Here is a 461,373-nt window from a genome sequence, read left to right as displayed (position 1 = left end):
GGACATCTTTAGTGATGGAAGCATCTTGCGGTTGGACGAAGTTACGACGGACGATGGAATTGAACAATACGGGGATACCGCCTTTCGCACGGGTTTCGTTTACATAACGACGGAGATTGTCGTCGAAAGTAGTTCCCGGCTCGGTGTGACGGGTAGAGTCCGCTTTTTCATCGTTATGTCCGAACTGGATAAAGACATAATCGCCTTTTTTCACTTTGGAGATGACTTTTGCCCAACGTCCTTCGGTAATAAAACTCTTGGAACTGCGTCCGTTGGCGGCATGATTGTCTATTTTTATGTCTTCGGAGAAGAATCCGGGAAGTACCATTCCCCAGCCACGCTCAGGATTTCCGCCGTCCAACTTCTTATTTGCCATAGTCGAATCCCCTATCATAAAGATAGTTACGACATGTTTGTCCGCACGAAATGCAGAACAAAGAACAAAGGCAACCGCCAGTAATCCTAGCATTTTAGCCCTGAGTGTTTTCATATTCTTCATACCTTCTATGAGTTTTTATTTTTCATTTTTATCTGCCATCTGCAACATTTTGCTTGTATCTCACTTGCTATCAACCCATTGCAGTGTTGCAGATACCTGTTGCAGATACCGTTGCAGATGTTTATCTGCAACACTGCACGTCCGCCTGTTTTGCACGCATCCAATTCAGTTTCCACGTAGAGAAATTCCGGTTTCCACGTAGGGAAACGCAAGTATCCACGTAGAGAAACGCGAGTATCCACGTAGGGAAACTACAGTTCCCAGCCTGGAAACGGGAGTTCTGTGCCTGGAAACAGGAGTTTCGTACTTAGCTACTGGAAAGTTCAAGCTACATAAGCAGTCGGTAACCTTATTTATTTCTACTTATAAGGATACCAGTTACTGTTTTCTTTAAAGATATTCTCCGGTGTGTACCTCAATGCTTCCTTTTTTGTGAGTTGTTTTCCCCATCCGACACGTCCCGATGTACCTGCACCTTCGCCAGTATTTCCAAATTCGGCATAACGGGCTGTCTTTTCATTCTCCGGATTCTTCCAGTTATGCCATCCTTCGGGGCGGATATGACTGCCAAACTCACAATTAATAAACACCGTAGCGGCGTAAGGACGCCAGGGGCGACCTAAATACACCTTTTTCACTCCCGGAGCAGCGGTCAGTTTACAGTTTTTGAAGACATAGCCGAACTCTTCATTTTGAGGAGTCGAAGCGGCGGTAATATACGAATCACGTTTGCTATGCAGTTCGCAATATTCAAAAAGTGCCGTAGAAGGACCGAATATAAAGTCGGTAGTACCTTCTATATAGCAGTTGGTGAATAAAAGACGGGCTCCTTCCGAACCGGTATAGACAGTATCCTGATTGCCGAGGAAACGGCAATTGACGAACATCAGCCGGTCGCCTTCGGTATGAAGGGCCACTGCCTGCCCCAAAGGAGCCGCATTATTCTCAACCGTCAAGTTCTTGAAAGTGATGTCATTGCCTTCCACCTTGACGGTATAAGTGCGGAATGTTCCCATTTTGTTGATATTGGCATGGTCATCGTACGTGATAATCGTCTTTTCTTCACTCTCGCCTACCAATTGCACGTTTTCCACCCAAGAGGGAATCACCAGTTTTTCTTTGTACGTGCCATTCTTGATATAAATAGTCACCGTGTAGTCCATAAAAGCGCGGACGGCTTCCACTGCTTCCTGAACAGTACGGTAATCTCCTGTGCCGTCACGTGTCACGACCAACGTATCTTTGCGTTGCTGTTGCTGCGAATAGACCGATGTCCCCCCTGCACTCAACAGTAGAAACAACATCATTCCTTTAAAAAATGCCCTTTTCATCGGTAGAAATTATTTTTGTAAACGTTCATACTCCAAGCTCGCCATGATAAAAGGCCCCACTGCTTTGGGGTCGTTATTGCGGATAGTTTCGTTGATATAATACTCATAATCTCCGGAACGGTAGACCTTTCCACCCAGTCCGGCTACGGCACAGGCCTTGGTGATGGTCACCAATCCATCCTTATCCACTTCGATAAAGTTTTTCAGGAAACCTTTGTACCCTTTCAGCGCCACATCAAGGTAAGACTTATCAATATATCCCAGACGGACTGCCTTGAATAAGGAATAAACAAACATGGCGGAACAGGATGACTCAAGATAATTTCCCTTCTCACCACTCTTGTCGAGCACTTGATACCATGCTCCGGTCTTCGGGTCTTGCAGTTTCTTCACCTGAACGGCAATGTTATCCAGAATAGCGAGCAGGGAATCCCTTCCGGCTTCATGCTTCGGAATAAACTCCAAGGCATCTACCAATGCCATGGCATACCATCCCATAGCACGTCCCCAACTGTGTTTGGACTGTCCGGTCACCGGATCTGCCCAACGCTCGGTGCGGCTTACATCGGCAGCATGACGGTACAGACCGTTTTTCGGATCGTACGTATGACGGGCACAGGTGACAAATTGGTTGATTACGTCTGCATAATCCTGCGGAAGATTGTTGCGGAACGCATATTCCGCATAGAAAGGAGCCCCCATGTAAAGTCCGTCCAGCCACATCTGATACGGATAAATCTTCTTGTGCCAGAAGCCGCCGTCCTCATTGCGCGGCTGTCCTTCGAACTGGCTGTAAAGCAAATCGAGCGCTTTCTTATATTTGGGATTCTTCGTCTGCTCATAGATACGGAAAAGAATCTTTCCGGAGTTGATACGGTCGAGACTGTAATCGGTTAATTTATAAGCGGTAATCGTTCCGTCTTCATGAACCATTGTATCTGCGTAGGCGATGGCGTAATCGCGAATTTTCTTGTCGCCGTAAGTGTCGTAAACGTCGAGCATAGCTCCCAGTTCCAGTCCGTGGCAATAATCCCACTTCAACTTCGGCTGGAAGTCGAGCTGCCAGGATTCGGGATAACGGATTATCTCCGATTCAGTCATCCGTACAGACCAGGGCAGCTTGCTGTCTACCTGCTGAGAGGATGCCGGAAGGGCGATTGCGACCAGTAGAGCCAATATAAAAAAATTATAAAAAGAGGTTCGTCTCATGGTTTGTCATTTTAAGGATTAAACATACGAGTCTTTCACGGTACGAAAGTAGTGTTTTTCCGTTAAAGCCAGTGGGATTTTTTAATCAAGTAGGTGCATTTTTTGTTTTTCGTGCACGGAAACGACTAATTTTGTGCACGTAAACGTCAAAAATGTCCATTTTTGACGTAATATCTGATAAATTAATTGTTTCGTCTTGGAAGAAAGCGGAAAAGGTCGTACTTTTGGCACGGTTTACAACTAATACCCTCTGGGGGAAACACAGTAATTTATCATTTAAAACAGAGAAAAAATAGAACAGAATGGAAGAAGTATTCAAGTACATTATCGGTCTTGGAGCGGCAGTGATGATGCCGGTCATTTTCACAATTTTAGGAGTATGTATCGGTATTAAATTAGCCAAAGCGCTGAAAAGCGGTTTATTAGTCGGTGTCGGTTTCGTCGGTTTGTCGGTAGTCACAGCATTGCTTACCAGCAGCTTGGGCCCTGCACTGAGTAAAATGGTAGAAATCTACGGATTGGAGCTGGGTATTTTCGACATGGGTTGGCCGTCTGCGGCAGCAGTAGCCTACAACACATCTGTCGGTGCCTTTATCATCCCGGTTTGTCTGGGTGTCAACTTGATTATGCTGCTTACTAAAACAACACGCACTGTCAACATCGACCTTTGGAACTACTGGCACTTCGCATTTATCGGAGCGATTGTCTACTTTGCTTCCGACAGTATCCTTTGGGGATTCTTCGCTGCTATCATCTGCTATATCATCACGCTGGTAATGGCTGACATGACTGCTCCCGCTTTCCAGAAGTTCTATGATAAAATGGACGGTATCTCCATTCCACAACCGTTCTGCCAAAGTTTTGTTCCGTTTGCTATCGTTATCAACAAACTGCTCGATATGATTCCCGGATTCGACAAGCTGAATATTGACTCGGAAGGTATGAAGAAGAAATTCGGTCTGATGGGTGAGCCGCTGTTCCTGGGTATCGTAATCGGTTGCGGTATCGGAATATTGGGCTGCGGAAGTTGGCAGGAAGTGGTAGACAATATCCCCAGTATCCTGGGACTGGGCATCAAGATGGGTGCGGTAATGGAATTGATTCCCCGTATCACAAGCCTTTTCATCGAAGGTCTGAAACCTATCTCTGACGCTACCCGCGAGCTTATCGCTAAAAAATATAAGAGCAACACAGGTCTGAGCATCGGTATGAGCCCTGCATTGGTAATCGGTCATCCGACTACGCTGGTGGTTTCACTGCTTTTGATTCCTGTCACTATCTTCCTCGCGGTAATCCTTCCGGGCAACCGTTTCTTACCGCTGGCCTCTCTGGCAGGTATGTTCTACTTGTTCCCGATGATTCTGCCCATTACGAAAGGTAACGTAGTGAAATCATTCATTATCGGTCTGGTAGCCTTGACGGTCGGTCTGTATTTCGTGACGGGACTTGCAGGTTACTTCACACTGGCTGCGAAAGACGTGTTTGCCGCTACGGGCGACCCGACAGTGAATATTCCCGCAGGTTTTGAAGGCGGCGCGCTCGACTTTGCTTCCAGCCTTTTCTGCTGGGGTATCTTCCACCTGACTTACAGCCTGAAGATTATCGGCCCTGCCATCCTCGTGGCACTCGCACTCGGAATGGCAATCTACAACCGTATCCGCATGACCAGAAACGATGCTAAAAATGCATTGGACAGTAATAAGGAATAAGTCGAAAAAAACAGAACTGATAATAAGTAGTAGTATATAATATATAATCCAAATAAAAATTCGAAAGATGAAAAAATTAGCAATTGCAATGATGTTGGGTATCGCAGCCATGTCTGCTTCTGCCCAGGTGAATTACAAGATGCAAGTGGCTTGCAGTCCGCAAGACGTGAAAACGTATGATACAAACCGCCTGCGTAGTAGCTTTCTGATGGAAAAAGTAATGGCTCCGAACGAAATCAACCTTACTTATTCCATGTATGACCGCCTTATCTTCGGTGGCGCTGTTCCTACCACTAAGGAACTGGTATTGGAAACTATCGACCCGCTGAAAGCTAAATTCTTCCTGGAACGCCGCGAGCTGGGTGTCATCAACATTGGTGGCGAAGGTATCGTAACCGTTGACGGCAAAGAATATACGCTGAAATTCAAGGATGCCCTGTACGTAGGTAGAGGCAAGCAGAAAGTGACTTTCAAGAGCAAGGATTCAAGCAATCCTGCCAAGTTCTATATCAACTCCGCTACTGCTCACAAGGAATACAAGACTCAGTTGATTACTATCGACGGACGCAAAGGTTCTTTGAAAGCCAACTCTTTCGCAGCAGGAAAGATGGAAGAAAGCAACGACCGCGTTATCAACCAGTTGATTGTGAACAACGTACTTGAAGAAGGTCCTTGCCAGTTGCAGATGGGATTGACAGAACTGAAACCGGGTAGCGTATGGAACACAATGCCGGCTCATACTCACAGCCGTCGCGTAGAAGCCTACTTCTATTTCAACGTGCCTGCCGACAACGCCATCTGTCATTTCATGGGCGAACCTCAGGAAGAACGCATCGTATGGATGCAGAACGAACAGGCTATCATGTCACCGGAATGGTCTATCCACGCTGCTGCCGGAACAAGCAACTACATGTTCATCTGGGGTATGGCTGGTGAAAACCTCGACTACGGAGACATGGACAAGCTCAAATATACAGAAATGCGCTAATCGTTGCGCGGCTCTGCATTACATATATAAAATCCGAGAAACTTCATCCTTTCCTCCCGCCGGAGAGAAGGGATGAAGTTTTCCGGGTTTTATGCATTCCGACACACCCCCCGAAATCACATACTATTTGTGTCATGAGGCGATGAATATGCCCTTTGAAACAAATAGCATATATAATGTAACGAATAATACATGAATTCGACCAATTTTTACAAATAAAATCCAGTCGAAATCCCGACCTTTGTCAACGAATCAAAATCTATTTAAATCCATTATCATGAATGCATTTCAAAAAACAGGCGAGAAAATGACAAACTACAGATGGACTATCTGTGCTATGCTATTCTTTGCTACTACAGTTAACTATCTCGACCGCCAGGTGCTTTCCCTTACCTGGGATGAGTTTATTAAACCGGAATTTCATTGGAACGAAGTTCACTACGGTACGATTACTTCCGTTTTTTCTATTGTATATGCAATATGTATGTTGTTTGCCGGCCGATTTATCGACTGGATGGGTACGAAGAAAGGGTATCTCTGGGCAATCGGCGTATGGTCGGCAGGTGCTTGTATGCACGCACTTTGCGGAATCGTGACCGAACAGTATGTAGGTATGCACAGCGCAGCCGAACTGATGGCTGCTACGGGTGACGTAGTGGTGGTGCTGGCTACCGTAAGTATGTACTGCTTCCTTGCCGCACGCTGTATCCTGGCTCTCGGTGAAGCGGGTAACTTCCCGGCTGCCATCAAAGTAACGGCGGAATACTTCCCCAAGAAAGACCGCGCTTACGCTACTTCCATCTTCAACGCCGGCGCTTCTATCGGTGCCTTGATTGCCCCGGTTTCTATCCCGCTGATTGCGAAAGCATGGGGATGGGAAATGGCGTTTATCGTTATCGGTGCCCTCGGCTTCGTCTGGATGGGTATGTGGATATTCATGTATGATGCTCCGTCGAAGAGCAAGCACGTCAACAAAGCCGAATTGGATTATATCGAACAGGATAAATACGAGGCAGGTGCCGCTCCTGTAGCTGTTGAAGAGAAAGATGAGAAGAAGATGAGCTTCCTTCAATGCTTCACTTACAAGCAGACATGGGCTTTCGCTGCCGGTAAGTTCATGACGGACGGTGTATGGTGGTTCTTCCTGTTCTGGACTCCGTCTTACCTGAACACCCAGTTTGACATCAAGACTTCCGACGGACTGGGGATGGCACTGATTTTCACGCTTTATGCCGTGACTATGTTGTCCATCTATGGTGGTAAACTTCCGACTATCTTTATCAATAAGACAGGTATGAATCCGTATGCCGCACGTATGAAGGCGATGTTGATTTTCGCGTTTTTCCCGTTGGTAGTATTGTTGGCACAACCGTTGGGTACGTTCTCTCCGTGGTTCCCTGTTATCCTAATCGGTATCGGTGGTGCTGCCCACCAGTCATGGTCGGCTAACATTTTCTCTACCGTAGGTGATATGTTCCCGAAAACGGCGATTGCAAGTATTACAGGTATCGGCGGTATGGCGGGTGGCGTAGGTTCTATGCTGATGCAGTTCGGCGCTGGTCTGCTGTTTGTTCACGCTGACGAAACGCACATGACATTTATGGGATTTGAAGGCAAACCTGCCGGATATTTCATCATGTTCTGTATCTGTGCCGTAGCTTATCTGGTGGGCTGGGTAATCATGAAGGCATTAGTACCGAAGTACAAACCTATCGTATTGGACTAAGCAATCCAATCTCAATATTATATTATAACAATGCAAGAGGGCGACTCATCACGAGCCGCCCTCTATTAATTACAAATAATTCTTTCAATGAAAAAAAACAAAAAAGCCTCTTCTCACGAAGAAGGCTTTTTAGGTTTACTTACTCTGCATCATCATCCTGCAACTATTAAATGAAATTGACATACTAAAAAAGCAGTGTCTTTGCATTCCAATAATGAAGAATAGTAAACGTTAAGATGAAAAAAAGGGAAGTCTCACGACTTCCACAATTCTTCTAACCTTAAATCTAAATCTCTATGAAAAAAACGTGCTGCAAATATAGGCGTTTGTTCATTATAGAGGTGTTAATGAATCGCATAAAGAGAGAATAAAAACTAACATCTGCAAAAATTAGCGAATTACCCCCTATTCTCTATTAATTTTAATAAACTTTGGTAAAGCGGACTAGATTCCAAGAACTTTGGTACACCCGTTATAAACATCTGTTTTCGTGCACGGGTAAGGGCTACGTTCAGTTTCCGGTCTATCAGTACCCCATCCTCTTCTGTTAAATTAGAGACTAATTTTAACTGATAATAACTATTAATGCAGCAGGAATAGATAATAACATCCCGTTCGCTGCCTTGAAAACGCTCGACAGTATCTACCAATATCCGGTTGAGTGCCGGAATACCCAATGTTTCTATTTCTTTTTTAATAAGAGCAATCTGACTCCGGTAGGGAGTTATGATTCCTAACGTGCGGGATTCGTCAAAACTCTTCTGATTACTTTCGTAAATACGGACAGCCAGACCGGCAACAATCCGGGCTTCCGAAGAGTTTATCTTGACAGACGTTCCTGCCTGTTCCGGCACGGAAGGATAAAAAGCGACACGGGAAATATGTTCGGAATCCTCCAGTTGGTGAGGTAATCCGACGGGAATCAGACGCCCGCCATAGAAAGCACGGTTGGCAAACAAGGCTACTTCGGGATGCATACGCCCTTGACGGCAAAGCATATCGAATGAACGACCAGTAGCCGACGATGCGTTACCGGCAATAACGGATGACGCGCTGCCGGCAATAACGGGCGACACGCTGCCGTTGCCAGAAGAACAATTCCGGTAAAGACGTTCGAACAGCGAGTCTTTCAGGTTTGCCAGCCCAATCGACAGTAACGCTTCATCATAGATAGCAGATTGCTCCGTATTTTGCAGCACAACGGCAGGAAGCTGTTTATGGTCGCCAATCAGGATAAACTTATCAATAGCGTTCCGGTCATCTTCGCCACGGGCACAAAGAATACCTAATAATTGCGGTTCGAGTATCTGGGTAGCCTCATCTATGATGGATACATTGAAATGTTTCAGACGGAATAGTTCCGGTTTGCCGGAAATAGCAGCGACTGTTCCCACAATAATGCGGCAATTCCGGATACGTTCGTAAACTTCCGAACGACGGTTGCAGGACGACAGTTCGTTTTCTATCAGATGGTCGCGGTAGTTCTCGTCACACGATAATTCGCTTCCGACACGGATAAAATCGACAACCGGGCGGATAGAAGCCAATGACTTGCATATCTCATCAACGGCACGGTTGGTATATGAAAGCAACAGAATCTGAGTATCCTTGTCGGCGTGGAACGTCTCTACCATTTTCTTTAGTGCGCAGGAAGTCTTGCCCGTTCCCGGCGGACCGACGAGAAGGAAATAATCCTGTGCGGCTTTGGCCTTCAGCGCAACACGGGTGAAATCGTCTTCTGCCCGGGAGATAAGGGTATCCAACGATTCATCAAACTTCGGCGGACGTTGCGAAAGTAATAAGTCACGGCGGTCCTGTGTAGCAGAGAGATAAGCATATAATCCCTGATACATGGAACGAAAGGTAGTGTCCATCGTATCGTGCTCTATGGCATAAAGACTTTCTGCAGGAAGCACGGAAGGGTTCTGCTGCGTAGAGCGCAGGCGGATACCGATTTCATTATCTGCCAGGGACTCGATATTTCCCTTGAATACCATTTTATTGGTTACGTTATCCGTCGGATGGTTGCGTTCATAGAGGATGATGGCATCGCCCTGACGGAAATTGGGAAGTACGTTTTGTATTCCGTCGTCTATACTTTCTTTTTGCGAAAGCTCTTGTGGCAATTCTTGCGAAGATTCACAATTTCGTGAGCGTGTCAGCAGCAAATGAGCTTTATACTCATCAGCAGCATGATTTTCCTTTATTCTCAAATCATAGATAATCTCCCCTGCCTCACACTTCTCGGCCAATGTGGAAAGCCATAAAGAAGCGGCTCCCGTGCGTCCTTCATAGTCTACATCTCCGGACTTGGAAGTATAAAGTTCTTTGGTAAGGAAGTTATATACGGCATAGAAATATTTTTTCTCCAGTGGCGAAAGAGCTTTCAATTTCTCTTGGAAGCTGTCGATAGACGGGCGCAGCCAGATTTCCCAAAAGCGTCCTTTCAGCCCCCGTTCATTCAAGGTGGCGGCGTTGATTTCTTCCAGTTTCTGTTCCGTATATTCCAGGCTGTTCCGTAATTGAATACCATATTCATTGGCAACAATCCGGTTGCGCAAGTCAATCACCCGGCGCACCATTGCCCAAGAAGGACGGGACGGATAGAGAAGCGGGTAACGGGTATAGAGCAGATAGGCTTTTACCTTCCGGTGATCCATCCCCATAGAGTATTGAAGAACAGCCTGATAGAGAAGCATCTGCACTTTATTGTTCTCCTTGGGTTCTACTTTGCCACGGATGGCGTACTCGTCGGCTTTGCCCGACTTCATTTCTATGAAGGAAGACATATCCCGTTGCATATAGTCGAGACGCCCTTGCAGGCCGAGTGCCTCGCAGATATAAGAGGGTTCGAGCACTGCGTCTGTCTTATCGAGTTCGTATCCGGCGGCATGAAAAGTATCATTCACCGTTTCGCGAATATGCTCAAAGTGCAGTTTGCAGTCGTCAAAGAATTGGCGTTCCTTCTCCCTGTCCCGCAAATCGGGACAGGCTGCCAACTCGATAGGATAGCGCCGGAAGGCTTTTTGCATACAAGTCCGGTAGTCAATGTCTTCGTCCTGCGCGTGAATCCATTCATCGAGAAAAAGATTGGCTATATTTCCCAGCAACAGGGGACGCGCATTCTCAATCGGCTGAAGACGGGAAAGGTAATAATTTGCCGGATGATGCCCGTAGTCGCGGAAACACTCGGCAAGGGAACTGATGTCAATCAGGTAATCCGGTTCGAGAACAATAAACGAGGGGGTCAGTATTCCTGCTTCATCAATTGCGGTATCCAGCAAGTTGAGTTGGGCATGACGCCAAAGCAGTTTGCACGTTTCTGCAAATTCTTCGTTAATTTGAGGTATATTATAGCGGACAAGATAAGGTTTCTCCGACACTTCATCCAACGGGGTCACATACAAATACTGTTCATCCGCATACTGAAAGCATACGCGCATCCGTTGCACCCGTTCACGGGCGGGGGGAGCAACCAAATAAGTAGCATCCGCTTTCGGAAACAACCGGTACAGTTCTTCCGGTATGTCTTCTCCGGAAAGTTTGCGGATAAAGAAAGCTATTGTTTTTGCATCCCGCAAAAGATGCTCCCTCACCGGTTCCTGTTTACGGTTCAGAATGGCATTCGAAGTCAACCGGAAAGTATGCAGCCTGTTCTGTTCCACAACAGAAAGCCCCACTTTGGCAGCTACAAAACTAATCCGCGCAGAAAGGTCGGTCATCTGCAGGCTTTCATTGTGCATATAAAAGCGGCAGAACCTTTCCAACAAATCCCGCATCTGCTTGTACCCGACCGCCAGATACGAATCATCCGCCCGACAGACAGCTAAAAGTAACTCATAAGATTCTATCGCTTCACTCTTCCGGCAGGGCAACTTCATCTTCAATCTCTTCTTCTGTGTTTTTCTTGTCCTTTATCATCAGAATGCTCATTTCGTAGAGCAAATAAAGCGGAATAGCAACGACGCTCAACGTGAACGGGTCGCCCGTCGGAGTGATTATGGCGGCTGCTATCACAATGACAACAACGGCATGGCGACGGTATTTCCGCAAAAAGGACTTATTGACTATTCCCAGCAATGAAAGCAGCCACGTCACCAATGGCAGTTCAAAGGCCAGCCCCATGCAGAGAATCAGCATCATGAAATTGTCGATATAGGAATTGAGTGACAGGATGTTCTCCACTTCCGAACTTAGCTGATAAGTGGAGAGGAAACGGAGAGTTAACGGATAAACCATAAAATACCCCAGCAAGACACCGATGAAGAACATCACTGTTCCGATGGTTAATGCCTTGCGCACTCCTTTCTTTTCGTTGGGATAAAGAGCGGGGCCGATAAATCGCCACACTTCAAAGAAAAGATAAGGCATAGCCGTCACAACCGACATCCAAAAAGCTGTCGACATATGTATAAAGAAAGGAGCGGCCAAATTTATATTGACCAGCTTCACCTGAAATTCTTGTGTGAAAAAGTCATCGGTCAGGTCGAATGTCTGTCCGATATGACGTAATAAATCGTAGAATATGAAATCATTATGGCATGGCGCCAAAATCACATGATCAAAGAGATAGGGCATAGCAATAAAATAACCTACTGCCAATACAAACCAGACTCCGATCACCCGAAAAAGTACCTTGCGCAGTTCATCCAAATGATCCCAAAAGGTCATTTCTGCCATTCGTACTTACTTTTACTTACTTGAGTCCGCCGGTTTGTCCAAGTCTTCTTTCGCCTTGTTTATTTCTTCTTTGGCATCGTTCACCCCATCCTTGAAGCTCTTCACGCCTTTGCCCAAACCACGCATCAGTTCAGGAATTTTCTTTCCGCCAAAAAGCAGGAGAATAACCAAAGCAATAATAATCCACTCGGAACCACTAGGCAAGAAACCTAATAATAATAAGTTTGTCATACGTTTATCTGATAAAGAGGTTTTTATTAGTTGGTGCAAATATAAAGAAAAACGGCAAACTGTAAACGGTAAACGATGAATTATTTATGTTAGTTCACTTTCATTCATCATTTACCGTTTGCTGTCCACCGTTTATCATTAACGGATTATCGTTTGCCGGTCTTTCTGTTTTCGCTTATCGCCAGACCTTATTCCTGGTAATAGACCCGTTTCACCCGCGTCGAAATGCTGGTAAGGACTTCGTAAGGAATCGTATCCAACTTGTCGGAGAGAACCGTTATCGGCAGGTCGTCACCGAAAATAATCGCCTGGTCACCTTCGCGGCAGTCGATGTCGGTCACGTCTATCATACAGACGTCCATACAGATATTGCCCACATAAGGCGCTTTCTTTCCGTTCACCAAGCAATAGGCATTTCCCCGTCCCAAGTGGCGGTTCAGTCCGTCGGCATAACCGATAGGAATGGCGGCGATACGTGAAGGACGCACCAGATGCCCCATCCGGCTATACCCTACCGTATCTTCTTCGGGCACATCACGTATCTGAAGTATCGTTGTCTTGAGGGTACTTACATTATGTATAATCGAATTGTCTATCGGGCTGACTCCATAAAGCCCGATTCCCAAGCGCACCATATCAAACTGCGCACCGGGAAAACGTTCAATTCCCGCCGTATTGCAGATATGACGGAGAATCTTATGAGAGAAAGCGGCCTGCAATTCCTGCGAACCTTTTTCAAACAGCTCTATCTGCTGGCGGGTAAAGGCATCGAACTGAGGAGAATCGCTTCCTACAAAATGAGAGAATACCGAACGGGGAATCACCGCGTTCTGATTCTTCAGACGGCGGATAAGCAAAGGTATATCTTCGATGGCAAAACCAAGACGGTGCATCCCCGTATCCAGTTTTACATGAATCGGGAAATTGGTGATTCCTTCTTTTTCGGCAGCTTTGATAAGTGCATCGAGCAGATGGAAATTATAAACTTCCGGTTCCAGTTTATAGTCGAACATGGTCTTGAATGCCGTAAGTTCCGGATCCATAATCATGATAGAGGAAGTGATGCCCGCTTTGCGAAGTTCGGAACCTTCGTCGGCAACGGCCACTGCCAGATAATCGACATGATGCTCCTGCAAAGTCTTGGCAATTTCATACGAACCGGCTCCGTAAGCAGAGGCTTTCACCATACATATCATCTTCGTCTCGGGATGGCGGAGCATGGCACGGTAGTGGTTCAGATTTTCAACCATCGCATGCAGGTTTACTTCAAGGATGGTTTCATGCACTTTCAATTCCAGTGCTTCGGATACTCTGTCGAAGTTGAATATACGCGAACCTTTTATCAGAATGACTTCCGAATGAAGGGATTTAAGTATGTCTGACGCCAGAAGGGCTTCGGTATTGGGGAAGAAATAGCGTTCGATATCATCATTAAACCGGGCGGCACACGAAGAAATCTCCGGTCCTACACCAATCAGTTTATTGATTCCACGACTTTGAACCAGTTGGGCTACACGCCGGTAGAGCGTTGCCGTGCTTTGTCCGGTTTCCAGTATATCCGACAGGATAAGCGTCCGGTTCAATCCTTTCTTTTCAGAACGGCGGACAAGAAAGTCAAGAGCGATATCCAGAGATGCCAGATCTGAATTATAACTATCGTTTATCAAGACACAGTTATTCTTTCCTTCTTTTACTTCCAGGCGCATGGCAATCGGTTCGAGACGTGCCATTCGTTCTGTAATCTGGTCGGCAGGAGTCATCAGATAGAGACAGGCTGCCAGGCAGTTCAGCGCATTTTCTATGGAAGCATCGTCGATAAAAGGAATACAGAAAGTATTATCCATATCCAGATAACGGTAGGAAATAACAGTGTGGTCTTCCTTCTTTGTCACGCGACTGATATGTAGCGGACGTTCGATGTCGGTACGGCTCCAGGCAATTTCACGGGCTGTCAGCATTGATTTTGCAACGCAATTGCTGATTAGCTCATTATCACCGTTGTAGATTACGACATCACAGTCTTTGAAAAGTGTCAGTTTCTCCATGCACTTTTCCTGCAATGAGAAGAAATTCTCCTGATGGGCACCGCCGATATTTGTCAGAATACCGATAGTGGGCTTTATCATTCGCTTCAAGGCTCCCATCTCTCCCATTTCGGAGATGCCTGCTTCGAAGATTCCCAATTCCGCTTCCTCATCCAGTTGCCATACAGAGAGCGGAACACCAATCTGAGAATTATAGCTGCGCGGAGAACGGACGATACAACGATCCGGACTGAGCAACTGATGCAGCCATTCTTTCACAATCGTCTTTCCATTGCTGCCGGTAATACCTATTACGGGTATTTTGAAATTCTCACGATGCACTTCGGCCAGCTTCTGCAAAGCTTTCAAGGGATTGGGGACAATGAGGAAGTTGAGAGTGGAGAATTGAGAATTGAGGATTGGCTGCGCACCATCATGCTGCACAGATTTCTCCACTCTCCATTTTCCATTCTCAATTTGTTTAAAGTCTTCTTCGGAGACAACAAAATTACGGACTCCCCTGTCATACAAATCAGGGATATAGCGTGCGCCACTATTTCGTTTGGTAGCTAAAGCAAAAAAAAGAGTTTCTTCAGGAAAACTCAGAGAACGGCTGTCTGTTAACAGCCAATCAATAGTCGCCTCATAGTCGCCCACACGGCGGGCACCGATACTTTGGGCTATGGATTTAATCGCATATGACATAGTTCTGTTTCTTTTTGAAAATCTAAGTACGGGTATTTTCCGATAAGTCGTTCTATTTTTAACACTATTTGTCCTAAAAAGCGTTGATACGCCACTGAACCGGGATGAAAGGGTTTATGAGCCAGATCGCGCCGGATGTCTTCGACTTCTTTCATAATCTGCTTTGTCTCAGCAGAAAAGAATGTTTCGGAGAAGCGTTCCCACAAGTAACGGATTGCCAATGGAGACGGATGCAGCATATCGTCCGCATAAAAACGGTAATCACGCAATTCGTCCAATACTATTTCATAGGAAGGGAAATAGAAGACGTGTTGCGGGAAGAGTTGCTGCAAGCGGTCGATGGCGAGTAATAAAGTGGATTTACTTAGTTGGTTGGCGTGCATCCCGTCGCGGATATGACGGATAGGACTTACCGTAAACAGAATCTTCATATTCGGATTACGGGCTGCCAGGCCGGTAATCAATGAAGTATATTCGTCTACTATTTCATCTACAAGAAGAAGCCTGCGGTTAAAGTTATTTTCGGGCAGTTTATGGCAATTGGCAACAACCTTTCCCGTTTCTTTTTGTTCATAGACGTAAGCCGTACCGAAAGTCAGCATCAGCCAATCAAGTTTCTGCATAGTCCGGTGGGCTTGCTGCAGGCGGCTGTTGATATTCTGTAATGTATCTTCCGGAGCAGATGCGGAAAAAGAACCGTGATGCATCGGGCTGTGCCACAGTCCTCTATAAACAAACAGGTCTTCTTCTGTATATTTCTTTTTCGTTGCAATCTCCCGCAAAGCGGATAAGATAGATAAAGGATTATAAAGAATACCGAAAGGATTCAGGTCCAGCCGGAATTTGGCATCCATCAGCAAGGCACCTATATTCTCGGCAAAACAAGACCCCATCAAAAGGATATGGTCTGCATGGCTGACAGACGGAAGTCCGCCGGGCAATTCCACAGATGTTTGAAAGTTCATACGATTTTCCATCACTTTATTACATTTCGTATGCAAAAGTATACTTTCTTTTCGTACTTTTGCACTAAATTTTCTCGAATCATGAATAGTGAACCGATATATAACTTGCTAAACGCTATTAATTACCCCGAAGACCTACGAAAACTAAACGTAGAGCAACTGCCGGAAGTATGCGATGAACTGCGGCAAGACATTATTAAAGAACTCTGCTGCAATCCGGGACATTTTGCCGCCAGTTTGGGGACAGTGGAACTGACGGTAGCCTTGCACTACATCTACAATACGCCCTATGACCGTATTGTATGGGATGTGGGACATCAGGCATACGGCCATAAGATTCTGACGGGACGTCGTGAAGCCTTTTCCACCAACCGGAAGTTTGGCGGAATCCGCCCTTTTCCATCACCGGAAGAGAGCGAATACGACACTTTCACGTGCGGACACGCCTCAAATTCTATCTCCGCCGCTCTCGGTATGGCTGTCGCCGCCGCCCAGAAAGGAGACTCCCAACGTCATGTAGTAGCTATCATCGGTGACGGTTCCATGAGTGGCGGGCTGGCTTTCGAAGGGCTGAACAATGCATCTGCTACACCAAACAACCTGCTTATTATCCTGAATGACAACGATATGGCTATCGACCGCAGTGTCGGCGGCATGAAACAGTATCTTTTCAACCTGACGACTTCCAACCGTTACAACCAGTTACGCTTCAGAATGTCACGGGTGTTGTTCAAACTCGGCATCCTGAATGAGGAACGCCGTAAGGCACTGATACGTTTCGGCAACAGCCTGAAATCGATGGCTGCACAGCAACAGAATATTTTCGAGGGAATGAATATCCGTTACTTCGGTCCGATAGACGGGCACGATGTAAAGAATCTTGCCCGCGTCCTGCATGATATTAAAGATTTGCAAGGACCGAAAATCCTGCATTTGCACACTGTAAAGGGAAAAGGGTTCGCCCCGGCAGAAAAACATGCTACCGAATGGCACGCTCCGGGCAAGTTCGACCCTGTCACCGGCAAACGTTTCATTGTCAACACGGAAGGAATGCCGCCTCTCTTTCAAGATGTATTCGGAAATACATTGGTAGAACTTGCCGAAGCCAATCCGAACATTGTCGGCGTGACTCCTGCCATGCCCAGCGGCTGTTCGATGAATATCCTTATGGAGAAAATGCCGAAACGTGCATTTGATGTCGGCATCGCCGAAGGACATGCCGTTACTTTCTCCGGTGGTATGGCGAAAGACGGATTGCTGCCGTTCTGCAATATCTATTCTTCTTTTCTGCAACGGGCACATGATAATATCATCCATGACGTAGCGATACAGAATCTTCCTGTGGTATTGTGTCTCGACCGTGCCGGACTTGTCGGCGAGGACGGGCCTACGCATCACGGAGCTTTCGATATGGCTTGCCTGCGTCCGATACCCAATCTGACCATTTCCTCGCCAATGGACGAACATGAGTTACGCCGGTTGATGTACACGGCGCAACTGCCGGACAAAGGCCCGTTCGTAATCCGTTATCCACGGGGACGCGGCGTGCTGGTGGACTGGAAATGTCCGTTGGAAGAAATCCCGGTAGGGAAAGGAAGGAAGTTGAAAGACGGTGACGACCTTGCGGTTATCACTATCGGACCGATAGGAAACACGGCTGCCCGCGCCATCACCCAGGCAGAAGCCGAGCTTGGCAAATCCATCGCTCATTACGATTTGCGTTTCCTGAAACCGCTGGACGAGGAGTTATTACATGAAATAGGCCGCAAATTCGAGCGTATCCTGACTATTGAAGACGGTATCGTCAAAGGTGGTATGGGTAGTGCCGTCCTTGAATTTATGGCGGACAACGAATACAAGCCGACAGTGAAGCGTATCGGTATCCCCAATATATTTGTGGAACATGGTTCAGTAGCTGAACTTTACCATATCTGCGGCATGGACGAGGAAGGTATTCTGACTAAAATAAAAGAATTTATCTATTGACATGAAGATTATTATTGCCGGTGCCGGCAACGTAGGCACCCATCTGGCCAAACTGTTATCGCGCGAAAAGCAAGATATTATCTTGATGGATGATGACGAGGAGAAACTAAGTGCTCTCAGCGCCAACTTCGACTTACTGACAGTAGCCGCCTCTCCTTCTTCCATCTCCGGTCTGAAAGAGGTGGGTGTCAAAGAAGCCGACCTGTTTATCGCAGTCACCCCGGACGAAAGCCGCAACATGACTGCCTGTATGCTGGCTACCAACCTGGGAGCCAAGAAGACAGTGGCACGTATCGACAACTATGAATATCTTCTGCCCAAAAATAAAGAGTTCTTCCAAAAGCTGGGAGTGGATTCGTTAATCTATCCCGAGATGTTGGCTGCCAAAGAAATCGTATCCTCCATGCGTATGAGCTGGGTACGCCAATGGTGGGAATTCTGTGGCGGAGCTCTCGTACTGATAGGTACAAAGATGCGCGAGAAAGCGGAAATACTGAATATTCCTCTTTATGAACTGGGCGCGCCGGATATCCCTTATCACATAGTAGCCATCAAACGCGGAACGGAAACCATTATCCCGCGTGGAGACGATGTAATAAAACTGCATGATATCGTTTACTTCACCACCACCCGCAAATATATTCCTTATATACGCAAGATAGCCGGCAAGGAAGATTATGCCGACGTACGCAACGTGATGATTATGGGCGGAAGCCGCATCGCAGTCCGTACCGCGCAATATGTGCCGGACTATATGCAAGTAAAAATCGTAGATAACGACATCAACCGTTGCAACCGATTGACAGAACTGTTGGATGACAAAACAATGATTATCAATGGCGACGGCCGTGACATGGATCTTCTTATCGAAGAAGGACTGAAAAATACCGAAGCCTTTGTTGCCCTGACCGGAAATTCCGAAACCAATATACTGGCCTGCCTTGCCGCCAAACGCATGGGCGTGAAAAAGACTGTGGCGGAAGTGGAGAATATCGACTATATCGGCATGGCGGAAAGTCTTGACATCGGTACGGTCATCAACAAGAAGATGATTGCCGCCAGCCATATTTATCAAATGATGCTGGATGCCGACGTGTCCAATGTGAAATGCCTGACGTTTGCCAATGCGGATGTCGCAGAATTTACCGTACCTGCCGGAGCAAAAATAACAAAGCATCTGATCAAGGACCTGGGACTTCCGAAAGGAACAACTATCGGTGGTATGATTCGTAACGGAGAAGGAGTACTGGTTACCGGTGATACGCTGATTCAACCGGGCGACCATGTGGTCGTATTCTGCCTGAGCATGATGATAAAAAAAATAGAGAAATTCTTTAATTAGACAGTAAGTAGCAGGAATTTATTTATGATTAACTCTAAGATGATATACCGGATTCTGGGTTTTCTGCTGCTCATAGAAACAGCAATGTTACTATGTTGTGGCGGTGTCTCTCTTTTCTACAAAGAGGGTGACTTTCAAAGTTTCCTGATTTCATCGGCTATTGCAGCCAGCGTGGGCATCCTATTGCTCGCCATCGGCAAAGGAGCGGAAAAATCACTCAACCGTCGTGACGGATATGTCATTGTCAGTGTGGCATGGGTCACGTTCTCTCTTTTCGGAATGTTACCTTATTATATAGGGGGATATATTCCAAGCGTCACCGATGCATTCTTCGAAACCATGTCGGGGTTCAGCAGTACGGGCGCTACTATCTTAAATAATATTGAATCAATGCCGCACGGAATACTTTTCTGGCGTGCCATGACACAATGGATTGGCGGTTTGGGAATTGTATTCTTTACCATTGCCGTCCTGCCTATTTTCGGTGTCGGTGGCATTCAGGTATTTGCGGCAGAAGCCAGCGGCCCGACTCACGACAAGGTACATCCCCGCATTGGCATTACCGCCAAATGGATTTGGGGTATTTATGCCGGAATGACGGGAACTCTCATCGTGTTGTTAGTATTTGGCGGTATGAGTGTTTTCGACAGTATATGCCATGCTTTCACAACGACCAGTACCGGTGGTTTCTCTACCAAGCAGACTAGTATTGAATACTATCACTCTCCTTATATAGATTATGTAATCTCTATTTTCATGTTTATGTCAGGGATCAACTTCACGCTGTTACTGTTAATGTTCAATGGTAAGATAAAGAAGTTTATCCATGACGCGGAACTGAAGTTCTATTTTATATGCGTTTCCTTCTTCACTCTATTTATCGCTGCCTGGCTCTACCAGACATCTTCGATGGGAGCAGAAGAAGCATTCCGCAAATCACTTTTCCAAGTGATTTCATTGCAGACTTCCACGGGATTCGCCACAGCCGACTATATGCTCTGGCCTTCCATTCTTTGGGGCTGTCTTCTCATCGTGATGATTATCGGAGCCTGTGCCGGCAGTACGACAGGTGGTATCAAGTGTATCCGCATGGTTATCCTGTTTAAGGTAGTGAAAAATGAATTCAAACATATCCTGCACCCCAATGCCGTGCTTCCGGTACGTGTAAACAAGCAGGTTATCTCCCCTTCCATCCAGTCCACAGTACTGGCTTTCACCTTTTTGTATGCAGTGATTGCTCTTATCAGCATACTTATTATGATGGGCTTGGGAGTCGGTTTTCTGGAATCGGTCGGAACTGTTATCTCAAGCATGGGTAATATGGGGCCGGGACTCGGCACATGTGGTCCAGCTTTCTCATGGAGCGCATTACCTGTTCCCGCCAAATGGCTGGTTTCTTTCTTAATGCTTCTGGGACGTCTGGAATTATTTACGGTACTGTTGCTTTTCACTTCCGATTTTTGGAAGAAAAACTAAGTAAGGAGTTGATATAAATCAAGTCGAGTGCTAAAAAAACCTTTTTTGCCACCCGGACTTTGCAAAAAGTATAAATATTAGTCCTATATTTGCAGCCGTTAAAAGAGAAAGATGAAACAAAGCTTAAAATTCGGACTACTTTTAGTACTGACTTTGCTTATTCATTGCACTACAAATGGAGCAATAGAAAATATCTGCAAGGTTTCTTCCCCGACTTATCGTCAGGAGAGGTGCTATGTGTCCCAAGACCGTCCGGTGCACAACGCTTTGGAACGTCTCTATAACTTTTATTCTACCCAATCCTGCGATATGAGCCATACGGACGTTACACATGTTCCGGCAGATAAAAGTATGCTATTGCTGATTGCTTATTTCTGCGAGCATTACAAACTTCAAAGTCCGCCCGATTCCGCATCGCTTCACACTCCTACTTATTACCACGATCCTATCTCCTATTATATATATAGGTTAAGAAAGATTGTGGTTTAGACGACAGTACAGTCGGCCTTTTTGCCCGTCACTTATATTACAGTTGGTTTCATCCCCCGGAGGGTGGATAAGCCGGTTGTTGATTTCTATAATATTCAATCTAAACAGCTATTGAATTATGAATTTTACATTTTTAGTTGTTGTTTTACTGACAGCGCTTGCTTTTGTCGGTGTAGTGATAGCCCTCTCACGAGCTATTTCACCCCGTTCGTACAATGTACAGAAGTTTGAAGCTTACGAATGTGGTATACCGACACGTGGTAAATCATGGATGCAGTTCCGTGTAGGTTACTACCTGTTTGCTATTCTGTTCCTGATGTTCGACGTTGAAACAGCTTTTCTGTTTCCGTGGGCGGTGGTCATGCGTGAAATGGGACCGCAGGGACTTATCAGTGTTCTCTTCTTCTTTATTATTCTAGTTCTGGGTCTTGCTTATGCCTGGAGGAAAGGAGCTTTGGAATGGAAATAACCAAAAAGCCAAAAATAAAATCAATTCCGTATGAGGAGTTCGTCGACAATGAATCATTGGAAAAGTTGGTCAGGGAACTTAATGCCGGAGGGGCAAACGTCGCTCTCGGAGTTCTCGATGACTTTATCAACTGGGGACGCAGCAACTCGCTGTGGCCGCTTACCTTCGCTACCAGTTGTTGCGGTATCGAATTCATGGCACTGGGTGCCGCGCGTTATGACATGGCCCGCTTCGGGTTTGAAGTAGCCCGTGCCAGTCCGCGCCAGGCCGACATGATTATGGTATGCGGAACAATCACGAACAAGATGGCTCCTGTATTGAAACGACTCTACGACCAGATGCCCGACCCGAAATATGTGATTGCCGTAGGTGGATGCGCTGTCAGTGGCGGTCCTTTCAAAAAGTCCTACCACGTAGTGAACGGAGTGGACAAGATTCTTCCGGTAGATGTATATATCCCCGGATGCCCACCGCGTCCCGAGGCTTTCTATTATGGCATGATGCAGTTGCAACGCAAAGTGAAAATAGAAAAGTTCTTTGGTGGAGTGAACAGGAAAGAGAAGAAACCGGAAATTAATGATTAATGTAATAGTGATTAACGATTAACTGTTGATTGATACACTGTTGTATTCAAAAGACGTTCATCACTAATCGTTCATCACTAAACACTATATAAACATGCAAGAAATACAATTTATAGCCCCTGCAGCATTACACGACGAGATGTTGCGCTTGCGAAATGAAAAGCAGATGGACTTTCTTGAAAGCCTCACCGGTATGGACTGGGGAGTAGCGGATGAGAAAGACGCTCCGGAGAAACTCCGCGGTTTAGGCGTAGTCTATCATCTGGAATCTACCGTCACAGGCGAACGGCTAGCACTGAAAACTGCGACAACCAACCGTGACCTGCCGGAAATACCATCTGTCAGTGATATTTGGAAGATAGCCGATTTCTACGAACGCGAAGTTTTCGATTATTACGGCATCACCTTTGTCGGTCATCCCGATATGCGCCGCCTTTATCTGCGTAACGACTGGATAGGTTATCCGATGCGCAAAGACAACGACCCGGAGAAAGACAATCCGCTCTGCATGACCAATGAAGAAACGTTCGACACGACTCAGGAAATTGAGTTGAACCCGGACGGAACAATCAAAAGCAAAGAGACGAAACTCTTCGGAGAAGAAGAATACGTAGTCAATATCGGTCCGCAACACCCTGCGACTCATGGTGTAATGCGTTTCCGTGTTTCCCTTGAAGGTGAAATCATCCGTAAGATTGACGCAAACTGCGGATATATCCACCGGGGTATCGAAAAGATGAATGAAAGTCTTACTTATCCTCAGACGCTGGCTCTGACAGACCGTCTCGATTATTTGGGCGCACATCAGAATCGTCACGCATTGTGTATGTGTATCGAGAAAGCGATGGGTATCGAAGTAAGCGAACGTGTGCAATATATCCGTACGATTATGGATGAGTTGCAACGTATCGACTCCCACTTGTTATTCTACTCCTGCCTCGCTATGGACTTGGGAGCACTGACCGCTTTCTTCTACGGCTTCCGCGACCGTGAAAAGATTCTGGACATATTTGAAGAAACGTGCGGTGGACGTTTGATTATGAACTACAATACAATTGGCGGCGTACAGGCTGACCTCCACCCGAACTTCGTCAAACGGGTGAAAGAATTTATCCCGTATATGAGAGGTATCATTCACGAATATCACGATATATTCACAGGCAATATCATCGCTCAAAGCCGTATGAAAGGCGTGGGTGTATTGAGTCGCGAAGATGCTATTTCTTTCGGCTGCACCGGTGGTACCGGTCGTGCCTCGGGTTGGGCTTGCGACGTACGTAAGCGAATGCCTTACGGTGTATACGACAAAGTAGATTTCAAAGAAATCATTTATACCGAAGGTGACTGCTTCGCCCGTTACCTGGTACGTATGGATGAGATAATGGAAAGTCTGAACATCATCGAGCAATTAATAGACAATATCCCCGAAGGGCCGTATCAGGAAAAGATGAAGCCAATCATCCGTGTTCCCGAAGGCAGTTACTATGCTGCCGTGGAAGGAAGCCGTGGTGAATTCGGTGTCTTCCTCGAAAGCCAGGGCGACAAGATGCCTTACCGCCTGCACTATCGCTCTACCGGTTTGCCACTTGTTGCGGCAATTGACACTATTTGCCGGGGAGCCAAGATAGCCGACTTGATTGCCATTGGCGGAACAATAGATTATGTGGTTCCGGATATTGACCGATAAGTTAACGATTAACGTTTAGTGATGAACGATTAACGGAAAAGAATGCATCAATATGTTAATCACTAATCATTAAACACTAAACACTAATTAAATATGTTCGACTTTAGTATAGTAACAAATTGGATACATGAGCTGCTTCTCTCCATTATGCCTGAGGGAGTGGCTGTATTTATAGAATGTGTGGCTGTCGGCGTGTGCATTGTTGCACTGTATGCCATTCTCGCTATCATATTGATTTACATGGAGCGCAAGGTCTGCGGGTTCTTCCAGTGCCGTCTCGGCCCGAACCGTGTGGGCAAATGGGGTTCTATCCAAGTGGTATGCGACGTGCTCAAAATGATGACTAAGGAAATCTTCATGCCGAAAGGCGCCGACCATTTCCTCTACAACCTGGCCCCGTTCATGGTGATTATCGCCTCGTTCCTTACTTTCGCTTGTATTCCTTTTAATAAGGGAGCGGAAATTCTGAATTTCAACGTCGGAGTATTCTTCCTGTTAGCTGCTTCCAGCATCGGAGTTGTCGGCATTCTGCTTGCCGGCTGGGGTAGTAACAACAAGTTCTCCCTGATTGGTGCCATGAGAAGCGGCGCGCAGATAATCAGTTATGAACTTTCCGTTGGCATGAGTATCATGACGATGGTCGTGTTGATGGGAACCATGCAGTTTTCTGAAATCGTGGAAGGGCAAGCCAACGGCTGGTTCATCTTCAAGGGACATATCCCGGCTGTAATTGCTTTCATCATCTACCTGATTGCCGGAAACGCCGAATGTAACCGCGGCCCGTTCGACCTTCCCGAAGCGGAAAGTGAATTGACTGCCGGATACCACACCGAATATTCCGGTATGGGTTTCGGATTCTTCTATCTGGCAGAATATTTGAACCTGTTTATCGTAGCCAGTGTTGCCGCCACTATCTTCCTGGGAGGATGGATGCCGTTGCACATTGTCGGCCTGGACGGATTTAATGCCGTAATGGACTATATCCCCGGATTCATCTGGTTCTTCGGCAAGGCATTTTTTGTGGTATTCCTGCTGATGTGGATTAAATGGACTTTCCCACGTCTGCGTATCGATCAGATTCTGAATCTGGAATGGAAATACCTGGTTCCTATTTCTATGGTGAATTTATTAATCATGGCTTGTTGCGTAGCCTTCGGCTTTCATTTCTGATAAATGAGAATTATGGAATATAAAGATAAGAAATATACGTACTTAGGTGGTCTGGTGCACGGCATCAGCACACTGGCAACGGGTATGAAAACCAGCATCAAGGTGTACTTCCGCAAGAAAGTGACCGAGCAATATCCCGAGAACCGGAAGGAACTGAAGATGTTCGACCGGTTCCGCGGAACACTGAACATGCCCCACAATGAGAATAATGAACATCGCTGCGTAGCCTGCGGATTGTGTCAGATGGCTTGTCCGAACGATACGATCAAAGTGACCAGCGAAACGATCGAAACCGAAGACGGCAAGAAGAAGAAAATCCTGGCGACCTATGAATATGACTTGGGAGCCTGTATGTTCTGCCAACTTTGTGTAAATGCTTGTCCGCACGATGCTATCACGTTCGACCAGAATTTCGAACATGCAGTATTCGACCGCTCCAAGCTCGTCCTGAAACTGAATCATGACGGTAGTAAAGTAATAGAAAAGAAAAAAGAAGTTTAGATATGGGATCAACACTTGAAACAGTAGTATTCTACTTTTTGGCAGCATTTATTATTGCTATGTCCATCATGACGGTGACTACCCAACGGATTGTCCGCTCGGCTACTTACCTGCTCTTCGTGCTCTTCGGCACGGCCGGCATCTACTTCTTGCTGGGCTACACCTTTTTGGGCTCCGTCCAGATTATGGTTTACGCCGGTGGTATCGTCGTGCTTTATGTATTCTCCATCCTGCTAACCAGTGGCGAGGGAGACCGCGTCGAGAAACTAAAACGGAGCCGGTTCCTGGCAGGGCTCTTTACGATGGTTGCCGGACTGGCAATTATCCTGTTTATCACACTGAAGCATAATTTCCTGCAAACCAAGAATCTTGCCCCACTGGAGATAAACATCCACACCATCGGACACGCCTTGCTGAGTAGTGACAAATATGGTTATGTATTGCCTTTCGAAGCTGTCAGTATCCTGTTGCTGGCCTGCATCATCGGTGGTATCATGATTGCCCGCAAGAGATGAAAATAACGGGGTAGTGGTGAGTAATAAGTGATTAACACTTTGCATTACCCCCTTTCAGTTATTAATCATTAATCATTAAACACTAAAGCACTATATATGATACACATGGAATATTATCTGGTAGTCTCTACCATCATGATGTTTGCAGGAATCTATGGATTCTTTACCCGCCGTAACACGCTGGCTATCCTGATTTCAGTAGAGTTAATGCTGAACGCCACGGACATCAACTTTGCCGTGTTCAACCGTTTTCTCTTCCCGGAAGGAATGGAGGGCTATTTCTTCGCACTGTTCTCCATCGCCATTTCGGCCGCGGAAACTGCAATAGCTATCGCCATCATGATCAATATCTACCGTAATCTCCGAAGCATCCAAGTCCGCAACCTCGACGACCTGAAATGGTAAAGGCGAAGCGGTGCCAAGGTGCCACTTCCAGGTTTCCATTCGGATAAACAGATGAGTTTATGATAAATATAAGTAATAATAAAACAAGTAATTAAATAAAACTGTATGGAACTAACAATTCTAATACTCCTTCTTCCTTTCTTCTCCTTTCTTATACTGGGAATCGGGGGAAAATGGATGTCACATCGGACGGCGGGTATCATCGGTACTCTGGTACTGGGAACGGTAACGGTACTGTCTTATGTGACTGCTTTCCAATATTTCTCCGCCCCGCGGCTGGAAGACGGAACATTTGCCACATTGATACCTTATAATTTCACGTGGCTTCCTTTTACAGAGACATTACACTTCGATCTGGGCATCCTGCTCGATCCCATATCTGTAATGATGTTGATTGTCATCTCTACCGTGTCGCTGATGGTACATATCTACTCCTTCGGCTACATGAAAGGCGAGACCGGCTTTCAACGTTATTACGCTTTCCTTTCCCTGTTTACTATGTCAATGCTGGGATTGGTAGTAGCGACAAATATCTTCCAAATGTATCTCTTTTGGGAATTGGTGGGTGTAAGTTCGTATTTATTAATCGGATTCTACTATACAAAACCTGCAGCAATCTCCGCTTCCAAGAAAGCATTTATTGTCACTCGTTTTGCCGATTTAGGCTTCCTGATTGGTATCCTGATTTACGGATATTATGGTGGAACATTCGGTTTCACTCTGGATACGGTATCACTGGTCAGCGGTGGAGCTGCCATGCTTCCGTTAGCCCTCGGCCTGATGTTCGTGGGTGGTGCCGGTAAGAGTGCGATGTTCCCATTGCATATATGGTTGCCCGATGCAATGGAAGGGCCTACTCCGGTCAGTGCCCTGATCCATGCGGCAACGATGGTAGTTGCCGGAGTTTATCTCGTGGCACGTATGTTCCCGCTCTTCATCGCATATGCTCCGAACACTTTGCATATGGTAGCCTGGGTAGGTGCATTCACTGCCTTCTATGCTGCAAGTGTAGCTTGCGTGCAATCGGATATCAAGCGTGTACTCGCTTTCTCTACTATCTCACAGATTGGTTTTATGATGGTAGCTTTGGGCGTTTGCACTTCCATGAACCCGCACGAAGGCGGATTGGGATACATGGCATCCATGTTCCATCTCTTCACACATGCCATGTTCAAAGCACTGCTCTTCCTTGGTGCAGGTAGCATTATTCATGCGGTACACTCCAATGAAATGTCCGCAATGGGCGGATTACGCAAATATATGCCTGTCACTCACTGGACATTCCTGATTGCCTGCCTTGCCATTGCGGGTATTCCCCCGTTCTCCGGCTTCTTCTCGAAAGACGAGATTCTGGCAGCCTGCTTCCAATACAGCCCTGTAATGGGTTGGGTGATGACGGTAATTGCCGCGATGACTGCTTTCTATATGTTCCGTTTGTACTATGGGATCTTTTGGGGCAAGGAAAACAAAGAATTGCACGCTCACCACACGCCGCACGAAAGTCCGTTAGCGATGACATTCCCCTTGATGTTCCTGGCAGCGATAACCTGTGGAGCCGGCTTTATTCCTTTCGGACATTTCATCAGTTCGAACGGAGAGTCTTACTCTATCCATCTCGACCTGTCGGTAGCTGTCACAAGTGTGGTTATTGCCATTATTTCTATTGCCATCGCTACCTGGATGTATAAGAATGCCAAACAGCCCGTTGCCGATTCGTTGGCAAAACAGTTCAAGGGATTGCACAAGGCTGCTTACAATCGTTTCTATATTGATGACATATACCAGTTCATTACGCACAAGATTATCTTCCGCTGCATCTCTACTCCTATCGCATGGTGGGATCGTCATGTAGTGGACGGATTCTTCAACTTCCTGGCATGGGCTACCAATACTACAAGCGATGAAATCCGTGGTTTACAGAGCGGTCAAGTACAGCAATATGCATATGTGTTCCTTTGCGGTGCACTGGCACTTATCCTACTGTTGATTCTCTAAATAGTAAATAGTAAATCTTTAAATAGTAAATTATAAAGATGAATTTCTTATCAATATTCGTACTTATCCCCCTCCTGATGCTGGCCGGACTCTGGGCAGCAAGAGGAATAAAAGCGATCCGCGGGGTTATGGTTATTGGCGCATCGGCACTTCTGATTGCATCTGTCGTACTTACATTCATGTATCTGGGAGAGCGTAGTGCCGGAAATACGGCGGAAATGCTTTTCCGTGCAGACACCCTTTGGTATGCACCGCTTCATATCTCCTATTCGGTCGGCGTCGACGGAATCTCGGTAGCCATGCTGTTACTGTCCGCCATCATCGTCTTCACCGGAACATTCGCTTCCTGGCGTCTGCAACCTCTGACAAAAGAATATTTCCTTTGGTTCACCCTATTGTCAATGGGAGTATTCGGATTCTTTATATCCGTAGAGTTATTCACCATGTTTATGTTCTACGAAATAGCCCTGATACCTATGTACCTGCTGATCGGCGTATGGGGTTCGGGACGCAAGGAATATGCAGCCATGAAGCTGACACTGATGCTGATGGGCGGTTCCGCCTTCCTGCTGATCGGAATCCTCGGAATCTACTTCGGCTCGGGAGCAACGACAATGAACCTGCTCGAAATCGCACAGTTACACAATATACCGTTTGCACAACAATGCATCTGGTTTCCGCTGACTTTCCTCGGCTTTGGTGTACTGGGTGCCCTCTTCCCATTCCATACCTGGAGTCCCGACGGTCATGCTTCCGCCCCGACAGCAGTATCCATGCTCCATGCCGGAGTATTGATGAAGCTGGGTGGTTACGGATGTTTCCGCATCGCCATGTACCTGATGCCGGAAGCCGCTAACGAACTTTCATGGATATTCCTGATACTGACAGGTATCTCTGTGGTCTACGGAGCCTTCTCCGCTTGCGTACAGACTGACTTGAAATATATCAACGCCTACTCTTCCGTATCTCACTGCGGACTGGTTCTCTTCGCCATCCTGATGCTGAATCAGACGGCTGCAACGGGAGCTATCCTCCAAATGCTGTCCCACGGATTGATGACAGCCTTGTTCTTCGCCCTTATCGGTATGATTTACGGACGTACACACACCCGTGACGTTCGCGAGCTTGCCGGTCTGATGAAGATTATGCCGTTCCTCAGTGTATGTTACGTGATTGCCGGTCTTGCCAACCTCGGTCTTCCGGGGCTGAGTGGTTTCATTGCCGAAATGACCATCTTCGTCGGTTCTTTCCAGAACAACGATGTATTCCACCGCACACTGACTATCATCGCCTGCTCTTCGATCGTGATTACAGCAGTCTATATCCTGCGCCTGGTAGGTAAGATTCTGTATGGAACCTGTACCAACAAGCACCACCTCGAACTGACCGACGCAACGTGGGACGAACGTGTAGCCGTTATCTGCCTCATCGTTTGTGTAGCCGGACTGGGTATGGCTCCTTTTTGGATCAGCCACATGATTGGTGAAAGTGTATTGCCGGTTGTCTCACAACTGATACCCTAAATAGTAAATTGTAAATCGTTAAATAGTAAATTACAATATGGATTATTCACAATTTCTACATATGCGAGAAGAGCTGTCGCTCGTAGTTGTTCTGCTACTACTGTTCTTGGCCGACCTCTTCATGAGTCCGGACGCACACAAAAATGACGGAAAAGCACGACTGAACACCATGTTACCCGTCATTCTGATGGCGATTCATACAGCTATCAATCTCGTTCCGGGAACTGCTGCCGACGTATTCGGCGGTATGTACCACTACGTACCCATGCATACGGTTGTCAAGTCAATTCTGAACGTAGGTACACTGATTGTCTTCCTGATGGCACACGAATGGATGAAACGTGAAGATACCTCTTTCAAACAAGGAGAATTTTATGTATTGACACTCTCCACTCTGTTTGGTATGTATCTCATGATTTCCGCCGGACACTTCCTGATGTTCTTCATCGGGCTGGAAACGGCATCCATCCCGATGGCTGCCCTGATTGCCTTCGACAAATACCGTCACAACTCTGCCGAAGCAGGAGCCAAGTATATTCTTACCGCCCTCTTCTCCAGCGCCCTGTTGTTGTTCGGCTTGTCCATGATTTACGGTTCCACCGGAACGTTGTATTTTGAAGACCTTCCCGCCCATATCGACGGAAATCCGTTGCAAATCATGGCATTCGTATTCTTCTTCACAGGGATGGCATTCAAGTTATCACTCGTTCCGTTCCACCTTTGGACAGCAGACGTATACGAAGGTGCACCAAGTACGGTCACCGCTTATCTGAGCGTTGTTTCAAAAGGTTCGGCCGCTTTCGTGCTAATGGCTATTCTTATCAAAGTATTCGCTCCGATGATAAACGACTGGCAGGAAGTGCTTTACTGGGTGATTATCGCCTCTATCACCATTGCCAACATATTCGCTATCCGCCAGCAGAACCTGAAACGCCTGATGGCATTCTCCAGTATCTCACAAGCCGGATATATCATGCTGGGCGTTATCGGCGGCACCGCACAGGGAATGACAGCGTTAGTATATTACGTACTTGTATATGCTGCCGCCAACCTCGGCGTATTTGCCGTAATCACTATCGTGGCACTACGCAGCCAGAAGTTCACACTCGAAGATTATGCGGGACTTTACAAGACGAATCCGAAGATAGCGCTCCTTATGACCCTATCTTTATTCTCATTGGCAGGTATCCCTCCTTTTGCCGGATTCTTCTCGAAGTTCTTTATCTTCATGGCGGCTTTCGATGCAGGTTTCCATCTGCTGGTATTCATCGCATTGGTCAATACAGTGATTTCACTGTACTACTATCTGCTGATTGTGAAGGCAATGTATATCACCCCTTCCGACGATCCGATTCCCACGTTCCGCAGCGACCGCTGTACAAAATGGGGACTGGCGCTTTGTACGCTGGGCATTATCGGACTGGGTATCGCAAGTATCGTATATCAGTCTATTGATAAACTCTCGTTCGGTATATAATAAAAAACAATCGACCGGAACTGTATAACAGAAAAAGGCAGTAGCCTCCCATCAACGGGAGCAGCTACTGCCTTTTCTCTTATTATCGTTACAGTCTGAATGCCTGAAAAGCCGTACATTCCCAATATACTCATTCCGTCACAATCACCCCCGGCAACCTGAACCAGAACCGTGAACCCCTGCCCGGTTCGGAGTCAACACCTATCCGTCCGCCCAGTTGCTCTACGATACTCTGACAGATGGAAAGTCCCAGTCCTGTGCCGGGCACGAAAGAGTTGAGCTTGACAAAACGCTCGAAGATATGCGACTGATGTTCCTCGTCAATCCCCACTCCCGTATCCTGTACATAAAATTCCAGTTCTTCGCCCTTTATCTGATACCCCACACGGATACTTCCGTGCGAAGTAAACTTAATCGCGTTGTTCACAAAGTTGGAGATAACCTGATGCAGACGGTTGCGGTCGCTGATTATATGGCATTGCGAAAGACACGAGTCAAACAGAAGTTCCACTCCTTCCTTCGTTTTCATCTGCATGGAGCGGACAATATCTTCGCACAGTGCGTTCACATCGACATCTCCGATAGAAAATTCGAACGTGCCGGCTTCAATCTTCGAAAGGTCAAGTATATCCGTAATCAGTTGCAGCAGCAAGTCATTATTGTCACGGACTATTTTAACGTATTCTCTCCGTTCCTCAAGATTATCCGCTTCAACCAGCAAGTCAGAGAAACCGACAATGGCATTCAACGGAGTGCGGATCTCATGGCTCATATTGGCAAGGAAAGCACTCTTCAGACGGTCGGCCATTTCCGCCTTGTCACGTGCCAGAATCAGTTCCGCCTCCGTCTCCTTCAACTCCGTGATATCGTAATTGATACCTATGATTTCTATCTCATCCTCTTCCGGCTTGTAGGTAGTCACTACGATATTGGAGCGTACCCAGTTCCACCGGTCTGTCGTCCCCACACGGCGGACACGCATTTCCTTCTGGAAATGACGTCTGTTACCCTTCTTCACTTCTTCGAAGAAATCAAGAATACTTTGCCGGTCGTCCGGATGCACATAGCGGTAAACGCCTACGACTTCACTCAACGGAGTATCTTCGTCCTCTCCCATATTCTTATACCATTGCTTGATGGCATATCCCTTCCGGTTCATGAGGTTCAACTTGGCATAACCCACTTTGGCATAGTCTGATATCAACAGGAAGAAGTTCTCGAAATCACGGACACGGTTCAGCGTGTCAAGACGTTCGGTGTTATCAATGCTAATAAGAATATATCCGTTAAAGTTGCCCTCGTTGTCGTAGAGTTTGCTGACCTTGGTATAGATATCTATCGACTTTGAAAGACTGGAAGTATAATAACCTTCAGCCCGTTCGAAAGAATAGTTGAGACGGAAATCTACCATATCTTCATTCTTCACGCGGTCACGGATAACCTGTGAGACATTCGGGTTTTCAAAGAAATTCACCCCTATCACTGCCGATTTGTCCAGCACTCCGAATATCTCCAAATCCATATTGTTCATATCGACCAGATAACCGTCCTTGTCGTAAATTTCCACTCCCGCCGGAATATTGGCAAAGATATTCTGGAATAGTTTTTCGCTGCGGTCCATTGCCCGGTTGGCTTTCACCGCCTGCGTAGTATCGAGGAACAGGGCAACCACTTCATCTTTCTCCGGTGAATAAACAATCCAATGGGTATAAGTCCCGGTTTTGGCGAAGTACTCATTCCCTTCCTTATAAGTATTATCACGCATCACACTTATCAAAAGGTCGAGTTTAGAAACATAGTCGGGATGTATATCCGAAGCCAGACATCCCTTGTATTCTTCTATCGGCCTGCCGAAAAACTTAACGACCAAGCTATTCCCATCCGTTATCTTATAATCACAAGGCTCATTCCTCTCGTCCCGGACTATCGACAACCGAATATACCCCATCGGCATAAAGCGGAACAAGTTGTTCAGGAAGACCTGTTCACGGATTACATCATCCTTGGCCTTACGCAGTTCGATACAGATGCCGATAATATTGGCTAATGAAGAAAACCACTGATAATCTTCATTGCTCCATTCGTGATAGGACTTGACTAAATCAATGCCCATATATCCCCAGATACGGTCGTTTGCCATCAAAGGAGTCACCATCATCGACAGGATGCCTTGCGCATCAAGGAAATGAAATTCCTCGTCCGCCTCTGCGGGCAACTGATTCAAGGAATTCAGCACAATAGGCTTGCCGGAAAGAATCTGCCGGCTCCACCATCTCCCCTGATCGATAGGAATATCTTGCAGACTGCCTTTCTCGGACGATACGCCTTCGGAGACGACTTCGTAGGTACAACTCTGATGAGTGTGATTTTCATCATATTCGAAGATATAGACACGCCCTTCACCGTAATAGAGATTCAGGATATCATTCAAAATTTCCATGACACAAGAGTTTACTTCTTCATCGCGAAGGAAACGGAGTAAAGACTGGGAGATAAAATTCTGACGGCGAAGCAGACTGTTCACCCTTCTCAATGCGTCTCTTTGTTCGGTTTCTTTAGGAGCTTCCACCCGCTGGATGACTCCGAAAGATTTATCACCATCATTGGTTCCCGTGCCTTTCTCACGGTGAGCCAGACGAGTATGCAACCAGATTTCACCATACTTGGAATGAACAGGAAAAGTCTGTTCATAAAAGTTCCGGTGTATATTCGCATTTGCACGAAACTCTTGAATAATTTGCTCACGGTAATCCTCGCGTATCAAATTCTGAAAATCCTGAAAAGAAATGGTATCCCCCTCCAATCCGAGAAGGTCACAAAGGAAATCAGAGCACAAATAATGTCCTGCGGCAAAATCGGCTTCCCACCACCCTATCTGGGCTAGAGAAGCCATCTTGATATACCGCTCGTAGTCTGTTTGCATATTTTATTTCATTAAATGAAAATGAATAGCAAAGATACGAAAAAGGAATAAAGAGATACTATAAAGCCACTAATAATTATATAGCGGAAAGTACGTGACAGAGATGACAATACCCTGTATCTTATTCCACCGCTATTCAGCTTAAAGTGCCGGAAAAGTATAACCTGTCCACCCCATAACCGAAGTATCCGCACCGGTATTGGAAGCTCCTTCTGTAAGCGTGATGCTTCCCTGGTTCTCTACATTCTTGCCCGGGTCACTGCTGTCTTCATAATCTACTCTTTCCTTTTTGCTGTATGAGAAAGAAGAAAGGTTGCAAGTCACGTTGATTGTCACCGTACCACCTCCTTTGGAGTCGGTTGCGTCCACCAAGTCCTTGGCTTTCAATCCCGTCAGATTCAATGTCGATGTCACCAGAGCGTTCTTGATAGTGGCAGTTGCTCCACGGCGTATTTTAATCACATCGTCCATAGCATTCTTCTGTCCGGTGGTAGTGTTGCCGCCTACGGTATTGTTGATGATAGTCATGCCATCTACGATAAAGTTCGACTGATTCTTATGCTCCGGCCCTTTTCCGTCCAGGTTACCGTCGGCTTCGATGCCGCGCGGGTCTTCTTCCGTACTGGTATATCCTTCTTCCCAAATACCGTAGCAGTTTTTCAAAGTACCTGTATATCCTTGTGTGAAGTCGAACATATCATCATCCGGGTTCACAGCCAGAAGATTGGTTACGTTGACCGTACCGCCAAAAAACTCGATGGCATCATCCGCACTCTCAAGGATATAGATGTTCTCAACTTTCGTTCCGTTTCCCACACCGTTCAGTGTCAATCCGTTGTGCTCGATGTCGGCAGTGTTGCGCGCACCTGCATAGAAGATATTGACGTAAGTAAGCGCCCCAGAATTGTCCGACGCGTTGTCACCACCATATTTATAGGCATTGTTCACTTCGGCATTGGCAGTATTGCCGCTTTCGTTCGCACCGGAGATAGGTGCTTTTCCGTTCAGGATGATTCCGCCCCAGTCGCCGGACTTCGGAGTAGTTTCTCCGGAAGTGAAGGTTACAGGAGCGGCAGATGTACCGTTCGCATAAAGCTTTCCACCCTGTGCCACGAGGATATAGCTGCTGAATCCTTTTGCTGCCTTGATGGTGGTTCCGGCAGGAATAGTCAGTTCGCCGCCGTTTTCGATAATGACAGTTCCGCCCAGCACATAGTCGCCGGCTTCCAGTGTCTGCTTGCCGATAAGATTTCCTTTCAGAGTTTTTCCGTCTGCTGCCAATATGGACGAGTCGCCCGGAATGTTATCTCCATCATTATCACTTCCGCAAGAAGTCAGGGTCAAGGTTGTTGCCATGGCTGCCATAGCCATCATGCTTAAAAATAGTCTTTTCATTTCCTTTAAATATTTAAATAGTTTATATGTAAGAGCCTAAAATGTGCACGACACTCCCAAGCTCACGTTTATTCCTTTCTTATAATCGCCCAACACTACTTTCCGGTTGTTGCTGCTGGCTTCCCGCCTCAACCGGTAGGCCGGATTGAGCAGGTTGCGTGCCTTGAGACTGAACAAGAAATGCTTGCCGAACTTGGCCTGCGATACAAAATCAAGTGTGGTTACTCCTTCTTCCATGATGTTCCGGTATCCTTGCGTGCCGAGGGTATATACTTTCTCGCCCACATATCCCAAAACAAGAGTGTTGGTAAATGAGTGCCTACCGGTAGAATAGGTATGCGACAAATCAAAGTTTGCAATCCACGGCGCTGCCCCTTCGAGCTGGGAGCCTTCCTTGTCGGTAGCCGCGATGTCGGGGTCATCTATTATGGCGTTAGTGTAGATGTATGAGCCGTTGAGCCCTGCCGAAAGCCTGTTCGTGCCGTTTTTCCCTGCCGGACGTACGAGAAGATTCTTACGTATTTCCAGCTCGATACCTGCTACGGTAGCCTGGCCGGATATGTTCTCATAAGAGAGGAATCCGCCTGCGCTCGGAGTTTCGATACGTGAAATAGGGTTCTTTATCATTTTGTAGAAGGCGGTAAGCGAGATAAGTTCCGTAGGTGTGGGGGTAAAGTCCCATTTCAAATCCAGGTTGTAGTTGTCCGACGGTTTCAGATTCGCGTTACCCTGGCTCTTGAAGTTGACTCCTACATAGCGGTAAGGTGAAATCTCTTTTGATTGCGGCAATGTGTATGTCTTACTCGCCCCCAGTCGCAATGTATGTTTGTCCGTCAGGTTATATCTCAGATTCAGGCTCGGAAGAAAATAGTTTTCCCTGATGCTGTTCTTTCCTTTGGAGTTGCCTTTGTCTACGTTGTAATCCACGGTCATATCTACGTTATCATACTTCACTCCCAGGTTTGCCACCCAGCGGGATGAAAACTGGTAGACGGCTTCCGCATAAACGGAGTGTATATTCTTTTTCACTGTATATTTGTCTACGGCATTGTCTACGTTAAAGCGGGTTCCGAAATTGGCGGATGTATAAAAGTCATCCAGTGCAATATCATTCAATGAAGTGAACGACGGCCCGTTAAGAGTTATCAGGTTGTATTCCGTCTGTTCAAAATCATCATTTACGATGCGTCCCGTATAGCCTATGCGAAGCTGCGATATTTCTTCCTGACTGTCCTTTAGCCGATATACCAGTCCACCGCGAAGATTCAGGTCGTTCTCCGTCAATGCGGCAAAAGTGCGGAACTGCGTATTTCCTCCTACCAGCCCGTAACCTGTATCATTCTTCGTTATCTCGTTGATGCGGCGATCCGGTTCGTATCCGCGCACCATATTATAAGAGACTCCCGCGTCGAAGCTCAACACGTCTGTCAGTCCCCAGTTACTCGTCAGTTGGTTGACAATAAGCAGGTTGTCATTCACTTGTTGGCGGCGGGTCATCCCTTGATTACCGTAATCATCGCTGAAGGTATCATTTTTACCTTCATAATTTCCAACAGACTGGGTGCTGTTGTGCACCAGCATAAGATTGTATGCCAGGTGGTGACGGTTCTGCATATCAAAATCCACGTTGGCCAGTGCCAGTTGACTGATATTGACGGCGGACTTATGCCCTGTCATGTCTTTGTAGACGGTTCCGTCGGTTGTGGTATTACGTATGGTTTCATCTGTGTAGCGATAATCCGTGGTATGCCCTGCAGTGGCGAAAAAAGAGAGAACGTTACGTTCTCCGCCTACGTAGAATCTCTTTCCGCCGGATATATTGTAACTGCGGTCTATCTGGAAATTCTGTGCTGCCGGATCCAGCTTGTTTTCAAATCCCCATGCGTTACCCGACGGTTGTGTACGGTTGGCAAATCCGAAGGGGTTCGTTCCGTCCGGTTTCAGGAAGTCGGCGGTCATAGTCTGTGTATTCACTCCTGCAGAAACGCCTGCGCTGACATATCCGCTGCCGACCAGTTCTTTGGAAGCAATATCAATATTGGCCCCTCCCACATCACCGCTTCCACCGGCAGTAAAGGCTTTGTTTACTCCGACAGACTGTATGATGTCTGTCCCGAAGAAATCAAGTGAGATATTCTTGTATTCCGGATCTTCCGACGGTACGGGAAACCCATTGAAGGTGGTGGTATTATAACGGTCGCCCAGTCCACGGACAAAGACGTTTTTTACTCCGTCCTGCTTGGAGATTCCGGAAACTTTGGTGACAGCGCCTTCGGCATCGGAAACGCCTTTACGGGAGAGTTCCTTCACACCTACAGACTGCACGGCGATAACGGCTTTCTGCTGTTCGAGCAAAAGCATATTCTCGTTTTCACGATTCTTCTTTGCTACAACTACTACATCAGAAAGTTCCTGGGCGTCGGTTTCCAGTTCCAGATTCAGTATCACCAGTTTACCATTCTCTACACGAACCTTGCGGCGTACTTCGGTCTTGTAGCCTACATATTTAATCTCAATATCATACATACCTTCCAAAACACCGGCGGCATTCAATTCGAAATTACCGTCCATATCGGTAACTGCTCCGGCTGGTGTGCCTATCAGGCGAATAGTCGCTCCTATCAGAGGTTCCTTTGAAAGTTTGTCTTTCACAGCTCCTTTTACCTTGATATTTGCAGCCAATGCGGGAAGTACACACAACAAGCAGAAGAAGGCCGCAACAGAAAATCTTAAAAGAAATAGTTTTTTCATCGAACTTTGCTCTACGTTTTTAAATCTGTGGGCAAAGGTAGAGGGTAGGTATTACAATGATAAGACGAAGAAAATACAATCAATTGAAAGATAGGTTGCAAGCATGTTACATACCTATCTCCTATCTGTCTAATCCCATCCCACCGGTTTAAAGATTTGTTTCCTCCGGTTCCAATATTTGTTTCATTGGTTGAAACACTTTGTTTCTCGGCGTGAAACACTTCGTTTCTCGGTGTGAAACACTTTGTTTCCCGGTGTGAAACTTTTAGTTTCAAAGCTTGGAAAACTCTTAGTTTCAAGGTTAGAAAAACTTTTAGTTTCAGCATGGCAGAAACCGGTCAATACATGGTTTTAGTTTTATGAATAGGAATTTAATTTAGACATAAGAGCAAAAGAACATAAAGGCCGCACTTGGAAAATTATTTCTGTAGTTTATTAAACTACTATTTTATCTTTTGTTCTTTTGTTCTTATGTTCTTCTGTCTAAAAATAAATTATCATTCTATTATGATACAACACTTATCTATTAAACCAGCTTCTTCTTTTTCCGGTAATTCTCACGGAACTCTTTAGGCGAGCAAGCCTTTTTCTTCTTGAAGATACGGTTGAAATTGGAAAGATTGTTGAATCCGCACTCATAGCAGATTTCGGCTATCGACATGGTAGAATCCACCAACAGACGGGAAGCGAAACCGAGACGGATATCAATAATATAATCGGAAAGATTCTTTCCCGTACGTAATTTAAAGAACCGGCTGAATGACACATCCGTCATTCCGACCATAGCCGCCAACTGTCCCAAACGAATCTCTTCCTGATAATGGGCATTGATATACTCCTGCACTTTCTGCACACGACGGCTGTCCGAATGAATATCTATCTTGGCAAATGACGAACTGGACAACGTGCGGGACTCTTCCTCGAAGAGGGAGAGTTCGTAAAGAATCGTCATAAACTTGATGACCGCATAAAATCCCTGTTTCTCGGAAGCCAGCGTATCCAGCAACGGATATATTTTAAGAATCGCGGACATCGGGAAACAAAGTCCTTTCTGTGCCTTATCCAGCATCCTGCGGATAGAATCGAACTGATTCTTATTGATGAAACTCTTGAAGAAGAGGTCGGAAGAGAACTGAATCGTTATCTCCCTTATCTCTTTCGAACGGCACTCGTTCTGTTCCCATACGTGCTCCAAGTCTTTACCTGTTATCAAGACCAAATCATAGTCGCCTATCACTTCGGAAGAATCTCCGACTACCCTTCTCACTCCTGTCGCTTTCTCCGTAAAGTTCAATTCGAACTCGGAATGATTGTGAATAGGATAAGTGAACTCTGTCTTGTAACGTTCTGCAATATAAAAGCAGTCCTTGTCTGACAAAGGGGTAATCTCACGAATAATCTGGCTAGGTAACGGTGTGTTCATAATATAAGTAGTTTATTGTAATATTATTTGTTTTGTTGTATTGCGCCCATCAGTTTTCTATCTTCACTCCTATCCGGCGCAAGTCCGCCCCCGAAGGATTCTGGAACACCTGTAAGTCAAATTCGGGTATGATGGCAAGCACATGATCGAAAACGTCTGCCTGTATGCCTTCATAAGCAACCCAGACCTTGTTGGCGGAAAAGAAGTAAAGTTCCATCGGAATACCGGTTTCCGTAGGCTGGAGCTGGCGCACCATGCAAGTCATCTCCTGATTGACAGTGGGCAGACTTTTCAGATAGTTGGTCAGGTAAGCGCGGAAGACTCCCAAATTGGTCTGCCGGCGTCCGTTCACCAGTATTGAATTGTCTATATCATGTTCCTTGTTATATTGTTCCACGACTTTTTCCGTTTGATCCACGTAGTCTTTCAACAATTGTATCTTACGATATTTCGCCAACATTTCCGGGGTGCAGAAGCGCACGCTAGTCATATCTATATTGATGGAACGCTTCACACGACGGCCGCCGGATTCCTGCATACCCTGCCAGTTTTGGAATGAGTCGCTAACCAGCAGGTAAGGCGGAATGGTGGTGATGGTATTGTCGAAGTTACGTACTTTTACAGTGTTCAAGGTCACTTCTATCACTGTGCCGTCCGCGCCATATTTGGGCATGGTAATCCAGTCGCCCACTTTCAGCATATTGTTGGCAGAAAGCTGGATGCCGGAGACAAAGCCCATAATACTGTCTTTGAAAACCAACATCAGAACAGCGGCAGAAGCTCCGAGCCCGGTCAGCAATACCACCGGACTTTGCTTGATCAGGATACTGATGATGATAATGGCTCCTATAAAGAAAAGAACCACTTGCGCTGTCTGCAGGAGACCTTTCAATGGTTTGTCTTTGTATTGTTCGCGTGCGCTGTATACTAGATAAACGGCAGTAAAAAGCGCACTTACGAAACGTAGGAAGACTGCGAGTATATAAATCATGCAAAGCCTGCGAAGGAAGTCAAGCAGAGCGGAATCCGCATGTTCGGGAAATGCGATAGGAATGGCTATGTAAATCAATATCGGCGCCACCATCCTGCTAAGGTTCACCATCACCTTGTCATTGAATACAATGTCGTCCCAAGTGGCTTTCGTCTGTTTCACCAGTTTGGATACCGTACGCAAAATTATCTTGCGGCAAATCAGATTAGCCAGCAAGGCTACTCCTATGATAAGCAGCAATATGATAAAGTTGTCAATCTTATCCGCCCAGACTTCATCCACTCCCATCGACAGCAAAGCATCATTCACGCCTTGCATCATTGCATTACCGGCGTCTTGAGTATCTCCATCCGCCAATGCAACAGTCACTGTATCAATCACCTCTTTTACTTCTTCCATAAACAATTTTCTCTCTTCTTCTTTTAGTTTGTTATTTCCCTTTTTCTAAATATTCACTTATATCCTGCCTCAGCCAGTCATAGTGGAAAAGCCGCTTGTAGGCTACGTTTTTCTTCAACATTATTTCCACATTCACCTGACTGTTCTGATAGCAAGTCAGTTCGTTCTTGAATTGTTCATTATGTTCGGCCAGTCGTTTAATCTCCTGTTCACGCTCCCGGCGCAACACCGTGCAAACAGGGGTGAGAAGTTTCATTACCACATTGTCCATCACATGATGTCCCTGCATATACAGATAAGTATTATCCGGCATCAAGCCCAATTCTCTCAGTTCAGCCCGTAGTGCATTCACCTGGCTGATGCTACGGGAGAAACGCTTCTTCAGTTCCGACAACTTTTGGTTGACACGCTGCTGTAATGCTTCCAGGCTCTTTTCCGGATGCTTGAGACTTATCTCACGCAAGGCAGTATAGGTGTGGAAGTCGTACATCGGAAAGGTATAGGTATCCCGTTGGCGATAGAACCATATATTCCACAGGAAAAGAGGATATACGATTTCGGAATACTTCTTCAGGTAGGCATTGAAATCAAAGATGAAGCGATCGTTCAATGTGGCTTGCACGCACACTTCATGCAGGCTTTCGGCAAAGCAGTGGTAGTTCTCAATGGCATACGTATAAGTCTGGAAGATATATTTGTTCCGGTTGATTTTACGGGAAGTATTGGTGGTGCCTTGCAGCAGGAAATCATAATCGCTGTCTACGCAGGCTATCAGGCTTCTTCCCAGTTCGGCGGTATTCAGCGTGTTCATGAGCACCATCTTCTTCCCCTTTGCGAGGGAGTTGGCCGAAGGAAGCATCACCTGAAAATAATGCTCGTCATCTTCAAACTCTTCAAGCAGTGTACGCCAGAAAGCGACATCGTCATAGCTTTCCACATAAGCTATGATACGCCGACGGGCCTTCTTCGGATAAAGCTTGTGGGCTGCGTTGAAGTATGAAGAAGTCAGGTTATCTCGTAGTGAAGTTGCCATGCTGATTATTACAAGTTACTAATTACAAGTTATGGTTTCGTCGGGGAACATTCTTTTCCAAACGCATGCTCCAACGAAGTGGATATATCGCTCACTTCCGTCACGGCATCCAGCCAGCCTTCCATGATGACGGCGGGCGAATGAGTAGTCAGGATGATTTGTACATTCGGGTTCAGTTCACGTATCATGGCTATCAACTTTTGTTGCCATTCGATGTGGAGCGAGGCTTCCGGTTCGTCCATAAAGAGTACGCAGTGACTATTGTCCTGCACGAGCACGGTCAGCAGAATGACGAGCATCTGCTTCTCACCGGAAGAGAGTTTGTAGGGGAATAGCAGTTCACCGTCCTGATAGAAGGCAATGTCGTTCCGTTTGCGGTCTATCTTCTTGCGTGTATAACTGAAAAGCTCGTCAATCATATCCTGGAAACGGCGTTTGACAATGGACAAGGTGGCTGCTTTACAGCGTTCTTCTTCATCGTCACTGGAAAGCATTTCAATCATTTTATTGCCTATATTGACTTGGTAGTCAAGATAGCGGCGTTGCAGGAGATAGAGTTGCCAGTCCAGCTCGGACTTTACATTCTTATCTGCCATGCGGGCTGTGAAGTCGCCCATTATCAGAGGACGGTCGTAGCTCCGGATTACATCATAGGGGATATAGGTCGCTTCGGGATTGTCGAAGAACAGGCGCACTCCGTTCTTCTCATCACTTTTCATTTCGCCGGAGAGTTCTTCGAGATAACCGACGGAACGGTTCAGAATGGTGGTCTTCCCCACTCCGTTGATACCGGAAAGGATATTTACATCGGGACGCAAATCCCATCCTATATTAAAGCGTTCCCATAGCCCGTGGATTTCAATACGACGTATATAATTAGCCTGCTGTTCCATAATATTCTATTTTAATCAAGGCAAATATAAATAAATCATCCGACAAAGCTGCTAGTAAACTCATCAAATTCAGAAAATACAAGAATAAAAAACTACCTTTGCAACCGTTTTCTCCTTTCGTGTGTTATTCTTATTAAAAAATATATCGCAAATCTTATCAGCATGGACAAAAGTAAAAATCTACACGGCCATCTGTTCGCATTGACAGCAAACGTTATGTGGGGATTGATGGCTCCTATCGGTAAATCAGCCCTTCAGGAATTTTCCGCTCTTTCCGTTACGACTTTTCGTATGGTAGGAGCAGCAGCCGCTTTTTGGCTGCTTTCTATTTTTTGCAAGCAGGAACATGTCAACCATCGGGATATGCTGAAAATATTCTTCGCTTCTCTGTTTGCCTTAGTGTTCAATCAGGGAGTGTTTATTTTCGGGCTGTCTATGACTTCACCTATCGATGCTTCGATTGTGACAACGACTTTACCGATTGTGACTATGATTGTGGCGGCTATTTATCTGAAAGAGCCGATTACGAACAAGAAAGTACTGGGGATTTTCGTAGGTGCCATGGGGGCACTTATTCTAATTCTGAGCAGCCAGGCGGGAAGTAATGGTAACGGAAGCCTGATTGGCGACTTACTTTGTCTGGTTGCACAAATCAGTTTCTCTATTTATTTAACCGTATTCAAGGGACTGTCCCAGCAATATTCGGCTGTGACTATCAATAAGTGGATGTTCGTTTATGCTTCCATGTGTTATATACCGTTCTCTTATTACGATATTTCCACTATCCAGTGGACTTCTATCTCTACGATTGCTATTGTACAAGTACTATATGTGGTATTGGGTGGCAGCTTCCTTGCCTACCTTTGCATTATGACTGCACAGAAACTACTTCGGCCTACGGTTGTCAGCATGTATAATTATATGCAGCCGATTGTGGCTACTATTGCTGCCATTATCATGGGAATCGGAAGTTTCGGATGGCAGAAAGGACTTGCCATTGCACTGGTATTCTTAGGAGTATATATCGTGACGCAAAGTAAGTCGAGAGCAGATTTCGAGAAAGCGGGAAGGGAGTTGTGATAGCCTGCAATCATTATTTCAGGTACGAATTACGCGGTTCTTATTCAATCAGAACCGCGTAATCCTTGCCTGGAAAATACCTTTATTCTAATTTGCCAGGATTGTCATTTCCGCACCGGACGCAAAATCCTGCCCGTTCTGCGAACTCAAAGCAGTGAAACGAATATAACGCGCCTTTACAGGCTTGTCAAACATCACTCTCTTCTCCTTTGAATTATTGGCAAAACTACCCTTCTTCACCGGTTCTCCCCATTCTTTACCATCCATGCTGACTTGAATAGAGTAATCCTTGATATTACCGTTACTTCCATTCTGACGCGGCAAATATGTAAAGCCTTTGATTTCCTTCACTTCACCTGCATCAAGGTCTACCCAATGTGGATATTTGGCAACGGTCACCGAATACATCGTATGCCATATCGTGCCGGGGTCACCGTCAACCAAGTTAGCAGCGTCTCCGTCACCAGATTCCTGACTGCTCGCATACACCACCTGCATCTGGATACTTTCTATCTTTTCAAACTTCATTACAGCACTAATCTCCTGATTGTCCTTATACCATGCTTTCACAGTACCACCATTACGTAGAGGAATAGGTTCCTTATACTCCTGCACCTTTTTACTACCATCAATCGTATAGCAGAATACGGCATCTTTTCTCGCCGATGTCAACTCTACCATTCCGGCAGGGGTACGTGTAATGGACAAAGGAATATCTCCGGCAGGTGCAACATTAGCAATAGTCGCCAAGTCCTTACCACCGGCAGGCCGGATAATAAAGCCCATATTATGCTGCCCGGCAAACACCCTGTCTTGAACAAGAGGACCACCCTGACCACAACTATTACCACCCAAACCGGTAACCGCGCAATCCAAATGCAAATAAGTATCACCCGCTTCGGGTAACTGATAAGGATGAGAAGCCAAAATCAAATCAAGAGCAGAATACTGAAGTGCTGAAACAGAAAGACGGTCAGTCGCAATAAACACAGCTCCCTGTCCCTCCTGATTGGTCAGCGCACACCAACGGACATCTTCATGATTGCCCATATCCTGCGGTTTCGGGAAATTCACGAACTCACCCGCCACCGTATTAGTATGTTGCTCGATAAACTGACCGCTCTTACGGTCTGCATAGTTATCAACCGGACCACGGCCATAATAAGTAAAGTTAGCATATTGTTGAGGAACTTTCATCACATAGCCAAGACGGGGCAGAGTCAGACTGGGACGATTGGAAGTGATGCCGGACTGTAATTCAACAGAACCATCCGGATATACCGTCCACACCTGATTGGTGATAAATTTAAAGTCACTGTTACCAAACACCCTGTCTGTCAGTTCCACAATGCTGTTCTTACCAGAACTTGTTCCACCTTTGATGCTTGCGGCATTCGGTGCCTGAGATTCTACGGTAAAGCTCAACACCATTTTATCACCCTTTTCGCGAGCAGTAAACTCTATCAACTTATGCCTCAGGTTATGCAAGCCATGTTCAAACCAAGGAGCATAGAACCAGTTATCATTGTTAGTGAAGGCGCGAAGCGCATCCAGTTTCGGGCCGTTTCCATCCGCTATAACCGTCTCATCGCCATATTTCAGACAATAAAGACTTCCGGTCTGCAAATCGAACTTCATGTCAAAGCCCTCTCCCTTTATCTCGATTTTCTTCGCATCCGGGGTCATGTGAGTTTTCAGAGTTCCGGCAGCGTTAGCCACTTCGCTGATTAACGGACGTTCTGCGGCTTCCTTAACCAACAGTTGTTCTTCTGCCATCACGAAGTCCTTACCTGCCCAAGGTCTTTGGTCTTTCAATACGAACTGTACCTTTACAAAATATTCCGCATCCTTTTTAAACGCAGTACGGTCATAGGGAAGAGAGATTTGCATCCGCTGGCGGGGAGCCAGGTTTATGTCTTTTTTCAGAGTTGTCCGAATAGCTTTGCCATCCTCATAAACCGACCACATCAAATAATAGTCGTCCGCCAGATTCTTGAAATAATACTTATTGAAGATTTCGAACACGCCTTTTTCAAGGTCTACCGCTTTTACTTCAATATTCTGATAGACCTTCTTCACTTCGTAATACTGCGGTTTCGGTTCCAAATCACCGAATACGATTCCGTTCATCACAAACTGTCCGTCATTGGGAGTATCACTGAAGTCACCGCCATAAGCCAGATAACGCGTACCTGTCTTCGGGTCGTAATTGTACATAGACTGGTCTACCCAATCCCATATGGCACCGCCACAGAAGAAGTTGGTAGACTCCATAGCTTCCCAATAATCAATCAAATTACCGCAAGCGTTACCCATCGAATGGGCATACTCCGAAATATGGAAAGGATATTTGATGTCATATTTCCCTTTGACCGCACCACGTACCCAGCCGATGGACGGATACTGGTTAGAGCCCATATCTACAATATCATTGTTACGCTCATACTGTACAGGACGTGACAAGTCGAACTTCTTCAATGCATCATAAGCAGCCACAAAATTCTTGCCCGGCCCGGCCTCGTTGCCCAATGACCAGATAACGATAGACGGATTATTGACATTAGCATGCACCATTTCCATCACGCGCGCCACGTGCGCATTTTTCCATTCAACCGGATGAGAGAGGGAGGCAGCACCATAATAATATTCATGCGATTCAATATTCGCCTCATCTTCCAAATAAATACCGTACTTATTGCACAGGAAATACCAATAAGGATCATCCGGATAATGTGAATTACGCACATGATTGATATTGGCACGTTTCATCAACATGATTTCCTTTTCCATCATCTCACGGGTGATGGCATGTCCCACCGCCGGATTGGACTCGTGACGGTTTACTCCTTTCAGCTTGACAGTTTTTCCGTTAATATAGTAGTAACGTCCTGCAAGCCCGAATTCATCCGCTGATGCAGGCGTATCTTTGATTTCCACCTTACGGAACCCTACAATAGTAGAAACCGTTTCAATCGTCTTATTCTTCTTATCCTTCAATTCGGCTACAAGCGTATAACGATAAGGGAACTCCGCCGACCATTTATTCGGAGCTTTTACATGAAAGACAGTCTGAATCCTGCCCGTTCCGTTCGGTTCAATCTTTTCGATTACGGGAGACAAAACAGCATCCACCAGCGTATTCTCATCAGAGTAAAGTTTGTTGGCATACAATGAATAATATACTTTATAGTTTTTCACCGCTTTCTTATCCAAATTACGGATATCGGCATTGATAGTCAAAACACCGTCCGTATAAGCCGCATCCAAATCAGGAGTAGCAACCAAGTCACGGAAGTGAACTTTGGGAACCGAATACAGAGCTACCGTACGGAAAATGCCCGGCAAACGGAACATATCCTGAGCTTCCAGAAACGACGCGTCCGAACTGCGATACACTTCGGCAGCTACCGTGTTCCTGCCCTTTTGGAGATACGGTGTAACATTAAAGTTGGCAGTGTTGCGTGAATTTTTGGAGAAACCGACATACTTACCATTAATCCACAGATAGAAGAAAGAATCCACCCCATCAAAACTGATGAAGACTTCCCGTCCGTCCCAATCCTGCGGTACATCAAAATCGCGGCGGAACGACCCCACTTCATTACGGGCTTTATACGTAGTCCAGTTAGCAGGCGGAGTGCGCATCACTCCCCCACGCCAGTCGTCCACCTTCACACGATGCTGAAAGATAACCGGCTGATTGACATAAATAGGTGTTCCATACTTCTGACTCCCATCCTTCTGAATACCGTAAATATTCCAACTGGACGGCACCGGGATTACATCCCATGAAGTGACATCAAAATCTGTCTGATAAAAATCCTTCGGACGGGAATCCGGGCCAGGAGCCCAATGGAATTTCCAGTCACCATCAAGCGATTGCCAGAATTTACTGTTCTCAGGCAACACTTTACGTGCGTTTTCCACATCCTGGAATGAAAAGAAATAAGCATGGGGCTGTTCCTTATTCAATGCCAGATTTTCGGGAGATTCCCACTCATTTCCTGCCGGGGCACTCACCGAAGCATACATGAAGCCCTCTAATGGTTGGCCCGCAAAACTTTGCGCTGTGAGGGTGCAGCACAAAAGACCGGTTAACAAGGTTTTGTTCATAAGGTATTTTAGTCGATAAAAATTATTCTTGTCATATGTCTATACTTTTCGCTTTATAATAAATACACACGAAAAGCATATTGTCCCGTATGAACAATGATTTTTTTAACGTATTTTCTCTAGATTAAAGATAAATCATCGAAATAAGTATCAAGCAAGCTCTTGGCAGCAACAAATGAAGTCAGATTACCGCTCAGCACCTGACGTTCCTTTTCCTGAAGTATCGCTTCAATCTTCGGATTATGATAGAAACTGTCACGCAACTGCTCGTTGATGCTTTCATACATCCAATATTTGCTCTGTTCGTTACGGCGATATTCAAAATAACCGTTCTCCTTTACGAAGTCAATGTATGCGTAAACCATGTCCCACACTTCCTTCACACCTATATTATAGAAACCTGAATAGGTCAACACCTGCGGTGTCCAGCCCGATTCGGGGGCAGGAAACAAATGCAGTGCATTACGGAATTGAGAAGCAGCCAACTTGGCGCGTTCCAAATTATCCCCATCGGCCTTGTTTATCACAATACCGTCCGCCATTTCCATGATGCCGCGTTTGATACCTTGCAATTCATCGCCTGTCCCGGCCAATTGAATCAGCAGGAAAAAGTCCACCATCGAATGAACAGCCGTTTCACTCTGTCCCACTCCGACCGTCTCCACAAAAATCTTATCAAATCCGGCAGCTTCACAAAGCACAATCGATTCGCGTGTCTTGCGTGCCACACCACCCAACGAACCTGCCGAGGGGCTGGGACGGATAAATGATTTAGGATGTACAGAAAGCTGTTCCATGCGGGTCTTGTCTCCCAGGATACTCCCTTTACTGCGCTCACTGCTCGGGTCGATAGCCAATACAGCCAACTTTCCCCCTTTTTCGAGTACGTGCAAGCCGAATACGTCTATCGAGGTACTCTTTCCCGCACCGGGAACGCCGCTGATACCTATCCGGATAGAATTGCCGGAATAAGGCAGACACTTCTCTATCACTTCCTGAGCGACAGCCTGATGTTCGGGTTTCACACTTTCCACCAGCGTCACGGCCTGACTCAATATAGTGACATCACCTTTTGTAATACCTTCCACAAACTCAGCTACCGAAAGCTGGCGTTTTTTAGGTTTCCGTTTCAAGTAAGGATTCACAGACGAAGGTTGCTCGATGCCTTTGTTGACAACAAGTCCTTTGTATTCTTCACCGTTTTCAGGATGTTCCATGACAATAAGATTTAGCGTTTGATATTGATTTCGACTTTCGGGCGCATCGGGTCGTTTGTTATCATCAAAATACGTAAATGATGTTTCTTATTACCTACATCACGCTTGCGAATCGTCACTTTCAGCTTCGTCATTCCATCCGGAGGAAGTACCGTTTTCTTCAAGCTCACTCCCACCGATGAATTGAACACCTGCAATTTACTAATAATCAGCGGAGTTTTACCCGCATTGGCAATCAATAAGTCATAGCTTGCCTTTTTCTTCTTAATCAACGGTACACTAAGGTCAATATCCGTTTCCGAGATACGTATGGCAGGAGCGTTCAGAGAATCAGCAGCCGTCATACGTGAAAAGTCGGGAAGAAGAATGGCTGAAACAGGAATTTCGTTATCTTCGCTCACCTTGTCGCCGGAGAAACGGGAAAGGTAGACAGAAGTCTGTGTCAATCCGTAATCTTTCAACTGGCTGGCGTCCAACGTCAACTTGACCGTTCCTTTCTTTCCTTTCAGCAGGACTTTCGGTTCCGCTTCCATCTTCAGATAAGGGGGCAAATGCATCAATACCGGTTCGTACGGACGGTCGGACAAATTGGCTATGCTGAAAGTCAACGAAGGCTGCTGCCCATGATAAACATCAGGGAAAGCAAACTCGTCACGATCCAAACGGATATTTCCGATAGCGTAAGGAAGAGTCTTTGCATAATCCTTCACTTCCTGCACCACCTCTCCGGTAAACTTCAGGTAGACCAGATTCGGAGTGGCATTGCTGTATATCCCGACCGACTTTTCAAAACGTCCCAGCGCCTTCGCATCAAAAGAAGCCTTTACCGTTCCTTTCGCTCCCGGAGCAATCGGCTCCTTCGTCCAGTCGGCTACGGAGCAGGCACAGGAAGTGGTGACATTGGTAAGTACCAACGGCTGGTTACCGGTATTAGTGATTGTATATTCCACCGTCACCGGACGTTTCCACTCTATTTGTCCGAAGTTGTGCGTCTCTTTATTTGAAGAGATACGGGGTTGGGCAACGGCTGCCAGAACGACAGTTAGTAGAAAAAATATAGATAGTAAACTACGTTTCATGCGATACATTTTATTTTGGTGCACAAATGTAGGTGTTTTAGATGAGATATTGGTCGGATTGAAAGGATTATTAACGGTGAACGCCAAACGTTCACCGTTAATAAATAATTATTTCACTTCTACCGTCATCGAAGCGGAATGTGAAGCATATTCCGGTGCATAGGCACACTGCATCGTTGCCAGTCCCGTTTCGTAAGTTCCTGCACGACTGACACGATAACTATATTCAAGTACATACACTCCCTTTCCAAGATGGTCAAAGAAGAAGTAGGTGGCGGCATCCTTGATGTCCACATAGTAGCCGATTCCGTTATTCCAGCGATAACCGGACACGCTGCCGATGGGTTCGAAACAAGCACCACGCTGGTCTTTCAACTGTACGAAGTCCATTGCACGGTCTGCACGGATACTCAATCGGGAGACAACCTTATCGCCCACTTGAAGCACTGTCTTTGACGTGATCGGTTGCAGTTGCGGCATACCATTCACCATACGTTCCACATATAGTTGTTTCTGTACATTCAACTCACCTCCTTGTTGCTTCACATCCTTGACCGGTGATTCGTATTCCGCATAAACGGCTCCCCAGGCAATCCCCGGATTTCTCTTTTCCACTTCAATCTTGCGGGCATCCACTACATTCTTCTGTGTGAACGAACGTTTGATATATCCCAGTCCCGGAACGGTAGTCTTACTCGGACTAACCGTCTCCAACACTTCATCGGCAATCACAATCCGCACATCTCCCTGATTGTCAAGCAAATCAGTGCCTTTCATCAACAATACATATACCGCGTCCGCTGTAGCTACCGGAGAGTTCCACTGCTGTGTCTGCTTCTGCTTCAACAGCCAGAGTTTCATTTCTTCTACCGTCTCCGCATTGCCGCCAATCAATTCCAGTGCTTCCATCACATCCACATGAGCCTGCATTTTCATTCCGCCCCATGTGTAAGGATTCTCGTTGAAAGCGAAGAACATACCCTGCTCATCAGTCTTTGTCAGATGCTCTTTCAGGGATGCGGCAAACGCCTGCGCCTCTTTCTTATATCCGGCCTTGTCAAGTACGATAGCAGCGACAGCCTTAGTATTCATCGAAGCTGACGGAAGCAGTTCTTTTACCTTGGAGAGATAATAAGCATAAGCTGCTTTATTCGTTGCAGGAACCTGCTCACCGGAAATTGCGATGATATACAGATATTGCAGGATACCACTTGAGACTCCCGTGAACTTCACTCCTTCTTTCTGTGCTTTCAGAATGTTCTTGTATTCTTCCAAAGCCGACTGGTGGAGATATGTCAAGGCATTAGTCTGCAAGGTTAGTGCGGTTCCGTTCAACTTCTCGCCAGTCAACAAAGCAAGACGGGCATTCAGTTCCGCAATATAAGCAGTGACATAATTACTGCCGTTCATCCCTTTATACCATGACCACGCACCGTCAGAACTCTGTAATTCCTGTAATCTTGTCAAGGCAGCGATATTGTTGCTGCGGATATTGTTCAAATCGAACAGTGTAGCGATACGTTCTTTCTGCTGCTCTTCGGTCTGTGCTTCGAGCACCCACGGTGATTCGGACAACAGGATGTTCTTCACTTCCTGATTCTTTTGCAGATTGCTGAGGAACGTTTCTTTCGTACCACCTTGAAGTTTCCAGCTATCGAACACAGCCTTGATACGCGGCTGGCTATTCATTATATATGAAGCCAATGTATTCGCATAATAAGCAGTAGCCCACGAAATAGCATTATTATTGACCGGAAGGCTCAATGAAGGCAATGCTTGAATAGCATACCAGGCAGGATTTCCGGTAAACTCAATCGTCAGCTTACGGTCGGTTGCCGTTTTACTATGTTGATTGAACAGGCTGTCGAGAGAGAAAGTACGGGTTTCTTCTCCACGTACAGGCATCGGCAGGGTTTCTACCAGATGCTCTTTGTTGCCGAGTACCGGAAGCAGTTGTTGTTCTCCATCACTGAATGTGCCACTATCGGCTATCATCCGGCATCCCAGTATCCCGTATTTGTCACTTACGGCAAACATGAAGTTCACCCCGATCGTCTTTCCCGCTTCAACAGAGAATTTCTGTTTCTGTGTGCTGACTACCTTTTCCGTCATCGGGTCGAAAAGAATCATGCTTACTGTTCCCGCTTGCGGCTTGCCTGTCATGTTGGAGATAGAAGCAGCAATGGAGGTCTTATCCCCTACACGCACAAAACGCGGCAGATTAGGAGTCAGCATAAATTCCTTACTGGTGATGGCTTCACCGTCCAGTGTTCCTGTCAACATTCCCTTCGTATGGGAATATCCGCGGAAATTCCAGCGTGTCAGACTTTCGGGCATGGTGAATGAGAAGGAAATCTCTCCTTGCTCGTTGGTACGGAGTTGCGGATAGAAGAACGCTGTTTCAGCAAGATTCGTACGCAGGTCGGCAGGAGCTTCGGGGAGAGATTCTCCCTCGAAGGATGTACCCGATTTACCCACTATTCCTGTTTGTCCCCAACCAGCCGCAAATTCCACATCATCAGGAGCTTCGGAAACTAAAGCCGGCACATATTTCAGTTCTACCGCATTGCTCCGGCTTGTCACACTTCCTGTCATCATCCCCCTCTTATATGTAGCCATTCCTCTAATCACCACTCCATCAGCTATCGACTCGGATATTGCATATACATTTCCTATACCTGACTGTATCACAAAATAGTCATATGCCATCGCAGGCACTTTCAGATACTTATTATTCCACCAATAATTGAACGAATTATTTCCGGAATACCCGCTCATCCAACTAGAATAAGGTAATACCTGATTATAGTAAACTTGGAAATCCTGCCGGCGGTTCCATATCTTATCCAACGAGGCATCATACATTGTTGCCAGCATTTCCGCATCGGCTGCTCGTCCTTGCGGTGTCTTAATCGTCAGTTTCCATTCTTCCTTTTGTCCGGGACGCAACTTGTCACGGAACACCTCCCACTTCATCGTCAATGTCTTGTCCGGCAAACGCTTCTTCACCTGAACTTGTTCCTGATATACCTGTCCGTCTCTTACCATGCAGAAATTCACGAAGATACCGTCGCCATAACTGTCCCGATACGGATACTGAAAACGTACAATCGTATCGGATAAGTTCAGCGCCTTGCTTTCCAACAGCTTATCACCGCAGAATACATTCATCATCACATAAGCATCCTTTTCCGAAGTTCCGAAACAGAACACTGCCGGATGTGTTGCATCAAATTGCGTATTTGGTGCATAGAACCATACGGTGGACTGAACAGGCGGACGTTTATCTGCTTCGGAGAAAAGAACGGTATTATCATCTGCCGTCACTTCCTTTCCCCGGTTATCTTTCACCGATGCTTTCAGTACATATGCTCCCGACGGAATCTTCTCCCAGTTGAGCGTCATCTCCTCATTGGAAGTAAATGTTCCCGTCGCAACCGGACTCTCGCCCAAATCTTTAAAATCTTTATCTTTCGCAGAATACAGGGCATAGTTTCCTTTCACTTCCACAGGCTGCCCGTTCAGATTCTGTGCTTTAAACACGATGCTGAACGGCTTGTCCTTGCAAGTCTTTTCCTGCAACTCCATCTGCAAAACCAACGAACGGCTACCCGCTGAAATCACGTCTGTAGACGATTGCGTTTCACCCGCCACATTGGTAGCGGTAGCTTCAACGGAATAACGATAGTAGATCTTATCATTATTCTTATAAACGTCACTTTCCTCCAGACGAACCGGTATCGTAAATTCCCCATTCCCGTCGGCAGTCACCTCGCCGGAAGCAATCTGCGCAGATTCCGAGATTCTCCAGAAACTGTAAACAGAACGTTTCACCGTATATTTCACCGGAAGGTCTTGGAGCAACACGCCGCTATAAGATTGAACCTTACCTTTCACCTTTACCTCATCGCCAAGTTTGTAACTTCCCGTTTGCTTTTCAAAAGTTATGTCGAATGTCGGACGTTTATAATCTTCCACACGGATATTCGTCCTGCCGTCTCCTGCCGTCAAAGAAAACATTCCGTTCAGACAGGCCGAAGGCAATGCAAAATCAGTAGTAAAGGAACCGAATTCATTGGTACGTACCGATTTCTGTCCCACTTCCTGATTATTTGCGTCCAATAAAACGACTGTGTAGTTCTTGTTCGGAAGCACGTTTGCCGTATCCGAATTCTGTGTATAGGCAATACCTTTCACATACACTGTCTGACCGGGACGGTACAGAGAACGGTCGGTCAACAACGTCATACTTTCAACCACCTTGTTTTCATCACCATAATATCCGAAACTTCCGCCGTAGATGCCTTGCAGCTTCATGGCTGTATCCATGCCTTTCGAGGCTTTCAGATACCGGTATTCGGACTTCCAGGGGAATACGACTTTGCCGTCTTCTCCTGCCGTAAATTCCTGCAACGCTTTCTCTGCATTATTATACAGGGTGATTTTCACATTGGGTACAGGATACCCGGTCTGTCCGTCCAATACCGCCACTTCATATTGCTTTCCGGGCAGACGGCACGTCAGCACTTTGAAACGTGTTACGTTGAAGTTACTTTCGCTATCCCTCTTCGCACGAATATCCGGTACGATACGCATCACATAAGAGCCGAGGTCGGGAGCCTTGAACGTGAACACGGTATCTTGTGTACGGTAATCTTTCGGACGAAGAACGGAATAATGCTGCTCTTTCACCAGTTTTTTCGCCTGATACAGCCGTACGGTAAAACCGTCCAGATTCTTATGGGAGACATTCAGCTTTATGTCTTCATCCGGGAAAGCCTGACTCGCTGCCCTGACGTTCAACGAAGGCGCTAAAACCTCTTCCCGAAGATTCTTCAGGGCATTGATCCTGTGGTAATCCGGATAAAGGCGAATTGCCTCATCACAGAGTTGCAGGGCATTGATTTGCTGTTCTTTCTCAATGGCGTAGCGTGCTTGCGCCAAATAGACTTCCGCACTTACAGGCTTCGAAGCGAACTTACTTTTCAATGTATTCAACGCTGTCAGGAACGTATCTTCAGTCAATCCCGGAAGCCCTTCCTGAATTTTGGATGGAACCGCGTATCTATCCGCATTACGTCTCCATTCCAAATAGTTGAGTGTAGTCAAGATATACCCTTCTTTCAGCCCGGCAGCCTTATAGGCGGCTATCATGTCTCCATAGATTTTTATAATATCCTGTTTCACAGGAGAAGGCATGATATCATTGAAGCCGCTGCGTTCCAATCCCTCTATCCGATTCAAAGATTCTATGCCACGGGAAGCCAGCAGATGATACATATCATGGTGATAATATTCGCTAGTCTCACCCAATTCAACAAAAGGAATGTAACTACGTGAGGAGGTTTTGAGTAACAATACCGAGTCTGCCAACGCTTCCTTTACATTTGTCCGCACTTTTTCCACGAACATATTTGCCGTCCATTCGCGCATATCCGTGGAAGGGGCTTCACCTACGATTTCTGTCCTTTGCCGAAGTTGCCATTGGTTATTGGAAGCATAATCCGCATAGATTCCTGCTATCAAAGAATGTAATATAGCACGATCCATAGGTTGGTCTGTCCGCTTCGCCCATTGTTCCAGCCCTTTCAGACCGACATAAAAACTGTCGGGAGTCAAAACCTCCTGAGTTTTCATCCGCCACATATAGGCTTTCAGCATTTGAGCGGAGTTTTTTTCTTTCTCTCCTTTCTGATAAATTCCGTCAATCAATTTGATTACCGTTTTAGGCAAGCTCTTCTTTTGTGCCTGCTCTACTTCTTTCCATAATTTGTCGAAAGTTTGTGCCTGCACCGCCGGAATCACTCCCAGCCAAAACAGCACCATCATACAAATCTGCTTTATTTTCATAATCTTTCCAGTTTAAATTCGCTATAAGTCTCACTGTATAAATAACAAAGTAAAGAAATAAAGTTTAAAGAATCATCTTTTTTTGAATAAATATAATAGATTTGTGCTATCACGACAGTGATTATGACAACTGTGATTGCGAGAATTAAAAACAAGACTTTAGGATGTTCCTTCCAGACAATGAAGCATTATTATCACAATAATATATGTACGTGACATCTCTCTCTACAATAAAAAAAATAAAAACAAAACTGTCACCTGTCACCATTTCCTATTTAACAAATTGATTTTTAAGCATTAACAGTGTGACAGCATCCGGTGACAGCACTGCGATGGCACTGTGACGGCAATCATGCTGTCACAAAGACAAAGTCGCATATTCATCGTAGTGCCTTGGCATCATATAGTCAGTATCAAGGCACGAAACAAATGGTTCCCCTACGTGACACTTTTGTTCCCATTACCCGAAACTTTAGTTTCAAGCGTTTGAAACTAAAGTTTCCATTGCTTGGAACCATTAGTTTCTCACCGATGAAACAATAGTTTCACACCGTTGGAACTACAGTTTCATAGAAAGGAAACTAATTGGGCTGTAAGCATCCTGAAGACATCGTGCCTATATCTAAAAGAAGTGGGGATAGCGTTTTCAAACGTATCCCCACTCTAAACTTAGTTAATGTACCTTTTCTCATTTTTCAATTCTGTATCCCCATGCAAGCATTTCGTTACGACCTATTTCACTGAGGATTTTTCTTACTAAAGAACTCATTTTCTTTGCCATAATCTTTAAACCTTTTAAATTACTAATTCCTGAAAACTAAAAATCACTTCTCTTCGTTCGGGAGAGTATTAATTGTTGAATATCCCCAAACATGTACGTCGGCTTCGCCGAACTTTCTAAACAATCTTTTTAACCTTTTCATTTTGTTATCCTCCTATTTACATGTTTTATAACACAAAAATACGGCCTTTGTTTATACGTTGTACCTAAAAAACGAATAATTCCATGTTTTATAGCATATTAATTGATTTGCATCAATTAATTTAATTATTAAGGAGAGAATTTATATCACGAGTGGCAGCAAATAAGACAAAAAGGGCACGGAAGAAATGTCATCCGTGCCCTTTTCTATACAATACCTATTATATAATAGGAAAGAATATGCCTGTTTATTTCATTGGAGTCTGTTCCAAAGTAGCCACGAGAAAGTCATAGAACTTCTGTACGGTAGGAATCAGCGCTCTTTCGTCCGGTGAGTGCGGCGAGCGTAATGTAGGACCAAAGGAAATCATATCCAATCCCGGAATAATAGCACCGATAATACCACACTCCAAGCCTGCATGGATAACTTTCACTGCGGGTTCTACTCCAAACTGTTGTTTATAAGATGATTTCATCGCCTGCAGAATCGGAGAATTAACGTCGGGCTGCCAACCGGAATAGCCGCCTGTCATCTCGACCTTCATTCCTGCCATAGAGAAACAAGACTCAAGACTGGTAGTCAAATATTCCTTCATGCTGTCACAAGAACTGCGAGCCAGAATCTTAATAGCCGCTTTACCTCCACCAATCGTAATAATGGCAAGATTAGAAGAAGTTTCCACTGTATCGGGAACAGTCGGAATCATACGTGTCACACCATTCTGACAAGCAAAAATCGCATCAATCAAGTTGTCCTGAATTTCTTCGGGCACCTGACCTGCCGGAAGTTCCACACGTTCTGCCGTGAAACTAATCGGAGTTTCGATAGCCGAATATTCTTCATTAAACAGGTCTTCGCAGTATTTCACCAAACCCAGCAATTCTTCTTCATTCTCGGCAGGGATGGTTACGACTGCATGTGCTTCACGCGGAATGGCATTTCGCATGTTGCCGCCTTCCCAACTGGCCAGACGAGCTTCGTAACTGGCAACGGCTTCACGGATGAAGCGAACCAGTAATTTATTGGCATTGGCACGTCCTTCGTTGATTTCCAAGCCCGAGTGCCCCCCACGCAAACCTTTCAATGTAACTTTAACTGCGATGTCTCCTTCTTCCGGAGCCACTTCTTTATATTCCAAAGTAGCAGTGACATCCATGCCACCGGCACAGCCTATATACAATTCACCTTCATCTTCAGAATCAAGATTCAAAAGAATCTCCCCATTCAACGTACCCGGTTTCAGACCGAATGCACCGTACATTCCCGTTTCTTCGTCTTTGGTAATAAGAGCTTCCAAAGGACCGTGTTTCAAGTCTTTGGCTTCGAGCACAGCCATGATGGCAGCTACACCAAGTCCGTTGTCCGCACCAAGGGTAGTACCTTTTGCTTTTACCCAGTCGCCGTCTATATAAGTTTCAATCGGGTCTTTTTCAAAATCATGCACTGTATCATTGTTCTTCTGAGGAACCATATCCATATGCGCCTGAAGAATAACACCTTTCCGGTTTTCCATACCCGGAGTCGCAGGCTTGCGGATGATCACGTTACCTGCTTCGTCTACAAAAGATTCCAAACCTAAGCCTTTTCCGAAATCAATCAGAAAGCCAGTCACTTTTTCCATATGTCCTGACGGACGAGGAATCTGAGTCAACGAATAAAAATGCTTCCACACGTTCTGTGGAGCCAAAGAAAGAATTGTACTCATAACAAATATTTTAAAACTGTTTTTAATCTAATAATTAAACAGTGGCAAGTTATGGAAAAGTTTTCAGATAGCAAAGGACGTTAGCAAAAACATTCATTCCAAAGACAACATTCGCATCTCATCCAATGATTTTCTTCCGGAAAAAACATCATTCCCGATGTCTATAGGTAAATGGCAGGGCAGCCAAACCATAAACGCCCAGCAAAACAACCAGAAAGGTTTGAATACCGTGCACAATAAGGGCGAATATTCCGGCATCCATCTCATTTACTCCATAAAACATCATCATGGAAATGACAGCAAAGTGCCACGGACCTGCTCCATTAGGCGTAGGTACAATTACCGCAAATGTGCCGCTTACAAACATGACTAAAGCTGCCATCACGCCCAAATGGGCAGTAAAAACAAAGCAATAGAAGGTAAAATAGAAATGAAAAAAGTAACATGCCCAAATGGCTAATGTATAAAATATAAAGAGAGGGATATTACGCACACTTTTCAATGACATGATTCCTTCCCAAATATTGAGTACAAAACCTTTCACTCTTTCATAGAAAAACAGCGTCTTCCTTAAACTATAAAGAAGTATCACTACTCCAATGAAACAAAACAGGACAATATAGAACCAGACAGATGTCAGGAGATGCAAAAGAGAAGGTATCTTCGTCCCTGTCTGTTGAAGGAAAGTGACAAATACCGGCATTTGCAGCAATACGGTAACCCCTGTAATGAGAAGAATTGTCAGCGTATCGACCAACCGTTCGGTGACTACCGTCCCCAATGATTTGGCAAATGACACATTATCGTATTTGGCCAATATGCCACAGCGGCTCACCTCACCGACTCTGGGAATAATCAGACTGGCAGCATAAGAGACAAAAATGGCATTCACACAATCGCTTTTCCTCGGAAAAGCATCCAGCGGCTCCAACGTCTGCCGCCACCGCCAGCCACGAAACACTTGGGCAAGTACTCCGAACAACAGTGAAAAAAGCATCCACCACCAGTTTGTGCCGTGCAGCAATACATCGCCCGCTTTTGTAAAATCAAAGCCACGATATACCCAAAACAAAATAAAGCCACCTAAAACAACCGGTAATATAAGTTGCAGCGTCTTTTTTAACAGTTTCTTCATCCTTAATTCTTCATTAGCTTCGCCGACACATCATTTATTTTTTAAATAGTGGCACGTTCTTCATTTAAAAGAATTACCTTTGTCGACTGCAAAAGTAATTATTTAGTTGGTAAATGAAATTAGTAAAGCCTAAAAAGTTTCTCGGACAACACTTTCTGAAAGATTTGAAAGTTGCGCAGGATATTGCCGATACAGTCGACACTTTTCCCGAATTACCCGTTCTCGAAGTGGGACCGGGCATGGGAGTACTGACGCAGTTTTTAGTAAAAAAAGACCGGTTGGTGAAAGTCGTGGAAGTTGATTATGAATCGGTCGCCTATCTCCGCGAAGCCTATCCGTCACTGGAAGACCACATCATCGAAGATGACTTTCTGAAGATGAATCTGAACCGGTTGTTTGACGGCAAGCCTTTCGTACTGACCGGTAATTATCCGTATAATATCTCCAGCCAGATATTTTTCAAGATGCTGGATAATAAGGATATCATACCTTGTTGCACAGGAATGATTCAGAAGGAAGTGGCGGAGCGTATCGCTGCCGGACCGGGCAGCAAGACATACGGCATCCTCAGCGTATTGATACAGGCATGGTATAAGGTGGAGTACCTGTTTACTGTGAGCGAACATGTATTCAACCCGCCCCCGAAAGTAAAAAGCGCCGTCATCCGCATGACCCGCAACGAGACCAAGGAATTGGGATGCGACGAAAAGCTGTTCAAGCAGGTAGTGAAAACAACTTTCAACCAACGCCGCAAGACATTGCGCAACTCCATCAAGCCGATTTTAGGCAAGGATTGTCCGCTGACAGAGGACGTATTATTCAATAAACGCCCGGAACAACTATCGGTAGAAGAATTTATCGACCTGACCAATAAAGTGGAACAAGCATTAAAAACGGTCGGCAACAACGAATAGTTGACAGGCCAAAGCAAGCAGAGAACTGGATTTTGTAATTCATAATTTGTAATAGACAACAATGAACGAGGAATACATTGACAACGTAAAGCATCTTATCGAACAGAAAGATGCCGATAAGGTAAAAGAACTTCTCATCGACCTTCATCCGGCCGACATCGCTGAATTATGCAATGACCTGAACCCGGAAGAAGCCAAGTTAATCTACCGGTTGCTCGATAACGAGGTAGCTGCCGATGTACTTGTCGAAATGGACGAGGATGCCCGTAAAGAGCTTCTCGAAATGCTTCCTTCGGAGACTATCGCCAAGCGTTTCGTCGACTATATGGATACGGACGATGCCGTAGACCTGATGCGCGAGCTTGACGAAGACAAACAGGAAGAGGTTCTTTCGCATATTGAGGACATCGAACAGGCGGGCGACATTGTAGACTTGTTGAAGTATGACGAGAATACCGCCGGCGGTTTGATGGGTACAGAAATGGTGCTTGTCAATGAGAACTGGAGTATGCCCGAATGTCTGAAAGAGATGCGGCAGCAAGCGGAAGAACTGGATGAAATCTATTATGTATATGTCATCGACGACGACGAACGCTTGCGGGGTATTTTCCCGCTCAAGAAAATGATAACTTCCCCTTCTGTATCAAAAGTAAAACACGTGATGCAGAAAGATCCGATTTCAGTGCATGTGGACACGCCAATTGACGAAGTAGTACAGGCGATTGAAAAGTATGACTTGGTGGCTATCCCCGTGGTCGACAGTATCGGCCGGCTCGTCGGACAAATTACCGTCGATGACGTCATGGACGAAGTCCGTGAACAATCGGAACGTGACTATCAGTTGGCATCCGGTCTTTCACAGGACGTGGAAACGGACGACAATGTGCTCAAACAGACAACGGCGCGCCTTCCGTGGCTGCTTATCGGTATGATTGGCGGAATCGGAAACTCTATGATATTAGGTAATTTCGATTCTACATTCGCCGCCCATCCTGAAATGGCACTGTATATCCCACTGATCGGCGGTACGGGTGGAAATGTCGGAACACAGTCCTCGGCTATCATCGTGCAGGGATTGGCAAACAGCTCGCTGGACGCTAAAGATACATTCAAGCAAATCACGAAGGAAGCGGTAGTGGCCTTAATCAATGCCACTATTATTTCGCTGTTGGTATATACCTACAACTTTATCCGGTTCGGCGCAACAGCTACGGTTACTTATTCCGTATCCATCAGTTTGTTTGCCGTAGTGATGTTTGCTTCCATTTTCGGAACACTGGTGCCGATGACACTCGAAAAGCTTAAAATTGATCCTGCCATCGCGACAGGTCCGTTTATAGCCATTACAAATGACATCATCGGTATGATGCTGTACATGGGAATTACGGTTTTATTATCATAAAAACGGGAAAAACAAAAAAAATAAGCAAAATAGTATGAAGTAATCGTTTTATTTCATTAATTTGTGACCCAAAACTAATATACAATGATGGACGCTCATGACACTAATCAACCCTTGAACCAAGGGGAATTAGAAGAAGAAAAGAAAACAGTCGAGGTTTCTGAAGCCATTACAGAGACTCCGATTGAAGAAGTTACTGCCGAAGTTCAACCTGAAGCAGCTCCTAAACCTGCCACAAAGGAAGATGTACTCAACCAGTTGAAAGAGCTTGCGCAGGATGCCGAGAATGCGAACAAGCAGGAAATTGATAATCTGAAACAATCATTCTACAAGTTACATAATGCCGAACTGGAAGCTGCCAAGAAGCAGTTTACAGACAATGGTGGTGCCATTGAAGACTTTGTTTCTCCGGAAGATTCGATAGAAGAAGAGTTCAAGCGTCTGATGGGAGTAATCAAAGACAAACGAAGCAAACTGATTGCCGAACAGGAACGACAGAAAGAAGAAAATCTGCAAGTCAAACTTTCCATTATCGAGGAACTGAAGGAACTGGTGGAATCCGGTGATGACGCCAACAAATCCTATACGGAATTCAAGAAACTGCAACAGCAGTGGAATGAAACGAAGCTGGTTCCGCAAGGCAAGGTGAACGAACTTTGGAAGAACTATCAATTATATGTAGAGAAGTTCTACGATTTATTGAAACTGAATAACGAGTTCCGCGAATATGATTTCAAGAAAAACCTGGAAATAAAAACGCATCTTTGCGAAGCTGCTGAAAAGTTGGCTGACGAGGAAGATGTGGTTTCTGCTTTCCACCAACTTCAGAAGTTGCATCAGGAATTTCGTGATACGGGTCCGGTAGCGAAAGAGTTGCGCGATGAAATCTGGAATCGTTTTAAAGCTGCATCCACTGCTGTCAACCGCCGTCATCAGCAACATTTTGAATCCTTGAAGGAAGCGGAACAGCATAATCTGGACCAGAAGACCGTTATCTGCGAAATCGTGGAAGCGATAGAGTACAACGAACTGAAAACATTCTCGGCTTGGGAAAACAAGACTCAGGAAGTTATTGCCTTACAGAACAAATGGAAGACCATCGGTTTTACTCCGCAAAAAATGAATGTGAAAATCTTCGAGCGTTTCCGCCATGCCTGCGATGATTTCTTCAAGAAAAAAGGAGAATTCTTCAAGAGCCTGAAAGAAGGAATGAACGAAAATCTGGAAAAGAAGAAAGCACTCTGCGAAAAAGCGGAAGCTCTGAAAGACAGCACTGACTGGAAAGCAACCGCCGATGCACTGACCAAACTCCAAAAAGAATGGAAAACCATCGGTCCGGTATCCAAGAAACATTCGGATGCTGTCTGGAAACGTTTCATCTCGGCTTGCGACTATTTCTTTGAACAAAAGAACAAAGCTACTTCTTCCCAACGCTCTGTTGAAATAGAGAATATGGAGAAAAAGAAGGTATTGATTGAAAAATTATCCGCTATTGATGAAAATATGGATACCGAAGAAGCCAGCACACTCGTACGTGATTTAATGAAAGAGTGGAACTCTATCGGTCATGTACCATTCAAAGAGAAAGATAAACTGTACAAGCAATATCATGGCATAATCGACCAACTCTTTGACCGTTTCAATATCAGCGCTTCCAACAAGAAGTTGAGTAGCTTCCGCTCGAATATCAGCAATATACAAGGCAGCGGTTCTCAATCTCTGTACAGAGAGCGTGAAAAACTGATGCGTGCTTATGAGAATATGAAGAATGAACTTCAGACTTATGAAAACAATCTGGGCTTCCTTACTTCTACTTCCAAGAAAGGAAGCAGCCTGCTTACAGAATTGAACCGCAAGGTGGATAAGTTGAAAGCGGATCTGGAACTGGTATTGCAGAAAATCAAGGTGATTGATGAGTCTATAAAGGCAGAAGAGTAATCTTTCTGTTCACTTCAATAACAAAGACAGGTTTTATCGTCTCTACATGAGTGATAAAACCTGTCTTTGTTATTTGTACCATTAATACTTCAATTCAATTATACATCCTTAAATGCGGTTTAAAATAATAAAACCCGCTAAAATTGCATTTTTAGCGGGTTTTTGTCAGTAAAAAGCTGGTGATTTGTTGGGCTACCTGCCCTCAAACTTTAATTCCTTTATAGTCTCATTCATAATGAATTAACAGCTTCCTATTTTCGTGATGTCACCGAATTAGACACCGACTTTGGCAAAAACCCTCTTTTAATATCCCATTGAGGATTCAAGTTTTGTAATACAAAGGTATCGTTTTTAATCGGATAAACCTAATTAAAGTGACAAATAGTGATAAATATCGCATTTAATTTATTAACTTCACAGCGTAAAAAATATAAATTATGCAAAATTACAAGTATCAAAATTCTTATATGAGAGGCTTGAAAAGAAATGTTACCAATAACATCATAGCGGGAATCGTTATAGCAGGAATAATCTTCATTATACAACTGATAGGAAGCTGCGAACAACCGGAAATAACTCATCAAAAAACTCTCATTGACAGCCTGCAAATAAATACGAATAATGAAATTAATGACTGGGACACAGACACCACCATCTACCATACAACCACTAAACCAACTAAATAAAACATTTTTCTTGCTAAATAATTAACCTATAAGTTTATTATCTCATTACTTTTACGTATCTTTGTCTTACTATAAAACAAGGAGATATGACATTTGACGACATTACTGGAGACAGAAAATTATGGGCTGTACACTTTGAAGGTGAGGATGATAACGAATTTTATAAGGTGTTCAACAACTGGGCCGACGTGGTTTGGCTACGCACTTTCTTCAAGGAGAACATTGACGACTTGAACGCCTACTTTAAAATAACGGATATAAAAGAAGCTATCAGCGATACTATTGAAGATAGTGAACGCCTTCGATACATCATAATGGACATCTCCCCGGAAACTGACTTAAGCAAGATTTTCCGTCCGCTGGACAATAACCAAGCTTCGGATGTGATGCTGCAAAAAGAAAAAGCCCGGTTAAAACGTAAATACGGTCACTCGTCATGGCTTCGACTGTACGCTATCAAATTGATTCAAGGCAACTACATCATCACCGGAGGCGCCATCAAGCTGACGGCTACGATGCAGGAAAGAGAGCACACCAGGCAGGAACTTGTGAAAATTGACAAGGTTCGACGATACTTGCTTGAAGAAGGAATCATTGACGACGAAGGGTTTATAGAATATATTAGTGAATTATAATTTGGGAGGAATAGTATGGAAAATCGTATGAAATCTGTCGCACAAAGGCTTGAAGAACATTCTTCTCCAACGCCTTCGAAATGGCGTGAGCTGTTTGACTTCCTTGAAACAAACAAGTCATGGCTCCGACATTCACAAAATATTGCCATGCTAATGCTGGACAGGATGGAGGAATTAGGAATGAGCCAAAAGCAATTGGCTGAAAAAATGAATTGCAGCCCGCAATACATTTCAAAGGTGTTGAGAGGACGGGAGAACCTTTCACTCGAAACTCTGGCCAAAATTGAAAACGCACTGGAAATCTCGATTATCAAAGAGGAACCAATGGCTGTATAACTCACACCGGGTGCAGTATAAAAGTTGATAGCGGATTCTTCCGGACAAACTGTTGCAGCTCGGGCAAAGTGATAGCAAATGTTTCGCCCTGGAAGAAGCCGGCTGCCATAATCTGCTAGCACATCATAGGAGATATCAGGTTGATGAAGCCGGAAACCCACCAGGTGTGTGATAGCAGTTACCGGGAATCCGTGCGGAATGACTAACAGCTTGGAAACACATCTGATAACCGCCCACACACTGCACAGGAACACATTTTTTTTCCTTTTTTCATCTACATCTCCCAGGACGCGGACGGATGGCAGGCAAGAAATTTCAGATAAAAATACCGCACGAGGTACGAGCGCAGGATATTTTTATCTGAAATAGCGTAGCGGTTCTTGACTGACAGGCGGCTGTGGCCTATCTTTGTAGAAGAAAAGAGGAAAAATACGCTGTAAAAACGGAATTTTCCCATAAAACACCATCCATCTGAAAGTACTTGCGCTGATAGTGGTTGGGATGCCGATTCCTATTGATTCCGACAGATACTCTTGTTGCGGGCTTATCGTCTGATTGCTCACCGCAGCGCAGCCGCATCAGGGCGCAGCCTTTCAGGACTGCACCCCCATGCGTCCGCCCTGCTCCGGCAGTGTTTAATCGGAACATTCCTTCACGTCTCCTGTTTTTATCGAAGTGCAGTGTTTTGTTCACCGTGCCGCTTGGTAGGTGAAGCGCGGCTCGCCGCACAATCCCCCACCAAGCCGCCCTCTGACAGTGATTTTAAGAAACATTCCTAGGGGAAGTCTCCCCGAAAGTTACTCCAGTGCATGACAGTCGAAGCTTGCAAAGTGGGTAATAACAGAAGTTACTACCGCCTGATATATCCAGCTCCGGCTGTCGCTCCCTCACTTGCTGAATACAGCAAAGGAAGCACCAGCCTATGCAGTGGACACCCTTTCGGATGATATCCTTTGCGGAACGGGTGACAGCTACGATGCCCGGTGCGGTTTCGCTCCGCCCGGCACTAACGCCGGGACTAAGGCGAGAATCCGCTACCTCTTTTCGTCTGACTATAGGAACGGAAGTGTTAGCCAGGAGTGCAGCCATGCGGTGCGGGGTTCCCGTGTTTATGATTGAGCGGGTTTGTCCGTTTGAACTAGAGGCGGCGCAAGCTTCCGCCGCCGTGCTGACGTGATGTCGCCTGCGCCGTGGTCTTCCGGTTTTTCTAGTGAAGTGCAGCTTTTGCGCAGGAAATCCGGAATAGCAATTATGTTTAATTAGTCCCAAAACCGTTCCGGATTTTGTGCTTTAATTCAACATAACAGCCTATTCCAGATATTCCTGCTGTTTTGCGGGCTTTCCGTTGTTTCAGGAACGGGCTTAAAGTTACCCCTTGCGGATGATAGCCCCTGCGGAATAGAAACGCCACCACTATGGCGGCAAGCCGCCACCCCGACCACCACCCCTTAGTTACTCCTGCCAGTCCCAAGCCTTGTGGGTTTCCGGCCTATTACGGGTTTCTGTATTCCCTGCGGGTTTCTGTATTCCCTGCGGGTTTCTGTATTCCCTGCGGGTTTCTTGCGAACTGCGCCTGGCGGCGTGCCCGGCTGACTGTTTGCGCCTTGCGGACAGTCTTTGCAGAATAGCGGAAATTCCCAGCGGTCGGCTTCGCCGTCCGCTCCATGAAGCGGGGCGAAACGCCCCGCCGAAAAGTCACAGACAGAAGAAATTTGTGACAATTGCTCAAATGTCACAAATTTCTTCTCCACCAAGCATATATAACTATATCTACCAAGTATACGGGTAACAACCATGCATTAAAACCCCTACCTTTACATCTATAAACCAATATCATAACCATGTATACCAACATACACCTACAAAACAACTGTCAAAGCCTGACCAACCGGAGTTACGGTTTTAAAGAATTAGCCGTACTCTATTTCCCGAACATCGCACCTGCTTCCGCTTCTATCCGCCTCAAACAGTGGATAAAGGACGACACCGAACTACTCGAAGCATTGGAAGAAACAAACTATCAGCTAAGCAACCGTATCCTTACCCCAAAACAAAAGGAACTGATAACCACCTCTTTCGGCTCGCCCTTTTAAGCCACAGCGCAGCAACTCCCACGGCTACAGCCCGAACCCTCTTCGCTCGGGGAGCGCCCTGCGGCAAGGGGCGGGAGCACCCGTCCCGACAAGCGTTTCCCCCAACGGGGGACGGAAGGGGGGTAGACAACCATACACAACTAAAAAAAGCACCCACATAATCACCCCAAAAAACAATGATTAAACAAAGAAACATCACCCTAATTGTAGTACACTGCACCGCATCCCGCTGCACAAGTAACCTCACCCCGGAAGCCCTCGACGCCATGCACAAACGCCAAGGCTTTGCCGAATGCGGCTATCACTATTACATCACCAAAGACGGAACGATACACCACATGCGCGACATCACCCACATCGGCGCCCACGCCAAAGGCTACAACACCTCGTCGATAGGAGTCGCCTACGAAGGCGGTCTGAACGCTGCCGGACGTGCCGCCGACACCCGTACCGACGCCCAAAAACAAAGTCTTGAAATCCTTCTCCGTTTCCTGCTGCTTACCTATCCGGGAGCAAAGATTTGCGGTCACCGTGACCTCTCGCCCGACCTCAACCACAACGGAACCATAGAACCCTGCGAATATATCAAGCAGTGTCCCTGTTTCGATGCGGCTACCGAATACGGGGACTTAACGGTCAACGGGTAAGTGATTAGTGATTGACACGCAGATACACGCATGAAAGCGTAGCCACTAATCACTAACCGTTAACCGTTCATCGCTCTCTCCTACCTTTGCCGGCAACAATTAAAAAGGAGGTCATTATGAAACCATTTTGGAGAAACACGTTGCGAGTACTGAAAGTTATCGGTAAAATTTTCGTCTGGTTGACAGGTGCAGACAGCCCTGTGGGCGACAACGAAAAGAAAAACGATTAACGGAATAGTGATAAATCATTAACGCTATGCAGCAACTGGCACAACCGTCAATCACTAATCATTTTCCCGTTAATCACTCGAATCTCCCCTGTTTTGAGGGCTGCGGAATACAAACCGCAGCCCTTTTTTCATGTACGTAGGTTAGTGATTAACGGAGTAGTGATTAGTGATTAACGTGCAGATACATGTATGAAAGTGCAGCTATTAATCGCTAATCACTAACCGTTAAACACTACTTTGTAGATTTGCAACATTATTAATCACTAACCCGTTAAACACTAAATTAACATGGCTATTACAATCAAACCCGCATTACGCAAGAATCCGCAAGACAAAGACGCAGCAGCAAAATACTACGCACAAGTAGTACTTGCCCCGGAGATGACACAGAGACAAATCGTTGAACAAATCGCAGACCGTTGTACGCTGACCGGCTCTGACATCAAGGCGGTGCTTGACGCATTGATGGTCGTCATCAAGCGCAACCTCGCAAACGGTTCTCCCGTTCGCCTGGGCGACCTCGGTTCTTTCCGTCCGTCCGTTTCCGGCGTCGGTATCACAACCGCCGACAAGTGCGGCGCAAACAGCGTAAAGAAAGCGCGTGTTATCTACGTACCTTCTACCGAAATCAAAGAAGCCGTTTCTATGTATGCTTTTTCCAAGGCAGGAGCAGGCAGCACGAGCGGAGAAGGCGGCAATGAAGGCGGAGAAACTCCGAACCCTGACGACGGTGGGGAAACTCCCGACCCGGACCCGGCAGCCTAAGCCGACAGACAGTTTGACGGTCTGACCGCTAAACACTGCAAACAAATTTGATGAAAGCCCGGTGAATGAAAAATTATTCGCCGGGCTTTTTTGATGTCATTTTCAGAAAATACGCTTATCAGGGGCTCTTAGAAAACATCAGGAGTTTTTCAAAAAACGTCTGACGAAATAAAAAAAACGTCTGATGGATTTTTCAAAACATCTTGAAGGGTTTCAGGTACGTTTTTACTTCCTTTCCGGCTGTTTTCGGGCGTTTCACGTTTCATTCCCGTATGATTCTATCCGTAAATAAACATAGTGACATAGACAGAAACGCAATTATCTATAAAGTGATGGGAGCGGATAAATGATAAGTTTGCTGTTTTACATCGTATTTTTCCTCTTTTCTTCTACAAAGATAGGTCACGGCCGCCCGTCAGTCAAGAACCGCTACGCTATTTCAGATAAAAATATCCTGCGCTCCTGCGTCGTGCGGTATTTTTATCTGAAATTTCTTGCCTGCCGTTCATCCATGCCCTGTGAGATGTAGATGAAAAAAGGAAAAAAATGGGGTGGGCGGTGCGTGGAGGCGGTTAGCGAGCAGCTTTTTATGTTTACGCCCAATACCCGCCGAAACGGTTGTGCTTGATTACTTTGTCCAACTTCAATTGCTTGCGTCGAAACTTGCTGATTGCCCGTTTGAGCGATTTACGTCCCGATGTACTGCAGTTCTTTTTTTCATTCGGCATTGGTAGCAACGGCAGATGCCAATACCTGTATGTGATTCTTTCATTTCTTACTAGGATTTGATTAAAACGGAAGGTCATCTCCAAGTGCCGGGCGGCAATCTCTTACCGTAAACTTGTTTACTTCAAAGGATTTTATAGAGCAAAGGACATAAGCCTTTCTATTCAAAGATTCTGCTAATCGTTTCGCTTCTGTCTCTGCACTTGTTAAATCACTGTGTCTATATGCCGGGGAGTGCTCCCCTTCTACATATACCATAAAGAAAAAATCTTCTTTCTCGTTCATTCTTGGGTTGTTTAATATAAGTTTTGAGAACTTACGTTTTTTACTATTTTATTTTGTGACATTTGCCCGATTGTCACGGATTTGTTATTTGCACTTTTCGGCGGGGCGCTTCGCCCCGCTTCGTGGAGCGGACGGCGAAGCCGACCGCCGGGAATTTCCAATGTTCTGCAAGGCACAAACTGTCAGCCGGGCACGCCGCCAGGCGCAACCCGCAGGAAGCACAAACACCCGCAACAGGCCGGAAACCCGCAAGGCTCGGGACTGGCAGGAGTAACTAAGGGGTGGTGGTCGGGGGCGGCTGCGCCTTTTGCGCCCGCCACCCCGAACGCTACGGAAAGGGCGGTAAAGGCGCTGACCGCTGCGGTGGCGTTAACCGCCCGCATGGCTTTTTTCGCCCGGGGGCGGAAAAATAAGACAATCCATATTAAACATAACCACGCATTATGCACCCGCCTTGCCTGAACGGCAAGGCGTGCGGGCATAATGACCCGTTATGTTTAATATCGCTACTCCTTTGTTTTTCTTCCGGTCTCTTTTTGGGTGTCCCCCAAAAAGGAAGGCGGAAGGAAAACAATTGCTGTCACGGCGCACGCAGCATCACGTCTGCACGCGCCCGAAGGACGGCGAAGGGCGCTTACTTCCACTATACAAACCCGCTCAACCGTAAACACGGGAACCCTGCACCGCACGGCTGCACTTCATGGTAAATGCCCCGTTTCTGTTATCAACCGAAAAGAGGTAGGGGATTCTCGCCTTAGTCCCGGCGTTAGTGCCGGGCGGAGCGAAACCGCACCGGGCTTCTCAACTGTCACCCACTCCGCAGGGGATACCATTTCCGCAAGGGATACCATTCCGCAGGGGATACCATTCCGCAGGGGATACCACTCCGCAGGGGCTTACATTGCATAGGATACTGCTCCCCTTTGCTGTATTCGGCAAGTGAGGAAGCGGCAGCCGGAGCCGGGTATAAGACGAGAGTAGCTTTCGTTATCATCCGCAAGGGATACCACCGCATAGGCTGTCGCTTGTAGTCCGGCTGTGCCGGGGTGTGAGCGGGAGCCGAAGCCGAATACATCAGGCGGTAGTAACTTCTGTAATCACCCACTTTGCCAGCCTCGACTGTTATACACAGGAGTAACTTTTTGGGAGACTTCCCCCCCAAGAATGTTCCGTAGAAACACTGTCAGAGGGCGGCTTTCTTTGCGCCCATTGGGTAGCTACGGGAAAGCAAGGAAAGCGGCACGGTGCACAGAAACACTGCCTGTCCGAGAAACGCTGCCGGTGAAGGTATGTTCCGGTTAAACACTGACGGAGTGCTGCTGCGGGGGACGGGGCTGTGTGGGCGGCGGTATTCCCGCTGCACGCATTGCCACGAACCACACGGCGGCACGGTGAGCAATCAGACGAACAATGCAATCCCGGCTTTCTTCCGGCAATTGCTAGCACATACCTGGTGGGTTCCCGGCTTCATCAACCCGATAACCCCTGTTAACTGCTAGCAGAATCCGGCAGCCGGCTTCTTCCAGGATGAAACATTTGCTAGCAACCTATTGCAGCTCGAGCACGAGATCCGGAAAAATCTGATAGCAAATCTTTCATTGGCCAAGATCTTCCGGAGCGCATTTTGCTAGCAATCATTTCCCTTGCTCTTTTCCCTCTGCTCTTTTCCCTCTACTCTTTTCCCCTGCCCGCTTTCTCCAACCTGTCAAGTGCCGACAAAAATCCCTGCACGGCTTCGCCCTGCTCCCGATACCTTCGTTTCAGTTCCCCGTGCTCCTTTGCCTCCTGCTTGTAGTGGGTACAGAAACGGGGATACTCCCGCACGATGTGTTTGATAGCTTCGCTGGCCGTTCGTTTTCCAGTAAGATTCTTCAAAATCTCAAGTTGCGTGACTTCTTCGGCTGTCAGTCGTAGCGTGATGGTGCTTACTTTCTCGCTCATAATCGCCCACCCCCTTTCTCTCCAGAGACGGACGGTTGCGGCGAACCGGTGGTTTCTCCGGCTTGTGGACCGGTGCGCTTCGTTTCCGCCTGCTGTTGCTGGTTCATGACTTCCGCCCGTCGATATGCTTCCGCATACGTCCGGCAGCGTATTCCGTATCTCTCGATGGTGACGCCTGCGGCTGTCACCTCGTGTGCCACGCACCACCCTGTACGCATTTTGCGAGGGTAATACTGTGGTATCTTGTTTTTATCATCACTCATAACCGTGTGGCTTACGCCGTTTTTTGCAATTCATTTTTCTTCGCTTTTTTCAGCCGTGACCTGATGAAGCAGCTCACCGAAAGAATCCTGCCTTTCGACCGCCGGATTTCCCGTATTACTTCCTGCAGGACGTCTTCTTTGCCTTTCGCTTCTTCGCACAGTTCGTCCATATCGTAGCTCGGCACTCCAACGCCCGCCAACATCTGCCTTACGTTGTGGACGTCCCCTTTCACCTCACCCGTACGCTCTTCCATCATCCGCAGGCGTCCCGTCTTCACCAGTCCCCACAGGGCGGGCAGCACGTCTCCGGTGAACGAATAATGTCCGCCGCTCGCCTTCAACTCTTCAATCAGTTGCCATATCGGGCTGTCGTCCATGGCTATGTTTTCTATCATCAGAACCTTACGGACATCTCCTTTCGAGCATCCCAGGTTGTAGCAAGTTTCACCCAGCCGCCGCAACTTCAAACGGTATTCATCGGAATGTTCCGGACGTTTCCCGCAGAGTCCTGCAGGGATATTCCCGGCATTCCCCCCCGGAGAGAGTGAAACTTTGTCCTCATCATCCCTTGCCTGCGGAATGGCTTGGGGGATAGAGGGGGAGTTTTCTTTACTTTCTTTTTCTTTGTACCGTTTTTCCGCAGAATCCCGCGGAGTTTCCGGAATTTCCGCGGAACTCTGCGGAATAATGGCATCGGAAGATATTCCGGCAGTGGTCACGGTCTCTTTTCCGGTAGCGGTAGCGGTCGCAGTCTCTCTCCGGACATCCATTTTGGGAGAACCATAAACAGCTTTTCCCGTTTTCGTCTCGATTTCCTGACCGGAGAAAAGAGGTAGCGACGCACCTGTCATACCGGAAGCCGCGTCTTGTATCTCGACAAGCCGTATATCCTCGGGTATCACAATCTTCTTCTTGATTCTCCGGCAGATTTCAAGGTAGCGCAGTTGGATATCTACAGAAGTAAGTACATGATTCGTATGCCAGGTGATGGCGTCGAATATTTCCACTTCCGTACAATATTCAATAATCGTTTCTATCCGCTCTTCGTCGATGCACCAATATTCGGAAACGTCAAAGAGTTGGTCGTCCGTGAAACGGACATAGCAGCCCTCAACCCGGTATATCTCATTCAGAATGTACTGGTATATGGCGTATCCCTCACAGCCGTACCGCTTCTTCAGGCGTTTCACCTTGATATCCTGGAAGCGGTCGGTTTCCGCCTGGTAATATGATAATCCTGTTTTTGCCATGATCGTTTAGATTCTTCTACTGTAATTGGAAGCGAGATAGTTCATTATTTCTTCTTTGCTATAAAGAAACGTTCCGCCCAGTTTGTAGAACGGGATGGCGTGCTCCGCACGCAGGTTTCTCAATGTCGAATTACTGATGTTGAGCAATTTGCATACATCGGTGGAGCGGATGAACGCAACGTCTTCCGGCATGGCGTCGAGCATGACGGGGTCAACGGACTTGTATTTCGGTTCTTCCTGTGCCTGCTTGCCGGCTGTTTTTGCAGGTTCTATGATTCTCATGTTCTTGTTTTCTGTTTTCATAACTCTGTTTTTTTATATTGTTAGTAATCAATTCTTTCGGCAATGTAATTCCCCGTTTCATCGTATATCCATTCGCCGGGACGAACGTTTTCGGAATGGATAGCGTAAAGGTGTGCCCCGCCGTCACCGGGCGCAGGTGCTATATGTTCCGTCACGACTTCCCAGTTTCCGGATTTGTAGGCGGCGCTTCCGACCATTTCCCGGAAAGTGCGTATTACATATACTCTGTCTCTGTTTTCCCTGTCGGTATTGTCACTGTACTTCGTCACAGCACACTGTTTTTCTTCACCGGCTTCCATTATTGGTTCATTCAGATATATGAAGGCTACCCGGTCAAGGTCTTTCAGTTGGCTGCTGTCGAGGGCGTAGATGGTTGCTATAATCCAGCCTTTCAAGACTATTTCCCGGTGTCCTTCTTTGTTGCCGTAATGATGGAGCGCGCGGGTGATTGCTTCTCCCATTTCTTGTTCGGGAATGAGGTTCTTCTCATACGCTATCATGCTGTCGATAGCTTTTTGTTCCAGTTCTGCCTGGCTGATGGTTGCGGTTGATTTCATTCGTTTGCGGCTTTGTTGTTGGGTGATTTTTGCGTTTCCTTCCTGGTGTACAATTCTTTGAGAGCTGCCATGTCGTCCATGACTTTCGTATCTAGAATCTTAGCGTAGATTTGTGTCGTCTTGATGCTGGTATGCCCCAACATTTTCGACACGGTTTCAATCGGTATGCCGTGAGACAGGGTGATAGTAGTGGCGAAAGTATGGCGCGCCATGTGGAAAGTAATGTTCTTGTCTACCCCCGCTTCCCTGGCTACTTTTTTCAGATATCGGTTTATCACCTGGTTGGGCGGTACCGGGAATATATGATTTGTCCGTTTCCCTTCGTGGTATGCTTCATACCTCTTTAATATATTGACGGCAGGTTGCAACAAAGGCAGCATGGCGTGTATGTCGGTTTTCTGACGGTAATAGTTGAGCCAGAGACTTTTGTCGATACCGACATTTATATTTTCATTGGTCAGGTTGCTGATGTCGACGAATGACAGTCCGGTGTAGACAGCAAATACGAATACGTCCCTCACGATGGAGAGGTTGGCGGGCAAAGGGACTTCCTCGATGCTCTTCAGTTCCTTTTCGGAAAGGAATCCTCTTTCGACTTTCGTTTTCTTGGCGTTGAGCAGGCAGACAGGGTTCCGGCTTATCCATTCATTTTGCAAGGCGACATTCATCACCTTCTTGAAACGTTGGATATGCTTTAATGCTCCATTGACAGCACATACGGTATCCCCTTCCCTCTTATACCCTTGCAGATAGGCGTAAAACTCATACACGAACGCTTTGTCAATGGCTGCCAAGTCATAATCGGAGACATGGTATTTGATACGTATAAAGTTGAGCAGGTGTTTCTTCGTTACGTGATAGCCGGTAAATGTACTGGCACGAAGATTTTTCTTCTCCATGATTTCGTGGTAATCGAATAGTGTGCTGATAGTAGAGAACTCATTATCCTGTGTCTGAAACATGAGTTTGAAGTTCTCAATGTTGAGAGGGTAGTTTTTCTGTCTGATTTTGGTCACGGTATCTTCAATCGTGATTTTCAAATCTTCGATATACCGATTGGCTTCTTTGTCATTGGCTGTTTTGCCGAGTGACTTTTGTGCTACCGGTGACCATGATTCAGACCGCAGGTGTAGTTTCGTGGGAATTTCGTATCTTTGTCCCGAAATCGTAACCCGACATGAAAGAGGTGACATTTTTTCATTCGTTCTTCCTTTCCTTATCCAGAAAAGAACATTGAAAGTTTGCTTTTTTTGGCTCATCGTTGTTTTTTTTGAGAACCACTCAAAAAAATATCAAAAAAGAGCATTCGTGTCACCGAATTAGCCACCGAATTAGCGTCAACTTTTTTCGGATGGTATTTGTCAAAGCATGAAAAAACCCGCTAAAATTGCATTTTTAGCGGGTTTTTGTCAGTAAAAAGCTGGTGATTTGTTGGGCTACCTGGATTCGAACCAGGAATGACAGGACCAGAATCTGTAGTGTTACCATTACACCATAGCCCAATGCTTTTCGTTTGCGGGTGCAAAGATACAAATAATTTGGGAAATCAAAACATTTCTGCTATTTTTTTTGCTAAAATCCTAAAATTAGCTTTTTATTGGCAAGTATCTCCACTAAAAAACACAAAAATTGGGGTATAACTTTCTTGTATCCAATAAATCAGCGTATATTTGTCAAAAATATCACGTTTATAACCAGAAACAAAGGGTAGTCTTTTTTTGTTATAAACTAAAAAGAACATGAATTATTAATTTCAATTGCAAGGATGAACGATACTAAAGTATTAATTGAAAAAATAAAAGAAGGAATTCAAGAGAAAAAAGGTAAAAACATAATTATTGCCGATTTAACCAGTATAGAAGATACCATCTGTAAATATTTCGTTATCTGCCAGGGAAACTCTCCCAGCCAAGTAAGCGCCATTGTAGATTCAATCAGAGAATTTACACGCAAAGGTGCTGACAGCAAACCTTTTGCGGTTGACGGACTTCGGAATGCAGAATGGGTAGCGATGGACTATTCTGATGTATTGGTACATGTCTTTTTACCGGAAACAAGAAGTTTCTACAACCTTGAGCATCTTTGGGCAGATGCCAAACTTACTCAAATCCCCGATCTAGACTAATTTATGACTATGGACAATAATAGTAATAATAACAATAGCAACAAACCTAACAATAAGGTTAATTTGCCGAAGTTCAATCTGAACTGGATGTATATGATTATTGCCCTGATGCTTCTCGGCCTCTGGTGGGGCAGTGATTCAAAGGGTGCTGGAAGCAAATCTGTTACTTACAGCGAGTTTCAGGATTACGTTAAAAAAGGGTATATCAGCAAAGTATTGGGTTATGAAGATAAGTCAATCGAAGCATACCTGAAGCCAACTGCCGTAGGTGCTGTGTTTGGCGCAGACTCTACGAAGGTAGGACGCAACCCTATCATTACAAGTAGAACTCCGTCCACCGATAAACTGGAAGAATTTTTGCAGGCAGAAAAAGAAGCCGGCAATTTTGACGGTACATCGGATTATCCACCTAAATCGGATCTATTCCCTGCTATCTTGATTCAGATACTTCCGCTTGTTCTGCTGGTTGCTTTATGGATATTCTTTATGCGACGCATGAGCGGTGGTGGCAGCGGCGGTCCCGGTGGTGTTTTCAATGTAGGAAAATCCAAAGCGCAGCTTTTTGAAAAAGGCGGCTCTATCAAAATTACTTTCAAGGATGTAGCAGGCCTGGCAGAAGCCAAACAAGAAGTGGAAGAAATTGTAGAATTCTTGAAAGAACCTCAAAAATATACAGACTTGGGTGGTAAAATACCTAAGGGCGCATTATTGGTAGGCCCTCCGGGAACCGGTAAGACACTGCTTGCCAAGGCTGTTGCCGGCGAAGCGAATGTGCCATTCTTCTCTTTGGCAGGTTCCGATTTTGTGGAAATGTTTGTAGGCGTAGGTGCATCCCGCGTCCGCGACTTGTTCAAGCAAGCAAAGGAAAAAGCTCCTTGCATTGTCTTTATTGACGAAATTGATGCTGTAGGACGTGCACGTGGCAAAAACCCTGCAATGGGTGGAAATGACGAACGCGAAAACACATTGAACCAACTGCTGACAGAAATGGACGGTTTCGGTTCTAATAGTGGCGTTATCATTCTTGCCGCTACCAACCGTGTGGATGTATTGGATAAGGCATTGCTCCGTGCCGGACGTTTCGACCGTCAGATACACGTAGACTTACCCGACCTGAACGAACGTAAAGAAGTATTCGGCGTACATTTACGCCCGATTAAGATAGACGATACCGTAGACGTGGATTTACTGGCACGTCAGACTCCGGGATTCTCCGGTGCGGATATTGCCAATGTCTGCAACGAAGCGGCATTGATTGCAGCCCGTCACGGCAAGAAGTTCGTAGGCAAACAGGATTTTCTGGATGCTGTAGACCGTATCATTGGTGGTTTGGAAAAGAAAACCAAGATTACGACCGAGGCCGAAAGACGTTCTATCGCTTTGCATGAAGCAGGCCACGCCTCTATCTCATGGCTATTGGAATATGCTAATCCATTAATAAAAGTAACAATCGTTCCTCGCGGACGTGCATTGGGTGCTGCCTGGTATCTGCCGGAAGAGCGTCAGATTACTACTAAAGAGCAAATGCTTGACGAAATGTGCGCAACTCTTGGTGGACGTGCAGCCGAAGATTTATTCATAGGCCGTATCTCAACAGGAGCTATGAATGACTTGGAAAGAGTTACCAAACAGGCCTATGGCATGATTGCTTATTTAGGCATGAGCGACAAGTTGCCGAACTTGTGTTACTATAATAATGAAGAATATTCTTTCAACCGTCCATACAGCGAAAAGACTGCCGAACTAATTGACGAAGAGGTCAAGAAGATGATAAACGAACAGTATGAACGTGCCAAGAAAATTCTATCCGAACATAAAGAAGGACACAACGAACTGACGCAGTTACTGATTGACAAAGAAGTAATCTTTGCGGAAGACGTCGAACGTATCTTCGGAAAACGTCCATGGGCATCTCGTTCGGAAGAAATCATGGCTGCTAAAGAAAGCCAGGATGCAGCAAAAGCAGAAAGACAACTTGCTGAAAAGCTGAAAAAAGAAGAACAAGAAATAAAAGAAGAGGAAGCTGAAAATACCGCTGAAGAAAAAGCTGTTACGGGAACGAAGGTGACTGCAGAAGGAACGAAAGTGACCGTAGAAAGAAATACGGCTACGAAAACAGAAACCAACGAGGAAAAGTAAGCTATCCAAAATCCAACTAATTTAAACACGCTGATTTTGATTAACAATTTTATAAAACGAGCTATTACGGGTGTACTCTTCGTTGCCATCTTGGTGGGGTGCATCCTTTACGATTCATTCAGCTTTGGTATTCTATTCACTATTATCAGTGCGCTGACTATTTATGAGTTCGGGCAGTTGGTGAATATGCGGGCGGAAGGAGTCAAGATAAACAAGACGATTACAATGCTGGGCGGAGCCTATTTATTCCTTGCAATAATGGGCTTCTGCATTGACGCAGCCGATTCGAAGATTTTTATCCCGTATGTACTTTTGCTACTCTATATGATGATCAGCGAATTGTACTTAAAAAAGGAGAATCCGGTACTCAACTGGGCTTATTCCATGCTCAGTCAACTTTATATCGGTTTACCTTTTGCTATGCTGAATGTATTGGCATTTCATAACGATCCGGAGTATAGCAGCGTGAGCTATAATCCGATTTTACCATTGTCCATCTTTATATTCCTTTGGTTGAATGACACAGGCGCATATTGCATCGGGTCACTTATCGGCAAACACCGGTTGTTTGAACGTATTTCACCTAAGAAATCCTGGGAAGGTTCTATTGGCGGCGGAGTAGTAGCTATTGGAGTTTCTTTTATACTCGCCCACTATTTTCCGTTTATGTCCATATCGGAATGGGCCGGACTCGCATTAGTAGTCGTTATATTCGGTACATGGGGAGACTTGACGGAATCATTGTTCAAGCGTCAACTGCACGTTAAGGATTCAGGGAATATCCTTCCGGGACACGGCGGAATGCTTGATCGGTTCGACAGTGCTCTAATGGCTATCCCGGCAGCAGTAGTTTACTTGTATGCCTTGACTTGGTTTTAAACCGGTTTACTTCCAGAAAAACAGAGTCGCCACAAAATAGTAAAGGTCGGGATGCTTCCGGAGAAGCTCCCGACCTTTTTTACACACAGTAAATCATAGTTAGAGGTTATCGGATTGAAGAAGTAGAATGTACATCCTTCGCTTTCTCCGGTACACCCACCGGATGGTCAAAGTCAAGTACGATAACTCTTCCTTCTCCATTTTCTTTTGAGTTTATTGCAACCTTAAAACCTTTCATCGGAGTTTCCCCCTCTTTCTCTGTCGGATAGAAATCAGCCAGATTATAAGAAACTCGTCCCCATCCCCAATAACCGGTCTTGTCATCATACGTATTATAACGCAGTTCCAAATGCACATAACCGTCTTCTGCTACCTTGAATGGTGTCGGTTCTTCTGTATCTATCAAGTTTTGCACAAGACTGATACGGTGTTTTTCCGAACGAGGTATATCCTGACGGAAGATAATATTCAAGAACTTTCCTCCCAACCACATATCACCCTCATAAATCACGATAGGATCGTTTCCAAATTCTTCGGATTCTTCTATCGTTTTCATCTCTTCCACTTCTTTCGTCAGCACATCCTGAATCCCCTCCATTTTCACCTGGACACCATTTTTCACATCATATAAAGGATTGAAGAATGCCACTACACGTTCGCCGTCTACCGGCCTGTACCAAGGAATAGAAGTACTGACCGGATCAATAATCCCCCAACGGTCACCCTCCAGATAATAACTACCGCCACCAGTTGTACGAACCGTTGCCCAGTCCCAGCTAAAATCTCCGATAGAATAGCCGTCATTATCATCACACGACTGCAACATTGGCACTAACGCCAATAATAAAACACCTAAAAGCCACTTAATTTTTTTCATATCTGTTCCTTTCTTATTTTAACCTTCTGTACTATAAATAAAAAAGCCGTGCATTTACTGCATCGGCTTTACGTTTATTCAGAAAAAGAAAGCTATTTTTTCAACAGGCGCAACATTTCACGTGCCGCATGACGGGGAGCACCGGCAGGTCCCAACCGTTCTGCCATATACTCGTATTCTTTGAGCATTTGACTTCTATACTTCTCATTTTCAAGTATATTCTTCAATTCATATTGCATATTCCTCACGGTCATCGTATCGGCCACCAACTCTTTCACAACTTCGCGGTCGGCAATCAGATTGACCAACGAAATAAACCTCACCGTCAGAATATGACGTCTCAAAAACGAAATAACCTTTCCGATTGGCGTATGATAACAAACCACTTGTGGAACACGGAACAAAGCCGTCTCAAGAGTAGCTGTACCCGAAGTAACCAAAGCAGCATCCGCATGCTGCAAAAGGCGATATGTCTGTCCGAAAATGATTTTCACTTTCGCATCACCCATGTATTGCTTGTAATATTCGGGAGCAATGGAAGGAGCACCCGCCAGGACAAGCTGATAGTCAGGAAAAGCGGAAGCAGCTTTTAACATATCCGGCAGATTATCCTTTATTTCCTGTTTACGGCTTCCCGCCAAAAGAGCAATTATCGGTTTATCCTCCAGTTGGTTTTCTCCAACAAACGTTGCAAAGTTTTTCGGATGTGCTTCCTGATAGGCAGTGACCTCATCTACCGTAGGGTTTCCCACATAATGAATAGGAAACTGATGCTTCCCTTCGAAAAACTCCACTTCAAAGGGAAGAATGGAGAAAAGCTCGTTCACATCACGTTTTATATTCTTAATGCGATATTCTTTCCAAGCCCATATTTTGGGAGAAATATAATAATAAACCGGAATGTGAGTCTTGGCGTGCACAAACTTGGCAATATCGAGGTTGAATCCCGGATAATCCACCAAGATGACCACATCAGGATTCCAGGAAACAATATCCTCCTTACAACGCTTCATGTTTGCAAAGATGGTACGCAGATGAAGCAGTACAGGAATAAATCCCATATAGGCTAATTCCTTATAATGTTTCACCATTGTTCCACCGACAGCAGCCATCAATCCCCCCCCGAAGAAGCGGAAATCGGCTTGAGGGTCTTCCTCTTTCAAAGCAGACATCAGATGTGAAGCGTGTAAATCGCCGGATGCTTCGCCAACAATCAGATAATACTTCATTTATTAAACCATTTATTAAGTTCGTCCATAAAGCCATAAGCCGTCAAATCAACGGTAGTTGGAGTGATAGCGACATAACCGTTAGCCAGTGCCCAATGATCATTCTTCTCATTTTCGGGTTCATGGTCGGTAAATTCACCTGTCAGCCAAAAATAATTAGAATCAGTCAAACGGGGGCAAGCAGCCCATTCGTTGATCCAACGCCCCTTTGCCTGTTCGCAGACTTTCACTCCTTTTATATCGGCAGTATCCGGAAAATTCACATTAAGACAAGTCAAAGGAGGAAGCCCTTTTTCCAATACCATCGCAGCGATATTGCGGATATAAGGACCGGCAGCATCAAAGTCAGCATCCGGTTCATGGTTGCACAAAGAGAAGCCGATGGAAGGGATTCCATTCACACAACCTTCAATTACCACCCCCATCGTACCGGAATAATGCACATTTGTAGCCGAATTATCTCCGTGATTAATCCCACCGACCACCAAATCCGGCGTCCGGTCAAGCACAGTATTTCGTGCCAACTTGATACAATCGGTCGGTGTTCCCGAACATTTATACACAGTCAGCCCTACTTCTTTCTTGACAAGTTGATAATGAACAGGCTGAGTCACCGTCAGCGCGCAGCCACTTCCCGAACGCGGAGAATCGGGAGCCATTACAACGATTTCCCCCAAGGGGCGAAGAAACTTCACCAGTTCATTTATACCTTTAGCCATTACGCCATCGTCATTCGAAACGAGTATCAACGGCTTTTCATTTTCCATACATTCAATCCTTTCCTTTTAATATTTGCACAAAAGTAACAAAAAGAAGCCGTACCGCCAAACCCTCTTTCCTTCAGATGAAAAAGTATCTTTCCGTCCCCATTCTCACCCGTTTACAAATCTTAATCTTCTGCAAGCGAGCAAAAAAAAGAAATAGATATCCAATATAAATATGTATATTTGCAAGCTCAGAAAGAGAATAGTAGATGAAGAACCCGGCAGAGTTTGATAACCGTTTTGTCCGACAGTTATTAACAAAACAGGTGACTTATCAACAGAAATTGCAAAGTTTCTCTTTTTTCGTAGGCGCTCTAAGGATTTATCACTTATTTCGCTGCCAATAAATTTAGAGAATATGGGAAAAATTATTGCTTTGGCCAATCAAAAAGGCGGTGTAGGAAAGACAACGACTACGATTAACCTCGCAGCTTCGCTCGCTACACTCGAAAAAAAGGTACTCGTGATAGATGCCGACCCGCAAGCTAATGCCTCTTCCGGACTGGGAGTAGACATCAAGCAGTCGGAGTGCACTATCTATGAATGTATTATTGATAGAGCCAACGTACAGGACGCTATCCTCGACACGGAAATTGATTCTTTAAAAGTAATCTCTTCGCACATCAATCTTGTAGGAGCAGAGATTGAAATGCTGAACCTCCCAAACCGCGAAAAGATTCTGAAAGAAGTACTCACCCCTTTGAAGAAAGAATATGACTATATATTGATAGACTGTTCGCCTTCATTGGGACTTATCACTATTAATGCCCTGACAGCAGCCGACTCTGTGATTATCCCCGTACAAGCCGAGTATTTTGCTCTTGAGGGTATCAGCAAACTGCTGAACACCATCAAAATCATCAAATCAAAACTGAATCCGGCCTTAGAAATCGAAGGTTTCCTGCTCACGATGTACGATTCACGTCTGCGTCAGGCGAACCAAATCTATGATGAAGTGAAACGTCATTTCCAGGAATTGGTGTTCAACACTGTTGTGCAACGGAATGTCAAACTGAGCGAGGCTCCCAGCTACGGTATCCCAACCATCCTTTACGATGCGGACTCTACCGGCGCCAAGAATCACCTGGCTCTTGCTAAAGAGATTATCAACCGAAATAAATAAAAGAAGAAGATATGGCAACACAAAGAAGAAATGCATTAGGACGCGGACTTGACGCCTTGCTCTCGATGGATGATGTGAAAACCGAAGGGTCTTCTTCCATTAATGAAATAGAGTTGGCAAAGATTGCCGTCAATCCCAACCAGCCCCGCCGTGAGTTTGACGAAACTGCATTGCAGGAACTGGCTGATTCAATTGCTGAAATAGGAATTATCCAACCTATTACTTTACGCAAGGTGTCGGACGACGAATATCAAATTATCGCCGGAGAACGTCGCTACCGTGCTTCGCAAAAAGCAGGATTGAAAACAATCCCCGCTTATATCCGCACCGCCGACGACGAAAACATGATGGAAATGGCGCTGATTGAGAATATCCAGCGCGAAGACCTGAATGCCGTAGAAATCGCACTTGCCTACCAGCATCTGCTCGACCAGTACGAACTGACCCAGGAACGCCTGAGCGAACGCATCGGCAAAAACCGGACAACAATCGCCAACTACCTCCGCCTGCTGAAATTGCCGGCTCCCATACAGATGGCTCTACAAAACAAGCAGTTGGATATGGGGCATGCGCGTGCACTCATTTCACTGGGCGATCCCAAACTACAAGTTAAAATATTCGAAGAAATACAAGAGCACGGATATTCAGTCCGTAAAGTAGAAGAAATTGTTAAATCATTAAGCGAAGGAGAAGCAGTGAAAAGCGGTACGCGGAAAATAACTCCGAAGCGTGCCAAACTTCCGGAAGAGTTCAACTTACTGAAGCAGCAACTCTCAGGCTTTTTCAACACCAAGGTACAACTCACCTGCTCCGAAAAGGGGAAAGGGAAAATCAGCATTCCTTTCGGAAACGAAGAGGAACTGGAACGCATCATGGAAATCTTCGACACGCTAAAGAAGTAAATGACTAGAAAAAGTAAAAAATATCAATTACTCGTCATCACCCTGCTTCTCTGTTTCTTACAGGTGGCAGGGATTGATGTGTATGCACAATCTAGTGTAACTCCAGTACAAAAAGATACAACCATCATGCAACGGGAAGCGCCGAAAGCCCGTGCACGAAGGCATCGTGAACCGGTTGCGCAGGATTCGTTAAAGAAAGATTCTATCCGGCTCATACCATCCAAAGCACTTCCGTCCGTTGACAGTTTATCTGTCGCCAAGATACAGATAGCGGACAGCTTGGATGCAGCCAACAAAAAGGAACTGAAAAAGATAGAGCAACCGGCATCTATCGTTGTCAAGACAGACAGCGTTCCGCCTGTGCAGGATATCAACAAGAAGATTTTCATCCCGAATCCGACCAAAGCGACCTGGCTGGCAGTCGTATTCCCCGGTGGCGGACAGATTTACAACCGTAAATACTGGAAGTTACCTATTATATACGGTGGATTTGCTGGTTGCGCCTATGCCTTGAGTTGGAACGGAAAGATGTATAAAGACTATTCACAAGCTTATCTGGACATCATGGACAGCAACCCGAACACCAAGAGTTATGAAGATTTGCTACCACCCAACGCAACTTACAACGAGGAGCAGTTGAAAAATACATTAAAACGAAGAAAAGATATGTTCCGGCGTTACCGGGATCTCAGTATATTTGCATTTATCGGAGTTTATCTCATCTCTATCATCGACGCTTATGTAGATGCAGAGTTATCCAACTTCGATATAACTCCCGACTTGAGTATGAAAGTAGAACCTGCTGTTATCGACAACAACAATCAGTTCCGCTCCAGTAGTTTAAAAAGCAAGTCGGTTGGTTTGCAATGCGTATTACGATTTTAGAAAACACAATTTAGATTGATCTTATTATTGAAGCATGAAGAAATTAGTAAACTATTGTTCGATTATTTTCCTTTTACTGGTAGCAACGTCTCAGGTAAGAGCGCAAAGTGTAGATGTAGTGATTCGTGAAAATGGAACTGAACGCAAAGAAAGCATCGACCTGCCTAAGAGTATGACATACCCTCTCGACAGTCTGCTGAATGACTGGAAAGCTAAAAATTACATTGACTTAGGCAAGGATTGCAGTACAGCGGAAATCAATCCCCTGTTCAGTGATTCTGTTTACATCGACCGTTTGTCACGTATTCCGGCCATAATGGAAATGCCTTACAATGATATTGTACGCAAATTCATTGATATGTATGCGGGACGCTTGCGCAATCAGGTTTCTTTCATGCTGAGCGCCTGTAACTTCTATATGCCGATTTTCGAAGAAGCACTGGATGCATACGGACTTCCGCTGGAATTGAGATATCTTCCGATTATCGAATCCGCGTTGAATCCTTCGGCAGTATCCCGTGCAGGAGCCTCCGGTCTATGGCAGTTTATGATTGGTACCGGAAAAATCTATGGTCTGGAATCCAACAGTCTGGTAGACGACCGTCGCGACCCGATAAAAGCGACATGGGCTGCTGCCCGTTACCTCAAGGAGATGTATGCCATCTACGGAGACTGGAATCTTGTGATTGCTGCTTATAACTGCGGTCCCGGCACTATCAACAAAGCCATCCGCCGTGCCAATGGCGAAACGGATTATTGGAAAATCTACAACTACCTGCCCAAAGAAACACGCGGATATGTACCTGCCTTTATCGCTGCCAACTACGTGATGACTTATTATTGCGACCACAATATCTGCCCGATGGAAACTAATATTCCGGCCAGCACAGATACAGTGCAAGTCAACAAGAACCTGCACTTCGAACAGATTGCCGATCTTTGCAATGTTCCATTAGACCAGGTTAAAAGTTTGAATCCGCAATATAAGAAATCTATAATTCCGGGTGATAACAAGCCTTACACACTTCGACTACCCATCGAAGCTATCAGCAGCTTTATCGACAAACAAGATACCATCTACGCACACCGCGCTGACGAATTGTTCCGCAACCGTAGAACAGTGGCTGTGAAAGATGTCACGCCTGCAACACGCAAAACGACAACAGCCGTAGCCGGTAAAGGAAAACTGACCTACCACACAATAAAAAGTGGAGACACTTTGTCCTCCATCGCCGGAAGATATGGTGTCAAAGTTAAGGATATACAGCGGTGGAACGGACTGTCCAGCACAAAGATTGCGGCAGGAAAACGATTGAAAATATACAAATAAACGGCTTCCCGCTTGCACCGTTCGGAAATTTGCTTATTTTTGCAAAACTAAGCAAGTGAAAGGATAACAATTATGGATAATCTGACCCCCAAAGAAATAGCTGATGAAGAGATGATCAATCAGGCGTTCCACGAACTACTGAATGATTACCTCAGCACCAAACATCGCAAAAAAGTTGAAATCATCACGAAGGCTTTCAACTTCGCCAACCAAGCGCATAAAGGCATCAAACGCCGTTCGGGCGAACCTTATATTATGCACCCGATTGCTGTGGCAAGTATCGTATGCAATGAAATAGGGCTTGGTTCCACTTCTATCTGTGCCGCTTTGCTGCATGACGTAGTCGAAGATACGGATTATACGGTGGAAGACATCGAGAATATCTTTGGTCCCAAGATTGCTCAAATTGTAGACGGGCTGACCAAGATATCCGGTGGAATCTTCGGTGACCGTGCTTCGGCACAGGCAGAGAACTTCAAGAAGTTACTGCTCACGATGTCAAACGATATCCGAGTTATCCTTATCAAAATAGCCGACCGCCTGCACAATATGCGAACCCTCGGTTCCATGTTGCCCAACAAGCAATACAAGATTGCGGGAGAGACTCTTTATATCTATGCCCCATTAGCCAATCGACTGGGACTTTACAAGATAAAGACCGAACTCGAAAATCTGAGTTTCAAATACGAACATCCCGAAGAATATGCGGAAATAGAAGAGAAGCTGAACGCCACAGCCGCCGAACGCGACAAGGTTTTCAATGACTTCACAGCTCCTATCCGCACCCAACTGGACAAGATGGGATTGAAATACCGGATACTTGCCCGTGTGAAATCAATCTACTCTATATGGAACAAGATGCAGACCAAGCATGTGCCCTTTGAAGAAATCTATGACTTGCTGGCTGTCCGAATCATCTTTGAACCACGCAATATAGAAGAAGAGCTCAACGATTGTTTCGATATTTACGTTTCTATCTCCAAGATATACAAGCCTCATCCCGACCGCCTGCGCGACTGGGTGAGCCATCCCAAAGCGAATGGTTATCAAGCCTTGCACGTTACTTTGATGGGCAACAACGGACAGTGGATCGAAGTTCAGATTCGTAGTGAACGAATGAACGACGTTGCCGAACAAGGCTTTGCGGCCCACTGGAAATACAAAGAAGGGGGCGGCAGCGAAGATGAAGGCGAGCTGGAGAAATGGCTGAAGACTATCAAGGAAATATTAGATGATCCGCAGCCGGATGCCATCGATTTTCTGGATACTATCAAGCTGAACTTATTTGCTTCTGAAATATTTGTATTCACACCAAAAGGGGAACTGAAGACTATGCCGCAGAACTCAACGGCACTTGACTTCGCTTTTTCCCTGCACACGGATATCGGCAGCCATTGTATCGGCGCCAAAGTGAATCATAAATTAGTGCCGTTAAGCCACAAGTTACAAAGCGGTGACCAGGTGGAAATACTGACGTCCAAATCACAGCGTGTACAACCGCAATGGGAAGTATTTGCAACCACTGCACGCGCCCGTGCCAAGATAGCGGCAATTCTCCGTAAAGAGCGCAAGGCAAACCAGAAAATCGGTGAAGAAATTCTCAGTGAATTTCTGAAGAAAGAAGAAATCCGTCCGGAAGAAGCCGTTATCGAGAAGTTACGCAAGTTGCATAATGCCAAGAATGAAGAAGAATTACTGGCTGCTATCGGCAGTAAAGCAATCATCCTGGGAGAAGCGGACAAAAATGAACTGAAAGAGAAGCAAACCAGCAACTGGAAGAAATATCTTACTTTCTCTTTCGGCAACAGTAAAGATAAACAGCAGGAAGAAAAAGAACCGCAGGAAAAAGAAAAAATCAATCCGAAACAAATACTCAAACTGACGGAAGAAAGCCTGCAAAAGAAATATATCATGGCAGAATGTTGTCATCCCATTCCGGGTGATGACGTGCTAGGTTATGTGGACGAGAACGACCGGATTATTATTCATAAACGCCAATGCCCCGTTGCCGCCAAACTGAAAAGCAGTTATGGCAATCGTATCCTGGCAACAGAATGGGATACACATAAAGAGCTTTCTTTCCTTGTCTATATATATATAAAAGGAATAGACAGTATGGGACTTCTGAATGAAGTGACTCAAGTCATCTCTAGACAGCTCAATGTAAACATCCGCAAGCTGACCATAGAGACCGAGGATGGTATCTTTGAAGGTAAAATACAATTATGGGTACACGATGTGGAAGATGTGAAAACAATCTGCAACAACCTGAAAAAGATTCAGAATATCAAGCAGGTAAGCCGTGTGGAAGAATAATAAAATCAGTATGAACATATAAATAAATGGCGGACAATTATGCAACAGTATGTGTAATTTATCTGCCATTTATCGTTTTTAACACTCATAATATTACAAAATATTCACACTGACAGGGATGGATAAGCCATTGGAAAATCGAACAAAAAAGACTCCTCGATAACTTTTTCCTTCTTCGGCTTTTGTTTTAAAAGATATAGTGAAAGAAGAGTCCGACATCACCTCACCCTGTTGAGCCGTATCAAAAATAAACCAATCCATATCTTTATTTTTAGTCAACGTATAGCTCAAACCTGCCAGTAAGTCTCCAACTTTAATATTAACTTTCCCTGTATCCTGGAATGACATTGTCAACAGGTATTTGTCAGCCTGCACATCTATCGGACGTTGTGGAATCAAAGAAGCCCCCCCATAGGACAATGCACCCAAATCTACGGTTCTCCCTCCATTTTCCGAAATATTCATTTGTATCTGCCCCTTTCCAATGGCAGGACTTTCCGGTAGAAGAGTAAAAACACCCGTCTCCGGACTGACAAATAATGGATCTCCATATACAGCATGCCGTTCACAATCCACGCTTTTTAAGCGGGCTTCCCCTTTCTTATCTTTCTTGTTCGCATCGAAAAACAAATCATAATCAAAGTGATTGTTGGAATGTGAATGAGATTCATAAATACCGCATCCCCTGGCTTTTGGATTATCCTCTTTGCGATTAAAGAATATATTATTTCTGCTATACCCTTGAAACATTCCCCTATCCACATCACTGCCATACCCTACGCTTGATATGCAATTTCCGGAAATATGAAAAGTATTATTTATAAAGTAATGTAAACCATGTGAATGCATCGTCCCACCACCATTTTTAATTCCATAACTATACTCCCTGTTACTATCCCCCAAATTAAAGATTACATTCCTTACCAAATAGGAAGGTCCCCGCTTATTCGGAGCTGTACTGATTCCAACCCGCGCCTGCTCAATACGGTTATTATAAAGCCGGACATTACACTGTCCACCATCCATTTCCAAGCCGTCATCTTGTGAAAAAGCTAAATAGTTTCCATAAACATCGGCATCCATATTCATACCACCGTCTATTTTTCCGTTATTAAACCCACCCAGCAAATCATGCAAACGATAATGGTCTGCACCAACTACATCATTATACCGGATTACCAAACCTCCCCTGCTTCTCATATATATTCCCTGCGGCCCCTGTGGATGCCAAAAACGATAAGGTATCCCTTTCGCTCTTCCGATCTCACGAACTCCATGCCAAGCATTAGAATGCCCATTAGGATCATGAATATAACACCGCTCGATTACAATATTCTTAGGACCGGGAACTTTTCCTACCGTCCCCAAATAAATGCCAGCATCATTGCGGATAACAATCCCCTCATCATCAATGAAACAGGCATTATCCCTTTTATATTTAGATGCAGGATAATTTACAGAGTCCTCCAAATGTACCTGATCAACGGCAATACGGCCCCAAGCAGAGATATCAGCACCAACAATCCTGACATCCTCGCAATTTTCACGTATTGCCACTGCATCTATCCGCCCACCTTTCACTACAAATTTCTCCAATATCAAATATTTACAGTCATCTATCTCCAATGCCTGGCGGTAAGCAGAAGAAACCTCAATAGGGACATCTCCTATAATCTTAACCCAACCGTCTGCACGCCCCTTTATACCTTTTAGCACCACTCCCGTACTTGCCTTAAATTGCTTCATCTCACTTAACTTCAACACCTTCTTTACGGGTGGGCAACTACTCCAAGTAACAAACTTATCCTTCTTTACAGTAACCCATTTGTTTCTACGCATTTTCTCCAACCGAATCTCATACTCTGTATTCTCTTTCAGATTCATAATGGACCCCCTCAACTGAAAACGTCGGATATCATAATAAGGAGAAAAAGTTTCTTTCCATTCCAATTCATCTTTAGACTTATACAAAAGCCTGAAAGTAGCGGCTGTATTCCATGCTTTATCAAACGTAACATCAAAGACCGAATCACAGTAGTAACTGCAATTCTCAAATGTTGGAACCAACTGCATTTTCTTTTGTGCCGATACACTCACCCAACAGCATATCAACACCAGAGCAATCAAGAAAGTACGATGTAAACAATTCATAACAATCATCTTTAATCACTTATTTTTCAACACAAGATCCGCATCATGCAATTCTATCCCAGCCAAAATAAAAGGAGCAACACCTTTCGGATCATTCTCTACAATCTTTTCTGTCACATAGTAATGATAGTCACCTTCCCTATAAGGATTCCCACCCAATCCACAACCACCACATATTTGAGTCAATACCCAAGTACCCGCTTCATCGGGTTTCATCAAGCGGACTATTAAATTATCAAAAGCCTCATGAGCCACATCTAAATAAGAAATATCCAAATATCCTTTACGGGCTCCTTTAGCAAAACTATATATAAACATAGAAGAACCTGACGCTTCAAGATAATTATCCTCTTTACCACCACAATCAAGTATTTGAAACCAAAGTTTACTATCCGGATCCTGCACACTTAATAAAGCAGAAGCCACCTTGCCATAAATAGAGATTAATAAATCGCGTCCGGAATGATTCTCCGGTAAATAATCGAGTACATCCGCAATTGCCATCATATACCAGCCAGTAGCCCGGCTCCAAAAATGACGGGACTGTCCATTCTCCGGGTTCGCCCAACGCTGAGTTTTACTCTCATCCCAAGCATGATAAAGCAAACCGGTCTGAACATCCACAGTTCTATCGTAAATCAACGTAATTTGCCGGACAGCCTCATCAAACCAGCAGGGTTCTTTAAACATCTTAGCATATCCTGCCATAAAAGGTGAGGCCATGAAGATGCCATCCAACCACATTTGATGAGGATATATCTTTTTATGCCAATATCCACCTTCTTTAGTACGCGGATGCGTCTCCAATTGTTTTATTTCCTGATGTAAAGCTCTTATATAACAAGAATCGCCTGTTTTTTCATAAAGTGAGAACAAAGGAACTGCCGGACGTATCTTATCTAGATTATATTCCTCCAACTTATAGTAACGAATATTCCCGATACTATCCACATAATAATCAAAGAACTCCTTCATATATTTTCCATAAACCGGATTACCAGTATATTTCTCCAGTTTTCCTATAGCTTCTGCTAAAAGAGCATAATCATACTGCCAGGAAGCTCTTTTATCAAGATGATCCATATGATGAACAATAGAATCATAACGAACCATCATAGCATCCGCCATTCCTATAGAATATTCCAATGGAGCTTTTACAGCCGGAGTAGTAGAGCACCCTGTCAAGACAGCCGAACAGATCAACGCTACAGAACAAATTATATTTTTTATTATCATCTTACTTATTCCATTATAGTTATTGGTATAGAAAAGCCATTATCCAAACGGAACAAAATCATTCCGTTCTTCTTGTATCTTACATCTCCTGTAACTTTCAAGGTCAACGTTACAACATCACCGGAGTTTATTTTACCGGCTGACGGAAATACATCCAGCCATGGCTTCATATCTTCACTCATACGGACAAAAAAACTACATGATTCTATATTACCGATCTTCACAGTTATCGTTTCAGTCTTTTTTCCCGATAATCTCACCAAATATCTATCAGCCGTCATATCAACAGGACGACGAGGAAAAAGTCTTTCCGGACTTCCGTACTCAAACGCTCCCATATCAGGTGCCTTACCTTTATATCCATCTGTAAAATTAAAAACTTTACTCCCTTTATCAATTCCCTTATCACCTTTTTTAAGAGTTAACAGCCCCCGATCCATATCGACAAATTCCGGTGCTCCATATACAGCGTGTCTTTCACTGCCTTTCACCGCAACAATCTTACCTTTTTGCCGAGGTTCATGCATATTTCCCAAAAAGTCATAATCAAAATCGCATAAAGGATTGAGATGTGGATCATAGATATTATATCCCTTACGAACCGGATTATTAACCTCTATCAATGAGTAAATAATATTATTACGCAAATAGGCATTAAACAGTTCCCGGTTAGCATCTTTCCCGTATCCGACACCTGCCATTCCACCACCAGCATGAATAATGGTATTATTAATCAAATATTGCATACCTTGAGTAAATGTATCTCCACCTCCATTTTTAATAGCGTTACCAACAAATCCCATTGAATTTCCCTGATTCCAGATTACATTATTAAAAATGTAAGAAGGACCTTTACGATTCGGAGCCGTACTTATCCCACAATAAGTCTGTTCCATGCGGTTGTCAAAAATACGAATATTGCATTGTCCGCCGTCCAGTTCAATGGCATCATCCTGTCCGAAAGCCATCACATTACCATATACATCCGCATCTTTGGCAATCCCTCCTATTTCACTCCGGTTCTCCCAGCCTTCGACAGGATCGTTATAGCGATGAGTCTGGCTGCCGATAAAATCATTGTGCCGAAGCACCAGCCCCCCTCCTGCCTGCATGACATACACTGCATTAGGCCCCTGAGGATGTGTAAACGTATATTTCCGTCCCTTGAATTCTCCCAATTCAATCACTCCATTCCACGGATTTGTATAACCGACAGGATCATGAATATAACAACGTTCTATTACAACATTCTTTGAACGATAGACGGTAATTCCCCCATCATTATTTATCATTTTGCCATCCCTGTCCAAATAATGCCCGTCTTTATTCTGTCGGACAGACTCACGTCCCCACTGCGTCACCTCACAATTTATAAAACGAACGTTTTCCACGCGTTCATTCGTTTTGATGCCATGACGGAAACCTCCACTGACCAATAAATTCTCGAATATCAGATATTGACAATCATTCAAATTAAGAGCAGCCTCCTTAGTATCTCCCCCACGCACCGGAACATCACCTATTATCTTTATCCAACCATCAGCCGTTCCTTTCAATCCCGTAATAGAAAGTGTTCCATCCGTATCCGTCTTAAACTGGCTGATTGGTATCGTTCTCTTAATCAAAGGTGTAGAAGTCCAAGTTGTAAAAGTTTTATTCAATGTATACGTTTTTCCTCCCTTCTCCGACAATTGAATTTTAATATCATAGGAAGTGTTTTCCGAAAGTCGAACCAAACTTCCCCGGCATTCCTGCAAACTGTCATCATAGTAAGGCGCAAAGGCCTCATTCCAATCCAATGTCCCACTCTTCTTATAACTCACCTTACACTCCGTATCCCGGCTACAAGATACGTAATAACTACAAGATTCAAATGTGGGTTCAACCACACAGTCCGGTCTATCTCCTCCCCGTTCAATGTGGTATAGTTCTGTCATTCCAGCTTGCAATGTTACCGATAGACATAATAAAAGAAGTAACGTACAACCTGTTTGTAAAATATACTGTTTCATCATCTATTATTTTATTTAGAAAGCATCACTTTAAAAAGATATACTTAGAAATAAAATCGCAAGTCCCAAAAAATCACTTCAAATTTTGAACCAGTTCTTTCAAATTCAATTCACGCATTCCCTCAAGTACTAACGATGCCATTTTCATGGCTCCCTCCTCAGAGAAATGCGTATCATCACTCTTTCCATCCGGAACAATCGGATTTGTACCTGCCGGAACATAATTAAACCATTTCTTAGATTTTTCATCTCCCTGTTCCGCAATAACAGTAGCACTCTTAGCCTGCAAATCTATCAGAAGGACATTTTCTGTCCGGGCAACTTCTTTTACTATATCCGGATATACTCCATGAGAATCACTGAAAACACCCTTTTTAAATTTACGACGGCTGACAGGAGTTACTAATACCGGAGTAGCTCCTTTATTCTTCGCCTCATTTACGAACTTCGTCAGATACTTTCTATAATCCTCGGGAGACGTATATCGATCCGGCTTCTTCTGACTGGCATCATTATGTCCGAACTGGATAAAAATATAAGAACCTTTATCTGCTTTAGCCATCAGTTTATCCCAACGCCCTTCTTCTATAAATGTCCGGGAACTGCGCCCACCTTTAGCGAAATTGAAAATCTCCACCTTTTCATTTAAAAAACGAGGTAATACCTGCCCCCATCCCCAATCTGTATTCTTCTCATGATTTACATCCTGTATAGTCGAATCACCGGCAAGAAGAACTCTGACTTTCTTTCCGCTCTGTTCACCACTGTACAAATAACCATGCCCTAACAGGAGAAAAACCTGTAAAAGCAACAAAAACTTAAATGATACATCTTTCATAACAATAAGTATTTTATCCTATCAAAAACTGTTTATTTATTCATATTAGAAATTACCAGTAAGCCTTACAGCCTCTTTTCCTGCTCCCCGCTCAAACACCACCGGTTTCTTATACACCGACAAATCATTGTTGTAAAGCAGGATATGACTACTATCCGTTCCCTCAACCTGTAGCATGTTATCGTTATGCCCTATCGGAAGATTACCGCTAATCTGTATATTCCTGCATTGATTCAAAATAATAAGAGGAGTCTCATCAGCCGGATTCCCGAATGTAAAACAATGCAAGCTCATATTAGCTACATTTTCACAGTAAAGGGCACTTCGAGGATCTTTATTCTGAACTTCCAAAAACATATTCTGCATCCTAAGTCCTTCCACATTACGGACAAAAAGTCCATAAGCCGGCACATCAGCAAAAATCAATGTTTCAGGATACTCTTTATTACGGTCACCGATATTCCGGCGAAAAGCATCTTCTTCGGAGCCCCCACCTTCACAAATAATGTGAATATTCTCCAAACTCACATTCTGTACCGGATGGTCTGCCAAGCCTGAAATAGAACTGGTCACAAGACCATGCATCCTTGCAGTCATATTTGAAATACTCACATTCCGCAGTATTCCGGCTGGCTGGGAAGGACCGCCGTCATAATAATTACGTCCCCGATCCGCCAAACGAATGAAAATAGGAGTCATGAACCCATTAGAAACAATATTATCTATATGTATTCCATCAACCAAAGCTCCATCAACCGTTTCTAAAGCAATGGCTCCCAAAGTTCGTTCATTCCGAGGATAAATGGTAGAATAGTCCGACCGCCACAAAGAACAGTTATTAACCGTAAAGTTTAAAAACGCCCCATTCGTTTCTGTCCCCCATTTCAAGGCATTGCAATTAGAAGCAATCACACAATTCGCCACCACTACATTTTCACATTTACCGGTAGCATTCGTTGTTTTAAAGCAGATTGCATCATCATCCGTATCAAAACAGCTATTAACTATACGGACGTTCTTACAATTATCGATATCGATACCGTCATTATTATAATTTCCATGATTAAATACAGTAATGCCATCCACCAAAAGATTGCTACAATCCAGGTAATGCTGCATCCAGGCGGGTGAGTTCCGTAAAGTAACCCCATTTATATTTACCCGGTCACAACTGATGACGCGAATAATATAAGGACGCCTGAGTATCGATTTAAGTTCATCCTTTTCATCCGCTTTAAAATTAGGATGAGTCCCTTGTCCGTCAATAATTCCCTCACCGATTATTGATATATTCTTCACTCCTTCCGCATAAATAAGACTGGAATGCGTATATCTATTAATATGGGAAATATAACGGGAAGGTGTGGGCGGATAGTCTTCCAAACGGGTACTGGCCAGCAAGACAGCCCCCCGTTCAAGGTACAATGTAACATTATCCTTCAAGACTAATGTTCCCGTCAGATAGGTTCCGGTAGAGAAACGAACCTCTCCACCCCGTTCAGCCGCTTTATCAATAGCCTTTTGAATAGCAGCGGTATCCAATGTTTTTCCATCGCCTTTCGCCCCAAAGGACAAAACATCCACAGCGCCCATTGATAAAGAAGCCACGCATGAGAAACATCCTGCTATCAATATTTTTATTATCTTCATATAGTCAAAATTACCAAGGTTTCTTAATGTCCATAACTTTTCAAAAAATGCATATTAGGCAAGACTTCCGAATAAGGAGAGAACAGTGGAGTCAATAGCATATTCCCCTCTTTACCTACCAGCATCAAACTAAATTTTCCTTTTATGTTTTTCACTTTATCAGCTTTATTGTTTACAACAGGCTGCGAAAGCTTCGTTCCATAAGAAGAAACAATAGCATTATCTGTAATATAAATAGCTTCCCCTATCTTCTCGACAGCCAAATCCGAAGAGGAACCTATATAACCAATCCCCGTATTTTCATTATCCAATAATACTGCCGCATCCACTAAACCACGATTCCCCATAAAATGCATATCATCTTTATGTAAAGCCCAAACATCCCTTTCGTTATAAGCGGTCTTACCAGGAGTGGAAGTATAAGGCCCGTTCCCCAACCAACGGAATGTCTCTATTGAAGGATGAAGAGCGAATGTAGGGCCACACTCCCATAAGATTCCTGTTGCATGGTATGGAACAAGATCATAATTGACCGTCATCACTCCATTCTTAGTTACAGAAAGTGTCACATCCCCTTCTATATATTCACCTGTCTTGTCAGTTCTGGACCATTGGCAACGTAACTTGGCAGACACTTTTCCTTTCTCTTCCACGCATACGAACTCTTTCACCTCTGGTGTCAGAAGATACGGTTCCCAGCCAAATGCCTTTTTACGCATTAGAAAGTTCACTATATTAATGCTCTGTTTACGTCCTACTCTCAGATACAGATAAGTATCCATCACTTTCCTCTTATCAACATCCAGAATAGTGACCTTTCCATTTTTATCAACTACAAACTGGTAATCCTCTCCCTGGACAGAAAGTGCTACTGATGATTTCTTTACCTTAAAACGCTTCTGTTCAGGAATACGATTCAATAAATTCGGGTAGTCAGGCCTCTGATTATCAACCCAAAGAGGTATCGACTTCTCGTACACAGGTGCTCCCGTATTATCCGTCACTGCCAGATAAAGCATGCAATCATTATTTTCAATATCAGCAGGAAATATACACTGCAAGGAAATAGTCTCCTGTTGTCTGGCCGGAGCAGACAGTTCGACAGAACCATTACACAGTTCTCTTGATAGATTCCGTATCTGCCAGTTACAACGATAACCAGCAAGAGAAATAAAATCAAACCTGTTTTCAACTGTCAACTTAATATTCTGCTTCCCTTTACGGATGCCGATCTCTTTATCCAATACTACTATCGGAGAATAAACCTTACGCAATTGCCAATAGTCTTCCTGAGGATACCCATCAGCATAGACAATTCCATCCGTCCCTTTATCATTATAGCTATCAAGATATCGAAGAGAATCAAGCCATATACCCATAGGTACTGAATCACGCATAAAATCCTCTTTCGTCCGATTCCTCAATAACGCCTGGTCGCTCCAACACCATACTGAGCCTCCGGCTATATTTTTCCTACTCAGAATTGTATCAAACTGACTTTCCAAAGCATCAAAAGCAAGTCCTAAAGCATGGCTATATTCGGTTGTAATCACCGGTTTTTGTTTTAAATCAGCAATCTTCGCCACAGTCTGAGCAGACTGATAATGAAACGCATAAATATCAAGATTATCACTCAGACGTTCCCGGTTCTCCAGAAAATAATTTCCTGCCATCGGAAGAGCACGCGGACGCGTCGGATCCTTCTGTTTAACATACTGCACAACTTTCTCCACTACATCCGTATAGGGATTCTCATTCCCGATTGTCCACATGATAATAGAAGGATGATTCTTGTCCCTGGTCAATGTAGCTTCTGCCCTTGTGCAGAGTTCTGTTGTAAATTCCTCTTTATACAAGTTAGAATCACCATAGCCGAATGGCACCTCGCAACAGACATAAAATCCCATTTCATCACACATCTTATGAAAATCAGGATGGAACGGATAATGTGCAGTACGGATAAAGTTCACATTAGCTGCCTTCATCATTTTCAACTGGTTCAACCGATCGGTGGTAGTCAATGCCCGCCCGTGAACCGGATCTATTTCATTATGACAAGTACCACGCAGAAGCACCGGGGTGTTATTTACTAACAGGATACCATCTTTCACCATAACTTCCCGTACACCTACATTCTCACTTATTTGTTGAATAACCTCATTCTTACTGTTCACAATCCGCACCTCCATCCTATAAAGATAAGGTGTTTCCGCAGTCCACAAGTGAGGATTCGGCAAATTCCAATCAAACTGCAACAACTGACTATCCCCTTTCAACTCTATTGATTGTGAAGAAGAAAATAAATGTCTCCCAGTCTTATCATAAAACAACACTTGTGCACGATACTGCTCACTATTGTCCAATGTCTTAAAAGTAGCCACATCAATCTTGAAAGTAAGAGAAGCCTGTTCATTATCCTCCAGTTTGCTCACAAACGTGACATCTTTCAGATGCAGATTCGGAACTGAAAATAATTCGACATCCCTAAAGATTCCGGCAAGCGCCCAACAGTCGTTTAGGTCAAACCGCCAGCCCTTAGATCGGGTACTCACTTTTACAGCAAGTACATTCGGACGATCAAAATGCAAAAATGATGTTATATCAAACTGACACGGATTGAAAGAGCTTCCCCATCTTCCGGCGTAATGCCCATTTACAAACACTTCATAACCGAATTGTACACCATCAAAACGAAGAATTACATGTCTGTTTTTCCACACCGGATTTGCTTTGAATGTAGTCCGGTACAGCCCCCACGACTCAACAATATCCGCACCATATTGCGGAGTTTTAAAACCCTCAGTCTCCCAATTGGACGGAACAGTTATATAGTCCCACGACGAATCATCGAAGTTCGTTTCCACAAAGCCCGACAAAGATGACGGGATATTTTTATTCGCAACATATTTGAACTTCCATTTTCCGTTCAAAGTCTGAATCTCCATCTTATCCCGCACCTGATAGACTGATTGCTTAGGCACGTCCAAATTCTGAGCCATACTTAATACCGGAAATATCAACAAAAGAAGTTGGACAATATACTGTTTCATTGAATTTTGCTTATACATATATTTAATTAGGTTATTTCAAAAATGATTAATACCATCTCGGATCACCGATATTACCGATCCCCGCATCCGGTGAGATTCTATAATTATATCCATCCCTGTCGGGGAAAATACTATCAGCAGTTCCTCCAAGATCCAACAAGGCTTTAACTGTGGAATCCCCCGAAAACTTACCTTTAGAAACAGTAAGCATATATGAATTATCAACGACCAAAGTTACTCCCTGAACAAATTTATTCGCTATTTTCCGTGCATACATTTCTCCGAATAAACATCCGTCTATTTCCGGCTTAATAGATGCCGTTACGCCAGACACCTTAAAATCCAGGAAAGGCTTTGTCATATCATTATTAGTACCCAACCAACTTCCTTCCATCATCGGCTGATTATTCCCGATTTCATCAAATGTACAATTCTCTATTGTTACTGTCGGATTATTATAACCATCAATTGTATCAAAGACACGCGCCTCAATAAGTCCTCTCATCAAATGATGGAATGTACTGTTACGAATCATGTACTTCTGACAGAAGGCATTGCAGTCCTTTTTACTGGTAATGCTTATAAAGGACGCATACCCTGTCTTATTACGTCCCAAATCATAAGCTTGTATATTATCAACCTCAAGTGCCTGAATTCTAACCTTCCTGGAAGAAGAAGTAACACCGGAAATCAATTCAATAAATGAATTTGCAAAGTTCCTCACCACACAGTCTTTCACCCTTAGGTTAGTTACAAGAAGTTCTGATATATTCTTCAAATCAACACCTATCAGTTGGGCAGCAGGCTCATCTGTTATGTTCTCATTCTGTCCGTCCCATGCCATTCCTGAAAATTCAATACGCTGTAAAGTAACCTCCTCAATGGAAGTAGAAGGAGCATCACCTGACAACAAGATACCTTTTGTATAAAGTACGGGGCGTGTTACCCCCGGTTCACCCGTTAAGACAATATTCTTTCTGATATAAATATGCTCCTGACTATAATCATACACCGCTTCACCGGTAAACATGATTGTTGTACCAGCCGGCGCATCATCTATAAGTGTCTGCAACGAAGCGGCATTTGAAGCGTCTATTGTGATTGTCCCCTCCGGTTTGACAGGCATGGTAAAACACATCACTCCGAAAGATTCTTCTCCGCCATACAAAGTCACCTTATAACTCTGCCCTTCACTCAATCCGGTAATCAACACACTTTGAGAAACAAGGTCATCCTCGGTTAACATCTGTTCCCTTTCTGGGGAAATGCCGGAAGTATGCTCAATCTTTATTTTATCAGCCTCTACAAATTCCCGCCATTCCAATTTAGCAGTCCTAAAAGACAGATTTTCTTCTTCTACGGGCAAGAAAATGGAATAAGCAATGCCAGTAGTCACTTCTGCATAGATATATTTGGAATTCAAAGATTCATCTTCCATGATACCGCATAATCTAAGATAATAAAGATGATTCTCCGCTAAATTAGTCAGTGTTGCCGTCCGGGTCTTTCCGTCAGTATCAATCACCCTGTCAATTGTCGTGAAGTTCTCATCGGAAGCTATTTCCAGTCTGTATCCTTGAGCGCCTTCCGTCCCTACCCAAGTAGCAATAAGACCATCATAATAAGCCTCAGCCTTCAAGCTTTTCGGTTTAAAAAGACGAGGAGTAGCCAGCTCATCTTCATCACAGCCTGCCATAATAAACGGAAATACAATCAAACAGGTTGCTACCAATACCAAATATATAAAATAGTTCTTCTTCATCTTACTTCATCATTAATGTCCGTAATAATTCTTCAAAACTCCCCGGCTGTCCGTTATCACATCCTTATGCAACGGAAGAATATACACCATTGGAGTAGCATTAATATATTCATCCTTATAGCTCTTCACAAAAGTTGTGTTCGGCACTCCGTTATTATCAGCGGTAGCACTTGCCCATGCTTTCTTGGTATACCCGGAAGGAGCACTCGCTAGAGAATTGTCGAAATTCAGTATCTCTAGAGTACCATCGTTATTAGTCTTTACATAAACCGATTGGGGATAATCACCATTACCTTTCATTTCTACTAATTTTGCTTTCATATCCTGTATCTTCTTCTGAAGAAGATTCCATCGGATCAAATCATATTTCCGGATACTCTCACCGCCAAATTCCCAAGCACGTTCATCAACCAAGGCATCAAAGAAAGCATCATGGTCATCCAAAGCATCCACATAAGCATCTACTTTCCGTGCATGGTCTTCTGCCTTAAATGCCCGGCGACGTACCTCTTTCAGTGCATCACGCGCATCGTCCGTCGGTCCGTCATGTAATTCATTTTCCGTTTCAGCCAACATCAAAAGTACATCGGCATACCGTATTACAGGCCAATTGATTCCCGAACTATACTGCACATTCGGTCCTTGAGGAGTTTTCATCCACATCTTAGACCATTTGCCAATATAAATCGACCTCCACTCGGTAAAGACCTGTTCTATATATCCCTTTTCATCATTCCATGCCCATTTGTATGGAGCACAAGTCACATCCCGCCGTGTATCCTTATAGTCAAACGAAGCGTGATAAGGTAAAGTAGCATAATACCAACCATCCGATTTTCCATAAGCGATATGAGAGCTGCCTTCTATCTTATGACCGATAATCACCCCTACACTACCGCTATAAGTTGTCGCATAAGGAATTTCAAATAACATATCTTCGTTTGATGGATATACTTCCTCACATTGGTTCTTAAATACTTGCAGAAAGTCAGTATTAGCCAAAGTATGTTTTCCGGAATCACGGAGTTTACGGCAATATGTATTCGCTATCTCGTAATAATCCAGATAATTATCCTCTTTCATCCGCCTGATTTCTCCCGGAGAAGCCGGATTAGTATAGTCCGGCATCAATGTATACCCTCCCAGCGTCAATGCCATACGGGCAATCAGCCCTTGCACAGCACCACGGTTCATCCGCTCCACACTTTGAGATATTTCAGAAGCATACAGCATGGCAGGTTCTACCATAATCAAATCATTAATCAACGTTTCAAGTATTTCGGTACGTGGTGTCACTTTCTGATAAAAATTATCATCCGGCATAGTTGGTGTCAGTTTGAAAGGGACATCCCCCCAAGCACGTACCAAATCAAGATAAAGCATGGCACGGAGCCCTTTTGCTTCTCCATAAAGTTGTCGCAAAGTTGACGGGACATCAGCCGGATTCTGTTCTAAAAGCGGTCCATTCTCTATTCCGGCAATACATTCATTCGCCGTATTGATAGCCTTATAAATATAGTCCCAGCTTACTAATTCTTCATTATTATCCGTGGTAGAATAGTCCCAAATTCCGCGTCGCGTATTATCGGTCGTCGCGTTACAAGTACCAAACTCTATATCTGTATTAAAAGCAAATACCAAAGGAATAGTACGTCCATATAACTTCTCTTCAGAGATTTGAGCATAAATATTCAGAATAGCCCGATAAATATCCCCTTCATTCTGATATATATCCTGTTCTGTCAATTGTGAACCGGATCTCGTATCCAAAAAATCACTGCATGAGAAAGCAGTAATTCCCAATATTCCTACAAACAGTAAAATGCTATATTTTCTAATCGTTTTCATGCCTTCAGGATTTAAAATGTAATATTAGCTCCAAGGGTAAATGTTCTGGCCTTGGGATAAGAAGAGAAATCAACTCCGGGAGTCAGCGGAGTATCCAAACGAGTACTTACTTCCGGATCAAAGCCGGAATACTTAGTCCACACAAAGACATTGTTTACCGTACAATAAATGCGGCATCTGCTGATTAACGCAGCTTTCGTCCATTGAGCCGGCAAAGTATAACCAACAGTAACATTATTCAGGCGAAGGAAAGAGCCATCTTCGATAGCCCATGAATGCAGAACCGGTATTTTCATGGCCGGACTCCAGATTTTCGCATGAGCATTAAGCGCACGAAGCTGTTCCATATCAGTTATTTTATTGCCCGCATCATCCATATATCTGAAACGATTCGCACTGCTCATATCAGACAGCATATTATAATAGTCTTTCTTCCATTGAGTAGTGAATTGTATTTTATTTGCGTTATAGACATCATTACCATACACCCAGTTAAAGAACAGCGAAACATCCAGATTCTTATACACAGCCGAGAGGTTTAATCCACCGGTATGTTTGGGATTCGTATTACCAATCACCTGACGGTCATTCGGAGTAATCATATAGGTATCCGGATTATTCGGGTCTACCGGAGTAGTCTTTTTCAATTTAAGAGACCCCGGAGAGGGAACACCTGCTCCCTGATTAATCGTATTATATGCCTGAGTGATACTTTGTGAATTGGCAATACCTTCTTTCAAATACCACTTGCCATCGTCTCCTTGCCTATAATCATCTATCTGATAAAAACCATCGGTTACATAACCGTAAATCAGCCCCGTAGGTTGTCCCACACGCAATATAAAATCATCACTTTCACGGAGTCCTTCCGCCCAGTTGCTACGATAGAAGGTTTCATTGACGCCCGCCAATTTATCCACCTTATTTCTATTTAGAGAGAAATTCAATGTTGCAGTTAAAGAAAAGTCCCTCCTACGGATTAGCTGCCCCGTGATAGAAAACTCAAATCCCCGGTTAGAAGTCTGGCCAATATTCTTCAGTTGGTCATTATATCCCGAAGAAGCAGGCACCACAGATTTGAGCAGCAAGTCTTTCGTCGTATTCCAATAGACGTCAATAGTACCGGACAACCGGTTGTCGAAGAACGAATAATCAATACCAAAGTTTCTTGTAATGGTAGTCTCCCATTTCAAGCTGGGATTAATCAATGTTGAAGACGTATTTTCGTAATACAGATTCGGGACATTACCAATCCCCGCAACCGGAGAAGTGATAGCCCCCACATATGTGCGTCGCCACATATCATTATCAATACGGTTGTTTCCTGCCTCACCATAACTGAGACGTATCTTGATATCATCAATCCGGCTCACATTTTTCAAGAACGGTTCACTTGAAATGCGCCAGGCAAAAGCTGCCGAAGGAAATATTCCCCACTGATTACCCGGTGCAAACTTCGTAGAGCCGTCAGCCCTCACGGTCGCAGTAAACAGATACTTATCCCGCAACGTATAGTTTGCCCGTCCGAAGAAAGATGCCAGACGGGTATCCGCCCCATTATTGGTTATTGTATACTCTGTAGAACCAGACTGCATTCTGTCAAATGCCATTTGTGGTGTAAAGTCTTCGGGAAACATTCGGGAAGAGCTTATAATCGAACGATTCTGTTCGGACATGGCCTCGAATCCGGCTACCGCACTTAATGTATGTATATTTTTCAGATTACGTAACTTAAAACTCAAGGTATGTGCCGTACGCCAACGGGGTCTTTCCTGGCTTTGAATTTCCGCAACCGGCTTCCCGGCATTCTTTCGCCCGTTATACGTAATCGGCCCATAGTAACGTTCGGTTTTCCGGTCACTTGTTTGGATTCCAAACTCGCTTTTCCAGGTAAACATTTTATTGATATTCCAGGAAACAGCCGTATTCACATTCAGTTCCTCCCTTTTCTGCTTCTTATAATCCTGATTAATAAGGAGAATCGGATCGTAAAGTTCACTCAGTGCTTCAATATCATCATCTGCCGCTTCTTCAATATTGATATCGCCCCGAGTGTCACGTCCTGTGACCGGACGGAAACTAACCGCATTTTTTATTTGTGTGGAAGAAGTTGCGGATGTACCGGCTCCCATCGTAATAGCATTGCTATAATAAGCAGAGAGGTCAAACTTCAGTGCACGGCTAATCTGATGATTCAGTTTAAAGTTAGCATTAAACCGTTCAAAAGAAGAATTCAGCAAAATAGCATCTTCATTCAGATAAGTAAAACTGGCAGCAAATTTTGTCTTATCCGAACCGCCGCTAATACTTATATTATGAGACTGCCCCCAAGCATCCCGTCCATACATTTCATCCTGCGTATCTCTTGCCGCAATATTCTTATAAATATCAAAGTCATCCACATCACCATAAATATTCAGGAAGTTACTAATATCATCCCCGTATTTAAGACTTAACAGTTCATGTTGCAGTTTGACAAATTCATACGAACCCAACACGTCATATTTCTTCGCCACCTTCTTATACTGAGCATAGCCATTATAGCTGATAGCCGTTTTACCAGCCTGGGCGGATTTTGTCGTAATGATAACCACTCCGTTCGCCCCCCTGGCTCCATAAATAGCGGTAGAAGCAGCATCTTTCAAAATATCTATCGTTTCTATATCATTGGGAGAGATATCAGAAATCCTGTCCATCGGAAATCCGTCAACAATATACAGCGGGCTGTTATCCTGTGTAATAGAACCTCCACCACGGACTCTAATCTGAACTTCCGCATCGGGTGCACCATCAGTCGTTGTGATATTAACTCCGGCCATACGTCCGGTAAGGGCGGAAACCGTATTCGACATTGGAATATTCGCAATAGATTTTCCGGATAAGGTAGCGACCGAACCGGTCAAATCCTTTCTTGCCACGGTTCCATATCCGATTACCACCACCTCATCCATATCAATAGCGGCTTCTTTCATCACAACTTTATAAACAAGATTCTTACGATTAAAAGGAATCTCCACAGTCTCCATTCCGAGAAAAGAAAATACTAATGTCTCTCCTCCCTTAGGTACTTTCAGACTGAAAGTACCATTTGCCGTAGTCAGTGTTCCACTAGCCGTACCTTTCACAGTAACAGTGGCACCTACAACCGGCTCACCATACGAATCAATAACACTTCCGGTAATATCCCGCTGAGCAAAAGCCACCATCGGCAGACATAATACAGCGACCAGAATCAGATAGTGTCTGAACATCTTTTTTTCTTGCCTTGTTTTCATTACATATTAATTTATTATAGGTTAATTTTCATCTTTCACATACACGCTGCTGTATTTTTTGGGAGTTACTCCAAACTGCTTCTTGAATGCTACGCTAAAATATTTCACGTCAGGGAAGCCTGTAAGATAAGCCACCTCACTAACGTAATAACGCTGTTCCCTCAATAATGCAGCCGCCTTTTTCAACCGGATAATCTTAATAAAATCATTCGGTGAAAGTCCGGTCAACGCTTTCAATTTATTGTAAACAGATGTACGGCTCATGCCTAATTCAGAACAGAACACATTAATCGAAAACATAGCATCCGACAAATACCGTTCAATAATCTGTTCCGACTTCTGCATAAATTCATTATCCATATTATTGGCATATTTCACCATCTCCTCTTCGCCCGTACTAGCAGCAAAGGCTTCCTGCAAGTGGAATCTATTCTTCAATATGCTTTCAATCTTCACTTTCAATATGCCAATATCAAACGGTTTCAGGATATAGTCCTCAGCACCGGCTTCATATCCCGCTATAATATTTGACTTCTCATCCAACGCTGTGATAAGAATAACAGGAATGTGGCAATAAGACATATCAGATTTCATCCGCTTGCATAATTCGTCTCCACGCATCAATGGCATCATTATATCCGAAAGGACAATTTGAGGAGAATGTTCCCCCAACAATTCCATAGCTTCTACACCGTTGTGCGCAACAAGAATATGGTATTGAGAAGAAAGACTAGCCGACAAATATTCACACATTTCGACATTATCTTCCACTAATAGCAATACCGGTAATACATCCGTTGCTATTTCCTCATTATCCGAATCAATACCATCCGAATCATTTACTTTCTCATCTACCATATCTTCCGGAAGAAAATGCCCGTTGCCATTTTTAAACCTTAGAGTAAAGGCACTTCCCTTCCCCTCTTCACTTTTAAGGCTGATTTTACCTTGCATCAAAGAAACCAGACTACGAGTTATGAGCAATCCCAAACCACTTCCTGTTTCTGAAGTATTAACCGCATTATCAGCCCGGTAATAACGTTTGAAAAGGTGTTTCTGTGCCTTTACCGGTATTCCTATCCCATTATCGGCAACTGTGAAGCCCCATGAAGTTTCATCTGCATGAGAAATGACCTGTATAGTACTCCCATTCGGACTATATTTTATCGCATTAGACATCAGATTATCAAATATCGTATCCATCTTTGCCGTATCAAACCATGCCTCCACCCTTCTTCCTGTCTCTTCGAAAGACAACACTATATTTTTCTGGTCTGCCAACGGCTTGAAATTCTCCGTCTTACGTCTTAACCACCTATCCAGTTCACATTGGGTAATTGTCAGTTTCAAGGCATTTGACTCGGCACGTTGCAAGTCAATCAATTGGTTTATCAGTGAATTCAGTTTCTCTACATTTCTCAACGCCAAATCAAGGAAATGCCGCCCTTGAGGAGTCAGGTCTTGTTCCTGCTCCAACTCATTCAACGGTGCCTTGATTAAAGTTATCGGTGTACGGATATTATGTGCCGTATCAATAAAGAAACGGGTACGTTCGCGAGAAGATCTTTCTGCCATCCTATTAGTGAAATAACGATAGAGCATATAAACAACCCATAAAGACAGTAATGCATAAAAGACATAAGCATAAATACTACTCCAAAATGGTGGCTGCACAATTATGCCGATAGAACGCATTTCACTGACAGACGAATCATTTTCATTGAATACACGAACCTGTAAATTATAACTCCCAGGCTCCAGATTACTATATGATGCAACAGACAGACTGGAAGGAAGACTCCATTCCCTGTCAAACCCTTCCAGTTTCCAGCTAAACATCCATTTATCAGGATTACTAAAATTGATATTTACAAATGAGACAGAGAAGGTGTTCTGGTCATGCTTCAATACAACTTGTTCTGTCTCATCAATAGTGTTCTGTAAAGGCGTCCCTTTTATCCCCGGATAAACAATCTGATTAAACAGCGAGAACTGGTCAAAATAAAGTTTCGGCTGTGTCACTTTTGTAATCGCCGTCTCCGGAGAAAATTCAACAGCGCCAACAGGAGAACCGAAAACCAAATTACCATTTGCCCGCCTGGTATACGCACCAGTATTAAAGTCCTCACTTAAAAAGCCATCTGCTATGCCAAACTTATAAGTCTGCCCCGTTTGAGGATTCATCCGGATAAGTCCCATATGCGTACTAATCCACAGTTGTGAAAAGCGGTCTGCCAAAATTCCGCAGATAGTATAATTCTCAAAGCCTTTTATATTGACAATACGGTTAGCCAGTATATCATAACAACTAAGTCCTCCCTCTGTCCCCAGCCACAACTTTCCGTTATGGTCAAGATACATTGTATTGATATAAGGGTTATCCAAACTCCCTTCTACTTGCGATCCGGCGGATATCTTCTCTACCTTATTATTGCTTCTGTTTATCAGATAAAGTCCGGAACGAGTACCGGCAAACAAGGTCTGTGCATCCTTTTCTATAAACGTATTGACAAATTGCAGATTAACCTGAACATAAGAATCCGCCCGGGGATTGTAACGCAAAAGATTTCCCTTGAACTGTGAAATCCAAATATCGTTATCCCTGTCGGCATAGATAGCAGTAATATCATTCGTCACCATCTTTTTCCCAGTAGATTCTACTGTAAAATGCCGCATACTTCCGGTACGCTTATTCAAAGAATATACACCGGCCGAAAAACCTGCCCCCCAGACATTCCCATTACGGTCTTCACACAAAGACATTATACTGTTGTCCTGCGTGAAAAAGTGTTTCCATTTACAGGCAGAAGTAATAAACACACTTACTCCTTTATTATTAGCATACCACATATCTCCATCTTTGTCTTCAAGCAAAGCATTGACATAACTATGCGCCAATGAGTTCGGATTCATTTTTTCATGCAGTGTCATAGTCACATCAAACGTATGCGGATTATATACACAAATGCCTCTGTTATAGGTTCCAATCCATATCTTCCCATCTTTATCACAATAAATGTCATAGACGTTCTTGCTAATCAAGTCATTCGACTGATCTTCGCTTTCAGTCATTGTCGCTACAACCTGACGTGTATTCTTATCTATAAACATAATTCCTCCACCGTCAGTCCCGACAATAATATTATCATGGTCGTCTGCCGTCATAGAACGGACAGCATAATGATTGCCCCCAAGAGAAACCGGTATGAATTTCCGGTCTTCAAACTTATATACATAAAGTTCACCGGTAAAATTCCCCAGCCATATTTCTTTATTTGAAACATCGTAGTAAGAGGTGCGCACCTGTGAAACGGCGACTCCCCGGTCGGGTACACTCTGCAAATTCACCTCAAAAGGTTTATCCACCACTTTCAAAAGATAAAATCCTTCTCCGGTAAACAACGCATACCTACCGGTTTCCAACTCATTTATTTCATAAACGGTTTTCCCATTCAAGTCTGTGACCGCAGATAACTTCTTCTCTTGTGGAAAATAACAGTAAAGCCCTTGAGAGGAGCAAATCCAAATAGAGTTGCGAGTATCCACATAGATCTTAAAAATGAACGGTTCATCCGTTTGCAAAAGCGAATCAAGGCTCAACTGTAAACTATAACTGTCTTTATCCTTATCATAATGATACAGATTACCATGACTGCTAAATCCCCATATATCACCGTCAGATGAAGTCGCTAAACCAAAAATACGTGAGCCTTTGGTCTGAGGCAAGGTATAATGACGGATATTCTTACCATCATACCGATCAAATCCTGCCCGCGTTGCAAACCACATAAAATGAGACTTGTCTTTCACAATCTGAAAGACTCTCCGATTACTTAGCCCGTTATCACAATTAATCGTTTGCATATACTGAGCATGCAACGGAGTAAAAATTGATAGAAATAATATGTATATAAATGAGTATTTCATAGCCTTTTTTCTTTGAATGAAAACAAATAAACCACATCACAAATATAGGAGTAGAAACGAATTTACCATAGTTTTAGAAGAGCTTTTTCGGGCATTTGACAGGTAACAAACCATTTATGATAAAGAACACACTTTTTATCTGATGCCGATACCTATATTATCGCATAACCAACTGTTAAATAGACTGTATAAGAGTATTATGAAAGTATAAAGAAAAAAGCTGCTGCAACACAATCAAGTGTTACAACAGCCCTATATTTTTTACTCAACAAAGTAGATTTTGGAAAAAAGGCTATCGTCTACCTTTGGTCTAATTCCGCCTTGATAGCCAACAGTTCGTCTTTTATCGCCTTCAGCCGGTTCACAATCTCATAATTACGAATCGCAGCTTCTTTATTATCTTTCAGACGTTGCCGGGCTCCCGGAAGAGTCATCCCTTTCTCTTTCACCAGATGATAGATAAGCCCGATCGTCTCCACATCCTCTTTGCGGTACTGGCGTATTCCTCTTCCTATTGTCCTGGGCGAGATCTGAGGAAACTCCTTTTCCCAAAAACGGAGCAGGGATTGATTGACTCCGAACATATCGGCCACCTCTCCTATTGAATAATATAGTTTCAGTTCTTTATCCGTATGAAGCATAACATTCCTTTTTTAGAAGATTAATCGAACACCTTACCGTGGTTGGCAGCCAACTGAATCATCTTCTCGTAATCATCCGCACTCAAATCCATGAAATAGTAATTCACCGGATTCACGACCTGCCCTTTCACGTGCACTTCGTAATGGAGATGCGGGCCAGTGCTCTTTCCCGTACTGCCCACTTTCCCGATAATCTCACCACGCACCACTTTCTTTCCTACTTTCGTATTGAATCCCTGCAAGTGTGCATAACGGGTCATATAACCGAAGCCGTGATCGATTTCAATCGTATTTCCATACCCGGTTTCCCATCCTACCTTTACCACAGTTCCGTTTCCGGTAGCATACACGTCCGTTCCCGGATGTGCGGAGAAGTCCATCCCCGCATGAAATTTCGTCGTACCATAAATAGGGTCGATGCGCGTGCCGTAACCGGAAGCCGTCTGCCGAAGATCCTTGTTTGAAATAGGCTGGATGGCCGGAATACATTTCAACATCTCATCGTGATTCTTGCACATATCTATCACGTCGTCAAAAGACTTTGACTGAATATACAACCGCTTAGAGAGCACGTCCAGTTTCTGAGTCGTATTCACAACCAACTTGGAGTTCGCCAAATCCATCAATTCCTCATAACGGTTCGTGCCACCATACCCCGCCTGACGGATAGCAGGAGAAACCGGATCTGCCTGAAGAATAACCCGATAGAGGTTATCGTCACGTTGCTGAATATCCTGAAGCACTCCCATTGCATCGTCCAAGCGACGGGAAAGCACGTTATACTGTGCCAGAAGGCGGCTGTTTTCGATTCTTAATTCTTTCTCCGACGGAGAGCCGAAGATAAGGAGCAACACGATGAAACACCCTGCGCCCAACCCCATTCCATAGAAAAGCCGGCGTAAAATGCTAAGTGCACGCTGCCGGACGGTAGGGTAAATTCGGTCATAAGTCTGGGTCTGTGGATTATAGATGTAGTATACTTTGCGCATCTTTTTGGAAATATTTCGCTTGTTAATACGGCAAAAGTAATAAAAACACGCTATCTTTGCACAGTTTTTTGAGAATATTAACCTCAACGATAGATATATAGAAGATATGTTGACTGCAAAAGAAATCAGAGATTCATTCAAGAATTTCTTCGAGTCGAAAGGACACCACATCGTTCCGTCGGCTCCTATGGTGATAAAAGACGACCCTACCCTGATGTTTACCAACGCGGGTATGAACCAGTTTAAAGATATTATTTTGGGAAACCACCCGGCGAAATACCAGAGAGTCGCGGACTCTCAGAAATGTCTGCGCGTAAGCGGAAAGCACAACGATCTGGAAGAAGTAGGACACGATACGTACCACCACACCATGTTCGAGATGCTCGGCAACTGGTCGTTCGGCGATTACTTCAAAAAAGAAGCTATCGGCTGGGCGTGGGAATATCTGGTAGACGTGCTGAAACTGAATCCGGAACACCTCTATGCCACCGTATTCGAAGGAAGCCCCGAAGAAGGACTGGGCCGCGACGACGAAGCCGCTTCTTACTGGGAACAATTCCTGCCGAAAGACCATATCATCAACGGTAACAAGCACGATAACTTCTGGGAAATGGGTGATACAGGCCCCTGCGGACCATGTTCCGAAATCCATATCGACCTTCGCCCGGCAGAAGAACGTGCCAAAATCTCCGGTCGCGACCTCGTAAACCACGACCATCCGCAAGTGATTGAAATCTGGAACCTCGTGTTCATGCAATATAACCGTAAGGCAGACGGCAGTCTCGAACCGCTTCCGGCTAAAGTTATCGACACCGGCATGGGATTCGAACGTCTCTGCATGGCATTGCAAGGCAAGACTTCCAACTACGATACAGATGTATTCCAGCCGATGCTGAAAGCTATCGCAGCCATGTCGAATACAGAATACGGAAAAGACAAACAGCAAGACATCGCCATGCGCGTGATTGCCGACCATATCCGTACGATTGCTTTCTCTATCACAGACGGTCAGTTGCCGTCCAATGCCAAGGCCGGTTATGTAATCCGCCGTATCCTTCGCCGTGCTGTCCGTTACGGATACACGTTCCTCGGACAGAAGCAGGCATTCATGTACAAGTTGCTGCCCGTACTCATCGACAACATGGGAGACGCTTATCCTGAATTGATTGCACAAAAGACACTGATCGAAAAGGTAATCAAGGAAGAAGAAGAATCATTCCTGCGTACACTGGAGACAGGTATCCGCTTGCTCGACAAGACCATGGAAGATACGAAAGCGGCAGGAAAAACAGAAATCAGCGGTAAAGACGCCTTTACCTTATATGATACGTTCGGCTTCCCGCTCGACCTGACAGAGTTGATTCTCCGCGAAAACGGAATGACCGTCAACATCGAAGAGTTCAACGAAGAGATGCAGCAACAGAAACAACGCGCCCGCAACGCTGCCGCCATCGAAACCGGTGACTGGATTACGCTGAAAGAAGGAACGACTGAATTTGTCGGTTACGACTATACCGAATACGAAGCTTCCATCCTTCGCTATCGCCAAATCAGACAGAAGAACCAGACATTGTATCAGATTGTACTTGACTACACTCCGTTCTATGCGGAAAGTGGCGGCCAGGTAGGTGATACCGGTGTATTGGTAAGCGAGTTCGAGACGATTGAAGTAGTCGACACCAAGAAAGAAAACAACCTTCCGATACATATTACCAAAAAGTTGCCCGAACATCCGGAAGCTCCGATGATGGCTTGTGTAGACACTGACAAACGTGCTGCCTGCGCAGCCAATCACTCGGCCACCCACTTGCTGGACGCTGCCCTGCGCGAAGTCTTGGGTGAGCATATCGAACAGAAAGGTTCGCTGGTGACTCCGGATTCATTACGTTTCGACTTCTCCCACTTCCAGAAAGTGACCGATGAAGAAATCCGTAAAGTGGAACATATCGTTAACGCAAGAATCCGTGCCAACATACCTTTGAAGGAGTACCGCAATATTCCTATCGAAGAAGCCAAGGAGCTGGGAGCTATCGCCCTCTTCGGTGAAAAGTATGGCGACAAGGTACGTGTTATCCAGTTCGGTTCTTCCATCGAATTCTGTGGTGGTACGCACGTAGCTGCAACCGGAAACATCGGTATGGTGAAAATCATGTCGGAAAGCTCCGTTGCTGCCGGTGTCCGCCGTATCGAAGCTTACACAGGAGCACGTGTAGAGGAACTCCTGGACACCGTTCAGGACACACTCAGCGATTTGAAGGCACTCTTCAACAATGCTCCTGATTTAGGTATCGCCATCCGCAAGTACATTGATGAAAACGCAGGATTGAAGAAACAGGTGGAAGACTTCATGAAAGAAAAAGAAGCTGCCCTGAAAGAAAGACTGCTGAAGAATGTACAAGAAGTTCACGGCATCAAAGTTATCAAATTCTGCGCTCCGCTACCGGCAGAAGTAGTGAAAAACATTGCTTTCCAGCTTCGTGGCGAGATTACGGAGAATTTATTCTTCGTAGCCGGAAGTATAGACCACGGCAAGCCGATGCTGACAGTAATGCTGAGCGACAATCTGGTAGCGACAGGTCTGAAAGCCGGCAATCTGGTGAAAGAAGCTGCCAAACTGATTCAAGGCGGTGGCGGCGGTCAGCCACACTTCGCAACTGCCGGTGGCAAGAATGTTGACGGATTGAATGCGGCAGTCGAAAAGGTACTGGAACTTGCAGGAATCTAAGACTAAAACAAGAAGATAAAGATTAATAAAGATAGGAGCTGTTCTTCCCAACAGCTCCTATTTTTTTAGGCACGGATTCCGCCACCGGGGAACACACCGTCCGGCACCGGGGAAGGCCCCCTTCGGCACCGAGGAAGGACGTGTCCGGCACCGGGGAACAAAAACACAACAACAGCGCCCCATCTTCCTCATTAAAAAAATATTAAGTCCATACAGTAGGCTTGTCACAGTTTTTTTCTACCTTTGCAAGCAGATTAATTATTTTTCTTATCCTTCAAATAAATAAAATAAGTAATCACTAATACCGGAAGAATGATGAAAACATCCACTTATCTATGCCTGCTGTTAACCTGCATGCTAATTTCTTGTACTCCTACACAAGATAAACACGAAACAGATTACACATCTTATGTAAATCCATTTATCGGAACCGACTTCACCGGAAACACCTACCCGGGCGCCCAAGCTCCTTTCGGCATGGTACAACTCAGTCCCGACAACGGACTCCCCGGATGGGACCGTATCTCCGGCTATTTCTATCCGGACAGCACGATTGCCGGATTCAGCCACACGCACCTCTCCGGCACCGGAGCAGGAGACTTATACGACATCTCCTTTATGCCCGTCACCCTGCCTTATAAAGAAGCCGAAGCTCCGCTGGGCATCCACTCCAAATTCTCCCATGAGGACGAGAGTGCCTATGCAGGCTACTATCAAGTGCGCCTGAAAGACTACAACATCAACGTCGAACTGACCGCAACCGAACGCTGCGGCATCCAGCGTTACACCTTCCCCGAAGCCCAATCAGCCATCTTCTTAAACCTGAAGAAAGCCATGAACTGGGATTTCACCAACGACTCACATATCGAAGTGATAGACTCCGTCACCATCCAGGGATACCGCTTCTCCGACGGTTGGGCACGCGACCAGCACATCTATTTCCGCACCCGCTTCTCCCGTCCTTTTGAGAAAATGGAACTGGACACGACAGCCATCATCAAGGAAAACAAGCGCATCGGCACGGCCGTCATCGCCCGCTTCGACTTCAACACCAAGGAAGGCGAACAGATTCTCGTGAACACAGCTATTTCCGGCACAAGCATGGAAGGCGCAGCCAAAAACCTGCAAGCTGAAGTGCCCGAAAACGACTTCGACAAATACCTCGCCGAAACGAAAGCAAACTGGAACCGGCAACTCGGAAAGATTGAAATAAAAGGCGACAACAAGAATGACAAAGTAAACTTCTACACCGCCCTCTATCATTCAATGATTGCCCCCACCATTTACAGTGATGTAGACGGAGCCTACTACGGCCCCGACAAAAAGCTACACCAATCCGACGGGTGGGTAAATTACAGCACTTTCTCCCTGTGGGATACCTACCGTGCCGCCCATCCCCTCTTCACCTACACCGAACCGGAACGTGTCAACGACATGGTGAAATCCTTCATCGCCTTCTACGAACAGAACGGACGCCTGCCCGTGTGGAACTTCTACGGAAGCGAGACAGACATGATGATTGGTTACCATGCCGTCCCTGTCATCGTAGACGCCTACCTGAAAGGCATCGGCGACTTTGACGCGGAAAAAGCATTGAACGCCTGTGTAGCAACCGCCAACCTCGACAACTACCGCGGCATCGGGCTCTACAAAGAACTGGGATACATCCCCTACAACGTGACCGACAACTACAACGCCGAAAACTGGTCGTTATCCAAGACATTGGAATATGCCTTCGACGATTACTGCATCGCCGAAATGGCAAAGAAGATGGGCAAGCAGGACATCGCCGACACGTTCTACAAACGTTCGCAGAACTACAAGAACGTCTACAATCCCGCCACCTCCTTCATGCAGCCACGCGATGACAAGGGAGCCTTTATCAAAGACTTCAAAGCCGACGACTACACCCCGCACATCTGCGAAAGCAACGGATGGCAATATTTCTGGTCGGTACAACACGACGTTGACGGACTGATAGACCTTGTAGGCGGTAAAAATAGATTTGCCGAAAAACTGGACAGCATGTTCACCTACCATCCGGCAGCAGATGCCGAACTTCCCCTCTTCAGCACGGGAATGATAGGCCAGTACGCGCATGGCAACGAACCGAGCCATCACGTCATCTACCTGTTCAACTCGATAGGCTTCAGTGACCGCACTCAATACTACGTATCCAAAGTAATGAACGAACTCTACAAGAACGAGCCTGCCGGTCTTTGCGGCAACGAAGACTGCGGACAAATGTCGGCATGGTACGTTTTCAGCGCTATGGGATTCTACCCCGTAAACCCCGTCAGCGGAAAGTATGAAATAGGTACTCCCCTCTTCCCGGAAATGCAGTTGCACCTGGCAAACGGCAAGACTTTCACCGTACTTGCCCCCAATGTGAGCAAGAAGAATATTTACATACAATCTATCAAAGTAAACGGACAACCCTACGACAAAACGTACCTCACTCATGAGCAAATCATGAGCGGAGCCACCGTCGAGTTCGAAATGGGCGCGGCTCCCAAAGCAATCGGAGTCATCTTCGAAGAAAAGAATCCTTAAAATAACCCAAACAAAACTATTGAAAGAATGAATGAAAACTTCGATGTAACCTATCAGACGTTATTCCGCAGGTACTACCCCAGCCTCATCTTCTATTCCACCCGCCTGGTGGGAGACGAAGAAGCTGAAGATGTGGTGCAGGATGTGTTTGTAGAACTATGGAGACGGAAAGACTACATAGAGATAGGCGACCAGATTCAGGCTTTCCTCTATCGTGCCGTCTATACCCGTGCCCTCAATGTATTGAAGCACCGGAACGTGGAAGACGGTTACTGTGCCGCCATGGAGGAAATCAACCAAAGGCGTGCCGAGTTTTACCAGCCGGACAACAACGAAGTGATCCGCCGGATTGAAGACAGAGAGCTCCGTAAAGAAATCCACGATGCGATTAACGAACTGCCGGACAAATGCAGGGAAGTTTTCAAGCTCAGCTATCTGCACGACATGAAAAACAAGGAGATAGCCGATGCTCTCGGAGTTTCGCTCCGCACAGTAGAGGCACATATGTACAAGGCTTTGAAGTACTTGCGCGGTCGTCTCAATCCGCTTTGGATGATTCTTTTCTTATTTTTATGTCGACAATGATAAGTGTTTTTGCGTTCTGAATTGTATTATTAATATGAAGGAAAAGAAAATGAGTAATCTGAGTGAAGATATAATCAACAAATATCTGACAGGACAATGTTCGGAAGAGGAGCTCGTCGAAGTAAATACTTGGATGAAAGAATCGGAAGAAAATGCCCGTCAGTTATTCCGCATGGAAGAGGTTTATCATTTGGGTAAATTCAACCAATATGCCGACGGGCAACGGATGGCACGTGCGGAAAAACAGCTTTACAAGAAGCTGGACGAAGAGAAAGGAAAACAAAAAAAGATACTGCGTATGCATCGCTGGATGAGATACGCGGCTGCTGTTGCCGTGATGCTGGTCATCGGTGGCGGAGCCGGATACTGGTTCTATCAGAACGGAACCGACCAGCAGGTGATGGTTGCCGTCGCCAACGAAGGTATCGTGAAAGAAGTTGTCCTGCCGGACGGCACCAAAGTATGGCTGAACAACTCGGCAACATTAAAATATCCGCGTGAGTTTTCCGAGAAGGAACGTAACGTATACTTGGAAGGGGAAGCCTACTTCGAAGTCACCAAAAACCGCCACAAGCCGTTCACCGTACAGAGTGATGCCATGCGTGTGCGTGTATTGGGAACAACGTTCAACTTCAAATGCGACAAACGTTGCCGGATAGCGGAAGCGACACTGATTGAAGGCGAAATCGAAGTGAAGGGCAACAAGGAAGAAGGGCAAATCATCCTCGCCCCCGGACAGCGTGCGGAACTGAACAAGAACAACGGACGGCTGACTGTGAAACAAGTGGACGCCAAGATGGACGCCGTATGGCACGACAACCTGATTCCATTCCAGAAAGCCGATATCTTCACCATCACCAAAGCATTGGAACGCTTCTACGAAGTGAAGATTATCCTGTCTCCCGACATCCGGCCGGACAAGACCTACTCCGGTGTACTGAAACGGAAATCGAATATCGAATCCGTACTGAAATCATTGCAGAACTCTATACCTATTGATTACAAAATTGTCGGAAACAACATCTTTATTTCTCCCAAATAAGAGAGACGGTTCCGATGAAACTAAAAGCTATTAATACCATGAAATTGAAAACATTCCTAATAGTAGGATGTTTAGGAGGATTATTCACACTTAGCTCCTGCACAGCCCCCACTAGCGTAAAAGACTACAGTGCTTATGTCAATCCCTTTATCGGGACAGGCGGACATGGACACACGTTTCCCGGAGCAGTAGTTCCCCACGGCATGATTCAGCCCAGTCCGGACACACGGATTGACGGATGGGATGCTTGTTCGGGGTATTATTATGCAGACTCCACCATCAATGGTTTCTCTCATACACACGTCAGCGGTACAGGCTGCTGCGACTACGGAGATGTGCTGCTCATGCCCACCGTCGGCAAACAGAACTATCTGACCACCGACCCTCAAAGCCAGACACTGACCTATGCCTCTGCCTTCTCACACGAGAATGAAACGGCAGAACCGGGTTATTATTCCGTATTTCTGGACACTTATCAGGTAAAAGCTGAAATATCAGCCACCAGCCGCGGTGCTATCCACCGCTACACTTTCCCCGAAAGCACCGAATCCGGTTTTATCATCGATCTGGATTACAGCCTGCAACGTCAGACTAATTCGGAAATGGAAATCGAAGTGATTAGCGACACGGAAATCTGCGGACACAAGAAAACTACTTATTGGGCGTTCGACCAGTACATTAACTTCTACGCCAAGTTCTCCAAACCGTTCTCTTACACACTCGTCACCGATTCCGTCACTATGGACAACGGCAAGCGGCTTCCCGTCTGCAAAGCGTTATTGCATTTCAACACGAAGAAAGACGAACAGGTGTTTGTGAAAGTCGGTGTTTCCGCTGTCGACGTAGCAGGCGCACGCAAGAATGTGGAATCAGAAATCCCCGCATGGGACTTCGATAAGGTACGCGAAGATGCACGTACTGCCTGGAACCAATATTTGTCGAAGATAGACATTACTACTTCCGATAAGGAAGATAAGACCATCTTCTACTCCGCCCTCTATCATACGGGTATCAGTCCGAACCTGTTCACCGATGCCGACGGACGTTATTTAGGGATGGATCTCGAAGTGCATCAGGGAGACACTGTCAACCCTATATATACTGTATTCTCACTGTGGGACACTTTTCGCGCATTGCACCCGTTGATGACAATCATCGATCCCGATTTGAACAATCAATTCATCAACTCGCTGATAAAGAAGCATCAAGAAGGCGGAATATATCCGATGTGGGATTTAGCCTCCAACTATACCGGCACGATGATTGGTTATCATGCTGTCCCCGTCATTGTGGATGCTTATATGAAAGGTTACCGTAATTTTGACGCGAAAGAAGCGTACAAAGCCTGCCTGCGTGCAGCCGAATATGATACTACCGGCATCAAATGCCCGGATTTGGTATTGCCGCATCTCATGCCGAAAGCCAAGTATTACAAGAATGCCATCGGCTATATTCCCTGTGACCGTGAAAACGAATCGGTAGCCAAGGCGCTGGAATATGCGTACGATGACTGGTGTATCTCCATCTTTGCGGAAGCAATGAACGACTTTGAATCCAAAGCCAAATACGAGCGTTTTGCCAAAGCATACGAATTCTACTTCGACAAGTCGACCCGCTTCATGCGCGGACTTGATTCGAAAGGCGAATGGCGCACACCGTTCAACCCGCGTGCATCAACTCACCGCAACGATGATTATTGCGAAGGAACAGCGTGGCAGTGGACTTGGTTTGTGCCGCATGATGTAGAGGGATTAGTCAATCTGATGGGTGGCGAGGACGCATTTGTACAGAAACTCGATTCTCTGTTCACTGTCGATTCATCGCTCGAAGGCGAAACGACCTCATCGGACATCAGCGGTCTTATCGGACAATATGCGCATGGCAACGAGCCCAGCCATCATGTTATTCATTTGTATAACTACGTAAACCGCCCGTGGAGAACTCAGGAATTGGTGGACAGTGTTTACCGGAGCCAATACGCCAACAGCGTAGACGGGTTGTCGGGTAACGAGGACTGCGGTCAGATGTCTGCATGGTACGTCCTCAATTCTATGGGATTCTATCAGGTATGTCCGGGCAAACCGGTGTATTCCATTGGCCGCCCCGCTTTCGATAAAGCGGTAATCAACCTACCCGGTGGTAAGAAATTCAGTATTATCGTAAAGAACAATACGAAAAAGAATAAATATATCGAAAGCATGACGCTGAACGGTAAACCGCTGAATACTCCATTCTTCAACCATCAGGATATCGTGAACGGCGGAACGATGGAAATCAAGATGACTAACAAGCCTAATTATCAAAACACATAATGCCATGAAAAGACTATTACTAATAGCTTGTGTACTCAGTTGCACAGTCTTTGCCAAAGCCAAAGACTGGACACAGTATGTCAACCCGCTGATGGGTTCCCAGTCTACTTTCGAGTTATCAACAGGGAATACGTATCCCGCCATCGCCCGTCCCTGGGGAATGAACTTCTGGACTCCGCAGACCGGAAAAATGGGAGACGGATGGCAATACACCTATACCGCCAATAAGATTCGCGGTTTCAAGCAGACTCATCAACCCAGTCCGTGGATTAACGATTACGGACAGTTCTCTATCATGCCGATAGTAGGCAAGCCTGTGTTTGACGAGGAAAAGCGTGCCAGTTGGTTTGCGCATAAAGGCGAGACTGCCACTCCTTATTATTATAAAGTATATCTTGCGGAGCATGATGTAGTGACAGAAATGGTTCCGACGGAACGTGCCGTTCTTTTCCGCTTCACTTTCCCCGAAAACGACCATTCTTATGTCGTGGTGGATGCTTTCGACAAAGGTTCGTATATCAAAGTGATTCCGGAAGAAAATAAGATTATCGGCTATACCACCCGCAACAGCGGCGGAGTTCCCGAAAACTTCAAGAATTACTTCATCATTGAGTTCGACAAGCCTTTCACTTACAAAGCTACGGTAGCCAACGGTAATCTGCAAGAGAACGTTGCCGAACAGACAACCGACCATGCCGGAGCTATCATCGGCTTCCGGACACACAAAGGCGAACAGGTACATGCCCGAATCGCTTCTTCTTTCATCAGCTTCGAGCAAGCGGCTGTCAATATGAAAGAACTGGGTAAAGATAATATCGAGCAACTGGCTAAGAAAGGAAAAGAAGCCTGGAATCAGGAATTAGGCAAGATAGAAGTAGAAGGTGGCAATCTCGACCAATACCGTACATTCTATTCCTGTCTGTATCGTTCGTTGCTTTTCCCACGCAAGTTCTACGAACTGGATGCTGCGGGACAACCGATTCATTATAGTCCTTACAACGGCCAGGTTCTGCCGGGATATATGTACACCGACACCGGTTTCTGGGACACTTTCCGTTGCCTGTTCCCATTGTTGAACCTGATGTACCCATCGGTCAACAAGGAAATGCAGGAAGGGCTCATCAATACGTATAAAGAAAGCGGATTCTTCCCCGAATGGGCAAGTCCGGGTCACAGAGGTTGCATGGTCGGCAATAATTCCGCTTCTATCCTCGTAGATGCCTACATGAAAGGCGTAAAAGTGGATGACGTAAAAACACTATATGAAGGATTGCTTCACGGAACGGAAAATGTACACCCCGAAGTTTCTTCCACAGGACGTCTGGGATACGAATACTACAACAAACTGGGTTATGTCCCTTACGATGTGAAAATCAACGAGAATGCAGCCCGTACACTGGAATATGCATACAACGACTGGTGTATCTACAAACTCGCCAAAGAACTGAAACGTCCGAAGAAAGAGATTAACCTCTTCGCCAAACGTGCCATGAACTACAAAAATCTTTTCGACAAAGAGTCCAAACTTATGCGCGGACGCAATGAGGACGGTACATTCCAGTCTCCATTCTCTCCATTGAAATGGGGAGATGCCTTCACGGAAGGAAATAGCTGGCACTACACTTGGTCTGTATTCCACGATCCTCAGGGCCTTATCGACCTGATGGGCGGAAAAGAGATGTTTATCACCATGATGGACTCCGTATTTGCCGTGCCGCCTGTCTTTGACGACAGTTACTACGGACAGGTGATTCACGAAATACGTGAAATGACTGTTATGAACATGGGGAACTATGCACATGGCAACCAGCCTATCCAGCACATGATTTACTTGTATGACTATGCCGGTCAGCCCTGGAAAGCCCAATATTGGCTGCGCCAGGTTATGGACAGAATGTACACTCCGGGACCGGATGGTTATTGCGGCGACGAGGACAACGGGCAGACTTCCGCCTGGTATGTATTCTCGGCACTGGGATTCTACCCTGTTTGCCCGGGAACGGACGAATATATCATAGGTGCTCCGCTATTCAAGAAAGCTACGCTTCATTTTGAGAATGGCAACAGCTTGGTAATTGATGCTCCGAACAACAGCAAGAAGAATTTCTATGTCAACTCGCTGAATGTTAATGGTACTGATTACACCAAGAATTATCTCCGTCACGAAGACTTATTCAAAGGTGGCACTATCAAAGTGGATATGGGTAACCAACCGAATAAGAACAGAGGAACGAAAGAAGAGGATATGCCTTATTCTTTCTCTAAAGAGCAATAATCCTTACTCGAATATTTTCTCATCGTGATAAGAACATTTTCTCACGGTGATAAGAATTAATACTCATCCCTATGAGAATATTTTCTCATCGCGATGAGTATTTTTTCTCATTACAGTGAGAATTGTTTGAGAATATAATAAGGTATATTATACTATGTATTAACTAAATAGCTATACGGTTTAGTTCATTTCGCGTACGGGAATGAAATTATTTTTTGTTGCAGTTCCCCTGATATCTTCCTGTCAGCATCTTTTTCCTCTATAATTTGTTTATATTTGCAGAGCTAATCTATAACAATATGTCCATACAACCATTACTAGAGCAATTTAATGAATTGAAACTGAAAGAGGCTGTGAATTTCGAGCTAATGAATGAAATATTCATTTCCCACCACTCCACAGCAATAGAAGGCTCTTCACTCACCGAAGAAGAAAGCCGCCTATTGATTGTAGACGGTATCACCGCCAAGGGAAAACCGCTGTATGATCATAATATGGTAAAGGACCATTTCGAAGCTTTGCGTTTTATAGTGGAAGAAGCTAGAAAGAAACGTGAAATTACTCCTGTTTTTATACAGGAAATTTCAGCTCACGTGATGCGTACTACAGGAACTATAATTCATTCCAGTGCAGGAGATTATGATTCTTCCAAAGGAGATTGGCGCAAATCTTCCGTGCATGTAGGTGACCGTTATTTCGTAAACTATCAGAAAATAGAGCGTGAAGTAACCCGTCTATGTGAAATACTAAATCAGCGTATCAAACAAGTTCAGACACCCGACTCTATCTATCAGTTAGCTTTCGACGCCCATTTTTATCTAGTCAGCATCCATCCGTTTGCCGATGGAAACGGGAGAACTTCACGCTTATTGATGAACTACATTCTCTCTTATCATCAACTCCCTCTAGCTACTATATTCAAAGAGGATAAACTGGAATATTATCAGGCATTGGAAGCATCCCGTCCTCAAGATGATGAAGAACCAGACTTACGTCCTATCCACGATTTTATGTTTGCTCAACAAATGAAGTATCTTTCAATGGAGATTAAGAAATATAAGCAGGCGGAGAAGAGAGGGGGAATGAGATTTATATTCTAAGCAGATATAATGAAGGTCCTCTCCAGATCTGTCCAGCCCTCACATGAAAAACATATCATCCCCCATGTCAGCAATATTACTGCAAACCAACTGTTTTTTACTGTTCTTCTCATATTTGTTATCGTTTAAAGATTTTAATCACATTATTTTGCATAAGTTCCCTAAAGACTTGGTAACTAAAATTATCCATAAGTGACAGATGTTATACGAGAAGACAGAATATACGGTTTAACTTAATACATATCACTGTCATGAACTAAAGATTTTTGAGTTTTTCCGAAAAAAATTATAAATTCAACTAAGTGTTTATTAAATTAGTGTTGTTTTATTAGCAAAGGGAAGGAAAGTCGACACCTTTCCTTGGAGTTCAATAAAATGTATAACCATTAAATAAAATGTATGGAAAGCAAACATTCGCTTCAAAAGTCGAAGCTATTTCGAGCTTTATTGATTCTTTTGTTGATAGCAGTTCCTGTACAATGGGCTGCGGCACAGTTGACCTTATCGACTCCTCGTACAACTTTAGGGAGTGTGATTAAACAAATTCAGGCACAATCAAAGTATCAATTCTTTTACAATGACAAATTATCAACTATTGTCGTTGAACCTCTAAAGGTAAAAGATGCCTCTTTAGAGCAAGTTTTAAACACACTTCTGAAAAATAAAGATATCTCTTATAAAATAGAAGAGAATATTATTTATCTGTCGGAAAAAGGGGGCCCTGATCCAACACAACAATCAACCGGGAAAGAGCGTACTATTACCGGACAAGTCTTGGATGCTAAAGGAGAACCCTTGATTGGTGTCAGTATCTTGATTAAAGGGACAACGGATGGTGCAATAACAGATTTAAATGGGAATTACAAAGTCGTTACCAAGAGTCTTAATCCTATCCTTGTTTATTCTTATATAGGTTATAAGACACAAGAAATTCCATTAAAAGGACAGATAGCCATAAATATTACGATGTTGGATGATACACAAGTAATAGACGAAGTCGTTGTTACAGCATTGGGTATCAAGCGTTCGGAGAAAGCTTTAAGTTATAACGTACAACAAGTTAATACAAATGAAATTACATCTAACAAAGATGCAAATTTTGTCAATTCTTTAAGTGGAAAAGTAGCAGGTGTCAATATCAATGCCTCTTCATCAGGTGTTGGTGGTGTTTCAAAAGTAGTGATGCGTGGTACAAAATCAATTATGCAATCTTCTAATGCATTGTACGTAATAGATGGTGTACCCATTTTCTCAGGACGTTCAACAAAAAGTGGAGGTACGGAATTTGACTCACGTGGCGCCAGTGAGCCTATCGCCGATATCAATCCGGAAGATATTGAATCAATGTCAGTCTTGACTGGTGCTGCCGCAGCAGCTTTGTACGGTTCGGAAGCTGCTAATGGCGCAATTGTAATCACGACTAAAAAAGGAAAAGAAGGAAAGGTTAATATTACAGTCAATTCAAACACTGAATTGACATCTCCTTTTATTATGCCACGTTTTCAGACCCGTTATGGAACAGGTATGGAAGGTGTTCAGAATGTTTCCGGGGCACGTAGCTGGGGTCGTAAACTAACAGAAACCAACTATTTTGGCTATAATCCTCAAGATGACTATTTCCAAACAGGTGTTATTGCTACAGAAAGCGTCTCATTTTCTACCGGAACAGAGAAAAATCAGACATATGCTTCAGCAGCAGCCGTAAATTCAAAAGGTATTGTTCCTAATAACAAGTACAATCGTTATAACTTTACAGTCCGAAATACAACATCTTTTTTAGATGATAAAATGACATTGGATTTCGGAGCAAGTTATATTCTACAAAATGATAGAAATATGACGAACCAAGGTACGTATAATAACCCGTTAGTAGGAGCTTATTTATTTCCGCGTGGCAATGACTGGGAAGATATTAGTATGTACGAACGTTACGACCCGGCTCGCAAAATTTATACTCAATATTGGCCCGTTGGTGATGAAGCCATGACTATGCAAAATCCATATTGGGTAAATTATCGCAATCTGCGTGAGAACAAAAAAGATCGTTATATGCTGAATGCTAATTTAAGTTATCAGATATTAGATTGGTTGAGCGTTTCCGGTCGCGTTCGTTTGGATAATTCTAATAATGATTATACAGAAAAGTTCTATGCTTCCACCAATACTCAATTGACGGAAAAGTCGTCTCGCGGCTTATACGGAATTACGCGAACAAATGATAAGCAGTTGTACGCAGACTTCCTTGTGAATATTAATAAAATGTTTGGTGAAATCATTTCATTGCAGGCAAACGTTGGTGGTTCTTTCTCCGATATACGTTCTGATGCAATGAAAGTACGTGGTCCGATTGCTGATGGTACCGATTCATTTAAAGGTGAAACTGTAGGCTTAACCAACTTCTTTGCTATACAAAATTTAAGTCCTAGCAAAACAGAACGTATGCAAGAGGGATGGAGAGAGCAGACTCAATCTATATTTGCTTCTGCCGAATTAGGATATAAAAGTACCTACTATATAACTTTAACAGGACGTAATGACTGGCCCTCACAGTTAGCTGGACCAAATTCGAAAAGCAAATCTTTTTTCTACCCGTCAGTCGGTGCTTCTGTGGTTCTTTCTGAACTGATGCCAAAGTTGAATAAAGATTATCTGTCTTATATGAAACTACGTGGTTCCTGGGCATCTGTAGGTAGTGCTTTCGGAAGATATTTGGCCAATCCTCGTTATGAATGGACTGCTAACTCAGCTCAATGGAGTATCATGACCCAATATCCTTTATATAATTTGAAACCAGAACGAACTCAATCATTTGAGGTCGGATTAACCATGCGCTTCTTGAAGAATTTTGATTTAGACATTACATATTATAATGCTAAAACAATGAATCAGACATTTAATCCACAGTTGCCAGTCAGTGGATGGTCAGCTATGTATATTCAAACAGGAGCGGTACGTAATCAAGGTATCGAGCTTTCATTAGGATATAAAAATACATGGAATAAATTCACTTGGGACACCGGATTCACATTTTCTATGAATAGGAATAAAATCTTAACTTTGGCCAGCGACGCTATTAATCCTATCACAGGAGAAAACTTCTCTATTGGCACACTCAACATGGGAGGTTTAGGTGAAGCTCGTTTCTTATTAAAGGAAGGTGGCAGTATGGGCGACTTGTATTCTTTTATTGATTTAAAACGGGATACTAATAATAAAATATACATTGATCAAGCTGGTAAAATGACAACCGAAACAATCAAGGACCCTAAAAAGTATATAAAACTAGGAAGTGTATTACCCAAAGGTAATTTAGCTTGGCGTAATAATTTTAGTTGGAATAATTTTAATGCAGGTTTCCTTGTTTCTGCACGTTTGGGAGGAGTTGTATTTTCACGAACACAAGCTATGCTTGATTATTACGGTGTTTCTGAGGCAACTGCTGAAGCTAGAGATCATGGATATGTGCTCGTCAACGGCAATGACCGCGTTAATCCGGAAACATGGTATGGAATTATCGGTGGCGGAACTTCAGTTCCACAATATTACACCTATTCTGCAACTAATGTCCGTTTACAAGAAGTATCATTCGGATATACTTTCCCTCGAAAGATGTTGCATAATATTTGCGACATTAAAATATCTATGATTGGGCGTAATCTTTGGATGATCTACAATAAAGCGCCATTCGATCCGGAAAGTATTGCTTCTACAGATAACTTCTATCAAGGAATAGACTACTTTATGATGCCATCTTTACGTAATATAGGATTTAGTCTAAGTTTCAAATTCTAAACAATGCATTAATATGAGAAATAATATAATAAATAAACTGTTTTTGGGGGCATTGACCATATCTTTCATATCTTGCACTAGTCAATATATGGATATAAACTCCAATCCATATCAACCGGGAAGTTTAGCAGCTGATGATTACGCTTTGGGTTCTGCAATGAGCAATTTGGCTGGTTGTGTTGTATCTAGTGATGTTAATACAGCACAGTTTACAGATTGTTTGCTGGGAGGACCATGTGGAGGTTACTTTGCCGACTCCAAGAGTGCATGGGCATTTACAATTTCTAATTTCAATCCGACAGATGACTGGACAAGGGTTTTCTTGAAAAGTGATAAAGTTATCCCGGTTCTATATAGTAACTTGTCAACAGTAAAAAGTGTATCTGAAGCTACTAACAATCCGGTCCCTTATGCCATTGCTGAAATTATAAAAGTAGCGGCAATGAGTCGTGTGACCGATACTTATGGTCCTATACCTTATTCTAAAATTGGAGCAGACGGAAAAATAACCATTCCTTACGATTCTCAAGAGGAAGTTTACAATAAGTTCTTTGAGGAGTTGAATCATGCAATAGAAATCCTGACAGAAAATAGTGGTTCGGCTCTTGTGGCTACTGCAGACCACGTATATGACGGAAATGTACCGAAATGGATTAAGTTTGCCAATTCACTAAAACTACGTTTAGCTATCCGGATTTCCTATGCTAATAAAAAATTAGCTCAAGAGATGGCCGAAAGTGCAGTGAAACATGAATTTGGTGTAATAGAATCCAATGAGGATAATGCTAAATGGAATTATTTCGGTACAATACCTAATCCACTGTATACAGCTGTTCGATATAATGAAGAAACAAGTGGTGGTGACAGCCATGTAGCAGCAGATATTGTTTGCTATATGAATGGTTATGCGGATGCACGTCGTGCTGCTTATTTTGAGAAATCCGGCTGGGAAGACCAAGAATATGTCGGATTGCGCCGAGGCATTAACCTTGAAAAAGTGAAAGATTATTTTATAAACTATTCCAAGATAAAAATCTCAGCTTCCGATCCTATCCTTTGGATGAATGCAGCAGAAGTTGCTTTTCTAAGAGCTGAAGGAAAAGCTATATTCAAGTTTGATATGGGAGGAGAAGCACGTGATTTCTATAATCAAGGAATACGTCTTTCATTTGAACAATGGAGCGCTGGTAACCCTGAAGAATATTTGAATGATGAAAGTAAGATACCAACCACCTATACAGATCCTTCCGGACTCAACTCATACAATTCTCAGCTTTCAACAATTACGATAAAATGGGATGAGTCTTCTACCGATGAGGTGAAACAGGAACGGATCATTACTCAGAAATGGATAGCTAATTGGATGTTAGGAAATGAAGCATGGGCGGATTATCGCCGTACAGGTTATCCTAAATTGATTCCGACTACTGACGAAGGCAACATGAGTGGTGGAACTGTGGATAATAAAAAAGGAGCACGTCGTATGCCTTATCCATCTGCAGAATATATAGATAATACAGTCAATGTACAATATGCTGTTAACAATTATCTGAAGAGAGCAGATAATATGGCTACTGATTTATGGTGGGCATGTAAACCTTAGTGATTAACCTTTAATCATTCAATATTGTATGAATAATATATTTATCAATGTAATATCAGAGATGCAAAATCCAGATTTATACACCAAGTCCTTGCGAAACTTAGTGAAACAAATCCTGTAAATAAAAAATATTTTATACCGTAGTTATATGAAAAAGATATTCAAACATACTCTTCCTGCACTCATCGCATGCCTGATGATGCTGGCTGCCTGTTCGGATTGGACTGAACCGGAAAGTATCACTCTTCGCTACCCTTCCATCCAAGAGCAGAATCCAGCACTATATACCCAATACTTGAAGTCACTCAACGACTTCAAGTCTAGTGAGCATGCTATTGTCATTGTTTCCATGAACAACCTTAGCACGGCCCCTGCCAATCAGAGCCAACACCTCACGGCACTGCCCGATAGCGTAGATTATATCTGCCTGAACAACATCTTCGACGTGAATGAGATGCATATCACTGAAATGGATGAAGCTCGTAAAAAAGGAACAAAAGTATTAGGGCTGATCAACTTTGACGCCATTGAAAGTGCATGGCAAGCCATTCTTGAAAAAGAGGCGGAAGATGCCTCCAACACAGAAACTTCAGAGAAGGAAAACGAACTAGAGAGCGAAAATGAAACACCAGATGAAGATCCGGCTATTGTCAACGCACGGCGTTTCATCGAATACTGTAAAGAAGAAACAGCCCGGCAATTGGATGCCATCAATGCACTGGGAACAGACGGTATAGTGATTAACTTCACCGGCTTCGATCTCAACTCCCTGTTACAGGATGAAGAAAAGACAGCTGCCGAAACAGCACGCCAAGGCGCATTCTTCAACTTATTGACAGAATGGAAAGCCGCCCATGCAGGAAAAGAGATTGTCTTCAAAGGAAGTCCGCAGAACGTCATCGGTAAAGAGATATTGGTAGAAAGCAAGTATATCATTGTCAACGCCCACAGTGCCAAAAATCTCTACGAAATGTCTTATCTCGTACTGATGGCATCCGCCAAAGGCGTACCGACCGACCGCTTTATTATAGGAGTAACCACTCCATATCTCAGCAACATGGGTGACCAATATGGTATGGTGAATGGGAGATCTGCCATCGTTGCCGCTGCCGAATGGACGCTGCAAGAAGTACCCGATTATATAAAAGCCGGAATCTCTGTGGATGGAGTAGAGCAGGATTATTTCAATCCCACAAAAATATACCCCAACGTCAGAGAAGCAATTAATATCCTTAGTCCAACCGCTAAATAAAAAACAAGTTATGAAACTGAATAAATTAATAATGATGATGTTCATCGCTTTCTCCATCACCTTGACCGGATGTCAGAGTAATGAAGACGAACAGCATTACGACAATAAACTTTTCCTTTCCACAACAGCCTTCACTCAGGAAATCCTGTTCAAGGCAGGAGACACCAATATAGTAAAAGGACTTTCGGTGGAAATAGCCAAACCGGAAGCACATGATATCAAAGTAACAATGGCAGCGGCACCGGAATTACTAGATACCTACCGGAGTGCATATTACGATGAGGCAGCCATACTACTTCCCGAAACACATTATGTAATGGAAGAGAACAAAGTGACTATTAAAGCCGGTGCTGTTTCCAGCAACATACTGCCTATCCAATTTATCAACACGGGAGAACTGGATGCAGACTTCACTTATGTATTACCCGTCACCATCCAGTCTGTCGAAGGAATCGAAGTACTGCAAAGCGCTAAAAATTATTACTATGTGTTTCATGGAGCCTCACTTATCAACGTAGTGTGCAATCTAAACGAAAATCGTGCCTACCCAGACTTCAACAATGATGAAAGATTCAATAACATGAAAGAAAATACGCTGGAGCTACTCTTTAAAGCCTCTCAACTCAAAAATGAGATAAGCACACTGATGGGTATCGAAGGCGAGTATCTACTTCGTATCGGCGACGCAGGCGTACCTTCTAACCAGCTTCAACTCGCTACTTCTAACGGGAATCTTACCAACTCCGACTTACAGTTTGACGGCAACAAATGGTATCATGTAGCTGTCACCTTCAAGGAAGGAGAGGCAAAGATATATATTGACGGAATAGAAAAAGCCTCCAAAAAATTCTCAAGATTGAATACAGTCAGCTTAGGAACCAAACATTCGGACGAAAGCGGTGGACAAGCACGCTGTTTCTGGATTGGATATTCTTACAATGAACAACGGTTCTTCAACGGTTCAGTAGCCGAAGTGCGTATTTGGAACCGTGCTCTTACAGCCGAAGAAATTCAAGCTGTCAATCATTTCTATACTGCAGATCCTGCCTCAGAAGGCTTGATAGCATACTGGAAATTTGATGAAGGCGAAGGACAAACAGTGAAAGACCATAGCGCAAGCGGGTATGACTTGACCATCGAGAATCTTCCAAAATGGGAATTCGTTACCTTACCCGAAAAATAACCTGTTACCTCTTTACAAATAATCTTTTAACAGAATATGAATATGATAAACCACATTAAATATGCTTTTCTGCCATTGGCAGTATTTACCGCAGGGCTTTTTACATCCTGTGATGAAGAACTTGAATTTACAGCAGATGAAAGCGCTTATCTTTCTGCTACACAAATCAACGGCATGTTGCTTGATGCAGCCACTAACAAAAACAACTCAATAGTGGAACTGCGCAATGACGAACAATCAACAGATATTGTATTTCGTCTTTCTAAACAACCGAAAACGGGAGTAGATGTAACAATTACCGTAGACGAATCCTACGTAACCACCTACAATGCCATCCACAATACGGATTTCGAAATGTTTCCTGCAGAAAATGTAACAATCACCAACAACGGTGCTTGTCTGCTCGCACCGGATGACACGACAACTCCCGGTCTGAAAGTAACACTTACTGCTTTTGAAGGTATGGAAGAAGATAAAACGTACATCGTCCCATTGACTGCAACTTCACCGACCGAAAGTATCTCATTTTCCGAAATGTCCAAACATATGGTATTGTTAGTACAGGATTGTCGTCATAAAGCCAATCATAACAAAGGAGAAGATGCTGTAAAAACCGTAATTTACTTTGAAGTGAATGATGCAAATCCTCTTAATGCATTAGAATTCAAAACAGCCAGTGGCAAATATTTCTTTGATGACGTAGTTCTTTTTGCAGCCAATATAAACTGGGATGCCAAAAAACAACGAGTATATATATCTAATAACGATAATGTACAATTCCTACTCGACCACAATGATGAGTATCTCCAGCCACTCCGCAAAGCTGGTATGAGGGTTATCATCAGTATCCTGGGAAATCATGATCAAGCAGGCGTAGCCCAACTTTCTGAAATGGGAGCCAAAGAGTTTGCCCGTGAAATAGCCGCTTATTGTCGTGGATATAACTTGGACGGTGTAGCTTTTGACGATGAATATTCGAATGATCCGGTGCTTTCCAATCCTTGGCTGGCGGAGCACTCTGTAGAAGCTGGTTCCCGCTTAATGTATGAATGTAAGAAAGCTATGCCGGAAAAAGTTGTATCATTGTATAGTTTGGGAAGTTTGTATGCCCGAAATCTAAAAATCATTGACGGTGTAGAACCAGGACAATATTGCGACTATTCCGTAGCGGATTACAATAGAACCGAACAACCCGGCATAGGCATGACATTAAAACAATGTGCAGGTATGTCTATTGAACTTTTTCGAGATAGAGGAGATACAAGTACCAGTACCGCACGTTCCAAAAAAAATGCAGGATACGGTTATTATATGTTTTTCTCTCCGAATCCTCCTAAATACATTTCGGACGCAGAAAAAAAAGACCAGCTAAAATATTGCGAGAATGTTTGCTTAGGATTGTATGATGAGAGCCTTATGCGTCCAAGTTATTACTATCCCAAAAACAGTACTGTTCGTACGGCACGCTAATATATTACTCTTTTAACGCTTAAATAAAATACATAAAATGAATCTATTAAAAAGAATATCAATAGTATTGTCAGCAACACTCTTTCTGTGGGGTTGCTCTGATAGCGACGAACCAGTAAATGAAATGAATGACTCGCTTTCATTATCAACGAATGAAATAAAAATAAACGGTCTAGGAGGCGAAGTTGCCGTAACCGTCACAAGTTCGGACGACTGGAGATTAGCAGGCACATACGACTGGGCACACCCATCAGCTACATCAGGAAAAAGTGGAGACCAAGTTACATTCACCATTGATCCCAACTCGTTGGATGAAATCCGCACTGCAACTTTCAAATTCTTCGTTGGTTCTACAGTAGCCCCCCTACAAGTGGAATGTTCCCCTGTATATGCTGTAGACTTACTAACCGAACAAAAAATCGATTTACCCCAAAAGAAAAGTGATGTGTCTATTAAGTTTGAAAGTAATGTTTCCGATCTTACCATTACTTACAGCGATGACAGCAAGGAGTGGCTGACATTAGAAAAACAAAGTGAATTTATCGGTAAAACAACCCTCTTGTTCTCTGTTGCCGAAAACGAGACATACAAGATCCGTTCAGCCGACGTTACTTTGGAAAGTCCGCTTCTTGACGAACCGATAGTAGTAAATATCACACAAGCCTGTGTACCTTACTTTACAATCACCCCGTCAGAGACATCGCAGAAATATGATTTATCGGAACAAACTATTTCCTTCACGATAGAAAGTAATCTTGAGTATACGCCTTCAATTGTAAGTGGCGCAGAATGGATTACTAATCAAACGATTTCCAAGCAACAAACAGATGACAGAGGTATAACAACTAGCACATTATCCTACAAACTTTTGGCTGCTTCAAATGCCAGAGTCGGTTCTGTCCATGTGGAAAACAGTTTGAAAAATGCAGAAATCAGTATCGTCCAAGCAGACCCGAATACACCGGTTGCATCTATTTCAAACAGTGTTATCGCAGAATATGCCGAAACAAGCGGATGGCTAGTGAGATTAGCCGGCAATGAAGGCATAATTACAGAAGCTGGAATGAAGGCAACCGAATTTACTTGTACAAAAACGATAGACAATCTCAACGGATTGGAATACTTCCCCAACCTGACTACCATACAGATAAAAGGTAGCAGTTCTTTACAAAAAGTAGACATATCCAAGTTGCATAAAGTAACGTCACTGACAATTACAAATACTGCCAATATTTATATGAAAGAATTCAATTTTGGAGATAATCCGATCACTTCATTTGATTTATTATCCGCCAGATATTTCGGTTCCGGCTGTGAGGATATAGTGTTTATCAGTGACAACCTCCAAGCAATCAACATGAAAGTACAACGTCCAGGTAGCGATTATGTCGAACGTATTGACCTGACTCAATGTCCGGTATTGCATACTTTCAAATTTAATGGAGAATATGTAGAGACTCTTTACCTAAAACCTGACCAAACTATCCCAAACTTGGAACTTGCTACCGAATACAAAATTGAACGTAAATGATTTAACGAACAGCTTTCAATAGGTATGACTCATTAATAAGTGATTAAAATATCGCCAAGAGAGACATTATAAAAGTCTTTATGAATAGAAAACAGCAATAGTAAAGTCCGAAACTTGATTATTGCTGTTTTCATATTTCAATTACTATGATATTTATACACATACTTCAACCAATACTCAAATGCCGGGTCCTGAATTTCAATTACATTCCCAGAGAGTATATCAATTAAATCTTTCTCCAATGTTGCCTTACGCAAATTTTTGATATTGGCAGATGTCCCCTGTTTATATTTATTCAGCACTTCTATAGAAGACTATGCGACCATAAAAAAGGTATTTCCATATTATACTTATTTATCCAAGGCAACTATTCCACCTGCTCCTTCGGATAATTCACCAAATACAGCGTCTTTGTCGCCCGAGTAAAAGCTGTATACAGCCACCGGAAATAATCGGGAGTCAAATACTCATCCGTCATATATCCCTGATCCAAAAACACATTCTGCCACTGCCCACCCTGTGCCTTATGGCACGTTATTGCATATGCATATTTCACTTGCAATGCATTATAATGCGGATCAGCTTTCATTTTCTTCATCCGATCACGCTTATTGGGAATATCTATATAATCTTCAAGCACCGTATAAAACAAGCGGTCATTATCCGCTTTAGGCAATGCAGGAGAGTCAGAATGCAAAGTATCCAACAACAAATTAGCATCCAGCTCAAAATCATTCTGGTCGGGAAATCGGAGGGTGACTTCTGCAAAACGAAAACCGTACATTTCACGGGTGCGACGGACACGACGGACAACAGCAATTTCACCATTGGCTATGAAATCCATTTCTTTATACTTTTCCGTCCAATAATAGTTATTTTTGGCAACCATCAACATATCTCCTGTATTCAGTTCATCTTCACGCCAAAGAATCTGTGCACGTATTCCGCCATTATACAGATTCGCACGTTTATTTGAGCGACAAATCACAATCGTCTCGTCCATCCCGTCATGATCATAGCAATTGTTCAGTTCGTCAATCAATTCCGTCCCCGGCACTACTTTTATATCGGGAAAACCTGCCACCTTTATCTTAGGTAAAGAGTAACATTCATCTTCCGCAATTAATTGCCTGAGTCGCGTAGCATTCCATAAAATACCGGATTCTTGTACTTGCCGGACTACCTGAGTCAAATCGACCTCACGTACTTCAAGACCATAGCCTTTCAATGCATCGGTAAAAAGCGCCGGGCTCAACTCCTCTCCTACCGGGGGAAGCTGTGCCGTATCTCCCATCAACAAAAGACGGCATCCTTGCCCCGAATATACGAACTGCACCAAGTCATCCAACAAACGTCCTGTGCCAAATACACTGCCCGATAGCCCCTCATTAGAAATCATTGAAGCCTCATCAACTATGAACAATGTATTTGTAGCCAAATTGTCATTGATTGAAAAATTACTCAGTTCGTTGGAGAAGGATTGTTGTCTGTATATTTTCTTATGGATAGTAAAAGCCGAATGTCCCGCATATGTTGAAAAGACTTTTGCCGCACGGCCCGTCGGAGCCAACAAAACAGATTTTTGCTGCAACTGTTCCATTGTTTTCACCAATGCTCCGACTAGAGATGTTTTACCTGTTCCGGCATAACCTCTGAGGATAAAAACTTCGTCCGCCAAAGTAGACAGAAGAAACTCTGAAAGAGATTTTACAGCAATTTCCTGCTCTAAAGTTGGTTGGTAAGGAAAATTTTCCTTAATTTGCCTTTCTAAATAGTTATTTATCATTTTTGTACGAGAAAAAAGTTCCCTGAACTATCGTATTTAAATTTATTTATTCTATTTTTGCGATGCGAATATAACAACTAAAAACATAATTTATCATGAAAACAGTATTTAATATTGTATTAGTGCTCTGTGCTGCTGCACTGATTTACATCTGTTACAACAGCATTATGGGTCCTATCAATTTTGAAAACGCCAAAAAAGACAGAGAAAAAGCAGTCATTGCCCGTTTGATTGACATCCGTAAAGCACAGCAGGAATACCGCACGCTTCATCACGGAATGTACACAGACAAATTCGACACACTGATTGATTTCGTAAAAAATCAGAAGTTGCCGTTTGTTATGAAGATGGGACAGTTGACAGACAAGCAACTGGAAGACGGTTTGACAGAAAAGAAAGCTATGTCTATCATCAACAAAGCGAAGAAGACAGGCAAGTATGACGAAGTAAAGAAATGGGGACTTGAAAACTTCAAACGCGACACCATGTGGGTAGCCGTAATGGATACTATTTTCCCGAAAGGATTTAATGCAGACTCTATGAGATACATTCCTTACGGAAATGGTGCTCAGTTCGAAATGAATGTCAGAAACGATACTGCTAAGTCAGGAGCTCCTGTATTCTTGTTCGAAGTAAAAGCTCCGTACGAAACTTATTTGGGTGGACTTGACAAACAAGAAATCATTAACTTAAAAGATGTTCAGAGCAAATTGGGTAGATACTGCGGTTTAATGGTAGGTTCTATCGACACTCCGAACAATGGTGCTGGTAACTGGGAATAATGATTGATTTTACTAAATCAAAACAATATACTTTATCCATCCGTCTTAGTACGGATGGATTTTCTTTTTCTATCTATAACCCGATTCACGACAACTCTCTATCAATCATAGAGAAAGAAATAGAGCCTTCTCTATCGCTCACGGCCAACCTGAAAACGGTTTTTCACGAATCGGACTTCTTAAGCCACCCCTACAAACGGGTGAATATCATGATGGCCGGCAAGCGTTTTACAATTGTACCATTGGAGTTGTTTGAAGAGGAACAGGCAGAACTTTTATTCTATCACAATCATCAGAAACGGGAGAATGAAACGGTATTCTACAATATTCTACAGAAAAATAATGTAGCTGTCATTTTTGGTATAGACAAAAGTGCATACACTTTTCTAAAAGAACAGTATCCCGAAGCCCATTTCTATTCCCAGTCCACTCCGCTCATTGACTATTTTTCGGTCAAAAGCAGATTAGGGAACAGCAAAAAGATGTACGTTTCCATACGTCAGAAGGGCATCGACATCTTTTGTTTCGAACGGGGACATCTCCTTCTTGCCAATTCCTTTGAATGTACGCACACAGAAGATCGTATCTACTATCTGCTGTATGCCTGGAAACAACTGGAGTTTAATCAGGAACGGGATGAACTGCACCTCACCGGAACACTCCCGGACAAAGAAGTCCTAATGAACGAACTGAAAAAGTTTATCTTGCAGGTATTCATTATGAATCCTGCTACTAATATTGACATGCAAGCCTTATTAATATGCGAGTAATCAGCGGTATATACAAACGAAGAAGATTTGACGTGCCACGAACGTTTAAAGCACGCCCTACAACAGATTTCGCCAAAGAGAATCTGTTTAACGTACTCAATAACTATATTGATTTTGAGGAAGGAGTAACAGCACTTGATTTGTTTGCCGGAACCGGAAGCATAAGTATCGAACTCATTTCCAGGGGATGCGACCGCGTTATCTGTATTGAGAAAGAGCCTGCACATCACTCATTCATCGTCAAAATCATGAAAGAGGTGCAGACAGACAAATGCCTGCCGATACGGGGTGATGTATTCAAATTTATCAAGAGCAGTAGCGAGCAGTTTGACTTTATCTTTGCCGATCCGCCTTACGCTTTAAAAGAACTGGAGACAATACCCGAACTTATTTTCCAAAACAATCTTCTCAAAGAAGGGGGATTATTTGTTCTGGAACACGGAAAAGATAATAACTTCGAGGAAAATCCACATTTCATCGAAAGAAGAATTTATGGAAGTGTAAACTTCTCCTTGTTCCGATAAATCGATTAAACCTATTATAGATATTAGAGAAGCGGAGCCAATAAACGAACAATGGACTCCGCTGCCTTTTGTCTCCACGAACGCCTCACCCAATTCTTCAAGAATATCTGCGTGCTTTCACGCTGGTCTTGAAGGAATATTTCTTTCATTTCGAGTGCAGTGTCCACATCATACATAAAAGCATTCACTTCAAAATTATGCTCAAAGCTACGGAAATCCACATTAGTAGAACCTACCGTAGAAAGCAGATCATCCGAAACCATGAGTTTGGAATGCAAAAAACCTTTCTTATAGAAATAGACTTTCACACCTGCCTGCATCACGTCCGCGAGATAGGAATGAGAGCCAAGATGAGTAACCCGGTTGTCGGCACGTTCCGGTAGCATCAGACGTATATCCACTCCGGACAAGGCCGCAGTCTGCATAGCAGCCAGAATTTGCTCTGTCGGCAAGAAATAGGGTGTCTGCATATAGAAATATTTCTTGGCATTGGTTATCGCCACCGTCAGTCCCTGCATGATTTCCTTCCAGGGACCGATAGGTTCGCTGGTGACAATCTGCACTAAGCAGCTACCACAAGAGTCTATTCTCGGAAAATAGCGGGACGCTGTTATCAGCGTACGGTCCACGAAATACCAGTCGAGCAGGAAGGCTGTTTGCAAGCCATGCACTGCTTTACCTTCCAGCATGATATGTGTATCACGCCAAGTCCCCCAGGAGAAACCATGCATATAGCGCTCAGCTAGATTCATCCCACCCACAAAGCCTACACGTCCGTCAATAACGACAATCTTCCTATGATTCCGATAATTCACCCTACTGGTAAACAAGGGAAAGCGCACTTTCAGGAAACTCCGTACCTCAATACCCGCATTACGCATTTCTTCAAAAAAGCGATTGGGAACGTGCCAGCATCCTACATCATCATAAATCACTCGTACTTCAATCCCCTGAGAAGCTTTCTCAATCAATACATCTCTAACCAGCCGTCCGATAGCATCATCTTCAAAAATATAATACTCCATATGGATATGCTGTTTCGCTTTCTGGAGTTCACGCAATAATGCCTGCAATTTCGTATAGCCTTCGGTATAGACAGATACACGATTTCCCTCAAAAGGAAAAGCCTGGTTGGTATGCTGAAACAGTTGGATAAGACGGGAATATTCATACTGGATTTCCGAGCAATCCTGAGCCAGATATTCAGCCATCGGCTTCTTCAGCAGACGGTCGTAGCTTTTCTGACCGATAATACGTTCGCGGCGCTGGCTCCGGCCAAAGAAAAAGTAAAAGACAAGACCTACGATGGGAAGAAAAAGCAATATCAGTATCCATGCCATAGTTTTAACCGGATTCCGGTTGTCAAGAATGATAATGACAATCGTACCGATGACGGCTCCGAAATAGAGAATATCAAAAGCCACCGTTGCTATCTGGCTGAGTATATAGTTCCAATCAATCATAGGAATCTCTTTTTTAAACGGATACTAAACAACAAATATAAAGTAAATTATCGGATAAACAAAAAAGTCCCGGCTACAACTATCAATCGTTGCGCCGGGACACTTCTTATTTATCTCATAAGACCTTGTCTGCTCTTAAAAACGCATCATCCGGGTTGGACTGCCACCACGCGGACCGCGATGACCACCACCGTCGAAACCACCTTGACGCATATTTCCACGTGCTTCCTTATTCCCGAAGACATTCAGACGATAGGCGAAACGAAGCATACAATAACTGTTGACTCCGTTATATTCCGAAACGGAACGCATATCAGCAGTCAGCGAACGACTGATATTGGATTGTTGTTTCAAAATGTCATATACTTCAAAACTGATTGTTGCAGCATTACCTTTCAGGAAGTTCTGGGCAATCTGAGCATTCCAAATTAGTTCATTTTTATTCATGCTGGCATCGCGATAACCACGACGTGAATTATTCGTTATATTGGTAGACAACGTCATATTCCAAGGCAAAGAGATGTTCGTACTTGCTCCATACCCGAAAGTATAAGGTTCCTGATTGGTATCCGGATTCAACTTATTACGTTCAAAATTATAGTTGATTGACCCATTGATAGTAAACTCAAACCAATCATTACGGAACGTTCCATTCAGATTCTCGGCCAAGGTCAACGACGTACTTGTATTTTTATCATTCACTTGAGTATCATCATTATAAAGGAAAGACACATCATTAGTATAGTTGGCACGTGAGAAAGAATTGATTGTAAAACGCTTGTCTTTCAGAGCCGTATTGAATCCGAACATTCCCATTGCAGTCCAATAACCATTAATATTCTCCGGCTGAGAGATTGTCCCACCCGTCGTCTGGTTATAAATAGTGGCATTGGTAATCTTATTCTGAGTCATATTAAAATTAGCGTGCGCCATCATTCCGCGCTGCTTATCACCATTATATGTATTATAGAACAACCGCATAGAATGAGTGAAAGAAGGTTTCAACCCCGGATTACCCTTGGTAATTCGCAGCGGATTGGAATCATCGGTCACATCCAGCAGATTTTCCATGCTCGGCTGGCCTGCACGTCCCCGATATGTAAAGCGCAACTGGCTCACTTTGGAGAACCGGTAACGGAAATCAACGTTAGGAGCGAAATTGAACACATTTCTCTTTACTACAGTATCTATTTCCGCTTTCTTATAATCCAAACGGGTATTCTGAGGCTGCAAGGACATTCCAAAGTTGAACCTGTACTTTTCACGGATAATATTCAGCCCTGCATTGATATCATGATTATAATACTTATACTGAGCATATTTGCTCAACTTCATATCCTTATTATTCTCATATCCTTCCGGCAAATCATCTCCAAAATTCCAAAACCAGTCCTGATTTTTTTCCGCTTCGGGAATCAAACTGTATGTGCTTCTATCACTCTCACTGTATTTGTACTGGAATTTATAGCGGAACTGCAAGAAAGTAGCTTTGGCAATCGGCTCATTATATGTCAATTCGCCCGTATAATCGTAACTCTTGGTCGGAGATGTGATATACTGCTTGCGTTCATCATCATTCTTTCCTGACGTTTCATCGAAATAACGTGTCAATGACTCGCTAAACTGTTCACTGTCATTATCGCCATAACCGAACGTACCACGGAAAGTTATATTTCTTCCTTGATTATTCAATCTTCTGTTTACCTGCAAGGAAGCATTGGCAGACAAGCTGTTATTCTTAGACAAAGATTCACTGTTACTGGCATTGACACGAATATCTTTTAATGGATCATCCGTACTTCCCCACTGTATCTTATTCAAGAAATCGTTCGGATTGGACACCAAATTAAACGGATCACCATCAAAAGTTCCCGATTCGGAAATAGAATATCCGTCAGACTTCCCATAAGAAACATTCGGGCGGAAAATGATATTAGTCAACGTATCCGGCTTCCATTCCAGACGGAAGTCTGCATTAAAGTTCGTATTCCTATTGCGGTTCTTACTATTCGAATTAGAAAAAGAACTTCCATTCGTCAAGAAACGTTCCGAATAGTTTGTAGAGACTGCATCGCGATCGCTATAATTATAACGGGCGCTACCGCCTAATTCAAGTTTATCCGTCTGAGTGGCAAAGTTAGCTCCAATCATCTTGGTAGCAGTCAAACCGTTGCTATTTCGGAAACGCGGTCCGCCGCCACCGGAGAATCCTTGGTCGTTCACATTATTTGCCGAGCCAATCAAAGAGAACTGGCTGTTATCAACAAAGCGGTTCAGCATCAAGTTGCTTCCATAGCGGTCTTCCGTACCACCGGCAACACTTGCATTACCAAACCAGCCCTGGTTCATTCCTTTCTTCACTTTCAAGTCAAGGACAGTCTCTTCTTCCCCATCATCTATTCCGGTGACGCGGGCCAAGTCTGATTTCTTATCATACGTTTTCAGTTTGTCAATCATGTTGACCGGCAGATTCTTCAACCCGGTTTTCACGTCACCGCCAAAGAATTCTTTACCATCCACCATAATCTTCTTCACTTCCTTACCGTTGATTTTGACATTACCGTCATCATCAATCTCTGCTCCCGGAAGTTTCTTCACCAGCTCTTCGAGCATAGCTCCTTCGGGAGTGCGATAAGCAGCCGAGTTATATTCCAGTGTATCTTCCTTCACCGTCACTTGAGGAGCCTCAGCAGTAATCACCGCTTCTTTCAGCATGACAGCGTCAGGTTCCAACGCGATCGTTCCCAACTTCTTATCGGGTGCATTGGCAGCCAGTTGAACCGGTACGAGTTTAGTACGGAAGCCGATATAGGAAACCTTCAACACATATTTCCCGGCCTTCACTTTGGGGAGAGTAAACCAACCTTGATTGCTACTGGCTATACCAGCAACATAAGCACTATCGGGCAATGACAACAATTGGACAGTAGCCTGTGCTGCCGGTTCCTTTGAGTCGGATTCCACAACACGTCCCGAAACAGTAATCACCTTATCCTGTGCGAAAATTGAGAAGGTGCATAGTAACATCAGCACCAGCCCTGCAGAAAATCTTTTCATTTACCTAATTTACGATTATATTAGTAGCAATAACAATGCCTTTTTGACAAATCGAATCGCAAAAGGTTTAATTGAAAAGAAAATTATCTTTTAAAGAATCGATCAACAAACGCTTTTTTCAGACCAAATTCCAAACAAAGCACATTAAAAATCAAAAAAGTCAGAAAAGAGGAAGTATCTACATTAATCACATCTCCTTGCATGACACGCCACAGCATTCCCCCGAAGACAAACAGGAATGTCAGAAAGATAGCATTACGAACTGCCGAATTACGGATTTGTTCCGTTTCGCGGCTCTCTTGCTTGCTCAGTGCAAAGATTATCAACAAACATCCTGCCATCATCAGCAACTTTGTACATTCTTTATAAAACAACAAATTGTTATCGGTTACCACTCCCTGCATCACCAGAAAAAAAGGAATGAACAGAGCTACCAACAAGACCACATATCCCAAAGGACGACAATATACAGGTAATAATGCTTTCATGATTGAACGTTTTAACAGGGCAAATGTAAGTATAAAAAAGATATTTTATATACATTTGCAGGGTAAAAAAGCAAAAGAATCATGAGTAAACAAGAAGTTATTCTCTGTGAAAGCTTGGAAACGAGCCTGAGTCGTGCCATTGAACAGTGCCCGCATGACAAATTATTCATCCTCACAGACGAGCATACCCGGCGTCTCTGCCTGCCTTCCCTGAAGGAAACCACCTTGCTGAAAGATGCCACTGAAATCTGCATCGGAGCGGAAGACGTACATAAAACGCTGGAAACGCTTGCTTCTGTCTGGATGACATTGAGTACCCAAGGAGCTACGCGTCACTCTTTACTTATCAACCTCGGCGGGGGAATGGTGACGGATCTGGGCGGTTTTGCCGCAGCTACATTCAAACGTGGCATCTCTTACATCAATATACCGACTACCCTGCTGGCTATGGTGGACGCTTCCGTCGGTGGCAAAACAGGAATCAACTTCAACGGACTGAAAAACGAAATCGGCGCATTTGCTCCGGCAAGCAGCGTGTTGATTGAAACAGAATTCCTGCGCACGCTGGATGCACACAATTTCTTTTCCGGATATGCGGAGATGCTCAAACACGGTTTAATCAGCAACGTCGCGCATTGGGCGGAATTACTGAACTTCAATACAGCCGATATTGATTATGCCGCTCTCAAACAACTGGTTGGCAAGTCGGTACAAGTAAAAGAAGATATTGTGAAGCAAGATCCTTTTGAACATGGCATTCGCAAAGCGTTAAACTTGGGACATACCGTCGGACACGCGTTTGAAAGTATGGCATTGGCAGAAAACCGTCCGGTTTTGCACGGATATGCAGTAGCTTGGGGAATCGTATGCGAATTGTATCTGTCCCACACCAAAGCAGGCTTCCCGAAAGAGAAAATGAGACAGACTATCCAGTTTATTAAAGACAATTACGGTGTGTTTACATTCGACTGCAAGAAATATGAACAGCTTTATGCATACATGACACATGACAAAAAGAATACTTCGGGAACGGTCAACTTCACTCTACTGAAAGACATCGGTGATATTTGCATCAACCAGACAGCCGACAAAAATACCATTTTTGAGATGCTGGACTTTTACCGCGAATGTATGGGGATTTAATCCTCATACATCCGCGGCAAATATGATAAACTGTTTTAGTCTAAACTGCTCATCCGATACTGAGACAGCGACATTCCGGTATGCTTTCTGAAAAAACGTCCGAGCGAGGACTGATTGGCGAAGTTGGTTTTGATTGCTATCTCCTGAATATTCAGGCTTGTATTTTTCAGCAAAGCCTTAATTTCAAGTATGATGTATTCCACAATCCAGTCTTTGGCAGACTTCCCGCTTGTCTCCTTGATAACCATAGTCAAGTACTTGGAAGTAATGCAAAGTTTATCCGCATAAAAAGCCACATCCTTATTTTCTTTGAAATGCTTCATGATAAGCCCGAAGAATTTATTGGCCAATTCTTCTTTGCGCGTATCTTTCCGCACAGTCATCAAAGCAGATTCCTTCTGATAAGCGTTGAACAACTCCAGATAGAGGTATCTCAACAAATGTGTTATCAACTCCCGCCTATACACGTCCTGAGACTTGACTTTTTCTTTTATCATCCCCAAGAAATTGTATATCCGAAGAACATCACGCTCTGTTTGCGGATAGCAAAAATGGCTTCGCATATAGAAGAAGAAATGCGGGGAGAATCGTGGGACTCCACTCAACGCATCACTAAACAAAGAAGAGGATATCACCATCGAAACGGTCGAGAAATCTTCACTAGGCTCACTGAATGAGACAAATTGTCCGGGTAATAATATAATAAGTTCCTCCGGCTGTACCCAATGTACATCTTCGTGTACGGTAAGTTTCGCTCTCCCACTCAAACAATATATAATCAAAGCTGATTGGATATTGGAAGGATAAGAAGTCAGAGGAAGATATTTCAGATTCTGATAAAATTTAAAATCGTCACCCAAGACGTATATCTCTAATGTCTCTCTATTTTTTATGTCTAACATTTAACACCTTTCTATCTAAACTAAGTCTTATTACTACAAATGTATAACTTCCTGAAATACTGCACATCGAAAACGGAAATATAGTATCACACTAAAGAAGTCACACACTCTTTATTTGCATTAATTCATAAACAAACTCACTGATTGATAGTTCATTTCGCAATTTCCCCGTTTAGCTTTATTATATACTGCCTGATATTTTATAGTGTTTTTACGCAAACATTCCAATTAATGCCGCCAAATGAAAAAACATCAGTTCATTTGCTAATTCAAATAAAACAGAATCTTTATTTATTAGCACATATCATGATATACAATACAGCTAAAGTTCCTACAATTGCGCCACTATTTGTGATGCAAACTTATAAAATATTCTCCACTTTACTTTACTTATCATCAGAAAAATATGAGTAAACCGCAGAAGTATATTATAAATTTCATTCGAATTATTTGCTATTTCAAAATAAAGCAGTACTTTTGCATCCGCAATTCGGGATGTAGCTCAGCCCGGTAGAGTACGCGTCTGGGGGGCGTGTGGTCGCAAGTTCGAATCTTGTCATCCCGACGAATTGTCCATCAAGAGGTTAGAGTCAAATCTAACCTCTTTCTTTTTATTCCTCAAGCCAAACTTTATGAATATGGAATAAATAGAACTAGAGCATACTATCAAGAAATATACCTGACAACAATGAAAGAAGACCCGAAACATATCCATATCAGCGAATATAACTATCCATTGCCGGATGAACGCATTGCCAAATTCCCATTGGCTGTCCGCGACCAGTCGAAACTATTGGTGTACCGCCGCGGTGAAGTAAGCGAAGACACTTTCACCTCTTTGCCTGAGTATCTGCCTAAAGGTGCTTTGATGGTATTCAACAATACAAAAGTTATTCAGGCAAGGCTACATTTCCGTAAGGAAACGGGGGCACTGATTGAAGTGTTCTGCCTTGAGCCCATTCAACCCAATGATTATGTACTGAACTTCCAGCAAACGGAACATGCCGCATGGCTTTGCATGATTGGCAACCTGAAGAAATGGAAAGACGGGACCCTGAAACGGGAAATGACAGTAAAAGGATTGCCAATCACGCTGACCGCAACGAGAGGAGAAAGCAGAGGAACCAGCCATTGGGTAGACTTCTCATGGGATAATCCGGAAGTGACTTTCGCCGATATTCTCGAAGTATTCGGGGAGCTTCCTATCCCTCCTTATCTAAATCGGGAGACGGAAGAGAGCGATAAAGAAACATATCAGACGGTTTATTCAAAGATTAAAGGTTCGGTAGCCGCACCTACCGCAGGACTGCATTTCACGCCCCGAGTACTGGATGCGCTGCAAGAGAAAGGTATAGAGCTTGAGGAACTGACCTTGCATGTAGGCGCAGGAACTTTCAAGCCTGTGAAGAGTGAAGAGATTGAAGGTCACGAGATGCATACGGAATATATATCCGTCAACCGGAGCACTATCAAGAAACTTATCGACCATGACGGTTGCGCTGTTGCCGTAGGGACTACTTCGGTACGCACACTCGAAAGCCTGTATCATATCGGAGTCACCCTAGCTGATAATCCGGACGCTACGGAAGAGGAACTACACGTCAGACAATGGCAGCCTTATGAAAAGTATGACCAGATTCCCCCGGTAGTTGCGTTGCAAAAGATATTGGGTTACCTCGACAGAAACGGTCTTGAGGCACTTCATACCAGTACACAGATAATTATTGCCCCCGGCTACCAGTATAAAATAGTAAAAGCAATGGTTACTAATTTCCATCAGCCGCAAAGCACTTTATTACTTTTGGTTTCCGCTTTTGTAAAAGGAGACTGGCGCACGATTTATGATTATGCCCTGAACCACGACTTCCGGTTCCTAAGTTACGGAGATTCTTCCTTATTAATGCCGTAAACTAAAAGTAGAAATTACAGCATGGAAAAACCACCCATAGAAATCGAAAGCAGAATCTACGAGATTCGAGGAACAAAGGTTATGTTAGATTTCGATTTATCAGAATTATATGGAATAGAAACCAGAGTGTTGAAGCAAGCTGTCAGAAGAAATATCGACAGATTCCCTGAAGATTTTATGTTCAGGTTGACCCAAGAAGAATCTAATCAACTGATTTCCATAGGGGTATCACAAAATGTGATACCTTCCCATTATAATATTGATTCAACATCTTTATTCGCTTTCACCGAAAATGGCGTAGCTATGTTATCTTCCGTTCTCAAAAGTCCGTTAGCTATACAAGTCAACATTAATATAATGAGAGCTTTCACCAAAATGCGCCAGTTTATACTTGAATATAAAATACCAATTTATCCATTAAAGAAGAACTAGATGTAATCAAACAGCAGCTAACAGAGATAGCGGAAGACATCGAAAGCAATGAACGAGACCACGAAACCTTATTCAATTCTATTGCCGAAATATCATTAAAACTGCAATTGAATGCCACCAATACAGGAAGAACTATTATTAAAGGATTCAAAAAGTAAACAATAGAAACAATGATGTCAAGCGATAACAACCAAGAAATGTTCCCCATCGTCGATGAGCAGGGAAATATCACCGGAGCCGCCACCCGCGGAGAATGCCACAGCGGCAGCAAATTGCTTCATCCGGTCGTCCATCTGCACGTCTTCAACGCAAAAGGAGACTTGTATCTGCAAAAACGTCCCGAATGGAAAGACATCCAACCCGGGAAATGGGATACAGCCGTAGGCGGACATATCGATTTAGGCGAAAGCGTAGAGATAGCCCTTAAACGGGAAGCCCGTGAAGAACTGGGCATCACGGACTTTACTCCTGAACTTCTGACTAATTATGTTTTCGAGTCCGACCGTGAGAAGGAACTCGTATTTGTTCATAAGACAGTCTACGACGGTGAAATCCACCCCAGCGACGAACTGGACGGCGGACGTTTCTGGACCATCGAAGAAATAAAAGAGAACCTGGGAAAAGGAATTTTCACTCTCAACTTTGAAGGAGAACTGAAGAAAGTATCCCTTATTCCTTCTCTATCCAAGTAATGATTTTCTCCGAGAACGGGCTCTCTTTGGGGGCAACGAACCCAATCCAGTTTCCGTTCTCGTCAATCATAAACTTCTGGAAGTTCCACTGAACGGGCGCATCTTCTTTTCCATTCTGTTTCTTCTCCGTCAGCCATTGATAAAGCGGAGCCATCCCCTTGCCTTTGACGGAAATCTTAGCCATCATCGGGAAAGTGACATCATACTTCAATGAACAGAACTTGGCAATCTCCTCATTGCTTCCCGGTTCCTGCCCCATAAAGTTATTGGCGGGAAAGCCGATAATAACGAAGTTCTTATCCTTATACTTCTCGTACAATTCCTGCAACTTGGCATATTGTGGTGTCAAGCCACACTTGGAAGCCACATTCACCACCAGCACTTTCTTTCCTTTCAAGGACGAAAGAGGAAATTCCTTACCGTCAATCGTTTGCACAGTGAAGTCGTAGAAAGACTTATTCTGCGCTTCCAAAGATATTGCACACACCATAGCCACCACCATTAAAATAAATGATTTCATACTCAACACGTATTTAGTTCGTTTCATATTAAACGAACCGGAGTGAAAAAATGTTTGCTTCGATTCACACTATTCATCATAAGTATCGGATACAGGTTCTGAAAGATTAGTTCCCCCGCAGAACATTCAAGCCGCCATTTCGTCACTTCGCCCTGCAATTTTTCCACTTCATCCGTTCCTGATTACGATGAACGCAGATAGTCCGTAGTTTTGTAACATGAAATAATAACACAAAGAGAATCATGTTTACAGCTATTGTACGTTTTTCAATCAAGAAGAAGCTGTTTGTAGGGCTCACTACCCTCTTCCTGCTTATCGGCGGTATCTACGCGATGTTGACATTACCTATCGACGCCGTGCCCGATATCACCAACAACCAGGTACAGATTGTGACCGTGTCGCCCACCCTTGCACCGCAAGAGGTAGAACAGCTCATCACCATGCCTATCGAACTAGCGATGAGCAACATCATGAATGTAGAAGATATCCGTTCCGTCAGCCGCTTCGGGCTATCGGTAGTGACCGTCGTGTTCAAAGAAAGCGTCCCTACCCTCGATGCCCGGCAGCTTATCAACGAACAGATACAAACCGTTGCCGGAGAGATTCCCCCCGAACTTGGAGCACCGGAAATGATGCCCATCACCACCGGACTCGGAGAAATCTACCAGTACATACTGAAAGTAGCTCCCGGTTACGAAGAGAAATACGATGCCATGGAACTACGCACCATTCAGGACTGGATGGTGAAACGCCAGTTGTCCGGCATACCGGGTATCGTAGAAATCAACAGCTTCGGCGGCTACCTGAAACAATATGAAGTCGCCGTCGACCCGGACGCACTCTTCTCACTGAACATCACCATCGGCGAAGTGTTCGAAGCCCTCAGCAGCAACAACCAGAACACAGGCGGAAGCTACATTGAAAAAGCAAACAACGCCTATTATATCCGGTCGGAAGGTATGATTACCCAGACGAAGGACATCGAACGCATCGTTGTAGCCAACCGGAACGGTATTCCGGTACATATCAGCGATGTAGGCGTAGTCCGTTTCGGCTCTCCCAAGCGTTTCGGCGCCATGACAATGGACGGTGAAGGCGAATGTGTAGGCGGAATCGCCATGATGCTGAAAGGAGCCAACGCCAACGTCGTCACCCAGGAACTGGAAAAACGAGTAGAGAAGATACAGCACCTGCTGCCCGAAGGAGTCAGCATCGAACCTTATCTGAACCGCTCGGAACTGGTGAACCGGAATATCTCAACCGTTGTCAACAACCTGATTGAAGGTGCAATTATCGTATTCCTCGTACTTATCATCTTCCTCGGCAATGTACGTGCCGGACTGATTGTCGCGTCAGTCATTCCGCTGGCAATGCTCTTTGCCTTTATCATGATGCGCCTTTTCAATGTCACCGCCAACCTGATGAGCCTCGGCGCCATCGACTTCGGTATCGTTGTGGACGGCTCTATCGTCATACTGGAAGGTATCCTTGCCCATATCTACGGCAAGCAGTTCCGGGGACGGACGCTCACCCGTGAAGAGATGGATGCAGAAGTGGAAAAAGGAGCATCCGGCGTAGTCCGCTCGGCCACTTTCGCCGTATTGATTATCCTGATAGTATTCTTCCCCATCCTCACCCTGAACGGAATTGAAGGAAAATACTTCACCCCGATGGCAAAAACACTTGTATTCTGTATCATCGGAGCCTTGATTCTTTCACTCACCTATGTCCCGATGATGGCATCGCTCTTCCTGAAACATACCATCGTGGTGAAACCGACACTCGCCGACCGTTTCTTCGAGAAACTGAACAGCGTATATCAACGTTGCCTGCGTTCCTGCCTGCATCACAAGTGGCGTACCGTCATCGTAGCCTTTGCCGCGCTAATCGGCTCGCTCTTCCTCTTCACCCGGCTGGGTGCCGAATTTATCCCGACTCTGGACGAAGGCGACTTCGCCATGCAAATGACATTGCCTGCCGGAAGTTCGTTGTCAGAAAGTATCGAAGTATCCCGTCTGGCAGAAAAGACGCTGATGGACAAATTCCCGGAAATCAAGCACGTAGTTGCCAAAATCGGAACGGCGGAAGTCCCCACCGACCCGATGGCAGTAGAAGACGCCGACGTGATGATTATCATGAAACCTTTCAAAGAATGGACCAGCGCAGGAAACCGTGCGGAAGTGGTGGATAAGATGAAAGAAGCACTCGAACCGCTGTCCGAGCGTGCCGAATTCAACTTCTCGCAACCGATACAGCTCCGTTTTAATGAACTGATGACAGGCGCCAAAGCCGATATTGCCGTCAAACTGTATGGAGAAGACACCCACGAACTCTACGAGAAAGCAAAAGAAGCCGCCGCCTATGTAGAAAAAGTGCCGGGAGCGTCAGACGTCATCGTAGAGCAGACAATGGGATTGCCCCAGCTTGTTGTAAAATACAACCGCAACAAGATAGCCCGCTACGGCATCAACATAGAAGAGCTCAACACGATTATCCGAACCGCCTATGCCGGAGAATCCAGCGGCGTAGTGTTTGAAAACGAACGAAGGTTCGACCTCGTCGTCCGTCTCGACCAGGAGAAAGTGGCGGATTTGAATCTCGACAAATTGTTTGTGCGCACTTCCGAAGGAATCCAGATTCCGGTCGGAGAAGTAGCGAGCATAGACCTCGTCAGCGGACCTCTCCAAATCAACCGCGACGCTACGAAACGCCGTATCGTCATCGGTGTCAATGTGCGCGACGCGGATATACAGCAAGTGGTGGCGGACATACAAAAGACATTGGACAAGAATGTCAAGTTGAAACCGGGATATTACTTCGAATACGGCGGTCAGTTCGAGAACTTGCAGAACGCCATTCACACGCTGCTCATTGTCATTCCGGTAGCATTGATGCTCATCCTGTTGATTCTGTTCTTTGCTTTCAAGAATATCACCTATACACTGATGGTATTCTCCACCGTTCCGCTGTCGCTTATCGGCGGTATCGTCGCCCTTTGGCTGCGCGGACTTCCGTTCAGCATATCGGCGGGTGTAGGCTTCATCGCATTATTTGGCGTGGCAGTACTGAACGGTATCCTCATGGTGAATCACTTCAACGAACTTCGTAAACAAAACACTTACCCCATGAGTACAAACCGAATCATCGCCAAGGGAACTCCGCATCTGCTTCGTCCCGTATTCCTGACAGGCTTGGTGGCATCATTGGGATTTGTCCCGATGGCCATCGCCACTTCCGCCGGCTCCGAAGTGCAACGCCCGCTGGCAACTGTCGTTATCGGCGGATTGATTATCTCCACTATATTGACATTGCTTATCATCCCGGTGTTCTACAAGATTGTAAACTCCTTCGCAACCTGGAAACGTCCGGGAGTCAAGTTTCACCTGCCGTTCTTCGTCCTTCTTCCGCTGTTCCTATTGATTCCTTCTTTCGTTTCCGCGCAACAGGCATCGACCGTCACTTTGGAACAGGCTATCGAGATGGCGAAACAGAATCACCCCCGTCTGAAAATGGCAACCAACGCCATCCAACAAGCCAAGGCTACCCGTGGAGAGATTGTAGAAGCTACCCCTACCTCATTCAGCTATTCCTGGGGGCAGCTCAACGGAGAGAACAAGAAAGACAAGGAACTGGCTTTCGAGCAAAGCCTGGGTTCTCTGCTCACTCCGTTCTACAAGAATGCATTAGTCAACCGCCAAGTGAAAACAACCACATTCTATCGTCAGATGGTGGAGAAGGAAGTCACGGCAGAAGTGAAACGGGCATGGGCGTACTACCAATATGCCGCCAACCTCTGTGCAATGTACCGCGACCAGGACAAGATGGCGGAAAAGTTACAGCATATCGGTGAACTGCGTTATCAACAGGGGGAAATCACCCTGCTCGAAAAGAATATGATGACAACTATCGCCGCCGAACTGCACAACCGTTGGTTCCAGGCACAGGAAGAAGAGAAAATGGCTTTGGCACGCTTCCGTTGGAGTTGTTATTCAGACCAGCCGCTTGTTCCGGCAGATTCTACCTTATCACTGTTTTATACCAGTCTTTCAGACGGGACGCTGTCGGGAGCACACACTGCTTACTTTCAAAGTCAGGCGGACGAAGCGAAAGCCATGCTTCATGTAGAGCGGAGCCATTTCTTTCCGAAAATCAGCGTGGGATATACCCGCCAGGATATTCTTCCGTTGAAGAATCTGAATGCGTGGATGGTGGGTGTCTCCTTCCCTATCTACTTCCTGCCCCAAAAGAGCAAGGTAAAGCAAGCACGGTTATCCGCTACCTCAGCACAGATTCAGGCAGACGCGAACATTCGCGAATTGAGAAACAAGGTATTTGAGTTGGAAGCCTCACTCCGCAGATACAACGAGAGTCTACGCTACTACACTTCTTCCGCCTTGAAAGAAGCGGACGAGTTGACCAAGGCTGCCAATCTCCAGTTGCAACAGAGCGAAACGGGTATAGCGGAATACATACAGTCCATAACAACCGCCCGGGATATTCGCCGCGGCTATATCGAGACTGTCTACCAATATAACATTGCCGCATTAGAGTATGAACTATTTAGATAAATTGAGAATTGAGAGTTTTGATAATACATTCTATTATAAAATACAGAAGATGAAGAAGATATTTTACCCTGTCCTTTTACTTGCTTTGACAGCTTGTAAGGGCAATCAACAGACTACGGATAACGAAACTGGGATGGTTTCCGCAACTGAAGTTGCGACAGACACTGTAGCGAAACAACCCGAAGTGGATGCCATCACTTCCGCAACTTCAAAACCGAATCAGGTTTCATTCAACGGGCGCATTGTTCTCCCGCCCCAACGACAAGCAACCATAGCCTTAACGATGGGTGGAGTGGTCAAGAACACCTCCCTGTTGCCCGGACAACATATAGCTAAAAACGCAGTTATCGCCACCTTGGAAAATCCGGAATTCATCACCCTGCAACAGACTTATCTGGACAGTCATGCACAGGCGGAATATCTCCTGGCGGAATACGAGCGTCAAAAAGCACTTTCCGCCGAACAAGCGGCTTCGCAAAAGAAGTTCCAACAAAGCAAAGCGGATTATCTCTCCATGAAAAGCCGCCAGGATGCCGCTGCCGCGCAACTCTCACTTCTGGGCGTCACCCCGGAAACATTGCTAAAGAACGGTATCCAGCCATTGCTGGAAGTGAAAGCCCCCATCAGCGGCTATGCAGCCAATGTGGCAATGAATATAGGCAAATATATCAATCCGGGCGAAGCTCTTTGTGAGATTATTGATAAAAGCTCCCCGATGCTCTGCCTGACTACTTACGAAAAAGACCTTGCAGACATCCAAACAGGCAGTCTCGTGCAATTCCGCGTCAACGGGATGGGAACGCAGACATTCAACGGCACAGTAGTCTCCATCGGACAAAAAGTGGACGAAACCAACCGTTCGCTCGAAGTATATTCCTCTATCAAAGAGACAAACGCACAATTCCGACCAGGCATGTATGTCACAGCACATATTCAGAAAAACGATTAATCGCTAAAAAATTCCCTTATCTTTGCAGTATGATAGTAAAGGCAATAAAAAAAGACAAATATGTGCTCTCCACAGTCATCATTTCGGTGGCTGTGGCGGTGCTAATCCATTTCCCGGAATCCGTATCCCTTTTCGACCGTTTCGAGAGTCATTCGTTATTTCCCGGAATGAAGTTTATGGATGTGGCTAATGAGATACTCTTTACTTTTCTGTCTTTGCTCCTGCTCTTCGCCGTCAATACACGGCTGTTCCATTTCAACCAGTCGTCTATCAAGATTACGGGAACAAAGATTCTGCTCTCTTTCGTCCTGACGTGGATATTGAGCAACCTGCTGGGGCAGGTCTTTGTCTTCCTGCACAAGACATTTGACATTCCGGCTATCGACGCGATGGTACACCATTATCTGCATCCGCTGAGGGATTTCATCATGGCGTGTCTTGTCACCAGCAGTTGTTATATCATCCATCTGATATACCGCCAACAGCAGGTGCTTATTGAGAACGAGCAACTCCAGGCGGAAAATATCCGCAACCAATACGAGGTCTTGAAAAACCAGCTCAACCCGCATATGCTATTCAATTCGTTAAACACGTTGCGTTCATTGGTACGTGAGAATCAGGACAAAGCCCAGGATTATATTCAAGAGCTTTCCCGGGTACTGAGATATACCCTGCAAGGCAACGAGTCACAGAGTGTCAGCCTTCGAGAAGAAATGGAATTCGCTTCCGCTTATATCTTCCTGTTAAAGATGCGTTTTGAGAACAACCTGCAGTTCGACATACAGATAGACCAGGCATACGAAGATTTCCGGCTTCCGCCGATGGCTGTGCAGGTATTGATTGAGAATGCCGTAAAACACAATGAAATCAGTAACCGGAAACCGCTGGCTATCCATATCACCACAGACGGGAATGGCTACTTATCCGTCAGCAACGACATTCAGCCCAAATGGACCGCTACCCCCGGAACGGGTATCGGACTGGTTAATCTTGCCAAGAGATACCACCTCTTATTCAAGCAAGATATACAAATCACAGAGGATAAAGAATTTACCGTTTCTATTCCCCTGATTGATGAAGCACAACAATAACAGTGATATATAAACAAAACACCATGAAGACTGTCATTATAGAAGACGAAAAGGCAGCGGTACGCAACCTTTCCTCACTGCTCAACGAAGTAAAACCGGACGCAGAAATTGCTGCCGTACTGGATAGTATCGGTTCCACTATCGAATGGTTCGGCTCTCATCCGATGCCGGACTTGATATTCATGGATATTCATCTGGCGGACGGCTCGGCTTTCGAGATATTCAATCATGTCAGTATCACTTGCCCGATTATCTTCACCACCGCCTATGACGAATATGCTCTGCGGGCTTTCAAAGTGAACAGTATCGACTATTTGCTGAAACCTATCGGTAAGGAAGACATCGAACGTGCCCTCGCCAAACTGGGAAACTTGCAGCACACCGCCGCCCCCGACGACTGCGAACCGCGCCACAACCCACACCAGGCAGAAGAGCTGCTACAACTTTTCCATTCGCTCAAAAAGCAGGAGAACTATAAGACGCACTTCCTTATCCCAATGAAAGGAGACAAGCTCTTGCCTGTCTCCATAGATATGATACAATTATTTTATATCAAAGATTGCCAGGTTAAAGCTGTTTTAACCGACGGCACAGAATACAACTTTACCCAAACACTGGACGAACTGACCGACTGTCTCAATCCTCACCTTTTCTTCCGCGCCAATCGCCAATACCTGGTTTCGCGGGAAACTATCAAAGACATTGATTTATGGTTCAACAGCCGGTTATCCATCAATGTACGCTATTCAGGAATCAAGGAAAAGATTCTGGTCAGCAAGGCACGGGTGGCGGAGTTCAAGGAGTGGTTCTCTAAGAAACAATAACATACGCCCGGACAAGAAATGACTTTCAATAACCAGGCTGGTACTTCATCTTTTTTCCCAATTCACTACTTTCCGGAGCCTCTATCAGAAGTCGGACTTATTCTCTTTCTGAAGCAGTTCTATCTTATACTCCAACCGCCCGATGCGGCGGTTCAGCTCCATTATCGTCTCATCCTTCCGTTCGAGCAGTTCGAGCAGTTGCTTGTTATAAAGATGCTCTCCTTCATTGGACGAAACAATCTCCGGAGAAACGGGCGGCGCGTCAATGTCATTCAAATTGAAATTTTGACGGACATTTTTCAGCCAGTCCGGCAGCGCTTCCAAGTCGGAAGCGGTCAATAAATTATTCAGCATCATATCGGTGGGAAGACGGAATAGCTTGCACAACTTCACCAATACTTTAAAATCCGGCGCTGTCACCTCTTTTTCATAATTAGAGATTGTATTAGCCTTCACACCCAGCTTTTCTGCCAACCCAGACTGGGTTATCCCTATCAATTTCCTGATAAATATCAGGTTTCTTGAGAAATATATCAAATCTTCCGACATAATCTTTTGTTTTATCAATACTAATCTCTACTTTTACCGCCGAAATGAAGAAACAGAGTCTCCCATTTATCAAGTAATTGGGGACAAATATAATAAATTAATAGATATTATACCCAAATGGAACAGAAAAGTAACCAACATCAGCGCACTCCCCTCATTCCACCTAGAGGATGGAAGCAAAAAGTAGCCCTACTTGCAGGAGTTTCAGAGAAAACAGTGTACAATACGCTAAGCGGACGCATCCTCGGTCCAAAATCGCGGCAAGTCATCGATGCATACCGCAGAATCATGGCTCAGGACGACGATGAAGAACCTAAATCAAGATACTGACATGGAAACCAGAAGATACATTAACGTACGTACCTGGAGCGAGACATGGTTTGAAGACCTCTCTGCTACCGACAAACTGGTTTGGATTTATCTGAACACCAATTCTTCTACCAATATGCTGGGGGCTTACAACACATCCATACGCAGACTGGCTTACGAATGCCATATCAGCGAACCGGCAGTCCGGCGAAGTATCAAGAAGCTTGAAGTCATCAAGAAAGTAATATACCATGAAGGGTATGTCATCATTATCGACTGGATGGCACAACAATCCATGAACCCCAGCATGAAAATTGCCGCGCGGAAAGAATATGACAAGCTACCGGAACAAATACGGCTGTTATTATCCGAACAAACCCACAGAGATATAGAAAAGACAAGACAGCTACCGGAACAGGATGCTTCCCGTCTTCCCGCTCCAAACGGTGTCCCGCAGGGGGAAAAGGAAGAGGAAGAAGAATACTACGAACAGGAACACGAAGAAGAACACGGAATGGCGGAAGAGAAACATCGAATGCCGGAAGAGGAACAGAAAACCGGAAATCCGGAAGAGGAATCTACCGTCATCCCCACACGAAAGGCTTATCTTAAGGCTGTCCAAAATAAGGAATGGCTCAAGACGCTTTGCCAAAACCATCACCTGAAACAACCGGAACTGGAGAAATGGCTCGAGCATTTCTGCCGGAAACTGCAGAACGAGGGGGAATCACGAAAATCGGTACGGGACTTCCGCCGGCATTTCGCTTCCTGGCTAGATATTCAACTCAACTCTTCCAATCACTCTAAAGACCACTATCATGACAACTATCACGCAAACAACGAAACAGCAACCGCAACAAACGGACATTTCACAACAGACATCAATCCCCTTCTACAATCCGAAGCCGAGCAACGGTTCGAGCAGCTCCGAGCTACAGGCACTTTACCAACGCTTCCCGACACCGAATGATTTCTTTCATGCTTATCCGCCCTCACTTCAGCAACGCATCCTCATAGCAGGATATACTCCCGCCACTCTCGCGGACAGAAAGGATATTCCTTCGCTGACTCTGATTGGCAATCTCTACGGCGGTTCCACCCCCGTGGAATGGTTGAAAGGGCAACTCTACAGTCTGAATGTTCTCGCCGAAACCCGTTGGCAGATGTCGCGCGAGCAACTGAATGAAACGGTATCGCTCATTCTCTGTGCCTATCCGTGGCTAAGCGCCGCTGACATTTGTCTTTTCATCGCCCGCGTGAAAATAGGTACATACGGCCCGTTCTACGGCAGCATCACTCCACTGAAAATTATGGAGTTCCTTCGCCAGTATGCCAAGGAATGTCGCAAGGGCAAAACGACCGCCACGCCTTCCGACACTATTCCCGTCCCCGAACCGGGGGAACGGAAGCCCGTGACGTATGAGGTGTATCAGGAAACAGTCCGAAAGGCTAATGCCGGCGATCCGGATGCTATCCGGGAATTGGAACGTCCACCGGGAAAATAACAGAGACACTCCTCATTTGGTGACTATTTTTACTCGGTGCCGAAGGGTGCCTTCCCCGGTGCCGAAGGGTGTCTTCCCCGGTGCCGGACGGTATCTGCCCCGGTGGCGGATGCTAACTATCCCGATAACGGACTTTTCCGGTCTGCCCACTTCCTTTTTCAAGTTCAAACCTCACTAATTTGATTTATCATGTCTTATACATTGCGTTTCCAAATCAAGCCCTTACTCGCAGAATATCTGTATGGACGATATGCTGACTCCATAGAAAACGGTAGCCTGCATCTCCCTGCGGGTTGCTACCTGCAATTCACCCTTCAAGAATCACTTTCCCGCCGACCTGCCAACGCTCCGCTCCGCGAAACAGGAAATCTCTGCCTGCGACTGACTGCCCCACATCGGGGAAAAAATCCGGCAAGTTACAATTATCTGACACAAGACGCCATCCGGCTTTTCGAGCAACGAACACTGAATCAACTTCAACTTGAACTTTTCGACAGGATGATTATCGACCGACGCCAACTGGGAATTCCTTATATCGAATCTGTCCGCTGCTTCATCGAACGATACAATATCAACAGTATCAGCGAAGAAGGGCTAATGAAGGCATTCTGGAGATGGAAATCACATTTCTCAACCAATTGATGACCGTTAGTCTAAAAATTCTTTATCTTTGTTGCTGTATAACAAAAAAACAAACCCGATGAAAAAGAATTATATCACACGACAAGAAGCGGCGGAAATATTCAATGTACACCCTCAAACCATCAAAAACTGGATAGACAGAGGATTATTACTGGCAGGAAAGAGAGCAACCACCGGTACGCTTGTGGATTTTCAATCAGTAGAAGCACTGCAAGCATCTTTCGGAAATATCAAGGAGGCAGAAAGGAATATCAAAGAATACAAAGCGGAGATTAGCAAACTGGAACAAGAGTATCAGCAAATATGCAGGAACCTTAGGGACAGAAACTGGATATACAGCGATATTTATAAAAACAGTAATTTACTGGTCACTTTATTCGGTATAGCATACCAAATGTTGTCTGTCAATAAAGACGAAAGAACTCTCGACATCGTAAGAATGTTCCTTCGCGGACATAAAATCGAAGAAATCAGCGCAAAGCATCAACTCACCCCGACACGAATCAGAACTCTTCTTTCACAAGGCATGAAGCGACTGGAATTCGGCAAAAAATACGTGGAACTGCTTGAAGAAAATAAACGTTTACTCAATCTAAGCATAAACATCTCTACGGAGAACATGGAATTGGACCGACAATTAAAAATCAAGCAAGAAAAAGAAAGAGCTCAGAAAGAAATATTAGGCATTAAAATCAGAAAACTTCCTATATCCACTCGCTGCAAAAACGGCCTGTCTGTACTAGACGTATACACATTAGGAGATCTAATCCAGCATAGCCGATGGGAAGTCAGCAGAATACGCCTCTTGGGCGAGAATTCACTGAAAGAACTTGATGACCTACTGGATTCCTATAATCTCGACTGGTTTATACCTAGCCGATAAACTGCCGCTCTTCCTCCTTCTTTTGTCCGTATCCTTACCTGATGGGGAAATCTTCCTGACAATGAGACTTTCAAAGCAACAGTAACAAACTGATATGCAGATACATAAAGTTTCACAAGACAGCATTTCCCCTGTCCTTGTCCCCTCGCCATCGAACCCTTATCTTTGTATCGTTAACGTTAGCGAAGTAATAAGAATTTAGAAACTAAAACAAAGAAAGGAAACCGATTATGGCAATCTTATTCAAAAAAATCACAAGACCTGTCGACCTGACAAACATGGATTCGGCTAAAAAGACTTATCCGCAAATCACGTACCAGTACAGCAATCCGAGTACTTTGGACGAAATCGCCCAGGAGATAGGCCGGACTTCCGGTGTAAGCGAAGGTGAAGCCTTCAGTGTATTAAAGGATTTCAGGACATTATTGAAGCAGAAGTTAATTGACGGACGGATAGTCAACATCAGCGGCCTGGGATACTTCTATCTTGCCGCCCAAAGCAAAGGGACAGATGCGGCAGAGGATTTTACCGCTGCCGACATCACAGGCTTGCGTATCTGCTTCCGTGCCAACAAAGATATTCGTCTGAACACGGGAACCACCACACGTACCGACGGATTGAGTCTGAAAGATGTGGACCGCGTAAATAAGACCAGCGGTTCGGAGGGAACAGACAACCCGGACGATAACAAACCCGGTGGCAATCCGGATGATGGCGGAGAAACACCGGATCCAGACCCGGCTGCATAACATTCCTGCATAAAACGTAAAAGTGCCCCAGACTAACTAGCCGCAAAGCAAGTAAAGTACTCAACGGGCACTTTTATTGTATCTCCCCTTATGGAAACAGCGAATATTATTACCCTTATCAGTGCTTTAGGCGGACTGGAAGCTATAAAATGGCTCATTCACTTCCTGACGCACCGCAAAACGGATGCACGCCGCGAGGAAGCGTCTCTGGATGACCTGACAGCCGAAAACCACCGAAAACAGGTGGACTGGCTGGAAGAACGACTCTCCCAACGGGATACGACTATCGACTCTCTCCAAAATGAACTGCGGAAAGAACAAGCCGACAAACTGGAATGGATAAACCATTGCCACGAAACGGAATTAGCTCTCAAGGAACTGGAAATCAAGCAATGTGTTATTCACGGATGCACGCATCGTACTCCGGCTTCCGACTACTAAATCCTTTATATTCATTATTACCACCTCTCAAATAAACATGAAACGAATCATGAGAACAATCGACTCAATCATTATCCACTGTTCCGCCACACCTTGCGGACAAGATTTCACCGCGGCAGATATAGACCGATGGCACCGCCAACGGAGTTTCAACGGTATCGGCTATCATTTTGTTATCCGCCTAGATGGAACTATCGAGAACGGACGAGCTATCGAAAAACCGGGCGCACATTGTATCGGCTGGAACAACCGAAGCATCGGCATCTGCTATATCGGCGGACTGGACGCTTGCGGGCATCCTGCCGATACGCGTACTCCGAAACAAAAAGAAGCCATGAAAACGCTTATCAGCCGGCTGCAACATGAATATTTCGGCATACGGACCATCCTCGGACATCGTGACACTTCACCCGACCTGAATGGTGACGGACGTATAGAACCGAATGAATTCATCAAAGCCTGCCCATGCTTTGATGTCAGAACCTGGCTGCGGGGTGTATCGCTGACCGGATTATGTCTTGGACTCTGCTTATATACGGCTTCTTGTAGTAGCTACAAGAGTTCCACCTTGTCAACGGAAAAGGCTGATGTTTCCATCATTTCTCAAACTACGCAAGAAACACGGCAGAAAAAGGATGCACACTTATCACAGAAGCAAGCGTCGGACTCTTCTGCCCTTCATCAAAGTTCCATTGAGGAATATATGGAACAAACGACTATTATACATCGGAAAAGACAGAATGCGTCTACCGCAGAGAAGAATTACAACGAACAAAAAACTGACACCCTAATGATGAATGCCGGAAAGAGTAAGGAAAAGACAGATATGACTTATCAAATCGTCCGGCAACAAAAACAGAGTGAAAAGCAGAAGAGAACTGGATATGCCACGTTATGGCTTATCGGTGGCGGATGCGCAGGCGCTTTACTGCTTTTCAGACAAGTCCGGCAGATAAGAAAAAAATAAGCCAAGTCAGTGCTAAAGTGAGCAAAAAAGAACTACCTTTGTTATAACATACACAACCAACAAGTATAATGGGAAGATTTATCAATCCCTTTACCGACTATGGCTTTAAGTTTTTATTCGGCAGAGAGGTAGAAAAGGAGCTGTTAATCGACTTCTTGAATGATTTGCTCGTAGGCGAGCACGTAATCACCGACATACAGTTCCTCAACAACGAACAACTGCCGGAAGTAAAAACAGAACGGGGAATCATCTACGACATCTACTGCGTAACCGACACCGGCGAGCGTATTATCGTAGAAATGCAGAACAGGGAACAGCCTTATTTTAAAGACCGTGCACTGTTCTATCTCTCAAGAGCTATCACGCAACAAGCCAAAAAGGGAATCTGGGATTTCCAATTGGATGCTGTATATGGAGTGTTCTTCATGAATTTTGTGATGAACAAGGACATACCCGCAAAGATAAGAACAGATGTCGTCTTAGCTGACCGGGATACTGGAAAAGTCTTCAACGGAAAGTTCAGACAGATTTTTATCGAACTGCCTAACTTTAACAAAGAAGAGGATGAATGTAGTACTGACTTTGAACGTTGGATTTATATTTTAAAGCATATGGATACACTTGACCGAATGCCTTTCAAGGCTCGTAAAGCCGTCTTCGAACGACTGGAAAAGATGGCTTCCAAAGCAAATATGACCCAAGAAGAAAGGGCACAATACGAAGAGGAATGGAAATTCTATAACGACTATTTCAATACGCTGGACTTCGCCCAAAAGAAAGGCTTGGAAGAAGGAAGAAAGAAAGGTCTGGAAGAAGGCAGGAAAGAAGGCAAAGAGGAAGGTATGCTGGAAGCCCGTATCGAAACTGCCCGAAAATTAAAAGAACTGGGAGTTGCCACTGAGGCTATTGCATCAGCAACCGGATTCTCACCCGATGAAATTGAAAGCCTATAATAATAAAAGAAAGGAGAGCTTGGTTGTCAAGCTCTCCTTTCTTTTATTTCGATATAAATGAGACTGTTATTTCTTCGCCAGCTCATTAATCACATTCATAATCTTCTGACCGATTTCTTCGGCAGCTTCCATTGTAGATGCTTCGCTATATACACGGATAATGGGTTCCGTATTACTCTTGCGCAAGTGCACCCATTTATCAGCAAAGTCAATCTTCACACCGTCGATGTCATTGATTTCTTCATCTTTATAGATTTCCTTTACCTTAGCAAGGATAGCGTCTACGTCAATTTCCGGAGTAAGGTCTACACGGTTCTTAGCGATAAAGTAAGGCGGATAAGTAGCGCGGAGTTCGCTGACTTTCTTTCCTTCGTGAGCCAAGTGGCTAAGGAATAAAGCGATACCTACCAATGCGTCACGTCCGTAGTGGCTGGCGGGATAGATTACTCCCCCGTTTCCTTCACCACCGATAACGGCATTGGTTGCTTTCATCTTCGTTACTACGTTCACTTCGCCTACGGCAGAAGCATTGTATTCCATACCGTATTTGCGGGTTACATCACGCAGGGCACGGGTAGAACTCAGGTTTGATACCGTGTTGCCCGGAGTATGCTTCAGTACATAGTCGGCAACAGTAACCAGTGTATATTCTTCACCGTACATTACCCCATTTTCGCAAATCATTGCCAGACGGTCAACATCAGGGTCCACTACAAATGCTACATCCGCTTTTCCACCTTTCATCAAGTTCATGATGTCACCGAGGTTCTTTTCAAGCGGTTCCGGGTTGTGTTGGAAGTTTCCGGTAGGTTCGCAGTAGAGTTTTTCTACATGCTTCACACCCAGACGTTCCAAAAGTTCAGGAAGGATGATGCCGCCTACTGAATTGACACAGTCGATAGCTACACGGAAATCAGCTTTTTTGATAGCCTCAACATCTACCAGGTCAAGAGCCAATACGCTGTCGATATGTTTTTGATTGTAGGTAAGGTCTTTGCGATAAGAACCCAGGTGGTCTACATCTGCATAGTCAAATTCTTCAGCTTCGGCGATACGAAGTACTTCGTTACCTTCGGCTGCATTGAGGAATTCGCCATGTTCATTCAGCAATTTCAGCGCATTCCACTGTTTCGGGTTGTGAGAAGCTGTCAGGATAATACCGCCACAAGCGCCTTCCATTGTTACAGCTAGTTCTGTGGTCGGAGTAGAAGCCAGGTCGATGTCTACAACATCCCAGCCCATTCCCATCAAGGTGCCGACTACTACGTTTTTTACCATTTCACCTGAGATGCGGGCATCACGTCCCACTACAATTTTGTTGCTCTGTACTTTGCAAGTTTTGCGAATCAAAGTAGCATAAGCTGAGGTGAATTTAACAATGTCAAGCGGATTCAGTCCTTCACCCGCGCCTCCGCCGATTGTTCCGCGGATGCCAGAGATAGATTTGATTAGAGTCATAGGTTTCTTACTAAAAGATTTATTTAAATGTTAGTGTCTTAGCTTCGTCTTTTACGGAATTCCGTGATATCATAGAAGTAAGGAGTCACGTATTGTTGCGCTGACTGGTGTCCCATTTTTGAAGGAACGATAAGACGTACGTGAGCATTGTCACGCAGATAAGGCAATGCTAAAAGCCATCCTTGAGGCACAGCAGTACTTGCATAATATTGTCCCCATACATAGTCCATCTCTATGAATGTACCGGCTGAATAAGTTTCTGCTTTCACATAACGGAATACGGCAGGATAAGCATATAATTGTCCGGCATCCATGTATTCTTCCAAAGGAATATTGAAGGCTGCGAGTTCACGGGTATCAACGTTTGTTTCCGCATAACGGGTACAGATGATGTTGCCGTCTACAAATTTATAAGCATCTTTATCATTTACATCATAGTCTCCACGGTCTATAATCTGCATATATACCCCCTCACCGGAGAAGAAGACGAATTCATCATAAGCATCTCCATTCGCTTTCGCTTTCGTCACGGTATCATTCCGCTCGAATTCATCTACAGAAATCACATGAATCGCACTATCTTTGATAAACCTCTCTACAGCATTTTTCTCATCTTCCAGCATTTCTGCATAGGTCTTTGAATTGTCGCATGCCTGGAACAGACTTCCAGCGGTTAACAAGGAGAGAAATAAAAATACAAGTTTCTTCATTATCTGTTATTTAGCTATATTCCGTACAAATGTATCTTAAAATCATCAAAAGTTGAAAGGGGGAAGTTGAAAGTTCGTATCTTTTAACCTTTCCATATTCACTTTTAACCTTCCATCTTTAGCTTTTGGCTGTTAGTAATGGTTTATACTTCTCCAATGCTTTCTCGAAAACCGCTTTTGCTTCTTCCATCGTTCCGAAAAATTCACCGCCGGACGCGTTCAGATGCCCACCGCCGTGAAAAAATTCGGCAGCTAGCTGATTGCATGGGAAAGTCCCCACCGAACGAAGGGAAATCTTAATCATCGGCTTCTCGGTATCTTCCCGCAAAAAGCAGGAGAAACAGACGTTCTTGATGGTAAGAGGGATATTGACAAAACCCTCACTATCACCTTTTATATAATTAAACTTGCTTTGCTCGGCTTTTGTCAACGTTATCAATGCAGCGTTATAATCCGAATAAACAGTCATGTTCGACAATACGTATCCCATCAGGCGCAAACGGCTCTCGGAGTATGTATTGTAGACTTTACGGTAGATATCATCCTTGTCAATTCCTTTGGAAAGAAGTTCGCTGATGATGAAGTAAATCTCCCGGTTGTTCGAGTTGTAGGTAAAGCCACCGGTATCTGTCATCATACCTGTGTAAATGCATTCGGCACCTTCCTTGGATATGTCACTGAAATAACCCATCCGGCAAATCAGGCGGAATATCAGTTCGGAAGTAGAAGAAATCTTGGGATAAGACATGGTTATCTTACAGAATTCTTCGGGATACAAATGATGGTCTATCATTATCTTACGGGCAGGAGAAGCCGCTACAGCATCCGCCATATCGTCAATACGCTTCAATGCATTGAAATCCAGGCAACAGATTACGTCAGCTTCAGCTATCAGTTTGTCCGCAAAATCCTTGTAACGGTCGTACAGAAGAATATCCTTGCTACCCGGCATCCATCGCAGGAAATCGGGAAAGGCGTTAGGCACGATTACGTTTACTGTCTTTTCCTGTGAGTCCAGAAAATGATATAATCCCAGTGAGGAACCAATGGCATCGCCATCAGGAGATACATGAGATACAATTACTATTTTGTCAGCTCGTTCGAACCATTTTGTGAAATGGTCTATTTTGGCTTGTTCTATTACTTTTGTTAACATACTCATCTATTTTATCAGGGTGCAAATGTACGATAATTCTTTGTACTTAGAGCAAAAAGCAAACAGAACCTTCTTCGGATAAAGAGATAAAACGCAAACCGGATTGCCTGCACTCCTCTTCAAGATGTTTTTTGCGGCGTTCCGAAAGAGAGGCATCCAACAGGATACAGCCGGGAGCAAAGAGTTTGGTTAGTTCTTCCAGATGACCGTCATAGCCTTTGCATAAGTAAAGATAATCAATAGTATATAACGCAGAAACAGCCGATTTGTTCCGCCAACGGTTGTCGGTCACCATGCAGACACGGCATCCGTAATAGGATATTATTTGTTGCTGACGGGAAAATGCGCCGGTCTGACAATCGGCAGTTATTTCTTCCGGCAATAGAAGGTGGTGGTGATTCCAATAGTTAGTTGCCACCCGTTTCAGAAGTTTCTTGTCCGGGAGTGTATCGACATAGTTTATCCAGGAATGCCCGTCACTCTCAATGCAATGGACAGCCGGACAACCGCGCACATTGTAAAAGACCAGGCTGGACTGCGGACGACCAATCCAATACATCATAACATGGCAAACACTTAATAACAGGATGGAACAAAGACAGATTATCAGATTCCTGCACCGTCGAACCTTGAAATAATAGAACAACAGAGACAGAAAGACATAAATACCGAATACTTCCAATTGATAAAGCCATATTCCATCAATAGATGAATAAGGTAGTTGTTCCACCCATCGTACAAATAGATTCAGAACTTCCAATAGTCTTCTTACTCCTTCCGCTACCCATACCTGAAACCACGAAATCGGAGTGAGGAACAACATAAGAATAGCAACATACAAGATGATGGTTACCAAAGGAATAACAACTAAATTAGTCAGCAGAAAGTGTGTGGAGAAGCGGGAAAAGTAAAACATTACCAGTGGAGCCGTCCCCACTTGTGCAGCAATGGATACACTCAGTATTCCCCAAACATATTTACCTATTTTATTTTTCATTGTAAACAAACGGTAGACAGGTGGCTGAAGAAGTAAAATAGAAATTACTGCAACAAAAGAAAGTTGAAAGCCTACATCAAACAGCCATACCGGATTACAAAGCAACATTATCCAGGCAGTAGCAGCCAATGTATTCAAAGAAAAAGATTGGCGGCCGAATATACCCGCAACAGCCAAAAGAGAAAACATAGTGACCGAACGGACTACCGATGGTGAAAGTCCTGTAAGAAAGGCAAAAGCCCATAATAAAAGAAAGAGCAAAACAGCACGTACACATCGGCCTGTTTTCCCTCTTTTGGCTAGTGGTTTCAAGATAAAGAGAAGCAAGGCACATAAAAGCCCGATATGCAGACCGGATAGAGCAAGAATATGACTTGCGCCGGCTATAGAATAGCTCTCACGAACTGATTCACTCAGGTCTGTCTTATCTCCTATGGTCAATGCAGAAAGCACGGCCAGCTCATCATCATCAAATCCTAACTCACGATAAAGAGAGATTACTTTCCCCCGACAAAAGTTGGCTATATTCCTAAGATTAAGAATACTCATACCGGAAGAACGATTAACGGTATCGCCTGGCGGTAAAGATAAAGAAATAGGGGATGAGTTTGAAGATAACAGAATCCACTTTCCGGATGGGACGTAGCCCGTTCCACTAATCCCCCTCCTCGTCAGATAGCGGGCATAATCAAATTCATCGAAGTTCTTATTGTTGACAGGTGGAGATATGCGGGTGGATACTAACAGTTCATCTCCGCTCTTTAATCGGGAACTTGCCGAATCTCGTTGCAGATAAAGGATTGATTTTCGTTCTATCGGGTAGCTGTCGATAGAGTCACAATGTTCCTTTAATAATACTTGGCAGAGATAAGTATGTTCCTTAGCTTGAGGCACGTCCGTTATCAAAACCCGATAAACAGTCTCTTCTTTCGGAAAAGTATAATCCGTTGTTTGTTGCAGTTGCCAAGTTATGCCAATCCATCCGCCTGTAAAACAAAGAGCAAAGGCAATAATCCCGAAACACCAGCGCAATGCGTAACGTTCAAGGAAATAAAAGGCTATGGACAATCCAAAGAAAAAGCAGAATAGAAGAATTCCCCAGAAGAGTTGCGGTGAACAACCGAAAAAGCGGTCACCACAAAAAACGCCTGCTATCCAAGGGATAATCAGGCGTATAGACGGATATTTATGAAGATAAAACGTATTCAACGCGTTATAACTACAAGTTATGCAGTTGGCGAATCATCCCTTCAGGGTCCGGGGCTGCAAAGACTGCATTGCCCGCCACCAAGGCATCGGCTCCTGCCTCAACGAGACGGGCACCTGTTTCCAAATTTACGCCCCCATCCACTTCAATCAAGGCTTTCGAACCTGTCCGTTCAATCAAGGCACGCAGTTCGCGTACTTTCTCTACTGAATGTTCTATGAACTTCTGTCCGCCGAATCCCGGATTAACACTCATGACAAGCACCATATATACATCTTGGATAATATCCTGGAGCAAAGCTACCGGAGTTGCCGGATTGATTGTCACGGCAGGTTGCATTCCAGCTTCCTTGATTTGCTGAATCACGCGGTGCAAGTGCGGACAAGCTTCATAATGCACGTTCATCGTATGAGCACCCAGTGCTTTCACTTCCGGAATAAACTTCTCCGGGTTTACAATCATCAGATGCACATCCAGCGGTTTCTTGCTCAACTTTGCAACATATTTCAGTACCGGAAAGCCGAATGATATATTAGGGACAAATACTCCGTCCATAATATCAATATGTACCCATTCCGCCTCACTGCGGTTCACCATTTCAATATCTTTCGCCAAGTATCCGAAATCGGCGGAAAGAATGGAAGGAGCGATAATTGGTTTCATAATTCTTTTATTTTAGGTTCGGTTTGTCTCAAATTCGAGACAGTTCATGTTATCTATATTATTGGGTTATTTCATCTTACATCCATCTGCCAGACGGTATCCGCGAAGCAATTCATCCGTTTTCAGACGTTTTTTGCCGGGGAATTGCAATGAAAGGACAGATACGAATCCATCCGGCACAGCTACCTTAATGTATTTCTTTCCATCCGACACAATCATTCCGACGGGCAGTTGGTGGGATTCGATAATCTTCTCGGTTTCAAAGACTTTCACGACTATGGTTTCGCCTTCAGAAGTAGTGAGTTCGCTCCATGCAGCAGGATAAGGGGATAGTCCGCGGATAAAATCATAGACTTTCTTCACCGGTTGGTTCCAGTCAATCCGGCAGGTATCCTTGAATATTTTCGGAGCGGAACAAAGCTCACCGACAACAGCCATTTCTTCTTGGGGTATCGGTTTCACCGTACCGTTCAAGATGGCATCTACCGTTTCAACCACCAATTTACCGCCTAACACCATCAGTTTATCATGCACCACTTCCACATTATCCGTATCCGCGATAGGCACACGGACTTGCTGGATTACTTCTCCGGTATCTATCTCATGTTTCAGGAAGAAAGTAGTAATACCTGTTTCCGTATCACCGTTAATTACTGCCCAGTTGATGGGAGCAGCCCCGCGATATTGGGGAAGCAGAGACGCATGAAGATTAAAAGTGCCCAATCGTGGCATATTCCATACCACCTCCGGCAACATACGGAAGGCTACTACAATCTGCAAATCCGCTTTCCATTCACGCAATGCTTCCACAAAAGCCTCATCCTTCAACTTTTCCGGTTGAAGCAATGGCAAATTCTGTTCGAGCGCATATTGCTTGACAGGAGAATACTGTATTTTATGTCCACGTCCGGCAGGTTTATCGGGCATCGTTATCACACCCACGACATTGTAACCACCTTCTACTAACTGCCGCAGGGCCTCCACCGCAAAATCGGGAGTACCCATATATACTATTCTTAAGTCTTCTTTTTTCATAATCTTCTTACTTTTATCTACCTTTATCTGCATAGAAACCTGACTCCGGCACCTTTCCGGTTGCCGGTGCCGGCTAGTCTTCCGAAAAATGTACCAGTACTTGTCGGTATGAGTTAAATATCTTCGATTTAGAGACAAAGCCTTCATAACGTCCTTCTTCGTCAACTACGGGAAGATTCCAGGCTTTGGTATCGTCAAACGTCTGCATCACCTGTTCCATTCCGTCCGTATTGAATATCTTAGCAGGAGCAGATGTCATTAATTTACTAACAGTGAAACGATGATAAAGTTCTTGACGGAACATGATGTTGCGGATATCGTCGAGCAAGACAATTCCCAACAGTTCACCTGTTTTCTTGTCCGTTACCGGGAACACGTTTCGGTGGGAAGCAGCGATGGCTTTTACCAATTCGCCCAAGTCCATTTCGGGATGCACGACAACAAAATCCTTTTCCACCACATTCTCCATTTTCATCAATGTCAGTACTGCTTTATCTTTGTGATGAGTAAGCAGTTGTCCCCTCTTTGCCAAACGCATGGAGTAGATACTATGGGGCTCGAACGCGATAATTGTCAGATACGAACTCACAGATACAATCATCAGCGGAAGGAACAAGTCATACCCACCGGTCAGTTCTGCAATCAGGAACACCCCTGTCAATGGGGCGTGCATAACTCCGCTCATTACTCCAGCCATTCCCATCAAAGCGAAATTCTTTTCGGGCAGATAGGCAGAAAATTCAAAGTCATTGCTGAAATGGGAAAAGACGAACCCGGCAATACAACCCAGGTACAGTGAAGGAGCAAAGATACCGCCACAACCACCGCCACCATTCGTCGCACTGGATGCAAAAACTTTCAGCAGGATAATCAGTATCAGATATACCAGCAACAGGTTGCCATAGCCGTAGAACATAGAGTTGTTCATCACCGTATCCCACTCCGCGGCAGACGTACCATTCAACAAAAGGTTAATCGTATCGTATCCTTCACCGTAAAGAGGCGGGAAAAGGAAAATCAGTATGCTCAACATCACGCCACCGAAAGCCAGTTTTTTATAAGGATTCTTCAGTTTCCCGAAAACGCCTTCCACTGAGTTCATGGCACGTGTGAAATAGAGAGAAATCAGTCCGCAAAAGATGCCCAAAAGGATAACGAAAGGAATACGTTCCAATTCGAATGCCTGGTCGAGATGAAACTTGAACATGGCTTCCGTACCGGTAGTTATATAGGAAACGGTAGCCGCCGTCACTGCCGAAATCAGCAGAGGAAGCAGAGAAGACATGGTCAGGTCAATCATCAGCACTTCCAAAGTAAATACCAGTCCGGCAATCGGTGCCTTAAAGATACCGGCAATGGCGCCTGCCGCTCCACAGCCTACGAGCAACATCAAGGTACGATGCTCCATCTTGAATACGCTTCCCAAATTGGAGCCGATAGCCGAACCTGTCAGAACAATCGGTGCCTCTGCTCCTACCGAACCACCGAATCCGATGGTTATCGCACTGGCGATGGTGGACGACCAGATATTATGTCGTTTGATGCGTCCCTGCCTGCGGGAAATGGCATATAGAATCTTGGTTACTCCGTGGCTGATGTCATCTTTGACAATGTTACGCACAAACCAGCCTGCCAAAAAGATTCCGACTACCGGATATACCAGATACAGGTAGTTGGCTTCCGTTGCATTGAAATTATCGGTCAGGAAATTCTGTATCTGATGGATAAAGAACTTCAATATCAACGCGGCAAACGCTGTGAAGATTCCGACCAGGAAACTTAATATCAGGATAAATTGCTTTTCCTTTATATTCGCTTCCCGCCACTTGATGCAACGCTGCAATAAACTCAGTTTTTCCTCTTTCATTTATTCGCGAATTATCTTAATCACTCCACCTTTGTCCAACTTAATAATACTTGAGGGTTTCGGCCGGCTCATATCATCCTGGCGAAAGCCGACGATATAATCTACTGCCGATTTGATTTCATCACTGATTTCGCTGAAGTTAGCGGCACCGGGTTGTCCGCTCACATTCGCCGATGTAGAAACAATCGCTTTGCGGAATTGCTGGCAAAGGCGTCTGGAGAAATCTTCGTTTGTGACACGAATACCCACACTTCCGTCTTCCGCCAACAGGTTCGGTGCCAGATTCCGTGCACCGGAATAAATTATCGTCAACGGCTTGTCGGCTACTTCAATCAAATCCCATGCTACATCGGGAACGTCTTGTACATAAAAATCCACCTTCACGGGAGTGTCTACCAATACCAGCATAGCCTTGCTGTCAGCACGTTTCTTAATCTCATATACACGGCGTACAGCCTCTTCGTTAGTCGCGTCGCAGCCTATACCCCAAACGGTATCGGTGGGATAGAGAATCACTCCTCCTTCATTCATCACCTGACAGGCTTTTTTAATATCTTCTATCATTTCTTGATTAATTTCTGTTGAGAATAACACGCAAAAGTAGTACTTTTGCGCCGAATTCAAAAAGATTAAGTGAAAACAATGGAAGAAATCGTATTTCACCACACGTTGCCTATTCAGTTGCGCTTCAATGACGTAGACAAATTCGGTCATGTCAACAACACTGTTTATTTCTCTTTTTACGATTTAGGGAAGACTGAATACTTCGCTTCAGTATGTCCGGGAGTAGATTGGGAAAAGATCGGTATCGTTGTCGTTCATATCGAAGCGGATTTCGTAAAGCAGATTTTTGCGTCAGACCACATTGCCGTGCAGACGGCTGTCTCCAAGATAGGCACCAAGAGCTTTCACCTGATTCAACGGGTAATCGATACGGATACGAACGAGGTTAAATGCATCTGCAAGTCTATCATGGTGACTTTCGATTTGGAGAAACATGAGTCTATGCCGCTGACTAAGGAATGGACAGAGGCGATATGTAATTATGAAGGACGGGATTTGCAGAAAGCAGAGAAATAATGAATAAAATAAAGCCAACTCTCCCTATGGAACCGCTGGCTCTATTTTATATTAGGACAATATCCTCTGCCAAAGCTATAAAGCAACCTACTGCTTACTATTAAACAACTTCCGCAGCACATTAGCCATATCCGTATTGTCTCTTCTGCCCGAATAAAGAACAGCCTGCTTGCCTATCGCATACAATGGCACGGGTGCTCCCGTATGAGTTTTAGTTGTCCATCCCAATGATGCCTTCTTATCCAGCAAGGCAATAGCAGCCACCGCTAAAGGCTCATCTTTCGCGTAAAGGCTGACCACATCTTTCGACTTCTTCTTCAAGAAAGACTCTTCGTAGCAAACCAATAATTCCAGTTCTTCACGCGGAGTAATCTTAATTTGTTCCCAAAAGCCCAGGTTCTTTTTCAAGAACGCTTTCATGTCTTCCCACGAAGGAATCACCTTTCCGCTTTTCATTTCACGCATAGCAGTAGTCAATGCTTCTTGTGAACACTTCTGATATTGGAGCAAGTCAATATTCAAGTTCATATCAGAGTTACCCAGTCCAAGACCGCCTGTTTCGTGGTCGGCAGTCACTAATATCAATGTTTCGTTCGGATGCTTTTTATAGAAATCATAGGCTAGGCGGATACATTGGTCGAAGTCAATGGTTTCTTTCACAACAGCGCCACCGTCGTGGGCATGGGCCGCCCAATCTATTTTTCCGCCTTCTACCATCATAAAGAAACCCTTCTTCGCGGTTTCCTGAAAATTAGCAAGGCAGGCTTTTGTCAAGTCAGGCAAACTCAAGTCTTTGCCGGAACGGTCCATCGCATATTTCAGGCTTTTGCTCACTGTATCGGTTGGGAAGAGGAGAATTTTATCCTTTGCAGCAGCACGGTTATAAGCGTCCATTCCACGAAACATCGTATAGCCTTTCTGATTAAACAGGTCGTAAAGGCAAGGTGCCGAAGGGTTACGCTTGCTGCGAGGTTCGAGCAATCCCGCTCCGCCGAAGAAATCGAAATCGGAATTGGCGGCATCCGCTCCTATTTCGTAATACATAGAACGGTCGGGCTGTGAAGCATAGAAACCACCGGGGGTAGCGTGGTCGATAGAGGCAGAGGTGATTATTCCTATTTTATAACCTTTATCTTTCAGTTGGCGTGCCAGGGATTTTAACCCATGATTCTTTTCCGCATCCATTCCGATTACATAGTTCGTCGTTTTTTCTCCGGTTGCCAAAGCGGTAGCCGCGGCAGATGAACACGTAATCAAATGAGAAGCCGAGCGCGTGCATACTTGAGTCATCACAGGGAAAGTGGGGAATAACAGTGAACGTTCGCCCGTATCTGTTCCTACTTTCTCTGCATAAATTTGGGTTGCTTCCACATGGTTGAATCCCATGCCGTCACCGATAAACAAGAAGATATATTTGGGGACTTGTGCTCCGTTTACAACGACACTACATAATAATAATAGCCCGAACAGGGACAATCTTAAAAGTTTCTTCATTTCATTTTCCATTTTATTCGCAGCTTCAAGCCGTGCGATAGCTAATAAATAATAAGGTTATTCATAAATATAAATGATGTTGGGCACTCCGCGTTCTCCGGCATGGTCGAAACGTTTATTATCACAAGGATAATTGATGACACCATTCTCCGGTGCTCCCGACAGCCATAATGTTGTGGAACCGCCACCGTCCAGATTCAACGCATCCTTACCGCCTAATACCCGAAGCAAGTGTGCCAGTTCGGGGATATTCACCCCTTCGGCACGCCCCGGAAAACGTCCGTTCACCGTGACGAGCAGTATTTTTCCGTCCTTCGTCATGCAAACAGCACTACGGGGATGCTTGGTCCGGACAAAGTCCCTTCCACACAAGCTCCAGTCACATACCCGACCGTCCTTTAATAATAACGGGCCGGATGCCAATACTGTACCCACCTTTCGCTTATATTTTTTTTCTATCTGTCTGTTCCAGGGAATCAACTTCATCTTTCCTTTCCGTTCATAAATGGCTCCCGTGACACGCAGTTTAAACTCGTTTATCGTTGTCGTATCAATCACTTGCCTGTCCGTTTTCAGAAAACAGACAGAATTTCCATGCTTCATATCAAAGTAAGAGCCGTTGATTGCCGCAAGCGCATGATGTTCGGTAGCTATCCGGCTTGTCTTCTTCATACCGTCCGATATGACAATGCCCGCTTTCATCCCTTTGCCGGGGTCAATCTCTATCAGGTTGATAACTTGGGGACACTGATAGAGCTGAGGTATAGACGCACTCTTATGGATTATTCCTTTTTGAGAATGTGCTATCTCCCATTGTGCAGAAACGATTGCCAAAGAATCTGATACGGTCTGTCCTTTCAATGTTCCGACGGAACAGAGGACTAAGACAAGGATAACGAAGTATTTTCTCATTGTAAACAGACAGATAAATGTGTTAAGTTAATAAATTAATCAAGTTATCTTATTCAGTAAGACTATTCCCTTGCATTATCCAAGCAGCTTTCCGGGTTGCATATTGCGACCATGCCTTGATATCCGCAGGTATCTGTCCACTCAACTGATTATCATTCACTCGGAATATACCGGTCGAACCACTCTTCTCGATTACCGTTCCATATCCGTAAGGAATACTTCCACTGAATCCGTTGGTATAAATCATAAACTCTTTCAGGCTCTTCCAAGTGGTCGGTTTATTATTTCCGTCTAGTGGAATAACCGGAAGCGGCCCGCTCAAATTATTGCAATATGCCTTTATTGTCACCATACCGGGGATATTTATCAACATATCCAGATTACCGGTAAACGTGTTGTTAAATCCGGCCGGAGTGGCAGTTGGATGATTTGAGATGTTAAAGCTAGTCAATAATTCACATTCTCCCAAAGATTCCGGCAAGTTTCCGCTTGCAGCAGATTCTATTATCCATAAAGTGGTCAATTGAGACAGTTGTCCTATTTCCTCAGGAATACCTGCTAACTTCTGATGTTTGAACTTTATGCTTCTCAGTTCCGACAAGTTGCATAAGGGGATAATATCTCCTTCGATATTATTCGGAGACTGAATGTCAATCTCAACTACCCTCTTATTCTCAAACTTCAATCCGAACCAGTTTGTCGGGTTAGTTTCCAGTGGAGCGTCAAAGTTCCATTTCTTCGTCCAGTTATCCCCATTCGCATTTTCGTAGAACATTCTCAGATAATCAATATCTCCCAAAGGTTTCTTATCCTGCGTTACTGTCAGTACATCGGTAACCCCATTCGAACCTTTCAGGTACAATGAGGCGGTACGTCCCTCGTCTATATCCGTATAAGGGTCAATCGCTAATTTCAGTTCCGATTCATTGACGACGCCCGGAGTAATTGCCGCCCCGTCGGTTACGTGTATCCAGTTGCATCCTTCGGACAATTCGTATGTGTAAGTAACCATTGTCGAGAAAGGTATTACTTCTTCCGCACTGCCTTCCGCTCCTACTTTCAGCGCACGTTTTTTCAAAGCGATGCCCACTCCTTCCTGTACCACTTTCAGCTTTGTTTCGGCACCTTCGATAATCCAGCCTGCAATTTCCGCTTCGCGGGAAGCAACATTCGCATTCTTGGATACTGATATTCTGAAACTTCCCGTACCCATCCCGTTCGACGAGAGCAAGTCAATCCAGGTGGCGGAAGTCTTCACACGCCAAGGCAGGTTGGATTCAATATCCACCGTATATTCCTTTTCTTCCAACGGAAGATTCAGTGTTCCGTCCGCAAACTTCAAATCCGGTTCGGGCATTGTACGTCCCGTATCATCCGTAAAGTCCTGACAGCTTGCCATACCCATCAGCAAGGACAGGCAACAGATGATTCCCCGAAGACCTTGCCGGCAACTATACATTCTATTATTTCGTATCATAATGATTCAACTATTAAGATTCAAACAATTAATTATCTGTCACGACCAACAACCCGTTGGCTACCGCTCTTTCGACACCGCCATTATCATAAGGCCAGTTGCGGATAGCAAAACGGTTCTCTTCAAATCCCGCCTTCGAGCGGATAATGAAAGTAGACGAACCACCGCCGTCCAGGTTGATAGCGTCCTTTGCTCCCAATGCTTTCATGACAACTCCCATTTCAGCATACCTCATGCCATTGGAGTACCAAAAGTTACGTCCGTCGGCAACCAAAATATAAACGACATTATTGTCTGTCACGCCGATAGCCGTCCGGGGTTCCAGTGCTGTCGATGTCTGAGGAAGCACATTCCCGTTCGTCATCAAACGCACGCGGCCGCCTACCGCTTCCTGAATCTCATCCTTATAGGTATCATATTCGTCATACGAGCCAATCACCGCCTTCTTATCCTTCGTGACGGCAAAGAAGGTACATACATTATCGGTCATCGTATTCTTCAGACATACTCCATTCCGGTAGTAAATGCCTTGCGGTGTTCCGTCCGTAGCAAAGAAATCACCATTCACGGCAGCCAGTACACGGCTTCCCTGTTTGTCGTGTGCCAATGCCTGCAACGTCATTTGTTGTTTGGTTTTCAGCTTGCCTTCGTCTTTGGGAGACGAAGCCTTCATCGTCAGGTGCGTGTCTTTCAAATCGACTTCCAGTACAAACATCTTTACTGCCATACCTGTGGCAGAAAGAATTTCCATCTCCAAAGCCTTTACACCCGGAGCCAGCGTATAAGTAGTGTCCGAGAAATATTGTCCGACGTATCCGTCACTCCCGGCAATTATCTTCTGTCCCAACTCCGTTTTCGCGCCCTCGGTGGAATAGACGGTCAGGTCCTCATCATTATTGCATCCCGTCCATAGCAGACACCCTAAAAGAAGCAGAGCGGAATCATATATCAGTTTTTTCATCATTTTGTCTCTTTAATAAGTATAAATACAATCATTATCAATATCCGGGATTCGGTTCAAGGTTCGGATTCGAAATCATTTCCTTGCCCGGTATAGGCAATACCAACTGGTAATCTTTCAGTCCGAGCATTGTCTTTGCCTTATTCGTACGTATGAGGTCATAATATCTGAAACCTTCAGCAAGCAGTTCCTTCCGGCGTTCGTCCAGGATATATTCTATAAATTCATCTTCGTCTTTCGGATTTACGGCATCCAGCCCGCGTTCTTTCCGCAAGTCGTTCAGCCGTCCCAAGCCCTTGGAGAGTCCTTGCGCTTCCGCACTTATCAGGTACATTTCGGCCAGGCGGCTCATTACTACGGGGTCAGTACCGGTCTGTCCGCTCGGATATTTATTGATACAAGGTTCGGCTCCCACATTAATAATGGAAACTTCTTTCCGTTTATCCTTGTCGTCATACATATTCATCACGTCGTTAGTGGGACGATAGACATAGCTGCCGTGATTGGGATGAGCATATGTATAGAATAAGGTGGAAATGGTGATATTCGATTCTTCCGCCAGACATTGGAAGGAAAAAATAACTTCCGTGTTGGTCTTTCCCCGGAATATCTTGTCGAAGCTATCCAGTTTGTATTTTCCATCCTTTATCAGACCTTCCGCCAGTGCAGCCGCTTCCGTCTTTTTACCACGTTCGAGCATTACACGGGCTTTCAGTGCAAGGGCGGCATCGCGGGATACATAGTAACAACTGGAAGAAGTACCCAGAAAAGCAAGGGCTGTTTCAAGTTCTTCCTCAATAAATATCCAGACAGCTTCTTCCGAATCACGGAAAGGCTTGTCCATTGTATTCACTCTTTGGATAGGCACACCACCCCAGCGTGTCACCAGTGAATGATAGATATATGCCCTGAAATAATGCGCTTCTCCGATAATCAGATTCCGCAGGTCGGATTCGGGAAGGTCCTCTACGATGGAGATAACATTATTTACTTGATATAACGCATTATAATAGCCGTTCCAACTGTTGGCTACGATTGAATTCAGTGAAGAAAGTACAGAGTTTATCAAGTCCCTTGCATTTCCTGTACTTTGAGTCAAATCTCCGCCCAATATATCAAAGGTGATGTATGACTCGCGTGCTGGAGAGTTTTGCACTTTATTGTACATTCCCATGCGTAAAGCCGATAAGTCTTTGGGCGTCACACTTCCCGGCGATACGGCGGAGTGGGATTCGATATCAAGCATGCCACTGCATGAAGCCAGCAACAGGCATCCGAGAAATATATAAATAATCTTTTTCATCATTGTGAGCGTTTATGATTAGAAACTAAGGTTTATTCCGAAATTGACCGAACGGGAAGGCGGCACTCCATACAAATCGACGCCAAAGTATTGCGGGTCCATGTTCTTACTCACTTCAGGGTCCCAGCCGGAGTATTTGGAGAACAGCAACAGGTTGTCCCCTTGCACATAGAGGCGCAGACCTTTCAACCGAATCTTTTGTAACATTACCTGCGGGAATGTATAGCTGAACGTGAGAGAACGCAGGCGGATGAAAGAGCCGTCTTCAAGGAAACGGGTGGAGTTTTTGCTGTTATGCCCACACAGCGTATTGACTGCACGCGGATATTTATTAGAACTTCCCGGAGCCGTCCAACGATTCTTGGCGACATCTTCCGTAATAGCCATGCGGTATCCGGGGCGTGTGGCGGTTACCGCCCATTCGGCATACACATCATTTCCGTACATATACGTAAAGAACACATCCAGTTGGAAACCTTTGTATTTGAAAGTATTGTTCCATCCACCGAAGAAATCGGGATTGGAAGAACCGGTCAGTACACGGTCGTTATCATTGATAATACCATTATTATCCACGTCATGATATTTCACGTCACCGGCACGTACACCCAGGTCATACAACGGTTGCGGCACTTCACCGTCATATTGGTAGAGTCCGTCCATCCGGAACAGGTAGAAAGCTCCCAGTTCCGCACCTACTTTCAAGGCGCGGTTAGCACCTATCGGAAGCAAGTCGTCTCCCAGCAGTTTAGTCAGTTTGTTCTTGTTGTGGGAGATGTTGAAAGAGGAAGTCCAGTTGACTTTCCCTATATTCAGATGGCCGTTGATGGAAAATTCCACACCGTAGTTCCGCATGGAACCGATATTGCTGGTGATACTGGTGAAACCGCTTGTTCCGTGCAAGGGCATTGAATAGAGCAGGTTGTTCGTATTCTTCAGATAAATATCGGCAATCATATTCAGCTTGCCGTTCCAAAAGCCCAGGTCGAAGCCGAAGTCATACTGGTCGGCAGTTTCCCATGTCAGTTTGTTGTTTCCCATGCTGGTGACAGCCATACCGCTATTATTGCCGTAGTTGATGCCGCCGGACATCAACGGTTGCCAGGCATAGTTGCCGATTCCATCCTGATTTCCGGTCTTGCCATAACTCAAGCGGAACTTCAAGTCTGTTTGAGGGAATTTCCAGAAAGATTCTTTCGATACATTCCAACCTAAAGAGACAGAGGGGAAATACCCGTAACGGTCGGAAGGGGCAAAACGGGATGAACCGTCTGAACGCATGGTCACATTCAAGATGTAACGGTCTAAATAAGACAGGTTGATACGTCCGAAGTAAGACTCCATGGCAAACTCGGAGATACCGCCCGAAGCATTATAGATTTCGGAAGCCGTGCCGACCGTATCGAATACCGGAGAAGGAAAACCGCGTCCGTCGATGGAAGACGTACGAGTGGACATTTTCTGGAAAGAATGTCCCAGCATCAAACCTGCTTCAAAATCACCGAACTTATCATTATAGTTGAATACATTCTCTATCAATAAGTTCTTCACCAAGCAGTTGTACTCAACAATACGTCCGCCACCCGCTCCATAAGGATGATTCTCATTGTAGTACACATAGTCATACGTATATCCGATGTCGGTGCTGACTGAGTTTTTCAGACTGAACTTCTTGTATTTCAAGTCTGCATTGAACGTACCCAAATAACGGTAAGTATCAATATAGGAAACTTCTTCATTCAGAATCTGAAGCGGATTGTGCCGTGCCAGTTCGTCGGTTCCACCTAAGTAATAGTCACCGTTCGGTTTGTACGGACGGTCGAAAGGGCGTTGTTCAACGGCACGGGCTACGATGGTAGAACCGATATTGGCTCCCGGCACACGGTTGTTCTTCAGATAATTACCGCTGACATTGGCGCCTACTTCCAACCAGGAAGTCATTTCATGACTAATCTTCGCTTTTAGGTTGATTTTGGTTATATCATTGGTCTTGATTATACCTTCCTGATAATTGTAGTTGGCTCCAACATAGAACTTGGTTTTCTTGCTTCCGCCGGAGAAGGATAAGTCCACATTGTAAGAATGTCCCACCTGAGTAATCAAATCCAGCCAATCCGTATCGGGTAATCCCTGGAAAGGGTTGGAGATAGGAACCACATAGCCTGCAGAACCTACGGTATAGCCATTCTGACGATTATAACGTTCGACTCCATCGTTGTAGGTTTCTACATACAAATCGGAATCCGCATATTTGATGCGTCCCTTATTGGCGAATTTGGAGATTCCCGTACTGACATTCAAACGAATATCCGAACGACCTTCCTTACCGGATTTGGTTGTAATCACCACCACGCCATTCGTTGCCCGCGAACCGTAAATAGCTGCCGAAGCGGCATCTTTCAAAACTTCGATAGATTCGATGTCCGTCAGATTCAATACTGCCATCGAACTCAAATCTTCACCCATATTGAATAAGGAAGCGTTACTGTTGAGGATGGGTATTCCGTCCACCACATACAGAGGTTCGTTGCTGGCACTCAAAGAAGCGGCACCGCGGATACTCATTCGTTCGGAACTTCCCAGGTTGCCGGAACCGGTCGATACCGTGACACCCGCTACACGCCCCTGTAGCAATTCACTCGGTGTCAATACCGGACGCATATTCGATTCTGTCGGTTTGAAAGAACTGATTGCATTGGTCACCAATGCCTTTCGCTGTGTTCCATACCCCACTACGACGACTTCATTCAATGCTTTTGAATCTTCGTCCAACGTCACATTGATGGTCTGTTGCGTCTTCACCGGATATTCCATGCTCTTATATCCGAGGAATGAAAAGACCAAGACAGCATTATCGGGAACTTCAAGACTGTATTTACCATTTATATCAGTAATTGTACCGATGGTAGTACCCTTAACCGACACATTGCATCCTACAATGACTTCGCCCGAATATTCCTTCACCAAGCCGGTTATTCTTTTCTTGTGCTGCACAGAGCTTTGCACTTCAGCTTGTTTTTTCGTAAGGATGATGTGTTTCCCTTCCATCGTATAGGAGAACTCCGTACCTTTCAATGCATCCAGCAGCAGACTTGCCACTGTCCCATTCTGAGTGGAAATGGTTACTTTCCGTTTCAGACTAACTTCACGTTCATTGTAAATAAACAAATAGTCTGTTTGCTTTTCAATCTGCCTGATGATTTCGGCGAATGTTGCGGTTCCTTTATTCATCGTAACTTTCTGATTCTGAGAAAAGCCGTCCAGGGCATACGTCTCAAAAATGATGAATAACAGGAAAAAGACAGTTAACCTCATAATTCTTAAAATTTGAGTACAGTGTGTTTTTCTATGGACAATACGCCCATACCAAAGATTATTTTTCATATCTTTGCCTAGAGTTATTAAGTTAATACATAAAGATTTGTAACAGATATCGAGTCTTTTTTATTGACTTCTCACATATCGGTAAGTGTTGCAGCATTTACCGATATTTCTGTTTTGAAAGGGCTGGTTCTCTTGCTCTCATTCCGGGTGTTTCTTTTTTAGATTAAATACTAGGGTTAATTTAATAGATAATTATCTGATTTTTCTCATCGTCCTGTATATAGTTGAATTTGACGTACTTCTGCAATACCTTCATCACGTGCTCGATTCCTTCTTTCTGACGGAACTTACCGGTACACGAGCGGGAAGCGATTTCCTCATTCTTATTAATAATCTTCACTTCATAATATTGCTCCAATTTCCTGAAGACTGTTTCCAGTGGTTCATCCTTGAAGGAATAGATACCCATTCTCCACAAGAAATCATTGTCCGATGAGAAAGTCTCCTTGTAGAGTTTTCCATCTTTAGCTTCTACCTTTTCATGAGGTTTCAAGGTCACTTCATGTTGTGTATCGGGCTGATATATGGTAACTTTACCTTCAATCAAAGATGTCTCGAATAAACCGGAGTTTGGGTAGGCAGAGACATTGAAGGTGGTTCCCAATACTCTGATATCGTATTTCTCCGTTTCTACAATGAAAGGATGCTTCTCGTTATGTGCCACTTCGAAATATCCCTCTCCTTCCAAAACCACTTTCCTTTCTTTGGAACGAAATCCGGTTGCCGGATATTTCAAGGTAGAGTTGGAGTTCAGCCAAACAGTTGTTCCGTCAGCCAAGACCAGACTAGCCCTTTGTCCTGCCGGGACGGTCATAATTTGCATTTCGGCAGAATGTTCTATCCGGTATTCCTGATATTCCTTATGGATAATAAAAGCAATCATGGCAACGACCGCCGCTATCTTCATAGATGTCCAGAGGTAACGCATCACAGGTTTCTTCTTCTCTGTTTTTTCTGCCTGTAAGTTTCCATTCCATATAGTGGCATTGTAGACACGGTGCAGTTGCATCAACTGTTCCCGATTATCTTCGCTCTCCTTCATCCAGCGTATCACTTCCTTTTTTTCTTCGGGAAGTGCGTCACCTGCAATATATTTATTCAATAGTTTCGCGTCCATACCTTTTCTTATTCTTAGGTTTATATATAAGCTCTTTGTGGGCTTACATATATAAGACACGCCACTTGCAAAGTTCACTAGTGGGAAAAATAAAAAAAGTGCGTTTTTAACCGTTTATTTGTTCCTCGGTGCCGAAGGGTACCTTCCTCGGTGCCGAAGGGTGCCTTCCCCGGTGCCGGAGGGTGCCTTCCCCGGTGCCGGAGGAGTGCTTCACCGGTGGACAACTTTATTAGAAAAATAATAAGGTATAAAGATAGTCTTTCAGGTTCTTTCTCAATTGTTGCAGCGCTTTACTAATATGATAATCGGCTCCTTTCAGTGTGACATCCAGCGCTTCGGCAATCTCCTTCACCGATTTATTCTCATACCGGCTCATCATAAATGCTTTTCTTGTCTTTTCCGGTAATCCGTTCAAAGTACGGTTCACAATATCAGTTATTTCTTCAGAGAAAAGTTGGTTCGGGTCAGAAGAGTCCAAAGAAGCGATGCGGAAATCAAGTTCGTAGAGTTCATCCGCCAATATACTTTCACGGGCTTCCATTCGCAGATGTTCATTTCGCAGATGATTTAATGCCTGGTTCTTTACTACGGTCATCAGGAAAGCACGGATGTTTTTCACATCTTCGGTTTTCATCGTAGTCCATAAAGTTATCATGGCTTCGGAAGCTATATCTTTGGATAACATTTCGTCATGGAGATAAGACTTGGCAAATAAGAAGCAACGTTGATAATACTCCATATAGATATTATCAAATGTCATTCCAGTGTTTATAGTATCATCCAGTCTTCCCATTTTGTGGATTTCTCTCCTTGTTTTTATATTGGTTAGTGAAGCAAAGATAACCAAAAGAAGTTAGCTGCCAAAAAGCAGTATAGAAAAGTAAAACCATAAAGAAAAAAAAGTCCGGATGCCACTACATTTCTATTGCAAAAAAGTCCTCATCCATACTTCACTGAAATATTTTCGTAGTATCTGCCTTTCACTTCCCGTTTTTTTCGTACTTTTACCCCTTGTTGGAAAGAAGTGCCTTTCTCAACCCTTGAGAACAGAAAAAGAAAAAACAATATATAAAATGAATCACAAATGGAATTATCGACCCATTACACCCGAACAGGCAGAGACAAGCCAGACATTGGCCCAGGAATTAGGGATTAGCCCGATACTTGGACAGCTTTTGGTGCAGCGGGGAATAACGAAGGCAACGGATGCCAAGAAGTTTTTCCGCCCGCAATTGCCCGACCTGCATGATCCGTTCCTGATGAAGGACATGGATATTGCAGTAGAACGTCTGAACAGGGCGATGGGAAAGAAAGAACGTATTCTAATTTATGGAGATTATGACGTAGACGGTACTACCGCCGTGGCACTGGTCTACAAGTTTATTCAACAGTTCTATTCGAACCTTGACTATTACATACCCGACCGTTACAACGAGGGGTATGGCATTTCTAAAAAAGGAGTGGACTATGCCGCTGAAACCGGTGTGAGTCTGATTATCGTACTCGATTGCGGAATAAAGGCAGTAGAGGAAATCACGTATGCCAAAGAGAAAGGCATTGATTTTATCATCTGCGACCATCATGTGCCGGATGATATCCTGCCGCCTGCCGTAGCTATCCTGAACGCCAAACGCTTGGATAATACGTATCCGTACACACACCTTTCGGGCTGCGGTGTCGGCTTCAAATTTATGCAGGCATTCGCTATCAGCAACGGTATCGAGTTTCATCATCTGATTCCGCTACTCGACATCGTGGCGGTAAGTATCGCATCGGACATCGTGCCGATTATGGGCGAAAACCGTATTCTTGCTTTTCATGGGCTGAAGCAATTGAACAGCAATCCGAGTATCGGGATGAAAGCCATTATCGATGTATGCGGACTTTCCGAAAAAGAAATCACCGTCAGCGACATCGTGTTCAAAATCGGACCGCGCATCAATGCGTCGGGACGTATCCAGAACGGAAAAGAAGCGGTGGACTTACTGACGGAAAAAGATTTCTCGGCTGCGCTTGAGAAAGCCGGACAAATCAATCAGTACAACGAGACACGGAAAGACCTCGATAAAAGCATGACGGAAGAGGCAAACAACATCGTCGCCAACCTGGACGGATTAGCCGACCGACGCTCTATCGTGCTTTATAATGAGGAATGGCACAAAGGGGTGATTGGCATCGTAGCTTCCCGCCTGACGGAAGTCTATTATCGTCCTGCCGTAGTACTGACCCGCACAGATGACATGGCAACAGGTTCCGCACGTTCTGTTTCCGGTTTCGATGTATATAAAGCGATTGAGCATTGCCGCGACTTGCTGGAAAATTTCGGCGGACATACCTATGCTGCTGGATTGTCCATGAAGGTGGAGAATGTGGATGCTTTCACCAAACGGTTTGAAGAGTACGTCTCACAGCATATCTTGCCGGAACAAACCAGTGCCGTCATTGATATTGATGCCGAGATTGACTTCAGGGATATTTCTCCCAAATTCTTCAATGATCTGAAAAAGTTCAATCCCTTCGGGCCCGACAACATAAAGCCCATTTTCTGTACACATCATGTCTATGATTATGGGACGAGTAAAGTGGTGGGACGCGACCAGGAACATATCAAACTGGAACTGGTTGACAATAAATCGAACAATGTGATGAACGGTATCGCATTCGGGCAAAGCTCGCACGTGCGTTATATCAAGACCAAACGTTCGTTCGACATCTGCTACACCATCGAAGAGAATACCCACAAACGTGGTGAAGTGCAACTTCAAATCGAGGATATAAGACCGATTGAATAAGTATCAGGAGATATTAAAACAATACTGGGGATATGACTCTTTCCGCGACTTGCAGGAAGAGATCATTACCAGTATCGGCGAAGGCAAAGACACACTGGGACTGATGCCGACCGGCGGCGGCAAGTCCATCACATTTCAAGTTCCTGCCCTCGCCCAAGAAGGGCTCTGTCTTGTCATCACTCCCCTCATCGCCCTGATGAAGGACCAGGTGTATAATCTGCGCAAACGCGGCATCAAGGCTCTTGCCGTATACTCCGGTATGACACGGCAAGAGATTATCACCGCACTTGAGAACTGCATCTTCGGCAATTACAAATTCCTCTACATTTCTCCGGAACGTCTGGATACGGAAATTTTCCGTATCAAACTCCGCTCCATGAAAGTCTCCATGATTACAGTGGACGAAAGTCACTGTATCTCACAATGGGGATATGATTTCCGTCCCGCTTACCTGAAGATAGCGGAAATACGGGAACTTTTGCCAGGAGTTCCCGTACTGGCACTTACCGCCACCGCCACCCCGGAAGTAGTAAAAGACATCCAAGCCCGGCTGAATTTCCATGAGGGGAATGTTTTCCGCATGAGCTTTGAGCGGAAAAACCTGGCGTATATCGTCCGCAAGACAGATAATAAGACAAAAGAATTATTGCATATCTTACGAAGGATACCGGGCAGCGCCATTATTTATGTCCGCAACAGGCGACGGACCAAAGAAATCACCGAACTGCTGGTAAACGAAGATATTACCGCCGATTTCTATCATGCGGGACTTGACAATGCCGTAAAAGACCTGCGGCAAAAACGTTGGCAAAACGGAGAGGTCCGTGTAATGGTAGCCACAAATGCTTTCGGAATGGGAATTGACAAACCTGACGTCCGCATTGTGCTGCATCTCGATCTTCCAGATTCGCCCGAAGCCTATTTTCAGGAAGCCGGACGTGCGGGAAGAGACGGAGAAAAGGCTTATGCCGTAATCTTATATACCAAATCGGACAAGACGACCCTGCATAAGCGCATAGTGGATACCTTTCCCGACAAGGAATACATACTCAATGTCTACGAACATTTACAGTATTATTATCAGATGGCGATGGGGGACGGATTTCAATGTGTCCGCGAATTCAATATCGAAGAGTTCTGCCGGAAGTTCAAATACTTTCCGGTTCCGGTGGACAGTGCACTGAAAATCTTGACTCAAGCCGGTTATCTGGAATATACGGATGAGCAGGACAATGCTTCGCGTATCCTTTTCACGCTTCGCCGGGATGAGTTGTACAAGTTGCGCGAAATGGGGGCAGAAGCGGAAGCGCTGATACAGACCATTCTCCGTTCGTACACAGGAGTATTCACGGATTATGCGTATATCAGCGAAGCATCCCTGTCCATACGTACCGGACTGACACGCGAGCAAATCTACAACATACTGGTGACACTGACCAAACGCCGTATCGTGGATTACATTCCTCGCAAAAAGACACCTTATATTATATATACGCGCGAACGTCAGGAACTTCGTTTCGTACATATTCCGCCTTCTGTCTATGAAGAACGCAAAGTCCGCTATGAAGCGCGCATCAAGGCGATGGAAGAGTATGTCACTTCAGACAATGTATGCCGCAGCCGGATGCTGCTCCGCTACTTCGGAGAGAAAAACGAACATAACTGCGGACAATGCGATGTCTGTATCAGCCATCGTGCAACAGATTCTCTATCCGAAGCATCTTTCGAGAAACTGAAACGGCAAATTACAGAACTGCTTATTCAGAATCCGCTATCTCCAGTAGAAATAGCCAATAAAATAACAGCGGAAAAAGAGGAAGTGGCGGAAGTTATCCGGCATTTATTGGAAGAAGGTGCATTGAAGATGCAGGATGGAATGATACATATTTCAAAATAAGTTATTACATTTGCAGATAAACTCAAAAACAACATATCATGCCGAACTTTTTTAAATCTTTCTTCTCCGGTAAGTCTGAAACTCCGGAAAGTGAAAAGCAGAAAAACGACCGGAAAAGATTCGAGATTTTCAAATACGACGGTTTGCGTGCGCAACGCATGGGACGTCCGGATTATGCCGTAAAATGTTTCACGGAAGCTCTTGCCATTGAGGAAGAGTTTGAAACGATGGGGTATCTCAGTCAACTCTACATCCAAATGGGCGACACCGCAAAAGCCCGCGAACTGTTGGAGAAAATGGCTGTCATGGAACCGCACATCACCCATACTTTCCTGACATTGGCGAATGTATGCTTTATCCAGGAAGATTATCAGGCTATGGAAGAGGCAGCCAATAAGGCGATTGCCATCGAAGAAGGAAATGCCGTAGCGCATTATCTGCTGGGAAAAGCCCGTCAGGGACAGAACGATGACCTGATGACTATCGCCCATCTCACGAAAGCCATCACGTTGAAAGATGATTTCATCGAAGCCCGCCTGATGCGTGCGGAAGCTCTGCTGAATATGAAACAGTATAACGAGATGATGGATGACATAGACGCCGTACTTGCACAAAACCCGGAAGAAGAAACTGCCATGCTCCTGCGCGGAAAAGTGAAAGAAGCGAACGGACAAGCTGAAGAAGCGGAAGCGGACTACCAGTTTGTCACAGAAATAAACCCTTTCAACGAACAGGCATATCTTTACTTGGGGCAACTTTATATCAACCAAAAGAAACTGACGGAAGCCATCGCCCTGTTTGATGAGGCTATCGAACTGAATCCGAATTTTGCGGAAGCCTACAAGGAGCGCGGACGCGCCAAATTGTTGAACGGGGATAAAGACGGCTCCGTGGAAGATATGAAGAAGTCTTTGGAACTGAATCCGAAAGAAGAGGCCGGACTGAACGGAGAATTCAAGAACCTTGGGGCTAAACCGGAAGCGCTTCCTGGTATCTTCTAAGTGTCCTTTTTATATATTTTAGGCAAGAAAACAAAAAAAGTATCGCTTTTTGTTTGCGTTTAGCAGAAAAGTATTACTTTTGTCCCCAGAATTAAAAACCAAAGCAAAAAACAAAGACTCGTATGAGATCATTTACTTATGCATATTACTTCTTTTTTTACTTTTACTTTAGCAACAAAGTAGAGCGGGAGTTTGTATGTATCAAGTGACAGTGATGCTTAAGGACTGAATAGAGAAATCAATCATATGAATCCCGCTCCAATATGGACGCGGGATTTTTTTATATAATACATTTAGAACAATGAAAAAGATAGCAATTCAAGGAACACTCGGCTCATATCACGATATCGCCGCACACAAGTACTTCGAGGGAGAAGAAATAGAGTTAATCTGTTGTGCCAGCTTCGAAGACGTGTTTACTTCGATACGTAAAGACAGTCAGGTTATCGGAATGCTAGCCATAGAGAATACGATTGCGGGCAGCCTGCTGCACAACAATGAGCTGCTGAGACAGAGCGGCACGCAGATTATCGGTGAATACAAACTGCGTATCTCGCACAGCTTCGTCTGCCTGCCCGATGAAAGTTGGGAAGATCTGACAGAAGTCAACTCCCACCCTATCGCCTTGATGCAGTGCCGTGATTTCCTGAACCAGCATCCGCAACTGAAAGTGGTGGAAGGTGAAGATACGGCACGCAGCGCAGAAGCTATCAAGAACGGGAATCTGAAAGGACACGCCGCAATCTGCTCCAAAGCGGCTGCCGAACGCTATGGAATGAAAGTCCTTCAAGAAGGCATCGAAACAAACAAGCATAACTTCACCCGTTTTCTGGTAGTTGCTGATCCCTGGCAAGTGGACGAGCTTCGCCAGCACCATGCCAACACAACCAACAAGGCAAGTATGGTATTCACTCTGCCACATACGGAAGGTAGTTTGTCACAAGTATTGTCTATCCTGTCTTTTTACAACATCAATCTGACCAAGATACAATCGTTGCCGATTATCGGACGTGAATGGGAATACCAGTTTTACGTAGACGTAGCTTTCAACGATTATCTGAGATATAAGCAATCCATTGCAGCAATCACTCCATTAACTAAAGAACTCAAAACATTAGGCGAATATGCAGAAGGAAAGTCAAATGTATAAAATCGCTCCTGCCGACAGACTGGCAAGTGTAAGCGAATACTACTTCTCCAAGAAACTGAAAGAAGTGGCACAGATGAATGCGGAAGGAAAAGATGTCATCAGCTTAGGCATCGGCAGCCCCGATATGCCGCCTTCCAAGAAAACCATCGAGACATTGTGCAACAATGCCCACGACCCGAACGGACACGGTTATCAACCGTACGTAGGTATCCCCGAACTTCGCAAAGGTTTTGCTGCCTGGTATCAACGGTGGTATGGAGTGGAACTGAATCCGAATACGGAAATACAACCGCTGATTGGCTCGAAAGAAGGTATTCTTCATGTCACACTGGCTTTTGTCAATCCGGGCGAACAGGTATTGGTTCCGAATCCGGGATACCCTACTTATACTTCCTTGAGCAAGATACTCGGTGCGGAAGTCATCAATTACGATTTGAAAGAGGAAGACGGCTGGATGCCCGATTTCGAGGCACTGGAGAAGATGGATTTAAGCCGCGTGAAGCTGATGTGGACGAACTATCCGAATATGCCGACAGGCGCAAACGCAACTCCCGAACTGTATGAACGACTCGTTGACTTTGCCCGCCGGAAGAATATTGTGATTGTGAACGACAATCCATACAGCTTTATACTGAACGAAAAGCCTATCAGTATTCTGAGTGTGCCGGGAGCCAAAGAATGTTGCATCGAATTCAATTCCATGAGCAAGAGCCACAATATGCCGGGCTGGCGCATCGGAATGTTAGCTTCAAACCCAGAATTCGTACAATGGATACTGAAAGTAAAGAGTAACATCGACAGCGGAATGTTCCGTGCCATGCAACTGGCGGCTGCCACAGCTTTGGAAGCCGAAGCAGACTGGTATGAAGGCAACAACGAAAACTACCGGAACCGCCGCCACCTCGCCGGTGAGATTATGAAAACATTGGGATGCACCTACGATGAAAAGCAAGTAGGAATGTTCCTCTGGGGGAAAATTCCCGCATCTTGCAAGGATGTAGAGGAACTGACGGAAAAAGTGCTGCACGAAGCAAGAGTGTTCATCACTCCGGGATTTATTTTCGGCAGTAACGGAGCAAGATATATCCGTATCTCCCTCTGTTGCAAGGATTCAAAATTAGCGGAAGCACTGGAAAGAATCAAAAGTCTCTAGCCGCTTCCCACAACCAATAATCATTAGTATAAAAGTAAAAACAAATAAGAATATGGAACTCGAATCAATTTTATTACCGGGCATTGAAGCTAAAAGACCGATTGTTATTGCCGGCCCATGTAGTGCAGAGACTGAAGAACAAGTGATGGATACAGCCAAGCAATTGGCAGCTAAAGGGCAAAAGATATTCCGTGCAGGAATCTGGAAACCGCGTACCAAACCGGGTGGTTTCGAAGGAGTCGGCGTAGAGGGTCTTGCCTGGCTGAAAGAGGTAAAGAAAGAAACAGGTATGTATGTTTCTACCGAAGTGGCAACTGCCAAACACGTGTATGAATGCCTGAAAGCCGGAATTGATATTCTTTGGGTAGGTGCACGTACCACTGCCAATCCTTTCGCCGTACAGGAAATCGCTGACGCACTGAAAGGTGTCGATATACCTGTATTGGTCAAGAATCCCGTCAACCCTGACCTTGAACTATGGATCGGAGCTTTGGAACGTATCAACAACGCCGGTTTGAAACGTCTGGGTGCTATCCACCGCGGTTTCAGCAGCTACGATAAGAAGATTTACCGGAATCTTCCCCAATGGCATATTCCTATCGAACTGCGCCGCCGTATCCCTAATCTTCCTATTTTCTGCGACCCGAGCCATATCGGCGGCAAACGTGAACTGGTAGCCCCGCTTTGCCAGCAGGCAATGGACTTGAACTTCGACGGCCTGATTGTAGAAAGCCACTGTAACCCGGATTGTGCATGGAGCGATGCTTCGCAACAGGTTACTCCCGATGTACTCGACTATATCCTCAACCTGCTGGTTATCCGTACCGAGACTCAATCTACGGAAAGCCTTAGCTTATTGCGCAAACAGATTGACGAATGTGACGACAACATCATCCAGGAGCTTGCCAAGAGAATGCGTGTCGCCCGCGAAATCGGTACATTCAAGAAAGAGCACAACATCACTGTACTACAAGCCGGACGTTACAATGAAATTCTCGAAAAGCGCGGAATGCAGGGAGAACAATGCGGCATGGATGCAGAGTTTATGAAGAAAATCTTCGAGGCTATTCACGAAGAATCTGTTCGTCAACAGATGGAAATTATTAATAAGTGATTAACGGTTAGTGATTAATGATTAATTGGCTGCGCTATATTATAGTATATGTAAAATAGCAGGTTATCATCAGTCTATGACTTTAATCATTAATCACTAACTCCATTCGTTAATCACTAATCACTAACCATTAATCGTTAACAAACGTGAGAATATTAATCCTCGGAGCCGGAAAAATGGGCTCCTTCTTTACTGATATATTGAGTTTTCAACACGAGACGGCCGTGTATGACGTCAACCCGCACCAGTTGCGTTTTGTCTATAACACGTACCGTTTCACCACATTAGAGGAGATTAAGGAATTCGAACCGGAACTGGTTATCAATGCCGTTACAGTAAAGTACACGTTGGATGCTTTCCGCAAAGTATTGCCCGTACTGCCCAAAGACTGTATCATTAGTGACATTGCCTCTGTAAAAACAGGACTGAAGAAGTTTTATGAAGAAAGCGGCTTCCGTTATGTTTCCAGTCACCCGATGTTTGGTCCTACTTTCGCCAGTCTCAGCAACTTGAGCAGCGAGAATGCGATCATCATCAGTGAAGGCGACCATTTGGGAAAGATATTCTTCAAAGACCTCTATCAGACGTTGAGACTGAATATCTTCGAATATACGTTCGACGAACATGACGAGACAGTAGCCTACTCGCTCTCCATTCCGTTCGTTTCGACTTTCGTATTCGCAGCCGTAATGAAACATCAGGAAGCTCCGGGAACTACGTTCAAAAAACATATGGCTATCGCCAAAGGTCTGTTGAGCGAAGACGACTACCTGCTCCAGGAAATCCTGTTCAATCCACGTACTCCGGGACAAGTGACCAATATCCGTACCGAGCTGAAAAACCTTCTCGAAATCATCGAGAACAAGGATGCGGAAGGGATGAAAAAGTATCTGACGAAGATTCGGGAGAAGATTAAATAATCCGCCACCGATATAGGTAAGATTTAACCATCCCCTGCAAAAGTTCTTTGCAGGGGATTTTTTTATGTGTACCTTTGTATCCGCAAAAACGGATTCACAGGAGAAAAGAAGAATGATAGATCAAGGAACCATCGACCGGATATTGGACGCGGCACAGATTATGGATGTCGTTTCGGACTTTGTCACCCTGCGCAAGCGCGGTGTCAATTACGTCGGTCTGTGTCCATTCCATAGTGACAAGACACCTTCTTTTTACGTTTCTCCCGCCAAAGGGCTTTGCAAATGTTTTGCCTGCGGCAAGGGTGGAAACGCAGTGCACTTTATCATGGAGCACGAACAGATGTCTTATCCCGAAGCTCTGAAATACCTTGCCAAGAAATATAATATCGAAATCAAAGAACGGGAGCTGAGCGATGAAGAGAAGTTTGTGCAGAGCGAACGCGAAAGCCTGTTTATTGTTAATAATTTCGCACGCGACTACTTTCAGAACATACTGAAGAATCATGTAGACGGACGCAGTATCGGTATGGCCTACTTCCGTAACCGTGGGTTTCGGGATGATATCATTGAGAAATTCCAATTGGGATACTGTACCGATAGCCATGATGCTTTCGCCAATGAGGCATTGCAGAAAGGCTATAAGAAAGAATATTTAGTAAAGACCGGGCTTTGCTATGAAACAGACGACCATCGTTTACGGGATCGTTTTTGGGGACGTGTCATTTTCCCGGTGCATACTCTTTCCGGTAAAGTGGTGGCTTTTGGCGGACGTGTGCTTGCTAATGCTACTAAAGGTGTCAAAGTCAAATATGTCAACTCACCCGAATCAGAGATTTACCATAAGAGTAACGAATTATACGGTATCTATTTCGCCAAGCAGGCGATTGTGAAACAAGACCGATGTTTTCTGGTCGAGGGCTACACGGATGTTATTTCTATGCATCAGTCCGGTATAGAGAATGTGGTTGCTTCTTCGGGAACGGCTCTTACACCGGGACAAATCCGTATGATTCACCGCTTCACCAACAACATGACTGTGCTCTATGACGGTGACGCAGCAGGTATCAAGGCTTCTATCCGGGGGATTGATATGCTGCTTGAAGAGGGTATGAATATCAAAGTCTGTCTGCTGCCCGATGGTGACGACCCGGACTCTTTTGCCCGCAAACATAACTCTACGGAATTTCAAGCCTTCATATCAGAGCATGAGACGGATTTTATCCGCTTCAAAACCAACCTATTGTTGGAAGATGCCGGAAAAGATCCTATCAAACGGGCAGAGCTTATCGGTAACCTGGTACAAAGCATCTCCGTCATACCGGAGGCGATTGTACGCGACGTCTATATCAAAGAATGTGCCCAGTTACTGCATGTAGAAGATAAATTGCTGGTATCGGAAGTTGCCAAAAGACGGGAGACACAAGCGGAGAAGCGGGCCGAACAGACCGAACGGGATCGCCGGATTGCCGAAAGGACAGCTTCAATGGCTCAACAAGGCCAGCAAGGAGAAGCAGGCGGAAGTGCCCCCATGCCCAACGGCGATATCCCGTTACCACCGGGAGTTAGTGATGCCGGATATGCCGAAGCACCTTTTCCTCCACAAGAGGATAACTATGCTTCTTTCATTCCACAGGAAGGAAAGGAAGGACAGGAGTTCTATAAATTCGAGCGGCTGATACTGCAAGCGGTAGTCCGTCACGGTGAGAAAGTAATGTGCAACCTGACTGACGAAGAGGGGAATGAAATTCCGGTAACCGTCATAGAGTATGTAATCAATGATTTGAAGGAAGATGATTTGGCTTTCCATAATCCGCTGCACCGCCAAATGCTGTCGGAAGCTGCCGCACATATGCATGATTCGGGATTTGTTGCAGAACGCTATTTCCTGGCGCACCCCGACCCGACTATCAGCAAGCTGAGTGTGGACTTGATTAATGTCCGTTATCAGTTAAGTAAATACCATTCCAAGTCACAGAAGATTGTGACAGACGAAGAACGGCTCTACGAACTGGTTCCGATGCTGATGATTAACTTCAAATACGCAATCGTGACGGAAGAGCTGAAGCATATGCTTTATGCATTGCAAGACCCGGCTCTTGCTCATGATAATGAGAAATGCGATTCGCTGATGCAGCGCTATAATGAACTGAGAACAGTACAAAACATTATGGCAAAACGATTAGGGGACCGTGTCGTCCTACGCTAATCTTATTCTGTCCAATTCGTTTTGCGGGAAGCAGTTCATACCCGCCCGTGCTGAATAAGATTCATAAACTCCTCGCGCGTCTTTGCCTGATTGAAAGCACCTGTAAAGTCGGAAGTAGTAGTAATGGAGTTCTGCTTTTCCACACCACGCATTTGCATACACATATGCTTTGCCTCCACTACAACCATCACGCCTAATGGATTCAGCGTTTCCTGAATACATTCCTTAATTTGCAGCGTCATACGTTCCTGCACTTGCAAGCGGTGAGAGAAAATATCGACTACACGGGCAATCTTGCTCAGCCCGGTAATATAGCCGTTAGGTATATAAGCCACGTGCGCCTTTCCATAGAACGGCAGCATATGATGTTCGCAGAGAGAGAAGAAATCAATATCTTTCACAATCACCATCTGACTGTATTCTTCCTTGAATTTAGCCGAGCGGAGCACTTCGTGAGGATCCATATGATACCCCTTTGTCAGACTCAACATCGCTTTAGCCACGCGTTCAGGTGTTTTCAACAACCCTTCCCGTCCGGCATCTTCACCCAACAAAGTTATAATACTGTGATAATGACTTTTCAACTCCTCCAGATTCGGAGAGATTATTTCTTCTTTTCCTAACATGATAGATTTATAAAGGGATATTTATCTGGGCTCTTACAATAGAGACCTCTTTAAACACACCGGTAGCTTTCAACCGACGCATCATCGCGTCCGCTTCTTCAATGCTCCTGAAATCACCCACACGGCAAAGCCAACGGGGCGGAGTGAATGAAGTATATATCGGCAACTCCGGGAAATACTCTTTGATGCGTGAGGCTACCTGATAAGCATCATTCTTCGCCTGACGGGTATTGTTACCGGCATACGCCTGTATCCGGTATCCGGAAGTCTTTATTACCTTCTGTTCACCTGTCGCAGGACGTTCCACACCAATCAGCGCTTCAATACGGGGGTCTTGATGAATAGTCACTTTCCCCTGCCCCGGCACTGTACGTTCCAGGCTTTTGACAATGCCCTGTGCCTGTGCACAGACACCTGTCAAGACCAACAACAAAGTAAGTAAAGCAAGTTTTTTCATTCTATGAATTATATTTAGGCACGGATTACGCGGATTACACCGTTTCCTATTTCATACACTAAACCGTGTAATCCGTGAACTCCGTGCCTGAAATAAGTTTTAATTATGCGTTAAAAGCATCAATGATACCTTTGAAATCAGATACTTTCAGAGCAGCGCCACCAATCAGACCACCGTCAACGTCCGGATTAGAGAACAGTTCCTTAGCGTTAGAAGGTTTGCAGCTACCACCATAAAGGATGGAAGTATTGTCAGCGATTTCCTTACCATACTTGTCAGCAACAATCGAACGGATGAAAGCGTGGATTTCCTGAGCTTGTTCAGGAGAAGCCGTTTTACCTGTACCGATGGCCCAAACCGGTTCGTAAGCCAATATAATCTTAGAGAAGTCTTCAGCAGACAGAGAGAACACAGATTCCATCTGAGCAGCTACAACTTCGTTCTGCTTGTCAGCTTCGCGTTCTTCCAATACCTCACCGATACAGAAAATCGGAATCAGGCCGTTAGCCAAAGCCAATTTTACTTTTTCTTCGAGGATAGCAACTGTCTCACCGTAGTAAGCACGACGTTCAGAGTGACCCAGGATTACATATTTAGCACCGGTAGAAGCAACCATCTCAGCAGAAACTTCACCAGTATAAGCACCGGATGCCTTGTCAGCACAGTTTTCTGCACCTACACCAATCTTGGCAGCGTCTACCAGCGGAGTAACAGAAGCCAGATGGATAAACGGAGTACAGATGATTACATCACAGTTAGGCTTTTCGTTAGCCAATGCTTCGTTCAATTCTTTAGCCAAAGCGATACCCTCTTGAAGGGTTTTGTTCATTTTCCAGTTTCCTGCAACAATGTTCTTTCTCATTTTGTTTTCTTTATTTAAAGGGTTAATAAATTTACTATTCTTTTATTTACGGTTTACTATTTTAGCCTATGGCTTCACCTCATTGGAGTTATCCACTGACGTTGGATCGTTGTCTGCCGGCTTGGGGGCATTGTCCGACGGTTTGGGGACTTCGGCAACTTTCAGAGCCTCTTCCTGCTGCTTCTGCTTGGCGGATTTCCGTTCTCTGCGACGGACTACCAAGACATCCACTCCCAATACCAGCAACAATGGAATAATGAACCACAAGAATACATATCCCACCGTGTGAGCGTCACTTTCCATCTTTTGTTGTCCTATCGGCAAATTTTCCAGTTTGTCGGTCAGCACATATTCATCCGGTATATCCTCATCACTCCATTTATTCAGAATCGTCCCGTTCTTTATCAACATCAATCCCGGATTGGAGCGGATCATCGTCTTCAATGTTATATCATCCATCTGACAGAAAGGATATTCCGCTCCGGTTTTATCCTTCCACAACTCTATCTGTTCCTCAGGCGAAGAAGTAAGGCAATAGAACTTATAGCCACGTTCCACCGAGTAATCGTATATTTCGTTAATCAAGTCGATGTTACTGTCATCCGCTTCTTCAATCCGATGAGCAACCAACAGGAATGTATATCCCATATCGGTCAATACATCATCCGTGATATCATCCCCCGTGCCCAGATCCATCATGGAGAAATCGTGGATAGCCGGTTCATATCCCTTCTCCTTGAGTACCGTACGTGTATCGACAAATGTCCATGTGCTATCCGGATAGTTATCCAGCGTAAATTCTTTCTTTTCTCCGTTCTTCTCCAAGATAAAGACACTCTCATATACGCTCGGTTTCGCCCCTTCGGGTATTGTCATTCCCTCAAGGATATTTTTCCCTGTCTTATAAGGACGAAAATCCAAAACAGGCAGACGGTCTAAACAATAAAACGACAAAGTAAACACAAAAAACAATGTGTACAGAGAAACCAACCATTCCATTTTCACACTGATAAAGCGGACCAGCATCGTTCTGTAACGGAATGCTGCGATTGCCGCAAGCAACAGTATGACATTCTTGCCGAAGGTTTCCCAATTCGTCAATATCCAGGCATCACCAAAACAACCGCAGTCTGAAACCGGATCGAAGATTGCAAGATACAGAGTCAGCGGTGTCATAAAAATCATCAGCATCAACGCCAATGAGGAGACAAGCGTTCTCCGTGTACCAAAAAACAGGGAGATGCCAATAAAAAACTCAATGGCAGACAGCGTGATGCCGCCCAGCAAAGGGAAGAATGAAGGGAACCAGGAAGCCATGCCGAATGCAGCCAGATAATCCTGTATCTTATACTGGAACCCCAGCGGATCAACTGCCTTTACAAATCCGGAGAAGATGAACGAAGCCGCCAAAAGAAAACGACCGGTATTCGCCACCACTTCCTGAATGATATGTAGGTTCTTATCCTTCAAATTCTATCTTTATCAGTCCGAAGACAGAGTAATTTATCATATCCATATAATTGGCGTCAACTCCCTCGGAAACCAATGTATTGCCGGACAGGCTTTCAATCTGCTTGGTACGGTATATCTTCATCAAAATCAAGTCTGTGTAAGAGCTGACACGCATACTCCGCCAAGCCTCATCATAGTCATGATTCTTGGCAAGCATCAGTTCCAGGGTTTCTTTGGCATATTTATCATACAAAGCCATCGCTTCTTCATTGCTGATGTCGGCAGATTCGGCATATCCCAGCTCCAACTGGATAAGTCCGATAATACCGTAGTTGACAATGGCAATAAACTCAGCACGGATTCCCTCGTCAATCAAGGTCACTCCTTTGGTTTCGATACTGCGAATCCGGTTGGCTTTGATAAAAATCTGGTCGGTTACCGAAGCCGGACGCAGGATACGCCACGCAGGCCCGTAATCGTGCAGCTTCTTGGAAAATAAGTCACGGCACAAAGCGATGACATGTTCAAATTGTTGCTTGGTATCTTTCATTTTCTTCCAAATAGTGCGCAAAGGTAACAATAATTAAGTAAAAACAGAAAGAGGGCACTCTAAATTATATTAAAGTGCCCTCTTCCAAAGCTATTGTATTACTGTTTTATAAGCAGGTGGGGTTATGAACAACGCAAAACCTGTCCGATACGCAAAGTCGTGGTCGGTTTGATACGGTTCAACTTACAAAGTGTGCTGACTGATACTCCACGCAATTTGGCAATGCGGGATAAAGTATCGCCGCTCTTTACCTTATGATAACGAATAGCACCATCGGCTACTTGAGTATCATGTGAACCTGCACGTTTCACGCCTTTTGTCCTCCGGAACGTATAAGTGTCGGCAACGATATCTTGTTTCGGGAAGTCGAACATATAAACAGGATTGATTGCAATTCCCAAGAAACGAGTTTCAAAATGAAGATGAGATCCGGTAGAACGTCCGGTGTTACCACCCAGCCCGATCACTTCACCGGCTTTCACCAATTGATTTTCTTCAACCAATTGTTTGGACAAGTGCCCGTATACAGTTTCCAATCCATTATCATGACGGATAACGACATACTTTCCATACCCTCTGCGTTCATATTTCACGATACGCACTTTACCGTCGAATGCGGCAACAATAGTATCACCGATGTTCACTTTCAAATCAAGACCATTGTGCATTCTTCTCCAACGGGGACCGAAAGGCGAAGTAATTTTCGTGCTCGGAGTCGGCATATGGAAACCAGTCAGGTCGATAGTATAAGTTTCGGGGATAATAGCATTTCCGTAAGCGTGTACATACTGGTTATTCCAGTTAGGATAAAGACTTAGGGCGGGATATTCAGACTGTTCGGCACGGATTTGCTTCTGCAATGCCAAAGAGTCTACAGATTTTAATTTCTTGTCTATCGGTGCCTGCCGTGCAATCAGGTCTTGCGAGAAAGAGCTCAGACTAACCATAGCCGCTACGGCCACCAATCCAGTTTTAATAATGCAATTGAAATTCATTCGTTCTTTGTCAATTCATTTAATATTCGTCGTTTGCATACAGGTAGTCAAAAGTAGCCTGTTTGTAATCGAATATTTCTTCCGGTTTAAAAAATCTCATTAATTCGACAGCCGCAGTCTCCGGTGAATCGGAAGCATGAACAATATTCTCTTGAAAGCTCATACTGTAATCCCCACGAATAGTTCCCGGGGCCGCCAGACGTCCGTTAGTCGGTCCCGCCAACGTACGGACTGTTTGAATAGCATCCACACCTTCAAAACAACAAACGATAACAGGAGCTGTCATCATGGAATCTTTCACACGTTGAAAGAATTCCCTGCCACTGAGGTGGGCATAATGTTCGCTTAGCAATTCATCTGTCAGTTGCATCATCTTCATGCCGGCCAACCTTAATCCTTTACGTTCGAAGCGATGAGTAATCTCACCAACCAGCCCCCGTTGAAGGGTACATGGTTTTAAAATGACCAGCGTTTTTTCAAGCATAACACTCGACTTTTCAAATGGTTAAACGATACATTTACTAAAAAAATTCCTTCAAAGATAGTCTTTTCCTTTGAAACAGCAAGGAAGTTATTAACTATTTTTCAGACGATTAGCTCTGACAGCAAGAAAGATTCGCCCTCTAAACTCCTATGAATAGGGAGAATAGGGCAAAAATATGTTATGCAACACATTTACGCAAATAAACTGTATGTTTAACCGTTTTTCAACTAATAGCAGCCCAGTTAACATTCGTTTTCCGCAGGGATTTGAGTTGCCGCCACAGAATTTCATTCTCCGGATTCTGAGCTGTTGGGTCTTGTTCAACAATTCCTTCGGCTATGGAGCGGACATATTGAAGCAATTGTCCGTCACGGGTAATATCGGCTATCTTCAAATCGAAAGCGACACCGCTTTGCTGGGTTCCTTCAAGGTCGCCGGGACCGCGCAGCTTCAAGTCGGCTTCCGCTATTTCAAAGCCATCATTGGTACGCACCATGATTTCAAGCCGTTTGCGGGTGTCCTCGGTCAGTTTATAATTAGTCACCAAGATACAATAAGACTGGTCGGCGCCACGCCCTACCCGGCCACGCAACTGGTGCAACTGTGACAGTCCGAAACGTTCGGCATTTTCAATAATCATCACCGAAGCGTTGGGCACGTTCACTCCTACTTCGATTACTGTAGTGGCTACCATTATCTGTGCATTTCCCGAAATGAAAAGCTGCATCTGCTCGTCTTTCTCGGCAGATTTCATTTTGCCATGCACTTTGCAAACCGTACATTTGGGAAATTCTTCGAGAATATGCTGATAACCTTCTTCAAGGTTCTTCAAATCAATCTTTTCGCTCTCCTTTATTAAAGGATAAACGATATAGACCTGACGTCCCTCGTCGATTTGCTTCTGTACGAAACGGTACATACTTTCCCGGCGATTGTCAAACTGGTGGACGGTGGTTATCGGCTTCCGACCGGGGGGAAGTTCATCAATAACGGAGACATCCAAGTCACCATACAGGGTCATCGCCAAGGTACGGGGGATAGGTGTCGCAGTCATTACAAGTATATGCGGCGGTTGGTTATTCTTACTCCAAAGACGGGCACGTTGCGCTACTCCGAAGCGGTGTTGTTCGTCAATGACGACAAAGCCTAATGAGGAGAAGTTGACAGTATCCTCGATGACGGCATGAGTCCCTATCAGGATATGCACGTCACCGGTCAGCAGTCCGGCAAGGATGGCTTCTCTTTTTTTCCCTTTGATGGAACCGGTCAGTAGTTCGACACGTACATCCATTCCGAAAAGCAACTCCTTTATGGTTTCATAGTGCTGGTTTGCCAGGATTTCGGTAGGCGCCATCATACATGCCTGATACCCATTATCCAAGGCAAGCAGCATACTCATCAGGGCAACGAGCGTCTTTCCGCTACCGACATCCCCTTGTAAAAGACGGTTCATCTGCCGACCGCCGCCCACGTCGTTGCGGATTTCTTTCAACACACGTTTCTGCGCTCCGGTAAGTTGGAAAGGCAGGTTCTTTGCATAAAATGTATTGAATACGTCGCCTACTTTTTCAAAGATATAGCCACGGTATCTCCGTTGCCTGTCTTTGGCATATCGAAGGATATTGAGCTGTACATAAAACAGTTCTTCGAATTTAAGACGATACTGCGCCCTGCGAAGCAAGTCAGGATTCGTCGGGAAGTGTATATTCCGAAGAGCTTCCGTCAGCGGCATCAAGTGATGCTCTGCCAACAGTTTGGGAGAAAGCGTTTCGGGCAGAGGTTCCTGTATCTGCTGAATCACAGTCGCCATCATCTTCTCAATCGCGTGGGAATTGAGGAAGCTGCGTTTCATCTTCTCCGTTGTATTATAATAAGGTTGAAGACCTATGGAAGAAAGTTTCAGGTCGTCCGTCTTGTCTATGTCGGGATGGGCTACGTTGATACGGCCGTTGAAAACGGTCGGTTTGCCGAAGATGATGTATTCTTCGTGGAGTTTATATTTGCCTAAGATATACTTTATCCCTTGAAACCACACTAAATCCACAACTCCCGTTCCGTCTGAAAAGTGGGCGGTAAGACGTCGCTGCCGGCCTTCGCCGATAGTTTCGAAGCCGAGAATCTCTCCTTTCAGTTGGATATACGGCATATTGCCATCTATTTCGTGGATGTAATAGATGCGGCTCCGGTCAACGTATTTGTAAGGGAAGTAATAAATCAAGTCGTGCAAGGAGTAGATTTCCAACTCCTTGTTTAATACAGCAGCCTTCTGCGGCCCTACACCGGAGATAAATTTTATGTCGCGTGTGACTAAATCGAACATTTACAACAGAGCACTCCCCACTTTCAAGTCGAAAGGAGTTGTTATTTTTATATTTTCACGATTACCTTCTGCCAGATATACAGGCACACCCATTGCTTCCACTACCGAGGCGTCATCAGTAAAGAATGGGGTAAACTCTTGCTCATAAGCCTGTTTCAGCAATTCCACGTCAAAGACTTGAGGTGTCTGCACCAGTTTATAGTCATTGCGGCTGACCGTTTCACTACCGTCATTTGTCAAATGGCGCAGTGTCTCGACTACATCAACCACCGGAATCACGGCTTTCCGCTCTCCCGCCAAATCGTAACAACGTTGAATCACTTCTACCGAGACAAACGGACGGACACCATCATGCACTCCCACCAGTCCGGGTGCCTGCACCAACGCCAGACCATTCTTTACTGAATGAAAGCGTGTCCCGCCACCATCGGCAATCAGATGTTCCACATCAAAGCCGTGCTCCTCACAGAGCTGCTTCCAAAAGTCCTGCTGTTCTTTGGGGAGCACTAATATTATCTGAAGTGTGGCATCATACTTCCGGAATACTTCCAGTGTATGCATCAACACAGGCTTACCGCCGACAGGAAGGAATTGTTTCGGAAGTTCACTCCCCATCCGCAAGCCCTTTCCACCGGCGACAATAATTACAGATTTCTTCATGGACAGGCAGCTTAGCGTTTTACACACATCGCTTCCACCAGTTCTTCTACTTTTTCTTTACCTGCCAACAGGTCAACGATAGTCAAAGCAAATTCCATGGCAGCGCCCGGCCCCATGCCCGTAATGATGTTTCCGTCACGGACAACGTGTTCACTGACACATTCCGCACCTTCCAGATATTGTTCGAAGCTGGGATAACAAGTCGCTTTCTTGCCTTTCAACAGTCCCAGCTTACCCAACACCATCGGCGCCGCGCAAATGGCTGCGATAGGTTTGCCTTTCTCAGCGAAGTTGAGGATTAACTTACGCAATCCTTCATGCTTGTCGAGCGTAGCAGCTCCCGGCATTCCGCCCGGTAAGAATAAAAGTTCAGCATCGAAGAAATCACAATTCTCAAAGTTGACGTCACAAAGGACAGACACGTCATGCGCACCGACTACAATTTCGTCCGGTGTGACGGATACGATTGCTACGTTCAGTCCGGCACGTCTCAGTGTGTCGATAGTGGTAAAGGCTTCAATTTCTTCAAAACCATCTGCAAAAAATGCGTACACAGTTCCCATAATGCTATCTATTTTTGGTTAATGATACTTCTATTTAAAATTAAAATAATAGGTGATTGTTCCCGTTTGGTTGGTCACCATTTCCACTGCTTCAAAACGAGCTTTCTTAGCCGCATCCAAAGCAGCTTTGCGCAAAGTCTGGTCAGAGGTATTCGTCAGAGAAAGGTTCACACTGGTCCCTACGACCAATCCTGCGGGGTTTACAGTGATATTCACTACAACGCGTCCTTCCTCCCGCACATTACATTCCGGCTTCGGCAAACGAGTGCCTGCACCTAAAGAACGTCCGCCAAGGTCAAATGTTCCCTCGCCACCTGTTCCTGTTTTGGCTCCGATAGAAGAATTACCTTCCTTGCTGCCTTCGGTTCCCGTGCCACCAGCTGATGTTCCTTTGTTTCCTTCCATCTGCGCTCCTTTGCCGAAAGCACCGGCAACTCTCTTTCGGGCAGCTTCTTCGGCAGCCTTACGTTCGCGTTCCGCCTTTTCTTCGGCGAGCCGTTTAGCTTCCGCAGCTTTCTCCGCTTCGGTTTTCTCAGGCTTTTTCACAGGTTCCTTCGGCTTGGCTACTTCTTTGGGCTTCACCGTTTCCTTTTTAGGTTCTTCCGTTTTCGGTTTCAAAGTGACTGTTTCTTCTTCGGTCTGCGTCAGTAAATCCTGTTCGGAAGGAAGTTCCGGTTCAGTCTCCGCAGGGGCTGCCGCATCCTCATCCAGCACGTCCACATCTACCAGCGAAGGATCGTCGAAACCGCGTGCCGACTCCACATCCCCCATCATCACAGGTATTCCACCCGCGTCCTCATCCGGCTGGGGGACAGTAAAGCTCACCAGAATCAAAAGAGCAACCACTGCCACATGCACCAAAAGTGCACCCAGCGCTCCTATATATTCACCCTTTTTTCTTCTGTCCATTATTCCTTATTTGTTTTCAGGCGGGCGCGTAGCCAGCACCATCTTAAAATGATTCTCGTTTGCGATGTTCAACACCCGCACTATCTCGCGGTAGGGTACTGATTCATCCGCATACAATGCCACATACATTTCAGGCTCCTTCTCCGCACAACTCTGCAAGAATGAAGTCAGGTCGTTCAATGCTACCTGTTGCTCCTTCTCATTGCCGAAAGCGGCATAGAAGTTCAAGTCCTTATCAATAACAACTCTTGTCAGCGGTTTTGCCGAAGTCTGCTGCTTGCCTTGAGGCAACAACACTTTTATGGCGTTGGGCGACACCACCGTAGAGGTTATCATAAAGAATATCAGCAACAGGAAGATGACGTCCGTCATGGAAGCCATACTGAAATTGGGCGATACTCTATTTCTTCTTTTTAATCCCACTTTGTTAGTGTTTAGTGGTTAGTGATTAATGATTAACGTTCTCGGTTACTTTTCCACTTTTAGGTGGGCTCGTTCAGTTTTCAGGTGGGCTCGTTCAGCAAGTCCATGAATTCCATTGTGCGGGATTCCATCTTGTTCACCACACGGTCTACCAGCATCACCAGGTAGTTGTAGGCGAACATGGCAATGATACCGACAATCAGACCGCCGACCGTGGTAATCATAGCTTCGTAGATACCGCCGGAAAGCAACGTGATATCAATATTTCCGCTTCCGGCGTTTGCCATTTCGTAGAATGCGCGCACCATACCGGTCACCGTACCGAGGAATCCGAGCATCGGAGCACCACCGGAAATGGTCGCCATCACCGTCAAGCCTTTTTCCAGTTTCGCCACTTCGATATTGCCGACGTTCTCAATGGCAGCCTGCACATCGTTAATAGGACGCCCCAGACGACTGATTCCCTTTTCTATCATACGTGCCGAAGGGGTGTTCATCGTGTGGCAATAGTTGATGGCAGCTTTGATTTCACCGCTGTGGATATAGTCTTTTATCCGTTCCATAAACATAGGGTCTTCTTTTCCCGCCTTACGGATCATATAGTTACGTTCAAAAAGGATATAGAAGCAAACTACGGACAACAGGCCCAGCACAATCATAATCCAGCCACCCTTGACAGCCATATCAAGCATATTCATTTCAGGAGCGTTCACCTCTGTCAGAACAGGGTTGGCGGTAGCCAGCGAGTCGGCCATATTCACAGCCCCTTGGGCTAACAAAATCATTGCATTCATCAGCGTAGACAGTTTTTATATTCCTGAACGGTACGTTCCAGTCCCAAGTAAAGTGCATCGCTAATCAATGCATGCCCGATAGAGACTTCGTCCACCCAAGGAATGTTTTTATAAAAATAGTTCAAATTAACAAGACTCAAATCGTGTCCGGCATTCAGGCCGATACCTAGCTTGCGGGCAGTCTTGGCGGCTTCGATAAAAGGAGCGATGGCTGCTTCCGGATTCTTCGGATAGTCCGTTGCATACGGTTCCGTGTAAAGTTCCACACGGTCGGCACCTGCTTTTGCCGCATATTCTACCATTTCGGGGTCGGCGGCCACAAAGACGGAAGTACGGATACCCGCGCTGTTGAACAGGTCGAGGACTTCGGTCAGAAATTCCAGGTTTGCTTTTGTATCCCAACCGGAATTGGAAGTAATCTGTGAAGGGGCATCGGGCACTAAGGTCACCTGATGCGGCTTTACTTTCAGCACCAGGTCTATAAAGTCCGGTGACGGATAGCCTTCAATATTAAATTCAGTCCGCAACAAAGGACGCAAATCATATACATCCGAACGACGAATGTGGCGCTCGTCGGGACGAGGATGAACGGTAATACCGTCTGCTCCAAAAGATTCACAATCAAGCGCTACCTTCACTACATCGGGAACATTTCCCCCGCGAGCATTTCTCAGTGTAGCAATCTTGTTTATGTTTACACTTAATTTAGTCATAGTTCTACGTTATATTTGCCGCAAAAATACAAATATTATTATTAGTTGCCTAATAATACGAAACGCATTCTCGGTTCTTTTTTGGTTATTTAAAGTAGAAATCCAAGAAAAAATGCCAAATTTGCAACCGAAACCAATATACAGTTTATGAAATTTGCCATCTTCGGAAATACGTATCAGGCTAAAAAGTCCTCTCATGCCGCCAATCTGTTCCGGTTGCTGAAAAAGCAAGGAGCGGAAGTCTGTGTATGCAGGGAGTTCTACCAGTTCCTGATTTCAGAGCATATGGAAATCGAAGCCGACCAGTTATTTGACGGTGACGATTTTACGGCCGACATGGTAATCAGTATCGGCGGAGACGGAACTTTCCTGAAAGCTGCCCGCCGGGTAGGCAGAAAGGGAATCCCTATTCTTGGCATTAACACAGGGCGTCTGGGTTTTCTTGCTGATATTTCTCCCGAAGAGATGGAAGAGACATTCAACGAGATTCAAGCCGGAAGATACAGCGTTGAAGAACGGAGCGTACTTCAACTTATCTGCAACGGCACTCATCTGCAAACCTCTCCGTATGCTTTAAATGAGATTGCCGTACTTAAACGGGACAGTTCTTCTATGATTAGTATCCGTACTGCCATCAACGGGGCATTTTTGAATACTTATCAAGCCGACGGATTAGTGATTGCCACTCCAACCGGTTCGACTGCTTACTCTCTAAGCGTGGGCGGACCGATTATGGTTCCTCACTCCAACACTGTTGTCATTACTCCTGTAGCTCCGCATAGCCTCAACGTCCGTCCTATCGTCATACGTGATGATTGGGAAATCACGTTAGATGTGGAAAGCCGCAGCCATAACTTTCTGGTCGCCATTGATGGTAGCAGTGAAACGTGCAAGGAAACGACTCAGCTCACTATTCGCCGTGCCGACTATAGCGTGAAAGTAGTGAAACGCTTTAATCATATCTTTTTCGATACGCTTCGCAGTAAAATGATGTGGGGAGCGGATGGCAGAAGATAATCTATTGGTTTCATGGGATGAAACACTTTGCTTCACGGTGAGAAACTAAAGTTTCTGTTACTTGAAACTAGAGTTTCTATTATTTGAAACCAAAGTTTCGCCCATTTGAAACTAGAGTTTCAAGCAAGTGAAACCAACCTGGAACTTGCTTCTAAAAAAGGGAAGACGTGTAGAAAAAGGTACTACTCTCCGATAGAACAACTTTTTTTAGTTTAATGTAAACGTTTGCGAACCTATCAGATTACCACCTTCGAAGACATCGACACGATAATCTCCGGCATATAGAAATTCTTCCACATCCCAAAATACATTGACGTTCTGTTCTTCTCCGTTGTATTCGATATACTTTTTAATAGAATAGGTCAGTGTACGATTCTCATAAGTAAAAGTATTGGATGCACTCTTAGTCAATGCATCGTTGTCCGGCTTGGTAATACGTATATAAATGGTACGCTCACCGTTTTCGGCAGTTATATTCTTTACGACAGTGAAGCTGATAGCCAACTTGACTACATCTTTCACCTTCTTCGCTACTTTGCCGCGTTTGTTGCGTGGCTCTATACGAATATTGGTGGCATCAAGCTGAGCGGCTAATGTCACTTTCTTATCCAAATTCTTCTTTTCCTCGGCAAGATTGCTGATTTGTTGCGAAGCCTGATTGTATTTCTTTGTCACATCAGCGATGACCAGCTTCTGCTGTTCAGTCAGTCTGTTCAGTGAGTCAATCTGATTGATATACCCAATCATTACCTTACGCAGGGTAGCCAGTTCTTTCTTCAAACGACGGATTTCTGTTGCATTCGAGCTTTTCACCGTGCGAAGTTCCTCCAGCAAACGCTGGGTTTTCAACTGCTCCTGTTCCAGCAATTGAGACAAAGAGTCGTTGGAGATTGTCGTCTTCAACTCATCATATTGTTGTGCAAAACGGGTGTATTCATTTTCCAAATCTTCCTTGTCCAACTGAAATTCCTGCACCAACTCACGGTTAGCTTGTTTTTCAGTAAACAATAAATAAGTGATACCAATAATTGCTATTACCAAAACAGCTACAGCTGCAATAAGAAGACTTTTTTTACTCATAGTTCCAGGGTGTTAATTGATAACCGCCGCAAAAGTAATCATTTCGTAACAGAGTATCATAGAATAAGGCATTTTCTTTAACTAAAATTATTACGGAAAAATTTCTTTAATTAGGATTATCGTTGTAATTTTGTCGCGCAAAATAGATGAAACAAATTATCAACTTTTTAAATATATAAGTATTATGTCAAAAGTAACCGTAGTAGGCGCAGGTAACGTAGGTGCTACATGTGCAAATGTACTTGCTTTCAATGAAGTAGCAGACGAAGTAGTAATGCTGGACGTTAAAGAAGGCGTATCAGAAGGTAAAGCAATGGATATGATGCAGACAGCCCAATTGTTGGGTTTCGACACTACTGTAGTAGGCTGCACGAACGACTATGCTCAGACTGCTGACTCTGACGTTGTTGTAATTACTTCAGGTATTCCTCGCAAGCCGGGTATGACTCGTGAAGAACTTATCGGTGTGAATGCCGGCATCGTTAAATCCGTAGCACAGAACATCTTGAAATATTCTCCTAACGCTATCCTTGTTGTAATTTCTAACCCGATGGATACAATGACTTACCTGTCATTGAAAGCTCTCGGCTTACCGAAAAACCGTATCATCGGTATGGGTGGCGCTTTGGATAGCTCTCGTTTCAAATATTTCTTGTCTCAGGCTTTGGGATGCAACGCCAACGAAGTAGAAGGTATGGTTATCGGCGGTCACGGTGATACTACAATGATTCCGTTGACTCGTTTCGCTACATACAAAGGTCTGCCTGTAACTAACTTCCTGTCAGAAGAAAAACTGAACGAAGTTGCCGCTGCTACTATGGTAGGTGGTGCTACTCTGACTAAGTTGTTGGGCACTTCCGCATGGTATGCACCGGGTGCAGCAGGAGCATTTGTTGTTGAATCAATCATCCACAACCAGAAGAAGATGATTCCTTGCTCTGTATTCCTGGAAGGTGAATACGGTGAATCAGATCTTTGCATCGGTGTTCCTGTAATCCTTGGCAAGAACGGTATTGAAAAAATCGTTGAACTTGACCTGAACGCTGACGAAAAAGCAAAATTTGCTGCAAGCGCTGCTGCTGTTCACAAGACTAATGCCGCTCTGAAAGAAGTAGGTGCTCTTTAATAAAGCAAATCCCCTTACATTTATATATTAAGAAAGGCTGCTCTTCGATACTGAAGGGCAGCCTTCTTTCTTTTTCCCTCCTCCTCCCGTCTTGTTATATTTTTAAAAAAAGCTAATTCTTTTTGCGCTTTCATAGAAAGCACATACATTTGCATCGTTGTTTATGCAATTATTGTTTAAGCTAACAAGTATAAAAAAACAGACTACTTCAATAAACAAATTACATAAGAACAGGGTTATTAAATAGAAGTATCACCTTATTAATATGCAAGATGCGATGAAAAAACTATTTCTCCTGACAATTCTGTTAAACCTGACTTTTATAGTAAAAGCGCAAACTTTACTGAGCCTGGATAGTTGCCGCGCATTAGCCCTTACCAACAATAAAGACCTGTTGATAAGCGATGAAAAGATAAATGCCGCCCATTACCAACGAAAAGCCGCATTTACCAACTACTTACCCAGCTTCTCGGCAACCGGAGCTTACATGAGAAATCAAAAAGAGTTTTCTTTATTGAACAATGACCAGAAAGCCGCGCTTTCGGGAGTGGGAAATAATCTGGCGCAGCCATTAGAGCAAGCTGCAGGAATTATAGCGAGCCTGCATCCGGAAATTGCATCCAAGATTCCCGAATTAGGCGCCAGCTTGATTTCTGCCCTGAACAATGCAGGAAATTCTTTAGTAGACGCGCTCCGCACGGATACAAGAAACGTGTATGCAGGTGCCATTACATTGACGCAGCCCTTATATATGGGTGGCAAAATCCGTGCCTACAACAAAATTACAAAGTATGCCGAGGAGTTAGCCCAGGAGCAACATCAAGGTGGCATGCAGGAAGTAATTATGAGTACCGACCAGGCTTACTGGCAGGTCATTTCGCTGGTAAACAAAAAGAAGCTGGCGGAAGGATATCTGAAACTCCTGCAACAACTGGACAGTGATGTGGAAAAGATGATTGCCGAAGGAGTAGCCACCAAAGCGGACGGTTTATCCGTACGGGTAAAAGTCAATGAGGCGGAAATGACTCTGACCAAAGTTGAGGACGGACTAAGCCTTGCCCGAATGTTGTTATGTCAACTATGCGGCATTGACCTCAGTTCTCCCATTACGTTAGCAGACGAAAATATGGAGGATATTCCATTACTTACGACAGACACTCATTTCGATATGTCCACCGCCTATGCGAACCGCCCGGAGATACGCAGCCTTGAACTGGCTACACAGATTTACAAGCAAAAAGTAAACGTAACCCGCGCTGAGCATCTTCCTTCCATCGCATTGATGGGGAATTACATGGTCACGAACCCTTCTGTCTTCAATAGTTTTGAGAACAAATTCAAGGGAATGTGGAACGTAGGTGTCATGGTGCAGATACCTATATGGCACTGGGGAGAAGGTATTTACAAAACCAAAGCAGCCAAAGCAGAAGCGCGCATCGCACAATACCAGCTTCAAGACGCCAGAGAAAAAATAGAGCTGCAAGTCAACCAGGCTGCATTCAAGGTAAATGAAGCGGGTAAAAAGCTGGTAATGTCTACCAAGAACATGGAAAAGGCGGAAGAAAACCTTCGTTACGCCACACTCGGATTCAAAGAGGGGGTTATTGCTACAAGCAACGTTCTTGAAGCACAAACAGCCTGGTTATCCGCTCAATCGGAAAAGATTGACGCTCAAATAGACGTGAAACTGACAGAAATCTATCTAAAAAAATCATTAGGAACTTTGAAATAATTTATACTCATATGGCAACTACAAAATCACAAAACAGTAATATGCTGCTTGCATTCCTTACTTTACTGGGAGTTATTGCAATCGTCGCAGTCGTTGGCTTCTTCATGCTTCGCAAAGGTCCCGAAATCATTCAGGGACAGGCGGAAGTTACCGAATATCGTGTTTCAAGCAAAGTGCCGGGACGCATATTGGAGTTTCGCGTAAAAGAAGGCCAACAAGTAAATGCCGGTGACACACTAGCTATTCTGGAAGCGCCGGACGTGGTGGCTAAAATGGAACAGGCACGCGCCGCCGAAGCCGCTGCACAAGCACAGAACGAGAAAGCCATCAAAGGGGCACGTCAGGAACAAATCCAAGCAGCTTATGAGATGTGGCAGAAAGCACAAGCCGGAGTCACCATCGCCGAGAAGTCATACAAAAGAGTGAAGAACCTGTATGAACAGGGAGTGATGCCTGCGCAAAAACTGGATGAGGTAACCGCACAACGTGATGCTGCCATCGCAACCGAGAAAGCAGCGAAAGCTCAATACACCATGGCAAAGAACGGAGCCGAGCGTGAGGACAAAATGGCAGCGGAAGCTCTTGTGAACCGCGCCAAAGGAGCGGTTGCCGAAGTCGAATCTTACATCAAGGAAACATATCTTATTGCTCCGGCCGCTGGAGAGGTTTCCGAGATTTTCCCGAAAGTAGGCGAGTTGGTAGGCACAGGTGCCCCTATTATGAATATTGCCGAGCTCAATGATATGTGGGTCACATTCAATGTACGCGAGGATTTGCTTAAAAGTCTGACTATGGGAACCGAATTTGAAGCAGTCGTTCCTGCGCTGGACAATAAAGCAATCAAGCTCAAGGTATATTACATGAAAGACCTGGGTAGTTACGCAGCTTGGAAAGCCACTAAAACTACCGGTCAGTTTGACTTGAAAACCTTTGAAGTTAAAGCATCTCCGATGGAAAAGGTAGAGAATCTTCGCCCGGGTATGTCGGTCATCATCAATAAATAACCATGAAAGAGAGAGAAAAGAAATATATAGCATTGTGGCAGGTCATGCAAAGAGAGTGCCGGCGGTTGGTATCACGGCCGCTTTATCTCTTCTGTATGGTTATCGCTCCACTTTTCTGCTATATCTTCTTCACTACTTTAATGGACACGGGATTGCCTAAGGATCTTCCTGCCGGTGTGGTGGATATGGATGATTCGTCCACGTCCCGCAATATCGTGCGCAATCTGGATGCTTTTTCACAGACAGGTGTCGTCGCCCATTATAGTAACGTAACAGATGCACGTATCGCCGTTCAGGAAGGAAAAATCTACGGATTCTTTTATATTCCCAAAGGCTTGTCCGCGGAAGCACAAAGCCAGCGGCAACCTAAGATTTCTTTCTATACCAATTATTCGTACCTGATTGCAGGTTCCCTGCTTTTCAGAGATATGAAAATGATGGGAGAACTGACTGCCGGCTCTGCTGCGCGTACCGCCTTATATGCCAAAGGAGCAACCGAAGGCCAGGCTATGGGATTTCTGCAACCTATCGTGATAGATACACATCCATTGAATAATCCGTGGCTGAACTACTCGGTATATCTATGCAATACGCTGATACCGGGAGTACTTATGTTGCTCATATTCATGGTCACGGTTTACTCTATCGGTGTGGAAATCAAAGACCGCACCGCCCGTGAGTGGTTACGCATGAGTAATAATTCTATTTATATTGCTTTGGCAGGAAAGTTGCTTCCACACACGGTAGTCTTTTTCATTATGGGGATATTTTATAATGTATATCTGTACGGATTCCTGCACTTCCCTTGCAATAGCGGCATCCTTCCTATGATATTCGCAACGCTATGTCTTGTACTGGCATCGCAATGTTGCGGCATCGTTATGATAGGAACTCTGCCCACCCTGCGGCTCGGACTGAGTTTCGCTTCACTATGGGGAGTTATATCGTTCTCCATTTCCGGTTTTTCTTTTCCGGTGATGGCTATGCATCCGGTCTTGCAGGCTTTAAGCAATCTGTTCCCGTTGCGCCATTATTTCCTGATTTATGTAGACCAGGCACTTAACGGATATAATATGGCTTACTCATGGAGCAACTATATGGCATTATTAATATTCATGATGCTTCCTTTCTTTGTGGTTCACCGCTTAAAAGAAGCATTGGTTTACTATAAATATATACCCTAAATGAAAGATATAAAATTAAAAGATAAGATAGCCCAAGGCATCAATGACCTGTTTTATATCTGGAAGCGGGAGTTTCAGACAACTTTCCGCGACCAGGGGGTACTGATATTCTTTATACTCGTCCCGTTGGGTTATCCATTGCTGTATAGCTTCATCTATGACAATGAAGTGGTGCGTGAAGTTCCCGCTGTTGTTGTAGACGATTCTCATTCCTCCCTGAGTCGTGAATATCTCCGGAAAGTAGACGCTACACCCGATATCCAAATCGTATCTTACTGCGCTGATATGGAGGAAGCCAAACAAATGTTGAAGAACAGAAACGCGTATGGCATCATCTATATTCCTTCTGACTTTAGCGATAACATCGCTAAAGGAAAACAGACGCAAGTCAGCATCTATTGCGACATGAGCGGATTGCTTTATTATAAATCCATGCTGATAGCCAATACTGCCGTCTCGCTGGATATGAACCAGGATATTAAAATAGCCCGTAGCGGCAATACGACCGACCGACAGGATGAAATAACCGCTTATCCGATAGAGTATGAGGAGATTTCGATATTCAATCCGACTGCCGGATTCGCCGCTTTTCTGATTCCTGCCGTACTGGTATTGATTATTCAACAAACATTATTGCTCGGTATCGGTCTTGCTGCCGGAACCGCCCGCGAGAATAACCGGTTCAAAGACCTTGTACCTATCAACCGGCATTATAACGGAACTTTACGAATCGTACTCGGAAAGGGATTGAGTTACTTCCTGGTTTATATATTGGTGTCTTTCTACGTACTATATATCGTGCCGCGCCTATTCAGCCTCAATCAAATCGGACAGCCCGGTTCATTGGTGTTATTCGTTGTTCCCTACTTGGCTGCTTGCATTTTCTTTGCAATGACAACTTCCATTGCCATCCGCAATCGGGAGACGTGTATGCTGATTTTTGTATTTACCTCCGTACCCTTATTGTTTATCTCCGGCATTTCTTGGCCGGGAGCTGCCATTCCTCCGTTCTGGAAGTATGTATCTTACATCTTCCCGTCTACTTTCGGAATCAATGGCTTTGTGAAAATCAATAATATGGGAGCAACTTTGAGTGAAGTGGCTTTTGAATATAAAGCTTTGTGGTTGCAGGCAGGTGTTTATTTCCTTACGACTTGTTGGGTATATCGTTGGCAAATACTGATGAGCCGCAAACATGCGATAGAGAGGTATAAGGAGCTAAAAGAGAAAGAAAACTTATCCAAGCAGATTAACGATTGATCTAAATAACACAAGAGAGAGAGAAACGAACGGTATATTCTTATTATTAAGATATGCCGTTTTTCCTTCTCAGAAAAGGATAAGAAAATCCCCCGCCCGAGATATAGAGCGAGGGATTTTTAAAAGAGATATTATAAAGAGAGTATAATCTGTTTAGAACTTGTAACCTACACCGATAGAGAAGTTCATGTTCTTCGGAGCGCCGTCACCATCAGCAATTTTAGTTAATCCGAATTCTCCAGTCAAATCAATAAAGAATTTGCTTATTTCATAAGCAACACCTACACCGAGACCAGCATCAAACCTCTTCCATCCATCATCTCCAAAAACATCTTCCTTTTCATCAATGCCATCATATTTATATTTACCTGCAACACCAAATGCAAAATAAGGACCAGCTTTTACCACGACATTCTGATTATCAGCAACGGCAAATCTTGCAGCAGCTAATATCGGTAATTCTAAATACATTGGATTACACTTCACACCATCAACTTTATAACCTTTAGAAGTTAACATCAAAGATGGTTGAACAGACCACATTTCCGTAAATGCATATTCTGCACCTACACCAACATTAAAACCAATTTTCATGTCTGTGTCTGCATCACCAGTAAGATTACTCATATTCATACCTACTTTGGCATTCCAAGAAAGTTGAGAATAAGAAACGATAGAAACAAGTGCGAATAGCACAAAAATCAAACCTTTTTTCATATCATTATTTTTTTAGTTTGCTTCCCTCTTCCCTTCGGGCAGCATTGTTAATTAAATAGTTTCATTAATTTAGTGCGGGGAATTTTTTGAACTTTATCAAAGTATCAAAACACACCATCCATATTTAACGTCTGTTTCGTACTGGCAAAGATATTTCATTTATTTTAAATAAAAAAGCAGCCAACAGTCTATTTTTAGCATAAAGGTTATTAAAGTGTGACTATTTAAGCAAAAACAGTGCTTATTCGAGTGTTTTTTATGCTTAAGTATTTTCAGTAGAATGGCACAATCAATATATTCTTGCAAATATTATGTATTTGCATTTATTAACCCACTAACTATTGCTTAATTACGAAATCTTCGTAGCTTTGCGAAGTATTCGTAATTAAACAACATCTCCATGGAAAAGTTAACTATACAAGAAGAAGAAGTAATGATCTACATTTGGGAGTTACAAAGCTGTTTCGTAAAGGACATCGTAGCGAAGTACACGCAACCAGCTCCGCCGTACACCACAGTAGCATCCATCGTGAAGAATCTCGAACGGAAAGGATACGTCACACCAAAACGTGTGGGTAACACCTACCAATACACTCCCGCAATTCGCGAAAATGAGTATAAACGCCATTTTATGAGTGGTGTAGTCCGCAACTATTTTGAGAACTCTTACAAAGAAATGGTTTCTTTCTTTGCCAAAGACCAAAAGATTTCGACCGATGATCTCAAAGATATCATCGACCTGATTGAAAAAGGGAAAGAAGATTAATAGAAAACACTTATTACTATGACTCCGGAATTAGCCTATTTTCTAAAGATAAATGTAGCGATAGCATTATTCTACGCATTCTATCGGTTGTTTTTCTATAAAGACACCTTCTTCCATTGGCGTCGGGTAGCTTTATTATGTTTTTTTGCCATCTCCTTACTTTATCCTTTGTTGAACATTCAAGGATGGATAAAAGCCCACGAACCAATGGTGGCAATGGCAGATCTTTATGCTACAATCCTACTTCCGGAGCAAATTATAACCCCACCACAAGAACCTACGATAAACTGGCAGGAGTTAACCATACTCTTTATGAAAATCATCTATTGGAGTGGGGTATTATTTCTGGCAACACGCTTCCTTGTACAGTTAGGCAGTATCATACGATTGCACATCCAGTGTCCCCAAAGCACCATACAAGGAACACGCGTACATCTTTTAAAGAAAGAAAACGGTCCGTTCTCTTTCTTCCAATGGATATTCATTCATCCACAGTCGCATACGGAATCCGAAATCAGCGAAATCATTACCCACGAAGAAACACACGCCCGCCAATATCATTCGGTAGATGTGTTAATCAGTGAGTTAATGTGTACGCTCTGTTGGTTCAATCCGTTTATCTGGCTGATGAAACGGGAAGTCAGAGGAAATCTCGAATACATGGCAGATCACCGGGTATTGGAGACGGGACATGATAGTAAATCATACCAGTACCATTTGTTGGGACTGGCACATCACAAGGCTGCAGCAAATTTATCAAATAGTTTCAATGTTTTACCACTCAAAAATCGTATTAAAATGATGAATAAACGAAGAACAAAAGAAATAGGAAGAACAAAATATCTGATGTTTCTCCCCTTGGCTGCCCTGTTGATGATTGTCAGCAACATCGAAATGGTGGCACGTACCACGGAGAAATTCGCCAAAGAAATGATGGGACAGGCAACGACGCAAGTCATCCCTGAACCTGAAATAGCGACTATTCCAGAACTTCCTGCAGAAGAGATTCAAAAGCCAACTCTTCCACAGGATAAGAAGATAAAAGAGACAATGGAAACTCACAGCAAGAGCGTACCTGATTCTGTTGTGTTTGAAGTTGTAGAAGAAATGCCTGATTTCCCCGGAGGAATGAAAGCATTGATGGAATACCTTTCACAGAACATCAAATATCCGGCCGAAGCCCACGCCAAAGGCATACAAGGACGTGTGATTGTATGTTTCGTAGTAAAAAAAGACGGAAGTATAGATAACATAAAAGTAGTTCGAAGTGTAGACCCCTATCTGGATAAGGAAGCTATACGTGTAATCACTGCCATGCCCAAATGGAAACCCGGCAAGCAAAGAGGAGAAACAGTAAATGTCAAATTCACAGTTCCTGTTGCCTTCAGGCTAACCGGCCCCGAACCAGCTAAAGCAGAAGAAATAAAACAATCAGATTTGGAAGAAGTCGTTGTAGTAGGGTACGGTTTAAAAGAGGATTCAAATCCCGATGCAGTAGGTGTAAAAGCAGGAGATACAGAACCAACTTTCAAAGTAGTAGAAACAATGCCGAAATTCCCTGGCGGAACAGCCGGGCTGATGAAGTATCTTGCCAGAAGTATCAAATATCCGACTATTGCGCAAAAGAATAAGGAGCAAGGCAGAGTCATCATAAAAATGGTTGTAGGAAAAGATGGCAGCTTGTCAGATATAAAAGTACTGCGTAGCGTTTCTCCTTCTTTGGATGCAGAAGCCATTCGTGTAGTGGGCAATATGCCAAAATGGGAACCGGGACAGCAACGCGGACAAGCAGTTGCCGTAGAATATACCCTTCCTATTGTATTCCGGCTACAGTAAATTAATTCCCCGGTACCGCGCCCTTTCCTCATCGGTGGGGAAAGGGGCGTTCCCCGGTGCCGCACACCCCCTTCCCCGGTGCCGAACATTTCTTTCATCGGTGCCGAGAAAAATACATCTTTTTCTGCTTCCACAAGGATAGTTACAAAAATATCCTTATATTTGTTAGCAACAAAACACTATTCATATGAAAAGATTCGCATGGATTATCGGTTTGGTACTCTGCACTATTTGCACTGTACAAGCCAAAGACAGAGTTATCGAACGTCCTCCTTTTCTTGCCTGGAGCTCCAACAGTATCGAAATTGATAAAATTGTCATGAGTGACACAGTGACCACTGTATATGTGAAAGCTTACTATCGGCCTAAATACTGGATAAAAATAGCAACCGGAAGTTTTCTGAAAGATAATAACGGGGCACTTTACCCCATCCGAAAGGGAGTCGGAATTACACTCGACAAAGAATTTTGGATGCCCGAATCAGGTGAAGCAGAGTTCCAGCTCCTATTTCCGCCTATACCGGAAAATGTAACCAGTCTGGATTTCTCTGAAGGAGACTTTGACGGAGCATACAAGATATGGGGAATACAACTCAATGAGAAAAATTTCCGTAAAGCCCCGTTACCCAAAGACGCGATAATCCATAAAATCAACAAGAAAGCCCAATTACCGACACCAGAACTCGCATATGCCAAAGCTACATTGAAGGGAAAAGTGCTCGGTTTTAAAGCAGATATGCCGGCAACAGGCAAATTGCATCTGAATGACCCGGTGAGATGGTTGAACTTTGCCGAAGATGTGAAAGTAAATGAAGACGGCACTTTTCAGGTTCAAACAGATGTGATTACGGTAACTCCGGCAACACTTGTTTTCCCGTTTGCCCAAATTCCTTGCCTTCTGGCTCCCGGCAAAGAAAACTCGATTATCATCAACACCGCCGAATGCACACGCCAACAATCACACTTGCAAAAAGACAGCAAGCCATATGGAAAAAAGGCTTATTACAGTGGCTATCTGGCAGAATTACAACAAGAATTGTCGGACAACTCCATTCAGACCAATTTAGTCAGCAATCCGAGAGAAACCGTGAACGAAGTAATCGGAAAAGACATTGACGGAATAAAAAACTATTTTGTAGAAAAACGACGTGACATTCATAAACAAATAGAAGAAGCTCCTCTCAGCCTTGCCGCAAAAGAAGTCCTGAAAGCCAATACGGATATAACCACAGGCATCGGACTCTTTATGGGCAAGGATATACTGATGCGTGCACATATCATCAGCCAGAAGCTGAACAAGGAGCAGGCAAATGAATACTACATGAACACCAAAATAGAATTTCCGGACAATTATTTCGATGTACTCAAAGAACTGGTCCTCAATTCACCGGCAGATTTATACGCACCGGAATATGCATACGGGATAGGTGTGTTCGCTTCCAGAAAAGATCTTTTGGAACAGCATCTAGGTAGTAATCAAGGGGTTCTGTTTCAAATGGCAGAAGCATACAGGTACTACCGTTCTATCGAAGATTTCACACCGCTAACCGCCGAACAAACAGCCGCACTTGAAGCATTGCCCTCACCTGCTTACAAAGATATGCTGACAGCACTCAATGGAAAATTGCTCAAGAAGATGGAACTGAACAAACTGAAAACCGGATACAAAATCAATGAAGTCGGTGAAGTAAACAACGAGGAACTCTTTTCCACCATTATTTCCAAATTCAAAGGACATGTATTGTTAGTGGATTTCTGGGCAACTTGGTGTGGACCGTGCAGAATGGCCAACAAAGCCATGATTCCGATGAAAGAAGAATTGAAAGATAGGGATATTCTTTATTTATACATCGCGGGAGAAAATTCGCCTAAAGGAACTTGGGAAAATATGATACCCGATATTCACGGAGAGCATTTCCGCGTGACCAACGATCAATGGAGATATCTAATGGATAAGTTCAATATCCAAGGAGTACCGACTTATTTCGTAATAGACGCCGAAGGGAATACAACTTTCAAGCAAACGGGATTCCCGGGTACAGATACAATGAAAAAGCAATTGATGAAAGCTTTGCAAAAATAAGACTACCATTCAAGCGTCACAGGACAGTCTCTATCTATCATTCAGAACGAAACGAAGAATCTCCTTTTTTGTAGTTAAAAAAGGAGATTCTTCGTTTTTAAAGTGATGCCATCTCTGAATGACAAAGGCAGCCTATTTCATTATCAATTATTTATGCATCTCCACAATCTGAGTCGGAGCCATCTCAACATTCCGGCGGTCTACCTGCCGAACGACGCTCGCAGCCAATGACAAGAAAGCACGTCCCGTAATCGTATTTTCATCCAATGCAACAGGCGTACCATTATCCCCGCCCTCACAAATGCTCTGCACGATAGGAATCTGTCCCAGTAAAGGAACATTCATCTCTTCGGCCAACTTCTTGGCTCCTTCTTTACCGAAAATATAATATTTATTTTCCGGAAGTTCGGCAGGAGTGAACCATGCCATATTCTCAACCAAACCGAGAATAGGTACATTCACCTTATCATTAGTAAACATATTGATCCCTTTACGGGCATCCGCCAAAGCCACAGCCTGCGGAGTGCTGACAACAATTGCTCCTGTCATCGCCAATGTCTGGACAACAGTCAGATGAATGTCACTGGTTCCGGGCGGAAGATCAATCAGAAAATAGTCCAATTCCCCCCAGGCTGCGTCACCTATCAATTGCTTCAGTGCATTGCTTGCCATTCCGCCACGCCATAAAGTAGCCTGATCCGGATCGACAAAGAAACCGATAGACAATAATTTCACTCCATACTTCTCTACCGGGATAATCATATCACGGCCATCTATACGCTCAGCATACGGACGCGCATCTTCCACCTGAAACATCTTCGGCATGGAAGGTCCGAAAATATCCGCGTCGAGCAGACCTACTTTATAACCTAACTTAGCCAAAGCAACCGCTAAATTCGCAGATACGGTAGACTTGCCTACCCCACCCTTACCCGAAGAGACACCAATGATATTCTTCACCTGCGGAAGCATCTTGCCAACTTCCGGCCGGGGAGCCTGCTTGCTTTCTGTCGCTATCGTAACCTGTACGTCAGGAGACACATATGTGTGAATAGCCGTTTCCGCAGCCTTCAACATTGATTTTATAAACGGATCAGTCGGTTTCTCAAAGATTAACGAAAAGCTGACAGCCATACCGTCAATACGGAGATTATCAGCGACCATCTCCGCTTCCACCAAATTCTTTCCCGAACCGGGATAACGCACCGTTGCCAATGCATCCAATATCAATTTAGGATAAAGAGTCATTTTATTTACTATTTGACGATTTACAATTTACTATTTAAATTCACCATCCAGGCGGCTGCCGGTTCATTTTACGGCGATTATTCCGGCAGGCTATTTACTGGTACTCAGCCCGCTACGCTTGCTACGATTATAGCTACGATAAGAATCAAGCTCTATTTCCACATCCGGTTCCTGCAATTCGCCTTCTTGCGGGAGCAGAAACTTGATATACTTGATATTTAAACCACGATCGAGCCATTGTTGTTCATAATAAGTCTTGATGCCAAGAATATCGTCCACCAAACCGGAGTGGTATAAATCTTCCGTCATAAACTCCACCGGAAGCTGATTGGCTTCTATCATGTATTTTGTATAAGTAAACATGAAGTTGCTGTCCGTCTTCAAGTGGATAATTCCGTTCGGTTGCAAGAATTTACGGTATCTTTCCATAAAATAGGTAGAAGTCAGCCGCTTCGTCGCTTTCTTCATCTGCGGGTCGGAGAAAGTAAGCCATATCTCACTAACCTCGCCCTCGGCAAAGAAACGTTCGATGATTTCGATATTTGTACGCAGGAAAGCCACATTCTTCATTCCTGCCTGCAATGACTCCGTTGCCCCCGTCCACATACGGGCACCTTTTATATCAACTGCTATAAAGTTCTTTTCGGGAAACATCTTACCCAGACCGACGGTATATTCACCACGTCCACAGCCCAATTCGAGCACTATCGGATGGTCGTTCTTGAAAAACTCCTCATGCCATTTTCCCTTCATGTCAAAAGGCACATTATCTACCGCCGAATAAGGATACTCGAACACGTGCGGATAACTTGCCATATCGGCAAACTTTTCTAATTTATTCTTTCCCATATCAATACTGATTAGGTCGCAAAGGTACTGATTTTGACGTAACCGACAAAAAGAAATGGAGTACAGATTTCTCCATACCCCATTCTTCCATATAGCTGAATTTATTTGTCGATTAAATCTCAACTTTCACTTCACCTCCCTGCTGTGCTTTCAAATCTTCATAGAAGGCAGCATGAGAAACTTGCACATAAGGTTGTAAGAATAAGAACCCGATACCGAAAGTGAAGATACAAAGGATAGCCCAACCGATGAAGCTCAAGTCGAGCAAGAACAACTTCATCTTGTTGTTTTCCATCATAGCCATACTCTTTTCGATAGCTGCGTTATTTTTCATCTCCGGCTCTTCTTTCAGAATATAGTCCGTCATTGCATAAGAATAATACTTGATGATGCCCGGAACAACCAACAGCAATGACCACAAAGCTGTGTAAATGCCCTGGAGCAACTTAGTTACAAAAATACGGCTATAATCCTGGAAGCCTTCAAACAGCACTCCAAAATCAATATCCTTACCTTTGTACACACCAAACATCACAATCGCAATACCGTACGCAACCGGCAGTCCGACAAACAGTGAGCACAATCCGCCGATAAAGGGAATAGCGGAAAGTCCACCGGCAATAATTGAATAAATAAGCGCAGCAACTGCTGCCATAGGCCACTTACCTTGAAGTGCCTGACGTGCTTCAGCACGTAGTTCTGAATTCTCTTTTAACATGATAAATTTAATAATTAGATAAATGTGTGTTTATTATTGGACTCCGGTTACTCCACGATGGTTACCCAACCATGTGTATCCGGTTCGTCGCCGTACTGAATCCCGCGCAACTTGTTGTACAGTTTCGTACAGATGGGGCCCGGTTTGCCATCTTTAGAGATAACGTATGATTTTCCGTTTTCCAAATCATCAATGCGTTGAATCGGACTGATTACCGCGGCAGTTCCGCAAGCACCGGCTTCTTCAAACGTTTCCAGTTCTTCTTCCGGTATCGGACGGCGTTCTACCTTGATACCCATATCTTCCGCCAACTGCATCAAACTCTTGTTAGTGATGGAAGGCAGGATAGAAGATGATTTCGGAGTGATATACGTATTGTCTTTAATACCGAAGAAGTTGGCTGCGCCACATTCGTCGATATATTTCTTTTCTTTGGCATCGAGATAGAACTCACAGGAATATCCCAGGTCGTGTGCTTTCTTGTTGGCACGCAGGCTAGCTGCATAGTTACCGCCTACTTTATAAATACCAGTTCCATGAGGAGCAGCACGGTCGAACTCACGAATGATAACATACGGATTGGTAGAGAAACCACCCTTGAAGTACGGGCCTACCGGAGTCACGAATACCACAAACATATATTCATCTGACGGATGCACGCCTACCTGTGCGCTTGTTCCGATGAGCAAAGGGCGGATGTAAAGAGAAGCACCTGTCTCATAAGGCGGAATGAAACGTTCGTTCAGTTTCACAACTTTCAGGATAGCTTCCTTGAAACGTTCAGTCGGAAGTTCCGCCATCAGGATTCCCTGACAGGTAGATTGCAGGCGAGCCGCATTTTCTTCCAAACGAAAGATACGCACCTTACCGTCTTTCCCACGGAAAGCCTTCAATCCTTCGAATGCTTCCTGTCCGTAGTGCAGACACGTAGCTGCCATATGCAGATTCAGATGTTCGTCACTACTAACTTCCAATTCTCCCCATGCTCCGTTGCGGAAATTGATTCGTACATTGTAGTCTGTCTTCATATATCCGAATGACAGATTCGCCCAGTCTATTTCTTTCATTTTATACTGTATTAGTTTATTCTTTCTTAAACTTTAATTTGCAAAAATAACTTTTATTCTTCAGATTGCCGCTTTTCTCGCAATATTTTTTCGACTTCGCGGTCTGCTTTCGTCAGTTTTTCGGTACAGAAGGCAATTATTTCATTGGCTTCCTTGATTTTCTCACTCAAAACGTCAATATCCAGTTCATTATTGTCTATCTGACGGACAATCTTTTCGAGACGTTCCATCGCCTGAAGATATGTTTCCTTTTTTGCTGCCACGATGATTGATTATTATTAATGGTTAATGATGAATGTTTCTTTTACTTCTATCCGGATGTTTGCTATTCCACCACAGAACGGGCTTCTCCTTTCGAGAAACGGGTGACTAATTTGTCTCCCTGCTTCAGCGAGGATGCGTCCGTTACCGCTTTCCCGTCCTTTAGGGTGATACTGTATCCGCGGCTTAGCAATTTATCGGGAGAGGCATCCGCTATGCGCTGTTGCAGAAGTTCCAGTCGATGGTGTTGGCGGGCTAATAGCGCCTTCGTCACTTGCGACAAATCCTTTCCGGCTGACAGCAAAGCAAAACGGGCATCCGTGAGTATCCGATGCACAAGGTTTGGGATACGGGTCTGCAGTGTTTCCAGTCTCCGCCACTCCTGCTCAAGCATCGCATAGGCTCCTTGTTGGATACGGGCGGACAATTCTTCCAAGCGGTCGGCTATTTCCGTGACTCGGTGAATCAGGAGTTCGGCTGCCGCCGTAGGAGTTTTTACCCGGGTATGCGCCACAGAGTCAAGGACTGTATCGTCGCGTTCGTGACCGATTCCGATAATGACAGGTAACGGAAATTGTGCACACGCAGCCGCCAGCAGATAAGTATCAAAACCGGATAAATCGGAAGTTGCCCCGCCACCACGGATGATAACGACCACATCGAATTCATTCATGCGGGCATTGATACGATCTAAAGCCGCCAATACGGATTCTTCAACTTGATTCCCCTGCATCAAAGCGGGAAAAAGCTCCGTATAGAAAAAGAACCCGCCCGGATTATGCTGCAACTGATGGCAGAAATCACCATATCCGGCAGCGGTAGCAGAGGAAATAACGGCAATACGTTGCGGCAGAACCGGCATTTCCAATTCTTTATTCAGTGTCAGTACACCTTCCTCTTCCAACTGCAACAGTATTTCCCGTCGGCGGCGGGCCATGTCTCCCAGTGTATAGGTAGGGTCAATATCAAGCACTGTCAGACTGTAGCCGTAAAGTTCGTGAAACTGAACCGTCACTTTTACCAGCACTTTGATGCCGGCAGTAAACATCTGTCCGGTAGTTTCCTCGAAATAGGGTTTCAGCAAACGGTAGATATTGTTCCAAATCATACCACGCGCCTTAGCGACAAGGTTATTGCTGCGAGGATCTTTCTGTACAAATTCCAGATAACAATGTCCGGTCGTATTGGAACGGACATCGCTCAACTCTGCCTGTATCCAGTATTCATCTGGCAGACATTGCTCCAGACTGCGGCGGACAAGCGCATTCAGTTCTAAAAGAGAAAGGGAGGAATCCATAATGATTAATGATTAGCGATTAGTACAATAGTAACCAGTTGTTAATCACCAATCACTTCTCCGTTAACCGTAAAATACGCCTTCCACAAGTCAGGAATACCGTATCCATATATATTATCCGGAAAATCTGCCCTGTCACCCGACCGGCGAACCAGTTCTATCACTTCTTTTGCCGTCAGTTTCGGACAAGCCTGCCACAAACAGGCCACCATTCCGCACATAATCGGAGAGGAGAAGGAAGTTCCGTTAGCATGGCGAAGATTGCCGTCTGTCCCCATCACGTCCGAACCCAATCCTACGGCAACAACATCCGGCTTCACCCGTCCGTCCGACGTATTTCCTACGGAAGAGAACGGAGCCAGCTCTCCCCTTTTATTAATAGCGCCTACGGTTATCACGTTCTCCGCATCTCCCGGCGGGGTAATCTTCTTCCACGAGCCCGCACCGGAATTTCCGGCACTGCAGACAACTACGATTCCTTTATCTGCAGCCCGTGCAGCTTCACGGGACATTAACGCGTAATGTCCGTTCAAATCACGATAGCGATAATTCTTTGCCGGATCATCAAACGAATAATATCCGAGGGATGTATTTACCAAATCCACTCCTACACTATCGGCAAATTCGATTGCCGCCGCCCAATAATCCTGTTCCACCAGATTTTCCGAATATTCATCCTCACTACGCAGCAACCAATAGGAAGCTTCGGGAGCCGTACCAATCATCACATTCGGCTGATTCATTGCCATGCAGGAGAGAACAGACATACCGTGGCTGCTTTCCGCATAAATATCTGCTTCGGGATTTACAAAGTCACGCACACCAAGAATATTGATATTCTTCATTGCCTCTATCTTGTCTACATTATGGAATCCGGCATCAATTACGGCAATCGTCATTCCCTGTCCTTTGAAACCTGCATTATGAAGAAGGTTCGCACGGCTCATCCTTATTTGAGCAATCGCAGGTCCGTAAAGGCTATCGGAACGCAAAGGCTTGTTTATCAGCGAATCTCTCTCAAAACTCTTTTGAGTAATGCCTTTCCAAACCCTTTCCGTAGAACGCACAAAAGGTAGTTTTGCAATTTCATCAATCAACGTGCTGTCATTACAGGAGACGGTAACGAAGTTATCCCATTTTCCGGTAACAAGTACGTGAACACCTTTCTTCCGTATCGCATCTACGTATTTCCTGCATACTGGCAAGTCGGTGGAATCTATTGCCAATCCCTGTCTTTTTCTCCGTTCAATGGATTTCCCGGACAAGTATTTTTCCGGTTTCTGCAGAGAGTATTCCGTAGCTGCCTTATCTTTCAGGCTAATACGATATTTTAAGGTATCGCCCGGTGTGAATTGCGCAAAAACTCCCAGGCATATATTCAAAGCAAAAACCAATAACACAAATTTCCTCATAAGTTATCTTTATTTTAATCAATCAAAATCCTTCGTTCTCTAAAATCACCAACCCGATTCCCCGCTGCGAAGCAATAAAAGCTCCACCTAATACACGTCTTCCGTCATAGAACACAGCCGATTGTCCGGGAGCAATAGCCGAAGCCGTTTCAAGAAAACGCACCAACAGGCGTCCATCTTCCAATCGCTTCACCCGGCAAGGCAACGGACGGCTTCGATAACGAATCCTCACCGTCAAGTTCTCACACTGGAACAATTCTTGTTCATCCACAATCTTATCCTGTTCTATCAGCATATAGTCAGTTTGCAGCTGTTCAGCATCACCAAGCATCACTGTATTTTTCTGCGGATTGATTTTCAATACATAAGCCGGTTTACCCAACGCAATCTCCAATCCTTTCCGCTGACCGATCGTATAATAGGGCGCACCCTTATGTTGTCCCAGTTTCACACCTTCGGAATTGACAAACCATCCCGGACCTATTTCGGTGTCCAGTTCCGGACATTGCTCACGAAGAAAGTCGCGATAATCTCCTTTTATAAAACAGACTTCCATACTTTCTCCTTCTTTTGACTTGGCTTCGTAGCCTTTCTCTGCAAGGTATTCCCGAACCTTCACTTTCGTGTAATCCCCTAAAGGAAAGATACAGCGTCTCAGTATATCCTGTCCCAATCTCCAAAGGAAATAAGACTGGTCTTTCTTATCGTCATCTCCGGCTACTATATAAATATGTCCGTTCCGTTCTTCCAGCCGTGAATAATGTCCGGTAGCAATCCAGGCACACCCCAACTTATCCGCCCATTCCGTCAGAACACGAAACTTGAACAAAGGGTTGCACATTACACACGGATTCGGCGTACGTCCCTGTTTATATTCGTCTATGAAATTTTTTACGATAGTCTCTTTAAAAGGAATACGTTCATCCGCCACATAATGTTCGATTCCCATCCGTGCAGCCAGTTCCCTTGCATCTTGCGGCTCATCACCCCATACACGCATGGTTACTCCTACTATTTCGTATCCTTGTTCCTGTAACATCAGACAAGTGGCGGTACTGTCAATTCCGCCACTCATTCCGACCAATACTCTTTTATTTCGTTCTTTCATCCGAATTTTATAAATTACGTGGATACAAATGTACGAGATTCTTCGGAGAAAATAAATTTATTGCAAACGAAACAGTATAGATATGGAATAATAACGGCTTGTACACCCCATTTCTTTATACAGTACATATAAATGCTTGGAGTTTCTTTTGTTGACTCCTTATGTCCTTTACAGGCTCACAGAAGTGAGCCGTTTCATTTACATATGTAAACCTTTTTATCAACAGGTGACAGCTTATCCGTTCACAACTGTGAGCTCTTGACAAGCTTTAAGGAAAAACAGACAAACAATTAAACTAACACTTATGAGATGTGGGTATTTATCAGCCAACACACTATGAGGGTAACTTTTACCCTCATAGTCACCCTCAGGTTTGCCCTCATAGCTACAATACCGATGAATAAAGCGATTGAGGGAAATTATGAGGGTATGAGGGTAAAATCGACAAACTTTTTATTGTAGAGAGATTATTTCTCCACAATGATGCTTAATTGAAGTGATTTTATAAAAAAGCAGTTGCTTTTCTCAATAAATTTCCCTATATTTGAAATATAACAAAAGCGAGAACAATTATGGCTAACCCTAGATTACCGGGCATTTCCGAAAACGAGCAAGCCTTATTGTATGCCAAACTGAATGAATACAACCGAGGCAGAGCCTCTTTCAAAGAGGCGGGTGTTTACTTGGTGGTGACACCTCGACCGGGGAAACCCAACTATTCCCTTTGGCTCTATTCTCCCCTGCCCGAAAAACAATCGATTCTTTACATACATGACCTGTCGCCGGATATTAATGAGTCTCTCCGGGTGGCAAGTACCCTGTTTTATTACTCAAAGCGTTGCCTCATCCTTATGGATTATAACGAGAAGAGGATGCAGAGTAATGGTGATGACCTTATCTTCTTCGGGAAGTATCGAGGACATTTCCTGCATGAAATACTGAAAATAGATCCGACTTATTTAAGCTGGATAGCCTATAAGTTTATTCCGAAGATTCCAAAACAGGAACGCTTTGTCATTATAGCGCAGGTTTACCACTCCATACATTTGGACATCATGCAGAGAAAATCCAGAGAGAAACGTTCGTCAAGCCGGTATTTGGGAGAATTAGGGGAGAAACTTACAGACTTAAAATTGAAAGTGACCCGTGTGCGGCTGGAAGACGACCCGTATAAAACAAGGGTGAACGGCACTACCCCGCAGTTTTTTGTCAAGCAGGTGCTCACGCTGACGGATGCCAGCGGGAACTTGGTCGTTATGAGTATTCCGTCAAAAAATCCCAGTGCGGTATCAGGTACTTTATCCGGGATAGAGCATGAATACCGACTGGGAGAAATTATCTACGTCACATCGGCGAAAGTGTCACGCCGATACGAAAGCTATGGTTCTAAATATACGCGCCTTAGCCATGTGAAGTTCGCAAGCCTCAACGTTTAGTCCAATCGTCCTTGACAAAGCTTGCCGGATAAGAGACTTTATCCACAATGCCGTCTTTCTGACGAATCCAGGAAGTGAATGTGCGTGCACCTTCATCCAATACGATGATACGGGCACCGTTCGGCAAATGATTGTACACAGTGTTTCCACCGGTATAGCGCCCGTAAGCCAGAAGGATATTTTTCCACATGACCGCATAGTCATTATCATGGTCGTGTCCGACAAATACACCCATCACGTCTCCCGCCTCTTTCATGGCAGCAAACATTCCTGTATTTATTCTAGGTGCACAAGCTTCTTCCATACGTGTTCCGCGAAAAGCTGCATTTTCATCGCGAATGGCTTCGTGATATTCGGGCAGAGGAATATGGAAAAAGGCAAGGGCAGGCAACGGTTGTCCGCCATTCCGAGTTTTATAGGCAGCACTTTGCTGACGATACCAGTTTATTTGGTCGAACGTAAGCCAATTATACCCCTTCACATCTTTCAAAGGTGAATAAGAGTGAGAGTCCATACAATAAAGCAGGGCTGCATCCTTTTTAGAGTCGGAAGAAGATTTTACGGTCAATACATAATCCGGTGACAAAGCAGTTCCCCGGTCAGGCATTAAATTACCAGGAACGGTGCGGATGATATCATATAGCTGTGACCGTGTCAATCCTTGTTCATCATCATGGTTACCAAAAGTCACAACAAAAGGAAGCTTGCGCTTGGATACCTGTTCCAAGACCTTCAACATACCGGAATCAGCAGGTGCCGCGTAAACAACATCTCCGGTAAAGACTACCAAATCCGGCCGTTCGGTGTCAAGTACTTGATTAATACGTTCCAATGCTACGTCAGAAGCCGGATTACCATACTTAAAGTGCACATCGGTAAATTGCACAATCTTGAATTTACCTTCTTTACTAAATTGCAGTTCACTCTTTTGAGCCATACAAAAAGTTGCAGCCAACAGTAAGATAAGTGTTAAGTGAAATTTCAAAAGTCGAATCATAATCATTTATTTTAGGGGGTTAATTATTCTTCTCAATCAGTACGGTGGCATAGGCTGAAATTCCTTCTTCGCGACCTGTAAATCCTAGTTTCTCGGTAGTGGTCGCTTTAATGGAAATATCATCCACATCAATTCCCATGACTGTTGCCATTGTCTCCTGCATCAAAGGGATATGCGCTTTGAGCTTCGGACGCTCGGCACAGATGGTGGCGTCAATATTGCCGACCTTATATCCTTTAGTAGCAAGCAATTCTACTGTCTTTTTCAACAGAATCTTGCTGTCTATGTTTTTAAATTCTCCCGCTGTATCCGGAAAGTGATAGCCAATGTCACGCATATTTGCCGCTCCCAGCAAAGCGTCGCAAACGGCATGTAGCAATACGTCCGCGTCCGAATGTCCCAACAATCCTTTCGTATGTTCCAAAAGGATACCGCCGAGCCACAGTTCGCGCCCTTCGACCAACTGATGTACGTCGAAGCCAAAACCTACTCTTATCTTCATAATTTGTCTAATAAATGAGTACTAGTGATTTGTGGTAATAGTTAATGATGAATGTTCGAAGGTCAATCAACGGATATGGAAATCCAGTAGTTTTTCTCCTTCCAGATAGCCTTGCAAGTGTTGTCCTATACTGACAGGACCTACACCGACAGGAGTACCCGTAAACAGCAAATCTCCGATTTTCAATGTTACAAACTGACTGACATAGGCTATAATATCATCTATTTTGAAAAGCATATCTGCCGTACAGCCTTGTTGTACTTCCTTGCCGTCAATCAGCAGGTTGAAATTCAGATTCTGAATATCCTTATAGCGGTCGACGGAAACAAAATCTCCGATAGCTGCAGATGAATCGAAACCTTTACACAACTCCCAAGGATTTCCCTGTTCGCGAAAATTTCGTTGAAGGTCACGGGCTGTAAAGTCAATACCCACTGTCACTGCGTCATAATACCGGTTCGCAAAACGGGGAGCGATATTCTTCCCCAATCGGTTGATTCGGACTACCAGTTCCGTTTCATAATGTATCTCGTTAGAAAAGTCGGGAATGAAAAACGGTTTGCCATCTTTAAGAATAGCAGAGTCCGGTTTCATAAAAATGACCGGTTCCGTATTGACTTGTGTATGTCCCAGTTCCTTGTTATGCTGGGCGTAATTCATTCCTACTGCGATAATCTTCATTATTTCTCGTTAAAATTCAATCGGTTAAACATTACAGCCAGGTGGGCATATAGAGAAGTATTCTGTACGACAATATTCTCAGGCACGCGAATACGGAAAGGAGTAAAGTTCCATACTGCCTTTATGCCACCGTCTACCATCTTATTTGTAATCTCTTGAGCAATATTAATAGGCACTGTCAGCACACCGATATTCACGTCATATTCTTTCATCTTTGCCTCAAAATCATCGGAATGGAAGATAGGAATTCCGTCCAAGTTCTTCCCTACCAATTCCGGATTGACATCAAACGCCGCTACAATCTCCAATCCAAAATGCTGCAAACCAGAATCACGAAGTAAGGCTCCACCCAAGCTACCCACACCAAACAAGAAGGCTTTGTGCATATTGGTAAATCCAAGAAAGCTCTCCAGCACCTCAATCAGTGCGTCGATGTTGTAACCGACTCTCGTACGCCCCGAAATATTAACGTACGACAAATCCTTGGCGATTTGGGAAGCGTCAATATTTATTTCCTTAGAGATTTGTGTAGAAGAGACATATTGCTCTCCTTTTTCTTTCATTAGTTTTATATTAGACAGATACCAGGGAAGTCTGCGCAAGGTAGGCTCCGGCACTTTATCCGCCTCTTTTCGTATATAAGTGCTCATACTTCTTACAAAATTTGGTATTTTGCAAAAGTACATTATTTTTTGAGACTGACAACCGTATAATGGAAAACCTTAATAGAGATTAAACAAAACAATGAAAAGTGGTACAAATTTTGCTCTTTTCCATAAGTTTGATACTTTTGAGAAGAAATGAGAAGAAATAAAAATGACGAATATGAAAAAGAATGATTGGAAAGACAGACTGAACGTAGTGTATTCAACGAATCCTGACTTCGGTTATGAGATGAATGACGACGAAGAGCAGACCACCCTTGATAAAGGCAAACAAAACCTGCGGGTTTCCATCGATAAAAAGAACCGTGGCGGAAAAGTGGTAACATTAATTACCGGATTCGTCGGTACTGACAATGACCTGAAAGAACTCGGAAAGCTGCTGAAAAGCAAATGCGGAGTGGGCGGTTCGGCAAAGGATGGCGAAATCATCGTGCAGGGAGATTTCAAGACTAAGGTTATGGAGCTGCTTGTCAAAGAAGGATATACAAAAACAAAAGGCATAGGCGGTTAACTAATTCAAATGATATAAGATATGAGGAAAGGATTTTTATTTTGTGTAGCAGTATTATGCTCACTATTGTCGTTTGCACAGAATGACAAAGGGGATATTGTCAAAACCGGAGACAATATGCCTGCTTTCACGCTTAGTTCGGCAGTAAACGGAACAGTGGATTCCGCAGACCTGAAAGGAAAAGTTGTACTAATCAATATCTTCGCCACTTGGTGCGGTCCTTGCCAGAGCGAACTGGCGGAAGTTCAGAAAATCCTTTGGCCAAAGTATAAAGACAATAAGAATTTTCGTATGATAGTGATTGGACGTGAACACACAGACGAAGAATTAACGGCATACAACAAACGTAAAGGGTTTACATTCCCTCTCTACCCGGATCCGAAACGGGAAGTCACGAATAAATTTGCCACTCAGTACATTCCCAGAAGTTACTTGATCGACAAAGAAGGGAAAGTGATATCCGCCACTGTCGGTTACCGGAAAGAGGAAATGGATAAGCTGATGAAGGAAATAGATAAAGCGCTGAAATAACAAAAAAAGAGGGCTCATCGCCCTCTTTTATATTTTCTTATTTCCAGACTGATTTGATTATTCAGCTTTCAAAGTGAAACGCTTGAAGTCAACAATCTTCAGTTCAGGATCAGCAGCAGCCAATACTTCTCTTACAGTCTTCTTACCGTCCATGATATCTTCCTGGTTCAGCAAGCAAACTTCTTTCAGGAACTTGCCCAGACGACCTTTAGCGATGTTCTGAATCATTTGTTCAGGCAGGTGTGCAGCCTTCTCAGCAGAAACAGTAGCAATGATTTCTTTTGCTTTCGCTACATCCTCAGCAGTAATCCAGCCTTTAGCCATGTTGCTTTCCATGTGTTCTTCGCTGTCCACATGAGCCGGGTTGATGTTAGCTTTCTTCAAAGCAGCTTCTACAGCTTTCTGTACCTGTTCTGCTTTTGTCTTCTCGATAGCAACTTCGATTTCTTTCTGTTTTACTTCTTCAGAAACACCATCTTCATCAATAGCAATCGGGTTCATGGCAGCAATCTGCATAGCTACTTGCTTAGCCAACTGCTCGTTAACTTCCTTGTTGAAAGCAACAATAGTACAAAGACCGTTTCTGTTCATGTGGTTGTAAACAGCAGTGCATGCACCTTCTACAGTCATGTAACCGTCAAGTTCCATCTTCTCACCTGTGATACCGCTACGGTCAGTCACTGCATCCTGTACAGTACCGTTACCCATCGGCAATGCTTTTACTTCATCCAAAGTAGCGCATTTGTTAGCCACAGCAAGGTCAAGAATATCCTGAGTCAGTTTCACGAAATCAGCATTCTGAGCAACAAAGTCAGTTTCACACTTCAAAGCAACGATAACGGCACGGTCACCGGTAGTTTTAGCCAAAACGCAACCTTCAGAAGCTTCACGTTCCGAACGCTTAGCAGCAACAGCTTGTCCTTTCTTACGGATAATCTCCATTGCCTTGTCGAAATCGCCTTCAGCTTCAGTCAACGCATTTTTGCAATCCATCATACCAGCTCCGGTCATTTTGCGCAGCTTGGTAATATCAGCCATACTTACAGCCATAATAATTTCCTTTATTTAAATGAATAATAATTTTCAAAACAAAAAATGTGCCAATCTGCCAATCAAGATGCAAGCATATAAGCATACTCTTGCACATCAGCAAATTGGCACATTTTATATATTAAGCCTCTTCGTCTTCCTTGATGAAAGCAGCAGCTTTAGCTGCGTTGATAGCTTCTTCGTCAGACTTGTCGAGTCTAGCTTTCACTGATTTCTTCTTGCCTTTGTTAGCAGGTGCTTCACCGGCAGCTTCCATATCGATCTTTTCAGCTTTTCTTTCTTCCAAGCCTTCGATCATAGCAGCGCAACAAGCATCCAGGATAACTTCTACTGATTTAGTAGCGTCATCGTTAGCAGGAATTACGAAATCTACGTTTGAAGGATCAGAGTTGGTATCAACGATACCGAATACTGGAATACCCAAACGGTTAGCTTCGCGAACTGCGATATTTTCTTTCATTACGTCGATAACGAACAATGCAGACGGCAGACGAGTCAGGTCAGCGATAGAGCCCAAAGTCTTGTCCAATTTTGCACGTTGACGAGAAATCTGAAGAATTTCTCTCTTAGAAAGGTTAGCATAAGTACCATCGTTAGTCAATTTGTCGATAGTAGCCATTTTCTTCACAGCCTTACGGATAGTCGGGAAGTTGGTCAACATACCGCCCGGCCAGCGCTCGATTACATAAGGCATATTAACAGATTGAGCTTTTTCAGCTACAACTTGTTTAGCTTGTTTTTTAGTAGCAACAAAAAGAACTTTCTTGCCTGATTTGGCAATCTGTTTCAAAGCTTCAGCAGCTTCGTCTACTTTTGCAACTGTTTTGTGGAGGTCAATGATGTGAATACCATTGCGTTCCATGAAAATATAAGGAGCCATTGCAGGGTTCCACTTTCTTTTAAGGTGTCCGAAGTGGCATCCGGCTTCCAATAATGTATCAAAATTTGTTCTTGACATCTTGTTTTTCTTTAAATCGTTTACTTTCTTTTTTGTTTTTTCTAAACCAACCGCCGGGTAGTCCATAAGCAGAGTCCCGGTAGTTTAGATACTAAACATATTCCTCGGTCAGGCAGTCCATTAACGCTTGCTGAACTGGAATCTTCTACGAGCTTTCGGCTGTCCCGGTTTCTTACGTTCAACAGAACGCGGGTCACGAGTCATGAAGCCTTCTGCACGAAGAGCAGCTTTATCCTCAGCGTTGATTTTAACCAGTGCACGGGCGATTGCCAAACGCAAAGCCTGAGACTGACCTGTGAAACCACCACCACACAAGTTTACCTTGATGTCATACTTCTCAGCAGCACCAATCTTGTTCAATGGTTGTTTTACAACATACTGAAGAATAGTTGATGGAAAGTACTCTGCAAGGTCTCTCTTGTTAATAGTAATCTTTCCTGTACCTTCGCTTACGAAAATGCGTGCAATTGCACGTTTACGTCTGCCTAATGCATTTACTACTTCCATTATATCTTATTTATATGAATTAATATCAATCATTTTCGGGTTCTGAGCTGCTTGTTTGTGTTCGCTACCAGCGTAAACATACAGGTTGTTCAGCAATTTAGCTCCCAGAATGTTCTTGGGAAGCATACCCTTCACAACTTTTTTCAGTAATCTCTCTTCACCGTTCGGTTTTGCAATCAAACGGGCAGGAGTCATTTCTCTCTGACCACCAGGGTAGCCTGTATATGACAAATAAACTCTGTCATTCCATTTGTTACCAGTCAGTTTTACTTTGTCTGCATTGATGACGATAACGTTATCACCGCAGTCTACGTGAGGAGTAAAGTTCGGTTTGTACTTTCCTCTCAACAATTTTGCAACTTTTGCTCCCAGACGACCTAATGTCTGGTCTGTAGCGTCAACAATAACCCATTCTTTGGTTACAGTTGCTTTGTTGGCAGAAATGGTCTTGTAACTTAAAGTATCCACTCTAATTTTGTTTTTTAAATGTTACTACTAAAAATTTCCTTCACCACTCATTAGTCTTCCCCGGACAAAGGACTACTAACTTGCTATGAATTAATCTCTTATCATTTTGTGATAATAATCGGCTTGCAAAAGTACGGCTTTTCTTTGAATTGGCAAACTATTTCTTGCTTTTTTTGGTTTTATCCGGTTGAGAGACAAGAGGGAAAAAGCAGGAGATAACAAGGATATTATATGTAATAAGGTATAAAATGATTCAATATTAATTTTAGATATCAACCGAAAAGGATTCCGCACTGAAACGAGATTTTCATGGTACACATAAATATTTTTGTACATTCTATCTTCTAACTTTATATATTCTTCCTCGTCTTTTCCTTGCCTATTTAAGAATTTTATCAACAAACAAATATGATATTTACTATCCTTACGAAAGAACAACCCACCTGGATACAGACAGAAACTAAACGAGAAAAACGTATCGCTTTCACCTCTTTATTTATTTTTATCTACATAAGAGCGAATTAATAAAGAGAAAGAGCAAACGGAGTCTTTCAATGTACGAAAGCCTTCTAGGGGCTATACAGGACAAAATCTAAAGGAATATGGATGAAATCTAAAGTGCTTTATCTGTTTTTAAATACAGGAAAGACGATAACCAATGCTTGTTTTGCAGAATAGCAGTAATTTAGCAGCAGATTATTTAAGCAAAAAAACAACTATAAAAATAGTCATGAAAAACATTCAAAAACTTCTCTTTCTTGCGGTTTGCCTTTGCACCGCATTTACGGTCAACGCACAAAACCTGACCGTCACCGGAAAGGTCATAGACTCTGAGGGTCTTGAGGTGATTGGTGCCAACATCACCTTAAAAGGTACTACCGGTGTCGGCGCAATCAGTGATTTAAGCGGAAACTATAAGATTAAGGTAAACAATGCCGCTAAGGACATTCTCGTATTCTCTTATATAGGAATGAGGACACAGGAAATCCACGTGAAAGGAAAGACGACAATCAATGTCACTTTACAAAGCGATGCCAAAGCACTGGATGAAGTAGTTGTCGTGGGTTACGGAACCAGCAAGCGTAGCGACCTGACCGGCTCGGTAGTTTCCGTGAAAAGCGAAGACCTGATGAAAATGCCTACTTCCGATGTCACCCAGGCATTGGCGGGACGGGTAGCAGGCGTACAAATCACGCAAAGTGAGGGTGCACCGGGTTCCACCATTTCCATACGCGTACGCGGTGGTATTTCTATCACGCAAAGCAACGAACCTCTTTATATTATCGACGGCTTCCCCAGTGAAGACGGGATGTCCACCATCGACCCCGCCGAGATTGAAACGATTGATATCCTGAAAGATGCTTCGGCAACAGCCATTTACGGTGCTCGCGGAGCGAACGGTGTAGTGGTAATCACCACCAAGAGAGGAAATAAGGACGGAAGCAAGATGAGTATCAGTTTTGACAGTTACGTAGGTGTGAAGACTCTGGCACGCAAACTGCCGGTGCTGTCCACCAAAGAGTTTGTCTTATTGGATTATGAGCGCAGATTGCAGTTCGACGGTGAAGCAGGAGTCAAAAACTTCCAGTCTATCTACGGTTCTTTCCTGGACATCAACGAAAACTACGGCAACTATGCCGGAATCGACTGGCAGGAAGAAACTTTGGGAAGAACAACAACTTCGCAGAACTACCGTGTACGCATCTCCGGTGGTAACAAAGAATTGCAATACTCTCTGAATTATACGTATTTCAAAGACCTCGGCGCTATGCTATACAGCGGAAACGACAAGCATAATATCTCATTCAGCCTTTCTCACAAACCTACCAAACGTATCTCTGTCAATGCCCGTGTCAATTACGACCAGACATATATATATGGTATGGGGACTTCCGACCAGTCCACCCGTTTCAACAAAATGGAGCATATTCTGCAATACCGCCCCACTAAAGGTATCTATGGAGACGACGAGAGCCTGCTGAAGAGCGAAGAAGACAACATCACCGACGAGGAAGGCAACCCGATGCAAAATCCGCTCACCTCTGCCGCCGAAGAAATCAATAAAAGACAATTACGCACTTTCCAGGCCAATGGCGGACTGACTTTCAACATTGCCAAAGGACTGAGCTTCCGCAACAACACCGGTATGCGCTACCAAACGACACGCAATGATGTCTTTTATGGAGAAAAGTCCAGCAACGGAAAACGCTCCAGTGCTAACGGATATATCCAATATGCAGAAAACAGCAGTTTCCAGACTTCCAATGTGCTCAACTACGAATACAAGAAGAAAAAGCATAAATTAATCGCGATGCTCGGCCAGGAATGGGTGTCACGATGGACACGCAATATGCGTGCCAGCGCGACTAATTTCCCCAACAACGATATTAATCTGGACGATATGAACCTTGGCATTCCGGGTTCCATCACCTCTAATTCCAATTACGATGACAAACTATTATCCTTCTTCACCCGCTTCAACTACAACTTCGGAGAAAAGTATCTGGTGACCGCCACTTTACGTGCTGACGGCTCTTCCAAATTCAGTGAAGACAAGAAATGGGGACTTTTCCCTTCCGTTTCCGCCGCCTGGCGCATGGGCGAAGAGAAGTTTATCAAGAACCTGAACCTGTTTTCCGACCTGAAGTTACGCGTCGGATATGGTATGTCGGGCAACAACCGTATCGGCAGCTATGCTTCATTGAACCTGCTCAACTCGGTGAAATACCCGAACGGTGAAAGCAATATGCCGGGATACGTACCGACCGCCATCCCGAACGAAATGCTCCAATGGGAATCCAACAACACGTTCAACGTCGGACTGGATTTAGGCTTCCTCGAACAACGCCTGACCATATCTCCGGAGTTTTACGTGAATGAAAGTACCCACCTGCTATTGAACTCACGCATACCGAGCTCTTCGGGATACAGCAATATGATTCGTAATATCGGAAAGACGCAGAACATCGGTGTCGACCTGACAATCAGTTCCGTGAATATACAGAAACGTAACTTCACATGGAATACCAACTTCAACTTGTCTCACAACAAGAATACGATTAAAGCATTGTCCGGCGAACAATTCTTCCTCGAAGAAGCCAAATTCGGTTATAACCAAAAGACGCACAAGATAGAGGTAGGCAAGCCAATCGGCCAGTTCTACGGCTACCGCACCCTCGGGCTCTACCAGGTGGAAGACTTTGATTACGACCCGAACACTAAAAAATACACACTGAAAGAAGGTATCCCTTACCGGGGTTCACGCAGTGAAACGCAACCGGGTATGTGGAAATTTGCCGATACCGACGGAAATAAAGTGATTGATGAAAATGACCAGACGGTTATCGGTAACGCCAATCCGAAATTCTTCGGCGGCTTGAACAATTCTTTCACCTACAAGAATTTCGACTTGAGCATATTCTTCACCTTCTCCTACGAGGGCGAAGTATTGAACGCTACCAAACTGACAAATACGCAAGCCGGCAAATCCGGATACAACGTACTGGATGCAGTGAACAGCAGCAAACGCTGGATGACAATCAACCGGAACGGTGATATCATAACAGACCCGCAGGAACTTGCCGCATTGAATGCGGGCAAAAGCGCAGCCGTTGTCAACGACATGGAGCAAGGTGATACCTATATCCATTCATGGGCAGTGGAAGATGCATCTTACCTGCGACTAAGCAACGTGACTATCGGATACAACTTCCCCAAAAAATGGCTACGGAAAGCAGGCATCCAGAAGCTCCGCCTGTATGCGACAGGCAGCAATCTGTTTGTCTGGACTCCTTACACCGGATTCGACCCGGAAGTTTCCACCAAAGGCAACAACCTGACTCCCGGAGTAGACTACGGAGCATACCCGAGAAACCATTCCTACGTATTCGGATTGAACGTAACCTTTTAATTCACCTTAAAATAACGGAAATATGAAAATCTATAAAACATATCTTTATGCATTCGGTATACTGGCAGGAAGTCTGCTCAACGCTTCCTGTGTCGACATGCTGACTGAAGACCCCAACTCTTATTACGAGAAGAAGGACATATTTGCAACGAAGGCAAAGGCCGCAATGGCCGTTACCGGAGTATACGAGCAACTTCCGACGCTCTATGGCTCTATGGATATGGCATTTCCCTGTTCGGACGACACTTATTATGTAGCAGGAGTGACTTCGGACAAAGGGCGCCGGGATATCGCCCACTACAAAGTAACCAGTTCAAACACATGGGTGAATAGTATCTGGCAAGGCAACTACACCGGAATTGAACGTGCCAACTATACTATTGAAGGTATCGAAGGAATGGTTGATTATGAAACGGACAAGGAGTTGCAAGCATTGGTCGGAGAAGCCAGATTCCTGAGAGCCTTGTATGCATTCAATCTGGTGCGCTATTGGGGAGATGTTCCTTTCAAGACAACCTCAACCAATGCAGATAAAAATGTCTTTCAGCCACGTTGCAGCAGAGAAATAATCTACGACCAGATTATTGAGGATTTGAATTTTGCCAAGACTCATTTGCCCTGGGCTACCGCGGCCACTACTCCGGAGAAAGTCACCCAGGGAGCTGCACGCGGACTGCTCATGCGCGTACTGTTACAACGTGCCGGATACAGCCTTCAAATGGATGGAAGCATTACCCGCCCCGATGACGCCAAGCGTAGAAACTATTTTGAAGCTGTCATCGAAGAATGGGAAGCGTTCAAAGCAAACGGTTATCACGATTTCTATCCCGAAGGTTATAGAGAACTATTCAAAGGATTCTCCGCAGGAACACTCAACTCCGTAGAAAGTATCTTTGAAATCGCATTTTATAGTCCGGACGGCAAGACAGGGGCCAAAGGATACTGGGGTACTTACATCGGGCCGCTGGTTGCGCACCCCGGCATTTCCGTAACCGAAGTCAACCAATTTATGGGACGTGCCAATGCAATGTTCCGGGTGGTTCCCGAATGGAAAGGATTCTTCGACGTTCAGGCAGAAGATGCGGACGGCAATGTGATAACGGGTGACGAACGTCGTGATGTGATGGTTTGTACCTATAAATTCAACTGGGACAAAGAGCTCTATAATCACAAGAAAGTGATTAACAAAAACGGGAAAGACTGGTATCCGGGCAAATGGCGCCGTGAATGGATGCCTATCGGCTACAAAGACCCGAACGTTACCGATGTCAACTTCTGCTATCTTCGCTATGCGGATGTCGTACTGATGGCAGCCGAAGCCTACAATGAGACTGATAATACCCCCGAAGCATGGAAACTTCTCAACAGCGTACGCAAACGTGCCGGAGCCAGAGAAATCACTACAGCGAACTATACCGAACTGATGAAGGAGAAAGTGTATAAACTGAACTTTATTTCCGACGGTGATGATGCCGGCAAATTCCGCACGGCACTTTATTGGGAACGTGGTTTCGAGCTTGCTTTCGAAGGACAGCGCAAATACGACCTCATCCGCTGGGGGATTATCAAAGAAGCATTAACCCTGTTCAGCAACCGTTCTTCAGTGAAAAGCGCTTACCCTGCCGGAGACAATTTCCAAAAGGGCAAACATGAATTATTCCCTATTCCGCTGGACGAATTACAATTGAACCCGATGTTTGAAAACAAAAACAATCCTAATTATTAAATAGTACCATGAAGAAATTAATCAGCACCATACTACTTTGCTACCTGGTATCATCCGGCTTGCAGGCACAAGAGAAGCCGGCACGAATCAGACTTACGGACGTGACACTTATGCACGAAATGCGCGCCACCCCTTCCCCGTCGGACAAAGCAACGATATCCGACCGTGCCGTTTCATTCCAATGGCCATTACGGTCAGATATAAATACATCCGAAGCAGTATTGGACGGAATGAAATCCAACAAGAAAAAGGTAGACAAATCGCGTCTGAAATACCGGCTGCGCTACTCACAGGATGCAGCACTAAAAAACAACGTGACACAGGAAGAAACCCGTTGGCCCTTCTTCAACCCGGAGAAAGACTTAGCTCCCGGTGTATGGTACTGGCAATACGGATACGTGAATGAAACAGGAAAGACCCAATGGTCTTCCGTTCTGCAATTCACGGTAAAAGCCAATCCGGACAAGTTCTGCCCGCCTTCATTCAAGACGATGCAGGCAAATCTTTCCAAAAACCATCCACGCATATTGGTGCAGAAAGACCAATGGGCGGATTTTATGAAAAGCAGCCGTTCAAAGGCGGAGTATCAATGGTACTTGGAAAAGGCAAAGAAAGTATTAAAGACCCCGATGCAGTCTGTCAATGATATTAACACCAAACTTGCCGCAGGCTTGAAGAGCGAGATGCAACGCAATGCCATGTTGACCCGTGAAAGCCGCCGCATTATCGACAACGAAGAATCGAATGTAGAGTTATTGATACGCGCCTATCTGTTGACGCAGGATACGCAATATAGCAAAGAAGCTATCAAACGCATCTTGGAAATGGTCAGTTGGGATGAGAACGAAAACGTGAAAGGTGACTTCAATGCTTCCACCATGCTTTCACTCAGTTCATTGGCTTATGATTCGTTCTACAATCTGTTGGACGAGCCACAGAAACAGACGTTACTGAAAGAAATCAAGAAGCGCGGAAGTGAATTTTATGCGAGCTACAACAACCACCTGGAAAACCACATCGCCGACAATCACGTCTGGCAAATGACCCTGCGTATCTTTACGTTTGCGGCATTCAGCGTGTATGGTGACCTGCCCGAAGCTGACATCTGGGCAGACTACTGCTACAATATCTGGCTGGCACGTTTTCCAGGACTGAACAAAGACGGAGCCTGGCACAACGGCGACTCTTACTTCACGGTCAACACCCGCACACTGATAGAAGTGCCTTACTTCTACACCACCGTCACGGGATTCAACTTTTTCAGCGACCCGTGGTATCAGGGTTCCGCCCTATACACTATCTATCAACAACCGCCTTTCTCCAAATCGGGCGGTAACGGTAGCGGTCACCAAGGCACTTTGAAACCTAGTACCATCCGTGTGGGATACGCCGACGCTTTAGCCCGCATGACAGGCAACACATATGCCGCCGACTATGTGCGTCGCATCGCCACCACTCCCGATTTTCACAAGCGTTATGTGACTGCCAAAGCCGGTAGCCTGGCATGGTTCCGCCTGCAATGCGACAAGCCGTTGCCCGAAGGTGAAGGACTCGCCAATCTCCCCATGGGGTATGTTTTCCCGGAAAGCGGACTGGCTTCCTTCATGACCAACTGGGAGCGTGTAGGCGGCAATGCCATGTTCAGTTTCCGAAGCAGCCCTTACGGTAGTACCTCGCACGCCATTGCCAACCAAAACGCGTTCAATACGTTCTTCGGCGGAAGCTCGCTCTTCTACAGCAGCGGACACCACATCTCATTCGTGGACAAGCACAGTATGCTTTGCCACCGTTCCACCCGCGCCCACAACACAATCCTGGTGAACGGCATGGGGCAGCGTATCGGAACGGAAGGTTACGGCTGGATTCCCCGTTACTACGTAGGCGAGAAAATCGGCTACCTGCTGGGTGACGCTTCCAATGCTTACGGAAAAGTGATTTCTCCACTCTGGCTGGAACGCGGGAAAGAAGGCGGAATAGAATATACCCCCGCCAACGGCTGGGACAAGAACCACCTGAAAACTTTCCGCCGCCACACTGTCGCCTTAGGCAAAACCGGATTAGTGTTTATCTATGATGAACTCGAAGCTGACGAACCTGTCACCTGGGATTATCTGCTGCATACAGTCATCAATCCGATGAATGTAACGAAGAAAGACAAGTTTGTACACATACAAGCCACCAACAAAAACGGAGCTTCCGACGCTTATCTGTTCTCAAGCGGCACATTGAAGACCGATACCACCAGCCAGTTCTTTGTTCCGGCTGTCAACTGGTTGCGTGCGGACGCCAAAGGCAAGTTTGCCGCTTATCCCAATCACTGGCATTTCACGGCGACTTCCGAGAAACAGAAGACGTACCGCTTTGCCACCATTATCAATACGCATCCTCTCTCCCGCCCCGTTGCCGACCCGGAGATACTTCTCGACGGACGCATAAAAGTGGGAAGCTGGATTATCAAAGTCAACGTCTCGGCAGAAGGCACTCCTTCCTTCTTCATCCGCTCTACCCGAAAAGGAGAAGATGTGAACATCACTTACAAAGGCGGAGCGACCATCGTACGTGAAGACGGCTACGAAACGACTCTGGTAGACAAACGCCCGGAACTGGAAATCTAACCGATTATAAGAAGAATATGAAAACAAAAAGATATTTAGTACAAGGATTCCTGTTGCTGCTCTGCTCGATGACAGCAATAGCCGGTTCGCCTTCCGAAGAACTGCAACATCCGCAGAACCCGCAGAAACAGACGGGTAAACGTCCACGCATACAGACTTCCGCAAGCAAAAAGGAAATTGTATTCAAGCCCAATGCAGAAACGGGAAAGGCGGAAACTGGAAAGGCAGGAAAGGGAAAGGCAGGAATGGAAAAGACGAAAGCAGTCAAAGTTGCCGGAAAAAAACCGAAAGGCACGGCAACCGGCAAGCAGGTTAAAAAGAAGCCTCAACAAAAGACAGCTTCCGAACGCTACATGGCACTCAAAACCAACATTGCCTACGACGCAATCGCCGTGCCGAACCTGGCCTTCGAAATGCAGTTCAGCAAGCATATTTCCGTAGAGCTTCCTGTCATGTTCAGCGGCTGGGATATCAGCGATAAACATGCTGTGCGTACTTTCGCTGTTCAACCCGAAGGACGCTGGTGGCTGGAGAAAGCAGGAACAGGCCATTTCTTCGGTGTACATGCCCACATGGCTCTGTTCAATGTGAAATGGGATGAGAACCGCTACCAGAGTACCGGCCGGCCGTTATTGGGCGCAGGTGTCAGTTATGGATACAAACTGCCTTTTTCCAGGCACTGGGGAGCGGAATTTACGCTGGGGGCCGGTTATGCCAATATGAAGTATAACACCTATTATAATATAGACAATGGTGCCCTGATTGAAACCAAAAGCCGGAATTACTGGGGAATCACCCGTCTCGGCATCTCATTGTCCTATCATTTTTAAGCCTGCATGATTATGAAAAAGAATACATATACATCCATTATCCGCACGCTGGGTTGTTTGCTGTTATTGTCGGCTCTCGTAAGCAGTTGCCTTTATGAAGAACCGGAACTGACGGCCGACGGTGAACTCGGGGTAGACCCCACCGCGGTTAATATCATGACGAATCTGACACTGGAGACGTCATTCGAGCTCGTGAATGTGAATCGCGGTACACGCGCAGCCACCACCTACCTGCATCGCTTCGTTGTTGCCGTCTACGAAGGTTCACAAAAAGTAGCCGGACAAATTATCTATCAAGAAATACAGGATGGCGAAACAACTGTAAGCATCCCTCTGAACATGAAGTTGCATGCCCGCAAGTATCAGCTCGCCGTATGGGCGGACTATGTGGAAAAGTCCGAAGGGGAAACTTATCAGACTTTCTATGATGCAACGGACATGGGATTCATACAACGTGCCGCACCCTACAAGGGGAACGTTAAATACTACGATGCTTTCTACGGAAACATCCCACTGGATTTAAGTGCCTATCGGGACCAATGGAACGTCACCGTTCCCGTAGATATCAAAATGACCCGCCCTATGGCATCGTACAACCTGATAGCAACGGATGTAGCCAAATTCCTGAAGAAAGTGGCGGACAAGGAAATCACCGGAAAGAAATTTACGATGACCGTCAAATACAACTACTATCTGCCTACAGGATTCGATGCGCTCACCGGCAGACTGAAAAACTCTTTGCAGTATATAGAATATAACAAGACGGTCGACCTGGCAACTCTTCAGAAAGAGGAGAACAAGGAAGAATTCAACATCGGTTTCGACTTCCTGCTTATCAACAACGAATCCGCATCGTCTATTCCGGTGACTATCGAGATAACGAACGAGAGTAAGACAGTGGTAGCCCGCTACCAGAATCTGAAAGTCCCTTATGAACGGAACAAAGAAACAACTATCCGGGGATATTTCCTGACGGCTAGCCCGGGTATCAGTTTCGACCCTGATTTCAACGATGATGACATCATTATAGATGTCACTCCTATCGTCAAAAACAACTAATAATTATCATACACTTTAATCATTACCATTATGAAAAAGAACTTTATCTATTTAGCGATTACGCTGCTCGCAGGATTATTCGCCTCATGTAGCCAGGAGAACGATTCAAGTACTCCGAACAGCCAGAACAAGCTGGTCAATATCTCTGCCGAGTTACCGAAAGAATTTGCCAAAACACGTGCTGTTCCGTCAGTAGACGGTCATTACCTGCGTTGCATTCTTGAAATAACGAATGAAAACGGAGACAGAGTGTACAGAGAAGAAAAACTGGGAACCGAAGGCAGCGCAGACGGCAAGCTTTCTTTCACCTTTGCCCTCGAAGAAGCCGGCACATACAATTATAAGATGTGGGCAGACTTCATTGAAGCCAACGGGCAGCAGAAAGACCCCATTACAGGCCGCTACACCGACAAGTTTTATAATACGGAAGACCTGACCAAAATTACAATAAAAGACCCGGCTTTGCTTTATAATACCGATGCGTGTGATGCATTCTCCGGCAACGGAAGTTTTGAGAAAAGTCAGGCAACGTTGGATAATCCGCTTAGCGTCACATTGGTTCGTCCGTTTGCCAAACTGATTGTATCGGACAAGAGTAAAGAGAATTTCGCAAAATGTACGTCAGTCAGTGTCAGCCAGGAAATCCCTGCCGGATTCGATGTATCAACCGGTAAGATTTCTACGGAAACAGTAGTGGCTGTTCTTCCGGCTACTGCTCCTATCGGCACAGGAGAACAAGAAGGAGAAGGATTTGATTTAAAACTCTTCTCATATTATATCTTTGCGGACAACGACGCTTTGGGAGAAATCGGACTGACTTTTGTCAACACTGACGGCGGTCGTACAGTCGCTATCCCTGCTAATGTACCGGTGAAAAAGAATACACGTACACTGGTAAGAGGTTATTTTGTTGCCGAATCACAAAGCAACGGTCAGATTGATACGGACTTCGGTGAATGGAATCCGGATATAGACGGCGGAGACGTTGAGCCGACAGAACCGACCGTTGACCCCAAAATTGGTGATTACTATTACCAAAATGGCGAATATGCTTCGGAACTGAAAACGGATGCCGAGAATCCTTGTATCGGAGTTGTGTTTGCTACTAAAGCGCTGAACGGTGATAAGGCTGAAAATTATGGTGCATATACGCGTATTAAGGGGTATGTCATGGCTTTGGAAAGCGCACCTTCCGCTCCACGTAAGGAATTCTGCGATATCAGTATGAATGGTAAGATTGACTTCACCGGTTTGGAATTAACCAAGACCGGATATGAGAATACCAATATCCTTCTTGCAGATAGTCGTTATACAGACCACGCAGACAAATATCTGGTGATAGCAGACTTCCTTCTCTTTAAAGAAAAGACTGCTACCCCTGCAACTTCCAGCGGGTGGTATATGCCTTCTTTTGAAGAAGTAAAAGAATTCGCCATAAAATATTATGGATTTGAAGAGACAGCTAAAAATGAAACATTCGCACTCGCAGTGGATGCCATTGAGGGCGCAAATAAGTTTGTTGACTCTACAACATCTGACCGTTATTTACTAACCAGCAGCATCAGTAATAAACAGATGTCACCTGTGATGTTCAATAATAATGCGATAACGAACATTACAAAAGCCGTAGCTATTTTCCATACTGACAGTGGTAAAAAAGGTATACAGGGACAAATCCGTCCTATCCTCACCATCCTGGAATAAACAGCCAAAAGCGAATCACAATAGAAGAGTCAAGATAAGCAAGGTATCCCCTAAAAGCCTTGCTTATCGGCTTTTCCTCTTTATTTCCGAATCAATCTTTTATGTAATTCATCCTTATGAAAACAACCTTCCGTTTTAGCATCCTTTTCCACCTCTTCGCCTGCTTATTTCTGGCGACTGCTTGTAGCGACGACACACTTCCCGCAACAACAGACCCGGGGACAGAACAACCGGAAACAGCCCCCGACGCCTTGCACGACAAGACACGGGAAAAGCCGTACCCTAAAGCGGATAATGAACTTTACATCAACCCCTCTCCGTTCATCGTGCCGCAAGCCATGAAGACCGGAGACAAACTACAATTTGCCTTTTCACAGTCGAAAGACTTCCCCGATACGGAAACAACCGTATCTACTCCCCGAGCATGGTGTATGTACAACCCGCACCAAACACTCAAAAGCGGTACATGGCACTGGCGCTTCCGCTCTGTCGGCAACGACGGAACCGAACAGCCGTGGAGCGAAACCTACTCTTTTGAAGTAAAAGACGAAACACCCAAATTCGTAACTCCCACATTCGAAACATTTATCAAGAACGCTCCCCGCACGCATCCTCGCCTGTTCTGTTTTCTCGACAACGGACTGGAGCAGGCACGCCGCAACGTGAAGTCACATCCGGAATACAAGCAACTGACAGGCCGTGCACAAACGGCATTGAATACAGACTATTCTCTCCTGCCCAATCCATACGATGAGGCAGCCAAAATAAAAAACTCCGTCCAACATCTGTATCAGGCCTATCATCTGATACAGGACAAAAAATACGCGGACAAACTGCACGAGATACTGACTATCTTACTGTCCTGTCCCGTATCGGACTCCCAACTGTTTACCAGTAATTTCGGTGCTACGGATATAGCTATCAGCTTTATCGAAATCTACGACTTACTCTATAACGAACTGACTCCGGAAGAAAAGCTCGGCATTGAAGACCTCCTGATGCGCGTTTCACGCTACTATTTCCAATCCAACTGCGGACGGCAGGAGAATCATATTTTCGACAACCACTTCTGGCAACATAATATGCGGGTACTGTTTCAGGCTTGCTTCATCCTTTACGACAAAGCAACGTATACGGAAGAAATTCTCCCGATGCTGGAATACTATTACGAAATATGGAGCGCACGCGCTCCCGCTTCCGGCTTCAACCGGGACGGGATATGGCATAACGGAACGGGCTACATCGCTACCAACATAAAGACACTGTATTACATTCCTTCTCTCTTCTCGTACATCACCCGAAGCGATTTTCTGAAACATCCGTGGTATCTGAATGCCGGAAGAGCACTGGTCTATACCAGTCCCCCACATTCCAAAAGCATAGGGTTCGGTGACGGAAGTGAGAGCAGAGACGAACCTAGCCGGGTACTGGCAGCTTTTGCCGACTTCCTGGCGAAAGAGAATGCCGACCCGTATTCGGGTTGGTATGCCGACCAATGCAAGGAACTGTTACAACAGGACTATGAGTTCAGGCTCTACCGCATGGTACGCACCCAAAGCTACACCACTGAACTGCCTTCAAACGCTCCCAAACTTATCTGGTATAAGGATGCAGGAGAAGTCGCCATACACACCCATCTTGCTAATCCGGAACAGGATATGGCTATCGGCTTCCGTTCAAGCACCTTCGCTTCGGGCAGCCATACGGTAGCCAACCAAAACAGTTTCAACCTTTTATATAAAGGGGGCGATGTATACCGCAGCAGCGGATATTACCAGAATTTCAGTGACGCGCACAACCTGATGTCTTACCGCCACACTCGTGCACACAACACGCTCCTGGTCAACGGCATCGGTCAGCCTTATTCTCTGAAAGGATACGGCAACATCACCCGTGCCATGGGCGGCGACCACATCTCCTATTGTCTCGGAGACGCTTCCCATGCATATAGCGGCATCAGCGACGACCCGATGTGGATTGCCCACTTTGCAGCCGCAGGTATCACTCAAACCCCGGAAAACGGTTTCGGCAAAACTCCGCTTACCAAATACCTGCGTCACCTATTAGTGTTGCATCCCCACACTCTGGTTATCTACGATGAACTGGAAGTTTCCGAAGCGGTTCGTTGGGACTGGCTTCTGCACAGCCCCACCCGGTTTACCATAGAAAAGAACACCACTGCCACCGAAAACTCTTCCAAAGGATTCAAGACAACTGTCCGCCAATTCAGCGACTCTCCTTTCGAGTTCTCACAGACAGACCGGTTTGTGGTGCCGCCTGCCACACCGGCTCCCGACCAGTGGCATCTGACAGCGACATACACTCCTTGCGCCCAAAACCGCATCCTGACTATCATACAGATTACCCCGGATTCGGAGCAAGCCCCGACAATCGTCCGCACCGGAGACAGTTTCCAATGTGGCGACTGGAACATCCAAGCCGTCCTAAGCCCCACCCAACCGTCAGAACTGATTGTCACCAACCGGACGAATAGCACAGTATTCAGCTATTCGCCAGACAACCCGCTCATCGACGGAAGCGTATATCTGCGGAAATTCCCCCGTTCTTCCCTACTCTACGACGAATCGAACGGCAGATATGGTGTAACGGAACAAACGGACTATACCCCGGCTTCCACACGTGCAATCAACTATTAACATGAAATAATCCCCAAATTGACAATGATGAATATGAAACAGACTACATCTATCTTTTTGATTTTACTATTTGCTTATTGCAGCGCTTACTCTCAAAGCGCCAAAGAAACGGTATCCGCAATGTACACTTTCGACCGAGAAGAGGAAATCTCAGACTGGCTGATAGAAGGAGAAGGCAAAGCATACATCGAAAACGGGAAACTGATTCTGGAACCTCTGTTCTTCCCGCTTATGGAAACGTTGATGAAAGCCGGAGCTATCTCCGACAACAACCGAATGAAAGAATACGAACCCTATCTCTACACAGCCATGAAAGCCAAATACGGGAACGACGTCAGAAACTATTTCCTTGTAGGCAAAGGCGAACCGGTATTCATGGGCGGGCACTTCAATGTATGGAACCGGCGCGTCAGGACATCCGAAAACTTCGCCATTGAGTTTGATTTCACTCCGCTTTCACCCGCTCCCCTGCACATGTTGATGTTTTGTGCTTCCGGCCTGGAAGGTGAAAGCGTTTTCGACACTTCCCTTCCGACACGCTATGGAGTGGAAGACGAAACGATGTATGATATGGCTATGTATCGCGTCTCTTTCTTCCATAAGTCGCGCAAAAAAGCTAACTTGCGCCGTGCGCCCGGCAAAGTAATGGTTGCCGGAGGGGCAGATGTCGTCTCATCAGAGGACTGGAACCAAACTTACCGTTGTCGGATAGAAAGAATCAACGGAACCGTGCGATTCCTAATCAATGGAAAAGAAAGTTTCTCCTATAAAGATGAAAAGCCTTTGACAGGCAATCAATGGGGATTCAGACTTATGACTTGCGCCAAAGGAGCTTATGACAACGTTAAAGTGGTAACTATTAAATAAGATATCTATCTAATGATGAAACAAATAACTTTCTTTCTATTTTTATTATCCGCCTGTTGCGGCGCATATCCCCAAACTCCCCAAGAAGCCGTCTCTGCGATTTACACGTTCGACACGGAAGAAGAACTCGCGGACTGGCTAGTGGAAGGCGAAGGCAAAGCGTATATCGAAAATGGTAAACTAATCCTGGAACCTCTGTACTTTCCACTCATGGAAACGTTGATGAAAGCCAAAGTGATCTCCGAAGATAATATTATGGAAGAATACAGCCCTTATTTGTATGCAGCCATGAAGGCCAAATACGGGAATGACATCAGAAACTATTTTCTGCAAGAGAAGGAAAAAACGGTGTTTACAGGAGGGCATTTCAATCTTTGGAACCGGAAAATCAGAACAACCGAAAACTTCGCTCTCGAATTTGACTTCACCCCTCTCTCGCCTGCTCCCCTTCACATGTTTCTTTTTTGTGCTTCCGGACTGCAAGGAGAAAATATATTTGATGCTTCCATGCCGCCCCGATATGGTTTGGGAGAAGAGTTGATGTACGATATGAAAACCTACCGGCTTTCCTTCTTTCATCCCTCACGTAAAAAAGCAAATTTACGTCGTGCACCCGGCAAAGTGATGATTGCCCAGGGAATTGACGTGACCGTGCCGGAAGACTGGCGTCAAACCAGCCATTGCCGGATAGAAAGAATCAATGGAAACATACGGTTTCTAATCAATGGAAAAGAAAGTTTCTCTTATAAAGATGAAAAGCCTTTGACAGGCAATCAATGGGGGTTCAGACTTATGGCTTGTGCTAAAGGAGCTTATGACAATATACGGATAATTGCGATTCAATAAAACACTCAATAAGGTAATTCCCGTATACTTTCATTCAACGTTTTTATTTTTTCTATCAGTAAGTCAAAAGGGAATCTATTTTGCCACAAATATATAATAAATTTGTGGCAAAACAACCCATTCTACTTATTTTCCTGTTCCCTACTTTTCGTCCTATTTTGCACTCCGCTATTGACTTTTGCCTTTTTATTTCGTATATTTGTGATAATAATAAAGCAGGAAAGAATATGGAACATACATAATTCAGGACATACAGGCAATTATACAGAGTGCACCAACGCACCTGTCAACACAATATGGGGTGAAATCGACAACGATTTCATCCTTTTTTTGTATAGATAAATCAGTTTTCGCTATCGAAAGGGTCTAAAAATAGTTTATAATAAACTTGGATACCGTTTATAATAAATGATCAAGTTATTTATTATAAATCTGAACTCCGTTTATTAGATACGGCCGTTTTCCTGTAATAAAAAAGAAACATTAGAAAGAGTTGTTTCGTAGGGACGTTCTTAAACAGTAAAATAACTATATATTTCAATCAGTCATACAGATTGACAAAGCAGAAAGTATGCTCCCTCAAGCAAACTAATTGAAAAGACTCATTCCACCGACTTCCGATACCTCTCAAAACAATTTCGATTTTGTCTTTTACGGCTTATTGTCAGAAAATAAAATTCTTTAAACAGATTCTGAAAGTCATTTATCATCTATCTCCCTATCTTTGCTCTCATTGAAAGAACACCATAAGAATCAAAAAAACACAATACCCCATGAAAAAAGACTTTTTACCTTTACTGATTGTATGTTTCATCTGTTCATGCATCAGTTTTCAGGCACATGCACAAGAAAAAGTATTTGCCGCCTATTTTGATATTCCGACCAACAGTCCCGCCGGAACGGAAGTTACCGGACGTATTCATCTGGAAAGAAACAAAGACGTATTGACTTCCCCTATCCCCAAAGGATATAAGTTCGAGATAGTCTCCCAGCCTGCGGAAGCACTGTTCAGAATAGATACACGCTACGACCTGTCCCAACGCATAATGGGAGTATTGAGCGTTGACAAGAATAAAAAGACCGACTCCAAAGCCACTTCCTACTCGATGACAATCGCCCTGAAAGACGGAAACAGGCAAATAGAAAAGTTCGACATTACGGTCAATATCGTCAAAAGCACGTTATGGACGTTATTGTACGACCGCTACGTCCCTAACGCAATCGGCAACAGCCGTTTGTACGGACGGACCAAATACTCGGACCAGGAGGTGACGAAAAAAATAGAGGAACTGGAAAAGAACGACGGACGTTTCGAAGGATTCAGATGTTACACAGCTCATCCGCAGGATTATGAAGGCAGACTGGACCCCAAGAACGAACATCTCAAGAAAGGAACGATTGAAATAGACTGGGCAAAAGTAGCCAACCAAATCGGCGGGCTCGGATATGCCTATGCCACATCGAAAGTCTACGGGCCACAGGGAGAACCTGCCAAGCGGAAAGAACTGCGCGAAGCGCTGTACAAAGCCATATTGGCTTATACATTATCGGTTCCCGTAGAAGGCAGGGAGGTAGAAATCAACGGCAAGCCTATCGGCAACTGCACAGGCGACGGTTTCAGCCTGTTGCAAGCCAACAAAATGGCGGGAACCCCGACATCCACCCACCAGTGGGTGATGACAGACCCGCTGATAGTTCCCGCCCTCTATCTTCTTCCCGACATACTGAAAGGTATACAGGAGAATGATGAAACTTGTCTGAAAGTACATCATGCACTGATACGCTACAACCAGTTATTTATGTCTATCATAAAAAGCCGCAGGGCAATTGATAATCCCCAAGGACGTTGGGGAGAGATACAGGATACGCTTTATTCATCCGGAGCTTGGGCAGATGCCAACCTGGGACATCGCTCACGAACCATGCTGGCGCTGCCTATTATCTGGGTCGACTATAACCGCCCGCTGACATACGTACAATACTGGTATAGCGACTTCTATAAGGACAAGCCTTTCAAGAATTTCAGTTTCTCGCCCGGATGGAGCCCGCAAGGAGTGATAGCCGATGTCAGCCGGTGGATGACTAAATACAATGTGCCTGCACATAAATATATCCAGTCGGGATTCCAGCCGGACGGCACCATATCCCACCACATTGGCCGTGCAACTGACGCAGCGATGGTAGCTTACGGCTTTGAATGGCTGACAGATTGCAATGCGGGATACCAATATTTCAAGAACACACCCTTCAAAATAGCTGCCCCACAGTATCAATTCCAGTTAGACCATTTATTGAAAGTCTACCCCAAGTTAATCTACAAACAATACATGGACTTTCTCGTCTCCGGCCGTTCTTATCTGGAAGATTTGAAAGGGTTTGCCACCAAACGTTATCCCAGAGCAGCCAATGAAATGCTGAAAGCCCGCAGCAAAGACACCCGGCTGACAGGAGTGGAAGAATTGCAGGCGACAATCAAAAGCATCAAGGCAAATACGCACGAATATTCCGGTACGGACGCTTACTGGGTAAATGAGTACCTCGTACACCGCCGGGGAGAAAACGAACCGGCATTCTACGCGTCACTGAAACTGAAATCAGAACGTACGGTAGGTGCCGAAGATTTCAGTAAGGTACGCAAGTCCTGGCATCTGGGATATGGTATCCTGCAACTCAAAGTATGCGGTGATGAATATGCCAGCCGGGTTTTGAAGAATTACGACTGGCACGCCGTGCCGGGACTGACGGAAGAATGGCGTACCGACGCCCTGCCCGCCGAAGGCGGTGCACAAGCTTCATTGCCGGGACTGAACAAGATATCCGGCGTATTGGCCGACGGCAAGACAGGTGTGGGCATTTACCACCACTTGCCGAAAGAGAAGTACAGTTCATCCACCGCTTTCAAAACGTACCACTTCATCGAAGATAAAATCATTGCACTAGGAAGCGGTATCGCCCGCCTTCGTCCGGGGCAGGGAAAGGAAATCAGCACTTTCCTCGACCAGTCCGCTTTCAACCGCGAACTGACCTGGTGTGTCAACGGTAAAGAGCAAACAGTGAATCCGGGTGAATCGGTGAATATCACCGAGAATATAGAATCTGTCTGCTGGCTTCACCAAGGAGAGAAAGGATACATCATCCTGCCGAAAAAGAAACTGCAACTGGTGATTGAAACCGGAAAAGAAATCAACATTACCGACCGGGCAATAGCCGACAAACAGCCTAACTTTATTATCGCCCTCAATCACGGAGTCACTCCGGGAAACGGTCTGGATGATAGTTATGCCTATTACCTGATACCCAACATCGGCAAAGAGGAGATGAAAGCCCGCGTGGTAACCCTGCAAAAAGAGATTGCAACCGTAGAAAACACGGCTTCCGCCCATGCGGTATATTCCGCTGCCGACAAGACCTGGCAATATGCTTTCTTCAAGCCCGGCACAATCTCCGTAGGAAAAACCGAAGTGACTTCCGACGATGTGGCATTAATCATGCTGCGCGACAATGCCGACAGTTGGACGCTATCCGCTTCCAACCCGATGCCGGACGGCAAAAAACAGAGACTGTCCTTCCGCGTCAGCACTCCTTTGGCGGCAGGTACTTATACTTACCGGACGAAAGGGATTTATCCGCTGGAAGGAGAAACAGTCACTGTCTCCCCGGATAAAGATGGCGTCAAAGTAGTAATTGAACTGCCGGACATCAGGGATGAGAAACGCTACAACTATCAGTCCGACTTATATGCGGCAACCCCAATTGTAGTCAATATCCCCAAATAATCAGTTCTCAATAAAACACATCAACATAATTAGTTTAGATATGAAATCACTTCAAAAAAGAAACCTACTTATCACTCTGTTCCTGACCGCCTGTTTCTATGGAAACTTGCCGGGTTATGCCGCCGAGCCGGAAAAGAAGGTCCCACAATGGTTCCAACACGCTTTCTCTGTGATTGAGAAACAGGCGCAGAAGATGTCCGCCAAAGTAGAAAAGTCGTCTTGCCTTCCCCGTTCTATCCAGCGGGGCATGGTAAGTCCGACAGACTGGACGAGCGGTTTCTTCCCGGGAACACTATGGTATGTGTACGAATATACCGGCAAGGAAAAATGGAAAGAACGTGCCGAACGGGCTACCGCCTTACTGGAAGCGGAACAGTTCAACGCTTTCGACCATGACGTAGGTTTCAAGATGTATTGCAGCTACGGCAACGGCTGGCGTCTGACTAAAAATCCCGCTTACGCCCGAATTATCTGCCGCTCCGCCAAGACGTTAGGGTCACGCTATTCGTATAAGACAGGGCTCATCATGTCCTGGGAAGAGGACGATGCACGCGACTGGCAATTCCCGGTTATCATCGACAACATGATGAATCTGGAACTACTGATGGAAGCTTATAAGCTATCGGGAGACACCACATTACGCCATATCGCCCTTTCGCACGCCGACAAAACGATGAAATGCCAATACCGCAAAAACTACTCATGCCCCCACGTGGTAGACTATGATGCGGAAACGGGCGAAGTCCGCAAATTCGACTGGAACAATGGCTCCGATGATGTCAGCGTTTCGACCTGGGCACGCGGACAGGCATGGGGACTGTATGGCTTCACCATGATGTACAGGGAAACAAATGACCCGAAATATCTCCGCCATGCAGAACACATCGCCGATTTCCTTATCCATCACCCGAACCTGCCGGCAGACGGTATCCCGTATTGGGATTATTCCGGCAGCGGGGTTTCAACTCTACGGGACACGTCCGCCGCGTCTATCATGGCATCTGCCCTAATCGAACTTAGCACCTACTCTGCGAACAAGGATTACTTCAAAACCGGAGAGAAGATTCTCAAAAACCTTTCTTCGGACAAGTATCTCGCCAAACCGGGGAAGCATTCTTTCTTTATCCTAAAGCAGGCCATCGGAAATTATCTCCGCAACAGCGAACTGGAAGGCGGATTGTCATACGCTGATTATTACTATGTAGAGGGATTGCTCCGCTACTTTAAACAAACCAACTGATAAGCGGGGATAGTCAGTAAACAGAGACAGAGGTATCAGGCAGACAAGAGAGACGGGATGAATATTTCAATTGTATATTTTGTGATTGAATGAAAGATGACTATCTTTACCTTATGTTTGTAATATTCACATTTATCATTCAGCACACATGAGAAACCGATATTTGCAAATTGGCTCTATTTTCAGCCTTTTCCTCTGTTTATTATCCATTTCACCTTGCCACGCAACGGCCGGCAGCTCGGAGCGCATCCATTTCCGGCGCCTTTCGGTAAATGACGGGATGTCACAAAATACAGTTCTCGCACTGACCCAGGACCACAACGGGAAAATCTGGGTAGGTACGATAGACGGGGTGAACTGGTATGACGGATACCGTTTCGCCACCCTCTACAAAGACTTGAACGACAGCACGAGCTTGTCCAACAATCATGTCTACTCACTCTGCACGGATGAGGAAGGTACAGTGTGGGTAGGTACATTGACCGGATTATCCCGATATAACATTATCGGGAATAATTTCACCAATTACTACCTTCCGGAAAAACAGCCTGTGCAAATATTCAGTATCGGGGATTTGAATGGCAAGAACCAGCTTCTGCTGGGAACGAGCAACGGTCTCATTGTCTTCGACAAAAAAACAGGCTATATGAACCGGCATCCTCTCCTGCGGGAAACCAACGTGTATTCCATTTGCAAGATGAACGACGAGGTACTGCTCGGCACTTCGTCAGGAATCTATCATTATCACCCGCATGACAATTCTGTTGTCCGGCTACTGCCCGAACTGGAAAATGAGGTTGTTTCATCTATTCTCTACGACCCCAGAAAACGTATCTGCTGGCTGGGGACTCTGACTAACGGAGTATATTGCACAGATGAAAATTTCCGGATAAAAAAGCATTATCATTATAAAAGCCCGCAACAATTGCCCGAAAATGCAGTCCGCACATTGGCACAAGATGATAAGGGCAACATTTGGATAGGTACAATCAATGCGCTGTTCGTACTCGAACCCGAAACGGAAAAAATAGCAAAGTATGCTTTCTCTCACGAGAACGAAAGTTCTTTAGGACACAACTCCGTCCGCTCTATCCTGAAAGATAACCAGGGCGGTATGTGGGTAGGCACTTATTACGGGGGGCTCAATTATTATCACGCCATGGCGCCTGCATTCGAGACTTTAACCTATTCTGCTTATAAAAACTCTATCAGTGACAATACGGTCAGTTGCATTGTAGAAGACCCTTATACCGGCAATCTCTGGATAGGTACGAATGATGGCGGACTGAACGAGTACAACAGGAAAAACAATCATTTCTCCGCCTATCGGGCCAACTGCCACAATGCGCACGCATTGCAGTCGGACAATATCAAATGCGTACTTCCCGATGCGGACGGCGTCTATATAGGAAGCCACGGCGGAGGATTAAGTTATTTATCCAAGCGTACCGGACAAATCAAGAACTACACTTTTCCAAAAGCTGTCTCATTCAGCAACAGTTGTTATTCCCTGCTGGACGGAAAGGACGGAACTCTTTGGGTGGGTTCCATTATCGGGCTATACAGTTTCGACAAAAAGACAGGGCAACTGACCATGCATCCCTTAATACAGAAATATCCCAAGCTGAGTTCTCTATTAATCAACGTCCTCTACCGCGACTCTAAAGAACGGATATGGATTGGTACGGAAGAGAGTTTGTTTGTATATGATAATGGGAAACTGGAAGAATGGAAAGACCATACCTCTAAAAACAACCCGGCACTGATACAGGCTTTCTGTATACAGGAAGACAGCAATCACCATATTTGGATAGGTTCTTCCGCCGGCCTGTACAAGTCGCCCGACGGAAGTACCAATCATCAGGTTCGCTATTCTACAAAGAATGGATTACCCAACAACTTCATCTACGGCATACTGGAAGACGGACGCGGCCGATTATGGATAACGACTAACCGCGGCTTGTCCTGCTTTGACCCTTCCGAGCAGACTTTCCTTAACTATACTGTACAGGACGGACTGAGCCATGAACAGTTTAACACGTATGGAGCATGCAAGACACAAGACGGCATTTTCTTTCTGGGAAGCCTGAAAGGCGTCACCTATTTCAACCCATACGAGTTTGTTGATAATCCGTTCTCCCCCAATGCCGTTATCACCGGTGCTACCATTCAGAATCAGCCTATTTTAAGAATTAAAGACGGGTCGTCCAAATATTTCCAGACCGATAACGGCAAGCTATTAGGGATGTCCTTCCCTTCCAACCGGAAACTGTTCAGTATCCATTTCTCTGTTATCAACTATCTCTCCGGCAAGCGGAATCTGTTTGCCTACAAACTGGAAGGATTTGATGAAGACTGGATATATGCAGGCCAGGGCGGTTCACCGAGAAATGTCACCTACTCCAACCTGCCTCCCGGGAAATATACTTTTATGGTGAAGGCATGCAATAATAACGGGCGTTGGAGTGTCGCCCCGACCGAATTCTTCGTGCATATCATCCCGATGTGGTATCAGACGTGGTGGGCAAAGATACTCTATGTCTTATTTACACTGGGCGGACTTGCCTTCATCTTCTATTTCTTTATTGCCCGGGCAAAAATGAAGATGCAGATGCAGATTGAACATCTGGAACGCACCAAGATTGAAGAAATCAGCCAGGAGAAGGTACGTTTTTACATCAATATGTCCCACGAGCTACGCACTCCTTTGAGCTTGATACTGGCTCCTCTGGAAGAATTGGTGGAAGAGGAGAAGAAGTTTGATGCCCCCGTTCAACAGAAACTTTCATACGTATATAGAAACGGGCGTAAACTACTGCACCTTGTCAACCAGTTGCTGGACTTCCGGAAAGCGGAATCCGGTGCATTGCCGATTCACGTTGCTATGAACAACGTGGATGAATTGGGGCGGAACACATTCACCCTGTTCGAAGAGAATGCACAGAAAAGGAATATCACTTACCAATATCAGTCGGAACTGAACGGCAGTCTGCTCCCGATAGATAAAACTTACATGGAGATGATAGTGACCAACCTGCTTTCCAACGCTTTCAAGTTCACCCCGGACGGCGGAGCAATAACGCTTTCCGTCTGGAAAAAGGAGAATAGTTTCGGATTCACGATAAAAGATACGGGTATCGGAATCCCTGCGGAGAAGCAGTCGCGTATCTTCGAACGTTTCTATCAGGCGAACGAAGACCGGAAAGGCAGCGGAATCGGACTTTCACTGGTCAAATGCCTGGTTGAGAAACATCACGGAACGATTAGCGTCAGCAGCAAACCGAATCAGGGTAGTGAGTTCTGCGTCGAACTTCCTTCAGACCTGAAAGTGTTTGCCCCCGGGGAATTACTGGCTCAAAGCGAGAAAGACAGTCCCGACTGGCAAACGGCCTCATTAGCCACAGAAACAATCATCGAAGACGGTGAATTTACGGAAACAAGCGTATCTGCCGGACAGGAAGAGACTGAATCACCGGAAGAGACGACGGAAACGATCTTACTGGTGGATGACAATAAAGAAATGGTGGACTATCTGAAGAATCACTTCAAATCGAAGTACGTCACTCTGACTGCCGGAAACGGCGAGGAAGCATTGGCTATTCTCAAAGAACAGAAGGTGGACATCGTACTCTCCGATGTGATGATGCCGGGCATTGACGGTATAAAGTTGTGCGAACTGATAAAGAAGAATATGCAAACCTGCCATATTCCAGTCATTCTGTTGTCCGCCAAAGGAAGCATTGAAGCACAGACTGCCGGTATCCGGATGGGTGCGGACGACTATATTCCCAAACCTTTCTCCATGAACCTGCTGAAAGGTAAAATCAGTAATATCCTGAAAGCCAAGCAGCGGTTGAGGTATTATTATTCCAACACGATTGATATTGATACGGCCAAAATAACGTCCAATGCACTGGATGAGGAGTTTATGAGCAAAGCGATACAGATTGTCGAAAATAATATTGATGACGAGGGTTTTACCGCCGATGATTTGGCGGAGAAACTTAACATGAGCCGCTCTTCACTATATCTCAAGATGAGTTCCATATCGGGAGAACCACCGGCTAACTTTATCCGCCGCATCCGTTTCAACAAAGCCTGCAAACTGTTGCTCGAAGGAAGATATTCGATTTCTGAAGTCAGCAATAAGGTCGGTTTCAGTTCACCTTCCTATTTCTCTACCAGTTTTAAGAAGTATGTGGGTTGTCTGCCTTCCGAGTATGTGAAGAATGTCCTTTCTGACAAGGTACCATCAAGGGGTAACGGTCGATAGCCTCCTGACAGCCGGAAGTTTTATTTATCAATAAAGTGCTATGCGAGAATTTACGTTCCTTCGCTTTCACTGTTCCGTTGGCAGGGCCATAAAGCAGGTATTCTCCCGTCGTCTTATTTTCAATTTCCAAACGGGCTTCCTGTCTTGTGTCCATCTGCGCCTTAATACGATAATTACCGATGGTGAGTGTGTTATCTGCATCCGGCTTCACATCGGCAAAGGACATGGAGTTGGATTCGTCTATTTGGATAACCGCCAGAAATCTCATATCCTTGCATTTACGGACATTCTCGAACTTGCCGTGGTATTGATTTTTTTCAAAAGCGATTGCTTTTCTTCCACGTTGCGGGTTCAGCCAGTCGAAAGGTTTGACGTACGATGTATCAACCAGAGAAGCAGTCAGTTCGGAACTTCCGAAAATACGGGCAAGCGCATCACAATTATCCGTATCGGCTATCAGTGAATTTTCGGCTTCGAGAATCTTCATACCTGCGCGTTCCAGACCATTGAGCTGGAATGTCCAGGTTACTTCTTTTTCTGCTTCCAGTTCATCATATACTACGATGATATTGGGACGCAGCATCACCAGATGACGGCGGAATTTCCGTACTTGCGGATTATCATTATCATCCAGTATAAAACCGTTTTCGGAGGTGTAAGCTTGTGCGTTCTTCAGCACGGTAGTCCAGTTAAGGGCACTTTGGTCGAAAGGTACATATGCATTTGAAGCATCGCCTAGAGCATAGGTAATATCGTTGCCGTCCAAATAGCGGGCAATCCATCCGTAACCACTGTGTGAATAGGCTTGAGTCTTTCCGTCTACGGTAATGGTATTACGTGCCCGGCTGTGTTTGTGTGCCAGCAAGTAATGTTTATCCTGTGTAGTCACCTTATATCCTGTGGGATAAAATATAGGTTTCCCCTTGTAGGATACATTAAAACTGTTTTGCTCTGCCATTCCGTGAGAACCGACTCCGAAAGGCGAACTGCGGAACGAAACAAACAAATTGTCAGCAGCATTCAGCACGTCGGTATTCATGACGACTATTCCCGTTTGAGGGAATACGGCAGACTGAGGAATATTTGCCAGGTTCACCGCTCCTACTTCCTGCGGTTGATGCTGCAAACGATAGGTGCCGAAGTCTGTTTTCTTAAAAGCAAACGGAGCATCAGGCGATTGCCCGGATAACTCATAGGCATAATGGATAGCAAACGGATTATTCAACTCTTGCCCCAGGATGTATGCAAATTCAGCCCTGAGCCGGTTGACTTCATACACATTGTCACTCCCGTCGCCGAAACCATCACCGGCAGAGTGTAAAGGCATCGTGTAAGCCAATGCATTGGCACAATTGGCATACCATGGATGCGTGAAGATGTTCACGTTGAACAGGTCACGATACAAGACGAAGTTGTTCACCATCGATTCCATATTCACATGGATGTAGCCTATGTTCCCGTTAGGCCATACGCCATCCGACAAAAAGCCGCCACCCGGTGAACGTGACAACCAAATATCATAAAGCATACCGAACCACTTCGCCGCCTGCGCATCATGTCCTTTCATGACGATAGCGGAAGTAAATGCGTTATAAAAAGTATGCTGAAAGAAGTGGGCACACAGTATACCATCCGCCGAACCGACATTTTCCTGCATGGCGTCGTCTATGATAAGGGCAATAACTGTAGTGATGAAGCGCTTATAGTTCTTTTTCTGTATTTCGCTCAGATATGCATAGGCCACATCATAAGTCATGCTCAAGGTGGACATAGACTTGGCACCCGTAAAGTCAGCAGCCGCGTACATTTCAGCCGGCTCTTTTGCCGCAATGTAATCAGCCAAGGCTACAGCTTTCTCAAGATATTGCCTATCCGAGGTGAATCGATAAAAATTCAACAAGTGTTCAATATCGCTATTGATTCTTTCTACTTCGTATCTCAGGCGGAATTTCATAATTTGGCTTCGTTCTACTTCAGAAGTTGTTGCAGGTATAGGTTCACCTTTCACTTTATAATCCGCCACCGCTTTATCCAAAGCGATATCCGCAGCTCTCCGGTAAGCTGCCCTTAATTTCTTCTGGTCGGTTGTCAGCGGTCTGCCGGTTGTTACCTTTCCGAAAATACGGGGATGCTTCTCCGGTATCATAGCATATGCTTCTTCTGCTTCCGGAGACTGGAATTCGGGGATATTTTCGGGGATATTCACTTCATATACCTTCGACCAGGATTTCCCTGACACACGGTAGCGCCAATACCACGTCCCCGGTTTGAGAGGCTTGTGATTATTATAAAACGCCAGTCTCAACCCTGTGCGGGTAAGTACATCTTTATCCGAAAAGTCTCTTGTACGTCCCAATTGGAAGTCATAATGCAGACAGTCATCCATTTTCCTTTTTGTTTTGTCAACAGGAAAAACTTCGGGATACTTGTAGTCAGCCATCGGCCAAGTGAAAACCGGCGGATTGGTTATAACCTCGTGTCCCTTCACCGGATAAGGAAACTCCCGGTTCCCCTTTTGCCGTATACATCCCAGAGTTAATGGGGTAATACCACTCTTACTGCCATCCGCCCCATCTTTATTTACTTTGAAACCATCAGCAAACTGGTGGAAGCCGCTGAATATCTGCTGAGTTGTCCTATCCGACTGCCCGAATGCCGATTGTACGGAAACGGATACGGATGCCACTGCTATGCAGAACAATACATTGATTTTATTCTTCATGATACTAATAATGCCTATCTGTTATAAGATTCTTGTTTCTAAGTATGTAATCATAATTAGTTTATATAATAAATTTAGGCACAGATTACGCGGATTACACGGTTCCTCGAATGATGGCTGTCATAAAGCAACCGTGTAATCCGCGTAATCCGTGCCTGATAATATAAGATTATTTTGCAAGAGTACTTAAACTGTCATTTCTTTACTTTGAAGCTAAAAGCCAGCGGCTCGTTCTTCAAACCTTCAGGCAGGGTGACAGTCACTTTGCCGTCCTTGCAGGAGTACTTCACGCTCTTGCCGTTTTGTAACAGAGTCATTTTGCCTGTCGGCTCGTTACCTTCCCATTCAATGGTAGCAGGCAGTGTTTCTTTTTCGGGCAGGGCATAAATAGCATACAATGTCTTGCCGTCCTTGTTGGCGGTAAACCAGACTTTACCGCAGTTATAGTTCGGGGTGATACGGGTGGCGTAGATAGCCGCACCGTTCTGCTTCAACCAGTCACCTACTTCTTTCAAGCGGTCGACAGCGCCTTGTTCAATTTCGCCTTCCGGAGTGGGGCCGATATTCAGGGCGAGGTTCCCGCCTTTGGCTACAATTTCGGCCAGCATATTGATTACCCATGAACAGGATTTGTATTCGGAGTCCGGGCTCCAGCCCCAAGTCTTAGCCAAAGGTATACAGGTTTCCCACGGGTTGTTTATTTGCTTTTCAGGAACGACACGTTCCGGTGTCTGATAATTCTCGTTACGTCCCAGTACGGTTCTGTCCGCTACGATTAGTCCCGATTGTTTAATGCGCGCTTTCTCTACTATTTCATCCATTTTGATATCCTGTTCGGGCTTGCGTACCCAGCCGCCGTCGAGCCATAGGATATCGACATTTCCGTAATTAGTCATTAGTTCATCAATCTGATTGGCGGTAAACTTCTGGAAGTTCGCCCATTTCTTAGGATACTTCTTGACATCATAGTTTACGTTACGGGTGGGAGTTGACCAGAACGGGTCCCAATAATCAGTGTGATGCCAGTCCGGTTTGGAGAAATAAGTACCAATCATGAAGCCTTTCTGACGGAAAGCATCAAACAGGTGCTTGGTGACATCTGCATATTTACCGTTCTTGTATGGTCCTTTTGTGATGCCATAATCCGAATATTGGGAATCGTACATACAGAAGCCGTCATGGTGCTTGGTAGTGAAGATGAGGTATTTGCATCCGGCTTCTTTCGCAATATCCGCCCAACGGGAAGGCTCGAACTTGACCGGATTGAATGAATCCGCCAGTCCCCAGTACCATTTCTTAAATTCGTCATAAGGTTTGTCAGGGGCTACTCTCTGTCTGCGCTTGGTAAAGCGGTCTTCCGAGCAAAGTAACCATGATTCCGTAATGCCCGGCACGGAATAAATTCCCCAGTGGTACATGATACCGAATTTCACATCTTGCCATTTATCCAGTTTCTCCAGTACTTTCGCATCGGTAGGCCATTCGTAGCTTTCCGAGCTTTCATGTATCAGTTCGCCGTCTTTCGTTCCGAATACTTTCTTGTTTTGTGCGTTCAGTGCCAGCGACAGGCCGATGCACGCAATGAGTGATAAAACTTTCTTCATAAATAATTCTTGTTATTGCATTAGTAATAGATATTTTATTTCTTTGAACCAGAAGTGCTCTCTACAAAAGCAGGCTCACCCTGCAATTGCTTCACGATGTTTTCCGCTTTTTCCACTTCCGCTTTCGTGCCGCAAATCAGTAACGACACACCGCCTTCGGCACCGTCTACACCGCCTTTCGCCGTGACGTGTACATCCACGTCGGCAAATTCTTTGAGAGCTTCGATTTCGGTGTAAATATTGCCTTGCGTCACGTTGAGGCGTACGGTACCTTTGCCACGCGGTGTATCTCCGTTCGTCAACTTCTGCATCTCGAACAGGTCTTGTGTCGTTTCCTTTTCCAGTCCCACGGGTACAATCCAACGTCCTTTGCCCCGGTCAGTATATTTACGTAGTTTGGCTACAGTGCCCCCGTCGGGAGCACCTACGCATACGGCTGCCTGACGTTTGGCGTAGTTCACCATATTGGCGCCTTTGAATACAATGTCTTTCGCATTCATACGACTCAAAGCGTCGGCATAGGAAATATCAACTGGTTTTCCTTTCATCAATACTATCTCCGACTGACGTTTCATTCCTTTGGCAAAATCCTCTTTCGAACTTGGAAAGATTCGTCCTGTGACGAAACTCCCCCGGGGAGTTGACAGTCCGGCAAGCTCTTCTGCAAGATAGGTATTGGTTGTTCCCAAAGTAATGATGACAATGCCGTTCTCTAATCTGTCCTTTACCTCTTTATTTGCGGAAATCCCTTTGGCTATCAATCGTTTGCTCTCGCTGACCGTCAATCGTGCGGTTGCCATATATTCATACGTTTTCTGCGAAGTGGTTTCCGTTATTTCTTTTTCTTTAGGTTGCTGCATACAACTACTGAATGAAAGTGCTATTGCAGTTACCAGGATATAGTTTATTGTTTTCATATTCGATGTCTTTATCTGATTAGATTTCCAGTTCGGGTACTTTATCAACCAGCACTTTTTCATGGCCGTTTTCTTTGATAAGGGTAGCTTCACCTTTATAGTCGATACTTACGTTCTCTCCTTTTTTCGTATGGCGAATGAAGAAAGAGGAAACACCTTTAGAAGATAGATTCACCTTGATGTGCCAGTCGCCTATCTCGATGCAGCCGTCTTTCAGGATTCGTGGTTGCTCAGAGGGTTTCTGTTTGGCGTGAGTATTGATAATTGTAGCAAAACGATATACTTTCTGTTTATCTGAAGTAGCGGTGAAATGCCAATGATTAGGGTATGTTTTAAAGTTACCTTTCTCGTCAGCAATCAGCCAGTTGACGGCAGGGGTAAAGAATTGGCTGGTCGTATCGGTTTTCAATACACCGGTGGAGAAAAGGTACGCATCGGAAACACCGTTTTGGTTGGTAGCCTGAACGTGTATCCATCTCGAATTACTTTTATCTACATTCATCGGATTAATAACCGTATGCAGCAAGTAACTCCAAGTGACAGGCTGTTCAGCTTCGAGCTCATCATAGATAAAAGTAAGACCTGTCTTCCCAAGCTCTACAATATGGCGGCGGAAAGTTTTCAGACCAACCTCGTCCCAGCCATTTTCAGGGGTATATTCCAAACCGGCGGCTTTGCCGCGTTCTATCCAAAGCGGAGAAATTACTTTTCCGTATGCATTGGAGGCATCGCCTACCACATAACCGATATTTTCACTTACATAATAACGGGGTATCCAACCATAACCTTCAGTACCGATACGTTGTCCCATACCATTGACCAGAATCGTATTGTGAGCGCGAGATGCACGGTAACAATAAACAGCATGTTTATCGATAAAAGAAGTACAGTGACCTGCACTATAAAAAAGTGACTGTCCACCCCAGAAAGTATTGAAAGCATTCTGATTGGTCAACGCATGGGATGTGCCGCCATACGGGCTGCTACGAAAACTAATCATAGCACTATTTTCTGTCCGGGACAGATTGGTGGCGAATGAAGCCAGGCCGGATTGTGGGAAAACATGTCCCATAGGCAAGTCGGCAAGACCGGGCCCCACAGGTAGTGGTTTGTCACATTGCAAACGGAACCATGCCAGTCCGCCTGCTTTAGAGGTTCCACCTTCATTCAGTATATTCGGTTGACGTGTCTGGATAGTACGCACATAATCAGCAGCATACGTATTTCCGGTCATCCGGGCGACAGCGTCCGCATAGCCCACTCTCACTCCTCTCGGCGTCAGCACCTTTTCATGAGAACTTCCATTTCCACCCGATTTGGAGAATGGGGGTTGCTGATAGATAGTGTACAGAGCCGAACCTTGATACCATGGGTCGGAGAAGAAATCAAATCCGGTCAGTCTGCTGTAATAATAGGGAACTTCAATCAATGTACGCGTGTTTACCGTGAAGTAAGAGTCGCCATTGTGCCAGGCACCGTCTTGGTTCAGACCGGGGAAACGGGCAATCCATACGTTATAGCAGTAATCCACCCAAGTATCAGCCTCGGACAGCTCGCCATAAACAGCGAAAGCAGCCATGGTAAGAATCCGGAGCGTCATCTGCCAGACATGATTCTCTGCAATGTGGTTTTCCAGATAATTATTGTGATGGTCATACATCTTTGTTCCATATTTCTTGATGCAAGCCAACAAATCTTTTTTAGTTGCCTCATCCAAAAGGTCGTAGAGCGCATCGTAAGCCAATGAACTAAGTGACACAAAAGTTGCGTCATTGAAATCTCCTTTCACATTCCCGCTTTCACCCCAAGTGGTGACTTCCTTGATACGCTTGATAGCTTCGTCAGCATAGCGGCGTTCTTTAGTCAGCATATAAGCACGTATGATAGCTTCCAAGTTTGACTCTTCCCTGTCGACAATACGGCGACTCTCACGAGTAAGCATTGCATTGCGTTCCATTTCGCTAGTCAAATTAGCGGCTAACTTCGTGTTGACGTCATTAATAGACTTCATAGGTGTCTTCATCGCCTTGTTGGCAGCCGAAATATAAATTTTACGTTCGGGCTTGGAAATGCTACGATGGATAAAACTATCCCATTCGTTCTTATCCAGCCAGACACGGGGATGTCCGTGAGGAACTTTGGCAAGAACTTCTTTCAGGGAAGGCGGACAAAACTTGTCTGGATTGGCTTCCACCGTGAACTGCTGAACCGTAGCCCATTCTGTTTGGCCGTTCATAACATTACCGTATTGCCAGTACCATACGCCGGGAGTCAAATCTTTCTCCGGATTGAAGAACGGCCAGCGGGTTTCTACCTGCATTACTCCGGTCTTGAAAGTGGGGTCTTGAGAGTAGCGCAAGCTATAACGGACTTTACTCTTGTCAATCTTATGCTTGGTATCCAGACCGTCCAACCCGCTTTCTACCACATAAAGACCTTCCTGCAACGGCCATTGAAAAGAGACGATGCGGTCAGCAACCACTGCTTTGTCGAGCGGTGAGGGAGTAGCACGCATTTCGTGCATCAAAGTGACATCTTTCAGCCGGATATTGGCAGGTGACTGTTGGGCATGAAGTCCGGATGTAAATAAACTAATTGTAAGAATATACAATATTGGTTTCATGGTGTTTGTTATTAGCTCTGATAGTAAAATGTTTCTTACTCTATACTCAATCCCGTTTAGCTGAACTTCTTCAAATCCTTATACCGCTTCAGTGCCTCCAGATAATAATAATCGGCATAGTTCAGCGGCACATCCACCTCACTGTCATGCGGAAAGCTGCCGACCGAATGCATCAGTATAAATCCGTTGTTTTCCTTTTCTTTCGCCAGATAATCCGGTGAGGAAAGTTGTTTCAGTATATTCTCCGCATACACTACGTAGCTGTTACTTAAATTCTTGTCATCTGTATATCCACACAATTCCAATAGTGCGGAAGCTGTGACAGCCGATGCGGATGCATCACGCGGAGCATTCGGAATCCCTGGTGCGTCATAATCCCAATAAGGGATATAATCATTCTCCGATGGACGGTTCTCCATAATGAAGCGTGCTATCTTATGAGCCGCATCCAAATAAACGGGATTTTTGGTAAATCGGTAGCACATGGTATAGCCATAGACTCCCCACGCCTGTCCACGCGCCCAAGCAGAAGAATCGGAATACCCCTGAAAAGTTCCCTTGGATTCTACTTTTCCGCTTGGAACGGAATAACTGACTACATGATACGAGGTCATATTATCGCGAAAATGATTCTTCAGTGTCTTATCGGCATGAGCGATGGCAATATCCTGATATTTTGAATTTCCCGTTTGTTCGGATGCCCAGAATAGCATTTCGAGATTCATCATATTATCAATGATAACCGGATAACTCCAATCACCAAAATCCCACGAACGAATCAATCCTACTTCCGGGCTAAAACGTGCACAAAGGCTTTCGGAAGAGTTTATCAAAATCTGCTTATCTTTCGGTTCCGGCTTCAAACGGAGCGCTTGTCCATAACTGCAATACATCATAAAACCAATATCATGGTTTCCTGTATAATATTGAATATCTTCCAGGCGGTTGGTGTATTTGCGGGCTTCCTCCGCCAAAGCCTCATCTCCTGTCAACTCATAGGCGAGCCACATAGAACCGGGATAAAAACCGCTTGTCCAGTCTTTGGCATTTTCCAGGCGATAGCTTCCGTCCGGTTTGGTAGAACGTGGGAAACAAACAGTGTCCGGTACATCTTTCAGTTGCTCCGCCATATACAGCAACTGAGAGTCGGAAGTTTTCACTGCGTTCTCAAACCATTCCGGTGCACCCGCTTTGGGAATGCTACAAGCGGTCAGCAGACTCATCCCTAAAACCGCGACATACAACTTTCTTTTCATCTTCATACTTATAGCTTTAATGTTTTATTCATTATCATTCGAAACACTTGTTTTTACTGATAGCAAAAGTAGGAATTGGCGAAAGGAAAGCCTTTATATATCTGTTTTTTCATCCTTGATTTCACACGCACCAATGTAGATTTTATCCAAAATGCTTTTGTTTTTGTCTACTTTCATATAAAGACACAAAAATAGCGCACATCTTCTTCGAAAAGAGGATGTGCGCTATTATAATTCAGATAACAAATTTACCTATCTCACAATATCTTCCGGGAACTTGGCCGGCATCTCCACCCGTTTCCAGGTTTCATAATACCAGGTATTCAGTTCGTTCCCATTCAAATCGTTTTTGATGAAATACTTCAGACACAGATAATCATTATCCTTAATCTCGAATTCCAGAATATTATCCTGATTATCCAGCATCGGGAGATGAATATTCTTCTCGATACTTTCCTTATAAGAATCGTCAGTTAATTGCTTATACGTACCATACCCCGTAATAATTGCATCAGAACCGGGAATAATCGTAAAGTTCACGATTCGTCCGTCTTCACTCAACACCTTAAATGTATTACTGGGCTTCAACTCTCCCGGAACATCGGGAGATTCCGACACATAATGGCAAAGTTGCCAGATTCCTTTCAACTCGGCCGCTTTGAATTTGGTTTTCTTCTGGGCCGTCGCACCTGTTACCGCCAACAACATTATTGAAAGCATGGTAAAGAAATAGAGCTTTTTCATTGTCGTATTATTTTAGTTAACACTCTCGAATGCGTATCTCCAAATATAAATATTTATTTTGAGAATAGAACCATGAAGCGCATAAAAAAACTCGCATAACCGAAAGATTATGCGAGCCTTACATAAATATACCGAAATATTAGAAATCAGCATTTCTCGGTGTACGCGGGAACGGTATCACGTCACGGATGTTCGCCATACCTGTTACGAAAAGTAACAAGCGTTCGAAACCGAGTCCGAAACCGGAGTGAGGACAAGTACCGAACTTGCGGGTATCCAGATACCACCACATATCCTTCATCGGGATATGCATCTCTTCGATACGGGTCATCAACTTATTATAATCCGATTCACGTTCGGAACCGCCAATGATTTCACCGATTTTCGGGAAAAGAACATCCATCGCACGTACCGTCTTACCATCCTCGTTCTGCTTCATATAGAAAGCCTTGATATCCTTCGGATAGTCAGTCAGGATCACCGGACGCTTGAAGTGTTCTTCCACCAGATAACGTTCGTGCTCGGAAGCCAGGTCGACGCCCCAGTAAACCGGGAACTCGAACTTGTGTCCTTTCGCTACGGCCTCTTCCAGAATCTTGATACCGTCTGTATAAGGCAGACGAACGAAATCATCTTTCAATACACCTTGCAGACGTTCAATCAGTCCCTTATCGAACATATCGTTCAAGAACTTCACGTCGTCCGCACAGTTATCCAACGCCCATTTCACACAATACTTAATGAACTCTTCAGCCAAATCCATATTGTCCGCAATATCGTTGAAAGCAACTTCCGGCTCAATCATCCAGAACTCTGCCAAGTGGCGGGGAGTATTGGAGTTTTCGGCACGGAACGTAGGACCGAATGTGTAGATAGCTCCCAAAGCAGTGGCAGCCAGCTCACCTTCCAACTGACCGGAAACGGTCAGACTCGCCTGCTTGCCGAAGAAGTCGTCGTCATAAGAAATGGAACCTTTCTCGTCTTTCTTCAAGTCATACAGGTTCATGGTAGTCACCTGGAACATCTGTCCGGCACCCTCACAGTCCGAAGCTGTAATGATCGGCGTATGGAAATAGAAGAAGCCTCTGTCATGGAAAAACTTGTGGATAGCAATCGCCATGTTGTGACGGATACGGAACACTGCACCAAACGTATTGGTACGCGGACGCAAATGAGCAATCTCACGCAAAAATTCCATAGAATGACCTTTCTTCTGCAACGGGTATGTATTATCGCAAGTACCCAGCACCTCAATTTCGCGAGCCTGCACTTCCACCTTTTGGCCGGAGCCTACAGATTCCACCATTTCACCGTTCACGCTGATACAAGCACCAGTGGTAATCTGTTTCAGCATCTCTTCGTCGAAATTAGCCAAATCTACTACGACCTGCAAATTATTTATTGTAGAACCGTCATTCAGTGCGATAAAGTTTACTTGTTTGCTACCTCTGCGGGTGCGAACCCATCCTTTCACATTGACCATAGCGCCGATGTCCGTACGCTTCAACAGATCAACAATTTTTGTTCTACCAATCTTTTCCATTTAACTTATTCTTTTTAGATACAAGAAGACGAGGTTTAAAACGCAAGATTCATTTCTTCCTGCTTTCCTTCCCCGTCCTCTGTCAAGTTGTTATTTATTAACTTATTATTCAAACGACCCCATGCGGAGGTAGTTTACTTCTGCTTCCGACAGGTAACGCCAGTCTCCGCGACGCAGACCTTTCTTGGTCAGCCCGGCGAAGAATACACGGTCGAGTTTTACTACTTTATAACCCAGTGATTCGAAAATACGGCGAACGATACGGTTCTTGCCGGAGTGGATTTCGATACCTACCTGGTCTTTCTTGAAATCATCCGTATAGCTGATAGCGTCTGCATGGATTTCACCGTCTTCCAACTGGATACCGGCTGCAATCTGCTCCATATCCGCTTTAGCCAGATTCTTGTCCAGATGAACATGATAAATTTTCTTCTTCAAGAATTTCGGGTGTGTCAGCTTGGAAGCCAAATCACCGTCGTTCGTCAGTAACAGTACACCGGTCGTGTTACGGTCAAGACGTCCTACCGGATAAATACGTTCGTTGCAAGCGCCTTTTACCAAATCCATTACCGTACGGCGTTCCTGCGGATCATCCGATGTGGTAACAGTATCTTTCGGCTTGTTCAGCAGTACATACACCTTACGTTCGATGCTAACCGGTTCTTCGTGGAACTTCACCACATCCGAGCGTTTGATTTTCGTACCCAATTCAGTAACTACCTCACCGTTTACAGAAACCACACCTTCTGTGATAAATTCGTCAGCCTCACGACGTGAGCAAACACCTGCGTTAGCCAGGAACTTATTCAGACGGATCGGTTCGTTCGGATCAACAAACTGCTCCTTGTACTCGATTTGTTTCTTTATGCTATACTTAGCATTCGGATCATAATCGCCGGTACGCGGACGAGGACGGTATCCGCCCTGACGGTCGTTGTTGTATCTCGGACGATAGCCGCCACCACCATTGTTGCTACGATAGCCGCCACCTTCGCCATTATTGAAACGGGGACGGTACGGGCGGTCACCACCTTCGCGGTTGTAAGAAGGACGCTGAGGACGATCGCCACCTTCGCTATTAAAGCGGGGACGGTACGGACGGTCACCGCCTTCACGGTTGTAAGAAGGACGCTGAGGACGGTCGCCATAAGAGCCACCTTCGCTATTGAAACGGGGACGTTGTGGACGGTCGCCATACGAACCACCTTCACGATTGTAAGAAGGACGTTGAGGGCGGTCGCCATAAGAGCCACCTTCGCGGTTGTAAGAACGCTGCGGACGCTCACCACCTTCATTGTTGCTATTAAAGCGAGGACGATACGGGCGGTCACCACCTTCGCTGTTGAAGCGGGGGCGTTGAGGACGGTCGCCATAAGAACGCTGCGGGCGCTCGCCACCTTCATTATTGGTATTAAATCGCGGGCGATACGGACGATCCCCGCCTTCACGGTTGTAAGAAGGACGATACGGACGTTCTCCACCTTCTCTGTTGTAAGACCTGTTACCATCACGGCCGGCACCTGAATTCTCTTCATTGAAAGAATTTTCGCGCCATTCTTCGTTTTCTGTGCTCATTTTTTTATTCGAATAAAATTAGACTTTGGCCTCACGGCCTATTTAAAAAACACGTTTATTGTATAAGTAAACAATTAAAGCCCCGTATAAGTATGCGGAGTAATCGCTCTTAACTCTTTTTTAATATCTTCGCTTACATTCAGCTCTTCAATAAATTCCTTGATAGAACTTTCTGTAATCGCCTGATTGGTCCGGGTCAAAGCTTTCAAAGCTTCATACGGATGCGGATAAGCCTCACGGCGCAGGATTGTCTGAATAGCCTCAGCTACCACGCTCCAGCAATTATCCAAATCACGGTAAATAGCCGGTTCATTCAGCAATAGCTTGCGCAATCCCTTCAAGGAACTCTGAATGGCAATCACGATATGACCGAAAGGTACGCCTACGTTACGCAGAACGGTAGAGTCGGTCAAGTCACGCTGCAAACGGGAAACCGGAAGTTTCACAGCCAGATGTTCCAGAATAGAGGTTGCGATGCCCAGGTTACCTTCCGCATTCTCAAAGTCAATCGGGTTCACTTTGTGCGGCATGGCACTTGAGCCTACTTCTCCGGCTTTGATTTTCTGTTTGAAGTACTCCATGGAGATGTACTGCCAGAAGTCACGGTTCATATCCACCATAATGGTATTGATACGCTTCATTGCATCAAAAACAGCGGAGAGATTATCATAGTTCGAGATCTGCGTTGTATACTCTTCGCGTTCCAGTCCCAGTTTTTCTGCAACAAAGCGGTTGCCGAATTGTTTCCAGTCATACTGGGGATATGCTACATGATGCGCATTATAATTTCCGGTAGCACCACCGAACTTGGCAGTAATCGGACAAGCCTTCAACATTGCCAACTGGCGTTCCAGACGGTAAACGAATACCATCACTTCTTTGCCCAGACGGGTAGGAGAAGCCGGCTGACCGTGAGTCTTGGCAAGCATCGGGATATCAGCCCAGTCTGTCGCATACGCTTTCAACTGTGCAATAAGTTCTTCAATCAGCGGATAATACACTTGTTCCAATGCTTCTTTGACAGAAAGAGGGACAGACGTATTGTTGATATCCTGTGAAGTCAGTCCGAAGTGGATGAATTCCTTATAGTCATCCATTCCGCCCATCTTGTCAAATTCTTCTTTCAGGAAGTATTCTACGGCTTTCACATCGTGGTTAGTCACACTCTCGATATCTTTAATGCGCTGTGCGTCTGCTTCAGAGAAGTTACGGTAGATATTCCGCAAAGTTTCAAACACGCTGCTATCGACTCCTTTTAGTTGCGGCAAAGGAAGTTCGCACAAGGTGATAAAGTATTCCACCTCTACCTGTACACGGTATTTAATCAGTGCAAATTCAGAGAAATAAGCTGCCAAAGCTTTAGTTTTGCCTCTATATCGACCATCAATCGGAGATATGGCCGTTAATACATCAAGTTCCATACGTTTTCTTAGATAATTATCAGACTGCAAAATTAACTCTTTTTCCTGAGTTATAAGGCAAAAGGATAAAGAAAGTTTGTATAAAAGAGATAAGAAATAAAAAAAGTCTCACGAATTTCTTCGTAAGACTTTCCTTTTGTAGTGGGCGTTGACGGATTCGAACCGCCGACCCTCTGCTTGTAAGGCAGATGCTCTGAACCAGCTGAGCTAAACGCCCTTGTTAATGAGCCGGAAGTGTTTCGTTTTTTGTGTGGGCGTTGACGGATTCGAACCGCCGACCCTCTGCTTGTAAGGCAGATGCTCTGAACCAGCTGAGCTAAACGCCCTTACACTTCCGTTTCAAAAGCGATGCAAAGGTACGGCTTTTTTTGAAACCTGCAAACATTTCCCATATTATTTTTCAATAAAATTTTCACCCAATTAACAAACATACTGATTATCAACAGATAAAGGAAAAACTTTTTTTTTTCGTGTAACTTTCGATTTATCAAATCAGAGAAACAATCTTTCCCGGTCAGACATCAAACCATCTGCTTGCGAATGACGCGTACCGGATTCCCGCCAGCAACTTCTTCGCATGTTCAAAACTCACCTGCAACTCCGGCACGGACATATCCGCCAACTGGCTGCTGCGCATCTTCTCTATTTCCGTCATACTTTATACCTCTTTGCCATTCGTAAATACAAACTTCTTTTCATCCGAAAGGGATGCGTTGAACTCGAATCCTTCCCAAGAAAAACTTTTCAGTTCTTCCAGATTCTCAATCCTGTTTTTCAGGATAAAGCGCGTCATCTCACCGCGGGACATCTTTATATAGATAACTATCGAAGCCAGCTTTCCATTCTTCCATACCTGAAATTCGGGAGTTATGACACGTATTTCTTTCTCCACCCGCTTCCAGTCGAACAGGCTTTTCATTTCGTCACTAGCCAGATTACAAAGTATTCCGCCCGCTTTCTTTATATCTTCGATGAACATATCCGTCAAACGCGACCGCCAATAAGAGAACATGGTTTGATTCCCAAATTCCGGCAACACGACATCGCCCTCCAAACGATAGGAACGGATGGTGTCCAACGGCCTCAACAATCCGTAACAAAAAGAAGTCAGCCGCAGATGCTCCTGCGCATACTCAAATTCCTCATTAGAGAAATCTTTGGCATTCAGACGCTTAAACACTATCCCGGTATAAGCCAGCAAAGCAGGCAATTCCGGTGTACCCTCGGCATGAAAGACCTGATAACGCTTATAATTCTCCACAGCTATCTTAGCATTTACACGCAACAGACGTTCCAACTCGTCCACCGAAAACTGCGACATCTGCAAGGCAACTTCAGACGCTTCTTTTTGAAAACGCGGAATTGTACTCAAAGGAGTTTTCACCTTTGAAGTCCCACTCATTGTCTTGGCACAGGATAGAAGTACTAACATGCTTAAATCTGATTTTATCTTTTCAAGAAACAAAAATAAAAAATAATTCGCTTCTCTTACTGATGAATAGCTGAATTATCCTTACTTTCACCGCATAATTAACTTTAATCATTCATTAATAACAAAAAAGACCCCTTATGAGACACACACTGATCCCCCTAAAAGTGCTATTCTTATTAACAATCTTTTGTTTGACCGGGAATTTATCCCACGCCGCCGTTAATCCGAAACCGTTCGTTATCCCCGAATTGAAACAATGGACAGGAAAGGATGGCAACTTCATCCCTGGAACAGATACGAAAATCGTCTGCACTTCCTCCAATCCCGAACTGCTGAGAATAGCCCGACTGTTCGCCGATGACTATCGACAGATGTTCGGACAGACATTGAGCGTGACAGAAGGCAAGGCCAAAGCCGGAGATTTCGTCCTATCCCTGTCGGCCGACAAAAAGCTGGGAAAAGAAGGTTACGCCATCCAAATAGCCGACCGCGTGACACTCTCCGCCCCGACTCCGACCGGACTTTACTGGAGTACACGCACCCTTCTGCAGATAGCGGAACAAACCAGCGGACACCAGCTTCCTAAAGGAACCATCCGCGATTATCCCGACTATCCCATCCGGGGATTCATGATAGACTGCGGCCGGAAATTTATCCCGATGTCTTATCTGCAGGATTTGGCAAAAATCATGGCTTATTATAAGATGAATACCTTGCAAGTCCATCTGAACGACAACGGATTCAAACAATATTTCGAGCATAACTGGGATAAGACATACGCTGCTTTCCGCCTGGAATCGGACACTTACCCGGGACTGACTGCCCGTGACGGTTCTTATTCCAAAAAAGAATTTATTGATTTCCAGAAACAGGCGGCAGCCAACTTTGTAGAAATCATACCGGAAATAGATATTCCCGCACACTCACTTGCATTTGCCCACTACAAACCGGAAATCGGCAGCAAAGAATATGGCATGGATCATCTCGACCTGTTCAAGCCGGAAACCTATGAATTTGTAGACGCGCTGTTCAAGGAATATCTGGAAGGAGACAATCCCGTATTTGTCGGCAAACGCGTACACATCGGCACTGACGAATACTCAAATGCAAAGAAAGACGTGGTAGAAAAGTTCCGGGCTTTCACCGACCGTTATATCCGCTTGGTAGAGAGCTTCGGCAAGCAAGCTGTAATATGGGGCGCACTCACTCATGCCAAAGGCGACACACCTGTCAAATCAACGGATGTCATCATGAACGCCTGGTACAATGGATATGCCGACCCGGCAACTATGATAAAGGACGGTTATCAACTCATCAGTATCCCTGACGGAATGGTTTACCTGGTTCCTATAGCCGGATATTACTACGATTACCTCAACGAATCATTCCTATATAACAAATGGACACCCGCACATATCGGCAAAGCCGTATTCGAGGAAAAGCATCCCGCCATCCTCGGTGGCATGTTTGCCGTCTGGAACGACCATGTAGGCAACGGAATTTCCGTGAAAGACATTCATCACCGTGTATTCCCCGCCCTGCAAACCCTTGCCGTGAAAATGTGGACAGGTAAAGAAACCAGCCTGCCTTACGAAACATACAACGAAAAGCGTGCTGCTATCAGCGAAGCACCCGGAGTCAACCAGTCGGGAAAAATCGGCAAGAGCCCCGCATTGGTTTATGAACGCTCCACTGTCGCCCCCGGCAGCACTTCCGATTATCCTGAAATCGGCTACAATTATACAGTCTGCTTCGATATTACCGGGGCACAGGAGAAAAGCGGAACAGAATTATTCCGTTCGCCCAATGCCGTATTCTACCTGACAGACCCGATTCGCGGCATGATGGGTTTTGCACGCGATGGTTATTTGAACACTTTCCCATATAAAGTGAATCCGGGAGAGAAAGCTTCGATCCAGATTGAAGGTGACAGCCGTAGCACCACACTCAGAGTAAACGGAAAAGTTATCGAAGAAATGAATATGCAGAAGCTCTACTTCAACGCAGGAAAAGACTCTATGAATTATATTCGCACATTGGTTTTCCCACTGGAAAAAGCCGGGAATTTTAATAGCCGGATAGAAAATCTGAAAGTATACAATTATCGTATAAGCAAACAATAGCAAGCAAATCAAAAAGAAGAAAGCACCCCAAAAAAGAACTCCCTCTTTGGCATTCCAAAGAGGGAGTTTTTCTTATCTTGAGATAAACAGCTAAAGCAGCTTATTTATATTCCTGCCAGCTCTTAATCTGAATATCACTCAGTTTTAGTTCACAGAATGCTTCGATAAAGGCACTTGCCAGACGGGCATTTGTAATCAAAGGAATGTTATGGTCGATTGCGCCACGACGGATGCGGTAACCGTTTGTCAATTCGCGTTTACTGTGATTCTTCGGAATGTTGACAATCAAATCGAATTTATGGTCGGCAATCATCTTCATCACGTTGTTCTCTGCATCCGGTTTTTCATCCGGCCAGTAAACCGGAGTCGTGTCTACACCATGAGCATTCAGGAAAGCGGCAGTTCCGGCAGTCGCATATACTTTGTATCCTTTAGCAAACAGCATACGGCTTGCGTCCAGCAAATCTACTTTCGACTTCATCGCACCCGAAGAGAACATTACCGCTCTTTCAGGAATCTTGAAGCCTGTGGCAATCATTGCATTCAACAATGCTTCCGAGAAGTCATCGCCGATACAGCCGACCTCACCCGTAGAAGACATATCTACGCCCAATACCGGGTCGGCCTTGTGCAGACGGGAGAAGGAGAACTGGGAAGCTTTTACACCAATCCAGTCGATGTCGAATGCCGATTTGTCCGGACGTGAATATGGAGCATCGAGCATGATGCGGGTAGCCGTTTCGATAAAGTTGCGTTTCAGCACTTTGGAAACAAACGGGAAGCTACGGGAAGCACGCAGATTACATTCGATTACCTTCACTTCATTGTTACGGGCCAGGAACTGGATATTGAACGGACCGGAGATATTGAGCTCTTTTGCAATCTGGCGGCTGATCTTCTTGATGCGGCGTGCAGTTGCGAAGTAAATCTTCTGAGCCGGGAATACCAGTGTAGCGTCACCAGAGTGGACACCGGCAAATTCCACGTGTTCGGAGATCGCATATTCTACCACTTCACCGTTCTGGGCAACAGCATCGAACTCGATTTCTTTCGTGTTTTCGAGGAACTGAGAAACAACCACCGGATATTCCTTGGAAACTTCGGCAGCCATCTTCAGGAAATTCTCCAGTTCTTCGTCATCGTAGCAGACGTTCATTGCAGCTCCCGAAAGAACGTAAGAAGGACGAACCAATACCGGATAGCCAACTTTCTCCACGAAGCCTTTCACATCTTCAAGACTGGTCAACTCCTGCCAAGCCGGCTGGTCGATACCCAGTTGGTCGAGCATTGCAGAGAACTTGTTACGGTTTTCGGCGCGGTCGATGGAAATCGGAGAAGTACCCAATACAGGCACCGACTGGCGGTAAAGCTTCATAGCCAAGTTGTTCGGGATTTGTCCGCCAACAGAGACGATTACGCCGCGAGGCTGTTCAAGGTCGATTACGTCGAGTACACGTTCGAACGAAAGTTCGTCGAAGTACAGACGGTCGCACATATCATAGTCAGTAGAAACCGTTTCGGGGTTGTAGTTAATCATGATAGATTTGTAACCCAGTTTGCGGGCAGTCTGCACAGCATTCACCGAGCACCAGTCAAATTCTACAGAGCTACCGATGCGGTAAGCGCCCGAACCCAGTACGACTACTGATTTCTCATTCTTATAATAGTTCACATCATAACCTTCCACCGCATATGTCATATACAGATAGTTAGTCAGTTCCGGATGTTCGGAAGCAACGGTATTGATGCGTTTTACGGCTGGAAGGATACCCATAGATTTACGGTGAGCGCGTACTGCCAGATTTTCTTTCTCCATATTTCCGGTCGGATTCAGCACGAAGCGTGCAATCTGGAAGTCAGAGAAACCTAAAACTTTAGCTTCACGCATTACGTCAGCTGGGATATCTTCCACCTTATTATAGGTAGATAATTTAGCTTTATAATCAACGATATTCTTCAGTTTGCCGAGGAACCAAGGGTCAATTTTTGTCAGTTCGTGAATACGGTCGATGCTATATCCTTTTTCCATAGCCTGCGCGATGGCAAACACACGCAAGTCGGTCGGACGGGAAAGTTCCTTGTCAAGGTCATCGAAGTGCAGTTCATCGTTGCCAACGAAACCGTGCATACCCTGACCAATCATACGCAGACCTTTCTGAATGATTTCTTCAAAAGAGCGGCCGATAGACATGATTTCACCTACCGACTTCATGCTTGAACCGATTTCACGGGAAACACCGGCAAATTTTGTCAAGTCCCAACGGGGAATCTTACAGATATAATAGTCAAGTTGCGGAGCAACATAAGCAGAGTTCGGCGTTCCCATCTCTCCAATCTGGTCGAGTGAGTAACCCAACGCAATCTTAGCGGCAACGAATGCCAGCGGATAACCGGTAGCCTTAGAAGCCAAAGCAGAAGAACGGCTCAGACGGGCGTTCACTTCAATCACGCGGTAATCATCCGTATCAGAGTTGAATGCATACTGGATGTTACATTCACCTACGATACCCAAGTGGCGGATACATTTTGTAGAGAGCTCCTGCAACATTTTCAGTTCCTTGTCGTCCAGCGAGCAAGTAGGAGCAACAACGATAGACTCACCAGTGTGGATGCCCAGCGGGTCGAAGTTTTCCATACTGGCCACAGTGAAGCAGTGGTCGTTAGCGTCGCGGATAACTTCAAATTCGATTTCTTTCCATCCTTTCAGAGATTCTTCCACAAGGATTTGTTTAGAGAATGCGAAAGAGCTTTCGGCCAGTTTCAGGAATTCTTCCTCGTTAGCGCAGATACCGCTACCAAGACCACCCAATGCGTAAGCCGAACGTACCATTACCGGATAACCGATCTTGCGGGCAGCGGCAATCGCATCTTCCATGCTTTCTACCGCCTGGCTCACCGGAGTCTTCATTTCAATTTCGTCCAGCTTCTTCACGAACAGGTCGCGGTCTTCCGTATACATGATAGCTTCTACCGATGTACCAAGTACCTTCACTCCGTATTTATCAAGAATACCTTGTGTGTAGAGTTCAGCGCCGCAGTTCAACGCTGTTTGTCCGCCGAATGCCAGCAGGATACCGTCCGGACGTTCTTTCTTGATAATTTCTTCTACAAAATAAGTGTTTACGGGAAGGAAATACACTTTATCGGCAATCCCTTCAGAAGTCTGAATGGTTGCGATGTTCGGGTTTACCAATACTGAGCTGATACCTTCTTCTTTCAAAGCTTTCAGTGCTTGTGAGCCTGAGTAGTCGAACTCCCCGGCTTGTCCGATTTTGAGTGCTCCAGAGCCCAAAACGAGAACTTTCTTGATTTCCTTTTCCATTTCTTTTGTTGTTATAATAAGTTTTATTTCTAAGTTCGTCCATAAAAAAAATGCGTTACCCTCAAAAAAGGATTAACGCATTACCAAAGAACTAAAATATCGTTTTTGGAGAAAAAAGAAGAAGCCTGTCGTTTCCGGGTGCAAAACATCCGAATGTAGATAATACTTACTTCTGATTTCTTGTTGATTCATTGTCTATTTCAAAATTTGTGCAAAGTAACGACATATTTTGCAAATAGCAAAAAGAAACGTTCACTTTTTTACAGTGAAGTGACTTCATTTTGATGCATCTTTCAGTTTTTATCTGTATCTTTGTCGCTAAATCTATATTAATAAGGTAATAACAATGGGAAAAGAAAAAATCATATTGACGGGAGACCGCCCTACCGGCAGACTTCATATCGGACATTATGTAGGTTCGTTGAAACGCAGAGTTGACTTGCAAAACGCAGGTGATTACAGCAAGATGTTTATCTTCATCGCCGACTCACAGGCGTTGACCGACAATATAGACAATCCTGAAAAGGTACGTCAGAATGTAATCGAGGTTGCCCTTGATTATTTGGCTTGCGGCATCGACCCGTCCAAAGCTACCATCTTCATCCAGTCGCAAATCCCGGAACTGTGCGAACTCAGTTTCTACTTTATGGACCTTGTCAGCGTGTCACGCCTGCAACGTAACCCGACTGTGAAAGCGGAAATCCAAATGCGTAACTTTGAAGCGAGTATCCCCGTAGGTTTTTTCACTTATCCTATCAGCCAGGCTGCGGATATCACGGCTTTCCGTGCAACGACTGTCCCCGTTGGTGAAGACCAGGAGCCGATGCTCGAACAGGCACGCGAAATCGTCCGCCGATTCAACTATATATATGGTGAAACTTTGGTAGAGCCGGAAATTCTATTGCCGGACAATGCGGCTTGTCTGCGTCTGCCGGGAACTGACGGTAAGGCGAAGATGAGCAAATCACTCGGCAACTGTATCTATCTGTCGGAAGAACCGGAAGAGATTCAGAAGAAAATCATGAGTATGTACACTGACCCGGGACATCTCCGCGTGCAGGACCCGGGAAAGATTGAAGGTAATACGGTATTTACTTATCTCGACGCTTTCTGCCGTCCCGAACATTTCGAACGCTTCTTGCCGGACTACCCGAATTTGGAAGAGTTGAAAGCTCATTACCAACGCGGCGGACTGGGTGACGTGAAAGTAAAACGTTTCCTGAATTCTATCATGCAGGAGACTTTGGAGCCGATTCGCAATCGTCGCAAAGAGTTCAGCAAGGATATTCCTGCTATCTACGAGATGCTTCAGCAAGGCTGCGAAGTGGCAAGAGCTGCGGCTGCCGAGACTTTGGCTGATGTGAAGAAAGCGATGAAAATTAATTATTTCGATGATAAGGAGTTAATCGAAGAGCAGGTGAAACGTTTCTCGCAAGAGTAAAAGATATAATTTCTACAATATATCAAGGTAAAGGCTGCCATTCTTTTATAGAACGGGCAGCCTTTCTTATTAGTATGTTTTTATCCAAATTTAGTTTATTTCATCCTCGTCGTTCTTGAACAATACATCTTTCAGTTTCTGATAGAGGAATGAAAGTATCAGTAATATCAGTCCTAAAATGATGAATACGATAATCTTGCCGATAGTTGGCATAGCCCATAAATCGTCAAAGACGAGTTTGAGTAGGACTATTCCGAAAGTCGCAAGGCTCACCATGCGGAGTACTTTTTGATGCAGACGCATTCCTAATCCCATTTGGACGAAACCGGCGATGCTTAATGAAAGCGATAGTCCGGCACTAAATTCGTCTACTCCCACTTGCCAAAGGAAAGAGCGTACCATTGTCACCCAAATGAGTGTGGCAAGGATATTGATATATATGGTAAATCGGGGCTTTATGCCGATGATTGTATAGTACAAGCGTGCTACATAATACAAATTCGCTATTACGAACGCAGCTGTCAGCCATGGTAGTACAACAGGAGGGGAAGTCCATATTCTCTGGTCGCCCCATATATTTATGATATATACAAGTACGTTTGCCCCGATAGCCAAGATATAAGAAGTGAGATGTTTCGTTATCGGGAATCGTTTTCTGAAAGCATAACAAACACTCGAAATGGAAACGGCAGTAAACAAGAACATTGCTCCGCTTCGCGTCGCTCCTTCAAAATACAAACTGAATTCCATCATAAATGTATAATACAGGATGGCTACGGAAATGATAAGCATTAAGGGATTCCAAAAACTGTATTGCAACCGACGGGCTGTGGAGAAGAATTGATGATAATATTCCATCAATAGGGCGAATGCTCCCGTTGCCAAGCCTACGAACAAGGATGTTGCAAATGAACTGTTCAAGAAGATAGTACTCAAAGAATGATGTTCAAACATCACACTATATACATCCATTAAGTAAGAAACGAAGGTAAGTCCTACCAGTATTTTAGCCGCATATTCATAGACTCTAATCTTTGATTGAACATAAAGCCATAGCAGTAATACCATTTCCGATGCCCAAAGTAATGTGATATAGTTTCCATCCAGTTGAATCGGAATGGTGATGGAGACAAAGGTCAATACAAGTCCCAGGGTAGTATGCACCAGGAATTTATAATCTTTCCTGCTTTTCCACAGCCAAAGAACCAATCCCAAATTAACAAGAGCGATAAACAGGCTTAACAACCCGCTTGCTTTGAAAGACAGCCCCATGTTTCGCAGGAACAGTATTCCCGAAAGTAAATAGACAAAATTATTAGTGATGATGACAAATACCAGTCCACGGCTCATTGCCTGTATCTTCTCTCCACGAAGGATGGAGAATACCGGAAGCAAAAAGATAAAATAGAACAAGGTGGCAAACATCAACAAATGTCCCGATATGATTGTAGAACGGGAAGAATAGTTCAACAATAAGAAACTAGCCATGATAAGGCAAGTAAAGACAAAGGAGATAATCGGAAGTTCGCTCCACTTTTTATAGATAGAAAGTCCGAACATTCCCAAATTCAAAATGCTCACATAAGTAAACAGAACTTGATAACTACCTTCTCCGCTACTCACAATGAAAGGTGCTAAAAATCCGCCTACAAGTGCAATAATAGCCAACTCACGCCTGTCATATATCACAGAGAGAACAGACATAAATACAGTAATAGCTATCAGAATGATAAACGCCACAGTCTGCGAGAAGATATGATAATAATGGAACGCAATAGCAACTGTAAGATAGAACACGGCAAAAGCACCACCAGCAAGCAGCGAACTGAATGTACGATATTTCTTCTGTAAACGTTCGGCAACAAACAGTAGTGCTGCCCCCGTCAGGAAACCAAGTACGGTACGGAAAGTCTCATTAATCCAGTTCTTATCAATGGCGTACTTCACAAAGAAGCCCACCCCTATCACAAATATAAGAATACCAATCTTTCCGAAAAGGTTTTCGCCGATAAACTTCTCGTAATTTACTTGTTTCTTCGGCTTCGGAACAACTGGTGCCACAGTAACCGGAGACATAAGAGATTCTTTTTGAGCAGTATCCTCAACTGGAATATTTTCAATAATTTCTTCTTGAATATCCCCTTGAATATCTTTTGAAGCATCTTTCAAATTATCAGTAACCACAGCCTCAACTACTATACCTGGTTCTTGAACAAGCAACTCTTCTTCAACTGTTTTTTCTTTTGGCAAGACTTCTGCCACAACTTTCTCAGACGTCTCTTCACTTGATTTTATATCACCAGCAGCCATTTCCGCCTGTCCTTTCAAAAGAGCATCCATCTGTTTTTTTATTGTATCAAGCTCTTTCTCTACTTTCGTAAACCGACCATCAAACCGACATAGCAAAACAATAAGTATCACTATACCAAGCAGAGGATATACACTATTCAAATCGCCCATAGTATTTTGTATTTGATTCAGTATCACAAATATAAAACATATAATAACACCATGGAGCAATTCCTGCAAAAAGTTTTATTTCTTCTATTTAGTATGATGAGCAAATATAAATCTCAAACAAACTACATTTTTCTAATTTATCCATCAAAAGTGAAAGATAAATGTTACTTTTGTAGTGACAAACCAACAAAAATACATTATGAGCGTAACCAGGATACATATTAATCAAAACATTCTTATTTGGGTTGTTGAACGAATAGGAAAAACAGTTGATGAATATGTAGCTGAAAACCCTACATTTCAGCAATGGTTAGATGGTACAAAATTACCGACTTTTAAAAGTATAGAACAGTTTGCTCGAAAATTCTATGTTCCTTTGGGATATATGTTCCTCAATGAGCCTCCCCAAGAAGTCTGTCCAATCCCATTTTTCCGTAATATAGATGATCGTTCTCACGATATAAACGTCTATGATACGATAATAGAAATGCAGGAACGGCAAGACTGGCTTTCCAATTACCTACGCAAGCAGGATTTTGACAAGGCAAATTACGTAGGCATTTTTACTTCGGAAAATAGTATTCAGGAAGTCTGCGACAAGATAAGGGACATATTACAGCTTCCTCATAATTGGGCTTTTGAATATAAGAATATTGATGATGCCTTAAAATATATCACCAAAAGGATGGAAGACAAAGGCGTTATCATTAGTTACAACAGTGTCGTTGGATTTAATAATTCTCGTCCCATTCCGGTAAAAGTTTGTCGTGGCTTCACGCTAATAGATGATTATGCCCCATTCATCTTCGTGAATAGCAAGGATGCTAAAGGAGCCCAAATGTTTACGTTGATACATGAGTTTAGTCATATCCTAACGGGATATAGCGCCGGAGTTGGTGAAATTGACATAGAACATTCTTCTGATACAGAGAAGTTCTGTGATAAAGTTGCCGCCAATTTCTTAGTACCGGAATTATTATTCAAAGAAGTCTGGACTAATCTCGGAGAAGATTATGCAACTTTATCAAAACGTTTCAAAGTCAGTCGCTTTGTTATAGCGAGGAGAGCTATGGAATTAGGATTGATTAGTAGTTCCAGATTTTTTCAGTTATACAATTCCTGGGTAAAAGAACCGATAGCACACATAGAGAACAATAAAGGTGGCAATTTCTACCCATCCGCAATAAAAAAGAATAGCCGTACATTTCTTATTCATGTCAATAACGCACTGAATAGAAATATGCTATTACACATGGATGCTTATCGGCTTACCGGATTAAAAGGCGACACATTTCACAAAATTATAAAATCTCCTTTTTTTATTTGACTATGAAATATATAATAGATTCCAACTGCTTCGTAACTCCTCATCGCTCGTTCTGTCCAACAGATGTAGGAGTGAGCTTTTGGAGTAAACTCAGAACCTTAGCTGAAAATGGTAAAATATGCAGCATTGATAAAGTACAAGATGAACTTTATAACAATAGTGATGAACTGAAAAACTGGATGGAGACAAGTCTCAGTGACTCATTCTTTGTAAAATTCGACAATGCCATGTCAGTTCAAAAACTGACGGCAATAGTCCAGTGGGCTACTACAAATACGTTTTATATTCCCAAAGCTAAAACAAAGTTCCTCCGCATGGATAAAGCTGATATTTATTTGGCTTCTTTCGCTTCTGTCAATCCGGCAGAATGGACAATTGTTTCTATGGAGAGGTCAGCTCCCAACAGTCCGGGAGAAATCAAGCTTCCAGATGTATGTATGCAATATAACGTGAAATGTATTCAACTGGAAGAGATGTTTAGAGAGTTGGGAGAGACATATTAGAATGATTTTCCTCGGTTCACTCTAAACAGAACCATCATTCATTTGCCAGCAGCAAACGAAATCGTTTGCTGATAAACTACGAAATCGTTTGTTGGAGTTCGTCCCCATATTCAGCTACTCGCTGAAAGTGCAGTCACGAACCCCCAAGAAGGTGTATGCCATGGACTTAGGATTAGTAAACGAAGCCTCCGCCAATTTTTCAGGTGCAACCGGACATAAACTGGAGAATCTTATTTTCCTGTACCTGCGCAGGACATCAAAAAATATTTGCTACTATAAAGACAAAGGCGAATGTGATTTTGTCATTATCGAAAAAGGTAAAGTAATCCGCGCCATCCAAGTCTGCCATCAAATAACCGATCAAAACTTCAAGCGTGAATATAACGGATTACTGGAAGCCATGAAAGCATTTAACCTATCAGAAGGCATTATCGTCACCACTAGCCAAGCTGACAGTTTCGAAGAAGATGGAAAAATAATCCGGATGATACCTGCCAGCCAATACATCTGCTCTCCTTAAATCATCGATAAGATGAGAGCGTAAAAGAAACATATTCGGCAGCTTGCGATACCGTACTTTCGGCTTTCGCTTCCAGTCGTTTCAGCCACTCCAAAACGGCTTATCCATCAGCATTACGGCTGAAAGCGAGAACCATCCATTTAGGGTTCGCTTTCAGCCGCTTTTCCTTTACAGCAAGCGATTATAGAGAATCGCTGAATGCTGAAATCACTTTATTATTTTGCTGTTTCTACCAGTACAACACGGTTCAGAATCGGTTGACCGAACTTATCGACGCCACCACCGGCAGCAACTTTCAAGTTATCGGCAGGAATTCCATACTTCTTTACCAGCAGGTCTTTAACAACCTGTGCACGTTCCAAGCTCAACTTCTGGTTGAAAGCCGGAGTACCTGTTGCAGAGTCTGCATATCCGTTGATGGTATAGGTAGTGCCGGGGAATTCTTTAATGCGGCTGGCAAGATAAGACAAGTTCATCTCTTCCTGCGGAGACAGTTTGTCAGAACCAATCTTGAAGAATACGGTACGCGGAGCGATATTAGGATCTGTGATAACTACTGTTTCTTCTTCTACTTCAACCGGCTGTTTTGCATCAGCCAACTGCTGTTGCAACTGCATATTGGCGGCTGCCATTGCATTCATCTGGTTACGCATCTGGTTCAGTTCGAGTTCAGAGATAATCTGCGGTACAGGACGTTGGAATCCGCGGGTCGGGAAATAATAAGTTACACCGACAGTTGCACCGAGGATACCGTCATAATCACGTTTGCCACCATGTTCGCCGTCAAACTTACCTTCCAGACCTGTTGCGCTCAATTCAAGGTTCAAGTCAACAGCGTTCGACAAGCGGAAACGGTTGATGATACCTGCATTGAAAGTAGCGGCATCAGTGTGAGGACGAGAGTAAGAATGAGCCCAACCGGCACCGATATAAGGGATGATTTCATATACACGGTTCGGATTGTATCCACCGAAAAGCGCGTTCAGGTTAATCATCAAATCACCATGAAGATTCATGTAATCCCATCTCTGTTTGTAAGAACCGTCTTCTCTCGGACCACCGACTACATAGTCAGCAGTTTCATTCATCGTGAATCCTTTAGCTTGCAGACCACTGTACTGCATACGCAGTCCGAAGCCCGGAGTTAGCCATTTGCCGACAGACACGTTGAATGTAGGAGCAACACGGTCTCTGAATTTGCCGATATGGTCATTATTGCCATACAGCACCTGAGCACCGCCCCCTACAGAGAAGAACCAGTTGCTCCAGAACGGGTTGGTTATTACTTGATATTTATCTTGTACCTGAATCACTTCGTATTCAGTTACCGTCATAGTCTGCTGCGCAGAAGCGACAGACGCAACGCCGGCAAAAGCCAGCAACATCAGAATCTTTTTCATATACCTAATAGTTAAGTGGTTATTTAAATCTTTTTCATTGTTGAACTAATTAAATAACACGAACTGAACTAAAAGGTTTTAGGAAAAGATGAAATTATTTGCTTTATTTGAATAAACGTTCGATATCTTCTTCCTTAATTGTCGTCAATACAACCTTCCCGTCCGGAGTGTAATTCGGTGAGGGACAAGCGAAAAGATTATCAACAAGACTGACCATTTCTTCGTTGCTCAGCACTTGTCCGTAAACGATTGCTGCCGCACGTGCCAATGTCAGTGCCAGTATATTCTGTATTTCTTCCTTGACATCGTTCCCTTTTTCCATTGCCGTATGTAGCATATTACGCACCAGTTCGACCGGATTCAGCCCTTCGATACCGGACGGAATGCCATTGATGGCATAACTTCCGCCGCCCAGATTGCTCAAATCGAAACCTACTGCCGACAAATCATCCATAATACTTTGCAACACGGCAGCTTCCGAAGCGGGCAATTGCAATATTTCGGGGAAAAGAACACCTTGCGACACACCTTGCTTCTGCTGAATCTGAACCATATACCGGTCGAAAAGCACCCGTATATGTGCCCGGTGCTGGTCGATAAGCATCAACCCGGATTTTACGGAAGTCAGAATAAACCGTCCCTTGAACTGCAAATGCTGGTTTCCTTTTTCTATCACAGGTTCGCTGGCATATAAAGTAGAAGAAGCCATAGAAGGCATTGTCTCCATTTTTTCTTCTATAACGGACGTTTCTTCGCTGACAACAGAGTCTTCCCATTCCATTTCAGGCTCCGGCATCGGATTATTCATCTTGCTGGCTTTCGTCAGACCGCCATACAAATCCTCCCATTCCACCTTTGAACGGCTATACGAACCGCCGCTACCGCCTGTCGGAACTTTGAACGGATTATAATCCGAGTTATAATGCACTCTAGGAGGCTCGGAAGTTGTCTTCTGTTCAAATGCCGGAATATCGGGCATATCTTCCGTATCAAAATCAATGGAAGGGATAGCACTGAACTTACCCAACGACTCTTTCACCGATGCCGAAAGTATCTGCCAGATGGCCTGTTCATTCTCAAACTTGATTTCGGTCTTGGTCGGGTGAATATTCACATCGATATTGGCCGGATCTACTTCAAAATAGATAAAGTAGGAAATCTGCTCGCCGGCGGGAATCAACTGTTCATAGGCCTCCATCACTGCCTTATGGAAGTAAGGATGGCGCATATAACGCCCGTTGACGAAGAAATACTGGTGAGCGCCTTTCTTACGGGCTGTTTCCGGTTTGGCTACGTATCCGGAGATTTTCACCATGGTAGTGTTCACTTCTATATTAAGCAACTGCTGATTGAGCTTTTTACCGAAAATAGCCATAATGCGCTGACGCAATGGAGATACCGGAAGATTGAAAAGCTCCGAATCATTGCTATAAAGTGAAAAGGCGACTTCCGGATGAACAAGAGCGATACGTTCAAATTCAGCAAGGATATTACTCAGTTCGGTTGAGTTCGCTTTCAGGAATTTACGACGGGCGGGCACATTAAAGAACAGGTTCTTTACGGAGAAGTTGCTTCCTTTTGAACAGGAAACAGCTTCCTGGCTCTCTACCGTAGAGCCTGCTATCACCAGCTTCGTTCCCAATTCCTCCGATTCCGGGCGTGTCTTCAGTTCTACCTGAGCCACTGCGGCAATGGAAGCCAAGGCTTCTCCACGAAATCCCATCGTGCGCAGAGCAAACAAATCGGCAGCTTCACGTATCTTGGAAGTAGCATGACGCTCGAAGGAAAGACGGGCGTCCGTTTCGGACATTCCCTTTCCATCATCGATAACCTGAATGCTGGTCTTCCCCGCATCAGTCACCAATACATGTATATTTTGCGCATCTGCATCAATCGCATTCTCCACTAGCTCCTTGATAACAGATGCCGGACGTTGTATCACTTCGCCGGCAGCAATCTGGTTAGCTACCGAATCAGGTAACAAATGAATAATATCGCTCATAATTCAGTTAAAATTAAAAGTTCCAGCTTCCCGTTGCCAAATAATGCCACAAATACAAAAGGAAAGCAATGATAACCAATATGATTCCGAAAGAGACCGGTTTGCGGCCACTTGCTTTTCTTCTTTTCAGGTGAGTAGTTCCTTCGATAAACTTACCACGAATATCCTCCGGATTAAATTCTTTCTCCGGCAGCATGCCCAAGTCGCGTTTTGCGTTCTCTTCCATCTTGGCGAGCTTTTCCTTGCGCTCGTCCACGTAAATGTATTGATGATTAAAGCCACGAGGTTTCCTCATCGAATTAAACATTCCCATACTACTTCATATTAATTAAGTTTCGCTTTTCTGTTTTCGGTCGCCGGTCGGTAGTCGGTTTCAGAGTTTCCCCTTCCCGCTTGCTCCGCCAGTTGAATATATCATCCTTATTCAGCGGACGGACATAGTCGAACCAGGCAAAAGTAGGCAGACGCAGTTTGTCGGGCGGTATTTGATCCATCGGATACATCGTTCCGTTGGACTTGCCGATAAACAGTCCCTTCTCCATCTTCTTGTCTTTCATGTAAAGATGAAGCACACTGCCTTCCAGACAATTGAATCCGGTCATCGTGCTGTCCTTCTCTTCGGGATAAAAAGCAGTCTGTACATTACCAACCACCTCGATATGCCGCATATCGCCATCTATGAAATAGGCTTTCATCTCCTTGCCGGACACTTGGTTATAATGGATGGAGTCTTTCATTTCCACCGTCAAAGCCTGGTTGATGATATGCGCCCAGTCAATGGTACTGTCATTCATATAAATCTTAATCTGCTCGCCCAGTAGCTGCTGGCCGTCATTCCAAAGAATCGGGTCGGTATACATAGTCATGCAGGAGTCCTTCGAGTTATACACCAGCGAGTCGCATACTCCCTGCACATCGGTACGGTACATACGCACTTTATGATATGCCTTCATCAAACGGAACAAAGAGTCGGTATTCAGATTGTAAGATACCACCTGCAAGGTATCCCCATGCATAAAGAGACTATCCCCCTGCGAATAATCAATGGCAACCGCCCGCTTGGTGGCAAAGGCAGAATCCGTCAATTCATTATAGAAGCAGTAATCGCCCGTCAGCATATTCTTATTGATAGTATCCGTCATCTTCACATTATCGAACGCCTCACCATAACCGACGACACGGTCGTAGAACAGACTGTCGCCCACCAGTTTCTTTCCCTGGTTGGTCAGAATGGAACGGTCGAGCAGTTCGGCTTGCTCGGTCAACGTGTTATAGAATCCACGTTCGGAGTAGATGTGGTTATTATCACTCACAATGTTCGAAGGACCAAGGATAACGGCTATTTTGTTCTCCGTATTATACCTTAATGTATCGGAAGTCAGCACAAACTTGGGATTCACGAGTTTCACATCGTGGTTGAACACTGACTGTTTCGTGGCAGGGCTGTATTCGCCCCAGTCGGAAGTCAGCACGTTCTCTTCATCCATCAAGGTTCCCCCTTCAAAGTAATACCCGAGATCATAGAGACGGTCGTAGTTCAAGCTGTCTGTCAGCAGGGTCGTATTGCGGTTAATCATCTTCACGTTTTCACGGAGCTGCGCAATCTGCGTCATTCCGTCATAGTAAAGGTAATCACCATATATAAATAAGGTGTCTCCCTGCTCCATACGTACATTACTGAAAGCCTCCACCGAGTTGGTTTTCTCGAAAATCAAGGCACTGTCACAGTACATATACATACTGTCGTGGCGCATCTTCACGTTACCAATCAGCACTTGCACATCAGGGCGGGCCAGCTTGTCCGCCTGACCTTCGTCGGCATGGAGCAAATAAACCTTCGTCTTTTTATTCTCCGGCTGCTTCTGTGGCGGCCGAGCCGTTTTAGACGTATCCGCAGCCGGCTTCGTTGAAGTCCCCTTATTAGTTGCAGGTTTCTGTCCCGTAGGCCTTACTTGCGCTACAAGACATACACCAAACAGGCATAGAAAGCCTATAAGGAGCCATCTATGCCTGTCTTGTTGTTTATCTTTCTTATTTTGTTTCAGCATATAAAGTCAAGCTGTTAAACATCAATCCTTCTTCACCCAACCCGGGTACTTGAAGTCACACTTCTGCCAGTTTTCGTTGATGCGTACATATGTGTTTTTCTGCTTGTTCAGAATCCACTTCTGCAACATCTCTTCACGGCGTTTATCCATCACGATCTCTTTCAAGTCCTGATAATCCTCTGCGATGGTAGCTTTATGACCGTTGATTTTCGCTTTCAACTTTACGATAGCACATACTTCTTTTCCGTCCTTCTCGTTTATCATTGTAAAGGCTTTTGAAATTTCGCCTACATTCATCTTGTCTACCACCTTAGCTACATCCTGCGGAAGATCCTGCATCTGGAACTTAGAAGTCGTGACACCGGAGTTCTCGTTGATGTTCACCATGATACCGTGGTTGTTGCGGGTATCCTTATCTTGTGAGATAACGGCAGCCGCTTCGTCGAACGTGAATTTATTAGCGCGGATATCATCTGCAATAGAGTCCAGACGTGCACAAGCCTCGGTCAGTTCTTTTTCCGACACTTTCGGACGCAACAGGATATGACGTGTATTGACGCGGTCGCCACGCTTTTCAATCAACTGGATAATGTGATAACCGAATTCCGACTCTACAATCTTGGATACTTTCTTCGGATCCTGCAAGCTGAATGCCACATTCGCATAAGAAGGGTCCATCATACCACGTCCCATGAATCCGCATTCGCCACCTTTGATGGCAGATGCTTTGTCTTCGGAATACAGACGAGCCAACGTAGAGAAGTCGATTTCCCCTTTCGTCACACGGTCGGTATAGTCACGCAACCTTTTCTTCACATCTTCAATTTCCGCAATAGGAATTTTAGGTTGCAGAGTGATAATCTGCACCTCCACCTGTGTCGGGATGTACGGGATACTGTCTTGCGGAAGGTCTTTGAAGTAACGGCGTACTTCTGCCGGAGTCACCTTGATTTCCCCAACCAGTTTCTGCTGCATCTTCTGCACCGTCAGTCCGTCACGTGCATTGTCGCGCAATGTCTCACGAATCTGTGTCGCGGTTTTATTGAAGTATTCTTCCATCTTTTCTTTAGAACCAATCTGCTGGATATACATATTGGTCATCATATCTACACGCTGTATGATTTCCGCTTCGGAAACTTCGATACTATCCAGCTTTGCCTGGTGCAAGAACAGCTTCTGCACGGCAATTTCTTCAGGAATCACGCAATAAGGGTCGCCGTCGAATCTGCGTCCGTTATACAAGGCATCCATACGTGCCTCTTCTACATCTGATTTTAAAATAGCTTCGTCACCTACTACCCAAACTACTTCATCAACCACATTGTCCTGTGCATAAGTTGCCACATTAGCAAATACTGCCAGAATAAGGGTAACAACAAATCTAAAGTTCACAAACTTCTTCATTCTTTGTATTTAATAATTATATATAATCTTCTTTTTGCTTGCCGCCTGCTGATACAGATCACTCTTTACTTGTTCCATAAAACTCACCCGTTTCTGATTGACCAGCAAGTCCTTCACTTCCGCCCGGGCAAACTCATACGGTTTTTCCTCCCCTGCTCCACGATAATCGCTCACATTCAGGAAATAATGAAATGCCGTATCTTTCAGTTCCACCTGACGGTGTTTGTTCACATATTCTTCCGGCGCTTCTACTTTCAACGGAATCAAGTCCAGCACATCTGTCACCGGCACCCATTTGTCATAGAAGTATTCATATTTCACCGCATTCTGCAAACTATATTTCTCAAGACTTTCCACAGCATCCTGTTTATCCGACTTATACCATCTGCGGACATTATTCAACTGGGGAGCCGTCAGCGGCACTTTAATAAACAATCCTTTTATCAACGGGCTTTCCAGCTTAAACAGTTCCTTGTTTTTCTCGTAATACTCCGCAATCTCCTGTTCGGGAATGTCTTTCGCCAATTTCTGGTTAATCAACTCCTGCTGATAAGTATGCATAATCAACGCTTTGCGGTAATTCTCCACCAGTTTGTCCACATCCACATTATCGGGAATATTGTTTGCAGCCTTTTCATACAATAAAATCTCTTCAGCCCAGCTACGAATATAATGCTCGGCGAAGAGAATGCTATCGTCTTTTGACAGTCCGACGGGAAGTACGGACATCAAATCTTCTTTATATAAAAAGTTACCGTCCACCTCTACCAAAGGAGTCTTTCCTTTGTGGTCGCGCTGTTCTTTGCACGCCCCACAAGTAAAAAGGATAATCAGTAAGAGGACTAATATTCGCATTGGCAACTGAAATCTACTTATTTAAGGTACGAAGATAGTGAATAATCGGTTACATCAGTTATTATTAACTGTTTTTAAAACCTCTTGGTTTATTTCAACCTTACCGGACTCCTTCAATTCCCGCGTCCAATACGTGTCGAGATAGGTTCGATAATCCTTCCGCACCTGTTCTATCACTTCCCGATAATCATCCGGCCCCTTCTGTTTCCCACCGGCCACAATGGTAAAAGGATAAGACACAACAGGTTCAAATCCACCTTTCTTGAAAACCAGTTTATCTACATATTTATTGTCTCCGACGGCAAAAACTCCCTGCTCAATCTGTATCTTTTCTACCCCCGACACATTAAAAGTTTGCCGAAGTTTATCCACCCATTCATTTTCCGGCAGTTTCTTCAATATTTTTTTCGCCTGCTTGGCAGTCTTTTTGTCGGCACAATGAAGAACGGCTCCTTTATAACGCGGACTATCCCACCGATAATCCGATGAGTGAAACTTAAAATAAGTTGCCAGCCCGGCACGGTCATTCATCGCAGGCAAATCTACTTTTTGCCGTGTCACCTCTTTTATGAGATACTCTTCATCGGATTTCTGCAAAGCATAGCGGATTTCAGGATACTTTTTATCCATATTCCTGCTTTCATAATCCAACAATGACTTGGCTATAAATTCATCGAGCTGACGTTTTACAGCCTGCGGATGCGAAGCGGCAAATCGTTTGAACAGACTCCCCGTATAACGTTGCCCGTCAATGGTAAACAAAGTCTGTTCTGTTCCGCCTTTCAATAACAGTTCTTCTATACCCGCCTGATTCGGAGCATATTGCCAGTCCTTTTTCAATCGTTCCACTACTTTTCCGATAACTTTATCCGGTATCTCCCTGCGGCGCATACGTTCTGTCAGTCTATCGGCAACTTCTTCATAGGCAGGCATCTCTTTCCGGTCAATCACTTTCAGGATATGGATTCCTGCAGGAGTAAAGAACGGTTGGGATATTTCACCCTTCGACAGAGCGAAAGCCACATTCTCAAATTCGGTAGTTGTCTGCAAACTTTCTATCCAACGGCTTTGCTTATCATCCGAATACTTCTCTACCAGACGGGCGAAATCCAGTCCGGGCTGATTCTGTATCATCCGGTAGATAGAATCCATGCGGGACTTCTGTTCTTCCAAGTGCCGGGAAGTAATCGTTTGCGGCAGATATTTAAAAATCTGCATGACTTGCACTTGTCCGCTACGTGCTTGCAGTCCCATTTTCTGATATCGGGCACGGACACAGCTATCCATCACCGACTTATCTATCAGATAAGCATCCGTCAACTTAGTGCGGGCAGCTTTCTGTTGTTCACGAAAAGCGGAAGTCGTATCGAGCCCGACAGCTTTTGCCGCTTCTACCTTTTGCATGGATTGAGCGAAAAGCACCGCATACTCCTTTGGAGAAAGATTGGCATCTGCGCCAACCGCATTATGACGATACGAATATTCAAACTCCGAACGGGATATATCTCTCCCGTTGACACGCATCAATACAGGGTCTTCCTGAGCAAAGACCAAGATTGCGAAGAGACAGACACACCCTGACAACAGACTTCTTTTCATCATCTATTCTTATTTTTCCAAACAACAATAACAAGTATCCCAACCAACGAGTAATAAACAACAAACGGTGAACAGCAAACATACGCTGATTGGCACAGCTTGTTCACCGTTCACCGTTAGTTAACAGTTCACCGTTTATATTTGTTATTCCGGACGGCTATAATTAGGCGATTCACTGGTAATCGTCACGTCGTGCGGATGGCTTTCCATCACACCGGCATTGGTAATACGGGTAAACTTCGCGTCATGAAGTTTCTCAATATTAGCAGCGCCACAGTATCCCATACCTGCACGCAGACCGCCTGTCAACTGATAAACCACTTCGAAAAGCGTACCTTTGTAAGGAACACGTGCAGCGATTCCTTCCGGAACGAGCTTCTTCACGTCCGCTGTCCCACTCTGGAAGTAACGGTCTTTCGAGCCGTTCTCCATCGCTTCCAAAGACCCCATACCACGATAGGACTTGAATTTACGGCCATTGAAGATGATAGTATCACCCGGAGACTCTTCAGTTCCCGCAACCAACGATCCGATCATTACGCAATATCCACCGGCAGCCAACGCCTTCACCACGTCGCCCGAATAGCGCAAACCACCATCGGCAATCAAAGGAATGCCTGTACCTTTCAGTGCTTTCGCTACCTCATATACAGCCGACAACTGGGGAACACCTACACCGGCAACTACACGGGTCGTACAGATAGAGCCCGGTCCGATACCTACCTTCACTGCATCCGCACCTGCTTCCGCCAACGCCTTCGCTGCTGCTCCGGTAGCAATATTACCTACTACAATATCAATATTCGGGAAGCGCTTCTTCGCTTCTTTCAGTTTCTCGATAACAAATGCAGAATGTCCGTGAGCCGTATCAATAACGATAGCATCCGCACCTGCATCCACCAAAGCCTGCATACGTTCCAGTGTATCGGCAGTCACACCCACACCGGCAGCTACACGCAGACGTCCTTTGGCATCTTTGCAAGCCATCGGCTTATCTTTTGCTTTTGTAATATCCTTATAAGTAACAAGACCGATCAGCTTTCCGTCCATTCCTACAATCGGAAGTTTCTCAATCTTATGTTTCTGAAGAATCTGTGCAGCAGATTCCAAGTCGGTCGACTGGTTTGTAGTCACCAATCTTTCTTTCGGTGTCATGACCAGGTCGATATGTTTAGTCATATCTCTTTCGAAACGCAAATCTCTGTTAGTTACAATACCTACCAGATAACCTTCATCATCCACTACGGGGATACCTCCGATTTTGTATTCGGCCATAATAGCTAAAGCATCGCTAACAGTAGACCCTCTTTTAATCGTTACAGGGTCATAAATCATACCATTTTCGGCACGCTTCACAATGGCAACCTGTCTCGCCTGTTCTTCAATAGACATATTTTTGTGAATCACACCGATACCGCCTTCACGAGCAATGGCAATAGCCATTTTCGCTTCGGTAACCGTATCCATGGCAGCCGTCACAAAAGGAATTTTTAACTCAATGTTTCTTGAAAACTTTGTCGAGAGGTCGACAGTACGCGGTAAAACTTCAGAATAAGCGGGGATCAACAATACGTCGTCGTAAGTTAACCCATCCATTACAATCTTATCAGCAATAAATGACATAGGGCTATGCGTTTAAAAATTATTGCGTGCAAATATACAGTTTTTATTCAAAACAGCATACCTGCACGCCTATTTTTTTCGCTTTTTTTTAATTAGCCATTTCCGAGATGAACTTGATACGTACCAGACGAACCTCTTCTTCCGTGAAGTCGTCGCCCAATTCATCAAGCGCATCATCAATCTTATCGGTCGTAGATTCCTTGAAATAATCGTAGATATCCAGCATATGGTCTTCGTCCATGATTTCTTCCAGGAAATAGTCGATATTCAGTTTGGTTCCCGAATACACAATCGCTTCCACTTCGTCCAGCAATTCACCGAACTCTATACCTTTGGAAAGAGCGATGTCGTCCAACGCCACCTTGCGGTCAATAGCCTGAATAATAGCCACTTTCATCTTCGACTTATTGGCAACGGTACGTACGCGCAAGTCTTCAGGACGCTCTATTTCATTCTCTTCGCAGTGACGCTTAATCAGCTTACAGAACTCTTCACCGTAGCGTTTTGCCTTTCCGGCACCTACACCGGGGATATTTTGCAGTTCATCCAGAGTCACCGGATAGATAGTAGCCATCGCTTCCAAAGACGGATCTTGGAAAATCACATAAGGCGGAACTTCCAGTTTCTTCGATAGCTTCTTCCGCAGGTCCTTCAACATTGAATAGAGAGCCGGGTCTACCGCACAAGAGCCACCGCCGCGTGCCGGTGCTTCTTCCTCCACCTCTTCAAAGTCATTGTCCTCGGTAATCTTGAATGATTTAGGCTTCTTCAGGAACTTGTGTCCTTCTTCCGTCACCTTCAGCAGTCCGTAGTGTTCAACATCCTTGCTCAAGTAACCCGCTATAAGAGCCTGGCGAATCACTGCATTCCACGTTTTGTCTTCTTCGCCCATACCGGAACCGAATACTTCGAGATCTTCATGCAAATGCGCCTGTACTTCCGAAGTTTCTTTACCTTGTAGTATGTCTATTATATAATCTGCTTTAAAATTTTCTTTCACCGCGATAATCGCTTCAATCACGGTACACAATAATTCTTGAGCCTCCACTTGTTTCTTAGGGTTTAAACAGTTGTCACAATTTCCACAATTCTCTTCCGTGTATTCTTCACCGAAATAATGTAGCAATGTCTTGCGTCGGCATACGGAAGATTCGGCATAAGCAGCGGTTTCCAACAGAAGCTGCTTGCCAATTTCCTGCTCTGCCACAGGTTTTCCTTGCATGAACTTCTCCAGTTTCTGCAAGTCTTTGTTTGTATAAAAGGTTATGCACTGACCTTCACCGCCATCTCTGCCGGCACGTCCTGTCTCCTGGTAATATCCTTCCAGACTCTTCGGAATATCGTAATGAATCACAAAACGCACATCGGGCTTGTCTATCCCCATACCGAAAGCGATAGTAGCCACTATGACATCCACCTTTTCCATCAGGAAGTCATCCTGATTCTTGGTTCTCGTCAACGAGTCCATCCCCGCATGATACGGACGCGCATTGATTCCGTTTGCCTGAAGGATTTCGGCAAGTTCTTCCACTCTTTTCCGGCTCAGGCAATAGATGATACCTGACTTTTCCGGATTGTTCTTGATGAACTTGATTATATCCCGGTCGATATTGCCGGTCTTCGCGCGTACCTCATAATATAGGTTCGGGCGGTTGAACGAGGATTTGAAGACTTGAGCGTCTACCATTCCCAGATTCTTCTGGATATCATGCTGCACCTTCGGCGTTGCCGTTGCAGTAAGCGCAATCAACGGAGCTTTTCCTATTTCATTGATAATAGGGCGGATCCGCCGGTATTCGGGCCGGAAATCATGTCCCCACTCGGAAATACAGTGAGCTTCATCTACCGCATAGAACGAAATCTTCACTGAACGCAAAAATTCTACGTTTTCTTCCTTTGTCAACGACTCAGGCGCCACATATAGCAATTTTGTCTTTCCGGCAAGGATGTCCGACTTCACTTGGTCTATCGCACCCTTATTCAATGAAGAGTTGATAAAATGGGCAATACCATCTTCTTCACTGAAATTACGCATGGCATCCACCTGGTTCTTCATCAACGCAATAAGCGGTGAAATAACAATAGCCGTACCTTCCATCAAGAGTGAAGGTAGCTGATAGCATAAAGATTTCCCGCCGCCGGTAGGCATCAGCACAAAGGTATCCTTACCACTGAGCAAATTCTGGATGATTGTCTCTTGGTTCCCCTTGAACTTATTAAATCCGAAATACTTTTTCAGTTCATCTGTTAAATTAATCTTCCCTGCCATCTTAACTTAGGTTGTTTTATTCAGTTCATGGTTTAACTTTAAGTAAGCTCTCTTTTTCAAGAGAGCCAAACAAAGTTATAAACAACTTCGTAATTACCAAGCAAAATGTGACTAATATTTTCAAGAAAATACAGAAACAATCATTTTCAGTCGCCTTACACCTTGATTTTAAGCGGTTTGCAGTCGTGCCATATTCGCTTTTTCCAGTTGATGTTTCGCATAATCCAGCGTCACCTCATACTCTTTTTTGCTCTCTGAAGGGATTTCAAACATGACATCCATCATGATTGTCTCCACAATAGAGCGCAAACCACGGGCACCGAGCTTGTATTCCACAGCCTTGTCAACGATATATTCGAAGACAGACTCTTCAAATGTCAGCTTGATGTCGTCCATCTCAAACAGTTTGACATACTGCTTGATAATAGAGTTCTTCGGTTCGGTAAGGATAGCACGAAGTGCATCACGATCCAGCGGATTGAGGTAAGTCAGCACCGGAAGACGCCCGATAATTTCGGGAATCAGCCCGAATGACTTCAAATCCTGAGGAGCGATATACTGCATCATGTTATTCCTGTCTACCGCTGCAGTTTTCTGCGAAGCCGTATAACCAACGACGTGCGTATTCAACCGTTGCGCGATTTTCTTCTCGATGCCGTCGAAAGCACCGCCACAGATAAAGAGGATATTCTTGGTATTCACCGGAATCATCTTCTGGTCGGGATGTTTACGCCCACCCTGAGGGGGAACGTTCACCACGGAACCTTCGAGTAATTTCAGCAATCCCTGTTGCACACCTTCACCGCTCACGTCGCGAGTGATGGAAGGGTTGTCACCTTTACGGGCAATCTTGTCGATTTCATCGATAAACACAATACCCTGTTCCGCTTCCGGCACATTATAATCCGCCACCTGGAGCAGGCGGGTAAGAATACTTTCAATATCTTCGCCCACATAACCGGCCTCCGTCAATACCGTAGCGTCCACAATCGTAAACGGCACGTGCAGCAACTTGGCAATGGTACGTGCCAGCAACGTCTTTCCGGTTCCGGTACTACCCACCATAATGATATTAGATTTTTCAATCTCCACATCATCGCCACTGTCCTTTTGCAACAGGCGCTTATAATGGTTATAAACCGACACGGAAAGGAAACGTTTCGCATCATCCTGTCCGATTACATACTGGTCGAGGAATTTCTTGATTTCGACCGGCTTGGGTAGTTCTTTTAAATTGAGTTTGGTAGCTCCGGCGCTTTTCTTGCTTTCACCCAACGCTTCCTGAGTAATCTCATAAGCCTGAGTGGCGCAACTGTCGCAGATGTAGCCGTGCATTCCCGTAATAAGGAATCCGACTTCATCCTCCGACCGGCCGCAGAAGCTACACTTTTTCTTTGTCCTTGAATCAGCCATTTTTATTTTTTAATCAATACCTCATCAATCATACCGTACTCTTTTGCTTCCTGAGCTGTCATCCAGTAGTCGCGGTCTGAATCCGCCCATACTTTATCGAAGTCGGTATGCGAGTGGTCGGCAATAATCGTATAAAGTTCTTTCTTCAATTTCTGAATCTCACGGGCAGTGATTTCAATGTCCGAAGCCTGCCCCTGCGCACCGCCCATCGGCTGGTGAATCATCACGCGCGAGTGGGGCAACGCAGAACGTTTGCCTTCGGCACCAGCCACCAGCAATACAGCCGCCATCGAAGCCGCCATACCTGTACAGATGGTAGCGACATCGCTAGAGATAAACTGCATAGTGTCGTAAATGCCCAGTCCGGCATATACACTTCCGCCCGGAGAGTTGATATAGATAGAAATGTCCTTACCCGGATCAACGGAATCCAAATACAACAACTGCGCCTGAAGCGTATTTGCCGTATAGTCATCCACTTGTGTACCGAGGAAAATGATGCGGTCCATCATCAAGCGTGAGAAAACGTCGAGTTGAGTTACGTTCAACTGCCTTTCTTCCAGAATATAGGGATTCAAATACCCGGCTTGTGATTTAATCACATCATCCAATACCATGCCATTCATTCCTAAATGCTTGGTTGCGTATTTTCTAAAATCATCCATGTTAATTGTTCCTTTCTTAAAATTAAAAATAAACGTAAGTACAAAGAAACGAAAAAGAATACAGAGACACAAAAAAACACAGAGTTATAATTTTATAAAAACTCTGTGTTTCTGTGACTTTATATTCTATTCAACCGAACGATTATTCAAACATCTTATTGAAATCTTCGATAGAAACGTTCTTGTTTTCCAAAGTTACCTGTGCTTTCAGTGCAGCAGCCAACTTCACTTCTACAACGCGGCTTACCAGGTTGTTGATAGTCTCTTTCTTCTTCAACATCTCCTGTGCATAGTTGTCGAGCACATCTTCAGGAACAGACAACATACCGTATTGAGCAAACTGAGCCTTCGTTGTGTCTTTAGCCATCTTCAGAACATCTTCCTGGTCTACCTTGATTTCATTCGCTTCTACCAACTGTTCCTTAATCAGGTGCCAAGTCAGTTCTTCAATGCTCTTGTCATAGTTTTCAGCAACATATTCTTCGCCTTTTTCCTCGTTGTTCAGCAGCATGATACGTTTCAGCAGTGTGTCAGAAAATTCCAGCTTGCCTACTTTCTCCATTATCATCTTACGAACGTCAATCAGGAATTTATAATCGCTGTCAGCAACGAATCTTGCTGCGATTTCTTCTTTAATCTTAGCGCGGAATTCTTCTTCAGTCTTCACAACGCCTTCGCCAAATGCCTGGTCGAACACTTCCTGAGTCAGTTCACCCGGAACAAAACGAGTGATTTCCTCTACCTGGAAGCTGAAGTTTGACTGAACGTCCTTGGCGATTTCCTTGTCGATTTTCAACAAAGAGCCCAATTCCGCAGCGTTTCCGTCATAAGCAACATTCGGGTTGAACACCAATACATCGTTCACCTTCGCATTAGCGAAAATAGCTTTCTGTTCGTCGTTCTTCATATAAGAAGGCATCATTACCGCACCTTCTACCTGAATACCGCCTTCTTTCGTGTTACCATCTTCGTCCAACTGGGCCAACAGACCTTTCACCATGTCGTTGTCTTCGTAAGCATCCACCTTGTCGTACTTGCCGGTACGTTGAGTGTACATCTTCACCTGGTTGTCGATCATTTCCTCAGATACTTCGATCGTATAATAATCTACTTTATCCTGAGCGCTTACTTCTGCCTTGAATTCTGGTGCCAAAGCGATGTCGAACACGAAATCGAACTCATCCATTGTATCGAAATCGATATTCTGCTGCTTTTCTTCGTTAGGCAACGGTTCGCCCAACATATTCACCTTATTTTCCTTAATATAATTGTAAACAGCTTCTTGCAGTGTCTTATTCACTACTTCTGCAATTACAGACTTACCATACATTTTTTTAATAAGACTCACCGGAACCATACCTTTGCGGAATCCCGGGATTTGTGCCTTCTGACGGAGTGATTTCAACTCTTTGTCTACTTTCTCCTGATAGTCGGCTTTCTCAAGCTTCACAGTAAGCTCAGCGCTTACTTTGTCAATGTTTTGTAATGAAACGTTCATTCTGACAATTATTTATTTGATTTATACTTTGTTCTATACTCAAATGAGGGTGCAAAATTAGTGCTAATCTTTTAAATTTCAAAAGACATTGCAGATTTATTTCGAATCTATTTAGCATATACACATAACAAATCGCTGATAAACAATACTTCATTGCAACAATCGTTCTCTTTTTTTCTCATTTCCTGCAAATTAAATCTACAAAAAGATGGTCAATCCAAAAATTATTCTTTTCTTTGTCACGGATTGATGGACCATTAGTTTCTCGATTTGATTACAAGGTTTTTACTTCCGTTCCAAAAACGCTTTTGTAAACTCTCTGTCGTTTTAATCCTTTTATTAGTAACCATCTATCCAGAGAGTTTTATTCATTTATTTATTTTTTATCATTTTCATTATGAACATTTATGTTGGAAACCTTAACTACCGTGTTAAGGAAGGAGATCTGCAACAAGTGATGGAAGATTACGGAGCAGTATCATCAGTTAAAGTTGTTATGGACCGTGAAACCGGTAAATCAAAAGGATTCGCTTTCATCGAAATGGAAGACGATGCTGCAGCAGCAAAAGCTATCGCAGAATTGAACGGAGCTGAGTACATGGGACGCACTATGGTAGTTAAAGAAGCTAGACCTAGAGCTTAATTGCCGACGCTACATAGCTAAGAAAAAAAGAAACTTCTGTCACCCGTTGACAGAAGTTTTTTTATGGTCTTATTTCTTTTTTATCGCCTTATTCCAGTCTCCCCCCCGGCTCAGCCTTCCATGTTCTGCATCTCAAGGTCTTTCACCTTGCGAAGCAAGTCCGAAGCAAAGATAAAGTTATTCAGGCGTTCGTTGGTAGAGGTGAATATATCGTCTTTCGTCCCTTCCCACTCTTTATGCCCCTCATAAATATAAATCACCTTTTCACCGATTCCCAACACAGAGTTCATATCATGCGTATTGATAATCGTAGTCATATTATATTCCTGGGTAATATCGTGAATCAGGTCGTCAATCACCAACGAAGTTTTCGGGTCCAGTCCCGAGTTCGGCTCGTCGCAGAACAAGTATTGCGGGTTCAGGGCAATGGCACGTGCGATAGCGACACGCTTCTGCATACCGCCACTGATTTCTCCGGGAAACTTATCCTTCGCTTCAGTCAGGTTGACACGGTCCAGACAGAACATCGCCCGCTTGGTACGCTCGCGCAAGGTGTCATTGCTGAACATATTCAAGGGAAACATCACATTATCCAGTACCGACAAAGAGTCGAACAGAGCGGCACTCTGGAAAATCATTCCCATCTCCTTGCGAAGCATCTTCTTCTCTTTCTTCCCCATCATCACGAGATTCCGGCCGTCATACAGTACTTCCCCCTTCTCGGGAGTAAGCAGCCCCACGATACATTTCATCAATACCGTCTTACCGGAACCGCTCTGACCGATAATCAGGTTTGTCTTTCCATTCTCAAAGTCCGCATTGATATCGTTCAACACCGTCTTATCATCGAACGATTTATATAGTCCTTTAACCTCAATCATTCCATCAAAAGTTTAGTTAATATCAAATCCGCAAACAGAATCAAGACACTGCTAGACACTACGGAATCCGTAGAAGCCTTTCCCACGGCAATCGAACCGCCTTCCACCGTGTATCCGAAGAAAGCGGACACACTTGCAATGATAAAGGCGAAGAAAAGAGACTTGATGATACCCGCCCAGATGAACCACTCATTAAACATATACTGCAAACCATATTCGAGGTCGACAGCGTTCATCACTCCGGCAAACCAGCAGGTACAAAAGGCCCCGATAATACCGGCAAAGATACTGAATGTCACCAATATGGGAATGACGGTCACCATAGCCGAAATCTTAGGCAGTATCAGGTAATTGGCGGAATTGACTCCCATAATTTCGAGCGCGTCAATCTGCTGCGTCACCCGCATTGTTCCCAATTCCGAAGCAATGTTCGATCCCACCTTACCCGCAAGAATCAGACACATAATGGAAGAAGAAAACTCCAGCAACATAATTTCGCGGGTCACGTATCCCACTGTCCATCGGGGCATCCACGGACTTTCGATATTCAACTTAATCTGAATGGTAATAACCGCGCCGATGAAAAACGAAATCAACAGCACGATTCCAATGGAGTTCACGCCTAGCTGCTCCAACTCGTTAAGGTATTGCCGGAAAAACATACGCATACGCTCGGGACGGGAGAAAGTCCGTCCCATCAGCATGAAATATCTCCCGACGGTTCTCAATGCTTTTATCATAACTCACACTATTTGTCTGCAAATGTACATTATTTCGGCTTATTTTTACTACATTTGCCGCAAAATAACTAGAATATGGAAGAAAGCAAGATGGTGCTCCGCACGGAAGACCTGGTGAAAAAGTACGGTAAACGAACCGTTGTAAGCCATGTTTCCATCAATGTGAAGCAAGGTGAGATTGTGGGTTTGCTGGGTCCGAACGGTGCCGGCAAGACGACTTCATTCTATATGACCGTAGGATTGATTACCCCGAATGAAGGACGTATCTTCCTCGATGACCTGGAGATTACCAAATATCCGGTTTACAAACGGGCGCAAACGGGAATCGGCTACCTTGCACAGGAAGCCTCTGTATTCCGCCAGATGAGTGTGGAAGACAATATTGCCGCCGTGCTCGAAATGACTAACAAGCCCAAAGAATATCAGAAGGAAAAACTCGAAAGCCTGATAGCGGAATTCCGCCTGCAAAAGGTACGCAAGAACAACGGTAACCAGTTGTCCGGTGGTGAACGCCGCCGTACGGAGATTGCACGCTGCCTTGCCATCGACCCGAAATTCATCATGCTCGACGAGCCTTTTGCCGGTGTCGACCCGATTGCCGTAGAAGATATCCAGCAAATCGTGTGGAAACTGAAAGACAAGAATATCGGTATCCTGATTACCGACCACAACGTACAGGAAACGCTTAGTATCACCGACCGTGCCTACCTGCTTTTCGAAGGAAAGATTCTTTTCCAGGGCACACCTGAAGAGTTGTCCGAGAATCAGATTGTACGCGAAAAGTACCTGAGCAACAGCTTTGTGTTGCGTCGTAAAGATTTCCAGTTAGAGAAATAAAAGAAATAAAAATCTCCAATAAAAAAACTCCCGGAAGCGTCATGTTTCCGGGAGTTTTTTTATTGGAGATATATCTTATTTCTGTCGGATGTAAATATTAACCGGCGTACCAGTCAAGTTCCACTTCTCACGCATCTTGTTTTCGAGGAAACGTTTGTAGGGCTCCTTCACATATTGCGGCAGGTTGGCGAAATAAACAAATGAAGGCACCTGTGTATTCGGCAACTGTGTGATATATTTAATCTTGATATATTTGCCTTTGTTTGAAGGGGGCGGATACGCCTCGATCAACGGAAGCATCTCTTCATTCAGACGGGCGGTAGGTATCTTTGTTGTCCGGTTCTCATATACGTTGCGCGCCTCTTCAAGCACTTTCAGAATACGTTGCTTCGTCAATGCAGAAGCAAAGATAATCGGGAAATCGACAAACGGAGCAAAACGGGAGCGGACAGCATCTTCGAAAGTCTTCTGCACTTTCACGGATTTATCTTCCACCAAATCCCATTTATTGATAACGACTACCAAGCCTTTCTGATTCTTCTGAATCAGAGAGAAGATATTCAAGTCCTGACTCTCAACCCCTCTCGTAGCGTCCAGCATCAGAATACAAACATCCGAACCTTCGATGGCACGAATCGAACGAATCACAGAATAGTATTCCAAGTCTTCATTTACCTTGTTCTTCTTACGGATACCGGCTGTATCCACCAGATAGAAGTCAAACCCGAATTTATTGTAACGGGTATAGATAGAATCGCGGGTTGTTCCGGCAATCTCAGTCACGATGTTACGGTCTTCACCGATAAAAGCATTCACGATAGAGGACTTTCCGGCATTCGGACGTCCCACTACGGCAAAACGAGGAATCTCGTCATCCAGAATCTCGGAAGCTTCTTTCTTGAATTTGCTGACAATCAAGTCCATCAAATCCCCCGTACCACTTCCCGTGATAGCAGAAATACAATAAGGGTCACCCAATCCCAGTTTATAAAATTCAGGGGCATTATACTGCAACTCATGGTTATCCGTCTTGTTGGCAACCATAATCACCGGACTTTTGGCACGACGCAAGATAGCCGCCACCTGCATATCCAAGTCAGTCACTCCGTTCATCACATCCACCACGAACAGAATCACGTCCGCTTCATCTACAGCCAGCAACACCTGCTTACGGATCTCCTCTTCGAATATATCGTCAGAGTTCACCACCCATCCACCGGTATCCACCACGGAAAATTCACGGCCCAGCCACTCGGACTTGCCATATTGTCTGTCGCGGGTTGTGCCCGCCTCTTCATTCACAATAGCCCGACGAGATTTCGTCAGACGGTTAAATAAGGTAGACTTGCCCACATTAGGGCGTCCTACAATTGCAACTAAATTACTCATAGTTCAATACCTTGTTTTTTTCACGACTATCCCAGTCGCATGAATACTCTTAATCTAACTGATAACCGAAATTACGCAATTCCTTATCCGAACTGCGCCAATCCTTATCAACTTTCACATACGTTTCCAAGTAAATGGTCTTCCCGAAGAAACGTTCCAGTTCACGGCGGGCTTCGGTAGCAACCTTCTTCAGCGCCTTTCCCTGCTTACCGATAATGATTCCTTTCTGCGAATCACGTTCCACGTAGATTATTGCACGAATCTGAATCTTCTTCGGCCCTTCCTTAAACTCTTCCACAACCACTTCTACCGAATAGGGAATCTCCTTGTCATAGTACAGCAGAATCTTTTCCCGAATAATCTCATTCACAAAGAAACGAGCAGGCTTGTCCGTCCACTGGTCTTTCCCGAAATAAGGGGGAGATTCGGGCAGCAACTCCTTGATCCGCTTCATCACATAGTCCACGTTAAACTTGGATGCTGCGGAAATCGGAATAATCTCAGCCTGCGGAAGCAGTTCTTTCCATTCTTCCACCAACTTGACCAGCTTCTCCTGGTCGGTAAGGTCAATTTTATTAATGAGCAGAAGTACAGGCACGGTCATCTCACGCACCTTTGCCATAAACTCATTATTCTTATCCGGTGTCTCTACCACATCAGTCACATAAAGCAAAACATCCGCATCCGTCAGTGCCGAAGTAGAAAAGTTCAGCATAGACTCCTGTAGCTTGTAATTGGGTTTCAATACTCCCGGAGTATCAGAAAAAACAATCTGCATTTCATCCGTATTATAGATTCCCATAATGCGGTGACGAGTAGTCTGCGCCTTGAAGGTGGCAATCGAGATACGCTCACCTACCAAAGCATTCATTAATGTCGATTTTCCGACATTCGGATTTCCTACGATGTTTACAAAACCAGCTTTATGCATTTCACTTCATTTTATTGGTTGAGACAAAAAAACGCATCGAATCGAAATAGGATGCGTTTTTGAGTGTTATAGTTCAGTAACTAAGTTACTATTCCTTCTTTCCGTCATAACCCCACTTCACGTAAACCGCGCCCCAGGTAAATCCGGCACCGAATGCTGTGAAAATGATGTTATCGCCTTTCTTGAGTTTATCTTCATAATCCCAGATACACAAAGGAAGCGTACCGGCACTTGTGTTGCCGTAGTGTTCAATATTCACCAGCACTTTGTCCATCGGCACTTCCATGCGATGAGCCACTGCTTCGATAATACGAACATTTGCCTGATGCGGCACAATCCAGTCGATAGTCTCTTTCGTCAATCCATTCTTTTCTGCGATTGCCGCAGAAACATCCGACATACTGGAAACAGCATATTTGAATACTGTTCTTCCTTCCTGATGCAGATAATGCATCTTATTGTCTACTGTGAAATAAGACGGCGGACAAACCGATCCACCCGCTTTCATGTGAAGGAAAGGCAAACCTTTACCGTCCGTTCTCAGTATCGAATCCATAATACCATAATCTTCCGTGGTGGGTTCTACCATGAAGGCAGCAGCACCATCACCAAAGATAGGGCAGGTAGCACGATCTGTATAATTAACCATTGACGACATCTTATCAGCGCCGACAATGATAATTTTCTTATATCTTCCCGAACGGATAAAATTCGCAGCCGTCTCCATCAAATACAGGAAACCGCTACAAGCAGCCTGCAAATCAAAAGCAAAGGCATTCTTCAGTCCGAGTTTATCGCAAAGAATAGAAGCTGTAGAAGGGAAGTGATAGTCAGGAGTACTAGTAGCCACAATAACCAAATCAATGTCGTCAGGATTGGCACCAGTTTTTTTCATCAACTGCTTGGCAGCTTTACGCGCCATATACGAGCTACCTAATCCTTCCTCATTCAGAATATGTCTTTCCTTTACTCCAATACGAGTCATAATCCATTCATCGTTGGTATCCACCATCTTTGATATCTCGTCATTCGTCAAGATATAATCGGGAACATATCCGCCGACTCCTGTGATTACTGCATTTATTTTTTCCATCAAACCTATTTTAAATTAGCAATACTATAATACTTAAAGCAGCCGGAGAGATTTACCCTCAGGCTGTTTCAGTATGACTGTACTAATTATACAGCTGCTTCTTTCTCAATAGCGAGCTTACCTCTGTAGTAACCGCAAGCGCCACATACAGTGTGGTAAACATGCCATTCGCCGCAATTCGGACAAATAGCCAAAGTAGGAGCTACTGCCTTATCATGAGTTCTTCTCTTCGCAGTTCTTGTTTTTGATTGTCTTCTCTTAGGATGTGCCATTTTCTTAAAACTTTAATTATTATCTAATATTTTTTTTAATTCATTCCAGCGAGGATCAATTTGTTCCTCTACTTCTTCCTCAATTACGATGTCCTCTCCACCAGTGTCGAAATTATCATCGCTATCATCATTCGCATTTGTTTTCAAATGCTTGTTCAATTTACCGGTCATCGCTTTATTGCACTTACCGGGAGCATGTACATGCTTCATCGGAACAGAAAGCGCAATAAACTCATACATGAACCATGCAACGTTGATTTCCCCTTCTTCCTCAGGAATCACGATAAGGTTGTCACCTTCTTCCGCATATTCATGTCCAAACTTTACCATCAGTTTATCCGAAGAACTGATAGACAGTTCCATATCATCCAAGCAGCGGTCGCATGGAACCCATACCATACCGTCTGTCTGAAAACTCAGCTCGAAAGCGCGAGAGGTTCTTTTTACGGTCAATGTAACATTAACCTTTCCTTTCTGAACTTCAGGTCCGTCAATGTGAGCGAAGTAAAGGTTATCCAATACAAACTCATACTTAGTAGAGTCTGCTTGCATACCTTTCAAGTCAATTTTGTATTTATCAAATTTTCCCAAAGCTTCTCTCTTTTTTAAATCGTTAGCTTACAATTCGGGCGACAAAGATACAAATAAATATCCTCATAACATACAAATTATCAGTAAATATTCACTTTTTTAATAGGTATTATAAGGTTTACGACTGATAAAACAGCCGTATAAATGCCGAAGCTGTAAAAACAGAAAACCTCGCCCGTCAAATAGACAAGCGAGGCTTCTTCAAAAACGGCGGCTACCTACTCTCCCACTGTTACGCAGTACCATCGGCGTGACGAGGCTTAACTTCTCTGTTCGGAATGGGAAGAGGTGGAACCCTCGTGCTATAACCACCTGAATAAGGTTATGACATGATGAAAAAGTAAAATTAGCAATAGCTAAACGTATATATCGCGACCCGTACAGGTCCGAAAGAAAGTGAACGGGCAATTAGTAATGCTCGGCTATGATGTTACCACCTTTACACCTGCATCCTATCAACGTCATCGTCTTTGACGACCCTAAGAAATCTAATCTTGTGGCTGGCTTCGTACTTAGATGCTTTCAGCACTTATCCAATCCCGACTTAGATACCCAGCGATGCACCTGGCGGCACAACTGGTAAACCAGCGGTCAGTCCAACACGGTCCTCTCGTACTAGTGTCAGAGCCACGCAAATTTCATACGCCCACGATAGATAGAGACCGAACTGTCTCACGACGTTCTGAACCCAGCTCGCGTGCCACTTTAATGGGCGAACAGCCCAACCCTTGGGACCTTCTCCAGCCCCAGGATGTGACGAGCCGACATCGAGGTGCCAAACCCCTCCGTCGATATGAGCTCTTGGGAGGGATCAGCCTGTTATCCCCGGAGTACCTTTTATCCTTTGAGCGATGTCCCTTCCATGCGGAAACACCGGATCACTATGCTCTAGTTTCCTACCTGATCGACTTGTATGTCTCCCAGTCAAGCGCCCTTATGCCATTACACTCTACGGACGGTTACCAATCGTCCTGAGGGCACCTTTAGAAGCCTCCGTTACACTTTTGGAGGCGACCACCCCAGTCAAACTACCCACCAAACAGTGTCCTCCTTTTTAGGAGTTAGAACTCAAATAATCAAAGGGCCGTATTTCAACAGCGACTCCACACAAACTGGCGTCTGCGCTTCAAAGTCTCCGGCCTATCCTACACATCAATTACCCAAATTCAATGTTAAGCTATAGTAAAGGTTCACGGGGTCTTTTCGTCCCATCGCGGGTAATCGGCATCTTCACCGATACTACAATTTCACTGAGCTCACGGTTGAGACAGTGTCCAGATCATTACACCATTCGTGCAGGTCGGAACTTACCCGACAAGGAATTTCGCTACCTTAGGACCGTTATAGTTACGGCCGCCGTTTACTGGGGCTTCAATTCAATGCTTCTCTTGCGATGACATCTCCTCTTAACCTTCCAGCACCGGGCAGGTGTCAGGCTGTATACGTAATCTTTCAATTTTGCACAGCCCTGTGTTTTTGTTAAACAGTTGCCTGGACCTATTCTCTGCGCCCAACTCTCGTTGGGACCCTTTATCCCGAAGTTACAGGGTCAATTTGCCTAGTTCCTTAACCGTGAATCACTCAAGCGCCTTAGTATATTCAACCCGACTACGTGTGTCCGTTTGCGGTACGGGTACCTTAAAGATTAAGTTTAGCGGATTTTCTTGGAAGTATGTTTACACGCACTATTGGATTGTTCCGAAGAACGTTCCATACTATCAGGTTCGACTCTTGCGGTGGATTTGCCTGCCACAATCAACATCTACACCCTTCAACGGACTATTCCGTCAGTCCGCGGCGCTGTCACTGCTCCGTCTCCACGTCACTCCTTAAGGTAGTACAGGAATATTAACCTGTTCTGCCATCGGCATCACCGTTCGGCTGAGCCTTAGGACCCGACTAACCCTGATCCGATTAGCGTTGATCAGGAAACCTTAGTCTTTCGGCGAGGGGGTTTCTCACCCCCTTTATCGTTACTTATACCTACATTTGCTTTTCCACACGCTCCAGCAAAGCTCACGCTTCACCTTCGACGCAGAGTGGAATGCTCCCCTACCGATCATTACTGATCCCATAGCTTCGGTAAATTGCTTGATGCCCGATTATTATCCACGCCAAACTCCTCGACTAGTGAGCTGTTACGCACTCTTTAAATGAATGGCTGCTTCCAAGCCAACATCCTAGCTGTCTTAGCAATCTGACTTCGTTAGTTCAACTTAGCAATTATTTCGGGACCTTAGCTGATGGTCTGGATTCTTCTCCTTTAGGACATGGACCTTAGCACCCATGCCCTCACTCCTGGGATCGAACTACTGCGCATTCGGAGTTTATCAAGACTTGATAGGCGGTGAAGCCCTCGCATCTTATCAGTCGCTCTACCTCACAGTAGTAATTCCCAAGGCTGCACCTAAATGCATTTCGGGGAGTACGAGCTATCTCCAAGTTTGATTAGCCTTTCACCCCCACCCTCAGTTCATCCGGAAGCTTTTCAACGCTTATCGGTTCGGTCCTCCAGTTAGTGTTACCTAACCTTCAACCTGACCAAGGGTAGATCACTTGGTTTCGCGTCTACTCCTTCCGACTAATCGCCCTGTTCAGACTCGCTTTCGCTTCGGCTACACATTTTAAAATGCTTAACCTTGCCGGAAAAAGTAACTCGTAGGTTCATTATGCAAAAGGCACGCCGTCACTTCTTACGAAGCTCCGACCGCTTGTAGGCGCATGGTTTCAGGGACTATTTCACTCTTCTGTTCGAAGTTCTTTTCACCTTTCCTTCACAGTACTGGTTCGCTATCGGTCTCTCGGGAGTATTTAGCCTTACCGGATGGTCCCGGCGGATTCACGCAAGATTCCTCGTGTCCCGCGCTACTCAGGATACCACTACGCTTCGTTTAGCTTCGAATACCGGACTATCACCGTCTATGGTTTCATTTTCCAAAGAATTCTTCTCACTAAATGTCTTGCGACAACGTGGTCCTACAACCCCATATATGCCGTAACATACATGGTTTGGGCTAATCCCCGTTCGCTCGCCACTACTAGGGGAATCATTATTATTTTCTTTTCCTACAGGTACTAAGATGTTTCAGTTCCCTGTGTTAGCCTCTTGCTATGCAAGATGTCATTCCTTCAGAATGACGGGTTATCCCATTCGGAAATCTCCGGATCAAAGGTTATTTGCACCTACCCGAAGCTTATCGCAGCTTATCACGTCCTTCATCGCCTCCGAGAGCCAAGGCATCCGCCATGCGCCCTTGCTTACTTTCTTTCAAACTGACTTCTTTCCAACTTGGCACTGCCTGGGCAATGTTGATGAGGAAAGAACGTACGGTTCGATATATACTTTTAGCTCTTTACTAAAATTTTACTTTTTGTTATCATCATGTCAAAGATCGTTTTCTCTTTTCAGAGAGAGTGGAGAATAACGGATTCGAACCGTTGACCCTCTGCGTGCAAGGCAGATGCTCTAGCCAGCTGAGCTAATCCCCCAAGAGGTTATCAAGAATCTGGTTTTTGGCTTTCGCTTTTCCTCCTTCTTGAGCTTGGTAGTCCCAGGCAGAGTTGAACTGCCGACCTCTACATTATCAGTGTAGCGCTCTAACCAACTGAGCTATAGGACTAGTTCAACCTTGTCTACCTGATGTTAGACTCGGCTTCTTTTTTCTCTTGTTTATCTCTATCTATAATTCTATAGATGGTTGATCTATATTCTATAAATAAACAAGTACCAGTAGTACAAAAAACAGAACCTCAATAAAGTCATTTGTTACGACATCGCTCCAGAAAGGAGGTGTTCCAGCCGCACCTTCCGGTACGGCTACCTTGTTACGACTTAGCCCCAATTACCAGTTTTACCCTAGGACGCTCCTTGCGGTTACGTACTTCAGGTACCCCCGGCTTTCATGGCTTGACGGGCGGTGTGTACAAGGCCCGGGAACGTATTCACCGCGCCATGGCTGATGCGCGATTACTAGCGAATCCAGCTTCACGAAGTCGGGTTGCAGACTTCGATCCGAACTGAGAGAGGTTTTTGGGATTGGCATCCTGTCACCAGGTAGCGGCCTTCTGTACCCCCCATTGTAACACGTGTGTAGCCCCGGACGTAAGGGCCGTGCTGATTTGACGTCATCCCCACCTTCCTCACATCTTACGACGGCAGTCTCTCCAGAGTCCTCAGCATGACCTGTTAGTAACTGAAGATAAGGGTTGCGCTCGTTATGGCACTTAAGCCGACACCTCACGGCACGAGCTGACGACAACCATGCAGCACCTTCACATTTGCCTTGCGGCTATAATGTTTCCACTATATTCAAATGCAATTTAAGCCCGGGTAAGGTTCCTCGCGTATCATCGAATTAAACCACATGTTCCTCCGCTTGTGCGGGCCCCCGTCAATTCCTTTGAGTTTCACCGTTGCCGGCGTACTCCCCAGGTGGAATACTTAATGCTTTCGCTTGGCCGCTTGCTGTATATCGCAAACAGCGAGTATTCATCGTTTACTGTGTGGACTACCAGGGTATCTAATCCTGTTTGATACCCACACTTTCGAGCCTCAGTGTCAGTGACCAGTCTAGTGAGCTGCCTTCGCAATCGGAGTTCTTCGTGATATCTAAGCATTTCACCGCTACACCACGAATTCCGCCCACCTCTACTGTACTCAAGACTGCCAGTTTCAACTGCAATTTTACGGTTGAGCCGCAAACTTTCACAACTGACTTAACAATCCACCTACGCTCCCTTTAAACCCAATAAATCCGGATAACGCTCGGATCCTCCGTATTACCGCGGCTGCTGGCACGGAGTTAGCCGATCCTTATTCATATGGTACATACAAAATCCCACACGTGGAACATTTTATTCCCATATAAAAGAAGTTTACAACCCATAGGGCAGTCATCCTTCACGCTACTTGGCTGGTTCAGACTCTCGTCCATTGACCAATATTCCTCACTGCTGCCTCCCGTAGGAGTTTGGACCGTGTCTCAGTTCCAATGTGGGGGACCTTCCTCTCAGAACCCCTATCCATCGTAGTCTTGGTGGGCCGTTACCCCGCCAACAAACTAATGGAACGCATCCCCATCGATAACCGAAATTCTTTAATATCTCTCTCATGCGGGAGAAATATACCATCGGATATTAATCTTTCTTTCGAAAGGCTATCCCCGAGTTATCGGCAGGTTGGATACGTGTTACTCACCCGTGCGCCGGTCGCCATCTCCAGTTTGCAAGCAAACTGAAATGCTGCCCCTCGACTTGCATGTGTTAAGCCTGTAGCTAGCGTTCATCCTGAGCCAGGATCAAACTCTTCATTGTAAAAGTATTGTTAATCAGCATTACTGCTGTTTTTTGCTCTGTTCAGGATGCCGTACAATTTATTGACTCTATTTCAAATACCTGTGTCTCACTTATATTTCTATAGTTGAAAACAAGCATTGACGGTTCTATTTTTTTAACTTGTACTACTTGTATTGTTTATCAATATTTCAAAGAACTTGTCGCTTTCGTTTCAAAAGCGGGTGCAAAGGTAAGAGGTTTTATTTTAACTACCAAACTTTTTCGGAAGTTTTTTGTTTTTTCTTTTTAAACTCATTTCTCAGGCTCTCTTGCGAAAGGGAAAGAATAATTAAAAAAGAAGGACTAAAACCGTTTGCCTTGCAATTCGGACTGCAAAGATAAGAACTTTTATTTCTATTATCCAAACTTTTCTGGAAGTTTTTTTGTTCTTATTTTTAAGTCGGAGCTCGCTTTATCACTAAGTCATTATATCAAGGCTTTCTTCTCTTGGAAAGCGGGTGCAAAAGTACTCCCTTTTAGTATATACTCCAAATATATCACACTCTTTTTTCTAATTATTTTTGCATATTTATGCTAACTCGCTGATTAATAATGATGTTGTAGAACATATTTTTTAGAATACGAGAAGGCGGGGGCGGGAAAGGGAACAAGGGGACACCTTATTATATTCACGTGCGTGTATACGTGCGTGCGTTATGCGCGCGAGAAGATTAAAAAAAAAGTATTTCTCATATTCTCATGGTTTATATAGTAATCACATACAAATCAATCAGAACACACAAAGCAGACATCAAGATGTCATCCCACTATTGTCCGGACATCTTTCCTTAGCCATCTGTACATCTTCCCTTAGTCATGTGAAAGGGCTCACTCCAGTAAACAAATAAGCTGACAGCCGTAGATAGATACGACCACATATATGAACAAAAAAGCCCACAATTGTGAGCCCCTACACATGATGAAGGGAAAACATTAGGATAACAAAGGATTGACATACAACATACAAAGAATGACATATAATATATAAGGAAGTTACGTATGATATATAGGAGAAAAAGAAGAAAAACGGGTACTTGAAACCGAAACAGGCATAAGATTAGAGGCAATATGAAGCAAATCAGGCACAAAAAGCAGCCGGCATAGAGTATATAGACTTAGCACAAGAAAACACATATCACACTGATTACAAGCATATTACTTATTAAAAGTAAAAAATCAGTATGAGGGTAAAAGTTACTATCAGGGGGGATAAAACGACCTGCTACCATAGAGGAAACAACGATGAACAAAGCGATTCAAGATATTTATGAGGGTATGAGGGCAAAACTCAACAAAACTTAACTGGAACAAATAATGGAATCCGGCAAATTATTCCTTAAAAAAGAAAGACTGACATTGCCTTAATGTATTCTTTCTGTTAAAAGCAGCAGAGGATACGAAACAATAATATCCCCCGTCTGTTACATAGGCAACTTAAACATATTAACCTAAACATAAAAATTATGGCTAGAGAAAGTGTAAAAATCCTACAAGGGAAACTAGATGTAGAAAGTTTAATCGCACAGTTGAACGCAGCATTAGCTGAAGAATGGTTGGCATACTATCAATATTGGGTAGGTGCCTTAGTAGTGGAAGGCGCCATGCGTGCCGATGTACAGGGAGAATTTGAGGAACATGCCGAAGAAGAGCGCAGGCATGCGCAACTGCTTGCCAACCGTATCATCGAGTTGGAAGGCGTTCCCGTACTTGATCCTAAACAATGGTTCGAGTTGGCGAGATGCAAATATGACACTCCGCAAGGATTCGATTCAGTCAGTCTGCTGAAAGACAATGTCGCTTCCGAACGCTGCGCAATCATTCGCTATCAGGAAATTGCCGACTTTACCAACGGGAAAGATTTTACGACTTGTGACATCGCCAAACATATTCTTGCCGAAGAGGAAGAACATGAACAAGATTTACAAGATTATCTGACGGACATTGCCAGAATGAAGAAATCATTCCTCGACAAGTAAATCCCAATATAATAATGATTAGGTAAGAGAGGGGGTATCCTGCAAGGGATATTCCCTCTTTTATCTATTATAGTACGATAAAAACGAAACTATTTTAGAGTAAATCAAGAAGAAATCTTTCTTTTTTCGTATTTTTGTCCCAATATGCACGTTTAATCCAAGTAGATAACGAACATTAGCGAATAAGAATGAAAGTAATTGATTTAATACATAGCAACAAGAATACCGCTTTTTCTTTCGAAATCCTTCCACCGCTGAAAGGAACAGGAATAGAAAAGTTATATCAGACAATCGATACTCTTCGGGAATTTGACCCGAAATATATCAATATCACCACTCATCGCAGCGAATACGTATACAAAGATCTCGGCAACGGATTGTTTCAGAGAAACCGTTTGAGAAGGCGTCCGGGAACGGTTGCCGTGGCCGCTGCCATTCAGAACAAGTACAATATTACGGTAGTCCCGCATATTTTGTGCAGCGGGTTCACACGCGAAGAAACCGAATATGTGCTGCTCGACCTGCAATTTCTGAATATCACGGAACTGTTGGTGCTGCGCGGTGACAAAGCGAAACATGAATCGGTATTTACGCCCGAAGGCGACGGATACCATCATGCTATCGAGTTGCAGGAACAAATCAATAACTTTAATAAAGGAATCTTTGTGGACGGTTCGGAGATGAAAGTCAGCAGTACTCCGTTTTCTTACGGGGTGGCTTGTTATCCGGAGAAACACGAAGAAGCCCCCAACATCGAGACTGACCTTTACTGGCTGAAGAAAAAAGTAGAAGCCGGAGCGGAATATGCCGTGACACAGTTGTTCTACGACAACAGGAAATATTTTGAATTTGTAGAGCGCGCCAAGGCGGCAGGCATCAACATACCTATCATTCCGGGAATCAAACCGTTCAAGAAACTGTCTCAACTGAGCATGGTTCCAAAGACATTCAAAGTGGACTTGCCGGAAGAACTGGTCAAAGAAGCGATGAAATGCAAGAATGACGCGGAGGCCGAACAGGTAGGTATCGAATGGTGCGTAGCCCAATGCAAGGAGCTGATGGCTCATGGAGTGCCTAGTATTCATTTCTACTCTATCGGGGCAGTAGACAGTATCAAAGAAGTAGCCAAAATCATTTATTGATATGTTTTTCAGAGACGTAATCGGACAAGAAGAAATCAAGCAACGGCTTATCCAGGAAGTGAATGAGGGGCGTATTCCCCACGCCCAGCTCATCTGCGGACCGGAGGGAGTCGGCAAAATTCCGCTGGTAATTGCCTATGCACGTTATATCAGTTGCGCCAACCGGAGCGAGACTGATGCTTGCGGAGTGTGTCCGTCCTGCGTGAAGTTCAACAAACTGGTGCATCCCGACGTACACTTCGTATTCCCTATCGTGAATAAGGCGAAAAGTCCCAAAGTATCAGTCTGCACCGACTTCCTCCCACAATGGAGAGAGCAATTGCTGACCGCCCCTTACTTCAACTTAAACCACTGGTTGAACGGTATAGAAGCGGAGAACAAGCAAGCACAGATTTTCGCCACAGAAAGTGACGAGATTCTGAAAAAGCTCAGCCTGAAATCCAGCGAAGGAGGATTTAAGATTACGATTGTATGGTTGCCGGAGAAAATGCATCCGGTGTGCGCCAACAAACTGCTGAAACTGCTTGAAGAACCGCCTGAGAAAACGGTTTTCTTATTGGTATCCGAAACGCCGGACATGATTCTGCCCACTATCCTGAGCCGTACTCAGCGCATGAACGTGCGGAAGATTGACGAAGCCGACATCGACCGGGTATTACAGACCAAATATAATATCCTGCCTGCCGACAGTGCTTCCATTGCCCACCTGGCAAACGGGAATTTTATCAAAGCGCTCGAAACGATTCATCTGAATGAAGAGAACCAGTTGTTCTTCGACTTGTTTGTCAGCCTGATGCGTTTGTCTTACCAACGGAAAATCAGAGAGATGAAAATGTGGAGCGAGCAAGTGGCAGGCATGGGACGTGAGCGTCAGAAGAATTTCCTGGAATATTGCCAACGCATGATACGGGAGAATTTTATCTTCAACCTGCATCAGCGCGACCTGACATATATGACAATCAACGAGCAGAATTTCGCAACCCGCTTCGCGCCCTTTGTCAACGAACGGAACGTGATAGGCATCATGGACGAACTGAGCGAAGCACAACTACATATTGAACAGAATGTAAATGCCAAGATGGTATTCTTCGACTTCTCGTTGAAGATGATTGTACTGTTGAAGCAATAATAAATATATAAACTATGGAATATAAACTTCATAATGGGAGCGGCGGACTTTGCTGCAAAGGATGCTCCCGACAAGATAAAAAACTGAACACCTACGATTGGCTGGCAGACATTCCGGGCAATGCGGAAGAGAGTGACATGGTGGAAGTGCAATTCAAGAATACCCGAAAGGGATATTACCGAAACAGCAACAAAATCAAACTGGAAAAGGGAGATATTGTTGCCGTTGAAGCTGCACCGGGCCACGATATCGGTGTAGTAACGCTGACGGGCAGACTTGTCCCCTTACAAATGAAGAAAGCCAACTTCAAGGCGGATACGGAAATCAAACGCATTTACCGAAAAGCCAAACCGGTGGATATGGAGAAATTCAACGAAGCCAAAGGTAAGGAGCATGCTACGATGATTCGTGCGCGACAGATTGCACTGAGCTTGAACCTGAACATGAAAATCGGCGATGTGGAATATCAGGGAGACGGCAACAAGGCTATCTTCTACTACATTGCGGATGAGCGTGTGGACTTCCGCCAACTGATTAAGGTATTGGCAGAGGCGTTCCGTGTACGTATTGAGATGAAGCAAATCGGTGCGCGCCAGGAAGCGGGACGTATCGGCGGTATCGGTCCTTGCGGACGCGAACTTTGCTGTGCCACATGGATGACGAGTTTCGTATCGGTATCTACCAGTGCAGCCCGTTATCAGGATATCTCCCTGAATCCGCAGAAACTTGCCGGACAGTGCGCCAAGCTGAAATGCTGCCTGAACTATGAAGTGGACTGCTATGTGGAAGCTCAGAAACGTCTGCCTTCCAAAGAAATCGAACTGGAAACAAAGGACGGTACTTTCTATTTCTTCAAAGCGGATATTCTGAGTAATCAGATTTCTTATTCGACAGATAAGAGCTTCCCTGCCAACCTAGTTACAATCAGCGGCAAGCGTGCTTTTGAAATTATCTCCATGAACAGAAAAGGGATGAAACCGGACAGCCTGGTCGAAGAAGAAAGAAAGCCGGAACCGAAGAAACCGGTGGATTTGCTGGAACAGGAAAGCGTGACCCGCTTCGACCGCAGCCGGAACAACAAGGACGGCGGCAACAATGCCAACCGGAATAAAAAGAAGAAGAAAGGAAATAATAACAACAATAACCGCCCACAGCAACAGGCAGAGGGTGGAAATCGTCCGCAGCAACCTCAACGGGAGAATGACAACCGCCCGCAGCCGTCAGAGAACGGTAACAGAGGGGAAAGAGAGAACCGTCCGAGAAACAACAATAATCGGAACAAGGGGCAAAATCAAGGACGAAATAACGAAAACAGACGTCAGGAGCGTCCACAAGGTCAGGAGCGTCCACAAAATCAGGAAAGACCGCAGAATCAGGAAAGACCGGAGCGTCCTCAAGGACAAGAACGTCGTCCCAGACCCGGACGTCCCGAAAAGGGAGAAAGACCCGAAAGACCGGAAAGAAACCCGAACCAGGAGAAACCGCAGACCAATAATGAAAAGCCTTCTCAAGAATAGTTTATTTTGTCTGCTCGCTGCTTGTTTTGCAACAGCCTGTTACGACAAAAATACAGTGTATCACTCTTACCAATCCCTTCCCAATGAAGGATGGGGAAAGAGTGATACACTCTCTTTTCTTATTCCCGTCACTGACAGTATCCCCCCCACTCTCCGACTATTTACAGAAGTCCGCAACAGGACAGATTATCCCTATCATGACTTGCATTTATTCATCTCTCAGAATATGCCGGATTCTACGGTATGGCATACCGATACGATTGCCGTCAACCTTGCCGACTCTACCGGCAGATGGATCGGGAAAGGATGGGGAAGCGTTTATCAGGCGGAAACATTCGTCAAATCCGTACGACCTCTCCGTCCGGGCAATTATATCATTAAGGTGATGAGCGGGATGAAGGATGAGAAATTGCCAGGAATGAACGACATAGGAATACGGATAGAGAAACAACACACAAAAAGCCAAGACTGATCTCATCTTGACTAAAGCCTTCTGCCACGCCCTGCATCCAGCCGCAGGAAGATAAACAGCAATATCGTAAAGCCCCACAGGGAAGAGCCACCGTAGCTGAAGAACGGCAACGGAATACCGATAACCGGAGTCAATCCCAACACCATACCGACATTAATAAACAGATGGAAAAGGAAGATACTGACAACTGAGTATCCATAGACCCGCCCGAAAGTAGAGGGTTGTCGTTCGGACAAAAATATCAACCGGAGAATCAGGATAAGGAAAGCTATCAGGACGGCAGCCGAACCGACAAAGCCTTGCTCCTCTCCTACCGTACAGAAGATGAAGTCGGTATCCTGTTCGGGCACATACTTCAATTTGGTTTGCGTACCGTTCAGAAAACCTTTTCCGGTCAGCCCGCCGGAGCCGATGGCAATCTTGGACTGGTTCACATTATATCCCGCACCCGTCAGGTCTTCTTCCAAACCCAATACCACTTTGATACGGATTTGCTGATGCGGCTCCAGGACATTGTCAAATACATAGTTACTGGAATACAGGAAGCCGATAGAACCGAGAGTGAATAAGGCAATCAAGAAGTAAGTACGCTGCCGCTCACTCAATGCTAAATAAATGAGATAACCTACCGCGACGGCACAAAGTCCCCATTGTACCCAAACCAAGCTGAAATGTACCCAGTACTCTGATATCAGATAGGCAATCAATAATACGCCCAGACTTCCGCCAATGATATTGCGGGTGGGTACCGCTTTCTTACGATACACCCATACCATGCCCCCGGCGAATAAAAGAATTAAAAGTAAGACGATAAATTCGCCCAACGGTGTGGGAGTATCGGCAATGAACACTTCGTCAAAGCGGATGCCGACTACGAAGTAGATTACCGCACAGACTCCGGCAAAGAGCACTACTCCCGGCATTCCTTCCCGGTAGAGCACCAAGAAAAAGGCGAGATATACCAAGGCAGAACCTGTCTCCCGCTGACCGATAATCAATAACATAGGGAGAAGAATAATCACTCCCAGGACCAGAGCACACTTTTCCTTCTTGATGCTGAATGAGTAGGCATTCATATATTTCGCCAGCGCCAAGGCTGTGGCAAATTTGGCAAATTCGGCGGGTTGCAGGCTGACAGGCCCCATGACGAGCCAGGAACGCGAACCTTTCGTGTCCGGTGCAATAAAAATAGTGACGATAAGCAAGAGAATCATCCCTATATATATAATGTACGCGAACATATCATACATCCGGTCTTCCAGCATCAGCAACACAAAGCCTAGCCCGAAGGAACAGATAATCCAGACGAACTGCTTGCCGGCACGGGTCGAAAAGTCGAAAAAGTCGCGTTCGCCATAGTCATAACTGGCTCCGCAGACACTAAACCATCCGCCGATAATCAGGAGCAGGTAAATACAAATCGTTACCCAATCCAACGTTTTCCACAAACTATCGTTCCTCGTTACCATACAATATCACTCTGTTACTAAATTCTTCTGCCCTCAACTCGTTCTCCGGCGAGAGCTTGCCTTTCAAATACTGCTCCATCATCAGCGCCCCGAAAGGCACTCCGTAGGTAGCTCCCCAACCGCCGTTCTCTACATAGACGGCAATGGCTATCTTCGGCTTGTCCATCGGCGCAAAGCCCATGAACACCGAATGGTCGTGACCGCGGTTCTGTGCAGTACCCGTTTTTCCACAGGCTTCCAAATCCGGAACCATCATGGAAAGCATCCGGCAAGTACCGCCCGTGGCGGCAGCACGCATACCCTCCACCACCGATTCGTAATGCCTCTTCTCAATAGTGGTATAGCGGGGAGTACGGTAAAGACTGTCTATCTGGTTGTCTTGAATTTCCTTTACGATATGCGGTGTGACGAAATATCCCCTGTTGGCAATTGTCGCTCCCAAGTTGGCTATCTGAAGAGGGGTAGACAAGATTTCCCCTTGTCCGATAGAGATACTGATTACTGTCAACCCGTTCCAATGTCCGCGATAGGCTTTATCATAAAATTGCGCGTTCGGGATTAGTCCGCGTTTCTCTCCCGGCAAATCGACCCCCAGCTTGTAGCCGAATCCCTGCGAAACCATGTGGTCTTTCCAGACGGTAATGGCATTTTGCGGTGAGCCGTATTTACGGTCGCCGAACATACGGAACAGCCCCCAGCAGAAATAGGAGTTGCACGATGTAGCGATGGCGGGTATCAACGGAATCGGCGCTCCGTGAGCATGGCAACCTACCGTCAGCCTGCCGTAATGGAAACCGCGCGAACAGGGGAAAGCAGGACTTTGCTCGGTGATGATGCCTTCTTGCAGGAAGGTCAAGCCCTGTGCGGTCTTAAAGGTAGACCCCGGCGGGTAGACTCCCATCAAGGCACGGTTCAGCAGAGGTTTCATCTTGTCGCGCTGCAACATCAGATGGTTCTTACCACGCTGGCGGCCAATCATCAGATGCGGATCGTAGTTAGGAGAAGATACCAGGCAGAGGATTTCTCCGGTTTCCGGTTCGATGGCAACGATACTTCCAATCTTATTCTTCAACAAACGCTCACCCAAAATCTGCAAATCAATATCAAGACTTAATGTCAGGTTCTTGCCGGGGACGGAAGGACGATCGTATTCACCGTCCATATAATGTCCCTGGATACGGCCATGCGCATCACGAAGCAGGATTTCAATTCCTTTTTCTCCACGCAGGTATTTTTCATATGATTTCTCTACACCCAACTTGCCGACATAGTCGCCACGGATGTAATATCCTTCTTCGTCCGCTTCCATTTCTTTGGCGGATACCTCGCCGATGTCACCCAAAGCATGGGCGGCGGCATTGTAGGAATACTGGCGGATGGTACGCCGCTGGATATAGAAACCGCGGAATTTGAACAGTTTTTCCTGAAAGACACCGCATTCTTCGGCCGAGAGCTGCGACATAAACAGTTGGTTGGTGTAGCGGGAATACCCCGGATTGCGGCGACGGTCTTTCATGTCGCTCATGATTTTCAGGAATTGAGCACGGGTGATATTCAACGACTGGCACAGGTCGAGCGTATCCAGATTCTCCACTTCTTTCGGAACAATCGAAATGTCATAGGCAGGCTGGTTGAATACCAACAGTTTGCCGGTACGGTCGTAAATAGCTCCGCGCGAGGGATACTGTATTTTGTTCAGGAAAGCGTTACTGTCGGCATTCTTCTTGTAGTCATCCGTCGTAATCTGCAATACGAAAAGCCGTATCAGATAAATCAGAACAATGGACAGTGCGATACCACCGATAACGAATTTGCGTTTCTCTAATCTATAATCTTTTGCCATCTTTACTTCCTTATACCTTCAACAGCCACAATACAAGTTACAGTCAGAATGGTGCAAAGCAGCACCCGCAGCAACAACTGCCAAATGCCGGAAAACGAGAAGAACTCAATGGAGAGTAGTGCCAGACTATGCACGAAAACACTTGCAGTAGTATATTTCAGGAAAGGCGTGATTCCTATGGTCTTGAAGGAAGGAATGAAACTTTCCAGATTGTCGCGAGGGGTGAACAGACGCAGCAGGGAAGGACGGAGAAAAGCAAGCAGCACGGTGGCGGCCGCATTCATCCCCGGAGTGTCGGCAAATACGTCGATGGTAAGTCCGAAGAAGAAAGCCCACAGCATCAGTTCATTCCGCGAAGTGCCGGAATTGAACTTCAGTATAAAGTAAATATAGAGAAAAGGAGTAGCGTATCCTGCTATATGTACGTTATTCAGGATAAGCACCTGAAGAAGTACCAAGCCGATAAACCATCCGATTCTATGTATATAGGTGATAATCATTGTTTCGTTGCCTTGTTTTCAAGTTTCTTCTGTTCCTCCTGACCGTTGCGGGCTACTACACGCACATCACTGAGCTTGCCGAAATCGGTAGCCAGCTTGATTTTCAACAGATAGGATAGCCCGTCATTAGAGTCGGACATATCATCTACCGTACCTACCATGATACCCTCCGGGAATACAGTTGAGAAACCACTGGTCACTACGGTATCTCCCAAATTGAATTCCGCATGGCGGGGCAGGTCTTTCAAATAAGCGTAACGCGAATCCCCGTGCTCCCATTTCAGATAGCCGAAATAATCGCTGCCTATTATCTTGCAACTGATATTGGACTTACTGTTCAACACAGAAATTACGACCGAATAAGAAGGAGATGTTTCATACACAATACCTACAATCCCATTGCCGTCCACCACTCCCATCTCAGGACGGATACCGGCAGAAGAACCTTTGTCGAGTGTAATGTAGTTGTCGGGCAGGGTCAGACTGTTCTTTATCACGTGCGCCTTGAACAGTTGGTAATCATTCTGCGGCATTTGACGGATACTGTTGACAGTCACCGAATCGACCTGACGTTCTTTCAGCGCTTTCTCCAGATTTGTGATTTGCTGCTCAAGCAGCATATTGCGATCCAGCAGGTCTTCATTGACCGATTTCAGATGAAAATAAGAGGAAATTCCTCCCGAAACTTCATAAACCGCCCCCACAACCGTATTGGCAGAAGTAAAATAAGTGCTCTGCTGATAACGGTTGAACCGGAATAACAAAACAAAACTGGCTACCTCTAATATGATAAAGAGGAACCAGTAATTGTATTTCAGAAGGAAGTTTATTAAATTCCTCATCCCTGATTTATCTCATTAAGAAAGAGAAACGGTCTACATTCTTCAATGCAACTCCTGTACCTTTGGCAACAGCGTGCAAAGGATCTTCCGCAATGTGGAAAGGAATATTGATCTTATCAGTCAACCGCTTGTCCAGTCCACGGAGCAGTGCGCCACCACCGGAAAGGTAGATGCCATTGTGCACAATATCTGCGTAGAGTTCGGGCGGAGTACATTCCAATGCGCTCAGGATAGCTGTTTCAATCTTCGAGATTGATTTCTCCAGACAATGAGCCACTTCCTGATAGCATACAGGCACTTCCATCGGAAGGGCTGTAATACGGTTCGGACCGTGAACAATATAATCTTCCGGAGCTCCTTCGCCCAGTTCGGTCAAGGCAGCACCTACGTTTATCTTGATACGTTCCGCCATACGCTCACTGACTTTCACATTGTGCTGACGGCTCATGTATTCGCGAATATCTTCGGTCAGGTCGTCACCGGCCACACGGATGGAGTTGTTGGAAACGATACCTCCCAAAGAGATAACGGCAATTTCCGTAGATCCGCCACCTATATCCACAATCATGTTTCCTTCCGGTGCTTCCACATCGATACCGATACCGATTGCCGCAGCCATCGGTTCGAAAATCAAGTAGACGTCACGTCCGCCGGCATGCTCGGCAGAGTCGCGGACAGCACGGAGTTCGACTTCCGTACTTCCCGAAGGAACGCCGATTACCATACGGAGAGAGGGCGAAAATAAATGGTTGCGGGTGTTCACCCGCTTTATCAAACCGCGCATCATCTGCTCGCAGGCATAGAAGTCGGCAATTACACCGTCTCTCAACGGACGGATGGTGCGTATGTTTTCGTGGGTTTTTTCATGCATCAACTTCGCTTTTTCCCCAACGGCAATCATCTTATCAGTACGGCGGTCCAGAGCAACAACCGAAGGCTCATCCACCACGATCTTTCCATTCGTGATGATGATGGTATTGGCTGTACCCAAGTCCATCGCAATTTCTTGTGTAAAAGAAAACAATCCCATTCTTAATTCTTATTTTTTAGTGTTTAAAATGACGGATACCGGTAGTCACCATCGCCATACCGTGCTCGTTGCAATAAGCAAAAGACAGGTCATCTTTTACCGAACCTCCCGGTTGGATAACAGCCGTAATACCTTCCTTATCCGCAATTTCCACACAGTCGGGGAACGGGAAGAAAGCATCCGAAGCCATCACTGCGCCATTCAGGTCGAAACCGAATGATTTAGCTTTTTCGATTGCTTGTTTCAATGCGTCTACACGTGAAGTCTGACCTACACCGCTTGCGAGAAGCTGCTTGCCTTTTGCCAGTACGATGGCGTTGGACTTACTGTTCTTCACGATTTTGTTGGCAAACAACATATCTTCCACTTCTTCCGGAGTAGGAGCTTTGTCTGTCACGGTTTTCAGGTCGGCTACCGTTTCAATATTAGTATCTTTATCCTGCACCAGCACACCGTTCAGCAGAGCGCGGAATTGCTTCTTCGGCAATTTGGCTTCCTTGCGGACGAGGATGATGCGGTTCTTTTTCTGTCCCAGGATTTCGAGCGCATCCACGTCGTAATCCGGTGCGATAATCACTTCGAAGAAAATCTTGTTGATTTCTTCGGCTGCTTCCTTGTCGATAACGCCGTTGGTAATCAGCACGCCACCGAAAGCGGAAACAGGGTCACCTGCCAATGCTTCTTTCCATGCATCCAGTACGGTAGGGCGTGAAGCCAGGCCGCAAGCATTGTTATGCTTCAGGATAGCGAAAGTGAGGTCATCGAATTCGTCGATCAAATCAACGGCTGCGTTGATGTCGAGCAGGTTGTTGTAAGAGATTTCTTTTCCGTGAATCTGGTCGAACATAGCTTCCAGGTTTCCGTAAAAATAACCTTTCTGATGCGGATTTTCACCGTAACGGAGTTGCTTCTGGTTGTTTGCCGAGCAGCGGAAAGCGGAACCCTCGCCTGCATCGAAATAATTGAAGATGGCCGAATCGTAGTGGGAAGAAACGGCGAACGCTTCTTTTGCCATCCAGCGGCGTTCTTCGAGTGAAGAAGTGGCGCCGTGCTCCATCAACATATCCAGCAACGGTTTGTATTGAGCCTGGGAAGCTACGATGATTACATCGTTGTAATTCTTGGCTGCGGCACGAATCAGAGAGATTCCGCCTATATCTATTTTCTCAATAATGTCGGCTTCGGACGCGCCGGAAGCTACGGTAGCTTCGAACGGATACAAGTCGACAATCACCAAATCTATTTCGGGTATTTCATATTTCTCAATCTGCTGCATATCCTGTTCCAGTCCGCGACGGCAAAGGATACCTCCGAAGACTTTCGGATGTAATGTCTTTACCCGACCACCGAGGATAGAAGGATAAGTGGTCAAATCTTCCACCGCCTTACAAGGATATCCCAATGATTCAATAAACTGACGAGTCCCGCCTGTTGACAGAAACTCTACTCCTTCTTCATGAAGTTTGGTAATAATTTCATCCAAACCTTCTTTGTGGTATACAGATACCAATGCAGTTTTTATTCTTTTAGACTCTGACATTGAATTGCTTATTAAGTATTTGATGCGCAAAGTTACGAAATATTGTTTATCGTACGTAATAAATAGGTGTGATTTAATAAAAAAAAGCGTTGACTCTTCTATATGAAAAATCAACGCTTCTTCGCAAAGCTGGCTTCTATTCAAAAACTATTACCAGATAGACACACGTTTGTCTTTAGGAACGAACATCGGGTCTTGCTCGGTAATGTTGAATGCTTCGTACCATGTTCCGATTTGAGGAAGTGCACCGTCCACACGCCATTTGCCTAATGAGTGAGGATCGAGCTTGGTCAATCGGAGAATTTCTTCCGGACGGATATTTCCTGCCCATACGTTAGCGTAAGCGAGGAAGAAACGTTGTTCGGGGGTAAATCCGTCAACTGTTTCGAGCGGTGCGCCGGCTGTTGCGTTCTTGAAAGCCTGGTAGGAAACTTGCAGACCGCCGTGGTCGGCAATGTTTTCTCCCAAAGTCAACTGACCGTTAGCCTGTACGCCCGGAGCAACTTCGATACTGTCAAAGAAGTTCACCATTACCTGAGCACGTTCTTCGAACTTTTTAGCATCTTCTTCCGTCCACCAGTCTTTCAGGTTTCCGTCTTTGTCATATTGACGTCCCTGGTCGTCGAATCCGTGAGTCATCTCATGTCCGATAACGACTCCGATAGCGCCGTAATTCATGGCATCATCAGCATTCATATCGAAGAACGGAGGTTGCAGAATGGCGGCAGGGAAGCAGATTTCGTTGGTAGTCGGGTTATAATATGCGTTGACAGTCTGAGGTGTCATCAGCCATTCGTCCTTGTCTACCGGCTTGCCGGCTTTGGCAATCATTTCGTTGTAATCCCATTGGTTGGCACGTTCAATGTTTGCCCAGTAAGAATCGTTTTTAATCTCCAATGCCGAGTAATCTTTCCACTTATCAGGGTAACCTATTTTTACATGGAAAGTAGCCAGTTTTTCCAAAGCTTTCTCTTTGGTCGGTTCGCTCATCCATTCCAGTCCTTTGATGCGTTCGCCCAAAGAGGTCTGCAAGTTCTTCACCAATGTAACCATGCGTTCTTTGGCAGCAGCGGGGAAGTATTTTTCTACATACATCTGTCCTACTACTTCGCCAAGGACTCCGTCTACTGTGCTGACAGAGCGTTTCCAACGCGGTTGCATCTCTTTCTTGCCGGACATGGTACGGCTATAGAAATCGAAGTTCTGAGCTTCAAAATCATCGCTCAGGTAAGAAGCGGCAGCATCTATCAATCCCCATTGCAGATACAGTTTCTGATCATCCAAAGATACGGTATTGATGATATCGGCCACTTCCTTCATGGCGTCAGGCTGACCTATGTTCACTTCTTTCAGGTCTTTCAGTCCTGAGATAGTGAAATAAGTATCCCAGTCGAAAGTCGGGAAGTTCTTTTTCAGCGTTTCCATATCCATCTTGTTATAGTTGGCATGAGGGTCACGCAGTTCCACCTGTGAACGGGATGCTTTAGCCAGACGGGTTTCGATGTTCATTACGGCTTTTACCGCTTTTTGTGCGATAGCTTCATCGTAACCTGCCAACCGGAACATCTTGGCAATATGTTCCTGGTATTTGTCGCGGATGTTTTTAGTCTGCTCGTCATCTTCCAGGTAATAGTCGCGCTGTCCCATTCCGATACCGCCCTGGTAGGTCTGCACCATATTCATGGAGCTGTTCATATCATCTGCGCTTACGAACATGGTGAAGTAAGGGCGGATGCCTTTCTTCTGGCTTTCGGCAATGTATGCGTAGATTTCATTTTTATCTTTGAGCGCGTCGATAGCTTCCAGCTCGGCTTTAATCGGAGCTACACCTTCCTGGTTCAGCTTCACGCTGTCCATCGCGATGTTGTAAAGGTCGCCCACTTTCTGAGCGGCACTGCCCGGAGCATTGTCCGTCTTCGCAGCCAGTTCCGCAATCAGGGCTTTCAGTTGCTCACGACTGTTTTCGCGCAACATATCAAATGTTCCGAAACGGGAATATTCGTCTGTCAACGGATGGTCTTTCACCCAACCGCCACAAGCGTACTGATAAAAACTTGTACCCGGCATAGCCGTGGTATCCAGATTGGCAAGGTCGATACCGGACGTCAGTACGGCCTCTTTCTTACTGTTACATCCTGTTGTCATAAGGCATACGGCAAGAATTGGTAAATACTTGGTTACTTTCATACTCATATAATATATTATAGAATTATCATGCTATTTGGTGTCAAAGTCACAAGTCTGTCATATATAACGTCTGACACCCGTTGTTTTGTTCTAGCCTTTCACTTCCTCCAGCTCCATCGAAACACGCTCCCACTCTTCAACGATGGAGTCCAACTGCTGTTTCAACTTCTGATGCTGTTCATACAGTTTCATGTCCGACGCCCCTTCGGGGGTTGCCATCTTCTCTTCGACAATGGCGATAGCCGATTCGGTTTCCTCTATCGAGGCTTCGCAATCCGCCACCTGACGCTCGAGCTTCTTCACTTTCTTGTTCAGTTCTTTCTGAGCTTCATAAGAAAGTTTATTCTCTGAGGGTTGTGCCGCTTCCTGTTCATTGTTTCCTTTGGCAGATGCCGTAGGAGAAGCCGACAAGCCCGCGCCTTTCTGAAGTTCGTTCAAGCTGTCTATCTTTTTCTTTTGCAGAAATTCATAAATACCGCTGAGGTGTTCTTTCACTACTCCACCACCGAACTCATATACTTTAGTCGCAAGCCCGTCCAAAAAATCACGGTCGTGACTGACAAGAATCACTGTTCCGTCAAATTCGCGGATGGCTTCCTTCAATACATCTTTCGAGCGCATATCCAAATGGTTGGTCGGCTCGTCGAGAATCAGGAAGTTGACAGGTTCGAGAAGTAACTTAATCATCGCCAGGCGGGTACGTTCACCACCGGAGAGGACTTTCACTTTTTTGTCCGAGGCTTCGCCGCCAAACATGAAAGCTCCCAGTATATCCCGTATCTTCAAACGGATATCCCCCGTAGCTACGCGGTCGATGGTGTCGAATACAGTCAAGTTTTCATCGAGCATCTGCGCCTGGTTCTGTGCAAAATAACCGATTTGGACATTGTGACCGATAGTGAGTTTACCGTCGAAGTCAATCTCACCCATGATACATTTCACCAATGTAGACTTACCTTCACCGTTCTTGCCGACAAATGCGACTTTTTCACCCCTGTTAATAGTCAGATTCACATCATGGAAAACGACATGGTTTCCATATGCCTTGCGCACGTCTTCACAGATTACCGGATAGCTCCCGCTACGGCTGGCAGGCGGGAATTTCAGACGCAATGCAGAGTTGTCTTCCTCGTCCACTTCGATGCGGTCTATCTTTTCCAGTTGTTTGATACGGCTTTGTACCTGCACGGCTTTGGTAGCCTTATAGCGGAAACGTTCGATGAAGTCTTCCGTATCCTGTATCTGTTTCTGCTGGTTTTCATAGGCACGAAGTTGCTGTTCACGGCGCTCCTTGCGCAGAACGACAAACTCGTCGTATTTCACCTTATAGTCATAAATCTGCCCACAGGTAATCTCAATGGTACGGGTAGTCACGTTATTAAGGAAAGCACGGTCATGGCTGACCAATACGACGGCATTGGCACGGGTCGCCAGGAAGTTTTCCAACCATTGGATACTTTCAATATCAAGATGGTTGGTCGGCTCGTCGAGCAGAAGCACGTCAGGACGACGAAGGAGCAGTTTCGCCAACTCAATACGCATACGCCATCCGCCGGAAAATTCCGAAGTAGGACGTTCAAAGTCTTCCCGGCTGAATCCCAGCCCGAGCAGTGTCCGTTCGATTTCCGCCTGATAGTTTGTGCCGCCCATCATCAGATAGCGGTCGTTCTCGTGAGTGAAACGGTCGATTAACTGGTGGTATTCCTCTGATTCGTAATCTGTCCGTTCGGCCAGTTCCCGGTTCATTCTGTCCAGCTTTGCCTGAAGCTCAAATATATGCTCAAACGCCAGTTCCGCCTCTCCCATCACTGTCCGGCTGTCGGAAAGAATCATCACCTGCGGCAAATATCCGATAGTAACGTCTTTCGGAGTAGCTACCACCCCATGTGTCGGCGACTGCAAACCCGCCAATATTTTAAGCATGGTAGATTTGCCCGCGCCGTTCTTGCCGACCAGCGCAATACGGTCTTTTTTATTTATGACATAGCTGACGTCCTCAAAAAGCGGCGTCGCATTAAATTCTACTGATAATCCTTCTACTGAAATCACTTCTGTCTCTGATTTATACGGTTTTGGACTGCAAAGATAATGAATATTTATTGGATACAGGGCAGTATTATACGTTATGAAAAACAAAAAAGCAGTCATCCACAAGAATGACTGCTCCCTATTTCAACCAATGGTGTTTCTTTAGAACAACTTAGCAGGGTATTCACCGGCATCAACCAATGCCTGAATCTTGTCTACTACGCTCTGACGGTCTTCCGGATAAGTAACGCCGAACCATTTGCTGGTAGTATCGAGAACTTCAACTGTTGCAGTTCCGTCATTAATCAATTTATCCACCATCAATGGGATGAAGAATTCGCTCTTCAGGTTCTCCATATTCTTCGGATCGCTCAGGAAAGTCTTGAAGAACTCTTGGCTGTAAGCGAAGTAATCAGGAGTGAAGCCCCAGAAGTTCATGCTAACCGGAGTAGTGTCAGGAGTAGCAGTCCATTCGCCATTATCGTCGATGTACTTCACTTCACCGTCCATACGTTGGATCTTTGTACGTTCTACAACAGATGTCAGCAGCCCCTTAGCATCTGTACTACAGATACCGCGAGATACTGTTCCGCTTTCACTTAATGTATTTCCGACACGGAAACCTACCATTGAATAAATATTCTTGGAATCAGCAGGAAGTGCAGAAAGGAATTTACCCATTACCTGGAATGAGTCACGACCGTAGAAGTCATCGCAGTTGATTACTGCGAACGGTTCCTTAATCACATCGGCACCCATCATTACTGCATGGTTAGTACCCCAGGGTTTGGTACGGTCTGCCGGGCAAGTGAAGCCTTCCGGAAGGTCGTCGATAGACTGGAATACCAGCTCGCAAGGAATGTGACCTTCATATTTGGAAATAATTTTATCACGGAAATCTTGTTCAAAATCTTTGCGGATTACAAATACAAGCTTACCAAATCCGGCATTGATGGCATCATAGATGGAATAATCCATAATAGTTTCGCCATTAGGACCCAGACCGTCCAATTGCTTCAAGCCTCCATAACGGCTGCCCATACCGGCTGCCAATAAGAATAAAGTTGGTTTCATAAATTGTGTAATATTAAAAGGTTAGTGATGTCAGTGGCATCAGATTTCGGTGCAAATGTACAAAAACTTTCTTTCTTTTGTCTTGAAACAAAAGAAAGAAACAAAGAAAAATTCAAGACTGACTTTTTTCTCCTACTCACACCCTTCACTACGCTAAAGGGCAGAAACTCGCTACGCTCAAACAGTCTGCCCTTTTTGACGCTTCGTTACGGGTGTTCGCTTAACGGAGAAAAAAGTAGGTCGGAGAACCTTTCGGCATGTTAGTCTATGCAGTCCATTAGAAGGGATAGCCGATAGCAAAATGTATTCCTAGGTTCTTGAAGAAAGCTCCGGTGACATTGTAATAGCCGCTTCGTTCCGTGTCATACGGCAGATGCAAAGGAATACCGAAGTCGAGACGGAAGACGAGGATATCCATATCGTAACGAACGCCGAGACCTGTACCCAAAGCTATTTGTTTCGGGAAAGTTTTCAGGCGGAGTTGCGAGTCGGGACGGGCTTCGTCCTTGCGCATCAGCCAGACGTTGCCGGCATCGAGGAAGGTAGCTCCCCAGATGCTCTTGAAGATGCGGAAACGATATTCGACGTTTGCTTCGAAGCGGAATGTACCTGTTTGGTCGAGGTAGGAATATTTGCTGTCTTTCGGGTGATAGCCACCGGGACCGATGCTGCGTACTGTAAAGGCACGGATGCTGTTGGCGCCGCCGACGTAGAATTGTTCGCTGTATGGGGCAATTGTAGCGTTGCCGTATGCGAAAAGAGCGCCTAATGCTACGCGGGAAGCGATTTTGTTGTTCTTGTCCATGTTCCACAGATGGCGGAATTCCGTGTTGAATTTCATAAACTGGGAGAACGGGGCGCCCAGGAGTTTCTTACCTTCCTCGTTATAGGGTCGGCCGAAAGCACGGTAAATGGTGGCGGTCACGTTTCCGGCAGAGGTTACGGTGGATTGCCACCAGATAGGATTCTTCACTCTACGTGCAGATGCGTTATCATACGTATAGGTATACTCCATGGCCGGGATGAACTGATTGTCCAGGCTGACATATAGTGCAGGATTGTCGGCAGCAATCTCCTTAAACTCTTCCGACTGATGTTGCAGGACGTTGAATGTCAGTTTGAAGGGCGTGATGCTGTGGCGGCTGGTACGTGTCGGCTGGAAATCGTAGGTTGCGTTGCCGCCGAAGGATAACAGTTTGTAGTATCTGGCCCGGTTCAGTTGGTCGATATACAGACGGAAAGTAGTCGTAGCGGGGAAGTCAAATTCCATTTTTCCCCAACGCGGGAAGACGACTCTCGGGAAAGTCAGAGAAGTGGATATTCCCATTTCCCAACTGTTCATCAACGAGCTTTTCTCTCCGCCGCCGGTCTGCCATTCGTAAGAGCCTTTCAGTTTTACGTTCCAACTTTCGCCACCGCCGAACACATTATTGCGGGTAACGCCGAATGAGGCACCGGGACCGGTCTGGTCGTTACTTTTGGTTACTACGTTCAGTTCCAGTTCGGCATCCAAGGGTTTGGCGAAAGTCGCCTGCATCGTGATGCCCAATGTGTCACAGGCGGCTGTCGTATCTTTTGGGGCGTATTGTATATCCATATAGCTGAATATCCCCAACTGGCTGAGCTTCTCCTGCACCTGTTCCTGGCGATACTGGCTGTAAAGACGGGTACGGTTGGAAGCACGCATCTGCGTATTCCGTACAAACTGCTGATAATTCAGCCAACGATACAACATATTGGGGCGAACCTGCAATTTCTTGTAATAGTGGATATTCAGGTTCTTGTACATCATACTGTCATTGGGGGTCTCCCCGTTCTTTCCGAACAGATAGACAGACGCATCGCCTACGTAATAAGGACGCTGCGCCGCAGCAGGCAATCCCGGAACGGGAATCAGGCGAAGGCTGATATGCCCGCCGGGAACCAGTGTCGTATCCGCCTGATAAGTCATATAGTCGGGACGGAAATAAAAATATCCCCGGTTGCGCAGCAATGTACTGATGCGGGTACGCTCTTCGTCCAAATCGACTACGCTGAACTGTTCTCCCGGACTGATATAAGACATCCGCCGTCCGCGTTCCATAATCCGCAGAGTCTGGGGAGTGAAACGCTGATAATACACCGTATCAATAAAATAAGGATTCTTCATATCCACCGTGTAGACAACGCTCGCTTTCAGACTGTCTTTCTTGTCAACTACCGTTTCGTAGGCTACCTTTCCGTTGAAATAGCCATAATCACGAAGCAAGTTGGTAGTCACCTTCACACGTACTTCCGGATTGACCGTAGAAATAAACACAGGCGGGTTGGCGGCAAAACGGTTGAACATCCACTTGCCGAATCCTTTCTTATATTTCACAAAGTCATTGTACATCCACATCTTAAAAGGTATAGGCAGGATTCCGCCAAACATCTTCGTACTGGGCGTTTTATCAAGAGCGGCGGCGATTTCGGTCAAAGCCGTCTCCCCTACCGGTGTTGTCGATTTATTCAAAACAACAGTCTTGCTTCCGGTATAAAGCACTTCCCCTTCGGGAAGATGTTTCGTCACCGAACAAGCCGACAATAACACTACACTTATCAGACAACAAGCCAATATATTAATACGTATCTCTTTCATTCTTACTTCTTTTTCTTAAAGATGAACAGTTCACTCAGTTTGTCCAGCTTCTTGCGAAGCACTATACCGACTCCGGTTTCCGTAATCTCGCCTTCGAGTACACTCTCATAATTCTTGTCATAGAACAACCGGATATAACGGGTTCCGGTCCTGTCCAGACGATATTCCAAAGAAATGTTGTCAATGAAGGATTCGGCATCATTTGTCGCATTCTCACCTTGAGAAACCTTGCCACCGATTACAATCTGGAAGCGGTTGTTGAAAAGACGCTGCGAATAACGGAAACTATAATCCGTCCGTTTGCTGCCGGTCTCCGAGTCATCGTGGTCTTCGACACCGACAGAGAGGCTCGCATTCTTCAAGTTCCCCATCAGTGAATTTATCTGACTACTCAATACGGAAGTCAAGGCAGAACCCATGTTCAGACTGCCGAGTCCACCGCCACCTCCGCCAATCGGTCCGGTGCCGAGATAAGTTTTCATCACCATGATATACAAAGCCTGTTTACCGCGTTCTTCCGCCCCCATAGCGGTCAATTCGTTTTGTACGGTCGCGTCTTCGGGAGCCGATACATCAAACGCGAACGAAAGATTATCCAAGCGGTTCTTGACTACAATAGACACATCGAAGTTGACCATGCGACTTCCTCCGTTCTCCCCTTCGGACACGGATGCCCGGATACGGTCGGTCGCTTTGAAGTTCAACATCGGATTCATCGGATTTCCCGTCCATTCCACATAGCTGCCGTTATCAATGGCAAATTCCTTCGCCGCAATCACCGGTAAGGCATACTTCATCAAACCGCCACTTAATGTATAGCGGCCGGTCAGACTCAAGTCACCCTGCGGAGTATATTTCATGGAGAGGTCACCACCGCCTTCCAGTTCCACACGATTGTCATTGCTTGTATCCAAATCAACTTTCACCCGGACAGACGGGTCGATATGAACCATCATTACCATATCCAGTCCGCCTAAAGAGACGGTCGGTACCTCTTGCCGGACAACAGTCGTAGTATCGCTGAATGAGGTAAAAGTCACCAGACTTCCTAATCTGTCCTGCACCGTCAGCGGTGAGTCGGTCAGGACATATGAGACGTCGGTATTCCCTAACAGACTCACGTTTCCACGCATATTCAGTCCGTCCAAAGGCCCTTTCACCGTCGCCCGTAAGTCGGCAAATACCTTACCGTAAACCAAACTTTCCCGGGTACGTTTGGCATCCAGCAGTGTATAGTTCTGCGCCAGCATATTCAGATTCGCCATCGGACGGCTCATATCGCGGAAATCTACGTAGCCATCAATCGTAAACGGATTCTTCGATGTAGTATAAATTGCAAATTTATCAAATTCCAGCCGGTTACTCTTAATCTGTACAGGACGGTTATCCAATATAAAACGCGCACCATACTGGCGGGAAAGGACAGCGACACTATCCAATACCAATTCGCCGTTTATCAAAGGCTGTTCGGTGCTGCCCGTTATATTCAGGTTCCCGTCCATATCACCGGATAAGGTGACTATCTGGTCGGGAATAAAGACATTGGCTACCCGAAGCGGGAAATGCTCCAATATCGTATTCACCTCCAGGCTGTCCTTGCCAGTCCGGGTGGGAAGTAGTTTTCCATCCGCAACCAACACTTCCACCTGGTCGTGATTCAGATAAGCATTCAAGTATTGTTTTCCCTGTTCCCCCGGCAGCCAGGTAGCCCCCAACGCCACGTCACCGATACGCTGACGTTCGTAAGTCAGTTCGTCAATAGACGCTTCAGCCGAGAGTTGTAAGTCTTTTTCCGTCTGTACATAATGAGCTTCCAGCGAGAACAATCCGGTTATTTCGGGGAAATAAGGCAATACACTCGTTAGCTCTTGCAGACGGATTCTACGTATTTCGACATCTATATTCTGCAAAGACACCGTGTCGCCCGGCACGGAATGCACCCTGAATCCCATTCCTTCCTCGTCCCACATATCCACATTGGCATATACACGCATATTCTTATGCAGGTAAATCCAGTTATGATTCTCGTTGAAATGGAACTTTTGGAAAGCGATAACCGGATTCTCCGGAATCAGCGTGAAAGCTATTCCGTTGCCCTTGCCATGCCCTTCAAACAGAGGACGGGCATTTACGCCCAACAATACACCGGTTTCTCCTTTACCGTTTTTATAATCTACCAGCAATTCCGCATCACGGTCGCGAATCTCTCCCGACAAGGTAGTGGAGAAGGAGAATTGCGGGTTCTTAGGCCCGTTTATCACTCCGGCACGCAACTTCATAAGTGTAGTATCCTGTTTGACGGTGAAGAAAACCGTATCCAGTTGCAATGTGTCTACCTTCAACGCATGAACCGCCGCTTTCCCGTTGATACCCCAATCGGGAGCCGTGCCGAATTTCATGGCAACATCGTGATAGGCAATATTCTTAGTAGCCAGGAAATAAGCTAACGGATTCTCTTTTCCTGCGGAGAAAGACAAGATAGCCGTCGGCAACGCTTCACGCAATTCGGCATGATTCAAGGCTTTCTCATCAATCTGCTTCATCAGGACATCCACGAAACGGGTAGACTGACTAATCAAAGGATTAACGCCGGAACGTGCGCTCAGGTTGAGTTTCATATCACCGGAAGTAAGATGGGTAAACACCCGGTTCTGACGAGCCTCGGCAGAAAGATTGAAAGCAAGCGGACGCTTCATCGGTTCGGGCATCAAGCCCAGTTCATGCAGGTCGAGCTGAGTGACGTCAACCGTCACTTTTCCGTCGGGATAACTGTGCGCCAAATTGTATTCGGCATCCGTTGTCATCTTCAACAGCTCATTGTCACTGGTCAGATTGGCTGTCACCAATGCACCTTTCAATGCCCCTGTCAGGTTGACGTTGGAAAGATGATATCGGGCATAGTGAAGCTGGTCTAAAGTCAGATTCAGCTTAGCATAAGAATGCAAAGACATCACATCCAGCCCGCGGCCTTTGGCATCCACCGAAAGAGAAAGTTCATAAATAGAGTCTTTCGGAAGAAAATTATGGAGTTGGAGATTGTCAATCTTCAAGTCGGCAGCATAAACTTCGGTAGAGGTGTTGAGTTCGGCATTCACGCCCATAGCACCTTGTCCCTGTTTCAAGCGAAGATTAGCCTTGTATTCGGGACCTTTCAGGTCGATACGGGCTTTCAGGTTCATACTGTCGGGAATTACGATAGTACCGTTGGGCGCTTCTCCCGACAAGGCAGTCAGAAAGTTCAGATTCTGAGTAGTCATGTCCAGACCGATAGTTCCGGAGCGTGTCAGGCTGTCAGCCAGGTTTTCAAGAATACCGCCGCCCTGCAAAGAGAAGGCACCCGGCAGGTCTACCGTAAAGCGGGAAATCTGCATTTCTTTCAAGTTACCGTCCGTACCGGCACGGATAACGAGCGGACGGAAAGGATAAGCCTCTTTGAAACTATCCGGCAGTCCGCCTGTGAACAGCATGACGTCCTCTTTGCCGATATAAGCATTCAAACTGGCGGACAAACGTCCTGTGGTCGGGATATTGACAAGTTCCCAATAAGTATGGGCGGATAAATCCATTTCGGAGTGAGGGGTCTGCAATTTCAAACCGGGAACACTGATGATTGAATCGTTGGAGAATGCCCGGCCTGTCAGTGAGGTGATACTTAATCCCGAACGCTCGTTCATGGCGAACTCCCGGATGACGGCATTCATATCCCTGCCTTTATATAATAAGGAGTCCAGACCGATGCGGACATCACGGACAGCAATATGCGAAGCGTCGAAACCTTCGGCAGGTTGGGCTGCTCCGGTATCATAGCTGGCGGAAGTGCCCGACAAAAGGAACTTCTTCAAGCCGTAGAACTGATTTTTCAGGTCGGCTTGGGCGTTGTCGATAGCTGCTTCACCGATATGGGCCGCCATCCGCATAGAGTCGGCAGGAAGCTGCATACTGAACGATACATTTTTCAGTTTCAGTTGATGAAGGTCTACTTTCCAGTTTACGGGAGCGGAAGCGGTGGTATCCTTGGGAGTAGTCGTGGTGTCGTTCATCAGCAGTTGCACGTGAGTGTCGGAGAGTTCCACATGATTAATGACCGCTATTTCGTTGGACAGGTCAACGCCGTGGCTTTGCAAGAAGAAATGTCCTAAGACACCTTTTATCTTCATCCCCTCTATCATACCGGCAGAGTTGACCGCCACCTGGTCCAAGGCTACTTCGTCGACTTCTACTTTTCCTTTGAGTAACGGCCACGCCTGCACGCGTACGTTCAGACTCCCCAAAGACAATAACGTGTCCGGCTGCTGAATCACTTCTACGCCGCGAACCAACAAATTGAGCGGAAAACGAAGGTCTATCCGTTCCACCTGGATCTGCATGCCGGTTGCTTTTGAAGCATAAGCTGTTACTTCCCGACGCAGAAGATTCTGTACGGGCGGAACATAAAGCAATACCATTAGTATTACAAAGAGTGTTATGGGAGTAAGCAGTATCCAGCTTACCCATCGTATCCATTTTCGTTTCATGTAAAAATGTGCCAGTGTAAATTAGGTGACACAAAGTAAACAATTTATTTTGAGAAAAGGTTTGGATAATGGCAAGAAAGATACGATGCCCGGCTAAGGAGTATAATATTTCTGCCTAATCGACATTTTTCATCGATACCAAATAATTTTCCGCTTCGCTGATTATAGTACAAACAGTTGCCAGTGTGACCGATGTTGTATCACCTATCTCGCTCGAAAAAGATTCTCCACGACAGGATTCCAGATATTTTAAGGGGGCTATTGCATCCGATGCACCTATCAGTGTGAAAAGAGGGAGCAGTTTATGCGCCATAGCAGCTATACCGTCCGTATCTTTATCCACTAAAGCCTGCTGCATCCGTCCGATGTTCTTCTTGGTTTCCTCGACAAAGGTCTGAATGATAGAATATGCCGCTTCCGGGTCATCTTCGGAATAGGCGGTAAGGGCGGAAAAGTTTATTCCGGTGTTTCCCATATCTTCAGTGATATGGGCCTCATCGGCCGAAAGTTGTCCTTCGTTGACTGTCAGCAGTAATTCTTTCACTGTAAATGGCTTATGCAGACATCCGGCAAAGCCATGCTCGTGCAAGGCGGCTTTGTCCATTTCGCTGCGGGCGGTCACGGCAATCACAGGGATGGTCTTTGCCTGCGGAATGTTGGAAGCACGCAAAAGTTTTACCAAATCGAAGCCGTTGATAGCCGGCATTTGTATATCCGTCAGCAGGACATCAAAAACAGAAGTGCGGAGCTGTTCGATAAGTTCTTCGAGCTGCTCGCAGCATACTGCATCAATGCCGTGTTGTTTCAACATGGCTGCCGTCAGGCTGAGTTGGATTTTGTCATCGTCAATCAAGAGGACACGGATTACTTTCATCACAGGAATGGCAGTTACTGCTTCGTCCATATCCGCAACTTCCTTTTCTGACGATGATTTACTTTCCATGCCGGATTCGCCTACCGGATAAAGGGGAAGAACGACTGTAAAGCAACTTCCCTCTCCCAGTTTGCTTTGTACATCAATCGTGCCCTCAAGCAGAACGACCAATTTCTTCACAATGGATAATCCCAAGCCGAAGCCTTCTTCCCCCTGCGCACCGGACAAACGGGTAAATTCCTGGAAGATACGTCCGCTGTCTTCCGCAGCCATGCCTTTTCCGGTATCTGCAATGGCTATCGTCAGTTTAGAAGCGACATAAGTAGCTGTCAGCGTAATCTCGCCTTTTTGGGTAAACTTCACGGCGTTAGATACAAGATTGTTTACGATTTGCCGAAGTCGCAAAGGGTCGCTGATGTATTTTCCATTTAATTCCGGAGCGACACGGCACTGCAAAGTCAAGCCTTTGGCGGCAGTCAACGGTTCAAAGCTGACATAGATTTCTTCAAACAACTGCGAAGGATTGAAAGTGACACGGTTCACTTCCGCTTTATTAAGGTCGAGCCGGTGGAAATCGAGCAAGTCACTGACCAGTTTCAGGAGATGTTCCGATGAACTCTTCATATTGTCCAGGTAGAAACGTTGACGTTCGTCCTCGGTCAGGCGTGACAGCAGTTCGGTATAGCCCATGATGGAGCCTAGCGGTGCCTTAAAGTCGTGAGTGATGGCGAGCATCAGCTTTTCACGGGCGACGAGCAAATCTTCCGCCCGTTTGTTCGCTTCTTCCAACTGCCGGCGGTAACGGTTGCTGCGGGAGATGTCACGTACTATCAATATCAGGAAAAAGACAGACAACAAGACCGCACCGATAGCTATTCCGGCAATGGTGCGTGCGGAGCGCATCCTTACTTCCTGCTGCATCTCGGCATCCTGGCGGGCACGCAAGGTCATTTCTTCTTCGTATTGCTTTATCAGGCTATCCATTCTTGCCGTCAACTGCGAGTTCATACGCTGGTATTTCGTGCTGGTGCGCCGGATTGTTCTTCGTCGCTGCAACCGTTTTTCCTCGGTAGCCATGCGAATCTTTTGCTGAAGGGAATCTTTGGAAGCGGCGGGCTCCAAAATGGTATCCGTAGCAACTTCCAAAGAAGTATTGACCAACACGGCACTATCCTGCCTGGAAGGAGCAAACACTTCTGCCAGTCGCTTGAAAAAGCCTTTCTTTCTGGGAGTGGTCAGCAGGGAGTCGCGCTTGGTGATAACCCGGTGTTGCACCCGCTGATGGGTTATAACGGAATCCTGTTCGGAAATAATCTCTTCAATCTCCGAAGCGGAAAGCAGGCTGTCATTCGCTTCACTCAGCACGCGGAGCATCTGGATAGTATTCTGGTCTTTTTCATGAATCAGAGTCAGCAGGCTGTCTGTCCGCAGATTCTGCTGGTCATCGGCAGCCGAGAGTGTCTCCATCTCATGATGCACAAACACGAGAGAAAAGAGAAGAATCGCAAGTAATAACGTGTAACCGATGGTTACTTTCAGCTTTGTGAAACGATAGGAAGCCATGGTTTTGTCACTGGGTTATATATTAGTATGATTACAGAATTATCTTATTTCGTCATGTAGTGGAAACGCCACCAAAGCATTAATCCTGCACTTGTCAGTCCGAAAGGGAACGCCATCCAGACACCTACCACACCCCAGTCCATTACGAAACCGCAGAAGTAACCTACGGGAAGGGAGATGATAAAGTAAGCTATAAAGGCGATGACCATCATCAGTTTTACATCCGATATTCCACGCAAAGCGTTGGCAAAAGTTATCTGCAATCCGTCGCCAAACTGATAGACGAGGAAAGGGAAAATAAGCGAAGTTACCATAGCTGCCACCTCTGGGCTGTCGGTAAACCAACTTCCCAAGTGATTGCGACAAAGAAAAACGATAAAGGAAAGTACCACGCCCAATGTCATCATCAAATGAAAACCGGCATAGGCGGAACGGCGTACATTAACTGTATCATCCTGCCCTTTGAAGTTGCTGACACGGACTGCTACCGCAGCGCCCATCCCGTAATACATCATAAAGGTGAATTGAGAAATTGCCAGCATGACCTGATGGGAAGCCAAAGCAATCGTACCCAGCCAACCAATCATTATGGCACTCAGACTGAAAGAGGCCGTTTCCATTCCCATCTGAAAAGCAACCGGCCATCCGAGCCCGTTCAAGCGGCCAAAGATGGCACGTGACCACCCCAGCCGGAGAAAACCGACTTTATAACGGATGAAACGCGAGCTGCGCGCAAAGATGATGATAAATACAATTACCATCACGATACGTGAGAACAGGGTACTGACACCCGCCCCCAACAAGCCCAGTTCGGGTAAGCCGAGTTTTCCGTAAATCAGGATATAGTTGCCGATGATGTTCAGGACATTTCCACCGAGCAGTATCCACATAGCTGTTTTGGTATCCGTGATTCCGTCCGTAAATTGTTTGAATCCATTAAAAAGCATGACAAACACCAGGGAAGCAAGCAACACCAGGTAGTAAGGTTTTATCAGGGGAATCAATTCAGCCGGTTGTCCGAGACGCTCTATGTTCAAAAAGAGAACAGTCATGCAGACGGTCAGCAGGAAGGCGACCATCAGATTTGCCAACAGGCTGTTACGCAAGGCTTGTCCGGCAGAGGCGTATTGACGGGTGCCGTACAGACCACCTACAATGGGTGTCAGCCCGTACGAGAATCCGGTACTGAAAATAATGGCTAGATTGAACACATTATTCACAAAAGATGCCGCGCCCAGCTCTACCGTACTATGATGCCCAATCATTAATGTATCGGCAAATCCGAGTACAATAACACCTATCTGTCCGATGACAATAGGTAATCCGAGATAAATCAGTGCTTTGTAATGCTCTCTGTAAGTTCTATAAATATTCCTCATTTACTTTTATAATAGAGTACAACTCCGTTCTCTTTCCGGAAAGCCGATTGGGCTACGGTCTGCAACTGTCCGGCCGTGACGGAACGGTAACGGTCTACTTCCTTTTCCATATCTTCGGCCCGTCCCAACAGTTCGAACCAGGCAAGGTTGGTTGCCACATTCAGATAATTAATGTTACCGAATATCTGGGTAGACTCAAATTTGTTTTTTACTTTTTCCAGTTCCTGTTCGCTGACAAGTTCCTGCTGCAGACGATTCAGTTCTTCACGAACGGCAGCTTCGGCCTGTTCCAAAGTAACGCCTGCCGATGGTTTTCCGGCAATATGAAACAACCCTGCATCTACGCTGCCGGAGATATAAGCGTCTATGCTCGAAAAGAGTTGCCGTTCTTGTACAAGACGCTGGTTCAAACGACTGGAACGACCGTTGCTCAGTATATCCGACAGAATATCAAAGGCGTAATAATCCGGATGGCGATGGTCACACATATGATACCCCATGAACAGAGCGTCGAGGGGAACATTCCGTTCTACCGTCAGCCGACGTTCTTCTGTCTGTTGCGGTTCTTGAGGCAGATTCCGCCGGGGTACTTCCCGACGGGGAATAGGTCCGAACCATTTCTCCGTCAGTTCTACAGCTTCTTCAAAAGTAATATTACCGGTCACGGACAGAATAGCATTATTCGGAGCGTAAAAACGGAAGAAGAATGCTTTTACTTCTTCCAATGTCGCGTTGGCGATATGCGACAGTTCTTTTCCGATGGTAGGCCATTGATAGGGATGCTTCTGATAAGCCAGGGGACGGAGAAGATGTCCAACGTCTCCATATGGCTGGTTCAGGCAGCGTTGCTTGAATTCTTCCATTACCACTCCCCGCTGTACCTCCAGACTCCGCTCGCTGAAATCAAGACTCAGCATACGGTCGGATTCGAGCCAAAAGCCGGTTTCCACGTTCTGACGGGGTACAGTGAGGTAGTAATTGGTAATATCATTGTTCGTCCAGGCATTATTCTCTCCACCCGCCAGTTGAAGCGGCATATCATAATCGGGGATATTCACCGAGCCGCCGAACATCAAATGTTCGAAGAGATGGGCAAAGCCGGTATGTTCGGGATGTTCGTCACGAGCTCCCACATTATATAATATATTAAGAGCCACCATCTGCGTACTTTCGTCCTGCGAATGCACCAGACGCAACCCATTGTCAAGAATGTGCCTGTTGATTTTCATATCATTTAGTCAAGTATTGTCGCTTTTATTATCTTCACATCTTCTTCGGGACGGTCACTGCGGTCTGTTTTTACCTGCTGGATTTTATCTACAACGTCCATACCTTCCACAACTTCGCCGAATACGGTATATTCACCGTCCAGATGCGGTGTGCCGCCTACGGTAGTATATGCTTCAATCTGTTCGGGCGTGAAGTGGAATTCCGGTTCCTTAGCCGCCAAATCCTGCGCCTCAGCAAACAACTTCTCCTGCAAGTCATAAAGCCCGTTCTCGTCGTTCGCCTTACGCATCTTATAGATTTCCTTCATGTGCTTCTGCGCCAGGCTGTTGAAAATAACATTGATTTTATTTTCATTCATCTGGCTTTCCATGCCAAGCAATGTAGAATCATTGTACACCTTACCTGTCACGATATAGAACTGGCAACCGGAAGATTCTTTCTTCGGGTTCACATTATCTCCCTGGCGGGCTGCCGACAGAGCACCTTTCTTATGGAAATACTTCGGATATACAAATTCTGCCGGAATGGTATAGCCTACATCTCCCGCACCCAGCATTTTCCCCTTCGGCGCATTCTTCGAGTCCGGGTCGCCTGCCTGAATCATAAAGTCTTTGATGACACGATGAAACAGCGTACCTTCATACATTCCGTCTTTCACCAGTTTGATAAAATTATCACGATGCTTGGGTGTCTCATTGTACAACTTCACTTTGATGTCTCCGGCAGTCGTTTCAATCTTTACCAATGTCTCTTTATCCATGTCTCCTCCTTTTTTTGTTCCGGTCTTGCAGGAAATTAATCCGCAAAACGATATGGTTAATAATATCAATACAATCTTTTTCATAACGCTTTTATTTAATTTAAGTTTGCAAATATACCACTTTCACCTAAATCATCTTACCTTTGTGACTTAAAAGAATCAAAACCCGACATGATGAAAGCCATATTAATAGTTGAAGATGATATAACTTTTGGAATGATGCTCAAAACCTGGTTAGGCAAGAAGGGGTTCGAAGTGTCATCTGTGAGTAATATTGCGCGTGCCCGGAAGCATATCGAAAGTCAGGCTGTTGACTTGGTATTATCTGACTTGCGGTTGCCCGATTACGAGGGTATCGATTTATTGAAATGGATGAATGAACGGGGGATGAATATCCCTCTGATTATCATGACAGGGTATGCGGATATCCAGTCGGCTGTGCTGGCGATGAAACTCGGAGCACGGGATTATATTGCCAAACCCGTGAATCCGGAAGAGTTGCTGAAGAAGATATCCGAGGCTTTGCAGAGTGAAGACAGCCCGGTTACCACTCACTCTACGGTCAGGAATTCTTCTCATCCTAAAAGAAGTACTTCCGATTTATCACAAGAAACTTCCGAAGCCTACCACCGCTCTTATCTGGAAGGAGAAAGTGATGCTGCCAAGCAGCTTTACAATTATGTAGGTTTAGTGGCACCGACCAATATGTCTGTGCTTATCAACGGTTCCAGCGGGACGGGAAAAGAATATGTGGCGCATCGTATCCATCAGCTCAGTAAAAGAAGCGACAAGCCGTTTATTGCGGTAGATTGCGGTTCTATCCCCAAAGAGTTGGCTGCTTCCGAGTTTTTCGGTCATGTGAAAGGTTCTTTCACAGGTGCACTAACAGATAAGACGGGAGCTTTCGTCGCTGCCAACGGCGGCACTATCTTTTTGGATGAGATTGGAAATCTCAGCTATGAGGTGCAGATCCAACTGCTCCGTGCCCTGCAAGAGAGAAAGATACGTCCGGTGGGATCTACACAGGAAATTTCCGTAGATATCCGTCTCGTATCCGCAACCAACGAGAATCTGGATCAAGCGATTGAAAAGGGAACGTTCCGCGAGGATCTTTATCACCGCATCAATGAATTCACGTTGCGGATGCCTGATTTGAAAGAACGGAAAGAGGATATTCTGCTCTTCGCCAACTTCTTCCTCGACCAGGCCAACAAGGAACTGGACAAGCATCTGATTGGTTTTGACGCCAAAGCATCACAGGCTTTGATGAGTTATCACTGGCCGGGAAATTTACGGCAGATGAAGAATATCGTCAAAAGAGCGACTTTATTGGCACAAGGGAGTTTTATTACGTTATTGGAACTGGGCACCGAATTGTTCGAAGCTCCGGCAACGAGCACCACAAGTATGGCTCTTCGCAATGAAGAGACTGAAAAAGAACATATTCTGGAAGCATTGCGCCAAACCGGAAATAATAAGAGCAAGGCGGCGCAGTTATTGGATATTGACCGGAAGACTTTATATAATAAGTTGAAGTTATATAATATTGATTTGTAAGTTTTGAATCTAAACGTATAGTATACTGAATACTCAAGCTACCTGGTACACTTCGGTAAATCCCCATTCAGTTCATTTCCCGTACGGTTTTGAGCAAAATAACCTTCCTTATAAAATGAAAAAGTGAAAAACATCTGCCACCTGCAACAAAATTGAGATAATATATTATTTAATAGACAGTTACAGCGTTGCAGATGCTGTTGCAGATGGTTGCAGATACCCAGGTATCTGCAACACTATAAACGAGCCGTATCGGTCATCCCGTCAGTGTCTACTTAAGAAATAACAGTTCCCTACGTTGGAACTCCCGTTCCCAGGCTGGAAACTCTCGTTTCCAAGCATAGAAACGAGAGTTTCTGCATATAGATACTGGAGTTTCCACGTAGGGATACTGAAGTTTCCATGTATAGAAACGGAGGCTAATGTTTAGCTATATGTACTGTTGCCTTGCTCTTAAAAGACAGTTTTCTATCGGCATACAAAGTGTTGCAGATAGCTAGGTATCTGCAACCATCTGCAACGGTATCTGCAACGCTGCAATAATCTATTAATTAATATATTATCTCAATTTTGTTGCAGATGGCAGATGTTTTTCACTGTTTCATTTTATATGAAGAGATATTTAGTTCATTTCCGCGCAGAAAGGAACAAACTTCTGATACGGCATTCTAGCTTCCTAAAACTCTTCAATGCCCTTTTCTCTATATGAAAGATAAATATCCTATTTTATTTCCACTTTTGTCTGCAATCTGATATCATCGGAAGAAGCTCCTACCATTATCTGAAAAGTACCCGGTTCCACTACTGTTTTCAAATCCCGGTCTATTAGTGCAAAATCACTTTCAGATAAAATAAACTTCACTTCTTTCATTTCGCCACGTTTCAAATAAAAGCGTTCGAAGTGTTTCAACTGTTTTAGCGGTTGCACTACCGAAGCGTATTCATCCCTCAAATAAAGCTGTGCTACTTCTTCGCCATCACATTCACCTGTATTCCTGACTTTGAATGAAACTTCAAAAGAATGAGGGGTAATGGCTGACAGATACAAATCCGAGTATTCAAAAGTTGTATAACTCAGACCATATCCGAAAGGATAAAGCGGAGAAGCGGACAGTTCTACATAATCATGTTTTTGGGGGGCTTTCTTATTGTAATATATCGGAATTTGCCCTACCGAACGAGGAACCGTTATCGGTAATCTTCCTGCCGGATTATAATCTCCGAATAGAACATCGGCAATAGCATTTCCACCTTCCTGTCCCGGATAATAAGCTGTCAACAAGGCATCGGCATTTTCAGAAGCCCAGTTTTTATCCAAAGGACGACCTTCGATATAAACAACGACCAACGGTTTTCCCGTAGCCTTCAAGGCTTTGAGTAATTCTTGCTGTTTTCCTAATAAAGAAAGCGTCGTGCGGTCAAACCCTTCACCACATTCCATATCGCTAACCGTCTTTTCATCCGCAATTGCCGCACCCGTTTCTTTGTAACTGGTTTTGAAATCACGGGCACTGGAACCACCTACTACGGCAATAATAACTTCGGAACGCCGGGCGGCAGCAACAGCCTGCTCAAGATTCGATGTCGTTGTATCACGGACAGCACACCCTTTCACGTATTCTACCTGCGTAGGGGAAAGTTTAGCACAGATTCCATCCAATACAGTTTTTACATTTTCTTCTTCCTGCGGAGCTGTATAATCTCCTAACATATTATAGCGGTTATCGGCATTAGGACCAACCAAGGCTATTCTAGAGATATCTTTATTTAACGGAAGCAATGAATGCTCGTTCTTCAACAGAGTGACCGAGGCTTGCGCTACTCTACGCGCCAAAGTAATATGCGCGTTATTCCGCACTTCTTTCTTCGCCTTTTCAGGGTCTGTATAAGGATTCTCAAACAATCCCATTTCAAACTTTAACCGGAGAACACAGGCGACAGATGCATCAAGCATAGCATTACTGATCCGACCGGTATTTACAGCATTTATTATGTTCATGTATGCATCCCCCCCAAGGTCTACATCTACTCCTGCCGATAATGCAAGAATAGCCGCCTCTTCCATAGTGGGTGCAACAAAATGGCTTTGATGGATACCTTCAATGCTATATAAATCCGAAACGACAAATCCTTTGAATTTCCATTCGTTCCGCAAAAGTCGGGTCAGTAAATAGTGGTTTGCAGTGCAAGGGATACCATCCATAGAATTATAAGAAGTCATGACAGACAAGGCTCCGGCATCAATTGCCCGACGAAACGGGGGAAGAAAATTTTCGTGCAGTTCACGTATTCCGACCAAAGAGGGATTTCCGTTCTGTCCGCTCTCCGAGATACCGTAAGCCAGAAAATGCTTCAACGTAGCCAATGTGCTGTATGGCTGGGAGAGATTTCCACCACCCAGTCCTTCGACCATTGCTTTCCCCATTGTGCCGGTCAGCACAGGGTCTTCTCCAAACGTCTCTTCCACCCGTGACCAACGCGGGTCACGGGTAAGATCGAGCACAGGCCCGTAGCTGATGTGTCCGCCTTGAAGCCGTACTTCTTTTCCTATCGTTTTTCCTACTTCGTTTATTAATTGAGGTGACCAGGTGGCAGCCATTCCGATCCCCGTAGGAAAGACAGTTGTCCCGATTGCCATATGACCATGCGGCGCTTCTTCTGCCAAAAACAAGGGAATCCCCAAACGGGTATTCTCCATTACGTATTTCTGCAAGGAGTTTCCGGCTTTGGCTGCCAACGCGGGATTCAGACCATTTTCTAATGTTTTCCTTGTCCACGGGTCGGCACGATAGGTTGCCCAAAGCATTCCGGCGTGCCGTTCCTTTATCAGTTGTTTGAACTTGTCAGAAGGGAAAACTGCCTCTCCTTCTATCCCGTACATTTCCCAACCTAAAGGACAGAGAAGCTGACCGACTTTCTCTTCCAAAGTCATACGGGAAAGCAAGTCTGCCACTCGCTGCTCTACCGGCAGCCGGGGATTTTTATAGGATTCTGCCGACAGTTGTGCAAAAGCGCAAGTTCCTTCCATAACTATTGTAGCGAGCAATAGTAATTTACATATTCCATTAAGCATAAATGACCTCAGTTTATATCAGGTAAATCTATCTCTTCGATTATTAAAATTGTCTTTAAAAAGAAACCTGCTATCATTCCGCAACGCCTTGTGGCAAAGCTAATTCGACAGCAGGTTTCATTTAGATGAAAAACAACTTCTACTCTATCCTATTTAAAACGGACATTTTTGGTTGTCAACATAAGTAATTGTACCACCCGGCACAGCATTATGTCCATGCCCTGTCATATCAAGCACCGTACCATCATCTTGTGTTTCACCATCAAAACGCCAATAAGCGATTAATCCTTCGCTCGTAGGATCCACATAGCAAACGCCATCCTCAATTTGAGCAGATGTACGCGCCACGTTCCATACACGGCACTCACTGATGTAACCATCAAAGAAGCGTGCGTTACCTGCCGAACGGCCAATAGAGAATGTATCCTCCCAAGTATGACCGTCATAAGCCATACTCAAGTTTATGGAACCACCATTCTTTGTCTCTACGAAGTGAATCTGCTCACCGTCCAAATAGAGACGTAGATACTGACCGTCATACACAGCAGCGAAGTGTAACCAATGACCTGTAGGAAATTCTTTCTCTACCCATGATTCATAATGGTCTTTCTTATCAGGATGCGAAGCCGAACCAATGGAACCTTTCACAAACTGCAATTTATTAACCGGATTACCGGCACCATCACCAAAACGGAAAAGGAAGTTCTCTTCACATCCACATAACGAACTAATACCATTGGCACTTCTTTCCTGTCCAACCGGGAAAGATACGGGAAGCACCTTCATCTCCAACGTCATCTGTCCGAGTGCTTTCACCGGACTGTTTTCCTGATCACCGAACGAAGGAACATTGAAATATCCCCGACGTGCCAGATAAGCGGCCTTGATATTAATGACCTTGGTCAGCATAACATAAGCAGTGCGGGAAGTTTCCATCACTTTCAAGTCACTATTCGATACCGAGGTTATAGATACAGGAAGACAATAAGATACACCTTCCTGCAACTTATCGGCGTCGGCGGTCACCTTTATTTGCGTAGATTGGTTTTGTCCGGCAGGGATTACCACTTCGCCACCTTCAAAACTATAACTACCTTCGGGAGGCATCTGGCAGTTACGACCGGTAGAAGCATTAAAAGACTCAAGCAACTGAGGAGCCACCTGTACACCTACTTTCACATCCGTATCCGTTTTGTCTGTTGAAGTTACAGTCAAACCTAAGGTAGACTGTCCTTCAACGAGAAATTTCACATTTGAGGAAGTAAGCGTACCAGTCATATAAACAGCATCACTATAATCTGGTTCGGTCTTGCAGCCTGACATACAAAGCAACAAGGTGAATAAAGATAAGAGCGTATATTTCTTCATAACTCCAATTATTATTTAGCATAAACATTAAATACACCACATTCCAAAGAGGCACCATACCACCCACCGGCATTGGGAACAGAAATACGAATATATCGGGCAGTCAACGGAGCATAGAAAACACAAGCCTCAGTATTACGTTCGATTTCACCTTGCGACTTCCAATCCGTACCGTTATCACTCGTACTGACAGTCATGCCGGCACTGAACACACCGACCTCTTTTTCAGTCCAGGTTTCATAATCATATCCGGAACTTGTCATTTTGATACCATCAAAAGAATATGCTTTCCCCATATCAATATCCAGCAAAAGCTCACCCGACCGGTTAGAAATGGAACAATAAGTTTCATAATTTCCATCAAAAATGGCTTCAATCGGGTCATACCAAGCCTGAACAGTCCCATTGGTAGTAGCAGTCCATCCAGCTTGGTCTGCCACTAATGTACCGGTACCTGTATATTGGGTAGCTTCATGATTCATATTATCCTCGGTCACCGTAATAGTCAAGAAAGAAGGTGCCAGCATATTAGTGCTCAACTGCGAATTAGCACCTTCCGCTGAAACAAGGCGCAAAGGAATAATATATCCTTTTTCACTCTTAAGGGTAGAGAGGAGATTCGTGTCATCAGTCAATTTGACATGTAAAGCGTCAGCCACCACCATTTCCCCAGCAGGAATAGTCATTTCTGTATTCTCTAGCACAATAGCCTCAGCGGGTAAAGCTTCAAACTTGGTACCGTGCTCTTCATTATAAGTATCAATCAAAGAGTTATCAACCGCTACCGTCACTTTAATGTCTCCACTCGCTTTCTTCGAGCATTTTGCTTCCCACGTGAAATCTACATTACTGACTGTACTGATGGGAGTCTGTACAATCTTGTATGCCTGTGAATTATCCAAAGTGTACACTCGATTGTACGGATCTCCATAGACATCGTAAGTCTCATCGTCACCACATGCAGTAAAACCGAGCGCACAAATGGCGAGCAGACCTATATAAAAACATTTTTTTCTATTTTTCATTGTCATCTTTCATTAAAGGTTAATTAATGGATAGCCGGATTCTGTATTTGGATACATTGGCGGAATCGATAATAAGGTTCGGGATTGTATTCATGTACATTATAGTCGCGATGGATAAAGAATGCTCCAAATCCTCCTTTACGTTTGCCATTCGACGGTTTATAACGTGCCTGATTATACATGGACTGCATATCACCTTGCCAGCCGTCACCCATATTACAGCAATATACCACCTTTTCATCAGGCCATCCGCCTGCACCTGTGCCACCACTATATGCCTGAAGGAAACAATAGTTACTATATGGAACAAGACTAGTCATACTGGTACTTGTCTGGTCAATATTCAACATTTTATCACAAATGCCTTCTTGCGAAGCTATTTCCTTACCATAACGCTCTTCAATGAGTTGTAGACGTTCTTCTTTAGTGATATCCGGATTCGGTCCCATATATTTAGCCATATGCTTGTAGAAGTACTCAAAATTCGAACCACTCAAAAAGTCACCTTCCGGCTCATAGTCAGCATCGAAGCCATCAAGGTCATTCAGGAACACTTGATCGAGGAAATATTCAGCATACATTTCAAAGGAGCGATTAAGTGCTGCAGTTCGTTCATCACCATTCGGCATTGCCCTCGCCTCATTGTACGCCTGCTTGAAAGCATGGTCATCTGTTTCCGCATCAATACGGGTAATTGCCACACAAAGCATTTTGGTACCTTTCACTTTCTGCACAAAACGAATTTCTTCCCATATTTCTGTATTCTCCTTTGCCGGGATACCGCCCCACATAGAACAAATGTCAAGACTGTCGGGTAATCCCATAAATCGAACAGCCGCTGAGTTTTGGGCTCCATACTGCGCAAACCATCCAAAAGCAATTTCATGGTCACTTGCTTTGTAATCGCGCAGGTTTTGGTAGTACTGGTCATCGTAAGTCAACGGTCGCTGAATGGTCAACGATTCGATGTCCGTATTACAGGCAGCCATCAGGATGCCTGTAGCTAGCGCGACCAATAAGTATTTCATTGTTTTCATATTCTAATTACTTAGTTAGATTGTTCTACATTGATATATCTGGTTACCTTTTTACATCCCACCAAAGGCGTGTACCGGCAATGTCCGTACCCTGCAATAAGGAGACGGCGGCTTGCGTATTCTCGCTATTGTCAGAATACTCTGTCGTCGGGAACTTCAAGCGACTGATGAGTTCTCCTTCAGGCACTTCACCACCGGAACGGTTCGAACTGATAGTAACAATTCCAGGATAACCCGTACGACGCATCTCACTCCATGCCTCCTGCCCGTCAGGGAAAAGAGCAATCCACTTCTGTACCATAATACGCTCCAGTTTCTTACTTTCAGAAGCACTGTCATCCCACTTCACTGTCAAGGTCGAAACCATACGGCTTACATCAGTGCTACGTCCTGTTGTCGGATCTATGAAAGAAGTAGCCGGCACGTTAACATTATCAGCAAGATAAGTATCCACCCCTGTAGCCCCCTTGGAAGAGAAAGAGATTTTCACACCTTCTTCATAGTATTCCTGTACTGTCTTATCCCCTAGGTTCAAACGCAATTTAGCCTCTGCCAACAGAAAATAAGTTTCAGCAGCACTCATCCACTGTATATTATCATTTTGTCCCACATTCATACTGGAAGCCGCCTCTGACAATGTTCCCTGATTACGGCTAGTCTGCCCGTTCCGGACTCCATGATATGCCCCGTCTTTCACAGCACCCTTGAAGTAACACGCCAAACGTGGATCTTGTAAACCTTTCAAATAACAATCCATGGTAGCACTCATGCGAAAATCATTAAAACTTTCAAATGCTTCCCACCACTCATTGATGAAAGTGAACGATGCAGACTGCTTCAAAACTGCATTATCATCAACAGACGTCATCAGCCCTATACTATGACCGATTGCAGCTTCTATTTCTGTCCGGGCTTTTGTCTCATCTACATAAGAGATACGCATTGCCAAACGAAGACGGAGTGTATTGGCAAACTTAATCCACTTCTCCACTCTACCATTATAAATATAGTCATAACGTTCCATATAAGGTTCGGATGTACGACTGTTATAACCAGTAAGAACATCAATGGCATCTGCCAATTCTTCAAAAAAACGATAATACACATCCTTCTGGCTATCGTAAGGCACATGAATGCTTGTACCAAACTTAGAATAAGGAATGGGACCATACTTATCCGTAATACGACTCATACCAAACACCTTGACAATAGTAGCCAAAGCACGTGCAGGTGAAACCTCATCGGTATTCTCTACGATGCTTTGCCACGGCTGCATCACTTCGGTATAAGCGTTGTTGAACGGTGAATTATACCACTGGCGATATAGTTTATAACAGTCGTTATCTTCTGTTCCGGCATAATCCCACGTCTTGACAGGAGCAAAGTAGCTGGCAAATATGTCACCGGTCAGCATCTGAGTTTCCTCAAACAAACCTCCCTTATCCTTGCCTACCACAAAAATCCCCCTCTCCATCTGTGTGAAGTAAGCTCCAGTTTTAAGGTTATCGCGTTCCATCCATTCCCGAGTCACCTCATTCGGATTGATATTCCAACTTTCAAAATGGCTGGTGCAGGCTGTAAGCAACAAACTTCCGGCAAGCAACGCACCATTGACAACTTTTATATATTTTGATATCTGTATCATCTTGTCGATTCTTTAGAAATTAAGTTTAACAGAGAAGCCTAAATTACGCAGGCTCGGCAACATAAAATAGTCCATCCCGCTAAAGTGTGTACCTGTACTTGCCGTCAGCTCAGGATCATAAGGAGCCTTACAATAGAACATGAGCAAATTGCGTCCGGTGAAGGCAACATTCATACTCTGAATCCAGGGAATTATCTTTTGAACAGGAACGTCATAACCGAGAGATAATTCTGCAAGACGGACATTTGTTGCACTGTAAACATACATCGAGCCTACACCACCCATAATACTGTAATATTTTTGTACGGCTGGCACTTCATAACCGTCAATCAATACATATCCTAAATCGCGTGCCGTAGCAGTAGCTTTGGAAACACCATAAGCATCCATCAATGCTTGAGTCTGCGAAACAACCACACCACCGATACGGGCATTAACCAAACAACTCAATGTCAGCCCTTTCCAAGAGAAAGAGTTACGCCACCCCATCATATATTTGGCTTGAGAATTACCGGCATAAATCAAACCATCCTTAAGTTTGCCAGCTTTGTTGTCGATAGCCACTGTATTATTGACATAATCCACATCAATATACCCGTGATGATCTGTACGAAGAGCGGTCACATACAAGTCACCGACAGAACCACCCTCATAAAGACGTGACTTCACGATTTCAAGCCCGCCAAAATCCATCATGTCTTGGCTGATAACTTCTCCGCCTGACAAAGTGGTCGGCTTCAACAACTTTTTAATTTTATTGCGGTTGAGAGTGTAAGTGAACGTAGAGTTCCATTTCACCGGTCCGAGAGGCTGATTCAATGTCAGACTGAGCTCAATACCTTTGTTATCCACTTGTCCACCATTGACATAGATGGAAGAATAACCGGAAGATGAGGGGAGTGAAGGATTGAACAATTGGTTGTAGGTGGATGTCTTATACAAAGATACGTTCAACTCCAATTTATCATTCCAAAGATGAGACTGCAAACCGACTTCCCATGCCTTGGTACGCTCCGGCTTAATATCTGTGTTAGGATACGTAGTAGCTGTTGTGGGAGAAGCCGACTCATACGGATAGGTCTGATAAGCAATATAACGTGTAGGAGCATTTCCTACCTCACTATACGAACCACGCACTTTCAAGAAAGTAAGCACATCGTTCTTGATAGGCAACAGTTCTGTCAGAATTGCGGAAAAACCTACCGATGGATAAGCGACTGACTTCGTATCAGTCCATGCCAAAGCAGAAGACCAGTCAACACGCCCTGTTACATCCAAATAAAGTTTGCTTTTCCATCCTAACTGTGCGGTAGCAAAAATAGATTGCGTCTGGTCATGATAACCATCTTGCTGAAACTTCACGGTAGACGGCATCAAGTTAAGCGTTGTAAAGCTATTGGCTACCGAGTTCAAACTACCACCGACATCGAAATACTGGTAGTTGACATCTTGAATGCTGGTTCCTAGCGTAGCTGTTAATGAGAAATCACCAAAATATTTATCTATATTCAACATCACATCACCATAAAGCTGACGGGTAGAAGCATCGCCTTTATAATATCCGCCAAAGTCCTGACAAAAGATATTATCAGTAGATGCCGAATATTTCTTTTCAAACAGAGCCGAGGTATAATCCATTTTGGCACGTGCCCCCAATGTGATACCTTTAGTGATTTCAAAATTCAAACCTCCGCTTACAAGAAAACGATTCTTATGATTGATAAAATTGTCGCGGTTGACAATCCAATATGGATTCTGCAAAGCAATTCCCTGATTATCCCACGGCCAATATTGCGTTTTGAAGTTACGAGTTTCGTTATACATCTCGAACTGTTGAAGCATATCCAGACTGTAGCTCGGCGACATCAGATAGACAGGAACTATCGGATTAAAATACTGCCCCTGCGATAGCATATTCTGTTCGCGCACATTCATATAACTAGCACTCAAGTCGAGACGTAAACGGTCATTAAGCATACTCGTTGTATTCCGGATAGTGAAGTTGTAACGATCCAATGTATTATTCGGAACAATGCCCGCTGCATTAGTAGCAGCCATAGAAAGGAATGTCTGATTCTTCTCATTACCATTGCTGATAGTCAAAGAGTTAGTTTCATTCCATCCTGTCTGATAAAAATCTAACGGATCATAGTTACTGGGTTGTCCCATTTTCTGCCCCCAACTTTTCAGTTCGCCTGTAACTGCACCATAAGTATTTTGAAACTCCGGAGTTACAAACGGATTAAAGAACGAGGTATTGTTAGCATAGCTGACACGAAGTTTATCTTTCGCACCTTTCTTCGTAGTAATCATGATAACGCCATTGGCGGCATCACTACCATAAAGTGCAGAAGCTGCGGCACCACTTAATACAGACATGGTTTCAATATCTTCGGGATTAATCATGGAAGCACCGTCACCGGACTGTCCCATACCAGTCATAAAGTCGTCCGGCTGTGTAGTTTCCAATGAAGGCATCGGAATACCGTCAATCACATACAGTGCATTATTATTTCCAGAAAGAGATTTTGCTCCACGCATCACCACCTTCGCTCCGCCACCTATACCGGATGAACTGGAGTTGATAACCACACCGGCAATTTTACCGGACAAGCTGTTTACGAAGTTAGCATCCTTAACACCAACAATTTCATTGGCAGATACCTCCTGAACATTATAAGAAAGCGCTTTCGCTTCTTTCTTAATGCCAAGGGCGGTAACCACCACTTCGTTCAACACTTGAGAATCGTCTTCCAAAGTAACATTCAAGACCGAACCGATAACAGGCAGTTCTTTTTTCTGATAGCCTACATATGAAAATATTAATATCGGATTGGCTGTTTGAAGCGTCAGCGTATAATTTCCGTCAAGATCCGTCACCGTTCCATTAGTGGTTCCTTTTTCCACAATGGAAACGCCAATTAGCGGTTCACCACTTTTATCAACCACCGTACCTTTAATGGTTTGCGCCTTTTGCTGAGCAACTTTCGTTTCTTTAGCTGTCAGTACAATTTGATTATCCAGTACTTTATATTCGATATTTGTACCTTCAAACACTTGCTTCAATACCTGAAAGATATTTTTATCTGATACTGAAACCGTTACCCGGCGATTGAGGTTCAGATTCTTGCTGTTAATAAAAAAGCCGAATCCGGATTCACGTTCAATCGTGTGTAGCACTTCTTCAATAGTACTATTCTTCACGTTCAACGAAATAGAATTTCTTTGTGCATATCCGTCGGACGCATAGGCAAGCCCGACAGAACAAACGAGTAGCATTAATAGTAATTTCATAGCCAACGATATTTCCTTTAAGGTTCGTCTAAGCGACTTTAATCCTCCAAGAAATTGGACGATACAATAATTTTGCATAGATTTGTAACGAGTTTAATTAGAAAATTGGTAGTTATACTTGTCTGCAAACAAGTAGTTCACAATTACTGAGGCTCATACGGGAAGATACGGCCAATATCGTCCCGTATTTTTTTTGTTTTTAAGGGTCTTTGTTTTTCATGGCAATAAGTTTTGGTTTTCAAGGTTTTATATTTTCTAGCACTAAATAAATATCTCTATTTTTATCTTTTCTTTACCGGCAGTTCCATTGTTATTCAAATAACGCCAACGTACTTTTGAAGAGACACTGATAAAATTAAGTATCTGTTCCAGATTCCGGTTGGTAAAGGTTCCGGAAAATGAATCATCGTAAGGCACATTCTCACGAACTGTAAATTCTGCATTATATCTGTCCGCCAAAATATCCAAAGCCTCCCGCAAAGATGTCTGCCGGAAAATGATCTTACCATCTTTCCATGAAAGTTCACGTTCGCCGGAAGTTGCATGAAGCTCAGTTCGCCCATCCAATGAATTATAGACTAGTTTTTGTCCGGGAGCCATCACGATATATTGTGGTTGCCGGGCAACATTGCAGAATTCAAAGTTGACCTTTCCTTCGACCAAGGTTGTAATAACCTCATCTGCTTCCTTGTATGCTTTTACATTAAATTTTGTTCCCAATACCTTTATAGCAGACTGATGGGCAGTGGAAACAATGAATTGCTTCTCCGGGTCTTTCCGAACATCAAAATAAGCTTCTCCATCAAGTTCAACCTTGCGTGTATGGGAAGAAAAACGGTTGGGAAAGGTTAATGTACTCTTTCCATTCACCCACACCATGGTTCCATCAGCAAGTGTTACTTGAGTACGTTGTCCGGCAGGCACATAAACTGTCTGCATTTCTACATTTTCTTTTTGGAAAGCCTGTATCATTATATAACTCAAGCCGAAAGCCATCGCAAACATAGCTGCAATCTGCCATACCCGCCGTGCAACAGGACGTAACGAGAAAATCTTTTTCGTTTTCCGAGAAAGACTTTCTGTATCCTGCCATAAAAACGTATCGTAACTTTTACGAAGTGAAATGAACTCTTTAAGATTAGCAGCATCCGCATCAATCCAGGAGGCAACCTCCTCTTTCTCTTGCTGAGATGCCTTGCCTGAAATATATTTCAACAGTAATTCTTTATCCATGATAAGGTATAGTTTATAAACAATTATAAGTCGGGGTATTTGCCCCCTTTCATTAAGAATACCACCCACTAAGAATATTCCCTAGTAAGAAATGCGATTTTTTTTGTTATTACTCAAAAAAAAGTGGAAAAACAGACCTATGACACCGGTTCAAATGAAGAAAAATAAGAATGGAGCGTAGTCTTTAAGATTGTCACGTAACATTTTAACCGCCCTACTAATATGATATTCTACTCCTTTCACACTTATCCCCAATTCTTCGGCTATCTCTTTATGAGATTTACCGTCCAATCGGTCGTATATGAAAGCAATTCGGGTTTTCTCAGGCATACCAGCCAGTAGTGTTTTTACTTTTGCCCGTAGTTCTTCCGATAATATTTCATTAGGGTCGCAGGCTTCCAATGTCGATATACGAATCTCCAGTTCACGCTGCCCTTTATCAAGCAAGGTTTGGTAGACATTTTCCTGAGCCTGTATATGTTTCAGATAATTAAGTGATTTACTGCGAATATAAGTTATCAATATGGCCTCAACACTCGGAATCTCCCGCTCCTTACTTAATTCCCATAAATGAATGATTGCCTCCGAAACGATATCCTCTGCAACCTGGTCGTTGTGGACATACGACAAGGTAAACAGGAAAGCTTTCCTATAATAAGCTGTATATATCGAATTGAAGTTGATTTGAGCCATTCAGTATATCCATTAGTATTAAACGCTGCAAAGGAATATATTTTATATGTGAATAGAAAACTTTTTAGAGAAAATTTAAATATGACTAAAACTCCTTTCTTATACAAAACTACAAAAATATAACTCATCAGAACTTATATGCTGAGATAAGTCAACTTTTTGATATAGCAAAGGCTATCAGAGATATAGAAAAACCTACGAACAAGCATTTAGCTTGATTCGCAGGTTTCCCTTCTACCTTTTCCCCCCAAAACAGTCCATGTCTATTCAAGTTCAGCTATTTATTTACCGATGAACTGATTGGGTTCCATGGATATTTCACAAACTTGTATTTGTCACTATTCAATAGTCACCGGAGTATCCAGTGTGGTAATTCTTATACCATTAGTTGTGCCATTTATTTTACCGGTAGCATCTGTAATGACTCCGCCTTCTTCAACTTCCGATCCATTCAGTTTATAATAGAGTGCCAACCCATCCGATTTCGGATCAACGCCCAGTACATTCTGTTTAAGCTGATTTTCCGTACGAGCCACACTCCAAACACGAAGTTCACACATTTTACCATACAACGGACGTTCTCCCCATGGGAATCTCGGAATCTTACCGATGTTGAAACCTACATCTGAATTCGGATCAAAACCTGGGATGGCCCAGTCTGATCCAGCCCATTTCGAACCATTGACATAAATAGCCGTTTTTCCTAAAGGCTGATCATAAGTCAAAGCGATATGATACCAACGTTTCGCTTGTAATGCCTCCTTGACTTTATACCCCTGTGTTCCTGCTACTTCCAAAATATCCCTAGGAGTTACTCCTCCTCCTGCGTCACCAATACGAAGAATCATTTTGCCTTCAGTTCCCATAATCGTATTATTATCGCCAAACCTGTCGATATAAACCAATGCTTCATAAGTGAATGATGAGAAATAAGTTCCAACCGGGAATTTTACTGAAATGTAATTACTATTAAATGTACCGACCTTCGTTATCTTTAGAGGTTTAGAGAGAATGAAATAAGCAATGCTTGTCCCGGGAAGAGTCGATATAGAAGTCGACTGCACACGCACTGGCAAGGCATATGATTTCCCTTCCTCAAGCATCTCTAAGTTAGAGAGTTCCAACTGCACGTTTTCCGCGTACAACTTTCCACTTGGAATAGTTGAAGTTGTACTGCTTAATTTTACATTTGATGTATCGAACATTTCATAAGCTGTTCCATACTGCGTATTATATTCATCCAACACACTTTGATCGGCTATGATATACGATACATCTACCTGCGAGGAGACCCTAGAAGAAAGCCTTGAAGATAAATCAAAAGTCTTTACTTCACTTTCATCTTCTAACGAGAATACATATTCCCTATTTTCAAAATAAAGTTTAGGCTCTAACAGGTCACTCTCGCTGTTATTGCAAGCGCTCATCAGCAATGCCATGCCTCCTAACACCAAATAATTGAATCTATGTTTGTTCATAATTCTTTCGTTTTATTGATTTACCAACCCGTCTATTCTGACTTATTTTCTTCTTTGCTCTGGTTTGCTTTCCATTCATTGAAAACCTTCTGATTTATTTGAATGGCTTGACGCATCCACTTGTAGTCGGGAGTATTGTCATAATCGTTATCGAAACGATAAGCCCCTATTCCACCTTTATAACTTTTTGACGGCATATGAGCAGCTTGGTTAAGCAGTTGGCCACCATTGACAGCATACTTTTCGAAATTTTCTGTGCAGATTATTTTCTTAGGATCTATCCCATAGCCTTCAAGACTAGGTCTGGAAGAGCCATAGCTTTGTATAATCCAATAATCGACATACTCATCCAACTCGGTGGTAAGACCATAGATTTTACCATCAATACAAATCATTTTGTGTCCTTTACCTTCAGGGTCACTCTTCGGTCCAATGTATTTATTCATCTCTTTAATCAAATGAATCAGATGTTTATCAGCACTCAGCGTTCCATCCATATCGAACACACCGCTTCCGATTTCCCAGTCAACATCGTAACCATCCCACTCATTTGCATCCAGAGAATCACAAAGAGCTTTGGCAAATTTCCCTAAACATTCATAATGATTTTCACTTTCGAATTGTCCTTCAAATCCCCAAAATTCCCAACGAGCTTTCTTTTTCGCTTCTTCCAATTTGGAGTCACTCCAACCTTCTTCCTCCGCCTGTTTTTCTACAGGGGCATATACCGAATTCGGAGTTGCCCCCTTGCCTATATATGAAAGCAGGCTCACTTGCAATAGCTTAGTACCTTTTACTTTTTGTACAAACTCTTTATCTGCTTTCTGTTCAGGAGTGATATCGTAACGTCCGGGAGCACCGCTCCACATGGAAACAAAGTCCATGCTATCTGGCATAGAGGTCAGATATCCTTTTCGATAAGCTCCGGCAGGAGACCAGTTGGAATACCATCCGAAAGCAACGGGACGTCCATAGTTCCAAGCAGTTGCCTTGTAGGCACGCAAGTTGGCATAATATTCACTATCACCCATCGTGTTATTACCTCCGATGTGCTCCATATCTATATTTTCCACTTCAGTGCAGGAAGTTGCTACCATTAAGCCTGCCAAAGGGAGGAGATATAATAATTTTCTTAATGTTTTCATATTCTTCATTTTGTATCAAAATAGTGATTATAGGTTATCGTTTACAATCCCACCACAAGCGGGTTGAAGATTTATCCTCGCCACCTTGACCGTTATTAAGCAACAGTAAAGCTGCATTGTAAATAGCTTGTCCATCTTCTGTTTGGTAAAAACTTGTAGGGTAAATCATACGACGTACACCACTCTCTTTGGTTGCACCTTGACTCGAACCATTATTTACCATTACAGGATTCAATTTCGGATATCCGGTTCTTCTCCACTCCGTCCAAGCTTCCTGACCATTAGGGAAAAGCGCAATCCACTTCTGAATCATGATCTTCTCTAACTTCTGCTCTGTGCTACCTTCAAATTTAGCAGTAGCAGTAGAAGGAGCAGGGAAACTACAAGCATAAGAGCCTGTGAATTCATGCTTCACCGGTACCTTATTAGAGTTCATGTAAGTATCCACAGAAGTCGTTATACCATTTTCCTGAAACGACATTTCAATACCTTGTTTATAAAGCGCATCGGCACTACCAAAATCGGCAGGCCATACCAAAGCCGCTTCGGCACGCAAGAAATAAACTTCGGAGGCACGCAACCAATAAGTCGGAGTATTACTTTCAATCTTTGGTTTGGAGAACAATTTATAAACATCATTCGGTGCAAAAGTATGTCCGGAAGGTACTGCTTGATATTTCTTACCGTCATAAGCAGGTTGACCTACTGTACTTGCCGCATCTACAGGTTTAAAATAAGCACCTAAACGAGGGTCATCATACCCCACTAAGTAAGAGAACATAGATGATCCCATACGTGATTCCTCGTACGTTTCAGACAACCATTCAATGTTATTACGGAAAGTAATGCCGGCCCCCACACTCATTTGTGCTTCATCATCCCTTGCAGTCATTACGCCTATAGAATGTCCGACCGCCTGGGTAGCATACTTCTTTGCCATTTCTTCATCGGCAAAGCGAACGCGTATTGCCAAACGAAGCATCAATGAATTGGCGTATTTCACCCATTTCTTGGTGTCACCCGCATAAACCGCATCGTATTCTTCCATCACTTTTACACCGTTTACAGCTTTTTCTGTCAGTACGTTAATAGCATCGGTCAAATCTTGAAACATAGCAGTATATACCACCTTCTCCGAATCGAAAGGTATATTCATAGTCGGATTGGCAGCATGAGTATAAGGCATCGGTCCGAAACACTCCAATGTCTTGTGCCAAGCCGAGATTTTCAAAATTTGTGCCAACGCATAGATTTCAGGAGCATCATTCTTTTCTGAAAATACTTTCAATTTTTTCCAAGAATTAAACGCGTTGGTATACGAACGCGTATAAGTACCCGCAATCCAACTGTCAATAAGAAAATAGGTTGTATTGTTACGACCAGAATTCCAACCGGTAGAGTTATTCTGCCCGAAGAAACCACTCCAACAATCGGCCGAAAGATGATAATCAGTCTGATATTGATTAATAATGTCTGTATCATCGGCTTGTGTACCCACCGGGAAAACAGTTTGTTGCATAGCCGTGACCAAACCACCCACAGCAAAACCATCCATTAGTCCTTCTTCTTCAGTCATTTCAAACGGATTCGTATTGATTCTTTCATAATCACATGCCGTCAAAAATGACAAGAAGCATATACACACTAAGAGTTTATATTGATTTATCTTTTTCATAATAAAGTTGGTTTATCATAATTTAAATTTAATGCCAAAACCAAAGCTACGCACACTTGGCTGCATAAAGTAGTCGTTACCCTGTCCATAAGTACTAGTAGAAGGTGTTAGTTCCGGATCAAACGGAGCCTCACAGTATAACATCCAAGGATTGTTTGCGATGAACGAAACCGTGACATCTCTCAGCACATTACCAAACCATTTATTAGGCATAGTGTAGCTGAGCGATAACTCTTGCAAACGAATATTGGTAGCACTGTACACATAATAACCGGAAGTTTCATAGTTTCCTGTGCCAATCATTTGATAATAAGCCTTTGCGTCTACTCTACCTTGATTTTTTATCAAGGCTCCCCTGGCATCCCGTGCTTCAGCCGAACGTTTAGAAACCCCAAAACGGTCAAGCAAAGCTTCGGTAGAAGAAGTTACTACGCCACCAAAGCGTCCGTTGACCAAGAAGTTCAGACCAAAACCTTTGTATGACAATGCATTGCTCCAACCAAGATTGAAATCAGGAGAAGTTTTGCCCAAATAGACAGGTTCACCTCTTTCCATACCAAATTTGCCGTCACTTTCTACTGCCACAAACCCTTGACTGTCTTTCTTAAAGAATGTGTTGGCATAAATATCATGAATGCTACCGCCCACTTTCAAAATCGTACGACCTTTGTCTTTCACTACTTCGGGAATATTAATAGGTGAAGTTCCCTCTAAACCTGTCTCATAATTAGTTACCATTTCTTTGATTTCGTTGACATTACGTGAAAAAATCAAAGTAGAAGAGAAAGACAATCCGTTATTAAGTTTATCGCTATATCCCAATGAGGCTTCCCAACCACGGTTCTCTACATCACCTGCCTGCAAATAGATTTGCTTGTATCCGGTATACTCGGGAAGTTCGCCCAAGAATGTTTGGTTCTTCGTATTAGAGTGATAGTAAGTAACTTCTGCACTCAACTTATTCCACAGACGCAAGCTCAAACCAAATTCATAAGATTTAGTACGTTCTGCCTTGAAATCGGTGAAAGGATAGATATAGGTAGGATTCAAAAGACCACCCACAAGCGGATCAGTCACCGTACCCGGAGTCAAACCTGAACGAGAAACCGGAGCACCTACTCCGGTGACAGAGCCACGTACTTTTAAGTAAGAAATAAATTCAGGTAGTTTTACCATTTCAGATACAATGGCCGATAGTCCCACGGAAGGATAGAAGAAAGATTCCTCATTGGTATTTACCAGACGGGAGTTCCACTCGTTACGTCCGGTCAAAGTCAAATAAAGCATACTTTTCCAACCCAATTCCACGTTGGCAAAGATGGCGTGGTTACGCATACTGTCACCTCCTCCTTTTTCGGAGATACGTCCATTTTTTGTATCGATGTTAGTTGTGGTAAATTTATTGGGGAGCTTAAGTAAGGCACCCTTGTATCCCCTTTCCAAAGCCCAATAATTAGAATAACTCCAACCAAGGTTGGCAGCAAGACTGAAATCCTGAATGCGCTTGTTGATATTCAGCATAAAGTCGGCATACTCCTGACGATCATTATAATTACTGTATCCGTAATGCCCTTTATTACCTTCTGCGAACTTCTGATCGGAAGAAGCGTAAATCTTACGTTCAAAACTTACATAGGTATCATCCATTCTGAAACGACCGGCAACATTCAGCCAATCGGTTATTTTATAGGTCAATCCCACATTAAACATATAACGACTCTTTTCATTGGTAGCTACATTACGATAAGCTGTCCAATAAGGATTTTGAGAGGCATAAGTAGACTCACCTACAGGCCAGTATTGCACCGGTAAATTACGGCTCTCATCGTAGCGTTCAAAATTCTTTATATCCTCAAAATTCTCACCGCGTGGAAACAAATAAGCAGCCATCACCGGATTCCAATACTGCCCTTGCGAAACCATGTTCTTATCTTTTTGTTTCACATACGATGCTCCCAAGTCTAGTTGTAACTTATCGTTCAGGAATGTAGAAGTGTTACGAATGGTGAAGTTTAAACGGTCGTATGTATTATTGGGCACGATACCATTGGAATTGGTAGATGAGATAGAAGCAAATGTCTGATTCTGCTTAGTTCCTGTAGTCAATGTTAATGAGTTAATGAAATTCGTACCAGTATTGAAGAAATCATGCTTAGGGTCATAACTCGACGGAGTTGGCAATTTCTCTCCCCAACTTTCATACATATCTTTCTTGTTTCCATATGTATTTTGAAATTCTGGAGTCATGTACGCTTTGCTAAACTCGGTAGAAGAGGAGAACTGAATGGATAATTTGCCCTCTTTACCTTTTTTGGTTGTTATCAGGATGACCCCGTTCGCCGCACTACTACCATACAACGCAGCGGCTGAAGGACCACTCAACACAGAAATGCTTTCAATATCTTCCGGGTTAAAGTCCGCAACACCTTCTGTACCAGCTTTACCTTCACCCATAATTCCACTGTCTGTATTTCCCATATTTGTATTGAACAAAGGAATACCATCTACCACATATAAAGCATTGTTATCCCCTTCAAGAGATTTGGCACCGCGCATCACAACGCGTGTTGCACCACCGGCACCGCTTGCACTCTTATTTATGGTCACACCAGCGATCTTACCATTTAAAGAGTTCACAAAGTTTGCATCTTTCACAGTAGTCAATTCATCACTCTTAATCTGTTGTACACTATAAGACAGTGCCTTTTCCGCACGTTTGATACCTAATGCCGTAACAACAACTTCATCCAAAACCTCTGTATCCTGTTTCATGACAACTTGATAGAAATCTTTTTTTGAAACTGGGATGACCTGAGCAGCATATCCTATATAAGAAACTTTAAATTGAGAGTTATCCGGTGCCTTTATGGAGAAGTTTCCATCAAAATCTGTAATTGTCCCCGTAGAGCTACCCTCCACAGATACATTTACTCCAATTAATGGCTCACCACTCTCATCAACGACTTTTCCTCTAATCTCTTTTACAGTTTGTGTAACTGCAGGTTTCTTTTCAGTAATTATAATATAATTACCTTGAATTTGATAAGCGAAACCTGTTCCTTTTAAGATTACATCAAGTGCTGCCGGCACAGAAACATTCTGCAAATTAAGATTTGCTATCTCTTTTCCTTTTAATTCGGAATCACTATAGTTAATAGACATTTTTGACTGTTTTTCTACAGTTTTCAGAGCATCAACAACAGTGATATTCTTCTGCTGAATAGTAATTTTATTACCACTTTGAGCAAAAGCTAGGGTAGACGTTAGTAACAATAGGCTTAAAAAAGTGAGAAAGACCCACTTATGAGCTATTTGTTCTGCTATTTTTTCGTAAATTTGTAGCATCTTTAGTATTAGTTAATTGGTTATTATTCTAGGATCATTCAGAATAGCGTCAATACACGCTAATATTAAGGAGAACTTGATTTCACATCCGGAAGGAACGGGCATTCCTTCCGGATACTTTTTCACATAGTATTTTCAATTTAAATAGGTTTTACAACTGGTTTATTTTTTGTTAGTTACATAGCATTTATTTCCTTTGATTACATAGTTTACATCACCCACTACCTGTGATATGATTCCCATAATCTCTTCCAAATTTGCTTGCTTCTGGAAACGGAAACTATAGGTATTCTGCTTCATACTATGAAGACTATAAACAAAGGCATAAGGGAATTTACGTTCAAGACTTGTGAAAATATCCTCCAAATACATATTGCTAAAGACCAATTCTCCACGCTGCCATGCGGTCACATCATCTATCTCCGGCAATTGCAGGTTATGTTCTTTCGTATGTTTGTTATATATCAATTGCTCATTAGGCCTTAGAATAACATTAGATATCAGATTATTGAATTCCACTTTTACACTACCTTCAAGCAAAGTGGCAATCAACTCGTTACTTTCCGGATAAGCGCTTACATTGAATTCCGTACCTAAGGCAGTGACCTGATAATCATTCGCCTTTACAATAAAAGGATGTTTTTTATCCGGTTTCACTTTAAAGTTAGCCTCGCCAATCAAATATACACTTCGAGTATCTCCCGCAAACTGTTCCGGATATAATAAGGTACTTTTTGAGTTCAGCATGACATGTGTACCGTCAGGTAAGGTAATTTCATGAATCTCTGCCGTTGGTATATAACATTCCACCAAGTCTTTTACAGGTCTGTCTTTTTCCAGCATCAGATAAACAGAAACAGATGACACAGCCAATAAGAGAATAGCCGCCGCTCTCCATATAAGTAACCGATAATTTTTATGAGAAACAGGTCGCATTCCTATATTCTGCCGCATATGCCGTATCGACCGCTGCATTCCATCAGGAACTTCCCGTTCACCCGCCTGTTTCCAAAGCATACGGAGTGCCTCTTCCTTTTCAGCAGCATGCTCTTCATCAGCCAGCCATCGTTGTACTTTTTTTTGCGTACCGACTGAATAGTCATTGTGTCCGAATAACTCTACAAGTTGTTGAATATAGTTTCTCATAAACCTTTTTTCTTTCTTTTTTGGGCTTTATATACTAAATACAACTACCCCACACAGACTACTTAAAAATATTTGAGAAAAAAATAAATAAGACAAGTATCTTCTTCAATTCAATTAATGCCAAATAGACCTGATGCTCTATTGTACGAATAGAAACATCAAGTTTATCAGCAATTTCCTTATGACTCAACCCCTTGAAACGACTAAGTTCAAATATCAGCCTCCGACGCTTCGGCATTTTCTCCAAAGTAAGCTGAATAATCATCAGCATTTCCTTATAATATACATTATCCAAAATCTCTTCTTTCTCTGTCAACTCATAAAGAAAAGTTTTTTCGACAACCTCATCTTGATATTCCTGTTCTATTTGCTGGTGTTTAAAGATATTCAAAACAATATTCCTGGTCATTATAAAAATGTAATTATCCAGGTCTTTATCAGTATCCAGCCATATTTCAGGCTGCAACCAGAGTTTACAGAAAACATCTTGAGCTACATCTTCCGCTTCCGCTTCTGACTTAAGAAGCATTTGAGCAAAGTTTTTCACTTTAGGAAAGTTGATAGTAAAAAACTTCTGAAATTTTAATTCAATCTGCCTGTCGTCATTTCCCATCTCTCTAGTATTTCCAGTGTTAACAATAAAATCAGATATTCCAATATAAAGGAATAATTCAGTATAATATTAAAGCATCAGTCATAATCTAAAAGCAAAATAAAAGATTAAGAACACAATAAAAAATATATCGGCACTTAATTTTGATTTATTTCTCCAAGCAAACACAACACAGACCTAAAAAACAAATCAAATGTATACAGTACACTCATTAAAAAAAAAGGCTTCATGAATCGATGATTCATAAAGCCTCTAAAGAATACTCGTACTCGAAGCGGGACTTGAACCCGCACAGCCGCAATGGCCAAAGGATTTTAAGTCCTTCTTGCCGGCAACTTCGCCGGTCGAGTACGATTGCAATATATCTCTAATAATCAACACATTACAATGGGAGCTATATAAATCTCTCCTACACTAACTATACTCCGGTTTACATATTGGTTTACATCAACTATGTAGAACAAGATTAGTTATCCAATAAATTAATAATCTCCTTTGTAGGATTTACCCACGCTGCAAAGGTAGTGAATTATACTTATAATGCAACTATTCAACCTTTCATAGATAGGGGTACTATATAAATATATTCTGCAATAAAAGGTAGTATTGATTATGGCTATATAAGAAACATTCAACTTTCAAATAGAATACAACTAGATTATTGCCCAAATAGCTTCCTTATTGTAAACCTATTGATTGCCTCGTATATTCCGAATATTCTGCTTCCCTTACAAGGTGACATATCAAACATCCAATATCATCAACCTTTGCATAAGCTGCAATATGGGTCTTCGAGTTTATTGTTTCATTCCAATATTCTAAAATAAATAGTGAGTATAATGCCATGTGTTGAGATTTAAATTCAAGAGAATTATCTAGAAGAAGTACTGCTGTTGAGACAATTTTAATCGGATGTGGAACAGCATTTCGTACTTCATAACCCTTTAATAATTCTTTAGTACTCTCAAACTCCCTAACTTGGGTACGTAAAGCCAAATATCGCTCTTCACATAGTCCAACTTCTTTGATGAAATACAATTTACAGCGTCTCAACATTTCATCTAAAGTAGTAAAGGGGAACGGGAAGATTTCAAGATGTCCCATATTAACCTTCATCTTAGCCCCTCTAGATAACAAATAATCAACAATGTTATCATCATGATTATTATATGCGATTTGTATAGGAGCTACATTGGTTAACTCTCCCCTATAATATTGCCAAATATACAGATTCTCATTATCTGTTCTCTTCTCTCTTGTTTTTATTAATAAATCGTCAGAAGGTACTTTCCACCTAATTCTCTCCCAATCAAAGTTTGACCTTCTATAATCAATCCTTACTTCCTTACAAAGATTAACATCCGCACCATTATCGAGTAATATTTTAATAGATTCTAAATCACTTATTTTAATTGCCTCTATCAATGGAGTTGTATCTATATAAAACTTATGGTTACGGTCATGTTGCCAGTGTAAACTAGAATTGGGGTCAGCACCTTTATTTAATAACAACCGTAATACATCATATTTATGGTGTTCTATAGCACATATTAAACTCTTCACATTATTTATAAGTGAGACATCTGCTCTTGCTATTTTATCCAAATCTCCATTTATACAATCTTGCAAGAGCTCCTCAAATCTTCTTTGTCGGTCTTCTAATACTAACTCCCACCTCATGGTCTATTCTTTATATTTATTAATTATCAATTATAGCATTAAATTAATGGAAACCATAATTTGAAATGCTAAGCACAAATATACAACTTCTTTATTATTATAGAATATTTACGTGTAAGAATTTATAACGATGATAACTACACTAATACGAAAGTTTTACAGGAATAATAAAACAGGTCATTCTATCTATTAAGATTATCAATATTGTATTTGGTAAAATTGCACACATTAAATACTCATACTTTATAATTAATAAAACCCAGCCTAGCGAAAGCTAAGTTGGGCTTATTTTATTATATAATCGCAGAACTAATAATGTAAAAGTATCTCCTTATAGGTCGGACAATCCCCCCCTTCCCGTAATCTATTGACATTCCAGTCAATTCATTCAGTTTGTCTTGTGTTACTATTTTACTCATTATTATATTTAGATTTGATATTAATCATACAAGACTAATACATCATGTTAAGATTAGTTATCTACTTGCTATATTAATAATAATCTGTATATTTGTGGTTATTAACCATTAAATTTATAAGATTATGAAGATTATCCCTACTAAGACTTTGGTCTGCCACACGCCAGAATCAACTTCTACTCCCCCATGTGATTCTTGGTTACAATATTGGAGTGAGACTTTAGGAGTTGAAGTCCCAAAGTCTGGCTACGTTAAATGTCATTGCTGCAAAGATTATCATCCTATTGGAGAATTTGTAGGTGCTCATGTTACTGATACTATGACTGGTACAGTCTACATTTACCCAACCTGTGATACTTGTAACAAGAAATATAAAGAATCACGAGCACCAGAACATCCATTCTATGCTCTTATTGAGTGGCTATGCCCTCTTCCTCCCAAGCAAAATAATCAATCTGACGAATAATCTCATCTGGAATACGGGAGAGCAATTTCCATGTTGTCTCTCCCTCATCCAATTCTGCAAATATGTAAGAATGGTCTGATTCTATCATATATTGTGTAATAATATCTTCTCCTCTCTTAAATTTAGATACTTCTATCATACTACCTAGCTCTTCTAGTCCATAAGGTAGCATAGTGAAGTGAGCGCATTTCTGTTTAATCCATTTATTGTCCATATTAATCCACTAGCTCCATTGCCATTAGTAATAATAACTTCAAATCTTCATCTTCAAGCTTATCTATGAAGCCATAAGGGTCTTCCCAAAACTCCTCTTTGGGAATATTATATTCTTCTAATGTCCTATTCAGTGCCTTTAGTAACATAATCATTAGTTTTATTAAAAATTACCGGAGTGCCAATCATAGTTGACCACTTTGATAACCATTACGTTCCTTATCTATAAGGTCTGCGTCTCTAAATGCCAGAAAGAATCTACACAACACTCCACTTTCTAAGTCGTTTCTAGGAGGCCAATCAAGACTAAGTATTCCACTCTTTATTGAATCTATATATAATGTCCTTATTTGACTATAGCTATGTGCTCGCCTTAGTTTAGTCACTTCTATCCATAGCCTTTGTAGTTTATAATTGTCTGGCATTTCGGTCATATTAATTCATCATTTGCTATTGATAATTCAATAAATATCTTTATATTCGCATCGTTACTATCATAGTTTCATTTTATCAGATAATTACCTATCTAAAGAGATTAACAATCTACAAAGATTTGTATTTATTAACGTTAAATGAAAATGTATGAGAAGGAACAAATCTAGACTCAAGATTGTCTTCGTGCACTCCTACTATCGCTATGAGGGAACCCAATTCGTTCGTAGTCACTGGAGAAGTTTACCACGTAGATAGTCGCATGTCGGGGAAGTTCGATTACTCTAACCCAGTAATTGGGCTTCCCTTTTGTTTCTTCTCATGATGCAAATTTACTCATTATCAACTGATTAAACTAATGTAAGAATGTTAAGTATTGTTACTAGATTGCTCGTCTAGCATATCATCATCTTCCTCTCCCTCTATAAATGCCAAAAGCTCACCTGTCTTGGCATCTCTTATATATCTAATTCCAGGAGCTACATATTCAGTAACTACCTCTTTATCACCCCACCATGGTACAAATGCATCACTCATTATCATAATTGTTAATAACAGTAGTTGCAGGAACTACCCCAAATCCATACTTGTTAAATCTTCTCATGAACTCATTCTTATCTTTAATTATGTAATTAAACAGAAGTCTAAGATTTCTAAGTCCATTATTCTCACTAGTCCCCACATAAGGATTATTATTAATAAGTCTATCAATCTCATCAACACTCTTGAAGTTGGGAACTCCAGACTTACCTGCTCTTTGTTCAAACTCTATTAAGGGATGTAGTTGGGAGTTAAACTCTGAAGGAATAGTTAGATATTTATATTTATTTCTAACACTTACTTCGTTATACTCTGGATGTTCTTTCATTATCCGTTTAACAAACTCATCTTCTGATACTATATTGTCCTTCATTAGAGCTTGTAGCCTAGGTCCTCCAGTCTTAGCGTACTGATGATACTCAGTTGGAGTCATATCTTTTAATAATGCTGCTTGCACAGTTTCTATTCCATGCTTAGCTTCATGACCCGGTACATGAGCAAAATCGTCCCTAAGTATCTCAAAGGCAATTCTATCGAAGTCTTTAGTAGTTAGTATTTCCTCACTAGGGACAGACCTAGAGAACTTTATTATATCATTATCCAAACCTACATCTCCCTTATTTCTGGGAAGTACAGTTAAGTTTCCATTGTTATATCTATCGACAAATCTCTTAGCTGCTTCGCCATACTTAGTCCCTAATTCTGCATCTATACTAGCGATTCTCTGTTGCGTTTCAGGATTTAGTAGATACTCTACGAAATTCTGTATGTTCTTATTAATGTCTAAATCACCATTCATAGAAGTTCCTGTATCAATGAACTGGCCCTTCTCTAATGGCTTAACTCCTTTCTTAAACACTCTAGCCGCACCATATTTTACTCCTTTACCTAACCACATTAATGGCTTACCTGCTACTACATTACCCACAACAAATTCCCCAACAGGGTCAGTTCCACTAAGATAACCTGCTCCCACATTAGTAATTTGTCTAGCTGGAGTATCTATTACTTGCAACTTACCGTCTACCATACCAATAGTACTGTGAGCTGGAATACTAATCATCTCGCTATTACGGTTCTGTTCTATAATCTCTTCTTCCTTAGTCTTATATGGACGTGGAGCATACATCTTAGGAGCAACATAAGTAGCATCTCTTCTAGCTATACCATGTGGTGGATTCTGATACTTAATAATCATACCATTCTCACCTTTAGGAATACCATTATATACTCCAGTAAGTACTTTAGCATAATTAGTAGCTTCTGCATATCTTCTCTTACCTTTATTAGAACCAGTAAGCTTAGCTACAAACTTATTAATATCATCATTCTCATCAAAGTCATATAGTCTCTTTAAGAATTGTATCTTATCTGCTGCATACTCATCCATAGAATTATAAGACCTAAACTTCTGCTTAATAGCTTCACCTTTAGCATTCTTATCATTACCAGTTACATAATCACCTTTCCATGAACTACCAGTAGTTAAATTGCCAAAGTTGTACTTACCTTGTGCAGATTTACCCCAACTAGATTCTAATGCGTCTTGTGCTAATAACATTCTAATTGCATTATCATTAGTAATACCTGCCTTCTTATAGGCATTAATAAGTTCTGTAGACCATTGCTTTCTGTTAGTATATGGACTCTTCCAAGTTGAGTTGGCAGTAACAGGTTTATTGGTAACAGGTTTACTAGCTACTGGCTTATTAATTACTGTCTCTACTGTAGGATTATTAGCTACTACATCAGGTTCATTAGTATCTCTTACTGGTACTACTAAAGCCTCTGGTTTATCGTAAGTTGTATTATAATTATACTCACTAAATGGATTAATAGGATTAGTAATATCAGTGTAATCTATTGTAGGATTACTTACTGGATTATAACTAACAAATCTCATTCCTTGTTGAGCTTTCTTGATTCGCTTCTTATAGGTTGGACGACTTGATTTGATGAACTTCTTACGCATGTCTCGTTTGCCATTTATAAATATTCAACCTTTCCGGCATAAAGGTATTATATATAGATATATGACTAAGAAAGGTTGAATATTATATTAACAGCATGAGTATGATTCAATAAGAAAATAGTAATCCAACTATCTTCTTAAATACATCACTTGCCATTAGTTCACCACTTGCAGGTAATCCAGCCTTATTAATAGATACAATGATACTATACTTAGGATTATCAGTAGGGAAGTAACCACAGAACTCTACCGCATACATATCCTTAGTTCTATCCTCATTAGTAGATAATGAACTAGTTCCCTGCATACCTGCAACTAGTACCTTATCAGACTTGGCAGGTTGACATAATCCGTCAGTAATATTAAATGCTAGTGCCAGTTTCAAGCTATCAATACTAGCCCTACTTGCTATTTGAGGATTAATAACTACTACACTATCCTTATATAGTTGAGGCTGTATCATCTTCCCATTATTGGCGATAGCATTATAAAAGGTTAGTATTTGGATAGGTGATATTTGTTGATTATATCCAATACTTGACCATGCAAAATCACTCTTAGCCCAATTGTTATCTTTAGGAGTTACAAAGTATGCAGGATTTAGATTGGCTATTCCATTGATACTATCTGGTTTACCATAGTTCATATTAGCAAGTAAATCAAAGTACGATTGGGGATTATTACCAAATGCTTTCTCCATTGTCTTATAAATGGCAATATTGGAACTAGTTGCCAATCCTTCTTGTACTGTAAGCTCACCATATCCACCTCTATGCCAATTATGGTCTTTAAGCTCTCTGCCATGAACTTGGTAGATACCATTTCCAGTATCAACCTTATCACTCAACTTCACCTTACCAGTTTCTAAAGCTGCCAATAGCGATATTGGGTGCATCAGACCAGTAGACTGCCATACAGAGAAGTTCTCGCATGGTTGGTAGTTCGTACTGTCTTTCCTAGTAAGTCCAACCAGAGCTTTTATTTGCCCTGATTGAACTTCCATTACTATAGCCTGCCCAGATTGGGCATTTATCTCTGACAACTTGCTTTCCAATATGGCAGTAGCATTAGTTTGTAATGTACTATCTATAGTGGAGATAGGTGCTGTTACTTGCTGTCTGGATTGGCAAGATACTCCAATTACTAATGATAGATACAATAATGAACTATTCCTTAAACATGTCATCATTAATTCCATATTTATTACATAAACTTCTTATTTTAGCCTTAATAATAATATCATACTCTTTAACATCATACTGCTTACCTTTGATAGTCAAAGAGGTAATGTTGTATATCCGTATGCGATTAATGTAGTTTATATAAGCAATCTTTAGCTCCTTAAAGAAGTTCATTCCCTGTGTAGGCGTAAAATTAGCATAAACTTCATCTTCCAACATCATTAATATCTGTTGTAAGAAGAGTTCACATTGCCTTTGTTCCTTTGCAATGTGCACATTCCTTTTAATTTCATTCCAGAATCCCATAATCAATCATCAGCATAAACTAAACTATCTCCTTGCTCTGTCTTATAACGTATAGGCTTGGAACCAGAAGCATAAGAATGATATAATGATATAGCTCTTTGAATGTTACTAGAAGTTGAGAAATTAAAGAACGAACCAAATAAGTTCATTACCTCAATTAACGGTCGCAAGTATTCCACTCTATATTCCATATATCCCATACTCCTTAGCTGTCCCCTCACAATCCTACAAAGTTCCCTTAGTTCTGGAGGTATTGATTTGACCTTAACACTTTTAACAGGATTACAGTTTATTAATTTATCTGTAGCATTAATAATCGCTGTAGTATCTTTACTAGAGAATTTTATATACATCATAATCTTACGAATTAGAGTTCTTAACAATAGTATGGAAGGAAGCGTAAGAGAGCGGTCTCCCTATTGCTTGCATTACTGTTTCAAAGCTTCTTATTTCTTCTGGAGTAGCAAGACCGTCAGAATTAATCAAATGGTACATCATAAACGGTAGTTGCGATTTAACACTATCGTCTAATGATTTAATAGCTGCTATTACTTCCGTATCGGTCATATTCTTCAATTGTGGTAGTTCCTCTAACGGAATAGAGAGTTTATTCATAAGTTGAAATATATACATCAACTCATTATCATTTGGTCTTCCGTCAACTGCTGCCAACTCGACAAGCAATTTACCTAATACAATTATCCCTTGCGTTCTCATAATATATATATCCCCCATTCTTCTAATTGGTCTGCTACATTATTTATGGTTGTAGTTGCAAGTGTCATCCAATCGAACATACTTCCTGTTGACACTCCGTCAGACCATTGTACTGGTATTTTAACAAAGCTAGAGGGATGCATATTGTTTGAATATTCCTGAATTACTTGCATGTGCATCATTAATTTGTTATTTATATCACGGATTTCTGAAGTATGACTCTGGCAATAATACTTACCTTTCTCCTCAATTGTTAATAAGCTCATTATAAGAGGATTAATAATTCTAACTTCACGTTGAATGATTTCAATCCGTATTTCTTCTTCTGATTTACCAAATAATCCCATAATCTATCTATTATAATTGTGTTTATATATTCTACTTTACATATACGATATACCCATTCAACCTTTCATAGTGAAGGGTATATAATCTAAATAATCCTTGTTAAAAGGTTGAATATAATTCTGTGGATTCATTCTACTATCTGATAATAGAACTGAATAGGTAAATAAGTAGTATGTCTGCTTCTTATAGATATTGATTTATACTTCCCAATTCTCCCCAAGAAAGTAGTTAATCATAGTATTTAAAGTATTAGAGAACCGATAGCATATAATTGACTGCTATAATACTTTATCTTGTCACAAATATAATAATTACTTAGTTTATTTACCCAAAGATTTTAATATAAAAATGCCTAATCTCTGGATTTAGTAAAGATTTTAACAGTCTACATACTGTTTGAGAGGTAGGAGCTAGTTGTAAATATGCCTGTTCCATAGTCTATTATTAGTTGTACCTAGTTCCCAATAGATACAATTCTACATACAAAAAAGGTGTGGGAACTATCAGCATATCTGTCTCTAGGTATCGCCAAACACCCACACTACAAATACACACAAGTTGCCCACACCTAGACTATGATATTCTGTTAAATAACAGGTATATAGCCAAGTATGGGCGTTGTGCATATCCTCGTAGTGTAAAATTTTGGCGAAATTCAGAGACAAGGATAATGCAAAACGCCTTTCGTTAAATAAATATGTTATTCCATTACTGGAACGGCACAAATATACAAAAAGCGTTTGTATTATAACTAAACCTGTGTGTTAAAAACTAAGACAATCATAGGTATTTAATAGTTCTTCCTGTCTCAATCCCAAGTATCTTTTAGTAATTGATACACTGGAATGATTGAATAGCTCCATGAGCTTAACAAGTGCAAGCTCCGAATTATCACTGTTCATATTATAAACCTGTCTGCCAAAAGTCTTTCTAAGAGAATGGCAACTGAAATTGCCTATATGCAACTTATACTTCTTCTTAATCTCTTTCAGCATGACATTGATTCTCTGAACTGTATACACTGTCCCCTTCTGACTTATCAATACAGGCGCATTTATGCCAACTGGATTTATATGCTCATAACAATCTCTGATATGTTGCTGTAGCTGCATATTAATCCTAATTGTCCTTTGCTTCCCTGTCTTAATCTCTATAATGGTAAATTCTTCTGCATCTAGTATCTGATTCCACCTCAAAGCAAGAATATCAGAAATTCTTAGACCTGTGAAGCAACCCAAAGCGATAAGAAGTGACATCTTATAATTACTATCTCTTGCCAACTTTCTTATTAAGTTCATCGCTTCGCTCCATTGCAAATAATCTGCTGTTGTACTTGAATATTTAAGTGACATAACGTTCTGTTTTATAGTGAAACTAATAAAAGTGAATATTAATTTTGAGTTGGAATATCTAACTTGCTGATTACTAGCTAAACATTCACTAATCATCAAAGTGAATATTATTAAGTAAGGACACTAAGTAAATAATGTCCTTACTTCATTCAACCTATATAAAAGGTAGGTGAGCTTCATCCAACACGCCACTGTCAACTATCCGTTTGCAAAGTTCGTGTGATGCCTGATTCCTAAGGTCTGTGCCATAGTTTTTATTACCAACCATGCGAATAATTTCCACTATGGTTTTCATTAATTCCTGCTGTAGTGTACGGTGATAATACCTTGTACTTTCAGCAAACCTTTTAGGATTCCAACTATAATCATTCAAGGCTCTTTCAAGTTCTTGCGCTGCCTTGTATTCGCGACTGCCTTCTATTACCATATTCCAAATATTTAAGAGGTTTATAAATAGAAAGAGTACCTATATATAGTATATAGATACCCTTATTAGTTCTTCATGTACTACTTCACCGTAATAATCTTGTATATAGTCCAAATAATCATCAAGAAGAATACAATAGGTGAAATTGCACACATAACAAGTAACAAGATAATCCAAGATATAACGACTAATAACGCTTGTAACATAATCTTTTGAGTATTAATAGGTAATGAATAATAAAGGGACACCCTTATTATATGGATGCCCCTTTTAAGTACTCTGTAATACCACTAACTAAGAAACCATTGATACTTGTCATCACCATGTAAAGCGGAACATATACCCGTTGCAAGTTCTGTAGCATTATAGGCTCTATCCAAAAATGAATCTATATAGCTGCTCTTATTTGCACCTGTGAGCAAGTTGTAAAACTTCCACATAGACAAATCATTTCCCAAGCTGCCAAAGTTCTCATCATTGATATAAGCCTTAGCCACATTGTTAACCTGTGTATCAGTAAGCAACATTTTAGGTATATCTTTCTGATAGCCTTGCGGTAATGACTGATAAAGTCTCATTCTTCCAAGTAGTTGGCAGAACTGATGCTCCGTCATACTGGTATTGCCTAAAGACTGCATCAAATGTATGTGTTTGGCTGCATCGTATTTGTGGAACATTTCCAATACCGCTTGATATAAATCCCTTGTATTGGTAACTTCCAAGCAACTAAGATAACCGTCCGTAGATACACATAGATTTGTGCAAACCTTACAAGTAAAGCCAATAAACACTTTAAAACGCTCCGCACCTTTCTTTGAATAAAGATTGGTATGGTTATAAGCTCTGACACCGCCAATAGTAAGGGTTAGCCTGTTACCGTGCACTGTCTCATAGATAGTAGGAACTTCAATAACAAAAGCGCACCTCTCGTAGTAGATAGTCTTGTCACTCTCTAATAACTGGTTGGCTGGCTTATGAATTGCTTCGGGAATCCTACCCTTGATTACATGAGAAACACGAATATCTGGCGATTCAATTTGTTCACCGCTAAAGAATGTATTGGTTGCATCCTGTACCGCTTCAATGAAAGCCACATGAGATAATGTAGCTTCGTTGTCCTTTGCGAATACGGGTATAATACAATCATTCCTTAGATGTTCCATACTGGCTTCAATTGTATTAGCTTCAATGAATAGAGGTCACTTCTGCTTAATAACAGGCTCTTCAATTATTACCGCTTCTTCTGCAAATTCACCAAAGTTTCTACTAGTTCTCTGTACTGGCATAATCTGTAATGTTGATTCCATAATCTGTAATTTATTAAGTTAATATTAGAAATTCCTCTGTCTGAAAGCTAAGCAAGCCACAATCAGTATTAATAATCCAATAAAGAACTGTGGCATTAAGACTACTGGCACAATTAGAATTATTCCAAACGTCAATAAAATCTTTAAACTCTCCATACGCATAATAATAGATTAGTAAATAGTGTATTTAAGGACAAAATGAGGGCTTAACATGAAGTACTATTCATTCACTTATCTTTGTGCATCTTTATATGTAGACATATACAAATCATTGATAAGTCCGCATATTTCAGAAGTTCAAAAGGTTTGTGGGCTGAATAGCAATTCATGTTATCCTTTCATTTTTCCTAATGATTGGTATGGGGGTGTAGAGTAGTTACACCGCTATAGAGTGCATAACATATACCTCATGCTCACCGTCTGACTAATAATTTCACTCTATCACTGCATAAAGTCTAAATAGAAACACTACCTAAATCTAAAGGGGCGGGGGTATGATTTTAGATACTACCAAATTTGAGTTGGGGTATATAATATAAATAAATCTCATTAAAAGGTAGTACGCTAATATATCTATATATTGTCAGATTCAAATAGATTGGCTATATTTGCATAAACTCATAATTATATGAATTATGAAATATATTAATGAATTTCACAAGCAATGGATAGAGCGTACCCGCCAATCAATAATCTCTTGGAGCAAGCAACCTGTATCACCAGAAGAAGTAAGGAAGCAACAGGAGAAGTTGAACCAACAGAGGGCTATAAGGGAAGGCAAATTAAAGAACTGATAGTATTTGCCAACGCCAACAACTTATGGATTGACTTGTCACACCTCAATAATACTCAACTAAAGAAGTAATTTGGATATATGTGTAGAGGAATAAAATCCCCAACCTTATAATATGAATCTCATTAAAAGGTAGTGGTAGTATTCTTATCAAATGCTATCTCTGTCATTATTAATTCGACTTCATAAGCATATAAAGACTATATATTACAGTCAGAGGTCAAATTATACCCTCTCTTAATATAATTAATAACAGGTATAAAATGACCTCTTTACTTACTTATTAAAGCTAAGAATTATATTAGGTAGTAAATCTCCTGTAATGGGATACCACTCTCTTCTCTGTTTGGCTTCATCATTGCTTATTAGTAATTCATTAGGAGTAAGTTCCAACCTATCGGGAAACAGTTTTAACAATCCCGCTTGGAATAATTCAATATTATACTTGAATACTGTATTCTTACTTATTCCCAACTTATTAGCTATTCCTATGTTAGTAAGAGGAATAGTATTATTCTCTGCAATTAATAATAGCTTGATATAGTACCCTTTCACTTTCACACTTAGCTTAACTTGGGTAAACTTATGGGATAATGTGATAAAGCCTTTGTAATCCATGGCAGGTATCTTATACAGACTTCTCATTGTAAATTCATATACAGGGTGGTTGATTGGGCTGGGGTATTTCTTTCTTGTCAATACTGTGTCCATGCTCTTATTGAAATTCTTTAATGTGCTTTCCTTCTCACCTGTAATCTTGGCTATATCTTCAATCCGTAGTCTTACATTATAATAGCTGTTTCTGTACAGAGACAGACAAAAGAATCTATACAGGTCAGGCTCATTTAAAGCATTTAACATTGATTTATTAATGGTTGCATTATGAGTTCTTATGCTTGTCCTGTTTATTAGATGTCTTTGGGCAATATTCATTAGTAGCTGATTGAACATTATCGGTAAATAACAAATCTCTCTTCTCCCGTTCCAACTTGTAATAGTAGGCTGTGCCAAAGTAAATCTTGGCTTCCTTCCTGTTGGCAAACTGCTTTCCTGTAGGTAAATGGATTATCATAATAATTAATCGGTTAGTCTCTGTAATGGGATATATACAGTATAATATCTTCCGTTCCTGTGTACCCTGCGTTTCATGTAGCCATTAAATTGCGCCCACATTCCGATTTGAAGTTTATTGTCCCGTACATTATTCTTCAAGGCTTTAATTCTGATTTCATGATAGGTAAGTTCTTTCATAGTAATTAATAAGATTAGAATAGGTTTGTAGTAGTGAATCTCGGTAGGTTGCAGATAATCTGAATGTTATGTCATTTGAGGTATTGCAAAGGTAATAAATGTCAGTGGCATTGCCTAATCATTATACCACAATCGGGAATGACAGACTACAGGATAAAATAAATCCCGATAATCCAAGTTGGGGATAACCGGACTATCAGGATTATAACATATTCAACCTTTTATGAGGTGGGGCATATAAATTGAACATTCTTCCCTAAAAGGTTGAATGGCTGTACTACACTTTCTCTCTTACAAGCAACAGGGCTTTATCCTTCTTAATCCATACTTCTTTAGTTTCAAAGTATGAATTGATACTTTGGGCTGTTATCTTATTAGGCGGAGTAACTCCCAATAACTCGAATATACGAATCAGTTCTTCTTTAATATAGGTTAGTCTGTACTTCATTCCTACCTTGAATGAGGTCTTTATCAGTTGGATAGTCTCCGTTCCTTTGGCTCCCAACAGGTATTGTGCAACTATCATCCGCTTCTTGATTTCAGGATAGGAGTAATCCAGTTCTTCAATCACTTCCTTACCTACCAGTTCGTATGCTTCAACTATGAATGAATCCGTTCTTCTCAAATCAGCTTTAAATTCACGTTCCTGTTCTGTAAGGTCATTATTGCCTAGATATTCCAGTAACTTGACAATCTGCGTTCTCCTATCCTTTGTGCTAAGCGTCTTCAACCCCCGTTTGAATCGTAGGTCTTCATCTGTAAGGGCGGGACGGTCAGACAATGCAAATACGGAAGGCGTTAATATATCATTATGCTGTTCATAAGCCCGTTGAAGTGACTTCGCATCCCGATAATATCCAGTTACCAGTGCATCATTTATATAGTTGTCAACAGCAAACCAGTTCTTGTTACCGTCTATGTCCAACATCTGATTGAATGGCAAACTGTCCATTGCAGCTTTATATGCTACCCTTGCACCTTTACTGGCTGCCGCATCATAAAATGTTTTGAGTGTATTATATACTTCCTCGCTTGTCCTGACAAACTCATCCAGTTCTTCCTCGGTTCTCTGTGGCAGTTCGTACTTGGTATTGGTAACGTGGGTGACAGCCGTTATTCCATTTCTGAATCTGCCTATAATCTGGACTACATCGGAATATGGGTCAAACATGGTCTGTTCTGCAAAGTACACATCAGTAACCAGTATGACATAAGGCTTGAAGTCCAGTTCAATATCCACCGCATTAAAGAAGCGACTGGTAAAGAAGTTGTATTGGCTCATCCTCTCTATATCCCAGTTCTCATAACATCGGTTGAAGTTATTCTGCTTTAACTTGTCTATGCTCTTGGGGGCGCAGAATACGGAAGACTTGTCAAACAGTTTAAGTTGGGATATTATAGAGTAGATAATATCTACAGAATTTATGAATATGAAGAAAGGTCTGTCTTTGTCTTGTCCTGTTATGAATGGCATCCAACCAAATTCCTCCCAAACTTCCCTTAATATGTTGGTTGAAGGCTTTATATCAATCTCCTTAGCGTAATCGTATGTAGGTTCAATCTTAATGATACTGAAACCGTTCTCTTCAAAACGTGGGTCACTGAATTTAAGCGGAGTTGCAGATACCAGTGCCTTCCCCTTGAACTTGAAGAAGTCATTCATAGGCAGGACAATATCACTTCTATAATCCACGTCCTTTATAGTCTTGTGAGCTTCATCAATAAGTAGGAAACAGGTATTATATATCTTGCCGTTAAATATCAGAAACGCATCTTTAACCTTCGTGAAGCTTTCGGGTGTAGTGAGTATCTTATAATATTTCCCCCTGCTTGCTCCTAGATATTTGATAATCCTGTCAGTAGTGACACCCTCATAGACACCCAGCAAATTGTCATTCTTATGTTTGTCGGAATTACATTTACCGATTATTACAGGAACGTTCGGTTCTATGATAATGGAATGTCTTTGAGCCTTAATCTCGCTATAAGTCGCACCGATACCTGTCAGGGTCTTATAAAGAATGACATTGGACGGTATTTCTTCCAATACATCTGACAGATGTTTGTCCGGTGAATCAATCTCGATATATGTGGTTTCCATTTATTAAAGTAAAATAAAGTCACGTGCCTTTAGATATTCCAACAGCTCGTCTGTCTTCTTTAATTTAAATATCACCTTCCCGTTATCAAATGCCGATATGGCTCTTACAAATCCGCTTCCGTCTCTAGGCAGAGGACTGAACTGTACTGTCATTTTGCTTTCAATGAAGTTCTTCAACATACATAACTGGAAGTCTTCCTCTGTTTCTATCTCTCCCTGTATTCCGAACGGTTTCGCATCTATGTCCTCAACCTCACCATTGACAAGATAGTTCATAAGCCAGTAAACGTTATCTTCCTTAAAGATAACATATTTAAATGCGCTGACAGTTTTTGATTCAATCCATGCGCATGAGTAATTGGTTATGTCCTCATTGAAGAAGCCTATTGTAAGCTTCTCACCTCTAAGCATAAGTTTCTTTATTTGATTATGCGCATCAGAATTGCCGTAATTGGATAGTTTATGTTTCATGTGTAATGTTGTATAATTAAATGCTTCAAATATATAAATAAAATCCCACCTGCAATAATTACAAGTGGGATTAATTGAAAGTACTATAACAAGTTCTTCATTGCATCATTTAATTGCCTGTTCTCAAAGCTATCCAAATAAATTTGTGTCACCCTTTCCGAACTATGCCCCAACGATTCGCTGATAACAGAAGTAGATACTCCGGAACGTTTCAAAACTGTCGCATAGGAATGGCGGGCGACATAACTGGAAATCTTTAATTCAATACCCAACTCCTTTCCAATATCAGCCAAATATCCATTAACGTTATCCAACACATCATATATCCGGTTTCTTATTTGCCGTGGTGTCCGCTCACGATTATCCAGTACTGGAAATACATATTTACGTTGTGAGGAACGATAGCGGTTCACTATCTCAACAGCCTTCTCTTGTAACGGTAACATTATTAACTTCTTCGTCTTCTGACGAATATACACCAAACGTTCACCGTCAAAGTTCTTATCTGTAAGAAAAGCCATGTCCGTGAAGTTAATGCCACCCATTAAATAAGAGAACGTAAACATATCAACCGCCAATCTCTTATAGAAACGTGCCCTTGACACATCATATTCAATAACCTGCTTCACCTGTTCTTTTGTTATAGCACGTTTAGCTGTCTCCTTATGCAATTTAGAGACTTTGTATTTTTTAAACGGATAACAATCCACCTTCACTATACCTTCAGCCAAAGCCAAGTTATAAACAGCCCGCAATGTCCTAAAACGTATGCCAATGGTATTATCCGCCAAATTACAGCATCTCAACCAAGATTCATACGCTTTTAACCAATTTACATCAATTTCGGAGAAGTAAATGTCTAAATGCCCTCTATACTTCAACAGAGAGTTACATACCTGTTGTACAGAAAGCGCATACCCTAACCTACCCTCGTCTTTAAGTTGAGCTATATACTCATTAAACAGTTCACCGACCGTTCTAGCCTTCTGTACAGGCACAACTGCTTCAATCAAAGATGCAGATGAATACTCCCGATTCTCCGCAGAGAACTCAAGCACACATTCAGCATACTTCTGTTCATGCTCATTAATAACCTTTATTAACTGTTCCCTATTGGGACAATTACGCTTAGGACTATTCTTCTTAAAATCCCAATATTTAGGATTTACAGAGATTCCAAGACCGACATACTTCCGTTTGCCGTCTTTGCACACACAAATCATTAATGGATGCTCACCATTACTAAGAGTTTTAGACCTGTAACACAACACATTAACCGTTGCTTTCATACACATTTCCGGTTTACATCTTGGTTTACATAAGTCGCATAAATCAACCTTAAAACGGGCTAAAATCAGGATTTGAGACAGAATGAATCAGTGATAAACGGACAAATAAAAAGCTCCGTAAACCATTGATTTACAGAGCTTTGCCGAGTACTCGAAGCGGGACTTGAACCCGCACAGCCGCAATGGCCAAAGGATTTTAAGTCCTTCGTGTCTACCATTCCACCATTCGAGCATCCTTTCAAAGAAAGAGCGGAAAACGAGACTCGAACTCGCGACCCTAACCTTGGCAAGGTTATGCTCTACCAACTGAGCTATTTCCGCGTTTTTTCAACGGGTGCAAAGATAAGCAGTTTACTTGTTTCTGCCAAATCTTTTCGGAGGAAAGTTTAAAAAACTATCCTCCGAAAGTTCTTTTTATCTTCCAAGCAGCGCTTTCTCCGCCTTCTCCATCCCACAGAAGTTGAATCCATCAACAACTTGTTGCATCAGAGCAGAAATCTCCGCGTTACAAAGGTTACCGATACTTCCTTCATGAGTGTGATGTACTTCTTTACTATGAGAAAATTTACCGGCTTCAATATCCAGCCCTACTTTTTTATATGCATCACGGAAAGGCATACCTTCACGTGCCAGACGATTCACCTCTTCTACACTAAAAATAAGCAAGTACTTATCATCATCAAGAATGTGTTCATTTACTTTAATCTCGTCTATGATATAGGTTGTCATCTGCAAACAATCCTTCAATTCCTGGAAAGCCGGCAAAAAGACCTCTTTGATAATCTGCAAATCACGGAAATAACCGGAAGGCAGGTTGTTGGCAATCATCATAATCTGTTGGGGAAGCGATTGCAGTTTGTTGCATTTGGCACGTGTAAGTTCAAACACATCCGGATTTTTCTTATGGGGCATAATACTGGATCCCGTAGTACAATCGTCGGGCAACTTCACAAAACCAAAGTTCTGACTGTTGAACATACAGGCATCGAAAGCCAGTTTGGCAATTGTACCGGCAATCGTAGCCAATGCAAAAGCAACATTACGCTCCAACTTTCCACGTCCCATTTGCGCATACACCACATTGTAGTTCATCGAATCAAACCCAAGCAGTTCAGTCGTCATTGTACGGTTCAGCGGGAAAGACGAACCATATCCGGCAGCAGACCCCAACGGATTACGGTTACACATTTTGAACGCAGCTTGCAGAAACATCATATCATCTACCAGACTTTCAGCGTAAGCGCCAAACCATAATCCGAAAGAAGAGGGCATGGCAATCTGTAAATGAGTATAACCAGGCATCAATACATTTTTATACCGCTCACTTTGGCGAGCCAACACATGAAAGAGTTGTTCTACCGCTTCAGCTATTTCCTTAATTTGCGTACGGGTAAAGAGTTTCAAGTCCAGCAACACCTGGTCATTTCGCGAACGGCCGCTATGGATTTTCTTTCCTATGTCACCTAAACGGCGGGTCAGCATCAATTCTACTTGGGAATGAACATCTTCCACTCCGTCTTCTATAACAAATTCCCCTTTTTCAGCCGAAGCATAAATATTCTTCAATTCAGCCAGCAACAGTTCCAGTTCTTCTTTCGTCAACAAGCCAATGCTCTCGAGCATCGTAATGTGAGCCATAGAACCAAGCACATCATGCTTAGCCAAATAAAGATCCATCTCCCGGTCACGACCAACCGTGAAGCGTTCAATATCTTTATTCACCTGTACGGATTTCTCCCAAAGTTTCTGTGCCATAAGCTTTCTCAAATAATAGCAGATTTAATAATTAATAATTGCCAGCATTTCAACCATCTTCTCCAGACCTTCCTGAAGAGGTTTCTGCACCATTGCTTTCATAAACGGATTAATATCCATTCCGATGGTTACTTTCATCTTACATTCTTCCTCGCCAGTTTCAACCAGTTGGATCCACATATTAAAAGGGATTGGTGAATTAGTCGTTGCTAACTTTATACATTTACAGGGTTCACGTTCTATTATTTGCAGTGTCAGTTGCCCAACAGGCGGCACACTAAAGCTCAATGTATCTGAATCAAAGCTCAAATCCTGCACCTTATCTTGCGGCAAACGATCTTTGACAGCTTCCAGATTACTCAAGTCCGAAAGTTTGTTATATACACGTTCCTGACTGTAAGGTATTACCTTAACACTACTTTCAAAATTACTCATAATATTCTTTTAGTATAAAACAAAAAAAGAACAATCCGGCCAATTCATGTCCGAATAGTTCTTTTTTCACAAATATGTTTTAAAACAAAGTCCTTATTTTCCAGCATCCCAATGAGCGGGGTCTTTACGCCATTCGTTCAATGTCTGTATGTCTTCTTCTTCAATGTAACCTGTACGAAGAGCCACATCGAGCACAGCTTCGTAATTGGTCAATGTCACCAAAGTCACTTTGGCATTCTTAAATGCCTCTTCAGCAACAGGGAATCCGTAAGTATAAGCCGCAACCATACCAATCACTTCGCAACCATCGCGACGAATTGCTTCCACAGCCTTCAAACTGCTACCACCCGTAGAAATCAAATCTTCTACCACTACAACTTTCATACCCGGACGAAGTTCACCTTCGATCAGGTTTTCCAATCCATGGTCTTTGGGGGTAGAACGAACATACACGAACGGTAAATTCAATGCATCAGCCACCAAAGCTCCCTGCGGGATAGCACCAGTCGCCACACCTGCAATCGCATCCACCTGTCCGAATCGCTCCAATATCAGACGTGTAATTTCAATCTTCACAAAATTACGAAGAGAAGGATAGGACAGAGTTTTACGGTTATCACAGTAAAAGGGGGATTTCCATCCTGAAGCCCATGTGAAAGGGTTAGCGGGTTGAAGTTTAATAGCTTTAATCTTCAACAGTTTCTCCGCAAATAGTCTCTCTAAGTTTTTCATAACTAAACTAACTATTAATTATTTGCCGCAAAAGTACAGAAATTGAACGAGAATAAAAAGAAGAATCCGTTTATTTTTTCAGCCAATTTGTTCCTCCTCATCGGGAACGTCTATACAACGCTTGATATCTTTCAGTTCAAATCCACGGCTCATGGCAAATCGCATCAGTTTTCCATTCAGTTCATATTCATCTTGCGCATGAATACTTTTCCGTTTGGACGCCAACAAATTACGCAGAATGGAAAGATATTCATCTTCATCAATCTCATTCAGATAACGCCACGCCACGTCAGAGGGAATCCGCTTCATATAGAGCCCCTGGGCTATTTTCATCTTTCCCCACTTGGCAAACCGGAACTTATCGTTCACAAAAGCCCTGCAGAAACGTTCATCATCGATAAACTTCTCCGCTTCCAGTCGGTTAAGAATACGCGCAATGGTATCATAGGCAATTCCCCAACGTTGTAACTTCTCATTTATTTCTGCCCGGCAATGCTCGGCAGTAGAGCAATAAGAGGCAACACGATTTAAAGCCTCTTCATCTGTTAATTGTGCACTCATCGGTTAGCTGTAACTATTCTATCTTTTCCAAATATGTCTTTTATAACACGAACATCACGATATTGGTTCATTTCAAGTATGTGTACTGTTTCCCGGCCATAAGCCTGGTTTATTTCAAAATAAAGTCTGCCGCCCGGCAAAAGCAAATCACGGCCCAAATCTGCAATCCGGCGATAGAACCGCAACGGGTCATCATCAGGAACAAATAAGGCAAGTTCCGGTTCCCAATCAAGTACATTGGCGTCCATTCCGTCCTTTTCCGCTTCTGTCACATAAGGCGGATTACTGACGATAATATCAAAAGAAGAGGTTTTCTCCCAATCATCGGATAAAACATCTCTTTGCCGAAACACGACGCCTGCTTCCAGTTCCTCATTATTAGCGTATGCAATTGCCAATGCATCTTCCGAAATATCCCACGCCTCTACTTTAGCATTCGGAAGTTTTTTAGCCAAAGAGATCGCGATACATCCGCTCCCCGTACCTATATCTAATAAGTGGCGGGCATCCGTATTCTCCCGGGCGATTAAATCCACCAATTCCGCAGTCTCAGGACGAGGAACCAGTACGCCGGGAGCCACTTTGAATCTCCTTCCATCAAACTCCGCAAAGCCACGAATGTACTGTATCGGCTCGTTTTTCTGCAAACGGAATATAATGTTTTCTAATTCACGCTCTTTGCATTCGGATAAAATTATATCTTTGCCGAGGTAAATATCAAGCGCATCCAAACATAACATGTCGCAACAGATCAGCATTGTAAGAGCTTTGACCTCTTCCGGCGGATAAATATCCTGCAAGGACTGGCGTATGTAAGTAGTGATACGATTCATATATTTACAATTTCGGACTGCAAAAGTAAGAATAATATAGCGAAGAGCACCAAAATGGAAGAAGAAAAATACATGAGACGCTGCATTGAGCTCGCCGGGAACGGGTTATGTAATGTATCTCCCAACCCAATGGTAGGGGCTGTCATCGTGTGTGACGGACGTATTATCGGTGAGGGTTATCATATTCGTTGCGGAGAGGCACATGCCGAAGTTAACGCCATCCGTTCCGTCAAAGATGAGTCTTTATTGAAACGCTCCACAATCTATGTAAGCCTGGAACCTTGTTCCCACTATGGGAAAACACCGCCTTGCGCCGACTTGATTATCGAGAAACAGATTCCGCGCATTGTCATAGGCTGCCAGGATCCTTTTTCTGAAGTAGCCGGACGCGGTATTCAAAAGTTACGGGACGCCGGACGGGAAGTAACAGTGGGCATATTAGAAAAAGAATGCAAACATTTGATTCGCCGTTTTATTACTTTCAATACACTTCACCGCCCTTTCATCACATTGAAATGGGCTGAATCAGCCGATCATTTCATTGACATAGAACGCACTGACGGCAAGCCGGTGATACTTTCCTCTCCACTTTCTTCCATGTTGGTGCACAAAAAAAGGGCAGAAGCCGATGCTATCATGGTAGGCCGGCGGACAGCCTTACTGGACAATCCATCATTGACTGTACGCAACTGGTATGGACGTAATCCAATACGCATCATTTTAGACCGCACCTTATCTCTTCCAAAGGATTTACAAATATTCGACGGAGAAATTCCAACATTAATCTTTACAGAGAAAGAACGGCCGGAAAAGAAGAACGTTACTTACATCACCATTGATTTCAGTCATAACCCACTGATACAGATTATGAAAGAGCTATATCAACGTAAGATACAATCGTTATTGGTTGAAGGCGGAAGTCAATTGCTACAATCATTCATTGACAATGAACTATGGGATGAAGCATTTATTGAGAAGTGCCCCAGCAGGTTACATTCCGGTGTTAAAGCACCTGAAATAAGCGATAAATTTAGTTACTCGACGGAAAAACACTTCGAAAGACAGATTTGGCATTACGTTTATCGAAATTAGCTAAAATAGTCCTGTTCAGGGAGTTTTACGTCGATAAAAACAGTGTTATTATCTATAATTTTATATAAAACTTGCCGGTATTGTTCTTTATCGGAAAAAATGTTTCTATTTTTGCAACTTGTAAATAAACACAATCTTTCAAATGAGAATAAAGTTTTTATCATTCATTGCGAGTTTTTTCATGGTGTCATTTGTTATAACGTCATGTCTTGATGACGATAATAACATCGAATATAGCCCAGATGCGACTATACATGCGTTTGCACTTGACACAATTGGTGGATATGGAGTAAATTACAAATTCACTATTGATCAGATTAAAGGTCTCATCTATAATGAAGACTCCCTCCCGGTTCATGCAGATACGATTATTAACAAAATCTTAATCAAAACATTAACTACCGCATCAGGCGTTGTTACAATGCCAAACAAAGAAGGGCAAGATTCGCTTATCAATATAAGTGATTCTATTGACCTCACCAAATACATTAATGCTCCTGATAAGAATGATTACTTGAAACTAAAAGTCTGGACTCAAGATTTACAAAGCAACAAGGAATACCGTCTGAGCGTACGCGTACATTATTTAGATCCGGACACTCTTAATTGGGGAAATGGAAAAGATGAAAAGCCGGCAGCATTTACAAAGAATTTTTCTAATGGAAACATTACTGGTAAACAAAGAGCTGTGATTCTCGATAACAATATACTTGTTTACTATATGTCAGGTAATGTTCTCAATGCATACAAGACTACTGTTTCAGATGGGAAGACATGGAAGGAAGTCGATAATATACAAGGATTACCGACAATTACATCCTTTGACCTTTCATCTATTATTGAGTACAATGGTAGTTTATATATGGTTGCCGATAATCAGATATATTGGTCTGAAGATGGAGTAGAATGGGCACTACACAATTTATTAAATCGTAATAATTTAAAATTTGCAACCTTATTAACTGCAATTCAGCCCGACTCGGAAAATCCTAATAACAAAAAAGCGGGTATTTCTGCAATAGCATCTATGGACAATGGATTGACCTACAATTTCTGTATGACAAACGAAAATACAAATATGTGGAATATAGGTGAAGAGCTACCTGCTGATTTCCCAACAAGAAATATATCTTCGACAGTCGGTTTTTCCGCCACAAATGTACCTTTTATTGTTTCGATGGGAACCATTATAGCACGAGATGATAATGAAGAAGATGGAGACGACGACGAAGAAGAAGAAGAAACTCCCCAACCAATAGTACCATGGAGTTCTTACGATGGTTTATCATGGATTGATTTATCAACCAGTTCTGCAGCATATTGCCCGATGTTGAATTCTCCATCTATTATTGCCTATAATGAAGAATTCTATGCATTCGGAAATGACTTTAAAGTATTCTATACCTCACCTTCCGGCATAACATGGAAAGAGGCCAGTAAGAAATTCTATTTCCCGGAAGAGCTAACGAAAAGAGCTGGTGCAAACTACTCTATAGTCATTGATGACAACCAGTTTATTTGGATTATTTGCAGTAAAGATGACACTGGCTCAGATGAAGTATGGCGAGGTCGTCTCAATAAACTAGGATTCGATAAAAAATAACAAGAAGTGAACTTCGAAAAGATGTCCTATATAGAACAAATAGACAAAACTCGGATACCCCAACACGTAGCCATCATCATGGATGGCAACGGACGATGGGCAAAGCAACGAGGTGAAGAACGTACTTACGGTCACCGTGCAGGCGCAGAAACGGTACAGAGAATTACTGAGGATGCAGCCCGCGTGGGAGTGAAGTATCTGACCTTGTACACGTTTTCCACCGAGAACTGGAATCGACCGCAAGACGAAGTAGCGGCTCTGATGAATCTATTGCTAGATTCTATTGAAGAAGAGACACTGATGAAAAACAATATCCGCTTCAATGTAATCGGTGATTTCAAAAAATTGCCGGACGAAGTTCAGAAAAGTTTGACATCATGTATAGAACATACGGCTGGAAATACCGGGATGTGCCTGGTATTGGCTCTCAGTTACTCTTCCCGTTGGGAGATAACGGAAGCTGTCCGGCAAATAGCGATACAGGTTGAAAAGGGAGAACTATCCCCCGAACAAATAACAGATGAATGTATCGCATCTCATTTGGAAACGAAATTTATGCCCGATCCGGATTTATTAATCCGCACGGGGGGAGAAATCCGACTAAGCAACTATTTGCTATGGCAATGTGCTTATTCGGAACTTTATTTTTGTGATACCTTTTGGCCGGACTTCAATAAGGAAGAATTCTACAAAGCCATTTGTGAGTATCAACAACGGGAACGCCGCTTCGGCAAAACCAGCGAACAAATCAGCTAACATAACTTGAAACATCAAATTATAACATAAATGCATTATCGTATTTCCTATCTATTCATAACGTTTATCTGCCTGTGCTCCTTTGCGACAACAGGTATTGCGCAAAATGCCAGCACTGATGAAGACTCAAAACCTGTCATCTTATACTCGGGAACACCTAAAAAGTATGAGATAGCGGACATCAAAGTCGAAGGTGTGAAGAATTACGAAGACTATGTGTTGATTGGACTATCCGGACTATCGGTAGGACAGACAATCACTGTGCCGGGCGACGAAATCACCGGAGCAATCAAGCGTTATTGGCGTCACGGTTTGTTCTCAAATGTACAAATCACAGCCGAGAAAATAGAAGGCAACAAGATCTGGTTAAAAATCAGCCTGACACAGCGTCCACGTATATCAGATGTACGTTATCATGGCGTTAAGAAGTCCGAACGTACCGATTTGGAAGGCAAGTTAGGTATGGTGAAAGGTATGCAGATTACTCCGAATACCGTAGACCGTGCCAAGACATTGATTAAACGTTACTTCGACGATAAAGGATTCAAGAACGCAGAAGTCATCATCTCACAGAAAGACGATCCTTCCAGCGAAAACCAGGTAATTGTCGATATCGACATTGACAAGAAAGAGAAAATCAAAGTCCACGCCATTGAAATCGTTGGTAACTCCGCTATCAAAGCTTCCAAGCTGAAACGGGTGATGAAGAAAACCAACGAGAAAGGTAAACTTCGCAACCTCTTCCGCACAAAGAAATTCGTGCCGGAAAACTACGAGGCGGATAAGCAACTTATCATCGACAAGTATAATGAGCTTGGATACCGCGATGCTATGATTGCCAAAGATAGCATCTCACAATATGATGAAAAAACAGTCAATGTATATCTAAACATAGACGAAGGCCAAAAATATTATCTCCGTAATGTAACTTGGGTGGGTAATACACTTTATCCTTCCGAACAGTTGAACTACCTGCTTCGTATGAAGAAAGGGGATGTATACAACCAGAAGTTATTGAACGAACGTATCTCTACGGATGATGACGCTATCGGTAACCTATATTACAACAACGGCTACCTGTTTTACAACCTCGATCCGGTGGAAGTAAACATTGTCGGCGACTCTATCGACCTCGAAATGAGAATCTATGAAGGCCGCCAGGCTACCATCAACAAGATCAACATCAGCGGTAATGACCGTTTGTATGAGAACGTTGTCCGTCGTGAGCTTCGTATCCGCCCGGGACAACTGTTCAGCAAGGAAGACTTGATGCGTTCTTTGCGTGAGATCCAGCAGATGGGACACTTTGACCCGGAAAAACTACAACCGGACATCCAGCCGGATCCGATGAACGGAACTGTTGACATAGGTTTGCCGCTGACTTCAAAAGCAAACGACCAGGTAGAGTTCTCGGCAGGTTGGGGACAAACCGGTATTATCGGTAAGTTAAGCTTGAAGTTCACCAACTTCTCCGTTGCCAACTTGCTCCATCCGGGTGAAAACTACCGTGGTATCCTGCCGCAAGGTGACGGACAGACATTAACCATCAGTGGACAAACGAATGCTAAATACTATCAATCGTACAGTATTTCATTCTTCGACCCCTGGTTTGGCGGAAAGCGTCCGAACTCATTCTCAGTATCAGCTTTCTTCTCTGTACAGACAGATATCAGTAGCCGTTACTACAATTCCAGCTACTTCAATAACTACTACAATAGTATGTATAGCGGTTATGGCGGTTATGGTATGTACAACTACGGTAACTACAACAACTATGAAAATTACTATGACCCTGACAAGTCTATCAAGATGTGGGGACTTTCCGTAGGTTGGGGTAAACGTTTGAAATGGCCGGATGACTACTTCACACTCTCCGCAGAGTTGGCTTATCAACGCTATAACCTGAGTGACTGGCAATATTTCCCGGTAACCAACGGTAAATGTAATGACCTGAGCATCTCGTTGACTTTGGCACGTAACTCCATTGACAATCCAATCTTCCCGCGTTCGGGTTCTGACTTCTCTTTGTCAGTTCAGTTCACACCGCCTTACTCGCTGATGGACGGTAAAGATTATAAGGGATATTATAGCAATCCAGAGACCGGTAGCATAACCCAGGACAACATGAATAAGCTCCATAAATGGATTGAATACCACAAATGGAAATTCAAAGGCAAAACATATACTCCGCTGATGGATCCGGTTGCTCACCCGAAATGTCTGGTATTGATGACACGTACGGAATTCGGTCTGTTGGGTCACTACAACCAATACAAGAAATCACCGTTCGGCACATTCGACGTAGGTGGTGACGGTATGACCGGTTATTCAACCTATGCAACGGAAAGTATCGCCCTGCGTGGTTACGAAAACAGCTCATTGACCCCGTACGGTTCCGAAGGTTATGCTTATGCACGTCTCGGCATCGAATTAAGATATCCGTTGATGCTGGAAACAAGTACTAACATTTATGTGTTAGGTTTCCTTGAAGCAGGTAACGCATGGCATGATATCAAGAAATTCAATCCGTTCGAGTTGAAACGCTCCGCCGGTGTCGGTGTTCGTATCTTCTTGCCGATGATTGGTATGATGGGTATCGACTGGGGTTACGGTTTCGATAAAGTATTTGGTTCTAAACAATATGGCGGAAGTCAATTCCACTTTATCTTAGGACAAGAATTCTAATGTATCACAAAAAACTAAACGTCATGAGAAAATCTATTCTATTAATCATGTTGCTGTTTGCAGTCGGTATGACGGCAAACGCACAGAAATTTGCACTGATCGATACGGAATATATTATGAAGAATATTCCGGCTGCTCAAAGCGCCAATGAGCAAATGCAAGAAGCTACGAAAAAATACCAAAGCGAAGTAGAAGCTCTGGCAAAGGAAGCACAGAAGATGTTCCAGGATTACCAGGCGAAATCTTCCACACTCTCTGCCTCACAAAAGACAAAGAAAGAGGACGAGATCGTAGCTAAGGAGAAAGAAGCAGCCGAACTGAAACGTAATTATTTCGGCCCGGAAGGCGAATTAGCCAAGATGAGAGACAAGCTGCTGACTCCGATTCAAGATGATATTTATGAAGCTGTGAAAGCCATATCACAACAACATGGATATGACATAGTGGTCGACAGAGCCTCTGCTGCAGGTATAATTTTTGCAAATCCACGTATAGATATTAGTGATGAAATACTAAGAAAATTAGGATATTCAAATTAATTTCATACATTTGCATCCGGAAATAACTAAAAATCATTCAAATAAATTATAGAACTATGCTAAAAAAAATTGCACTTGTAATGTTGCTTGCACTCCCAATGGGTGTATTTGCACAGAACCTGAAATTCGGTCATATCAATGCACAGGAGATTATCACTGTAATGCCGGAATTTACTAAAGCCCAAAACGACATTCAAACATTGGAAAAACAACTCACAGCCGAACTTCAAAGAACTCAGGAAGAATTCAATAAAAAATATCAGGAATTCCAACAAGCTATCGCCAAAGACTCTCTTCCGGCCAATATCGCTGAAAGAAGACAGAAAGAGTTGCAGGATATGATGCAAAGACAAGAACAGTTCCAGCAAGATGCCCAACAACAGATGGCAAAAGCACAGAATGACGCAATGGCTCCTATCTACCAGAAGTTGGACGGTGCTATCAAAGCTGTTGGCGCGGCAGAAGGTGTAATCTATATCTTCGACCTGGCAAGAACTCCGATTCCATATGTTAATGAAGCACAAAGCATCAACTTAACAAACAAGGTTAAGGCACATCTCGGTATCAAATAAGTATAGATACCTGAAGAAAGAAATTCTAAAAGAGAAAGCGAAAGAAGTTTAAACTTCTTTCGCTTTCTCTTTTTTTGGCGTACATTTGCGTATATAAATCCTGTTTGTCATGAATCAACATCTATCACATATACCCGGCCCCATTGGAGTGTTCGACTCCGGTTACGGTGGTCTGACCATCTTGGACAAGATAAGAGAAGCATTACCGGAATATGATTATATGTATCTGGGAGATAACGCCCGCGCCCCTTACGGAACACGCTCTTTTGAAGTCGTATATGAGTTCACCCGGCAAGCTGTCAACAAACTATTCGAGATGGGATGCCATTTGGTGATATTAGCCTGCAACACAGCTTCCGCCAAAGCTTTACGCAGTATTCAAATGAATGATTTGCCGAATATTGATCCGGCACGCCGCGTACTCGGGGTGATTCGTCCTACCGTAGAATGTATCGGCAACATTAGCAAGAACCAGCATATCGGTGTACTGGCAACGGCAGGCACCATCAAATCCGAATCTTATCCGCTAGAAATACATAAGCTGTTCCCTGACATTCAAGTAAGCGGAGTAGCATGCCCAATGTGGGTGCCATTAGTAGAAAATAATGAATCGAAAAGCGATGGAGCCGACTACTTCATTCGCAAATACATCGACCAATTACTCTCAAAAGACCCGCAAATAGACACCGTCATCCTGGGATGTACCCACTTCCCGCTCCTTCTTCCTAAAATCCGGCAATATATCGCCAATGACATTAGTGTAATCTCACAAGGCGAATATGTGGCGGAAAGCCTGAAAGATTATTTAAGAAGGCATCCGGAAATGGACGCAAAGTGCACAAAGAACGGAAACTGCCAATTTTACACCACAGAAGCAGAAGAGAAGTTCTCTGAATCAGCGTCTACATTTCTAAACCGTGAAATTAGCGTAAAACACATAACGCTCGAATAAATATTACGGAAAGAATAACCATTTGTCCCTCTTTATTGTTATATTTGTAGGTAACAACCCCTAATACCATAAAATCATGAAAGAAGAAGATTTTAGCAAGTCAATAGAAGTATTCTCCGGTTCTCCATGGGAAGCCGAAATCATCAAAGGGTTATTAGAGAGTAATAATATCCTCTGCGTTATCAAAGACGGGATTATGGGAACACTCGCTCCTTATATCGCCCCTTCCGTTTCTATCCTTGTCACTGAGGAGCAATACGAAGCCGCCACGGAACTTATCAGAAGCCGTGCCGAGAAAGATAGCGACTGATACGATTCAAACTTTCTTTGATATTCTCCAATGAATCAGCATAGGAGAAACGTACATACCCTTCCCCTCCCGTTCCAAAGTCCACGCCGGGAGTAATGCCGACATGCGCATGTTCGACACATCGAACGCAAAGCGATAAGAGTCGGTGGTAAATTTACGTGCATTGGCAAAAACATAAAATGCGCCTTGCGGTACTACCTTGATTTCAAATCCTATCTCCCGAAGACGGGCAATCATATATTTCCGACGCTCATCATAAATTTGCCTCATACGCTCAACATCCGGGTCAGCCTGACGCAATGCGGCAATTCCTGCTTGTTGGGCAACACCGAACGCACAGATTAATAAGTCCCGTTGCAACTTCTGCTAAGATAATTCTTTCTAGCCTGTTTTTGTAACATATCGGCAAAAATATCTATATTTGTACTTTCAAATCGTTAGTAAAGATGAAACAGGAATTTACACGAATCGCAGTAAAAGTAGGAAGCAATGTATTGGCACGTCGCGATGGAACGCTGGACGTCACCCGCATGTCGGCACTTGTCGACCAAATAGCGGAATTACATAAATCCGGTGTGGAAATCATTATGGTTTCTTCGGGAGCCGTTGCTTCCGGACGCAGTGAAATACACCCGCAAAAGAAACTCGACAGTGTAGACCAGCGTCAGCTATTTTCTGCTGTCGGGCAGGCTAAACTAATCAACCGCTACTACGAACTTTTCCGTGAACACGGCATTGCTGTCGGTCAAGTACTGACTACGAAAGAGAATTTTGGTACTCGCCGCCATTATCTGAACCAAAAAAACTGTATGACGGTGATGCTCGAAAATAATGTCATTCCTATTGTCAATGAAAACGATACGATTTCTGTCAGTGAACTGATGTTCACGGACAACGACGAACTATCCGGTCTCATCGCTTCCATGATGGATGCACAAGCGCTTATCATCTTAAGCAATATTGACGGCATTTATAATGGTTCTCCTGCCGATCCCAATTCTTCCGTTATTCGGGAAATCGGTCATGGCAAAGATTTATCCAATTACATCCAGGCATCCAAGTCCAGCTTCGGTCGGGGTGGCATGTTGACAAAAACAAATATTGCCCGCAAAGTAGCTGACGAGGGAATTACAGTCATCATCGCCAACGGGAAACGTGACAATATCCTGGTCGACTTGCTGCAATGCCCCGAAAATACACTTTGCACACGTTTTATCCCTTCAAAAGAAGCGGTATCCAGTGTCAAAAAATGGATTGCCCACAGTGAAGGATTTGCAAAAGGAGAAATCCATATCAATGAGTGCGCCACAGAAGTTTTAAACTCAGAGAAAGCGGTCAGCATACTTCCGATTGGAATCACCCGTATTGAAGGAGAATTTGAAAAAGACGACATTGTGCGCATCATAGATTTTCAAGGAAACCAGGTGGGCGTAGGAAAAGTCAATTGCGACTCAAAGCAGGCACAAGAAGCTATTGGGAAACACGGAAAAAGACCGGTCGTACACTATGACTATCTGTATATCGAATAAAAACAGTATCAACAAAACAGCATAAAATAAGTTGCAAACAGAAATACCAAACGCTTTATTTGCAATAAATTATTAATAGCAGTATATTTGTTCACTAGAACAAACAATATAACTCCATGCTATTAAAACATTGGCATTTTGCACTTATAACCATCATCTTCTTAACTACCTCCTGCGGAAGTGACAAGGATGAACCAGCAGTGAGCTCAACTCCGCCTTTTCCTGTCGGTAAAGAGTTTAATGTAAGTCTAGACATCGCCCCTTTTCTTGAAGTAGACGAACAACCATTAGGACGTTCGGTCACCTCCGACCTACCCGGCGGATTATACGCAGTCAACGTATTTTGGAAAGGGAAAGGTCTGAGCTCTTTCCAACCTTATGCATCCGGTCTTTTCGACGATCCTTACAGAGTGGAAATAGGGTTAATCGTAGGATATACCTACCGGTTTGATTGCAGTTTCTTAGATTATAAAGACTCTCCATACGGCAAAGTGGAAAATGACATTCCCCTTTATGGTCTTCCTTTCTCATGTTCCCCCTCAAAAGGAATAGATGGACATATCACCAATGACTTATTGATTTCAATAAATCCTCTAAATATCAATCAGTCATTCTACCAACATATATATAAAGGTGAAATGCAAATGAACCAGGACAGTACAAGCATTCATCCCACCGTTAAGCGCTTCTTCGGCAGCCAGCAGCTAGAGTTTTTGACTCCGAGTACAAACACTTCCGTTTCCATCTCATTAAAACGCGCCTATTATTCGGTACAATTCACCACAAACGAGTTAAATCCCGGTGACTCCATCAAAATCACAGCAACAGATATTTCACCGCTTTATCTATTATACTCTCCCGACGGAATATCAAAATCTGAAGAACGGAACATTTCAATGTACGACATATCAGATTATTACACAGCAAGGTTAAAGGAAGACGAGACAATTGGATTCACCATCACCTACCGACCGGCCGACGAAGAAGAATGGCATACCATATACGCTGACCAAAATCTTAAAATGAAAAGAAATAAAAAGAACATAATCAAAATAACCAAAATAGACAAATATATAAATGATGCCACCATCTCTTTCGGTGAGAATGCCGAGATGGAAGAAGCAGAACAGGAAATTGGGGAATAATCAATCATATCAAAGTTAAACAACTACTAAAAAAACATGCATATGAAAATCAAACATCTTATGATTACAGGCTGCCTATTCACAGCTTTCACCTTACAGTCATGTATTGAAGAAAAAAATCTGTATCAGGAACCGCCCACTACTTATTCGGATCTCAACTTAAAACTGGACGGAGATTACCTGATTACCGAATTGCCGATGTCACGTTCCACTAAGCCGACTGTCATCGATGAAAGTAAAACAATAGTAGGAATAGCCATATCCATGCTAATCGATGACGAGAAAAATACATCTTCCAAACCATATGCCTATGGCATATTTCAATTAGACAAAGCTAAAAAACCTGAGAATCTAAAGATAAGAGTCATAGACGGATACAAGTATCGCGTAGTCTGCTCCATGATAACCAATGCAAAAGATTCTATCAAAATGGAAAATGGCGGTTTTGCCGCCCCATTCGATCTAGAGCGCAACGGAACAATCAAAGGGGAATGCCAAAATAAATTCCTTACTGCCGAACAAACTAATGGAGTCAGATTCTTATATAACATAGAAAATTCGAAAATAAAAACCGGCTCACAAGATGCTTGCAACCGCCCATTCATTGAGCGTTATCATGGATTTACAGAGATAGATGCCAAAGATAAAAAAGAAGAAGAACATCCGATTATGCTCTATCGCCGCTTTTTCGGAGTCAAGTTCAAACAAACAGGTCTGGAAAGAGGACGACTTAGAATACAATTAGACGATTCACCAAGTATTTATTTAGATGCCGCCAGTGGAGATATTCATCAAACTGTTGAATCCGAATTGAAAATGGTCAGCATGAAAAACCTGACAGCCAAAGTACCTACTGAGAATAATCAGAATCTGACAGAAAACGTCAGAGTAGTAGTATGCTGGGAAAAAACGCCAAATGAGCTTAACGATACAATAATCAATAGTAGCATTACTTTCAAGAGAAACTATATACATACCATTGCATTAACCAATATTGACCATATAGGAACACCGGGTAATGTAGAAATCAAAATAGAAGAAGGAGAAATGCAAGAAGATCCTAGCCAAGACCTTCCATGGCAAGGGGATAATTTCTAATAATAACCTTACCAAAACCCTCTTATTGAATTTTCATGCTATTATCCGGTTTCAGTCGTTTCAGTTTCGTCTGCAAACGCCTTGATAGAAGGAGATAGCGGCTGAAAGCAAATAAAAACACCCCTTGCAGGAATATGCTGTAAGCAAGGGGTAGTGCATTCAGCGCTTTCAGGCTTGCCGGTAAATCTATATATTCAGTTTGGTGGACATATATACTCACCACACTGAATCTATATGCCCACCAAGCGGGATATATAGATTCATCACGTGGGCAAAAGTGAATGTCATATGGGCTCAGGGTCGCTCACCTGTGGACTGAAAGTCATCGGTACGTGGGGTGAACAGAACGGAGCCTCTATCTTGGTGAAACAGAGGCTCTGTTTCACCAAGATAGAGGCTCCGTTTCACTAAAGCAGAGCTTGTATTTCAACTAGATATAGTATCAAAAAAGGAACTAAAATTATACACTTCTGCATTCAGGTTCGCTTTCAGCCAAAACCTTCGATGAAAAGGGGCTTTTGGGAAGAACTGAAAGCTGAAAGCAGTTTTTTACTTTTACTATTTAGTAGTAGAATTGACCGGAACAAGTACTACGCTCAATGAAATGATGTAGGAAACTTGAATAAGTCCAGTACATGATTCGGCTTACTTGAAGTGAGAACACGCCAACTGATAGATACCAATATGCCTATGTTCATGAATGATACGGAAAATATGACCGCCGCCCAAACTGCCATGCTACGTGCAGTCACAGATATAAATAGCCACCCAATATTTATTTTGTTTTTCAACAGGTTTTATTCACATCATTCACTATATTTGCATAGTTTATCTTTCCATTTAATGCAAAAAAGGAGCAAATGACTACAAATTTAAACGAAACCTTTGCTGCCGTACAGGCGGCAAGCCGGGAATTAGCCTTGCTGAACGATGATACCATCAATCAGATTTTAAACGCAGTGGCTGACGCGACAGTTGCAGAAACGTCTTTCATTCTTGCTGAGAATGAGAAGGATCTCGCACGAATGGACAAAAATGATCCGAAGTATGACCGGTTGAAATTGACGGAAGAACGTTTGAAGGGTATTGCCGCAGATACACGTAATGTAGCCACACTTCCCTCTCCTTTGGGTAGGGTACTGAAAGAGACTGTTCGTCCTAATGGGATGAAATTGACGAAGGTCAGTGTTCCTTTTGGGGTGATAGGAATTATCTATGAAGCACGTCCTAATGTAAGTTTCGATGTATTCTCTCTGTGCCTGAAGAGCGGGAACGCTTCCGTATTGAAAGGTGGGAGTGACGCAGACTGTTCCAACCGCGCTATTATCAGTGTGATTCACGAAGTTTTGAAAAGATTCAATGTCAATCCACATAGTGTAGAGCTGCTTCCGGCTGACAGAGAAGCTACGGCAGCATTACTAAATGCAGTAGGCTATGTCGATTTGATTATTCCCAGGGGAAGTAGCGGGCTTATCAATTTTGTACGCGAGAATGCCAGGATTCCCGTTATTGAGACGGGGGCCGGTATTTGCCATACTTACTTTGACGAGTTTGGTGATGCAAATAAGGGGGCGGATATTATCCATAATGCCAAGACACGCAGGGTGAGCGTATGCAATGCGTTGGACTGTACTATCGTGCATGAGAAAAGACTAGCAGAACTTCCGGCGCTTTGCGAGAAGTTAAAAGGTAGCAACGTGATTATTTATGCTGACACGCAGGCTTATCAGGCATTGGAAGGACATTATCCTGCCGAACTTCTACAACCTGCAACGGAAGAAAGTTTCGGTACGGAGTTCTTAGACTACAAAATGGCAGTCAAGACTGTGAAGAGCTTTGAAGATGCTTTGGGACATATTCAGGAAAATAGTTCGAAGCATAGTGAATGCATCGTCACGGAAAACAAGGAACGTGCAGCGTTGTTTATAAAGATAGTAGATGCTGCTTGTGTATATGCTAATGTATCCACTGCTTTCACCGACGGAGCACAATTCGGCTTAGGAGCCGAAATAGGCATCAGTACGCAAAAACTGCATGCACGGGGGCCGATGGGACTGGAAGAAATCACTTCTTACAAATGGATTATTGAAGGAGATGGGCAGACTAGAAGAAATTGAGAATTAAGAATTGAGAATTAAAAAATAAAGGATATGAAGAAATTTACTTGTGTACAGGACATTGGCGATTTAAAATCAGCCATTGAAGAATCGTTCGTAATTAAGAAAGACCGTTTCAAATATGTAGAATTGGGAAGAAACAAGACATTGATGATGATTTTCTTCAACTCCAGTCTGCGTACCCGCCTCAGCACACAGAAAGCGGCGCTCAATCTGGGAATGAACGTAATGGTACTGGATATCAACCAGGGTGCCTGGAAACTGGAAACCGAACGTGGCGTTATCATGGACGGAGATAAACCGGAGCACTTGCTGGAAGCTATTCCAGTGATGGGATGCTATTGTGACATTATCGGCGTACGCTCTTTTGCCCGTTTCGAAAACCGCGACTTTGATTATCAGGAAACTATTCTGAATCAATTTATCCAATATTCCGGACGCCCGGTATTCTCGATGGAAGCAGCAACCCGCCATCCGTTACAGAGTTTCGCCGACTTGATTACGATTGAAGAATACAAAAAAACAGCACGTCCCAAAGTGGTTATGACATGGGCTCCGCACCCGCGTCCGCTGCCTCAGGCTGTCCCCAATTCTTTTGCAGAGTGGATGAATGCCACCGATTATGATTTTGTCATCACTCACCCCGAAGGCTATGAGCTGGCTCCCGAATTCGTAGGAAATGCCAAGGTAGAGTATGACCAAATGAAAGCTTTCGAAGGAGCTGACTTTGTATACGCTAAAAACTGGGCTGCTTATACAGGCGACAATTACGGACAGATATTGAGCAAGGATCGTGAATGGACAGTCAGTGACCGCCAAATGGCTGTTACCAATAATGCCTTCTTCATGCACTGTCTTCCGGTTCGCAGAAATATGATTGTCACGGATGATGTCATTGAAAGCTCACAGTCTATCGTAATCCCCGAAGCTGCCAATCGCGAAATATCCGCAACGGTAGTTCTGAAACGACTTGTTGAAGGATTGAAATAAGATTGTAATATTGTATATCGTTAAGAGCAGTTATTGTATAGGATGAAGCATTTTTGCCGATAAAAGCATTATATATACAGTAACTCTCTTAATTTTGTAGAATGACACGTGCACAATATCTATTAGTATTACTATTTGTAAATTATACTTTCTGTTCTTTAAGAGGAGAAACTATTGACAGCATTTCTCCAAAGAATAAAATTATCCGCATCCAACATCAGATATTAGATAGCAAACTCTATCAAACTACACATATCGGTGTTCCACTGATTGTAGCCGGAAGTATCTTCTATCAGAAGGATCATGCTTTCAGGAATATGCGCAACTCCTACATTCCCCGTTTCCAGTTGCGTTATGATGACTATCTGCAATATTCTCCCGGAATCATCATGCTAGGTTTAAAGTCATTTGGTGTCGAAGGGCGTAGTTCTTGGGGACGTATGTTGACCTCCGATGCCTTTTCGGCAGGACTCATGGCCTTGACCGTCAATTCTTTGAAAAGTACAATCAGTAAAGAACGCCCCGACAGAAGCAGCAACAACTCCTTCCCTTCCGGACATACGGCAACCGCCTTTATGTTTGCCACGATGTTACACAAAGAATACGGAATGACACGAAGCCCACTCTATAGTGTACTTGGATATTCTTTGGCCACAGGTACGGCCATCAGTCGCCAACTCAATAACCGACATTGGCTCTCTGATGTCTTGACCGGAGCGGGTATAGGTATCATTTCCACTGAATTGGGATATTACCTGGCAGGGCTCATCTTTAAAGAAAAAGGGCTGAAACGTCCCTTACTCGACTGGAAATCGGAACTCGAAAGCGATTCTTATTCTTTTTTCGGCCTGCAAATGGGATATAGTATAGTTGAGCAAGAAGTTCATTTGCCGGACTATATAGAAATTACGGGTACGGGAGGAGTTACCTCTTCACTCACAGGAGCCTGGTTTTTCCATCCTCATTGGGGAGTGGGTGGAAAGTTCACAGTTTCCCAAGCCTCCCCTCATGTAGACAGTAATCGTTTTTTCAACTCACATCCTGAGCTAGAACCATCAGTAGACAATTTCGAGGCGCGTTCAATGAGTTATACAAGTCTTCTGAGCGGCATACACTATAGCAGCAGGCTTATCCCCGGACTGTATGCAGGTGGAAGTATCATGGGAGGTATAGGATGGGCAGGAACGTACAGAGCAGATATACACTATAAAAATCAAGCGAACGCCTCTCCCCTCATCCACTGCGTCACTCACCCCACTCCCAACTTAGATTTAAACGCATACATAATGCACGTCACGGGCAAAAATCTGGGAGTTAAGTTTTTCGTCAATTATAATACAGGAATTGGAAAATCCGACTACACCTATTACTCTCCAAAAGCTGGAGAGCGATCAATACCGATCACAGGAAGTTATCGTTTCACATTACACAATCTCTATATCGGAGCTGAGATTGATGCTTTATTTTGGAAATAAAGAGAAGACATTCCAATCTATTGTTCAATCTATTGTTCAATCTATTTTCTATTGTTCAATCTTTTTTCCAGCTTCTTGCCAAGCGTTGAATCCCTTATCAAGATCAAAGACTTTATAGCCTTTCTCACTCAGGATAGCAGCAGCCTTTTTGCTTCGTTTGCCGCTACGACAATACACAGCTACCGGTCTGTCTTTTTGCAATAACGAGTCTGCCATCGCAGCAAAAGAATCATCCATCACATTGATATTAATCGTTTTGGCGATATGCCCTTCCGAATATTCGGCCAATGTACGGACATCCAGGCGTTGTATACCCTCATTCTGAATAAGAGTATCGAAATCCTCTACATTCATTGACTGAAAGTCCCCTTTCTGCTGACAGGAGAAGAGGGAAGAAAGAAATAAAAATATTCCCACGACTAGTTGATTCATTTTAAACATATATACTCAATTCTTCAATTCTGCCCCGGTACATAGTCAAATCCGGGGTCACAATACTTATCTGATTCTACTGGAGCTCCATCCTCGCCGTACGTATAATACTTAAATTTAATCTTTATCGTTCGCCCAGGAGCCTCTGCATTTACATATTTCTCCAAAGGAACAGAGATATAAGCGCGTCGGTTGTAATACTCCGCATCACTGTTCGCATCATGATATAATAACATATTCACAATGCCTTTTGTTTCCAGTTCGGATATATCTTCCACTATGCCGAAGACATGTCCTTTGCCTGTGCTGACTTTAAGGTTCAGAATCATATTCAGATAATTTCGTCCAAGCCAGATACTGACCATCTCTACAGGATCCTTCTTGATACCATCCTTATAAACCGGATCGTCTTCCGGTTTAGGGTCAAGCGTCACAAGTGATTGCAAAGAATAAATCCGGGCACCTTCCGGCAGCACTTCATAATTACTCATTACACGTCTGGAAGTATTCGGAGAAATAGTAGAACCTGTACGGTCTTCCCAAACAGGCAACAACGCTCCTTTGTCAGGAATAAGCGTCTGTATACTGCCATCTTCCCCAGCCTCTACCGTAACAAATTCCAGTTTTACCGAAGGATAATAATAGTCATCATCCCCACAAGCAGTCATCAGGAAAAGTAATCCCCACAACCAAATACTATGTAATTTTCTTCTCATCGGCAAGTAGCTAAATAATTGACTAACGGATTGGAATACATTAACAACAACTTCTCACGCAAAAATTCTTCATCCTTATCCGGAATATTTATCTTGCCCAATTGTTGTTCGATATAGTTTATAAACTGTTGTTTTTCCTCCCCGGTATAGTTGGAGGCAAATTCCGTCGTACCATTCAGCCAGTCGTATGCAACATAATTGCCCGGATAAATACGGTAGTTGCGATGGATTCTGCGGTCGATGCATGAAGAAATGCGGGCAAACAGTTCCGGTTTCGGCAATGAACGGTCTAAATATTGCAATTCATCATTTATACAGGGGGCAACCTGGAAATGCACTCTCCCCTTATAGCCGAACAGTCCGGTCTGCATATTAATCAAATCGTCCTGAGTGGTCTTCTTGTACCCCTCTACATCCCTTTTCAACTGAAACTCCTGCGCTTTCAGAAAGTCGCAAGGGTCATACTCATATGAAATGGCAAGCGGAGCAATATTCATTTCCATCAGGCGCTCTACCAGGTCGCCTTCGCCACCCATTGCCAACATTTTCAAAACACTGTCCTGCGTACGGTCATTAGAGTCCTTCGCACGTCCTTCACGCTGCGCAATCCAGATAGACTGGTTTTTCTGCGAAATGGTGTAATGCATATAACGGGACATTCGTGCCGAAGATTCAAGCATCTGCCGCATGGTCAATGCCCGCTGCACAATAAAGGACTTGTTGACACGAACCAGTTTCTTTATCCAGGGATAAATCAGCAAATTGTCCCCGATCGCAATCTCAACAGTATTCATCCCCTGGTCAATCAGCAGAATGGAAAGAAAGCCTGAGTCAAGAATAATATCCCTGTGATTTGATATATATGTATAAGCCTTGCTCTTATCCGGCACGGCGGTATGATCCAGTGTCAATCCGGCGGTATGATCGGCCGCTATCTTCCACAAAATGCCGTAGCAGAATGTTTCCTGGAAATCAAGCTTTGTCTTACAAGCACGCATTTTCTGCGCCAGAAGTTCGAATGGAACGTTCGGTATAGCTCCGGTGGCGGCTTTCTGAAAAGCCGGATCGGCAATCAGTTCCTCAAAGATTTGAGGAAGTTCCTCATCATTGTAAGGACGAATTTCATTAAACTCTGTCAGATCCATCATGTGATTAAAATTTGTTTTCAATAATATCAGTCATCACATCCTTTATATCCAGTCCGGCTGCACGCACTTGCTGGGGAATAAAACTGGTAGCAGTCATTCCCGGAGTTGTATTCACTTCAAGAAGGTTCAGTTTTTCACCGGCAGTTACTATATAATCTACACGGATAATGCCAGAGCAACCCAATATATCATAGATAGCCGAAGTCAACTTCTGTACACGTCCGGTCAGTTCGTCCGAGATGCGTGCGGGAGTGATTTCATCTACCTGCCCATTGTATTTTGCATCGTAATCAAAAAACTCATTATGCGTCACCACTTCCGTAGGCGGGAAGACTACCGTTTTCTCTTTGGTCTTGTAGCAACCGCAAGTCAGCTCCGTTCCTTCCATAAATGCTTCGACAATCACCTCTTCCGCTTCTCCGAAAGCCTTAACAATGGCCGGTTGGATTTGTTCTTTCGTTTTCACTTTCGTAACGCCGAAACTCGATCCCCCCAGACTGGGCTTAATAAAGCAAGGCAAACCGATCTTTTCAATGACATCTTCGTCGGAAACCGATTGTCCCTGACGCAGCAGCAATGATTCGGCAATGCGTACGCCAAAAGCTTTCAGATATTGGTTGCAGGCAAATTTATCATAGGTAATAGCGGCGGCCAATACCCCACAGCAGGAATACGGAATACGCATCATGTCAAAATAGCCTTGCAGGCGACCATCCTCGCCCGGTGTGCCGTGGATGGTGATATAAGCAAAATCGAACACCACTTTTTCCGTCCCGTTCGTAAAGCTAAAATCATTTCTGTCCACCGGAACCCTGTTTCCGCCCGGCAATTGTACTTCCCAGCGGCGACCTTCCATCTCCACAATGTACAAATTATACTTTTCCTTATCTATAAAGGAATAAATGCCCTGTGCACTACGCAGGGAAACTACGATTTCAGAGGTATCTCCCCCTGCCACGATAGCAATGTTGCGTTTCATTCTAATTCTCTATTACTTATATAGCCTCTCCACTTCTCGATAAGCCGGGTCATGTCATCCGGAAGTTCGGAAGTAAAATGCATTTCCTCACCTGTGACGGGATGTACAAACCCCAACGTCATAGCATGCAAAGCCTGTCGGGGACAAGTGTCAAAGCAATTATTTACAAACTGTTTGTATTTACTAAAATGAGTACCTTTCAGTATCTCGTGACCGCCATAGCGCTCGTCATTGAACAACACATGGCCGATATGTTTCATATGAACACGAATCTGATGTGTACGCCCTGTTTCCAAAATACATTCCACAAGAGTTACATATCCCAAACGTTCCAGTACGCGATAATGAGTGACGGCATGTTTTCCCACAGTCGGGTCGGACATCACTGCCATTTGCATCCTGTCTCTCGGATTCCGGGCAATATTACCGACGATGGTTCCTTCATCCTGTTCTACAGTTCCCCATACCAGAGCGCGATACTTGCGTTTGGTCGTTTTATTGAAGAACTGGATTCCCAGATTTGTCTTGGCATCCGGTGTTTTAGCAATCACCAACAAGCCCGAAGTGTCTTTATCAATCCGGTGGACAAGTCCGACGTGCGGATCGTTCGCATCATAATCGGCGTTATCTTTCATATGCCAGGCAAGAGCATTGACCAGCGTGCCATGATAATTTCCGTGTCCCGGATGCACCACCAGTCCGGCAGGCTTGTTGACGACCATCAGATAGGGATCTTCATAAACAATATTAAGGGGAATATCTTCCGGAATAATTTCATTTTCATAACGCGGACGGTCCATCATCACCGTGATGACATCCAACGGCTTCACTTTATAGCTGCTTTTCACCGGTTTACCGTTAGCCATAACAAATCCGTCCTCGGCAGCTTTCTGGATACGGTTGCGCGAAGCATTGACAATACGTTCGAACAGATATTTGTCGACTCTGACCATCGCCTGCCCTTTATCCACAACCACGCGGAAGTGTTCATAAAGCTGGGATTCGTCACCGACAGGTTCTATATCATCCAAATCATTGTCCAGTTCATCCGGTAATTCTTCCTCTATCATGTATGAGTCTGTTTCTGTTATTTATCAATTAAAACCAGCTATCATCCTGAGTGGATGATGCATCCGACGGCACAGGTTTTTCCGTATCCGTATCATCACCAATTATGTCTTCTTCGGTCATATCACCAGCTCCGTTTCCTACCATCAGTGTCAGGGAAGCACCCACGGGTACTTTTTCTCCTGCCGCCAACTGACGTCCCTGATACTTCACGCCATATACCCAGTCTTTCTCACCATGTATCAATTGAATCTCGGTCAGTTTGAAGCCGGCACTCTGCAACTTGGCCTCTGCCTGCCGGAGAGAACTATTATCCGCCACATCAGGAATGACACGCAAAGGAATATCCTGTGTATTGACGGTCAGGTAAACAGTACGGCCTTCTTTTACCTTATCTCCAACTCCCGGTTTTAAATCAAGAACAATACCTGCGGCCTTATCCTTGACATATTTGGTATCGGAAATCACACATACCAGCCCATGATTACGGAACATTTTGGTGGCTTCTTCCACCGTCATTCCTTTCACATCGGGCACCATAACCGTCTCCCCATGATGTGTATGTATATCAAGCCATTTCAACACACCGAATACCATCACTACCACCACCACAATCATGGCGATAATATTCAACCAGAAAAATTTATTTGTTTTAAAAGAAAAGAATTCTTTAATAGTCATACGCATTGCTGTTAATATGCGCCAAAGATACTACAAAATAGTTGAACTTTTAAAAAGTAGGCGATGAAAAATGACCTCATTTACGACGCAAGGACACTTATCATCGCCAGAATTGTTGCAACTATAATCCCCACTCCTATAGATTTCAACAACCTTATTATGATTATACGGGTTTTCAGTTCCCGGATATATTCTTCCATCGTATATGTTTGCTTATTTATGTTTTTCCTTATTTCGGCTACAAAGAAAAGCAAAAAAGAATAAACAAGAGCCAACAGCAGAGCATTTTAACATTCTATTCCTCAAAAAACAGAAGGAAATAAAAAAGGCAGAGATCAAATTCTCTGCCTTTTTTATTTCCTTGATGACAAGTGATTATTACTTCTGTCCGTTGTACTCATCAGAAACAGTCAGTTTCTTTCTGCCTTTTGCACGGCGGGCAGCTAATACTCTACGACCATTAGCCGATGCCATTCTCTCACGGAAACCGTGTTTGTTCTTTCTCTTTCTGTTAGAGGGTTGAAATGTTCTTTTCATTACTGTATCTTGTTTTTATGTTATTATTCCACGTAATCGGGCTGCAAAAATAGGCACTTTTTTTAAATTAACCAAGAGATAACTCATTTTTGCTCAAAAGTTTTTGTGTTTTTTACCGATTTAGATTACTTTTGCACTCGATTTCCTGCGAAAACAATTAAATAACAATAATATAAAAAGAAAAATAGCAGTATGATTAATGCTCAAGACATCAAAAACGGAACTTGTATCCGTATGGACGGAAAACTCTATTTCTGTATTGAATTCCTGCATGTAAAACCAGGTAAAGGTAACACTTTCATGCGCACAAAGTTGAAAGATGTAGTTAGCGGATACGTTCTCGAACGCCGTTTCAACATCGGTGAAAAGTTGGAAGATGTACGTGTAGAACGTCGTCCTTATCAGTTCTTATATAAAGAAGGAGAAGATTATATCTTCATGAATCAGGAAACTTTCGACCAGCACCCTATCGCTCACGACTTAATCAACGGCGTTGACTTCCTGCTCGAAGGCGCAGTATTGGATGTAGTTTCAGATGCTTCTACCGAAACTGTTCTTTACGCAGATATGCCGATCAAAGTCCAGATGAAAGTTACTTATACAGAACCGGGAATGAAAGGTGATACAGCTACCAACACTTTGAAACCTGCTACTGTAGAATCAGGCGCAACAGTTCGTGTTCCCTTGTTCATCAGCGAAGGTGAAACAATCGAAATCGATACTCGCGACGGTTCTTATGTAGGACGTGTGAAAGCATAATTTAGCGATTAACGAATTAGTGATTAACGATTAGGGAGGAGCATGAATAATAGCGCTCAGCCTGTTAATCGTTAATCACTAACCCATTAATCACTTTTCTCATTTATATCCCGCCGCCTTGGCAATTCTTCTCGGTATTTCAGTATTGTCTATCTTTTCACCGAACAGATGTGAACCGGCTCCGATAGCGAATACAGGAACAAAACCTGCAGAGTGTCCGCCACTTACCCAGCCGACCATAGATATTTCATCCATCACCTCTTTAGCACGCGCAGCCATCGGCTCGCTCTTTGAGTACATACTTTCGGCAAATACCACCTTATTTTTCACGAATGATTTTTCAAACTCATCACGCAACTTCTTTTCCTGCTCCCAAGAGATAGGGAATTGTTTCCAGAAACCCATTTCTTCGCCGAGGAATGTTTTCATATCTTCCCAAGTTACTTTATTGCTCTTTGATTTTCTCAATTCGCTGATACGCTGCGAAAGTCCGTCGGCAGAGTGTTTCTGATATTGCAGTGCTTTCAGGTTCAGCGCATACTTTCCTGTACCAAGTACGATACCACCCGTTTCATGGTCTGCAGTGACTACAATCAGAGTTTCTTTCGGATGCTTCTTGTAAAATTCGTAAGCTACTTTAATAGCATCATCCATATCTTTCACTTCATTGAACACAGTAGCAGCGTCGTTAGAATGACAAGCCCAGTCTATTTTTCCCCCTTCTACCATCAGGAAGAAACCTTTATTATTACCCTTAGTAAGGAAGTCAATAGCACTTTCAGTAATCTGCGCTAATGTCAAATCCCCCTCTTTACGGTCAATAGCATAAGGCAGACAGGACGGATTGGCACCTTCTTTCTGGATAAGAATCATTTTGTCTGCTTTACCGGCTTTGGCTTTATAGTCATTGTAACCACGTGCCACTGTGTATCCTGCTTCTTCAAAAACAGGGAAAACACTCGGAGCTTCCTTCTTGTCAAAAGAAGTATTCGGCTTCAAGAAACCGCCGCCTGCATAGAAGTCAAAATTTGCTTTCGGCAAATCAAGGGCAATTTCGTAATACATATTACGATCCGGTTGGTGTGCATAGAATGCAGCAGGAGTAGCATGGTCTACACTGACTGAGGTAGTGACACCTACTTTTTTGCCGGCTTTCTTAGCTTTTTCGGCTACTGTCTGAATCGCGTTCTTATCTTCTCCTACAGAAATTGCATGATTATACGTTTTCTGTCCCGTTGCCAGTGCAGTACCCGCAGCAGCAGAATCGGTCACAGAATTTGTTGCAGAGAAAGTGGTTGCCATGGTGGCTACCGGAAATTGCGTGAATAACAAAGGTTCGACGCCAATGCGTCCGTTTTGAAGTTCAGCCTGATACATCTCCGTACCATTTACCTGATTCACTCCCATTCCATCGCCGATGAAATAAAATACGTACTTTGCCTGCCCGTTTGCTACCACGGAGATAAGGACAAAGAACAGCGTGTAGATTAACTTTTTCATTTCTTAGTAAATTTATTATTAGATTAGTCGTCTACAAAGATAGAAAAAAATGGAGAAATACAGAGAGCATTCAAGCAGTTATAGCGGATATTTATTTCGAATACAGCGAATATTTATCATTTATATTACAAAACCAATCATATTATAACTATCAGAACTACTATATTATAGATTCATCACATCCTGCTCAAACCGGTCTTTATCGCCGACCGCCTTATTACGCATCCGGCTACGATAATTATATATGGTAGCCAGGGAATATCCTAAGAAATGAGCAATCTTGTTACTGTCCACCACTCCCAGACGAATCAATGCGAAAATCCGGAGTTCCGTGGTCAGAAGTTCGTCGGATTTCGGATATATACGTCCCTCTTCTACCAGCAAATCATTAAAAGCAGTAATGAAATTCGGGAAAAGTTTCAGGAAGGACTTGTCGAACTCATTATAAAATTCATTCCGTTCGTCACGGATGAACTGCTCGGACTTTATGGCTTTGAACAGGTCTTCGATACGGGATGCCATAGCCAGCTTCGCCAATGAACGACGGTAAGTTTCCAGTTTATCCAGATAGTTGACGCATCTGTCCAGATAGCGGGCGATATATACTTCTTTAATTTTTCCCGTTTGTTCCAACTCTTTGTTCACGACCTGCATTTGTTTGTTCGCCAAACTCAAATCACGCCGCATGGCAGACAGTTTCTTCATCCAACGATACAAATAGAAAACGGCAATGAGAAGAAAGAAAGACAGCATACTGACACTGATAAGCATTGCCTGAGAAACCGCACGTTCTTTTTCTTCCTTCAGTTTATAAGCTTTGTCTATAATAGGAAAGAATTCCGTCACTTCGATAAACCGCAAACGGGCATTACAGGCTACTGCATCCTCCATCGAACAACTCAGATATTTGTAAGCGCGGTCTATATCGCCCAATTCATACATCAGGTGTGCCAGTTTCTGCAACGAGGCATACTCCCTGACCGAAGATTCCAAATCGGCAATAGCTGTCAATATCAGATAATAAACTTCCTTCTCCGTATCGCCCTTCATGCCGTACGCTTCGGACAATGTATAGTAGATATAGACTTTCTGACGTTCGTCAACTGCATCTTTCAGTGCATCACTAAGCATCACCAAAGCCGTATCAGCTTTGCCTGTGACTATGCATTTTTCTGCCAATACAATCGTACGGTTTATTTCGGGAGGCATTATACCAATGATAGAGTCCCGGTATAAATCTGTCTTTTCCAGATATTTCTTCTTTTCTTCCTGATTGGTGGTATAGTCCGCAAGCCAACCATAGCAAGCACGATAGGTCTGATAATAAGATAGTAATGTTTGTTTGTCCAGCTTCACCGGATTTATTTTTTCCAGTTCTTCCATGGCTTCAATATACATTCCCATCACTCCCAATGCGGTCGCACGATCAATAATTATCTCATTTGCCAGCTCCGGGCGGTCCAGTTGGGGGAGAATCTGCTGCCTCCTATTTATATAATGGAGTGCAGAATCTGCCTGATAATGAAGATAGGCATCGAATAAAGAGCCATACAAGTGATATTTGCCAGCAGGAGCAACCGAATGAGTGAGCTGCACTTTCAGCGCATCAATAGTCTTCTCTTTCTGAACCTGAAAAGTTTCTTTCTTATTTATAATATCATCCAGTCTTTTAAGGACTGCCGCATTATCATCCGTCTGTGTTGCAAACAGTGAAGTTGGACAAACTAAAAGAAAAGCTAAGATATAGGCTACATTTCTCATAGGTTACTTTTTAAAGATGTCACAAATATAATGAATATAGTAATGATTATGAAATATACAGTCAAAATTATTTTAATTCCTATTTGTATTTTCGCATAGTTTCCCTACAATCAACGCATTCATTTTCAACAGAATAAGCATTACAAGTATTTATATTTATATTCTAGTCCCGAAATGCTGACCCCTATCCCCCTACATTTGCAGCATCGGTTCGCCGAGCAAACATTTAAAATCTATGTTACCATGAAAAAGAATTTTCTATTTGTAATCTTACTTGTACTGCTATTTGGTTGCAACCCGGTATATGCCGCAACTGTCATAAAAAAAGTAGCTCCTGCTTTTTGGTGGGCAGGCATGAAAAATCCGGAATTGCAGGTTTTGCTATATGGAGAACATATAGCGTCTGCAGAAGTCAGTATCTCTTCCGAAGACATCACCTTGCAAGAGGTTGTCAGGCAAGAAAATCCAAACTATCTGATTGTCTATCTGAATATCTCGGAAGCAGCCCCGCAGACATTCAACATTACTCTGAAACAAGGAAAGAAGCAGACCGTAATTCCTTACGAACTCAAAGAAAGAAAGCCGGGTTCTTCTCAGATAGAAGGGTTCAACTCCAGCGATGTGCTTTATCTCATTATGCCGGATCGTTTCGCAAACGGTGATTCCTCTAATGATATAATTCCCGGAATGTTGGAAGCCAGGGTAGACCGTAACGACTCCTTCGCCCGCCATGGCGGTGACTTTAAAGGGATTGAAAAGCATCTGGACTATATTGCGGACTTAGGCGTGACGAGCATATGGCTGAACCCGATTCAGGAGAATGACATGAAGGAAGGCTCTTACCACGGCTATGCTATCACTGATTATTATCAGTCAGACCGCCGCTTCGGGAATAATGAAGAATTCCGGAATCTTGTAGGCCAGGCACATGCCAAAGGAATGAAAGTAGTGATGGATATGATTTTCAACCACTGTGGAAGTGAAAACTATCTATATAAGGACATGCCTTCCAAGGATTGGTTCAACTTCAAAGGTAATTATGTGCAGACAAGTTTTAAGACTGCCACCCAACTGGATCCGTATGCTTCCGATTACGAAAAGAAAATAGCCGTTGACGGTTGGTTCAGCCAGGTTATGCCGGATTTCAACCAACGGAACCGCCATGTAGCTACTTATCTGATTCAGAGTAGTATCTGGTGGATAGAATATGCCGGTATTAACGGAATCCGCCAGGATACGCACCCTTATGCAGACTTTGACATGATGGCTCATTGGTGCAAGGCAGTGAACGAAGAGTATCCCAAATTCAATATTGTAGGCGAAACCTGGTTAGGCAGTAATGTACTTATCTCTTATTGGCAGAAAGACAGCAAACTGACCTATCCTAAAAACACTTATCTGCCCACTGTCATGGACTTCCCCTTGATGGAACATATGAACAAAGCTTTCGATGAAGAAACAACCGACTGGAACGGCGGACTGTGCCGGCTTTACGAATACCTGTCGCAAGACATCGTCTTTGCCGACCCGATGAATCTATTGACTTTCCTGGATAATCACGACACTTCCCGTTTCTATCGTTCGGAAGCGGATACTAAAAACCTGAACCGATACAAACAAGCGTTAGTATTCCTATTGACAACACGTGGGATTCCGCAGATATATTATGGAACCGAAATCCTGATGGCAGCCGATAAAGCCAACGGTGACGGAGTACTGCGCTGTGACTTTCCGGGCGGCTGGCAAAATGATACTCATAATGACTTCGATGCGGCATACCGCACTCCGCTACAAAATGAAGCTTTCTCTTATCTGAAGAAACTGCTCCAATGGAGAAAAGGAAACGAAGTTATAGCCAAAGGAAAACTGAAACACTTCGCACCGAGTAAAGGCATCTACGCGTACGAAAGGAAACAGGGTGATAAATCAGTCGTTGTTTTCCTGAATGGAACAGACCGGGAGCAGACTATCAGCTTGGATACTTACCGGGAAATACTGCCTGATACTTCTGCATACAATGTATTGGAAGATAAAAAAGTAGAACTAGGAAAGGATTTAACACTTCCGGGTCGTGGAATATACCTTTTATCCTTTTAAAGAAGTTCACTGAGACTTATATTTATCTGTATTCGCAGAATGCTTATTCAATTATAAATCAAAACAATAAAGTTTATACTAACTTGTATTTTTATTCTAATTGGAAAACTCAGTTCAGACGGTCGCTACATTTGCAATATCCGAAACAAAAGGAATAAAATTATCAGTTAGCTCACAATTTAATACCATAAAAATAAAATGAAAAAGAATCTTTTGCTCATCGCATTTCTCTGTATCTCGTTTATAGCGAACGCACAACAGAAACTGACTTCACCGGATGGAAATCTGGTAATGACCTTCCAGCTTAACAAGGAAGGCGCTCCAACGTACGACTTGATTTATAAAGGCAAAACGGTAATCAAACCCAGTACCCTGGGACTGGAATTAAAGAAAGAAGATAATACCCGTACCGATTTCGACTGGGTAGACCGCAGGGACTTGACCAAACTTGATTCAAAGACTAATCTTTATAGCGGTTTTGAAGTGAAAGACGTAAAGACTTCCACATTCGACGAAACCTGGCAACCGGTATGGGGAGAAGAAAAAGAAATCCGCAATCATTATAACGAGCTGGCAGCTACGCTGTATCAACCCATGAACGACCGTTCTATCCTTATCCGTTTCCGTTTGTTCAATGACGGTTTAGGATTCCGCTATGAATTCCCGCAACAGAAATCCCTGAACTACTTCGTCATCAAAGAAGAACATTCCCAGTTTGCAATGGCAGGCGACCACATCGCTTACTGGATACCGGGCGACTATGATACTCAGGAATACGACTATACCATCTCCCGCCTGTCCGAAATCAGAGGTTTGATGAAAGAAGCCATTACTCCGAACTCTTCCCAGACTCCTTTCTCACAGACAGGCGTACAGACTGCGTTAATGATGAAAACGGATGACGGTTTATATATCAATCTTCACGAAGCCGCTCTTATCGATTACTCTTGCATGCACCTGAACCTGGACGACAAGAATATGGTATTCGAATCCTGGCTGACTCCGGACGCTAAAGGAGACAAAGGTTATCTGCAAACTCCCTGCAATACTCCGTGGCGTACTGTTATCGTCAGCGACAATGCCCGCAACATTCTTGCATCCCGCATCACTCTGAACCTGAACGAGCCTTGCAAAATCGCAGATGCCGCTTCATGGGTGAAACCGGTGAAATATATCGGCGTATGGTGGGATATGATTACCGGAAAAGGCTCATGGGCTTATACCGACGAACTGACCAGCGTAAAACTGGGCGAAACGGATTACTCTAAAACAAAGCCTAACGGCAAACATTCTGCCAACACTGCCAATGTAAAACGTTATATTGACTTCGCAGCAGCCAACGGATTCGATGCCGTATTGGTAGAAGGCTGGAACGAAGGCTGGGAAGACTGGTTCGGCAACAGCAAAGATTATGTATTCGACTTCGTCACTCCGTATCCGGATTTCGATGTAAAAGAAGTGCATCGCTACGCAGCAAGCAAAGGTATCAAGATGATGATGCACCACGAAACTTCCGCATCTGTCCGCAACTACGAACGCCATATGGACAAGGCTTACCAGTTTATGGTAGACAACGGTTACAATTCTGTAAAGAGCGGTTATGTAGGCAATATCATTCCTCGCGGCGAACACCACTACGGACAATGGATGAACAACCACTACCTGTATGCAGTGACGAAAGCAGCCGACTACAAAATCATGGTAAATGCTCACGAAGCAACCCGCCCGACAGGTATCTGCCGCACGTATCCTAACTTAATCGGTAACGAATCCGCACGCGGAACCGAATACGAATCATTCGGCGGAAATAAAGTATATCACACTACTATCCTTCCTTTCACCCGTCTGGTTGGCGGCCCGATGGATTATACTCCGGGAATCTTTGAAACTCATTGCAACAAGATGAATCCTGCAAACAATTCACAGGTACGTTCTACCATCGCCCGCCAGTTAGCCTTGTACGTGACCATGTACAGCCCGCTGCAAATGGCTGCCGATATTCCTGAAAACTACGAACGTTTCATGGATGCTTTCCAATTTATCAAAGACGTGGCAATCGACTGGGACGAAACAAACTATCTGGAAGCAGAACCGGGAGAATATATCACTATCGCCCGTAAGGCAAAAGGTACAGGCGACTGGTATGTAGGTTGTACAGCCGGTGAGAACGGTCATACTTCCAAACTGGTATTCGACTTCCTCACACCGGGAAAACAATACATTGCCACTGTTTATGCGGATGCTAAAGATGCCGACTGGAAAGAAAATCCGCAAGCTTATACCATCAAAAAAGGTATCCTGACAAACAAAAGCAAACTGAACTTGCGCGCTGCCAACGGTGGCGGTTATGCCATCAGTATCAAGGAAGTAAAGGATAAAGCGGAAGTAAAAGGACTAAAGAAATTTTAGGGAATAAGATTGAAGAGAATATAGTTTTCAGTAGGTATTTTTTAGAGAGATATATTTGATTTTGATAAAATAACTTTAAATTAGAGACATGAAAAAGAGCTTAAGACTAAAAGCCCTGCTCACATTATTGGTGGGACTCTTCCTTTCCATTGGAGCATTTGCTCAGCAAATAGCTGTCAAGGGGCATGTGAAAGACACAACGGGTGAGCCTGTCATCGGTGCTAACGTACTGGTGAAAGGTACAACCAATGGAACAATAACTGATTTCGATGGTAACTTTATGTTGAATGTACCGAAAGATGCTATTCTTTCCGTTTCATTCGTCGGCTATAAATCAGCAGAAGTGAAAGCGGCTTCTACTGTAATGGTTACATTGGAAGATGATTCTCAAGTACTGGACGCAGTAGTCGTTATCGGCTACGGCTCGGTGAAAAAGAACGATATGACCGGTTCGGTTACGGCCATCAAGCCGGACAAACTAAACAAAGGTTTGATTACCAATGCACAGGACATGATGACCGGAAAGATTGCCGGTGTAAGCGTTGTCAGCAAAGGCGGAGCTCCGGGCGAGGGCGCAACGATTCGTATTCGTGGCGGTTCCTCACTGACTGCGGAAAACGACCCGCTGATTGTAATCGACGGTCTGGCAATGGACAATAAAGGGGTGAAAGGTTTGGCCAATCCTCTGTCTATGGTCAATCCGAATGATATTGAAAGCTTTACCGTATTGAAAGATGCTTCGGCTACCGCCATCTACGGTTCGCGTGCTTCCAATGGCGTTATCATCATCACAACGAAGAAAGGTCAGGCAGGCGCACGTCCTACAATTTCTTATGACGGCAATGTATCTGTCAGCACTGTGAAATCTACCGTCGACGTAATGGACGGAGACCAGTTCCGTTCTTTCATCAAAGACATCTGGGGAGAGGATAGTGAAGCTTATAGCAAATTAGGAAATGCCAACACCGACTGGCAGAAAGAAATCTTCCGCGCAGCCGTAAGTACAGACCATAACCTCACCATTTCCGGTGGATTAAAGAATATGCCTTACCGTGTATCGTTCGGTTATACCAACCAGAACGGTATTGTGAAAACATCCAAGTTCGAACGTTATACGGCTTCTGTCAGCCTGGCCCCTTCTTTCTTTCAGGATCATCTGAAGGTGAATGCCAACCTGAAAGGTATGATTGCCAAGAATCGCTACGCTGACGGTAGCGCGGTAGGTTCTGCGGTCAGCTTTGACCCTACACAGTCCGTCCGCTCCGACGATCCTTACCATCAATATTATTTCGACGGATATTTCCAATGGAATACGGACGCTTCTTCTTTGAATGACGACACATGGAAACGTACTTTCAACGGCAATGCTCCGGGTAATCCGGTTGCCTTGTTGGAAGAAAAGGACGACCGTGCCATCTCCAAATCTTTAATCGGTAATCTGGAACTGGATTATAAGTTTCATTTCTTGCCGGACTTGCACGCACACGTGAACGGTGGCATGGACCTCTCTACGGGTAAGCAATATACGGACGTCTCTCCCTATTCTTCGACCAACAACTATTATGGCAGCTATGGCTGGGAACAGAAAGACAAGTACAACCTCTCTTTGAATGCTTACCTGCAATACAGCAAAGATTTTACTGATAAGCATCGTTTCGATGTAATGGCAGGCTATGAATGGCAGCACTTCCATGATACGTCCGACCAAGAATATTGGGGACTCTATCCGCTGTCGAACAACGTGGTAGAGAACAGAGGTCAGCGTTACAACAATACCTCAAGTGGTTCGGCTACGGAAAGTTATCTTGTATCTTTCTTCGGTCGTGTCAATTACACACTGCTGGACCGTTATCTGTTTACGGCAACCGTACGCCAGGATGGTTCTTCCCGTTTCCACAAAGACAACCGTTGGGGATTGTTCCCGTCTTTTGCCTTGGGATGGAAATTGAAAGAGGAAGCTTTCCTGAAAGACGTTGATGTGCTTTCCGATTTAAAACTTCGTCTTGGCTATGGTATTACCGGTCAGCAGAATATCAATTCGGGAGACTATCCGTATCTGGCTGTTTATGAGACAAACAAAGACGGTGCTTACTATCCTATCCTGGGAGAAGGAGCTACTTACCGCCCGAATGCATACAACCCGGACTTGAAATGGGAAAAGACTACCACCTACAATGTAGGTCTGGACTTCGGATTCCTGAACAACCGCATCAACGGTGCCGTAGATTATTACTATCGCAAGACCACCGATTTGCTGAACAGCGTATTCGTTTCTGCCGGAACAAACTTCAAAAATAAGGTATTGTCCAACGTCGGTTCATTAGAAAATTCAGGTATCGAATTCTCCATTAATGCAAAACCTGTTGTAACTACCGACTGGACATGGGACCTTGGCTTCAATATCACTTACAACAAAAACGAAATCACCAAATTAACTACCGGAGATAGCGAAAATTATTATGTTGCTGCCGGAGACAATATCGGTGGCGGACGTGATATGAAAGCAATGGCGCACGCCGTAGGACATCCGGCTTCTTCCTTCTATGTTTACCAGCAAGTGTATGACGAGAATGGAAAGCCTATCGAGAACGAATTTGTAGACCGCAACGGAGACGGAACGATCAATGGTGACGACCGCTATTTCTACAAAAAGCCGACAGCCGACGTACTTATGGGACTTACTTCACGTCTTTCTTACAAGTCATGGGATTTCAGTTTCTCACTGCGCGCCAGCCTGAACAACTATGTGTATAACTCTGTCGAAGCAGGTGGTTCCGACTGCAACCCGACCTCTGTCTATTCATTCGGTGCACTCAACAACCGTCCGTTGATGGGAGTGGCAAATAATATCCAAAACTTGAAAGACAACACCTTGTTGTCCGATTACTTCGTGCAGAATGCTTCCTTCATGAAATGTGACAACATCACTTTGGGATACTCGTTTAAAAAGTTGTTCGGCGCTCCGATTGGCGGACGCGTATATGCAGCCGTACAGAACGTATTCACTATCACCAAATACAAAGGACTTGACCCTGAAGTGGAAAAGGGATTGGATAACAATATTTATCCGCGTCCTCTGACTACGTTAATCGGTTTAAGCCTTAATTTCTAAACCTACTAAAAATACCAATTATGAAATTCAGATATATAAAATCAATACTATCGGCTGCCTCACTATTGCTGGCAGTTAGCGTGACTTCATGTATCGGTGACCTGGACGCCACTCCTATCGACCCGAACATCGTGATGACATTCGACCAGGCGAGCGTTTTTAACAAGATATACGGAACCCTCGGACTTACAGGGCAGAAAGGTCCCGACGGAAGTGGTGACTTGGACGACATCGACGAAGGTACTTCCTCTTTCTACCGTATGACTTGGTGTGCCAACCAATTGATGACAGATGAAGCGATTGTCAATTCATGGAACGATGCCGGTGTCGCTACTATTGCCGATTGCAGTTGGAGTTCTTCCAATGAAATTGTGACAGGGCTCTATTACCGTCTGACGTTCGACATCACTTTGTGCAACTACTTCCTGGAACAAACGGAAGGGCTGACAGATGATGAAACTACACGCCAGCGTGCAGAAGTACGCTTTATCCGTGCCTTGAACAATTACTACCTGATGGATATGTTCGGCAATCCTCCGTATTGCGATAAAGTATCGACAGAGAAGCCTCAGCAAATCCAACGTGCGGACCTCTTCGCGAAGATTGAAGAAGAGTTGAAAGAAATCGGCGACGACGCCACCGCCACATTGGCACAGCCGCTTCAAACGACTTATGGCCGTGTAGACCGTGCTGCCGCCTGGTTATTGCTGGCACGCATGTATCTCAACGCAGAAGTCTATACCGGCACGCCTCAATGGGGAAAAGCCAAAGAATATGCCCAAAAGGTGATTGGTTCCGGCTATAAGTTGGCTCCCGTCTACAAACACCTGTTCATGGCCGATAATGATGGCAGCAATGTCAACAAGGCAAGACAGGAAGTGATACTTCCGATTTTGCAGGATGGTGTGAGAACCAAGAGTTGGGGTGGTTCGCTGTTCTTGATTGCAGGTACGCACAAAAGTGACACAGGCATGAATCCTTGGGGAAGCAAGCAAGGATGGGGCGGCCCGCATTGTCGCCAGGCAATGGTAGCCAAATTCTTCCCGAACGTAAATGATGCTCCTTCCGTATTGGAAGACCAGATGGTAGTGGCAGCAAAAGATGACCGCGCTTTGATGTGCGGAGTACAGAGAAGCACGTCGACAGGAGACAACATGAGCTTTACGGACGGATTCGCATGCGCCAAATTCTCAAACATCCGTGCAGATAACGGACTGACAAGCGATACGGACAATCCCGATATGGATATTCCTCTTCTTCGTATGGCAGAAGCTTACCTGATTGTAGCAGAAGCCAGCATTCGTGCAAACAATGGTGTTTCTACTCAGGAGACAATAGAGGCTATGCGTGAAATCCGTAAGCGTGCGAACGCCGCCGAATCTGCTTCATATACATTGACGGACATCCGTGACGAATGGGCGCGTGAGTTCTGGTTTGAAGGTCGCCGCCGCATTGATTTGGTTCGCTTCGGCGATTTCGGTGGAAAATCCGACTATAACTGGGATTGGAAAGGCGGAGAAAAGCAAGGTACTGAGATAAAAGAGTTCCGCAACATTTATCCTATTCCTGCCAATGATATCAATGCGAATACAAATCTGGATCAAAACCCGGAATATTAAACCAGACCGAAGTTATACTTTTAAATAAACAGAGTAATATGAAAAAAATAAATATACTGACGTCCATACTAGTAGCGACAGCCCTGCTGACCGCCTGCGAGGATGACAGGGACTCGAATCCTAGCATACAGGAACCTACTACTTTTGTATTGAACACTCCTGCCAATGCAACGTCCAACGTCTATGACCTGAATCAATCCAAGAATATCGAGCTGACGTGTACGCAACCGGACTACGGCTATCCTGCCGTAGTGACTTACACCGTGCAAGCGGATTTAACAGACAAATGGACTGACGAAACGGAAACAGCAGATGCCTCTTATCTGACACTACCTTCCATATCTACATCAGCCAAAGTGGATGCCAACACCCAAGAGTTGAATAAAGCTATCGTAAAACTCGCCGGTTGGACATCGGAGAATGATTATGACGGTGAACCGATGAGTGTATTTGTACGTTTGTACGCCCATATCGGAGATAAAGGTTATCCTATACATTCCAATTCGATAGAATTGAAAGTTATACCTTATTATATGGATATATCTGATGCCGTTCCTGTCACTTATTATTTACTGGGCGATTTCATCGGCGAAGTTCCCTGGGGAAATCCGACAATGGAAGCAGGTACCGCTTATTTCCCGATGTCACTGGTAAAAGGATATGCGTATGACGCCAATACGGGTAAAGGAGAATTTACGTATACAGGATATATTCCGGCAGATAAAGGATTTAAGGTAGTGGCTACTCCCGGTGCATGGGACGACCAATGGGGCAATGCCGATAGCGAAGGCTTCACCAATCTGGTGAATGATAAGAATTCTCAAAATATTAAAGTGAATGCGGCAGGTTGGTACACGCTTCATTTGAATACGATTGAGAATAAACTGACTATGAAAGCAACTACTTTTGAAACTCAACCGGTAGAGTATGATGCCGTCACATTGACTTATGGTTCGGAATCTGTAGACATGACCAAGGTAACAATGGAGCACTCACATGTATGGTATGCCAACATAACAATCGCATCAAGTTGCAAAGCCAAGTTCACTTCCGGTGACAAGACTTGGGGCGGAGAGGTATTCCCGTTCGGCTCATTTGTTGATGACACTACCATCAGTTGCAAACCGGGTGATTATACCGTACTGTTCAACGAACTGGACGAGTGCTATTACTTCAAAGCAAAATAGATTAATCTTAAATGCAGATAGATATGAAAAAATTATCAATATATATAACCGTGTTACTGGCTGCCGCACTAACAGCCTGCAACGAAGATTTTAATGAAGGGGTAGCTTCCCCACAGTCTTACGGACAAGAAGAAGCTGCCGGCAAAATAACTTTTACGGCTACAGGTGTAGACCCGATTAACCTGGGAAATGTTGAGGAAGAATCCGTAGCGGTTGCCGTATTTACAGTTCCTGCCGTTGAAGAAGAAGCCACTTTATCCTATAAAATGAAGTTGGATAATAAAGTGACTTTAACTGTAGACGACAAAGGATACGTAGCAACGGAAGATTTGCAGAATGCAGTGGCGCAAATATATGGTATCCGTCCAGTAGAACGTACCATGAATGCAGTATTAACGGCATACGTGGCTGTCGGAAAGACAGTATATGCAGCACCGGCTGAAAGCTATGAACTGAAAGTTACTCCGGAAGCACCGGTGATTGAAAGTGCTTATTATATCAATGGCTCTCTGACTTGGGAACAAAATATAGCATTTGTTAATACAAGTGGCGATCCTTATGCCAATTCTATCTTTACAGCAACAGTTCCCGCTCTGATTACAGATAACACTGGTGCAAAAGATTCCTATTTCCTGATTAAATCCAACTCTGGCAAATCACTTGGTACAACTGATGCTGATAATGATGCTTCAGAAGGCAATCTCGTTTTATCAGAAACGGCAAATCCAATAAAAATATCCGGCGGCGATTATAAATCAGTTAAAATCTCCATCAACATGATGGAAGGCACTTACAAAGTTGAAAAGACAACGGACGCACCCTATTTATGGATGCCAGGAAATCATCAGGGATGGGCACCTTCACAAGCACCGACTTTATATAAGCCGGAAGGAAACAAGGCTTATTGGGGAATGTCGGAATTGAACGGTGGCTTTAAATTTACCGCACAGCCCTATTGGCCGGATGGTTCGAATGGCGGACTTGATTATGGATATGACTATTTTACCTCGAAAGAAGGTATGACAAATGATGGTGGAAACTTATCTTTACCACAGAGCATTTATTACATTGTAGTCAATTTGGACGACAAATACGTCTCTGCAACAGAAATGACATCTATGGATATTATAGGTACAGCCACAGGCGGATGGGAAAACGGTAAAGAATTAACTTATGATGCAACAGAAAAATGTTGGACTGTAAAGACGGAAATGACAGCAGGTGAATTTAAGCTCCGCGTTAATTCCAATTGGGATTCTGGCATTAGTTTCGGGGGAACATTAGATGCACCTAGTCCTTTTACAGGAGATAATATTGTAATGGATGTAACCGGCAACTATACTATAAAATTCTATCTGAACGGTAGACTAGTCCTCATTAAAGAATAATAAATGGAAAATACATTATGAAAAAAGATATAAGACATATGTTCTGGATGTTGCTCTGTCTATTCACGATAGTAGCATGTTCCGACGAAAATCACGAGATGTTAATCACCGGTCCGGAAATCCCCGAACTGGACCACGAACCGTCTATCGAAGAATTGGTAGAAGGAATTAATAATTACCCTACTAAATTCAAAGGCGACAAGCAAGGAAAAATCTGGTATAAAGCAGCAGCCGGTGACGACTTGTATGGATACGAAGGCGATGTATATGTTCACATCGGCATCAATGACTGGATGTATGTTCCTACGGAATGGGGTGTAAATGAAGATAAATACAAGGCAGAGAAAGTGGCGGATAATATTTGGTGCTTTACGCTTGCCCCGACAGTACGCGAATGGTTTGGTCCGGAAAATGCAGCAAACATTCAAAATGTCTGCATCCTCTTCCGCAATGATGAAGCGTTGACTGACGAAAAGAAAACCAGTGACTTCTTTATCACAGTCACCGGAGACAAGACTTTCACACCGGCTCCGGTAGAGATAGCTGCCTGCCCGGTTGAAGAAGCAGGTATTCATCCATCGGCTGACGGAACGTCTGTGACTTTCGCACTGTACGATTTGGATACGAATAACAATTATAAGGATTACGCCTGCCTGATTGGCGATTTCAATGATTGGGAACTTAGTACTGAATATCAGATGAAGCGTGATAATGACAAACACTTCTGGTGGTACACCGTTACGGGCATTGACCCCGCCAAAGAGTATGGCTTCCAATATTATATGGGTAGCGAAGAAGACGGCAACGTTCGTATTGGCGACCCCTATTGTGAAAAGGTGTTGGATGGCTCGAACGATAAATATCTTGTAGAACAAGGAGTTTATCCGGCTAGTGCCATACAGTATCCGAATGGAAAGACGACAGGCATTGTCTCTGTATTCCAAACGAAACCGGCATCCTACAACTGGCAAGTATCTGATTTCAAGATTGAGAATCCTGACAATATGGTTATTTATGAGTTACTGTTCCGTGACTTCACACAAACGGGTTCCGAACTTGCTACCGGTACAATCAAAGAGGCTACGAAGCATTTGGATTACATCAAAAGTTTGGGAGTGAATGCGATTGAGTTGATGCCAATACAAGAATTCGACGGGAATAATAGCTGGGGATACAATCCATGTTATTATTTTGCAATGGACAAAGCATATGGAACGAAGGAGGAATATAAGCAATTCATTGATGAATGTCATAAGCAAGGTATCGCAGTATTGTTGGATGTAGTCTACAACCATGCCACAGGCAGTCATCCATTTGCTAAACTTTATTGGAATTCGAAAGAAAGTAAGACTGCCAAGAACAATCCGTGGTTCAATGTCGACGCTCCGCACCCATTCAGCGTATTTCATGACTTCAACCACGAATCACCGCTCGTACGTGAATTTGTAAAACGTAACTTGAAGTTCTTGCTGGAAGAGTATAAGTTTGATGGTTTTCGTTTCGACTTAACCAAAGGATTTACTCAAAAGCCTAGTGATTCCAATTCATCCGGCAATTACGACCAGTCCCGTATTGATATTTTAGCAGCCTACCATGAAGCTGTAAACGCTACAAACCCGAATGCCGTAATGATTCTAGAACACTTCTGTGACATATCAGAAGAAAAAGTCCTAGCTGAAAAAGGAATGAAGCTGTGGCATAACATGAATAAGAGCTATCGTCAATCCGGAATGGGAGAATCCAGTGAATCCGACTTCTCGTACATGCGGAATAGCGGGATGCCTGCCGATGGATGGGTCAATTATATGGAAAGTCATGATGAAGAGAGAGTTGCATACGAGCAAGGCGCTTTTGGCAATCTTAAGGATGCACCTCTTGCTACCCGCATGAAACAACTGGAAACAAATGCAGCCTTCTTCCTGACCGTTCCCGGTCCGAAAATGATTTGGCAGTTCGGCGAACTCGGATATGATTATTCCATCAAGTATAAATACGATGGCACAATGGGTTCTGATAAGAATACGGATGCCAAGCCTGTGAAATGGGATTATTTCACTGAACAATATCGGAAAGGCTTATATGACACTTATAGTACTTTGCTGAAATTACGCAATGATAATCCTGAGCTATTCAGTAATGATGCTTTCAAAGCTTGGAACGTCAGTGTTTCCGATTGGGATAAAGGTCGCTATCTAAGATTGGAATCCACTACAAAGAAATTGGTTGTAGTAGGTAATTTCAAGAATGAGCAGATTAATACAAATGTGTACTTTGGCAACACGGGAGATTGGTATGAATTAAATGGCGAAACATTGAATGTAACTAACAGTGATGCACAGTCTGTTACTATACCTGCCAATAGCTTCAAACTATACACTAGTTTTCAAATAAATAATTAATTGTGCGATTGTTACCAGAACTACCATAGAAGATAACCTATGATAATGTAATAAATCCCTGCTTCACAGTGCTGAAGCAGGGATTTATCGCTTTAATTATTTCTTATCGGTAGAGACTTTTCACTTCAAGCATGAGCTCTTTTTCCGTTTAAGCGAGTTAGTTGTTTCATGCCTTGAAACAGTTTGTTTCACACCGAGAAACGAAGTGTTTCACACCGAGAAACCATTTGTTTCACACCGGGAAACTTTTTGTTTCAAACCGGGTTGGAACTTTTTGTTTCAAACGGGGGTGAAACTATCCGCCTCAGACTTGCGTCTCGCCTTCTATATATTCTTCAAGAAAAAGGTTCTCGCCGTCGAATACGGCATAAGAGAAGAAGTTAATCCAGTCTCCGAGTATCAGCACACGTGAAGTGGCACTTAACATCAAATCCAGTTCAATATGACGATGCCCGTAAATAAAGAAATTGATATTAGGATGGCTTTTCAAATACTCTTTGGTATACAGTACCAGATGTTCCTGATTCTCACCCATATAGTCCGGTTCCTTTCCGTCAGCCCGTTTCTGTCTGCTACGTTTCGCCCATGACAAACCCAGTTCTACACTCCAACGGGGATGAATGGCAGAAAATAGTGTCTGTAATGTTTTGCTGTGGAACATGGAACGAAGCAATTTGAACTTCTTGTCCGGGTCGCCCAATCCATCACCATGAGCAAGATAGAACTCTTTTCCATAAATTTCGGTAGTCAACGGCTCACGATGCATGATGACGCCACATTCTTTGGTGAGATAATCTCCACACCAGATATCATGATTGCCAATAAAGAAATGTACTTCCACTCCCATATCCGTCAGTTCGGAAAGTTTCCCCAAAAAGCGGGTATAACCTTTAGGAACCACCAACCGGAATTCATACCAGAAATCGAACATATCTCCCAGTAAATAAACAGCAGAAGCCTTATGCTTTATACTATCGAGAAAGTTCACCAGACGTCGCTCTTGCGTACGTCCATGCTCAATGGCACGGGAGCCAAGATGGGCATCGGAGAGGAAATAAACGTTCTTCATAAGTTTTGAGTTATTAGTTATAAGAGATTGGTTATGAGATTATCACTCATAACTAAAGAAAGCCTAGTTCGAGCTTTGCTTCTTCACTCATCATATCCTTATCCCATTCCGGTTCAAACACCAGGTTAATGGTAGCCGAGTTCACTCCTTCCACTGATTCCACTTTCTGACGAATATCTTCCATGATAAAATCAGCAGCCGGACAATTCGGTGCTGTCAGTGTCATGTCAAGCACCACTTCCCCATTATCGGAGACATCAATCTTATAAATCAGTCCAAGGTCATATACGTTTACCGGAATTTCCGGGTCGTACACCGTCTTTAGCATGGCTACAATCTTTTCTTCTATTTCAAACTTTTCCATACGTCCTTATTTATTATGTATCGCAAAGATAGAGATAAAATACGAAAGACAAAAAATTAGGCACGGAATGCGTATCCCGTGCCTAAAGAATATTACATTACTCTCTATCTCCGGTTAATTAGAAAACGTACCGGAACGGCAAATTGTTGCAAAAGGAGTATCAATTCCTCTTTTCGCCAAAGTCTGTCTGTTGGCGTTCCACCTCTTTCAGCTTCAGTTCATTCAGTTCACGACGCAGGCGTTCCAATTCCAATTCTGCGTCATTCTTTTTGTCTACCGAAGAGGACTCCACCTGTTTGATTAGACGCTCTTCCGCTGCATCAAATACCAATGGATACATGGGAGCAGAAGAAGTCAGTTCCAGTTCTCCGCTTACAGGCATTTGGGAGCCTTCGAACAATACACTGGCTCTGACCTTTATCTTGCCCGGTTTCGTGGTAGACTGAATCAGCACCGGAGCACTTCCCCATTTCACAGGAGCGGGATTCGCCATTACAGCGGCATCCCCAAGGATACGCCCTTCACCTTCCACAAAAAACTTGATATAATAGTTGTTCAGACGCTTCACATTACCGTTCTTATCGGTAACTTCGGCTATTACAGTTACAAAGTCGGAACCATCAGCGCGTAAGTTTACACCTTCGTTATCTACCCTCAAGCGAATTTGTTCGGCACGGCGAGCCGGCAGAACTTTGTGGGTAGCCACGACCTTACCATCCATAAGCCCTTCCGCCAGCATGTAAACATCTTCCCCATGTTGCTCGCGGGTTAACTTCTTGTCCGTCATAAAATCGAATACACCCGGGAAAGTGATAACCGGAGAAGGCATTCCTTTCCGTGCCTTATCTTTCTTATATGTATATACCTTTCCGCCTTTATTAACCGTCAAGCGCACCTCATCACAATTTGAATAGACTGTTACGTCCCTGTTAGAAAACGGTGTCATCTCATGAGCAATATATACCATCGGGCCGCTTTCTGCCAAACCGTCGGAAGCCTCAGCCGGACGTTGCGCCTTAAACATATAATAAGAATATTTCGGCTGGCGGAATACGTCCATCACTCCCCCATAGAAAGGGTCGGGATGATAACCGCGCTGGTGGTCGAACGAATGCCACAGGCAACCGCCCACGTGCCACGGAGATTCCTTATACAAGGCATCATAACAAGTATAATCGTAATAAGGAGAAGCATAATGCGCAGCTTGTATCAGCATGGGCTGTTCACCCCAGTTACGGGCTGTACGGCTGGGAGAGTTGTGAGCACTCCAGTCATCCACATTATCGCCCCATTCACGGGTAAAGTAAGTAATCTTAGGGTCACGTTTCGACACTTCCATCGGATGACTGAACTGAACCGGGAAATATTGCGCTCCTTTGGCTTGCGCATCACACCCCGAATAACAAGACGGATAAGGATATTCCTCATCAACGACTCCCTTCGCACGCCCGGCAAAGTCTTCCGGATACCATGTCTCGTTCAGAATGGGTTCCCACAGCCATACACAAGGATGGTTACGGTCACGGCGAACCAGATTACGAATATCATTATACACCCGTTTCGCAAAAATCGGTTCATCATTCCAGAACTGCCATCCGGGAGTATTCACTATAACAAACAGACCGAGTTCGTCGCAAGCATCCATAAATGCCGGGTCTTGCGGACAATGCGCGTTACGAATCACTTCCAGTCCCAAGTCTTTCAGCTTCTTCGCATCACGCCAGTGAATACTGTTGGCCACCGCATTTCCTACTACTGCAAAATCCTGATGTCGATTAGCACCTATCAATGGCTTTCCATACGGTTTTCCGTTCAGCCAGAAACCGTCTTTTCCTTTGAATTCGATGCTGCGGATGCCGATACGGCGGCGATAACCGTCTACGACATTCCCGTTCTTATCATAAATACGGATATACAGATTATACAGATAGGGTGACGAAGGAGTCCACAAATGAGGTTGTTCCACTTTCATCTTTCCATTACGGCTTATCGCAGCACCTTTACGAATACTTAGCTTCATATCCGATGATGCCACCTCCTTACCGTCACGGTCGACTAACGAATAAGTGATGTTTCCGGTAAAGCTCCGTGTATTATCATTACGTATATGCGCTTTCAACAGAATATCCGCCGATTGCTCCGAAACATTGTCAAAAGCGACAAATAATCCGCCACCGGCTGTTTCATTCTCATAATTCGGGTCGGTGATAAACACATGATTGTGCGCAATCAGCCAGCAGTCACGATAGATACCGCCAAAGTATGTGTAATCCAATACGTCCTGCGGTTTTCCCGGAGCATAAGTAGGGTCATCGCTATTGTCAGCCCATACGGCTATTACATTATCTTCCCCCCAGTTTAACGCATTTGTCACATCAACCGATACAGGAAGGTAGCCACCAAAATGCTCTGCCAGCAAATTACCATTCACGTAGATTTTGCTTTTGCCCATAATGGCTTCAAAATGCAAAAACAGTTTCTTCCCTTTCAAGACATCTGCCGGAGTGAAATGTTTCCGGTACCAAATCTCTCCCTGATAGTTGATGCAACCACTGGCTTCAGTGGGAAGATACTCAATGCCATTCGGCAAAGAGACTACCTGCCAGGCTTTGTCATTAAACTCTTTCGCTTCGGCACCGACGGCGCTTCCTTTATGAAAACGCCAGGCGGGATTCATCGAATATACGTCACGTCCCGTATCCGGCAATCGGAAAAAGCCGGCAGTCGAGAATTCCGGTTCGTAGGCGTATGCCATGAAAACCAGTAATAAAAACATTAAACTGACTGAGATTCGTTTCATACTATAATCACTTAATTTATTAAAGTCTTGGCCTATTGTATTTCAGAGCAATCCTTCATCCGCAAAGCTGTAAAAGCCTTCTTCACAGACTATCACATGGTCTATCAGATGAATATTCATTGTATCCGCCGCTTTGCGGATATGTTCTGTCAAGGTCTTGTCAGGTTGACTGGGATGAATATTGCCGGAAGGATGATTGTGTACCACGGCTATTTGTGTAGCTCTTTGCAGCAATGCTTCCCGAAGAATGGTACGTACATCGGTATAAGTACCGTCTATGCCGCCGGTACTTATACGTATCTTATCAATCAGTTTCGTCGCCTGATTCAATAATAAAACCCAGAATTCTTCCTGTTCCAGGTCGCACATAATCGGTTGAAAAATCTCGTAGATATCTTTTGAACAAGTAATCCGAAGCCTTTCCTGAATACTTTGCAACTTTCGTCGCTTGCCTAATTCAAGAGCCGCCATAACTGTTATACTCTTTGCAGGGCCCATCCCTTTAAAACTGGAATAGTCGCACACTTCCCACTTCGCCAGAGAATTCAGGTTATTATCACAAGACAGGAGCAGGCGTCTCATCAGTTCGACAGCACTCTCTTCCGTATTTCCGGAGCCGATTAATATAGCGAGTAGTTCGGCATCACTCAATGCGGCTGCTCCCTTCTCCATCATTTTTTCCCGCGGGCGGTCTTCCAGTGCCCACTGGTTGATGGATAGTTTGTGTTTACTTTCCATAATCTTTAATTTGGGAGTGTAAAGGTAGGACTTTTAAAATAAAATCACTTCCCTTTTAAGCAAAAAAAGAATGACAACAGGCAAATAAGAATTTGATTACTTATAAAAATTCTTTTGGAAAGCCTCGAACTCATCTTTTCCTCTTACACAACGCTGCCACCATGCACGCCAAAAGCCTGTTCCATAGCCGATAAGCTGGATAAATGCGGATGCAATGGAATAAATGCCGATAGGCAGGCTCTTATTCTGAATAGTAGAATCAATGCATACCAACAGTGCATAGAGCATTATCGGTGTAAAACTGAAAAGACAAAACGGAGTTCCTAACAGTAGAAGCGCTACTCCCAACGTAAATACGGCAGGCAACAAATGAACCAGTTTCAGAGAATCCGGGTATTTCTTATAAAGGTTGATACGGGCAATGCCGGAGTTGTGCACTTGTTTGAAGAACTTCTTCAGGTCAGTCCGACGTTTATGATACACCCAGGCATCCGGGAAAAGACGGCAAGTATAGCCATTCTTAAAGATACGGATACTAAAATCAATATCCTCGCCAAAACGCATCTTGGAAAAACCTCCCAAAGCTTCGTACACTTTGCGACGCACTCCCATATTAAAGCTACGGGGATAGAATTTATCCATTTTCTTTTTTCCGCCACGAATACCTCCGGTCGTGAAGAAAGAGGTCATGGAATAGTTAATCGCTTTCTGAATATCCGTAAAAGAATCATGCGCGCGGTCGGGACCGCCGAAAGCATCAGCGGGAGAAGTGAGAAGCTCCGCCTCTACGGCATCAAAATATCCTTCGGGTAGAATTACATCAGAATCTAATATAATAAGGTATTCCCCTTCACTGCGTTCGGCTCCGTAATTACGGGTCTGTCCCGGTCCCGAATTGGGCTTAGAGAAGTATTTGATGTCCAGCCGGTCTGTATATCGTTCTGTCACTTCTTTACAGGGAATGGAAGAACCATCTTCCACTACAACGACTTCAAAATCTTTAAAGTGCTGTACAGTGAGACTTTGTAATAACTCGTCCACTTCATCGGGACGATTGTAAACGGGGATTATGACGGAGTAACGCATGATAAAAACGGGATATAACTATTTGACCTGCAAAGTAAAGCAAAAAAACTGATACTTATAAAAGAATGATGAATTTCTATACATTAAAAAAGGCGGCACCATGAGGAGCCGCCCTATCCTATATAAAAGTCTATTTATTACTTCTTCAGAATATCCATTGTATCCGAAGCAATCAACAACTCTTCGTCTGTCGGAATCACTACTACCTTCACTTTAGAAGCAGGAGTAGAAATGATAGCTTCTTCACCGCGAACCTTCGCATTCACGTCGTTATCGAGTTCGATACCCATAAATTCCATATCCTTACAAACCTCACGACGGCATTCCATCTGGTTCTCACCAACACCACCTGTGAACAGAATGATATCTACACCACCTAATGCAGCAGCATAAGCACCGATGTATTTTTTGATACGGTAGTAGTACATTTTTTCTGCAAGGATTGCCTTCTCATTACCGGCAGCACAAGCAGCCAACAGTTCACGCATATCGCTTGACACACCGGATATACCCAATACACCGCTCTTCTTATTTAAAAGGTTGGAAACACCGGTTGTATTCAAACCTTCTTTTTCCATGATGAATGTCACCGCGCCGGCATCGATGTCACCACTACGAGTACCCATCATCAAACCTTCCAACGGGGTCAATCCCATAGTAGTATCCATACACTTACCATCTTTGATAGCAGCAATAGAACCACCATTACCGATGTGGCAAGTGATGATTTTCTTTCCTTCCGGATTTACACCCAGGAATTCACATACACGTTTTGAAACATAACGGTGAGAAGTTCCGTGGAAGCCGTAACGGCGTACACCATATTTCTCGTACAATTCGTAAGGAATAGCGTACATATATGCGTAATCCGGCATTGTCTGGTGGAAAGCCGTATCAAATACGCCCACCTGAGGAATGTCAGGAAGAATAGCAGAAACTGCATTCACACCTTTCAGGTTGGCAGGGTTGTGAAGCGGAGCCAGGTCATTGCAAGCAGCGAAAGCCTCCAGAACTTCCTTGCTCAGCAATACAGATTCGCTGAAACGTTCGCCGCCGTGCACCATACGGTGACCTACCGCATTGATTTCATCCAAAGACTTGATAGCTCCATATTCAGGGCTAATCAATGTATTCAGGATAAATTCCACACCTACTGTATGTTCAGGAATATCTTTTTCGAGGATTTTCTTTTCGCCGTTCGGCAAGGTCAGTTTCAGGAACGAGCCTTTCAGGCCGATTTTTTCGATACCACCTTGAGCAATCACCTCTTTAGTGGTCATATCGAACAATTTATATTTAATAGATGAACTTCCGCAGTTCAATACCAGAATTTTCATACCGTTGTCGATTTAATACTTTATACCTAATACTTGTAGTTACTTGTTTGCTTTTGCAGCAATGGCCTGATTGGCTGTGATAGCAATCATGCGATATACATCTTCGATAGAACAGCCGCGAGACAGGTCGTTTACCGGACAAGCGATACCTTGAAGAATCGGACCGATAGCGTCAGCATGTCCCAGGCGTTGAACTAATTTATAAGAGATGTTACCCACTTCCAGACTCGGAACAATCAGTACGTTTGCCTTTCCGGCTACAGGAGAACCCGGAGCTTTGCTTGTACCCACTTCAGGAACAAGAGCGGCATCCGCCTGTAGTTCGCCATCCAAATCAAGAGTCGGAGCCATTTCCTTGGCAATCTTAGTTGCTTCTACCACTTTGTCAACAACTTCGTGTTTGGCAGAGCCTTTCGTTGAGAAGCTCAACATAGCCACTTTCGGATTTTCGATTCCGGCAACAGCCTTTGCAGTCTGAGCTGTACAAACAGCAATCTGAGCCAATTGGTTAGCATCAGGAACCGGAGTCACAGCTACGTCACCCATTACCAGAATTCCATTCTTGCCGTATTCGGGAGCATGAGTCAACAACAGCATAGCACCTGACACGCAAGTGATACCCGGAGCTGTCTTGATAATCTGTAAAGCAGGACGCAATACATTGCCGGTAGTGTTACGGGCACCCGCCAACTGACCGTCAGCATCGCCGCTCTTCATCATTAAACAACCAAAGAACAAAGGATCGTTCGTCAATTTGCGGGCCTCTTCGATAGTCATTCCTTTCTTCTTGCGAAGTTCACACAGCAATTGTGCATACTCTTCATGTTTCGGAGAAGTCTCAGGGTCAATGATAGTAGCTTTACTGATATTTCCCAGTCCCCATTTTGTAGCAAGTTCATTGATTTCAGCCGGATTTCCTAATAAAATAAGGTCGGCTACTTCGTCTGTCAAAATCTGATTGGCAGCTTTCAATGTGCGTTCTTCAGTTCCTTCGGGAAGAACAATACGTTGGCGGTTTGCTTTCGCGCGTTCAACGATTTGGTTGATTAAATTGAGCATAGATATATTGAATATTATTATAAAACCTACTTACGATTTGTTATTTGCGGTGCAAAAGTACTCAATTTTGCAATATCCACATTACAAATTCGTTCGTTTTTTAGCCCCAAGTCTAAAATATTATAATATTTAACACTGTACTCCTATTTTTCATACCTTTGCATCGTTTTCAAACCAAATCAATAGGTAATTAGTATATGATACGTCAGTGTGCCATTTTATTCGGCTGTTTGGCTTTGGGTGAATTGATAGTTTATCTTACGGGTATCAAGCTCCCCTCCAGCATCATCGGTATGCTGCTGCTCACCCTCTTTCTGAAATTAGGTTGGATTAAACTGCATTGGGTGCAAGGATTGTCCGACTTTCTGGTAGCTAACTTAGGTTTCTTTTTTGTTCCGCCCGGAGTGGCGCTTATGTTATACTTCGATGTTATTGCGGTAGAATTCTGGCCGATAGTGATAGCGACGATTGTTAGTACCGCCCTTGTGCTGGTTGTCACGGGATGGGTTCACCAAATTGTCCGCAAGTTCAGATTGGCACACCAAATCAAGCTGGCACGCAAACTGCACCTCACAGATTTCCATCTGCCGGAAAGACTTCACCGTAAAGAAAAAAAACAACTTAACTGATAAAGACAAATGAGTTTCCTAGAAAATAATTTCTTTCTGTTAGCTATCACCTTCGGGGTTTTCTTCTTTGCCAAGTTGCTTCAGAAGAAAACAGGGTTAGTATTACTAAACCCGATATTACTGACTATCGCCGTTCTTATTATCTTCCTTAAAATGACCGGTATCTCTTATGAGACTTATAATAAAGGAGGACATCTTATCGAATTCTGGCTGCGCCCGGCTGTGGTTGCCTTGGGCGTACCTTTATATCTTCAGTTGGAAATGATTAAGAAGCAGTTATTGCCGATTCTCCTGTCGCAATTGGCAGGATGCATTGTCGGAGTTATTTCGGTAGTGCTGATTGCTAAATTCATGGGAGCCTCACAAGAAGTAATTCTGTCTCTCGCTCCCAAATCTGTGACTACCCCGATTGCAATGGAAGTGACGAAAGCCATCGGAGGAATTCCGTCACTGACGGCGGCAGTTGTGGTAGCTGTCGGATTATTGGGAGCTATCTGCGGTTTCAAAACGATGCAGATAATGCGTGTAGGCAGTCCCATTGCCCAAGGACTATCTATGGGGACAGCCGCTCATGCGGTCGGAACCTCGACTGCAATGGACGTCAGCAGCAAATACGGAGCATACGCCAGTCTGGGATTGACACTGAACGGAATATTCACCGCATTGCTAACACCCACCATCCTTCGATTATTAGGCATTCTGTAAAAACAAAATCGCCCGATTTTCCGTTATATAAAGAGTTAAACGCAAAACGCAACCTTATGATTCCATTTAAAGATATCACATTAGCAGATAAAGACACGATTACCTCATTTACAATGAAAAGTGAGCGACGTAACTGTGATCTGTCATTCTCCAATCTCTGTAGCTGGAGATTCCTGTATGATACCAAGTTTGCTGTTATCGACAACTTTTTAGTATTCAAATTCTGGGCAGGAGAGCAACTGGCATATATGATGCCTGTAGGCACCGGTGACCTGAAAGCTGTATTGAGAGAATTGATAGAGGATGCCAGGCAAGAAAACCAGCCATTCTGTATGCTGGGAGTATGCAGTAATATGCGTGCCGAGCTTGAAGCCATTCTTCCCGGACAGTTCACTTTCACAGAAGACCGTGATTATGCAGATTACATTTATCTGAGAAGTGACCTTTCCACGCTAAAAGGCAAAAAGTTCCAGGCGAAAAGAAATCATATCAACCGGTTTCGTAATACATACCCGGATTATGAATATACACCGATTACTCCCGACCGCATCCAGGAATGCCTGGATTTAGAAGCAGAATGGTGCAAAGTGAATAATTGTGACCAACAAGAAGGAACGGGTAATGAACGCCGTGCCTTGATTTATGCCCTTCACAACTTTGAAGCTCTCGGTCTGACCGGCGGCATTCTTCATGTGAATGGAAAAATCGTAGCTTTCACTTTCGGTATGCCTATCAACCACGAGACATTCGGTGTACATGTAGAAAAGGCAGATACTGCCATCGACGGTGCTTATGCCATGATTAATTATGAATTTGCGAACCGGATTCCCGAACAGTATATTTATATCAACCGGGAAGAAGACCTGGGTATCGAAGGCTTACGAAAGGCCAAACTATCCTATCAACCGGTGACAATTCTTGAAAAGTATATGGCTTGCCTCAAGACTCATCCGATGGATATGGTTAAATGGTAAATTCCCGGCGAACGAATATGATAATAAAGGAACAAGTAAAAGCACTATGGAAAATCTGCTTCGAAGATAGCGAAGAGTTTATTGAAATGTACTTCAGACTACGCTATAAGAACGAAGTGAACGTTGCCATCCAAAGTGGTGACGAGGTAATTTCTGCGCTTCAGATGCTTCCTTATCCGATGACTTTCTGTGGAAAAACGGTACAGACTTCCTATATTTCAGGAGCTTGCACACATCCGGATTTCCGTAGCAAGGGAGCAATGCGCGAACTTTTATCGCAGTCTTTTGCCCGGATGCTGCGGAATGGCGTACATTTCAGTACACTGATACCGGCAGAGCCTTGGCTGTTCGATTATTATAAACGTATGGGATATGCCTCTGTCTTTCAGTATTCGGTCAAGGAGATTACTCTACCAGAGTTTATCCTTTCCAAAGATATTACTGTCGATATCGTTTCCGAACCTCAAGATGAGGTCTATTCCTATTTAAACAGGAAGCTGTCCGAACGTTCTTGTTGCATTCAGCATACCGCAGAGGATTTTCAGGTTATTATGGCAGACCTCCCTATCAGTGGTGGAAATTTATTCGTTGCCCGGCAAGCTAATGAAATAAGGGGGATAGCCATTATATATAAAGGAGACAAACGTATTATTACCAATGAACTCCTAGCAGAAAACAAGGATACAGAGTACAGTTTATTATATGCCATTAAACAATATACCGGATACAACCGTATAACCCAATTGCTGCCACCTGATGAAGAATTACCTCAACATTCACTAGGAATGGCACGTATTATCAATGCTAAAGAAGTATTGCAAATTTACGCATCAGCCTTCCCAGAAGATGAAATGCAATTGGAAGTATCAGACAAGCAGTTATCGGTGAATAATGGTTATTACTATCTGTCTGACGGAAAATGCAGATATAGCGCCGAGCGGCTGTCCGACGCACATATGCAAATGAACATAAGTGAATTAACAGAGAGGATACTCAAAAAGTTAAATCCATCTATGAGCTTAATGCTGAATTAGGGCACAGATTATTTATTCAGATAACGTACCCGTTCGCAAGCTGCCAATAAGAAAGCTCCAACTCCAAAATTTGAAGTAGAGTTTGCGTCCACTACCTGACCGGGTATCGCTTTCTCACCAATCGGCTGCACATAGCCAATCTTTCCATCAGGCTGTAAAGCAACGGTTGACAGATATTTCCATGCTTTTTCAACTATGGGTTGGTACTGTTCGGAGTTAAGCAAACCATTGTTTATGCCCCACTGCAAACCATAGGCAAAGAAAGCAGTTCCACTGGTTTCCGGCCCCGGCGCATGTTCCGGGTCAAGCATACTGCGTGTCCAGTAGCCTTCCGGTTGCTGACAGGCAGCAACAGATTGAGCCAAGGTACAGAAACGGTCTGCATATTCCTTACGGTACTTATCTGTTTCAGGAAGTTCCTTCAGTACTTTTGCCAACCCTGCCAATACCCAGCCGTCTCCACGTGCCCAAAAATCTTTTTTACCGTTCACGCTTTTGTGCTTGGGATATACATATTTACCGTCCCGATAGTAAAGTCCGGCTTCTTCATCATACATGATACTGTCGGCATAAGTAAGATATTCGTGCAGTTTCTCCAGGTAAAGCGGATTCTTCGTGATGTTGTACATCTTTGTCATTACAGGCATTACCATATACAAGCCGTCTGCCCACCACCAATAATCATGGTTAGGAGTACTCATCTGATATTCCATCACTTCACGGGCACGGGCTATCTTCCGTGTATCCGGTTCTAAATTATATAAATCGGCATACGTCTGGAAACAAATCTGATAATCCCCGAAAAGTACATAGTCGTCACTTTCCCCATAACTATACTTCCAACTGGTCTTGTCGTCCGATTTGGCTCCTTTCCATTGGTTGTGTTCCGACCAACCTTTCGAATATTCCAAATATTCAGGTTTCCCGGTCAGGAAATAGGCTTCCATATTCCCGGTATGATAAGCGGCGTTGTCCCAAAAAGAACGTCCGTGTTCAGGGTGATTTGTCTGCCAATACCCATTCACCTTATGAATTATCTCTATCACTTCTTCCGAAGAATCGGTTTTCTTGTCTGCACAGCTTGCGCAAACCATACCGCCCAGGAGAAAAGCCCCAAAAAGAGTTACGTATAAATTCTTCATATCTTTATTTATTTGTATTCATATCCATTTCCAGCACATACACCATTTGAGGTTCAATCTCTGCGATACGTTCGCCGTCCCCCTGGCGGGTGTGCTGCACAAATAGATGCAGTTTTCGTTGTTTCTTCCAAAGTTCAGTGTCGTGTGACGGTTCCCAGGCATCTACCGAAAAGTCGGTTAAATCCGTTATCGTCCATTTGCCGATGCCGACATCGGTGGCGTGAGCCATTGAGACACGGCTTCCCCGTTCCTCGTCGCGGAAGATATAAAATACTTCTCCCCCCTCTACAACGATACGCGGGCGAGCAATAGGAATCATCTTCGTGCCACCGCCTTTCAAGCTAAAAGGTGTTTTACGGTCGGTTACCTGACGGTGATACCATACTTTTCCATCATTCCATACAATGCGATATTGCGGTACGTCACTGTCGGGAGCTCTCCAATACGTAGCTATATAAGGATTTCCACCCGCATCGGCACTCATACTTGTCTGATTTATCAATTCGCAGTTCTGCGGCAGACGGCAAGCGTATTCCGCGTTCGAAAGTTTAATCGGAAGTTCATATTGTTCTCCACTGGATTTGTACCAGGTCACTCCATTATCAAACGAACGGGCATAACAAATATCGTGGTTTGTCTCTACATGCCAGGTTTCACGCCACACCCATGAAAGATGGATAGTTCCCTGTTCGTCAACGTATAGTTGCCAATAGGCGTTTCGTTCATTTTCTCCGTCAATCAATACATCCTGTACACGAGTCCACTTCTGTTCTTTCAATGAATAACGGTTCATTACCAGATTACCACGACCGGAAGAACCGGAACGGTAGGCAAACAATAAATCTCCGCCCGATAAAGGATAAAATTCGGGATAAGTAACATTTCCTTCATCTACTCCGGTCATTGGCATTTTATCTCCCAACTCCAAAGAACCGGGAGCAATGCCCCGGCAGTAATTCAATTTATGACCGTGATGGTCAAAAGATACGTGCACATATCCTTCTCCGTCCACCATCATACTGATGATATTATGACCGTCTTTCACATTTCCCTGATATTGGGTATGATGCAGTGTCCATTGTCTGGAGTTCAGTCTACGTTTTCCCAGTGTCAGATAACCGTCAGCATCATAATAGCTGATGTACTGCTCATCTCCATGGGTAACCAGGGAATTATTACGGAACACCGCAGTGTTGACTGAAGTACAGCTATACCCCTTCCCCACTTCCACCAAATGTTGGGAGTAACATAACACAGAAGCCAGCATAATCCCGCAAAGTAGTAGCAATATCCGTTTCATAATCTTGGTTAGTTCATTATTAATGAAAAGCATGGTCTTTCGGGAAGTCATTCCCTTCCCAGGCTTTTTTACTTGTCCAGTCTTCAGCAGGAGATGTCCAGAAGGGATGGTCAGCCGGAAGTCCGAGCGGCAGGAAAGCAAGTGATGCCATATATAAGCTACCATTATTTGTGTACCAGTCGGATATATTCGGTTGCTTGCCATTGAAACCTAAAGTAAGGAATCCTTTTTCATTGAAATTGCGGTCATCGCCAAACATTCGCTTAATAACTGCTGTCATGGCTGCACGCACTTGTCCGTTCGGCAATTCCTTGGGTAACCATTCTCTCCATGCCAGCAATGCTAAAGGCTGCAAAGTTCCTGTACGATAGGTAATAGAACGACCGAAAACAGGGAGCGTCCCTTCGGGAGAGATGAACCGTTCCAAAATCATTCCGAAACGTTGCATCCGTTTTACCGCACGGTTGTAATCACAGTCCGGCATATTCCAGACTTTATTTTTTCCACCGTTGGTCATTATTTCCAATGGTTCTATATACATGGGATGCAATACAAAACTATTGTAATAGTCGAAAGCAAAGTCCTTTCCATCCGAATACCAGCCGTCACCAACGTACCATTCTTCCACTTTGCGCAGCGCCGAAGCTATGCGGTAAGTATCACTTGGCGCACCCGCTTTCCGCAGAAAGGCTTCTACGGTAGCAGAGAACAACAACCAATTCGTATAAGGCGGGTCTACCCGGCGAAGCTGAGTAAACTCGGTGATATAACGCTGTTTTGTCACGCTGTCCAACGGAATCCATAAAGCATCATATCCTCTTATAAAACTTTCCGTGATATAAGCGGCATCCACCAAGGTTTGACCTTCCTTTCTCCACAACAAATAATCGGGACTTTCCGGGTCGACTGCCTGCGCATAACTCTTGAGCGCCCATTCACGCAGTTGTTTGCGTTGACTACCTTCAACCGTGTCATCATCCGGCAATGAAATCCAGGGAGCCAGTCCTGCCATCAAACGTCCGAAACATTCCATATAAGTAACCTTTTTATTTCTTCCGTCCCATGTCGGGCTTAACTCTACCAACATATTTTCCTGTAGCTTGCCTTCACTCATATTACTAAGCACCGGTGCAGCCATCCGGTACATCACTCCCGCCCATAACTCACGGTCGGTCGGTTCTTTCACTTGTTTCTTCTTTTTTGCCGACAGGTCTTGTGACGGAATCATCAAGATTGCCATAAGCAATAGTAGTACGCAATGTCTATTCAAGTTCATGATATTATTATAGGTTTTTCGTTTACAAAGATACTTTATACTCACAAGAATAACGTCTAAATTTGTGTCAAAAAGGGATACCAAAAGACCAAATCTCATACAGTTACAGTTATATATACGAAATTAATAAGGTTTCCACCTATCAATCCATTCTATAAAAGGTATTCCTTTTTCATTAAATTGAATAGGCAGCCAGATATAACGTGAATCCGACAAACTCTCCGGACGCCAGCCATCTGCCATAAAAACAAACCGGTCTTTCTTCCCTTGCAAAGGGAGAATATATGTGCCTTGTCCCCCGAACGTCTTATCCGCTTTCTCTCCGACGCATGGATTCGGAAGTTGTTTCCATTCTCCAAGAATCGAAGTAGCAGTTAACAGCCGGGCTTTATTAGGCTCCCATCCCGTACAACCAGAAGTTATCATCCAGTATGTTCCGTCTTTCTTGAAAATAGCAGGGGCTTCATTATGTCCGCCGGGGAAGATACGTATATACCTGCCCGTATGCCCGAGATAATCATCAGACAATTCAGCAATCTGCAATGTCAGGTTATCTTCCGAAGAATAAATATGATAGCCTTTCCCATCATCATCTACAAACAAGGTCATATCCCGGGACATCTGCCCGCCTTCCATATCTCTTTTCACAAACAATCCTTTTTCAATGGCACTATACCATTCCGGGGTCCACCATTCCTTATATTCAGAAAAGTCCCATTCGATTTCCTGCTCCTCAGTGCCCATATTCAACGGATAGATACCCGGATTGACACGACCGGAACGGATAAACTGGTAAGGCCCGGCAGGAGAATCACTAATTGCCACCGCAGCCCGCGCAGGTTCATATCCCATCCCTTTCAGTTCCAGATGGAACCACATCACAAACTTTCCGGTTTTCTCATTATATATCACTTTCGGGCGTTCCATGATACATCCTTTTTCAATATCATGTCCCTCTTCACCGGAGACCCCCAAAGCAATTCCTTCATATTTCCAGTCGCATAAGTCGGTTGAAGAATAACAGTTTATTCCCTTCTCTGTGACAAAACCGGATGCAGGGCGGTTTTCACCGAACCAGTAATATTTCTCTTCATGGAATAGTAGACCGCCACCATGTGCATTAATAGTATCTCCATTCATATCTCTCCACACTTCGCCGGAAATGATACCTTTATCTCCATCCGTAACCAAGCCACAACCCTGAACGGAAATGCCGAACAATACACCTAGAGCAAGAAGTATGTACACGAGTCTTTTTTTATAGTCTTGTTTCAACATAATCATATGCTTTTCATCATTGCAAAATAACAGGTATCCCGTATTATTCAAAGATTCCGAAAAGGGTTTGATAATACGGGATAAGCTGAAATGACTATTTCTGATAAACCCTTACATAGTCAACGCAATATTCTAACGGGAATTTCGCTTGAACAGGTCGCCCATTGATACCACCAATCGCAAGATTCAGCATCATCAGTTGACCGAATCCATTAAAATTATTTGAATAGGGGTTGATATATCCACCGTCTCCCGCACCATGGTCACCTTTATTAACGGTTGTGCTTAAGTCCGTCTCATTCAATAAAAAATCATCCAAATAAATACGGATATACTTCTCATCCCAATCCATTCGCCAAATATGATATTTATCTGCCCATTCAGAGTCGGCAGAAGTAAATTGGGTAATCGGATAATTCTTCGAGTTCCACGTACCGCTCCAACGGGCAGAACCTCCCCAACACAGGTTAGCATGAATCTTTTCCTTATAAAATTCCAAGATATCAATTTCTCCACCCAACGGCCATTCATACCAGTTTCCTGTAGACCAGATAGCCGGCCAGGCTCCTTGCTCAACAGGTATTTTAGCACGCACTTCTATCCTTCCATATTTAAAGGCATAATCACCTTTCGCTACGATACAGGAAGACGTGTATTCCGCATATTCACGAGTCTGCTTCCATGCATTTCCGCCTGTTGCTCCTGCATTATAATTAGGATTCTTCACACGCTCCTCTTTGGCTGTAAACACTAAGGCACCTTTATTCATCCTGGCATTGTCCGACTGATACCACTGGTCTTCTTCATTACGCTGGAAACCTTCTTCAAAACGCCACATATCAGGATTAGGAATGCCTGTACCATTAAATTCATCATGCCACAACAGCTTATATCCTCCCGCCAGTGTATGGTCGTCAGGCACACCTTCCATATCCGGCTCATATTCGGGGCCGGACGGTACCACCTCCGGCACATACGTTACAGTGAAGAAAAACATCATCGTATTCGTTTTCTCATTAATAGCATAAGAGGATGAATCCTTGATTTTCAACGGTAACACAAAGTTAGCGCTCTCTTTACGTTCGTTTACCAACGTAGTCAAATCCGCCTGATAAACAATCAATTCCACCTTATCTGATTCAGCCTTTCCGGCAGACAGTTCCATCTTATCCGATGAGAGAATGTAATAGTCCGCAGGCAGGAGTTCCGCATTTGCATATACGCTGTAGATACCTCCTTCGTCTGCCCGGGCTGTCGCTTTGGTTAACGTGTCCGCATCGACTGTCAGACCTACTACAACATCTTTTTCCGCTTTCCTGTTCTGATACAAGGCAAGGCTCAAATCATAGGAGAAGTCGACAACAACAGAATCCGAATCAAAGGCATTCTTTATATTGCACTGGCTTCCGTCCCATATCTCCCGAGCTTGTTTCAGTCCCAGCAAGTTCAAGTCCAGATTCCCATTGTAACTGAAATCCTTGTCATCGTCACAGCCATACAGACCGTTGACGCTAGCCGCCACCATACAGGCGACCATCCATATCTTATTCCTTTTCATTTTTACGCTTTATTTTAAATTAATCCAAAGAAACTGTTTCGGGGTCGTAGATATCGACCTTCGCATCATAAAAAACAATCTCCCCGATGTGGAAATAGTTTTTGCTTTGTGAACTCGTCGTTACGTTGAAACGGAAATGCTTGAACTTCTTGCCCGGCATCATAAATTCCGTAGCATACCGAGTCTTGCGTACAGCCGGCAATCCGCTTAAAGCAGAAACCGTTTCCCAATTCGTTCCATCATTACTAATCTGTAGTTCGGCAGATGTCGGATACCCATCCGAATTACTGGTATCACGTGTGTAATACTCAAACGCAAAGTTCTCATGCTCTTCATTAAAGTCTATTTGTATATAATGAGGCAACGGTGCTTGCGGAGAATGCCAGTTGGTATGAAAAAAAGAACTTGACCCTGTGTCACCATCTATCAAATACTTAAAGATACCTTCGGAAGCATCGGGATAATTACAGGAAAGTTGTTCCACCGTTAAGTTTACTTTCGTGCGGGATACTTCCGTATATACAGCGGAAGCAGCTCCCGAAGCAGCTTTTATCTCCGTCACGGCACTCCCCTGATTAGCGGCATTAAATGTCTGGAAGAAGAACGAATAATCTCCGAAACGTGCCCGGGTATTGTCTATCAATAATTCAGATGTTCCGTTGGAAGCAACCAGATAGATTTCCTTCTTTTGCAAAGGGTCATAATACTTTATCTTCAGATACTCATAAGCTCCTTCGACAGGCTCCCAGGACAGATTAATCTGTCCGGGCAGCGCTTGCGAGCTAACAGTGGACGGGGCAATGGCAACAGGTGCAGCCGTACTTCCCACGACCTCAAAGGTTTCAAGTTTATCATCACACCCCGCCATGCAAACAAGTAAGCCGGCCGCAATTATATATTTAAAATTCAATTTCATAGTTTCTCTTTTTAATGAATTAAACACGTATGTTCTTTTACCAACCTGCATTTTGAGTCAGATTTCCATTCTTCCGTATCTCCGAATCGGGTATCGGATAGAAATACATCTTATCCTCCCAAACCAGCGGCTTCGTCGTTTTGGTGTAAGTCAATGTCTGGTTGGCATTCAAGGTAATTCCCATTCGTGAAATACTGGTGATACCTCCTTCTTTCCAACGGCGAATGTCCCAGAAACGATGACCTTCAAATGCAAGTTCCACCATGCGTTCTTTTTTATAGCGAGTCCAAAAGTCAGCATTACTCATTCCTGACGGAAATTCCGGCATATTCACTCCCGTACGTTTACGTATTTTGTTAACTGCTTCGCGTGCCGACATATCAAACTCACCGGATGTAGCATCCGCAGAACCCAGATACTTGAATACCGCTTCCGCATAATTCAGGTAAAATTCTCCCAGGCGGAAAGTTATCCAACTATGGCGTTTGCCGCCGGTGCCATCGCTATCACTGATGTCGATAGAGCTATCCAGGTATTTTTTCAGATAGTAACCGGTCGGAGTCG

The 461,373-nt window shown here is 44.1% G+C and carries 346 protein-coding genes, 9 tRNA genes, 3 rRNA genes and 8 pseudogenes (2 of these 366 only partly in view); 143 read left to right on the top strand and 223 right to left on the bottom strand.

Annotated elements, in window-relative coordinates:
- From ACGHVY_RS19680 to ACGHVY_RS19670, 3 genes are all read right to left on the bottom strand, one after another.
- Positions 1-499, bottom strand: the 5' portion of a protein-coding gene (locus ACGHVY_RS19680; protein WP_390600884.1) for a pectinesterase family protein. Its footprint begins 1,250 nt before the window's first position; the window shows 499 of its 1,749 coding nt (coding positions 1-499); its start codon is at positions 497-499; its stop codon lies beyond the left edge, outside the window.
- A gap of 359 nt (positions 500-858) precedes the next feature.
- Positions 859-1,830 carry a pectinesterase family protein gene (locus ACGHVY_RS19675; protein ID WP_390600882.1) on the bottom strand — a complete coding sequence of 324 codons (972 nt, stop codon included), beginning with the start codon at positions 1,828-1,830 and terminating at the stop codon, positions 859-861.
- Between the two features lie 9 nt (positions 1,831-1,839).
- Positions 1,840-3,039 carry a glycoside hydrolase family 88 protein gene (locus tag ACGHVY_RS19670; RefSeq protein ID WP_390600879.1) on the bottom strand — a complete coding sequence of 400 codons (1,200 nt, stop codon included), beginning with the start codon at positions 3,037-3,039 and terminating at the stop codon, positions 1,840-1,842.
- Positions 3,040-3,341: 302 nt separating this feature from the next.
- On the opposite strand from ACGHVY_RS19670, the gene ACGHVY_RS19665 reads away from it, so the two are divergent.
- From ACGHVY_RS19665 to ACGHVY_RS19655, 3 genes are all read left to right on the top strand, one after another.
- A complete protein-coding gene (locus ACGHVY_RS19665; RefSeq protein ID WP_308744667.1) occupies positions 3,342-4,748 on the top strand; it encodes a PTS transporter subunit IIC in 1,407 nt (468 codons plus the stop codon).
- A 67-nt stretch (positions 4,749-4,815) separates the two neighbouring features.
- Positions 4,816-5,736: a 5-dehydro-4-deoxy-D-glucuronate isomerase gene (kduI, locus tag ACGHVY_RS19660; protein WP_175631182.1), complete on the top strand. Its 921-nt coding sequence runs from the start codon at positions 4,816-4,818 to the stop codon at positions 5,734-5,736.
- A 277-nt stretch (positions 5,737-6,013) separates the two neighbouring features.
- Positions 6,014-7,462, top strand: a complete 1,449-nt coding sequence (locus ACGHVY_RS19655) for an MFS transporter (RefSeq protein WP_390600876.1) — start codon at positions 6,014-6,016, stop codon at positions 7,460-7,462.
- A 398-nt stretch (positions 7,463-7,860) separates the two neighbouring features.
- Here ACGHVY_RS19655 and ACGHVY_RS19650 read toward each other — a convergent pair.
- From ACGHVY_RS19650 to ACGHVY_RS19625, 6 genes and pseudogenes are all read right to left on the bottom strand, one after another.
- Positions 7,861-8,472, bottom strand: a pseudogene (locus ACGHVY_RS19650) (DEAD/DEAH box helicase); the annotation flags it as partial.
- 90 nt (positions 8,473-8,562) lie between these two features.
- A pseudogene (locus ACGHVY_RS19645) lies at positions 8,563-11,343 on the bottom strand (AAA domain-containing protein); the annotation flags it as partial.
- A complete protein-coding gene (tatC, locus tag ACGHVY_RS19640) occupies positions 11,318-12,142 on the bottom strand; it encodes a twin-arginine translocase subunit TatC (RefSeq protein WP_390600874.1) in 825 nt (274 codons plus the stop codon). The pseudogene ACGHVY_RS19645 and the gene tatC, both read right to left, overlap by 26 nt.
- Before the next feature lie 12 nt (positions 12,143-12,154).
- Positions 12,155-12,373: a twin-arginine translocase TatA/TatE family subunit gene (locus ACGHVY_RS19635; protein ID WP_007751163.1), complete on the bottom strand. Its 219-nt coding sequence runs from the start codon at positions 12,371-12,373 to the stop codon at positions 12,155-12,157.
- Between the two features lie 188 nt (positions 12,374-12,561).
- A complete protein-coding gene (locus ACGHVY_RS19630) occupies positions 12,562-15,102 on the bottom strand; it encodes a bifunctional UDP-N-acetylmuramoyl-tripeptide:D-alanyl-D-alanine ligase/alanine racemase (RefSeq protein ID WP_390600871.1) in 2,541 nt (846 codons plus the stop codon).
- The gene (locus tag ACGHVY_RS19625; protein WP_390600869.1) at positions 15,078-16,067 is read right to left on the bottom strand and encodes a GSCFA domain-containing protein; all 990 of its coding nucleotides are present in this window, start codon (positions 16,065-16,067) and stop codon (positions 15,078-15,080) included. Before ACGHVY_RS19625 ends, ACGHVY_RS19630 begins: the two co-directional genes overlap by 25 nt.
- 81 nt (positions 16,068-16,148) lie before the next feature.
- Here ACGHVY_RS19625 and dxs point away from each other — a divergent pair, with 81 nt between their 5' ends.
- The 14 genes from dxs to ACGHVY_RS19555 all read left to right on the top strand — a co-directional run bounded on the left by dxs (position 16,149) and on the right by ACGHVY_RS19555 (position 31,686).
- A complete protein-coding gene (gene dxs / locus ACGHVY_RS19620; RefSeq protein WP_390600867.1) occupies positions 16,149-18,053 on the top strand; it encodes a 1-deoxy-D-xylulose-5-phosphate synthase in 1,905 nt (634 codons plus the stop codon).
- Position 18,054: 1 nt separating this feature from the next.
- Entirely contained in the window at positions 18,055-19,395 is a 1,341-nt protein-coding gene (trkA, locus tag ACGHVY_RS19615) for a Trk system potassium transporter TrkA (RefSeq protein WP_308744674.1), read from the top strand.
- A gap of 24 nt (positions 19,396-19,419) precedes the next feature.
- Entirely contained in the window at positions 19,420-20,871 is a 1,452-nt protein-coding gene (locus ACGHVY_RS19610) for a TrkH family potassium uptake protein (RefSeq protein ID WP_390600865.1), read from the top strand.
- 111 nt (positions 20,872-20,982) lie between these two features.
- On the top strand, positions 20,983-21,360 hold the full coding sequence (locus ACGHVY_RS19605) for a hypothetical protein (RefSeq protein WP_390600863.1): 378 nt from the start codon (positions 20,983-20,985) through the stop codon (positions 21,358-21,360).
- A gap of 118 nt (positions 21,361-21,478) precedes the next feature.
- Positions 21,479-21,829 (top strand): NADH-quinone oxidoreductase subunit A, encoded by a 351-nt coding sequence (locus ACGHVY_RS19600; protein WP_191032095.1) that lies wholly within the window; start codon positions 21,479-21,481, stop codon positions 21,827-21,829.
- The gene (locus ACGHVY_RS19595) at positions 21,820-22,413 is read left to right on the top strand and encodes an NADH-quinone oxidoreductase subunit B (protein WP_308744677.1); all 594 of its coding nucleotides are present in this window, start codon (positions 21,820-21,822) and stop codon (positions 22,411-22,413) included. The genes ACGHVY_RS19600 and ACGHVY_RS19595 overlap by 10 nt, the downstream gene beginning before the upstream one ends.
- A gap of 94 nt (positions 22,414-22,507) precedes the next feature.
- A complete protein-coding gene (locus ACGHVY_RS19590) occupies positions 22,508-24,100 on the top strand; it encodes an NADH-quinone oxidoreductase subunit D (RefSeq protein ID WP_308744678.1) in 1,593 nt (530 codons plus the stop codon).
- Positions 24,101-24,193: 93 nt separating this feature from the next.
- Positions 24,194-25,270 (top strand): NADH-quinone oxidoreductase subunit NuoH, encoded by a 1,077-nt coding sequence (gene nuoH / locus ACGHVY_RS19585; protein WP_308744679.1) that lies wholly within the window; start codon positions 24,194-24,196, stop codon positions 25,268-25,270.
- Positions 25,271-25,282: 12 nt separating this feature from the next.
- A complete protein-coding gene (locus ACGHVY_RS19580) occupies positions 25,283-25,771 on the top strand; it encodes a 4Fe-4S binding protein (RefSeq protein WP_308744680.1) in 489 nt (162 codons plus the stop codon).
- Positions 25,772-25,773: 2 nt separating this feature from the next.
- Positions 25,774-26,286, top strand: coding sequence for an NADH-quinone oxidoreductase subunit J (locus ACGHVY_RS19575; protein ID WP_308744681.1), 513 nt, complete (start codon positions 25,774-25,776; stop codon positions 26,284-26,286).
- A 96-nt stretch (positions 26,287-26,382) separates the two neighbouring features.
- Positions 26,383-26,691, top strand: coding sequence for an NADH-quinone oxidoreductase subunit NuoK (gene nuoK / locus ACGHVY_RS19570; RefSeq protein WP_242357440.1), 309 nt, complete (start codon positions 26,383-26,385; stop codon positions 26,689-26,691).
- 105 nt (positions 26,692-26,796) lie between these two features.
- On the top strand, positions 26,797-28,686 hold the full coding sequence (gene nuoL / locus ACGHVY_RS19565; RefSeq protein WP_390600858.1) for an NADH-quinone oxidoreductase subunit L: 1,890 nt from the start codon (positions 26,797-26,799) through the stop codon (positions 28,684-28,686).
- Between the two features lie 38 nt (positions 28,687-28,724).
- Complete coding sequence (locus ACGHVY_RS19560; protein WP_390600856.1) at positions 28,725-30,209, top strand: NuoM family protein; 1,485 nt, start codon at positions 28,725-28,727, stop codon at positions 30,207-30,209.
- Positions 30,210-30,246: 37 nt separating this feature from the next.
- Positions 30,247-31,686: an NADH-quinone oxidoreductase subunit N gene (locus ACGHVY_RS19555; protein ID WP_390600854.1), complete on the top strand. Its 1,440-nt coding sequence runs from the start codon at positions 30,247-30,249 to the stop codon at positions 31,684-31,686.
- A 130-nt stretch (positions 31,687-31,816) separates the two neighbouring features.
- On the opposite strand, the gene ACGHVY_RS19550 is transcribed toward ACGHVY_RS19555, so the two are convergent.
- From ACGHVY_RS19550 to ACGHVY_RS19520, 7 genes are all read right to left on the bottom strand, one after another.
- Positions 31,817-34,609 carry an ATP-binding protein gene (locus ACGHVY_RS19550; protein WP_390600852.1) on the bottom strand — a complete coding sequence of 931 codons (2,793 nt, stop codon included), beginning with the start codon at positions 34,607-34,609 and terminating at the stop codon, positions 31,817-31,819.
- A 141-nt stretch (positions 34,610-34,750) separates the two neighbouring features.
- Positions 34,751-36,004 carry a hypothetical protein gene (locus ACGHVY_RS19545; protein ID WP_308744686.1) on the bottom strand — a complete coding sequence of 418 codons (1,254 nt, stop codon included), beginning with the start codon at positions 36,002-36,004 and terminating at the stop codon, positions 34,751-34,753.
- 36 nt (positions 36,005-36,040) lie between these two features.
- Positions 36,041-38,755 (bottom strand): TonB-dependent receptor domain-containing protein, encoded by a 2,715-nt coding sequence (locus ACGHVY_RS19540; RefSeq protein WP_390600849.1) that lies wholly within the window; start codon positions 38,753-38,755, stop codon positions 36,041-36,043.
- A 526-nt stretch (positions 38,756-39,281) separates the two neighbouring features.
- Positions 39,282-40,178: an AraC family transcriptional regulator gene (locus tag ACGHVY_RS19535; RefSeq protein ID WP_390600847.1), complete on the bottom strand. Its 897-nt coding sequence runs from the start codon at positions 40,176-40,178 to the stop codon at positions 39,282-39,284.
- A 49-nt stretch (positions 40,179-40,227) separates the two neighbouring features.
- Positions 40,228-41,568, bottom strand: a complete 1,341-nt coding sequence (locus ACGHVY_RS19530) for a mechanosensitive ion channel domain-containing protein (RefSeq protein WP_308744689.1) — start codon at positions 41,566-41,568, stop codon at positions 40,228-40,230.
- Between the two features lie 31 nt (positions 41,569-41,599).
- Positions 41,600-42,601 carry a DUF4435 domain-containing protein gene (locus tag ACGHVY_RS19525; protein ID WP_390600845.1) on the bottom strand — a complete coding sequence of 334 codons (1,002 nt, stop codon included), beginning with the start codon at positions 42,599-42,601 and terminating at the stop codon, positions 41,600-41,602.
- Positions 42,602-42,630: 29 nt separating this feature from the next.
- Positions 42,631-43,494, bottom strand: a complete 864-nt coding sequence (locus ACGHVY_RS19520; RefSeq protein WP_390600843.1) for an AAA family ATPase — start codon at positions 43,492-43,494, stop codon at positions 42,631-42,633.
- 162 nt (positions 43,495-43,656) lie between these two features.
- Here ACGHVY_RS19520 and ACGHVY_RS19515 point away from each other — a divergent pair, with 162 nt between their 5' ends.
- The gene (locus ACGHVY_RS19515) at positions 43,657-44,574 is read left to right on the top strand and encodes a DMT family transporter (RefSeq protein ID WP_308744692.1); all 918 of its coding nucleotides are present in this window, start codon (positions 43,657-43,659) and stop codon (positions 44,572-44,574) included.
- Positions 44,575-44,661: 87 nt separating this feature from the next.
- Here ACGHVY_RS19515 and ACGHVY_RS19510 read toward each other — a convergent pair whose 3' ends face one another.
- The 6 genes from ACGHVY_RS19510 to ACGHVY_RS19485 all read right to left on the bottom strand — a co-directional run bounded on the left by ACGHVY_RS19510 (position 44,662) and on the right by ACGHVY_RS19485 (position 60,596).
- Positions 44,662-48,687, bottom strand: a complete 4,026-nt coding sequence (locus ACGHVY_RS19510) for a glycoside hydrolase family 2 TIM barrel-domain containing protein (RefSeq protein ID WP_390600841.1) — start codon at positions 48,685-48,687, stop codon at positions 44,662-44,664.
- 119 nt (positions 48,688-48,806) lie between these two features.
- Complete coding sequence (meaB, locus tag ACGHVY_RS19505; protein ID WP_390600839.1) at positions 48,807-49,904, bottom strand: methylmalonyl Co-A mutase-associated GTPase MeaB; 1,098 nt, start codon at positions 49,902-49,904, stop codon at positions 48,807-48,809.
- A gap of 11 nt (positions 49,905-49,915) precedes the next feature.
- Entirely contained in the window at positions 49,916-50,983 is a 1,068-nt protein-coding gene (locus ACGHVY_RS19500) for a DUF1573 domain-containing protein (protein WP_308744695.1), read from the bottom strand.
- Positions 50,984-51,091: 108 nt separating this feature from the next.
- Positions 51,092-56,833, bottom strand: coding sequence for an alpha-2-macroglobulin (locus ACGHVY_RS19495; RefSeq protein ID WP_390600836.1), 5,742 nt, complete (start codon positions 56,831-56,833; stop codon positions 51,092-51,094).
- Between the two features lie 1,170 nt (positions 56,834-58,003).
- Entirely contained in the window at positions 58,004-59,461 is a 1,458-nt protein-coding gene (locus ACGHVY_RS19490; RefSeq protein WP_308747345.1) for an aminoacyl-histidine dipeptidase, read from the bottom strand.
- Between the two features lie 148 nt (positions 59,462-59,609).
- A complete protein-coding gene (locus ACGHVY_RS19485; RefSeq protein WP_390600834.1) occupies positions 59,610-60,596 on the bottom strand; it encodes a lysylphosphatidylglycerol synthase transmembrane domain-containing protein in 987 nt (328 codons plus the stop codon).
- A gap of 113 nt (positions 60,597-60,709) precedes the next feature.
- On the opposite strand from ACGHVY_RS19485, the gene rsmA reads away from it, so the two are divergent.
- From rsmA to ACGHVY_RS19455, 6 genes are all read left to right on the top strand, one after another.
- Positions 60,710-61,510, top strand: coding sequence for a 16S rRNA (adenine(1518)-N(6)/adenine(1519)-N(6))-dimethyltransferase RsmA (rsmA, locus tag ACGHVY_RS19480; RefSeq protein WP_308747347.1), 801 nt, complete (start codon positions 60,710-60,712; stop codon positions 61,508-61,510).
- A 61-nt stretch (positions 61,511-61,571) separates the two neighbouring features.
- Positions 61,572-62,912 carry a magnesium transporter gene (mgtE, locus tag ACGHVY_RS19475; protein ID WP_308747348.1) on the top strand — a complete coding sequence of 447 codons (1,341 nt, stop codon included), beginning with the start codon at positions 61,572-61,574 and terminating at the stop codon, positions 62,910-62,912.
- Between the two features lie 84 nt (positions 62,913-62,996).
- On the top strand, positions 62,997-64,850 hold the full coding sequence (locus ACGHVY_RS19470; protein ID WP_390600831.1) for a DUF349 domain-containing protein: 1,854 nt from the start codon (positions 62,997-62,999) through the stop codon (positions 64,848-64,850).
- Positions 64,851-65,287: 437 nt separating this feature from the next.
- Complete coding sequence (locus ACGHVY_RS19465) at positions 65,288-65,536, top strand: hypothetical protein (protein WP_390600828.1); 249 nt, start codon at positions 65,288-65,290, stop codon at positions 65,534-65,536.
- An 86-nt stretch (positions 65,537-65,622) separates the two neighbouring features.
- Positions 65,623-66,171, top strand: a complete 549-nt coding sequence (locus ACGHVY_RS19460; RefSeq protein ID WP_004313882.1) for a hypothetical protein — start codon at positions 65,623-65,625, stop codon at positions 66,169-66,171.
- Positions 66,172-66,186: 15 nt separating this feature from the next.
- Positions 66,187-66,507: a helix-turn-helix domain-containing protein gene (locus ACGHVY_RS19455; RefSeq protein WP_390600825.1), complete on the top strand. Its 321-nt coding sequence runs from the start codon at positions 66,187-66,189 to the stop codon at positions 66,505-66,507.
- Positions 66,508-67,269: 762 nt separating this feature from the next.
- On the opposite strand, the gene ACGHVY_RS19450 is transcribed toward ACGHVY_RS19455, so the two are convergent.
- Positions 67,270-67,596: a hypothetical protein gene (locus ACGHVY_RS19450; protein ID WP_390600823.1), complete on the bottom strand. Its 327-nt coding sequence runs from the start codon at positions 67,594-67,596 to the stop codon at positions 67,270-67,272.
- A gap of 359 nt (positions 67,597-67,955) precedes the next feature.
- Entirely contained in the window at positions 67,956-68,258 is a 303-nt protein-coding gene (locus ACGHVY_RS19445; protein WP_390600822.1) for a hypothetical protein, read from the bottom strand.
- Between the two features lie 90 nt (positions 68,259-68,348).
- Here ACGHVY_RS19445 and ACGHVY_RS19440 point away from each other — a divergent pair, with 90 nt between their 5' ends.
- From ACGHVY_RS19440 to ACGHVY_RS19430, 3 genes are all read left to right on the top strand, one after another.
- Positions 68,349-68,600: a DUF4248 domain-containing protein gene (locus ACGHVY_RS19440; protein WP_390600820.1), complete on the top strand. Its 252-nt coding sequence runs from the start codon at positions 68,349-68,351 to the stop codon at positions 68,598-68,600.
- A 176-nt stretch (positions 68,601-68,776) separates the two neighbouring features.
- On the top strand, positions 68,777-69,247 hold the full coding sequence (locus ACGHVY_RS19435; RefSeq protein ID WP_390600817.1) for an N-acetylmuramoyl-L-alanine amidase: 471 nt from the start codon (positions 68,777-68,779) through the stop codon (positions 69,245-69,247).
- A gap of 518 nt (positions 69,248-69,765) precedes the next feature.
- A complete protein-coding gene (locus ACGHVY_RS19430) occupies positions 69,766-70,242 on the top strand; it encodes an HU family DNA-binding protein (protein ID WP_390600816.1) in 477 nt (158 codons plus the stop codon).
- 593 nt (positions 70,243-70,835) lie between these two features.
- On the opposite strand, the gene ACGHVY_RS19425 is transcribed toward ACGHVY_RS19430, so the two are convergent.
- Both ACGHVY_RS19425 and ACGHVY_RS19420 read right to left on the bottom strand, forming a co-directional pair.
- Positions 70,836-70,970 carry a hypothetical protein gene (locus ACGHVY_RS19425; RefSeq protein ID WP_390600814.1) on the bottom strand — a complete coding sequence of 45 codons (135 nt, stop codon included), beginning with the start codon at positions 70,968-70,970 and terminating at the stop codon, positions 70,836-70,838.
- Between the two features lie 61 nt (positions 70,971-71,031).
- Complete coding sequence (locus ACGHVY_RS19420) at positions 71,032-71,253, bottom strand: hypothetical protein (protein WP_390600811.1); 222 nt, start codon at positions 71,251-71,253, stop codon at positions 71,032-71,034.
- Between the two features lie 55 nt (positions 71,254-71,308).
- Between ACGHVY_RS19420 and ACGHVY_RS19415 the strand changes: the two genes are divergently transcribed.
- Positions 71,309-71,527 carry a hypothetical protein gene (locus ACGHVY_RS19415; protein ID WP_390600808.1) on the top strand — a complete coding sequence of 73 codons (219 nt, stop codon included), beginning with the start codon at positions 71,309-71,311 and terminating at the stop codon, positions 71,525-71,527.
- Positions 71,528-72,061: 534 nt separating this feature from the next.
- Here the strand turns inward: ACGHVY_RS19415 and ACGHVY_RS19410 are convergent.
- A complete protein-coding gene (locus tag ACGHVY_RS19410) occupies positions 72,062-72,358 on the bottom strand; it encodes a hypothetical protein (RefSeq protein ID WP_390600805.1) in 297 nt (98 codons plus the stop codon).
- Positions 72,359-72,497: 139 nt separating this feature from the next.
- On the opposite strand from ACGHVY_RS19410, the gene ACGHVY_RS19405 reads away from it, so the two are divergent.
- On the top strand, positions 72,498-72,752 hold the full coding sequence (locus ACGHVY_RS19405) for a hypothetical protein (protein WP_390600804.1): 255 nt from the start codon (positions 72,498-72,500) through the stop codon (positions 72,750-72,752).
- A 172-nt stretch (positions 72,753-72,924) separates the two neighbouring features.
- Here ACGHVY_RS19405 and ACGHVY_RS19400 read toward each other — a convergent pair whose 3' ends face one another.
- The 7 genes from ACGHVY_RS19400 to ACGHVY_RS19370 form a co-directional block, all read right to left on the bottom strand.
- Complete coding sequence (locus ACGHVY_RS19400) at positions 72,925-73,194, bottom strand: hypothetical protein (RefSeq protein ID WP_390600802.1); 270 nt, start codon at positions 73,192-73,194, stop codon at positions 72,925-72,927.
- A complete protein-coding gene (locus tag ACGHVY_RS19395; protein WP_390600801.1) occupies positions 73,191-73,457 on the bottom strand; it encodes a hypothetical protein in 267 nt (88 codons plus the stop codon). The genes ACGHVY_RS19400 and ACGHVY_RS19395 overlap by 4 nt, the downstream gene beginning before the upstream one ends.
- Before the next feature lie 11 nt (positions 73,458-73,468).
- On the bottom strand, positions 73,469-74,707 hold the full coding sequence (locus ACGHVY_RS19390; protein WP_390600800.1) for a DUF4373 domain-containing protein: 1,239 nt from the start codon (positions 74,705-74,707) through the stop codon (positions 73,469-73,471).
- Positions 74,708-74,713: 6 nt separating this feature from the next.
- Positions 74,714-75,010, bottom strand: coding sequence for a helix-turn-helix domain-containing protein (locus ACGHVY_RS19385; protein ID WP_390600797.1), 297 nt, complete (start codon positions 75,008-75,010; stop codon positions 74,714-74,716).
- 20 nt (positions 75,011-75,030) lie between these two features.
- Positions 75,031-75,567, bottom strand: a complete 537-nt coding sequence (locus ACGHVY_RS19380; protein WP_390600795.1) for a hypothetical protein — start codon at positions 75,565-75,567, stop codon at positions 75,031-75,033.
- Positions 75,564-76,826: a tyrosine-type recombinase/integrase gene (locus tag ACGHVY_RS19375; RefSeq protein WP_390600793.1), complete on the bottom strand. Its 1,263-nt coding sequence runs from the start codon at positions 76,824-76,826 to the stop codon at positions 75,564-75,566. Before ACGHVY_RS19375 ends, ACGHVY_RS19380 begins: the two co-directional genes overlap by 4 nt.
- Before the next feature lie 172 nt (positions 76,827-76,998).
- Positions 76,999-77,069 (bottom strand) — tRNA-Gln (locus tag ACGHVY_RS19370).
- A gap of 263 nt (positions 77,070-77,332) precedes the next feature.
- Between ACGHVY_RS19370 and rsfS the strand changes: the two genes are divergently transcribed.
- Genes rsfS through ACGHVY_RS19355 form a run of 3 tightly spaced genes read left to right on the top strand, consistent with a single transcriptional unit; the run spans position 77,333 to position 80,710 of the window.
- Complete coding sequence (rsfS, locus tag ACGHVY_RS19365) at positions 77,333-77,692, top strand: ribosome silencing factor (protein ID WP_308745641.1); 360 nt, start codon at positions 77,333-77,335, stop codon at positions 77,690-77,692.
- A gap of 3 nt (positions 77,693-77,695) precedes the next feature.
- A complete protein-coding gene (ftsH, locus tag ACGHVY_RS19360; protein WP_390600792.1) occupies positions 77,696-79,831 on the top strand; it encodes an ATP-dependent zinc metalloprotease FtsH in 2,136 nt (711 codons plus the stop codon).
- 36 nt (positions 79,832-79,867) lie between these two features.
- On the top strand, positions 79,868-80,710 hold the full coding sequence (locus ACGHVY_RS19355) for a phosphatidate cytidylyltransferase (RefSeq protein WP_308745640.1): 843 nt from the start codon (positions 79,868-79,870) through the stop codon (positions 80,708-80,710).
- A gap of 106 nt (positions 80,711-80,816) precedes the next feature.
- Here the strand turns inward: ACGHVY_RS19355 and ACGHVY_RS19350 are convergent, their stop codons facing one another.
- The 3 genes from ACGHVY_RS19350 to surE all read right to left on the bottom strand — a co-directional run bounded on the left by ACGHVY_RS19350 (position 80,817) and on the right by surE (position 83,583).
- Positions 80,817-81,587 carry a NigD-like protein gene (locus tag ACGHVY_RS19350; RefSeq protein WP_308745639.1) on the bottom strand — a complete coding sequence of 257 codons (771 nt, stop codon included), beginning with the start codon at positions 81,585-81,587 and terminating at the stop codon, positions 80,817-80,819.
- Between the two features lie 92 nt (positions 81,588-81,679).
- Complete coding sequence (gene lpxB, locus ACGHVY_RS19345; protein WP_390600789.1) at positions 81,680-82,816, bottom strand: lipid-A-disaccharide synthase; 1,137 nt, start codon at positions 82,814-82,816, stop codon at positions 81,680-81,682.
- The gene (gene surE, locus ACGHVY_RS19340) at positions 82,813-83,583 is read right to left on the bottom strand and encodes a 5'/3'-nucleotidase SurE (RefSeq protein ID WP_390600787.1); all 771 of its coding nucleotides are present in this window, start codon (positions 83,581-83,583) and stop codon (positions 82,813-82,815) included. Before surE ends, lpxB begins: the two co-directional genes overlap by 4 nt.
- 355 nt (positions 83,584-83,938) lie before the next feature.
- Here surE and ACGHVY_RS19335 point away from each other — a divergent pair, with 355 nt between their 5' ends.
- The 5 genes from ACGHVY_RS19335 (at position 83,939) to ACGHVY_RS19315 (ending at position 90,136) form a co-directional block, all read left to right on the top strand.
- A complete protein-coding gene (locus ACGHVY_RS19335; RefSeq protein WP_022138067.1) occupies positions 83,939-84,703 on the top strand; it encodes a ParA family protein in 765 nt (254 codons plus the stop codon).
- A gap of 11 nt (positions 84,704-84,714) precedes the next feature.
- Positions 84,715-85,605, top strand: a complete 891-nt coding sequence (locus ACGHVY_RS19330; RefSeq protein ID WP_308745636.1) for a ParB/RepB/Spo0J family partition protein — start codon at positions 84,715-84,717, stop codon at positions 85,603-85,605.
- The gene (locus tag ACGHVY_RS19325) at positions 85,606-86,490 is read left to right on the top strand and encodes a DUF5683 domain-containing protein (protein ID WP_308745635.1); all 885 of its coding nucleotides are present in this window, start codon (positions 85,606-85,608) and stop codon (positions 86,488-86,490) included. It begins immediately after the preceding gene.
- Positions 86,491-86,524: 34 nt separating this feature from the next.
- Positions 86,525-87,820 (top strand): transglycosylase SLT domain-containing protein, encoded by a 1,296-nt coding sequence (locus ACGHVY_RS19320; RefSeq protein ID WP_308745634.1) that lies wholly within the window; start codon positions 86,525-86,527, stop codon positions 87,818-87,820.
- A gap of 72 nt (positions 87,821-87,892) precedes the next feature.
- Positions 87,893-90,136 (top strand): RelA/SpoT family protein, encoded by a 2,244-nt coding sequence (locus ACGHVY_RS19315; protein WP_390600783.1) that lies wholly within the window; start codon positions 87,893-87,895, stop codon positions 90,134-90,136.
- Positions 90,137-90,229: 93 nt separating this feature from the next.
- On the opposite strand, the gene ACGHVY_RS19310 is transcribed toward ACGHVY_RS19315, so the two are convergent.
- The 12 genes from ACGHVY_RS19310 to ACGHVY_RS19255 form a co-directional block, all read right to left on the bottom strand.
- Positions 90,230-92,287 (bottom strand): right-handed parallel beta-helix repeat-containing protein, encoded by a 2,058-nt coding sequence (locus ACGHVY_RS19310; RefSeq protein WP_390600780.1) that lies wholly within the window; start codon positions 92,285-92,287, stop codon positions 90,230-90,232.
- Positions 92,288-92,302: 15 nt separating this feature from the next.
- Entirely contained in the window at positions 92,303-93,523 is a 1,221-nt protein-coding gene (locus ACGHVY_RS19305; RefSeq protein WP_390600778.1) for a glycoside hydrolase family 105 protein, read from the bottom strand.
- 5 nt (positions 93,524-93,528) lie between these two features.
- Complete coding sequence (locus tag ACGHVY_RS19300; protein WP_308745630.1) at positions 93,529-95,460, bottom strand: hypothetical protein; 1,932 nt, start codon at positions 95,458-95,460, stop codon at positions 93,529-93,531.
- A 148-nt stretch (positions 95,461-95,608) separates the two neighbouring features.
- On the bottom strand, positions 95,609-96,373 hold the full coding sequence (locus tag ACGHVY_RS19295; RefSeq protein ID WP_390600775.1) for a rhamnogalacturonan acetylesterase: 765 nt from the start codon (positions 96,371-96,373) through the stop codon (positions 95,609-95,611).
- 45 nt (positions 96,374-96,418) lie between these two features.
- On the bottom strand, positions 96,419-98,023 hold the full coding sequence (locus ACGHVY_RS19290; protein WP_390600773.1) for a glycoside hydrolase family 28 protein: 1,605 nt from the start codon (positions 98,021-98,023) through the stop codon (positions 96,419-96,421).
- Between the two features lie 23 nt (positions 98,024-98,046).
- Entirely contained in the window at positions 98,047-101,073 is a 3,027-nt protein-coding gene (locus ACGHVY_RS19285; protein WP_390600770.1) for a glycoside hydrolase family 2 TIM barrel-domain containing protein, read from the bottom strand.
- 46 nt (positions 101,074-101,119) lie between these two features.
- A complete protein-coding gene (locus tag ACGHVY_RS19280; protein WP_390600767.1) occupies positions 101,120-102,835 on the bottom strand; it encodes a hypothetical protein in 1,716 nt (571 codons plus the stop codon).
- Positions 102,836-102,847: 12 nt separating this feature from the next.
- Positions 102,848-104,683, bottom strand: a complete 1,836-nt coding sequence (locus ACGHVY_RS19275) for a RagB/SusD family nutrient uptake outer membrane protein (RefSeq protein WP_390600765.1) — start codon at positions 104,681-104,683, stop codon at positions 102,848-102,850.
- 11 nt (positions 104,684-104,694) lie between these two features.
- Positions 104,695-107,958 carry a SusC/RagA family TonB-linked outer membrane protein gene (locus tag ACGHVY_RS19270; RefSeq protein WP_390600763.1) on the bottom strand — a complete coding sequence of 1,088 codons (3,264 nt, stop codon included), beginning with the start codon at positions 107,956-107,958 and terminating at the stop codon, positions 104,695-104,697.
- Positions 107,959-107,979: 21 nt separating this feature from the next.
- On the bottom strand, positions 107,980-111,822 hold the full coding sequence (locus ACGHVY_RS19265; RefSeq protein WP_390600761.1) for a two-component regulator propeller domain-containing protein: 3,843 nt from the start codon (positions 111,820-111,822) through the stop codon (positions 107,980-107,982).
- A gap of 362 nt (positions 111,823-112,184) precedes the next feature.
- Positions 112,185-112,526 carry a MerR family transcriptional regulator gene (locus tag ACGHVY_RS19260; protein ID WP_308745621.1) on the bottom strand — a complete coding sequence of 114 codons (342 nt, stop codon included), beginning with the start codon at positions 112,524-112,526 and terminating at the stop codon, positions 112,185-112,187.
- Positions 112,527-112,546: 20 nt separating this feature from the next.
- Entirely contained in the window at positions 112,547-113,515 is a 969-nt protein-coding gene (locus tag ACGHVY_RS19255; protein ID WP_303910852.1) for a M23 family metallopeptidase, read from the bottom strand.
- A gap of 106 nt (positions 113,516-113,621) precedes the next feature.
- Here ACGHVY_RS19255 and alaS point away from each other — a divergent pair, with 106 nt between their 5' ends.
- The 13 genes from alaS to ACGHVY_RS19190 all read left to right on the top strand — a co-directional run bounded on the left by alaS (position 113,622) and on the right by ACGHVY_RS19190 (position 136,938).
- Positions 113,622-116,240, top strand: a complete 2,619-nt coding sequence (gene alaS, locus ACGHVY_RS19250) for an alanine--tRNA ligase (protein WP_390600758.1) — start codon at positions 113,622-113,624, stop codon at positions 116,238-116,240.
- Between the two features lie 315 nt (positions 116,241-116,555).
- Entirely contained in the window at positions 116,556-118,793 is a 2,238-nt protein-coding gene (locus ACGHVY_RS19245) for a GH92 family glycosyl hydrolase (protein WP_390600988.1), read from the top strand.
- A 27-nt stretch (positions 118,794-118,820) separates the two neighbouring features.
- On the top strand, positions 118,821-119,378 hold the full coding sequence (locus ACGHVY_RS19240) for an RNA polymerase sigma-70 factor (protein ID WP_390600755.1): 558 nt from the start codon (positions 118,821-118,823) through the stop codon (positions 119,376-119,378).
- A 34-nt stretch (positions 119,379-119,412) separates the two neighbouring features.
- Positions 119,413-120,420 (top strand): FecR domain-containing protein, encoded by a 1,008-nt coding sequence (locus ACGHVY_RS19235; RefSeq protein ID WP_308745617.1) that lies wholly within the window; start codon positions 119,413-119,415, stop codon positions 120,418-120,420.
- Positions 120,421-120,458: 38 nt separating this feature from the next.
- Positions 120,459-122,732: a GH92 family glycosyl hydrolase gene (locus tag ACGHVY_RS19230; protein ID WP_390600752.1), complete on the top strand. Its 2,274-nt coding sequence runs from the start codon at positions 120,459-120,461 to the stop codon at positions 122,730-122,732.
- A gap of 4 nt (positions 122,733-122,736) precedes the next feature.
- Positions 122,737-125,007 (top strand): GH92 family glycosyl hydrolase, encoded by a 2,271-nt coding sequence (locus ACGHVY_RS19225; protein ID WP_390600750.1) that lies wholly within the window; start codon positions 122,737-122,739, stop codon positions 125,005-125,007.
- Between the two features lie 299 nt (positions 125,008-125,306).
- Complete coding sequence (locus tag ACGHVY_RS19220) at positions 125,307-126,107, top strand: Fic family protein (protein WP_308745614.1); 801 nt, start codon at positions 125,307-125,309, stop codon at positions 126,105-126,107.
- Positions 126,108-126,506: 399 nt separating this feature from the next.
- A complete protein-coding gene (locus ACGHVY_RS19215; RefSeq protein ID WP_390600747.1) occupies positions 126,507-129,899 on the top strand; it encodes a TonB-dependent receptor in 3,393 nt (1,130 codons plus the stop codon).
- A 13-nt stretch (positions 129,900-129,912) separates the two neighbouring features.
- Positions 129,913-131,502 carry a RagB/SusD family nutrient uptake outer membrane protein gene (locus ACGHVY_RS19210; RefSeq protein ID WP_308747157.1) on the top strand — a complete coding sequence of 530 codons (1,590 nt, stop codon included), beginning with the start codon at positions 129,913-129,915 and terminating at the stop codon, positions 131,500-131,502.
- A gap of 148 nt (positions 131,503-131,650) precedes the next feature.
- Positions 131,651-132,754, top strand: a complete 1,104-nt coding sequence (locus ACGHVY_RS19205; RefSeq protein WP_390600744.1) for a glycoside hydrolase family 18 — start codon at positions 131,651-131,653, stop codon at positions 132,752-132,754.
- 10 nt (positions 132,755-132,764) lie between these two features.
- Positions 132,765-133,937 carry a DUF1735 and LamG domain-containing protein gene (locus ACGHVY_RS19200; RefSeq protein ID WP_390600742.1) on the top strand — a complete coding sequence of 391 codons (1,173 nt, stop codon included), beginning with the start codon at positions 132,765-132,767 and terminating at the stop codon, positions 133,935-133,937.
- A 42-nt stretch (positions 133,938-133,979) separates the two neighbouring features.
- Entirely contained in the window at positions 133,980-135,407 is a 1,428-nt protein-coding gene (locus tag ACGHVY_RS19195; protein ID WP_390600739.1) for a BT_3987 domain-containing protein, read from the top strand.
- Positions 135,408-135,531: 124 nt separating this feature from the next.
- Entirely contained in the window at positions 135,532-136,938 is a 1,407-nt protein-coding gene (locus tag ACGHVY_RS19190; RefSeq protein ID WP_390600736.1) for a BACON domain-containing protein, read from the top strand.
- A gap of 137 nt (positions 136,939-137,075) precedes the next feature.
- Here ACGHVY_RS19190 and ACGHVY_RS19185 read toward each other — a convergent pair.
- Together ACGHVY_RS19185 and ACGHVY_RS19180 are read right to left on the bottom strand one after the other, a co-directional pair.
- Positions 137,076-137,252 (bottom strand): annotated as a pseudogene (locus tag ACGHVY_RS19185) (ATPase); the annotation flags it as partial.
- 53 nt (positions 137,253-137,305) lie between these two features.
- The gene (locus tag ACGHVY_RS19180) at positions 137,306-138,724 is read right to left on the bottom strand and encodes an AAA family ATPase (protein WP_308747159.1); all 1,419 of its coding nucleotides are present in this window, start codon (positions 138,722-138,724) and stop codon (positions 137,306-137,308) included.
- 95 nt (positions 138,725-138,819) lie between these two features.
- Here ACGHVY_RS19180 and ACGHVY_RS19175 point away from each other — a divergent pair, with 95 nt between their 5' ends.
- Genes ACGHVY_RS19175 through ACGHVY_RS19165 form a run of 3 tightly spaced genes read left to right on the top strand, consistent with a single transcriptional unit; the run spans position 138,820 to position 140,800 of the window.
- Complete coding sequence (locus ACGHVY_RS19175) at positions 138,820-139,506, top strand: hypothetical protein (RefSeq protein WP_390600733.1); 687 nt, start codon at positions 138,820-138,822, stop codon at positions 139,504-139,506.
- Positions 139,506-140,276 carry a DUF3822 family protein gene (locus ACGHVY_RS19170; protein WP_390600731.1) on the top strand — a complete coding sequence of 257 codons (771 nt, stop codon included), beginning with the start codon at positions 139,506-139,508 and terminating at the stop codon, positions 140,274-140,276. Before ACGHVY_RS19175 ends, ACGHVY_RS19170 begins: the two co-directional genes overlap by 1 nt.
- Positions 140,267-140,800, top strand: a complete 534-nt coding sequence (locus ACGHVY_RS19165; protein WP_308746595.1) for an RsmD family RNA methyltransferase — start codon at positions 140,267-140,269, stop codon at positions 140,798-140,800. Before ACGHVY_RS19170 ends, ACGHVY_RS19165 begins: the two co-directional genes overlap by 10 nt.
- 23 nt (positions 140,801-140,823) lie before the next feature.
- On the opposite strand, the gene cls is transcribed toward ACGHVY_RS19165, so the two are convergent.
- The 3 genes from cls to ACGHVY_RS19150 form a co-directional block, all read right to left on the bottom strand.
- The gene (gene cls, locus ACGHVY_RS19160) at positions 140,824-142,263 is read right to left on the bottom strand and encodes a cardiolipin synthase (RefSeq protein WP_390600728.1); all 1,440 of its coding nucleotides are present in this window, start codon (positions 142,261-142,263) and stop codon (positions 140,824-140,826) included.
- 135 nt (positions 142,264-142,398) lie between these two features.
- A complete protein-coding gene (locus ACGHVY_RS19155) occupies positions 142,399-145,320 on the bottom strand; it encodes a TonB-dependent receptor (protein WP_390600726.1) in 2,922 nt (973 codons plus the stop codon).
- 83 nt (positions 145,321-145,403) lie between these two features.
- Positions 145,404-145,808: a hypothetical protein gene (locus ACGHVY_RS19150; protein WP_308746598.1), complete on the bottom strand. Its 405-nt coding sequence runs from the start codon at positions 145,806-145,808 to the stop codon at positions 145,404-145,406.
- 81 nt (positions 145,809-145,889) lie between these two features.
- Between ACGHVY_RS19150 and aroB the strand changes: the two genes are divergently transcribed.
- Positions 145,890-146,951 carry a 3-dehydroquinate synthase gene (gene aroB / locus ACGHVY_RS19145; protein ID WP_308746599.1) on the top strand — a complete coding sequence of 354 codons (1,062 nt, stop codon included), beginning with the start codon at positions 145,890-145,892 and terminating at the stop codon, positions 146,949-146,951.
- Between the two features lie 35 nt (positions 146,952-146,986).
- On the opposite strand, the gene ACGHVY_RS19140 is transcribed toward aroB, so the two are convergent.
- Positions 146,987-147,853: a helix-turn-helix domain-containing protein gene (locus ACGHVY_RS19140; protein WP_308746600.1), complete on the bottom strand. Its 867-nt coding sequence runs from the start codon at positions 147,851-147,853 to the stop codon at positions 146,987-146,989.
- Positions 147,854-148,344: 491 nt separating this feature from the next.
- Between ACGHVY_RS19140 and ACGHVY_RS19135 the strand changes: the two genes are divergently transcribed.
- The 4 genes and pseudogenes from ACGHVY_RS19135 (at position 148,345) to ACGHVY_RS19120 (ending at position 150,886) form a co-directional block, all read left to right on the top strand.
- A tRNA-Pro gene (locus ACGHVY_RS19135) sits at positions 148,345-148,418 on the top strand.
- A 123-nt stretch (positions 148,419-148,541) separates the two neighbouring features.
- A complete protein-coding gene (locus tag ACGHVY_RS19130) occupies positions 148,542-149,762 on the top strand; it encodes an S-adenosylmethionine:tRNA ribosyltransferase-isomerase (protein WP_308746601.1) in 1,221 nt (406 codons plus the stop codon).
- Between the two features lie 21 nt (positions 149,763-149,783).
- A pseudogene (locus ACGHVY_RS19125) lies at positions 149,784-150,164 on the top strand (ORF6N domain-containing protein); the annotation flags it as partial.
- 203 nt (positions 150,165-150,367) lie between these two features.
- A complete protein-coding gene (locus ACGHVY_RS19120) occupies positions 150,368-150,886 on the top strand; it encodes an NUDIX domain-containing protein (protein WP_390600986.1) in 519 nt (172 codons plus the stop codon).
- Here ACGHVY_RS19120 and ACGHVY_RS19115 read toward each other — a convergent pair.
- Positions 150,864-151,406 (bottom strand): glutathione peroxidase, encoded by a 543-nt coding sequence (locus ACGHVY_RS19115; protein ID WP_390600721.1) that lies wholly within the window; start codon positions 151,404-151,406, stop codon positions 150,864-150,866. The two genes, ACGHVY_RS19120 and ACGHVY_RS19115, sit on opposite strands and share 23 nt — an antisense overlap.
- Positions 151,407-151,648: 242 nt before the next feature.
- On the opposite strand from ACGHVY_RS19115, the gene ACGHVY_RS19110 reads away from it, so the two are divergent.
- From ACGHVY_RS19110 to ACGHVY_RS19095, 4 genes are read left to right on the top strand one after another with little or no spacing between them, the layout of a single operon-like run.
- Positions 151,649-155,974 carry a CusA/CzcA family heavy metal efflux RND transporter gene (locus ACGHVY_RS19110; protein ID WP_390600719.1) on the top strand — a complete coding sequence of 1,442 codons (4,326 nt, stop codon included), beginning with the start codon at positions 151,649-151,651 and terminating at the stop codon, positions 155,972-155,974.
- 49 nt (positions 155,975-156,023) lie between these two features.
- Complete coding sequence (locus ACGHVY_RS19105; RefSeq protein ID WP_390600717.1) at positions 156,024-156,923, top strand: efflux RND transporter periplasmic adaptor subunit; 900 nt, start codon at positions 156,024-156,026, stop codon at positions 156,921-156,923.
- Between the two features lie 29 nt (positions 156,924-156,952).
- Entirely contained in the window at positions 156,953-158,014 is a 1,062-nt protein-coding gene (locus ACGHVY_RS19100) for a sensor histidine kinase (protein ID WP_390600715.1), read from the top strand.
- A gap of 23 nt (positions 158,015-158,037) precedes the next feature.
- The gene (locus tag ACGHVY_RS19095; RefSeq protein ID WP_390600713.1) at positions 158,038-158,838 is read left to right on the top strand and encodes a LytR/AlgR family response regulator transcription factor; all 801 of its coding nucleotides are present in this window, start codon (positions 158,038-158,040) and stop codon (positions 158,836-158,838) included.
- An 84-nt stretch (positions 158,839-158,922) separates the two neighbouring features.
- On the opposite strand, the gene ACGHVY_RS19090 is transcribed toward ACGHVY_RS19095, so the two are convergent.
- Positions 158,923-159,387, bottom strand: a complete 465-nt coding sequence (locus tag ACGHVY_RS19090; protein ID WP_308746606.1) for a helix-turn-helix transcriptional regulator — start codon at positions 159,385-159,387, stop codon at positions 158,923-158,925.
- A 331-nt stretch (positions 159,388-159,718) separates the two neighbouring features.
- On the opposite strand from ACGHVY_RS19090, the gene ACGHVY_RS19085 reads away from it, so the two are divergent.
- The 8 genes from ACGHVY_RS19085 to ACGHVY_RS19050 all read left to right on the top strand — a co-directional run bounded on the left by ACGHVY_RS19085 (position 159,719) and on the right by ACGHVY_RS19050 (position 165,836).
- Complete coding sequence (locus ACGHVY_RS19085; RefSeq protein WP_390600711.1) at positions 159,719-160,666, top strand: hypothetical protein; 948 nt, start codon at positions 159,719-159,721, stop codon at positions 160,664-160,666.
- A gap of 193 nt (positions 160,667-160,859) precedes the next feature.
- Positions 160,860-161,201: a DUF6633 family protein gene (locus tag ACGHVY_RS19080; RefSeq protein WP_390600985.1), complete on the top strand. Its 342-nt coding sequence runs from the start codon at positions 160,860-160,862 to the stop codon at positions 161,199-161,201.
- A gap of 189 nt (positions 161,202-161,390) precedes the next feature.
- Positions 161,391-161,843, top strand: coding sequence for a hypothetical protein (locus tag ACGHVY_RS19075; RefSeq protein WP_390600709.1), 453 nt, complete (start codon positions 161,391-161,393; stop codon positions 161,841-161,843).
- A gap of 58 nt (positions 161,844-161,901) precedes the next feature.
- Positions 161,902-162,726: a DNA-directed RNA polymerase subunit alpha C-terminal domain-containing protein gene (locus tag ACGHVY_RS19070; RefSeq protein ID WP_390600707.1), complete on the top strand. Its 825-nt coding sequence runs from the start codon at positions 161,902-161,904 to the stop codon at positions 162,724-162,726.
- A gap of 230 nt (positions 162,727-162,956) precedes the next feature.
- The gene (locus tag ACGHVY_RS19065) at positions 162,957-163,475 is read left to right on the top strand and encodes an HU family DNA-binding protein (protein ID WP_390600705.1); all 519 of its coding nucleotides are present in this window, start codon (positions 162,957-162,959) and stop codon (positions 163,473-163,475) included.
- Between the two features lie 90 nt (positions 163,476-163,565).
- Positions 163,566-163,916, top strand: a complete 351-nt coding sequence (locus ACGHVY_RS19060) for a hypothetical protein (protein WP_308746612.1) — start codon at positions 163,566-163,568, stop codon at positions 163,914-163,916.
- A 49-nt stretch (positions 163,917-163,965) separates the two neighbouring features.
- Positions 163,966-164,883, top strand: a complete 918-nt coding sequence (locus tag ACGHVY_RS19055; RefSeq protein WP_390600703.1) for an N-acetylmuramoyl-L-alanine amidase — start codon at positions 163,966-163,968, stop codon at positions 164,881-164,883.
- A 68-nt stretch (positions 164,884-164,951) separates the two neighbouring features.
- Positions 164,952-165,836, top strand: a complete 885-nt coding sequence (locus ACGHVY_RS19050; protein ID WP_390600701.1) for an Rpn family recombination-promoting nuclease/putative transposase — start codon at positions 164,952-164,954, stop codon at positions 165,834-165,836.
- 66 nt (positions 165,837-165,902) lie between these two features.
- On the opposite strand, the gene glmM is transcribed toward ACGHVY_RS19050, so the two are convergent.
- The 8 genes from glmM to ACGHVY_RS19010 all read right to left on the bottom strand — a co-directional run bounded on the left by glmM (position 165,903) and on the right by ACGHVY_RS19010 (position 175,493).
- On the bottom strand, positions 165,903-167,294 hold the full coding sequence (glmM, locus tag ACGHVY_RS19045; RefSeq protein WP_308745744.1) for a phosphoglucosamine mutase: 1,392 nt from the start codon (positions 167,292-167,294) through the stop codon (positions 165,903-165,905).
- Between the two features lie 38 nt (positions 167,295-167,332).
- Positions 167,333-168,004, bottom strand: a complete 672-nt coding sequence (locus ACGHVY_RS19040; protein WP_308745745.1) for a DUF4827 domain-containing protein — start codon at positions 168,002-168,004, stop codon at positions 167,333-167,335.
- Positions 168,005-168,122: 118 nt separating this feature from the next.
- Complete coding sequence (locus tag ACGHVY_RS19035; protein WP_175631105.1) at positions 168,123-169,160, bottom strand: bifunctional oligoribonuclease/PAP phosphatase NrnA; 1,038 nt, start codon at positions 169,158-169,160, stop codon at positions 168,123-168,125.
- Positions 169,161-169,206: 46 nt separating this feature from the next.
- The gene (locus ACGHVY_RS19030) at positions 169,207-171,366 is read right to left on the bottom strand and encodes a ComEC/Rec2 family competence protein (protein WP_390600698.1); all 2,160 of its coding nucleotides are present in this window, start codon (positions 171,364-171,366) and stop codon (positions 169,207-169,209) included.
- 10 nt (positions 171,367-171,376) lie between these two features.
- Positions 171,377-172,027: a ribulose-phosphate 3-epimerase gene (gene rpe, locus ACGHVY_RS19025; RefSeq protein WP_308745747.1), complete on the bottom strand. Its 651-nt coding sequence runs from the start codon at positions 172,025-172,027 to the stop codon at positions 171,377-171,379.
- A gap of 66 nt (positions 172,028-172,093) precedes the next feature.
- Positions 172,094-173,062 (bottom strand): methionyl-tRNA formyltransferase, encoded by a 969-nt coding sequence (fmt, locus tag ACGHVY_RS19020; protein WP_390600696.1) that lies wholly within the window; start codon positions 173,060-173,062, stop codon positions 172,094-172,096.
- Between the two features lie 73 nt (positions 173,063-173,135).
- Positions 173,136-174,929 (bottom strand): chloride channel protein, encoded by a 1,794-nt coding sequence (locus ACGHVY_RS19015; RefSeq protein ID WP_308745749.1) that lies wholly within the window; start codon positions 174,927-174,929, stop codon positions 173,136-173,138.
- Positions 174,930-175,493 (bottom strand): L-threonylcarbamoyladenylate synthase, encoded by a 564-nt coding sequence (locus ACGHVY_RS19010; protein WP_390600693.1) that lies wholly within the window; start codon positions 175,491-175,493, stop codon positions 174,930-174,932.
- Between the two features lie 78 nt (positions 175,494-175,571).
- On the opposite strand from ACGHVY_RS19010, the gene ACGHVY_RS19005 reads away from it, so the two are divergent.
- A complete protein-coding gene (locus ACGHVY_RS19005; protein ID WP_390600983.1) occupies positions 175,572-176,009 on the top strand; it encodes an acyl-CoA thioesterase in 438 nt (145 codons plus the stop codon).
- 87 nt (positions 176,010-176,096) lie between these two features.
- Here ACGHVY_RS19005 and ACGHVY_RS19000 read toward each other — a convergent pair whose 3' ends face one another.
- The 8 genes from ACGHVY_RS19000 to ACGHVY_RS18965 all read right to left on the bottom strand — a co-directional run bounded on the left by ACGHVY_RS19000 (position 176,097) and on the right by ACGHVY_RS18965 (position 187,417).
- On the bottom strand, positions 176,097-177,503 hold the full coding sequence (locus ACGHVY_RS19000) for an alkaline phosphatase (protein WP_390600692.1): 1,407 nt from the start codon (positions 177,501-177,503) through the stop codon (positions 176,097-176,099).
- Positions 177,504-177,560: 57 nt separating this feature from the next.
- A complete protein-coding gene (locus ACGHVY_RS18995) occupies positions 177,561-178,415 on the bottom strand; it encodes a phosphodiester glycosidase family protein (RefSeq protein ID WP_390600691.1) in 855 nt (284 codons plus the stop codon).
- Positions 178,416-178,464: 49 nt separating this feature from the next.
- On the bottom strand, positions 178,465-179,892 hold the full coding sequence (locus ACGHVY_RS18990; protein ID WP_390600688.1) for a BACON domain-containing protein: 1,428 nt from the start codon (positions 179,890-179,892) through the stop codon (positions 178,465-178,467).
- 28 nt (positions 179,893-179,920) lie between these two features.
- Positions 179,921-180,853, bottom strand: a complete 933-nt coding sequence (locus ACGHVY_RS18985; protein ID WP_390600686.1) for a phosphodiester glycosidase family protein — start codon at positions 180,851-180,853, stop codon at positions 179,921-179,923.
- Between the two features lie 37 nt (positions 180,854-180,890).
- A complete protein-coding gene (locus ACGHVY_RS18980; RefSeq protein ID WP_390600685.1) occupies positions 180,891-182,159 on the bottom strand; it encodes a RagB/SusD family nutrient uptake outer membrane protein in 1,269 nt (422 codons plus the stop codon).
- 15 nt (positions 182,160-182,174) lie between these two features.
- On the bottom strand, positions 182,175-185,387 hold the full coding sequence (locus tag ACGHVY_RS18975) for a TonB-dependent receptor (RefSeq protein ID WP_390600981.1): 3,213 nt from the start codon (positions 185,385-185,387) through the stop codon (positions 182,175-182,177).
- 334 nt (positions 185,388-185,721) lie between these two features.
- On the bottom strand, positions 185,722-186,657 hold the full coding sequence (locus ACGHVY_RS18970; protein WP_390600682.1) for a FecR family protein: 936 nt from the start codon (positions 186,655-186,657) through the stop codon (positions 185,722-185,724).
- Positions 186,658-186,886: 229 nt separating this feature from the next.
- Entirely contained in the window at positions 186,887-187,417 is a 531-nt protein-coding gene (locus ACGHVY_RS18965; protein WP_374047407.1) for an RNA polymerase sigma-70 factor, read from the bottom strand.
- Between the two features lie 313 nt (positions 187,418-187,730).
- Between ACGHVY_RS18965 and recJ the strand changes: the two genes are divergently transcribed.
- From recJ to dnaG, 8 genes are all read left to right on the top strand, one after another.
- A complete protein-coding gene (gene recJ, locus ACGHVY_RS18960) occupies positions 187,731-189,449 on the top strand; it encodes a single-stranded-DNA-specific exonuclease RecJ (protein ID WP_390600681.1) in 1,719 nt (572 codons plus the stop codon).
- Positions 189,442-191,346, top strand: coding sequence for an ATP-dependent DNA helicase RecQ (locus ACGHVY_RS18955; RefSeq protein ID WP_390600678.1), 1,905 nt, complete (start codon positions 189,442-189,444; stop codon positions 191,344-191,346). Before recJ ends, ACGHVY_RS18955 begins: the two co-directional genes overlap by 8 nt.
- Before the next feature lie 38 nt (positions 191,347-191,384).
- Complete coding sequence (locus ACGHVY_RS18950) at positions 191,385-192,347, top strand: tetratricopeptide repeat protein (protein ID WP_390600676.1); 963 nt, start codon at positions 191,385-191,387, stop codon at positions 192,345-192,347.
- A 301-nt stretch (positions 192,348-192,648) separates the two neighbouring features.
- The gene (locus ACGHVY_RS18945) at positions 192,649-193,497 is read left to right on the top strand and encodes a prephenate dehydratase (protein WP_308745525.1); all 849 of its coding nucleotides are present in this window, start codon (positions 192,649-192,651) and stop codon (positions 193,495-193,497) included.
- On the top strand, positions 193,472-194,650 hold the full coding sequence (locus ACGHVY_RS18940) for an aminotransferase class I/II-fold pyridoxal phosphate-dependent enzyme (RefSeq protein ID WP_308745526.1): 1,179 nt from the start codon (positions 193,472-193,474) through the stop codon (positions 194,648-194,650). The genes ACGHVY_RS18945 and ACGHVY_RS18940 overlap by 26 nt, the downstream gene beginning before the upstream one ends.
- A 52-nt stretch (positions 194,651-194,702) precedes the next feature.
- On the top strand, positions 194,703-195,764 hold the full coding sequence (locus tag ACGHVY_RS18935) for a bifunctional 3-deoxy-7-phosphoheptulonate synthase/chorismate mutase type II (RefSeq protein ID WP_308745527.1): 1,062 nt from the start codon (positions 194,703-194,705) through the stop codon (positions 195,762-195,764).
- Between the two features lie 146 nt (positions 195,765-195,910).
- The gene (locus tag ACGHVY_RS18930) at positions 195,911-196,684 is read left to right on the top strand and encodes a prephenate dehydrogenase/arogenate dehydrogenase family protein (protein WP_073347560.1); all 774 of its coding nucleotides are present in this window, start codon (positions 195,911-195,913) and stop codon (positions 196,682-196,684) included.
- 112 nt (positions 196,685-196,796) lie between these two features.
- Positions 196,797-198,890, top strand: a complete 2,094-nt coding sequence (gene dnaG / locus ACGHVY_RS18925) for a DNA primase (protein WP_308745528.1) — start codon at positions 196,797-196,799, stop codon at positions 198,888-198,890.
- A 35-nt stretch (positions 198,891-198,925) separates the two neighbouring features.
- Here dnaG and folE read toward each other — a convergent pair whose 3' ends face one another.
- The 14 genes from folE to ACGHVY_RS18855 form a co-directional block, all read right to left on the bottom strand.
- On the bottom strand, positions 198,926-199,516 hold the full coding sequence (gene folE / locus ACGHVY_RS18920) for a GTP cyclohydrolase I FolE (RefSeq protein WP_308745529.1): 591 nt from the start codon (positions 199,514-199,516) through the stop codon (positions 198,926-198,928).
- 7 nt (positions 199,517-199,523) lie between these two features.
- Positions 199,524-199,973, bottom strand: a complete 450-nt coding sequence (locus ACGHVY_RS18915) for an SPOR domain-containing protein (protein WP_308745530.1) — start codon at positions 199,971-199,973, stop codon at positions 199,524-199,526.
- Between the two features lie 103 nt (positions 199,974-200,076).
- The gene (gene tpiA, locus ACGHVY_RS18910) at positions 200,077-200,835 is read right to left on the bottom strand and encodes a triose-phosphate isomerase (RefSeq protein ID WP_390600672.1); all 759 of its coding nucleotides are present in this window, start codon (positions 200,833-200,835) and stop codon (positions 200,077-200,079) included.
- 66 nt (positions 200,836-200,901) lie between these two features.
- Entirely contained in the window at positions 200,902-202,305 is a 1,404-nt protein-coding gene (locus ACGHVY_RS18905) for a BT_3928 family protein (RefSeq protein ID WP_390600669.1), read from the bottom strand.
- The gene (locus tag ACGHVY_RS18900; RefSeq protein ID WP_308745533.1) at positions 202,295-202,837 is read right to left on the bottom strand and encodes a DUF1599 domain-containing protein; all 543 of its coding nucleotides are present in this window, start codon (positions 202,835-202,837) and stop codon (positions 202,295-202,297) included. The genes ACGHVY_RS18905 and ACGHVY_RS18900 overlap by 11 nt, the downstream gene beginning before the upstream one ends.
- Positions 202,838-202,959: 122 nt before the next feature.
- A complete protein-coding gene (locus ACGHVY_RS18895) occupies positions 202,960-203,832 on the bottom strand; it encodes a M23 family metallopeptidase (protein WP_308745534.1) in 873 nt (290 codons plus the stop codon).
- 19 nt (positions 203,833-203,851) lie between these two features.
- The gene (gene ndk, locus ACGHVY_RS18890; RefSeq protein ID WP_308745535.1) at positions 203,852-204,316 is read right to left on the bottom strand and encodes a nucleoside-diphosphate kinase; all 465 of its coding nucleotides are present in this window, start codon (positions 204,314-204,316) and stop codon (positions 203,852-203,854) included.
- A gap of 223 nt (positions 204,317-204,539) precedes the next feature.
- Complete coding sequence (gene recG, locus ACGHVY_RS18885) at positions 204,540-206,636, bottom strand: ATP-dependent DNA helicase RecG (RefSeq protein ID WP_308745536.1); 2,097 nt, start codon at positions 206,634-206,636, stop codon at positions 204,540-204,542.
- Positions 206,637-207,296: a 2-C-methyl-D-erythritol 4-phosphate cytidylyltransferase gene (locus ACGHVY_RS18880; RefSeq protein ID WP_308745537.1), complete on the bottom strand. Its 660-nt coding sequence runs from the start codon at positions 207,294-207,296 to the stop codon at positions 206,637-206,639.
- Positions 207,297-207,307: 11 nt separating this feature from the next.
- Positions 207,308-207,859 (bottom strand): DJ-1 family glyoxalase III, encoded by a 552-nt coding sequence (locus tag ACGHVY_RS18875; RefSeq protein WP_308745538.1) that lies wholly within the window; start codon positions 207,857-207,859, stop codon positions 207,308-207,310.
- Between the two features lie 30 nt (positions 207,860-207,889).
- A complete protein-coding gene (locus ACGHVY_RS18870) occupies positions 207,890-208,768 on the bottom strand; it encodes a TonB family protein (RefSeq protein WP_308745539.1) in 879 nt (292 codons plus the stop codon).
- A gap of 6 nt (positions 208,769-208,774) precedes the next feature.
- Positions 208,775-209,191 (bottom strand): biopolymer transporter ExbD, encoded by a 417-nt coding sequence (locus ACGHVY_RS18865; protein WP_308745540.1) that lies wholly within the window; start codon positions 209,189-209,191, stop codon positions 208,775-208,777.
- Between the two features lie 80 nt (positions 209,192-209,271).
- A complete protein-coding gene (locus ACGHVY_RS18860) occupies positions 209,272-209,985 on the bottom strand; it encodes a MotA/TolQ/ExbB proton channel family protein (protein WP_390600664.1) in 714 nt (237 codons plus the stop codon).
- Positions 209,985-210,698 carry a pyridoxine 5'-phosphate synthase gene (locus ACGHVY_RS18855; protein WP_308745542.1) on the bottom strand — a complete coding sequence of 238 codons (714 nt, stop codon included), beginning with the start codon at positions 210,696-210,698 and terminating at the stop codon, positions 209,985-209,987. The genes ACGHVY_RS18860 and ACGHVY_RS18855 overlap by 1 nt, the downstream gene beginning before the upstream one ends.
- A gap of 147 nt (positions 210,699-210,845) precedes the next feature.
- Between ACGHVY_RS18855 and ACGHVY_RS18850 the strand changes: the two genes are divergently transcribed.
- The gene (locus ACGHVY_RS18850) at positions 210,846-211,715 is read left to right on the top strand and encodes an NAD kinase (RefSeq protein WP_390600661.1); all 870 of its coding nucleotides are present in this window, start codon (positions 210,846-210,848) and stop codon (positions 211,713-211,715) included.
- Between the two features lie 207 nt (positions 211,716-211,922).
- On the opposite strand, the gene ACGHVY_RS18845 is transcribed toward ACGHVY_RS18850, so the two are convergent.
- Positions 211,923-212,795 (bottom strand): hypothetical protein, encoded by an 873-nt coding sequence (locus ACGHVY_RS18845; protein ID WP_308745544.1) that lies wholly within the window; start codon positions 212,793-212,795, stop codon positions 211,923-211,925.
- Between the two features lie 184 nt (positions 212,796-212,979).
- Here ACGHVY_RS18845 and mdh point away from each other — a divergent pair, with 184 nt between their 5' ends.
- From mdh to ACGHVY_RS18820, 5 genes are all read left to right on the top strand, one after another.
- Entirely contained in the window at positions 212,980-213,921 is a 942-nt protein-coding gene (gene mdh, locus ACGHVY_RS18840; protein WP_308745545.1) for a malate dehydrogenase, read from the top strand.
- Between the two features lie 277 nt (positions 213,922-214,198).
- The gene (locus ACGHVY_RS18835; RefSeq protein WP_308745546.1) at positions 214,199-215,653 is read left to right on the top strand and encodes a TolC family protein; all 1,455 of its coding nucleotides are present in this window, start codon (positions 214,199-214,201) and stop codon (positions 215,651-215,653) included.
- An 11-nt stretch (positions 215,654-215,664) separates the two neighbouring features.
- Positions 215,665-216,657, top strand: coding sequence for an efflux RND transporter periplasmic adaptor subunit (locus ACGHVY_RS18830; RefSeq protein WP_308745547.1), 993 nt, complete (start codon positions 215,665-215,667; stop codon positions 216,655-216,657).
- A gap of 2 nt (positions 216,658-216,659) precedes the next feature.
- The gene (locus ACGHVY_RS18825; protein WP_390600656.1) at positions 216,660-217,841 is read left to right on the top strand and encodes an ABC transporter permease; all 1,182 of its coding nucleotides are present in this window, start codon (positions 216,660-216,662) and stop codon (positions 217,839-217,841) included.
- Positions 217,842-219,101, top strand: coding sequence for an ABC transporter permease (locus ACGHVY_RS18820; protein WP_390600654.1), 1,260 nt, complete (start codon positions 217,842-217,844; stop codon positions 219,099-219,101).
- A gap of 153 nt (positions 219,102-219,254) precedes the next feature.
- On the opposite strand, the gene ACGHVY_RS18815 is transcribed toward ACGHVY_RS18820, so the two are convergent.
- Positions 219,255-219,818: a porin family protein gene (locus tag ACGHVY_RS18815; protein ID WP_390600652.1), complete on the bottom strand. Its 564-nt coding sequence runs from the start codon at positions 219,816-219,818 to the stop codon at positions 219,255-219,257.
- Positions 219,819-220,218: 400 nt separating this feature from the next.
- Between ACGHVY_RS18815 and ACGHVY_RS18810 the strand changes: the two genes are divergently transcribed.
- The 3 genes from ACGHVY_RS18810 (at position 220,219) to ACGHVY_RS18800 (ending at position 224,503) form a co-directional block, all read left to right on the top strand.
- Entirely contained in the window at positions 220,219-220,584 is a 366-nt protein-coding gene (locus tag ACGHVY_RS18810) for a BlaI/MecI/CopY family transcriptional regulator (protein ID WP_022136495.1), read from the top strand.
- A gap of 18 nt (positions 220,585-220,602) precedes the next feature.
- Positions 220,603-222,420, top strand: a complete 1,818-nt coding sequence (locus tag ACGHVY_RS18805) for a M56 family metallopeptidase (protein WP_308745551.1) — start codon at positions 220,603-220,605, stop codon at positions 222,418-222,420.
- A 187-nt stretch (positions 222,421-222,607) separates the two neighbouring features.
- The gene (locus ACGHVY_RS18800) at positions 222,608-224,503 is read left to right on the top strand and encodes a TlpA family protein disulfide reductase (protein WP_390600648.1); all 1,896 of its coding nucleotides are present in this window, start codon (positions 222,608-222,610) and stop codon (positions 224,501-224,503) included.
- 147 nt (positions 224,504-224,650) lie between these two features.
- On the opposite strand, the gene ACGHVY_RS18795 is transcribed toward ACGHVY_RS18800, so the two are convergent.
- The 8 genes from ACGHVY_RS18795 to mnmA form a co-directional block, all read right to left on the bottom strand.
- A complete protein-coding gene (locus ACGHVY_RS18795) occupies positions 224,651-225,751 on the bottom strand; it encodes a P-loop NTPase (RefSeq protein ID WP_390600647.1) in 1,101 nt (366 codons plus the stop codon).
- A 90-nt stretch (positions 225,752-225,841) separates the two neighbouring features.
- Positions 225,842-226,600, bottom strand: coding sequence for a tRNA (guanosine(46)-N7)-methyltransferase TrmB (gene trmB, locus ACGHVY_RS18790; RefSeq protein WP_390600644.1), 759 nt, complete (start codon positions 226,598-226,600; stop codon positions 225,842-225,844).
- Between the two features lie 112 nt (positions 226,601-226,712).
- Positions 226,713-227,318: a DUF975 family protein gene (locus ACGHVY_RS18785; protein WP_308745555.1), complete on the bottom strand. Its 606-nt coding sequence runs from the start codon at positions 227,316-227,318 to the stop codon at positions 226,713-226,715.
- A gap of 47 nt (positions 227,319-227,365) precedes the next feature.
- Positions 227,366-228,397, bottom strand: a complete 1,032-nt coding sequence (locus ACGHVY_RS18780; protein WP_308745569.1) for a branched-chain amino acid aminotransferase — start codon at positions 228,395-228,397, stop codon at positions 227,366-227,368.
- A 41-nt stretch (positions 228,398-228,438) separates the two neighbouring features.
- Complete coding sequence (xseB, locus tag ACGHVY_RS18775; RefSeq protein ID WP_308745556.1) at positions 228,439-228,648, bottom strand: exodeoxyribonuclease VII small subunit; 210 nt, start codon at positions 228,646-228,648, stop codon at positions 228,439-228,441.
- A gap of 62 nt (positions 228,649-228,710) precedes the next feature.
- Positions 228,711-229,943 carry an exodeoxyribonuclease VII large subunit gene (gene xseA, locus ACGHVY_RS18770; RefSeq protein ID WP_390600641.1) on the bottom strand — a complete coding sequence of 411 codons (1,233 nt, stop codon included), beginning with the start codon at positions 229,941-229,943 and terminating at the stop codon, positions 228,711-228,713.
- Between the two features lie 41 nt (positions 229,944-229,984).
- On the bottom strand, positions 229,985-231,355 hold the full coding sequence (locus ACGHVY_RS18765) for a S8 family serine peptidase (RefSeq protein ID WP_390600638.1): 1,371 nt from the start codon (positions 231,353-231,355) through the stop codon (positions 229,985-229,987).
- 22 nt (positions 231,356-231,377) lie between these two features.
- On the bottom strand, positions 231,378-232,463 hold the full coding sequence (gene mnmA / locus ACGHVY_RS18760; RefSeq protein ID WP_308745559.1) for a tRNA 2-thiouridine(34) synthase MnmA: 1,086 nt from the start codon (positions 232,461-232,463) through the stop codon (positions 231,378-231,380).
- A 572-nt stretch (positions 232,464-233,035) separates the two neighbouring features.
- Here mnmA and ACGHVY_RS18755 point away from each other — a divergent pair.
- Positions 233,036-233,899: a hypothetical protein gene (locus tag ACGHVY_RS18755; RefSeq protein ID WP_390600636.1), complete on the top strand. Its 864-nt coding sequence runs from the start codon at positions 233,036-233,038 to the stop codon at positions 233,897-233,899.
- Here the strand turns inward: ACGHVY_RS18755 and ACGHVY_RS18750 are convergent.
- From ACGHVY_RS18750 to ACGHVY_RS18735, 4 genes are all read right to left on the bottom strand, one after another.
- Positions 233,889-234,896 (bottom strand): metallophosphoesterase, encoded by a 1,008-nt coding sequence (locus tag ACGHVY_RS18750; RefSeq protein WP_308745561.1) that lies wholly within the window; start codon positions 234,894-234,896, stop codon positions 233,889-233,891. The genes ACGHVY_RS18755 and ACGHVY_RS18750 overlap by 11 nt on opposite strands.
- 19 nt (positions 234,897-234,915) lie before the next feature.
- The gene (ispF, locus tag ACGHVY_RS18745; protein WP_390600634.1) at positions 234,916-235,398 is read right to left on the bottom strand and encodes a 2-C-methyl-D-erythritol 2,4-cyclodiphosphate synthase; all 483 of its coding nucleotides are present in this window, start codon (positions 235,396-235,398) and stop codon (positions 234,916-234,918) included.
- A gap of 66 nt (positions 235,399-235,464) precedes the next feature.
- The gene (locus ACGHVY_RS18740; protein ID WP_390600632.1) at positions 235,465-236,079 is read right to left on the bottom strand and encodes a fumarylacetoacetate hydrolase family protein; all 615 of its coding nucleotides are present in this window, start codon (positions 236,077-236,079) and stop codon (positions 235,465-235,467) included.
- Positions 236,079-236,729 (bottom strand): redox-sensing transcriptional repressor Rex, encoded by a 651-nt coding sequence (locus ACGHVY_RS18735; protein ID WP_390600630.1) that lies wholly within the window; start codon positions 236,727-236,729, stop codon positions 236,079-236,081. The genes ACGHVY_RS18740 and ACGHVY_RS18735 overlap by 1 nt, the downstream gene beginning before the upstream one ends.
- A gap of 175 nt (positions 236,730-236,904) precedes the next feature.
- Between ACGHVY_RS18735 and ACGHVY_RS18730 the strand changes: the two genes are divergently transcribed.
- Together ACGHVY_RS18730 and ACGHVY_RS18725 are read left to right on the top strand one after the other, a co-directional pair.
- Positions 236,905-237,255, top strand: coding sequence for a translation initiation factor (locus tag ACGHVY_RS18730; RefSeq protein ID WP_390600627.1), 351 nt, complete (start codon positions 236,905-236,907; stop codon positions 237,253-237,255).
- A gap of 21 nt (positions 237,256-237,276) precedes the next feature.
- Positions 237,277-237,786 (top strand): TlpA disulfide reductase family protein, encoded by a 510-nt coding sequence (locus ACGHVY_RS18725; RefSeq protein ID WP_308745566.1) that lies wholly within the window; start codon positions 237,277-237,279, stop codon positions 237,784-237,786.
- Between the two features lie 57 nt (positions 237,787-237,843).
- Here the strand turns inward: ACGHVY_RS18725 and tsf are convergent, their stop codons facing one another.
- The 4 genes from tsf to rplM all read right to left on the bottom strand — a co-directional run bounded on the left by tsf (position 237,844) and on the right by rplM (position 240,769).
- Entirely contained in the window at positions 237,844-238,836 is a 993-nt protein-coding gene (gene tsf / locus ACGHVY_RS18720) for a translation elongation factor Ts (RefSeq protein ID WP_073347543.1), read from the bottom strand.
- A 121-nt stretch (positions 238,837-238,957) separates the two neighbouring features.
- Entirely contained in the window at positions 238,958-239,794 is an 837-nt protein-coding gene (rpsB, locus tag ACGHVY_RS18715) for a 30S ribosomal protein S2 (RefSeq protein WP_390600623.1), read from the bottom strand.
- A 120-nt stretch (positions 239,795-239,914) separates the two neighbouring features.
- Positions 239,915-240,301 (bottom strand): 30S ribosomal protein S9, encoded by a 387-nt coding sequence (gene rpsI, locus ACGHVY_RS18710; RefSeq protein ID WP_005679151.1) that lies wholly within the window; start codon positions 240,299-240,301, stop codon positions 239,915-239,917.
- Between the two features lie 6 nt (positions 240,302-240,307).
- On the bottom strand, positions 240,308-240,769 hold the full coding sequence (gene rplM, locus ACGHVY_RS18705; protein WP_390600621.1) for a 50S ribosomal protein L13: 462 nt from the start codon (positions 240,767-240,769) through the stop codon (positions 240,308-240,310).
- Positions 240,770-241,499: 730 nt separating this feature from the next.
- Between rplM and ACGHVY_RS18700 the strand changes: the two genes are divergently transcribed.
- The 12 genes from ACGHVY_RS18700 to ACGHVY_RS18645 all read left to right on the top strand — a co-directional run bounded on the left by ACGHVY_RS18700 (position 241,500) and on the right by ACGHVY_RS18645 (position 266,272).
- On the top strand, positions 241,500-244,679 hold the full coding sequence (locus tag ACGHVY_RS18700) for a SusC/RagA family TonB-linked outer membrane protein (RefSeq protein WP_390600618.1): 3,180 nt from the start codon (positions 241,500-241,502) through the stop codon (positions 244,677-244,679).
- Positions 244,680-244,701: 22 nt separating this feature from the next.
- Entirely contained in the window at positions 244,702-246,405 is a 1,704-nt protein-coding gene (locus ACGHVY_RS18695; protein WP_390600615.1) for a RagB/SusD family nutrient uptake outer membrane protein, read from the top strand.
- An 8-nt stretch (positions 246,406-246,413) separates the two neighbouring features.
- On the top strand, positions 246,414-249,020 hold the full coding sequence (locus ACGHVY_RS18690) for a DUF4962 domain-containing protein (protein ID WP_390600612.1): 2,607 nt from the start codon (positions 246,414-246,416) through the stop codon (positions 249,018-249,020).
- 17 nt (positions 249,021-249,037) lie between these two features.
- Positions 249,038-249,850 carry a DUF3575 domain-containing protein gene (locus ACGHVY_RS18685; protein ID WP_390600610.1) on the top strand — a complete coding sequence of 271 codons (813 nt, stop codon included), beginning with the start codon at positions 249,038-249,040 and terminating at the stop codon, positions 249,848-249,850.
- Positions 249,851-249,862: 12 nt separating this feature from the next.
- Complete coding sequence (locus ACGHVY_RS18680) at positions 249,863-250,909, top strand: DUF6562 domain-containing protein (RefSeq protein ID WP_390600608.1); 1,047 nt, start codon at positions 249,863-249,865, stop codon at positions 250,907-250,909.
- Between the two features lie 30 nt (positions 250,910-250,939).
- Complete coding sequence (locus tag ACGHVY_RS18675; protein ID WP_390600606.1) at positions 250,940-252,613, top strand: DUF6562 domain-containing protein; 1,674 nt, start codon at positions 250,940-250,942, stop codon at positions 252,611-252,613.
- Between the two features lie 116 nt (positions 252,614-252,729).
- Positions 252,730-255,270, top strand: coding sequence for a DUF4962 domain-containing protein (locus ACGHVY_RS18670; protein WP_390600603.1), 2,541 nt, complete (start codon positions 252,730-252,732; stop codon positions 255,268-255,270).
- Between the two features lie 33 nt (positions 255,271-255,303).
- Positions 255,304-256,137: a DUF1961 family protein gene (locus tag ACGHVY_RS18665; RefSeq protein ID WP_390600601.1), complete on the top strand. Its 834-nt coding sequence runs from the start codon at positions 255,304-255,306 to the stop codon at positions 256,135-256,137.
- A gap of 12 nt (positions 256,138-256,149) precedes the next feature.
- Positions 256,150-256,983, top strand: coding sequence for a DUF1961 family protein (locus ACGHVY_RS18660; protein WP_390600599.1), 834 nt, complete (start codon positions 256,150-256,152; stop codon positions 256,981-256,983).
- Between the two features lie 773 nt (positions 256,984-257,756).
- Positions 257,757-260,759 (top strand): polysaccharide lyase family 8 super-sandwich domain-containing protein, encoded by a 3,003-nt coding sequence (locus ACGHVY_RS18655; RefSeq protein WP_390600597.1) that lies wholly within the window; start codon positions 257,757-257,759, stop codon positions 260,757-260,759.
- A gap of 40 nt (positions 260,760-260,799) precedes the next feature.
- Entirely contained in the window at positions 260,800-261,999 is a 1,200-nt protein-coding gene (locus ACGHVY_RS18650; protein ID WP_390600594.1) for a glycoside hydrolase family 88 protein, read from the top strand.
- A 148-nt stretch (positions 262,000-262,147) separates the two neighbouring features.
- Positions 262,148-266,272 (top strand): two-component regulator propeller domain-containing protein, encoded by a 4,125-nt coding sequence (locus tag ACGHVY_RS18645; RefSeq protein ID WP_390600591.1) that lies wholly within the window; start codon positions 262,148-262,150, stop codon positions 266,270-266,272.
- On the opposite strand, the gene ACGHVY_RS18640 is transcribed toward ACGHVY_RS18645, so the two are convergent.
- From ACGHVY_RS18640 to yaaA, 13 genes and pseudogenes are all read right to left on the bottom strand, one after another.
- Positions 266,187-268,994, bottom strand: a complete 2,808-nt coding sequence (locus ACGHVY_RS18640; RefSeq protein ID WP_390600588.1) for a DUF4962 domain-containing protein — start codon at positions 268,992-268,994, stop codon at positions 266,187-266,189. The genes ACGHVY_RS18645 and ACGHVY_RS18640 overlap by 86 nt on opposite strands.
- A 194-nt stretch (positions 268,995-269,188) precedes the next feature.
- On the bottom strand, positions 269,189-270,598 hold the full coding sequence (locus tag ACGHVY_RS18635) for an alpha-L-fucosidase (RefSeq protein ID WP_390600585.1): 1,410 nt from the start codon (positions 270,596-270,598) through the stop codon (positions 269,189-269,191).
- A 35-nt stretch (positions 270,599-270,633) separates the two neighbouring features.
- The gene (locus tag ACGHVY_RS18630; RefSeq protein WP_390600583.1) at positions 270,634-271,515 is read right to left on the bottom strand and encodes a hypothetical protein; all 882 of its coding nucleotides are present in this window, start codon (positions 271,513-271,515) and stop codon (positions 270,634-270,636) included.
- A gap of 19 nt (positions 271,516-271,534) precedes the next feature.
- Positions 271,535-274,138: a DUF4962 domain-containing protein gene (locus tag ACGHVY_RS18625; RefSeq protein ID WP_390600580.1), complete on the bottom strand. Its 2,604-nt coding sequence runs from the start codon at positions 274,136-274,138 to the stop codon at positions 271,535-271,537.
- Between the two features lie 56 nt (positions 274,139-274,194).
- On the bottom strand, positions 274,195-275,394 hold the full coding sequence (locus tag ACGHVY_RS18620) for a glycoside hydrolase family 88 protein (protein WP_390600977.1): 1,200 nt from the start codon (positions 275,392-275,394) through the stop codon (positions 274,195-274,197).
- A 252-nt stretch (positions 275,395-275,646) separates the two neighbouring features.
- A complete protein-coding gene (locus ACGHVY_RS18615) occupies positions 275,647-276,138 on the bottom strand; it encodes a DUF4488 domain-containing protein (RefSeq protein WP_308747262.1) in 492 nt (163 codons plus the stop codon).
- Between the two features lie 139 nt (positions 276,139-276,277).
- Complete coding sequence (asnS, locus tag ACGHVY_RS18610; protein WP_390600578.1) at positions 276,278-277,681, bottom strand: asparagine--tRNA ligase; 1,404 nt, start codon at positions 277,679-277,681, stop codon at positions 276,278-276,280.
- Positions 277,682-277,786: 105 nt separating this feature from the next.
- The gene (locus ACGHVY_RS18605) at positions 277,787-279,256 is read right to left on the bottom strand and encodes a pseudouridine synthase (protein ID WP_390600576.1); all 1,470 of its coding nucleotides are present in this window, start codon (positions 279,254-279,256) and stop codon (positions 277,787-277,789) included.
- A 74-nt stretch (positions 279,257-279,330) separates the two neighbouring features.
- The gene (purB, locus tag ACGHVY_RS18600; protein ID WP_390600574.1) at positions 279,331-280,677 is read right to left on the bottom strand and encodes an adenylosuccinate lyase; all 1,347 of its coding nucleotides are present in this window, start codon (positions 280,675-280,677) and stop codon (positions 279,331-279,333) included.
- Between the two features lie 142 nt (positions 280,678-280,819).
- A tRNA-Val gene (locus tag ACGHVY_RS18595) sits at positions 280,820-280,894 on the bottom strand.
- A 34-nt stretch (positions 280,895-280,928) separates the two neighbouring features.
- Positions 280,929-281,003: transfer RNA gene (locus ACGHVY_RS18590), tRNA-Val, on the bottom strand.
- Positions 281,004-281,227: 224 nt separating this feature from the next.
- A pseudogene (locus tag ACGHVY_RS18585) lies at positions 281,228-281,332 on the bottom strand (sugar O-acetyltransferase); the annotation flags it as partial.
- Between the two features lie 3 nt (positions 281,333-281,335).
- The gene (yaaA, locus tag ACGHVY_RS18580) at positions 281,336-282,109 is read right to left on the bottom strand and encodes a peroxide stress protein YaaA (RefSeq protein ID WP_390600573.1); all 774 of its coding nucleotides are present in this window, start codon (positions 282,107-282,109) and stop codon (positions 281,336-281,338) included.
- A gap of 137 nt (positions 282,110-282,246) precedes the next feature.
- Here yaaA and ACGHVY_RS18575 point away from each other — a divergent pair, with 137 nt between their 5' ends.
- Positions 282,247-284,232 (top strand): family 20 glycosylhydrolase, encoded by a 1,986-nt coding sequence (locus ACGHVY_RS18575; protein WP_390600571.1) that lies wholly within the window; start codon positions 282,247-282,249, stop codon positions 284,230-284,232.
- A 100-nt stretch (positions 284,233-284,332) separates the two neighbouring features.
- Here the strand turns inward: ACGHVY_RS18575 and carB are convergent, their stop codons facing one another.
- Entirely contained in the window at positions 284,333-287,554 is a 3,222-nt protein-coding gene (carB, locus tag ACGHVY_RS18570; RefSeq protein WP_308747284.1) for a carbamoyl-phosphate synthase (glutamine-hydrolyzing) large subunit, read from the bottom strand.
- A gap of 346 nt (positions 287,555-287,900) precedes the next feature.
- Here carB and trpS point away from each other — a divergent pair, with 346 nt between their 5' ends.
- Positions 287,901-288,995, top strand: a complete 1,095-nt coding sequence (trpS, locus tag ACGHVY_RS18565) for a tryptophan--tRNA ligase (protein WP_044653940.1) — start codon at positions 287,901-287,903, stop codon at positions 288,993-288,995.
- Positions 288,996-289,085: 90 nt separating this feature from the next.
- Here trpS and ACGHVY_RS18560 read toward each other — a convergent pair whose 3' ends face one another.
- Positions 289,086-291,455: a DUF2339 domain-containing protein gene (locus tag ACGHVY_RS18560; RefSeq protein WP_390600568.1), complete on the bottom strand. Its 2,370-nt coding sequence runs from the start codon at positions 291,453-291,455 to the stop codon at positions 289,086-289,088.
- A gap of 199 nt (positions 291,456-291,654) precedes the next feature.
- Between ACGHVY_RS18560 and ACGHVY_RS18555 the strand changes: the two genes are divergently transcribed.
- The 3 genes from ACGHVY_RS18555 (at position 291,655) to ACGHVY_RS18545 (ending at position 293,805) form a co-directional block, all read left to right on the top strand.
- Positions 291,655-292,782: an ImmA/IrrE family metallo-endopeptidase gene (locus ACGHVY_RS18555; RefSeq protein ID WP_390600565.1), complete on the top strand. Its 1,128-nt coding sequence runs from the start codon at positions 291,655-291,657 to the stop codon at positions 292,780-292,782.
- 2 nt (positions 292,783-292,784) lie between these two features.
- Positions 292,785-293,285, top strand: a complete 501-nt coding sequence (locus ACGHVY_RS18550) for a DUF4411 family protein (protein ID WP_308746806.1) — start codon at positions 292,785-292,787, stop codon at positions 293,283-293,285.
- A gap of 88 nt (positions 293,286-293,373) precedes the next feature.
- Positions 293,374-293,805 (top strand): DUF4143 domain-containing protein, encoded by a 432-nt coding sequence (locus tag ACGHVY_RS18545; protein WP_390600562.1) that lies wholly within the window; start codon positions 293,374-293,376, stop codon positions 293,803-293,805.
- Positions 293,806-294,020: 215 nt separating this feature from the next.
- Here the strand turns inward: ACGHVY_RS18545 and ACGHVY_RS18540 are convergent, their stop codons facing one another.
- From ACGHVY_RS18540 to tig, 12 genes are all read right to left on the bottom strand, one after another.
- On the bottom strand, positions 294,021-295,205 hold the full coding sequence (locus tag ACGHVY_RS18540; RefSeq protein ID WP_308746807.1) for an OmpA family protein: 1,185 nt from the start codon (positions 295,203-295,205) through the stop codon (positions 294,021-294,023).
- Positions 295,206-295,308: 103 nt separating this feature from the next.
- Positions 295,309-297,207 carry a DNA mismatch repair endonuclease MutL gene (gene mutL, locus ACGHVY_RS18535; RefSeq protein ID WP_390600560.1) on the bottom strand — a complete coding sequence of 633 codons (1,899 nt, stop codon included), beginning with the start codon at positions 297,205-297,207 and terminating at the stop codon, positions 295,309-295,311.
- 13 nt (positions 297,208-297,220) lie between these two features.
- On the bottom strand, positions 297,221-297,520 hold the full coding sequence (locus tag ACGHVY_RS18530) for a hypothetical protein (protein WP_308746809.1): 300 nt from the start codon (positions 297,518-297,520) through the stop codon (positions 297,221-297,223).
- 1 nt (position 297,521) lies between these two features.
- Positions 297,522-299,255: an OstA-like protein gene (locus ACGHVY_RS18525; protein ID WP_308746810.1), complete on the bottom strand. Its 1,734-nt coding sequence runs from the start codon at positions 299,253-299,255 to the stop codon at positions 297,522-297,524.
- A 21-nt stretch (positions 299,256-299,276) separates the two neighbouring features.
- The gene (locus ACGHVY_RS18520; protein ID WP_390600558.1) at positions 299,277-300,659 is read right to left on the bottom strand and encodes a peptidylprolyl isomerase; all 1,383 of its coding nucleotides are present in this window, start codon (positions 300,657-300,659) and stop codon (positions 299,277-299,279) included.
- Positions 300,660-300,668: 9 nt separating this feature from the next.
- On the bottom strand, positions 300,669-301,514 hold the full coding sequence (locus ACGHVY_RS18515; protein WP_390600555.1) for a peptidyl-prolyl cis-trans isomerase: 846 nt from the start codon (positions 301,512-301,514) through the stop codon (positions 300,669-300,671).
- A 54-nt stretch (positions 301,515-301,568) separates the two neighbouring features.
- Complete coding sequence (locus tag ACGHVY_RS18510) at positions 301,569-303,113, bottom strand: peptidylprolyl isomerase (RefSeq protein ID WP_390600976.1); 1,545 nt, start codon at positions 303,111-303,113, stop codon at positions 301,569-301,571.
- 144 nt (positions 303,114-303,257) lie between these two features.
- Positions 303,258-304,736 (bottom strand): IMP dehydrogenase, encoded by a 1,479-nt coding sequence (guaB, locus tag ACGHVY_RS18505; RefSeq protein WP_390600553.1) that lies wholly within the window; start codon positions 304,734-304,736, stop codon positions 303,258-303,260.
- Between the two features lie 88 nt (positions 304,737-304,824).
- Positions 304,825-307,005, bottom strand: coding sequence for a DNA helicase RecQ (gene recQ / locus ACGHVY_RS18500; protein WP_308747091.1), 2,181 nt, complete (start codon positions 307,003-307,005; stop codon positions 304,825-304,827).
- A 168-nt stretch (positions 307,006-307,173) separates the two neighbouring features.
- Positions 307,174-308,418 (bottom strand): ATP-dependent Clp protease ATP-binding subunit ClpX, encoded by a 1,245-nt coding sequence (clpX, locus tag ACGHVY_RS18495; RefSeq protein ID WP_390600551.1) that lies wholly within the window; start codon positions 308,416-308,418, stop codon positions 307,174-307,176.
- A 2-nt stretch (positions 308,419-308,420) separates the two neighbouring features.
- Entirely contained in the window at positions 308,421-309,083 is a 663-nt protein-coding gene (clpP, locus tag ACGHVY_RS18490; protein WP_004297164.1) for an ATP-dependent Clp endopeptidase proteolytic subunit ClpP, read from the bottom strand.
- A 142-nt stretch (positions 309,084-309,225) separates the two neighbouring features.
- A complete protein-coding gene (gene tig / locus ACGHVY_RS18485) occupies positions 309,226-310,581 on the bottom strand; it encodes a trigger factor (protein ID WP_308747093.1) in 1,356 nt (451 codons plus the stop codon).
- A 397-nt stretch (positions 310,582-310,978) separates the two neighbouring features.
- Between tig and ACGHVY_RS18480 the strand changes: the two genes are divergently transcribed.
- Entirely contained in the window at positions 310,979-311,224 is a 246-nt protein-coding gene (locus ACGHVY_RS18480; protein WP_004297160.1) for an RNA-binding protein, read from the top strand.
- Between the two features lie 110 nt (positions 311,225-311,334).
- On the opposite strand, the gene ACGHVY_RS18475 is transcribed toward ACGHVY_RS18480, so the two are convergent.
- Positions 311,335-312,105 carry an ABC transporter ATP-binding protein gene (locus ACGHVY_RS18475; RefSeq protein WP_308747094.1) on the bottom strand — a complete coding sequence of 257 codons (771 nt, stop codon included), beginning with the start codon at positions 312,103-312,105 and terminating at the stop codon, positions 311,335-311,337.
- The gene (locus ACGHVY_RS18470) at positions 312,102-312,845 is read right to left on the bottom strand and encodes an ABC transporter permease (RefSeq protein ID WP_308747095.1); all 744 of its coding nucleotides are present in this window, start codon (positions 312,843-312,845) and stop codon (positions 312,102-312,104) included. Before ACGHVY_RS18470 ends, ACGHVY_RS18475 begins: the two co-directional genes overlap by 4 nt.
- Before the next feature lie 75 nt (positions 312,846-312,920).
- Here ACGHVY_RS18470 and lptB point away from each other — a divergent pair, with 75 nt between their 5' ends.
- Positions 312,921-313,682, top strand: a complete 762-nt coding sequence (gene lptB, locus ACGHVY_RS18465; RefSeq protein ID WP_044654979.1) for an LPS export ABC transporter ATP-binding protein — start codon at positions 312,921-312,923, stop codon at positions 313,680-313,682.
- Positions 313,683-313,757: 75 nt separating this feature from the next.
- Here lptB and der read toward each other — a convergent pair whose 3' ends face one another.
- The 10 genes from der to ACGHVY_RS18415 form a co-directional block, all read right to left on the bottom strand.
- Positions 313,758-315,071: a ribosome biogenesis GTPase Der gene (der, locus tag ACGHVY_RS18460; RefSeq protein WP_308747096.1), complete on the bottom strand. Its 1,314-nt coding sequence runs from the start codon at positions 315,069-315,071 to the stop codon at positions 313,758-313,760.
- Between the two features lie 49 nt (positions 315,072-315,120).
- Positions 315,121-316,002 carry a GTPase Era gene (gene era / locus ACGHVY_RS18455; RefSeq protein ID WP_308747097.1) on the bottom strand — a complete coding sequence of 294 codons (882 nt, stop codon included), beginning with the start codon at positions 316,000-316,002 and terminating at the stop codon, positions 315,121-315,123.
- Positions 316,003-316,090: 88 nt separating this feature from the next.
- Positions 316,091-317,095: a beta-ketoacyl-ACP synthase III gene (locus tag ACGHVY_RS18450; RefSeq protein ID WP_308747098.1), complete on the bottom strand. Its 1,005-nt coding sequence runs from the start codon at positions 317,093-317,095 to the stop codon at positions 316,091-316,093.
- Positions 317,096-317,181: 86 nt separating this feature from the next.
- The gene (gene rpmF / locus ACGHVY_RS18445) at positions 317,182-317,367 is read right to left on the bottom strand and encodes a 50S ribosomal protein L32 (RefSeq protein ID WP_002562387.1); all 186 of its coding nucleotides are present in this window, start codon (positions 317,365-317,367) and stop codon (positions 317,182-317,184) included.
- 12 nt (positions 317,368-317,379) lie between these two features.
- Complete coding sequence (locus ACGHVY_RS18440) at positions 317,380-317,958, bottom strand: YceD family protein (RefSeq protein WP_390600547.1); 579 nt, start codon at positions 317,956-317,958, stop codon at positions 317,380-317,382.
- Positions 317,959-318,163: 205 nt separating this feature from the next.
- Positions 318,164-318,274, bottom strand: a 5S ribosomal RNA gene (rrf, locus tag ACGHVY_RS18435).
- A 72-nt stretch (positions 318,275-318,346) separates the two neighbouring features.
- Positions 318,347-321,226 (bottom strand): 23S ribosomal RNA (locus ACGHVY_RS18430).
- A 147-nt stretch (positions 321,227-321,373) separates the two neighbouring features.
- Positions 321,374-321,447 (bottom strand) — tRNA-Ala (locus tag ACGHVY_RS18425).
- Positions 321,448-321,501: 54 nt separating this feature from the next.
- A tRNA-Ile gene (locus tag ACGHVY_RS18420) sits at positions 321,502-321,578 on the bottom strand.
- A 163-nt stretch (positions 321,579-321,741) separates the two neighbouring features.
- Positions 321,742-323,271, bottom strand: a 16S ribosomal RNA gene (locus ACGHVY_RS18415).
- The 16S, 23S and 5S rRNA genes sit together here with 2 tRNA genes alongside, the layout of an rRNA operon.
- Before the next feature lie 1,484 nt (positions 323,272-324,755).
- Here ACGHVY_RS18415 and ACGHVY_RS18410 point away from each other — a divergent pair.
- From ACGHVY_RS18410 to gldH, 5 genes are all read left to right on the top strand, one after another.
- Positions 324,756-325,268 (top strand): ferritin-like domain-containing protein, encoded by a 513-nt coding sequence (locus ACGHVY_RS18410; RefSeq protein WP_390600545.1) that lies wholly within the window; start codon positions 324,756-324,758, stop codon positions 325,266-325,268.
- 188 nt (positions 325,269-325,456) lie between these two features.
- Positions 325,457-326,410 carry a methylenetetrahydrofolate reductase [NAD(P)H] gene (gene metF / locus ACGHVY_RS18405; RefSeq protein WP_308747008.1) on the top strand — a complete coding sequence of 318 codons (954 nt, stop codon included), beginning with the start codon at positions 325,457-325,459 and terminating at the stop codon, positions 326,408-326,410.
- A gap of 1 nt (position 326,411) precedes the next feature.
- A complete protein-coding gene (locus tag ACGHVY_RS18400; protein WP_308747009.1) occupies positions 326,412-327,539 on the top strand; it encodes a DNA polymerase III subunit delta in 1,128 nt (375 codons plus the stop codon).
- Positions 327,540-327,553: 14 nt separating this feature from the next.
- On the top strand, positions 327,554-329,056 hold the full coding sequence (ricT, locus tag ACGHVY_RS18395; protein ID WP_390600541.1) for a regulatory iron-sulfur-containing complex subunit RicT: 1,503 nt from the start codon (positions 327,554-327,556) through the stop codon (positions 329,054-329,056).
- On the top strand, positions 329,034-329,528 hold the full coding sequence (gene gldH / locus ACGHVY_RS18390; RefSeq protein WP_390600539.1) for a gliding motility lipoprotein GldH: 495 nt from the start codon (positions 329,034-329,036) through the stop codon (positions 329,526-329,528). The genes ricT and gldH overlap by 23 nt, the downstream gene beginning before the upstream one ends.
- Before the next feature lie 11 nt (positions 329,529-329,539).
- Here the strand turns inward: gldH and rodA are convergent, their stop codons facing one another.
- From rodA to ACGHVY_RS18315, 15 genes are all read right to left on the bottom strand, one after another.
- A complete protein-coding gene (gene rodA, locus ACGHVY_RS18385) occupies positions 329,540-330,997 on the bottom strand; it encodes a rod shape-determining protein RodA (protein ID WP_308747012.1) in 1,458 nt (485 codons plus the stop codon).
- Positions 330,978-332,840 carry a penicillin-binding protein 2 gene (gene mrdA / locus ACGHVY_RS18380; RefSeq protein ID WP_308747013.1) on the bottom strand — a complete coding sequence of 621 codons (1,863 nt, stop codon included), beginning with the start codon at positions 332,838-332,840 and terminating at the stop codon, positions 330,978-330,980. The genes rodA and mrdA overlap by 20 nt, the downstream gene beginning before the upstream one ends.
- A 2-nt stretch (positions 332,841-332,842) precedes the next feature.
- Positions 332,843-333,340: a rod shape-determining protein MreD gene (gene mreD, locus ACGHVY_RS18375; RefSeq protein ID WP_308747014.1), complete on the bottom strand. Its 498-nt coding sequence runs from the start codon at positions 333,338-333,340 to the stop codon at positions 332,843-332,845.
- Positions 333,337-334,182, bottom strand: coding sequence for a rod shape-determining protein MreC (gene mreC, locus ACGHVY_RS18370; protein WP_308747015.1), 846 nt, complete (start codon positions 334,180-334,182; stop codon positions 333,337-333,339). Before mreC ends, mreD begins: the two co-directional genes overlap by 4 nt.
- A gap of 7 nt (positions 334,183-334,189) precedes the next feature.
- The gene (locus ACGHVY_RS18365) at positions 334,190-335,212 is read right to left on the bottom strand and encodes a rod shape-determining protein (RefSeq protein ID WP_022138790.1); all 1,023 of its coding nucleotides are present in this window, start codon (positions 335,210-335,212) and stop codon (positions 334,190-334,192) included.
- A gap of 16 nt (positions 335,213-335,228) precedes the next feature.
- A complete protein-coding gene (gene purH, locus ACGHVY_RS18360) occupies positions 335,229-336,752 on the bottom strand; it encodes a bifunctional phosphoribosylaminoimidazolecarboxamide formyltransferase/IMP cyclohydrolase (RefSeq protein WP_308747016.1) in 1,524 nt (507 codons plus the stop codon).
- Between the two features lie 150 nt (positions 336,753-336,902).
- The gene (locus tag ACGHVY_RS18355) at positions 336,903-338,939 is read right to left on the bottom strand and encodes a M13 family metallopeptidase (RefSeq protein ID WP_390600974.1); all 2,037 of its coding nucleotides are present in this window, start codon (positions 338,937-338,939) and stop codon (positions 336,903-336,905) included.
- 90 nt (positions 338,940-339,029) lie between these two features.
- The gene (locus ACGHVY_RS18350) at positions 339,030-340,988 is read right to left on the bottom strand and encodes an ABC-F family ATP-binding cassette domain-containing protein (protein WP_308747017.1); all 1,959 of its coding nucleotides are present in this window, start codon (positions 340,986-340,988) and stop codon (positions 339,030-339,032) included.
- A 141-nt stretch (positions 340,989-341,129) separates the two neighbouring features.
- A complete protein-coding gene (locus tag ACGHVY_RS18345; protein ID WP_390600533.1) occupies positions 341,130-342,041 on the bottom strand; it encodes an NDP-sugar synthase in 912 nt (303 codons plus the stop codon).
- 277 nt (positions 342,042-342,318) lie between these two features.
- Entirely contained in the window at positions 342,319-344,661 is a 2,343-nt protein-coding gene (locus tag ACGHVY_RS18340; protein WP_390600531.1) for a BamA/TamA family outer membrane protein, read from the bottom strand.
- Between the two features lie 2 nt (positions 344,662-344,663).
- Positions 344,664-349,175: a translocation/assembly module TamB domain-containing protein gene (locus ACGHVY_RS18335; RefSeq protein ID WP_390600529.1), complete on the bottom strand. Its 4,512-nt coding sequence runs from the start codon at positions 349,173-349,175 to the stop codon at positions 344,664-344,666.
- Between the two features lie 115 nt (positions 349,176-349,290).
- Positions 349,291-351,612, bottom strand: coding sequence for a hybrid sensor histidine kinase/response regulator (locus ACGHVY_RS18330; RefSeq protein WP_390600527.1), 2,322 nt, complete (start codon positions 351,610-351,612; stop codon positions 349,291-349,293).
- Between the two features lie 44 nt (positions 351,613-351,656).
- Entirely contained in the window at positions 351,657-352,991 is a 1,335-nt protein-coding gene (locus ACGHVY_RS18325) for an MATE family efflux transporter (RefSeq protein WP_308746232.1), read from the bottom strand.
- Positions 352,988-354,220 (bottom strand): pitrilysin family protein, encoded by a 1,233-nt coding sequence (locus ACGHVY_RS18320; protein ID WP_308746233.1) that lies wholly within the window; start codon positions 354,218-354,220, stop codon positions 352,988-352,990. Before ACGHVY_RS18320 ends, ACGHVY_RS18325 begins: the two co-directional genes overlap by 4 nt.
- A gap of 5 nt (positions 354,221-354,225) precedes the next feature.
- Positions 354,226-355,065, bottom strand: coding sequence for a peptidylprolyl isomerase (locus ACGHVY_RS18315; protein ID WP_308746234.1), 840 nt, complete (start codon positions 355,063-355,065; stop codon positions 354,226-354,228).
- Between the two features lie 87 nt (positions 355,066-355,152).
- Here ACGHVY_RS18315 and ACGHVY_RS18310 point away from each other — a divergent pair, with 87 nt between their 5' ends.
- Complete coding sequence (locus tag ACGHVY_RS18310) at positions 355,153-356,538, top strand: sigma-54-dependent transcriptional regulator (protein WP_390600523.1); 1,386 nt, start codon at positions 355,153-355,155, stop codon at positions 356,536-356,538.
- Positions 356,539-357,259: 721 nt separating this feature from the next.
- Here ACGHVY_RS18310 and ACGHVY_RS18305 read toward each other — a convergent pair.
- The 28 genes and pseudogenes from ACGHVY_RS18305 to ACGHVY_RS18170 all read right to left on the bottom strand — a co-directional run bounded on the left by ACGHVY_RS18305 (position 357,260) and on the right by ACGHVY_RS18170 (position 390,668).
- Positions 357,260-359,611, bottom strand: coding sequence for a glycoside hydrolase family 3 N-terminal domain-containing protein (locus tag ACGHVY_RS18305; RefSeq protein ID WP_390600522.1), 2,352 nt, complete (start codon positions 359,609-359,611; stop codon positions 357,260-357,262).
- A gap of 153 nt (positions 359,612-359,764) precedes the next feature.
- Positions 359,765-360,979, bottom strand: coding sequence for a DUF1735 and LamG domain-containing protein (locus ACGHVY_RS18300; RefSeq protein WP_390600520.1), 1,215 nt, complete (start codon positions 360,977-360,979; stop codon positions 359,765-359,767).
- 11 nt (positions 360,980-360,990) lie between these two features.
- The gene (locus tag ACGHVY_RS18295) at positions 360,991-362,004 is read right to left on the bottom strand and encodes a BT_3987 domain-containing protein (protein ID WP_390600517.1); all 1,014 of its coding nucleotides are present in this window, start codon (positions 362,002-362,004) and stop codon (positions 360,991-360,993) included.
- A gap of 23 nt (positions 362,005-362,027) precedes the next feature.
- Positions 362,028-363,041, bottom strand: a complete 1,014-nt coding sequence (locus ACGHVY_RS18290) for a glycoside hydrolase family 18 (RefSeq protein WP_308746239.1) — start codon at positions 363,039-363,041, stop codon at positions 362,028-362,030.
- A gap of 43 nt (positions 363,042-363,084) precedes the next feature.
- On the bottom strand, positions 363,085-364,686 hold the full coding sequence (locus ACGHVY_RS18285; RefSeq protein ID WP_308746240.1) for a SusD/RagB family nutrient-binding outer membrane lipoprotein: 1,602 nt from the start codon (positions 364,684-364,686) through the stop codon (positions 363,085-363,087).
- A 12-nt stretch (positions 364,687-364,698) separates the two neighbouring features.
- Entirely contained in the window at positions 364,699-368,058 is a 3,360-nt protein-coding gene (locus ACGHVY_RS18280) for a SusC/RagA family TonB-linked outer membrane protein (RefSeq protein ID WP_390600515.1), read from the bottom strand.
- 183 nt (positions 368,059-368,241) lie between these two features.
- On the bottom strand, positions 368,242-369,213 hold the full coding sequence (locus tag ACGHVY_RS18275; RefSeq protein WP_390600512.1) for a FecR family protein: 972 nt from the start codon (positions 369,211-369,213) through the stop codon (positions 368,242-368,244).
- A 150-nt stretch (positions 369,214-369,363) separates the two neighbouring features.
- Positions 369,364-369,906 carry an RNA polymerase sigma-70 factor gene (locus ACGHVY_RS18270; protein ID WP_308746243.1) on the bottom strand — a complete coding sequence of 181 codons (543 nt, stop codon included), beginning with the start codon at positions 369,904-369,906 and terminating at the stop codon, positions 369,364-369,366.
- A gap of 338 nt (positions 369,907-370,244) precedes the next feature.
- Positions 370,245-371,387, bottom strand: coding sequence for a DUF1735 and LamG domain-containing protein (locus ACGHVY_RS18265; RefSeq protein WP_390600972.1), 1,143 nt, complete (start codon positions 371,385-371,387; stop codon positions 370,245-370,247).
- A gap of 29 nt (positions 371,388-371,416) precedes the next feature.
- Positions 371,417-372,529 carry a glycoside hydrolase family 18 gene (locus tag ACGHVY_RS18260; RefSeq protein WP_308746245.1) on the bottom strand — a complete coding sequence of 371 codons (1,113 nt, stop codon included), beginning with the start codon at positions 372,527-372,529 and terminating at the stop codon, positions 371,417-371,419.
- 34 nt (positions 372,530-372,563) lie between these two features.
- The gene (locus tag ACGHVY_RS18255) at positions 372,564-374,204 is read right to left on the bottom strand and encodes a SusD/RagB family nutrient-binding outer membrane lipoprotein (protein ID WP_308746246.1); all 1,641 of its coding nucleotides are present in this window, start codon (positions 374,202-374,204) and stop codon (positions 372,564-372,566) included.
- 15 nt (positions 374,205-374,219) lie between these two features.
- Positions 374,220-377,549: a TonB-dependent receptor gene (locus tag ACGHVY_RS18250; protein ID WP_390600508.1), complete on the bottom strand. Its 3,330-nt coding sequence runs from the start codon at positions 377,547-377,549 to the stop codon at positions 374,220-374,222.
- 162 nt (positions 377,550-377,711) lie between these two features.
- Entirely contained in the window at positions 377,712-378,695 is a 984-nt protein-coding gene (locus ACGHVY_RS18245; protein ID WP_308746248.1) for a FecR domain-containing protein, read from the bottom strand.
- A gap of 58 nt (positions 378,696-378,753) precedes the next feature.
- A complete protein-coding gene (locus ACGHVY_RS18240) occupies positions 378,754-379,308 on the bottom strand; it encodes an RNA polymerase sigma-70 factor (protein ID WP_390600505.1) in 555 nt (184 codons plus the stop codon).
- Positions 379,309-379,572: 264 nt separating this feature from the next.
- Positions 379,573-379,660, bottom strand: a tRNA-OTHER gene (locus tag ACGHVY_RS18235).
- 326 nt (positions 379,661-379,986) lie between these two features.
- Entirely contained in the window at positions 379,987-380,988 is a 1,002-nt protein-coding gene (locus tag ACGHVY_RS18230; RefSeq protein ID WP_390600503.1) for an ankyrin repeat domain-containing protein, read from the bottom strand.
- A gap of 829 nt (positions 380,989-381,817) precedes the next feature.
- Positions 381,818-382,012: a hypothetical protein gene (locus ACGHVY_RS18225; RefSeq protein WP_390600501.1), complete on the bottom strand. Its 195-nt coding sequence runs from the start codon at positions 382,010-382,012 to the stop codon at positions 381,818-381,820.
- Positions 382,013-382,088: 76 nt separating this feature from the next.
- Positions 382,089-382,235 carry a hypothetical protein gene (locus tag ACGHVY_RS18220; protein ID WP_390600500.1) on the bottom strand — a complete coding sequence of 49 codons (147 nt, stop codon included), beginning with the start codon at positions 382,233-382,235 and terminating at the stop codon, positions 382,089-382,091.
- Positions 382,236-382,887: 652 nt separating this feature from the next.
- Positions 382,888-383,055, bottom strand: coding sequence for a hypothetical protein (locus ACGHVY_RS18215; RefSeq protein ID WP_390600498.1), 168 nt, complete (start codon positions 383,053-383,055; stop codon positions 382,888-382,890).
- Complete coding sequence (locus ACGHVY_RS18210) at positions 383,048-385,030, bottom strand: glucosaminidase domain-containing protein (protein ID WP_390600495.1); 1,983 nt, start codon at positions 385,028-385,030, stop codon at positions 383,048-383,050. The genes ACGHVY_RS18215 and ACGHVY_RS18210 overlap by 8 nt, the downstream gene beginning before the upstream one ends.
- Before the next feature lie 106 nt (positions 385,031-385,136).
- A complete protein-coding gene (locus ACGHVY_RS18205) occupies positions 385,137-386,219 on the bottom strand; it encodes a penicillin-binding transpeptidase domain-containing protein (RefSeq protein ID WP_390600970.1) in 1,083 nt (360 codons plus the stop codon).
- Positions 386,197-386,517 carry a hypothetical protein gene (locus tag ACGHVY_RS18200; protein WP_005681915.1) on the bottom strand — a complete coding sequence of 107 codons (321 nt, stop codon included), beginning with the start codon at positions 386,515-386,517 and terminating at the stop codon, positions 386,197-386,199. The genes ACGHVY_RS18205 and ACGHVY_RS18200 overlap by 23 nt, the downstream gene beginning before the upstream one ends.
- 2 nt (positions 386,518-386,519) lie before the next feature.
- On the bottom strand, positions 386,520-386,873 hold the full coding sequence (locus tag ACGHVY_RS18195; protein WP_005681914.1) for a hypothetical protein: 354 nt from the start codon (positions 386,871-386,873) through the stop codon (positions 386,520-386,522).
- 4 nt (positions 386,874-386,877) lie between these two features.
- Positions 386,878-387,234, bottom strand: a complete 357-nt coding sequence (locus ACGHVY_RS18190; RefSeq protein WP_005681913.1) for a TerB family tellurite resistance protein — start codon at positions 387,232-387,234, stop codon at positions 386,878-386,880.
- Positions 387,231-387,581 (bottom strand): hypothetical protein, encoded by a 351-nt coding sequence (locus ACGHVY_RS18185; RefSeq protein ID WP_149922420.1) that lies wholly within the window; start codon positions 387,579-387,581, stop codon positions 387,231-387,233. The genes ACGHVY_RS18190 and ACGHVY_RS18185 overlap by 4 nt, the downstream gene beginning before the upstream one ends.
- A gap of 765 nt (positions 387,582-388,346) precedes the next feature.
- The gene (locus ACGHVY_RS18180) at positions 388,347-388,934 is read right to left on the bottom strand and encodes a tyrosine-type recombinase/integrase (RefSeq protein ID WP_004323046.1); all 588 of its coding nucleotides are present in this window, start codon (positions 388,932-388,934) and stop codon (positions 388,347-388,349) included.
- A gap of 154 nt (positions 388,935-389,088) precedes the next feature.
- Positions 389,089-389,361, bottom strand: a complete 273-nt coding sequence (locus ACGHVY_RS18175) for a hypothetical protein (protein WP_390600491.1) — start codon at positions 389,359-389,361, stop codon at positions 389,089-389,091.
- A gap of 290 nt (positions 389,362-389,651) precedes the next feature.
- Positions 389,652-390,668: pseudogene (locus tag ACGHVY_RS18170) on the bottom strand (DUF3871 family protein).
- Between the two features lie 664 nt (positions 390,669-391,332).
- On the opposite strand from ACGHVY_RS18170, the pseudogene ACGHVY_RS18165 reads away from it, so the two are divergent.
- Positions 391,333-391,530 (top strand): annotated as a pseudogene (locus ACGHVY_RS18165) (hypothetical protein); the annotation flags it as partial.
- Between the two features lie 207 nt (positions 391,531-391,737).
- On the opposite strand, the gene ACGHVY_RS18160 reads toward ACGHVY_RS18165, so the two are convergent.
- The 12 genes from ACGHVY_RS18160 to prmC all read right to left on the bottom strand — a co-directional run bounded on the left by ACGHVY_RS18160 (position 391,738) and on the right by prmC (position 400,889).
- On the bottom strand, positions 391,738-392,394 hold the full coding sequence (locus ACGHVY_RS18160) for a hypothetical protein (RefSeq protein WP_390600489.1): 657 nt from the start codon (positions 392,392-392,394) through the stop codon (positions 391,738-391,740).
- Positions 392,342-392,533 (bottom strand): hypothetical protein, encoded by a 192-nt coding sequence (locus ACGHVY_RS18155; protein WP_390600487.1) that lies wholly within the window; start codon positions 392,531-392,533, stop codon positions 392,342-392,344. Before ACGHVY_RS18155 ends, ACGHVY_RS18160 begins: the two co-directional genes overlap by 53 nt.
- 456 nt (positions 392,534-392,989) lie before the next feature.
- Entirely contained in the window at positions 392,990-394,813 is a 1,824-nt protein-coding gene (locus ACGHVY_RS18150; protein WP_390600486.1) for a DEAD/DEAH box helicase family protein, read from the bottom strand.
- 3 nt (positions 394,814-394,816) lie between these two features.
- Complete coding sequence (locus ACGHVY_RS18145) at positions 394,817-395,284, bottom strand: hypothetical protein (protein ID WP_390600484.1); 468 nt, start codon at positions 395,282-395,284, stop codon at positions 394,817-394,819.
- 83 nt (positions 395,285-395,367) lie between these two features.
- The gene (locus ACGHVY_RS18140; RefSeq protein ID WP_390600482.1) at positions 395,368-396,573 is read right to left on the bottom strand and encodes a phage integrase SAM-like domain-containing protein; all 1,206 of its coding nucleotides are present in this window, start codon (positions 396,571-396,573) and stop codon (positions 395,368-395,370) included.
- A gap of 148 nt (positions 396,574-396,721) precedes the next feature.
- A tRNA-Leu gene (locus tag ACGHVY_RS18135) sits at positions 396,722-396,805 on the bottom strand.
- Between the two features lie 16 nt (positions 396,806-396,821).
- Positions 396,822-396,894 (bottom strand) — tRNA-Gly (locus ACGHVY_RS18130).
- 93 nt (positions 396,895-396,987) lie between these two features.
- Complete coding sequence (gene argH / locus ACGHVY_RS18125) at positions 396,988-398,328, bottom strand: argininosuccinate lyase (RefSeq protein WP_308746655.1); 1,341 nt, start codon at positions 398,326-398,328, stop codon at positions 396,988-396,990.
- 24 nt (positions 398,329-398,352) lie between these two features.
- Positions 398,353-398,763 (bottom strand): SRPBCC family protein, encoded by a 411-nt coding sequence (locus ACGHVY_RS18120; protein ID WP_308746656.1) that lies wholly within the window; start codon positions 398,761-398,763, stop codon positions 398,353-398,355.
- Positions 398,764-398,856: 93 nt separating this feature from the next.
- Entirely contained in the window at positions 398,857-399,495 is a 639-nt protein-coding gene (gene pyrE / locus ACGHVY_RS18115; protein ID WP_004299787.1) for an orotate phosphoribosyltransferase, read from the bottom strand.
- A gap of 78 nt (positions 399,496-399,573) precedes the next feature.
- Positions 399,574-400,056 carry a regulatory protein RecX gene (locus tag ACGHVY_RS18110; protein ID WP_390600480.1) on the bottom strand — a complete coding sequence of 161 codons (483 nt, stop codon included), beginning with the start codon at positions 400,054-400,056 and terminating at the stop codon, positions 399,574-399,576.
- The gene (gene prmC / locus ACGHVY_RS18105; protein WP_390600478.1) at positions 400,053-400,889 is read right to left on the bottom strand and encodes a peptide chain release factor N(5)-glutamine methyltransferase; all 837 of its coding nucleotides are present in this window, start codon (positions 400,887-400,889) and stop codon (positions 400,053-400,055) included. The genes ACGHVY_RS18110 and prmC overlap by 4 nt, the downstream gene beginning before the upstream one ends.
- Before the next feature lie 54 nt (positions 400,890-400,943).
- Between prmC and ribD the strand changes: the two genes are divergently transcribed.
- The 8 genes from ribD (at position 400,944) to ACGHVY_RS18065 (ending at position 409,398) form a co-directional block, all read left to right on the top strand.
- Positions 400,944-401,981: a bifunctional diaminohydroxyphosphoribosylaminopyrimidine deaminase/5-amino-6-(5-phosphoribosylamino)uracil reductase RibD gene (gene ribD / locus ACGHVY_RS18100; RefSeq protein ID WP_390600475.1), complete on the top strand. Its 1,038-nt coding sequence runs from the start codon at positions 400,944-400,946 to the stop codon at positions 401,979-401,981.
- Between the two features lie 142 nt (positions 401,982-402,123).
- On the top strand, positions 402,124-403,584 hold the full coding sequence (locus ACGHVY_RS18095) for a DUF6242 domain-containing protein (protein ID WP_390600473.1): 1,461 nt from the start codon (positions 402,124-402,126) through the stop codon (positions 403,582-403,584).
- Positions 403,585-403,605: 21 nt separating this feature from the next.
- The gene (locus tag ACGHVY_RS18090; protein ID WP_308746661.1) at positions 403,606-404,340 is read left to right on the top strand and encodes an isoprenyl transferase; all 735 of its coding nucleotides are present in this window, start codon (positions 403,606-403,608) and stop codon (positions 404,338-404,340) included.
- 30 nt (positions 404,341-404,370) lie between these two features.
- On the top strand, positions 404,371-407,025 hold the full coding sequence (gene bamA / locus ACGHVY_RS18085) for an outer membrane protein assembly factor BamA (RefSeq protein WP_308746662.1): 2,655 nt from the start codon (positions 404,371-404,373) through the stop codon (positions 407,023-407,025).
- A 23-nt stretch (positions 407,026-407,048) separates the two neighbouring features.
- Positions 407,049-407,564, top strand: a complete 516-nt coding sequence (locus tag ACGHVY_RS18080; RefSeq protein ID WP_390600470.1) for an OmpH family outer membrane protein — start codon at positions 407,049-407,051, stop codon at positions 407,562-407,564.
- Positions 407,565-407,620: 56 nt separating this feature from the next.
- Positions 407,621-408,136 (top strand): OmpH family outer membrane protein, encoded by a 516-nt coding sequence (locus tag ACGHVY_RS18075; protein WP_308746664.1) that lies wholly within the window; start codon positions 407,621-407,623, stop codon positions 408,134-408,136.
- A 109-nt stretch (positions 408,137-408,245) separates the two neighbouring features.
- A complete protein-coding gene (gene murI / locus ACGHVY_RS18070) occupies positions 408,246-409,088 on the top strand; it encodes a glutamate racemase (protein WP_308746665.1) in 843 nt (280 codons plus the stop codon).
- Between the two features lie 76 nt (positions 409,089-409,164).
- Positions 409,165-409,398 carry a DUF2007-related protein gene (locus ACGHVY_RS18065; RefSeq protein ID WP_390600467.1) on the top strand — a complete coding sequence of 78 codons (234 nt, stop codon included), beginning with the start codon at positions 409,165-409,167 and terminating at the stop codon, positions 409,396-409,398.
- On the opposite strand, the pseudogene ACGHVY_RS18060 reads toward ACGHVY_RS18065, so the two are convergent.
- Positions 409,367-409,764 (bottom strand): annotated as a pseudogene (locus ACGHVY_RS18060) (aminotransferase class I/II-fold pyridoxal phosphate-dependent enzyme); the annotation flags it as partial. The gene ACGHVY_RS18065 and the pseudogene ACGHVY_RS18060 overlap by 32 nt on opposite strands.
- Before the next feature lie 80 nt (positions 409,765-409,844).
- Between ACGHVY_RS18060 and proB the strand changes: the two are divergent.
- The 6 genes from proB to ACGHVY_RS18030 all read left to right on the top strand — a co-directional run bounded on the left by proB (position 409,845) and on the right by ACGHVY_RS18030 (position 417,752).
- Positions 409,845-410,927 (top strand): glutamate 5-kinase, encoded by a 1,083-nt coding sequence (gene proB / locus ACGHVY_RS18055; protein ID WP_390600465.1) that lies wholly within the window; start codon positions 409,845-409,847, stop codon positions 410,925-410,927.
- Between the two features lie 116 nt (positions 410,928-411,043).
- A complete protein-coding gene (locus tag ACGHVY_RS18050) occupies positions 411,044-412,072 on the top strand; it encodes a hypothetical protein (protein WP_390600462.1) in 1,029 nt (342 codons plus the stop codon).
- A 42-nt stretch (positions 412,073-412,114) separates the two neighbouring features.
- The gene (locus ACGHVY_RS18045; RefSeq protein WP_390600460.1) at positions 412,115-413,170 is read left to right on the top strand and encodes a hypothetical protein; all 1,056 of its coding nucleotides are present in this window, start codon (positions 412,115-412,117) and stop codon (positions 413,168-413,170) included.
- Positions 413,171-414,030: 860 nt separating this feature from the next.
- Entirely contained in the window at positions 414,031-415,287 is a 1,257-nt protein-coding gene (locus ACGHVY_RS18040; protein WP_390600457.1) for a glutamate-5-semialdehyde dehydrogenase, read from the top strand.
- A gap of 33 nt (positions 415,288-415,320) precedes the next feature.
- Entirely contained in the window at positions 415,321-416,277 is a 957-nt protein-coding gene (locus ACGHVY_RS18035; RefSeq protein ID WP_390600455.1) for an acetylornithine carbamoyltransferase, read from the top strand.
- Between the two features lie 101 nt (positions 416,278-416,378).
- Complete coding sequence (locus ACGHVY_RS18030) at positions 416,379-417,752, top strand: phosphatase PAP2 family protein (RefSeq protein ID WP_390600453.1); 1,374 nt, start codon at positions 416,379-416,381, stop codon at positions 417,750-417,752.
- A gap of 48 nt (positions 417,753-417,800) precedes the next feature.
- Here ACGHVY_RS18030 and ACGHVY_RS18025 read toward each other — a convergent pair whose 3' ends face one another.
- From ACGHVY_RS18025 to rpmH, 7 genes are all read right to left on the bottom strand, one after another.
- A complete protein-coding gene (locus ACGHVY_RS18025) occupies positions 417,801-418,193 on the bottom strand; it encodes a rhodanese-like domain-containing protein (protein WP_390600450.1) in 393 nt (130 codons plus the stop codon).
- A gap of 14 nt (positions 418,194-418,207) precedes the next feature.
- Positions 418,208-418,900 carry a NigD-like C-terminal domain-containing protein gene (locus ACGHVY_RS18020; protein ID WP_390600448.1) on the bottom strand — a complete coding sequence of 231 codons (693 nt, stop codon included), beginning with the start codon at positions 418,898-418,900 and terminating at the stop codon, positions 418,208-418,210.
- A complete protein-coding gene (locus ACGHVY_RS18015; protein WP_390600967.1) occupies positions 418,897-420,045 on the bottom strand; it encodes a 1-acyl-sn-glycerol-3-phosphate acyltransferase in 1,149 nt (382 codons plus the stop codon). Before ACGHVY_RS18015 ends, ACGHVY_RS18020 begins: the two co-directional genes overlap by 4 nt.
- Positions 420,046-420,052: 7 nt before the next feature.
- A complete protein-coding gene (locus ACGHVY_RS18010) occupies positions 420,053-421,027 on the bottom strand; it encodes a D-alanine--D-alanine ligase (RefSeq protein ID WP_390600446.1) in 975 nt (324 codons plus the stop codon).
- Positions 421,024-422,097 (bottom strand): RluA family pseudouridine synthase, encoded by a 1,074-nt coding sequence (locus ACGHVY_RS18005; RefSeq protein WP_390600443.1) that lies wholly within the window; start codon positions 422,095-422,097, stop codon positions 421,024-421,026. The genes ACGHVY_RS18010 and ACGHVY_RS18005 overlap by 4 nt, the downstream gene beginning before the upstream one ends.
- Before the next feature lie 28 nt (positions 422,098-422,125).
- Complete coding sequence (locus ACGHVY_RS18000) at positions 422,126-422,776, bottom strand: PASTA domain-containing protein (RefSeq protein ID WP_308746676.1); 651 nt, start codon at positions 422,774-422,776, stop codon at positions 422,126-422,128.
- 378 nt (positions 422,777-423,154) lie between these two features.
- The gene (gene rpmH, locus ACGHVY_RS17995; protein WP_004299762.1) at positions 423,155-423,313 is read right to left on the bottom strand and encodes a 50S ribosomal protein L34; all 159 of its coding nucleotides are present in this window, start codon (positions 423,311-423,313) and stop codon (positions 423,155-423,157) included.
- Between the two features lie 192 nt (positions 423,314-423,505).
- Between rpmH and efp the strand changes: the two genes are divergently transcribed.
- Positions 423,506-424,072 carry an elongation factor P gene (efp, locus tag ACGHVY_RS17990; protein ID WP_008766998.1) on the top strand — a complete coding sequence of 189 codons (567 nt, stop codon included), beginning with the start codon at positions 423,506-423,508 and terminating at the stop codon, positions 424,070-424,072.
- 99 nt (positions 424,073-424,171) lie between these two features.
- On the opposite strand, the gene ACGHVY_RS17985 is transcribed toward efp, so the two are convergent.
- Both ACGHVY_RS17985 and ACGHVY_RS17980 read right to left on the bottom strand, forming a co-directional pair.
- Complete coding sequence (locus ACGHVY_RS17985) at positions 424,172-425,572, bottom strand: alkaline phosphatase (protein ID WP_390600440.1); 1,401 nt, start codon at positions 425,570-425,572, stop codon at positions 424,172-424,174.
- A gap of 165 nt (positions 425,573-425,737) precedes the next feature.
- Positions 425,738-427,333: a DUF6377 domain-containing protein gene (locus ACGHVY_RS17980; RefSeq protein WP_390600437.1), complete on the bottom strand. Its 1,596-nt coding sequence runs from the start codon at positions 427,331-427,333 to the stop codon at positions 425,738-425,740.
- 243 nt (positions 427,334-427,576) lie between these two features.
- On the opposite strand from ACGHVY_RS17980, the gene ACGHVY_RS17975 reads away from it, so the two are divergent.
- The 7 genes from ACGHVY_RS17975 to ACGHVY_RS17945 all read left to right on the top strand — a co-directional run bounded on the left by ACGHVY_RS17975 (position 427,577) and on the right by ACGHVY_RS17945 (position 441,544).
- On the top strand, positions 427,577-429,430 hold the full coding sequence (locus tag ACGHVY_RS17975) for a glycoside hydrolase family 13 protein (RefSeq protein ID WP_390600436.1): 1,854 nt from the start codon (positions 427,577-427,579) through the stop codon (positions 429,428-429,430).
- 198 nt (positions 429,431-429,628) lie between these two features.
- A complete protein-coding gene (locus ACGHVY_RS17970) occupies positions 429,629-431,839 on the top strand; it encodes a glycoside hydrolase family 97 protein (protein WP_390600434.1) in 2,211 nt (736 codons plus the stop codon).
- 88 nt (positions 431,840-431,927) lie between these two features.
- Positions 431,928-434,951, top strand: coding sequence for a SusC/RagA family TonB-linked outer membrane protein (locus tag ACGHVY_RS17965; RefSeq protein WP_390600432.1), 3,024 nt, complete (start codon positions 431,928-431,930; stop codon positions 434,949-434,951).
- Positions 434,952-434,971: 20 nt separating this feature from the next.
- Positions 434,972-436,570, top strand: coding sequence for a RagB/SusD family nutrient uptake outer membrane protein (locus ACGHVY_RS17960; protein ID WP_390600429.1), 1,599 nt, complete (start codon positions 434,972-434,974; stop codon positions 436,568-436,570).
- A gap of 38 nt (positions 436,571-436,608) precedes the next feature.
- Complete coding sequence (locus ACGHVY_RS17955; RefSeq protein ID WP_390600426.1) at positions 436,609-437,757, top strand: SusE domain-containing protein; 1,149 nt, start codon at positions 436,609-436,611, stop codon at positions 437,755-437,757.
- Between the two features lie 23 nt (positions 437,758-437,780).
- Positions 437,781-439,145, top strand: a complete 1,365-nt coding sequence (locus ACGHVY_RS17950; RefSeq protein WP_390600423.1) for a DUF5115 domain-containing protein — start codon at positions 437,781-437,783, stop codon at positions 439,143-439,145.
- Between the two features lie 17 nt (positions 439,146-439,162).
- Entirely contained in the window at positions 439,163-441,544 is a 2,382-nt protein-coding gene (locus tag ACGHVY_RS17945) for an alpha-amylase family glycosyl hydrolase (RefSeq protein ID WP_390600420.1), read from the top strand.
- A gap of 304 nt (positions 441,545-441,848) precedes the next feature.
- Here ACGHVY_RS17945 and ACGHVY_RS17940 read toward each other — a convergent pair whose 3' ends face one another.
- The 7 genes from ACGHVY_RS17940 to pta form a co-directional block, all read right to left on the bottom strand.
- Positions 441,849-442,613: a UDP-2,3-diacylglucosamine diphosphatase gene (locus tag ACGHVY_RS17940; protein WP_308746289.1), complete on the bottom strand. Its 765-nt coding sequence runs from the start codon at positions 442,611-442,613 to the stop codon at positions 441,849-441,851.
- A gap of 52 nt (positions 442,614-442,665) precedes the next feature.
- On the bottom strand, positions 442,666-442,977 hold the full coding sequence (locus ACGHVY_RS17935; RefSeq protein ID WP_022139307.1) for a metal-sulfur cluster assembly factor: 312 nt from the start codon (positions 442,975-442,977) through the stop codon (positions 442,666-442,668).
- Between the two features lie 160 nt (positions 442,978-443,137).
- Entirely contained in the window at positions 443,138-445,777 is a 2,640-nt protein-coding gene (locus tag ACGHVY_RS17930) for a glycoside hydrolase family 2 TIM barrel-domain containing protein (protein WP_390600417.1), read from the bottom strand.
- A gap of 42 nt (positions 445,778-445,819) precedes the next feature.
- The gene (gene radC / locus ACGHVY_RS17925) at positions 445,820-446,515 is read right to left on the bottom strand and encodes a DNA repair protein RadC (protein WP_390600415.1); all 696 of its coding nucleotides are present in this window, start codon (positions 446,513-446,515) and stop codon (positions 445,820-445,822) included.
- Between the two features lie 96 nt (positions 446,516-446,611).
- Positions 446,612-447,601, bottom strand: a complete 990-nt coding sequence (locus ACGHVY_RS17920; protein WP_390600412.1) for a glycosyltransferase — start codon at positions 447,599-447,601, stop codon at positions 446,612-446,614.
- 137 nt (positions 447,602-447,738) lie between these two features.
- Positions 447,739-448,938 (bottom strand): acetate kinase, encoded by a 1,200-nt coding sequence (locus ACGHVY_RS17915; RefSeq protein ID WP_308746285.1) that lies wholly within the window; start codon positions 448,936-448,938, stop codon positions 447,739-447,741.
- Between the two features lie 39 nt (positions 448,939-448,977).
- Entirely contained in the window at positions 448,978-449,997 is a 1,020-nt protein-coding gene (pta, locus tag ACGHVY_RS17910) for a phosphate acetyltransferase (protein WP_390600410.1), read from the bottom strand.
- A 197-nt stretch (positions 449,998-450,194) separates the two neighbouring features.
- Between pta and ACGHVY_RS17905 the strand changes: the two genes are divergently transcribed.
- From ACGHVY_RS17905 to ACGHVY_RS17890, 4 genes are read left to right on the top strand one after another with little or no spacing between them, the layout of a single operon-like run.
- Positions 450,195-450,626 (top strand): CidA/LrgA family protein, encoded by a 432-nt coding sequence (locus ACGHVY_RS17905; protein WP_390600407.1) that lies wholly within the window; start codon positions 450,195-450,197, stop codon positions 450,624-450,626.
- A 9-nt stretch (positions 450,627-450,635) separates the two neighbouring features.
- Positions 450,636-451,331, top strand: a complete 696-nt coding sequence (locus tag ACGHVY_RS17900; protein ID WP_167961770.1) for an LrgB family protein — start codon at positions 450,636-450,638, stop codon at positions 451,329-451,331.
- 56 nt (positions 451,332-451,387) lie between these two features.
- Positions 451,388-452,305 (top strand): DUF2156 domain-containing protein, encoded by a 918-nt coding sequence (locus ACGHVY_RS17895; RefSeq protein WP_390600404.1) that lies wholly within the window; start codon positions 451,388-451,390, stop codon positions 452,303-452,305.
- 17 nt (positions 452,306-452,322) lie between these two features.
- Positions 452,323-453,339, top strand: coding sequence for a GNAT family N-acetyltransferase (locus ACGHVY_RS17890; RefSeq protein WP_390600402.1), 1,017 nt, complete (start codon positions 452,323-452,325; stop codon positions 453,337-453,339).
- A gap of 8 nt (positions 453,340-453,347) precedes the next feature.
- Here the strand turns inward: ACGHVY_RS17890 and ACGHVY_RS17885 are convergent, their stop codons facing one another.
- The 7 genes from ACGHVY_RS17885 to ACGHVY_RS17855 form a co-directional block, all read right to left on the bottom strand.
- The gene (locus ACGHVY_RS17885; protein WP_308746280.1) at positions 453,348-454,481 is read right to left on the bottom strand and encodes a glycoside hydrolase family 88 protein; all 1,134 of its coding nucleotides are present in this window, start codon (positions 454,479-454,481) and stop codon (positions 453,348-453,350) included.
- 4 nt (positions 454,482-454,485) lie between these two features.
- Positions 454,486-455,781 carry a BNR repeat-containing protein gene (locus ACGHVY_RS17880; RefSeq protein WP_390600400.1) on the bottom strand — a complete coding sequence of 432 codons (1,296 nt, stop codon included), beginning with the start codon at positions 455,779-455,781 and terminating at the stop codon, positions 454,486-454,488.
- 19 nt (positions 455,782-455,800) lie between these two features.
- Positions 455,801-457,057 (bottom strand): DUF2264 domain-containing protein, encoded by a 1,257-nt coding sequence (locus tag ACGHVY_RS17875; RefSeq protein WP_390600399.1) that lies wholly within the window; start codon positions 457,055-457,057, stop codon positions 455,801-455,803.
- Between the two features lie 123 nt (positions 457,058-457,180).
- A complete protein-coding gene (locus ACGHVY_RS17870; protein ID WP_390600397.1) occupies positions 457,181-458,335 on the bottom strand; it encodes a glycoside hydrolase family 43 protein in 1,155 nt (384 codons plus the stop codon).
- A gap of 94 nt (positions 458,336-458,429) precedes the next feature.
- Entirely contained in the window at positions 458,430-459,893 is a 1,464-nt protein-coding gene (locus tag ACGHVY_RS17865) for a BT_3987 domain-containing protein (protein ID WP_390600394.1), read from the bottom strand.
- 19 nt (positions 459,894-459,912) lie between these two features.
- The gene (locus tag ACGHVY_RS17860; protein WP_390600392.1) at positions 459,913-460,809 is read right to left on the bottom strand and encodes a discoidin domain-containing protein; all 897 of its coding nucleotides are present in this window, start codon (positions 460,807-460,809) and stop codon (positions 459,913-459,915) included.
- Between the two features lie 37 nt (positions 460,810-460,846).
- Positions 460,847-461,373, bottom strand: partial view of a RagB/SusD family nutrient uptake outer membrane protein gene (locus ACGHVY_RS17855; RefSeq protein ID WP_390600389.1) — the 3' end only. 1,141 nt of this gene lie beyond the right edge of the window; the window shows 527 of its 1,668 coding nt (coding positions 1,142-1,668); the start codon falls outside the window, past its right edge — the gene reads right to left on this strand; the stop codon is at positions 460,847-460,849.

It is taken from the genome of Bacteroides sp. f07 (assembly GCF_042854785.1).
Classification (GTDB): Bacteria; Bacteroidota; Bacteroidia; order Bacteroidales; family Bacteroidaceae; genus Bacteroides.
The sequence above is the reverse complement of the archived record's forward strand: the minus strand, read 5'-3'. Positions and strand labels throughout refer to the sequence as shown.

Coding starts and splice junctions, on each gene's coding strand:
- ACGHVY_RS19675 (WP_390600882.1), bottom strand. CDS start 1,830: ATGAAAAGGGCATTTTTTAAAGGAATGATGTTGTTTCTACTGTTGAGT.
- ACGHVY_RS19670 (WP_390600879.1), bottom strand. CDS start 3,039: ATGAGACGAACCTCTTTTTATAATTTTTTTATATTGGCTCTACTGGTC.
- ACGHVY_RS19665 (WP_308744667.1), top strand. CDS start 3,342: ATGGAAGAAGTATTCAAGTACATTATCGGTCTTGGAGCGGCAGTGATG.
- kduI (WP_175631182.1), top strand. CDS start 4,816: ATGAAAAAATTAGCAATTGCAATGATGTTGGGTATCGCAGCCATGTCT.
- ACGHVY_RS19655 (WP_390600876.1), top strand. CDS start 6,014: ATGAATGCATTTCAAAAAACAGGCGAGAAAATGACAAACTACAGATGG.
- tatC (WP_390600874.1), bottom strand. CDS start 12,142: ATGGCAGAAATGACCTTTTGGGATCATTTGGATGAACTGCGCAAGGTA.
- ACGHVY_RS19635 (WP_007751163.1), bottom strand. CDS start 12,373: ATGACAAACTTATTATTATTAGGTTTCTTGCCTAGTGGTTCCGAGTGG.
- ACGHVY_RS19630 (WP_390600871.1), bottom strand. CDS start 15,102: ATGTCATATGCGATTAAATCCATAGCCCAAAGTATCGGTGCCCGCCGT.
- ACGHVY_RS19625 (WP_390600869.1), bottom strand. CDS start 16,067: ATGAACTTTCAAACATCTGTGGAATTGCCCGGCGGACTTCCGTCTGTC.
- dxs (WP_390600867.1), top strand. CDS start 16,149: ATGAATAGTGAACCGATATATAACTTGCTAAACGCTATTAATTACCCC.
- trkA (WP_308744674.1), top strand. CDS start 18,055: ATGAAGATTATTATTGCCGGTGCCGGCAACGTAGGCACCCATCTGGCC.
- ACGHVY_RS19610 (WP_390600865.1), top strand. CDS start 19,420: ATGATTAACTCTAAGATGATATACCGGATTCTGGGTTTTCTGCTGCTC.
- ACGHVY_RS19605 (WP_390600863.1), top strand. CDS start 20,983: ATGAAACAAAGCTTAAAATTCGGACTACTTTTAGTACTGACTTTGCTT.
- ACGHVY_RS19600 (WP_191032095.1), top strand. CDS start 21,479: ATGAATTTTACATTTTTAGTTGTTGTTTTACTGACAGCGCTTGCTTTT.
- ACGHVY_RS19595 (WP_308744677.1), top strand. CDS start 21,820: ATGGAAATAACCAAAAAGCCAAAAATAAAATCAATTCCGTATGAGGAG.
- ACGHVY_RS19590 (WP_308744678.1), top strand. CDS start 22,508: ATGCAAGAAATACAATTTATAGCCCCTGCAGCATTACACGACGAGATG.
- nuoH (WP_308744679.1), top strand. CDS start 24,194: ATGTTCGACTTTAGTATAGTAACAAATTGGATACATGAGCTGCTTCTC.
- ACGHVY_RS19580 (WP_308744680.1), top strand. CDS start 25,283: ATGGAATATAAAGATAAGAAATATACGTACTTAGGTGGTCTGGTGCAC.
- ACGHVY_RS19575 (WP_308744681.1), top strand. CDS start 25,774: ATGGGATCAACACTTGAAACAGTAGTATTCTACTTTTTGGCAGCATTT.
- nuoK (WP_242357440.1), top strand. CDS start 26,383: ATGATACACATGGAATATTATCTGGTAGTCTCTACCATCATGATGTTT.
- nuoL (WP_390600858.1), top strand. CDS start 26,797: ATGGAACTAACAATTCTAATACTCCTTCTTCCTTTCTTCTCCTTTCTT.
- ACGHVY_RS19560 (WP_390600856.1), top strand. CDS start 28,725: ATGAATTTCTTATCAATATTCGTACTTATCCCCCTCCTGATGCTGGCC.
- ACGHVY_RS19555 (WP_390600854.1), top strand. CDS start 30,247: ATGGATTATTCACAATTTCTACATATGCGAGAAGAGCTGTCGCTCGTA.
- ACGHVY_RS19550 (WP_390600852.1), bottom strand. CDS start 34,609: ATGCAAACAGACTACGAGCGGTATATCAAGATGGCTTCTCTAGCCCAG.
- ACGHVY_RS19545 (WP_308744686.1), bottom strand. CDS start 36,004: ATGAAAAGACTATTTTTAAGCATGATGGCTATGGCAGCCATGGCAACA.
- ACGHVY_RS19540 (WP_390600849.1), bottom strand. CDS start 38,755: ATGAAAAAACTATTTCTTTTAAGATTTTCTGTTGCGGCCTTCTTCTGC.
- ACGHVY_RS19535 (WP_390600847.1), bottom strand. CDS start 40,178: ATGAACACACCGTTACCTAGCCAGATTATTCGTGAGATTACCCCTTTG.
- ACGHVY_RS19530 (WP_308744689.1), bottom strand. CDS start 41,568: ATGGAAGAAGTAAAAGAGGTGATTGATACAGTGACTGTTGCATTGGCG.
- ACGHVY_RS19525 (WP_390600845.1), bottom strand. CDS start 42,601: ATGGCAACTTCACTACGAGATAACCTGACTTCTTCATACTTCAACGCA.
- ACGHVY_RS19520 (WP_390600843.1), bottom strand. CDS start 43,494: ATGGAACAGCAGGCTAATTATATACGTCGTATTGAAATCCACGGGCTA.
- ACGHVY_RS19515 (WP_308744692.1), top strand. CDS start 43,657: ATGGACAAAAGTAAAAATCTACACGGCCATCTGTTCGCATTGACAGCA.
- ACGHVY_RS19510 (WP_390600841.1), bottom strand. CDS start 48,687: ATGAACAAAACCTTGTTAACCGGTCTTTTGTGCTGCACCCTCACAGCG.
- meaB (WP_390600839.1), bottom strand. CDS start 49,904: ATGGAACATCCTGAAAACGGTGAAGAATACAAAGGACTTGTTGTCAAC.
- ACGHVY_RS19500 (WP_308744695.1), bottom strand. CDS start 50,983: ATGAAACGTAGTTTACTATCTATATTTTTTCTACTAACTGTCGTTCTG.
- ACGHVY_RS19495 (WP_390600836.1), bottom strand. CDS start 56,833: ATGAAAATAAAGCAGATTTGTATGATGGTGCTGTTTTGGCTGGGAGTG.
- ACGHVY_RS19490 (WP_308747345.1), bottom strand. CDS start 59,461: ATGAGTACAATTCTTTCTTTGGCTCCACAGAACGTGTGGAAGCATTTT.
- ACGHVY_RS19485 (WP_390600834.1), bottom strand. CDS start 60,596: ATGAAGAAACTGTTAAAAAAGACGCTGCAACTTATATTACCGGTTGTT.
- rsmA (WP_308747347.1), top strand. CDS start 60,710: ATGAAATTAGTAAAGCCTAAAAAGTTTCTCGGACAACACTTTCTGAAA.
- mgtE (WP_308747348.1), top strand. CDS start 61,572: ATGAACGAGGAATACATTGACAACGTAAAGCATCTTATCGAACAGAAA.
- ACGHVY_RS19470 (WP_390600831.1), top strand. CDS start 62,997: ATGATGGACGCTCATGACACTAATCAACCCTTGAACCAAGGGGAATTA.
- ACGHVY_RS19465 (WP_390600828.1), top strand. CDS start 65,288: ATGCAAAATTACAAGTATCAAAATTCTTATATGAGAGGCTTGAAAAGA.
- ACGHVY_RS19460 (WP_004313882.1), top strand. CDS start 65,623: ATGACATTTGACGACATTACTGGAGACAGAAAATTATGGGCTGTACAC.
- ACGHVY_RS19455 (WP_390600825.1), top strand. CDS start 66,187: ATGGAAAATCGTATGAAATCTGTCGCACAAAGGCTTGAAGAACATTCT.
- ACGHVY_RS19450 (WP_390600823.1), bottom strand. CDS start 67,596: ATGGCTGCACTCCTGGCTAACACTTCCGTTCCTATAGTCAGACGAAAA.
- ACGHVY_RS19440 (WP_390600820.1), top strand. CDS start 68,349: ATGTATACCAACATACACCTACAAAACAACTGTCAAAGCCTGACCAAC.
- ACGHVY_RS19435 (WP_390600817.1), top strand. CDS start 68,777: ATGATTAAACAAAGAAACATCACCCTAATTGTAGTACACTGCACCGCA.
- ACGHVY_RS19430 (WP_390600816.1), top strand. CDS start 69,766: ATGGCTATTACAATCAAACCCGCATTACGCAAGAATCCGCAAGACAAA.
- ACGHVY_RS19425 (WP_390600814.1), bottom strand. CDS start 70,970: ATGCCGAATGAAAAAAAGAACTGCAGTACATCGGGACGTAAATCGCTC.
- ACGHVY_RS19420 (WP_390600811.1), bottom strand. CDS start 71,253: ATGAACGAGAAAGAAGATTTTTTCTTTATGGTATATGTAGAAGGGGAG.
- ACGHVY_RS19400 (WP_390600802.1), bottom strand. CDS start 73,194: ATGAGCGAGAAAGTAAGCACCATCACGCTACGACTGACAGCCGAAGAA.
- ACGHVY_RS19395 (WP_390600801.1), bottom strand. CDS start 73,457: ATGAGTGATGATAAAAACAAGATACCACAGTATTACCCTCGCAAAATG.
- ACGHVY_RS19390 (WP_390600800.1), bottom strand. CDS start 74,707: ATGGCAAAAACAGGATTATCATATTACCAGGCGGAAACCGACCGCTTC.
- ACGHVY_RS19385 (WP_390600797.1), bottom strand. CDS start 75,010: ATGAAAACAGAAAACAAGAACATGAGAATCATAGAACCTGCAAAAACA.
- ACGHVY_RS19380 (WP_390600795.1), bottom strand. CDS start 75,567: ATGAAATCAACCGCAACCATCAGCCAGGCAGAACTGGAACAAAAAGCT.
- ACGHVY_RS19375 (WP_390600793.1), bottom strand. CDS start 76,826: ATGAGCCAAAAAAAGCAAACTTTCAATGTTCTTTTCTGGATAAGGAAA.
- rsfS (WP_308745641.1), top strand. CDS start 77,333: ATGAACGATACTAAAGTATTAATTGAAAAAATAAAAGAAGGAATTCAA.
- ftsH (WP_390600792.1), top strand. CDS start 77,696: ATGACTATGGACAATAATAGTAATAATAACAATAGCAACAAACCTAAC.
- ACGHVY_RS19350 (WP_308745639.1), bottom strand. CDS start 81,587: ATGAAAAAAATTAAGTGGCTTTTAGGTGTTTTATTATTGGCGTTAGTG.
- lpxB (WP_390600789.1), bottom strand. CDS start 82,816: ATGAAGTATTATCTGATTGTTGGCGAAGCATCCGGCGATTTACACGCT.
- surE (WP_390600787.1), bottom strand. CDS start 83,583: ATGGAAAATGAAAAGCCGTTGATACTCGTTTCGAATGACGATGGCGTA.
- ACGHVY_RS19335 (WP_022138067.1), top strand. CDS start 83,939: ATGGGAAAAATTATTGCTTTGGCCAATCAAAAAGGCGGTGTAGGAAAG.
- ACGHVY_RS19330 (WP_308745636.1), top strand. CDS start 84,715: ATGGCAACACAAAGAAGAAATGCATTAGGACGCGGACTTGACGCCTTG.
- ACGHVY_RS19325 (WP_308745635.1), top strand. CDS start 85,606: ATGACTAGAAAAAGTAAAAAATATCAATTACTCGTCATCACCCTGCTT.
- ACGHVY_RS19320 (WP_308745634.1), top strand. CDS start 86,525: ATGAAGAAATTAGTAAACTATTGTTCGATTATTTTCCTTTTACTGGTA.
- ACGHVY_RS19315 (WP_390600783.1), top strand. CDS start 87,893: ATGGATAATCTGACCCCCAAAGAAATAGCTGATGAAGAGATGATCAAT.
- ACGHVY_RS19310 (WP_390600780.1), bottom strand. CDS start 92,287: ATGAATTGTTTACATCGTACTTTCTTGATTGCTCTGGTGTTGATATGC.
- ACGHVY_RS19305 (WP_390600778.1), bottom strand. CDS start 93,523: ATGATAATAAAAAATATAATTTGTTCTGTAGCGTTGATCTGTTCGGCT.
- ACGHVY_RS19300 (WP_308745630.1), bottom strand. CDS start 95,460: ATGACAGAACTATACCACATTGAACGGGGAGGAGATAGACCGGACTGT.
- ACGHVY_RS19295 (WP_390600775.1), bottom strand. CDS start 96,373: ATGAAAGATGTATCATTTAAGTTTTTGTTGCTTTTACAGGTTTTTCTC.
- ACGHVY_RS19290 (WP_390600773.1), bottom strand. CDS start 98,023: ATGAAGATAATAAAAATATTGATAGCAGGATGTTTCTCATGCGTGGCT.
- ACGHVY_RS19285 (WP_390600770.1), bottom strand. CDS start 101,073: ATGAAACAGTATATTGTCCAACTTCTTTTGTTGATATTTCCGGTATTA.
- ACGHVY_RS19280 (WP_390600767.1), bottom strand. CDS start 102,835: ATGAAGAAGAACTATTTTATATATTTGGTATTGGTAGCAACCTGTTTG.
- ACGHVY_RS19275 (WP_390600765.1), bottom strand. CDS start 104,683: ATGAAAACGATTAGAAAATATAGCATTTTACTGTTTGTAGGAATATTG.
- ACGHVY_RS19270 (WP_390600763.1), bottom strand. CDS start 107,958: ATGAAAACAAGGCAAGAAAAAAAGATGTTCAGACACTATCTGATTCTG.
- ACGHVY_RS19265 (WP_390600761.1), bottom strand. CDS start 111,822: ATGCAAACGATTAATTGTGATAACGGGCTAAGTAATCGGAGAGTCTTT.
- ACGHVY_RS19260 (WP_308745621.1), bottom strand. CDS start 112,526: ATGCTTCATACGGATAAAGAACTGAAACTATATTATTCAATAGGAGAG.
- ACGHVY_RS19255 (WP_303910852.1), bottom strand. CDS start 113,515: ATGCGCAAAGTATACTACATCTATAATCCACAGACCCAGACTTATGAC.
- alaS (WP_390600758.1), top strand. CDS start 113,622: ATGTTGACTGCAAAAGAAATCAGAGATTCATTCAAGAATTTCTTCGAG.
- ACGHVY_RS19245 (WP_390600988.1), top strand. CDS start 116,556: ATGAAAACATCCACTTATCTATGCCTGCTGTTAACCTGCATGCTAATT.
- ACGHVY_RS19240 (WP_390600755.1), top strand. CDS start 118,821: ATGAATGAAAACTTCGATGTAACCTATCAGACGTTATTCCGCAGGTAC.
- ACGHVY_RS19235 (WP_308745617.1), top strand. CDS start 119,413: ATGAAGGAAAAGAAAATGAGTAATCTGAGTGAAGATATAATCAACAAA.
- ACGHVY_RS19230 (WP_390600752.1), top strand. CDS start 120,459: ATGAAATTGAAAACATTCCTAATAGTAGGATGTTTAGGAGGATTATTC.
- ACGHVY_RS19225 (WP_390600750.1), top strand. CDS start 122,737: ATGAAAAGACTATTACTAATAGCTTGTGTACTCAGTTGCACAGTCTTT.
- ACGHVY_RS19220 (WP_308745614.1), top strand. CDS start 125,307: ATGTCCATACAACCATTACTAGAGCAATTTAATGAATTGAAACTGAAA.
- ACGHVY_RS19215 (WP_390600747.1), top strand. CDS start 126,507: ATGGAAAGCAAACATTCGCTTCAAAAGTCGAAGCTATTTCGAGCTTTA.
- ACGHVY_RS19210 (WP_308747157.1), top strand. CDS start 129,913: ATGAGAAATAATATAATAAATAAACTGTTTTTGGGGGCATTGACCATA.
- ACGHVY_RS19205 (WP_390600744.1), top strand. CDS start 131,651: ATGAAAAAGATATTCAAACATACTCTTCCTGCACTCATCGCATGCCTG.
- ACGHVY_RS19200 (WP_390600742.1), top strand. CDS start 132,765: ATGAAACTGAATAAATTAATAATGATGATGTTCATCGCTTTCTCCATC.
- ACGHVY_RS19195 (WP_390600739.1), top strand. CDS start 133,980: ATGATAAACCACATTAAATATGCTTTTCTGCCATTGGCAGTATTTACC.
- ACGHVY_RS19190 (WP_390600736.1), top strand. CDS start 135,532: ATGAATGACTCGCTTTCATTATCAACGAATGAAATAAAAATAAACGGT.
- ACGHVY_RS19180 (WP_308747159.1), bottom strand. CDS start 138,724: ATGATAAATAACTATTTAGAAAGGCAAATTAAGGAAAATTTTCCTTAC.
- ACGHVY_RS19175 (WP_390600733.1), top strand. CDS start 138,820: ATGAAAACAGTATTTAATATTGTATTAGTGCTCTGTGCTGCTGCACTG.
- ACGHVY_RS19170 (WP_390600731.1), top strand. CDS start 139,506: ATGATTGATTTTACTAAATCAAAACAATATACTTTATCCATCCGTCTT.
- ACGHVY_RS19165 (WP_308746595.1), top strand. CDS start 140,267: ATGCGAGTAATCAGCGGTATATACAAACGAAGAAGATTTGACGTGCCA.
- cls (WP_390600728.1), bottom strand. CDS start 142,263: ATGATTGATTGGAACTATATACTCAGCCAGATAGCAACGGTGGCTTTT.
- ACGHVY_RS19155 (WP_390600726.1), bottom strand. CDS start 145,320: ATGAAAAGATTTTCTGCAGGGCTGGTGCTGATGTTACTATGCACCTTC.
- ACGHVY_RS19150 (WP_308746598.1), bottom strand. CDS start 145,808: ATGAAAGCATTATTACCTGTATATTGTCGTCCTTTGGGATATGTGGTC.
- aroB (WP_308746599.1), top strand. CDS start 145,890: ATGAGTAAACAAGAAGTTATTCTCTGTGAAAGCTTGGAAACGAGCCTG.
- ACGHVY_RS19140 (WP_308746600.1), bottom strand. CDS start 147,853: ATGTTAGACATAAAAAATAGAGAGACATTAGAGATATACGTCTTGGGT.
- ACGHVY_RS19130 (WP_308746601.1), top strand. CDS start 148,542: ATGAAAGAAGACCCGAAACATATCCATATCAGCGAATATAACTATCCA.
- ACGHVY_RS19120 (WP_390600986.1), top strand. CDS start 150,368: ATGTCAAGCGATAACAACCAAGAAATGTTCCCCATCGTCGATGAGCAG.
- ACGHVY_RS19115 (WP_390600721.1), bottom strand. CDS start 151,406: ATGAAATCATTTATTTTAATGGTGGTGGCTATGGTGTGTGCAATATCT.
- ACGHVY_RS19110 (WP_390600719.1), top strand. CDS start 151,649: ATGTTTACAGCTATTGTACGTTTTTCAATCAAGAAGAAGCTGTTTGTA.
- ACGHVY_RS19105 (WP_390600717.1), top strand. CDS start 156,024: ATGAAGAAGATATTTTACCCTGTCCTTTTACTTGCTTTGACAGCTTGT.
- ACGHVY_RS19100 (WP_390600715.1), top strand. CDS start 156,953: ATGATAGTAAAGGCAATAAAAAAAGACAAATATGTGCTCTCCACAGTC.
- ACGHVY_RS19095 (WP_390600713.1), top strand. CDS start 158,038: ATGAAGACTGTCATTATAGAAGACGAAAAGGCAGCGGTACGCAACCTT.
- ACGHVY_RS19090 (WP_308746606.1), bottom strand. CDS start 159,387: ATGTCGGAAGATTTGATATATTTCTCAAGAAACCTGATATTTATCAGG.
- ACGHVY_RS19085 (WP_390600711.1), top strand. CDS start 159,719: ATGGAAACCAGAAGATACATTAACGTACGTACCTGGAGCGAGACATGG.
- ACGHVY_RS19080 (WP_390600985.1), top strand. CDS start 160,860: ATGTCGCGCGAGCAACTGAATGAAACGGTATCGCTCATTCTCTGTGCC.
- ACGHVY_RS19075 (WP_390600709.1), top strand. CDS start 161,391: ATGTCTTATACATTGCGTTTCCAAATCAAGCCCTTACTCGCAGAATAT.
- ACGHVY_RS19070 (WP_390600707.1), top strand. CDS start 161,902: ATGAAAAAGAATTATATCACACGACAAGAAGCGGCGGAAATATTCAAT.
- ACGHVY_RS19065 (WP_390600705.1), top strand. CDS start 162,957: ATGGCAATCTTATTCAAAAAAATCACAAGACCTGTCGACCTGACAAAC.
- ACGHVY_RS19060 (WP_308746612.1), top strand. CDS start 163,566: ATGGAAACAGCGAATATTATTACCCTTATCAGTGCTTTAGGCGGACTG.
- ACGHVY_RS19055 (WP_390600703.1), top strand. CDS start 163,966: ATGAGAACAATCGACTCAATCATTATCCACTGTTCCGCCACACCTTGC.
- ACGHVY_RS19050 (WP_390600701.1), top strand. CDS start 164,952: ATGGGAAGATTTATCAATCCCTTTACCGACTATGGCTTTAAGTTTTTA.
- glmM (WP_308745744.1), bottom strand. CDS start 167,294: ATGACTCTAATCAAATCTATCTCTGGCATCCGCGGAACAATCGGCGGA.
- ACGHVY_RS19040 (WP_308745745.1), bottom strand. CDS start 168,004: ATGAAGAAACTTGTATTTTTATTTCTCTCCTTGTTAACCGCTGGAAGT.
- ACGHVY_RS19035 (WP_175631105.1), bottom strand. CDS start 169,160: ATGTTAACAAAAGTAATAGAACAAGCCAAAATAGACCATTTCACAAAA.
- rpe (WP_308745747.1), bottom strand. CDS start 172,027: ATGAAACCAATTATCGCTCCTTCCATTCTTTCCGCCGATTTCGGATAC.
- fmt (WP_390600696.1), bottom strand. CDS start 173,062: ATGAAAAAAGAAGACTTAAGAATAGTATATATGGGTACTCCCGATTTT.
- ACGHVY_RS19015 (WP_308745749.1), bottom strand. CDS start 174,929: ATGAAAGAGGAAAAACTGAGTTTATTGCAGCGTTGCATCAAGTGGCGG.
- ACGHVY_RS19010 (WP_390600693.1), bottom strand. CDS start 175,493: ATGATAGAAGATATTAAAAAAGCCTGTCAGGTGATGAATGAAGGAGGA.
- ACGHVY_RS19005 (WP_390600983.1), top strand. CDS start 175,572: ATGGAAGAAATCGTATTTCACCACACGTTGCCTATTCAGTTGCGCTTC.
- ACGHVY_RS19000 (WP_390600692.1), bottom strand. CDS start 177,503: ATGAAGAAACTTTTAAGATTGTCCCTGTTCGGGCTATTATTATTATGT.
- ACGHVY_RS18995 (WP_390600691.1), bottom strand. CDS start 178,415: ATGAGAAAATACTTCGTTATCCTTGTCTTAGTCCTCTGTTCCGTCGGA.
- ACGHVY_RS18990 (WP_390600688.1), bottom strand. CDS start 179,892: ATGATACGAAATAATAGAATGTATAGTTGCCGGCAAGGTCTTCGGGGA.
- ACGHVY_RS18985 (WP_390600686.1), bottom strand. CDS start 180,853: ATGAAAAAACTGATATATGATTCCGCTCTGCTTCTTTTAGGGTGTCTG.
- ACGHVY_RS18980 (WP_390600685.1), bottom strand. CDS start 182,159: ATGATGAAAAAGATTATTTATATATTTCTCGGATGCCTGTTGCTGGCT.
- ACGHVY_RS18975 (WP_390600981.1), bottom strand. CDS start 185,387: ATGAATAAAGGAACCGCAACATTCGCCGAAATCATCAGGCAGATTGAA.
- ACGHVY_RS18970 (WP_390600682.1), bottom strand. CDS start 186,657: ATGGACGCGAAACTATTGAATAAATATATTGCAGGTGACGCACTTCCC.
- ACGHVY_RS18965 (WP_374047407.1), bottom strand. CDS start 187,417: ATGACATTTGATAATATCTATATGGAGTATTATCAACGTTGCTTCTTA.
- recJ (WP_390600681.1), top strand. CDS start 187,731: ATGAATCACAAATGGAATTATCGACCCATTACACCCGAACAGGCAGAG.
- ACGHVY_RS18950 (WP_390600676.1), top strand. CDS start 191,385: ATGCCGAACTTTTTTAAATCTTTCTTCTCCGGTAAGTCTGAAACTCCG.
- ACGHVY_RS18945 (WP_308745525.1), top strand. CDS start 192,649: ATGAAAAAGATAGCAATTCAAGGAACACTCGGCTCATATCACGATATC.
- ACGHVY_RS18940 (WP_308745526.1), top strand. CDS start 193,472: ATGCAGAAGGAAAGTCAAATGTATAAAATCGCTCCTGCCGACAGACTG.
- ACGHVY_RS18935 (WP_308745527.1), top strand. CDS start 194,703: ATGGAACTCGAATCAATTTTATTACCGGGCATTGAAGCTAAAAGACCG.
- dnaG (WP_308745528.1), top strand. CDS start 196,797: ATGATAGATCAAGGAACCATCGACCGGATATTGGACGCGGCACAGATT.
- folE (WP_308745529.1), bottom strand. CDS start 199,516: ATGTTAGGAAAAGAAGAAATAATCTCTCCGAATCTGGAGGAGTTGAAA.
- ACGHVY_RS18915 (WP_308745530.1), bottom strand. CDS start 199,973: ATGAAAAAACTTGCTTTACTTACTTTGTTGTTGGTCTTGACAGGTGTC.
- tpiA (WP_390600672.1), bottom strand. CDS start 200,835: ATGAGAAAGAACATTGTTGCAGGAAACTGGAAAATGAACAAAACCCTT.
- ACGHVY_RS18900 (WP_308745533.1), bottom strand. CDS start 202,837: ATGAAAGATACCAAGCAACAATTTGAACATGTCATCGCTTTGTGCCGT.
- ACGHVY_RS18895 (WP_308745534.1), bottom strand. CDS start 203,832: ATGAATTTCAATTGCATTATTAAAACTGGATTGGTGGCCGTAGCGGCT.
- ndk (WP_308745535.1), bottom strand. CDS start 204,316: ATGCTTGAAAAAACGCTGGTCATTTTAAAACCATGTACCCTTCAACGG.
- recG (WP_308745536.1), bottom strand. CDS start 206,636: ATGTTCGATTTAGTCACACGCGACATAAAATTTATCTCCGGTGTAGGG.
- ACGHVY_RS18880 (WP_308745537.1), bottom strand. CDS start 207,296: ATGAAGAAATCTGTAATTATTGTCGCCGGTGGAAAGGGCTTGCGGATG.
- ACGHVY_RS18875 (WP_308745538.1), bottom strand. CDS start 207,859: ATGGGAACTGTGTACGCATTTTTTGCAGATGGTTTTGAAGAAATTGAA.
- ACGHVY_RS18870 (WP_308745539.1), bottom strand. CDS start 208,768: ATGGACAGAAGAAAAAAGGGTGAATATATAGGAGCGCTGGGTGCACTT.
- ACGHVY_RS18860 (WP_390600664.1), bottom strand. CDS start 209,985: ATGAATGCAATGATTTTGTTAGCCCAAGGGGCTGTGAATATGGCCGAC.
- ACGHVY_RS18855 (WP_308745542.1), bottom strand. CDS start 210,698: ATGACTAAATTAAGTGTAAACATAAACAAGATTGCTACACTGAGAAAT.
- ACGHVY_RS18850 (WP_390600661.1), top strand. CDS start 210,846: ATGAAATTTGCCATCTTCGGAAATACGTATCAGGCTAAAAAGTCCTCT.
- ACGHVY_RS18845 (WP_308745544.1), bottom strand. CDS start 212,795: ATGAGTAAAAAAAGTCTTCTTATTGCAGCTGTAGCTGTTTTGGTAATA.
- mdh (WP_308745545.1), top strand. CDS start 212,980: ATGTCAAAAGTAACCGTAGTAGGCGCAGGTAACGTAGGTGCTACATGT.
- ACGHVY_RS18835 (WP_308745546.1), top strand. CDS start 214,199: ATGAAAAAACTATTTCTCCTGACAATTCTGTTAAACCTGACTTTTATA.
- ACGHVY_RS18830 (WP_308745547.1), top strand. CDS start 215,665: ATGGCAACTACAAAATCACAAAACAGTAATATGCTGCTTGCATTCCTT.
- ACGHVY_RS18825 (WP_390600656.1), top strand. CDS start 216,660: ATGAAAGAGAGAGAAAAGAAATATATAGCATTGTGGCAGGTCATGCAA.
- ACGHVY_RS18820 (WP_390600654.1), top strand. CDS start 217,842: ATGAAAGATATAAAATTAAAAGATAAGATAGCCCAAGGCATCAATGAC.
- ACGHVY_RS18815 (WP_390600652.1), bottom strand. CDS start 219,818: ATGAAAAAAGGTTTGATTTTTGTGCTATTCGCACTTGTTTCTATCGTT.
- ACGHVY_RS18810 (WP_022136495.1), top strand. CDS start 220,219: ATGGAAAAGTTAACTATACAAGAAGAAGAAGTAATGATCTACATTTGG.
- ACGHVY_RS18805 (WP_308745551.1), top strand. CDS start 220,603: ATGACTCCGGAATTAGCCTATTTTCTAAAGATAAATGTAGCGATAGCA.
- ACGHVY_RS18800 (WP_390600648.1), top strand. CDS start 222,608: ATGAAAAGATTCGCATGGATTATCGGTTTGGTACTCTGCACTATTTGC.
- ACGHVY_RS18795 (WP_390600647.1), bottom strand. CDS start 225,751: ATGACTCTTTATCCTAAATTGATATTGGATGCATTGGCAACGGTGCGT.
- trmB (WP_390600644.1), bottom strand. CDS start 226,600: ATGGGAAAGAATAAATTAGAAAAGTTTGCCGATATGGCAAGTTATCCG.
- ACGHVY_RS18785 (WP_308745555.1), bottom strand. CDS start 227,318: ATGTTAAAAGAGAATTCAGAACTACGTGCTGAAGCACGTCAGGCACTT.
- xseA (WP_390600641.1), bottom strand. CDS start 229,943: ATGGATTCCTCCCTTTCTCTTTTAGAACTGAATGCGCTTGTCCGCCGC.
- ACGHVY_RS18765 (WP_390600638.1), bottom strand. CDS start 231,355: ATGAGGAAATTTGTGTTATTGGTTTTTGCTTTGAATATATGCCTGGGA.
- mnmA (WP_308745559.1), bottom strand. CDS start 232,463: ATGAAAGAACGAAATAAAAGAGTATTGGTCGGAATGAGTGGCGGAATT.
- ACGHVY_RS18755 (WP_390600636.1), top strand. CDS start 233,036: ATGGCTAACCCTAGATTACCGGGCATTTCCGAAAACGAGCAAGCCTTA.
- ACGHVY_RS18750 (WP_308745561.1), bottom strand. CDS start 234,896: ATGATTCGACTTTTGAAATTTCACTTAACACTTATCTTACTGTTGGCT.
- ispF (WP_390600634.1), bottom strand. CDS start 235,398: ATGAAGATAAGAGTAGGTTTTGGCTTCGACGTACATCAGTTGGTCGAA.
- ACGHVY_RS18740 (WP_390600632.1), bottom strand. CDS start 236,079: ATGAAGATTATCGCAGTAGGAATGAATTACGCCCAGCATAACAAGGAA.
- ACGHVY_RS18735 (WP_390600630.1), bottom strand. CDS start 236,729: ATGAGCACTTATATACGAAAAGAGGCGGATAAAGTGCCGGAGCCTACC.
- ACGHVY_RS18730 (WP_390600627.1), top strand. CDS start 236,905: ATGAAAAAGAATGATTGGAAAGACAGACTGAACGTAGTGTATTCAACG.
- ACGHVY_RS18725 (WP_308745566.1), top strand. CDS start 237,277: ATGAGGAAAGGATTTTTATTTTGTGTAGCAGTATTATGCTCACTATTG.
- tsf (WP_073347543.1), bottom strand. CDS start 238,836: ATGGCTGTAAGTATGGCTGATATTACCAAGCTGCGCAAAATGACCGGA.
- rpsB (WP_390600623.1), bottom strand. CDS start 239,794: ATGTCAAGAACAAATTTTGATACATTATTGGAAGCCGGATGCCACTTC.
- rpsI (WP_005679151.1), bottom strand. CDS start 240,301: ATGGAAGTAGTAAATGCATTAGGCAGACGTAAACGTGCAATTGCACGC.
- ACGHVY_RS18700 (WP_390600618.1), top strand. CDS start 241,500: ATGAAAAACATTCAAAAACTTCTCTTTCTTGCGGTTTGCCTTTGCACC.
- ACGHVY_RS18695 (WP_390600615.1), top strand. CDS start 244,702: ATGAAAATCTATAAAACATATCTTTATGCATTCGGTATACTGGCAGGA.
- ACGHVY_RS18690 (WP_390600612.1), top strand. CDS start 246,414: ATGAAGAAATTAATCAGCACCATACTACTTTGCTACCTGGTATCATCC.
- ACGHVY_RS18685 (WP_390600610.1), top strand. CDS start 249,038: ATGAAAACAAAAAGATATTTAGTACAAGGATTCCTGTTGCTGCTCTGC.
- ACGHVY_RS18680 (WP_390600608.1), top strand. CDS start 249,863: ATGAAAAAGAATACATATACATCCATTATCCGCACGCTGGGTTGTTTG.
- ACGHVY_RS18675 (WP_390600606.1), top strand. CDS start 250,940: ATGAAAAAGAACTTTATCTATTTAGCGATTACGCTGCTCGCAGGATTA.
- ACGHVY_RS18670 (WP_390600603.1), top strand. CDS start 252,730: ATGAAAACAACCTTCCGTTTTAGCATCCTTTTCCACCTCTTCGCCTGC.
- ACGHVY_RS18665 (WP_390600601.1), top strand. CDS start 255,304: ATGAAACAGACTACATCTATCTTTTTGATTTTACTATTTGCTTATTGC.
- ACGHVY_RS18660 (WP_390600599.1), top strand. CDS start 256,150: ATGATGAAACAAATAACTTTCTTTCTATTTTTATTATCCGCCTGTTGC.
- ACGHVY_RS18655 (WP_390600597.1), top strand. CDS start 257,757: ATGAAAAAAGACTTTTTACCTTTACTGATTGTATGTTTCATCTGTTCA.
- ACGHVY_RS18650 (WP_390600594.1), top strand. CDS start 260,800: ATGAAATCACTTCAAAAAAGAAACCTACTTATCACTCTGTTCCTGACC.
- ACGHVY_RS18645 (WP_390600591.1), top strand. CDS start 262,148: ATGAGAAACCGATATTTGCAAATTGGCTCTATTTTCAGCCTTTTCCTC.
- ACGHVY_RS18640 (WP_390600588.1), bottom strand. CDS start 268,994: ATGAAGAATAAAATCAATGTATTGTTCTGCATAGCAGTGGCATCCGTA.
- ACGHVY_RS18635 (WP_390600585.1), bottom strand. CDS start 270,598: ATGAAGAAAGTTTTATCACTCATTGCGTGCATCGGCCTGTCGCTGGCA.
- ACGHVY_RS18630 (WP_390600583.1), bottom strand. CDS start 271,515: ATGAAAACAATAAACTATATCCTGGTAACTGCAATAGCACTTTCATTC.
- ACGHVY_RS18625 (WP_390600580.1), bottom strand. CDS start 274,138: ATGAAACCAATATTGTATATTCTTACAATTAGTTTATTTACATCCGGA.
- ACGHVY_RS18620 (WP_390600977.1), bottom strand. CDS start 275,394: ATGAAAAGAAAGTTGTATGTCGCGGTTTTAGGGATGAGTCTGCTGACC.
- ACGHVY_RS18615 (WP_308747262.1), bottom strand. CDS start 276,138: ATGAAAAAGCTCTATTTCTTTACCATGCTTTCAATAATGTTGTTGGCG.
- asnS (WP_390600578.1), bottom strand. CDS start 277,681: ATGGAAAAGATTGGTAGAACAAAAATTGTTGATCTGTTGAAGCGTACG.
- ACGHVY_RS18605 (WP_390600576.1), bottom strand. CDS start 279,256: ATGAGCACAGAAAACGAAGAATGGCGCGAAAATTCTTTCAATGAAGAG.
- purB (WP_390600574.1), bottom strand. CDS start 280,677: ATGGAACTTGATGTATTAACGGCCATATCTCCGATTGATGGTCGATAT.
- yaaA (WP_390600573.1), bottom strand. CDS start 282,109: ATGTTAGTACTTCTATCCTGTGCCAAGACAATGAGTGGGACTTCAAAG.
- ACGHVY_RS18575 (WP_390600571.1), top strand. CDS start 282,247: ATGAGACACACACTGATCCCCCTAAAAGTGCTATTCTTATTAACAATC.
- carB (WP_308747284.1), bottom strand. CDS start 287,554: ATGGAAAAGGAAATCAAGAAAGTTCTCGTTTTGGGCTCTGGAGCACTC.
- trpS (WP_044653940.1), top strand. CDS start 287,901: ATGGGAAAAGAAAAAATCATATTGACGGGAGACCGCCCTACCGGCAGA.
- ACGHVY_RS18560 (WP_390600568.1), bottom strand. CDS start 291,455: ATGGGCGATTTGAATAGTGTATATCCTCTGCTTGGTATAGTGATACTT.
- ACGHVY_RS18555 (WP_390600565.1), top strand. CDS start 291,655: ATGAGCGTAACCAGGATACATATTAATCAAAACATTCTTATTTGGGTT.
- ACGHVY_RS18550 (WP_308746806.1), top strand. CDS start 292,785: ATGAAATATATAATAGATTCCAACTGCTTCGTAACTCCTCATCGCTCG.
- ACGHVY_RS18540 (WP_308746807.1), bottom strand. CDS start 295,205: ATGAAAAAGATTCTGATGTTGCTGGCTTTTGCCGGCGTTGCGTCTGTC.
- mutL (WP_390600560.1), bottom strand. CDS start 297,207: ATGAGCGATATTATTCATTTGTTACCTGATTCGGTAGCTAACCAGATT.
- ACGHVY_RS18530 (WP_308746809.1), bottom strand. CDS start 297,520: ATGGGAATGTTTAATTCGATGAGGAAACCTCGTGGCTTTAATCATCAA.
- ACGHVY_RS18525 (WP_308746810.1), bottom strand. CDS start 299,255: ATGCTGAAACAAAATAAGAAAGATAAACAACAAGACAGGCATAGATGG.
- ACGHVY_RS18520 (WP_390600558.1), bottom strand. CDS start 300,659: ATGAAGAAGTTTGTGAACTTTAGATTTGTTGTTACCCTTATTCTGGCA.
- ACGHVY_RS18515 (WP_390600555.1), bottom strand. CDS start 301,514: ATGCGAATATTAGTCCTCTTACTGATTATCCTTTTTACTTGTGGGGCG.
- ACGHVY_RS18510 (WP_390600976.1), bottom strand. CDS start 303,113: ATGAAAAGAAGTCTGTTGTCAGGGTGTGTCTGTCTCTTCGCAATCTTG.
- guaB (WP_390600553.1), bottom strand. CDS start 304,736: ATGTCATTTATTGCTGATAAGATTGTAATGGATGGGTTAACTTACGAC.
- recQ (WP_308747091.1), bottom strand. CDS start 307,005: ATGGCAGGGAAGATTAATTTAACAGATGAACTGAAAAAGTATTTCGGA.
- clpX (WP_390600551.1), bottom strand. CDS start 308,418: ATGGCTGATTCAAGGACAAAGAAAAAGTGTAGCTTCTGCGGCCGGTCG.
- clpP (WP_004297164.1), bottom strand. CDS start 309,083: ATGGATGATTTTAGAAAATACGCAACCAAGCATTTAGGAATGAATGGC.
- tig (WP_308747093.1), bottom strand. CDS start 310,581: ATGAACGTTTCATTACAAAACATTGACAAAGTAAGCGCTGAGCTTACT.
- ACGHVY_RS18480 (WP_004297160.1), top strand. CDS start 310,979: ATGAACATTTATGTTGGAAACCTTAACTACCGTGTTAAGGAAGGAGAT.
- ACGHVY_RS18475 (WP_308747094.1), bottom strand. CDS start 312,105: ATGATTGAGGTTAAAGGACTATATAAATCGTTCGATGATAAGACGGTG.
- ACGHVY_RS18470 (WP_308747095.1), bottom strand. CDS start 312,845: ATGATAAAAGCATTGAGAACCGTCGGGAGATATTTCATGCTGATGGGA.
- lptB (WP_044654979.1), top strand. CDS start 312,921: ATGGAAGAAAGCAAGATGGTGCTCCGCACGGAAGACCTGGTGAAAAAG.
- der (WP_308747096.1), bottom strand. CDS start 315,071: ATGAGTAATTTAGTTGCAATTGTAGGACGCCCTAATGTGGGCAAGTCT.
- era (WP_308747097.1), bottom strand. CDS start 316,002: ATGCATAAAGCTGGTTTTGTAAACATCGTAGGAAATCCGAATGTCGGA.
- ACGHVY_RS18450 (WP_308747098.1), bottom strand. CDS start 317,095: ATGGAAAAAATAAATGCAGTAATCACAGGAGTCGGCGGATATGTTCCC.
- rpmF (WP_002562387.1), bottom strand. CDS start 317,367: ATGGCACATCCTAAGAGAAGACAATCAAAAACAAGAACTGCGAAGAGA.
- ACGHVY_RS18410 (WP_390600545.1), top strand. CDS start 324,756: ATGGCTAGAGAAAGTGTAAAAATCCTACAAGGGAAACTAGATGTAGAA.
- metF (WP_308747008.1), top strand. CDS start 325,457: ATGAAAGTAATTGATTTAATACATAGCAACAAGAATACCGCTTTTTCT.
- ACGHVY_RS18400 (WP_308747009.1), top strand. CDS start 326,412: ATGTTTTTCAGAGACGTAATCGGACAAGAAGAAATCAAGCAACGGCTT.
- ricT (WP_390600541.1), top strand. CDS start 327,554: ATGGAATATAAACTTCATAATGGGAGCGGCGGACTTTGCTGCAAAGGA.
- gldH (WP_390600539.1), top strand. CDS start 329,034: ATGAAAAGCCTTCTCAAGAATAGTTTATTTTGTCTGCTCGCTGCTTGT.
- rodA (WP_308747012.1), bottom strand. CDS start 330,997: ATGGTAACGAGGAACGATAGTTTGTGGAAAACGTTGGATTGGGTAACG.
- mrdA (WP_308747013.1), bottom strand. CDS start 332,840: ATGGCAAAAGATTATAGATTAGAGAAACGCAAATTCGTTATCGGTGGT.
- mreD (WP_308747014.1), bottom strand. CDS start 333,340: ATGATTATCACCTATATACATAGAATCGGATGGTTTATCGGCTTGGTA.
- mreC (WP_308747015.1), bottom strand. CDS start 334,182: ATGAGGAATTTAATAAACTTCCTTCTGAAATACAATTACTGGTTCCTC.
- ACGHVY_RS18365 (WP_022138790.1), bottom strand. CDS start 335,212: ATGGGATTGTTTTCTTTTACACAAGAAATTGCGATGGACTTGGGTACA.
- purH (WP_308747016.1), bottom strand. CDS start 336,752: ATGTCAGAGTCTAAAAGAATAAAAACTGCATTGGTATCTGTATACCAC.
- ACGHVY_RS18355 (WP_390600974.1), bottom strand. CDS start 338,939: ATGAAAGTAACCAAGTATTTACCAATTCTTGCCGTATGCCTTATGACA.
- ACGHVY_RS18345 (WP_390600533.1), bottom strand. CDS start 342,041: ATGAAACCAACTTTATTCTTATTGGCAGCCGGTATGGGCAGCCGTTAT.
- ACGHVY_RS18340 (WP_390600531.1), bottom strand. CDS start 344,661: ATGAAAGAGATACGTATTAATATATTGGCTTGTTGTCTGATAAGTGTA.
- ACGHVY_RS18335 (WP_390600529.1), bottom strand. CDS start 349,175: ATGAAACGAAAATGGATACGATGGGTAAGCTGGATACTGCTTACTCCC.
- ACGHVY_RS18330 (WP_390600527.1), bottom strand. CDS start 351,612: ATGGCTTCCTATCGTTTCACAAAGCTGAAAGTAACCATCGGTTACACG.
- ACGHVY_RS18325 (WP_308746232.1), bottom strand. CDS start 352,991: ATGAGGAATATTTATAGAACTTACAGAGAGCATTACAAAGCACTGATT.
- ACGHVY_RS18320 (WP_308746233.1), bottom strand. CDS start 354,220: ATGAAAATCAACAGGCACATTCTTGACAATGGGTTGCGTCTGGTGCAT.
- ACGHVY_RS18315 (WP_308746234.1), bottom strand. CDS start 355,065: ATGAAAAAGATTGTATTGATATTATTAACCATATCGTTTTGCGGATTA.
- ACGHVY_RS18310 (WP_390600523.1), top strand. CDS start 355,153: ATGATGAAAGCCATATTAATAGTTGAAGATGATATAACTTTTGGAATG.
- ACGHVY_RS18305 (WP_390600522.1), bottom strand. CDS start 359,611: ATGCTTAATGGAATATGTAAATTACTATTGCTCGCTACAATAGTTATG.
- ACGHVY_RS18300 (WP_390600520.1), bottom strand. CDS start 360,979: ATGAAGAAATATACGCTCTTATCTTTATTCACCTTGTTGCTTTGTATG.
- ACGHVY_RS18295 (WP_390600517.1), bottom strand. CDS start 362,004: ATGAAAAATAGAAAAAAATGTTTTTATATAGGTCTGCTCGCCATTTGT.
- ACGHVY_RS18290 (WP_308746239.1), bottom strand. CDS start 363,041: ATGAAAACAATGAAATACTTATTGGTCGCGCTAGCTACAGGCATCCTG.
- ACGHVY_RS18285 (WP_308746240.1), bottom strand. CDS start 364,686: ATGATACAGATATCAAAATATATAAAAGTTGTCAATGGTGCGTTGCTT.
- ACGHVY_RS18280 (WP_390600515.1), bottom strand. CDS start 368,058: ATGCAAAATTATTGTATCGTCCAATTTCTTGGAGGATTAAAGTCGCTT.
- ACGHVY_RS18275 (WP_390600512.1), bottom strand. CDS start 369,213: ATGGATAAAGAATTACTGTTGAAATATATTTCAGGCAAGGCATCTCAG.
- ACGHVY_RS18270 (WP_308746243.1), bottom strand. CDS start 369,906: ATGGCTCAAATCAACTTCAATTCGATATATACAGCTTATTATAGGAAA.
- ACGHVY_RS18260 (WP_308746245.1), bottom strand. CDS start 372,529: ATGAAAACATTAAGAAAATTATTATATCTCCTCCCTTTGGCAGGCTTA.
- ACGHVY_RS18255 (WP_308746246.1), bottom strand. CDS start 374,204: ATGAAAAAGATAAATCAATATAAACTCTTAGTGTGTATATGCTTCTTG.
- ACGHVY_RS18250 (WP_390600508.1), bottom strand. CDS start 377,549: ATGCTACAAATTTACGAAAAAATAGCAGAACAAATAGCTCATAAGTGG.
- ACGHVY_RS18245 (WP_308746248.1), bottom strand. CDS start 378,695: ATGAGAAACTATATTCAACAACTTGTAGAGTTATTCGGACACAATGAC.
- ACGHVY_RS18240 (WP_390600505.1), bottom strand. CDS start 379,308: ATGGGAAATGACGACAGGCAGATTGAATTAAAATTTCAGAAGTTTTTT.
- ACGHVY_RS18230 (WP_390600503.1), bottom strand. CDS start 380,988: ATGAGGTGGGAGTTAGTATTAGAAGACCGACAAAGAAGATTTGAGGAG.
- ACGHVY_RS18225 (WP_390600501.1), bottom strand. CDS start 382,012: ATGATAGAAGTATCTAAATTTAAGAGAGGAGAAGATATTATTACACAA.
- ACGHVY_RS18220 (WP_390600500.1), bottom strand. CDS start 382,235: ATGTTACTAAAGGCACTGAATAGGACATTAGAAGAATATAATATTCCC.
- ACGHVY_RS18215 (WP_390600498.1), bottom strand. CDS start 383,055: ATGAGTGATGCATTTGTACCATGGTGGGGTGATAAAGAGGTAGTTACT.
- ACGHVY_RS18210 (WP_390600495.1), bottom strand. CDS start 385,030: ATGCGTAAGAAGTTCATCAAATCAAGTCGTCCAACCTATAAGAAGCGA.
- ACGHVY_RS18205 (WP_390600970.1), bottom strand. CDS start 386,219: ATGATGACATGTTTAAGGAATAGTTCATTATTGTATCTATCATTAGTA.
- ACGHVY_RS18200 (WP_005681915.1), bottom strand. CDS start 386,517: ATGGGATTCTGGAATGAAATTAAAAGGAATGTGCACATTGCAAAGGAA.
- ACGHVY_RS18195 (WP_005681914.1), bottom strand. CDS start 386,873: ATGATGTATATAAAATTCTCTAGTAAAGATACTACAGCGATTATTAAT.
- ACGHVY_RS18190 (WP_005681913.1), bottom strand. CDS start 387,234: ATGAGAACGCAAGGGATAATTGTATTAGGTAAATTGCTTGTCGAGTTG.
- ACGHVY_RS18185 (WP_149922420.1), bottom strand. CDS start 387,581: ATGGGATTATTTGGTAAATCAGAAGAAGAAATACGGATTGAAATCATT.
- ACGHVY_RS18180 (WP_004323046.1), bottom strand. CDS start 388,934: ATGTCACTTAAATATTCAAGTACAACAGCAGATTATTTGCAATGGAGC.
- ACGHVY_RS18175 (WP_390600491.1), bottom strand. CDS start 389,361: ATGGTAATAGAAGGCAGTCGCGAATACAAGGCAGCGCAAGAACTTGAA.
- ACGHVY_RS18160 (WP_390600489.1), bottom strand. CDS start 392,394: ATGAATATTGCCCAAAGACATCTAATAAACAGGACAAGCATAAGAACT.
- ACGHVY_RS18155 (WP_390600487.1), bottom strand. CDS start 392,533: ATGATAATCCATTTACCTACAGGAAAGCAGTTTGCCAACAGGAAGGAA.
- ACGHVY_RS18150 (WP_390600486.1), bottom strand. CDS start 394,813: ATGGAAACCACATATATCGAGATTGATTCACCGGACAAACATCTGTCA.
- ACGHVY_RS18145 (WP_390600484.1), bottom strand. CDS start 395,284: ATGAAACATAAACTATCCAATTACGGCAATTCTGATGCGCATAATCAA.
- ACGHVY_RS18140 (WP_390600482.1), bottom strand. CDS start 396,573: ATGAAAGCAACGGTTAATGTGTTGTGTTACAGGTCTAAAACTCTTAGT.
- argH (WP_308746655.1), bottom strand. CDS start 398,328: ATGGCACAGAAACTTTGGGAGAAATCCGTACAGGTGAATAAAGATATT.
- ACGHVY_RS18120 (WP_308746656.1), bottom strand. CDS start 398,763: ATGAGTAATTTTGAAAGTAGTGTTAAGGTAATACCTTACAGTCAGGAA.
- pyrE (WP_004299787.1), bottom strand. CDS start 399,495: ATGAAAAACTTAGAGAGACTATTTGCGGAGAAACTGTTGAAGATTAAA.
- ACGHVY_RS18110 (WP_390600480.1), bottom strand. CDS start 400,056: ATGAGTGCACAATTAACAGATGAAGAGGCTTTAAATCGTGTTGCCTCT.
- prmC (WP_390600478.1), bottom strand. CDS start 400,889: ATGAATCGTATCACTACTTACATACGCCAGTCCTTGCAGGATATTTAT.
- ribD (WP_390600475.1), top strand. CDS start 400,944: ATGGAAGAAGAAAAATACATGAGACGCTGCATTGAGCTCGCCGGGAAC.
- ACGHVY_RS18095 (WP_390600473.1), top strand. CDS start 402,124: ATGAGAATAAAGTTTTTATCATTCATTGCGAGTTTTTTCATGGTGTCA.
- ACGHVY_RS18090 (WP_308746661.1), top strand. CDS start 403,606: ATGTCCTATATAGAACAAATAGACAAAACTCGGATACCCCAACACGTA.
- bamA (WP_308746662.1), top strand. CDS start 404,371: ATGCATTATCGTATTTCCTATCTATTCATAACGTTTATCTGCCTGTGC.
- ACGHVY_RS18080 (WP_390600470.1), top strand. CDS start 407,049: ATGAGAAAATCTATTCTATTAATCATGTTGCTGTTTGCAGTCGGTATG.
- ACGHVY_RS18075 (WP_308746664.1), top strand. CDS start 407,621: ATGCTAAAAAAAATTGCACTTGTAATGTTGCTTGCACTCCCAATGGGT.
- murI (WP_308746665.1), top strand. CDS start 408,246: ATGAATCAACATCTATCACATATACCCGGCCCCATTGGAGTGTTCGAC.
- ACGHVY_RS18065 (WP_390600467.1), top strand. CDS start 409,165: ATGAAAGAAGAAGATTTTAGCAAGTCAATAGAAGTATTCTCCGGTTCT.
- proB (WP_390600465.1), top strand. CDS start 409,845: ATGAAACAGGAATTTACACGAATCGCAGTAAAAGTAGGAAGCAATGTA.
- ACGHVY_RS18050 (WP_390600462.1), top strand. CDS start 411,044: ATGCTATTAAAACATTGGCATTTTGCACTTATAACCATCATCTTCTTA.
- ACGHVY_RS18045 (WP_390600460.1), top strand. CDS start 412,115: ATGAAAATCAAACATCTTATGATTACAGGCTGCCTATTCACAGCTTTC.
- ACGHVY_RS18040 (WP_390600457.1), top strand. CDS start 414,031: ATGACTACAAATTTAAACGAAACCTTTGCTGCCGTACAGGCGGCAAGC.
- ACGHVY_RS18035 (WP_390600455.1), top strand. CDS start 415,321: ATGAAGAAATTTACTTGTGTACAGGACATTGGCGATTTAAAATCAGCC.
- ACGHVY_RS18030 (WP_390600453.1), top strand. CDS start 416,379: ATGACACGTGCACAATATCTATTAGTATTACTATTTGTAAATTATACT.
- ACGHVY_RS18025 (WP_390600450.1), bottom strand. CDS start 418,193: ATGTTTAAAATGAATCAACTAGTCGTGGGAATATTTTTATTTCTTTCT.
- ACGHVY_RS18020 (WP_390600448.1), bottom strand. CDS start 418,900: ATGAGAAGAAAATTACATAGTATTTGGTTGTGGGGATTACTTTTCCTG.
- ACGHVY_RS18015 (WP_390600967.1), bottom strand. CDS start 420,045: ATGGATCTGACAGAGTTTAATGAAATTCGTCCTTACAATGATGAGGAA.
- ACGHVY_RS18010 (WP_390600446.1), bottom strand. CDS start 421,027: ATGAAACGCAACATTGCTATCGTGGCAGGGGGAGATACCTCTGAAATC.
- ACGHVY_RS18005 (WP_390600443.1), bottom strand. CDS start 422,097: ATGATAGAGGAAGAATTACCGGATGAACTGGACAATGATTTGGATGAT.
- ACGHVY_RS18000 (WP_308746676.1), bottom strand. CDS start 422,776: ATGACTATTAAAGAATTCTTTTCTTTTAAAACAAATAAATTTTTCTGG.
- rpmH (WP_004299762.1), bottom strand. CDS start 423,313: ATGAAAAGAACATTTCAACCCTCTAACAGAAAGAGAAAGAACAAACAC.
- efp (WP_008766998.1), top strand. CDS start 423,506: ATGATTAATGCTCAAGACATCAAAAACGGAACTTGTATCCGTATGGAC.
- ACGHVY_RS17985 (WP_390600440.1), bottom strand. CDS start 425,572: ATGAAAAAGTTAATCTACACGCTGTTCTTTGTCCTTATCTCCGTGGTA.
- ACGHVY_RS17980 (WP_390600437.1), bottom strand. CDS start 427,333: ATGAGAAATGTAGCCTATATCTTAGCTTTTCTTTTAGTTTGTCCAACT.
- ACGHVY_RS17975 (WP_390600436.1), top strand. CDS start 427,577: ATGAAAAAGAATTTTCTATTTGTAATCTTACTTGTACTGCTATTTGGT.
- ACGHVY_RS17970 (WP_390600434.1), top strand. CDS start 429,629: ATGAAAAAGAATCTTTTGCTCATCGCATTTCTCTGTATCTCGTTTATA.
- ACGHVY_RS17965 (WP_390600432.1), top strand. CDS start 431,928: ATGAAAAAGAGCTTAAGACTAAAAGCCCTGCTCACATTATTGGTGGGA.
- ACGHVY_RS17960 (WP_390600429.1), top strand. CDS start 434,972: ATGAAATTCAGATATATAAAATCAATACTATCGGCTGCCTCACTATTG.
- ACGHVY_RS17955 (WP_390600426.1), top strand. CDS start 436,609: ATGAAAAAAATAAATATACTGACGTCCATACTAGTAGCGACAGCCCTG.
- ACGHVY_RS17950 (WP_390600423.1), top strand. CDS start 437,781: ATGAAAAAATTATCAATATATATAACCGTGTTACTGGCTGCCGCACTA.
- ACGHVY_RS17945 (WP_390600420.1), top strand. CDS start 439,163: ATGAAAAAAGATATAAGACATATGTTCTGGATGTTGCTCTGTCTATTC.
- ACGHVY_RS17940 (WP_308746289.1), bottom strand. CDS start 442,613: ATGAAGAACGTTTATTTCCTCTCCGATGCCCATCTTGGCTCCCGTGCC.
- ACGHVY_RS17935 (WP_022139307.1), bottom strand. CDS start 442,977: ATGGAAAAGTTTGAAATAGAAGAAAAGATTGTAGCCATGCTAAAGACG.
- ACGHVY_RS17930 (WP_390600417.1), bottom strand. CDS start 445,777: ATGAAACGAATCTCAGTCAGTTTAATGTTTTTATTACTGGTTTTCATG.
- radC (WP_390600415.1), bottom strand. CDS start 446,515: ATGGAAAGTAAACACAAACTATCCATCAACCAGTGGGCACTGGAAGAC.
- ACGHVY_RS17920 (WP_390600412.1), bottom strand. CDS start 447,601: ATGCGTTACTCCGTCATAATCCCCGTTTACAATCGTCCCGATGAAGTG.
- ACGHVY_RS17915 (WP_308746285.1), bottom strand. CDS start 448,938: ATGAAAATTCTGGTATTGAACTGCGGAAGTTCATCTATTAAATATAAA.
- pta (WP_390600410.1), bottom strand. CDS start 449,997: ATGCTCAATTTAATCAACCAAATCGTTGAACGCGCGAAAGCAAACCGC.
- ACGHVY_RS17905 (WP_390600407.1), top strand. CDS start 450,195: ATGATACGTCAGTGTGCCATTTTATTCGGCTGTTTGGCTTTGGGTGAA.
- ACGHVY_RS17900 (WP_167961770.1), top strand. CDS start 450,636: ATGAGTTTCCTAGAAAATAATTTCTTTCTGTTAGCTATCACCTTCGGG.
- ACGHVY_RS17895 (WP_390600404.1), top strand. CDS start 451,388: ATGATTCCATTTAAAGATATCACATTAGCAGATAAAGACACGATTACC.
- ACGHVY_RS17890 (WP_390600402.1), top strand. CDS start 452,323: ATGATAATAAAGGAACAAGTAAAAGCACTATGGAAAATCTGCTTCGAA.
- ACGHVY_RS17885 (WP_308746280.1), bottom strand. CDS start 454,481: ATGAAGAATTTATACGTAACTCTTTTTGGGGCTTTTCTCCTGGGCGGT.
- ACGHVY_RS17880 (WP_390600400.1), bottom strand. CDS start 455,781: ATGAAACGGATATTGCTACTACTTTGCGGGATTATGCTGGCTTCTGTG.
- ACGHVY_RS17875 (WP_390600399.1), bottom strand. CDS start 457,057: ATGAACTTGAATAGACATTGCGTACTACTATTGCTTATGGCAATCTTG.
- ACGHVY_RS17870 (WP_390600397.1), bottom strand. CDS start 458,335: ATGTTGAAACAAGACTATAAAAAAAGACTCGTGTACATACTTCTTGCT.
- ACGHVY_RS17865 (WP_390600394.1), bottom strand. CDS start 459,893: ATGAAAAGGAATAAGATATGGATGGTCGCCTGTATGGTGGCGGCTAGC.
- ACGHVY_RS17860 (WP_390600392.1), bottom strand. CDS start 460,809: ATGAAATTGAATTTTAAATATATAATTGCGGCCGGCTTACTTGTTTGC.